The sequence below is a fragment of the Oerskovia sp. Root22 genome (assembly GCF_001429135.1).
GTDB classification, from domain to species: domain Bacteria; phylum Actinomycetota; class Actinomycetes; order Actinomycetales; family Cellulomonadaceae; genus Oerskovia; species Oerskovia enterophila.
Map to the genome: position 1 here is coordinate 230687 of NZ_LMIL01000007.1, position 461373 is coordinate 692059.

Below are 461373 nucleotides of genomic sequence, written 5' to 3' on the forward strand. Positions count from 1 at the left end.
ACGGCCTCGCTGGGCCTCGTCATCACCGCCGTCGCCGACGGCCTGCAGACCCTCTGGCTGCAGGACCCCACCATCGACATGGCCTCCGAGATCGAGCGGCTGCTCGTGTCCCTCGGGGTCTTCCCCTCCGAACGGAGCACCACCGCATGAGCACCCCCGAGACCGTCACCGAGTCGGTCGACCCCACCCTGGAACGCCCCGTCGTCACGATCGACTCGGGCCAGGTCCGTGGGATCTGGCGCGAGGGGTCCGCGGCCTTCCTCGGCGTCCCCTTCGCCGAGGCCCCCGTCGGGCCCCTCCGGTTCGAGGCGCCCGTGCCCGTCGCTCCCTGGGACGGGGTCCGCGACGCCGCGGAGCTCGGCCCGACCCCGCAGCGCAAGCAGCTCGCCGAGATCACGCTGATCCCCGAGCCCTCGATCCCCGGCGACTCGACCCTCAACGTCAACGTCTACACGCCCTCACCCGGTGCGCCCGACGCCGCCCTGCCCGTTCTCGTCTACATCCACGGCGGCGGCTACACGGCCGGCTCGCCGGCGAGCCCCTGGTACGACGGGCGCGCGTTCAACCGCGACGGCGTCGTGACCGTGTCGATCTCCTACCGGCTCGGCTTCGACGGGTTCGGGTACATCGAGGGCGCGCCGTCCAACCGTGGCGTGCGCGACTGGCTGCTCGCCCTGGACTGGGTGCAGCGCAACGTCGCGGCGTTCGGCGGCGATCCTGCGCGCGTCACGATCGCCGGCCAGTCGGCGGGCGGCGGCGCGGTGCTGACGCTGCTCGGCATGCCGGCAGCACAGCACCTGTTCCGGTCGGTGTGGTGCCTCTCGGGCGCCGTCGCCGACGTCACCGAGGCCCGGGCGAGGACGTTCGCCGAGACGCTCGCGCGTCTTGCCGGGGTCGAGGCGACGCGGGACGGGTTCGCGTCCCTGCCGGAGACCCGCGTCCTGGAGCTGCAGGACGCGGCGACCAACCCGGACGACCTCGACCCGATGGCAGGCGTCGCAGCGATGCTCCAGGACGGACTGCCCTGGGGTCCGATGATCGACGGCGACCTCATCACCCGCCCGACGCTCGACTCGCTGCGCAGCGGCGTGGGCGGCGACAAGCCGCTCGTGCTCGGCGCCACGGACGACGAGTTCACCATGGCGACCGACGCCCAGAAGAACAAGCTGCGCTTCGTGCCGGCCTCGCTCGTCCTGGGCAGGCTGCTCACCGACCGTGACCGGCGCAAGGCCTACCTCGCCGCCAACCGGCCGCAGCGCCGCAAGGGCACGGCGGCCGTGCTCGGCCGCTTCATGACCGACAGCATGTTCCGCGCGCCGATCGTCCGGGTCGCCGAGGCCCGAGCCGCCCACCCCACCTGGGTGTACCGCTTCTCGTGGGCGTCGCCGATGCTCGGGTGGGCCGCCCACTGCCTCGACGTGCCGTTCTGGTTCGACTGCCTCGACGCCGAGAAGGTGGACTTCATCGCGGGCGACAACCCGCCCCAGGCCCTGGCGAGCGAGCTCCACGGTGCAGCGGTCTCGCTCGTGCTCGAGGGGACACCGGGATGGCGCTCGTGGTCGGACGCCCCGGGTGCCACGCGGGTCTTCGGCGGCGAGGCGCCGGCCCCCTCGGTCCTGGCCGACGGGTACGCCGAGGTCCGCGCCCTGGTCTGATCGACGCGGGGTCGACCTGCGCCCCTCTCCGCCGACCGACACCCTCGACCAGCTCATGGAGGCATGGACATGACGACGACCCGCGAGTGGACCGGATGCGTCTTCATCGGCGTCAGCCTGGACGGTTTCATCGCACGCCCCGACGGCAGCCTCGACTGGCTCACCGCTCCGGCGCTCCAGGACCACGTCGCTCCTGCGTCGACCTCGCCGGCGCTCGTGTGGGAGACGTTCTTCCCGACCGTCGACACCGTCGTCATGGGACGTTCCACCTACGAGACGGTGCTCGGCTTCGACGAGTGGGCCTTCGACGGCAAGGACGTCGTCGTCCTGAGCACGACCCTTCGCACGGACGACCCACGCATCCACGTCGCACCCTCGGTCGAGGACGTGCGTCAGCTCCTCGACCGCAAGGGCCCGGGACGCGTCTACGTCGACGGCGGTCGCACGATCCAGTCGTTCCTCGCCGCCGGCCTGGTCGACGAGCTCACCCTGTCCGTCGCACCGCTGCTCCTCGGCACGGGCAAGCGCCTGTTCGGGGCGCTCGACCGGGACGTGCGCCTCACCGTCCGCGGAGTCCACACGACGGCCGACGACGGGCTGGTCCGCGTCACCTACGCCGTGACGTCGGCCTGACGCACCTGACGACGCGCCGGCCGTCGCACGACGGCCGGGCCGCTCAGCGCCCCGCGACCGACCGACCGCGCGAGGAGGCCCGACGGCGGGCACGGTAGGTGTCGATGTCGCGCGCGACGAGCCACTCGATCGTGAGGGCGGCGCCCTGGGCGGGCTGCGCCGTCGGGCCGTGCGAAGCGGACGGCGCGCCGCCCAGCGATGCGGCGCCGAACCAGGGGTCGTGGGCGACGAGGCGACCGAGGGGATCGATGCCCCCGGCGGTGTCGAACGGGTGGGCGATCAGTGCGATGGCGTTCATGGGGAGTCCTGGTGTCGAGGCGGGTGCTCACGAGGGCAGACCGACCAGGACCGGAGAACTGATCGGTGACCATCACGCCCTCTCTTCAGAGGGAGGGGCGTGGCACTGCTCGCTGACACCAGGTCGCACGCTGCTGGAGCGTCAGCGAGCCCTCAACAACAGCTCGACGTGCGGACCGGCCGCGGGCGCACGGCGAGCACTCGGGTGCTCAGGGGGTGCGCGGCGGGGGTCACGGGCGCCATCATGCCAGCCCGCGTGCGCGCCGACAAGCGCGTCTCGGCCCGGCGCTCAGCGGCGAACTGGGGTCACCCCAGCCCGGGCAGCGCCCCGGGCCGGGGTGCGTCCCCTGTCCGTCACCTGCGCGTCACGAGCGGTCCGCGGGCCAGCAACGTGGTCGAGGACTGCGCGACGGGACGCAGTACCAGGGTGTCGATCGCGACGTGCTGGGGCCGGGTCACGGCGAAGGTCACGACGTCGGCCACGTCGTCGGCGGTCAGCGGCGCCTCGACACCGTCGTAGACCGCGTCGGCCCTGGCCTGGTCGCCGTCGAACCGGGTCAGCGAGAACCCTTCGGTGCGGACCATGCCGGGCGCGATCTCCAGGACCCGGATGGGTTCGCCGTTGAGCTCGAGACGCAGCGTGTCCGCGACCGCGGCCTCGGCGTGCTTGGTCGCGACGTATCCCGACCCGCCGCTGTACGCGTCGTGCCCCGCGGTCGAGGTCAGGACCAGGACCGTCCCGAAGCCCGCACGGCGGATCGCGGGCAGGAACGCCTTGGTCACGCGCACGGTGCCCAGCACGTTGGTCTCGAACATGGCCCGCCAGCGGTCCAGGTCGCTCGCGTCGATCGGGTCCGTGCCGCTCGCGAAGCCCGCGATGTTGAGCACCGCGTGGACCGGCCCGCGGGCCTCGGCCTCGCGCACGAGGTGCGCGACGTCGTCGTCGCTCGTGACGTCGCCGACCACGGGGTGCGCGCCGGTCCCGGCCGCGAGCGCGTCGAGCAGGTCGGCGCGGCGCGCGAACGCGACGACGTCCCATCCTGCGGCACGCAGGTGGCGCACGGTCGCGGCGCCGATGCCCGACGAGGCGCCGGTGACCACGGCCCGCCGGGTCGGTGCGTCCGCGTCGGAGGCCTCTGAGGTCGAGGAGATGGGCTGGGTCGGGGTCTGCGAGGTCGTCACGTCCCTTACCTTGCCACGCCGGCGAGGCGAGGTCGGCGCCGTCGGGCCGGGTGCCCGCATCGTGGGACGCCCCCTGCGCGGGGCCTACGCCACGCGCACCTCGACCGTGTCCCAGCCGCTCGACCCGTCGGGCGCGGGCGGCGCCTGGGTCGAGGTCTGGACGGTCCCGTCCACGTCGGTCGCCCGCACCGCGAGGCGGTGCTCCCCCGCGCCGGGCCCGCTCCAGGTCCACGTCCACTGCCGCCACGTGTCGGCCGAGACGGTCTCCGCGAGCTCGGCGGGCTCCCACTCCCCCTCGTCGACCCGCACCTCGACGCCCGCGACGCCCGAGTGCTGGGACCACGCGACGCCCGCCACGACCACGTCGCCGGCGGCGTCCGGCGACACCGTCGCCCCCGCGCGGGGCACGTCGATGCGCGACGACATCTTGATCGGCCCTCGCTCGGACCAGCCGCGCGTCGACCAGTACGCGACGTCGTCGGCGAAGCGCGTGACCTTGAGCTCGACGACCCACTTGGTCGCCGAGACGTACCCGTACAGCCCCGGCACGACCATGCGCACCGGGAAGCCGTGCGCGAGCGGCAGCGGCTCGCCGTTCATGCCGACCGCGAGCAACGACTCGCGGCCCGGGTCCGTGAGCACCTCGAGCGGCGTGCTCGCGGTCCAGCCGTCCGCACTGCGTGAGAGCACCATGTCGGCGTCCGCGTGCGGGCGGGCGCGGGCCAGCAGGTCGCGCAGCGGGTACCCGAGCCACACCGCGTTGCCGACCAGGTCCCCGCCGACCTCGTTGGACACGCACGTCAGCGTCGTGGCGTGCTCGACCAGGGGCAGCGCGAGCAGCTCGGCGAACGAGATCTCGACCTCCTCCTCGACGAGCCCGACGACGCGCAGCCGCCAGTCGTCCGGGTCCACCTCGGGCACGCGCAGGGCCGTGTCGATGCGGTAGAACTCGTCGTTGGGCGTCACGTAGGGCGTGATGCCCGGCACGTCGAGGTCCGCCCCGGCGGGGACCACGACCGCGGGACCGGTCGGGGCGGGGAGCCGGATCGCGTCCCGCACGGCGGTCAGGGCACGCGACCCCGCCGACAGCACGCGCGCCGTGCCGCCGACCACGAGCGCGGTCACGGTCGTCAGGCCCGCGAAGACGAGGAAGGACCGACGGTCGAGCGCCTCGCGCTGCCGTCGTGCCGAGAGGGGCGTCTCGCGCGCCTCGCCCGGAACCGCCGACCCCGACGCCCGGGCCTCGGCCGCGAGGGCCGAGGACCGCCACGCCCGCAGCCGCGCGGCCCCTGTCCGCAGGAGCATGATCCCGACGCCGACGCCTACCACGGTCGGCAGCGCCCACAGGGTGGTCGCGTCGGGCCGCGTCACGGCCGCTGCGACCCCCACGGCGCCGACCGCCACGAGCAGGACCGTCCCCCACGGCGGTCGCCTCGTCTCGAGGATCCCCGCCGCGACGGCCGCGAGCGCCAGCACCACGACGATCCCGAGGATCAGCACGGTCTTGTCCGCGGTGCCGAAGGTCTCGACCGCGAAGTCCTTGAGCCACGGCGGGACCCGGTCCACGACACCCGCCCCCACGACGAGCACGGGGCTCGATCCGGAGCCCACGACCAGCGCGACCAGCTCGGCCACCGCGAAGGCGCCGAGGGCCGAGGCGACGCCCAGCAGCGGGGCCCACCACCGGGACGGGTCCGCGCCCCGGCCTGTCTCGTGCTGCGCGCGACCGGACGTACCGGGAGGGCCGGGCTCCGTCGTCGGGCTCATGCGCCCACTGTAAGTCCGCGAGGCGTGTCCGCGAGGCCGCGGCATCGGGTGCGTGGTTCGTGCGCGTCCGACCTACTAGGCTGGGAGGCGGATCGCGAGCCCTGCTTGGCTCGCCGCAGCGGCCCGTGCTTGGGCCGCGGATCCTCGTCGCGGATTGTGGCGCCCTTCCCTCTCGCATCTCGCCGCGCCGCCGTGCCCTGCACCGGCCGAGCCGGCGACCTCCCCGACATGGAGTCCCGTGCTGTCCTCGTCCGCTCGCCCTCGCGTCCGCAGGTCCCCTCGTCGCATCCTCTCCGCCGGCCCGACGGCGGCGCTCGCCCTGGGCGTGTCCCTCACCCTCGCCGCGTGCTCGGACGCGGGGAGCCTCGCGACGGGCGGAGCGACCACGCCCCCGGTCGCGCCACCTGCCGCCGCCTCGACGGCCTACCCCCTGACGCTCGACAACTGCGGGTTCGAGGTCACGTTCGCCGGTGCCCCGCGCCAGGTCGTGACCATCAAGTCGAGCACGACCGAGATGATGCTCGCGCTCGGCCTGGGCGACCGGATCGTGGGGACCGCGTTCCCCGACGGCCCCGTGCCCGACCAGTGGGCCGACGCGGCCGACGCGGTGCCCGCGGTCGTGACCCCGATGGCCGACAAGGTCCCGGGAGCAGAGGCCGTGCTCACGCTCGAGCCGGACCTCGTGTACGCGGGGTGGGAGTCCAACCTGACGGCCGAGGGGGCCGGAGACCGGGCGACCTTCCAGCAGCTCGGCGTCCAGACCTACGTCTCGCCCTCGGCGTGCAAGGACGAGGCGTACAAGCCGGACCCGCTCACGTTCGACGACGTGTTCGCCGAGATCACCGAGGCCGGTCAGATCTTCGACGTCGCCGGGACCGCGGCGGACCTGGTGTCGGCCCAGCGCGCCGAGCTCGACGCCCTCGAGCCCGACGACCGCGGGCTCACGGCGCTGTGGTACTCCTCGGGCTCCGACATCCCCTACGTGGGTGCCGGGATCGGTGCGCCGCAGATGATCATGGACGCCGTCGGCGTCGAGAACATCGCGGCCTCGGTCCAGGACACCTGGACGCCGTTCTCGTTCGAGGAGATCATCGCGGCCGACCCCGACGTGATCGTGCTCGTCGACTCGGCCTGGAACACTGCGCAGTCGAAGATCGACGCGCTCAAGGCCAACCCGGCCACGGCCAACCTCACGGCCGTGCAGGGCGACCGCTTCCTGACCGTGCCGTTCCCCGCGACCGAGGCGGGCGTGCGCAACGTCGACGCCGTCAAGGACCTCAGCGCACAGCTCTCCGCGCTGACCATCCCCTGAGGAGACCCCCACCGGTGAGAAGCCTCGTGCCCGTGACAAGCGCCGACCCGTCGGGAGCGCGCGCCATCGTGCACCGCTCTGCGCGCCGCACTCCAAGGCTCCGGCGAGCCACCCCGTGGTGGCTCGCCGGAGCCTCGGTCGCGCTCGTCGTGAGCGTCGTGGTCGCCGTGACGATCGGCCCCGCGGACCTCACGTGGGGCGACGTGTGGCGCTCGATCGCGACGCACCTCGGGCTCGGCGGGGCGCTCGGCCTCGAACCGCTCCCCCTGCTGCAGGACGGCATGGTGTGGCAGCTCCGGCTGCCGCGCGTCCTGACCGCCGCGGCCGTGGGAGCAGGGCTCGCGATCTGCGGCGCCGTCATGCAGTCCCTCACGCGCAACCCGCTCGCCGACCCGTACCTGCTCGGGCTCTCGTCGGGCGCCTCGCTGGGCGCGGTCCTCGTCCTGGTCCTCGGCGTGAGCGTCCTGCTGCCCGTCGCGGCGTTCGGCGGAGCGGTCGTGGCCCTGGTCGCGGCCCTCGCGCTCGCGGGCTCGCTCGGGGCCATCACCCCCACGCGGACCGTGCTCGCAGGTCTCGCGGTGAGCCAGCTCGCGGCCGCGGCGACGTCGTTCATCATCTTCTGGTCCGCGACCGGTGACTCCTACCGCGAGATCCTGTCGTGGCTCATGGGGTCGGTCGCGGGGGCCACGTGGACGTCCGTGGCGATCGCGGGCGGGGCCGTGCTCGTCCTGGGGACGCTGCTCGCGTCGACCGGATCGGTGCTCGACGCCTTCACGTTCGGCGACACCGCGGCCGCAGGCCTCGGCATCGCGGTGAACCGGACCCGGTGGCTCCTGCTCGTGGGGGTCGCGCTGCTCACGGGAGCCCTGGTCTCGGTCTCGGGGGCGATCGGGTTCGTCGGGCTGATCCTGCCGCACGCCGTCCGGCTCCTGACCGGGGCGCGGCACCGCGTGCTGCTGCCCCTCGCGGCCCTGCTCGGCGGCTCGTTCCTCGTGTGGGCCGACACGCTCGCCCGCACCATCTTCGCCCCGCGCGAGCTGCCCGTGGGCATCCTGACGGCCGCGATCGGCGCGCCCGTCTTCGCGATCATCCTGTGGCGAGGGAGGCGGGCGCTGTGACGGAGCCGAGAACGATGGGCATGGCGGGCACCGGGCGCGAGGGGGCGCGCGAGGAGGCGCACGACCGCGGTGGATCATCGACCTCGCGTGACGGCGCGCCGGACGCCGGTGCGCGCGCCGCCAGCCCGCCACCTCGCGAGCGAGCAGCCCACGGGCTCGATGCCTCGCGCGTCTCGTGGTCGGCCGGGTCGCGGCTGATCCTCGACGGCGTGGACTGCACGGCTCCCCCGGGAGCGGTGAGCGGGCTGCTGGGCCCCAACGGGTCCGGGAAGTCGACGCTGCTGCGCGCGATCGCGGCCACGCAGGTACCCGATGCGGGCGAGGTCCGGTTCGACGGCGAGGACCTGCTGCGCATGCCGCGGCGCCGCCGGGCGCGCAGGCTGGCCCTCGTCGAGCAGGACGCGTCGACCGACCTGCCCCTCTCGGTGCTCGACGCCGTGCTGCTCGGCAGGATCCCCCACCGCTCGCTCCTCGCGGGCGACACCGACGCGGACCGCGCCGTGGCCCACGAGGCCCTGGTGCGGGCCGGGGTCGAGGAGCTGGCCGAACGGTCGCTCGCCACGTTGTCGGGAGGTGAGCGCCAACGCGTGCACATGGCACGCGCCCTCGCCCAGGACCCCGCGCTGCTGCTCCTCGACGAGCCCACGAACCACCTCGACATCGCTGCCCAGCTCGCTGCCATGACCGTGCTGCGCAAGCTCGCCGCGGACGGCGTGACGGTCCTCGCGGCCCTGCACGACCTCAACCTCGCGGCGGCCTCGTGCGACCACGTCGTGGTCCTGTCGGGCGGGCGCGTCGTCGCGGCGGGTTCGGTGCGGGACGTGCTGGTCCCCGACGTGATCGAGCCCGTGTACGGGGTGCGGTGCGACGTGCTGCCCCATCCGCGGACGGGTCGCCCGGTGCTGGTGTTCGGGGACTGACGGCCTGCGGCGTCGCCGGGTGCATGCCCGGCGCCACCCGGCGCCGAGCATGCGGTTGGCGTTCGCATCCGGGCCGTTTCGGACGCCAACCGTATGCTCGTCCGACGGCAACCACATGCTCGGCCCGGGCGCCTGCACGACCCCAGATCCCACCGGCGCCGGGGTACGAGGAGCGACGGGCCCTAGAACCCGCGCAGCCGTTCGGGCGTGAAGCGCAGCACCTCGGAGTACGCGGCGTGGAACTCCTCGGGACTCATCCCGAGGCCGGCGATCGGCGACCGGTACTTGGTGTCGTAGCGCGTGCGCTCCTCGGCGCTCAGGCCGACCGGGTCCAGGACGAGCCGGCCCGTGAGCACCTGCACGTCCCATCCTGCAGGCGTCGAGTTGAGGTGCAGCGCGGCGCGCGGGTTGGCGGCGGCGTTGCGCAGCTTGGCCTTGCGCGGCTCGCTGAGGATGACGACGTCGTCCCCGCTGCGGATCTGCCACACCGGCGTCGGCTGCGGGGTCCCGGTGGGGTCGACCGTCGTGAGCCAGACGACGAGGTCGGCGTCGAGCCGTTCGGCGGCGCGCGCACCCAGCGTGGTCGTCGTGTCGATCGCAGTCACGTCGGCCTCAGCCCTGTGCCGGGACGGCGGGCCCCAGGCGCGGCCACTCGATCGCGGGGCAGCGGTCCATGACCATGTCGAGCCCGGCGTCGCGGACCCGCGCGAACGCGTCCTCGTCGACGACGTCGAGCTGGAACCAGACGGCCCGCGCACCGATCTCGACGGCCTGGTCCGCCACGTCCCCGGCGAGGTCGGAGCGCACGAACACGTCCACGACGTCGACCGGGAACGGGATCTCGGCGAGCGAGGCGTAGCCCTGCTCGCCGTGCACGGTCTCGGCCGCCGGGTGGACCGGCACGATGCGCTTGCCCTGACGCTGGAGCAGCCGGGCCACCCCGTACGCGGCGCGGGCCGAGTTGTTCGACAGCCCGACTACGGCCCACGTCTCGGTGTCCGCGAGGACCTTGCGGATGACGGCTTCCTCGCCCCAGCTCTCAGCGCTCATACCGGGGCAACCCCGGCGCGGGGACGGCTATTCCGGGCTGCGCCCTCCTCCGGTGCGCCGAGTGCGGAGTTCTTGCGCGACTCGCCGGGCGTGTCGCACAAGAACTCCGCACCCACCGTTCATCCGGTGCCCGACGGCGCGGCTCACCCCGCGAGTCGCGTCACCAGTCCCAGGGTCAGCAGCAGGGCGGCCACCGCGCACGCCAGGGTCCGCACGTGGTTCCAGGCGACCCACCGCTCGAGGAAGCCCGCCCAGACCCGGTCTCGCTCCGCCGTCGGGCTGGCGGGACGAACCCTCGTCCCAGCCGACCCTCCACCTGAGGGTGAGGCTTCACCCGACCGTGCGCCCGAGGTCGAGACCGCAGCGTCCGCGGCCTCGAGCCGGTCGTTGAGCGGCACGTTGACCGCGGCCGTGACCCCGATGCCACCGACGAGGTAGACGACGGCCCCGGCCAGGACGAGCCCCGCGCCCGCCTCGTCCAGCCGCGTGGCAGCCACGACGCCGAGGACCACCACGAGCCCGGTCGTCACGAGCAGGAGGGACCCGAACGGAGCCCTGGTCGCGTGACGGTTGATCGCGGCCATCGCTGCGGCACCGACGTCGGGCGCGACCGAGCGCAGGCCCGCCATGACGAAGGTCGAGAACGCGAAGAGCACTCCCCCGACCAGTCCGCACCCGACCGCCGCCGCCACGACCGCCCACCCGAGGACCCCGAGCGCGTCCATCAGTGCACCTCGTCCAGGGCGGCCGGTGCGGACACGGGCGAGGAGACCGGCGCCCAGGCCCCGGCCTCGCGACGCGCGAACTCCGTGAAGTCGTGCGGCTCGCGCCCGAGAGCCTCCCGCACCCCGTGCGTCAGGTGCTCGTTGCGTCCGTCGAGGACCTCCTCGAAGAGGTAGCGCGTGAGATCGACGGCGTCAGCAGGGACGCCCGCGGCGGTCAGGCCCGCCGCGAACTCGTCACCCGTGACGGTCACGAGCCTGACGTCCCGGCCGCTCGCCGCCCCGACCTCCGCGAGCGCCTCGCCGAAGGTCAGCAGCCGCGGACCCGTGAGCTCGTAGACCCGGCCCGCGTGCCCGTCCTCGGTGAGCGCCGCGACCGCGACGTCCGCCACGTCCTCGAGGTCGACGAACGGCTCGACCACGGCGTCGACCGGGAGCGGGACCACGCCGTCGAGCACGGGGTCCAGCAGGAAGCTCTCGCTGAAGTTCTGCGCGAACCACGCGCAGCGCACGACCGTGCGCGCGGGGAACGCCTCGGCGACGAGCTGCTCGGCGCGCCGCGCCTCGGGCTCACCGCGGCCCGAGAGCAGCACGAGGCGCTGCACGCCCACGTGCGCCGCGACCCGGGCGAAGCCGGCGACGACCTCGGGGATGCCCGGCGCCGCGAGGTCCGGCGCGACCGCGACGTACGCGGCGTCGGCTCCCGCGAGCGCCGGCGCCCAGGTCGCGGCGTCGTCCCAGTCGAGCCTGGTCTCGGTGCTCCGCGAGACAGGGCGGACGGCGATGCCCTGTGCGGCGAGGCGGGCCGCGACGCGGCGACCGGTCTTGCCCGTCGCGCCGACGACGGCGACGAGGGCTGGGCGACCGGCGTCGCCCGTCGAGGTGGTGGGGTGCGGCTGGTTCGCGGTCATGTCGGTCTCCTGTGATCGGTCGTCCGGTGCTGTGGTTCGAGTCAACCGGTCAGCGTCGAGACGCTCCATGGCTGAACGGCTCGACCGCATGTCCGTTCGTCTTCCGTCGGGGACGTGGGCGGCGTACGGTCGGGACATGGACGCTGTCGCCGGACTCCTCGACGGGCCCCGTGCACGGGGCGCCTTCCTGCTGCGCTCCCTCCTCGCGCCGCCGTGGTCGATGCGCATCGAGGACGAGGCACCCCTGACGCTCGTGCCCGTCGTGCGCGGGTCGGCCTGGATCGGGATGGACGCCGGTCCACGGCCCGACGAGCCGTCTCTCGAGGTGTACCTCGACGAGGGCGACGTCGCGCTCGTGCGCGGGCCCCGCCACTACACCGTGGCCGACTCCCCCGGGACGGCGCCGCAGATGGTGAGCGACGCCGTCGGGGCCTGCCGGGCGATCGGCGACGCCCCCTCGCCCCTCGTCGACCTCGGCGTCCGGACCTGGGGCAACGACCCCGACGGGCCGACCGTGCTGCTGACCGGGACCTACCCGCTCGACGGCGAGGTGGGCGGCCGGCTGCTGAGCGTCCTGCCCCCGCTCGTCGTGCTCCGCCGCGGGGACCTCGACGCCGACCTCGTCTCGCTGCTCGCGCGCGAGGTCTCGCAGGACCGGCCCGGCCAGGAGGCCGTGCTCGACCGGTTGCTCGACATCCTGCTCATCGGTGCGCTGCGCGCCTGGCTCGACCGCGGCGAGGCCCCGGGGTGGTACCGCGCGGACGCCGACCCCGTGGTCGGGCACGCGTTGCGTCTCATGCACCACGACCCGGCCAGGGCCTGGACGGTCGAGTCGCTCGCGCGGACCGTCGGGCTGTCACGGGCCGCGTTCTCGCGCCGTTTCACCGAGCTCGTGGGCGAGCCGCCCATGGGCTACCTCACCGGGTGGCGCCTGACCCTCGCGGCCGACCTGCTGCTGGAGCCGGGGGCGACCGTCGGCTCGGTGGCGCGGCAGGTCGGGTACGGGACGCCGTTCGCGCTGAGCGCCGCGTTCACACGCGTGCGGGGCATGAGCCCGACGGCGCACAGGGAGCGGGTGGGGGCGGGGTCAGGGGCGGCCTGACGGTCCGCCTCGCCGCGGCGCCGGAGCTCCTCGGGTGCCGAGCACGAGGTTGCGGTCGATATGGCGGGCTTCACGACCGCAACCTCGTGCTCGGGTGCACGCAACCTCGTGCTCGACGAGCGCTCGCTGTTGCGCCGTGCGGTGGCCGCACCTCGCCCGCGCGCGCACCATGGCTGACATGCCCATCCCGCACCTGGTCACCCGGACCAACAAGCGGTACGTCAACCCGCTCGTGCTCCGCGTGTCGTCGCGCGTGCCGCCGTTCGCGACGGTGCACCATCGCGGGCGGCGCAGCGGACGGCCGTTCACGACCCCCGTCCTGGCGTTCCGCGAACCCCCGTCGGCCACGTCCCCGCGCGAGGTCCGCGTGATCATCGCGCTGACCTATGGATCAGACGTCGACTGGCTCAGGAACGTCGAGGCGGCCGGGCTGTTCGGGCTGACACGAGGTGGGCGCGGCTACGTCGTCGACGACCTGCGACGGTTGCACGGCGACGCCGGTCTCCGGCTCGTGCCGGGCATCGTCCGGATCGCTCTGCGGGGGCTGCGCGTGGACGAGCTCCTCGACGGACGGGTGGGACCGCCCCGCTGAGCGGCAGCCCGGCGCGACGGCGTCCGCGCGACCCGGCTGCCATGATGGGGACATGGCACACGACCTGTGGTTCACCGGAGACCCGGAAGCCGACGCGCTGCTGTCCACCGACCCGTTCGCCCTGCTCATCGGGATGCTCCTCGACCAGCAGGTCACCATGGAGTCCGCGTTCGCCGGGCCGCTCAAGATCTCCCAGCGCATGGGCGCGTTCGACGTGCACCGCATCGCCTCCGCCGAGCCCGAGGCGTTCGCCGCGATGGCCGCCACTCCCCCGGCGATCCACCGTTACCCGGGGTCCATGGCAGGTCGCGTGCAGGCCGTGGCCCAGGTCGTCGACGAGCAGTACGACGGCGACGTCACCCGCCTGTGGACCGACCCCGGGCCCGACGGTGGAGCCCCGGACGGCCCGCTCGTCCTCAAGCGGCTCAAGGCGCTGCCCGGCTTCGGGGAGCAGAAGGCGAAGATCTTCCTCGCGCTCCTCGGCAAGCAGTACGGCGTCCAGCCCGAGGGGTGGCGCGAGGCGGCGGGAGCCTACGGCGAGGACGGGTCGCGGCGCTCGATCGCCGACGTCGTCGACCAGCACTCGCTCGACCAGGTGCGCGAGACCAAGAAGGCGGCCAAGGCCGCCGCGAAGGCGGAGCGCGCGGCCAAGGGCTGACGTTCCGGCACGCCACCCGGGGACGCCTGCGACGCGGTGTATGTTCGCTCGCATGCCTGTCTTCTCCGTCCAGGGTCACGCGACCCGGCACCAGCCCGCCGAGCGCGGGACCATCCGCCTGACCGTGCAGTTCCGCGGTGAGAACCGGGCCTCCGTCCTCGCGCACGCGGCCCGCGTGCACGCGGACGTCGTCGACCGTGCGAAGGCTCATGTCGCCGGCGGTGCCGCGACCTGGTGGGGCTCCCAGGCCGTCCTCGCGTGGGCTTTCGACGAGTGGGTCAAGCCGAGCCCGAACGTCGACCAGGTCAAGGTGCGGCGGTTCCGCGCGGGCGCCGACGTGCAGGTGAAGTTCCAGGACTTCGCAGCCCTCGCCGCGTGGGCGGCAGAGGTCGCCGCGATCGAGGGTGTGGCGGTCAACGGCATCACCTGGGCGCTCACGGACGCCCGACGCGACGGCCTGCAGCGCGACGTGCGCGCCGACGCCGCGCGGGACTCGGTCGAGCGCGCCCGCGCCTACGCCGACGCTCTCGGGTACGGCGACGTCCGGCTCCTCGCCCTGTTCGAGGACGGGCTGCGGCCCCACGTCTCCGGGGGCGGCGGCGGGATCGGGACGGGCATGCGCGGCGCTCCGCCGCCCGCCGGGGGCGCGCAGGCGTTCGAGATGCGGCCCGACGACATCGTGGTCACGGCAGCGGTCACTGCCGACTTCGAGGCGGTCTGAGCGGCAGGGCCGCAGGCACCTGGGACGTCGACTTCCCGGTGTCCCTGCGAGAGCCTTCACGCCACCCCGCGCGTAGCGTGAGAAGAGGGCACGGCCCCGTGCCCGTTCCCTGGGAGGACCTCATGGCTCACGGTGACATCACGCACATCGACATCCCCGTCGGCGACACCGACCGCGCCCGAACGTTCTACAGCGGGCTGTTCGGCTGGGACATCGCCGAGGCCCCCGGTTTCGAGGGCTACCCCATGTGGCGGGCCCCCAACCAGATCAGCGGCGGCGGCCTCGCTCCGCGCGAGGAAGGGTTCACGAGCCCGCGGAGCTACGTCGAGGTCGACTCGATCGAGGAGTCGCTGGCCCAGGTCGAGGCCCTCGGCGGCAAGGTGCTCATGGGCAGGTCGCAGATCAGCCCGACGAGCTGGTGGGCGGTCTTCGAGGACCTCGACGGGAACCGGTTGGGCCTCTACGAGGGCGTCACCACGATGGACTGAACCGGGCCGCTCACGCCGACCCGAACACGATCCTCCCGTCGGGGTCGCTCGCGCGTCGCGGCCGCAGCCGTGCCGGCGCCGGCCACGGCAGCTCGTGCCGGACCACGGGAGCGTCGATCGCTCCGAAGTCGTCGGTCTGGACCACGACGCGCTCGGGCGTGACCTCGACGAGCCGGACGCGGACCGGTTCCGGCCCGTCGCCGTCGAGCATCCAGACGTCGGCGAGCCAGGACAGTCCGGTGCTGTCGAGGGCCTCCTCGGCGTCGAGCCAGTCGACCGGACCGGTGAGGTCGTGCCCCAGCAACGAGACGGCGACCCAGGCGTCGCCGTCCGGACGGATCCACCCGATGTGCTCACGGTCGTCAGGGCGGCGGTGCGAAATCCAGGAGGCAGGCAGCATCCAGGAACGATAGCGAGCGTCCGGCCGATCCGCCCAGCAGATTCTCTGCTGGACGTCCGGAGCCGGTGCCCCCTGCCAAGCACGACCTTCCGTTCAGCCGACCACGACCTTGCGGTCGCCAGACCCCTCAGAACGACCACAACCTCGTTCTCGGCACCCGGTCCCCTGAGCGATCGCGGACCGTCGGACCAGAAGGTCGAAACACGCTCAGCCAGCACCGCCCGCGCGGCCGCGGGTCGTCGCCGCGACGTGCCGGATCCGTCGGGTCCGACCGCTCGCGGCGAGGACGCCCAGGACGTCGGCACGCGTCGCGGAGCTCGCCGCGCGCAGCTGGAGCCAGTCGGACCAGCCGTCGAGGCCCAGCCCTTCGGCCTCCGGTCGGAGCCAGTCGCCCGGCGCGGGGACGGCGCCCGACACCGACTCGAGGATCTCCAGCTCCGCGGCCCGCCGGGCCACGAAGTCGGCCACCGCCCAGTCGCTCGTGAGGGCCACCCAGCGTGCCCTGTCTGCCGACGGGACACGCTCGAGAGCGGCGACGACGACCCCGCTCGCCATGACCCGGTCGTCCTCCTCGGCGACGGCAGCAGCCACCAGGTCGTGCAGGCCCTGCCCGAACGCCTGGTCGTAGAGCGCCCAGCGGGCGTGCTCATCGGCCAGGTCGCCGGAGAACGCGAGGTCCCGTACGAGCCGGCTCAGGCCCGCTCCCGGCTCCCGCCGCGCCACCGGCCCACCCGCAGCAGTCATCGAGCACGACCTTCCGTCCAGTCGACCACGACCTTGCGGTCGCCACACCCCTCAGAACGACCGCAACCTCGTGCTCGGCACCCGGGCCACCCCGACCACCCGGGCCACCCGGGCCACCCGGGCCACCCGGGCCACCGACGACGCGCTCACCCCTGCTGCGGAGTGCCCGTCCCCTCGCGGAACCCCTCGGCGAACCCTTCGCGGTATCCGTCGGCGTACCCGGCCTCACGAGCGGCCCGCTCGGCATCGCCGGGCTCGATCGCGGCGGCCCCGGCCGCGTCGGCACGCCCCGCGGTCACGCCCCGCGCGTACGCCTCGGCAGAACCCTCACGGAACATGTCGGTCTCCGAGTCCCGCACGAGCACGCGCGCCCCCGGCCCGTCCTCGTCGGTCACGAACCGCCCGAGCCCGCGCACGACGGCCACGGGTCGGCCCGCAGCCTTGCCGCGGACGAGCTCGGAGGCCGCGGCGACCTGGTCCGCGACGGCCGTCACGGTCACGGACAGCTCGCGCCCGTGGGAATCGACGCCGCCCCGCAGGTCGTCGAGCGCGACCACCCCGGCGACGCCGATCGCCAGGTCCGTGAGCCCCTCGCGCCACGCGCGCCCGGCCGTGTCGGACACGATGACCCCGACCCGCGCCCCGAACCGTTCCGCGAGCGCCGCCCGCAGCGCGCGGGCCGAGGCGTCCGGGTCGACGGGCAGCAGCAGCACGGTGCCCTCGGGCGTGTTGGACGCGTCGACGCCCGCCGCGGCCATGACGAGGCCGAGCCGGTTCTCGACGATCCGCAGCACGCCCCCGGGCGACGGCCGGGTGGCCACGACGCGCACGGTCTCCTCCGTGATGGCCTGCTCGCGGTCGGCGGCAGCGACCACGCGCCCCTCGGCCTTGGACACGACCTTGCTCGTCACGACCACGACGTCGCCGTCGCGCAGCCCGCCCTCGCGGTCGAGCGCGTCGCCCACGATGCGCGCCAGGTCGTCACCGGGCGAGATCTCCCCGATGCCCGACGGCGCCGCGACCGTGAAGCGGGTCTCGTCGCCCTCGGCGTGCCCCGCCCCGGGCGACGCCCCCCGCTCGGGGCGGGCTCCGCCGTCGGGCAGCGGGACGGACGGGCCCGTCACCGGACGAGCTTCGGCAGGACGTCGCGCGAGAAGGTGTCGATCCACTCGCGCTGGTTGCGGCCCACGTTGTGCAGGTAGATGCGGTCGAAGCCGAGGTCGACGAACTTCTGGATGTAGGCGCGGTGCACGTCCGGGTCGGACGAGATGACGAGGCGTCCCTCGAAGTCCTCGGGACGCACGAGCTTGGCCATCTGCTCGAAGTCGAACGGGGAGCGGATGTCTGCCTTGGGGAACTTCATGCCGCCGTTGGGCCACTCGGTCATGGCGTTCGCGAGCGCCTCCTCGTCGGTCTCGGCCCACGACATGTGGAGCTGGAGGACCTTGGGCATGGTCTGCGGGTCACGGCCGGACTCGCGGACGCCGTCGTCGAACTTGCCGAAGAGCATCGAGATCTTCTCGAGCGGTGCGCCCACCGTGATGAGCCCGTCGGCGTGCTTTCCCGCGCGCTTGGCCGTGACGGGCCCCGCGGTCGCGACGAGGATCTCCGGGGCGACCTCGGGCATGGTCCACAGCCGCGTGGACTCGTGCTTGTAGAACTGCCCCGAGTGCTTGGTGTCCTTGCCCGCGAGCGATGCGGCGAAGAGCTTCTTGATGATGTCGATGGCCTCGAACATGCGGTTGATGCGCTCGGGGGCCTCCGGCCAGTACTGCGCGGTGACGTGCTCGTTGAGCGCCTCGCCCGAGCCCAGGCCCAGCCAGTGGCGTCCCGGGTACATCGCGGCGAGGGTCGCCGAGGCCTGCGCGACCATCGCGGGGTGCCAGCGGAACGTGGGCGCCGTGACGCCGGGACCCAGGTCTCCGCGCGTGCGCTCGCCGAGGGCCGACAGGACGTTCCACACGAACGCCGAGTGCCCCTGCGCGGGGACCCAGGGCTGGAAGTGGTCAGCGGCCATGACGCCGGAGAAGCCCTTGCTCTCCGCATACTCGGAGAGGGCGATCACCTCGGTCGGGTGGAACTGCTCGAGCATCGCGGCGTAGCCGATCGTCAAGTCCATGGACCGACCTTAGTACGGGCGCCCGGCCCTCTCGCGTCGGTACCGGGTACTTGCCGCAGGGGTACCTGGTACCTGCCGCAGGACGGCCACCCGGTCGTGCGGACCGGGCGGCCGTCCTCGTCTCAGCCGGTGCTGCTCACGTGAACAGCGGCGTGAGCGCGGCGTACTCCTCGACCGAGCCGTCGCGCAGGCACACCTCGATGATCTGGCGCCCCAGGGGGTCCAGGTCGTCGGTGAGGAACTGCTGCAGCTCGCTCTTGAAGAAGTCCGTGATGATCCTGGCCCCCTCGTCGTAGGCCTCGACCCCCACCTGGGACTGCATCTCGGGTCGGAGGAACGTCGGGCGGACGAGCTGCCCGTCGATCTTCATCTCCTGGAGCGTGTAGCCGAACAGGGGGCAGCGCGAGGGCGTCAGCTCCTCGGTGCGGATCTTGCCGCCGCCGCGCCGGGCGAGGTACTCGCGCGTGAGCCACTCGGCCGCGAAGTCGACCTTGTACGCGCCGATGTGCTGGTTGGGCGTGAGCACGTAGCGGGTCCGGTCCATGTCGACGAGCTGGCGCAGCAGCAGGTTCGCGGCCGCGACCTTGGTGCCCGTCGAGAAGGGCCAGTACGAGCCGACGCCCTCGGCGACCATGCCGCCGTGGGCCAGCTTGTCGGTCGCGGTCTTGGACTCACCGATCGAGGGGTTCTTGTCCCCGCGCGGGGCGATGAGCCGCCAGATCCATGCGAGCGACGGCGGCACGATGTGCATCATGCCCATGATCCCGTAGGTCGGGTTGTCGCGGGTGCAGGCCGGCATCCGGGCACCGAAGGTCCGCACGTCGACCTCCTCGGCGCCCGTGACGTCGGTCAGGAGGTGGCGGGGCACGACCACGCGGGGGTTGGGGCAGCGCTTGCCCGTCGAGTCGAGCGTGTGCTCCCAGGGCAGCACGGTGGCGTCCGGTACGCCGTCGATGTTGAAGAAGACGAGCGGCTGGTCGGGGTGGATGCAGGCCCGCTCGAGGTGGGCGTCCTGGCCGTAGCCCGTGAGGTTGTCGACGCGTACGAACCACCCGTCCTCGGCGTCGGCGACCACCAGGCGCCCGTCGCCCGTCTGCAGGTCGACGTGGCACAGGGTCATGTCGTCCGTCACGGGGTCCAGGGCGCTCGTCTCGCCGAGGTTGATGACGTAGGGCTCGTCGGTCACGACGTTGGTGCCCAGCAGGATGCGCCCGTCCTCCTGGCGGCGGATCTCCTGGCACATCTCGGACTTGCCGCCGCCCGAGGCGCCCTCGTGCATGATCACGGTCTCGTTCTCGTAGGGGGTCGTGACCCGGACCGAGGACGCGTGCGCGGTGACCCATCCCTCCTGCTCGCCGACGTCGAGCAGGACGGAGAACACACCCTTCTTGGCGCTCGGGCCCGGGTACAGGTTGTACGCGAAGACCTCGTGCAGCGTCTCGGAGCGGTCGTGGACCACGACCTGGCGGCCCTCGAAGTGGGTGTGCCGGAACGGCGGGGCGACGTAGAGGATCGAGCGCGGCTCGAACGGGCCCAGCTCGTCGAACGTGACCCAGCCCTGCAGGTCGACCAGCGTCAGGGCGAAGAAGGCCGAGTTGACCGGGCAGATCGCGAGCGACGGGTAGCCGTGCGTGAGGCCGCCTGCCTTGAAGGGCACGACGACGAGGTCCTGACCGGCGAGCCAGTCGAGCGTCTCGGCCTTGACGGCGTCGAACTCGGCGTCGAACACGTCGCGGTAGCGCGGCTTGTCGGTCGGCAGGTCGTCGGCGATGCGCATGCAGTCCGGGTCACGGCGACGCATGTAGTCCTCGGGGTAGTTCACCGCGATGCCGTTCTTGCACCGCACGACCTCGGCCTCGGGGACGAGCGTGCCGAACACGTCGTACTCGACCGTGAAGCGCGGCCCGCCCTGGGGCCCGAGCGAGAGCTGGTAGAGCTCCTCGCGGGAGGAGGGGACGATGATGTTCGCGCACGCATCCAGGGCGGCCTGGACAGCGGGGGGAAGGACCATGCCGGCGGGAAGAGCGCCGGTGCCGTGCACGGCCACGCTGTCGGTCAGTGTCATTGCTACTCCAGGGTCGGGCCTCGCACGAAGGCGGCGGAGAGACGGGGCACACCCACGCGCGCCCATGTCTTTGCTGGAAGGTTACGAGTAGATGACCTTGTGAACCAGGGACCTTCGGCCCTTCCCGCACCCGTCAGAGGTCACCTCGGCTATCGTCGCCGGGTGATCACGCCCTCCGCAGGACAGCGGCCCCTCGACGTGCGCGCACTCGTGGAGCCCGTGGACCGCTCCGCGGTCCTCGCGGACCGCTCCCACGGGCCCGCTCGCCGCTCGGCCGCGGTCGTCGTGGCCGGCACTCTCCTCGGAGTGGTGCTGGGCGCCTTCGCGCTCTCGCTCGTGGCGGTCACGATCGGCCTCGTCCTCACCCTGATCACGCAGTGGGTGTACGGCGCCCTGGGCGTGACCCCCTCGTTCGCCCTCGTGCCGTGGCTCACCCTTCCCGCGGCCGTGGGCGTCTGCGCGCTCCTCGTCGTGGGCGTGCGCCGAGGCACCGCGCAACGGCGCGAGCGGTCCTACCGGCTGAGCCGCTTCGCCGCGGCGAACGGGCTCGACTTCACGCCCGAGACCACGGACCTGGACCGGCCCGGGTCGATCTTCCGGATCGGGGTCGACGGCGTCGTCCGTGACGTCCTGCGCACGCGGGGCCCGCACCCGGTGGAGATCGGCAGCTACACGTCCCAAGAGAACAGCACGCGCGGCGGGAGCCACTCGTGGGACTACCTGACGGTCCCGTTGGACCGCGCCCACCCGCACATCGTCCTCGAGCGACGCCGCACCCGAGGCGCGCGCGGGACCGTGGCCCCGCGCCGCCCGCTGCGCTCGCTCGACCTCACGCTCGGGAGCGGGCTCGACGAGCACGTCCGCGTCCTCGGCCCCCGGGCCGCGCAGGACGTGGCCCGGCAGATCCTGTCCGTCGAGGTCGTCATGCCCCTGCTCGGGGCTCCCGTCTCGGCCGAGATCATCGAGGACCGCTTCTACGTGTACAGCCGAAGCCCCCTGGTCACCCTCGACCCGGCGACGTGGGAGTGGCTCCTGCGACTGGTCGCGACGCTCTCGAGCGCCCTGCACGACGGGAACGGACCGAGGGCCACCGAGGCGGCGCACGAGCCTCCAGGCCCCCTGCCGTCTCCGCGCCGGGGCGACGACCGCTGGGTGGTGCGGACCCTGCTGCTGTATCCGGTCGCGGCGACCGTCGCGATCCTCGTGGCGGCACTGGCCGCCCGCGGCTGACAGCCGTACGCAGGGCACGCGCCCGGGGCGCGGCGGGGCGTACCGGGCGTCGGCCCATGCCGCCGGATCTGGGAGAATGTCGACCATGAGCTCACCCGCCGAGGGCACCACGCCCGCACCCGCCACCCCTCCCACCACCGCACCCGCCCCCGTCGAGGGCACCGAGGTCATCCGTGCCGTGGTCGGAGAGGTACCGGACAAGGTGAGCCTCGACGGCCTCGAGGCCAAGTTCGACGCCGCCTGGAAGGACCAGGGCACCTACTCGTTCGACCGCTCCAAGACCCGCGAGCAGGTCTACTCGATCGACACCCCGCCGCCCACGGTCTCGGGCTCGCTGCACGTCGGGCACGTGTTCTCCTATACGCACACCGACGTCGTCGCGCGCTTCCAGCGCATGCGCGGCCGCGAGGTCTTCTACCCCATGGGCTGGGACGACAACGGCCTGCCGACCGAGCGCCGTGTGCAGAACTACTACGGCGTGCGCTGCGACCCGACGCTGCCCTACGTCGAGGGCTACGAGCCCCCGCTCCAGGGAGCCGAGGGCAAGAGCGTCAAAGCCGCCGACCAGCAGCCCGTCTCGCGGCGCAACTTCGTCGAGCTGTGCGAGCGCCTGACGGCCGAGGACGAGGTCCAGTTCGAGGAGCTGTGGCGCCGCCTGGGCCTGTCGGTCGACTGGTCGCACCACTACCAGACCATCGGCGTGCCGGCGCGCATCGTCGCGCAGAAGGCGTTCCTGCGGAACCTCTCGCGCGGCGAGGCGTACCAGTCCGAGGCGCCGGGCCTGTGGGACGTCACGTTCCAGACGGCCGTCGCGCAGGCCGAGCTCGAGGCGCGCGACTACCCGGGCCACTTCCACAAGGTCGCGTTCCACGCCGCCGGCGGCGAGAAGGTCTACATCGAGACCACGCGCCCCGAGCTGCTCGCGGCCTGCGTCGCGCTCATCGCGCACCCCGACGACGAGCGCTACCAGGGCCTGTTCGGCACCACGGTCACGTCCCCCCTGTTCGACGTCGAGGTGCCCGTCCTGGCGCACCCCGCCGCGCAGATGGACAAGGGCGCGGGCATCGCGATGTGCTGCACGTTCGGCGACCTGACCGACGTCCAGTGGTGGCGTGAGCTGCAGCTCCCCACGCGCTCGATCATCAACCGCGACGGGCGCATCACGCGCGAGACGCCGGCGTGGCTGACGTCCGAGCGCGCGGTCGCCCTGTTCGAGGAGATCGCGGGCAAGACGACCTTCTCGGCCCGCACGGCCGTGGTCGACGCGCTGCGCGAGACCGGCGACCTGGACGGCGAGCCCGTCGCGACCCAGCGCAAGGCGAACTTCTTCGAGAAGGGCGACAAGCCCCTCGAGATCGTCACCTCGCGCCAGTGGTACATCCGCAACGGCGGGCGCGACGTGCCGCTGCGCGAGGAGCTGCTCGAGCGCGGCCGCGAGCTCAAGTTCCACCCCGAGTTCATGCAGGTGCGCTACGAGAACTGGGTGGGTGGCCTCAACGGCGACTGGCTCGTCTCGCGCCAGCGCTTCTTCGGCGTCGCCATCCCGCTGTGGTACCCCGTCCTGGAGTCGGGCGAGACCGACTTCGAGCACCCGATCGTCCCCGACGAGGCGCTCCTGCCGATCGACCCGTCCTCGGACGTCCCGGCCGGCTACACGGCCGAGCAGCGGGGCGTGCCCGGTGGGTTCGTGGGCGAGCCGGACGTCATGGACACCTGGGCCACCTCGTCGCTGACCCCGCAGATCGCGGGCGGCTGGGAGTCGGACCCGGACCTGTTCGAGCGCGTCTTCCCCATGGACCTGCGTCCCCAGGGCCAGGACATCATCCGCACGTGGCTCTTCTCCACGGTGGTCCGCTCGCACCTCGAGCACGGCTCGCTCCCGTGGACCAACGCCGCGATCTCGGGCTGGATCCTGGACCCCGACCGCAAGAAGATGTCCAAGTCCAAGGGCAACGTGGTGACGCCCATGGGCCTGCTCGAGGAGCACGGATCGGACGCGGTCCGCTACTGGGCCGCCTCGGCCCGCCTGGGCACCGATGCGGCGTTCGAGGTCGGCCAGATGAAGATCGGCCGCCGCCTCGCGATCAAGGTCCTCAACGCGTCCAAGTTCGCGCTGTCGTTCGGCGGCAGCGAGATCACGCTCGACCCGGCCCTCGTGACCGAGCCGATCGACCGGGCGATGCTCGCGGGCCTGGCCGACGTCGTGGACCGCGCGACCGAGGCTCTCGAGAGCTACGACCACACGCGCGCCCTGGAGCTCTCGGAGACGTTCTTCTGGACGTTCTGCGACGACTACCTCGAGCTCGTCAAGGACCGCGCCTACGGCGCCGGAGCCGGGCCCGACGACGTCACGCCCGAGACGCAGTCTGCTCGCGTCGCGCTCGCCCTGGCTCTCGACACCCTGCTGCGTCTGTTCGCGCCGTACCTGCCGTTCGCCACCGAAGAGGTGTGGTCGTGGTGGCGCACGGGCTCGGTGCACCGCGCACCGTGGCCCACGTCCGCAGGTCTTCGTGCAGGTGCGGGCGACGCCGACCCCGTGGTCCTGACGGGGGCCGGTCACGCGCTGGCCGCGCTGCGCAAGGTCAAGTCCGAGGCCAAGGTGTCCATGCGCACCCCGATCCTCGCGGCCGAGCTCGCCGTCCCGGCCGCCGCGATCGAGGGCGTCCGGGCGGCCGAGGTCGACATCCGCGGCGCCGGCCGCGTGACCGGGTCGTTCGACGTCGTCGAGGCGAGCGAGGGCCAGGGCGACCCGGCCGTCCAGGGCGGGATCGTCGTCGTGCACTCGGAGCTCGGTGAGCCCGAGGTGCGCAACCGCGGCTGACGCCGCCGAGCAGCATGACGCAGGGCCCCGACCGCACGTGCGGTCGGGGCCCTGCGTCGTCCGTCAGACCGAGGTCACACGATCTCTCCCCGGAGCCTCTTGTCGTCGCCCGACATGGTCGCGGCGACCTCGTTGGGCGTCCCGTCGTCGTTCCACCGCAGCGTGGCCCCGACGCCCTCGATGAGGTCGACGCTGCCGTCGGGTGAGAACGTGAGCCCAGCGTCCTGGCCGATCGCCGCGCGGACCAGAGCCACCGTCGCGGGCAGCTCCTCGATCCCCTCGCTCACGCCCAGGTCCGTGATGTCCGAGCGCGCGGAGCCGATGTGCAGCGGGCTCGGCCCGATCCACAGCGTGCGCCCGTCGAGCTCGGTGTCCTGGCCGTACTCGTCGGCCAGGATGAGCTCCTTGACCTGTCCGCGCGACAGGACGGCGACCACGTCCTCGAGCGAGGTCACCGCGGCGGCCTCGCGACCCTGCTCCTGGCGGAACTCCGCGAGCACGGACTCACGGCGCCGCTCGCGGAAGCTCGCGAGCGCGTCCGCGACCTTGGCCTCGAACGCCGCCTCGTTGATGCCGGGCCCGCGACCGCCGCCCGCGACCTCGACCACGAGCTCGTCGGTGGCCTTGTTGAGGGCGGCGCGCACGAGCGGGACCGCCCGGACGTCGCCCGTGATGAGGATCAGCTCGGGGCGGTGCTCGAGGACCTGCCGGTCGAGCTCGGTCGCGACGGCCTCGGCGTTGCGGTCCCACGAGTCCTCGGCGCGTGTCTCGATGCGCTTGTGCGAGAGACCACCGGTACGGACCTTGTTGATGACGTCGTGCCCACCCTCGACGGACTCGGCGTCGCCGTAGGGCAGGTGCCCGCCGGCGACCGACCAGGTGATGTCCGCCCCCTGGCGGTCGACCACGACGCGGACGTAGTCCACGGACTCGTCGGCCGCCCGGGCGGCCTGCAACAGCGCGGGGACGGGGCCCCAGAGCCCCTTGGTCACGGCGGGCGGGTCCTTCAGCACGCGGTCGACGAGGACCCCCTCCTCGTCGGCGATGAGGACGCGGCCGTGCGGTCCGGGCATCCTCGTGGGCAGGGTGACGGACTCCTCGAGCTCGTCGATGATGCTTGCCGGCGCTCCCGCGTTCGCGAGGGCCCGGCGCACGCCCTTCCACCGGTTCTCGACCTCGCGATCACCCGCCTCGTTGGAACGCGTCGCGTCGAGGTAGACGGTCGCGAAGGGGCCGGGGTGGCCGAGCAGGGGCTTGAGCCAGTCGATCTTCATGCAGGCACCTCTAGACATCCATCGTCGGAGGGACGGTCGGAGGCCGACCGCCCCGATGTCCTCACCAGCCTGGTGCACGGGCACGGCGACCGCCACCGGGGGCGCGGCTTCGTCGCCCGGGACCGGGCAGGGGCTGCGGTCGCGCCCGGGCAGGGGCTGCGGCCACGCCCCCGGTGGCGCGCAGCCGACGGACGCACCCCGTCCGACGCGTGCCTCAGGACGCCTCAGGAACCTTCACGGAGCCTCAGGAGTACGTGTCGAGCACGGGCGCCTCGCCCTGGTGCGCCTCGGCGATGCTGCGGTGGTGGCGGATGACCTCGCTCACGATGAACTCGCGGAACTGCTCGGCGAACGCCGGGTCGAGTCCCGAGGCCTCGGCGATGCCGGTCAGGCGGTCGATCTGCTGCTGGTCCCTTGCGGGGTCCGCGGGCGGGAGTCCACCCTGGGCCTTGAGCTCGCCCACGCGGCGGGTGAACTTGAAGCGCTCGGCGAGGAGGTGGACCAGCGCAGCGTCGATGTTGTCGATGCTCTGGCGGAGGGTGAGGATCTCGGGGGGCACGGGCGGCACCTGGGTGCCGTCGGCGTGGGGCTCGGTCATCCGTCGATCCTAGGCACCTGCGAGCCCGCCGGAGCACGGCCGGAAGAACATGAGACGCCGAGTACACAGTAAAGTCGGTCCTTGCCCCACCACTCACCGGAGAGTAGACATGACCGAATTCGCGTCGCCGAGCCTCGTCGAGGTACCGGCCACCAGCAGCATCAGCACCCTTCTCACAGACCGCGCGGAGCGGTCCGGTGACGACGCGGTGATCGAGCGACGCCTCACGCAGGGCGGCCCCTGGCAGCCCGTCACGGCCCGCGCCTTCGACGACGAGGTGATCGCGGTCGCCCGCGGCCTGGTCGCGCGCGGTGTCGCCGCGGGAGACCGCGTCGCGATCATGTCGCGCACCCGCTACGAGTGGACGCTGCTCGACTTCGCGATCTGGGCCGCGGGCGCCGTCCCCATCCCGGTCTACGAGACGTCCTCGGCCGACCAGGTCGAGTGGATCCTGTCGGACTCCGAGGTGAGCCTCGTCGTGGTCGAGACGTCCGCGCACGCGCAGGTCGTGGCGAGCGTCCGCGAGCGGCTCCCGCTCCTCCGGGACGTCCTGGTGCTCGACGACGGCGCGGTCGCCGACCTGCAGGCCGCCGGTTCCGCGGTCGAGCGCACCGAGATCGACGCGCGCCGCGCGGCCACGGGCCGCGACGACCTCGCGACCATCATCTACACCTCGGGGGCCACGGGACGCCCCAAGGGTGTCGAGCTCACGCACCTGAACTTCGTGCACCTCGCCCGCAACGGGGTCCAGGGCCTCGGCGAGATCGTCGCGACGCCCGACGCCCGCACGCTCCTGTTCCTGCCCCTGGCGCACGTGTTCGCGCGCTTCATCCAGGTCGTGTGCATCGCGTCGCCCACCGCGGTCCTCGCGCACTCTGCGGACATCAAGCAGCTCGTGCCGGACCTGGGCACGTACAAGCCGACGTTCCTCCTCGCGGTCCCCCGCGTGTTCGAGAAGGTCTACAACGCGGCCGAGCAGAAGGCCGGCGCGGGCGCCAAGCGCCGCATCTTCCACTGGGCCGCGAAGGTCGCCATCACGTACTCGCGCGCCCTGGACAAGCCGTCCGGCCCCTCGGTCGTGCTCAAGGCTCAGCACGCGGTGGCCGACCGACTGGTGTTCGCCACGATGCGCGCCGCGCTGGGCGGCGACCTCACGCACTCGATCTCGGGCGGGGCCCCGCTCGGCGAGCGCCTGGGCCACTTCTTCCGCGGGGTCGGCCTGACGATCCTCGAGGGCTACGGCCTCACCGAGACCACGGCACCGACCGCGGTGAACCTGCCCGGCCTGCTCAAGATCGGCACGGTGGGCCCGGCGTTCCCCGGCACCGCGATCAAGGTCGACCCCGACGGCGAGCTGCTCGTCCGGGGCGACCACGTCTTCCGCGGGTACCACAACCAGCCCGACCTGACCGCCGAGGTGCTCCAGGACGGCTGGTTCCGTACGGGCGACCTCGCCTCGATCGACACGGACGGCTACCTGCGGATCACGGGGCGCAAGAAGGAGATCATCGTGACCGCGGGCGGCAAGAACGTCGCCCCTGCCCAGCTCGAGGACCGCTTGCGCGCCCACCCGCTCGTGAGCCAGGTCGTCGTGGTCGGCGACCAGCGTCCGTTCATCGGCGCCCTGGTCACGCTCGACCCCGAGATGCTCCCGGGGTGGCTCTCGACGCACGGTCTGCCGTCCATGGACGTCGCGACCGCCGCCGCGGACCCCACGGTCCTCGCGGCCCTCGACCGCGCCGTGACCCGCGCCAACGAGGCCGTCTCGCGGGCCGAGTCGATCCGCAAGATCCAGGTGCTGACGACCGACTTCACCGAGCACAACGGGTACCTGACCCCGTCGCTCAAGGTCAAGCGCGGACTGGTCCTCAAGGACTTCTCGACCACGATCGACGACCTGTACGGGTCGCAGGTGTCGGTCGAGGCCTGACGACGGTCCCTGCCGCACGGCAAAGGGCCCGGACCGTGAGGTCCGGGCCCTTCGTCGTGCGTCAGGAGTGCGGCGCCGGCTAGGCGCTCCGCTCGCGCGGGGCCCGCTTGATCGCCGTGCGCGGGATCAGCGTGGGGTTCACGTTGTCGAGCACGGCCTCGCGCGTGATGACCACGCGCTCGACGTCGTCACGGCTCGGGACGTCGAACATGACCTGCTGGAGGACCTCTTCCATGATCGCGCGCAGCCCACGGGCACCGGTCCCCCGGAGGAGGGCCTGGTCCGCGATGGCCGCGATCGCGTCGTCCTCGAACTCGAGCTCGACGCCGTCGATCTGGAACATGCGCTGGTACTGCTTGACCAGGGCGTTGCGCGGCTCGGTCAGGATGCGCACCAGCGCGTCGGTGTCGAGCTTGGCGACCGACGTGATGATGGGCAGTCGACCGATGAACTCCGGGATGAGCCCGTACTTCTGCAGGTCCTCGGGACGGACCTCGGCGAAGAGGTCCGCTTCCTCGTGCGTGTCCATGGGGGCACCGAACCCGACGCCGCGCTTGCGCGAGCGGGTCGCGACGATCTCGTCGAGCCCGGCGAACGCGCCGGCCACGATGAACAGGACGTTCGTCGTGTCGATCTGGATGAACTCCTGGTGCGGGTGCTTGCGCCCGCCCTGGGGCGGCACCGAGGCCGTGGTGCCCTCGATGATCTTCAGCAGGGCCTGCTGGACGCCCTCTCCCGACACGTCGCGCGTGATCGAGGGGTTTTCCGACTTGCGGGCGACCTTGTCGACCTCGTCGATGTAGATGATGCCCGTCTCGGCCTTCTTGACGTCGTAGTCGGCGGCCTGGATGAGCTTGAGGAGGATGTTCTCCACGTCCTCGCCGACGTAGCCGGCCTCGGTGAGCGCCGTGGCGTCCGCGATCGCGAAGGGCACGTTGAGCATCTTCGCGAGCGTCTGGGCAAGGTAGGTCTTGCCGGTCCCCGTGGGGCCGATCAGCAGGATGTTGGACTTGGCGATCTCCACCTGGGAGTCGTCCGACGGACGGGCCGTCTCGCCTGCCTGGATCCGCTTGTAGTGGTTGTACACGGCGACGGCCAACGCTCGCTTGGCGGCGTCCTGGCCGATGATGTACTGCTCGAGGAAGTCGAAGATCTCGCGCGGCTTGGGGAGCTCGACGAGCCCCAGCTCGGCCGCTTCCGACAGCTCTTCCTCGATGATCTCGTTGCAGAGCTCGATGCACTCGTCGCAGATGTACACGCCGGGACCCGCGATGAGCTTCTTGACCTGCTTCTGGGACTTACCGCAGAAGGAACACTTCAGCAGGTCCGCACCATCTCCGATCCGAGCCACTACGAGCCTCCTAGCCTCGGTCTTGCTGCTCCGCCGGTGTCGATGACCCGGCGGTCCGGACGGCACCTGCCGACCTACACCCCATTGCACACCACCGGGGGCCCGTTGTCAGCCGGGCACCCCGGTGGGTCGGGAGGAATTGTCCCGATCAGGGCTTGTTCTGGATGACCGGCTTGCGGCTCTCCAGGACCTGGTCGACCAGGCCGTACTCCAGGGCCTGCTTGGCCGTGAGGATCTTGTCGCGCTCGATGTCCTCACGGACCTGCTCGACGTCGCGACCCGAGTGCATGGCCAGCGTGTCCTCGAGCCACTCGCGCATGCGGATGAGCTCGTTCGCGTGGATCTCGATGTCCGAGGCCTGCGCGTAGCCGCCGCCCTCCATCGCGGGCTGGTGGATCAGCACGCGGGCGTTGGGGAGCGCGAGGCGCTTGCCGGGCTGGCCCGCCGCGAGCAGCACCGCAGCGGCCGAGGCCGCCTGTCCCAGGCACACGGTCTGGATCTGCGGCTTGATGTACTGCATGGTGTCGTACAGCGCCGTCATGGCCGTGAACGAGCCACCGGGCGAGTTGATGTAGAGGATGATGTCGCGGTCGGGGTCCTGGCTCTCCAGGACCAGGAGCTGCGCCATGACGTCGTCGGCCGAGGCGTCGTCGACCTGGACACCCAGGAAGATGATGCGGTCCTCGAACAGCTTGGTGTAGGGGTCCTGGCGCTTGAAGCCGTAGGCCGTGCGCTCCTCGAACTGCGGGAGCACGTAGCGCGAGGACGGTGCGCCGTGCGGGAGCGCGATGCCGCCGCCTGCGCCGGCGCCCGCGAGGCGCTGAGCGGTCGAGATGTACTGCGATTCCTGGCTGGCTGAGTAGCTCAAGGTGTCTCCTCGGGTGGGGTCGTGGACGTGTGGGCGGGTTGTCGGCGAGCTCAGCTGCTCGTCGTGCCGCCGCCACCCGTGACCGACGAAGCGTTCGTCACGACGTGGTCGATGAAGCCGTACTCGAGGGCCTCGGGAGCCGTGAACCAGCTGTCGCGGTCGTTGTCCTTGAGGATCTTCTCGAGGGGCTGGCCCGTCTGCTCGGCCGTCAGCTCCGAGAGGACCTTCTTCATGTGCATGATGAGCTGCGCGTTGATCCGCACGTCGGTCGCCGTGCCGCCGATGCCGCCCGAGGGCTGGTGCATCATGACGCGGGCGTGGGGCGTCGCGTAGCGCTTGCCCTTGGTGCCCGAGGAGAGCAGGAACTGCCCCATCGAGGCCGCCATGCCCATCGCGATGGTCGCGACGTCGGGCTGGATGTACTGCATGGTGTCGTAGATCGCCATGCCGGCCGTGATCGACCCGCCGGGCGAGTTGATGTAGAGCCAGATGTCCTTCTCAGGGTCCTCGGCCGCGAGCAGCATCATCTGGGCGCAGATGGCGTTCGCGTTCTCGTCGCGCACCTCCGAGCCCAGCCAGATGATGCGCTCCTTGAGCAGCCGGTTGTAGATGGAGTCGTTCAGGCCGAGTCCCGGCCCCTCGGCTCGTGCCACCGGAAACTGATCGCTCACGTCCATCTCCTTCGTCGTTCCCTCGTCGCTCGCGACGCTCGAACGTCGCGGCTGGTCGGCTCGTCCGTCGTCGACGGAGTCACCGTTGCTGTGACCCTAACGCGGGCAGGGAGCGGAAACCGTCCCGATATCCGGGGTTTTCGCTGTCGGCGCAGGAAGGGCTCCCCCGCTGCCCGACGGCGCCGCTCACCAGGCGTTCCCGGGCCCGTTCGGGGACCCTCGCCCAGGCGACCCCGCGGGTCTCGCCGGACGCGGGAGCGGGCCCTCCTCCCTGTGCCGTCGCCGACCCGACCATGCGCGACGGCCCCCACCTCCGCGCGGAGGTGGGGGCCGTCGTCGGGCAGCTCGTCGAGCCGGTCCTCAGGGAGATCAGGCCTTGTCGGCTGCTGCCTCGTCCTCGGAGACGACCTCGATGCCCTCTTCGTCCGTGATGCCGGTGACGTCCTCGCCCGCGGCGGCGGCAGCGGCGTCAGCAGCCGCGTCCTCCTCGTCCGAGCCGATGAACTCGCTCAGGTCCACGACGTTGCCCTCGGAGTCCTTGACCTCGACCTGGCGCAGTGCCACGGCGAGCGACTTGGAGCGCGCGACCTCGCCGACCATGGCGGGGATCTGGCCGCCCTGGTCGAGCGACTGGATGAACTCGTTCGGGTCCATGCCGTACTGGCGCGAGGCGTTGACGAGGTAGTCCAGGAGCTCGTTCTGGGCGACCTTGATCTTCAGCTGCTCGGCGAGCGTGTCGAGGAGGATCTGGTTCTTGAGCGCGTTGGTCGCGTCGACCACGACCTCGGCACGGTGCGCGTCATCCTCGAGACGACCCTCGGACTCGAGGTGGCGGTGCACCTCGGCCTCGACCGCGCCCTGGGGCACAGGGATCTCGGTGTTCTCGACGAGGTGCTTGACGAGAGCGTCACGCGCCTCGACGGCCTGGTTCGAGGTCTTGATGCTCGCGACCTGCTCGCGCAGGTCCGCCTTGAGCTCCTCGATCGTGTCGAACTCGGACGCGAGCTCGGCGAACTCGTCGTCGGCCTCGGGGAGGTCACGCTGCTTGACCGAGGTGGCCGTGACGGTGACCTCGGACTCCTTGCCCTCGTGGTCGCCACCCGCGAGCGGCGCCTTGAAGGTCGTGGTCTCGCCGGCCGAGAGGCCCGTGAGCGCCTCGTCGAGGCCCTCGAGCATGTTGCCCGAGCCGATCTGGTAGCTGATGCCGGAGACCGAGTCGATCTCCTCGTCGCCGATGACGGCCTTGAGGTCGATGACGACGAAGTCGCCCTCGGCCGCGGGGCGGTCGACGCCGACCAGCGTGCCGAAACGCTCGCGCAGCGCGTCGAGGCGCTCCGCGATGTCGTCGGCGGAGACCTCGGCGGCCTCGACCGTGAGCTTCACGGAGTCGAGCGCGGGGATCTCGATCTCCGGGCGGACCTCGACCGTGGCCGTGAAGTGCAGCGAGCCCTCGGCGTCGAGCGGCACCTCGGTGACCTCGACGTCGGGCTGGCCGAGCGGGCGGATGCCCGACTCGTTGACGGCCTGGCGGTAGAAGCCGGAGAGGCCGTCGTTGATGGCGTGCTCGAGCACGGCAGCACGACCGACGCGCTGGTCGATGATGCGCGCGGGGATCTTGCCCTTGCGGAAACCGGGGACGTTCACCTGCTCCGCGATGTGCTTGTAGGCGTGGTCGATGCTCGGCTTGAGCTCGTCGTACTCCACCTCGACGGTCAACTTGACCTTGGTGGGGTCCAGGGTCTCGACGGCGCTCTTCACTTCGATGATCTCCAACTGATCGGGGAGCCGACGTGCGGCAACGGGGTGCGTGCATGTCCCGCCGGTTGCAGCGGGACCTGTTCGAACGTTCATCGATCGGGGCAGGCGCTGGCGCCTGGTCGATCGCGTCGCCTCGAGCGGTGCGGGCAGGAGCCTCGAAGGGCTCCGACCGGAAGGGCGCACGGACAACCCGTCCATGGTACGCCACAGCTCGTGGGCGTCGGTTCGCCGGAAGCGGGGGCGGTGGTGGTGGCGGTGGCGCGGGTGCGGGCACCGGTGCCGGCGCCCGCATCGAGCCCTCCCGGCACACCAGGCCCAGCCCGGGAGGACCGACGGGGCGACGGAGCCGGGCTGGGGAGGCCCCCGGCCCTGCTCCTGCGCTCCCGGCCGCGCCCTCGCGCGGTCCCCCGGCTCCCCGGCCGGTCAGCCCCCGAGCGCCGACGTCGCGAGCAGCGCGCGCTCGAGCTCGGGACGCAGCACGCCGGCGGCCGTGGCCGTCAGGTGGCTGCCGTCGCGGTAGAGGAGCAGCCCGCCGAGCACGGCCGGGCATCGCTCGGTCGAGCAGAGGACCCCGGAGACGTCGACGGCCTCGACCCCGGGCAGGTCGCCCAGCGCGACGTCGACCAGCAGCGGGTCGGGCGGCAGTCCTTCGGCCCGGGCGAACGCGCACTCGTCCCAGTCGTCGATCGCCCCGGAGACGCAGCTCGGGACGTCGAAGACGGGCGTCGGGGTGTCTCGCAGGTACACGACGGGCACGTCGTGCTCGGCGAACCGGTCGAACGTCGAACGCCAGGCGTCGAGCCGCAGGTCGGCCGCCTGCTCGTCAAGGAAGTACGCGGCGCTCGACCCCAGGATCACCACGTCGGCGTGCGCGGCGATCCGGGCGACCTGCGCGTCGCGCCAGCTCTCGCAGTGCTGCGACTCCTCGAGCAGAGCCTGCGGCAGCGCAGAGGGCGTGCAGCCTCCCTTGGTCACGATCGTCAGGTGCCAGCCCTGGTCCAGGGCGATGTCACGCAGCGCCCCGCTCCACTGGAACGCCTTCGAGTCGCCGAACAGCACGACCTCGGGCCCGCCGGGCGGTCCGACGACGCACTCGTCCGGCCAGTCGGTCGCGCTCAGGCTCAGCGAGCCCAGGCACGGCGTCTCGGCGGGCGGGGCGTCGAGCGCCGCGCGCGTGAGCCCTGGCGACACCGGTCCCCCGGTGCGTGCGAGCGAGGCAGGATCGAAGATCTCGTCGAGCGCGACGTCCGCCGCCGCGACGTCCTCGTCCGCGAGCGCCCCGTAGACCGCCGACCCGGCGCCCAGGCTCGCGGTCAGTGCCAGCACGACCCCGGTGAACCCCACCGAATAGCTCGCCGAGGGCCGGAGCACCACGGCCGGGGAGTGCCGGAGCGGGGCCTCGACGCACCGGAGCACGAGCCACGCGAGGCCGCCCGCGCCGAGGGTCAGGACCACGCGCTGGGGCCATCCGAGCGGCCCCCACGCGGCGTCGGCGAGGACGAGCACCGGCCAGTGCACGAGGTACCAGGCGAACGAGAGCCGCCCGACGAACCGCACGGGCGCCAGCGTCAGCACGTGCCCCACGGTCCCGGGAACCACCCGGACGTCCGCCGGCGCGGCGAGGATCGCGACCGTCCCGAGGGTCGGCAGGAGCGCTGCCAGCCCGGGGAACGCCGTGGCCTCGTCGCAGACGACGGTCGACCACCCGATCGCCGCGCACCCGGCCCAACCGACCAGCGTCCACGACGCGCGCCGGAGCCCCCGGAGCCCCCGGCGACCACGCGCCGGGGCGAGGCTCGCGTGCGAGAGCGGTGCGGCGCCGTCGGGCCTGCCGAGCAGCGCCGCCGCCAGGAGGCCTCCCACCCCGAACTGCCAGGCCCGCGTGAGCGGCGACATGTAGGCGACCGCAGGGTCGCTCGCGGTCAGGACCAGCGAGACGACGAACGAGGCGACCGTGGCCACCACGAGCACCCACACCGCTGCGGGCAGGGGGCGACGACGCGTGCGCGCCGCGAGGACCCCCGTCAGCGCGAGCAGCAGCGGGAGCACGACGTAGAACTGCTCCTCGACCGCGAGGGACCAGTAGTGCAGCACGGGGCTGGGAGCCGACGCGGCCGCCATGTAGTCGGTCTCCTGCGCGATGAACCGCAGGTTGGCGACCTGCAGCGCGCTCGCGAGGACGTCGATCATGGTGTCGCGCGCTCGCAGCGGAGGGAGCACCCACCAGGCCGCGACGGCCGTGCCGACGAGCACCACGCACGCCGCGGGCAGGATGCGGCGCGCGCGCCCGGCGAAGAACGCGTGCAGGCCGATCCGTCCCGTGGACGTCAGCTCGCGCAGCAGGAGCCCCGTGATGAGGAAGCCCGAGACGACGAAGAAGAGGTCGACGCCCACGTAGCCCCCGGGCACGCCCGGGACGCTCGCGTGGAACAGCAGGACGAGCACGACGGCGAGCCCCCGCAGCCCCTCGAGGTCGCCGCGGAACCCGGGCCGGTCACGCCCGGTCCGCGCGCTCACAAGGCCCCGATCATGGGGTCGAAGACGCCCGACGCGAGGAGCCCCACGAACGTGATCGCCGTCGTGAGCGCCGTGACGGCGGGCCAGCGGAGACCGCCTCCGGAGCGCGCGCTCACGCCCGGGCCCCTGCGGGCTCGGCCACGACGGAAACGAGCGAACCGCCGGCAGGAGCGCTCGGCCCCGCAGCAGACCGGCCCGGGCCCCGCGGCGCCAGGACACGCAGGCCGGCCACGACGAGAGGGACCGTGACGTACGCGTAGAACCCCGCGAGCACGACCATGGCCCAGTACCGGTCCAGGCCGTGGGCCGCGGCCCCGAGCACCACGCCGACACCCCAGGCGAGGGTCCCGAGGCCGAGCGTGACGACCATGACCCGCGCGATCGTGCGGGCGAGCACGCTCGACGAGCCCTTGCCGCCCGTCGGGACCCAGCCTGCGCTGCGTCCGACGAGCGCGTGCCCGAGCACCACGAGGTGGCTGAAGCTCTGGGCGAGCTGGACCCGCAGCACCTCTGGCCGCCACCTGGTGCGGTGGACCGCCGGGTAGAGCACGAGCAGGACCCACAGGCTCGGGAGGAAGACCAGGAAGCTCGTCGGGCTGACCTGCTCCGGGAACCAGAAGCACATGACGATCGCAGGGACGTACAGGTTGAGCGCGAACAGGGCCGTCTCGGAGTAGTAGACGAAGCCGGACCAGACGGCGAGCCGCTGCCGACGGTCCAGCCCCGCCGTGGCCTCGCGTCCGTCCGCGACCAGGGCCACCGAGCCGTTGGCCCACCGGTACTGCTGGGTGAGGAACGGCGCGAGCTCGTCGGGGCACAGGCCGCGGGCGAGGCGCACGGGGACGAACCGGGTCACGAACCCGGTGCGCAGCAGGGCGATGCCCGTGTACATGTCCTCGCTGTGGTCGATCTCCGGGAATCCCCCGACCGTGTCGAGGGCCGAGCGCCGGTAGAGCGCGTTGGTCCCGCAGCACACGGTCGCGCCGTAGCGGTCGCGCGAGGGCTGGACCCAGCGGTAGAAGATCTCCTGCGTGGCGCCCGCGGTGCGCTGCAGCCACCCCATGCGCTCGTCGGTGTCGAAGTCCTGCGGGCTCTGGACGATGCCCACGGTCGGGTCGTCGAGGTACGGGACCAGATGGTGAAGGAAGTCGGTGCGGGGGCAGAAGTCGGCGTCGAAGATCACGATCACCTCTCCCATCGTGACCTGGTAGGCCGACCGGAGGTTCCCGGCCTTCTTGAGGTGGCCGCGGTCGGGGCGCACCCGATAGCGGAAGCCGTGCCGGGCCGCGAGCGCCTCGACCTCGGGGTCGGCCCCGTCGTCGAGGACCCACACCTCGACCTCACCGCGCCAGTCGAGCCGGGCGACGTGCCCGAAGGTGTTGTCCAGGACCCGGAGGTCCTCCCCGCACACGGGCAGGTAGACGTCGATGCTCGGGTGGGTCGACGGCGTCCACCCGGCGACCTTCTGCTCGTGCGAGGCACGCGTGACCCGGCCGCGCGCCGTCCCGGTCAGCAGCCACAGCGTGATGCTCACGAGGGTCAGCCCGACGGTCAGGTAGAGACCCCACAGCCACGGCGAGCGCGCCGCGAACAGGCACACCGCGACGAGGATCGGGAGCGTGGCGACGATCCCCACGGGCTGCACCCAGCGCTGGAGCCGTTCGAGGTCCTGGTAGACGTCGTCGTCGTCCGGCGGGGACGGGAGGAGCATCCCGCTCGTCGTGGGCGGGGCGCCCGGCGTGACGGCGGCCGGGTCGCTCGACCGGGCACGTCCCGACGACGGGGCGTCCGCCGGGTCGAGCGGGCGCCCCGACCGGTCGTGGGTCGCCGGTGGGCGACCGGTGTGGTGCGGGGCAGGTCTTTGTCCGTGCAGCACTGTCACAGGAGTTCTCCGCTTCGATACCAGGTGCGCCCGAGGGCGCGGATGGCTCGCCGCGGCGACGTTGACTCGGCGGCAACCGGTCACGACGACCGATATGGAAGGAACGCTAACGATCTATTGCCGCCCACAGCGGACAAAGTGCTCAAAGCGGCCTGGGCATCTCATCCCATAAGACAGATTCGCCTGATCTGTCAGGTTCCTGCCAGCGCGACCCTGCCCGAGGGACGACGAAGGCCCCTGCTCCGTGGGCGGAACAGGGGCCTTCGTGCTCGTCGGGGTGACAGGATTTGAACCTGCGACCTTCCGCTCCCAAAGCGGACGCGCTACCAACCTGCGCCACACCCCGATGAAGACGTCACCCGGAGGCGACGGGCGGCGGCGAGGCACAGCTCCCCTCGGGAAGACGCACCGCTCCACCACCAGCAACGGCCAAGTGTACGGGTCCTCGCGCACGTGCGATGCCACGTTCCGCCTCACCTGACCCGCGCCCGCACGGGGCAGGTCCCGCACGGGCGCCCCGGGTGCGACGACCCTGCCGGACCTTTGCTAAGGTAGCGCCGCAGACCTCGCCACCACGGCGGTCTCTTCTGCGCGGATGTAGCTCAATGGTAGAGCCTCAGTCTTCCAAACTGATCACGCGGGTTCGATTCCCGTCATCCGCTCCGCACCACGACGGCGGCCCTGGACCCCAGGGCCGCCGTCGTCGTCCCACGACCGTCTACTGGTGCCGCATGGCTGCGGCCAGCTGGTCCTCCGGATCGATCAGGTGACCGTGATCGTCGTCACCCAGGTCGATCTGCGCCCAGTGGATCGTCCCCGAGAACTCCCCGCGCGACGTGCGGTACCCCTCGTACACGGGCATCCCGGTGTCGAGCCCCACGTCGAGCCCCTCGTCGAACGAGAAGTACATGGGATGGGTCCGCTCGACGCGCCCGTCCCCCACCGCCTGCCCGTCGACGTACAGGGTGACCACGCCACCCTTGCCGATGCCCCCGCCGTCGTACGCGAACTCCGCCCGGACCTGGTGCACGCCGCCACCGACGGGCGACGTCGAGACCACCGTGGCCCGCAGGAGCCCGCAGTAGTTGTAGTGGAAGGCGAGCCTGCCGTCCTCGACGAAGAACGCCCACCCTCCCGTGCGCCCGCCCTGGGCGAGCAGCACGCCCTCGGCCGCGCCGTCGTCGGGCAGGAGGACCTCGGCCGTGGCCGAGAACGAGCGGTTCTTGACGTTGATCGCCACGTTCTCGTTGAGCCGCACCATGCCCGGGTACAGGCGCAGGGTGTCCCCCTGGACGAGCGTCGGACGACCCGCGAACTCCGGGTTCATGCGCTCGGCCGCCCGGTCGTCGAGCGGGAGCACGTTGTAGCGCGTGGCCTCGATGAGGAAGAGCTGCTGGAGCTCGGCGAGCTTGACCGGGTTCTCCTTCGCGAGGTCGCGCGACTGGGTCCAGTCCGTCGTCGTGTCGTAGAGCTCCCACACGTCCTGCGAGAAGTCCGGCGGCTGCCCGACGAGGATCCACGGCGTGCGGTGGCGCGTCTGCGCCGTCCAGCCCTTGTGGTAGATCCCCCGGTTGCCCATGATCTCGAAGTACTGCGTGAGGTGACGCTCCTCGGCGTCCGGGGCGTCGAACGAGTAGGCCATCGACACGCCGTGCATGGGGACCTGCGTGACCCCGTTGACCGTGTGCGGCTGCGCGAGGCCCGCGAGCTCGAGGATCGTGGGCGCGACGTCGATCACGTGGTGCCACTGGTGGCGCACCTCGCCCCGCGCGGCGATCTTCGCGGGCCAGTGCACGATCGTCCCGTTCCTGGTCCCCCCGTAGTGCGAGGCCACCTGCTTGGTCCACTGGTACGGCGTGCACATGGCGTGCGCCCAGCCCACCGCGTAGTGGTTGTACGCCTCGGGCCCGCCGATCTTGTCGACGTGCTCGGCCCAGAACTCCGCGGTCTCGTACTCCGCTCCCCCGTTCGCCGCGGCCGAGAGCATGTATGCGCCCTCGAGGCCGCCCTCGGCCGAGGCCCCGTTGTCGCCGATGATGTAGAGGACCAGCGTGTCGTCGAGGATGCCGAGCCCCTCGATCGCGTCCACCACCCGGCCCGTGTGGTGGTCCGCGTACTCGAGGAAGGCCGCGTAGACCTCCATCTGGTGCGCCAGGAACCCCTTGCGCTCCGCGGGCATGTCGTCCCACGCCGGGATCTCGGCCGGGCGCGGCGTGAGGACCGCGTCCGCGGGGACGACGCCGAGGGCCTGCTGGCGCGCGAAGGTCTCCTCGCGCACGGCGTCCCAACCCTGGTCGAACTTCCCCCGGTACTTCGCGATCCAGTCCTGCGGGACGTGGTGCGGGGCGTGCGTCGCGCCGGGCGCGAAGTACACGAAGAACGGCTTGTCGGGCGTCAGCGCCTTCTGCTGGTTGATGTACTCGATCGCCTTGTCGGCCAGGTCCGGCATGAGGTGGTAGTCCGGGTCGTCCGGAGGCTCGATCAACGAGACCCCGTCGACGAGGGCCGGCGTGTACTGGTTGGTCTCGCCGCCGATGAACCCGTAGAACTTCTCGAAGCCGGAGAACGCGGGCCAGTGGTCGAACGGCCCCGTGGGGCCGCTCTCCCACACCGGGACCTCGTGGCACTTGCCGAACTGCGCCGTGTTGTACCCGCTCTGGCGCAGGATCTCCGGCAGCGGGACGCACGAGTTGGGGCGCGTCGAGCGGTAGCCCGGCGACGGGGTCGCGGTCTCGGTGATCTGCCCCATGCCGACCTGGTGGTGGTTGCGCCCCGAGAGCATCGCGGCACGCGTCGGCGAGCAGATCGCCGTGGTGTGGAAGCGCGAGTACTTGAGGCCGGCACCCGCGAGCCGCTCGGCCGTCGGTGTGCTCGCCGGGCCGCCGAACGCGCTCGACGCGCCGAACCCGACGTCGTCCAGCAGGACCAGCAGGACGTTGGGTGCCTTCTTGGGCGGCCTCTTGACCTCGAGCGGCGGGAGCGGCTCGTCGAGCTTCCTCGCATCCATGACGATCGGTCCCCGGTAGACCTGGTCGGGAACGGGGAGGACGGAGCCCGGGAGTTCTTCAGCCATGCTGGTCCCTTCATCGACACGTGACGACGCCCGCGCGACGGCACACGGACGTTCCCGACGATAGGTGCGAGCCCGGCACCTCGCGACGGGAAGGAAAGCCCGCCCGACGGCGTTGGCACCTGCGTGCGACGACCCACGTGTCCTCCCCCCGCGAGCCGTGCCACCCGACTTCACCCGCGAGGGGTCCGGTCGGGGATGAGACACCGTTGCAGCCCGGTGCAGGGGCCGATAGCCTCGGGCCAGGCACCATGACTCCGCAGGGCACCTCGCCGACCACGGCGCGGGCCGCGACTGCGGGCAAGGACGAGACAGGACGAGGAGAGCGATCATGACCACGCGTCACGCCGGCTCCTCCCCCGCGGTGAGCACCCCCGCGCGCGCCCTGTCCTGTTGTCCGTGCCCCACCTGTCGCTAGAGCGTCCCCTCCCCCGGGAGACGCTCCACCCGACGACAGGCCCCGTGGCGCGTCCCCTGCCCCGTCGCAGCCCCGTGCCACCCCAGGCAGCTCCCGCTGATCCCCCTCGGTCCCGGCTCTCGCCGCAGGCCACCAACGATGAAGAGGAAGTCATGGCACGCATCTACGACGACGTCACGAAGCTCGTCGGCAACACGCCCCTCGTCCGCCTGAACAAGCTCACCGAGGGCCTCGGCGCCACGGTCGTGGGCAAGCTCGAGTTCTACAACCCCGCGAACTCGGTCAAGGACCGCATCGGCGTCGCGATCATCGACGCGGCCGAGGCCTCGGGCGAGCTCAAGCCGGGTGGCACCGTCGTCGAGGCGACCTCGGGCAACACGGGCATCGCCCTGGCCATGGTCGGCGCGGCACGCGGCTACGACATCGTCCTGACGATGCCCGAGACCATGTCCAAGGAGCGTCGCGCGCTGCTGCGCGCGTTCGGCGCCGAGCTCATCCTGACGCCGGGCTCCGAGGGCATGAAGGGCGCGGTCAACAAGGCCGACGAGATCGTGGCCGAGCGCGAGGGCGCCATCCTGGCCCGCCAGTTCGCCAACGAGGCCAACCCCGCGATCCACCGTGCCACGACGGCCGAGGAGATCTGGGCCGACACGGACGGCGAGGTCGACATCGTGGTCGCCGGCATCGGCACCGGTGGCACCATCACCGGGGTCGGTCAGGTCCTCAAGGAGCGCAAGCCGAGCGTCCAGATCGTCGCGGTCGAGCCCGAGGAGTCCGCGATCCTCAACGGCGGCGCCCCCGGCCCGCACAAGATCCAGGGCATCGGCGCGAACTTCGTGCCCGAGATCCTCGACACGAGCGTCTACGACGAGGTCATCGACATCAACGCCGAGACCGCGGTCGAGTACGCGCGTCGCGCCGCCAAGGAGGAGGGCCTGCTCGTGGGCATCTCGTCCGGCGCCGCGATCGCGGCCGCCCTGCGACTCGCGGAGCGTCCGGAGAACGCCGGCAAGCTCATCGTCGTGATCATCCCGTCGTTCGGCGAGCGCTACCTGACCTCCGTGCTGTACGCCGACCTGCTGGACTGATGAGACCTCCCAGTCCCCTGCGACGCTTCCTGAGAGTCCTCAGGGAGGACCTCGAGGCCGCTCGGCACCGCGATCCCGCGGCGCGGAACGGCTTCGAGGTCGCGCTCATCTACCCGGGCCTGCACGCGGTGTGGGCGTACCGCCTCACGCACCGCATGTGGCGCGAGCCCGCTCTGCGCCTGCCCGCCCGGATCATCGCCCAGGTCGCTCGGGCGGCGACCGGCGTGGAGATCCACCCGGGAGCCAAGATCGGGCGCCGCCTGTTCATCGACCACGGCATGGGCGTGGTCATCGGTGAGACGGCGGTCGTGGGGGACGACGTGCTGCTCTTCCACGGGTCGACCCTCGGCGGGCGCTCGATGAAGCGCGGCAAGCGGCACCCGACCCTGGGCGACCGCGTGGTCGTGGGGGCCGGCGCCAAGATCCTCGGTCCGGTCTGGGTCGGCGACGACGTCCAGGTCGGCGCCAACGCCGTGGTCGTCAAGGACGTGCCCGCGGGGTCGGTGGCCGTGGGGGTCCCGGCCCGCAACCGCGTCCCGGAGCCGGTCGTCTCGCCCGCCGAGCCGGCCGAGGACCCGTCGCTGCTCATCGAGTACGTGATCTGACGACCGACGGCCATCAGGCCGAGCACAGGAGGGGCGGCGCCACGCGCGCCGCCCCTCCTGTGCTGTCCGGGGCGACGGGCCACGCTGCCGCCTCGCCTCCGGGCGCTCCCGGCCAGACCACGACCCTCCGCAGGCCGACCGCCGTGGCGGGTACCCGGCGTCGGGCACGGTAGATTGAGCCGCGGTTCCTAGGACTCCCGGTTCTGGGAACCTCGCTCGACGCACGTCGAGCCCGCGGACCCGTCCGCACCTCAGCGCCGAGGAACACACGAGGAGAACGCCATGCGCATCGGCATCCACACCGGCTACTGGTCCGCCGGACCCCCGCCCGGCATCCAGGAGGCGATCGTCGCCGCGGACCGCCTGGGCGTCGACTCGATCTGGACCGCCGAGGCCTACGGCTCGGACGCCTTCACGCCGCTCGCGTGGTGGGGCTCGCACACCTCGCGCATCCGGCTCGGGACCGCGGTCGCGCAGATGTCCGCCCGCACCCCCACCGCGACCGCGATGGCCGCACTGACGCTCGACCACCTCTCGGGCGGGCGTGCGATCCTCGGGCTCGGCGTCTCGGGCCCGCAGGTCGTCGAGGGCTGGTACGGCCAGCCCTACCCGCGTCCCCTGGCCCGCACGCGCGAGTACGTCGAGATCGTGCGCGACGTGATCTCACGCCAGGGCCCCGTCACCTACGACGGCCAGTTCTACCAGCTGCCCCTGACCGGCGAGGGCACCACGGGGCTCGGCAAGGCGCTGCGCTCGACCGTGCACCCGCTGCGCCCCGAGATCCCCATCCACCTCGCGGCCGAGGGCCCCAAGAACATCTCGCTCGCGGCCGAGATCGCGGACGGCTGGCTGCCCCTGTTCTACAGCCCGCGCATGGACCCCCTGTTCCGCGGCCTGCTCGACGAGGGCTTCGCCCGACGCTCGGACGAACGCTCCCCCGCCGCCGACTTCGAGGTCTCGGCCACCGTCCCGGTCGTCGTGGCCGACGACGTCGAGCAGGCCGCCGACAAGGTGCGCCCCTTCATCGCGCTCTACGTGGGCGGCATGGGCGCCAAGGGCGCGAACTTCCACCGCGACGCGCTCGACCGCCTCGGCTACTCGGACGCGTGCGACGAGATCCAGGCGCACTACCTCGCGGGCCGCAAGGCCGAGGCCGTCGCGGCCGTCCCGACCGCCCTGGTCGAGGACGTCGCGCTCGTGGGGCCCGAGGCCAAGATCGCCCACGACCTCGAGGCGTGGCGCCGCACCGCGGTCACGACCCTCCTGGTCCAGGGGGACCCGACGGCGGTGCGCACCGTCGCGGGGCTTCTCGCCCGGGCCTAGGTCCCGCCGATCGCGGAGCCCCGTGCGCGGTACGCCAGGCGTCGCTCGCACGGGGCTCCGGGACTCAGGAAGGCTGCTCGGGAAACCAGACCGCCCTGCGCAGGTCGACGCGCTCGCCGCTCGGCCGCAGGGGACACCCCTCGGCCCGCAGGTTCGCGAGCGCGGTCGTCAGGTGATGGGCCGGCGGGGATCCCGCAGCGTTGACCACGCGCCACCACGGCAGGTCCGCATCGCCGGGGCCGTCGCCGTCGGAGCGCGCGAGCACCTGGCCCACCTGGCGCGGGCCGCCCCGGCCCAGGGACTCCGCGACGATCTCCGCGACGAGGCCGTACGTCATGGCCCGCCCGCTCGGGATCGCCGCGACGAGAGCGAGCACCGCGTCCGCATACTCCTGGCGGGCGTCGGCAGGGTCGGTCTCGTGGTCCACCGGGCGAGCGTACCCGGCGCTTCCCCCCGACAATTCCCCTGGCACGCTCGCCCCGCACGCCCTGATGATGAGGGCATGACCACCCCCTCCCGCCGTCCCCTGCCCGCCGGCTACCGCATCGCGCCGCTCACCGAGGCCGACAAGCGCGCGCTCCTCGACGTGGACACGTGGGCCTTCCCCTCCGAGGTCGACCTCGACGAGCAGGTCGACCTCCCGCTGCCCCTGACCTGGTCGCGGACGTTCGGCGTGGTGAGCGAGCACCAGGACGCCGACGCCGTCCCGCTCGACGGCGCGGTCCCGACCGTGAGCGAGCTCGCGGCCATGCACTCCTCGTACCCGTTCTCCCAGTTCCCGGTGCCGGGCGGGACGCTGCCGGTGAGCGGCCTGACCTGGGTGGGCGTGCATCCGCAGCACCGTCGCCGGGGCATCCTCAGCGCCATGATCGACGTCCACTTCGAGCAGGCCAGGGCCGCGGGCGAGCCGGTCTCGGCGCTCTTCGCGGCCGAGGCCCCGATCTACGGACGCTTCGGCTACGGGCAGGCCGCGCAGGACCTGCGCCTGACCATCCCCCGGGGTGCAGCCCTGCGCGACGTCGCGGGCGCCGACGAGCACACGGTCCGCATCGAGAAGGCCGACCGCGCGCGGCACGGGGAGCTCGTCGACACCCTGCACCGCGCTGCCGGGGCCGACCCGGGCGGTCACGGCACGGGGATCAACCGGCCCGGCTGGGTCACGCGCGAGACGCCCGAGCTGCAGGAGTCGTGGTGGTCGGACCCGGCCGTGTTCCGCCGGGGCCGCGAGTCCGAGCGCATCGTGGTCGTCGAGCGCGACGGCGAGCCCCGCGGCTACGCGACCTTCCGCCGCAAGGTCGCGTGGGAGACCACGGGTCCGCGCGGCACGGTCAGCACGGGCGAGGTCGTCGCGCTCGACGCCGCTGCCGCCCGGGCCCTGTGGGGCGTGCTGACCGACCTCGACCTCACGAGCGAGATCGAGCCGTTCATGATCCCGGTCGACGACGCCATCACCCACCTCCTGGTCAACCCGCGCGCCGCGGCCGGGCGCGTGGCGGACAACCTGTGGGTCCGTGTGCTCGACGTCCCCGTGGCGCTCGCCGGACGCCGGTACGCCGGGGACGTCGACGTCGTCCTGCATGTGAGCGACGAGCGCGTCCCGGACAACTCGGGCCACTGGCGGCTGCGCGCCACGGCGTTCGGCGAGGCGACGTGCGAGCGCACCGACGACCCGGCCGACCTGTCGCTCGACGTGCGCGAGCTGGGCTCGGTCTTCCTGGGCGGGGTGTCGCTCGCCGCGCTCGCGACGGCCGGGCTCGTCACCGAGCACAGGCCGGGCACGCTGGGAGCCGCCGCCGCGGCGTTCGGGTGGCCCGTGGCGCCCGTGTCGAGCTGGGTGTTCTGACCGACTCCACGTCGAGTGCATGGTTCGGCTACGACACGCCGGGCGTGTCGCAGCCGGATCATGCACTCGACGGCCAGGAGAGGACCGGCTCAGCGGTCGGCGAGGCCTCGGGTCACCGCTGGCACGTCGGGCACCAGTAGAGCTTGCGGCCCGCGAGGTCCTTCATGAGCACGGGCGTGCCGCACACCCGGCAGGGCAGCCCGTCGCGGTGGTAGACGTAGAACGCCTGGTCGGCGGGCACCGCCCCGGTCGATCCGTCGGTGTTCTGGCGCACCTGCTGACGAGGGGCCCCGGGACCAGGAGCTGGGCGCGGGTGCGTGGCGCCGTCGGGCAGGCGGTCCTCCGGGCGGGTGGTGACGATCGCGCCCGTCGCGGCCCCCTCACGCATGAGGACGACCAGGTCCTCCCAGATCGCCCGCAGCGTCTCGGCGGGCACGTCGCGGCCCGCGGCGAGCGGGTCGAGACCCGCGCGGAAGAGCGCCTCGGCGCGGTAGATGTTGCCCACCCCCGCGACGACGTCCTGGTTCATGAGGAGCTGCCCCACGCTCGTGCGCGAGCGTCGCACGGCCGCCACGAAGCGGTCGGGGCCGCCCGCGGGGGGCGGGTCGTCGCGGATCGGGTCGGGTCCGAGCCGCGCCTCGACCGCGCGCACCTCGTCGGCGGACACGACCTCGCACGCCGTGGGACCGGTCAGGTCCGCGACCGCGTGGTCGCCGACCAGCCGCGCGCGCACGGCCCCGCGGGGCGGCGGAGGGGTCCACCCGTCCTCGCCCTGGGGGGCGAGCGACGCGAGCGGACCGGCGGGGATCGAGTCGCGCTCGCCGATGCGCTTGCGGGGCGCACCGATCGCGTGCACGACGGCGGAGCTCCCGTCCCCCGCGAACGTCCAGGCCCCGTAGAGGCCCAGGTGGACGCGGAGCCAGCGCAGCTCGTCGTCGGGAGGGACGGCGGGCGCACCGCCCGGACCCGGGCGTGCGGAAGTGTCGGCGAAGCCCAGGAAGAGCTGCTTGCCCCAGGCGCGCGAGGCGACCAGACGTGATCCGTCGAGCAGCGCCGCGCCCGCCTCGAACCGGCCCTGCGGGCTCGAGACCGCCAGGACCTGGCCCGCGAAGAGCTCGCCGAACGTCCGCGCGAGGCGGTGGACGGTGTGGCCCTCAGGCACGGGTCGCGCCGTACACCCCGCGCACGCGGGGAGTCGCCGACAGCCCGCGCACGCGGGAAGTCACCCGCAGCCCGCGCACGCCGGGCACGGAGAAGCCGGACCTCACGCCTGGTGGCGCGAAGCCTCGTAGGCGGCCAGCTGGTCGATGCGACGCTGGTGGCGCGCGTCGCCGCTGAACGGCTCGGCGAGGAACGCGTCGATGAACGACGTGGCCTCCTCGACCGTGTGCTGGCGCCCGCCGACCGAGATGACGTTGGCGTCGTTGTGCTGACGGGCCAGCTTCGCGGTGTCGAGGTTCCAGGCCAGGGCGGCGCGCACGCCGTCGACCTTGTTGGCGGCGATCTGCTCGCCGTTGCCCGAGCCGCCGATCACGACGCCGAGGCTCCCGGGCTCCGCGACGACGGCCTCGCCGGCCGCGATGCAGAACGACGGGTAGTCGTCGAGGGCGTCGTACTCGTGGGCGCCGTGGTCCACGACGTCGTGGCCCGAGCTCTTGAGGTGCGTGACGAGGTGAGCCTTGAGCTCGTACCCCGCGTGGTCCGCTGCAATGTGAACGCGCATGGCCCCCATCATCCCCGATGGACGCCCCGGATGCGTTCGCGCTCGCATAACCTGAGACGCATGACACAGACCACACCACACGTCGCGGGTCGCACGGCGGGCGCCGCCGGCACTGCGCGAACGGTGACCTCCGGCATCGACCTGTCCGCGATCGACCCGGCCGTCCGCCCGCAGGACGACCTGTACCGGCACGTCAACGGCAGGTGGATCGACTCGCACGAGATCCCGGCCGACCGCTCGATGGACGGCTCGTTCCGCGCGCTGCACGACCAGGCCGAGGAGCACGTGCGCGAGATCATCAAGGATGCCGCGGCCGCGGTCGAGGCGGGCGACGCCACGGGCGTCCAGGCACAGATCGGTGCGCTCTTCGCGAGCTTCATGGACACCGGCACGATCGAGGCGCGCGGCGTGACCCCGCTCGCCCCGGACCTCGCGCTGCTCGCGGCCGCGACGACCCAGGCCGAGCTGACGGGCGCGCTCGGCGCGCTCCAGCGCACGGGCGGGGCCGGCGCGTTCGGGTTCTGGGTCGACAACGACGCCAAGGACCCCGAGCAGTACGTCGCGTACCTGTACCAGGGCGGCCTGGGCCTGCCCGACGAGGCGTACTACCGCGAGGAGCAGTACGCCGACGTGCGCGCCAAGTACGTCCCGCACGTCGCACGCATGCTGACGCTCGCGGGCGTCACCGCGGACACGTGGGGCGCGACGCCCGAGGAGGCCGCCGAGCGCGTGCTCGCGCTCGAGACGCAGCTCGCAGCCCACCACTGGGACGTGGTGCGCGACCGCGACGCCGACCTCACGTACAACCCCATGACGCTGGGTGCCCTCGCCGGGTCTGCGCCGGGCTTCGACTGGCACGCGTGGGTCCTGGCCCTGGGGGCGCCCGAGGGGTCGCTCGACCACCTCGTGGTCCGCGAGCCGGGCTTCGCGACCGGGTTCGCCGAGCTGTGGCAGTCGGTGCCGCTCGAGGACTGGAAGCTGTGGGCCGTCTACCACCTGGTCTCGGCGCGCGCGCCGTACCTCACGGACGAGCTGGTCGAGGCGAACTTCGACTTCTACGGCCGTACGCTCTCCGGGGCGCAGGAGGTCCGCGAGCGCTGGAAGCGCGGTGTCTCGCTCGTCGAGGGCGCGCTGGGCGAGGCCGTGGGTGCGGTGTACGTCGAACGGCACTTCCCGCCGGCCCACAAGGCCCGCATGGAGGAGCTGGTCGCCTACCTCGTCGCGGCCTACCGCGAGTCGATCCTGGGGCTCGACTGGATGACGGAGGAGACCAAGGTCAAGGCGCTCGCGAAGCTCGAGGCCTTCACGCCCAAGATCGGGTACCCGGTCAAGTGGCGCGACTACTCGGCCCTCGTGGTCGAGGCGGACGACCTGCTGGGCAACGTGCGCCGCTCGAACGCGTTCGACCAGGACCGCGAGCTCGGCAAGATCGGCAAGCCGCTCGACCGCGACGAGTGGTTCATGACCCCGCAGACGGTCAACGCGTACTACAACCCGGGCATGAACGAGATCGTCTTCCCGGCCGCGATCCTCCAGCCTCCGTTCTTCGACCCCGAGGCCGAGGACGCGGTCAACTACGGCGGGATCGGGGCCGTGATCGGCCACGAGATCGGCCACGGTTTCGACGACCAGGGCTCCAAGTACGACGGCGACGGCCGCCTCGAGGACTGGTGGACGCCCGAGGACCGGGCCGAGTTCGAGATCCGCACCAAGGCGCTCATCGCCCAGTACGACGCGTTCCGCCCGGTCCAGCTGCCCGCGGACGGCCCGCACGTCAACGGCGCGCTGACGATCGGCGAGAACATCGGCGACCTGGGCGGGCTGTCGATCGCGCTCAAGGCGTACCGCATCGCGCTGGGCCGGCCGTTGTCGGAGGCGCCCGTGATCGACGGCCTCACGGGCATCGAGCGCGTGTTCCTCGGCTGGGCCCAGGTGTGGCAGTCGAAGGGCCGTGACGAGGAGGTCGTGCGCCGTCTCGCGACGGACCCGCACTCGCCCAACGAGTTCCGCTGCAACGGCGTGGTCCGCAACGTGGACGAGTTCTACGAGGCGTACGGCGTGACGGAGTCCGACGCGCTGTACCTCGCCCCGGAGGAGCGCGTCCGCATCTGGTGACCTCCCCTGACGGGCGCTGCCCCGGTCCCCGTCGGGGGACCGGGGCAGCGGTCGTCGCGGTGCCGGGGGCGTCCACCGCGGCTGGTCCGGCCCGACGGCGCCGCTCGCCCGGGTGCGTCACGCACCCGGGCGGTTGGCGTCAGAAGGAGGACAGCCCGGCCTTGGCCACGTTGAACCCCTTGCCGGTCTCGCTGTCCGTGCAGCGCATGCCGGTCTTGGAGCTCGTGCACGTGTACGTCCCGACCGTCTTGGTCTGGTCGTACTCGAGCACGGCCACGTCGTCGCCGGCCTTCTGCGGCTGGGCGGCGGCCGGGACGCACGGGATGTCGACCCCGTCCGCGGTGAGGGTCACGAGGTAGCCCGTGGTGCCCTTGCACCCCTCGACGGGTGCGGGCTGCGACGCGAGCTCGGCGATCCCGCACGAGATGCCCTGGTCACCGATCGTGCAGGTGATGTTCTTGCTGGGCGTCGTGACGGTCTCGCCCGTGACCGCGACCGGGGCGTCCTCGGCCGGGGCCTCGGGGGTCGCCGCGGGCGCCTCTGCGACCGTACCCTGCCCCTCGGGCGTCGCCGGGTCCTCGCCGCCGCCCGCCAGGCTGATCGCGAACGCGATGACGATCGCGACGAGGACGACGTCGACCGCGATGAAGGCGATCCAGCCAGGGCTGAGCCGACGGCCACCACCCGAGCCGCCGCCCTTCCCCGGGCCCTTCGGCCGTGCCGGGGGCTGCGCGGGCCCTGCCGGCTGCGCCTGCTCGGCGTAGGTCGGCTGGTAGGGCTGCGCGGCCGGCTGAGGTGCGTACGCCTGTTGCTGGGGAGCCGCCTGCTGCGGCTGGTAGGCGACCTGGGCCTGGTAGGCGGCCTGCTGCGCGGCCGCCTGCTGGGCGGCTTGGCCCGAGCCTGGGGCGAACGCGGGCGGGGGCGGCTGGTACGCGGGCTGCTGCTCGTAGACCGGCTGGGCCGCGGGGGCGACGGGCTGCGCGGGCTGGTACGCCGTCGCCTGCTGGTCCTGGCCGTAGCCCGGCTGGGCCGGCGGCTGCTGGTAGGCCGGCGGCTGCGCAGCGGGCACGGGCGCCTGGTAGGCCGTCGCCTGACCGTCGCCGTACGACGGCTGCGCGGGCTGGTACGCCGTGGCCTGCTGATCCTGGCCGTAGCCCGGCTGGGCCGGCGGCTGCTGGTAGGCCGGCGGCTGCGCAGCGGGCACGGGCGCCTGGTAGGCGGTCGCCTGACCGTCGCCGTACGACGGCTGCGCGGGCTGGTACGCCGTGGCCTGCTGGTCGGGCGACGGAGGGTTCGGGTACGTCACGGGCTGCTGCGCCGCCGGCTGGAAGGCCGGCGGGCGCTGGGCAGGCTCGGAGTGCGGGGGCGGCGGAGGCACGGGGGCGTTGCCGGACATCACAGCTCCTCAGGGGACTGGACCCCGCAGTTTCGGGGCAGAAGTACGCAGCATGGCACGACGATCCTGCGTCGGTCGAACCGCACCCCTGTCCGATGAGTCCCCTATGCACCCCATGCGAGGTCGGCGTTCCGGACTCCTGTCCCCTGCTCGGGGCGGGTCAGCGCACCTGCTCGTGAACGTGGACCCCGGTCCCGGGGCGCCAGGTCTCGGTCCGGACGCTCTCGCCGTCGACAGTCGTCAGCGCGACGCGTGCGAGGTCGATCCAGAACAGCCGGAAGGACTCGCCTGGGCCCTCCGCCCCGGCCGCCCCGATGCGGAGCGCGTCGTCGGCCGAGGAACCGCGGGCGGTGCCGTCGATCTTCACGTCCCCGCTGGTCATCGACCCGTCGCCCGGGTTGGAGTGCAGCACGAACCGCGGGTCGAGCCGCAGGTCCATCGACTTGCCCGAGCGCGACGCCGAGCCGATCCACGCCTCGTCCCCGGCGAAGCCGACCTCGGTGCCGCTGACCCGGGGCGAGCCGGTGAGCGTCCGCGTCGCGAGGACGTGCTGCGAGGTCGCCTCGAAGCGGGCGCGCACCCGCGCGGCGAGATCGGGGGCGTCGTCGACGAACTGCTTCCATGAGGCCATGCCGCGATCCTTCCACGTCGGCCGAGGCGCCCGACCCGGAGGGACGACGACGGCGCGCCTCCGGCCCGGGCCGGGGACGCGCCGTCGGGCGGGAGGGTCCGTCAGTCGAAGACCGGGCCCTGCGTGCGCGTGCGCTTGAGCTCGAAGAAGCCGGGCGTCGAGGCGACCAGGACGACCCCGTCCCACAGCCGTCCAGCGTCTTCGCCCTTGGGCGCGGGAGTCACGACCGGACCGAAGAACGCGACGTCGCCGAACGCGACGACGGGCGTCCCCACGTCCTCGCCCACGCGTGAGATGCCCTCGGCGTGCGAGGCGCGCAGCTCGGCGTCGTAGCGGTCGCTCGTCGCGTGCTCGGCGAGCGACGCAGGGAGGCCGACCTCGGCGAGCGCCTCGGCGATCACCGCGTCGAAGTCGCTGCGCCCACCGGGGTGCAGGCGCGTGCCGATCGCGTCGTAGAGCGGCTTGACGACCTCGTCGCCGTGCTCCTGCTGCGCCGCGATCACGACACGGACCGGACCCCAGCCGCGCTCCATGAGGTCCCGGTACTTCTCGGGCAGCTCGCGACCCTCGTTGAGGACCGACAGGCTCATGACGTGCCAGCGCACGCTCACGTCGCGGACCGTGGAGACCTCGTCCATCCACCGGCTCGTCATCCACGCCCAGGGACACAGGGGGTCGAACCAGAAGTCAGCGGTACGCACGGGGGCGTCGGTCTCGCGCAGGTCGTCAGCGATGTCCGACGTCGTCACAGCAGTCACGTGGTCAGGTCTCCTCGGTGGGTCGAAGGTCTCGCGAGGGCAGGACGGACCTGCTCCCCGAGCACTCAACGTCGCCCGTGCCCCGGTCATTCCTGCAGGCCAGGCATGCTGCGCAAAGTCCGCGACCGGCCGGTCGCCGCGTGGGAGAATCGTCGTGGCCTACCGGCCAGCCCGATCCGTACTGAGGAGATGTTGTGCCCGGAGAGAACCTCACCCGCGCCGAAGCCGCCGAGCGCGCTGGTGTCGTCACCGTCCGTTCCTACGAGGTCGCGCTCGACCTCACGACCGGACCCACGACGTTCGGCTCGACCACGGTGGTGCGGTTCGCCGCGACCCCCGGGGCGAGCACCTTCATCGACCTGATCGCACCGACGGTCCACGAGATCACCCTCAACGGTGAGGCTCTCGACGTCGCGCAGGTCTTCGCGGACTCCCGCATCCAGCTGTCGGGCCTTGCCGCCGAGAACGAGCTCCGCGTCGTCGCGGACGCCGCGTACACCAACTCGGGCGAGGGCCTGCACCGCTTCGTCGACCCGGTCGACGGCGAGGTCTACCTGTACAGCCAGTTCGAGGTCCCCGACTCGCGCCGCGTGTTCGCCGCGTTCGAGCAGCCCGACCTCAAGGCCACGTTCCAGTTCACGGTCACCGCGCCGTCCGCCTGGCAGGTCGTGTCGAACTCCCCGACGCCGGCGCCCGTCCCCGCGACCCACGCGACCGACTCCACGGTCGAGGCCTCGACCTGGGCGTTCGAGCCCACGCAGGTCATCTCGACCTACATCACCGCGATCGTGGCGGGCCCCTACGTGGTCGAGCGTTCCGAGCTCACGTCGTCGGACGGACGCGTGATCCCGCTCGGCGTGTTCGCACGCAAGTCCCTCGCGCCGCACCTGGACGCCGACTACATCTTCGAGAAGACCCGCCAGGGCTTCGCGTTCTTCGAGGAGAAGTTCGACTACCCGTACCCGTTCGCCAAGTACGACCAGCTCTTCGTGCCCGAGTTCAACGCCGGGGCCATGGAGAACGCGGGCGCCGTGACGTTCACCGAGACGTACGTCTTCCGCTCCAAGGTGACCGACGCGATCAAGGAACGCCGCGTCGTGACGATCCTGCACGAGCTCGCGCACATGTGGTTCGGCGACCTGGTCACCATGAAGTGGTGGAACGACCTGTGGCTCAACGAGTCCTTCGCCGAGTGGGCCTCGACGCTCGCGACCGCCGAGGCCACCGAGTGGCACGAGGCCTGGACGACGTTCGCGGCCATGGAGAAGTCCTGGGCGTACCGCCAGGACCAGCTCCCCTCGACGCACCCGATCGTCGCGACGATCAACGACCTCGAGGACGTGCAGGTCAACTTCGACGGCATCACCTACGCCAAGGGCGGCTCGGTCCTCAAGCAGCTCGTCGCCTGGGTCGGCATCGACGCGTTCATGGCCGGCGTGGCCCAGTACTTCAAGAAGCACGAGTACAAGAACACCGAGCTGAGCGACCTGCTCACCGAGCTCGAGGCCACGAGCGGGCGCGAGCTCGGCTCGTGGTCGCGGCTGTGGCTCGAGACCGCGGGTGTCAACACCCTGCGCCCTGAGATCGAGCTCGACGCGCACCACCGCATCGTGTCGTTCTCGGTGCTCCAGGAGGCCCCGGCCGACTACCCGACGATCCGCCCGCACCGCCTCGCGATCGGCTTCTACAACGTGGTCGGCGGCAACCTGGTGCGCGAGCACCGCGTCGAGATCGACGTCGACGGCGTCCGCACCGAGGTCCCCGAGCTCGCAGGGCTCGACCGTCCGCAGCTCGTGCTGCTCAACGACGACGACCTGGCGTACGCCAAGATCCGTCTCGACGAGTCCTCGCTCGAGGTCGCGATCGAGCACCTCGCGGACATCACGGACCCGCTCGCCCGCTCGCTCGTGTGGGGCTCGGTCTGGGACGCGACACGCGACGGCGAGACCCCGGCAGGCGAGTACGTGCGCCTGGTCCTCGGCAACATCGCCCGCGAGACCGAGTCCACGACGATCCGCACCACGCTCAACCAGCTCGCGCTCGCGGCGAAGTCCTACGTGACGCCGGGCAAGCAGGCCGCGACGCTCGCGGTCGTCGGCGACGAGCTGTGGCGCCTGGCCCAGTCGGCCCAGGCCGGCACCGACGCGCAGTTCCAGTTCGTGAAGTTCTTCGCGCACCTGGCCTCGACGCCGGCCCACGCCGACGCGCTGCGCGGGCTGCTCGACGGGGCCGTGACGCTCGAGGGCCTCGAGATCGACACCGACCTGCGCTGGGAGATCCTCGAGGGCCTCGTCCTCCTGGGCCGTGCGGACCAGGCCGAGGTCGACGCCGCGCTCGCCCAGGACCACACGGCCACGGGCCAGCAGTCGGCCGCACGTGCGACCGCGACGGCCCCGACGACCGACGCCAAGCTCGCCGCGTTCGCGTCGCTCGTGGACTCGGACGAGGCGCCCAACGCGATCGTGCGCGCCACGACGCAGGGGTTCCAGCACGTCAACGACCCGGCCGTGCTGGCCCCGCTCGTCGAGAAGTACTTCGCCTCGCTCACCACGCTGTGGGCCGAGCGGAGCTACCACATCGCCGAGACGCTCGTCGTGGGGCTCTACCCCGCGCCGCTCGCGAACGCCGAGCTGCGCGACGCGACCCAGGCCTGGCTCGACTCCCACACCGACGCGGCCCCCGCGCTGCGCCGCCTGGTCGTCGAGAACCTCGCAGGCGTCGAGCGGGCGCTCGCAGCGCAGGCTGCGGACGTCTGAGGCTGACGCACCGCTGACGACAGGACGCCGGGGTGGAGGGGAAGGTCCCTCCACCCCGGCGTCCGTCGTTCCCGGCGCCTGCACGAGGTAGCGGGATCACGTCGACGTAGAGGGCCGGAACCCTCTGTCTCGACGGCAGGCCTCTACCCCGGCGACAGGATCAGGACAGCGCCTCGCGCATGACCTTCGCGAGCGAGAGCAGCCGGGCGTTGTCGAACAGGTCCTCGAGCAGCACCACGTTGCCGGACGGATCGCCCAGCGGCACCTTCCAGTTGGGGTACTCCTGGTCCGTGCCGGGCTGGTTCTGCGTGCGTCGCTCCCCCACGGCGTCCGCGAGCGAGACCCCGAGGAGTACCGCGGGCGACTGGGTGACCAGCACGTGCAGGGCCTCGACGAGCTCCCGCTCCGACGGGTCCTCGCCCACGAGCCCGCGCTCGACGAGCAGGCCGACCATCGTGTCGCGCTCCTCGCGCGCCTCACGGCGGACCACGTACGCGGGCTCGGTCAGCAGGCCGAGCCGTTCGCGCAGGTCCACGTGCTCGCCCGCGAGGTATCCGGCGGTCGGCGGCAGGTCGTGGGTCGTGATCGTGGCGAGCGCGAGCCGACGGTACGCCTCGGGAGGCAGCGGGCGCCCGCCCTCCCCCTTCTCGAACCACAGCACCGAGGTGCCGAGGATGCCGCGCTCGGTCAGGTAGTCACGGACCCAAGGCTCGAACACCCCGAGGTCCTCGCCGATCACGACCGCCCCGGCGCGCTGCGCCTCGAGGCACAGGATCCCGATCAGCGCCTCGTGGTCGTAGCGGACGTAGGCTCCCGCGTCGGCGCGCGCCGCTCCCGGGATCCACCAGAGCCGGAACAGCCCGATGATGTGGTCGACCCGGATCGCGCCCGCGTGCCGCAGCACGGTGCGCAGCAGGTCCCGGTACGGCGCGTAGCCGGCCTTGGCGAGCGCCTGCGGGTGCCACGGCGGCTGCGACCAGTTCTGGCCCTGCTGGTTGTACATGTCGGGCGGCGCGCCGACCGTCACGCCCCCGGCGAGCACGCCGCGGTGCGCCCACGCGTCCGCGCCGTGCGGGTGCACGCCCACCGCGAGGTCGTGCATGACGCCGATCGACATGCCGGCCTCGCGGGCCGTGCGCTGCGCGACCTCGAGCTGCTCGTCCGCGACCCACTGGAGCCAGCAGTAGAAGTCGACCTGGTCGTCGAGCTGCTCGCGCAGCGCCGCCACCCCGGGAGAGGACGGGTCGAGCGCGTACGGCGGCCAGTCCTGGTCACCGAAGTGGTCGGCGAGCGCGCACCACGTCGCGAAGTCCTCGAGCCCCTTGCCCTGCTCGGTGCGGAACGCGTCGAGCGCCGCCTGCCGGGCCGTCGAGCGCGGCGCGGCGAACACGACCTCGAGCGCAGCCTTCTTGGCCTCCCACGCGGCGTCGCGGTCGATCGGCCCGGGGTCGGAGCTGAGGTCGCGGACGGGGTCGAAGGCCCACTCGACGAGCGACCTGTCGGCCGCCGTGAGATAGCCCGTCTCGCGCACGTCCTCGACGCGGATGTACAGCGGGTTGACGAAGCGCCTGCTCGTGGGCAGGTAGGGCGAGGGCGTCATGGGGGTTCGTGGCTCGGCCGCGGCCAGGGGGTTCACGAGCACGAAGTCCGCACCGGCCCGGTGCGCGCCGAGCCATGCGAGGTCGGCGAGGTCCGCCAGGTCCCCGACGCCCCACGAGGCGCGCGAGCGCACCGAGTAGAGCTGCGTCATGAGGCCCCAGGCGCGGCCTCCTGAGCGCAGGGGATCAGGGAGCTCCAGGCGCTGCGGCGTCACGACGAGCGTCGCGCGGGACTGCGTGCCGTCGCTCGTCGCGTGGATCTCGTGCCACCCCAGGGGCAGGTCCTCGGGGACGGCGAAGGTCGCTCGGCCCACGGCGCGCCCGTCGACCGTGCGGGGCTCGACGTAGTCGTCGACCTGCGGCAGGTCGCGCCGTTCGCGCACCGCGGGGGCCGTCGACCGGTAGCCCGGCGCCTCGGGAGGCTCGAGCTCGACCCACACCTCGACCTGCGCGCCGTCCGTGACGTGCACGGGGAAGCGTGCGCCGACGCCCTGCCGGACGACGACCGTGGGCGGCAGCATCTGGCGCCACGTGTCGTCCTCGGAGTGCTCGAGGCTCACGGCGACCTTCTCGGGGGACGAGGCGGGCACCCCGAGCGCCTCGAGCACCGCGACGAGCGTCTGTGCGCTCACGGGGCGACGTTCCCCGTCGAACCCCCAGAAGTCGGGCGCCACTCCGTGGACCGCGGCCAGCTGGACCAGCGGTTCGGGCACGTCGGCCGTGACATGTTGGAGAGCGCTCACGAGGCGATCCTGCCAGAGCACGACCCGCTCGGCAGACCTTCGGCCCGGCGCGGCGCCGCGCCGGCCGCCGGACCGGCCGCCGGACCACGCCCGCCCCGCCCGTCGCAGGTCCCTCACGGCGTCTGCGCAGACCCCGCCCATGCTCTCCTGGTGAGGCTCGTCACGCGGGGTGCGCGACGCCGTCGGGCGCCCCGCGAGGACCGGTAGCCTGCCGGGATGGCATCACCGACCCCGACCCCCCTCGACGACGTCACTGACAAGATCGCAGACCAGGCCAACGTCTGGCTCGAGTGGTTCCTCGGTGCTCCCCTCCGGATCATCCTCATCATCGCGATCGGCTCGATCGCGCTCGCCGTGGTCCGGCGCATCATCGGCAACGTCACCGAGCACATCGCGGACGGCACCCCGATCACCGAGCGGCGCGGCATGAAGGGCCTCAAGGGCCTCTCCGAGTCGCCCATGGGCACCATCCTGGTGCGCGCCAACCCGCTCGCGAGCGCACGCCGCGCTCAGCGGGCCCGGACGATCGGGTCGGTCCTGCGCTCGACCGCCAACATCCTGGTCGGGACGACCATCGTGCTCATGGTCCTCACCGAGCTCGGCATGAACATCGCGCCGTTCCTCGCCTCGGCGGGGATCGTGGGCGTCGCGCTCGGGTTCGGCGCCCAGAGCCTGGTCAAGGACTTCCTGTCCGGCACGTTCATGCTGCTCGAGGACCAGTACGGCGTGGGCGACTCGGTCGACTTCGGGGTCGTGTCCGGGACGGTCGAGGAGGTCGCGCTGCGCGTGACCAAGGTCCGCGACGGCGACGGCACCCTCTGGTACATCCGCAACGGCGAGATCCTGCGCACGGGCAACAAGTCGCAGGAGTGGGGCCGGGCCTCGGCCGAGGTGCACGTCGCGTACTTCGCGGACCTCGACGAGGTCCAGCGGTGCCTGCGCGAGGCGGGCGCGGAGGTCGCCGCCGACCCCGTCCTGGGGACCTACCTCCTGGAGCAGCCGACCGTGTCCGGCATCGAGTCCATGAGCCCCGAGGAGCTCGTGCTCAAGGTCAGCGTCAAGACGCAGGCCTCGATGCAGGGCGAGATCTCCCGGGCACTGCGCAAGGCGGTCCGCGAGCGCCTCGCCGCGGCGCACGTCCCGATGGCCGGCGCCGAGGACCCCTCGACGACCGAGGCGGCCCCCGCGGACCAGCTGATCGTCCCTGTCCACGGGACGCCGCCCGCCCAGGTGTCGGCTCCCGCGGCCACGCCCCACGACGCGGCGCGTGCGGACGCCCCGCGCGAGGCGCCCCAGGACTCGCCGATGGCCGAGCGGTAGCCGGAAGCCGGTCCTCGGGCAGCGAGCCTCAGGACCAGGTCAGGACGGGTTCGCCAGCTGCGACCTGCGTCCCGGGTGCGACGAGCAGCGTGAGCAGCCCGGGATCCCCCTGGAGCGCGACCACCGGGCACACCGTGGACAGCCCGAGCGAGGCCACTCGCGCGGGCTCCCAGGTGATGAGCGTCGCGCCCGCGACGACCCGCTCGCCCGCCTCGACGTGGAGCCGGAAGCCCTCGCCGCCGAGCCGGACGGTGTCGATGCCGAGATGCACGAGGACCGTGCGTCCGTCACCGGTCTCGAGCGCGAACGCGTGCGGGAACAGGGACCCGACGACCCCCGCGACCGGCGACACGACCGCCGAGACCCCGGTCTCGTCCGTGCGGGGTTCGATCGCCAGCCCGGGTCCCACGAACTCCTGGGCGAACACCGGGTCAGGGACGTCCGCCAGCGCGACGACCGTCCCGGACAGCGGCGCTGCGACCACGAGGCCCGGCCCGTCGTCCGGCGAGCCGGGCCCCGTGGGCCGTGCGTCGTGTCCGCTGCGGGGCATCTGCTCGCGTCAGCGCAGGGTGTCGAGCTCGGCGGCGAGGTTGTCGGCCTCCGGGCCGACGATCACCTGGATGATCCGCCCCGACCGCACCACACCGAACGCCCCGGTGGCCTTGAGCCGCGCCTCGTCCACGAGCGTCGGGTTGGTCACCTCGACACGCAGCCGGGTGATGCAGGGTTCGAGGTCGACGACGTTCTGCTGTCCGCCGAGCGCCTCGAGGATCTGCTGTGCCTTGCTCATGTACGAACTCCTGACTCCTGTGCTGCGGGCGCCGTTGCCTGTGCGAAGGACTGCGAACAGGCCTCTCTCCTCCACCCTAGTCTCAGTCCGTGCCCGGGGGGCGTGAGGCGTGCGGGCGATTTCTCGGCGTCCTCGCACGCCCGACGGCGCCGCTCGCCTCGTGCGCGGCGGTCACCGCCCGCTTGGCGGTCCGCGTGCGGCTGGGGAACACTGCGGGAGAGGACACCGGCCGACCGCCGGACCCGACCAAGACCCTGGAGGACGACGTGGCCAGCGAGGTACAGCGGACCATCACCGGTATCGGGGTGTGCCCCGGCAAGGTCGTGGGACCGGTCGTCTTCCTGCCGGAACCGCTCGCGGAGCCCTCGCCCGGGCTCCGGTTGCGCCCCACCGCGGACCTGCAGGCCGAGGCCGACCGCATCCCGGTGGCCGCCGCTCAGGTCCAGGCGGACCTCGAGCGGGCCGCGGCAAGCGCGACGGGCGACACGCGCGACGTCCTCGAGGCCACGGCTGCCATGGCGGCCGACCCGACGCTCGCGGCCGACGCCGCGCGCCGCGTCATCGACGAGCACCTGATCGCCGAGCGGGCCGTCTGGGAGGCCGCCGAGTCCGTCGCGCAGCAGTTCGAGGCCCTGGGCGGATACTTCGCCGAGCGCGCGCGCGACATCGCCGACGTCCGCGACCGGATCGTCGCGGCGCTCTCGGGCAGGCCTGCCCCCGGCGTACCCGACCACCCCGAGCCGTTCGTGCTGGTCGCGCTCGACCTGGCTCCCTCGGTGACCGCGAGCCTCGACCCCGCCCGCGTCCTCGCGATCGTGACCGACGGCGCCGGACCCACCTCGCACACCGCGATCGTCGCGAACGCCATGGGTATCCCCGCGGTCGTCGCCGCGACGGGCGCGAGCGAGGCGCTCGCCGCCGGCGACACGGTCCTCGTGGACGGGTCCGCGGGCACGGTGCTGGTGCACCCCACCGACCAGCAGGTCGCCACTGCCCGGGCTCTGGCGGCGACCGTCCGCACGTTCTCGGGCGAGGGGCGCACGGCCGACGGCCACCGCGTCCAGCTCCTGGCCAACATCGGCGACCCTGCGGGAGCCGAGCCCGCCGCGGCGGCCGGAGCCGAGGGAGTGGGACTGTTCCGCTCCGAGTTCTGCTTCCTCGACCGCGAGCAGCCGCCCACGACCGAGGAGCAGGTCTCGGCGTACCGCACGGTCTTCCACGCGTTCGCCGGGCGCAAGGTCGTGATCCGCACGCTCGACTCGGGGGCCGACAAGCCGTTGCACTTCCTGTCGGTCGACGACGAGGAGAACCCCGCGCTCGGTGTGCGCGGCCTGCGCACGGCCGAGAAGTGGCCCGAGCTCCTCGAGCAGCAGCTCGAGGCCATCGCGATCGCCGCCGCGGCCGAGGAGGCCGAGGTCTGGGTCATGGCCCCCATGGTCTCGACCGTCGCCGAGACCGAGTGGTTCGTCGCGCGCTGCGCGGCGCACGGCCTCGAGACCGCGGGCGTCATGATCGAGGTCCCGAGCGCGGCCCTGCTGGCCGGCCCCATCCTCGCGCGAGCGCACTTCGCGTCGATCGGCACCAACGACCTGACGCAGTACACCATGGCGGCCGACCGTCTCCTGGGGTCGCTCGCCGAGCTCTCCGACCCGTGGCAGCCCGCGGTGCTCCAGCTCGTCGCCGCCACCTGTCGCGGTGGGGACCTGCAGGGACGACCCGTCGGCGTGTGCGGCGAGGCGGCCTCGAACCCCGTGCTCGCGGCCGTGCTCGTCGGGCTCGGGGTGTCCTCGTTGTCCATGACCGCGCGGGCGATCCCGGACGTCGCCGCGCTGCTCGGCGCGGTCACGATCGGCCGGTGCCGTGAGGTCGCCCAGCTCGCGCTCGCCGCCGAGAGCGCGACCGACGCGCGCGCCGTCGTGCGGGCTGCCCTGCCCCAGCTCGACGAGCTGGGGCTGTGAGGTGCACGGGAGCGGCGAGCGTCACGTCGTGACGGCACCCCAGGGCGTGACGCCGGGTGGGATGATGGCGGCGTGACCAGCGATCCTGTTCCCCACCCCGGCGCCTCGCCCGCGCCGCTCCCCGTGAGCGCCGCCGCCCCGCGGCTGCGCGAGTCGCTCGCCTCGACCGGCTCGTTCTACGACGAGATCGGCGGGCACGAGACCTTCGTGAAGCTCGTCGACGTCTTCTACGCGGGCGTCGCGGCGGACCCGGTGCTCAAGCCCATGTACCCCGAGGAGGACCTCGGCCCGGCCAAGGTCCGGCTGACGACGTTCCTCGAGCAGTACTGGGGCGGGCCCACCACGTACTCCGAGCAGCGCGGGCACCCGCGCCTGCGCATGCGCCACGCGCCGTACAAGGTGAACCCCGACGCGAGGGACCGCTGGCTCGCCCACATGCGCGCCGGCGTCGACTCCCTGGACCTCGCCCCGCTGCACGAGGCCACGCTCTGGGACTACCTGGAGCGTGCCGCCCACTCGCTGATCAACACCTTCGAGGAGTGACGTGACCGACGTGACGGCCCCCCGCGCCGACCAGTCCGAGCAACGCGACCAGACCCAGCCCCTGCGTACCAAGGTCACGGCCGACGAGCTCGCCCGTGACCCGCTGGGCAACCTGCTGCGCGCTCTCCAGCTCGAGGAGAAGCCGGCCGACGACTCGCGCTCGGACGGCGCCGACGTGCGCTTCGGCGGGTTGAGCGTCGACCAGCCCAACGCCCGGATCTACGGCGGCCAGGTGCTCGCCCAGGCGCTCATGGCCGCGGGCCTGACCGTCGAGGGCGACCGCCGTCCCCACTCGATGCACGGCTACTTCCTGCGCGCGGGCGACCTCGACGCCCCCATCGAGTTCGCGGTCGAGAAGCTGCGCGACGGCCGCTCGTTCAGCGCGCGCCGCACCCACGCGGTGCAGCACGGCAAGCCGATCCTGTCGATGATCGCCTCGTTCCAGGAGGAGCAGGACGGCGTCGAGCACACCTCGCCCATGCCTGAGGCCCCGGACCCCGAGACGCTCCCGTCGGCGTTCGACGAGCTCGGCAAGATCCCGCACCCCGCGGCCCGTTCGCGCTCGCACGAGGCCGCGTTCGACCTGCGGCACGTGGGCGGCTCGCTCTACCTGGGGCCCGGCGCCGAGCGCACCGACCAGCAGATGGTGTGGATGAAGGCGCGCGGCCCCGTCGAGGGCGACCAGCTCCTGCACCGCGCCCTCATGGCGTACGCGTGCGACCAGATCATGCTCGAGCCCGTGCTGCGCAAGACGGGGTCGAGCTGGGTCACGCCCGGGGCGTCGATCGCGAGCCTCGACCATGCGATGTGGTGGCACCGTGACGCGCGCGTCGACGAGTGGCTGCTCTACGTCCAGTCCTCGCCCAGCGCGCAGGGCGGGCGCGGCCTCGGCGCCGCCCGGGTCTTCACGCGCGACGGGACGCTCGTGGCGAGCATCGCGCAGGAGGGCATGCTGCGGCTGCCGGTCTGACGGGCGAGCCGCCCGGGCGCGGGGCAGGATGACCGGATGGTCCGCCTGCGCCGTGTCTCGGTCTCCTCGCCCGGGTACGGCCGACGCCGCCACGGGAAGGGCTTCTCGTACCTCGACGTCGACGGCTCCCGGCTGACCGACCGGGACGAGGTCGCGCGCTGCATGCGCCTGGTCGTCCCGCCCGCGTGGACCGACGTCTGGATCTGCCGCTACGCGAACGGGCACGTCCAGGCGTTCGGGTACGACGACGCGGGGCGTGGCCAGTACCTGTACCACGACCAGTGGCGCGAGCGCAGGGCCCGCCGCAAGTTCGACCACGTCCTCGCGGTGGGCGCCCGGCTTCCTGCCGCACGCCGGCGGGTCGCCAAGGACCTTGCGCTCGACGGGATGCCGCGGGACAAGGTCCTCGCGCTCGCGTTCCGGCTCCTGGACCTCGCGTACTTCCGGGCCGGCAGCGAGGCGTACGCGAAGCAGAACGGCAGCTACGGGCTCGCGACGCTGCGCACCGAGCACGTGCGCGTGCGGCGCGACGGCTCGGTCCACTTCCGCTACCCCGCGAAGTCGGGCCAGGTGCGCGACGTCGTCGTCGAGGACGAGCGCGTCCGCGAGGTCGTCACGACGCTCGTGCGGCGCCGCGGGGCCGACGAGCTGCTCGCCTGGCGCGAGGAGACGCCCGACGGCGTGGTCTGGCACGACGTCACGAGCACCGACGTGACCGGGTACCTCAAGGACCGCCTGGGCGAGGACGCGACCGCGAAGGACTTCCGGACCTGGCACGCGAGCGTCCTCGCGGCCCGCGCCCTGGCAGCGGCAGGCGACCCGCCCCGCTCGGCCCGCGCTCGACGGGCCGTGGTCGCGAGCGTGGTCCGGGACGTCGCCGACGAGCTCGGCAACACCCCGGCCGTCGCGCGGTCGTCGTACGTCGACCCGCGCCTGATCGACCTCTGGGAGGCCGGGCGGACCATCGCGCCGCTCCTGGGCAAGCGCCGGAGCCAGGCCGCGGTGGAGCGTGCGGTGCTGGACCTGCTGGGCTGACCCGCGGGTCGCGAGTCCCCGGCACCGGGGACACCATGGGAGCACCATGACCTCACCAGACGACACCGCTCCCCCGCCGACCGCGACCGCCCCTGCCGACCTGCCGACCGAGGGCTCCGCGCCGGCCCTCCTGACCGTCGCCGTCACGGGCGTCACGGGGTACGTCGGTGGTCGCCTGGTCCCCGAGCTCCTGGATGCCGGGCACCACGTCCGGGCGCTCGCCCGGCGGCCCGAGCGGCTGTCCGGACGCGACTGGGCGCAGCACGTCGACCTCGTGCAGGCCGACGCGTCGGACCTCGACCAGATCCGCGACGCGCTCCGAGGGGCCGACGTCGCGTACTACCTCATCCACTCCCTCGGCACGGGCAGCTCGTTCGCGGCCCGCGACCGGCGCACCGCGCTGACCTTCGCGCAGGCCGCCCGCGAGGCGGGCGTGGGCCGGATCGTCTACCTGGGCGGCCTGTTCCCCGACGTCGACGACGCCGAGCTGTCCCCGCACCTGGCCTCGCGCAAGGAGGTCGGGGAGATCCTCCTCGCCTCCGGGGTCCCGACGACGGTGCTCCAGGCCGCGGTGATCCTCGGCTCGGGCTCGGCCTCGTTCGAGATGATGCGCTACCTGACCGAACGGCTGCCCGCGATGACGACGCCGCGCTGGGTCGACAACCGCATCCAGCCGATCGCGATCCGTGACGTGCTGCGCTACCTGGTCGGCAGCGCCACGATGCCCGCGGACGTCTCGCGTGCGTTCGACATCGGCGGTCCGGACGTCCTGACCTACCGGCAGATGATGCAGGGCTACGCCCAGGTCGCCGGGCTCCCCCGTCGACTGATCGTGAGCGTCCCGGTCCTGACCCCGCGGCTGTCGAGCCACTGGGTGGGCCTCGTGACCCCCGTCCCCGCGAGCATCGCGCGCCCGCTCGTCGAGTCGCTCGTCCACGAGGTCGTGTGCGACGAGCACGACATCGCGCGGTACGTCCCGGACCCTCCCGGCGGGCTGATCGGCTTCCGGCGCGCGGTCGAGCTCGCGCTCGAGCGCATCCACGACGGCGAGGTGACCACCCGCTGGTCGTCGGCCGCCGTCGAGGGCGCGCCGAGCGACCCGCTGCCCTCGGACCCCGACTGGGCGGGCGGCTCGCTCTACGTCGACGAGCGGCGCCGCGTGGTCGACGCCCCGCCCGACGTCCTCTGGAAGGTCGTCGAGTCGATCGGGGGGCAGGGCGGCTGGTACTCGTGGTCGCTCGCGTGGCGGGTCCGCGGGCTCATGGACCGGTTGTCCGGAGGGCCGGGCCTGCGCCGAGGGCGCCGGGACGAGAACACGCTCGTGGTCGACGACGTCCTGGACTTCTGGCGCGTCGAGGCGATCGAGCCGGGGCGCCGTCTGCTGCTGCGCGCCGAGATGCGGCTCCCCGGCCTGGCATGGCTCGAGCTGCGCGTGGACGAGGCGGCCGAGGAGGTCACGGGGCCCGACGACGTCGGCCCCGCCCCCGAGGACGCGTCCGGCCCGGGCCGGACGTACTTCGCGCAGCGCGCGCTCTTCCACCCGCACGGGCTCGCGGGCCAGGCCTACTGGTGGTCCGTCAAGCCGTTCCACGGCGTGGTGTTCGGAGGCATGCAGAAGAACATCGCCGAGGCCGCCGAACGGGCAGCCGCCGCGACGCGCACGGCCGACCGGGTCGTCACTCCTCCGCGGTGAGCATCCGGTCCACGAGCGCGAACGCGGTCTCGCTCACGACCATGCCCGCGAGGGTCACGTCCGTGAGGTCCGCATAGTCCTCGATGAGCTCGCGGATGTCCTCGTCGAGCACGCCAGGCCGGTGGACCGCTCCGCGCGCCGGGACGGCCCCCGAGACGAGGTCGAACGCGAGCGAGGCGATCGCGGCGAGCAGGGGGTCGTCCGAGGCGATGAGCCGGGCGATCGCGGCCCGTCCGGCGAACGAGGTCGCCTCGCCCGTGACGGCCTGGACCGCGAGCAGCGCGACCTGCAGCGTGCGCGGCCCGCCGAGGAACGCGGCGTCCAGGCCGGGCAGCAGCTCCTGCGCGGCGAGCAGGACCTCGAGCTGGAGGTCGACCTGTTCGGCGGGCTCGCCGGGCAGGTGCGCGGCCCCCATGGTCAGCAGCAGGAGCGCGACGCCGCTGCGGACCTCCTCGGCCAGCCCCTCGTCGCGCACGACCGCGGCGAGAACACGCAGCGCGGGCAGCGACGCCTCGTAGAGCGCACCGTCGTGGTTGACGACCTGCCACAGCAGGTCGAGCGCCTCGTCGCGCTCGGGTCCCTCGGGCCCGACGACGGCGCGCACCAGGGCAGGGAACGCGTCGGCCGGGCCGAACGCCCCCTGGAGCCCCGGCCAGTCCACGGCGCCGAGCTCCGCCTCGACCTCGGAGACGGGAGGAATCACCCGCTGGTCGGCAGGCACTGCGGGCGCGGCGATCTCGGGTTCGACGGTCTCGCGTTCGGCGGTGACGGCCTCGGCCTCGCCGACGACCTCTACGGTGTCCACGCGCGCATCATGACATCTACCGGGGACATCCGTCACCGTCGGGTTCGTCACCACCCCTCTCAGCATCTCGTCAACGTCCCCTGCGCCGGAACTCCAGCGGGTCCTCGACGAACGGCTGCCAGGCCGCGCGCTCGGCGTCGGTGATGCGCCGCGGGGCCCCCGTCGACGCGTCGACGACCACGATCGTCGTCGCGGCCTTGGCGTAGGGGCGGCTCCCGATCGAGGGCCCTGTGCGCCCCGAGGGCTCGGGCCACTCGGTGTGCACCTCGTAGCAGACCTCGAGGCTCGCCCCGCCCAGGTGCCCGAGCCACATCTCGACGCGCACGGGGCTGCGCGTGAAGCCCAGCGGCCGCAGGTACTCGATCTCCTGGCGGGCGACGAGCGTGTGCGAGGTCGCGTGCGGGCCCGTGTCGAGCACGGCCGTGGGCCAGCTCTCCTCGACCGTGGCCTCGGGATGACGCCAGAAGGCCGTGATGCGGGCGTCCTCGAGGAGCCGGAGCATCTCGACGTTGTTGACGTGCTGGTAGGCGTCGAGGTCGGACCAACGCAGGGCGACGGGGACGTGCAGGCGGGTCATGGAAGTCCTTTCTTCGATTCCGCAGGGCCTCGCACCACGTCGCGGCCGATGGCTCGGGACGTGGGGGCACCCGGGCCACCCTACGCCCGCCTCACCCCGCCGCGATATGGGCAGCCACGCGGCACGTGGTCAGGGCCGAGAGCTCCTCGGCCACGGGCAGGCGCACCTGGCCGTCCGCGACCCGTCCGATGCTCTCCCGCAGCCTGCGCCGGGCGCGCGCGGCCCGCCGTCGGGCACCCAGCTCCCCCGCCAGGCGCGAGACGAGCGCCACGACCAGACCGACCAGCGCCCCGCCCACGACCATGAGCGTGGGCCACGGGAAGCCGCGCCAGGTCGGCGTCTCGGGGGCAGGCAGCTGGAGGTACGCCAGGACCGCGAGCACACCGAGCCACACCAGCCCCGCCACCAGCACGCCCAGCACGACCCACTGGACGAAGCTCACCACGCCCCACCAGAGGGGGCGCCGCGTGGCCTCGAGCTCGGTGCCGGCCACGGCGAGGTCGAGCGCGTCGTCCAGACCGTCGGTGCCCGCCGTGACCCGGGCCCGCGCGGCGAGCACCCAGTCCTCGGGGGCGCCCGTCGTCATGGTGCCGACGTACTCGCGGACCGCGACGTGGGCGCGGGCAGCGAGCGTGGGCGAGGCGGGCGGGAGCGAGGTGCGCGCGAGCTCGGGCCGGTCCGTGCCGCGCGTCAGGCCGAGCCTGCGCAGCGGGTCCACGCGCAGCCGCCCGATCCAGCGCGTGGGGGGCCAGCCGGTCGCGGCCCGGGCGCGCCGGTTCGCCGACCCCCGCACGGCGTCCACGACCGTGGGCACCCCGGCCGCGGCCTCGAGCGCGTCGACGAGCCGCTCGCGCGCGGCCTTCTGCGAACGGTCGGGGACCTTGTCGCCGCACGCGTCCGCGATCCGTGCCGCGACCGTGCGCAGGTCCGCGACCATGCGTGCGACGGCCGCCTCGCGCCGCGCCGCAGCCTGGTCCAGGAGGGCGTCGAGCTCGTCGATCCCCTGGCCCGTGGTCGCCGAGACGCCCAGCACGCGGGCCGCCGCGAGCCCGTCCTCGGCCACGAGGCGGCGCAGGTCCGCGAGGCACGCGGTCGCCTCCTCGGGGGTCAGCCGGTCGATCTGGTTGAGCACGACCACGACGACGTCGCCGTGCCCCGCGAGCGGGCGCAGGTAGCGCTCGTGCAGCGCCGCGTCGGCGTACTTCTGCGGGTCCACGACCCACACCAGCAGGTCGACCCGCTCGACGAGCCGCTCGGCGATCGCCCGGTGCTCGGTCTCGACCGAGTCGTGGTCGGGCAGGTCGAGCAGCACGAGGCCCCGGGTGGCCACGGTCGCACGGTCGGCGGCGTGGTGCCGGTCCCCGACCTCGAGCCAGCTCAGGAGCGGGTCCGCGCCCGGGCCCCAGACGACCGCCATGGGGCGCGACGTCGTCGGGCGCGTGATGCCCGGGCGCGCGAGCGGCGCCCGGGCGATCGCGTTGAACAGCGACGACTTGCCCGACCCGGTCGAGCCCGCGAGCGCCACGACCGTGTGCTCGGCCGACAGCGCGCTGCGCCTGGCCGTGCGCTCCAGGACCGCCCGGGCGTCGTCGAGGAGCGGGGCGGGCAGGCGGCCCTCGCCCGCGGAGACCGCGGTCTCGAGCGCGGCGACCCGGTCGGCGAGGTCGAGGCGGGCCATCAGCGCCCGTCCCCGGGCTCGTCGGTCGAGGGCTCCTCGGTCGTGTCGGCCGGGCGCGCGCCGAACAGGCGTCGCCAGAAGCCGGGGCGCTCGGTGCCCGGCGCCTCGTCCGCGGGGGCGTCGGGGGTCTGCGGGTCGCGCGCGTGCGCCCCGCGCAGGGCCCCGGCCTGCCCGACGACGGAGCCGGGGTCCTGCGCGCCGTTCACGTCCGCGGCACGGGCCTTCTGCTCGCGCCGCGCGGCCCGGCGCACCTCCTCGGCCGCGGCTCGCAGCGGGGTACCGGTCGCGTCCCCCGTGCCGAGCGCGTCGAGCTGGGACGTGAAGCGTCGGGCCTCGCCGTCGAGCACGGCCCCGACGCGGGCCGAGAGACGGTCCTGGGCCGTGCGCGTGAGCCGGCGCACGGCGTCGTCGCCGAACACGGCCTCGAGGAGCTTCTGGGCGAGCACCGCCGTGCCCCCCGCGATGCCGAGCTCGGCCCCGGTGATCCCGCCCGTCGACGCGAAGACCAGGACCATGAGCGAGACGCCCAGCCCGTTGAGCCCGAACGACAGGGCGCGGGCCGTGCCCCGCTTGGCCGCGGCCTGCTCGCTCACGAGCGCGAGGACGTCCGCCTGCCAGCCCCGGATCTCCTCGGCGACCCGCGTGCGCAGCGTGCCCGACGCGCGGGACAGGTCCAGCCCGTCGAGCAGCGCGGCCCCCGAGGGGTCGGCACGCCATGCGCGGTAGCTGCGCTCGGCGGCCTCCTCGGCAGCGTCGAGCACGACCGACTCCAGCCCGTGCGTGATGGCCTCCTCGACCTCGGGGACCTTACGTCCCTTGCCGCGGAAGAAGCCGCTGACCGCGTCACGGACCGAGCCGACCTTCTGCTCGACGGCGCGGAAGAACTCGCCCGTCCCGACGAAGTCCTGCCAGCGAGAGAGCACCTCGCCGCGCAGCATGGTGCCGTCGCTCGTCGCGGCGAGGATCGTCCGACGTGCGTCCTCGTACGCAGCGCCGACAGCCGCGCGCAGGTGTCCGTCGGCCTCGTGCTGCGCGTCGACCGCGCCCGCGAGGTCGGTCGCGCGGCGCACCAGGTCGTCGACCACGCCGTCGCGCGTCGCGTCGATCACGGCCGAGCGCGCGCCCGCGTCGCCACCGAGGGCCGTGAGCCAGCGCGAGATCTCCCCCACCGCGGTCTCGGGGAGGAGCCCGTCGACGAGCTGCGCCTCGGGCACCAGGAAGATCGGCGCGTGCCCGAGGCCGTTCTCGGAGGCCAGGCGGTGCAGGTCCGCGCCCACGGCCTCGGCGCCGGGGTCGACCCGGTCGAGCACGAGGGCCACCTGGGCGCGGCGGCGGGCGGCCTCGTGGAGCAGGTCCCACGGCACGGCGTCGGCGTAGCGCGCGGCCGTCGTGACGAAGAGCCAGAGGTCCGCAGCACCGAGGAGCTGTGCCGCGAGCTCGCGGTTCTCGACCACGACCGAGTCGACGTCCGGTGCATCGAGGAGCGCGAGGCCCTGCGGCAGGACCTCGGACGCGACCAGGCGCACCGCGCGGTGCGACGACGCGCCGTCGGTGTGGTCGACCGCACCGGTCACGCGGGCGAGCCCGGGCAGGATGCGGTCGGTGCTGAACCAGCGCCCGTCCAGGGGATGGTGCACCAGCACGGGCGAGCGCGTCGTGGGACGCAGCACCCCGGGCGTCGTGACCTTCTCCCCCAGGACCGAGTTCACGAGCGTGGACTTGCCCGCTCCCGTCGAGCCGCCCACGACCACGAGCAGCGGGGCGCTGCGGGCTCGCAGGCGCGGCAGCAGGTAGTCGTCGAGCTGGTCGACCGCGAGCGCGAGGGTCCGACGGTCCTCCTCGACCCCGGGCGTCGTCAGCGGCAGGCGCTGCGCGGTGAGCTCGCCGCGCAGGACGTCGAGGGCCGCGACGAGCTCGTCCGTGCCGGCCTGCGGAGCGCGCACGAGCGACCGCTCGACCACCGGGTCTGCGTCGGCGACGTGCCGACCGTGACCGCTCTCGTCGAGCGAGGGGCCGGGCGCCGGGGCGCCGAGGTCCTGACCGGTTCCGCCGGGACCCGCGCCGGTGCCGGGCGCGCCCGGCCCGTCGCCGCTCGTGCGCGCGGCACCGCCGTCGGGGTCACCGCCGACGGTCCGGCCTGCGTCGTCGCTCGGGATGGTCATGGGCCTCAGTCTGCCGGACCCGGCAGCCGAGCGACCGGTGAGCGCGCCGCGGGCGCCGGGTGACGTCGGGCCGGAGCGCGTGGGGCCGGACGGGACAGGCTTGATCGGCCGGGCAGGGAGGAGCGCCGAGGGCGGCCGGTCCAGCCCGCGGGGCGGCACGGTCCACGCGAGAGGGCCCCGACGAATCCTCGTCGGGGCCCTCTCCGCCGCCGGCAGGGCGGCACGCGTCAGCGACGGGTCAGTCGCGCGTCAGCTTGCGGTACGTGACGCGGTGCGGGCGCGCGGCGTCCGCACCGAGGCGGCTGATCTTGTTCTCCTCGTACGAGGCGAAGTTGCCCTCGAACCAGTACCAGTTCGCCGGGTCCTCCTCGGTGCCCTCGTACGCGAGGATGTGCGTCGCGACGCGGTCGAGGAACCACCGGTCGTGCGAGACCACGACGGCGCAGCCGGGGAACTCGAGCAGGGCGTTCTCGAGCGAGCCGAGGGTCTCGACGTCCAGGTCGTTGGTGGGCTCGTCGAGCAGCAGGAGGTTTCCACCCTGCTTGAGGGTCAGCGCGAGGTTCAGACGGTTGCGCTCACCACCCGAGAGCACGCCGGCCGGCTTCTGCTGGTCCGGCCCCTTGAAGCCGAACGCCGCCACGTATGCCCGGGAGGGCATCTCGACGTTGCCGACCTTGATGAAGTCGAGCCCGTCCGAGACGACCTCGAACAGCGTCTTCTTGGGGTCGATCCCGCCACGCGACTGGTCGACGTAGGAGATCGACACGGTCTCGCCGACCTTGAGGTCGCCGCCGTCGAGGGGCTCGAGGCCCACGATCGTCTTGAACAGCGTCGTCTTGCCGACACCGTTCGGACCGATCACGCCGACGATGCCGTTGCGCGGCAGCGTGAAGCTGAGCCCGTCGATGAGCTTGCGCCCGTCGAAGCCCTTCTGCAGGTTCGAGGCCTCCAGGACGACCGACCCCAGGCGCGGGCCCGGCGGGATCTGGATCTCCTCGAAGTCCAGCTTCCTGGTGCGGTCCGCCTCGGCAGCCATCTCCTCGTAGCGCGCCAGACGCGCCTTCGACTTGGTCTGGCGGCCCTTCGCGTTGGAGCGGACCCACTCGAGCTCGTCCTTCAGACGCTTCGCGAGCTTCTGGTCCTTCTTGCCCTGGATCGCCAGGCGCTCCTGCTTCTTCTCCAGGTACGTGGAGTAGTTGCCCTCGTAGGGGTACAGGCGCCCGCGGTCGACCTCGCAGATCCACTCCGCGACGTGGTCGAGGAAGTAGCGGTCGTGGGTCACGGCGAGGATCGCGCCGGGGTACGACGCGAGGTGCTGCTCGAGCCACAGGACCGACTCGGCGTCCAGGTGGTTGGTGGGCTCGTCGAGGAGCAGCAGGTCGGGCTTCTCGAGGAGGAGCTTGCACAGGGCGACACGGCGACGCTCACCACCCGAGAGCACCGACACGTCGGCGTCCGGCGGCGGGCAGCGCAGCGCGTCCATGGCCTGCTCGAGCTGCGAGTCGAGGTCCCACGCGTCGGCTGCGTCGATGGCCTCCTGGAGGGTGCCCATCTCGGCGAGCAGCGCGTCGAAGTCGGCGTCCGGCTCTGCCATGAGCGCCGAGATCTCGTTGAAGCGGTCGAGCTTGCCCTTGATCTCGGCCACGCCCTCCTCGACGTTGCCGAGGACCGTCTTCTCCTCGTTCAGCGGCGGCTCCTGCAGCAGGATGCCGACCGAGTACCCGGGCGAGAGCCGGGCGTCGCCGTTCGAGGGTTGCTCCAGCCCGGCCATGATCTTCAGGATCGTGGACTTACCGGCACCGTTGGGGCCGACCACACCGATCTTGGCACCGGGAAGGAAGTTCAGGGTGACGTCGTCGAGGATGACCTTGTCACCGTGCGCCTTGCGCGCCTTGTACATGGAGTAGATGAACTCAGCCACTGGCTCTGTTCCACCGTTCGATCGCTCGCGGGATGCTGTGCGCCCGCCCCGGACCCGGGGTGCCCCAGGTGGGGCGGGCGTCTTCGACCCCTCAGCCTACGCGGTCGGGGTTCAGCGCGTCGCCAGGAGCTCGCGGGTCACGCCATCCTGGTCGACGTCGCCGTCCTCGTCGTCCGCGTGACCGTCGTCCGCGGCGAGCAGCCCGAGCGCGTCGTCGACCAGGCCGTGCTCGGCGTCGTCGTCCTCGGTGACGGGCTCCCCCAGCGCGCCCAGGTCCCACTCCGTGTCGCCGCCCGCGACGGCGAGGAGGCCCAAGGTGTTCTCGCTGCCGGCCCCCGGCTCGGGGGCGGCAGCCGCCTGGCCGTGCGCGGCGCCGTCGGGCGTGGTGGGGCGGTGGACCGTGGGCGAGAAGCGCGCCTGTCCCCGCGTGAGGTCCGGGCCCAGGGCGCTCGCCTCGATCACGAGGTTGGTGCGAGGCCCCTCGGGGCTGGTCCACTCGTCGACAGCGAGACGCCCCGTGACGACGACCGCGTCGCCCTTGCGCAGCGAGGCCACGACGTTCTGGGCCATGCCCCTCCACGCCTTGACGGTGAACCAGATGGTCCGTCCGTCGACCCACTCGCCGCGCGTGCGGTCGAGGTAGCGCGTGGTGCTCGCGATGCGGAAGCTCGTGAAGTCGTTGCCGGTCGGGGACGCGAACAGCTTGGGGCTCGTGCCCATGAAGCCTGCCAGCGTGACCGTGACGTCGTTGCCCATCGTTCCTCCTGGGTGCGGGGCCGGCCTGGTGCCGACCGCGACCTCAGGCTGACGGTTCGCGCGCAGCGGTGTCCGGGGACGTCGAGCCGTCTGTGGACGGAGCGACCAGATCGTGGGCTGTGGGCAAGCTCAACGCCCCGGTGAGCGGTGCGGTCCTGCCCGTGTCGCGTGCGGACTGGGCGAGCTCGCGCACGCGCCGGTGCTCGTCGAGCAGCTTCTGCGTGGGCTTGCCCATGGTCTCCTGGACCACTCGCTCGACCGCTCCGCGGCCCGAGGCCAGCACGGTCGCCTCGCGCCGACGGGCCAGGGTCCGACGGATCTGGATCCCCGCGAGGAAGAAGCCGAGCGCCACCAGGACCGCCGCGCCCGCCACGATCGCGGACGCAGCGACGATCGTCCGGTCGAGGTCCAGCACGCCCGACGAGCTGAGGATCGCGAGCGCCCCCGTGACGACGGCCACGCCGATGGCCACGAGCGCGGTCGTGCGCGTGGCACGGGCCGAGGACGGCCCGCGCGTGTCGAGCGAGACCTTGGACAGCGCCCGCTGGGTGTCCTCGACCAGGCGGTCCGCCGGGGCGACGGCCTCGTCGAGCGCCTGCTTCCAGCCCGGGCGCAAGGACTTGCCGGCGCGCGCGAGCCACCGGCTGCGCGAGAGCGCGACCGCGTCGGTCTGCGGCGGCGCGAACTCGGGGCGGCCGTACCCGTTGCGTACGGCCGCGGCGACCTGACCTGCCACGGCCGAGAGCCCGGTCGCCTCGCCGATCGCGGAGACCTCCTCGTCGACCGCGGTGCTCATGGTCCACGGCACCTCGCCCGGGGTCTGCTCGAGCAGCAGAGCCCCCGCGCGGTCGAGCTCGCCCGCGACCCGGCTCGCGGCCACGCTGCGTCGGGCCACGGCCTGCTGCAGCAGCTCACGCACCTGGCCGAGCCCCTCGCCCGTGCGGGCCGAGACCATGGTCACGTACACCCCGGACAGCCCGTCCTCCTCGAGGAGGCGACCCATGTCCGCGACGAGGTTGCCGCGCTGGGTGGTCGGGACGGTGTCGATCTGGTTGAGCGCCACGACCATCGACGCCTCGAGCCCGACCGACTTCTGCAGGTAGCCCGAGTGCAGCGCGTCGTCGGCGTACTTCTGGGGGTCCACGACCCACACGAGCAGGTCCACGAGCGGCAGGACGCGGTCGACGACCGCCTGGTGCGCGGGCTCGATCGAGTCGTGGTCCGGCAGGTCGAGCAGGACCAGCCCGTCGAGGCCCTCCTCGGCGTCCCCGTCGAGCTCGCTGCCCCGCGTGATGCGCCGCTCCGGGTCGACCTCGAGCCAGTCCAGGAGCGCCGTGGCCTGGTCGCTCCACGAGCACGCCGTGATGCGGGCCGTCGTGGGGCGCTTGGCACCGACGTCGGCGAAGTTCAGGCGCGAGATGCGGTTGAACAGGCTCGACTTGCCCGAGCCCGTGCCGCCCGCGAGCGCCACGACCGTGTGGTCGACGCCCAGGGCGAGGCGCTCGCGCACCCCGCCGATCGCGGTCCGGATGCGGTCCGCGACCTCGGGGTCGAGCCGGTCGCCCGCGAGGTCGAGGGCCTTGCCGAGGTCGTCCGCGCGGGACCTGAGCTGAGAGTCGTGGGACGTCATGAGAGCCTCCTGAGCTCAGCGAGGCGCAGGCGCAGCCCGACGGCGGCATCCGGCGCGAGGGCGGGGATGTCGAGGCGTTCCAGCAGGTCGACGGGTTCGCGGGCCACCATCGCGGCGGCGCGGTCGGCGAGGTCCGAGGCCAGGGTCTGCGCCGAGGCGACCCCCGGCTCGCCGAGCAGGGCCTGCACGAGGCGCGTGGCGTCGTCGACCCCTGCGGCGGACGTGAGGAGCAGCGCGACGAGCCCCGTGGGCCCGAGCGCCTTGACCGCGGCCTCTGCCCTGCGGTTCTCGGCGCTGTCCTGCGGGGTGACGCCCGGCTCGTCGATGCCGCGCAGGGCCTCGACCGCACGCTCGGCGACCGAGACCCACTCGTGGACCTGGGTTGCGGCGGCCTTCTCGCGCGCCGCCTCACGGGCCGGGTCGCCGTGCTCGGGCGCGAACGCAGGACCCCCGGGAGGCGCGTCCGGGCCGGTGAGCGCAGCGCGCAACGCGTCGTCGGCGCTCGAGCCGGCAGCGACCAGCGTGCGCGTCGCCGCGGCGCGGACCTCGTCGAGGAGCGGTTCGAGCGCTGCCTCACGTGCACGCCCGCGGCGCTTGGTCGAGCGCGCCAGCCCGTGGCGCACCTTGAGACGGTCGATCTTCTCGGCGCTCGCGAGCTGGGCCCAGCGCGAGGCGACCGAGCCCTCCGCGACGACGCCCGCGGCGACGGACGCTCGGGCCGAGGCCTCGGCGTCGGGCAGGGCCTTCTCGATCGTGCCGCGCAGCACCTCCGCGGCCTCGACCTGCTGCTGGACCGCGTCCGCGATGCCCGTGACCCACGCCGGGAGCGCGGCGAGCGATCCCTTGAGCGTGCGCACGATCACGGCGCGCGACCTGTCCGGCCCCGCGAGCATGGTCAGCCACCGGGCGATGGGGGTCACGGTCGCGCGGTCGAGCATGCCCTCGTGCGGCCCGACGTCGGGGATCACGAAGAGCGGCACACCTTCCATGCCGTGCTCGCGCAGGCGGGCCAGGAGGTCGCCGCGGATGGTCGTGAGGTTGTGCTGCGGGACGCGGTTGAGGACCATCGCGACGCTCGCGCCACGCTCCATGGCCTGTCCGAGCGCGACCCAGGGCAGGGCGTCGCCGTAGCGCGCCGCCGTGGTCACGAAGAGCCACAGGTCTGCGGCCTCGAGGAGCTGGGCTGCGGTCGAGCGGTTCTCCGCGAGGAGCGAGTCGAGGTCCGGGGCGTCCAGGAGCGCGGTGCCGCGCGGGACGCCGTCGTGCTCGACGACGCGCGACATCGCGGTCGTGGGGCTGTGGACCAGGACGTCGACGTCGAGCGGGTTGTAGGCGAACACCGGCTCGCGCGTCGTGGGGCGCAGCACGCCCGCCTGCGAGACCTCCTCGCCCAGCAACGAGTTGTACAGCGTCGACTTGCCCGCGCCCGTCGACCCGGCGATCACCACGACCGCCGGGGAGGACAGCTCCTTGAGGCGCGGGAGCAGGTGCTCGTCGAGCTGGTTCAGCAGGCGCCGGCGGGCGGCCTCCGCCTCCTCGACCCCGTCGAGGACCAGCGGAAGCTCGACCTCGGCCACGTCGCGGCGCAGGTCACGGCCCACGTCGAAGACCGTCGTCCCGATCTCCTCAGGGGTGTTGCCGGGCGTCCTGCCCGAGGCGGGGGTTGCCCGCGGGGCACGGTCGGCAGCATGTCGGGTCGTCACCCGTTCATCTTCTGTGGTTCCCGAGGCGATGCCAAACGCGCGCGCCGGTCGCGGGGCCGCGGACTGCCGAGGAGCCGGGTGAGGTGGGCGGGCGGGTCCGCGCGGGACCGTCCGCGACACGACCGTCTCGCGCGCGTGCGCGCAGGTCACGGCCGGATCCCACTACGATGGTCCCCGCGCCCCGATAGCTCAATGGATAGAGCAACGGCCTTCTAATCCGTAGGTTGCAGGTTCGAGTCCTGCTCGGGGCACCGCTACGCGTCCTTCAGGAGCATCCGCAGCGTGGCTCCGCTCGTGGCCACCCGGGCGTCCTGAAGGAGTTCCTCGGGAAGGTCCCGCAGCGCCTGCGCATCCGTCACGACGACGAGCCCGGCCAGCATGATCGTCAGCCCGCAAGCGCTCGCCACGTTCACAAGGAAGTCCCACGCGGCCTCGCCCCCCACATGGGTGAGCATGAAGCCGCTGCTCAGGTCACGAGCTCCGTACATCTCCGCCTGACCGTCGCGGAACGAGAGCTCGACGAATCCCGCCTCCAGCTCTCGTCGTGAGACCAACGGCCGACGAACCAACCGGGACCTCAGGGTCGTGCTTCTGCGGAGCCACCACAATTGTGGTGGCTCCGCAGAAACACCACCCGCCCCCGGAAGGCCCCCAGCCCCGGGCGCAACCCCCGAAGCACCCGGCCCCAGCCCCAGCCCCAGCCCCAGCCCCAGGCGAGACGCCCCTGCGGACGCGCGCTCCGCCGTCGGCTCACGCCGTACCGACCCTCACCGGCCGGTCGCACCGTCCGGCAGCACCCTCTCCAGGAACGCCGAGACGTCGGCGAGCTCCTCGGCACTGATCGAGTGCGGCAGCCCCGGGTACACGACCTCGGTCGCGTCAGTGAACTGCGGGAGCCAGGCCGGCGTCCGCGCCGTCGCGTCGGGCGAGATGACCTGGTCCGCGTCACCGTGCCCGAAGAACACGGGCGGCCGACTCGCCGCGAGCGCCTCGTCGCCGGGCAGCACCGCGTCGAGCACGAAGCCCGACAGCACGACGCCCGCCGCGAACCGCTCGGGCGCGGCCCGCAGGAGCTGGGTCACCATGAGCCCTCCCTGCGAGAACCCCACGGGCACGACGACGGTCCCCGGCTCGACGTTCACGTCGAGCCATGCGAGGACCGCGGCGGTCGAGTCGGCCACGACCTGCGGGTCGGGGCGCCCGGGCACCTCGATCGGTACCCACGAGAACCCGCCGTTGCCCGCTGCCAGGGGTGCCCGCAACGACGCCCAGTCCCACACCGGCGGCAGGTGCCCGGCGATCGCGGGCAGGTCGTGCTCGTGCGAGCCGAACCCGTGGAGCAGCAGCAGGAGGGGGCGTCCTGCGCGGTTGCTGCCGCGGACGTGGACCGTGATCTCAGCGCTCATGCCGAGAATCCTTCCATGGGGAGTTCTCACCCCCCTCAGGGCGTGAAAGAGTAAAGAACCGGCCACCCGTCGCAGATATACTCCCGGGACCGGTCGATGGACCGGCTTGCCCGGTTCGCCGGGTTCCAGGGGTGGGTCTCGCGCCGACCCCTGCTCCAGGATCGGCGACCGGTCAGCGCCCCGGCCGGCGACCGGCAGACACGAGCGAAGGATCACGATGACCGAGGCAGCACCGCTCCAGCCCCCCGCCGCGACCGAGCACCTCGTGCTCTCCGCGCCCGAGCCCGTGAAGCCCGTCGCGACCACGCAGGCTCCCGCGATGGCTCCGCGCGTCGACGAGGCAGCGATCCCCGGCCTGGACCAGAAGGTCACGTCCTACCTGGACGCGCTCATGGCCTCCGACGCCCGCTCTCCCGAGTTCGCCGCCAAGGCCAACGACGTGCGCACCATGGGCGACCAGGACATCCGCACCGCGGCCGACTCCTCGAACCGCCTGCTGGCCACGCCCGTGCGCGCCCTCAAGGAGGGTGGGCTGTCCGAGGGCTCCAAGGTGGGCAGCACGCTCCTCGAGCTGCGCCGCACGGTCGAGAACCTCGACCCGTCCGAGGCCAGCATGGGCCGCAAGATCCTCGGGTTCATCCCGTTCGGCGACAAGCTGACGGACTACTTCCGCCGCTACGAGTCGGCACAGGGCCACCTCAACGCGATCATCCGCGCGCTCTACGACGGCCAGGACGAGCTCCGCAAGGACAACGCGGCCCTCAACCTCGAGAAGCAGCACCTGTGGGACACCATGGCGCGCCTCAACCAGTACATCTACGTGGCCGAGCGCCTCGACGCGCAGCTGTCCGCCAAGACGGCCGAGCTCGACGCGACGGACCCGGAGAAGGCCAAGGCCCTGCGCGAGGACGTCCTGTTCTACGTCCGCCAGAAGCACCAGGACCTCCTGACCCAGCTCGCGGTGTCCATCCAGGGCTACCTCGCGATCGACATCGTCATCAAGAACAACGTCGAGCTCATCAAGGGCGTCGACCGCGCGACCACCACGACCGTCTCCGCGCTGCGCACGGCCGTCATCGTGGCCCAGGCGCTCGCCAACCAGAAGCTCGTCCTGGACCAGATCACGGCGCTCAACACCACGACGTCGAACATGATCGCCTCGACGTCCAAGATGCTCGCGGACCAGTCGGCGTCCATCCAGTCGCAGGCCGCGAGCGCGACCGTCGGGCTCCCCCAGCTCCAGGCCGCGTTCCAGAACATCTACGCGACCATGGACTCGATCTCGACGTTCAAGGTCCAGGCCCTGGACTCGATGGCGCAGACCATCGGTGTCCTGGAGACCGAGACGACCAAGGCCCGCGAGTACCTGGACCGCGTGGCCCAGGGCGACCAGACCGGTGCCGCCACGGGCGCGCTCGACCTCGGAAAGGTCTGATCCGGACACCATGGGCTGGTTCCAGAACCTGTTCGGCGGCGGGCGCAACCGCCCGCCGGAGATCCCTGCGCTGCCTCCGGCGCCCACGAGCGCGGACATCCTCGCCTCGGTCGACGCCGTCCAGGCGCAGATCGAGGGCAGGGTCCCGCCCGCGGTGACCGCACGCGTGAACCGCATCGCGAAGACGGTCGACGACATGGCGCCGCGCCTCGACCGCCTGGGCGGCGGCACGGCCCAGGCGCACACGGTCGTGGCGACCGCGACGAGCTACCTCCCGGAGGCCGTGGGCGGCTACCTGCGCCTGCCGCGCGACTTCGCGGACACGCGCGTCATCAACCGCGGCAAGACCTCGCTCATGATCCTGTGCGACCAGCTCGACCTGCTGGGCGTGACGCTCGACAAGATCTCCGACGCGGTCTCGCGCGCCGACGCCGTGGCGCTCGTGGCGCACGGGCAGTTCCTCGCGGAGAAGTTCCAGACGTCCTCGATCGCCCTGGCCCCCGAGGCCGGGCTCGGATCCGCCCAGCCGCAGGCGCCGGGCACCCCGGGCGGGCTGGAACGACCATGAGCGCCGCGCGCCAGGGGGCGCTCGCCCGCAGCATCACGGCACTGACCGAGGTGGGCCGCCAGGGGGGCCTCGTGCCCGACGACGTCACGCGCGAGGGCGAGCGTCTCGCCGCCGCGGTGGCCGAGTCGTCCACGGGCGCGGCCCCCGCGTGGCTCGAGGCCGTGGGCCGCGCCCCCGACGACTTCACCGCGTTCTTCGAGGCCGCCCAGCGCGGTCGCCGGTGGCGCTCGGCCCCGACCGACCAGCTCACGACGCTCGTGCTGGCCGGCTCGGAGCACGCGGCCGCCTACGCCGAGGCTCTCGCGACCGTGATCGACGCGGCCGGCGCCCTGGGCTCCCCCGGGCTCGCGGCGTCCGCCAACGCCGCGTCCACGACGGCCGTGCAGCGGGCCGCGGCCCAGCCGCACACCGCCGCGCCGCAGCCCGCAGGGCCGCACCCTGCGGTGCCGTCAGCGGCCGGCCCGCTCCACCCGCCGCACGGCGCGCCCACCCGCTTCCCCACGCCCGCGTTCGACCCGACCCTCCCGAGCGGCACGAACCCGTTCGACCTGGGCTCTCTCGTCGGCGCGGGCGGGCTGCGCCCCCCGGCGCAGGACGTCCTCCCGACGGTCGACGCGATCCTCGACGCCCTGGGTGCGCGCACCCCGGGCGCCCCGGACCCCGCGACGCACGCGGCGCCGTCGGGCACCCCGGGCAACCAGGCCTCAGGCGGCGCGCAGAACGCGACCACGGGCGACGCTCCCGCCGAGGAGGAGACCGAGGCCGAGCCGCCCCGGTCGCTCGAGGAGCTCTTGGCCGAGCTCGACGCGCTGATCGGGCTCGACCGGGTCAAGCACGAGATCCGACAGCAGACCGAGCTCCTGCGCATCGAGCAGCTCCGCACGGCCGCAGGCCTGACCCGGCCCACGCTCACGCGCCACCTCGTGTTCCTCGGCAACCCCGGCACGGGCAAGACGACCGTCGCGCGCCTGGTCGCCGGGATCTACCGCGCGCTCGGGCTGCTGAGCAAGGGGCACCTGGTCGAGGTCGACCGCTCCGAGCTCGTCGCGGGCTACCTGGGCCAGACGGCCGTCAAGACCTCGGAGGTCGTGGCGACCGCGATCGGCGGCGTGCTGTTCATCGACGAGGCGTACGGCCTCGCGGAGGACCAGTACGGCGCCGAGGCCATCAACACCCTCGTCAAGGACATGGAGGACCACCGCGACGACCTCGTGGTGATCGTCGCCGGGTACCCCGGCCCCATGGCCGGGTTCATCGCGACCAACCCCGGCCTCGAGTCACGCTTCTCGACGACCATCACGTTCGACGACTACTCGGACGCCGAGCTGCGCGGGATCTTCGAGCGCATGGCCACCTCGGCCGACTTCGAGCCGCTGCCCACGACCCTCGACCGGTTCGAGCAGATGGTCTCGCTCGTCCCGCGCACCGAGGGGTTCGGCAACGGCCGCCACGCGCGCAACGTCCTGGACGCGGCCATCGCCCGGCACGCGTGGCGCCTCAAGGACACGCCCGAGCCCACGCTCGACGAGCTGCGCCGGCTCCTGCCCGAGGACCTGCTCCCCGCGGACGAGGCCCCCGAGAGCATCCTGCAGACGACGCCCACCGAGGACGTGCCGCCCGCGGACGTGCTCGACGAGCCCACCGCGGCGGACGACGCCCTCGACCTCGCCGACGACCAGCCCGACGACGACCAGCCCACCGACGCGACCGTCTCCCCTCAGGAGGAGCCTGCATGAGCCAGACCCTGACGCCGCCGCCCGGGTCCGCCCCCGCGCCCGGTCGGGCCGTCCAGCCCGCCCACCCCGGCCAGCCGGGCGGGCAGACCGGGACAGCCTCCCTGACGCAGGCCCAGGAGCGTGCGGAACGCCGGGCCGGGGTCCGCAGCGCGCTGCGCCGCACCCCGGGCAAGCTGCGGATCGCCCTCGCGGTGTGCGTGCTCGCCTCGATCGTCTTCGGCGCGCTCGGCTTCCAGGCCGCGCGCGTCCAGGGGATCGCGCTCGAGGACGCGCGCTCGGACACGAGCCAGCTCGTGGGCATCCAGGACGTGCGCAACAACCTGGTCGTCGCGGACGCCTCGGCGACGAACGCGTTCCTGGTCGGCGGCCTCGAGCCCGCCGACCAGCGCGCGCGCTACGACGACGCGATCGCCAACGCCTCGATCCGGCTCGCCGAGCTCGCGGGCTCCAACAGCGCCGACGCGACCGAGCTGGGCGTGGTCGCCTCGCAGGTCACGGTCTACACGGGCCTGATCGAGCAGGCCCGTGCGAACAACCGGCAGGGCTTCCCGGTGGGCTCGGCCTACCTGGACCAGGCCTCGACCCTGCTGCGCGACGAGATCCTGCCGACGCTCACGACGCTCGTCGACGACAACGCCGAGCGCGTCGCGTCCGACCTGTCGATGGTGCGCAACGCGATGTGGATCCTCGCGGCGGGCCTGCTGTGCCTCGCGCTGCTGATCGTCACGCAGGTGTGGCTCGCCAAGCGCACGCACCGCGTCCTCAACGTGGGGCTCCTGGTCGCGAGCATCGTGCTCCTGGTCGTGGGTGTGGGCGGGGCCGTCCTGCTGAGCCAGACCAACAGCGCCGCCGCGGCGGTCCGCGACGGCCCCTACGCCGCGACGCTCGCGGCGTCGACCGCGTACTCCGAGGCCAACGACGCCAAGGCCATGGAGAGCTTCACGCTCATCAAGCGCGGGTCGGGCCAGACCTACGAGGAGTCGTTCGTCGAGCTGACCGCGGACGCCGCGCAGCGCCTCGACCAGGCAGCCGCCGACGGGAACCTCGACGGGACCTCCGCGGGGTACCTCGACGACTGGGTCGTCCAGCACCAGGCGATCCGAGCGCTCGACGACGCGGGGGACTGGGACGGAGCGGTCGCGCTCGCCACGAGCGCCGACGAGGGCGGCCCGAACGCCGCGTTCGCCGCGTTCTCGCAGACGGTCACGTCCGACATCGCCGAGAACATCAAGGCCACGCAGGCCGACCTCGCCTCGGCCGGCAACCGCTCGGCCCTCGCGGGCTGGCTCCTGCTGGCCGCGGGCCTCGCTGCGGCGGTCCTCGCCTGGCGCGGCCTGAACGTCCGACTGGAGGAGTACCGGTGATCACCTCGACCTTCCGCAAGAGCGGGCGCCTGGGCGCCCTGGTGGCGCTGGGGCTCTCGGGTGCCCTGGTCCTGGCCGGCTGCGCCACGCCCGACGCCGGACCGGCGGCGGGAGCACCGGTCACCTCGGTCGTGGGGACCTCGGGCAGCGCGGCCGCCGGCGCGGCCGGTTCCTCGGTCGCCGCCGCGGCGACGTGCGAGAACCCCGTCGCGTCCTACGCCCCCGACGGCCCCCTGCCCGGACCGGGCGCCCTGCCGGCGGGCAGCACCATGGCCGCGATCCGCGACCGCGGCTCGCTCATCGTGGGCGTCTCGGCCGACACGCTCCAGCTCGGCGCGCGCAACCCGCTCAGCGGGCAGATCGAGGGCTTCGACATCGACGTGCTGCACCAGGTGTCGAACGCGATCTTCGGCGACCCGGACCGGCTGCAGTTCCGTGTCATCACCTCGGGTCAGCGCCTCGAGGTCCTCGAGAACGGCGAGGTCGACGTGGTCGCCCGCGCCTTCACGATCAACTGCGAGCGCTGGGAGACCATCGCGTTCTCCTCGGAGTACTACCACGCGGGCCAGAAGGTCCTCGTGACGCGCGACTCCGAGGCGCAGGGCATCGCGGACCTCGCGGGCCAGCGGGTGTGCGCACCGGACGGCACCACGACGCTCGAGCGCCTCCAGGAGTACCCCGACATCACCGCGGTCCCCGCGACCACGCACACGGGCTGCCTCGCGCTGTTCCAGCAGGGCAAGGTCGACGCGATCACGGGCGACGACACGATCCTCGCGGGCTTCGCGGCCCAGGACCCGTACGCCAAGGTCGTGGGCCAGGCGATCTCCGACGAGCCCTACGGCCTGGGCATCCCGGCCCAGAACGTCGACATGGTCAAGTTCGTCAACGGCGTCCTGGAGCAGATGCGCACCGACGGCACGTGGACTGCGCTGTACGACGAGTGGCTCGGCGTGCTCGGCCCGGCCCCCGCGCCGCCCGTCGCCGTCTACGGCCGCACGCCGTGACCCCTGCCTCGTCCGCCACCCCTGCTGCCGGGCCGCCCGTCGCCCCCCGGACCCAGCAGGCTCCGAGCGCGCCCGGACGTCTCGGCGAGGCGATCCCCGCGGCGGAGCTGTACGACTACCTCTCGCGCCTCGAGGAGTGGCTGCGCGCCCGGCGGACCGAGCTCGACCGCCTGGACGCGGCCGCCCAGGCCGCCGCGTCGCCCGAGACGTACACGGCAGACATGCTGCTGGCCATGACGCTCTGGCAGGCGGCCCGTACGCGCGCCGACGAGATGGGCGTCGTGTGGGACTCGGGGCGCGCCGACGCGGTGGGTCGCGAGAAGATCTCCCAGCTCGTCTGGGGCCGGCTCAGCTCGCCCGACGGCTCGTCGCTCGTCTCGCTGGTCGAGGCCACGCGGCTGTGCGACGCGATCGTGTCCGCCCTGCGCACGCGGCTCTCGTTCGACCCGAACGCGGCCGACGAGGTCGCGCGCTTCCGCGGCCTGCGTGCCGAGCTGGCACGCTGCGACGAGCTCGCGGGCTCCGACACCACGGCTCGCGGGCGCGTCGAGAAGCTGCGCGAGCGGTGGACGAGGCTACGCGACAAGGCGTCGAACGGCGCCGACGTCACGGGCCCCCTCACCGAGCTCGAGGCCGAGGTCGCACGCACCGAGCGCGACCTCATCGTGGGCGCCTCCGAGCGCCGCGAGCTCGCCCGCGACCGCAAGCAGGCCGTCGAGCGCTACGCAGCCCTCGAGGCGCGCGAGCCCTCGCTGCGCGAGCTCGCAGCCCGGTGCCGGCGCGAGATCGCCGCTCCCCCGCGCCTCGCGGTGCCCGACGTCTCTCGGCTCGGCGAGGTCCCCGCGGACCGGGCCGGGCTCGACGGGTTCCTCACGCGCCTCGCGACCGTCGCGCGCGCCTTCGACACGGTCGAGGCTTCCTACTCCGCGCCGCTGCGCGAGCGCGCCGAGCTCCGCTACCGGCTCGACGCCTACCGGGTGCGGGCCGACACGAACGGGCGCAGCGTGTCCCCGACGGTCCGCTCGGGACTCGCCGAGGCCCGCGCGGCCGGCGAGGCCGTGCCGTGCGACGTCGTCCTCCTGCGCTTCCTCGTCGAGCAGTACCAGTTCCTGACCCGCGACCTGCCTGCTCACCTCTCGTCTCCCGCCCCTGGATCGTCGCCCGTCCCGGGCCAGGAAGGATCGTCCTGATGACCACATCGACCACGCAGGAGCCGTGCGCCCAGCCGGGCTGCGACGGCTTCATCGAGGACGGCTACTGCAACGTCTGCGGCTCCCCGGGCGGATCGTCCGCGTCGCCCGCGCCCTCCACGGGGGGTGCCACGGGCACGACGACGTCGCCCGGCGCGGCAGCGTCGCCGTCCGCCATGCTCGGCACGGGCATCGCCCAGGCCGCTCCCAACTACGCGGCCGGCCCCGGCCCCGAGGGCGAGGCCGTGTCCACGCGCACGGGCCGGACCAGCTCGACCCAGCTCGCGAGCGCTGCGCTCGGCTCGGCCCGTTCGGCCGTGACGGGGACCAAGTCCACGCGCCGGGTGGGCACGTCCTCGACCCGCCTGCGCGGCCACCGGCTCGGCGCGGGACTGACGACCGTCCCGAGCGCCCCGGTCCGCGACCCGCTCCAGGCCATCATGGCCGTGCCCGAGCTCGCCGAGTCCAAGCGCTTCTGCCCCACGTGCGGCGCCAAGGTGGGCCGCTCGCGCGACGGCGTACCGGGCCGCACCTCGGGCTTCTGCCCCCAGTGCCGCACCGCGTTCTCCTTCGACCCGCAGCTCTCGCCCGGCGACGTCGTCGGCGGGCAGTACGAGGTCGTGGGCTGCCTCGCGCACGGCGGACTGGGCTGGATCTACCTCGCGCGCGACCAGAACGTCTCGGGCCGCTGGGTCGTGCTCAAAGGCCTGCTCAACTCGGGGGACCCCGACGCGTTCGCGGCCGCGATCTCCGAGCGCCAGTTCCTGGCGGAGGTCGAGCACCCGCTCATCGTCGAGATCTACAACTTCGTCATGCACGACGGCGCGGGCTACACCGTCATGGAGTACGTGGGCGGCAAGTCGCTCAAGGAGATCCTCAAGGACCGCCGCGACGAGAACAACGGCGTGGTGGACCCGCTGCCCGTGGACCAGGCGCTCGCGTTCGTGCTCGAGATCCTGCCCGCGTTCGCCTACCTGCACGACCTGGGCCTGATCTTCTGCGACTTCAAGCCCGACAACATGATCCAGCAGGGCGACGGGGTCAAGCTCATCGACCTGGGCGGCGTGCGACGCCTCGACGACATGACGTCGGCGATCTTCGGGACCGTGGGCTACCAGGCCCCCGAGGTCGCGGAGGTCGGGACCTCGGTCGCGTCCGACATCTACACGATCGGGCGCTCGCTCGCCACGCTCGTGCTCGACTTCCGCGGCAACCAGACGACGTACGTCGCCTCCCTGCCGCCCGTCGCCGAGACACCCGTCTTCCAGAAGTACGACTCGTTCTACCGGCTGCTCGCCAAGGCCTGCGCGCTCGACCCGTCCGACCGCTTCGCCACGATCGACGAGATGCGCGCCCAGCTCATCGGGGTCCTGCGCGAGGTCGTCGCGACCGACCGCGGACCGGGCAGCGGGGCGCTCCACTCGGCCGCGTCGATGCTCTTCGAGGCCCCCGTGTCCGACGACGCCGACGCGCCCCTGACCTGGGACGCGCTGCCCGCGCTCAAGGTCGACGAGTCCGACCCCATGTCCAGCTGGCTCGCGGGCGTCAACATCGCCGACCCGGCTGCCCGCATGGCCGCGCTCGCCGCCGCCCCCGAGGGCACGGTCGAGGTCCGCCTCGCCTACGCCCGGGCCGCGATCGAGCACCGCCGCTTCGCCGAGGTCGACAAGACCATCGCCTCGATCCTCACCGACGACCCGTGGGAGTGGCGCGCGGCGTGGATCGGCGGGCTGGCAGAGCTCGCGCGCGGCGAGGCCGCAGCGGCCCGCGCCTCGTTCAACGCCGTCTACGGCCAGGTGCCCGGCGAACTCGCGCCCAAGCTCGCGCTCGCCGTCTCGTGCGAGGTCAGCGGCGAGCCGGACATCGCCGAGTCGCTCTACGTGATCTGCGCCCGCTCGGACGCCAACTACACGGCCCCCGCGGCGTTCGGGCTCGCCCGCATCCGCCAGGCCCGCGGCGACCTCGACGGCGCGCTGCACGCCCTGGACCTGGTCACCCCGACCCGCAGCTCCTACACCGACGCCCGCATGCGCCGCGCACGCCTGCTCGCGGGCTCGGGCCGCGGGCTCCCGGCCCTGGCCGAGGCACTCGCGAGCGTCGAGTCGGTCGCGATCCCCCCGCGCGAGCGGGTCTCGCTCTCGATCGACGTGCTCCGCTCGGCGCTCGAGGAGGTCACGGCCGCGCCCACCAAGCAGGTCGGCACCGTGCGCATCGGCGGGGTCGAGCCCAAGGAGCCGCCGCTGCGCGACGCTCTCGAGGGGGCCTACCGCGAGATGGCGACCCTGACCGAGGACAAGATCGCGCGCATCGACCTGGTCGACCAGGCCAACGCCGTGCGCCGCTGGACCACGACGTGAGCGCGGAGGACACGCCGACCGGCGTGCTCGCACCGTGCTCCACGTGCGGTGAGCTCCCCGCTCCCGGGGCGAGGTTCTGCGAGAACTGCGGCTCCGACGTCGGGCCCGCGACGGTCGCTGCGGGCGGACCGCCCGTGCTGGCGCGCCCTCCGGTGCCGGCGCTGCCCGAGCCCCCCGCCGACCTCAAGCCGACCGATCCCCCGGGCGACCCCGCGGCCGACCCGGTGCCTCCGCCGCCCGTCGCCACGCACCGCCCCTGCACGAGCTGCGGCGGGACCGTCGCGGACGACGGCTACTGCGAGCAGTGCGGCGAGAAGGCCCAGGTCGAGCGCGACCACTGGGCCGAGCGGCCCGCACCGTGGGTCGCGGGCGTGTGCGACCGCGGCATCCGCCACGCGCGCAACGAGGACGCCATGGCGCTCGCCGCGTCGGGCGACCCGGCCACGGCCGGGCGCTTCGCAGCGCTCGTGGTGTGCGACGGGGTCTCGGCCGCGCCCGACTCGGACGTCGCGAGCCTCGCGGCCGCGCGTGCCGCCCGGGACGTGCTCGCGTCCGGCGGGCCCGACGGCGCCACCCCCGTCACGGGGGACGTCACCGAGCGCATCCAGGCCTGGCAGGCCCTCATGGTCGCGGCCTCGACGACCGCGAACGACGCCGTGCTGGTCGCGGTGGGTGACAAGGCCGAGCGGGCCGAGCCGCCGTCGTGCACGTTCGTCGCGGCCGTCGTGGACGGCCCGCTGATCGTCGCGGGATGGGTCGGCGACTCGCGCGCCTACTGGATCCCCGACGCCGGCACGGCCCGCCAGCTCAGCGTCGACGACTCGTGGGCGCACGAGCTGATGGCCATGGGCACCCCGCGCCACGTGGCCGAGAACTCGCCCCAGGCGCACGCGATCACGCGCTGGCTCGGGCCCGACTCGACCGACCCGGCCGCGCGGTGCGCCCCGACGGTCCCGGACTCGTCGGGCTGGCTGCTGGTCTGCTCGGACGGCCTGTGGAACTACTGCTCGGCGGCCGACGACCTCGCGGACCTCGTGCGCTCGACCGAGGCCACGACGGGGCGCGAGCCCCGGGCGCTGGCTGCCGAGCTCGTGCGCTGGGCCAACGCCCAGGGCGGCCGCGACAACATCACGGCGACCCTCGCCCGGTTCGAGGCGCTCCCCGCCTCGGCCACCTCCGATAACCTGCACACAGACGCTGTCACGGGCGACGAGCCCGCGACGCGCGCCCTCTGATCCACGAAGGAGCCCAGAACCCATGGCCGAGTTCTCCGCCGAGGTCTTCCAGAACGAGTTCCTGTCCGAGGGCGCCACGGATGTGCACGCCATCGTGACGGTGACCGCCCGAGGGGCAGGTCAGGCAGGCGCCGCGACCTCCGGGGGCGGCGTCGCCGAGATCATCATGGTCGACACGTCCGGCTCGATGTCGGGGCGCAACATGGAGTCCGCCAAGTACGCGGCGCAGGTCGCGGTCGACCAGATCCTCGACGGGACCTGGTTCGCGATCGTCGGCGGCAGCCACGTCGCGCAGCGCGCGTTCCCCTACCCCAACGCGCGCGTCGCGATGGTCCAGATGGAGCCTGCGGCGCGCGAGGAGGCCAAGCGGGCCATCGCGATGATGAGCCCGTCGGGCGGCACCGCGATGAGCACGTGGCTCCAGCTCGCGGCCCAGCTCTTCGACACCGTGCCCCAGGCCGCCCAGCGCCACGCGATCCTGCTGACGGACGGCAAGAACGAGTCCGAGCCGCGCGAGAACCTCTCGCAGGTCGTGCGCAACGTGACCGGGAAGTTCCAGTGCGACGCGCGAGGCGTCGGGTCGCGCTGGCAGGTCGACGAGCTGCGCGAGATCTCGACGGCCCTGCTCGGGACGGTCGACCTGATCGCCGACCCGAGCGAGATCGCGGCCGACTTCTCGTCGCTCATCCAGAAGTCCATGTCGCGCGGTGTGGCCTCCGCGGACCTGCGCGTGTGGGCCCCGCAGGGCGCCCAGGTGCTGTTCGTCCGCCAGGTCGCCCCGACGGTCGAGGACCTCACGACGCGCCGCGCCGTGGTCAACCCGCTCACGGGCTCCTACCCCACGGGGTCGTGGGGCGACGAGACGCGCGACTACCACGTGGCCGTGCGCGTGGCCTCGAAGCCCGTGGGCTCCGAGCAGCTCGCGGCGCGCGTGCAGCTCGCCGTGAACGGCGAGGTGGTCTCGTCGGGTCTCGTCAAGGCCAAGTGGTCCGACGACGGCGCGCTCACCACGCGCATCAACCCCGAGGTCGCGCACTACACGGGTCAGGCCGAGCTCGCGTCCGCGATCCAGGAGGGCCTCGCGGCCAAGGCCGCGGGCGACGAGGCGACGGCCACGGTCAAGCTCGGCCGCGCGGTCCAGCTCGCGGCCGAGACGGGCAACGACGAGGCGACCTCGCGCCTGCGCAAGGTCGTGGAGATCGAGAGCGAGGAGCAGGGCACGGTGCGCCTCAAGCGCAACACCGACAAGCTCGACGAGATGGCCCTCGACACCGCCTCGACCAAGACCACGCGGGTCAAGCGATGAGCGCGATCTGCCCCAACGGGCACGCGTCCGAGTCGACCGACTACTGCGACGTGTGCGGCGAGCCCATGGCGGCTGCGTCGAGCGGCGCGTCGGGGGCCGTGTCCTCCGGCTCTGCGGGACCCGGCGCGACCGCCGCTGGTGCTGGTGAGGGTGCCGGAAGCGGCGAACCGATCACGTGCCCGCACTGCTCGTTCCCGGCCGCGGCCGGTGCGCTGTTCTGCGAGAACTGCGGCTACGACTTCACGACGGGTTCGCTGCCCGAGCCCGCCGAGGCACCGTCGGCGGCGATCCCGGTCCCGGCAGGTGCGCCTGCCGGGGCGTCCGGGCCGCTCGCTCCCCCGGCGTCGTCGCTCGACCTGGACCCGGTCGCTCCTCCCGCGGGGTCGCCCGCGGCCGCGCCGTCCGCCGACCCGTTGTCGGCCCCGGCAGCCCTGACGCCGCCCGGGGGCGATCCCGGGGCGGGTGGCCCGTCGACCGCTGCGGTCGCCGCCGGTGACCCGGGGACGGGTCCGCTCGTCGCTCCTGGTGCTGCTGCCGACCCGGCAGACCCGGCCGAGGGCGAGGCGACGTCCGCACGGACGGGCGCGACGCCGTCGGGCACGGGGACGCACCTGCCCACCCCGCCCGTGCCGGGCGAGGACCAGTGGGTCGTCGAGGTGTGGATCGACCCCGACTGGTACCAGGCGCAGAAGGCCGAGGACCCGTTGCCCTCGGCCGGGCTGCCAGGGCTCGTGGTGCTGCGCGAGCGCAGCGTGCTCGTGGGACGTCCGTCGGCCTCGCGCAACATTCACCCCCAGATCGACTGCGGCGCCGACTCGGGCGTCTCGCGTCGGCACTGCCAGCTCAACACCGACGGGCAGCGCTGGTGGGTCGAGGACCTCCAGTCGTCCAACGGGACGTACCTGAGCCCTGCGGGCGGCGAGCTGCCGATCGACCCGATCCCGGCCGGTCAGCGCCGCGAGGTCGCCGACGGCGACCGCATCTACCTCGGTGGGTGGACGCGGCTCGTGATCCGCAAGGCGATGCCTGGCGAGGTCTGACCCTGGTGGTGTGACGGGTGGCGCGGTCACCGGCTGAGGCCGGGGCCGCGCCACTGGTCGTCGTGGGCGTGTCGCTTCTGGCGCGTGCGATCAGGTCGGACGCGGCCCGACGGCGGGCGCGGCTGCCACGGTCGGCGCGCCGTCCGCACGCCCCGGGGGCCGGGGTGTTGTTCGCGCAGCCGCAACAATGGTGGTGGCTGCGCGAACGACACCTCCCACCCCAGGGGCCGTCCCCACCGGGACGGGGTGTGCCCGGACGTCCAGGCACATCGAGGAGCGGATCCTCGCCCTCGAGGGGGCAAGATGCCGGTATGAGCACAGCATCAGCGGGCCCTCGATCCGGCTACGCTCTCGAGGTTTTGCGCTACGACAGGTCCACCACCCTGTGGTGGGGTGAGGGCGCCGATGGCGGCGACGTCGTCGCGACCCGGAGCGGCAGGGTGCTCACGTGGGCGAGCCCCGAGGACTGCTTCTCAGCAGCCGCCGTCGAGGGCTGGGACGTGGCGGACGACGAGACGACGCGGACGGACCTGACTCCTGCCCTCGAGTGGCTCGCTCGCCGGCGAGCCCTCGACGCCGAGGCGGCTCTCGACGCATGGAACCTGGCTGGCGACATGGCGCGCAGCACGGGAACGCCCTGGGGAGACCGTGGGCGCGTCGCGGACGCCTGCCACCGCAAGCTCACCGTGGCGTGCGTCCCGTGGCTCGTCGGGCAGGACGACTGCTCACCCCGTTGGACCGTGACCGAGGAGCGTTACCTGCGCAGGCGGGTCGGTGCGGCGATCGCGCTGTTCGACCAGCAGGTCGTGGGGCGTCGCCGCCAGCGCCCGTAGGCCTACCCCCGGCGACCATGCCGAGACGATTCCTCAAGCCAGGGCCCTGCGAGGCCACACCGGTTGGAGGTTTCCTCCAACCGGTTGTCGACTTCCGCCAACGCTCCCAGCACTCCGTGATCCATGGCGCCGACGCACCAGCGCCCCGTCCCCGACAAGAGTGGACACGTGCCACCCGGCACCTCACGCCCTTCCCGAGGAGACCCCGTGGCCCGCCCAGTGCGCACCGACCTGCCCGCAGACCTGCCCGCTGACGTGCCCGGCAGCGAGCACCCCGGCGTGCCGACCGCGCCGGACCAGTCGGCCGCGGCCCTGGACCCTGCCCCCTCCCGCTGGCGCCTCTCCGCCGCCGACGCCGCCCGCATCGCGACCTTCGCCGCGCTCACCGCGGTCCTCGGCATGCCGGGGAGCCTGGCCCTGTTCGGCAACGCCGTCCCGATCACGCTCCAGACCCTGGGCGTCATGCTCGCCGGAGCCCTCCTGGGCGCGTGGCGCGGCGCGCTCGCGATGCTCGCGTTCCTGGCCCTGGTCGCGGCGGGCCTCCCGCTCCTGTCGGGCGGCCGCGGCGGCCCCGCGGTCTTCGTGGGCCCGTCGGCGGGCTATCTGATCGGGTTCGTGGTGGGAGCAGCGGTCGTCGGCCTGATCGTCGAGCGGTTCCGCACCCTGACGTTCTGGCGGGTCCTGGCCGCGAGCGTCGTGGGCGGCATGCTCGTCATGTACGCCCTGGGCATCCCGCTCCAGGCGCTCGTCACGGGCTTCCCCCTCCAGACCGTCGCGACCGGCTCGCTCATGTACCTCCCGGGCGACGTCCTCAAGGCCGTGATCGCGGCCTCGGTCACGGTCGGCGTGGTCCGCGCCTACCCTGCCGCGTCGCCCCTGCGCCGCACCGAGCGCGTCTCCGGGCAGCGGCCCGCGGCGAGCCCCGCGGCCTGATCGACCTACGATCCCCTCATGCCCGTCGCCCACGCCGTCATCGCGCACGCACGCAGCTCCGCAGGGGGTCGCTGCGCGCTGCGTTCACCGGAGCGCTCCCGCACCTACCGAGCCCTCGCCGCCGACGTCGCGGCGGGAGCGGAGTTCCTGCGGGCGACCGGGACGGTCGTGGGCGACGTCGTCGCGATCTCGCTGCCCGACCCGGTCGACCTCCTCACGGCCCTCCTCGCGATCGACCTCGCGGGCGCGACTCCCCTGGTCTGCGACCACACGTGGTCGCGCGCCCAGCGCGCCGAGGTCCTGCGGACGATCGCCCCGGCCGGCTTCGTCGAGGTCCCGCTCCCGCGTGGCAGCGCCGGGGACGCGCTCGCCCCGCTCAGCGGCCCGGCCGCGAGCAGCCTGCCCGACGACGTCGCTCCCCTCGAGCCCTCGGCTGCGGATCTCGCGTGGGCCGGCTTCTCGTCGGGCAGCACGGGTCGCCCGCGCGCGGTGGTCCGCACCCGAGACTCCTGGGCAGGGTCCTTCCCCGCGGCCGCGCGGCTCACGGGCACCCGGCCCGAGGACACCGTGCTGGTGCCCGGCCCGCTCGCGTCCTCGCTCTACTGCTTCGCGGCCGTGCACGCGCTCTCGACGGGGGCGTGCGTCCAGCTCGCCAAGGGGGCCGCCGCGATCACCACGGCCCTGGCGACCTCCGACGTCGTGCACCTCGTCCCCTCGGCGCTCGAACCGATCCTCGACGCGATCGAGGCGGGTGCTCCGAGCCGCCTGCGGACCGCCGTGGTCGGCGGCGCCTCGCTCCCCGCGGACGTGCGCGAGCGCGCGGCGCGCGCCGGGGTCGGCGTCGTGACCTACTACGGGGCCGTCGAGCTGTCGTTCGTCGCGATCGACACCGACGGCACGGGTCTGTGCCCGTTCCCGGGCGTCGAGGTCGAGGTGCGCGAGCTGCCCGGCGCGACGCTCGGAGAAGTCTGGGTCCGCTCGCCGTGGGTGGCGCAGGGGTACCTCGCCCGGGCGACCGGCCCGTTCCGCCGCGAGGGCGAGTGGTCGACCGTGGGCGACCTCGCGGAGCTCCCCACCCCCAGCCACCCGGACACCCCCCTGGTCCTGCGCGGGCGCGGCGACGGCGCGATCCTCACGGGCGGCGCGACCGTGGTCCCCGAGGACGTCGAGGTCGTGCTGCGCGCGATCCCGGGAGTCGAGGACGTCGTGGTCGTCGGCACCCCGCACCGCCGCCTGGGCGCGGTCGTGACGGCCGTGGTGCAGTGCGCCGACCGGCCGGGCCTGCGCGCCCACCTCGAACGGGTGGCCCGGGCCTCGCTCTCCGCGGCCCAGCGCCCGCGTCGCTGGTACGGCGTGCGCGAGCTGCCGCGGACGCCGTCGGGCAAGGCTGCGCGCGGCGCGATCAGCGAAGCCCTGCTCTCGGGCGGCCCCGCGTACGAGGCGCTGCGGTGAGCGCTTCCCCCGACTCCCCCGTGATCGTCGCCGCGCGGCGTACTTGGATCGGCACGGCGGGACACGGGCACGCCCACCTGTCGGCGACCGACCTCGCCGCCCCCGTCCTCGGCGCGGTGCTCGCCGACCTCCCGGCGAGCCACGGCCTGGGCGTCGAGGACGTCGCGCTCGGCAACTGCACGGGACCGGGCGGGAACCTGGCGCGGGTCGCGGTGCTGGCCGCCGCGCTCGACGACCCCGCGGGACCGCTCACCGAGCAGGTCCCGGGCGTCACGGTCGACCGGCAGTGCGGCAGCGGGCTGGCCGCGATCCTCCTCGCGGCCCACGGGGTCCGCGCGGGCGAGGGAGACCTGGTCCTGGCGGGCGGCGTCGAGAGCCCGTCGACCGCGCCCCTGCGCGCGCGCCGCCCCCGAAGAGGCTCGACCGCTCCCCCGATCCCGTACGACCGCGCGCCCTTCACCCCGCCCGAGTACGGCGACCCCGACATGGGGGCCGCCGCCGACACCCTGGCCCGCGACCTGGGCATCGGCCGCGAGCGCCAGGACGCCTACGCCGTCCGCTCGCACGCACGCGCCCTGGCCGCGCACGCCGAGGGCCGCTTCGACGCGGAGGTCGTCCCGGTCGGCGGCCTCACCCGCGACGAGCGCGCCCGCAGGCTCGATCCCGCGCTGCTCGCGCGCCTCCCGTCCGCCTTCACGCCCGGCGGCTCCGTGACCGCGGGCACAGCGAGCCCGGTCAGCGACGGGGCCGCGGCCGTCGCGATCGTCCCCGAGCACGTGCGGGCACGGCTGGGCCTACCGGGTCTGCGGCTCGTGGGCGGCCTGACGCGCGGCTGCGACCCGCGCCTGCCCGGGTGGGGCCCGGTCCCGGCGGTTCGCGAGCTGCTCGCCCGCACGGGCCGCACCACGGGCGACCTCGCGGCGGTCGAGCTCGTCGAGGCCTTCGCGGCGCAGGTCCTGGCGTTCACCGACGCGCTCCGCCTGCCCGACGACGACGCGCGCCTCTGCGCGGACGGCGGCGCCCTGGCCCTGGGGCACCCGTGGGGGGCGAGCGGAGCGGTGTCGGTCGTGCGGCTGTTCAGCAGGCTCGTACGCGCAGAGGCCCCGACCGGTGCGCTCGGCCTCGCGGCGGCCGCGGTGGGCGGCGGCCTGGGAGTGGCGGCGTTGTTCGAGGTCGTCCGATGAGCTGGTTGCGCACGCGGCGGTCCACGGGCACCGGTCCGGGTGCCGACGGCGTGCGGCCTGGTTCCGGTGCCACCACCGCAGCCGATCGGCGGCCGGCCGTCGGTCCGACGACCACGGCGACCGCTCCACCCGAGGTGGGCTGCGTCGTCGGGCTCGAGGACGTGCACGTGCGCCTGGGCGAGCGCGACGTCCTGCGCGGGGTCACCACGGAGCTGCGCGAGCGACGCACCGGGATCGTGGGGGCCAACGGCTCGGGCAAGAGCACCCTGGCCCGGCTGCTCAACGGGCTCGTCCTGCCCACGCGCGGCAGCGTCCGGGTCGACGGCCTGGACACCCGCCGCTCGGGCGCCCAGGTGCGCCGGCGCGTGGGCTTCGTGTTCTCCGACCCCGACGCCCAGATCGTCATGCCGACCGTGGCCGAGGACGTCGCCTACTCGCTGCGCCGCAGCGAGCACGACCGTCCCGCGCGCGACCGGCTCGTCGCCGACTGGCTCGCGCGCCACGGCCTCGACGGGCACGCCGACCACCCCGCGCACCTGCTCTCGGGCGGTCAGAAGCAGCTCCTCGCCCTCACGTCGGTGCTCGTCAGCGGGCCGCGCCTCGTGGTGGCCGACGAGCCCACGACGCTGCTCGACCTGCGCAACACGCGTCGCGTCGCGTCGCTGCTCGCCGAGATCCCGCAGCAGGTCGTGCTCGTCTCGCACGACCTCGATCTCATGGCAGGCTACGACCGCGTCCTCGTGGTCGACGAGGGTCAGGTCGTTGCCGACGACGAACCCGCTCCCGCGATCGCGTACTACCGCCGGCTCCTGGACGACCGGCCGTGAGCGGGTCGAGCCCGGCCGCCGTCACGGACGTCCCGCGAGGTGGGCCCCGCTCCGCCCCGACGAGCACAGCACGGGGCGCGACGGGTCACGCGGCCGGAGCCTACGTCGTCGGGCGCTCTTTGCTGCACCGCGCCCCCGCCGGACCCAAGCTCGCGGCCCTCATGCTCTGCTCGCTCGCCCTGCTGCTGGTCCGCTCCCCGCTGGGCGTGGGTCTCGCCGCGCTCGCGGTCGCAGGCCTCTACGCGCTCTCCGGCGTCGGCCGGCGCGCCGCGTGGGGGCAGGTGCGGCCCCTGCGTGTGTTCGTGCCCGTGCTCTTCGCGCTCCAGTGGTGGCTCATGGATCTCACCTCCGCGGCCGTGCTCAGCGCGCGGCTCGTGGTCCTCGTGGCGCTCGCGGGCCTCGTCACGTGCACCACGCGGGTCGGCGACCTGCTCGGGGCGATCGAGCGCGGGCTCGCTCCCCTGGGGCCTGTGGGCGTGGACGTCGAGCGCATCGCGCTGGTGCTCGCCCTCGCGCTGCGCAGCGTGCCCGTGATCGCCGACCTCGCAGGGCGGGTCCGCGACGCGCAGCGGGCGCGCGGGCACGAGCGCGACGTCCGCGCGTTCGCCGTGCCGCTCGTCGTGGGAGCGATGCGGCAGGCCGACGCGCTGGGCGAGGCCCTGCGCGCTCGCGGGTTCGACGACTGAGGTCGCCACCGGCGGATCAGTCGGGCCGGTCGCCGGGGTCCGAGGCCCGCTGGAACCGCTGGGCGAGCTCACCGAAGGCCAGCCGGAGCTCCTGCGGGTGCAGGACGTGCACGTCGGCCTCGAGACGTCCGAGGAGCGAGGCCAGCGCGGTCCACGACCACGACCCCACCTCGACGCTGCACTTGTCGGGCCCCAGGTCCTCGACCACGCCGTCCTCGACGAACGGCGCCACGTCCCGGGCCGGCAGGTCGATGACGACCTTCCCGCGGCACGGCCAGTCGTTCGTGTGCCGGCCGGTGAACCGCGCAGCGACGAACTCCTGGACGTCGCCCCCGGGGACCTCGCGCGGCGTGAACCGCGGGCCCGTGTGCAGGCGGGCGTGACGTGGGTGCTCGACGTCGAGGTCGCCTGGAACGCCTGAGCCGCCGCCGACCGCCTCGTGCCTCAGGCCCGGCGCTGCGCCAACCAGTCGATCGCGACGAACCCCTGCCGCCGTTGGAACGCGCGCAAGGTCGGCATGTTCTGCGGTGCGGGGTGCCGTGCGGCGTCGAAGAAGTAGCCCGCGAGCCCCGCGAGGAAGGCGTCGACGTGGTCGCGTGTCGCCCCGCGGAAGAGCGGGTGCGAGGACGCGATCGCGTCGACGTCGACCGTGCTGTCGTTGACGCGCGCGTCGAGCAGCAGGGTCAGGGCGTCGACCCAGCGGGCGCCCGTCCCGGCCCACGGCCAGTCGACGACCCACACGCGCGAGGACTGGTCGACCAGCACGTTGTCGAAGCGGAGGTCGAGGTGGACGAGCCGGTCGCCGTGCGCGGCCTGCGCGGCCGTCGCCGCGAGCGCCTCGAGCTCGTCGAGGTGCTCGAGCGCCCAGGCGGGCAGCCCCGCCAGGTGGTCGTCGGCGCGCAGCCGTGACCAGCCCTCGAACGTGGGGGCGAGCTCGGTCGTCGCGTCGGGGAACGGTGAGGTGCCGGACCCGTCGCGGACCACGGGGAGCTCGAGCAGGGCGCCGAGCACCGCGATGAGCTCGCGGCGCTCGGGCGGCAGGTCGGGGTGCCGGCCCTCGACGTCCTCGACGACGAGCGCGACCCACTCGTCGCTCTCGTGCGCCCCCAGGAGCCGGGGCGCGGGGGCCGCGCCGGGCAGGCGGCGCAGCACGTCGAGCTCGCGCCGATGGATGTCGTACGCGTCGGCGTTGCGCGATCGGCTCACGGCCTTGACGAAGGCGCGCGCGCCCGAGGCGGTGCGCACGCGGTCGGCGCTGCCGGGCGAGTAGCCCTGGACCTGGCTCGTGGCGAAGACCACCGGGCTCCCCAGGATCTCCTCGACGTCCGTGCGCACCTGCGGTGCGAGCTCCTGCCAGGTCGTGCGCCGCGTCGAGTCCACCCGGTGAGACTAGTGGTCGGGCCGGGGCGACGGTGGAGGCGCGCGCCCGCGAGTCGGCGGGACATCTCTGGCATCGACCGGTCGGCAGGACGACGGGCCGGCATCGGCCGCGCCCCTGAGCCCCACGACGCCACCGAGGCCGCGGACCCGTTGTCAGAACGTGGTCGGGGCAGAGCCCGGCCACGTTCTGACAACTCGCCGCAGCAAGGGGCGAGACGGCCGGTTCGTCCCCTCCGCCCCACTCGTCACCCGGCCGCCCCCGTCACGTCGGGCGCCGTTCACCGACGCGACACCCGCCCCGCCTAGGTTCCGAGCGTCTGCCCTGCACCCTGCAGGGCCATCGGAACGAGGAGCACGGAATGCGCGTGGTTCACCAGTCCCGCCTGCGTCACCCGAGGTCGGCCGGGATCGTGGCTGCCGGCCTCACGGTCGCCGTCGCTGCCGGGACGTTCGGGGTCGTCGGCACCGCCGTCGCCGCCCCCGACCCGTCCGTCCCCCCTGCTGTCACCCTCTCGCCGCTCGGCACGTACTCCACGGGCCAGCTCGACGAGTCCGCTGCGGAGATCGTCGCGTTCCACGCGGCCTCCCAGCGCCTGTTCGTCGTCAACGCCCAGTCCGGGAAGGTCGACGTCCTCGACGCCCAGGACCCCACGGCCCCGACCCGCCTGTTCGAGCTCGCGGTCGGCGGCACGGCCGCCGCGGACGGCTCGGTCGTCGCGGCCGACGCCGTCGTGAACTCGGTCGCGATCCGTCCCGACGGCCTCGCCGTCGCCGCGGTCGAGTCCGGCACCAAGACCGACGACGGGTGGCTCGTGTTCTTCGACGCCGCCGCGCCCGTGACCACGCCGGGAGCCGCCCCCGCGTCCGCGATCCTCGGCGCCGTGCGCGTGGGCGCGCTGCCCGACATGGTGACTTTCTCGCCCGACGGCACGCGCATCGCGGTCGCGAACGAGGGCGAGCCCGCGGACGACTACAGCGTCGACCCCGAGGGCTCGATCTCGATCGTCACGGCCCCCGCGAGCCTCGCGAGCGCCGCCCAGGGCGACGTCCGCACCGCGACGTTCCACGCGTTCGAGGCCGGCGGCTCCAGGACGCTGCCGGCCGGTGTCCGGGTGTTCGGCGGCCGCGAGGCCGCGGGCACGGGCGTCCCCCAGCGGCCCGTCTCGGAGAACCTCGAGCCCGAGTACATCGCCTGGGACGCGACCGGCACGGTCGCCTACGCGAGCGTCCAGGAGGCGAACGCGCTCGCGGTCGTCGACGTCGCGAGCGCGAGCGTGACCGACCTGCTGCCGCTCGGGACGCAGGACCACCTCGCCGCGGGCAAGGGGCTCGACGCGTCCGACAAGGACGGGAAGATCGACATCCGCTCCTGGCCCGTCAAGGGCCTCTACCAGCCCGACACGATCGCCTCGTACCAGGCGGGCGGCGCGACCTACCTCGTGACCGCGAACGAGGGCGACTCGCGCGACTGGAAGGGCTGGTCCGAGGTCAAGCGCGTCAAGGACCTCGGCAAGAAGGGCGTGCCCGGCCTGTGCGCCGACGCGTTCTCGTCGTTCGTCGGCGCGCCCGGCAACCCCGCGACGCTCGCCGACCTCACCGCGGACGCCCACCTGGGCCGGCTCAACATCAGCACCGCGAGCGGCCTGCGCGCCGACGGCTCGTGCTACGAGGAGCTGTACTCGTACGGGTCGCGCTCGTTCTCGATCTGGTCGACCGACGGCCGCCAGGTCTTCGACTCGGGCGACGCGTTCGAGCAGCTCGTGGCCTCGGTCGAGCCCGGCTTCTTCAACTCGAACCACACCGAGTCCGGGTTCGACGGGCGCAGCGACGACAAGGGCCCCGAGCCCGAGGGGCTCACGCTGGGTGAGGTCGGCGGACGCACGTACGCGTTCATCGGCTTCGAGCGCGTGGGCGGGATCGCGGTCTTCGACGTGACCGACCCCGCGCAGGCGACCTACGTCTCCTACGTCAACAACCGCAGCTTCTCCGTGAGCGCCGAGGCGACGCCCGAGAAGCTCGCCGAGGCCGGCGACCTGGGCCCCGAGGGCCTCACGTTCGTCCCGGCGAGCGACTCGCCCACGGGCGCGCCGCTCCTCGCCGTCGGGAACGAGGTCTCGGGCACCACGACGTTCTACGGCGTCGACGTGCCGGCCGCCGAGCCCGGAGACGGCCAGATCGACCTCACGGTCACCATCCCGGCCGCGCCCGTCGAGCCGGGCGAGTTCGTCTGGACGATCGACGGTGGCGCCCGCGTGGTCGACCTCGGCACGGCCCGGCTCGCGGGCGACCACCTCGCAGCGACCGGCCGCCTGGGCGCCGTGACGGTGACCGACACCCGCGCGACGGCCCCCGCCTGGTCAGTCTCGGCACAGGTCGGGGACTTCACCACGACCGCCGGGGCGCGCACGCTCCCCGGCACGCACCTCGGGTGGACGCCTGCCCTGGTCGCGGCGGGCGGCGGGACGCTCGCCGGCGCTCCGGTGGCCTCGGGCCTGGTGAGCGGCAACGGCCTGGCCGACTCCGCCCTGCTCGGGTCCGCAGCGGCCGGGCACCAGCCGGGCAGCGCGGTCCTCGGGGCCGACCTGGACCTGCGCTTCCCGGTCGACGCGGCGGCCGGGACGTACACGGCCACGCTGACCCTCACGGCGATCGGCTGACCGACATGACCCGTCGCATCGTGCACACCGGCACGGCGACCTTCCCGTCCCGCAGCGCGGCGGGTCCCGTGCGCCGTGTCGCGGCGGCGCTCCTGGTCGGGGCGGTGGCAGCGCTGCTGTCCGCCGCCCCGGCCGGGGCCGCGGACCAGCCCGTCGCTCTGCCGGTGACCTGGGGCGTCGCCCCTGTCTCCGCCCCGACCTTCGACTTCGCCCTGGAACCCGGCGCGACCCTCACCGACCAGCTCGTCGTGACCAACCACGGCGAGGTCCCGCTCGACCTCGCGGTCTACGCCGCGGACGCCTTCACCTCACCTACGGGAGCGCTCGACGTCCTGCCCGCCGGCACACCGTCCGAGGACCTGGGCGCCTGGATCTCGACCGACGTCCCGCAGGTCGCGGTCGCCCCCGGTGAGCGCGCGACGGTCCCCTTCACCCTCACGGTCCCGACCGACGCCACGCCCGGCGACCACACGGCTGCGGTCGTGACCTCTCTCGTGACGGGCGCGGGCGCGGGAGCGGGTGGGGTCGCGGTCGACCGGCGCCTCGGCACGCGTGTCCTGGTCCGCGTCGCGGGCGACCTCGCCCCGTCCGCGACCGTCACGGACGTCGACGCCGACTACGCCGGGTCGTGGAACCCCGCCGGCACGGGTGACGCGCACCTCACGTTCACGGTGACCAACACGGGCAACGTGCGCCTGGCGGGCCCGCTCGCGGCGACGGTCGCCGGCCCCATGGGTGTCGGGGCCGTCTCGGTCCCGCTGGGCGACCTCCCCGAGCTCCTGCCGGGCGACGCGATCACCCTCACGGGCACCGCGACGGGGGTCGCGCCGCTCGGGCGCCTGTCGGCGTCGGTCGCGCTCGCGCCCGTGGTCGCCACGACGGCGACCACCACCCTGCCCGACGACGCCACCTCCCACGCCCTCGACCCCGCCACGGGCGAGGCTCACCTGTGGGCGGTGCCGTGGTCGGTGCTCGCGGTGGCGACCCTCCTCGTGGGTGCGGTGCTCGCGTGGCGGACGCTGCGCCGTCGGGCACGCGTGCGCTTCGAGGCTGCGGTCCAGGACGCGCTCGCGGCCGCCTGACCGCCCGACCCCGCCACGGCCTGTTCCGGACCGCGACCGGCAGCCACGTACCGCCCCGGACGGACACCGGGCGCCCCGGTTGTCAGAAGGGGGCCGAGGTATCCCCCGGCCCACTTCTGACAACACATCCGTGGCAGGTCGTTGCGGCGGCCGGCTCGCGGTCCTCACCCCTCGGTCGCTGGCCCCCCAGCCGCCAACCGTCAGCTCTCAGCCCTCAGCCGTCGCCCCGGCCACCGCAGCCTCCTCGGCCGCCGACGCACGCGACCCCTTGAGCGAGAGCAGCATCGAGACGGCGAGCCCGGCCGCGGTCAGCCCGACCAGCAAGCGGTAGTCGACGACCCCGACGACGGCCGCCGCGACCACGGTCATGACGAGCTGCGGGACGTTGAGCAGCATGTTCGTCGCTGCCGACGTGCGCCCCTGGAGCGTGGCCGGCGTCTTGAGCTGGCGCTCGGTGACGAACCCGACGATCGCCCACGTGACCCCCAGGCCGATCGCGCCCATGCCCACGACGATCGCCACGAGGTTCGTGCCCAGCGCGGGCAGGATGCCGAGCGTCACGATCCCGAGCGCGAGCGCGACCAGTCGCTGCGACCCGATCCGCTTGATCATGCGCGCGGCCGTGAGACCCGCGACGATCGCCGTGACGCCCTGGACGCTCGAGATGGGCCCGAGCATCTCGGGCCCCAGCCCCAGGCCGCTCTCGATGATCGCGAAGCTCACCGCGTTGAGCACACCCACGGCCCCGAACCCGACCGCGAGCGCCACCGTCAGGACGCCGAGCGGGGCGGTGCGGAAAAGGTGCCGGAACCCCGCCGTGACCTCGGCGAGGAACGGCTCGCGCTCGTCCTGCGGCGTCGGCGGGGTCTCCACGAGCACGATCCGGGACACGAAGAACGCCGCGACCACGAACGCGACCACGGCCGAGACCACGAGGGGCAGCGGCCCGACCGCGACGTACACACCAGCGCCGATCACCGGCATGACGAGGCGGAACGTCTGGTCGATCGTCGTGAGCCGGCCGTTGGCGGCGCCCAGGGCCTCGTCGGGCAGCAGATCACGGATGAGTCCCGACTGGGCCGCGGCCGTCGCGAACCCGATCCCCGAGTACAGGACCGTGACCACGAAGATCAGCCAGACCTGCCCAGGACCGCGCACGGCGAACAACGAGAGCAACGAGACCGCGCCGACGAGGTAGGCCACGATCATCATGCGGCGGCGCGAGACGCGGTCGGCGACCTGGCCGAGCAGCGGCGAGACGAGCGCCGGGAGGCCCAGGGCCGCGAAGACCAGGCCCGCGGTGCCGTTCGAGCCCGTGAGGTCCTTGACCCACACCGCGAAGATGATCGCGAGGACCGAGTCCGCGAAGTTCGTGAATCCCCACGCGACCGTGAGGAAGCGGAAGGGCCGGGTGCGCAGCGCCTGCTTGACCAGGGTCGCCTCGTCGGTGGTCGTGCTCATGCGCGGGGCTCCTCGCCGGTCGGCAGCTCGACCGTGACCGGGCCCTCCGCGGGCGCGCCCGGGGTCCGGGCCGCGGGGCTCCCGGCGTCCGCCGGCGCGTCGGGGTCGAACGGGTCCGCGTTGACGACGCCGAAGAACCGCGCGGGCCGCGATCCCTCGGGGCGCAGCTCGGGGTGCGTCCAGCGACCTTCGAAGCGGTCCGTGATCGCCTGGAGCTCGCGCGAGAGCTCGGTCAGCTCCTCGGGCGTCGCCCAGAACGAGCTCTTGGTCATGACCGAGGCGAGCAGCCACTCGTGGGGCTGGCGGGGCGCGCTGTCGATCCAGTGCGCGACCCGCGCCGCCTCCTGGTCGACGACGATCCGCGCGAGCTCGCCCGCGGCCCGCAGCGACTCGGGCTGCTCGGGGTCGTAGCGGCTGGTCCGTCCGGTGCCCACGGGCTTCCACGGCTTCTCGCGCCCGACCCGCTCGGCGGGCTCGACGAACCCGTACTTGGCGAGCATGCGCAGGTGGAACGAGCAGCTCGCGACCGACTCCCCCGTGACCTCGGCGCAGCGCGTGGCCGTGGCCTGGCCCTCGTCGTCGAGCAGGTCGAGGATCGCGAGGCGCAGCGGGTGCGCCAGGGCCCGGATGCGCTCCGGGTCGGAGGTCGTGACGGCCTCGTCGCGCTGCGCCGGGGCCGGGGCCTGTGCGGGCGGATGCGTGACGTCGTCGGGCGGGGTGCTGGGTGGCATGCCGCCACCCTACGACTCTAAAGAAGTCTTGCGCAAGAGTTCTTTAGAATGCTCTCTCCCGGGTCGAGCGGCCGACTCTCGTCGCGCAGCTCGCCGCCCGACGTGGCACCGTCGGCCCCGTCTGCCCCGTCGGCGAACGCCGCCTGCGCCCAGGTGGCGTCACGTCAGCAGGCGACGGCGGTAGCCCTCGGCCACCGCCGAGGCCCGATCGCGGACGCCCAGCTTGTCGTAGACGTGCTGCAGATGGGTCTTGATGCTCGCCTCGCCGATGAACAGCGTCGCAGCGGCCTCCCGGTTCGAGCTGCCGTTCGCGACCAGCTGCAGCACCTCCTTCTCGCGATCGGTCAGCGTGCCCGCGCCGGGCCTGCGTACCTGGCCCATGAGGTGCTGCGTCACCGACGGCGCGAGCACCGACTCTCCGCGCGCGGCCGCACGGACCGCTCGCATCAGCTCGTCGGGCAGCGCATCCTTCAGGAGATAGCCGATCGCCCCCGCCTCGATCGCCGGCAGCACGTCGCTCTCGCTGTCGAAGGTGGTCAGGACCAGCACCCGGGCATCCGGCGCCCGCTCACGCAGGGCCGCCGTCGCGGCGACGCCGTCCATCCTGGGCATCCGAAGGTCCATGAGCACGACGTCCGCAGCCAGCGCCGTCGCCCGTTCGACGCCCTCGGCGCCGTCACCTGCCTCACCGACCACCACGATGTCCTCGACGTCCGCGAAGGTGTCACGCAGGCCGCCTCTCACGATGGGATGGTCGTCGACGATCACCAGTCGAATCATCGGTCGGTCTCCTCCGTCGCTCGCGCGCCCCCGGGAGCGATCGCCGGGACGCGCGCGCTGACGGACGTCCCTTCGCCCGGCGTGCTCTGCACCTCGATGTGACCGCCGACGCCCCGGATGCGCTGGCGCATGCTCGTCAGGCCGAACCCGGCCCCGCTCCCTCTCGCGAACCCGCGTCCGTCGTCCCGCACGTCCAGCAGCACCTCGGGGCCTGTGTACGAGAGCGTGACGCCGACGCGCGAGGCCTCGGCGTGCTTCGCCACGTTGGTCAGCGACTCCTGCGCGACCCGGAAGAGCGACACCTCGATCGCCGGGCTCAGCGGCTCGCGGGTGCCGGTGACCTCCACCTGCGCACTGATCCCCTGGTCCTGCGACCATCGTTCGGTCAACGTGCGCAGTGCGTCGGGAAGGTGCGCTCGGCCGAGCTCCCGAGGAGCGAGCGCCTGCACGGACCGTCTGGCCTCGGTCAGGCTGCTGCGCGCGAGCCGGAGCGCGCGCTCGACGTGCTCGTCCTTCTCACCCCGTGCCCCGGCGGAACGCTCCGCGGCCTGGAGCTGCGTGATGATGCCGGCGAGCCCCTGGGCCAGGGTGTCGTGGATCTCGCCGGCCAGCCGCTGCCGCTCGTCGTGCGCCCCGGACTCCCGGGCTTGAGCGACGAGCTGGGCGTGGAGCCCGGCGTTCTCGTGCAGCGCCGCCTCGAGCCGCTCGACGAGCTCCTCGCGCTTGCGCTCCTCCGGCTCGCTCCGCGCCGTCAGCAGGATCCCCACCCCGATCGCCGCGGTCTGCACCGCGACGATCAGGAGGAGCTCCGCGAGCACCTCCGGGGTCGGGTCGACCCACACGCTCATCGCCGAGCCGTTGAGTGCCACGGAGGTGGCCAGCACCGCGAGCACGCCCACGGGCCACGGTCTGAGGAGGTACGCCTGGAAGAAGCACGCGACCGTGAAGACGAGGAACACGTCGGAGTACGTCATCAGGGCGACGCACAGCGCCAGCAGCCCGACGAAGTAGATGCCGGCCGGCACCGGCCGGAGCGCCCTGCGCCGCAGGGGCAGCGTCTGCCCGAACAGCACCCACAGGGCCGAGACCGCGACCAGCCCGAGGACGGAGGCGCCCTCGGGCCAGAAGCGTTCACCGGAGGCCGGCAGCACCTGCGAGAAGTAGATCGCCGTCGAGATCGTCAGCAGGAGCCACGGCGTGACCAGCTGCAGGAGGTCCCAGACCCGCAGCTGCTCCTTCCTCCAGGCCAACCGGGAGCGGTGCGCGATCTCCGCCTCTTCCGCGACCGTGGATTCGAGCGTCGCAGGGATCGGCCGCTCGTCGGCCCCGACGTCCCCCATCTTCGACACCTACTCCCAGCGGAAGAGTCGTGCGGCGATCGCGCTCGCGATCACCGCGATACCCGCCATCATGGCGATCTGCAGCCAGAACGGCTGCCCGCCGGCGGTGGCGGTGACCTCGCCCGCCTCGGTGGACCACGCAGCGGTGAGAGCCTGCAGCCCGGGCGGGACGACCTCGCCGACCTCGCGCAGCGCGTCGGGCATGAGGACACGGGGCAGGAAGGCCCCGCCGAAGAACATTAGCGCAACGAAAAGGAGGGTGCCGATCTGGTTGGCGGCGCTGCTCGTGCGGACCACGGCGGCGGAGATCAGGCCGATCCCGAGCAGTGCCGCATAGCCGACGACGAAGGCGACGACGAATTCCAGCGGCCGCTCGGGCGGTGCGATGTCCAGCACCGCCCACGCGAAGAAGATCAAGAGCACCGCGGAGACGACCACGGAGCCGAACGCCACGATCATCTGTGCGGACAGGATGCTGCGCGGATGAGCCGGAGTGGTCGACAGCCTGCGCAGGATGCCGCGCTCCCGGTAGGTCGCGATCACCACCGGGACGTGCTGCACGGCGATCATCACCATGCCGAACACCAGTGCGGTCGGAGCCCAGACGTCGATGGCTCGGAGCCCACCGGTCTCCGGCGTCACCTCGCCGAGCGCCGGGACAGCCCCCAGCCCGAGCAGCAGTCCCGTCGGGAACAGTACGCCGAAGACCACGGTGGCCGAGTCGCGGAGGAAGAGCTTCGTCTCGACCGTGACCATCTTCAGGCGGGCGCGCATCAGCCGACCTTCCTCTCGGAGCCTTCGGTGGATTCCGGGGCGCGTCCCGTGAAGGCCACGAACGCGTCGTCGAGGGTGCGCTGGTCGACGCGGAGGTCTTCCACGACGACCTGCGCCCGGGCGAGCGCACCTGCGACGCCGCTCACGAGCTGCCCCCTGCCGGTGACCAGCCAGGAGCCCTCGACGACCTCGACACCGCTCACCTCGGGAAGCTCGGTGAGGATGCTCCTGTCCAGCGGCTGGCTCACACGGAACCGGATCTGCTGCTCCGCGGTCGCCTGCGCGATCAGCCCCGCGGGCGTGTCCACCGCGACGACCCGGCCGCCGTCGATCACGGCGATCCGGTCGCTGAGGCGCTCCGCCTCGTCCATGAAGTGCGTCACGAGGAGGATCGTGACGCCTGTGTCACGGACCCGTTCGACGAGGCTCCAGGTGTCCCGCCTCGCCTGCGGGTCCAGGCCCGTCGTGAGCTCGTCGAGGATCGCGACCTTCGGGTTGCCGACCAGGGCGAGCGCGATCGAGAGCCGCTGCTTCTGCCCGCCCGAGAGCGCCTTGTACCGCGTGCTGCGCTTCTCGGTGAGACCGAGCAGCTCCATGAGCTCGCGCCAGTCGACGGGGTCCCGGTAGAAGGAGCTGTAGAGATCGAGCGCCTCGGAGACCGTGATCGCGTCGGGGAAGCTGCTCTCCTGCAGCTGCACGCCGAGTCGCTCACGCACCTCCGCCCGGTCCGTGACCGGGTCGAGCCCCAGCACGGAGATCGTGCCCGAGTCGGGCGTCCGCAGGCCGGCGATGCTCTCGACGGTCGTCGTCTTGCCGGCACCGTTGGGCCCGATGATGCCGAAGATCTCCCCCTCCTCGACGGTGAAGGAGACGTCGTCGACGGCGACGTGCTGCCCGTAGCGCTTGTGCAGGTGTCGTACTTCCAGTGCGGTCATGCTGCGAGGCTATGGACGCACCACCCCGTGCCACATCGACCGTTGCGGCTGGGCTCGGGTGGATGCGCGCATCCACCGTTCGGTGGACCTGCAGCACTCAGGCCGAGCTCCCGGCGCGTGACTGCTCCCCCAGGTCGTGCAGCCTGTCGATCACCACCACGCCCCCGAGCACCGCGACCGCGAGGCTCGCACCCGCGAGCACGTCGGTCACGAAGTGATACCCCAGGTACAGCCGGCTGCCCCCCACGACGGCGATCACCGCGACGCTCACGACGACCCACAGCACGAGCACGAGCCTGCGCTGCCGCCCTTCCTGCCACTGCCGCCACACGAGGTACCCACCGACCAGCACGAGGGTCGCCGCGCCGATCGTGTGCCCCGACGGGAACGAGAAGCTGCGCTCGACGCCCGGGACGACCATGGCGGCGTCGTCGGGCCGTGGCCTGGCCACGAGCGCCTTGAGGACCGAGGACACGACCGTCGAGGCGATCATGGCCCCGGCCAGCAGGCCGGGCTCCCACCAGCGCTTGGTCGCGAGCCCCCACCACAGGCACCCCACGCCGACGAGGATCGGCAGCACCACCGGGCCGAACAGGTTCGTGACCACGGTCAGGACCGACGTCGCGGCCACGGTCCGGTGCGCGACCATCCACGCGAGCACGGCGTCATCGGTGAACCAGAGGTCGTCGCGCTCGCGCACCGAGTCGTAGACGACCAGGAAGCCCAGCACGCCGATCACGACCAGGACCAGGCCGGGCAGGGCGGCGACGAGCCGCGCGCGCCACACGCTCCCCGTGCCCGACGGCGCCACCTCCCCCGCGCTCACGTCACGTCGTGCGTCGCTCGGCTCGCTGTCTGCTCCCATCCAGAGAGCCTAGGGAGAAAAAGGCGTGCACCGCCCGGCGAGGAGGTGGTTGTGTTGCACCTATCACCGCGGTGGCGTCCGTCCGGTCAGTACCGGGCGGTGGAGGACCCGGCCAGGTCCACGAATCCGACGTCACGAAAGACGAACCACCATGCATCCCCAGCTCATGCACGACGTCGCCGACCTCGGCCGGCGCGAGCAGCTCCAGGAGCAGACGCTGCGCCGCAGCAGCCTGCGACGGACGACGACCCGCATCCCGGCGCGCACCCGGCAGGCACGCCTGCCGCGTCGCACCGCATGACGGCGCCCGACCGCTCGGTGATCTCCCGCCGACCGGGCACCCACGACCGAAGGCCCTGACCTCCTCGTCACAGGAGTCAGGGCCTTCGTGCTGCGGGCTGACGGCCACGGTCGCGTCAGGCGCTCACGGCGCTCTCGCTGAGGACGGCGTCGACCTCGCGCAGGAAGTCGGGGAGGTCGCCGGGATTGCGTGACGTCACGAGCGCCCACCCCTCGGCGTCGTCCCGCACGACCGACCGGTCTTCCCAGGAACCGCCCGCGTTGCGGACGTCCGTCTGCAACGACGGGTAGGACGTCAGGGTCTTCCCCGCGAGCACGCCCGCCTCGACGAGCACCCAGGGGCCGTGGCAGATCGCCGCGACCGGTCGGCCCGAGGTCGCGAACGACCGGACGGCCTCGACCGCCGTGCCCTCGAGCCGCAACGAGTCGGCGTTCAGCGTGCCGCCGGGCACGAGCAGCAGGTCGTAGCCGCCGGGGTCGACGTCCTGCAGCCGGAGCGTGGGCGGGACGGTGGTGCCCGGGTCCTTGTCCCCGACGAGGGTCTCGACGGGGTCGCTCGTCACAGCAGCGACGTCGACGTCCACCCCTGCGGAGCGCAGGTGCTCGAGCGGGACCACGAGCTCGTCCTGCTCGACGCCGTAGTTCGTCACGATCGCGAGGACGCGACGGCCTGCCAGGTCCGTGTCAGCCATGGTTGTCTCCTTCACGTGGTGGTGGGGAGCCCGAGGGAGCCTCCTCCGGGTCTTCTTCGACCGTAGGTCCGGCCCGCTCCGCTCGCAGCGCGGGCCGCCACGTCCTTCGTCACGGCCTAGGCTGTGGGCGTGAGCCCTGTGAACACCAATGACCGCATCGTGTGGATCGACTGCGAGATGACCGGTCTCGATCTGGGCGCCGACGCGCTCATCGAGGTCGCCGCCGTCGTCACCGACTCCGAGCTGAACGTCCTGGGCGACGGGATCGACGTCCTCATCGCCCCGCCGGCCGAGGCGCTCGAGCAGATGGGCGACTTCGTCCGCGAGATGCACACCACGTCCGGGCTCCTCGAGGAGCTGCCGGGCGGCACCACCATGGCCGACGCGCAGGCCCGTGTGCTCGAGTACATCCGCACCTGGGTCCCCGAACCGGGCAAGGCACCGCTCGCAGGGAACTCGGTCGGCACCGACAAGACGTTCCTCGAGCGCGACATGCCGGAGCTGGTCGGCCACCTGCACTACCGGATCGTCGACGTCTCCTCGATCAAGGAGCTCGCACGGCGCTGGTACCCGCGCGTGTACTTCGCGTCGCCCGCCAAGACCGGCGGCCACCGTGCGCTGGGCGACATCCTCGACAGCATCGACGAGCTGCGCTACTACCGCGAGGCGCTGTTCGTGCCGCAGCCCGGCACCGACTCCAAGACCGCGAAGGCGGTCGCCGAGCGCATCAAGGAGACCTCGGTCTCCAAGTCGATCGGGGCGTCCGGAACGGCCGCCGGGACCGGGACCGAGCCGGAGGCCGCACCCCTGTCCTGAGACCCCTCAGAAACCAGGTACACTTTTCGACGGCTGCTAAAGAGTTCTTCGGAGCTCGTGCAGGCCGTGGTGGGTATAGCTCAGCTGGTAGAGCACCTGGTTGTGGTCCAGGGGGTCGCGGGTTCAAGTCCCGTTACTCACCCCATGAAAGTGCAGGTCAGCGACCTGCACCGCACGACATAGGCCCCGCGCCTACATCGAAGGCCTACAATGGCCCCAGATGTAGGCGTGGGGCCTTGTTGCGTTGCGCTCCACCACGTACGGATTGGGCGTGATCGTGTGGCGAGTGTGACCCCCGTGAAACGAAGCTCCGGGTTCGCCTGGCGCGTCCAGGCGCGCGACGAGAACCGGAAGATGCGCCAGGAGACTTTCTACGGTGAGGATGGTCACACCGTGGAGCGCGCGGCTCGGACGTTCGCCAAGCTCGTCGACCGCGTCGGGGTCACCGAGGCGTCCCGGATCCGCGACGAGCGCACTGGCGCTGCGCGCCGCGGCGTGCCGACGCTGGCCGAGTGGGCAGAGACGTACCTCGACCACGAGGGCGGCCTGTCGCGCGAGTCGAACGCAGGCACCCGCGCCGGGTACCGCGCAATCCTCGAGGCAACGATCCTGCCACGCCTGGGCGAGATGCCGATCGACGCGATCACCGAGGACGACGTCCGCGCCTGGGTCACGTGGCTCGAGTCCCAGGACTCCAAACGCCGCCCCGGGAAGAAAGTCGCACAGAAGACCGTGCAGAACCACCACGGCCTGCTCTCCCAGATCCTCGCCGCCGCTGACGCCCGCGGCCTGCGCAAGGGCAACCCTGCCCGCGGGATCAAGGCGACCCGCCAGCGCAAGGAGCGCATGGTCGTACTTTCGCAGTCCGAGTTCGCGATCCTGCTGCACTTCGTCCCGGCCAACTGGAAGCCGCTCGTCATGTGGCTCGCTGGCACCGGGATGCGCTGGGGCGAGGTGACCGCACTCACCTGGGGCGACATCGACCAGGACTCACACACGGCCCTCGTCCACATCGACAAGGCGTGGCAGAAGGGCGAGACCGCGGCGCGCGTCCTAGGCCCGCCCAAGACGGACGCCGGCGAACGCACCATCTCCGTCCCGCACGAGCTCGTGGCCACGGCCGGCCCTGCGGGGCGCGGCGACGTCCTGGTGTTCCGTGGGGCGCAGGGTGGGCCCGTGTGGCCCGGCGGCTTCTACTCTCGCGTCTGGCGCACCGCTGTCGACGCGGCGAACGACGACGAGAGGTGCGCCGCCGTAGGCCTTACGCCGCTCGGCAAGCGACCGCGCCTGCACGACCTGCGCCACTCGCACGCCTCATGGATGATCGCGGCCGGTCGCCCCCTCCCCTACATCCAGGCGCGACTCGGCCACGAAAAGATCACGACCACCGTCGACACCTACGGGCACCTGCTGCCCGACGCGCACCAAGGCGACGTCGACGCCGTCCTGCTCGCGATGTCCGGCGTCCTGCCGGTCGCCGAGGAGCTGCGCGCGCTCGGAGCATGACGAAGGCCCCCGCCGTTCGGCGGGGGCCTCGGTGCCTCCAGGGGGTTAGGAGACCGGGACGTCGGGCAGCCCAAGGAGGATGCGGAGCTTCTGGCCGTTGCCCTGCTGCTCCGGAATCTGGTAGGTCAGGTCAATGGTCTTCTGGTCCTCCGTCGAAGCTGCGATCGCGAGGTAGATGGGCAGTTCGGCCGCGAGCTCGGCGACCACGCCGTCGACGGCTGGCTGCGCAGAAGCAGGCCACTCCGCGGCGACAAGTCCGTCCGCGAAGGCGCGCCCAGCCGCAGCCAGGTCACCCGCCGCGATTCGCGCGGCTGGCAGATCGTTTGCCTCGAAGGACGCGACAACGGCGGGAAGCGCCGCGTTGTACGGCTCTACGAGCGCAAGGTACTGAGCACCGGCCTCCTCGATGCTGATCTCCGTCGGAGTCGGCTCCGGCTCGGCGGGCGCTGACTCTGCGGTCACATCAGTCGGCGTCGACGCAACCTCGGGCTCAGCGCCTCCCGAGCATCCAGCGAGCATGAGTGAGACACCGATCATGGCCGCAATGGCGCCGGTTCGTGTGGTCATGCTGCGAATCCTCCCGCATGCGCCCCTGCCTCAGGTCGAAGCGGCGGGGTGAAGTCCGACCGTGACGCTTGGGCCGCTAGACCGCTCGCAGGTGGCGCAGCCGAGCACGCGGCCGGACGTAGTTCTCGCGCCACAGCAGCACGTAGTTCTCCGTGACGGCGAGCTCCTTGGCGATCGCTCCAGGGTGGGCCCCGACGATGCGCTCGGCGCGCGCGTACTCCTCGAGCGAGATGAGGATCTGCGCCGCGAACATGTCGGCCTCACGCTCCTGTCGTGCGCTCGCCGCGGGGTCGTCGGTCCACGCGTGGTCATGGTGGGCGTGCCCGATCTCGTGGGCCATGGTCATGCGGATCGTAAAGCCGGTGCGCCGGCGGTCGTTGATCGTGATCAACCCGCGTGAGTACTCGCCGTTCCGTCGGCCGAGGTCGCGGTACTTCACACCCCAGCCGCGTCCGAGCGCGTAGTCGATCAGGTCCTGCATGCCCAGTCCTCCTTGCTAGTCGAGCTGGGCGATGCCCTCTTCCTCCAGGGTCGGATCCTCGTTCGCCACTGCCCTCTCAAGGACCGTATCGACGTCTGGCAGGCCCGTCCCGGCCGACACGCCCGCGCCTGGGAAAGCATGAACGGTGGCCCCTTGCTGGCGAGCGTCGCGCATCCGCGTCGAGATCTCCTCGACCAGCTCGCGCGGACCCATGCCGGCCATCTCTGCGACGGCCGCGATGATGTCGGTGTCGACCGGTCGTCGCCCGCTCGTTCGCTCAGAAACGAAGCCTTGCGAGCGTTCGAGCCGTTCGGCGAGGGGCACCTGTCGCACATCCCGCTCGCTCATGATGTCGCGCAGGTGCCGTGCGAACGCCTTCGAGAAGTCACTGGTCATAGCTCCACGTTATCGGATATCCGACACGCCGCGCATCGGGCGTTGCGTCGACTATCGGATATCTGATAGAACTACAGCCATGGAACTCACCCACTCCCGAGGGGCGATCGCTGCCGAAGTGCGGGCCTGCCTCTCTCGCCGCCGGGCCTCCCAGAAGGAGCTCGCTGTGGCACTCGGCATCTCCGCAACGACGATGAGCGACCGCATGACGGGCCGCTCTGCATTCGACACGGACGAGCTGCTCCAGATCGCAGCGTTCCTGGATGTCGACTTCGTGGAGCTCTTCCCGATGAGCATCCGGACGTCTTCCGCGGCCTAGCGGTATCAGATATCCGATTCCGCGGAGCGGGTCGGAGTGCAGAACACCTGAATACAGCGCATGAGTGCAGATATCCCGGGACGACAACCGTCCTACGCGGCCCGGGAAGCACGCCGAGAGGGAGCAGCCGTGGACGCGGCGGGCCCCGGCAGGGAACGGAACTCATGTGTGGATGCGCAGCCAGCCGGTAGGTCCCGGCGTGGAGCTGCGTGCATCACCCCAGACATGACAGCGCCCCCGCTCCGACCAAGGAATCACGGGGGCACCACCCAAGGAGATGGTCTCATGACCGACATCACCCCGTTCGACTTCGACGGCCAGACCGTCCGGGTCGTCACCACCGACGGCGAGCCGTGGTTTGTGCTCGCCGATCTCTGCGCAGTGCTGGACATCGCGAACCCCCGCAACGCCTCGGCACGCCTCGCCCCCGACATGAAGGGTGTCCGCCCGATGGACACCCCTGGCGGATCCCAGAACCTCACCGTCGTCTCCGAGGCTGGCATGTACGAGGTCGTCATCCGCTCCGACAAGCCGGACGCCGTCCGCTTCCGCCGCTGGATCACCTCCGACGTCCTGCCGACGATCCGCAAGACGGGGGTATACGGCACGCCGGCACTCACGGGCCCGGCACTCATGGCCGCGGCACTCATCGAGGCGCAGGCGACTCTCGCTGCAACGGCCGAGCAGGTCGCCGCGCTCACCCCGCGTGCAGAGGCGTTCGACGCGTTCCTCTCGACGTCGGGCGACCTCAGCGTGAACGAGGCCGCGAAGATCCTGAGCCGCGACCATGGCATCCTCACGGGCGAGAAGCGCCTGCGGGACTGGATGCAGGCCAACGGCTGGATCTACCGCAACGAGGGTAACGAGCCCCGCGCTTACCAGCGCCGCATCGACCAGGGGGCACTCGCCGAGCGCGCGCGCTGGCACCACCACCCCGAGACCGGCGAGCGCGTCATCGACACCCCGCAGGTCCGAGTCACGGCCAAGGGTGTCGAGGCGCTCGCCAAGTCGCTCACCAAGGTCGTCGATCAGGGCGAGCTCGACGTCACGGGTGGTGACGCGGCGTGAGTGACCTGACCACCCGCGACGCGGCAGTCGAACTCCAGGCGTCGACCGAGACCGTGCGCAACCTCATCGCCGACGGCAGCTTGCCCGGCGCGTACCGGCTCCGTGGCGACCAGGGCCCCTGGCGTATCCCGCCGGCGTCGATCGAGGCCCACCGCGAGAACCAGAAGAACAGAGACCCCTGGGCGCGCACGCGCCCTACGCGAAGGAGCGTCCGATGAACCCCCTGAACCTCTTCCGTCGTCGACGTCTCGCCCCCCTCCCAGTGCAGGCGCTCGAGGCCCTGTCCTCCCCCGCTCTCCCCCGCCGGGTCCCGGCCTTGTTCTTCGGCGCCGGTTCGACGGCCACCACCGAGGATGAGGCGCTGGTGATCGCGTCGGGCGCTCTCCGTCAGCACGGGCCCCGCGAGGCTGTCGCGGTGCTCGAGGGCTTCGTGTCTCGCGAGCTCGCAGCCATCCCGGAGCGGGAGCAGGTCATCCAGGACCCATCGCTGCCCTACGACGACGTCGAGATGGAGGCGTTCGCGCCAGGATCGCTCGCAGACCAGGCCGAGGCGTGGCTCGCGGACGGTGCGCGATGACCGCCGCGACGGACCGATTCCGACCACTGCTCGCGACGCTCCCGCCCGGCCTCGCCGACCAGATCGAGCGTGCGGCCGCCGAGTGCGTCTCGGCCGCACCGGAGGGCGAGGTCGTCTACGCCGCCTGCTGGTGCGACGACGACGCCCACACCTTCGCGGACTACGTCCAGTGGCGCCAGAGCATCGAGCGCGCGCGCCGCGACCGGGACGACTCCCCATACCCCGCCCACCTCATCCGCCGCATCACCGTCACGGAGGCAGTCGCATGACGACCCTCGAGCAGCACGAGCAGGCGGTGCTCGTCCGGCAGCGCGACGACGCGATCGACAACGCCAAGGCGCTCGCTCCGGTCGCCCAGGCCGCGGTGAACCTCCTCCGGGCGCACTACGAGGATCCGACCGGCGGCGCCGAGTACCAGGCCGCATGGACCGACTGGCGCGACACCACGGCCGCGTACATCGAGGAGTACGGGGCCGAGGTGGACGCGTGAGCGCCGCCTGGGCCGACGCCGTTGGCACCGCCGTCTGCCTCGTCTTCCTCTTCGTCTCGGCGTGGTGGGCAGGGCGCATCGACGAGCGCCGCAAGAAGGAGGGGCGGAAGTGATCGAGACCGGCATCCACTACGACGTCCCCGAGCTCGAGTACCACGCACTCCCGGGACTGTCCTCGACGGGCGTGAAGGCCATGCTCGACAGCCCGGCACGCTACCAGCACTCGCTCGCACATCGGGTCGAGAAGACCGCCTTCGACCTGGGGCATGCCGTGCACGGCATGGTGCTCGGCACCGGACTCGACCTCGTGCGGGTCGATGCCGAGGAGTGGCGCACGAACGCCGTCAAGGAGGAGGTCGCGGCCATCCGTGCCGCAGGCGGCGTGCCGCTCAAGCCTTCGCAGTACGACACCGCAACAGCCATGGCCGAGAAGGTGAAGGCCCACCCGGACGCCGGCCGCCTGTTCGCTGGCGGGCGCCCCGAGGTGTCGCTCATCTGGGACGACCTCGAGACCGGCGTTCGCTGCCGCGGGCGCCTCGACTACCTGCACGAGGCCGCGGGCGTCGTCGTCGACCTCAAGACCGCGCGCTCCGCGGACCCTCGCGAGTTCGCCCGGACTGCGGCGAACCTCGGCTACGACGTCCAGGCCGCGCACTACCTCGACGGCCTCACCCAGGCAGGCGGCACCGCCACTCGCTTCCTGCACGTCCTCGTCGAGACCGAGGCACCCCACCTCGTGTCCGTCGTAGAGCTCGACGTCGACTACTTCGCGATCGGCCGCGCCAAGACGCGCGCCGCGATCGACCTCTACGCCCGCTGCCTCGAGCGCGGCGAGTGGCCCGGATACCCGACCGGCATCACTCGCATCGCACCGCCGCGCTGGCACTTCGCACCCGACCTCATCGAGGAGTACGCATCATGACCGACCTCGTCACCACCTCCCAGACGCTCCCTCTCGCCGAGCAGTGGCGCTTCGCCGAGACCGTCTCCGCCTCGTCGATCCTCCCGCGTGCCTACCGCGACGATCCGGGCGCCGTCCTGGTCGCCGTGAACCTGGGCGCTGCGATGGGCCTCGCGCCCGCCGAGTCGCTGTACCGCATCCACGTTATCGAGGGGAAGCCGTCGGCGTCCGCCGAGCTCATCGCGGCGAACGTCCGCAGGGCCGGCCACCGGCTGCGCGTCCAAGGCGACGACCAGAGCGCTCGCGCCGAGATCGTCCGCGCCGACGACCCCGACTTCGTCTACGCCGCCACCTGGACGATCGAGAAGGCCCGCGCCGCCGGTCTGTCCACGAAGGACGTCTGGAAGAAGTACGCGTCCGCGATGCTCAAGGCCCGCGCGATCACCGAGTGCGCGCGCACTGCATGCCCCGAGGCGCTCTACGGCGTGACGTACACCGAGGAGGAGGCACGCGAGGCGACCCCCGCCGAGCCCGCGCGTCGCGAGTCCGCGGCCGATGTCCTCGCCGCCGGCGAGCTCGCGCCCGACGCCACCGAGCCGAAGAACACCCCGGACCAGCTCAAGGCTCTGCACGCGTCGTTCGGAGAGTTCGGGATCGCAACGCGTGACGACGGCCTGGCCTACGCCTCGCAGGTCGTCGGCCGAGTCGTCGGCTCCACGAAGGAGCTCACGAAGTTCGAGGCGTCCGCGGTGATCGACAACCTCAAGCGCGACATCGCGAACCTGCCCGTCGCCGAGGTCGAGCCCGAGGCTGACGAGGTCGCGTCGTGAGCGCCCTACCGGATGCTGGCGAAGTTCTCGCGGTGGTAGGTCGCGTGCGCCCAGTCGATGACGTGCCGACTGTCTGTACGCAGCGGTCCGACAAGCTCCTGCCCCTCGGTGCGGTAGACGTTGCCGTCCTCGAGGTACAGGGCCCCGCCATCGAACAGAACGTGGTCGTTGGGGCACAGGCACAGAAGGTTGGACGGCGTATCGGGTCCAGCGTGACCTGCGCCGAGTGCGCGGATGTGCGCACCTTCGGAGTACCGGCCCTTCGGCACCGAGAGAACGATGCCGCAAATCTGGCACTGGTCGCCGTGGAGGTCCTTCACCCATCGGGCAACGGCACCGTCGCGGACGATGCGCTGGGTCGTCACGGTCGTCTTCGTCGGCGCGGTCGCCCCCGTGGGGGCACTCCCAAGCGTGCTTCCGACGCCTGGGACGCTGGGAAGATTCGCCCCTTCGGCTACAGCATCACCGAAGAACTCGGCCTCAAGGTCGGTCGCGACGGCGAGGCTTCGGAACGGGTAGTCGGGGCCCTTCCCCAGCATCAGGCGAGCCTCGGCGTAGGGGATCATCACGTCCTCGAAACCGACGATGCTGTAGACGAAGGCGTAGCTGCCCTTCTCGGCATCGGGCGCCCAGAGAGTGTCGGCAAAGGCAGCGTTCTTGATCACGGCGCCGATCACTCCGACACCGCGGACGTGGTTGGACGCGGTGAAGACGACCGCAGAGCCGGTCCCGGTCTTCTTCAGGTAGTCCTCTCGCCAAGCCTCGTCAAAGGTGCCCCAGAACCGCGCGCGGCCGTCAGGGTGCAACGCCAGAAGTTCCTCCCTCTGCTCGGGCGTCAGAAGCTGGGACCGGTCTCCGGTCATGAACTCGACGGTCTGGCCGAGCGTCTTCGCCCAGTTGACCTTGCCTCGCGCAGCGCCACCCGAGGGATGGATGAGAACAGCTACCACGTGTCACTCCTGCAGATCTCGAAGCACGTCGTGCTTCTGGTTAGTACCGCGCGCAAGGTGCACGGGGTAGCGGCTCTCGTTGCGATCGATCTTCTCGTGCGCGGCCCTAGCGAGGTCGATGCCGAGCGTGTCGGCGAGCCGGACCAGGTAGATGAACACGTCAGCCATCTCATCCTTGATCCGCGCTGCTTCGTCGCCTCGAGCACCGACAGCGTCTACCACCTCCGCATCGGTGAGCCACTGCATCTCTGCGAGCAGTTCTCCGACTTCGCCAGCCAGCGCCATTGCGAGGTTCTTCGGCGTGTGGAACTGCTGCCAGTCCCGAGCGTCCGCGAACTGCCGGACGCGCTCCGTCAGGTCTCCGATGTCGCTCACGGTCAGGACAGTAGCGGGTTCTACCGACACGAGAGCGCGGTGGCCGCATGAGGCCCAGGATCGGCGCTTTGTTCGCCGGGTACGGGGGGCTCGACCTGGCCGTTGAAGAGGCCTTCGGCGCGACGACCGCATGGGTGTCCGAGGTCGACAAAGGCCCCTCGAAGATCCTCGCCGCCCGCTTCCCCCATGCCCCGAATCACGGCGACGTCACCAAGATCAACTGGGCCGACGTCGACCCCGTCGACATCATCACGGGCGGCTCCCCCTGCCAAGACCTGTCCCACGCCGGGAAGCGTGCAGGCATGAAGGCCGGCACCCGATCCGGCCTGTGGGCGTCCATGTGCGACGCCATCGAAACCATCCGACCCCACTTCGTCGTGTGGGAGAACGTGAGAGGAGCACTCAGTGCCGAAGCGACCGCTGGCGACGTGGAGTCCTGCGAGTTCTGCATGGATGACCGAGGAGGCCCATCTCTGCGGGCACTCGGCCGTGTTCTCGGAGACCTGGCCGAGCTCGGGTACGACGCGGCGTGGTGTGGCCTACGCGCTGCCGACGTGGGAGCCCCCCACGGTCGCTTCCGAGTCTTCGTCCTCGCCTGGGACACCACCCGTCCCACCGGGCTGGACGGGCGACCCGCTGTTCCGGACGCCGACGGCACAGCTCGCGGTGAACGGCGGTTCGCAGCACCCGGACAAGCGCAAGGCGGGCGGTCACGGGCCGACGCTAGCCGACGAGGTGGAGCACCTGCTCCCGACCTGACGCTCCTCCCAACCCCGGTCGTGAACGACATGGGCCGCGCCTACACCCCCGAGACCTGGGACGAGTGGACCACGCGACTCAAGGCGTCCCACGGCAACGGCAACGGGCACGGTGCGAGCTTGTCGATCGAGGCCCTGCGCATGCTGCCCACTCCCGAGGCTTCACGCGCGGGAGGCACCGCGGCGGCGCACCTCGAGCGGAAGCGGAAGGCCGACGGTTCCACTCGCACGCAGGTCACCAACCTCGACGTGCTCGCCAACGACCCGCGCTCAGACTTCGGCGCCTACGCCCCCGCGATCGAGCGCTGGGAACGCGTCTTCGGGCGCCCGGCCCCGTCGCCCACCGAACCCACAGGCAAGGGCGGGGCGCAGCGCCTGTCACCCCGGTTCGTCGAGTGGCTCATGGGCCTCCCCGACGGCTGGGTCACCGACACCGACATCACCCGCAACGAACAACTCAAGGCGCTCGGCAACGGAGTTGTGCCACAGCAGGCAGCCGCCGCCATCCGCCACATGCTCCACACCATCAACTTTGCCGAGGAGGCAGTCGCATGACCAACCTGCGCGCCCAGACCATGACCCGCCCAGCGAACCCGCTCGCGACCCGTGAGCCTGAGGACTGGCGTCTCGACGCGAAGTGCCGCGACTGGGACCACGCGCTGCAGGGCGACCCGTGGCACCCGGACTCGGATCTCCCGGGCGCCTACGACGACGCCCGCAGGATCTGCGCCGGCTGCCCGGTCGCGGCGGCCTGCCTCCAGGCGGCGGCCGACGCGGAGTCCAGCAGCTACGGAGCCCTGCGCTTCGGGATGTACGGCGGCACGACGCCGGCCGAGCGCTCGGCAGCCCTCCGCAAGGAGCAGCGCAACCGCGCCGCTCGGAGGGCCGCGGCGTGAGGCGGGCGCCGTCGGTCGAGGACTACGCGCGGATGTCGCAGCAGTCCCGCGACACGGCGTACCGCCTGCTGGTCGCCGAGCAGGAGACGTACCAGTCGCGGCTCGACGTCCTGGCCGAGCGCGCCCGCCGCGCGCAGGTCACGGAAGACCCAGACGCCACACGCGCCGCGGCACGTTGCCTCAAGCCGATCTACGAGCGCCGCCACGGCGATACCCCCACCCTGCAGGCCGCACGTCGCGACGCCCTGCAGACCGAACCCGACGGCGCCGAGTCCCGGCGCCGAGAAGCGAGAGCAGCATGACCACCCACACCTGCCGATGCGGGGCCACGTTCACCGCGGACCCCGCCGGCCGACTCCGCCACCAGATGCTCCACGGCCACCGCCCCACCGAACTCGTCGCCCCGCCACCGAGGGAGGCGGCGTGACATGGGGGAAGGTCGACGACAAGCTGCACTCGGCGATCAAGTGGCGCGGCGCGTCGAAGGGCGCACGGGCACTCTGGGCGACCGGACTCTCATGGTGCATGGACCAGCTCACGGACGGGTTCGTGCCGAAGGAGATGCTCAAGCACCTCGACGGGACACCTGCGGAAGTCACGTCCCTGGTACGCGTCGGCCTGTGGGAAGAGGTCGACGGCGGGTGGCTCTTCCACGACTGGCTGGACTACCAACCGTCGCGCGATCAGGTGCTCGCCGAGCGCGCTGCGGCCTCCGAACGTCAGCGAAAGGCGCGCGAGAGGGCGAAGGCGAAACGCGAGGCCGAGCCGTGAACGGAAACGGCACGATCGGCGGAATCCCGCGCGAAAGTCGCTCCTGTCACGCCGTGACTCACGCGTATGTCACGCGTGAGTCACGGCAGCAGTCACGGTCCCCCCGACCCGACCCGACCCGACCCGTCCTTAGTCTTTCGGCTCACCTCCGTTTAGGACGTGGAGACCAAGTCCAAATCGTCACCTACGTACCGCGCGAGCGGCACGACGGATTGGCCTTGGGATGCTGACCCGAACCGAGGTCGAGCGCCTGGCCGCAGCCGCTAACGCGCTGCGACCCGACTGGCCCCTGCGATCGCTCTGCACGTTCCTCGAGCGAGACCACGCCCACCGCGCCTACCGCGACGTCGCCGTCGCCCTCGCATGGGTAGCGACCGACCCGAAGACCCAGACCCCGAAGCGCATGAACGAGCTCGGGCCCTGGTGGCAGGCCGTCGCTGGCACCGAGTCCGTCGGCGGCCGGTACACGCCCTGCGACATCGAGGGCGACGCCCACAGGTCCTTCCCCAAGGGCAACTGCTCGGCGTGCAGGGCCGATCAGCTCGCACGAGAGACAGACACCCCACCCACCCCGGTCCAGCCCCTCACAGGGGCGTACAGCACCGGCGCCAACCTCGTCCGGCAAGCCGCCGGACTCCCGATCAAGGAGCACCCGTGACCATCGCCCAGTCCGTGTCGACCGAGTGGGTCGAGGCCCTGCCCGTCGGCACCGCACTCCACTGCACTGCCGCGCACGACCGCGCCGTCCTCGCGATCAAGGTCGGCAACGCCCAGACCCACGGCCGCGACGTCTGGCAGACCACCGACGGCGCCACCGTCACCTCGTTCACAATCAGCATCGCCAACCCGCGCCGCCTCGAGCCAGCCGCCAACGCGGAGGAGGACGAGCCGTCCGACGAGGCGCTCGGTCGCATCCTGGACGCGGTCAACGCGCACCGCGCCGCCCCCGCGCCGCTGACGTTCGCCACCCCGATGGACTTCGAGGAGCACCTGACCGTCGCCATGGAGGACGCCAGCCTCGCGTCGGTCCTGATCCGCGACGCCTACGACCGCCCGTGGATCGTCACCTGGGACGAGGACGGTGATCCGTTCGTTATCTCCTACCCCGAGGAGAGCGACGAAGGCACGATGCCCGCCGCCGCGACCTACCACGGTCGCCTCGGACTCCCCACCTACCCCGTCCGCATCGTCACCGAGGAGACGCGAGCATGAGCACCCCAGCCCCCCTCACCGCCACCCAGCTCGAGACGCTCCCCGTGCGCAGCGCCGTGCTCTGCACCACCGACCGCGGCCGCGCGTTCCTCGCGCTCAAGATCGACCAGGGGACCGGGCGGCACAACCCGTCGCGCTGGAACACGACCGACGGCCCCGCGACGACCGTGCAGATCGCCGCGCACAACCCCGTGCACCTCGTGCCAGCCACCGACACGACCGAGGAGGCCGGAGCGTGAGCCGCCTCGCCGGCCACGAGCTCTGGTGGGAAGGCGCACCCCACACTGCCAAGGGCCAGCTCATCTACCGCGGCCACATCACCACCGGCGGAACCGGCCACGGGAAGTGCTCCTGCGGAGCCCTCTCCCCCGAGCTCCCGTCCGGCACCCAGCGCCGCGCATGGCACCGCGAGCACAAGGCCCAGATCACCCGCGACCAGGCCGGGGAGACCCGATGACCTCACCGAAGCCCACGACACCGGCCGACCCCAACGATCTGCGCACCGCCCTCACCAAGCTCGCGGACGACGCGGAGGAGTACGGGCCGGGAGCCTGGGTCGCGGGCGAGATTCGCACCCTGCTCGCCGCACACCCGGCACCCGAGACGGACGGGGTGTGCGGGAACTGCCTGGGGCACGGCGTGGAGACCTGCGCGGCGCACCCCGCCCCGGCGTCCGACACCCTCGACGACGACAGCGACCTCCCGTGGTCCGACACGGAAGAGTGCGGATGTGAGACGCACGAGGGTGCCCCCGACACCGGACGCGAGGACGATGAGCTCGTGGAGGCCGTGGCCCGAACGCTGTCACGGTCGGAACACCCCGGCGTTCAGGCGTACATCGACGCCCGCGCCGTCCTGGCCGCGCTCCTTGCCCCGCCCGTGGTGGACGAGACGGAGATCGCGGCGCGAGCGATCGAGGTCCTGGCCGAGGAGACGCGCCGGATGCCGTCTGACTGGACGAAGTTGCGCACGTGGATGCGTGACTACGCCGCCCGCCTGAGAGGAGCAACCCGATGACCGCCCCTGACTACGTGGCCGAGGTCGCTGGACTGCTCGGTGAGCACCGCCAATGCGGCGTTCGCGCCCAGCGCATGACGTGCGGCATGCCCTTGCCCGAGCCGCACGGTGACGCGACGTTCTGGGGGTCTCATCAGGCGGAGGTGTTGGCTGTTGCTGGCCTGATCCCCACGAGCGTCGAGACGAAGGTGCACTACCCGTGCGCCGACGACCTCGACGATGACTGCTGCGGATTCAGGACCCGGATCGGCCCGCGCGGGGCACAGCACCGACCCTGCGAGCACGCGACAACCCAGACCCGCGCCGTGACCAACTGGAAGGACGCAACATGACCACCGGCGACCTGATCCGACGCGCGAGGGAGGCGGCACGTGATATCCACGGAGAAGCCGCCTCCCTCCTGTTCGAGCTGGCCGACGAAGTAGACCGACTGCGGGATGAAGCTGACCGGTTCCGCACCCTCTGGGACCGCCACGGCAAGAACAACCTCCTCGCCGAGAGGGATGCGGCACGGGCAGCACTCGGGCGCGTGACCGAGCTGCTCACCCTCTGGGCGCGCCTCGCCTCCCAGCAGGCCAACCTAGGCGACGTAGTACACGACCTCACCCGAGCCCTCGAAGGGGAGTCATGACCCGCTTCGAGCCGATGCAGATCGTCGACATCATCGACGCCCAGCTTGCCACCTCGCTTGGAGCACCCTCACAGCACCGCGCACCTTCCCAGGGAATCTCTCAAACAGTCCGCGCCATCTGGTGCGAGCCTTCCCGCACCTCGCTCCTCGACGGAATCGTCGGACTTCACGCTCCTTGTCCCTCGCCCGTCGCACCGGCTCATACCCACGGCGTCGCCACCAGCGTCCGGCCGAATCGCGGAAAACTACCTCAAGTTCGATACCTGGCTGTCCTGACGGATAGTGGGGGTTCGAACAGCACAGCTCCACCACCCGCTCGGATCGAGGACTCACCGGTCCGCTCGTCACCTCGAAGTCCCACGGAATGCCTGGCCCGGTCCGACCGAGCGCACGCACGAACGCCGGACCGAACACCTCGTCACTGCCGTTCTGGACCGCCGCCGTAGCGAGCCCGGCAGGCTCTAGGAGTAGCTGACGCGTGACCGGGGGTGCCCCAGAGTTGAGTGGCACCCTCGGGACATCTCCACCACCGATGCCAGCCCCATGTGCAAGTAACGGTGCCACTTCTCTGGGCCCGAAAAAGTGTAGGTCGCGCAGTTCGACGTGGACCAGACGCGCTTGAGCCCAGCGTCGCGTCCGCACGTCACGCGAGTACGCGACCGCCGCCACGAGAAACGCCGCTGTGGTCCCGATCGCAGCGATCCAATCCGGCCACGAACCCGGTTGGATCCTGGCGATGAAGTCGCTCATGGATTCGAACATGCCCGACAACCTACAGTTCCAGAGGGGACGAACGTGCGCACTAGTCAAGGTTGGCCCCGCAACCTTGGCAGACCGGCCCGCAACTCAAGATTGCGCATCGGTGCCTGAGATCACGTCCAAACATCTGATCTCAGGCATCGGTCGTACTAGGAGTCCCTCTCGGCCTCAGCAACGATCTCATCCGCCGGTGACGGTGAAGCCCCATCGACGACCGGGGCCACACTCGGAAGACGCGTGAGTCCATGCTTCGACAGAAGCCCATCAATGGTCTCAAGCACGCACGAGGCCTTGTAAACGACTCCCAGATCGATCGGCTCATTGAATCGTGCAATCGGTGTCGCTGTGACAACTTCGACGGTTCCCTCCAGTATACGAGTATGCACGGCCGCCAATACCCCTAGGAAAATCACCCGAGTACCTATCGTCACATTCCCCGAGCGCCCCGTCACGGTTCCTCGATCTAGAATGAAGACCGGACTCCCGCTCGATCCTGGGAATACCGAAGCGTCGATGAGGAACTGGGGGCGCCCGTTGTAGTCGACACGAATCGGCGTTGCCGTCCATCCACGTCTAGCGATCGGAAGCAGATTTACCCGATCAAACAGCCCGCTTGGATATCCGATAAACAGGACCCCTTCCATCGCATCCAGGTCATCCTCATCATTCAAGGTTAGTTCAGGTGTAATCGACTTGAAGTACAACTCCTCACCCTGCTGAGCCATTGCCTCGATGATCCTAGCGAGCGGTATGACCGCAACATCGATGTCCTCCTCGCGGTGCCCAACCCATGAGTCGACCGTGAGACCCATGAGGATCGGCGATGCACCGACCCCCATCATGGGGCGATCGCCGGCTGCGCGCATGAAGTTTATCTTGAGGCGCTCTGCACCTCGAAGCACATGCTTATTAGTGACGAGCACCTGCACGGCACCGTCCGCCGTATTCACAGAATAGATAAAGCCTGTGCCCGTCCAGCTTCCACCAGGCCCATCCGCCTCGAGGCGGACAGGATTGAAGAACAACTTCTCGGCAATTGTCTCTACTAGCATTTTGGCCCCTTTGCACGATTCCTTGAAACAATTGTGTAGCAACAACAGCCACACGGCCTTCCGAGCACCTCGGCGACGGACATGCCATCCCTTGGCAACGCGTCGGTCACTGTTTGACCCACGACCCACAGTCGGACGATTCGAAGTCCTGCCCCGCTGAGAGCGTGACGGAGAGATTGCCCTGCGTGGCGTAGTCGTTGGAGAGGATGTCGTCCCCGTTCGACCCAGTACGCGTGATCGCCCAGTAGCAGCGGGTGCTCGTCACGGCATCCTTGACCCGGTAGGCCCCAGGCTCGATGTCGACTCCAACCGTCCACCGGCCCGGTGCGATCGTGTTTGCCGCGACCTGCGCCTCGGCGCCCGACACCGCAGTCTCTCGTTCATCAAGCGCCTTATCGCGCTCGTCGAGCTCAACGCTCCGCACGACGTTCGCCTGCGCCTTCTCCGCAGCCTCTGCGATCTGTAGACGTGCCTCTTCTTTCGTGTCGTCGATCAGGTCGTCGAGTTCGTCGGCCTGAGCCTGCGCCTCGTCGCGCTCGATCAGGAGGGCCTGGAACTCGGCGCTGGCTGTCGGGTCCGACTGGCTCGCCACGATGCCTACGGCCGCACCGAGCGCGAGCCCAATAACGCCGACAGCCGCTGGGATCGCCCACGGCTTCCGGAGGATCGACGCCTTCGCAGGTGGCGGTGGTGGCGGGACGTCGCTGCCGGGCAGCGGTACGGCGGATTCCTCGGGCATGGCGCCCCCTTTCAGCATGGTGCGCTGACCGTAGCGCCCGAGACGCGCGTACCGGTTCGATCCGCAGGGAATTCACCCACAATGGCTGCGGGCTGAGACCGAACATCTCGCCTTGAAGCTCGCGCGCCAGGTCCGTACCATCGATCGCCCTACTGGAGGCGAGACCAGCATGGACGCGCAGACTGCTCTGGATGCACGAACCGATCTCCTATGGATCGTTGAACGATGGCCCCGGCTCCAGGCCAGACTCCATGGCGGCGGTGGCAACGCGCTGACCGGGATGCCGTCCGGATCGAACGAGGCCCCGCTCCCCATCGACGTTGGGGTCTCGGACCTCATGCGCGAAATCGAGGACCAAGCGAGGTTCTACGCCGCGGTCCTGCTCGACGAGGTCCCACCCGAGCATGGCTGCGACGGACAATGCGTGGAGACCTGGCTCGCTGTGGCGGCCGAAGCCACCAAGGCGGTCCAGCACACCCCGCCCGCACCGAGCTCGTGGGACTGCCCCGAACGGCGCGCGCCCATCACGACGTCCGCCATGCCCGCGCTGCTCGGACAGGTCGCCGAGCGGTACGGGCACTTCACGGCGGACGAGCGCGAGGCCCTCGACTTCTGCGACGAGGCACACGACTTCCGCGAGCGGGTGCGCAGGACGCTCGAGCGGCCCGCTCCCCCGACCTACGTCGGGCCCTGCCCAGCGCGCGGGACCGAAGGGGACGGATGCGCTGGGGAGCTCTACCTTCGCGAGGGGCGCGAGCGCGGGACCTGCCGCGAGTGCGGCACCGAGTTCACGCGCGACGAGCAGCTCGACTACGTCAGCGACGCGCTTGAGGAGCGGCTCATGACGCCCGCCGAGATCGTGCGCGCCCTCAAGATCGTCGGGCACGAGGTCAAGCCCGGCACCGTCTTCAAGTGGGTGCAGCGCGGCAGGCTCGAGGAAGCCGTCGACGGACTGTACCGACTCGCCGACGCACTCGACCTCGCCGAGCGGCCCGTGCGTGGGAAGGTGGCGGCATGACGGCGCGACCCGCCCTCATCGATCGCCTGGCACACTCTGTGCCATGGGATCCGCATGGGCCATCGTCCTCGCCGCCGCTGTAGGCGCACTCTCCGCCTTGATCACGAACTGGTTTGACCGTGCGCTTCAGCGTCGCGACCTAGAGCGGCAGGGCGTGGAACAGCGTCGACAGTTTCTCCGGGAGAATCTCATTGAGTTCGTGGAGTTCGGGCGCGCCCGCGGGACTGCCGTTCACAAACTGGCCACCGAAGCACTCAGGGGCTTCGACCCATTCCACGCGGCTGTCTCGGGAGCAATCGGGACCGAGCACCGGGAGGCGAGTGACCGATTCCGCGTCGCGTTGGCGAAGATCCGGCTAACCGTCTCAGATGGAGACGTGGAGGAGGCGATCACGCGCGTGAAGAAGGCCGATTCAATCCTAAGCGGAGCAACAGGCCTCCTCTCGGATCGCATGCTGAATCAGACTGACCCCTTGCCGGCCATCGGAGCGATCTTGTCCGCGATTGGCGACCTGAATGACACGTTCGACGAACTCATCGAGTCTGCCCGCGCTCGCCTCGCGGACCCGATCGAGACGTAGACGGACATCGACCACGTCACAGCACCATGACAATCGTGTTTGTCCCAGAGCCGTGACATCTCGTCGCCTTGCGAACGACGTTCTGTCCACCTAACCTGTGCTTAGGTGGGTTTCACCCATCAGCAGACAAGGCCCCGAGGTTCGCCACGGGGCCTTTCGCATGCCCGCACTCGCCTGCGGGCCGCCCGATCCATCCCGGTACAGGTCTCTGGGTCGGGCACACACACTCCCTGACGGAGCCGACGGGACCCCGCGACCCACGGTCGAGACCAGCGCGGAGAGCGACCCAGGCCCGTCAGGGTGTACTGCCTGGGAGGTGGGTGGGATGCCCCGAGGCTGGTCCCCCTGCTCCCGCTGTCCCGACGTCGCACCGCCTGGTCGCTCGACCTGCGACGCGTGCCGAGCCGAGGCTGACCGGGCACGCCGACCAGCGGGCAACCCCTACTCCACCAAGGGTCACCGCCGCTTCCGAGAGGACGTGCTGGCCCGCGACCCGCGGTGCGTGTGCACTGGCGACTGCGGTGCACACGCTGGCCTCTGTGCCGCATGCTCGACCGTCGCTGACCACCACCCAGTCGAGCGTGTCGACCTAGTGGCCATGGGTCAAGACCCCAACGAGCCGGACCACGGGCGCGGCGTCTGCGCTCCATGCCACGACCGCAAGACAGCCCGCACCAAGCCCGCAGGCTGGGCCGCCCGCTGAGTGTCCGAACCGGACCTCGGCGGCACCCCGAACCGGACATTCGAGGCGGGGGGACCCCCCTGAGGACCACCTTGCCGGAACCGCCGGAGAGGGGGATTTTTCTCTGTACGGGTTCCGGGACTCCTGGTGGTGAACACACTTCGACGCTCGACGGAAGGTCGGGCGTCACTTTCGTAGGCCGCGCAAGGCGGTGAAGAGGTGATCGTCATGCCGGGTCCTGCTCCGAAGCACCCGTCCACTCGTGCTCGCCGCAACGACCCGAAGAAGGGCTTCACCTCGCTGCCCGCTGGCGGCCGGCTGGGTGCGATCCCGCCGTGGCCGCTGCGTCCCAACCCGTTCATGACGGCCCAACTCGAGACCGCGCGCGATCGCGTGGCCTCGCTGCAGGTCGAGCTCGAGGCGGCCGAAGACGGGCGCGCTCGTGGCCGGCTCCGGCGCGAGCTGAGCAAGAACGAGATGACCGTCGCCACGCTGAGTCTGCAGATCGAGCAGGCGACTGACGACGAGGTCGCCCTCTGGGACGACTTGTGGCGGACCCCGCAGGCCACGGTCTGGGAGGACTCGCACTCGAGCCGAGAGGTTGCTCAGTACGTCCGGTGGAAGGTGCTCGCCGAGCAGGGCGACCTCAAGGCTGCCGCCGAGGCGCGCCAGCTCTCCGACCGCCTCGGCCTGAACCCGCTGGCCCTCACGCGCCTCCACCTGGAGATCGAGCGCGCCGACGAGGCCGAGACGCGCGGCGAGCAGCGTCGCAAGAAGGCCACCCCACCCACGGACAACAAGCCGAAGGGTGACCCGCGCGGCACTCTTCGGGCTGTGTGACTACCTTCATCGTCCCGTCGTTCGACGAGGAACCCTGGCCGTCTCTCGGTGGTCCGATCTGCGACCTGATCGAGGAGCGTGCGGTCTTCGGGCCCGGCTCCCTCAAGGGTGAGCCTGCACGGCTGGACGACGAGAAGCGCGCCGCGATCTGGAAGGCCTACGAGGTCTACCCTCGCGGCCACGAGCTCGCGGGGCGCCGGCGCTTTCGGCGCGTGCGGATCTCGTGGCGCAAGGGCACGGCCAAGACCGAGTTCGGCGGCTGGGTCGCGTTCGTCGAGCTGCACAGCGAGGGGCCGGTCCGGTTCGACGGCTGGGACGCGGACGGCAACCCCGTCGGGCGCCCGGTCCGCGACCCGTACATCCCGCTCCTGGCAACCACGCAGGAACAGGTCATGGAACTCGCCTACGGCGTCCTCTACACGGTCTGCACCGAGGGGCCCGACGCCGACCTGTTCGACTCCTCGCTCGAGCGGATCATCCGACTGGGCGAGCGTGGCGCGGACGGCAAGGCTGTCCCCTTGGCCGGTTCGCCGAACGCCCGAGACGGCGCTCGGACCACGTTCCAGTACTACGACGAGACGCACCGCCTGAACTCCCCCACGGCCCTGTCGGCCTACGAGGCGATGGAAGCGAACCTCCCCAAGCGTCCGCTCGACGACCCCTGGTCGCTGGGCACCACGACCGCGGGTGAGCCTGGCAAGGGCAGCGTCGCAGAGAAGGACAAGGACGAGGCCGAGCTCATCAGCAAGGGTGAGGTCGACGAGCCCGAGCTCTTCTACTTCCACCGCGAGGCCGGGACGCACGATCCGACCACCGGCAAGGAGTACGACCTCTCGGTCATGGCCGATCGCATCGAGGCCATCCGGGAGGCGTCTGGCCCATCGGTTGCCGCCTGGTCGGACCTGCGCGGCATCGCCAAGCAGTGGGACCGGCCCCGTGCCGATCCGCGCTACCTCGAGCGGACCTGGCTGAACCGGTGGACGCAGGCCGAGGCCCAAGCGTTCGACGCTCGCCGCTGGAAGGACGAGCTCGCGAAGGTCGGCGCAACGATCCCGCGCCGGGTACGCCGCAAGGTGACGCTCGGCTTCGACGGCTCGCGCTGGAAGGACACGACGGGCCTCGTCGTGACCGACATCGAGACCGGGCTGCAGCAGAAGTTCGGCCTGTGGATCCCGGACTACGCCGACGAGTCGCCCGACGGCACCCCTGAGGTGCGGGTCCACGAGGTCAACGAGGGCGTCGACGAAGCGTTCAAGGTCTTCGACGTCGTGCGCATGTACCTCGACCCGGCACAGGGCTGGGACGAGCAGGGCGCGACCTGGGCCGGGAAGTACGGTCCCAAGAAGGTGCTGTTCTTCTACACCGACTCGCGCAACCTGCGCCGCACCGCCGAGATGTGCCGGTCCTACGCCGGCGCGATCAAGGCGGGCGAGGTCACGAACGACGGCGACGAGGACCTCGCGTCGCACATCGCCAACGCGCAGAAGCGCGAGATCAAGATGGTCGACGACGAGGGCCAGCCCCTGTGGGTCATGTCCAAGGAGCGTCACGACTCGCTCAACAAGATCGACCTCGCGATGGCGGGCGGCCTGTCCTGGCAGGCGCGCCTGGACGCGATCGCGTCCGGCGTCTCGACCTCGCCCACCTACTTCTACACCGCATCGACCACTCGCCGGAGGTGAGAATGGACTCCGCCGAGATCCTGCGTCTTGCGACGCTCATGGCCGACAAGATCCGGGCCCGGCGCCCCGACATCGTCTCGAACGTGGCGTACTTCAAGGGCACCGAAGGGCGCATGCGGTTCGCGTCCGACGAGTTCCGCGACTACTTCGCTGACCGGTTCTCCGGGTTCTCGGACAACTGGTGCATGCCTGTGGCACAGGCCCCGATCGAGCGCATCCACCAGCTCGGCATCCGGCTCGACGGCAGCACCACTGCCGATGTGGAGTCGGCCCGCATGTGGGAGCGCAACGAGGCGGACCGCGGGCTGTCCGAGGCGCTGATGATGATGACGGTCGCGAAGCGCTCGTTCGGCATGGTCTCGCCGTCGCCGGTCGGGGCCCGCGTCACGTTCGAGCACCCCGACTCCGCGTGCGTGATCTACGACGCGGCCACTCGCCAGCGCCGCGCCGGCATGGTCGTGTGGCAGGACGAGAATTTCGAGTACTCGGAGTTCCAGACCCCGCAGTACATCATCCCGCTCAAGCGCCCCCGCTTCATCCAGGAGAGCGGCGACAAGCACGTCGCGCCGAACGCCGACGGCTGGGCGTTCGACCAGGCCCGCGAGCTCAAGGCGAACCCCCTGGGCGCGGTCCCGCTCGTCGAGTTCCGCAACCAGGCGCTCCTCGACGACGAGCCCATGAGCGACATCGCTGGCGTCAAGCCGATCCAGGACACGATCAACCTGGTCTGGGCGTACCTGCTCAACGGGCTCGACACCGCGTCCCTGCCCGCGCGCATCATCAAGGGCATCGACGTCCCCAAGGAGCCGATCCTCGACCAGGACGGGCAGATCATCGGCGAGAGGCCGATCGAGCTCGACCGCCTGATCCGTGACCGCGTCATCTTCATCCCCGGTGAGGGTGACGTGGCCGAGTGGACCGCGGGCAACCTCGAGGTCTTCTCCAAGGTCATCGGTCACGCCGTCGAGCACGTCGTGGCACAGACCCGCACCCCGGCGCACTACCTGATCGCCGCGTCATCGAACACGCCCGCGACCGGGTACGAGCTCGCGGAGGCCGGCCTGGTCTCCAAGGCCGCCGAGCGGATCTCCTACGCCAACCCCTCGGTGCGCGAGATCTACCGGCTCGCGGCGATCGCCGAGGGGCAGGCGGAGCGCGCGGCGCAGATCGCCGTCGGGAAGGTCCTGTGGAAGAAGCCCCAGTACCGGTCCGAGCAGCAGCTCATGGACGGGCTGCAGAAGATGCGGACCGCGGGCTTCCCGTTCCAGTGGATCGCCGAGGAGTACGGCCTCTCGCCCTCGGAGGTGGACCGCGTGATGGAGATGAAGCGTACCGAGGAGCGCGACGCGACGATGGAGCAGGTCGCACGTGACCTGGCGATCTGATGGTCACGATCCCGCAGGCCACCCAGGACCACTACCGGCGGATGCAGCGCCTGCAGATCCTCGCGCTGCGCGCCTCGCGCCGCTCCTGGACCCGCGTTGACTGGCGCCACCTCTCGCCGTCGTGGGCGCCCCTGGTGGCTCGCGAGCTCGAGCCGCTCATGTCCGGGATCCAGGTGCAGGCCGCTGCATCCGGGGCGTCCTACGGCGCCCTGACACTCGCCGAGCAGGGGTCCTGGGTCGCACCCGAGGCGTTCGTTGACCCGCGAGCCTTCGGCGGGTACGCCGCTGACGGGCGCTCGCTCGACGGCCTGCTCTTCTCGCCCATCACGAGCGTGAAGACGTGGATCGCCGACGGACGCTCGGCCTCCGAGGCGCTCGCCATGGGCGGCCGGGCGCTCGACACGATCGTGCGCACGGTCGTCGCTGACGCCGGGCGCCAGGCCGCGGGGATCGACACGGCCTCACGCAAGAGCGTCGGGTACGTGCGGATGCTCAACCCGCCCTCGTGCTCGCGCTGCATCGTCCTCGCCGGTCGGCTCTACCGCTGGAACACTGGCTTCCGCCGGCACCCGCGCTGCGACTGTGTGCACGTCCAGTCCGCCGCCGGATCCACGCAGGCCGCGCTCGACGAGGGTCTCATCTCCGACCCCTACGAGTACTTCCAGGGCCTGCCGAAAGACGAGCAGAACAAGATCTTCGGCGAGCACGAGGCAGCCGCGATCCGCGACGGCGGCGACATCTTCCAGGTCATCAACTCCAAGCGCGGCCGACAGGGCGCCTTCACCACCGAGGGCACCGGGCGTCGCGGCAACGCGTCGACCGTCCTGCGGCCCGGTCAGCGACGCATGACGCCCGAGACGATCTACCGCCTCAACCCGAACCGCGAGGACGCCCTCAAGGCGCTGCGCGACCAGGGCTACATCCTCCCCGGCGGCCAGGTCCCCACGGGCTCGCTACAGGGCCGCGTGGAGGGCTTCGGGCAGATGGGCGGCGGCGGGACACGCAAGGCCGCATCCGCCGCCGTCGAGGAGGCGCGCAGGACGGGCGTCCGTGACCCGCGGTCCCGCTACACGATGACCGCCGCCGAGCGGCGTCTGAATGACGCCGAGCGGCGCTACCAGATGGTCCTCGAGGGCCGGAACCCGTTTGCCTCCCCCGGCTTCGGGAACACCCCCGACCCTCAAGGGCTGGGCCTGAACACGGTCGGCGCATCGCGCGGACCCCTCACCCCACAGATCGCCGCCATGGTCGAGACCGACTACCGGCGCTGGCTCGCCACCGGCGGCCAGAAGTTCGCTGCCTGACGCCGCAAGGGCTCAGGACCTACCCCTCTCGCAAGGAGAGACATGCACCCGATCCGCACCCGCGCGCACCTGCGCCGGCTCATGTTCATCACGGACACCGACGCCTCGGGCGGCGGATCCACCGACACCAGCGGCGCCGACGTCGACGAGTCGACCGACGACACCGACACGGGGCCCGGCGACAGCACCGACCAGGAGGCCGACACGGTCAACTGGCAGGAGAAGTTCGAGGCCCAGCAGAAGATCAACCGCGACCTCGAGCGCAAGGTCAAGGGCGAGGCCGGCACGCTGCAGGCCAAGCTCGACGCCCTCCAGGCCAAGCTCGACGGCACGGAGGCCGAGCACGCCGAGACCCTCAAGTCCCGCCAGACCGAGGAGGCCGCTCTCGCGAAGGCGAACGAGCGCATCCGCAAGGCCGAGGTCCGCGCCGCCGCCGCCGGGAAGCTCTCCGACCCGGCCGATGCCCTGAAGTTTCTCGACCTCGAGCAGTTCGAGGTCGGGTCCGATGGCGAGGTCGACACCTCCGCCATCAACGAGGCCCTCGAAGGTCTCGTGAAGTCCAAGCCGTACCTCGCCGCGCAAGGTGGCAGCGGCGTCACGTTCGAGTCCCCCGGCGCCCATCGCAAGGAGCGCGCCGGACAGGTCACGCAGGCCGAACTCGACCGCATGACGCCCGACCAGATCAACGCCGCACGCGCCGAGGGTCGACTCAACGACCTCCTCGGCATCAAGCCCTAGACCCTGAGGAGGGTTCCCCATGGCCATCACCAAGTTCATCCCGAAGATCTGGTCCGCCGCGCTGCTCAAGGCGCTGCGCAACCAGCTCGTGTACGCCCAGCCCGGCGTCATCAACCGCGACTACGAGGGCGAGATCGCCCGCGCGGGCGACACCGTCCACATCACGTCGTTCGTCGACCCCGCGGTCCGCGCGTACACCCGCAACGGCACGATCACGTGGGACCTGCTCACGGACACCCAGCAGTCGCTCGTCATCGACCAGCAGAACTACTTCGCGTTCAAGGTCGACGACATCGACAAGCGCCAGGCCATCGACGGCTTCGTCGAGGAGACCACGACCGGGGCCTCGTACAACCTCTCGGCCGAGGCCGACGAGTTCGTCGCGACCACGATCGCGGCCGGCGTCGACGCGGGCAACGCCCTCGGCGCCGTCACGGTCGCGACGCCCAGCGACGCCTACGACCTCCTGGTCGAGTTCCGCACCAAGCTCAAGCGGAGCAACACCCCGGACGCGGGCCGGTACGCGGGCGTCTCGCCCGAGTTCTACGGGCTCCTGCTGCGCGACGACCGCTTCATCCGGCTCGACGCCTCGGGCACGACCGAGGGCCTGCGCAACGGCGTCGTCGGACGGGCCGCCGGCTTCGACATCCTCGAGGCCAACACGGTGCCCGAGGCCGCGGGGGTCCAGACCATCATCGCGGGCCACTCGATCGCGACGACCTACGCCCAGCAGATCCTCAACACCGAGGCGCTGCGGCTCGAGAACACGTTCGGCGACGGCATCCGTGGCCTGCACGTGTTCGGGGCGAAGGTCATCCGCCCCAAGAACCTCACGTCCGCTCTCGTCACCGTCTCCTGACCGAAAGGGTCGAACATCATGCCGCTCTACAAGGCACGCCACGGCAAGGACAAGGACGGGGGCGTCATCTACGGCGCCCCCTTCGCCTACGAGCCGAAGAACCCCGAGGGGCCCGCCGCCGAGAACGCGGCGGCCAAGGTCGAGGCAGGGCTGTGGGTCGAGATCGAGCCGGCCGAGAAGCCGCTCGAGAAGCGCACGGCGGGCGACCTCAAGGCCTACGCCACCGAGCACGACATCGACCTCGGCGACGCCAAGACCAAGGCCGAGATCCTGGCCGCGATCGTCGCGGCCGAGACCAAGCAGGACTGACGAGGGAGGCCACCGTGGCACTAGCACCGCTCGCGACGGTGGCCGACCTGTCGGCCCTCGGGATCGACACCACGAACACCGCGCTCGTGGACTCGCTGCTGACCTCCGTGTCGGCAGCGGTCCGCGACGCGGCGGCCGTCCCGATCAGCCGCACCGTCTCGACCATCACCATGTGGACCGAGGCATCACGGCGCATCGAACTCCCTGCGCGCCCCGTCCACTCCGTCACCGACGTCACCCTCGACGGTGAGCCCATCACGGACTGGGTCCTGCGCGGCTCTTCGCTGTGGCGCACCTGCCTGTGGCAGGCGCACAACGCCATCCCGGGCGAGCTCACGCTCACCTTCGACCACGGCCTCGACGAGGTCCCCGCCGACATCGTCAAGCTCGTCTGCACGCTCGTCGCGGCCGGGCTCAACGAGGTCCAGGAAGGCATCGGCGAAGGCCGCGGCCTGTCCTCGGAGCGAATCGACGACTACCAGGCGTCGTTCACACGCGGCGACGACGAGCTTGTCGACAAGACCGAACTCCCCGAGCGCACGCGACGCCGACTGCGGCAACGCTTCGGCGGCGCCAGCGCCACGGTCCTCGGAACGACGCGATGAGCGCCGGGGGTGCCATCGCCCGCGGTCGCCGCATGGCCGAGCGGCTCATGGTCGACACCTGCCTCGTGCAGCGCGTGGTCGGCGAGACGACGAACGAGGGGACGGGCGTCGTCGAGCCGCTGCTCGAGACCGTGTACTCGGGCCCGTGCAAGCTGCAGAACCAGTCCCAGTACGAGATGGGCGCTGAGGCCGGCGGGCACATGTCCGTCGAGCAGCGCTCCCTCGTCCACTTCCCGGTCGGATCCTTCCAGGTCCGACACGGCGACCTGTGCACCTTCACGGCCTCCGTCGCCCCCGGCGTCGCTGGCCAGAAGTACCGCCTGCAGGGCGAGACGCCGTACCGGACGTTCGAGACCGCGTACCGCGTGTACGCCGTGCAGGAGGTGGCCTGATGTTCGACATCGACCTCTCCGAGCTGCGTGCGCTCGCGACTGACCTCGGCAAGATCCCGGCGCGTCTCCTATCCGATGCAGACGCGATCGTGAAGCGGGGCGCGCAGAACGTCAAGGAGCACATGGCTGCTGACCTCACGGCGTCCAGGAGCTTCCGTGGCGCCGCGGGCTCGGTCTCCTACGACTCGGACTATCGCCCTGGCCTGGTCCAGTACGAGGTCGGTCCGGACAAGGCTCGCAGGGGCGGCGCCCTGGCGAACATCGCCTACTTCGGTGGCGCGAACGGCGGCGGTGGGACAGTCGACATCGACGCCCCGCTGGCCGCTGAGGAGCCGCGTCTGACGTCCGCGATCGACAAGCTGCTGGACGGTCTGCTGTGAGCGTCCGGGTGCTGGCCCAGGCGTTGCGGGCCCTGGCTCCGGTGGGCGTAAGCGTCCACGTCGGCGAGACGTCCCCCAGCCCGACTCTGCCGTGGGCCGTCCTGAACTTCGCGGCGCCTGGCGTCTCAGAGCGCTCGCTCGCGACCGTTCCCCTGGCCGGTCCTGCCCGCCTGCTGGTGACGATCGCCGGGGCGACTGAGGACGCGGTCCTCATCATCCTCGAGAAGGTCCTCGCGGCCTACGAGGGGACCCGCCCGGTCGCCGAGGGCTGGCAGTGCTCGCCACTCGAGCAGGTGGGCGACGTGAAGATCTTCCCCGACGACGTCGTGGTCGCGTCCGTGAACCGGCGCGTGGTCGTCGGCAAGGTGACGTTCGAGACCACGGTCGCCCGCACCGCCTGACGCTCCATCTCATCGGTCCCAGCGCGCGGCGCCTGGGGCCCTCAGCCCTGCCCAGGAGGCACGCATGCCCAGCTGGAAGCGAGTCCGCGACACGACGACGGGCCACCAGTACGACGTCGACGAGCGCCTGCCGCTCGCCGAGGGCGTGGAGGCCGTCAAGGGCGCCCCCGTCCTGTCCGGTCGTGGCGCCCGACCACGCCCCGCCAAGCCGCGCCGCACAGTCGACGCGGCCGTCCAGACCGCCCGCGAGAAGCGGGCATCCCAGACCAGGGACATCACACCCACCCCCGTGCCGGACGACCCGGCCAACTCGAAGGAGTAGCCCCATGGCTGGAGAAGTCCCCCCGGGCAGCGTCGCTGACGGCAACATCATGGCCCTCTGGGTCCCCGCGCTCGCCGACCCGTCCGCACCCAAGGTCACCGAGTGCACCGCGCCCGGCGTCGTCGACCTCTCGTGCTACCTCACGAAGGACGGCCTGAGCCTCGGCGGCGACGAGCAGACCATCACCGACGACCGGCTGTGCTCGACGCAGACGTTCGAGGCGCCGGGCACGTACACCGACACGCTCGACGTCGTCTACGTGTACAACGCCCAGTCGGCGCTCCCCGCGGACAACGGCGCGCACCTGACCCTCAAGCACCTCACGACGGGGTACATCGTGCTGCGGTACGGCCTGCCGTTCGAAGAGGCTCCCGAGGCTGCTCAGGTCGTGGACGTCCTGACCGTCTCGTGCGGAGTCCAGCGCAAGCAGGCGCCGGAGGCCAACGCGAAGCTCAAGATCGGCCAGAAGATGCACGTCACGAACTCGACGCACCGCGACGTGGCTCTCGCAGCCTGACCCAAGACCCCTGCCGGCGCGCGGATCCCCTGGTCTGGGCGCGCGCCGGCAGGCTCACCACTCACCCAGACCACGACCCCAGACCAGGGAGATCACCATGCCCATCGCCGTGAAGCGAGCCCGCCGGACCGTCGCATTCTGCGCCGACCTGTCCACCCAGGCCGAATACGACCGCGCGACCGCCACGCTGACCGAGGCGCAGCGCGCCGACGGTCAGATGCTCAACTCCTCGCCCGCCACGCGTGACGCAGCGGCTGAGGTGCAGGCACTCGAGGAGCGCATGAAGGTGGCCACGATCGACTTCGAGATCGAGGCCCAGCGCCGCGACAAGTGGCAGGCGTTCGAGGCCGCACACCCCCCGCGCGAGGGCGACAAGACCGACGAGCAGTTCACCATCGACATCTCCTCGCTCGACGAGGTCATCGCCCAGTCGATCGTCGCGATCACCGACCACGAGGGGAACGCCGTCGACTTCGACCCGCGCACCGAGTGGGCCGAGCTCGCGGACGAGATGAGCGATGGGCAGTGGCAGGACTTCGCCATGGCCGTCCTGGCCGTGAACCGCGGGGTGAAGAGCGCCCCTTTCTCGCAGGTCGCGTCGCGCGTGATCCGGGCCTCCGCGACCGACTGACTCTCGCGCGGACGCTCGGCGTCTCGTACAAGCGGCTGTCCGGCTGGGAGCCGGTCACGCACTACGAGTACGACGATGCCGAGCGTCTCGCGTCCTCACGGCCTGATGTCGAGTGGGACGAGGACCAGGTCTCCTGGATGCTCGCGCTTGCCGAGTACGAGGACGGCTTGTGCCCTCGCTGCGGGATGCCGCGGGAGATCTGCCAGGCGCCCGAATCAGAGGGGCGCGTGAGCGTACCCCCACCGTCGCGCTGCCACGTCACGACCGCGATCCTCGGCGCCCAGAAGGGTTACGCCGAGAACCAACACCCCGGCGCGCTGCTGTTCGGGGCCAGCGTCCCGCCGTGATCGCTAGAGGTCGATGCAGAGCTCACCCGTGTTCGGGGCCCTGTCGAGCGGGCTTGCGCCCGAGAGGGTGCACCAGTACTCATCGGTCCGGCGATCCTGCGCTCGCGCATCGTTCACGCGGACGACCACGAAGATCGCCAGGATCACAACCGCGAGCACCGCGGCCGCGATGAGCAGCCCCTTGTTCTGGCGTGCGTGCGCTGCCGCGAGCTCGGGCGATTTCTCGGTCTCCATGCCTCACATCTAACTCCATACCGCTGACCCCCGGGAGGTTGAAATGGCCGACCGTTCGATCACGCTCAAGATCGGGGCGAACGTCCAGGGGGCCCTGAACGGGCTCAAGACGCTCGCGCAGGCGACGCAGGATCTGGGGACCCGCACGTCGAGCTACATCGAGCGCAACGAGCAGGGCATCAACACGCTCTCGAACGGCTTCGCGGTGGCTGGGGCTGCGGCGACTGGGTTCGCGTTGCTCGCGGTCAAGAAGTTCTCCGACTTCGACTCGGCGATGTCGTCTGTGAAGTCGTCGGGAGCAGACGCCGCGGAAAGCATCGATGCGCTGCGTGATGCCGCGATCGACGCGGGCGCGGACACCGTCTTCTCCGCGACCGAGGCAGCGGGCGCGATCGAGGAGCTCGCCAAGGCCGGCGTCTCGGCGTCCGACATCCTGTCCGGCGGACTCAAGGGATCACTCGACCTCGCGGCCGCGGGGAGCATGGGCGTGGGAGAGGCCGCCGAGTACGCGTCGATCACCATGACGCAGTTCAACCTCAAGGGCAAGGACGTCGGGCACATCGCCGACCTCCTCGCCGCCGGTGCTGGCAAGGCGATGGGCGAGGTCTCCGACCTCGGCCAGGCGCTCAAGCAGGGCGGACTCGTCGCGGCCCAGACCGGCCTCACGCTCGAGGAAACGACGGGCACTCTTTCGGCGTTCGCCGCAGCGGGCCTGCTCGGCTCCGACGCGGGCACCTCCCTCAAGACCATGCTGCAGCGGCTCTCCGCCCCGTCGGGCGAGGCCGCTGGGCTCATGGAGGAGCTTGAGATCTCTGCCTACGGCGCGGGCGGTGAGTTCGTCGGCATGACGAACTTCGCTGGCCAGTTGACGCGCGCGATGGGCGACATGACCCCGGCCGCGCGGCAGGCTGCGATGGCGACGATCTTCGGTGCCGACGCTGTCCGCGCGGCAGGTGTCATCTACGACCAGGGCGAGGGCGGGATCCGCGACTGGATCTCCGCCGTCGATGACCAGGGCTACGCAGCCGAGACCGCCGCGACCAAGCTCGACAACCTCAAGGGCGACGTCGAGGGCCTCGGCGGCTCGCTCGAGACCCTGTTCATCCAGTCCGGATCCGGGGTCAACGACGGCCTGCGGTCCATCGTGCAGGGCACGGACGCCGTCGTCGACAAGCTCGGCGAGATTCCTGCCCCGGTCCTCGGGGCGGTCACGGCGATCGTCGGCAGCGGCGGCCTCGTCGCACTCTCGGTCGCAGGCATGGGCAAGATGGCGATCGCAGTCAACAACGCGAAGATCGCCTACGAGGGGCTCGGTCGCTCCGCGAAGATTGCCAGCGTCTCGGCTGGCGCGGTCGGCCTTGTGGTCGCCGCCGCTGCCGTCGGGCTCGCCGCCTGGGCGCAGCAGGCCGCAGAAGCGAAGGCTCGCACGGAAGAGCTGCAGGGGACGCTCGATGAGTTCGGGCGGACCACGGAGGCCACCCTCTCGTCGATCAACACCTTCCTGTCGAGCGGCCAGGACGACTGGCTCGGAGGGATCTTCGGCAAGGACCCGAAGTCGCTCATCGAAGACGCCGAGCGGTACGGCCTTGCAATCCAGGACCTGCAGGGCTACATCCTGGGCCAGGCGGATGCGACGGACCGCGTGAACGCGGCCACCACTGCGTACCTGGACGGCCTAGACCGCACAGGCCGCGAGTACGAGAACAAGAAGGGCGGCATCGACAAGTTCATCGGCTCGCTCGACGGCGAGCGGAGCGCCCTCGAGGGGTCAATGACCGCGGCCGAACGCAAGGCCGAGGCGGACAAGATCGCCGGCGTCGCAACCAACGAGCTCACGGCCGCGACCGTCGAGTCGACCTACGCCACCGCCGCCCAGGTCACGACGCTTGAGGACGCGATCAGCGGGCTTTCGACGCTCGCCAACATTGCCCTGGCAGCGCGCGACTCCCAGCGCGGGTTCGAGGCTGCCGTTGACGCTGCGGAGGCCGCGCTCAAGGAGAACGGCGTCACGCTCGACATCACGACCGAGAAGGGCCGCTCGAACCAGGCGGCTCTTGACGGAATTGCCGCGGCGAACCTCCGCCTCGTGGAGGACATGCAGAAGAACGGCGCTACCCAGGGCGAGGTTCAGGGTGCGGTCCAGCGGTCGCGAGACGAGTTCTTGCGCATGGCCGGACAGCTGGGGATGACGGCCGACGAGGCGAATGGCCTCGCGGATGAACTCGGCCTGATCCCCGGCAACTACGAGGCGAAGGTCACCGTGCACACCGGCGAGGCTCTCCGCCAGATCCAGGCCGTGCAGAGCGCGATGTCGTTCCTCAAGGACAAGACGATCGATGTCACGGTTCGCCAGCACGCGTACAACAACGCTGCGACTGCAGCCCAGGTCGTCGAGGGGCGCGCGTCTGGTGGCCCCGTGAGGGGCGGCGAGCTCTACCTCGTGGGCGAGGAGGGACCCGAGCTTCTCGTCATGCCGCGCTCAGGGACCGTCGTCAACGCCCGAGACACCGCCTCCGCGATCGGCGACCTCGGGGGGCGCAACACGAACACCCCCGCGCAGGCGCTCCAGTCTCCCCAGTTCGCGTACTCAGCACCCGCGCCGAGTGCCGCACCGGCCGCGTCGGGCACGCCCTTCCCCGAGTTCATCACGCTCGTCGACGAGTCGGGCGGCATCTTGACCCGCGCTCGGGTCATCGCTCGCGAGACGGCGACGGATGTCGTCGTGGCATCTGGGGAGGGGCGGTACTGATGGCTTCGATCATCACGGCGTGGGTCGCGACTCACACGGGGCTCCCGTCGCTGCAGGTCTCCGGTCCGGGCGTCGTCCGGGCCGGGGACCGGGTCGTGGCCGCGCTCGGCACCGGTACCCATCTGCTCTCGGATCCGCTCGCGCCGATCGGGGTCCCGGTCGTCTACACGCTCGGGGCCTCGACGGCCACGCTCACCCGGGCCCCGCTGCCTGGCCGGTGGGGGTCCGTCACGGACGCCCGCGGCCGCGGGGTGGCCTCGGCGTCGTGGCAGAACGACGGCGACCCCGAGGGGTGGGACGCCCAGGCGACCCGCTTCCCGTCGGGCGCTGTCCGCTGGCCTCTGGTCGACCGGCCCGTCTCTGGGTCGGTACGCCTGCGGGTCTACGACCCGGCCGACCGCCCCGCACTCCTCGCGCTCGTGCGACGCCGCTCGCCCCTGATCCTGTGCACCCGCGGCCCGGTCGCCGGGGTCGACCCGGTCCGCCACATCCTTGTCAACCGCATCTCCGACAGCCGACTCACCCCCGCGGGCCTGCGTGACATCACGGTGCAGTTCGAGTCCCTGCCGGTCCGCTCGTCGGGTCTGGTGGCGCCGGTGGTGACGTGGGGTGAGGCCGCGGCCTTGGGCTGGCGGAACCTCAGCGCGATCGGGTACGCGCAGGCGATCGCGGGCATGCCGTGAGGCCGGGCCCGAACGTCCCGGCGCTCGCAGGCGAGCTCACAACGGGTCACCGCGTGGACGTGGTGCGCGGGTCCCGGGTCCTGGCGCTCGGCCTGCCGTGCTCGGACGTCGTGCTCGAGGCAACAGCGTCCAAGGTCGTCCCCGAGCAGCTCACGTTCTCGGCCGATCACCAGTGGGTTCCCGTCGACCCCCTCGACGCCCTGAACTCCTTCGGGCAGCGGGTGCATGTCTGGCAGGTCCTGGACGTGGCCGGCGAGCAGACCGAGGTCGACCTGGGCTGGTACCAGCTCGACTCCTGGAAGGAACAGGAGAACGGGTCGGTCGCGGTCGTCGCCTACGGCCTCGGCATCCGCCTGGACGAAGACCCCATGGTCTGGCCGTCCTCACCGCGCCGCGGCGCTCGCCTCCTCGAGGAGGCACAACGCCTGGCCGGCGACCACCTGCCCGTGATCCTCGACCCCGGCGTCGAGAACGTCGTCCTGGACGACGGCCTCGCCTGGGGGCGTTCGCGGACGGAGGCGCTGCGGGACCTGTGCCTGTCCCTGGGTCTGGTGTCTCGGGTCGGTGTTGATGGGTATCTGCACCTGGCTCGGCATCGCACGGACTCGCGGGTGATCGACGCGATCTACACCGAGCGTGACCTGCTCCTCGCTGCTCCCCGCACGGGGAAGCGTGAGGGCAGGGCGAACCGGCAGACCGTCGTGGGCAGCAGTGGGTCCGGGGAGGACGCGACGAAGTTCGCGGCCACCGCGGAGCTCACGACCTCGCCGTTCGATGCGGACTACGGGGTCGTGCGGGAGATCACCGAGATCTCCGGGACGACCTCACGCGTGGGGGTGCAGGCCGCTGCGTCCCGGGCCCAGTCCGACGCCGCGATGCGCGCGACGACCAGGTCGCTGGAGATCGTCGCGGATCCGCGCATCGAGCTCGGCGACGTGATCGGCGTGAAGACCTCGACCGGTGAGCTCGTCGTGGGGCGCGTGGATGGGTACTCCCTGCCGGTGTCTACCGGTGGGTCGATGCGAGTGGATCTGGAGGTGCTGGCGTGGTGAGAGCGTCCCTGTGGCTGGACCGGAAGCGGGACACGACGGACGGCCTGGCGCCGCGGGACACGACCGTCACCGGGAAGTTCGTCGAGGACAGCGGCTTCGGGGTCGCGCGGGTGCAGATCCCGCACGACGGCCCCGAGAACTTGGTCAACGTCCCCGCGAGCCCGGGCGTGTACGCGCCAGGTGCGATCGTGACCGTCACGCTCTCGACGCGTGGTGTCCCGCTCGGGGTGACCCCGCCCCTGCACCTGCCGGCAGATGTGGCACCGGTCGGTGTGGGCGACGAGGGCAAGCAGACCCTCGTCGACCGGCACGCGCTCCTCGAGGGCGTCGAGTGGCAGCTCCAGGCCGCCGGGAAGATCGAGGGCCTGGACGAGCGGCTCGAGGGCGCGACCGACCGCCTGGACAACATCGGCGCCGAGGTCATCGACTCCGGGCAGACCCTCGCCCAGCGCCTCGCCGCGGCGTACCAGGTCGGGTCGGACGCGGCTGGTGTCGCGGCGGATGCTGCGGCGGCTGCGGCGGCGGCGGACGGCAAGGCCAGTGGGGCGCTGACCGCGGCGCAGCAGGCCGCGGGTGCGGCGTCGAGCGCGCAGACCAAGGCCGATCAGGCGACGACGGCGGCTGGCACGGCCGCCCAGGCTGCTGCGGACGCTGCGGGCCTGGCCGGGGGCAAGGCTGACGTGCTGATCCAGGCGTCGGCGCCGTCGGTCGCGATGCGCAAGGTCACCACCTTGTGGATTGACACCACGGGCGGCACGAACACGCCCAAGCGGTGGACGACCGGCACAACGTGGGTCGCGGTCACGGACAAGGCCGCGACCGACGCCGCGGCGGCTGCCGCTACGGCAGCGTCCGCCGCGGCCACGGCGCAGGCGCGCGCGGATGCCGCGCACGCCCTGGCGGGCACGGCCGAGGCGAACGCGCAGCTCGCGATCGCGTCCGCGAACGGCAAGACCATGAACTCGCGGAGCACTGCGGTCCCGGCGGGGAACGGCAAGGTCCCCGGGGACACGTGGTGGCAGTTTGCGGACGCGACGTTCTCGCTGGTCATCGGCCAGTGGACCTGGAGCGGCGGGGCGTGGCAGAAGATGGGCCTCTCGCACCAGGTCATCTCCTCGGTCGACGTCGGCTCCCTGGTCGTGGTCGGCACCGCCACGCTCGCCCAGGCCGTCATCGACAAGTTGTGGGCCGACGTCGTGCGCGCCTACAAGATCACTACCGACATGCTGCTGGTGGGGTCCGGCGCGAACCTGCTCGTGGACCCGTTCTTCACGACTCGGGCCGCGTGGACGAACTCCGCGTTTGTCCAGGCCACGGGTGGGCGCCTGTCCGGCGGCTGCCTGCTCATCCCGATGTCAGCCACTCAGTCCGGCGCCTACAACTCCTCCAACACCGCCACCTTGCAGTACGCCACCCCGGTGGAGGAGGGCAAGAAGTACCGGGTCGGCGGGTGGGTACTGTTCGAGGGAGCCGCCCCGACAGGCAGCGGGCGCGCGAGCCTGTACGCCCGGTTCTACAACCCGGCCACCGGTGCTTTCGAAGGCGCCACGCTCGTGGTGAGCAACCCTGCCGGGGTGGCCGCCGACACCTGGACCTGGGTCGAGGGTGTCATCACGGCCCCGGCCGGGCGCACGCACATGTCCGTGGGCGCCTACAAGCAGACCACGCACACCGTCGGACCGGTGCGCTGGGACGGCCTGGTCGTGAACAACATGACCGACGCCAGCCTCATGGTCGACGGCGGGATCCTTGCCCGGCACATCACCGCGAGCGAGGAGCTGTGGGCGAAGATCGCCACGTTCGCTCAGGTGACCGCGGGCATGATCGTGCTCGGGCAGGACGCGCGCCTGACTCCCGAGGGGCTGACGCTCTACGGGCCGGCCGAGGCCGGGCAGGACCCGACCGACTGGGCGAACCGGACCCCGATGCTGCAGCTCACGAGCAGCGGGGCGCGCACGGTCGCGGTGGGTAACACGGCCGGGGAGGTCACGGCCGCGCTCACCCCTGACGGTCAGATCGTCGGGCGGGCCCTGGCCGTGTCCGGGCAGGCCGAGGTCGGGTCGCTGACGGTCGGCGGGGCCACGCTGGATGAGGCGATCGACCTGCGAGGGGCGAGGATCGTCTCTCGGTTCGATGCCGCCGGCACCGGGGGCACGATCGCGGCCGGCGCCTGGTACCAGGTGGCCGAAATGTCGTTCACCAATCCGTTCGACTACCCGTTGCAGCTGGTGATGGAGGGGACCTCGCTCGAGGTCTACCTGTCCTCGGCCGGGACCGCGGAGGCGAAGTGGTACGCCAGCGCGAACGGTGCGGCGCCCGTCGTCGGGCAGTCCTACCACTTCGGTGGGACGAAGGGCTCGACGTCGGCCGCGGGGTCGGTGACCCTGGGGCTGCCGCCGCTGGTCGTCGTGCTCAACCCCGGGGTCACGTGGCGGGTGCGCCCGTCCCTGATGGGCACGGTCGCGTGGAACGTGCCCACGATCCACACCACGAGGTTCGTGTGCCTGTCCCTGGGGCGGGCGCAGGAGAACCTCGGCGGTCAGTTCACCGCCCTTTCCCCGCCCTACGTCGTCACGCCCGTTGTGCCGCCCGCGGCCAAGAAGCGGTACATGACCGGGTACGACCCGATCGCGGTACGAACGTTCACCGAGGCCGGGGCCGCGGCGAACTCCACCTACGTCAACGAGTTGTGGCAGGGGTACACCCCGTACTCCTCCCCGCAGGGCAACGCCATGAAGTCCATGGCTGCCTACAACTCGTGGACCGGGGACCTGGCTGGGGCGGACATCGAGCGGATCGAGATCCTGCTCAGCGTCGGGCACACCTACAACGCAGCCGGGGTCACGCTGCAGCTCGGGTTCCACGGCGTCACCAGCGCCGGGACCTGGTCCCGGTACGGCGGCATCGTGCCCGTGTTCATGAACCGCGGCCAGCAGGACAAGTGGATCACCCTCGACCCCTCGCTCCACGCCCAGTTCAAGAGCGGGCTGGTCCGCGGGCTGGTGTTCGACCCGGCGGGCAACCGGGACAAGAACCTCTACGCCCGCATCACGCGCGCCTGGGTGCGCATCACCTACGTGAAATGAGGACCCATGACTGACCAGCCACTGGCCCCTGATGGCACGCCGTGGTCCACGTCGGACCTGTACCGCGCGGCGCGGGCCGCGACCGGTGACGACGTGTTCCGCACGAGGGCGACGTTCGCCGCCCAGCTCGCGGACAAGCCGGCGACCGACGCCCTGATCCGGGCCGTCGCGATGGCCGTCGTCGCCGACATCCGCGTGTCCGAGGCCGGGACCGTGGACACCACCGGCGTCCCCGACACCGCGATCACCACGGCCGTCGCGGCCTGGACCCCGCCCGCGGAGGTGACGGCATGAGCCACACCGACTACCGCGGCACCACCGTCCCCGACCCCGACGACCCGCTCCTGCCCGGCCTGCACACCGCGTTCGCCACGGCCGGAGTCATCACCCGCGCCGCGTCCGTCGCCGCAGCACGCCTGGCCGTCACCACCGCGGTCGCCGCAGGCGAGACCGTCTCGAGCTCGCGCCCGATGTACTTCGACATCGGCGGGGTCTTCTACAAGCACAACGGTGCCGACCTGGTCCCGTTCAACGAGGTCGAGACCATCGAGCAGACCTACAGCCTCGGGACGCTGCTCACGGTCACCAAGGACCAGTACTCCACGATGATCACGAGCTCGCTGCCGGCCCGGCCCTACGACCGGCAGGTCCAGTGCTGGGGCACCGCTTACGGCGCCGTCACCGGCACCGTCGACCTCGACATCCGCATCCGCGGAGGTGACGACGTCCTCGCCCGTTTCGTCGCCGGGACTGGGGCATCCCAGTCCGTCACGAACTACGGCCTTATCCCCGCTGGCGTCTCGCCGGGGATCACGCTCGGGGTGCGGGGCGGGTCGTCGGGCGGCACCGCGCAGATGGCCACCGACGGACGCCTGAACCGGCTCGTGGTGACCGCGACGCCGATCACGATGGCCGGGTGAGCGCGGGTGAGTGACGCCATCGCGGTCCAGCTCATCACGACCCTGGGTGCGTGCATCGCGGTGATCCTCGGGAAGGTCAAGCTCGACCGGATCGGGCGCGACGCGCGTGAAGCTCGCGAGCAGACGGCCAACGAGCACGCCGACGCGGAGTACCCGAACCTGCGCGACGAGCTCACCGCCGTGCACGACACGCTCCGCGACGTCGCTGCCGGCCAAGGCCGCCTCGAGGACGGGCAGAAGCGGCACGACTCCGAGATCGGCGGGATCCGTCACACCCAGCGCCAGCAGACCGACGCCCTCGCCCGGCTCGACGAACGCATGGAAGGCCGCGACGCCGAACAGCGCCGCGAGCACGCCGTCCTGGCCAAACGCCTGGACGACCACCTCACCCCCACCGACTGACCAACCCCACCCCGGGCCCCGACACGCACGACGTCGGGGCCTTCGTCATGCCAGGAGGCAACCTCATGGTCATCACCTACCCGAACGGCTCGGTCCCACCCGAGCTCCTCGCGCCCCTGGACGGGCAGCCCGAGGCGCAGCTGCGGCTCGACGCCGCATTGTCGTGGAACCGGGCGCGCGCCGCAGTCATCGGGCGCACCGGCATCACGCTGTTCGTCCGCGGCTGGAACCGCACCCTCGCCGAGCAAGAGACGTTCTTCTTCGAACGCTACGAACCCCAGACCACCGGCACCGGGCCCTACAACGACGTGCGCTGGTACAAGAACGTGCGCTACGTGCGCGTCCGAGGTGCCGCCGCCGCGATCCCCGGCACCTCCAACCACGGCTGGGGCATCGCCGTCGACGTCGACGACTACGGACTCATCGGCCAGTTCGACTACCCGCGACGCACCGCCACCTTCCCGATCCTCGCCGAGCACGGCTGGACCGACACCGAAGGCCGAGGCTCCATCCAGGAGCCCTGGCACCTCGTGTACGACCCCACGCGCGACCAGCACGTGGGCGAACCCGCACCGACGAAGGGACCCTTCATGGCACTCACCGACAGCGAGCAGGCCCGCATCCTCGAAGACGTCGCATCGATCAAGGCAGTCCTCATCGAGGGCTCGAGGATCGGAGGCGTCCACTACTCCGGCGTCGTCCAGATCGGCGCCGCCATCCTCCAGGCCGCCGCCACCACCCAGAAGGCAGTCACCGCCGTCCAGGAGGCCGTGACCGCCGCCCACCAGACCGGGACCGCCACCCAGAAGGCCGTCACCACGGCCCTCGACGCCATCGCCGCGATCCCCGTCAAGGTCTGGACCACCGTCAACATCTGGCGCGCCGGCAAGGCCGTCACCGTCCTGCAGGACCTCGCCGACACCGGCACCCTCGTCCGCACCAACCAGAAGGGCAGCTAGTGACCGCCTCGACCCAACTGGCCTACCCGGTGCGCGCATCCCGGCGCACCGCGGTCCAGACCGTCATCTCCGTCGTCCTCGTCGTGGGGCTCGTCGCCCCGATCGTGGCGAGCATCCTGTCCGAGGAACTCGGCGACCATCTGCCCGCGAGCTGGCTCGCGTGGGTCGTCGGCGCGGCCGCGGTCCTCGCCGCGGTCTCCGCGGCCCTGGCCCGGATCATGGCGATCCCCGCCATCGACGCCTGGCTGCGCCACCTCGGCCTGTCGTCCACCCCGCCCCCGACGTCCAGCGCGCCGCCCGGCGTGCTCGAGCGCGGCGACCACGTGACGACGGTCGATGGCCAGGGCGGCACCGTCGTCTACGTCGAGCAGCGCGATGACGGCTGGCACTATGGCGTGCAGCTCGACGGCTCCGACCTTGCCGCGATGTACCGCCCCGACGACCTCGCCTGACCCGAGCCCGACGAAGCCCCGCCCTCCCGAAGGAGGGCGGGGCGCCTTATAGCGCTCGCGTCTGCTCAAGCGCGGCGTCGATCGCTGTCCATTCCGCTACTCGGCAATAACTATTGGCATGCAACGAACTACCGCCGTCGGACAAGCCGTACTGCCCAACTAAGGACCACGAGTGATCCAATCGCGATCAGAACGCTTGAGACGACCTTGTTCTCAAACGACAATCGACCGTCGAGCAGGTAGCACCACGATGCGATCCCCATGACCGCCGCGCCGAGTCCCCACAGCAGGGCGACCCGGTCCCGAGCAAGAATTGCCGATACGACGCAAAGACAACCCGCCGCAAAGAGAGGACCCAGCCAGATTCTTGACACTGGCACGAGCGCTAGTACTCCGGCTATCGCGATCTGAAGCGCGCCGATGTAGGTGAAGAGGTTCCGGCCGGGCTGGACGAGTCCGGAGAGGAACCCAACCATCAGGTATGCGAGAAGGGCGAACCATGCCGCATGGGTGTTCATCGAGCCAGGGAAGTTAGCGAGGACGTAGATGACTCCCGCCACACCCAGACTCACGAGCGGAATCGTCCGATCGGTTCGCTTTCCAACCTGAGCGCGAGGAGCCTCGCGCTCGGTCAGAAGATGTTCACGCATGCCCATGTAGTCCAAGCCTGGCCCGTCGCGTCGTTCTTCTGACGAGCACATGCGGTCGTGCCCGCACTCATCGACATCTGCGGATAGGTCGAGACTTCCCGCTGCAGCCACCCACAACTCGCGCCACCTGAGACCTCCTTGGTCGTGTAGTTGATGGCGAACTGGCCCTTGTAGCGGAACTGCGCCGTCGCACCGCAGACGTTCTTCGCCTCGGTCGTAACGTACCCGCTCTTGAGCTGGTTCACATAGAGGTTGCCGTCGCCCGAGAGGAAGATGCACTGCTCGGAGCCGATCCAACCTGGTGCCTGAACACAGCCGACAACCACTCGACGCGACTGGATGGGGTTGCTGCCGTTCCACGAGCCAACAACTTCCATCGGAGTGGAGGCGGGGTCATCTGAGAAGCTGCCGAGACTCTGGTCCCACTCCACGATGTCGAGCGAGCTCTGGTCCACAGGGTCGGGCGTCGTGATTTCGCTGCTCGCGGAAGCAGCTGTCGCGGTGGCGCCGAGAAGGCTCAGCGTCACCAGGAAGGTCCAAATTTTGCGCGTAGTCATGCGTAACTCCATCGTTGCGTGATCGGCGCGAGACGGCCGTGGCGACAAAATAGCACAAGTGCTCCACTTTGGATGAAATCGTCTTGAATCGACGAGGCGAGCGATGACACTTGGCCCAACCGATACCGGTCTGGGTGTGATCGTGACGATGCAGGGGGACGAGTTCGAGATCGACGCCGACGCGATCGCCTGGACCAAGCGCGCCGTGCACATCAGCTACATGGACCGATTCGGTCACCCCGACACGGCGTGGGTCTGGGCCGGCGCCGTCGTCAGGCGGTAGGGCGCGGCCGCGAGGACTGGGCGATCCGGCAGGTCCGGCATCGCCGCCGCTTACCGGCATCGGACGGGAAGCGATAGATGTTCTCGGGCGTGTACTCGTGCCCCTGGGGGCAGCGGGTCTTGGCGGTCTGCCAGTCCCCGCCTGACGACCGCTCGGTGCTGCCAGTCCGTGCGCGTCGTTGGTAGTGCATCTTGCACACGTCCTGCAGCCCGGCCCGCGGACGCTCGCAGCCCTCGACGTCGCACGGCACAGGCTCGCGCGGTGTGCGCAGCGGTGCGGTCTGCTCGAACCGCTCGAGCACGAGCCGCGCCTGTTCGTCGTCGAGGATCCACGGGCCCGATGCGCGCCGCTCCCAGCCCTGCTCCGCGACCCAGGCCCAGACGCTCTTACGCGACACCCCGGCCTCGCGCGCGAGCTCACGGATCGTCCACTCCCCTGCCATGCGGGGAGCCTAGCGGGAGCAGGGGCGAAATGTGCTCATAGGTCACGGCGCTCCGTCGGAAGCGCCTTGTACCAGGCGCGCAGGTCCTCGACGTCGACAAGGCACTTGCGCCCCCGGTAGTGCGCCTCGATCTCGCCGGCATCGATCGCACGCTTGAGCTCACGGTCAGACAAGCCGACGAGCGCGGCGGCCACCGGGCGGGCAACGGCAATCTGCTCTGGCAGCACCAGGCCCACGCTAGGGCAATGCGAGCTCACACGCCCCGGTCCGTCACCTGGCACGTCCGGTAGGCCCAACGGCGCGTGGGCCTGTAGGCGCGCCTACATCACGCAACCTCAGACCGTTGAATTCCTGCCGTTCTGTCGCCTGATGGATGAAGAGCCACCGAAGCCCAGTTTATGGCCTCTGACCTGCGAATATACCCCTTCTCCAGCATCGGGTTCAAGTCCCGTTACTCACCCCACGGAGAGAGGCCCCTCGCGTTCGCGCGAGGGGCCTCTTCTCGTTCCGGACGGCCCCCGCCCCGCACGGGCGACGGGTGTGATTCCGCTCACCGGTGGCGACCTCGCCAGCCCCACCTACAGTGGGTGAGGTGTCAGCCCCCGCGAACGTTGCCGTCCGTGGTGAGCACCAGCACGCCGAGGCCGTGGCCACGCTGGTCCGCTCCGCCGCCGCCGTCGAGCCAGGCCGCCCCTTGCGCCTGGCCAAGAGGACCACGAACCTCTTCCGTCCCAGACGTCCGTCGGACGGGCCGGGCCTCGACGCGTCGGGCCTGACGGGCGTCGTCTCGATCGACCCCGAGGCGGGTACGGCCGACGTCCAGGGCATGTGCACGTACGAGGACCTGGTCGCCGAGACCCTCCCGCACGGCCTCGTGCCGACCGTCGTCCCGCAGCTGCGCACGATCACGGTCGGCGGGGCGCTGGCGGGCCTGGGCATCGAGTCGAGCTCCCTGCGCAACGGCCTGCCTCACGAGGCGGTCCTCGAGCTCGACGTCCTGACGCCCGCGGGCGAGGTCGTCACGGCCACGCCCACGGGCGAGCACGCCGACCTCTTCCGCGCGTTTCCCAACTCCTACGGCACGCTCGGGTACGCGACGCGTGCGAGGCTGCGGCTGGACCGCACCGAGCCGTTCGTCGCGGTCCGCAACGAGCGCTTCGGTTCGGTCGCCGAGGTTGCGGCCGCGATCGGCAAGATCGCGGCGGACGGGTCGTGGGACGGCGAGCAGGTCGACTTCTGCGACGGCGTGCTGTTCGACCCGGGCGAGGTGTACCTGTGCCTGGGCAGGTTCGTGGCGGGCGAGGAGGCCCGCACGCTCGCTCCCGCCCCGAGCGACTACACGGGCCAGAAGATCTACTACCTGTCGCTGCGCGAGCGGTCGATCGACGTCCTGCGCACGCAGGACTACCTGTGGCGCTGGGACACCGACTGGTTCTGGTGCTCGCGCGCGTTCGGGGTGCAGAACCCGCTCGTGCGCAGGTTGTGGCCGCGGCGCTGGCGGCGCTCCGACGTCTACCGCAGGATCGTGGGCCTCGACGAGCGCCTGGACCTGACCGGCCACCTCGCCGACCTGCGGCACCGGCCGCGCAACGAGCGCGTGGTCCAGGACGTCGAGGTGCCGCTCGACCAGGTCGAGAGCTTCATGGCGTGGTTCACGGGCCACGTCCCCATGTCCCCGGTGTGGCTGTGCCCGTTGCGGCTCGCGTCGCCCGAGCCGTGGCCCCTGTACCCCCTCGAACCGCACCGCGTGTACGTCAACGTGGGGTTCTGGGGCGGGGTCCCGATCGCCGAAGGGGCGCACGACGGCGACGTGAACCGTCAGATCGAGATGGCGGTCGCCGTCCGGCACGGGCACAAGTCGCTCTACTCGACGTCGACGTACGGCCGCGAGACGTTCGACACCCTCTACGGCGGCCTCGACTACGCGGCCGTCAAGGACCGCTACGACCCGGCGGGGCGCACGCCCACGCTCTACGAGAAGGCGGTGCAGGGAGCATGACGCAGATCGCAGTGGCCGACGTCCTGGACCAGCTGGCCGACGGCCCGCTCCCGTTCGGGTTCACCGCGTACGACGGGTCGAGCGCGGGGCCTGCGGACGCCCCGTTCCACGTCCACCTGGCCAACGAGCGCGGCCTGCGCTACGTCGCGACGGCCCCGGGCGGGCTGGGGCTGGGGCGGGCGTACGTCGCGGGCGACCTCCAGGTCGACGGGGTACCGGCAGGCGACCCGTACCCGCTGCTCAAGGCGGCCGCGGACGGGTTGCGGCTGCGTCGTCCGAGCGCGGCCGAGGCCGCACGGATCGCTCGTGGGCTGGGCCTGGGGGTCCTGCGCCCGCCCGATCCTCCGCCCGAGGAGCACCTGTCGCGGCTACGCCGGCTCACCGAGGGCCTGCGTCACTCGCGCCGTCGCGACGCCGACGCGATCAGCCACCACTACGACGTCTCGAACGCGTTCTACGAGCGCGTCCTGGGGCCGTCCATGACGTACACGTGCGCGTGCTTCCCCACCCCGCAGTCGACGCTCGAGGAGGCGCAGGAGCACAAGTACGCGCTCGTCGCGGGCAAGCTGGGCCTGCACCCGGGCATGCGCCTGCTCGACGTGGGCTGCGGCTGGGGCGGCATGGTCCGGCACGCGGCCCGCTCGGGCGTCCGGGCCCTCGGGGTCACGTTGTCGCGCCAGCAGTCCGAGTGGGCGCAGGCGCGGATCGAGGCCGAGGGTCTCGCGGACCTCGCCGAGGTCCGCTACGCCGACTACCGGGACGTCACGGAGGGCGGTTTCGACGCCGTGAGCTCGATCGGGCTCACCGAGCACATCGGGGTCGCCAACTACCGCTCGTACTTCACGTTCCTCCAGGGTCGCCTGCGTGACGGCGGGCGCCTGCTCAACCACTCGATCACGCGCCCGACCAACACCGCCCGCCCCCGCGCGGGCGGCTTCATCGACCGGTACGTCTTCCCGGACGGGGAGCTCACGGGATCGGGCCGGATCATCTCGACCATGCAGGACGTGGGTCTCGAGGTGCGGCACGCGGAGAACCTGCGCGAGCACTATGCGATGACGCTGCGCGAGTGGGGTGCGAACCTCACGCGGCACTGGGACGAGTGCGTGGCCGACGTCGGGATCGGCACGGCCCGCGTGTGGGGCGTGTACATGGCGGGGTCGCGGCTCGCGTTCGAGCGCAACGAGATCCAGCTGCACCAGGTCCTCGCGGTCCGTCCGGAGCCAGGTGGGGCGGCGGACTTCCCGCTGCGCCCGGACTGGACCCCGTAGGCCCGACGGCGCCGCGCACCGTGGGCGGTCGCGTGCGGCGAGGAGGGTCAGGACCCGTCGCGCGCGGTCGTGAGGTGCGTGTGGGCGCACCGCCACCCGTCGGCGCCTCGGACGAACACGTCGGTGACCCACTCGTCGGAGCTGAACGCCTGCCCGCGATAGCGGCCGGTGGTGGTGCCGCGCCCGGTGAGGACGGCGACGTCCCCCAGGCCTCGCACGCTGCCGGTGATCTTGCTCATCGTCTCGTGCGTGAGATCGCCTGAGCGGACGAGGGCCAGGAAGGTCTCGCGGGACGTGATGCCGTCCTCTCCGACGATCTGCCAGTCGTCGGTGGTGAAGCGGCCGATCGCGTCGGCGTCGTTGTCGACGATCGCCCTCCCCCAGTCGGCCTCGACCACCTCGAGCTCGGCCGTGAGGTCGTGCTCCTCGTCGGTCATCCGTCCGCCTCCTGTCGGTGCTCCGTCGTCATGGGCAGGCGCTCCGTCGAGGGCCGTCGGGACCTTGGTCCCGCCCCTCCGAACCCTTCGGCACTACGCCCCGACGGGCCTCGTCGGATCACACTTCCTCTCGTTGACAATCTGTCATCTCCGCGTGACAGAGGCCACATTCTCAAGCTTGTGAAGGCATTCACAAGCACGTTAGGGTCAACATATCGAAGCGCTCCCAGCCCCGGGTTCGCACCGAAGATCGGCCCTTTCCGTTCCTCCGTCACAGGTCGTCCGACCTCTTCCTCTGGGAGTCACACCATGAGCACCAGCACCGCTGGTCCCGCCCGGTCCGTCCGTCTCATCGGCCTCGTCACGATGATCGCAGGCCTCGTGCTGCTGCTCGCCGGCGCAGCCACCTGGGCCACCATCTCCTCGCAGCTCGCGGCCGAGAAGATCACCGTCTCCGAGGACGCCTCGATGTTCGGTGGCTCCCAGGTCCGCGGCCCGTTCACCGCGTACGCACAGGCCGAGGTCATCAACAAGCACGCGCTGGCCGCCTCTGAAGGCAAGACCTACGCCGAGCTCGACAAGGAGGACCCGGCCCGTGCGACCGTCATGAACGGCTCGTTCCTCCGCGCCTCGCTCTTCACCTCGGTCGTCTCCTACGGAGTCAGCGCTCTGGTCATGGGCCTCGGTGTCCTGTTCGGCCTCCTCGGCTACGCACTGCGCCGCATCGGAGCAGTTCCTGCCCTGGCCGCCGGTCCCTCGACGACCACCCCTGAGGTCGCCAAGGTCTGATCTCGGACCTTCTCCACCGCACGACCAGCACGACCCGCACGGCAGATCACCCGGCAGATTCTCCCGGCATGGTGAAGGGCCGACGAGCACCAGCTCGTCGGCCCTTCATCACGTCCGGGCCCGGGGGCCTGCTGTCGCGGGGATCGTCACCGCGTCGGCGTCGGGCCGTCAGGCCGTGGGCGCCGCGACGAGCCGCTGTGCGACCGCGTCGGCGAACCGGTCGAGCGACCCCTTGCCGAGCGAGAAGAACAGCGACGGCTCGGTGAGCTCGACCTCGATGACCATGGGTGCGCCGTCGTCCCCACCCACCAGGTCGACGCGTGCGTAGAGGTTGGGCTCCTGACCCGGGACCGCCTTCGCCGCGACCGCGAGCGCCTGCTGCGCGACCTCGAGCTGCTCGGGGCTCGCCTCGAAGCGGCTCATCTCCTCCTGCTTGTACAGGCCCTGGGTGGGCCGGTGCGGCCCGGTGAGGAGCGCGTTCTTGCGCACCGCGTGCGAGAACTCGCCGTCGATGAAGACCAGGCCGGTCTCGCCGGCCGTGTCGACGCTGCGGACGTAGGGCTGGACCATGACCTGGCGCCCCGAGACCAGCAGGTTCTTGGCGTGCTGGATCGCGAGGCCGCGCGAGTGGGCCTCGCCCGACTGGTAGCGCCCGGTGTCCTTGGCCCCGGCGCTCACGACGGGCTTGATGACGAAGTCGCCCTGCGCGGGCAGGCGCGTGTGGATGGCACGCGACGACAGGTTCTGGCTCGGGTCGAGCCAGAGCGTCGGGATGACCGGCACGCCCTGCTCCTCGAGCTCGCGCAGGTAGCGCTTGTCGGTGTTCCAGCTGATGACCGCAGCGGGGTTGAGCACCCGGCCGGCGCGCTCGGCCCACTCGACGAACTCGTCGCGGCGCGGCGCGTAGTCCCAGGCGGAGCGCACGACGACCGCGTCGAACGAGGTCCAGTCGACCGTCTCGTCGTCCCACACCGAGGGCACTGCCTCGATGCCCCGTGCGGCGAGGGCACCGACGAGCGGAGCGTCGTCGGGGTCGAGGTGCGGCAGGACGGAGCAGGTGGCGACGGCGATGCGCGAGGTGGTGGTCACCCACAAGAGCCTAGACGCCCTGGGCTCACTGAACACGTGGGACCGGGTGAGATCTGCGTCGCGCCGCTAGACCGCGGCGGCATCGGCTGTGCGCCGCAGGGCGGCGAGGATCCCGTCCGCGGTGAAGGAGCCGACGACGTCGCCCGCCTCGTCCGCGACGGGCACCCTGCCCATGGCGGACCCGGGCAGGGCCGCGATGGCCTCGAACGCCTCGGTCAGCGGGGCGCCGAGCCGGATGGGCTCGGGAGCGGGGGCCGAGATCAGCTCGGCGCCGTCGAGGTCGCCCTGCTGCACCGTGGCCAGGCCGAGCATCCGGACGGGCGCCCCCTCGCCGATGAACTCGCGGACCGCGTCGCTCGCGGGGTGCGCGAGGACGGTCAGCGGCTCGGCGAGCTGTTCGAGACGCCCTCCGAAGCTGAAGACCGCGATCCGGTCGCCGAGGTGGACGGCCTCGTCGATGTCGTGGGTCACGAACAGGACCGTGGTCCCGAGCTCGCGCTGGATGCGCCGGAACTCGGTCTGGAGGCGACGCCGCCCCGCGGGGTCGACCGCCCCGAAGGGCTCGTCCATGAGCAGGACGGGCGGGTCGGTCGCGAGCGCGCGGGCGACTCCCACCCGCTGCCGCTCGCCCCCGGACAGCTCGTGCGGGTAGCGCTTGGCGTAGGTGTCGGGGGCCAGGCCGACGAGCTCGAGCAGCTCGCCGACCCGCGCCCTGGTCCGCGCCTTGTCCCAGCCGAGCAGCCCGGGCACGGTCGCGACGTTCTGGGCCACGGTCCGGTGAGGGAACAGGCCGACGTTCTGGATGACGTACCCGATCCTGCGGCGCAGCGCCACGGGGTCGCCCTGCGTGATGTCCTCGCCGCGCAGCAGGATGCGCCCGGCCGAGGGTTCGACGAGCCGGTTCGTCATGCGCAGCGTCGTGGACTTCCCGCAGCCCGACGGCCCGACGAGCGCGAGCATCTCGTGCTCACGGACGCTCAGCGAGAGGTCGCCCACCGCGACCGTGCCGTTGGGGTACTCCTTGCGGACGCCGTCGAACACGATGGCCGCCTCGTCGGTGATGGTCGGGAACGCTGCGGTCGCCTCGCTGGTGCCTGTCGTGGAGCTCGCCATGCCCCGACGCTACCGGGCGCCCCACGTCGTCGCGCGAGCGGTGGGCGGCTCGGGATAGGTTCGACGGCATGCCACCCAACCCGTGGTTCTCGTGGAGCTACGTCCAGAACAACTGGGGAGAGATCTCCCAGGCGCTCGTCGAGCACACGACGATCACCCTCGAGGCCGTGCTCATCGCGCTCGTGATCGCGCTGCCGCTCGCGGCTCTCGCGCACCGCGTGCGCTGGCTGGCCGTGCCCGTGCTCGGCATGACGGGCGTCATGTACACCATCCCGTCCCTCGCCCTGTTCTCGATCCTCGTCCCGTTCACCGGGATCGGGCGGACGCCCGTGCTCATCGGCCTGGTCATGTACGCCCTGCTGATCCTGGTGCGCAACATCCTCGTGGGTCTCCAGGGCGTGGACCCGGACGTCCGCGACGCCGCCAGGGGCCTGGGCTACGGCTCGACCCGTCTGCTGGCCTCGGTCGAGATGCCCAACGCGCTCCCGAGCATCATGACCGGGGTGCGCCTCGCGACGGTCTCGACCGTGGCCCTGGTGACCGTCGGGTTCGTCGCGGGGTACGGCGGGCTCGGCACGCTCATGTTCCGAGGCTTCCGCTCGAGCTACAACGCCCAAATCATGACCGCGACCCTCCTGTGCCTGCTCCTGGCCGTCGTGCTCGACCTCCTCCTGCTGCTCCTGGGGCGGGCGCTGACGCCCTGGTCCCGCACGCGGGGCACCTCGTCGAGGACCGGCTCCCGGCCGGCGGCCGGCGCCGCGGGCGCGACCACGGGACCCGAGTCGCGGGAACCGCTGGAACCGCGGGACCGGACGGCGGTGCGGGACGCATGAACGTCGTCGAGCAGGCCCTGACGTGGCTCAACGACCCCCTCAACTGGACCGGGCCGGACGGGCTCCTGGTCCGCACCGGGGAGCACCTCGAGATGACAGCCGTCGCGGTCCTCCTCGCGGCGCTCGTCGCGCTGCCCGTCGGCATCTGGCTCGGGCACTCCGGGCGCGGGGCCGGGCCGACCATCGTGGTCGTGAACACCTCGCGCGCTCTCCCGACCTTCGGGATCCTGCTCATCCTCGCGGCGGGCGGGTTGTTCGGGAACCGTGCGGCGGTCATCTCGGCCGTGATCTTCGCGATCCCGCTCATCCTCGCGAACGCCTACACGGGCGTCGCCGAGGTCGACCCCGACGTCAAGGACGCCGCGCGAGGCATGGGCATGTCGTCGCAGCGCTCGCTGTGGCTCGTCGAGGTGCCGCTCGCCGTGCCCTTGATCGCGGCGGGTCTGCGCACCGCGATCGTGCAGGTCATCGCGGTGCTGACCCTCGCGGCGTTCGTGGGGGGCGGGGGGCTCGGGGTCCCGCTGCGGGTCGGCTTCTCCAACCAGCGGTACGGGCAGGTGCTCGCCGTGGGCGTCGTGATCGCGGTCCTGTGCCTGGTCGTGGACGCCGTCCTGGCACTGGTCCAGCGTGCCGTGACCCCCGCGCCTCTGCGGACCAGGGCCGGGACCTTGCGCTGAGGCGTCGCTCGGGTTGCCGGTCTCCGGCGCCGGGGGTGGAATGGGTTGTCCGTGCGAGCCGACGATCGAGAGGCCCCGACACACATGTCACGGCGATCCACCACCCTTCGCACCCTGTCCGCTTCCGCCCTCCTCGTCCTGGCCCTCGCGGCGTGCGGCGAGGCCGGCTCCTCCGGTACCGGAGGGAACACCTCCGGCGGTTCGACGTCCACAGCGAGCGGCGCCGCGTGCGAACCGGTCGCGGGCGACGCGCTCGTCGTCCTGGAGGACGACAAGCACCTCCAGACGGTCGACAACATCATCCCTGCGGCGAACGCCGCCGCGGTGGCGAACCAGCCCGCGGTCCTCGAGCTCCTCGACACCGTGTCCGCGGCCCTGACGACCGACAAGCTCATCGCGCTCAACAAGGCCGTCGACGTCGAGCGGCAGACCTCTTCCCAGGTGGCCCAGAAGTTCGTCGAGGACGAGGGCCTCGCGGCCCAGGACACCCCGGGGACGGGCACGTCCCTGGTCGTGGGGGCCGCGAACTTCTCCGAGAGCACGACGCTCGCGGAGATCTACGCGGCCGTGCTGCGCTCGGGCGGGTACGACGTCACGGTGCAGACCGTCGACGCGCGCGAGACGTACCTGCCCGCGCTCGAGTCGGGCCAGCTGAGCGTGTTCCCCGAGTACGTGGGCACGCTCACCGAGTTCCTCAACAAGGAGATCAACGGCCCCGACGCCGAACCCCTCGCGAGCGGCGACCTGGACACCACGGTCGCGGCCCTGCGTGAGCTCGGTGCGCAGAAGGGCCTGACGTTCGGCGAGCCGTCGTCGGCCCAGGACCAGAACGCGTTCGCCGTCACGACGGCCTTCGCCGAGGAGCACGACGTCTCGACGCTGAGCGAGCTCGCCGAGGCCTGCCCCGGGGGCATCACGCTGGGGGCCGGGCCCGAGTGCCCCGAGCGCGCGTTCTGCGAGCCCGGTCTCGAGGAGAAGTACGGGCTGAACATCACCAACTTCGTCAACCTCGACGTGGGCGGCCCGCTGACCAAGGCCGCCCTCCTGCAGGGCGAGATCGTTCTCGGCCTCGTGTTCTCCTCGGACGGCCAGCTCGGCTGACGAGTAGGCGGCTGCTCGCGGCAGACGGTCACAAGCCGTAGGTCTCGAGCAGCCGTAGCCAGACCTCGCTGATCGTCGGGTAGGCGGGCACAGCGTGCCACAAGCGTGCAAGCGGCACCTGCCCGACGATCGCGATGGTCGCGGCGTGCAGCATCTCCGCCGCGTCCGGGCCCACGAACGTCGCGCCCACGATCACCTGGCGCTCGGTGTCGACCACGATCTGCGCGGTCCCCTCGTAGCCCTCGGCCACGAGCACGGCCCCGGACACCGACCCGAGCTTGTAGGACACCGCACGGACCGGCAGGCCCGCCTTCTTCGCCTCGGCCTCGGTCAGCCCCACGGACGCGACCTCGGGACGCGTGAACACCACCTGCGTCTTGGCTCCGTGGTCCGCGGTCGCGGCATAGCGGCTCCAGGGCTCGGGGGCCTCGCCCGCCGAGCCGCTCGCCCCCGCGGCCCGTGCCTCCTCGGGCCGGACCTTCCCGAACCGCGCCGCGACCACGTCGCCGACGACCCTGCCCTCGTACTTGCCCTGGTGCGTGGTCGCGACCCGTCCCGTCACGTCGCCGCACGCGAAGAGCCAGCCGCCCTCGACGCCCTGGACCTCGAGCTGGTCGTCGACCGCGAGCCCCTTCCCGGGTTCGAGCCCGACCGCCTCGACCCCCAGGTCCCCCGTGCGCGGCACCCGACCGGTCGCGACGAGCACCTGCGCGCCCGCGACCGATCCCCTGCCCTGGGGGCCGTCGTACGCGAGGCGCGCTCGGCCGTCGGGCAGGGACGTCGCTCCCGTGACGCTGACCCCCAGCCGGACGTCCACCCCGATCGCCCGCAGGCCCGCCGCGACGGCCTCGCTCGCGAAGGGCTCCGAGCGCCCGAGCAGACGGCCGCGCGAGAGCAGCGTGACCTTCGACCCGAGGTCGGTGAAGGCCGTGGCCATCTCGACCCCCACGACTCCCCCGCCGATCACGACCAGCGAGGCCGGGACGTCCTGCACGCTCGTCGCCTCGCGGCTGCTCCACGGGTCGGTCTCGGCGAGGCCGGGAGTGTCGGGCAGGACGGGCACGCTGCCCGTCGCGACGATCACGGCGTGCCGCGCCGCGAGCAGCCGGGTCGCGGGGAGGTCGTCGACGTCGGCGTCGGGGTCCTCGGGGCTGACCTCGACGAGCCTCGGCCCGACCAGGCGCCCCAGGCCGCGCACGAGCGAGATACCGGCGCCGTCGAGCCACTGGACCTGACCCGAGTCGTCCCAGTGCGAGACCATCTCGTCGCGGCGCGCCAGGATCGGGGCGGGGTCGAGCGTGGGGCTCGCCTCGACGCCCGGCACGGCGCGCGCGGCCGCGAGCGCTGCTCCGGGGCGCAGCAGCGCCTTGGACGGCATGCACGCCCAGTAGGAGCACTCGCCGCCGACGAGCTCGGCCTCGACGACGGCCACGCTCAGGCCCGTGCGGCTCGCGCGGTCGGCCGCGTTCTCGCCGACGGGCCCACCGCCGATCACGATCACGTCGAACGTCTCGTCGGGGGTGGCCTGGGTCCGGGGGTCGCTGCTGCTCATGCCTCCCATCGTGACCCGGAGGGCGCGGGGCTGCGCGTCGGGCGGTCGGCTCGCCGAGCGACGGGCGTTCGGGTCGCCGAGCGACGGGCGTTCGGGTCGCCGAGCGACGGGGGCGGCCAGCTCGGCTGCCGGCCGCTCAGGCGACGCGCGCCTCGTCGAGACGGTCGAGGATCTGCGCGACCGTCTCGGCGACGGTCCACCCCGTCGTGTCGAGGCGCAGCCCGCCCGGGGTCTCGCGAGCGGCCTCGGCGAACTCCTCGGGGGTCCAGGCACCGTAGGCCTGCTTGTGCCGGGCGGCGTCGCGCGCCGCGAGGGTCGCCGCGTCGGGCGTCAGCACGACGGCGTAGCGCGGCCGGGTGCGCAGGCTCGCCGTGAACCGGGCCAGGTCGGGCCCCAGGAGGATGTCCTGGACCACGGCGGTGATCCCCGCGGCCGCGTAGGTGTCCGCGGCGTGCGCCGCGAGGGACTGCCGCAGGTCGAGCTGGGCGCGCGCAGCGGGCGAGAGCGGCGGGTCCATCGAGGCCTGGCCGCTCACGACGAAGCGCCGGAACATGTCGCCGCGCACGTGCGCCGCGAGCGGGAACGAGCGGGCCAGGGCCTCGGCGACGGTCGACTTCCCGGAGGCCATGGCCCCCGTCACGACCAGGACGGGAGCCGGCTGACCGGGGTGGGCGGCGCCGTCGGGCAGGGAGGTCGTAGGCATGACCGGAGCCTAGGTCGCGCGGCCCCTCGCCGAGAAGCGCATTCCCGCCCCTGATCGGCGCCGGTCAGGGGCGGCCGCTCACTTCTCGGCGGGAGCGCACCCTGCCGGACCGGCCCGAGCCGCACTCAGACCCGGCGGAACTCCAGGTCCGTGATGGAGCGGCCCGCGGCGTGCCCCTTGCCCTCGAAGCTCGTGCGCACGCGCCCCTCGAAGCGCGGCGCGACCGCCCCGACCCCGTGGACGTTGACGAACGACGGGTTCGCTCCGATGACCTCGAGCATCTGGTCGGCGTACTCGGCCCAGTCGGTCGCGAGCCGCCACGTGCCGCCGGGGCGGATCGCGCGCGCAGCGAGCTCCGCGAGCGAGGGCGTGACGAGGCGACGCTTGTGGTGCCGGGCCTTGTGCCACGGGTCCGGGAAGAAGACCCACAGCTCGTCGACCGATCCCTCGGGGAGCGTCGTGGTGAGCACCTCGGCCGCGTTGGCCTGCAGCAGGCGCACGTTCGTCAGCCCGCGCTGGGTCGCCCGCAGCACGGTCTGCGCGAGCCCGGGCGTGTAGACCTCGACGGCCAGGAAGTCACTCTCCGGGGTCGCCTCGGCCGCGTGGACCACGGCCTCGCCCAGGCCCGACCCGACCTCGACCACGAGCGGAGCCTCGCGACCGAACGTCGCGGCGACGTCGAGCACGTAGGCGGGGTCCACGGAGGTCCGGGCCTCCGCGCGCGGGACGTCGACGACGAGCTGCGCGGCGTGCTCGTCCCACGCGCGCTGCTGGCGGGGGTTGAGGCGGCCGCTGCGACGGACGAAGGACACGATGTCGGTACGGAAGCCCTGCTCGCGGGCTTCGTCGAGGGTCTCGGGCACCCGACAAGTCTAGGCGGGCCCCGGGGCGGACCCCGGGCGCGCGTGAGGCGGACCTCCTGGAGGCCCGCCTCACGCGCGGGGGCTACGCCTCGACGGCGCCGGCGGCAGCGAGGGCGGAACGGGCGGCCCCGCCCGAGCGCTCGCTGCCCGACGACGTCACACGTACTGCGCGTACGCCGGCAGGTCGAGCTGGCCGTTGCCCGAGAGCCCGATCACGACGACCTCGGGCTCCGTGACCGTGCGCGCGTAGGCGATCGCCGCGGCGACCGCGTGCGTCGACTCGGGCGCCGGGATGATGCCCTCGGACCGGGCGAACTCGAGCCCCGCCCGGAACGCCTCGTCCTGGTCGATCGCGACCGCGTCCATGAGCCCCAGGTTCACGGCGTGCGACACCATGGGCGACATGCCGTGGTAGCGCAGGCCGCCCGCGTGGATGGCGGGCGGCACGAAGTCCTTGCCGAGCGTGTGCATCTTGAGCAGCGGCGTGAGCCCCGCGACGTCACCGTGGTCGTAGCGGTACTCGCCCTGGGTGAGAGACGGGCAGGCCGCGGGCTCGCACGCGACGAGCCGCGTCGTCGTGCCCTCGCGCAGGTTGCGCCCCAGGAACGGGAACGTGAGCCCCGCGAGGTTCGACCCGCCGCCCGCACAGCCGAACACGACGTCCGCGCCCGTCTCGCCCGCCTCCTCGAGCTGGACCAGGGCCTCCTGCCCGATGACCGTCTGGTGCAGCATCACGTGGTTGAGCACGCTGCCGAGCGAGTAGTGCGCCTGCGGGTCCTGCGCCGCGACCTCGACGGCCTCGCTGATCGCCATGCCGAGCGAGCCCGTGGTGTCTGGGTCGCTCGCGAGGATCGCACGCCCCGACGCCGTCAGCTCCGAGGGCGACGAGTGGCACACGCCCCCGTACGCCTCCATCTGGAAGCGGCGGTACGGCTTGGAGTCGTACGACGCACGTACCTGCCACACCTCGCACGTCAGGCCGAGCAGGGCCGCGGCCATCGAGAGCGAGGCCCCCCACTGCCCCGCGCCCGTCTCGGTCGTGAGCCGCGTCGTGCCCTCGATCGCGTTGTAGTACGCCTGCGCGATCGCCGTGTTCGGCTTGTGCGAGCCGACCGGGCTCACGCCCTCGTACTTGTAGTAGATGCGGGCGCGCGTGCCGAGCTCGCGCTCGAGGCGGTGCGCGCGGATGAGCGGCGCGGGCCTCCACATCGCATAGATCTCACGGATCGTCTGCGGGATCTCGATGTAGCGCTCGGTGCTGACCTCCTGCTCGATGAGCGCCATGGGGAACAGCGGAGCCAGGTCCGCGGGCACGAGCGGCTCGAGCGTGCCGGGGTGCAGGTGCGGCGGCACGGGCTCGGGCAGGTCCGCGTTGAGGTTGTACCAGTGGGTCGGGACGGTGGAGGGGATCTCGACACCGAGCGGCTCGAGCGAGCGCGCGGTCGGGGTCGCGGGGGCCGAGGGCGCCGCGGGGGTGGAGACGGGGGACGTCGTCAAGGGACTCTCCTTCGTGGATGGGCACGTGCGGGGGCACGTTCCGGGCGATCCACTCCGGGAGACCTGCTGGACCGCCCGTCGTCGGGCTCGGTCAGCACGCCACAGCGTCCGACCGTCAGTGGTCGGGCCACCAGGTGTGCGCGGTGAGCAGGTTCACACCGGTGACCATAGCCGACGACGGACGGGGTGTGAAACGGGTCTCACCAGCGGCCTGCAAGGAAGGGCGTGAGGGGGCCGGCCGCGCGGCGGCGGGCGGGAACGCCGAAGGCCCCTCCCCGCGTCTCCGCAGGTGAGGGGCCTTCGTGTGGTGCGCCATCATGGACTCGAACCATGAACCCGCTGATTAAGAGTCAGCTGCTCTGCCAATTGAGCTAATGGCGCGCTGGCACTGCTGGGTGGTGCGGTGGTGCTGGTCGGACGTCACGACGACCCCGTCTCCGGGGCCGTGATCGTGGTGCGCCATCATGGACTCGAACCATGAACCCGCTGATTAAGAGTCAGCTGCTCTGCCAATTGAGCTAATGGCGCGCGAGAAGAAACACTACTGAACAGGCCCGGTAGAGACAAATCAGGAGGCCGGGCGGGCCTGTGACCTGCACGACAACCGCCCTCGTGCAGGGTGCGCCCGGCCTCTCCTCGCCCCCGGACCTACAGGTACAGCCCGGTCTTGCCGTCGCTCTCCTCGGGCTGCGAGACGGCGCTCACGTCCTTCTCGCGCAGCAGCACGTAGCTCTTGCCGCCCAGCTCGACCTCGGCGCGCTCCTCGGGGTCGAACAGCACGCGGTCCCCGCGGCGCACGTGCCGGACGTTCTCCCCGGTCGCGACGACCTGCGCCCACGCGAGCCGCTTGGGCCCCACGGCCGTGGCGGGGATCACGAGCCCCGCGGACGACTGCCGCTCGGACGCGTCGACCTCGGGCAGGACGAGGAGGCGGTCGTGCAGCATGCGCAGCGGCAGGCGCTCGGGCGTGCTGCCCGACGGCGCCGCCGGGCTCCCGGAGGCGCGCTCACGCGGGGTGGGGGTCGGCTCGGGCGCCGGGCTGTCGCTGGTGCTGGGGTTCGTCGTGCTCACGCCCACCACGCTACCGGTGTCCTCTACGCTCGGAGGGATCCGTGAACGCTTCCCGAGGAGTCCCATGAGCACGCGCCTTGCCGTCGGAGACGACGCCCCCGACTTCACCCTCCCGACCGCCGACGGCGGCTCCGTGACGCTCTCCGAGCTGCGCGGCAGCTCCGTGATCGTCTACTTCTACCCGGCCGCGTCGACGCCCGGCTGCACCAAGGAGGCGTGCGACTTCCGCGACTCCCTCGCCTCGCTCCAGGGCGCGGGCTACCAGGTCGTCGGCATCTCGCCGGACCCGCTGCCCAAGCTCGTGAAGTTCGCCGAGGAGGAGCTGCTGACGTTCCCCCTCGCGTCCGACGAGTCCAAGGCGACGCTCGAGGCCTACGGCGCGTGGGGCGAGAAGAAGCTCTACGGCAAGACCGTGACGGGCGTGATCCGCTCGACCGTCGTCGTCGACCCCGAGGGCAAGGTCGCGCTCGCGCAGTACAACGTCAAGGCCACGGGCCACGTCGCCAAGCTGCGCCGCGACCTGGGCCTCGACCCCAAGAAGTAGGCCGCCCGTCGGCGACCGGGGCGTCCGGGGCGGTCGCCGAGCGCCCCGGTCAGGGCCGGTGCCCCACCCGGCGAGCCGACGAACGACGCACCCCTCGCGCGCCCGTAGACTGTGCGGGCGCGCGAGTGGCGTAATTGGCAGCCGCGCCAGGTTTAGGTCCTGGTGTCTTCGGACGTGCGGGTTCGAGTCCCGCCTCGCGCACCACGTCGGTGCAGGTCAGCCGACCGGCACGTCGATCGCCCCCGGCACCAGGCCCGGCTTGGGCTCACCACAGTCGGACTCGTCCGGGTAGCCCCAGCCCTTCACGGGCACGGCGTCCCCGGCACAGCCGACGAGCACCCCGGCACCGACCGCGCACACGACGGCTCCTGCGAGCACCCGACCGACCGCACCCGGTCCCCTCCGCGCCGACCTGCGCCCGCCCGCTGCCCGTCTCGTCATGGGCGGGACCCTACCGTCCGCCGGGCCGGCTCCCCGCCCCTCCGCCGCCTCGTCGTCCTACCCTGGAAGCAGGTCCCGAGGAGGCGATCCGACGTGCCGAACGGTCACAGGGTTCAAGAGACCACCGCGCGCGACGTCGCAGCAGCGATGTCCGCGATCGACCGGCGGCGCTTCCTGCCGCGCAACCAGCGCCCGTACGCGCGCGACGACCGACCCTTGCCGATCGGGCACGGGCAGACGAACTCGCAGCCACGGACTGTCGCCGACACGCTCCGGCTGCTCCAGGTGCCGCGCGGGGCGCGCGTGCTGGACGTGGGGTCGGGCTCGGGGTGGACGACCGCGCTGCTGGCTCATCTCGTCGGCCCGGGTGGCAGCGTCGTGGGGGTCGAGATCGACCCGGACCTCGCGGAGTGGGGGGCCTCCAACCTCGCGAGCTACCCGATGTCCTGGGCGCGGATCGAGGTCGCAGAGCCAGGACTCCTGGGGCGCCCGACGATGGGCGGCTACGACCGCATCCTCGTGTCGGCGGCCGCCCAGGTCCTGCCGCAGGAGCTGGTCGACCAGGTCGCGATCGGCGGGCGCCTCGTGATCCCCGTGCAGCACGTCCTGGTGCTCGTCGAGCAGCACCTGACGGGCACCGTCACGAGCCGGCACGGCACCTACAGCTTTGTCCCGCTCATCGGCTCGTGACCGTCGGGTCGTCAGGAGCCGCTGCACCGGGAGTGCCCGTACGCCAGCGCGCCGCCGAGAAGTGGACCCGGCACCGCGCCTGGTAGGACTCGAGGCCGCCGACGTGCTCCGCACCCGCCGTCAGGGCGTCCCCGTCCGCGGCGGCGACGACGCGCTCGTGGAAGGGGGCGTCCTCGCCGCAGACCGTGCAGACGGCCGTGAGACGGTCGGCACGCTCGGCGAGGGCCCCCAGGGCCGGGATGGGCTCGAACGGCCGGCCGTCGAACGTCACGTCGAGGCCCGCGACGATCATCACGAGGCCGCCGTCGGCACCGCGCTGCACGACGTCGAGGAGGTCCGGCCCGAAGAACTGGGCCTCGTCGACCGCCACGAGCTCGACCGACGGGTCGAGGCGGTCCAGGATCTCGGCTGCCGATGCCGCAGGACGCGACGGGATGCCCAGGCCGGAGTGCGAGCTGACGACTCCCTCGCCGCGCCGGTCGTCGAGCTCGTGGTGCACGACCTCGACGCGGCGCCCCGCGATCTGCGCCCGGCGCACACGCCGCAGCAGCTCCTCGGTCTTGCCCGCGAACATGGGCCCGCTGATGACCTCGACCCGTCCCCGCCTCACGTCCTCCACCGGGCCAGTACAGCACCGGCGTCCGACACGGGCCCGCCGAAGGTCAGGCGCGTGCTTCCCACTCGCTGCGGAGCACCCCCATGACCACCGCGTCGTACCGCTCCCCGCGCACGATCCGTGCATCGCGGAAGCGTCCCTCCTCGACGAACCCGAGGCTGCGTCCGACCCCCAGCATGGGCAGGTTCCCCGACCACGTCGCGAAGTCGAGCCGACCCCAGTCGGTCACCTGGAACAGGTAGGTGGTCCACAGGGCGAGCGCCTCGCGCCCGATACCCCGCCCACGAACGGCCGGGTCGTAGACCCCGACGCCCATGCGCGCCCACGACGTCTCCTGCGACTCCCAGTACCAGGAGACGGTCCCCACGAACCGGTCGTCGGCGTCGGCGACCACGACGGTCCGAGGCGGCATCCCGTCCGCCGCCCCGGCAGGGGCCGCAGCCAGGGCCGCGACGCGGGCGTCTGCCTGCGCGTCGTCGGGCACGGGGTAGTACGGCCCGTCCCAGTCGTGCCACTCGTGATGGGGCCGCAGCCACTCACGGAAGACGGCGAGGTCCGCGGGCCGCCAGCCTCGGAGCCGGGCAGCATGCCCGACGCCGTAGACCGGCACCCGCGGGTCCCTCGCCGTCACGTGTCCTTCAGCAGGTCAGGAGTCGTCGCGCGACTCGTCGTCCGCGACCGTCTCCTCGTCGTTCAGCCCAGCCGTCGGCGCAGGCTCCCCAGCAGCCTCGTCGCCAGCGGTGGCCGGCTCGGCGTCAGGCTCGACTGCCGTTCCAGGCTCGACTGTCGTTCCAGGCTCGACTGCCGCTCCGGACTCGTCTCCCGAGACCGGAAACTGGCCCTCGTCGGCGACCTCCGGGGCGCCCTCCACGGCCTCGACGTCCGTCAGGACGGTCTCGACGCCCACGACCTCGGCCTCGGCCTCGGCCTCGGTGATGACCTCCGAGGTGACGGTCTCCTCGACCGGTGCGACGCCGTCGTGCTCGTGCTCGTGGGCGTGCGCCGCTGCTGCGGCGATCGTCGCGAGCGTGGCCTTGACGGCCTCGCGGGCCTCCGACGTGACCTCGGGCAGGACCGGCACCGCGGGAGCCGCGGCGACCGGTGCGCTCTCCTTGGTCACACGCTTGCGGCGCGAGCGCGACCGCGAGCCCTCCGCCTCGGCGGCGGGCTCCTCCGCTGCCGGAGCGGCAGGCGCCGGGGCGTGCTGGTGCTGCTGCCCGCCGCCGTTGTTCGAGCCGCCCGACTTCTCGATCGGATCGGTGTGCACGATGAAGCCGCGACCGTTGCAGTGGTCGCAGGTCTCGCTGAACGCCTCGACCAGGCCCTGCCCCACGCGCTTGCGGGTCATCTGGACCAGGCCGAGCGAGGTGACCTCGGCGACCTGGTGCTTGGTCCGGTCACGGCCCAGGCACTCGACCAGGCGGCGGAGCACGAGGTCACGGTTGGACTCGAGCACCATGTCGATGAAGTCGATGACGATGATGCCGCCGATGTCGCGCAGACGGAGCTGGCGGACGATCTCCTCGGCGGCCTCGAGGTTGTTGCGCGTCACGGTCTCCTCGAGCGTGCCACCGGAACCGGTGAACTTGCCCGTGTTGACGTCGACGACCGTCATGGCCTCGGTGCGGTCGATCACGAGCGAACCGCCCGAGGGCAGCCAGACCTTGCGGTCCATGCCCTTGGCGAGCTGCTCGTCGACGCGGTGCGCCGAGAAGGCGTCCTTCTCCGACGTCCAGCGCGAGACGCGCTCCTTGAGGTCCGGCGCGAGCTCGGCGACGTAGCTCGAGATCTCGTTCCAGGCGTTGTCGCCCGAGACCACGAGCGAGCTGAAGTCGTCGTTGAAGATGTCGCGGACGACGCGGATCGCGAGGTCGGGCTCGCCCTGGAGCAGCGCCGGGGCAGAGGCCGACCTCGACTTCTTCTCGATCGCCTCCCACTGGCCCTGCAAGCGCTCGACGTCGGCGCGCAGCTCGTCCTCGCTCGCCCCCTCGGCGGCGGTGCGGACGATGACGCCCGAGCCCTCGGGGACGATCTCGCGGAGGATCTTCTTGAGGCGCGCACGCTCGGTGTCCGGGAGCTTGCGCGAGATGCCCGTCATGCCGCCGCCGGGGACGAACACGAGGTAGCGGCCGGCGAGGGTGATCTGCGACGTGAGGCGCGCACCCTTGTGGCCGATCGGGTCCTTGGTGACCTGCACGAGCACCGAGTCGCCCGACTTGAGCGCCTGCTCGATGCGGCGCGGCTGGCCGTCCAGGCCGACCGCGTCCCAGTTGACCTCACCGGCGTACAGGACCGCGTTGCGGCCCTTGCCCACGTCGATGAACGCGGCCTCCATGGAGGGCAGCACGTTCTGGACACGGCCCAGGTAGACGTTGCCGGCCATCGAGACCTGCGACTGCTGGGAGACGTAGTGCTCGACGAGCACGCCGTCCTCGAGCACCGCGATCTGCGTGCGACCGTTCTTCTCGCGCACGACCATCGCCCGCTCGACCGACTCGCGGCGCGCGAGGAACTCGGCCTCGGTGATGATCTGGCGGCGGCGGCCCGCGTCGCGGCCCTCGCGACGGCGCTGGCGCTTGGCCTCGAGGCGCGTCGAGCCCTTGAGCGCGGTCACCTCGTCCGACACGCTGCTGCTGCGCTCGCGGGTCCGCGTGCGGGTCGACGACGAGGTCGTCACGGTGACGCCCGCGCTGTCGCCCGACTCGGGGCGACCGCCACGGCGGCGACGACGACGGCGACGGCTCGAACCGGCACCCTCCTCGCCGTCGTGCTCGTCGGTGTGCTCGTCGTGCTGGTCCTCGGCCTCGGCCGAGGGCTCGGCCGCGTCGGTCGCGTCGGTGGACGACGCCTGCTGCTCGTGCGAGGACTCGTCGTCCCCGTACTCGTCACCGTCAGAGCCTTCGGTGCCGTCGGCTCGCGACTCGCCACCGCGCGAACGGCGACCGCGTCCACCGCGGCGACGACGGCGACGCGGCGCGTCGTCCTCCTCGACGTCGGAGGCGGGTGCGGGCTCGGCGACGTCGTCACCCTCGACCACGAGGTCGAGGTCGTCCAGCTCGAGCGCGTCGGCCGGGATCTCGACGCCCTCGGCGACGAGCTCTGCTTCGATCAGCTCGATCTCCTCGACAGCGGCGAGGTCCGCGCCCACGAGCACGATCTCCGCAGCGGCCGGGGCCACCTCGGGTGCGGCGACCGGGGCTGCCTCGGCTGCGGGCTGGGTGGTCGGAGCTGCGGTGCTGCCTGCCGACGCGGGAGCCCCCGCGCCACGACGGGCAGAACGTCCGCGTCCGCCGCGGGTGCGCGCCGGAGCCTCCGTCCGCTGCTCGACGGCGGGCTCGGGGGCCTGCTCGGCGACCGGGGCCCGGCGAGCCGGCTCGACGCGAGCCGCGGGGGCCTCGGCCGGGGCCGCGGGCTCCTCGGGGGTCCGGGCGGTCGGCGTCGCGAAGCTCGGCATGGCGTCCGCCGCGAACGGGGACGTCGTGGGGCGCACGACGCGGCGCGAGCGACGAGGCGCAGCGGCGGGGTCGGGAGCCTGGAAGAGCAGCGCGGTCGTCGCGAGGCGCGGCGTCGCGGAGCCGCCGCCGGTCGACGCGGTCGACGGCGCGGGAGCGGACTCCGTGGCGGGGGCCTCGGGAGCGGCGGCTGCCTGAGCAGCCTGGGCCGCGGAGACCTTGTTGACGCGGCGCGAGCGGACCTTGGGCGCGGCGGGCTCGGCCGGAGCCTCGGCAGCCGGGGCCTCGGAGACCGGGGCAACGGCCTCGGCCGGCGCGGCGGTCGTGGCCGTCTTCGAGGTCGCACGGCGACGCTTGGCCGGGGCCTTCTCGACCGGCGCGGCCTCGGCCGGCTCCTCGACGGAGGCGGGCGCCTCGACCGGGGCCGCCTCGACAGCGCTCGAACGCGTCGCCCGGCGACGCGTGGCGGCCCGCGGTGCGGCGGGCTCGGTGGGAGCGTCGGGCTCGGTGGGAGCAGTGACCTCGGTGGCCGGGGTCTCGACAGGGGCAACAGCCTCGGTCACGGCGGCCTCCGCGGCAGGCTTGCGGGTCCGACGGGCGCGGGCCGGCTTCTCGGCCGGGGCGTCCTGCTCGGCGGCGGGCGCCAGGCCCAGCTCGGACAGCACGTCCAGCACGGGCGCGTCGGCGGCGGCACGGGCTGCGGCGCCGCGCTTGCCGCCGCGACGCGGGGCTGCGGGTGGGGCGTCCTGCACGGCGGGGGCGGACACGGCCTTCTCGGCGGCAGGCTTCTCGACGACCGGCTCCTGCGCGGGAGCCTTCTCGGCGACGGGCTCCGCGGTCGCCGGAGCGGCGGGAGCCTCGACCGGCGTGGTGGTCGGTCGCACGACACGGCGCGAGCGGCGCGGCGCGGCCTCGGCCGTGGGCAGCTCGATGCCGAGCGAGCCCGTGGGCGCAGAGGGGTTCGCCGCGGGCGGCTGAGCGGGCGACGTGACGGCAGGGAGGGTGATCTGGGCTGCGGACGGTGCGTCCGGGGTGCCGGGGGCCGCCGTGGTGCGCGTGACCCGTCGTCGGGCCGGCTTCTTGGCGGGTGCTGCGTCCTGACCGTTCGACGGGCTCGTCGTGTCAGGGGTGTTGTCGAGGGTCACGCGATGCGCTCCTGGTACCCCGAAGGATCGCCCCCACATCGTGCGGCCCCTCGGGCGGTAGTCGTCGGCCGGGGCGTGCGCATCACAGCGCTGTCGTCCCCGCGACGGAAGTCGGCGGTGGCGGCTCGAGCAAGGGCGAGCGGCGGGGGGCGCCTCGCCGTCCGGGCCATTCATCCCGGTCGGCGGCGCTCCGCGAGCCGCGGATCGCGGTTGCGACGAGCACGTACTGGGCCAGTGGGAGATGTGGTCCCCCCGGCTTGGTCAAGTATCGCACAGCCGAGGTCGATCAGATGGGCAGGTACAGGGTCGGGTGCCGTGTCGTCCAGAGGACCAAGGTCCCGATCCGGACCTTGTGAAGGTTCTCACAAACTGTCGTTTCCCGAGAGTTTTGGCGCTTCCCTGCCTCGCCGATGGTGCAGATTGGTCCTAGCGTCAGGAGTACGACTGCTGACCCTGCCCTGAGCTCACCCTCAGAATCCCCCGGTAGCCCCCAGGAACCCCCCAGGAGCGTTTGTGGACGTCCTCGATCTCGCGAGGTGGCAGTTCGCCATCACGACCGTCTACCACTTCATCTTCGTGCCGCTGACGATCGGGCTCGCTCCCCTCGTCGCCATCATGCAGACCGCATGGGTCCGCACGGGGAACGAGCGGTGGCTCAAGCTCACCAAGTTCTTCGGCAAGCTGCTCCTCATCAACTTCGCGATCGGCGTCGTGACGGGGATCGTGCAGGAGTTCCAGTTCGGCATGAACTGGAGCGAGTACTCGCGCTTCGTCGGAGACGTCTTCGGTGCCCCGCTCGCCATGGAGGCGCTCGCCGCGTTCTTCATCGAGTCGACCTTCCTCGGCCTGTGGATCTTCGGCTGGGACCGCCTGTCCAAGCGCGTGCACCTCGCGTGCATCTGGGCCGTCGCGATCGCCGTGAACCTCTCCGCGTTCTTCATCCTCGCGGCCAACTCGTGGATGCAGCACCCGGTCGGGACCATCTACAACCCCGAGACCGGCCGTGCCGAGATGAACGACATCGGCGCGGTGCTCACGAACAACACGCTGTGGGCGGCGTTCCCGCACACCGTGGCCGCTGCGTTCCTCACCGCGGGCACGTTCGTGGCCGGCATCGCCGCGTGGTGGATGGTCCGTCTGGTGCGCACCAAGAAGGCCGAGAACATCGAACTCGCCCGCAGCGTCTACCGTCCGGCGATCACGCTCGGCGTCATCACCATGATCATCGCGGGGCTCGGCGTCGCGGTCAGCGGTGACTTCCAGGCCAAGCTGATGTTCCAGCAGCAGCCCATGAAGATGGCAGCCGCCGAGGCCCTGTGCGAGAGCTCTCCCGACGGCGCGCCGTTCTCCATCCTCGCGATCGGCGACCTGTCCGACTCGTGCGAGGGCGTCAACCACATCCTCGAGATCCCCGGCATGACGTCGTTCCTCGCCAAGGGCAGCTTCACTGCCCCGCTGCCGGGCGTCGACGAGGTCCAGCAGTCCATGACCGAGCGCTACGGCGACGTCACCGCGGACGGCGAGCCGGTCAACTACTCCCCCAACCTCGGCCTGACCTACTGGAGCTTCCGCCTCATGATCGGGTTCGCGGTCGGCTCGATCGCGCTCTCGCTCATGGCGCTGTGGCTCACCCGCAAGGGCAAGGTCACCGACAACAAGTGGTTCGCACGCGTCGGGATCTGGGCCATCCCCATGCCGTTCATCGCGTCGTCGTTCGGCTGGATCTTCACCGAGACCGGACGTCAGCCGTGGGTCGTGGCCCCCAACCCGTCAGGCATCGACTCGATCCGCCTGCTCACCGAGCGCGGCGTGTCCACGGTCGTCGGCCCGGGCGTGGTGCTGACCTCCATGATCGTCTTCACGCTCGTGTACGGGGCCCTCGCGGTCGTCTGGTTCAAGCTCATCCACCGCTACACGGTCGAGGGCGTGCCGGAGACCGTGCACGACGACTCCCCCGAGGCGCGCGCCAAGGGCGACCCCGACGACCCGGACTCGACCGACGAGTCCGAACGCCCCCTGTCCTTCGCGTACTGACGCGCTCTGACGGCTCAAGGAGACCCAGTACTCATGGAACTCACCATTCTCTGGTTCGTGCTCATCGCGATCCTGTGGATCGGCTACCTGGTCCTCGAAGGATTCGACTTCGGTGTCGGCATGCTCATGCCGATCCTGTCCCGCAACAAGGACAAGGCGAAGCAGGACACCGAGCGCCGGCTCATCATCAACACGATCGGCCCGGTCTGGGACGGCAACGAGGTCTGGCTCATCACGGCGGGTGGCGCGACGTTCGCGGCGTTCCCCGAGTGGTACGCGACGCTGTTCTCGGGCTTCTACATCCCGCTGCTGCTGATCCTCCTCGCGCTGATCGTGCGCGGTGTCGCGTTCGAGTACCGCGGAAAGATCAACGACGACCGCTGGCGGGCGCGCTGCGACCAGGCGATCATCTTCGGTTCGTGGATCCCCGCGATCCTGTGGGGCGTCGCGTTCGCCAACCTCGTCCGCGGGGTCGAGCTCGACGCCGCGCACCAGTACGTCGGCGGATTCTGGGCCCTGCTCAGCCCCTTCGCGCTCCTCGGAGGCCTCACGACGCTCGTGCTGTTCCTCATGCACGGTGCGGTCTTCATCGCCCTCAAGACCGACGGCGAGGTGCGGGTCAAGGCGCGCCGCCTGGCCGGGTACTTCTCGGTCGCCGCGGTCGTCGTGGCCGGCGGCTGGGCCGTGTGGGCCCAGGTCGCCTACTCGGTGCCGTGGACGTGGGCAGCGGTCGTCGTCGCGGCTCTCGCCCTGGTCGGCGTCGTGATCGCCAACGCCAAGGCGCGTGAGGGTTGGGCGTTCCTGTTCTCCGCGCTCGCGATCCTCGCCGCGACGGTCCTGATCTTCGGGTCCATGTACCCCGACGTGATGCCGGCCCACGACCCCGCGAACTCGTTGAACATCGACAACGCGTCCTCGACGCAGTACACGCTGACCGTCATGACCTGGGTCGCCGTGATCCTCGTCCCGGTCGTGCTGCTCTACCAGTCGTGGACCTACTGGGTGTTCCGCCGCCGCCTCTCGACCAAGGACGTCCCGCCGCCCATCGGCCTGTCGCTCACCAAGATCAAGGACGCCGCGTTCGGTGGCCCGTCGTCGGGCAGTGCCAGGTCGCTCGACCTGACCCCCGCCGAGGACGAGAAGGACGCCGGGACGGGCGCGACGTCGTCGGGCTCGCGCAAGCGCGGCACCGGGGACACCTCCGAGTGAAGCCCCTCGATCCACGGCTCCTGCGCCAGGCGCGGGCGGCCCGCGGGTACGTCGTGCTCACGGCGGTGCTCGGCCTCGTGACGGCCGGGCTCGTCGTGGCGCAGGCGCTGCTCATCGCGAGCGTCCTGGCCCCCGCGATCCAGGGCAGCCTCTCGCTGCCCGACGTCGGCACTCCCCTCGCGCTGCTCGGTGCGGTCGTGGCGGTGCGCGCCGGGGTCGCGTGGGCGCAGGAGCGGTTCGCGCTCAAGGCTGCGACCAAGACGGTCGCGGAGCTCCGCGAGCAGGTCGTCAGCCATGCGGTGGCCCTGGGCCCCCGCTGGCTGGCGACCGGCCGCGGTCCGGCGGTCGCGACGCTCGCGACGCGCGGGCTCGACGACCTCGAGCCGTACATGGTCAGGTACCTGCCGCAGCTCCTGCTCGCGGCGACCGTGACCCCCGCGACGCTCGCGGTGGTCCTGGGCCTCGACTGGATCTCCGCGATCATCATCGCGGTCACGATCCCCCTCATCCCGGTCTTCATGATCCTCGTGGGCCAGCTCACGGCGGGGACGTCCGAACGGCGGCTCGAGGTCATGCAGCGCCTGGGCTCCCAGGTGCTCGACCTCATGGCCGGGCTGCCGACGCTGCGCGCCTTCGGTCGCGAGCACGGGCCCGAGAAGCGGGTCAGGGCGCTCGGCGACGCCAACCGCCGGGCCACCATGGGGACGCTGCGCGTCGCGTTCCTGTCCGGCATGGTCCTCGAGCTGCTCACGACCCTGTCGGTCGCGCTCGTCGCGGTCGGGATCGGGCTGCGCCTCGTGTACGGCGAGGTCGGGCTCGAGCCCGCGCTCGCGGTGCTGGTGCTGGCCCCCGAGGTCTACCTGCCGCTGCGCCAGGTCGGGATGCACTTCCACGCCTCGACCGACGGGATCGCCGCGGCCAACCAGGCGTTCGAGGTGCTCGACGAACCGCTGCGTCCCGTCGGCACCACGCCCGCGCCCTCCCTGGCCGGTGCTCGGATCTCGTTCGAGGGGGTGAGCGTGCGCGCGGGAGACCGCGACGTGCTCGCCCCCGCGGCGCTCACGACGACGTTCGGCTCCGCTGCCGGCGAGGCGGGCTCCGCGTCGGGCGCTCCGTCGTCGGGCACGGTGGTGGCCCTGACCGGGCCCAGCGGGTCCGGCAAGACGACCACGGCGCTGGTCCTGCTCGGCCTGCTCGCGCCCGACGCCGGGCGCGTCGTGGTGACCCCTCGCGACGGCGAGCCCGTCGATCTCGCCGAGATCGACCCTGCCACGTGGTGGCCGCAGGTCGCGTGGGTGCCCCAGCGGCCCACGCTCACGCCGGGAACTGTGCGCGAGGTCGTGCTCGACGGGCGCGAGGTCTCCGACGACGACCTCGCGGAGGCCGCGCGGCTCTCGGGGCTCGACGCCGTGCTGGACGTCCTGCCCGAGGGCTGGGCGACCCCGATCGGCCAGGGCGGCGTGGGGCTCAGCGTGGGCCAGCGTCAGCGCGTGGCCCTCACCGCGGCCCTGCTGGGCGACCCGTCGCGCGTGCCGCTCGTGGTGCTCGACGAGCCCACGGCGCACCTCGACGCGCGCGGCGAGCGCGCCGTGCTCGACGCCGTCCGGGCCTGGCGCGACCAGGGACGCACGGTCGTCGTGGTCGCGCACCGCACGAGCCTCGTCGACCTCGCCGACCAGGTCGTGACGGTCTCCTCGGCCGCGCTGCCCCCGACCCCCGGCGATGCTGCCGACGCTCCCACCTCCTCACCCACCTCGTCTGGAGCCGTCGCATGAGCGCCCTCGACACGTCCCGCGACTCTCCCGTCCGCGGCGCCGGCACGGCCGACGGCGCGGGCGCCGATCCCCTGTGGCGCGCGGTGCGGCTCCTCGACGTGAGCTGGGGACGCGCCGCGCGCGCGATCGGGCTGGGCTCGCTCGCGCTGGCCAGCTCGGTCGGGCTCGCGGCCGTCGCGGCGTGGCTCATCGCGCGCGCCTCGCAGATGCCTCCCGTGCTCCAGCTCTCGGTCGCTACCGTGGCCGTGCGCGCGTTCGGTATCTCGCGCGGGGTGTTCCGTTACCTCGAGCGACTGGCCTCGCACGACGTCGCGCTGCGCGGTATGGCCTCGCTCCGCGCCAACGTCTACACCTCGCTGGCCTCCGGGCGGACAGCCGCGGTCGCGGGTGTCCGCCGCGGCGACCTGCTCGCGCGCGTGGGCGCCGACGTCGACGCGGTGGGCGACGTCGTCGTGCGCGCGATCATCCCCGCGGGCGTGGCCCTCGTGGTGTCCGCAGGCTCGGTGATCCTGGTCGGGGTGTTCCTGCCCTCGGCGGGCGTCGCCCTGTTCCTGTGCCTCCTGCTCGCAGGCGTCCTGGGCCCGTGGCTCTCCGCGCGGGCCGCGCGCCGCACCGAGGAGCGCGGCGCGGCCGCCCGCGCCGAGATGACGTCCACGGTGCTCGAGACGCTCGAGGGCTCGGGACCGCTCACGGTCTCGGGTCGGCTCTCCCAGCGCATGGACGCGCTGCGGCGCACCGACCGTGAGCTCGCCGCGGTGACCGACTCCGGGGCACGGACCTCGGGCACGGCCGCCGCGATCAACAACGCCGCGATCGGGCTCGCCGTGCTCGCCTCCCTGCTGCTCGGCATCCCCGCGGTCGCGGCGGGGACCCTGGCTCCGGTCGAGCTCGCCGTGATCGTCCTGACGCCGCTCGCGGTGTTCGAGGCCGCGGGCGTGCTGCCCGCCGCAGCTGTGCAGATGCACCGGTCGCGCCAGGCCGCGCGGCGCATCATGGAGCTGCTCGACGCGGCGGCCGGGACCGAGGTGCTCGCGGGGAACGACGGGTCCACCGGGTCCACCGGGTCCACCGCGGTCTCTGCCACGAACCCCGGCCCCGCTGACCTGTCAGAAGCGCACCGGGCGACGCCCGGGTCCACTTCTGACACGCATGCTGGCGACACCAGGTTGTCAGAAGCACACCGGGCCATCCCCCGGGCCACTTCTGACACCTCGGAAGCCGTGGCCCCCGTCCCTGAGGTCACCGTGGCCGACGCCTCGTGCGGCTGGAACGGTCGCGCAGCGGTGACCGGGATCGACCTCACGGTCAGCCCCGGGCGGGCGGTCGCGATCGTGGGCCCCTCGGGCGTCGGCAAGACGACCCTGCTCATGACGACCGCGGGTCTCATCCCGCAGGTCGCGGGACACGTGAGCCTCGACGGCTCCCCGATCTCGTCCCTGCCGCCCGACGACGTCGCGCACCAGGTCGTCTTCGTCGCCGAGGACGGGCACGTCTTCGACACCACGCTGCTCGAGAACCTGCGCGTCGCCCGCGGCGACGTCACCCCGGACGAGGCCGAGGCCGCGCTGGTCGAGGTCGGGCTCGGCGAGTGGCTCGCTGGACTGCCCGACGGCGTCGGCACGACCCTCGGACCGGACGCGACGACCATCTCGGGCGGGGAGCGCCGTCGGCTCCTCGTGGCACGCTCCCTGCTGGCCCCCGCTCCCCTGCTGCTCGTCGACGAGCCCGCCGAGCACCTCGACCCGGCGACCGCCGACGAGCTGCTCACCCACCTCGTGGAGACCACCCGGACGCGCGGGCGAGGCGTGGTCGTCGCGACCCACCGGCTCTCGGCGCTCGCCGCGGCCGACGAGGTGCTGCTCCTCGGCCGGACCGACGACGCCGACCCCGAGAGCCCCGCGACCGTGCTCGCACGCGGCACCCACGCCGAGCTGATCGCGCGCGACGAGGGCTACCGGTGGGCGCTCGCGCAGGAGGCGGCAGCCGGGCGGTAGCCCTCCGTCGCCGCCTCAGCCCTGGGACGCCCCTGCCCCCAGCCGGGACAGGAACAGCGCCTCGCCCACCGCGAGCTGCTCGATCTCGCTCGGCGCGACCGACTCGTTGGGCGCGTGGATGAGGCACGCGGGCTCCTCGACGCCGAGCAGCACGATCTGCGCGTCGGGGTACTCGGACGCGAGCACGTTGCACAGCGGGATCGACCCGCCCTGGCCCGCCGTGACGGTCTCCTTGCCGAACGCGTCGGCCAGCGCACGCGAGAGCGTGTCGAACACGTGCCCGTCGGTCCGGGCCTGGAACGGCTGCCCGACGGCGTCGCGCGTCGTCGTGACCTTGACACCCCAGGGCGCGTGGTTCTCCAGGTGGGCCACGAGCTTGTCCTGGAGGTCCTGCGCGTCCGCCCCCGGCGGGACCCGCAGGTTGAGCCGGGCCGCGGCCCGGGGCTGGATCGCTGCGGCCGAGCCCACCACGTTCGGGGCGTCGATCCCCAGGATCGTGACGGCCGGCCGGGCCCACAGCTGGTCGGAGACGCGCCCCGACCCCAGGAGCCGGGTGCCCTCGAGCATCCCGGCGTCGCTGCGGAACTGGTCCGGGTCGTAGTCGACGCCCGGCCAGGTGGCGTCGGCGATCTCCGGGGGGATGCCGTCGATCGTCGTGTTCCCCTCCTCGTCGCGCAACGAGGACAGGAGGTGGACGAGGGCCGCGAGCGCGTCGGGCGCCGCGCCGCCGAACATGCCCGAGTGGATCTCGCCCTTGAGCGCCTCGACCGTCACGACGACGTTGGTCGCACCGCGCAAGGACACCGTGAGCGTGGGGAGGCCCAGCGTCGCGTTGCCCGTGTCGGCGATGAGGATCGCGTCCGCGGTGAGCTCGCCCGGGTGGGCCTCGACGTACTGGTCCAGGCCGCCCGTACCCTGTTCCTCGGACCCCTCGATGACGATCCGGACACCCACCGGGAAGTCGTCGCCGCCGAGCGCCCGGAGGGCGCGCAGCGCCGTGAGGTGCGTGACGATGTTGCCCTTGCAGTCGGCCGACCCGCGACCGTACAGGCGTCCGTCGCGCTCGGTGAGCTCGAACGGTGGCGTGTGCCATGCGGCGTCGTCGAGCGGGGGCTGCACGTCGTAGTGCGAGTAGAGGAGCACCGTGGGGGCCCCGGGTGGGCCGGGGCGGTAGCCCAGCACCACGTTCGACCCGTCGGGGGTCTCGACCAGGCGGGCGTCGTCGATCCCCTCGGCGCGGAAGGCGTCGGCTACCCAGTGCGCGGCGCTCTCGCAGTCCTCGCGGGGGAAGAGCCGCTCGTCGGCGACCGACGGGATCGCGACCAGGGTCCGCAGGTCGTCGAGGGCTCGGGGCAGCAGTGACGCGACCTGCTCCTGCACGGGCGTGAGATCTTCCGGGGCGCTGCTCACGATTCCTCCTGGTTGGTCGTGTTCTCGTCGAGGTTGAGGGAGTCGACGTAGTCGTCGAACTCGTCGAGCTGCTCGGGGCAGTAGACCTCGATCACGAGGCGGTCCCCTGCGAGCCGTCGCTCGTCGACGAGCGACGGCCTGCTGCCGGGGCCCGTGGCCCCGTTCGTGGACCCGAGGTTCGCCGTCGCCTTCACCAGGGCGGCCGGGTCGCTGCAGAAGCCGCCGCCGTCGGCGCCCAGCACCGCGACGATCTGGTCCTCGTCGAACGCCGTGATCCCGATCTCCTCGAACTTGCCGTGCAGCTCGGCTGCCCGCTGCTCGGCGAGCTCGCGGTCCTGCGAGGCGTGGTAGCTGTTGTACAGCACGGCCATGAGGATCCCGACCCCGACGGCCAGGATCGCGGCCGCGGTGTAGACGATCCAGCGCCGGGTGCCGTCCGGCTCGTCCTCGTGCTGCGGCAGACCGTCGGTTCCGCCAGGCCCACCCGTCGTCGACGTCGTGGTCATGTCACGCCTCCTTCGGTCCGTCGGCGGGAGCGTCGACGAGCGGCTCCTCCGGGCCCCCGACGTTGTCGGGGTTCTTCCAGTGGGGCTTGCGCAGGAAGTAGAAGAGCGCGGGGACCAGGATGCCGACGACCCCGAGCCCGCCGCCGACGATCAGCAGGTAGACCCCGCTGCTGCCGCTCGAGAACTGGGCGGGGGGCACGAAGCCGATGATCATGGCCGCGACCGAGGCGAGGAATCCGACGGTGCACAGCAGCGTGAGCGCCGGTGCGCGGTACCCGCGCGGGTGGTCGGGCTTGTTCCGCCGCAGCCGGACGGCCGCCACGAAGAGCAGGAGGTACATGATCAGGTACACCTGCGTCGTGATGACCGAGAGGATCCAGTAGGAGCTCGAGACGTCCGGGATGAACGCGTAGAGCAGCGCGATCACCGTGGTCACCAGGCCCTGCGAGACCAGGATGTTCTGCTGGACCCCGTGCTTGTTGAGCTTCTGCAGGAAGGGCGGCAGGTAGCCCTCCTCGCGCGCCACGGTCAGCAGGCCCTTGGACGGTCCGGCGAGCCAGGTGAGCATGCCACCGAGCGAGGCCGCGATGAGCATGAGGCCCAGGATCGGCGTCAGCCAGCTCACGCCGAAGTTCGCGAAGAACGCGTCGAACGCCTGCATGACCCCCGCCGTCAGGCTGAGCTGGTCGGCCGGGATGACCCAGCTGATCGCGAGCGCCGGGAGGATGAAGATCAGCAGCACCAGGCCGATCGCGAGGAACATCGAGCGCGGGAACTCCTTGGCCGGCTTGCGCAGGCTGGTCACGTGCACGGCGTTCATCTCCATGCCCGCGTAGGACAGGAAGTTGTTGACCACGAGCACGAGCGACGCGATCCCGGTCCACTGGGGCAGCAGGTGCGAGGCGTCCATCGGGGCCGCCGACGTGTTGCCCTGCCCGAGGAACACGAGCCCCAGGATCACGAGCAGCGCCCCGGGAACCAGGGTCCCGATGATGAGCCCGAAGCTCGAGAGGCCCGCCACGGTCTTGGTGCCCTGCGACGACACCCACACGCCCGTCCAGAACAGCACCACGATCACGATCGCGACGTACAGCCCGTTGCTCGCGAGCGAGGGGTTGATGACGTACGCGAACGTGCTCGCCACGTACCCGAGGAGGCTCGGGTAGTAGAAGATCGTCATGGCGAACTGGCACCAGATCGCCAGGAACCCCGCAGGCTTCGAGATGCCGTCCGCGACCCACCGGTACACGCCGCCGGACCACCCGGAGGCCAGCTCGGCCGAGACGAGCGACGTCGGCAGCAGGAACACGATCGCGGGCACGATGTAGAGGAACACCGCGGACAGCCCGTAGACCGCCATGGTCGGCGCAGCACGCAGGCTCGCGACCGACGACGTGATCATGAACGCGAGCATCAGCCACGTGATGTAGTTCTTGGGGGTGCGGGCCGTGATCGCCGCGCGCATCTCCTCGCGGGTGGGCGGGGCGCCGCGCCTCTCCGACGTGACCGACGAGGGCGTCCCCGGACCGCCCGGCTCCGCTGTGGGTGAGGCCATCTTTCCTCCGTGCCGCCGAGACCCCCCTGGACGGACGGGTCGCCGAGAACCGCTCGAACGTGCCAGACGTTGCGAACATATCGCCCGGCCGGGGATTGCGCTCCCGGAACGGGCGGCACCTGGCCCGCCCGCGACACGCCGGGACGGTCGGGCCCGTCGCGCTGATAGCGTCGACGGACCGTCCCGCCGATGCCCCGGCCGCCGGTCCCGCCCGCACCGCCCTCGCCCTCGTCTGGAGCCACGCGTGAAGATCCTCGTCCCCGACTCCCTCCCGCTCGACCTCACGCCCCAGGGGTCCGGCGACACCGCAGCGAGCGCAGGCGGAGCACGGGACGTGTTCGTCGAGTACGACGGCGGAGCGCCCCTCCCGGTCGAGCACCGCGACGCCGAGGTCCTGGTCGCCTGGGCCAACACCCCCGCGAACCTCGCGGACGCCGCCGCGCACCTGCCCCGGTTGCGCTGGGTCCAGACCCTCGCCGCAGGGCCTGACGCGATCCTCGCGGCGGGCTTCGCCCCGGACGTGGTCGTGACCAACGGTCGGTCGCTGCACGACGGCCCCGTGGCCGAGCACACCTTGGCCCTGACGCTCGCGGCGGTCCGGCGGCTCGACCGGTTGGGCACGGCGCAGCGCGAGCACCGGTGGGACTCGGCGCTGGGAGACGAGCAGGCCGACCCGGCGACGAGTTCGCGCTTCACGCTGCACGGTGCGCAGGTCACGATCTGGGGCTTCGGCTCGATCGCGGCCGCGCTCGCACCGCTCTACGCGGCGCTCGGGGCCCGCGTCACGGGGGTCGCGAGCACCGCGGGCGACCGGTTCGGCTTCCCCGTCGTGACCGACGCGGACCTGCCACGGGTCCTGGCGACGACGGACGTCCTGGTCTCTCTGCTGCCCGCGGTCCCGGCGACGCGCCACGCGTTCGACGCCGCCCGCATCGCCCAGCTCCCGGACCACGCGTGGTTCGTCAACGCGGGCCGCGGAGCGACGGTCGACGAGGTCGCCCTGGTCGCCGCGCTGCGCGAGGGCCGTCTGGGCGGCGCCGCGCTGGACGTGACGGAGATCGAGCCGCTCCCGGCGGACTCACCGCTGTGGGACGCCCCGCGCACGATCCTGACCCCCCACGTCGCGGGAGGCCGACCGCAGGGCGCGTCGGCCCTGGTCCTGGAGAACCTGGAGAACCTGCGCGCGGGCCGCCCGCTGCGCAACGTGGTCCCGCGCTGAGTCCCGCGATCCCGCAGTGGACCAGTTGTCAGAACGTGGCCGGGCCATAGACCGGCCACGTTCTGACAACTCATCCGTCCGAGGGCCCCGTTGAGGGGCGATGCGAGAGGAACGTCGCGCACACGCCCGGCGCGACCACCGCCAGGTGCACCTACCAGCGCGCGTTCCGCGGCACCTTCTGGCAGACGGGGCACGTGTACGACGACCGGTTCATGAACTCGTCGCGCCGCACGAGCGCCCCGCAGCGCGTGCACTCCTCGCCCTCGCGCCCGTACACCGCGAGCGAGCGCGAGAAGTACCCGGACTGGCCGTTGACGTTGACGTAGAGCTCGTCGAAGCTGGTCCCGCCCTGGGCGAGGGCCTCTCGCATGACCTCCTCGGCGGCGTCGAGCACGCGGTGCGCCTCGGCCAGTCGCAGGGTGTCGGTGGGGCGCGCGTAGTGGAGCCCGGCGCGCCACAGGGCCTCGTCGGCGTAGATGTTGCCGACGCCGGACACGAGGCGCTGGTCGAGCAGCGCGCGCTTGATCCCGGTCCGACGACGGCGCACCGCCCGTGCGAGGTCGTCGCGCCGCAGCGCGGGGTCGAGCAGGTCGCGCGCGATGTGCGCGGCGGGCTCGGGGATCTCCGCGAGGGGCGACCCCCAGCCTCCGGGCGCACCGTCGGGGGTCGGTGCGAGGTCCGTCACGGACAGGTGCCCGAACGTGCGCTGGTCCACGAAGTCGAGGGTGCGCGGCGCGTCCGCCTCGTCCTCGCCGGCGAGCCCGGACAGCTCGAGCCGGACCCGCAGGTGTGGGACCTTCTCGACCGCGGCGCTCCCTGACCGGACCAGGAGCTGGCCGCTCATGCCCAGGTGCGCCATGAGCGCGGTGACGTGCCCGCCCGCGGGCGCGGCGCCGTCGGGCAGGTCGCCGGACTCGACGGCCACCGCGCCCGACGTCTCCTCCAGGAGGAGCCACAGGTACTTGCCGCGGCGGACCGCGGCGCCCACGCGCTGCCCCACGAGCTGGCCGCGGAAGCTCTCCGGGCCACCCTCGTGACGACGGACCGAGTAGTCGCGCAGGACCTCGACGCCCGTGACCGTGCGTCCGGTGACGTGGCGGGCGAGACCGTCACGGACGGTCTCGACCTCGGGGAGCTCAGGCAACGGTGCCCGGCTCGTCGAGGTGCTCGTCCTGGTCCGCCCGTGCGTCCGTGCCCCCGGCCGAGGTGGGCAGCGGCAGCTTCTGGATGGCGAGGTACGCCATCTCGGCGGCCTCCTGCTCGGCGTACTTCTTGGCCGAGCCGTGGCCGGTGCCGTAGACGACGCCGTCGAGCGAGACCTCGGACGTGAAGGTGCGGGCGTGGTCGGGGCCGTCGCCCGTGCTCGCGTAGGCCGGAGCACCCAGGTTGCGGGCCGCGGCGGACTCCTGGAGAGAGGTCTTCCAGTCGAGTCCTGCGCCCAGGTCAGCGGCGACGGCGAGCGTGGGGTCCACGAGCCGGTGCACCAGGTCGCGAGCGACCTCGAGGCCGTGGCTCAGGTAGGTCGCACCGATCAGCGCCTCGACGGTGTCCGACAGGATCGAGTCCTTGTCGTTGCCGCGGGTCCGGATCTCGCCCTTGCCGAGCAGGATGTACCCGCCGAGGCCCAGGTCGCGCGCGATCGCGGCGAGCGACTTCTGCGAGACCGTGGCGGCGCGCATCTTGGCGAGCTCGCCCTCCGGCAGGTCCGGGTGGCGGCGGTACAGCGCCTCGGTCACGACGAGCCCCAGCACGGTGTCCCCGAGGAACTCGAGGCGCTCGTTGGTGGGGATGCCGCCGTGCTCGTGGGCGAACGAACGGTGCGTCAGTGCAAGCACGAGAAGCTCGGGATCCAGGTGGATCCCGAGCCTCTCGAGAAGACCGGCGGCCGCAGGGGCTTCCGGCGTCACACTATTCAGCCTGCGTGCTCGGTGCGCAGCGCCTCGACGTACTGACGGCCCTTGTAGGTGCCGCAGGTCGGGCACGCAGCGTGCGACAGCTTGTCGCCCTTGCACTGCGGGCAGGTCGTGAGGTTCGCGGCGGTGGTCTTCCACTGCGAACGACGCGCACGGGTGTTGCTGCGCGACATCTTGCGCTTCGGAACAGCCACGGCTAGCTCTCTTTCGTCTCGTCGGACACGCTCGGATCCTCGAGCATGCTCTGTAGTGCCGACCACCGGGGATCGACAATGTCGTGCGAGTGATCAGGATCCTCAGCCAGACGTGCTCCGCACTCGGAGCACAGGCCCTGGCAATCGGGCTGACACAACGGTCTGAATGGTAGTGCAGTGACGACGGAATCCCGAAGCGTGGGCTCGAGATCGATCAGGTCGCCCTCGAGCTCGTACACCTCGTCCTCGTCGTCACCGGACTCTGCCGCGGCCTTCGCACGCTCGGGATACACGAACAGCTCCTGGATGTCCGCGACGACGTCAGCCGTCACCGGTTCCAAGCACCGCACGCACTCCCCGACCGCCTGGGCCTGGGCAGTCCCTGTCACCAGGACCCCGTCCATCACCGACTCGAGCCGGACGTCCAGCTCGAGATCAATGCCTTCAGGGATGCCGATCACGACGGTACCGAGGTCTGCCGGAGCCTTGACCGAGCGAGTCACTTCACGCATCGATCCGGGACGCCGACCGAGCTCGTAGGTGTCGAGCACAAGAGGCGAGCGCGAGTCGAGAGTGATGGGTTCCTCCACGGGTTGTCAGCGACCCGAGCGGGTCACCAGGTGTTCAAGGTCACAGCGCGCACGCCAGTCCCGCAAGAACCAGGGGGATCTCAGGGAGATGAACGTGCACCTCGGCCCCAGCCGATGACAGGCAGGACCAACGGACCATCTTACGGCATGACCGAACCGCCGTCTAACCTCGCGAACTGACCCGGATCGGACAGGCTGTCCGCGGCCCCGCGACCTACTCCCCCGAGCCCTCGGCTCCCTGGAGCTCCCCCATGCGCTGGGCGAGCTTGGCCCGCCCGGCGTGCACCTGCGCCATGACCTTGCCCAGGTCCACCTCGAACTCGGCGAGGCGACGGTCGCAGTAGTCGTCGGCGTCGACCCGCAGCTCGGCGGCGGTCCGCTCGGCGTCCTCGACGATCGCGTGGGCCCGCGACTCGGCCTGCACCGCGACCTGCTCCTTCTGGACCAGCTCGATCGCGCGGGCGCGCGCCGTCGTGAGGATGTCCTCGGCCTGCCTGTTCGCCTCCGCAAGGACCGCGTCGGCCTCCGCGAGCACCTCGTCGGCGTGCGCGAGCTGCTCGGGCAGCGCGCGGCGCATCTCGTCGACGAGTGCCAGGGCGTCGGCCTTGTGGACCAGGACCGAGGACGACATGGGCATGGCCCGGGCGGTCTCGACGAGGTGGGCCAGGTCGTCGAGGATCACGTGGAGCCCGGCCTCGGTCTGGGCCTCGTCCTCGGTCTGCGCGAGCGGGTGGTCGTTCATCGGCCTGTTCCTTCCGTGGTGGGGGTCGCCTGCTGCGCCTGCCGCGTCTGCTCTGCCGCGGGCGTCGAGCCGGCCGCGCGGTCCGCGAGCGCCTGGCGCACGAGGTCGCCCACCCCCGCCGGGACCAGGTCGTCGACCGGCCCCCCGAAGCGGGCCACGTCCTTGACGAGCGAGGACGCGACGTGGGCGAGGGCGGGGTCGCCCGGGACGAACACGGTCTCGACACCCACGAGGTGGCGGTTCATGAGGGCCATGGGCAGCTCGGCGTCGAAGTCCGCGCCTCCGCGCAGGCCCTTGACGACCGCTACGGCACCGACCTCGCGGCAGAAGTCCACGAGGAGGCCGGGGACGATCGCGACGCGCACGTCCTCGAGTCCCGGGCTCGCGTCGAGCGCGGCGCGGGCGATCTCGACGCGCTGCTCGGCGCTCAGGAGCGCGGACTTGGACGAGTTGCGGGCGACCCCCAGGACGACCTCGTCGAACAGCGACCGCGCTCGGCGGACGATGTCGAGGTGGCCGAGGGTGAGGGGGTCGAACGACCCCGGGCAGACGGCGATGGTCACCTTGCCACGGTAGTACACGCCCCCCGGGAATCCGGGCAGGTCAGGGCCTGCCGCGGGCCGCGTCAGGCCGCGCGCAGGGCGCGGGCGCGGCAGGATGGGTGCCATGTCTCCCCAGTCCGGTCCCGTCGTCGTCCCCCTCCGCTCGGTCGAGCAGCTCACGCAGCTCTACCGGGACGTGCTGAGCCCGTCGTTCCCGCCTGCGGAGCTGGTCTCGCTCTCGTCGTTCCTCGCGGACCACGCGGCGGGGCATCTGGAGTCGTTGGGGGTCGTGGAGGTGCCCGACGGCGCCGCTCCCCCGAGCAGACAGGGTGCGGCTGGGCCCGGGTCGGGCACGGCGGACGGCGAGCCGGGCGAGGCGCCTGCCGGGCGTGTGGTGGCCGGCGTCGTCGGCTCGTGGTCGGCCGAGGCGCGCGTCCTGCTCGTGCAGTACCTGGCGATCGCGCCGGGGCGGCGCGGGGGCGGGATCGGCGCGGCGCTCCTCGGGGCGGCCGTGGCCGCATGGCTGACGAACCTGCGCCCCGCCATGGTGCTGGGCGAGGTCGAGCACCCGGGCTTCCACTCGGCGAGCGAGGCGCACGGGGACCCCGAGGCGCGGCTACGGTTCTACGCGCGCCACGGCGGACGCGTCCTGGCGGTGCCGTACTTCCAGCCCGGCAACGCACCCGGCGCCGAGCGTGTGCCCGCCCTGCTGCTCATGACGCTCGCGACCGAGGACCCCACGGCGACGAGCGTGCCGGCGGCCCCGCTGCGCACGTTCCTGCGCGAGTACTTCGTGGACAGCGAGGGGAGCCTCGCGGACGACGCGCCGACGCGCGCGCTGCTGGCCTCGGTCGCGGGAGAGCGCGTCGAGCTGGTCCCGGCCGACGAGCTGGACCGTGTTCCCGTGGGCCTGCTCGACGAGACGTCGCTGCGCGCGCCCGCCGCCCCTGCCGCGCTCTAGGTCGCTCAGGGCGCGTCGGCGGCCGCGGACTCCTCGGTCGCAGCCGGACCCGCGTAGTACACGGCCGTCTCGCCGTAGTCCTTGCGGGCGAGCAGCTCCCACCCCGCGGGCCACTGCGGCTCGGGGCTGCGCGTCGAGCGCTCGACGACCACGACCGCGTCCTCGACGAGCGCCGACGTCGCGGAGAGCTGCCGGAGGAGCTCGGCGACCACGGCCTCCGCGAGGTCGTAGGGAGGGTCGATGAAGACGACGTCCCACGTGGTCGTCGGCGGCGACAGGACGAACTTCTCGGCCTTGTCCTGGACGACCTGCACGTTCGTCAGACCGAGGGTCCTCACGTTGGTCCGGCAGACCTCCGCGGCGACGCGCGCGGCGTCGACCAGCACGACCTTCTGCGCGCCGCGCGAGGCCGCCTCCAGGCCCAGCGCGCCCGAGCCCGCGTACAGGTCCAGGACGTAGGCCCCCTCGAGGACCCCGTAGTGCTCGAGGCGCGAGAAGATCGCCTCGCGCACCCGGTCGCTCGTGGGCCGCGTGCCCTTGGGGGGCACCTGCAGGCTGCGTCCTCCGACCGTCCCGGCCACGATCCTCGTCATGCGGGACAGCCTAGACGGGGTGGGCCAAGGCCCCGGCTACGCCCGCTCGAGGAACTCCTCACGCTCGGGGTCGAGCTGGCTGGCGATCGCCGCCCGCAGCTCGGGGTGGTGCTCGAGGTCCGGGTCCGCGCCGATCACCTCGGCCGCGTCGGCCCGCGCCTGCTCGATCACCGCGACGTCCTTGACGACGCGCAGCAGCCGCAGCGAGCTCGCCTTGCCGGACTGGGCCGCACCCAGCACGTCGCCCTCGCTGCGCAGCTCGAGGTCGACGGTCGCGAGGCGGAAGCCGTCGGTGGTCTCGGCCATGGTCTCGACCCGGACGGCCGCGGGGGTGCCGGGCTCGACGGTCGAGACGAGCAGGCACAGCCCGGGCGCGGAGCCACGGCCCACGCGGCCGCGGAGCTGGTGGAGCTGCGAGAGGCCGAACCGGTCCGCGTCGAACACGACCATCACCGTGGCCTCGGGCACGTCCACGCCGACCTCGACCACTGTCGTGGAGACCAGGACCTGCACCGCGCCGGACGCGAAGTCGGCCATGGCCTTCTCCTTGTCCGCGGGGGGCATCTGCCCGTGCAGGACGCCGACCGAGAGCCCGCGCAGCGCGGGCACGCGCGCGAGCTCCTCGGCGACCTCGAGCACCGCGCGCAGGGGCGGCCGGTCCGACCCCGTGCCGGTCCCGTCGAGGTCGAGGAAGTCGGGTACCTCGTCGAAGTCGTCGGTCCGCGACCTCCTCCTCGCGGCCCCCTTGCCCTCGCCCGCGGCCCCTGCGGCGTCGGGACCGGCATCCCGGGCCGGGACCTCGGCGTCGGGGTGGATCCGGGCGCACACCACGTACGCGCGGTGCCCGGCGTCGACCTCCTCGCGCACGCGCTGCCACGTCCGGTTCATCCACGCCTCGTTGTCCGCGGGGACCACGTGCGTCGTGATGCCCGCGCGCCCGGCCGGGATCTCGGTGAGCGAGGACGTCTCGAGGTCGCCGAAGACCGTCATGGCGACCGTGCGCGGGATGGGGGTCGCGGTCATGACGAGCAGGTGGGGGCTCGTCCTCGCCTTGGCCCGCAGCGCGTCGCGCTGCTCCACGCCGAACCGGTGCTGCTCGTCGACCACGACCAGCCCGAGGTCCGCGAACTGCACGTTCTCGCTCAGCAGCGCGTGCGTCCCGACGACGATCCCCGCGCGCCCGCTCGCGGCGTCGAGCAGCGCGGACTTCTTGGCGGCGGCCCCCATCGACCCCGTGAGGAGCGCGACGCGCGTGCCGTGGTCCGCCCCGCCCAGCATGCCCCCTTCGGCGAGCGGCCCCAGCAGGGTCGCGAGCGTGCGGGCGTGCTGCGAGGCGAGCACCTCGGTGGGCGCCAGGAGCGCGGCCTGCCCTCCGGCGTCGACCACCTGGAGCATCGCGCGCAGCGCGACGACCGTCTTGCCCGAGCCGACCTCTCCCTGGAGCAGGCGCTGCATGGGCCGCGAGCGCGCGAGCTCTCCGGAGATCTCCTCGCCGATCTCGCGCTGCCCGGCCGTGAGCGTGAACGGCAGCGACACGTCGAAGTCCGCGAGGACGCTGGGCTCGCCCGGGGCGAGCAGCGGGCGAGCCGTCGCCTCCTCGGCCTCGGCCCGCGCGCGCCGCTGGGCGAGCGCGGCCTGGAGCACGAACGCCTCCTCGTAGCGCAGGCGGTCGCGCCCGTGCTGCCACTGACGCGTGTCGAACGGCTCGTGGACGTCCTTGAGTGCCGCGTGCCGCGACCCGAACCCGCGGGCCTCGCGGACGGCGGGCGGCAGCGGGTCCGGCACCTCGTCCTCGGTCAGCGGGTCCAGGACCTGGCGGACGGCCTTCTGGATCCGCCAGCTCGGGATCGCGGCGCTCGCCGGGTAGAGCGGGATGGGGCGACGCGCCTCGATGAGGGCCGACTCCTCGTCGTCGGCGTCGACCCCGATGATCAGGTAGTCCGGGTGCGTGAGCTGGCGCGCCCCGCGGTAGGCGCTCACGACGCCCGTGAACAGGCCCGTGCGCCCAGGCTGGAGACGGCTCTCGTGCGTGCGGAGCGCCCCCGTGCCCTTGGCGAAGAACGTGAGCGAGAGGCGGTGGACGCCGTCGGTGACCTCGGCCTGCATCATGGCCCCGCCCCGCGAGCGCATGGCCCGCACGGTCGCCTGGACCACGCGCGCCATGATCGTCACGTGCTCGCCGAGCACGAGCCCGCCGAGGTCGGTGAGCCTGCCCGGGTCGCCGTAGCGGCGAGGGTAGTGGCCCAGCAGGTCGCCCGTGGTCTCGAGGCCCAGCTTCGCGAGCGCGCCGGCGGACCGCGGGCCGAGCACCTTGGCGAGCGGCTCGGCGAACCGGTCCACGGGCCCCGTGACCAGGTCTCCGGCCAGCACCCGGGAAGCGGTCACGTGGTCCGTGGCCTCGGGGGTCAGGTCCTTGCTCATTCCGCTCCCAGCTCGAGGTCTGCGTGGTCGCGCCCGGAGTCGAGGACGACGACCTCGATGCCCGGGACGCGCTGGCGTGCGATGCCGACGACGACGTCGATCACGAGCGGGTCCACCCGGCGGCCCGGCATGATCGTGAGGACCTCGTCGTCCGGGCGTAGGAGCTCCTCGAGCGCGGGTCGCACGAGCGAGCCGTCCGCTGCGACCTGGACCGCCCGGACCTCGGCGAGCGCGGCACGCATCGCCTCGGCCTGCCCCTCCTCGACGAGCTGCGCGGCGGCGAGCGCCGCGACGACGTGCAGGTCGGTCGGGGCGTCGAGGACCTCGACGGCCTGCAGGTCGCCCGCGCCCGGCTCGACCAGCAGTGCCGCTGCGCGGGCGGCGGCCGCGGCCGCGTCGCTGCCCGGCAGCACCGTGACGAGCCGGGCCGAGGTGTCCACCGCGACGCGCAGCACCTCCTCGGGCTCGGGTGCGCGGTCGGCCGCGAGCAGGACCACGGCCCCGCTGCGGGCGAGGTCCGGTACGAGCCCCGGCGCCGACGTGATGGTCACCACGCCGTGCGCGGGCACCTGCTGGTCGGTGTGAGGCGGGGCTTCTGGCAGGCCTGCGTGCACGCCGCGCGCCGCGACCTGGGTCGCGAGGTGGCGCACGCAGACCTGGCGCAGCCCGGCCCGGCCGGCGGCGACCTGACGGGCCGCGGCGACCGCGCGCCCCGGGTCGTCCGTGTGCACGTGGGCCTGCCAGACGCCGTCGCCGACCACGACGACCGAGTCGCCGACCTCCTGCAGCGCGGAGCGGAGCGCGTCCGCGAGGTCAGGGCCGTCGGTCTCCAGGGACACGGTGCGGAGCGCGTCCCCCACGCCCGCCTCCACGACGAACATGACCTCGAACTCACCGTCCAGCCCCACGCTCGCGGTCCCCCCGTCGGCGGGCGCAGCGGCCTGCGCAGGGTCGCCGGGCCCGACCGCGGGGCTCGGCTCCGCCTCCCGGTCCACCGAGGCGTCGGTCGTCAGGGTCGCCATGGCGTCCATGGTGCCGCCGGCCACCGACATCACCGGGTCCGCCGGGTCCGCGGCGTGGCCCGCGGCGCCGGGCAGGGCTCCGGGCGACCCGCCGCGGGCGGCGGCCTCGGCCTCGAGCCCTGCCCCGTCGAGCCCGTCCGCGCCCAGGACGCGGCACAGCGCGTCGAGCACGAGCACGAGCCCGTAGGCCCCCGCGTCGAGCACGCCGGCGCGCGAGAGGACCTCGAGCTCGCTGGGGCTGCGGAGCATGGCGCGGTGAGATCCGTCACGCGCCGCGACCACGACTCCCGTCAGGTCGGCGCCCGCGTCGGCCGCGGCGCGCGCCGCCGACGCACCGCCGCTCGCGGCCGTGAGGATCGTCCCGGGCACGGGGGCGGCGACGGCCGCGTACGAGGCGCGCGCGGCGGCCTCGAACCGCGTCGCGACGCGCAGCGACCCCACGGGCTGGTCCGCGAACGTGACCGCGCCCGCGAAGCCGCGCAGGAACTCGCTGAGGATCACGCCCGAGTTCCCGCGCGCCCCGAGCAACGCACCCCGCGCGAAGGCGACCAGGACGGTGTCGGTGGGCTCGCCGTCGGGCAGGGCAGACACGGCCCGCGCTCCCTCGGTGACCGTCAGGAGCATGTTGGTGCCCGTGTCCGCGTCCGCGACGGGGAAGACGTTCGCGCTGTCGATGCGCGCCCTGGCCTCCCCGAGCGTCCGGACCGTCTCGGTCACCCACGCCCGCACCAGTGCGGGCTCGATGTGCTCCTTGCCGTCGGTCACGCTCGTGGGGCTCCTCGGTCCGGGGCGGCGCGCGAGGGTGCCGAACCCCCGTCGAGCCTGCGATACTGTCCGGACCACCGTAGTCCGCCTCGTGCGCTGCCTCTTGCATGCGTTCGGGCCGGTTTGGGGTGGAGGGCGGCCATCGGCTACCCTATGGAGGTTGCCCGGACAGACCTGGGCGACCACGGACGCTCCCCGGCTTCTGCCGGTACGGAGCGTTCACCCCACAGACCATTCACTACGTCGCCGCTGTCCTTCGCGGAGGCGTGCACGACGATCAGGAGAAATCGTGGCTGCCAACTGCGAAGTCTGCGGCAAGGGCCCGAGCTTCGGGCACAGCATCTCGCACTCGCACGTCCGTACGAAGCGTCGCTGGAACCCGAACATCCAGCGCGTCCGTGCCATCGTTTCGGGCACCCCGAAGCGCCTCAACGTGTGCACCTCGTGCCTGAAGGCCGGCAAGGTCGTCCGTCACGTCTGAGCCTTTCAGCTCGTTCCACGAGAGCCCGCCAGGATCCGTCCTGGCGGGCTCTCGTGTGTCCGGGGGCAGGTGCCCGACGGCGGGGCTCCCCTCGGGCAGGCGGGTCGCCCGGGCGCCGGGCACGCTCGGGCGTGATCAGTCCGGCCGGTCGGCGGCACGCGAGACGGGCCGCGCCCGCACGTGCGCCCGCTCCCCCTGGGGGCCGTAGAGGACGAGCAGCTCGACCGGGTGCTCGTCGGCGCTGAGGATCGCGTGCGGGGTGCGGGTGTCGAACTCGGCGGCCTCGCCCTCGCCGAGGACCAGGTCGTGCTCGCCGAGCAGGAGGCGCAGCCGTCCGCCCAGGACGTACAGCCACTCGTAGCCCTCGTGCACCCTGGTCTCGGGCAGGACGTCAGTGGTCCGGCCGTGCAGGAGCTGCTTGTAGGCCTGGACGCCGCCCGGCCTGCGTGAGAGCGGCAGGAACGTGGACCCGTGCCGCTTGACCGGGCGCGCGTGGATCCGCGGGTCTCCCGTCGGTGGAGCACCGACGAGCTCGTCGAGCGGCACCTCGTGCTCGCGGGCCAGCGGCAGCAGGAGCTCGAGCGTGGGGCGCCGGCCCCCGGACTCGAGCCGGGACAGCGTGCTCACCGAGATGCCCGTGCGCTCGGAGAGCTCGGAGAGGGTCAGCTGACGCTGCTGGCGCAGCGCGCGCAGCCGTGGCCCGACGGCCTCGAGGGCTGCGGCGAAGGGATCGTCCATGGCGTCGAGTTTGCCACTCCGGCAAGAGGAATTGCCAACTCGCGACGCGAGCGCGGATGCTCGACGACGGAGGTGGTCACCGTGACCCGAGAGAACCCAGCGCCCGCCACGGGCGAGAGCACATCGAACGACGCAGCACCGGAGACCTACGACGTCGTGGTCGTCGGAGGCGGTGCGGCGGGCCTGAGCGGAGCGCTCACGCTCGCCCGGGCACGACGCAGCGTGCTCGTGATCGACGCGGGCCGTCCGCGCAACGCACCGGCCGCGCACATGCACGGCTACCTGTCCCGCGACGACGAGGACCCCGCCGCGCTCCTGGCGACCGGACGGGCCGAGGTCGCGGCCTACGGGGGCCGGATCTCCCAGGGCACGGTCGAGTCCGCGACCGTCCTGCCCGACGGGGGCTTCGAGGTCCTCACGACCGACGGCCGGGCCGTCCGGGCTCGTCGTCTGCTCGTGACCACGGGCCTCGTCGACGAGCTGCCCGACGTCCCCGGGCTCGCCGAACGGTGGGGCAAGGACGTCCTGCACTGCCCGTACTGCCACGGCTGGGAGGTGCGCGACCAGGCGGTGGGCATCCTCGCCACGGGCCCGATGTCGATCCACCAGGCCCAGATGTGGCGCCAGTGGACCGACGACGTCACGCTCTTCCTCCACGGGTCACCGGCCCCGGACGCCGGGACCCGTGCCGCCCTCGACGCGCGCGACATCCGGGTGGTCGAGGGCCGCGTCGCGGGGCTCGCGCTCGACGCGGACGCGCTGAGCGGCGCCCGGCTCGCGTCCGGGGAGGTCGTGGAGTGCACGGCGCTCGTGGTCGCGCCCCGCTTCACGGCCCGGTCCGCGGTCCTCACGTCGCTCGGGGTCGAGACCGAGGACCAGGTCGTCGACGGGGTGACGATCGGGACCTTCGTACCCTCCGACCCCCAGGGCGCGACCTCGGTGCCCGGCGTCAGGGTCGCGGGCAACGTCACGAACATCATGGCGCAGGTCGTCGCCGCGGCGGCCGCGGGCGTCCAGGCGGCCGCCGCGACCAACGGCGACCTGATCGCCGAGGAGGTTCAGCAGGCGCTCGCCGCTCGCACCGCGCCCAGCGCGCACGCGGGGTGAAAGGCTGAGAGGATCGGCGGACGACGCACGGCACACGCGGGCCAGCACGCCCGCCGCTCCTCTCATCCCACCAGCACATCACCTTGGGGAGATTTGCTGAAGATCCGGACAAAGAGGTTTGGTGAAACTCCACGGAAGTGGCAGGATTTGGTCATGGTGACGGAACTCAACGAGGTAACGATCCGCACGGCAACTCCGCAGGACGCGGCGTCGATCGCCCAGGTGCACATCGCCTCGTGGCGTGGCGCGTATGCCGGGATCGTCCCGGACGACTACCTCGCATCGCTCGACCACGACCAGCGCGAGGCCGCCTGGACGCAGAACCTCGCGAGCTCGGGCGCCGACATCCTCCTGGCCGAGGCCGACGGTCGCGCGCTCGGTTTCGCGAGCCTCGGCCCCGCTCGCGACGAGGACGCCGAGTCCGGAGACCTCGAGGTCTACGCGATCTACCTCGACCCCGAGGCCTGGGGACGGGGCGTCGCCCGTGACCTCATGCGGACCATGCTCGGCAAGGTCCCGCCGCGCACGCCGGTCTCGCTGTGGGTCCTCAAGGACAACGAGCGCGCCCAGCACTTCTACCGTCGTCACGGGTTCGCCCCGGACGGGGTCGAGCGTCGCGACGACATCGGCGGCCGTGACCTGACGCAGGTCCGTTTCCGTCGCACGGTCTGACCGGCCCGCCGCACAACAGCTCCTCCCGTCGAGGGGGTCGCCCTCCGGGGCGGCCCCCTCGACGCGTGCCGGGCCCTCCCGCCCGCGCGCCTGACGACCGGACAGCCTCGTCGGCGGCCCGACCCTCAGCCGCGGAAGTGGTCCCACCCGACGCCGTGCGCGCGCGGCGCGGCCCCGTCGACCGTGACCGCCGAAGCACGGCCCTCGGTAGCCCCTGGCACGCCCGCCGGCGGCGCGGCGACGACCCGACCCACCGCACGGAACGGCTCGGGCAGCGCGGTCGCCGCGGGGAACGTCGCGAGCAGGCCATGGTCCTCACCGCCCGTCAGGACCCAGTCGCGGGCGAGGGCCGTCTCCGCGGCGGCGCCCGCCGGGCCCGGCTCGGCCCCGGCAGGCGCGAGCGTCCCGCTCGCCGCCCTGACGGCGGACGCCGCGACGACCAACCGGTCCAGGTCCCCGCGGAAGGCCCCCAGGTCCAGGTCGATGCCCACGCCGCTCGCCCGGGCGAGGCGACCGGCGTCGCGCAGCAGGCCGTCGGACAGGTCGAGCATGGCCGTGGCCCCGGAGTCCGCGGCCGCCGGGCCCGCGTCGAGCGGCGGCTCGGGACGCAGGTACGCGTCGACCAGGCCCTGGTCCAGAGGTCCCAGGTCGTGGTCGAGCAGGGCGAGCCCCGCGGCGGACCAGCCTCGCCGCCCGGCGTGCGCGACGACGTCGGACACCTGGGCTCCCGAGCGCAGGACCGGCGCCCGCCCGCCCAGGTCCCCGTGCACCGTGACCGCGACGACCACGTCGTCCCCGCTCGACAGGTCTCCCCCGACCACGGCCGCACCGCTGGGCGCGCACGCCGCGGCGAGGCCGCGGGCCAGGCCCGTGACCCACTCGACCGGCAGGTGCCCCGGGATCACGAGCGAGACCACGAGCGAGGTGGGCCGCGCCCCCATGGCCGCGACGTCGGCGAGGTTCTGCATCGCGGCGCGCCACCCGACGTCGTACCCCGTGGACCACTCCGGGCGGAAGTGCCGACGCTCGACCAGCACGTCGGTCGAGACCACGAAGCGCCCGTCGGGGGCGCTCACGACGGCCGAGTCGTCGCCGGGCCCCACGAGGGTCGCCGCACCCGTCGGCAGGAGCGGGAAGATCGCCGCGAGCAGCTCCTCCTCGGACGTCTCGCGCACCAGCACCCGGCCCTCGTTCAGATCAGTCACGGCGCCACCTTACGCGGGACGGAGGCCCCCGCCGGAGCGGCTACCGTTGGAGGGTGCTGAACGCCCCTCGTACCCCTGCCCGACGTCGGACGCTCGCCGGGATCCTGCTGCTCGCCGTGGTCGCAGGCACCAGCGCCTGCGCCCCGACCATCGGCGTCCCGGTCGCCGACGACGCAGCGAACCCCAAGTGCGCCGAGGTCGTCCTCGCGGTCCCCGACATGCTGGGCGACCTGCCCAAGGTCAAGACCGACAGCCAGGCCACCGCGGCCTGGGGCGCGTCGGGCGCCGCCGTGACGCTGCGGTGCGGCGTCACGCCACCCGAGCCCACCACGACGGGCTGCCAGGGCGTGCCGAGCGCCGCGGGCAGCGTCGACTGGATCGTCGCCGACGACGGCAAGGGCACGTGGACCTTCGTCACGTACGGGCGCGACCCCGCGGTCGAGGTCCAGATCCCGCCGTCGGTCAGCTCGGACCACTCGTCGTCGTTCGTCTCCGACCTCAACCGCGCGGTGTCCAAGGTCGAGCAGACGCGCTACTGCATGTGACCTTCCCGACGGACGGACGCGAGGAGCGCGCCACCCCCGGGGGTGGCGCGCTCCTCGCGTCCGTCGGGTCGAGCCGCCGGAACGGTCAGCGCAGGCCCGTGGGGCGCTCGAGCGCGAGCTGGATGAGCTCGTCGATCAGGTCGGGGTAGGAGATGCCTGACTTCTCCCACATGCGGGGGTACATCGAGAACGGCGTGAAGCCCGGCATGGTGTTGATCTCGTTGACGACGACCTGGCCCTCGTCCGTGACGAACACGTCGACCCGGGACAGGCCCTCCGCTCCGACCGCCTCGAACGTGCGGACCGCGACGTCGCGCACCTCGTCGACGAGGTGCTGGGGCAGGTCGGCCGGGCAGCTCAGCTCGACGCCGGCCTCGTCGAGGTACTTGGCCTCGAAGTCGTAGAAGTCGTGGTTCGTGTCCGTCACGACGATCTCACCGGGCAGCGACGCACGCGGGCGCTCGCCCTGGCGCCCCCCGAGCACCGCGCACTCGATCTCGCGTCCGACGACCCCGGCCTCGATCACGACCTTGGGGTCGTGCTTGCGCGCCTCGTCGATCGCCGCGGGCAGGTCCGCGAGGTCGTCGACCTTGGTGATCCCCAGGCTCGACCCGGCGCGAGCGGGCTTGACGAAGACCGGCAGCCCCAGGCCCGCGACCGTCTCCGTCCAGGCGGCGGGGTTGCGGTCCCACTCCCCCGGGCGGATGACCGTGTACGGCGCGATGGGCAGCCCCTGGCCCGCGAGGACGAGCTTCATGAAGTGCTTGTCCATGCCCACGGCGGAGGCGAGCACGCCCGCACCCACGTAGGGCACGTCGGCCAGCTCGAGCAGGCCCTGGAGCGTGCCGTCCTCGCCGAACGGGCCGTGCAGCAGCGGGAAGACGACGTCGACCTCGCCCAGCTCGCGCGGGAACTCGCCCGGCTCCAGGACGCGCAACCCACGCTGGCCGACCGCGAGCGGCAGCAGGACCTCGCCACCCGTCGCGGTGACCTCGGGCAGGTTGCCCGCCGTGATCTCCCAGCGCGCGGGCTCGTCCGCGGCGAGGACCCACTGGCCCGCCTTGGTGATCCCGACGGGGACGATCTCGTAGCGGTCGCGGTCGATCGCACGCATGACGCCGCCCGCGGTGGCGCACGAGATGACGTGCTCGCCGGAGCGTCCGCCGAAGAGGATGAGGACGCGCGTCTTGCGCGCGGGAGCACTGGGTTCTGGCTGGCTGGACATCGCGGACGACCCTACCGGAACCCTGCTTCCCCGAGAGAACAGGAGAGGTCCCCGCTCGTGAAGGAGCGGTGATAGAACGGGGGCATGAGCCTCCCCCTGCTGACCGACGACCTGCTCGACCGCATCCGCTCGCGTGCCGCGGGCTACGACCGCGAGAACGCCTTCTTCACCGAGGACCTCGAGGAGCTGACCGCGGCCGGCTACCTCCAGGCCTTCGTCCCGACCGCGATGGGCGGCCCGGGCCTCGGCCTGCGCGACGTGGCGCACGAGCAGATCCGCCTCGCGGGCGCGGCCCCCGCGACCGCCCTGGCCGTCAACATGCACCACGTGTGGACCGGCGTCGCACGCTACCTCTACGAGCGCGGGGACCACTCGCTCGACTTCGTGCTCGAGGAGGCCGCGCGCGGCGAGGTCTTCGCGTTCGGGTACTCGGAGCCGGGCAACGACCTGGTCCTGTTCGGGTCCCGGACCCAGGCCCGTCCCGACGGTGAGGGCGGCTACTCGTTCCACGGCCGCAAGATCTTCACGTCGCTCTCGCCCGCGTGGACGCGGCTGGGCGTGCTCGGGATCGAGACGGCGGCCGAGGACGGCCCGGGGCTCGACGGCGACCCTCGCCTCGTGCACGCGTTCGTGACGCGCGAGGGCGGCGGCGTCGACGTCCTGGACGACTGGGACACGGTCGGCATGCGCGCGAGCCAGAGTCGCACGACCCTGCTGGTGGGCGCGCACGCCCCGGCCGACCGGGTCGTCCGGCGCCTCGCGCCCGGCCCCTCCACGGACCCGCTCGTGCTCGCGATCTTCACGACGTTCGAGGTGCTGCTCGCGTCGGTCTACACGGGGATCGGCAAGCGTGCCCTCGAGCTCGCGGTCGAGAACGCGCACCGGCGCACCTCGATGAAGAACGGCGGCAGGCCGCTCTCCCAGGACCCGGACATCCGCTGGCGCGTCGCGGACGCGGGCATCGCGATGGACGGGATCTACCCGCAGATCGACCAGGTCGCGGGCGAGATCGACGCCCTCGTGGACCGGGGGGCCGGCTGGTTCACGGCGGTCGCAGGCCTCAAGGTCCGCGCGACCGAGACCGCGCGCGTCGTGGTCGACCAGGCGATCCGCGTGTCCGGCGGGTCCTCGTACTTCGCGTCCTCCGAGCTGGGGCGCCTCTACCGGGACGTGCTCGCGGGGATCTTCCACCCCTCGGACGACGAGTCCGCGCACTCGACGTTCGCGAGCGCGCTGCTCGGACCGGTCGAGGACTGAACCGGGGGCGCCGCCGTTCCGTCCGTCGGTTGCTCGCGGCACCCACCCGCTGCCCAGGCGTAATCTCACCCCCATGACGACCGAGCCGACCGGGCCGACCGCGCCCACCGTCCACAGCTCCCCCCTGTCCCCCGCCACGATCGCGGTCGCGGCCGGACGCCCGCCCCGCGAGCAGGGCGGGCCCGTGAACCCGCCCGTCGTCCTGTCCTCGACGTACGTGTCGCGTGGCGTGCAGCAACCGGGCGAGCTCCTGTACACGCGCATGGACACCGAGACCTGGCACCCGTTCGAGGAGGCCCTGGCCACGCTCGAGGGCGCCTCGGAGCCGGGCATCGTCTTCAGCAGCGGGATGGCGGCGATCGCGGCGGTCTTCTCGTTCGTCCCGGCGGGCGGCAAGGTCGTCGTGCCCCGGCACGCCTACCAGGTGACGCTCGGCTTCGCCGACGACCTCGCGGCCCGTCACGGGGTCGAGGTCGTCCGCGTGGACGTCGCCGACACCGACCAGGTGCTCGCGGCGATCGGCAGGGCGGACCTGCTGCTGATCGAGTCGCCGACCAACCCCATGCTCGAGGTCGCGGACCTGCCCGTGCTCCTCGCCGCGGCGCGCGATCGAGGGGTCCTCACTGCGGTCGACAACACGTTCGCGACCCCGCTGGGCCAGCAGCCCCTCGCTCACGGCGCGGACGTCGTCGTGCACTCGGTCACGAAGTACCTCGCGGGGCACTCCGACGTCGTGCTCGGTGCCGTCGTGACGAGCGACCCGGACCTGGCCTCGAAGGTCCGCGCCTACCGGACCCTGCACGGCGCGATCGCCGGCCCGTGGGAGGTGTGGCTCGCGCTGCGCGGGCTGCGCACGCTCGCGCTGCGCGTCGAGCGGTCCCAGGCCAACGCCGCGGAGATCGCCCGGCGCCTGGCCGAGCACCCGCTCGTCGAGGAGGTCCGGCACCCGAGCCTGCCGACTGACCCGGGCCACGAGCGCGCGGCCCGCACCATGACGGGCTTCGGGGCGATCATCGGGCTGCGGCCCCGGGGCGGTCGTGAGGCCGCGGACGCGGTCGTCGAGGCCGTCGAGCTGTGGGTTCCCGCCACGAGCCTGGGAGGGGTCGAGTCGAGCCTCGAGCGCCGGCGGCGGTTCTCGACCGAGTCGCTCACGGTCCCCGAGGACCTTTTGCGCATGAGCGTCGGCATCGAGGACGTCGAGGACCTGTGGGCGGACCTCGACCGCGCGCTGCGGCTCGCCGCGGGCAGCTAGCGCGCGGAGGCCGTCCCGTCGGCGGCCTGCGGCTCGTACGCGTCAGCACGGAAGACGACGACCCCGGACTCGAGGTCGACGTCGATCGGCGGGGCGGTGGGCGGCGCCTGCGCGATGTCGAGCCGTTGCCGCTCCTTCTCCTCGGTGAGGTGGACCCTGCTCGGCTGGAAGACGTCGACCAGGGCGCCGAACGCCCCGGAACCGACGCTATCCCCCGAGCCGGTGAGCTCGCGACGCTCACGCTCCCTGGAACGCCCGCTCACCATGCGCTCGATCGCGACCACCGCGACGACCACGAGCACGACGACGAGGAAGAGAGGCGCGCCCACGCTGCTGAACCACGGCATGGGGCCAGGCTAGGTCGTGGGACCGGTCCCTGTCATCGTTCGGCCGTGGACACCACGGAACCGCAGCGCCCGCCGTCGACGAGGCACCCGATCGAGACCCTCCCTCCATGCGTCCGTGTCCTGCCCGGCCTAGGCTCGAGACAGCCGGGAACCGCTCCCGGTCGCACGCTTCGAGCAGGAGGCAGTCATGGACCGCGCCACCCGAACGGCCACCCGGACGGTTCGCCGCTGGCAACGGCGACCAGCCCTCGCCGCCGTGAGCCTCGGGGCGTTCCTCGTACTGACCGCGTGCTCCGGCGGGGACGGCGGCTACGACGCGACGCCCGTCGAGTCCCCGTCACGCTCGGCGTCTCCGGACACCAGCCCGCTCCCCACCGACGGCGCCTCCGGCACCCCCACCGAAGCGCCCGGATCGACCGGCTCCACCGAGGGGGACGGCTCGACCACGGCTCCCGCGTTCCCCGCGAACACCGACCCGGACGTCTCCGAGCCCTCCGCCGGCGCGGCACTGACCGTGACCGACCTGCGGGTCGGACGCCACGACGGGTTCGACCGCGTCGTCTACGAGCTGGGCGGCACGGGCACGCCCGGGTGGCGCGTCGAGTACGTCCCGGAGGCGATCGACGACGGCAGCGGGAACGTCTTCCCGCTCGCCGGGGACGGCACGCTGCAGGTCATGATCTCGGGCTCGGGATACCCCACGGAAACGGGCGTCGCCGAGTACTCGGGCCCCAACCCCCTGCGGGTCGCCGGGACCGACGAGGTCGAGGAGGTCGCGCTCCGCGGCGTGTTCGAGGGGTACACGCAGTCGTTCATCGGGACGGACGACACCGACAACCCGTTCAGGGTCTACGCCCTCACGGACCCGACGCGGGTCGTCGTCGAGGTGCGTGACGACGACTGACCGAGGTCAGCGCCCCGACGTCACGCCCTCGGACTTCTGCGGACGCGCGAGCAGCCCGCGGGCCATGTCGTCGACCGGCATGCCCTCGTGCAGGACGGCCACGACGCCGGCCGTGATGGGCATGTCGACGCCCACCTTCTGCGCGAGCTCGAGGACGGAGCGGCAGGACTTGACGCCCTCCGCGGTGCCGCCCGTCGCCGCGACGGCCTCCTCGAGGCTCATGCCCTGCCCGATGTGCTTGCCGAGCGTGTGGTTGCGCGACAGGGGCGACGTGCAGGTCGCGACCAGGTCCCCCATGCCCGCGAGGCCCGAGAAGGTCTCGGCGTCCGCACCCAGCGCGAGCCCGAGGCGCGTGATCTCGACGAGACCTCGCGTGATGACGGTCGCGGTCGTGTTGTACCCGAACCCGCGGCCCTGGGCGATGCCCACGGCGAGCGCGATGACGTTCTTCACCGCGCCGCACAGCTCGACGCCCACGACGTCCGAGTTGGTGTACGGCCGGAAGTAGGACGACGAGCAGGCCGCCGCGACGAAGCGGGCCGTCTCCGGGTCGGTCGCGGAGACCACGGTCGCGGTGGGCTGGTGCTCGGCGATCTCGCGGGCCAGGTTGGGGCCCGAGACCACGGCGACCTTGTCCAGCGGGAGCCCCCACACCTCGGCGACGACCTCGCTCATGCGACGGTCGGTGCTGAGCTCGACGCCCTTCATGAGCGAGACCGCGACCGCGCCCTCGGCGAGGTGCTCGCGCAAGGGGGCGAGCGTCGCGCGGGCGCTCTGCGAGGGGATCGCGACGACCACGAGCTGGGCGCCCGCGAGCGCCGCGGCCGCGTCGGTCGTCGCGGTGAGCCCCGCGGGCAGCTCGATGCCGGGCAGGTAGGCCGAGTTGTGTCGCGTGGCGTTGACGTCGGCGGCGACGTCGGCGTTGCGGCCCCACAGCCGGACCTCGCAGCCCGCGTCCGCGAGGACGGCCGCGAACGTGGTGCCCCAGGCGCCGGAGCCGAGCACGGCCGCCGTGACGGGCGACGAGTGGGTGGTGGTGCTCACTTGCGTTCCTCCGAGCCGGGGTTCTTGCGGACGTCGAACCGTTCGGCCGGGGCCTTCTCGCCGCGGATCTCCTCGAGCAGCCCGGTGATGGCGTCCATGATGCGGTTGGTGGCCTCGCGCAGGGTCGCGGTGTCGATGGGACGCTCGTAGAGGTCCGACAGGTCGACGGGCGGGCCCGCGTGCACGGCCACGTCCTTGGGCGGGATCGGCCGGAACCGCTTGCTGTAGCGGGGCAGGATGTCCTGCATGCCCCACTGTGCGATGGGCACCACGGGCATGCGGCTCGCGAGGGCGAGGCGCGCCGCACCGGTCTTGCCGACCATGGGCCACAGGTCCGGGTCACGGGTCAGGGTGCCCTCGGGGAACACCGCGACGCACTCGCCCAGCGCGAGCTGGTCGACCGCCGCGCTCACCGAGGACGCAGCCCCCGCGGTGTTGCGCTGCACCGGGATCATCCCGGTCTGGTCCAGGAGCCAGCGCAGGCCGGGGATCTTCCAGAGCGACGCCTTGGCCAGGATCTTGGGCGCCCGGCCGTGGTCGTACAGGAAGTGGGCGAACGTCAGCGGGTCGATGTTCGACATGTGGTTGCCCGCGGCGATGAAGCCGCCGGTGGCGGGGATGTTCTCCGCCCCCTGCCAGTCACGGCGGGTGATCGCGAACATCAGGGGTCGCACGACGATCGCGACGAGTCGGTACGCACGGCTGTCAGGATGAGCTTTCGGCACGGTCACCGAGCCTACCGGGCCGCGTGCCGTCGTCGGGCCCGACGGCGCCGCTCGCCCGGGGTGAGACCCTCACCCCGGCCGGGACGCACCGTCAGATCCACCCGTGCCGGCGGGCGAGGTGGACGGCCTCGTGACGGTTCGTCGCGCCCAGCTTGGCCGCGGCCGACGAGAGGTAGTTGCGCACCGTGCCCGGTGCGAGCGAGGCGCGCGTCGCGATCTCCTCGACGGGTGCTCCCCCAGCGGCGAGCTCGAGCACGTCGGCCTCGCGGGGCGTCAGGGGGCTCGCGCCGGCCGCGATGGCCTCGGCGGCCAGCTCGGGGTCCACGTACCGTCCGCCCGCGTGGACCTGACGCACCACGTCCGCCAGGACGCGCGACGAGACGGTCTTGGGCAGGAACGCGCGCACCCCGGCCTCGAGCGCGCGCTTGAGGTACCCCGGTCGGCCGTGGCTCGTGACCATGACGACCCCGCACCCGGGCACCTCGGTGGCCAGGGCCTGGGCGACCTCGATCCCGTCGAGGCCGGGCATCTGGAGGTCGAGCACCGCGACGTCCGGCGTGTGCTTGCGTGCGGCCGCGAGCGCCTCGGTCCCCGACGCGGCCTGGACGACGACCTCGATGTCGTCCTCGAGCGAGAGCAGGGTGGCCAGGGCGTCGCGGATGAGGTTCTCGTCGTCGGCGAGCAGGATGCGGATCACGCGGTGGGGCCTTCCTGGGCGGGGCGAGAGGTGCCGGTGCCGCGGCCCCGAGGGACGAGCGGCATGCGCGACACGAGGCTACCGACCCCCGGGAGCGGGACGGTGGCCGTGAGACGGAACGTGGGGGGCTCGAGGTCGGTCTCGAGCCGACCACCGGCCCCGGCGAGCCGCTCGCCGAGCCCGATCAGCCCGGACCCGCTGGGGCTGCCCGGGCTGGTCGTGGTGCGGTCGAGGTCGGGGACGCCGTCGTTGGTCACGGTCAGGACCGCCTCGCCACGCTCGACGCGCAGGGTGATCTCGCAGCGCGTCGCGTGGGAGTGGCGGACCACGTTGGTCACGGCCTCGCGCACGACCCAGGCGAGCGCCTCCTGCGTGGCCTCGGGCAGCGACCCCTCCTCGCCGTCACCGTACGACCCGATCGTGGTCTCGATGTCGGCCGACCGCAGGACCGAGCGGGCGCCGCTGAGCTCCGCGGCCAGGTCCGCGGCACGGTAGCCCGCGACGACCGCCCGGACCTCGCGCAGCGAGTCCTGCGCGATCTGGCGCACCTCGAGCATCTGCTCGGCCGCTCCCGGGCGTCCGCGCGAGGCGAGCTCCGCGGCCAGCTCGCTCTTGACGGCCACGACCGAGAGCGTGCGACCGAACACGTCGTGCAGGTCGCGCGAGAAGCGCAGCCGCTCCTCGGCCACGGCGAGGCGCGCGTGCAGGACGCGGTTGCGCTCCTGCTCCCACACGATCCCGAGCATCCACACCGACACCCGGTAGGACGCGAAGATCCCGACGCACATGAGGACGACGCCGATCCCCTGGCCCACCGCGATGCCCGTCGCCGTCTCGTCGCGGACCGGGGCGACGAACCACGAGACGAGCCCCGAGACCGCCGCGACGCCGACCGCCCCGAGCGCCAACCACCGGAAGGTCAGGAGCGGCGCGCAGGCCGCGACCGAGAACGCGGTCGCCGCGGTCACGACCAGGACCGGTGTGTTGCCCTGGAACATGGATCCCTCACCCGTCGGGTACGCCGCGAGGCCGACCACGCAGGTCGCGAGCGCGAGCCCGCACATGGCGCCCAGGGCCCACCGGGGAGGCGGCGGACCGCCGAGGAACCGGGTGACCCCGTACCGGATCACGACGACGCACGAGGCGGTGTGCGCGAGGCACAGCCCGATCAGGGGGGCGAGCAGGGCCGGGTGCCCCGTGGGCACCTCGCCCACGACCCAGAGCACCACGAAGAGCTCGAACGTCGCGACGACGTACAGCGACCAGCGCGTGTAGGTGTCGAACCGTTCGGGGTTGCTGCGACGCGACCACGCGCCGACGAGGGGGTTCCAGCTCACGGGGTCAGCCTTTCACGTGGGCATCTTCGAGGGGTTCCCCGGGGCTCCGGTCCTCCGGTGCCGAGCACGGGGTTGCGGTCGCTCTCAGCAGGAGAGCGACCGCAACCTCGTGCTCGACCGATCGCAACCTCGTGCTCGACGACGCCGCCCAGCCCGGGTCCACCACGAGCGACGTCGTCACCACCTCAGCGGCGCGGCTCCCACCGCATGTACCGGGCCGCGAGCCACGCGCCGACCACGCACCAGGCGAGCAGGATCGCGAGCGGCTGCGCGGCCAGGGCGAACGTCTCCCCGAAGCCGACCGCGTCGCCGTCGGGCCCCAGCCCCGTGAGGCCGATCGTCAGGAGCTCGCCGACCGGGTGCAGGGGCGTGAACGCGGCGAGCGTCTGGACGCTCTCCGGCAGGAGCGCGAGCGGCAGGGTCGTCCCCGAGAGCAGCAGCGCGAGGGCCATGATGGGCAGGGTCGAGAGCTGGACCGACTCGAGCGTGCGCGTGAACGCGGTGCTCGCGGCGGCGAGCGCCGCGAAGACGAACGTCCCCCCGAGCACCGCGACGAGCAGCAGCACCACGTTCGCGGGGGCGTCCAGGCCGATCCACAGTGCGATCGCGGCCCCGCCCAGCACGAGCTGTCCGAGCATCGTCACGACCGCGGGCGTTGCGGCGCCGATCAGGATCTCGGCGTCCGAGCACTGCCCGGTCCGCAGACGCTTGAGCACGAGCTCCTCGCGCCGCGCGACGTAGGCGCTCGCCAGGTTGTAGTAGACGACGAACATGAGCGCGAAGCAGATGAGGCTCGTGAGCGCGAAGGCCCCGACGACCGACGCCCCGGCCCCGTCGCCCACGACGGCCTCGAGCGCACCGGAGAAGTGCAGGAACGCGACCATCGCGGGGGCCAGCGCGACCCCGTTGAACAGGGCCGTGCGGTTGCGCAGGAGCAGCGTGGTCTCGGCGCGGACGAGCGAGCCGACGCGGCGCAGCGAGCCCGCGAGGCCGGTCGTGCCGCGGGGGGCCGAGGCGGCACGGGTCGTGCGGCGGGGGGTCTGGGCGAGGGTGGTCATGCTGCACGCTCCGTCGGGCCGATGGTGGAGGAGGCAAGGCCGGGGCGCGAGGCGCCGGGCCCGTCGGCGATCGCGAGGAACGCCTGCTCGAGCGACGCGGGGCGCGCCTCGATGCGGCCGAACGTCACGTCGCGGTCGGCGGCCCAGGCGAGCAGCACCGCGAGGCTGCGCTGGAGGTCGCGCGTCGCGATCGAGAGCATGCCGCCCTCGACGCGCTCGAGGCTCTCGCCCGGCAGGAGCGGGAGGTCCGCGAGGTGGGGGCGCACGCTCGCCTCGTCGACGTAGACGTGCGCGGGCTCGGCGTCGACGATCTCCGCGACCGTGCCCTCCTGGACGATCCTGCCGCCGTGCATGATCGCGAGACGGTCAGCGAGGCGCTCGGCCTCCTCGAGGTAGTGGGTCGTCAGGACGACGGTCGTGCCGTCGTCGAGCAGCGACTGGACCAGGTCCCAGGCCGAGCGGCGGCTCTCCGGGTCCAGGCCCGTGGTCGGCTCGTCGAGGAACAGCACCTCGGGGCGTCCGAGGAGCGCCAGGGCGAGGTCCAGACGGCGCCGCTCGCCTCCCGAGAGCGACGTCACCGTCACGTCGGCGCGGCCGCGGAGCGCGACCAGGTCGAGCGCCTCCTCGACCGGGCGCGGGTCCGCGAGCGTCCCGGCCCACATGCGCGCCGTCTCGATCGCCGTCAGGTCGGACGGGAAGCCGGCCTCCTGCAGCATGATCCCGATCCGCGGGCGGACCTGGGCGCGCTCGCGGTAGGGGTCCTTGCCGAAGACCTTGGCCGTGCCGGCCGTGGGGCGCGAGAGCCCCTCGACGACCTCGAGGAGCGAGGTCTTGCCCGCGCCGTTGGTCCCGAGGAGCGCGAAGAGCTCGCCGCGGCGGACCTGGAGGTCGACGCCCGCCACCGCCTCGAACCCCTTGGCGCCGCGGGTGCTGCTGGCGTACCTGCGGCGCAGGCCCTGCACGTCGATGACGAGGTCGTCCTGGCGGGCGTCGCGGCCCGAGGCGCCGTGGTCGAGGCTGTCGTTGTCCATGCCTCCAGCCTGGTGCCGGCCGGAGCGCTCAGGCAGTGCAGCCCTTCACCCGTTCTGTCGGGTTCCTCATGCTTCGTCGGTGAGGTTTGTCATGTCCGACGGGGCGTCCGACGTGGCACCCACGGCGGGTCCCGTGCCGTCGGTCGTGGTGCCCGTCCCGGGGGCCGCCGGGGCGCTCGTCAGCGCGAAGCCGCCCAGGGTGAGCACCGAGAAGGTGAGGGCTCCCGCGCCCCAGGTGAGTGCCCGACGTCGGGCACCGCGCGGCTCGGCCCGGTCCACGGGCCCGACGTGGTCCGTGGGCCCCGCAGGCTCGGCGGTCCCCGGGTGCGGCGCGGGGTCGTTCGCGGGGGACGTGTCGGACGGCATGGCTGCTCCTCCTGTCCGGGCGAGCCCTTCGCCCGTACGACCCACCCTGCCCGTGCGACCTGCGCGCCCGGTGGTACGAGACTGTGCGGCGCCTGTGAGCGGGGCCGGCGGACGACGACGGGCGCGGCGCGTGCCTCAGCACGCCCCGCGCCCGTGGGTCGATCCCAGGTGACCGGCGCCCGTCAGCCGCGGCTGACGTCGGCTCCCAGCGCGTCGAGCTTGTCCTGGAAGTACTCGTACCCGCGGTCGATCAGGCCGATGCCGCGCACGGTCGACGTGCCCTTGGCCGCGAGCGCCGCGATGAGGTGGCTGAACCCGCCGCGCAGGTCGGGGACCTCGATGTCCGCCGCGGACAGCGGCGTGGGGCCCGAGATGACGGCCGAGTGGTGGAAGTTGCGCTGCCCGAACCGGCACGGCAGCCCGCCCAGGCACTCCTTGTAGACCTGGATCGTCGCGCCCATGCCCCGCAGCGCGTCGGTGAACCCGAAGCGGTTCTCGTAGACCGTCTCGTGCACGATCGACAGGCCCTTGGCCTGCGTGAGCGCCACGACGAGGGGCTGCTGCCAGTCCGTCATGAAGCCCGGGTGCACGGCCGTCTCGAGCACGATCGCGTTGAGGTCGCCGCCCGGGTGGTAGAACCGGATGCCGTCCTCCTGGACCTCGAACTCGCCGCCGACCTTGCGGAACGTGTTGAGGAAGGTCATCATCTCCGGCTGCGTCGCGCCCTTGACGGTGATGTCGCCGCCGGTCGCGAGGGCCGCCGAGCCCCAGGAGGCCGCCTCGATGCGGTCGCCCAGCGCGGTGTGCTGATAGCCCATGAGCTTGTCGACGCCCTCGATGCGGATCACGCGGTCGGTGTCGACCGAGATGATCGCGCCCATCTTCTGCAGGACGGCGATGAGGTCCATGATCTCGGGCTCGATCGCGGCGCCCGAGAGCTCGGTGATGCCCTCGGCGCGGACCGCGGTGAGCAGGAGCTGCTCGGTGGCCCCGACGCTCGGGTACGGCAGGGCGATCTTGGTGCCCTGGAGGCGGCGCGGGGCGCGGATGTGGATGCCCTGCTCGCGCTTGTCCACCACGGCGCCGAACTGGCGCAGGATGTCCAGGTGGTAGTTGATGGGGCGGTCGCCGATCCGGCACCCGCCCAGGTCCGGGATGAACGCCTCGCCCAGGCGGTGCAGCAGCGGCCCGCAGAAGAGGATCGGGATGCGGCTCGACCCGGCGTGCGCGTCGATGTCCGCGACGTGCGCCGACTCGACGTCGGTCGGGTCGAGGTGCAGCGTGCCCGCGACCTCGTCCGCGACGACCTTGACGCCGTGCAGCTCGAGCAGCCCCGTCACGACGCCGACGTCGCGGATCTGCGGCACGTTGCGCAGCACGCTGGGCCCCTCGCCGAGCAGGGAGGCCACCATCGCCTTGGAGACGAAGTTCTTCGCCCCTCGCACGGTGATGGTCCCGTTGAGCGGTGTGCCACCGTTGACGTACAGCAGATCGTTCATGTGGTCGTCGTCGCCTAGCTCTCTCGATGGTCGTGCGGATGGGTCCTGCGTCCGACTCGGTCCGTGCGTCCCCTGCCGCCGGCGGCCTGGTGGGCCGCTCGGGCGTCGGTGCGCGGACGCCGCTCGCGGCGCCGTGCTCCCTGTCCCCCAACGCGGGGCATCCGAAGATTATTCACCCACCGGGGCCGATCCGACGACGGCGAGGCCCGCGAGAGCTCGCTGACCAGCAGGGACACCGGCCGGACCCGCTCGGTGGGCGCCAGGGGCGCCCGTCACCCAGGTGCCCGACGGCGCAGGCTCGCCTCACGCGCGCGGCGCGCTCCGCCGTCGGGCACCTGTGGCGTGCTACGGGCGGGCCGGCTCGTACTGCTCGACGTAGCGGTCGACCGCCGCGAGGTAGGCCGCCCGGCGGTCCTCGTCGATCCAGGACGCCTCGAACGAGTTCTTCGCGAGCGTCACGACCTCCTCGGAGGTGAGGCCGGCCTTGGCGGCGACCGCCGCGTAGTTGTCGGCCACGTACCCGCCGAAGTACGCGGGGTCGTCGGAGTTGATCGTGATCTTGACGCCGTCGCGCAGGAGCTGGGCGACCTCGGCGGCCTTCATGTCGTCGGTCACGAAGCTGTTGGACACGGGGCAGCTCGTCAGGCCGATGCCGCGCGCCTTGACCTCGGCGACGAGCGCCGGGTCCTCGACGATGTTGGTGCCGTGGTCGATGCGGTCGACCTGGATGGTCTCGAGGACCGTGCGGATGTTGTCGATGCTGCCGACCTGGTCGATGTCGCAGTGCATCGTCAGGCGGTAGCCGAGCTCACGGGCGCGCGCGAACACCGCGGTGAACTTCTCGGGCGGGTTGCCCCGCTCGTCGGAGTCGAGGCCCACGCCCAGGATCAGGTCCTTGAACGGCACGGACGCCTCGAGGGTCTCGGCCGCGCTCTCGGCCGAGTGGTCGCGCAGGAAGCACAGGATGAGGTCGGCGTCGACGCCGAAGTCTGCTGCGGCGGCCGCGGCGCGGTGGTAGCCCTTGACGACGGCCTCGAACGGGACGCCGCGCGAGGTGTGGGCCTGGGGGTCGAAGAACATCTCGGCGTGCTGGACGCCGTTGGCCGCCGCGCGCAGGAGGTACGCGTGGGCGAGCTCGAAGAAGTCGTCCTCGGTCTGCAGCACGTCCATGGCCGGGTAGTAGACCGCGAGGAAGCTCGTGAGGTCGGTGAACCGGTAGGTCGCCTGGACCTCCTCGACGGTGCTCTGGCCGATGTCGATGCCGTTGCGCTCGGCGAGGCGGAGCTTGAGGTCCGGCTCGAGCGTGCCTTCGAGGTGCAGGTGGAGCTCGGCCTTGGGCAGCCCGGTGACGAAGTCCAGAGTCGGCTGGAGGGGCAGGGGCATGGTTCTCCTTCGTGAGGGGGTCGTCCTCCCATCATGCCCCTGGCCCCCGTGATGACCACATCGCGAGACGGCCACTTCGCCATGTGGTCACGGTCCTTACCGTGGGAGGGAAGTTACCGGGTAGTACGGTCCCCTCCGGCGCGCAGGGAGACCTCCCCGAACCCATCCTCTGCACCAGGAGCACATCCCCGTGACCACTACGGCCGTCCACCCGTCCGCCGACCCCGAGGCACCGGTCAACAGCAAGGGCCGCGTGATCTTCGCGAGCCTCATCGGCACGTCGATCGAGTTCTACGACTTCTACGCCTACGCGACCGCGGCCGTGCTCGTCTTCCCGACCGTCTTCTTCTCGGCGCTCGACGGCGGGACCTCCCAGCTGCTCGCGTCGTTCGCGGTGTTCGGGGTCGCGTTCGTGGCGCGTCCGCTCGGGTCGATCGTGTTCGGCCACTACGGCGACCGGATCGGACGCAAGGGCACGCTCGTCGCCTCGCTCCTGACCATGGGCGTCGCGACGTTCCTCATCGGCCTGCTGCCGCCGTCGACCACGCCCGGGTGGGCCGTGCTCGCGCCCGCGCTGCTCGTCCTCATGCGCTTCTGCCAGGGCCTGGGGCTCGGCGGCGAGTGGAGCGGCGCGGCACTGCTCGCGACCGAGAACGCCCCCGCGGGCAAGCGCGCGATCTGGGGCACGTTCCCCCAGCTCGGGGCGCCCATCGGCTTCATCCTCGCGAACACCACGTTCCTGGTCCTCGCCGAGACGCTGACCGACGCGCAGTTCTCCGCGTGGGGCTGGCGCGTGCCCTTCCTGGCCAGCGCGCTCCTCGTGATCGTGGGCCTGTGGGTGCGCCTGCGGCTCGTCGAGGCGCCCGCGTTCCAGAAGGTCGTGGAGACCGGCGCGGTCGCCAAGCTGCCCGTGGCGCAGGTGTTCCGCTCGTCGTGGCGCCAGATCGTGCTCGGCACGTTCATCATGCTCGCGACCTACGTGCTGTTCTACCTCATGACGACGTTCACGCTGACGTTCGGCACCGCGCCCGCCGAGGTCGCCGCGGGCAGCGGCGGCGCGCCGGGTCTCGGCTACGCACGCACCGACTTCCTCGTGATGCTCATCGTCGGCGTCGTGTTCTTCGGGATCTTCACGCTCGTCTCGGGCCCGATGGCCGAGCGGTTCGGCCGCCGCAAGCACCTCATCTGGACGACCGTCGCGATCATCGTGTTCGGCGCACTGTTCGTGCCGCTGTTCACGGGCGGGACCGTGGGCGTCATGACGCTCCTGATCGTGGGCTTCACGCTCATGGGTCTGACGTTCGGCCCCATGGCCGCGATCCTGCCCGAGCTCTTCCCCGCCAACGTCCGGTACACGGGCTCCGCGATCGCCTACAACCTGTCGTCGATCCTCGGGGCGGCCGTCGCGCCGTTCATCGCGGTCGCGCTGTGGGAGCAGGCCGACGGCTCGCCCGTGCTCGTCGGGGTCTACCTGTCGGCCATGTCGGTCCTGACGCTCGTGGCGCTGCTCGTGAGCAAGGAGACCAAGGACGTCGACTACACGGACAACGTGAGCTGACGCTCCCCCAGCGGCCCGACGGCGGGGCGCACCTTCCCACGGAAGGCGCGCCCCGCCGTCGGGCATCCGCTCCGCGAGACCCTTGCGGACCCCTGCGCGCGCACTTCTGCGGACGCACGACTTGTCCGCCATGCTGAGGGAAGGACGCAGGGGAAGAGGCCGATCCGATGACGGACGACGCGCGAGACGTGACGAGCGGCCGCGCGAGGGCGGCACGGGGGTCCGCGCCGCGCACCGAGCGCCCGGCCGACGACGCGAGCCCCTCGCCCGCAGCCGACAGGCTCGACTACCGCGCGGTCTTCGCCGCCCTGTCCGCGCCCAAGGTCCTGCTGTCCCCCGACCTGACGGTCCTCGACGTCAACGACGCCTACCTCGACATGCTCGGGCTGCCCGCGACCGCGCTCGTCGGACGCCCGCTCAACGCAGGCTTCGCCTTCTCCCCCGCAGACGACGAGCGCGTCGCGCGGGTCGTCGACTCGTTGCGGCGCGTCCTGCAGACCGGGCGGATCGACCTGCTCGGGCCGCTGCGCATCGACGTGCCCGGCGACCGGCCGGACGAGTGGCTCGAACGCCACTGGCTCATGACCAACATCCCCGTCTTCGACGCGAGCGGCCGCGTGGCCGCGCTCGTGCACCGCGCGGAGGACGTGACCGACATCGTGCTGACCTCGCAGCGGACCGCGACGGACCAGCAGATCGGGCTCGACGCCGCGGTGGTCGACCACGCCCTGCACCTGGGGTCCTCGCTCGGCAGGTTCCAAGAGAGCTTCGACCGCGAGCGGCGTGCCGCGCTCGAGCTCCAGGACTCGATCCTGACCCCGCCCGCCCAGCCCGAGGGGCTGCGCATCGACGTCCGCTACCGGCCCGCCTCGCGCGAGATGCACGTCGGCGGCGACTGGTACGACGCGTTCGAGCTCTCGTGCGGGTGCACGCTCGTGGTCGTCGGGGACGTCGTCGGCCACGACATCTCCGCGGCCGCGACCATGGGCCAGCTCCGGGGCGTGATGCGGGGCGTCGCGTACGAGTCGGGCGACTCGCCCGCGGGCATCCTCGAACGCACCGAGCGGGCAGCCGACGGGCTCGGCATCGACGCGGTCGCGACGGTGGCCGCGGCGCTCGTGGGGCTCCCCGGGCCGACCGGCGACCGGACGCTCACGTGGGTCTCGGCCGGGCACCCACCGCCCGTCATGGTGCGGGCCGACGGTTCGGCCGAGCTCCTCGCGCGGCACAACGACCGGTTGCTCGGCATCGGCTCGGACGCGTCCCGGACGGACCACACCACGCTCGTGCACCCCGGGGACGTGCTGCTCCTCTACACCGACGGCCTCGTCGAGCGGCGCGGCACGCGGCTGCGGGAGGCGCTCGACCGGCTGCCGGGCGTCGTCGAGGAGCTCGTCGGCCGCTCGCGGGAGGACCTCCTCGACGCGCTGCTCGCCCGGCTCGTGCCGCAGACCACCGAGGACGACATCGCGCTCGTGTCGGTCGAGGTGCTGGCGCCCGTGGGCGCGAGGTAGAGGGCTGGGGCCGAGACAGAGGCCTGAGGCCGAGGTAGAGGCCTGGGGCCCTCTACCTCGACGCGGACCCTCTACCTCGAGGGCGGGGAATTGCCCCGGCGCGGGCATGCTGAAGGCGCCCGACGGCGGAGCGCACCGTCGCGGGGAAGGTGCGCTCCGTCGTCGGGCGCCTGGGTGGTGCAAGCCCTGCCGGCCCCGGCGGGAGGTGGAGCCTCCCACCGGGGCCCGGGGCGGGCGCCCGGATCAGTCGAACAGGTTGGTCTGCAGGACCGTGTACAGGATGGTGTGGACGCGGTCGCGCAGACCGTTCCCGACCCCGACCGGGTCCTCCTCGACCGCAGCCCTGGTGGCCTTGTCGGACCCCGGGAGCATCGCGAGCATGAGGTCGTTGCCGTAGCGGGCCGCGAGGCCGGGGTCCATCCAGGAGCCGAGCACCGCGTCGGTCGAGACGACTCCCTGAAAGCCCCACTCGCCGCGGAGCACGTCCTGCAGGAGCTGCTCGTTGCCACCGGCCCAGGTGCCGCCGATGTTGATGAACGAGCTCATCGCGCCCGTCGGGCCGGCCTCCTTGACCGTGATCTCGAACGGCTCGAGGTACAGCTCGCGCAGGGCCTGCTCGTCGACGAACACGTTCACGCCCGACCGGGCGTTGACCTCCTGCTCGTTGAGCGCGAAGTGCTTCATGAACGTCAGGACGCCCTTGCTCTCGGCGCCCGAGACCATCGCGGCGGACAGCATGCCCGACAGGTGCGGGTCCTCCGAGAAGTACTCGAAGTCGCGCCCGCCCAGCGCGGAACGGTGCAGGTTCATGCCGGGGGCGTACCAGCCCTCGATCTCGTAGGCGTTGGCCTCGGTCCCCACGGACTCGCCGAGCGCGTACGCGAGCTCGTCGTTCCACGTCGCGCCCACGACGACCTGGGTCGGGTAGGCGGCCGCCTCGAGCGGGCTGAAGAGCGAGTTGAGTCCCGCAGGCCCGTCGAGCAGGTCCATCGCGGGGATGCCCAGCCGCTCGACCTCGTGCGTGCGGTAGGCGCCCTTGGCGAAGAGGTCGATCTGCTCGTCGAGCGTGAGCTGGTCGAGGAACTCCTCCCACTGCGGGTCGTCACGGTCGAGGCCTGCCAGGTCGGCCAGGACGAGGCCGTTGTCGGCGCCGTAGGTCGGGGTCTCGCCCTCGGCGGGCTCGATCTGCGGGTCCATGCGCGCGAGCAGCTCGTCGGAGGCCGTGGCCCCGGCCTCGGGAGCCTGCGGGAACGTGCCGTCCCAGTCGGCGCGCGAGAGGTAGGTCAGGTCGCCCTCGACGTAGTCGAAGCGGTTGGTCAGCTCGTGACCGGTGTCGGCGTCGGTGTCGTAGACGACGTCCTCGGCCACCACGTGCTCGAACTGCGCGACCGGCGTGTGCACGTCGGTGCGCACCGAGATCTGGTACGTCCCGGCCTCGAGCAGGTACGCGCCGTGGCCCTCGGTGTCCCACGAGGCCATGTCGCGCACGTCGAACGTGACGGTCACGGTCTCGGACTCCCCCGGCTGGAGCATCTTGGTCTTGTCGTAGCCCGCGAGCTCGATCGCGGACTTCTCGATGCCGCCCGGCGTGTACGGCGCGGAGAAGTACGCCTGCACGACGTCCTTGCCCGCGACGTCACCGGTGTTGGTCACCGTGACGTCGATGCTGACCGTCTCGCCGTCGACGCGCGGGGCCGTGGCCTCGTGCGCGAACGTGGTGTAGCTCAGGCCGTGGCCGAACGGGAACTGCACGGCCTCGGCGTAGCCCGCCTCGTCGCCCGCGTAGCGCGTCTCGTAGTAGCGGTAGCCGACGTAGATGCTCTCTTCGTAGTCCATGTACGAGCGCTTGGTGTTCGCGTAGTCGAAGTCACCGACGTTGGCGACCGCCGGGGCGCTCGTCACGTCGTAGGCGTAGGTGTCGGTCAGGCGGCCCGACGGGTTCACGTCCCCCGTCAGCACCTTGGCGAGCGAGACGGCGCCGCGGGGACCGGGCGTGCCGATCCACACCGCGGACCTGATCTGCGGGTACGCGTCGAGGAACCCGAGCTCGAGCTGGTTGCCCGAGTTCACGACCACCACGACGTCGTCGAACGAGGCCGTCACGACGTCGAACAGCTCGCGCTGCTCGTCGGTCAGCCGCAGCTGCTCGGGGGTCATGTCCGACCCCTCGACGCCGTCGTTGCCGATGACCACGAGCGCGGTGCCGGAGAACTCGGCGGCCTGGGCCATGACGTCGTCCGTCAGGTAGTCGGGGGCGGGCTCGCCCTCGTCGCCGCCACCCAGCATGGCGCCCGCGATCTGGACCAGGCCGTTGGCGCCGCCGGTGTCGGTCTTGGCGCCGGCCGCCTCCATGGTCGCCTTGAGGTCGGGGTTGACCGCGATCCCCTGGTCCGCGAGCGCGTCGTAGAACGGCACGGACTGCGACTGGTTGCTGCCGCCGGACCCGCCACCGCCGAGGATCAGGTTGAACGACGCGAAGCTGAACACGTTGAGCGCGTCGTCCGCGAGCGGGAGGAGGTTCTCCTCGTTCTTGAGCAGGACGATGCCCTCGTCGGAGATCTCCTCCGACACCCGGGCGGCGTTCTCCCGGGCGGCCACGCCCGCCGGGGACGCGGAGTCGTACTCGATCGACGTGAGGAACCCGATCGAGCTCGCGAACGGCGCGACCAGGGCGCCGATCCCGACCACGGCCACGGCCGTGACTCCCCAGCCGACCGCGCGGCGGGGACGGTGCTCGACCTTGCGATTGACGCGGGCGCGGCGCTTGTCCTCGCGACGCTCGGCCCGGGTCATCCCGGCGCGCGCCTCGGCCCGCTCCGCCTTGGCGGCCTTCCTCGCTTCGCGGACCGCGACCTTGTCAGCGGCCTTGGCCGCCTTCCGGTCCTCGGGCGCCATCGCCTTCAGCTCGGCGCGCCGGGTTCGCCTGGCCGCGCGCAGCTCCTGTGCGCGCGCGACCGCGTCCCGCTTGATCTCTGTGCGTGTCGCCATCGTTCTCAGTCCTTCTTCGGAGCCCGCGCGGCCTTCGCGTGGGCACGCCATGCCGGGACCAGGCGGCGCACGCCGCGCCAGAACCGGCCGTTGACCATCACGAGCAGGGCGTCGAGCATCGCGTCGTCGACCTTGCCCGCGCTCATCCGCGCCACCGACCGGAACGGCAGGTCGAGCGCGAAACGGGTGTTGTTCGCCGCCAGGGGGCGGCCCAGTGCCATGAGCAGTCGCCCGGCGGTGTCGATGAGCCCGACCAGCAGACCCCCGAACCCGCCGCGGCCTCGCGCCTGGGCGACGATGTCGTCGCGCGTGAGCGGCTGCCCGACGGGCCAGTCCGGGGACGGGGGCGTCCGCCCCAGGAGCGCAGCGAACTCGGCGGCCGGGACGCGGTCCACCTGGCCGCTGACGTAGTGCGGCAGATCCGTGGTGTCGGGCGTCCAGCCCTCGCCGTCGATCTCGACGCACGCCGTCAGGCGGAGGTCGCGCGACGACGCCCCGACCTGCACGGTGTAGGTGCCGGGCACGGTGCGCCACTCGTGGGCGCCCGTGTCGTAGGCGTCGAACGCGTGCTCGGCGAGCTCGACGCTCACGCTCGCTCTCTCGCCCGGTGCCAGGGCGACCTTCGCGAAGCCCGCGAGCTCGCGGGGTGCGCGGAACGCGCCCTCGGCCGCGCCCGGCGCCTCGACGTAGACCTGCACGGTCTCGGTCCCGGCGCGGTCCCCGGTGTTGGTGACCGTGACCTGCACGCCCTCGCGGTCCGCGGCGAGGTCGCTGTGCTCGAACGTCGTGTAGCTGAGGCCGTGGCCGAACGGGTAGCGGACCGGCAGGCCGACCTTGTCGGCGTGGCGGTACCCGACGTAGATGCTCTCGCGGTGCTCGGACGTCGCCTCGGTCCGCCCGAACGTCGCCGACGACGGCACGTCGGTGTAGCGCAGCGGGTACGTCTCGGCGAGGCGCCCGGCGGGGTCCGCCCGACCGGTCAGCACGTCGGCGATCGCCTGCCCGCCGCCCTGGCCACCGAGGTAGCCGTGCACGATCGCGTCGACGTGCTCGGCGAACGGCAGTTCGACGGGCGCGCCACCGGCCAGCACGACCACGACCGGCACCCCGAGCGCCGTCAGCTCGCGCGTGAGAGCGAGCTGGTTGCGCGCGAGGCGCATGTGCTCGCGGTCGACACCCTCGGCCTCGGCGGACTCGTCCAGGCCGAGGAAGAGCAGCACGACGTCGGCGCGCTCGGCGAGGCGGACAGCCTTGCGCCGGCGTCGCACCGACGACGGCGAGTCCCACGCGCCCCGGCCCGCGTCGCGGCGTGCGTAGCCGGGCTCGTAGCCGACGACGTCCAGCTCGCTCGCCCGCAGCGCGTCGAGCGCGACGTCCACCCGGGTCGGGTTCACGAGCGAGCTGCCCGCCCCCTGGTATCGCGGGCTCGCCGCGAAGTCACCGATCACCGCGACGCGGCCCGAGTGCGACCCGAGCGGCAGGGTCCCGCGCGCGTTGCGCAGCAGGACGACCGAGCGCCGTGCCGCCTCGACCGCGAGCGCGTGGTGCGCGTCGAGGTCGACCGGTGCGGCGCCGTCGGGCGTGCGGCTGGTGGCGCGGGCGCGCTCCGTGCGGGCGATGAGGGCGAGGAGCTCGTCGACGCGGGCGTCGAGGACCGCCTCGTCGAGGCGACCCTCCTCGACCGCGCGCACGACCTCGGCGTCGGTCACCCCGTCGGTCGACGGCATCTCGAGCGCGTTGCCCGCGACCAGGCCCGCGACGCGGTCGTTGTTGCCGCCCCAGTCGGTCACGACCAGGCCGTCGAAGCCCCACTGCTTGCGCAGGATCTCGTCGAGGAGCTCGCGGTGCTCGTTCGCGTAGGTCCCGTTGACCTTGTTGTACGAGCTCATGACGGTCCAGGGCCGGCCCTCGGTGACCGCGATGCGGAACGCCTCGAGATAGGTCTCGTGGAGCGCGCGCTCGTCGACGACCTCGTCCATCGTCATGCGGTACGTCTCCTGGCTGTTCACCGCGAAGTGCTTGGCGCTCGCGGCCACGCCGCGGGACTGGATGCCGCGGATCTGCGCCGCGGCCAACCTGCCTGCGAGCAGCGGGTCCTCGGAGAAGTACTCGAAGTTGCGGCCCGCGAGCGGGTTGCGCTTGAGGTTGAGGCCGGGGCCGAGCAGGACGCTGACGCCCTCGGCGGCGGCCTCGGCGCCGAGGGCCTCGCCCACCCGCTCCACGAGGCCGGGGTCCCAGCTGCTGGCGAGCGTGGCCGCGGTCGGGAAGCACGTCGCGGGCAGGCTGGCGTTGAGGCCGAGGTGGTCCGCCGCCCCGCCCTGCTTGCGCAGACCGTGCGGGCCGTCGGTGAGCATGATCGAGGGAACGCCGAGCCGGTCGACCGGCTTGGTGTTCCAGAAGTTCGCGCCTGAGGTGAGCGAGGCCTTCTCGGTGAGGGTCATCTCGCTACGGGCACGTCGTCGGGCGTCAGGAGGAAGCACGGCGCCAGGATAGCCCAACCTCCACCACTTGGTGGAATTACGGGAGGGGGTAGCCTCTGACCTCGGAGAGGATCGTCGTGACCACACAGCAAGCAGCCACCACGGGGCGGCCCGAGGGGTACGCCACCGGGCGGGCGACCAAGCAGTCGATCGTCACCCGCGCCGCAGAAGCCTTCGCCCAGAAGGGGTTCTACGGAGCCTCCCTACGAGGCATCGCGCGCGAGGCCGGGGTCGACCACTCGACCCTCCTGCACCACTTCGGCACCAAGACCGCGCTGCTCCTGGCCGTCATCGAGTGGCACGACGCGCAGCACGCGCCGCCCCAGATGCCCACGGACTTCGCCCCCGAGGACCTCGTCGACGGGTTCGTCCACGTCGCCGAGCGCAACCGATCAGCGCCCGGGCTGGTGCAGCTCCTCTCGACCCTCTCGGCCGAGGCCGGCACCGAAGGGCACCCCGCGCGGACCGTGCTGCAGCAGCGGCACCAGGTCCTCGTCGGGGTCATCGGCGGGATGATCCGGTCGCAGCGTGAACGCGGTGCACTGGCGGACACGGGGGCTTCGCCCGAGGAGCGCGCCGGGCTCGTCATCTCCACCTGGGAAGGGCTCCAGGTCTACGACGCCCTGCACCCCGGGGCGGTCGACGTCCCGGGAATGCTCGGCGAGATGCTGCGGCGGGAGTTCGGGATCTCGTAGGAGCGGCGGGGCCTCGCGATGGAAGGCGCCTGCGCCTCGCGACGCACAGGGAGATGGCAACGATCGGAGCCGGTCGCCGCGCGAGACCGGCTCAAGGCGCGCGCCGAGGCTCTGCACGTGACCTCGGGGGCGCAACCCTCGAGCGTCTGCTCGACGAGTCCGCCGACGAGAACTTCCAGATCTATATCACCGGAGGCCACGAATTCCTCGAGCGCAGCTACTGCCCGACCTGCTGCCGACCGCGCCCGAAGCTTGGCGGGATGAGCGCTGACGCTGCAGAACCCGCCACACTACTTTCGTGCACGAGCGCGACCGGCGTCAGTATCAAGATCACCCCGCCCGCCTGGCCTGATTTGTGTACTCTGACACGTGCTAACCAGTCTGAGCTTCAAGGGGACTTCTTGGAATACACGAGTGCGACCTCGAAGGCGGCTGCGGTCGCCCGGATCTACGTGCTCGCGGGCATCCCACCCGAGCCGATCGGCCGGGGGAGCAAAGAGAAGAAGTCGTCGCTTGAGGCCCTCGGCGCCTCGTTCGGCCTGGAACTACGTGACGTCCGCTCGAAGCACCGGTGCGCCCAGGCGATCGCCGGCGCGCTCGGGGCGCCCTGGGACGACGGCTGCCAGTCCGCCGGGGACACGATCACCCTCAAGGGTATGAACCTACTCGTGGATGCCGCGGCCCGTGCCGTGCTCGCACGTGCCACCCCGTCCGAGGCGAGCGTCCTTGTCGAGCGGTTGCTCGACGCTCACCTCGGTTCCCATCCGAGTACGCAAGAAGAGGAAGTGCCGATGTCCGAGGTCGCCATTGTGGACGAAGTCGAGCAGAACGTGGCCGACTACCTCGCTCGCCTGAGCGAGCCCGGCGCCGTGCCGGAGAACTTCGGTGAGCCGACGCTGCCATTCTCGGCCGAAGACGTCCGTTTCGACGATGGTTCGTGGCGCCAGCGACTTCTCGACGTGCAGTACTGGCTGAACCTGAGCACGTCGATTGACGACACGAACCCTGACACCTTCGGTCACACCCTCTCCGAGGGGCTGGGCCTGGGCGACGACGCTGCCAACTTGGACCTCTTCAGCGCGCTCGAGCAGCGTCTCGAGAAGGCACTGGCCCTGCGCGACGAATTCCGAGCGACGATGGAGGAGGCGGTCGAGGGCACCGCGACGCTGACGAGCGCCTCGCTCGCCTGGGTCGATGCCTGGGAGGACGAAGAAGACGACGAGGGCGCGGAGCAGAGCGGCCCGATCGACGCCGAGGCGAGCACGTGGCCGATCGCCAGCTTCGTCGGCTACGCATCCGACGACGAACTGAACCTCAGCCCCTCGTACCAACGAGCCGATGTCTGGCCGACCGGCGACGCGCAGAAGCTGATCGAGTCGATCGTGCGCGGCATCCCACTACCCTCCGTCATCATCCTCGAGCGAGAGACGGAGAATGGCACTGAGTACGAGGTGGTCGACGGCAAGCAGCGTCTCACCTCGATCCTGCGGTTCATCGGCGCGCATCCGCGCGCTCTGAAGGTGGTCGAGGAGAAGAGCATCGCCTGGGGCGTGCCGAACCTCCTGGAGATCTTTCGCACCGACTATCGGAAGTTCCGCAGCCTCTGGAAGACGCACGAGACCGAGCAGCTGACCTCCGAGGTCGCGCGGGCAAACCAGTTCCCTTTCCCGCTTCGGTCCAGCAAGAAGTCCGACAGCAGGAAGCCGCTCTCCGGCGACCTCGAGCCGCTGCAGGGCAAGTACTACTACCAGGTGCGTGACACCCAGATTTCCGTGCAGGGCAAGCCGCGCAAGGTCAGCTACATCTTCGAGAAGGCCGACGCATCCTACAAGATCCCCGTGATCGTCTACAAGCAGGTCACGACCGCCCAAGTGCACGAAGTGTTCTACCTGTACAACAAGCAGGGCAAGCGCCTCAATGCTGAGGAGATCCGCAACGCGCTCTACCACCGGCTGGACCTCATGCGTGCACTACTCGTCACCGCCGGGGACTCGTCGGCCGTCGACGAGGTCGCCAACTTCCTCGTCGACGACTGGGAGGACCTGAGTTCGACCGGCACCAACCTCACTGGCTACGCATTCGGCGCCGTCGGCTACAAGCGCACAAAGGTCCTCTCCTGGGTTGTTGCAGCGCTGCTTCTCGAGGACAAGGACGGCGACAGCGTGACGCGATCGACAGCCGCGCACATCGACGCCCTGCTGCAGCGCATCGCTGGCGACAAGCACGACCCGCTGCGCGATCCGGAGACCGTCCGTCAGGCGATGTTGTTGGTCGACCACGGCCTTGACGCTCACGCGACCCCCGACGACGTCTGGTCGAAGACTTTCCGCAGCGGGAACGCGAAGGGCGCGGGAAACTGGCAGGAGCTGCGCCTCGTCGCCAGCCTCATCGCCCTGTCCGCGGCTGGTGCCGTGCTCGGAGACGATCTGGTCGAGGTCTTCGAGGACGCCGCGCCGTCGATCCGGGACGCGTCCGAGCGGTGGCAGAAGCCGAGCCAGAGCCAGTCCAAGGAGCAGTGGCGGTGGATCGGTTTTGTCGTCGGCGAAATCCTGCGTCTCCTCGGCGTCGAGCCTGAGGAGGCCCACGTCGCACTGAAGGCCAGCTTCGCCTACTCCGGCCTGAGGGCGCTCGTCGCGAACGCCGAGACCCCGAGTGGCTACGTCGCCCCATGAGCGAGTTCGTCGCGCCTCGTCACGGGGTCGACCAGGTCGTCGCCAAGACCGGCACCGACGCCAGCTGGTGGTCTGTCTACGCCGACCGCCTTGCTGCGTCGGGGATCGGGGAGACAAGCCGCGACGTCATCGAGGATGACGCCCGGTTCATCGTGGAGCACGGGATCTTCGGGGTCGGTGAGCCCGGCTCGGCAGGCTGGCCCGCGCCCCGGGAACGACGAGGCTTGGTGATGGGCGCGGTGCAGTCCGGCAAGACCGCCTCGATGATGGCTGTCGCAGCCCTGGCCCTTGACCGTGGTGTCGATGCGCTCGCGATCCTCGGAGGGACCCGGACGACGCTATGGGTGCAGACACTGGAGCGGGTCCTGGACCAGCTCGACACCCTGCCTGGTTCGCACAAAAGGCGCCTCCGTCTCCCCCGAGGTCGAGCATCGGAGCTGGAGGGCTCCGACCTGAACCTCGTGTACTCGCTCGCGCGCAGCGGGGCCGAGCAGGCGGTGAACAAGAACCGTCCGCTCCTGGTGGTTGCGATGAAGAACACCGCCCACCTCGAGCGCCTTGGGCGGGCCCTGCACGACGTCGTCTATCCCGTCTCGGTGAAGAGGGACCGTCCGTTCCACCTGCTCGTGATAGACGACGAGGCGGACGATTCGTCAGTGGTCGACGCCTCCGCCGAGACCGGCGACACTCTGGACGTCCGGTACAAGCAGGTCCCTCGCCGCATCCTGGATTTGTGGGAGGCACGGAACAAGCCTGGCCAGACGGCCTTCCCCCACCTGTACGCTACCTACCTCGCGTACACGGCCACGCCGCAGGCCAATTTCCTGCAAGACTCTAGGAACCCGCTCGCGCCGACCGATTTCGTCGCCAGCCTTCGCACCCCGGGCGCCACCGGCGACCCCAACGTCCGCTCGTCCTCGTACCGCGTCCCAGAGGGCCTCGACGGGTGGTACACCGGAGGTGAGATCTACTACAAGACCCTCGCGGACGTACCACTCTGCCTCCCGACCGACAAGGCAGACCCCGACGACCTCGTCTCTGACGGCGTCCGCGCCTACCTGGTCGCCTCGGCGCTGAGGGTCCTTCGAGACGCGTCGCGCCTCGGTCCAGCCAAGGCGGGCGGTCGGAGATTCGCGAGCCGTGCCGACGTACGTGCCCTGATACTGCCGCCGATGTCGATGCTGGTGAACCCCGCCGCAACGAAGGACTCCCACTTCGACGTCGCCAAGAAGATCCTCGATTGGTCTCACGGCGCAGACACCGACCATCAGGCCTTCGCAGAGGCGGGATCCCGCGGTCGGCCCCTCGGGACCATCGGTCTGGCTGCAGACATGGACGAGCACCCAGATCGCTGGACAGCCTGGCTCGACACATACCGCGAAGGAGCCGCCAAGACCGCGACGGTTCTCGCTCTTGAGGCCATTCCCGCGGTCGTCGATGATTGGGACCTGGTCCGGCGGACGATCCTCGACGAGATCGTGCCCGGCACCGGGGTCTCGGTCATCAACAGCGACGAGAACGCCGACGATCGCCCCGAATTCTCCCCCAGACAGCACGCCGACGGGATGTGGGGAGCACCGACGAATTGCTCGACGATCTTCGTCTCTGGGAACGTGATGTCTCGCGGCCTGACGCTCGAAGGCCTCACGACGACTCTCTTCACGAGGAGCGCGTCGACACCGCTGGCCGACACACAAATGCAGATGCAACGCTGGTTCGGCTACCGAGGCATGTATATCGACCTGTGTCGCGTGCTGATGCCGGAGGACCAGATAGACCTGTTCAGGCGGTACCACGAGAACGACGAAGCGCTGCGCCGCGACGTCCTGCACGCGATGGAGTCCGACACCGTCCCCGACCTCACGATCTTGCAGGGCAGGTCGTTCCGCGCCACTGGAAAGATAGTGAACGTCCAGGCGCAATCGCTCTTCCCGGGGCCCAAGCCGTTCGTGCGCCACATGAACCCGGGGGGGCTCGACGACGAGAACCTGTCGTTCGTCGCTGGGCTCTTCTCTGGTAGCGGTGTGACGCCCGTCCCCGACAAGACGGGGAGCCAGGGCCTGCTGCTCCAGGACTCCGTCACCCTCCTCGAGGCTGCGGACCTCCTCGACCGCCTCCGCTACGCCGACCACGGCCCCGGTCCGAACAGCCGTGAGGCATCCCGATGGGCCTCGGTTGCCCACCACGCCGCTCTCCCCTCGGACGACCCCGCCTCCCCGCTGTACCGGGCTCCGCACATCGCGGGGTCGGTCGACCTAGGGATCGCCTCGCCGTACGAGATCGCCGCCTACCTGCGGCTGTGGCATGCCGCGATCCCGCGCCTGGTCCCGGGCCTCATGACGACGGACGACCAGCCCACGCCGTGGGACCTCCTCGAGAAGGACACGCTCGAGCGACGTCGACCACGGTTCTGGGTCGGCCTGCGCTTCGGGTCGGGCATTCCCGTGACCTCTGGTCCACTCGCGGCGCTCCCCTGGGCGGTGCGCCCCATGCAGCGTTCCATCGTCGATGGGACGACCGACCTCCAAGCCACCTGGGGGTCACGCAACTATGTCGGCGACCAGATCCGCGGGGACGAGGTGTTCGAGAGCGCTGTCCTACCGGGCAGGCTCCACGCCACGCTCAACCTTCAAGGCGACCGTCTGGCAGGATCTGACGGCCTGGTCCTGTTCCACCTCGTCGGCTCCGAGAACGGCAGCCAGAGCATCGCCGTCGGTGTCAGCCTTCCCCTCGGCGGTCCCGACCACATCAAGGCCAAGGTCGGGGGAACAGGCACATGACGGACACGCATCAGTCGTTCGAATGGCTACGCGCCGCGATCGAGAAGCAACCCCCGTCGAAGGCAGAAAGCGGACGCACCATCGTTTGGGCCGACGCTCACAAGTCCTTGGCTCTGGCCCGCGACCCGAGCGGCACTATCGAGGTCTTCGTCGTCGGGCCGAGGCTGTGGGCCGAGACGACCGTGGTCAGCGAGCGCTTGACCCATCAGACCTGGACGACGTCGGACGGCGCCGACCTTGAGGCGAGCCGGCTCGTCCTGCCCGATGCCACGAACCTTCCCGGGGTGGCGGCCTTCGTCTGCGCCGAGTTGCTTGCCAACGGCCTCGAGACAGACCCGCAGCCAGCCTTCACGGCGACCGAGCCCGTGATCACGCTGCTCTTGCACGAGGCCGCGGTCGGGACCCAGGTCCTCACCGGGCTCGCCGGCGAACTGCTGGCCCTTGAGGCGCTGACCCGGCACTCAACGACCCCTGACCAGGTAGCCGACTCCTGGTTCGGCCACGGCCCGTCCTCTCGTGACTTCCAGCTCGGGCCCGTCGGCGTCGAGGTCAAGTCGACGACGAGCTCGTCCTCGACGCACAGCGTGCAGGGATTCCACCAGGTCGAGGTAGGACACCCCGTGAACGGTGAGCCTGAGACCATGCTCTATGTCCTGAGTGTCGGGGTCCGATGGCTCGCGGGCGACAGTCAGGTTGGCCGCACGATCCCGTCGTTGGTGGACTCGATCCTCGGACGCCTCTCCGCCGACGCGGCCTCCCGGTTCCTCGCACGGTTGCAGCAATACGGCGGCGACGCTGCGACCGGGTATGACCACGGACGAGACCGGGCGAGGCGGCACTTCGCACGGCCATGGTTCGCGACCTTCGAGCGGCTCTACGACATGACCGACGAGCGAGTCCGCGTCCTGCACAGCGACGATGTCCAGGACATCACTCACATCGACCCCGCCTCGGTGCACTTCGAGATCAGGCTGCCCGCGCAGATCGACGGGAACCTCAACCCCCTCTCAGGCATCGAGCAGATCGCCCGGAGGCTTACGAGCTGAGCATTGAGGTCCGGGCCGCGTTGACGACCGTCTCGATCCGAGACGCGGCGTCGGAGACGGGCTCGTGCTCCCAGACCCGCACCACGGTCCAGCCCATATCGCTCAAGGCTAGATCGGTGTCCTCGTCCCGGGCCCGGTTCGCGGCGAGCTTACCGACCCACCAGGCGGAGTTTGAGCGAGGCGTCGTGGCATGGTCAGGGCAGCCGTGCCAGAAGCAGCCGTCCACGAAGATCGCCACCTTGACGCGCGTGAACGCGACGTCGATCGTCCGGCGACGCTGCCCCGGTACTGGATACGTCACCCGGTACCGCAGGCCGCGCGCGTGAAGCTCGCGTCGCAGCGCGAGCTCCGGAGCGGTGTCCCTCCGCCGCGCGGCCGACATTCGCGCGCTGGCCTGCGTCGACGACGCTCCAGGGTGCGCTGGGACGTACTGGGGTTGCATCAGCTCACGTGCTTCAGCGGGCGGCTCTCCGGTCGAGTCGCCTTTGCTGGTGCGTTTCCGGCGGCAACCTGAAGCCAGGATTCCTTGGCGGGCTCCGCTACCTCGGATCCCTCTTCCTCCGCTACCTCCTGGACCCACTCGGAAACGTGCCTGCGACATCCACGGAGCAGGCCTGCCAGGCTGCCGAGGTTCGTCGAGTCACGCGCGTCGCCCTCGGTGCCGAAGTGGTGAAGAATGAAGTGCGAAAGCGCGAACTGGACCGTGCCGACATGCACCGCGTTGCCGAACTGCTTGTACGACTGCGTCCGCGGTTGCTTCAGGTCAAGCATCGCCTGGTAGACATCGTCCGGAAAGAGCTGGAGCCTACCGGCCTCGTACGGGGTGAGGCGACGCTTCTCGCTGCCGAGGATCGGTGCCTGGTTGATGGCGACGAGCGCTGGAGTGTAGGTAGCCTTTTTCACTCGGACTCCGGAGGGCCGGAGCTGGATCAGACACTCCGTCAACGACTCCGCGTCCGAAGCCTGCCATTCGAGCTTGCGCCACGCGTTGTTCTTCAGGTTCAGGATCTTCGAGAGCACATCGCCGCTCTCCTCGCCCTCGAGCTGGGGAGTGTAGGTCGTGATGAAGTTCTGCGACTTGCTGAGGAACTCATCCTTCCAGTCGCGAGCCTTCCGCTCGAGGCCGCGGTGAGCCTTTGCGTCAGCACGCTGGAGCGCGAGCCACTCCTTTTCCTCGACCTGGAACCAGATCGGGTGACCCGGGAACCAGGACCCGCGCTTGTTCAACTTCCCCTGGTTGACCATGTTACCGAGGAGCCGCTCGTAGACGTCGTACCATGCGTCGTCCTCACCGAGCCTGTATTCGGCGAGGTTCCCGACGTACTTCTCGGTTTGCACCGCACGGGCCGCAAGTGCATCGTCGCCGCTCGCAGCAGCGCTGCGCAACCAATCGGTCGTGATCGCTGCAGGAGCACCGTCCCGCAGCTTGGTCGCGCCGATCTCCCACCGGTCGGCCGACCAACCCATGGACGTCTTCGGTCCGTCGAACGGGGTCAGGTTTGCCGCCACATCTTCGCGGACTGCGAGGATATAGACCCGCTCACGCCCCTGGGGCCCGCCTCCCTGCCCTGGCGCGATCAGGTGCGGCGAGAAGACCGTGGGATCATCGTTCACCACGTACCTCAGCCCCTTCAGGGAGTCGACGATGGTCTTGAACGTCGTCTCGCGATGCTCGGGACCGATCAGGTTCTTCACGTTCTCCAGGAAGACGACCTTGGGTCGGCGCGCCGCAACGATCATGAGAATGTTGTAGAACAACGTGCCTCGCATCGAGTCCAGGACGCCTAGCTGGTTCCCCGACTTGCTGAAGGCTTGGCACGGGAAGCCCGCGGCCAGGACGTCGAACTCCTCCGGGATGTTCTTGAGCACGATCTCACCGGCTTCGGCTCGCCGGAGGAGCTCATCGATCGTATGCGCCACATCGACCGGGACGTCCTCGTTGATGTCATCGGTCACGTGAACGTTCTGGTGCTCACCCGCGAGCCAGGCACTTTTGTAGACATCTCGCGCGAACGAGTCTTTCTCAGCGACGTATACACATCTCCCACCCAGGCCCGCGAGCGCCGCGTGGAAGCCGCCGATACCAGCGAAGAGGTCGATGAAGGTGAACTGGTCGGACACAAGACTCCTGGGTGCGGACGAGCGAACCTGTGTTCACCGTCGTAGCTGATTCGTAGCTTAGGTGAGGCTACCAGCTAACGTCCGATTCGAACAGCCATACTAGTCCTCGCTCTGTGGCCGCGGCGCCAAACCGATGCTGGGGACCCGCACACGGCATCGGCGAGGCCAAACCTCGTCTACAGCCGATCTCCGTTCCGCCAGCCAGTCGGAGGACGTCGCAGAATGACCTCTCTGAGCATGGCCCGGACCTGCTAAGACTCGCAGGTCCGGGCCTCTGTTGTGGCACATCCGCTCTGACCGGCCACCAACCAGATCAGAAGTTGATCATGTGCCCCGCGAGCCCGTGAATAGCCTCCTGCACGGCCTCCGACAGCGTCGGGTGCGTGTGCACGTTGCGCCCCAGCTCGGACGCCGTGAGGTCCCACTTCTGCGCGAGCGTGAGCTCGGGCAGAAGCTCGGACGCGTCGGGGCCGATCAGGTGGCCGCCGAGGAGCTCGCCGTAGCGGGCGTCGGCGACGAGCTTGACGAAGCCCGTGGGCTCGCCCAGGCCGTGCGCCTTGCCGTTGGCCGTGAAGGGGAACTTGGAGACCTTGACGTCGTAGCCCTCGTCGCGGGCCTGCTGCTCGGTGAGGCCGAAGCTCGCGATCTGCGGCTGGCAGAACGTCGCGCGCGGCATCATGCGGTAGTCGCCCAGCGTCATGGTCTCGGCGCCGCCGATGGTCTCGGACGCGACGACTCCCTGCGCCTCGGCGACGTGCGCGAGCATGAGCTTCGCGGTGACGTCACCGATCGCGTAGATGTGGGGCACGTTGGTGCGCATGACGTCGTCGATCGCGATCGCGCCGCGGTCGGTCAACGCGACGCCCGTGTTCTCGAGGCCGAAGCCCTCGACGTTGGGCGCGAAGCCCACGGCCATGAGGACCTTGTCGACCTCGATCGAGCCGGGCTTGTCGTCCTTGACGCCCTTGTAGGAGACGACGACGCCACCAGCTCCCCTGTCAGTGACGGTCTGCACCGCGGTCGACGTCAGGATGTTCACGCCGAGCTTCTTGTACTGCTTGGCGATCTCCTTGGAGACCTCGATGTCCTCGTTGGGCAGCGCACGGTCGAGGAACTCGATGATCGTCACGTCGACGCCGTAGTTCTTCAGCACGTACGCGAACTCCATGCCGATCGCGCCGGCCCCGACGATCGCGATCGAGCGCGGCAGCTCGCGCGTCAGGATCTGCTTCTCGTACGTGACGACGTTCTCGCTCAGCTCGACGCCCGGCAGCAGGCGGACCTTCGAGCCCGTGGCGATGATCACGTTCGCGAACGTCACGGTCTCGGTCTGACCCGAGGACAGCGCGACGTCGATCGTGTTCGCGTCGCGGAACGTGCCGCGCCCGTCGTACTCGGTGATCTTGTTCTTCTTCATGAGGAAGTGCACGCCCTTGACGCGGCCGTCGGCGACGTCGCGGCTGCGGTCGAACGCCTTGCCGAAGTCGAACGACACGTCACCCGTCATGCCGAAGAAGTCGGCCTGGTGCGTGAACAGGTGGGCGAGCTCCGCGTTGCGCAGGAGCGCCTTGGAGGGGATGCACCCGACGTTGAGGCACACACCGCCCCAGTACTTCTCCTCGATGATCGCGACGGACTGGCCGAGCTGGGCCGCGCGGATGGCGGCGACGTAGCCGCCGGGGCCCGCGCCGAGGACGACGACGTCGTAGTGGTTAGCCATGTGGACCAGCCTAGATCGTCTGCCCGACGGCGGTGCGACCGATCGCGTCACACGTCACCAGGGCACGGGGCCGGGTCACTGTCGACGATGCCGGCGGGCTCTCGCGCGGACGCACCGCGACGGCGCACCGCCCGAGTCGTTACGATGCGCTACAGCCGCGTCGGATCCCGACCTCAAGGGCTCGTGGGCGGCGACACGGGCCTCGTGGAGACCTCATGTCCGTCGGACTCGTAGCACTGCTGGACGACATCGCAGCATTCGCCAAGCTGGCAGCAGCGTCCATCGACGACATCGGTGCCGCCGCGGGGCGCGCGAGCGTCAAGGCGACCGGCGTCGTGATCGACGACACCGCGGTCACGCCCCGCTACGTCGAGGGTCTGGCCGCGAAGCGCGAGATCCCGGTCGTCAAGCGCATCGCCCTGGGCTCGCTGCGCAACAAGCTCCTGTTCATCCTCCCGGCGGCGCTGCTGCTCAGCCAGTTCCTGCCGTGGCTCCTGACCCCGCTGCTCATGGTCGGCGGGACGTACCTCGCGTACGAGGGAGCCGAGAAGCTCTGGGAGATGATCTCGGGCAAGCACACGAAGGCGATCGACGACGCGGCCGCGAAGAAGGCCGTCGACGAGGACCGGGTCGTGTCGAGCGCGGTGCGCACCGACTTCATCCTCAGCGCGGAGATCATGGTCATCGCGCTCAACGAGGTCGCCGACGAGGCGTTCTGGTCGCGCGCGATCATCCTCGTGGTCGTCGCGCTGCTCATCACGGTCCTCGTCTACGGGATCGTCGGCCTGATCGTGAAGATGGACGACATCGGCCTGCACCTCGCCCGGCAGCGCACGGGGTGGGTCCAGTCGTTCGGCCGCGGCCTCGTGACCGCGATGCCGCGCGTCATGGCGGTCATCTCGACCGTCGGCGTGGTGGCGATGCTGTGGGTCGGTGGGCACATCCTGCTGCAGGGCACGTACGACCTCGGCTGGCACGGCCCGTACGACCTGCTGCACTTCCTCGAGTCGGGCGTACACGGTGTCCCGGTCGTCGGCGGTGTGCTGACGTGGCTCGTCGACACCCTGGGCTCGGCGATCGTCGGCACCATCGTGGGTGCGGTCGTCGTCACGGTCGTGCACTTCATCCCCCGCAAGAAGGCGCACCACTGATCCTCTGACGACGTCCGAAGGCCTGCTCGCCCGCGACGTCGCGGACGAGCAGGCCTTCGTCGTCTCGCCCGCGACGCGTGTGGGTGGCCGGTCCTACCGTGGGAGGACCGCCAACGAGTCGCAGGAGGACGTCATGGGCTTGAAGTTCGGGTTCGTCGGGAGCTTCGGTTCCGCAGCAGAGCTGGTCTCCATGGCCCGCGAGGCCGAGGAGCACGGCTGGGACGGCTACTTCACGTGGGACGGCATCAGCCTGCCCGGCATGGAGGGCTACGACCCGTGGGGCATCCTCGCCGCGGCAGCCGTCCAGACCGAGCGCGTGACGCTGGGAGCGCTCGTGTTCGCGCTGCCTCGTCGGCGCCCGTGGGAGCTCGCGCGCCAGGCATTGACGGTCGACCACCTCTCGGGCGGGCGGCTCGTGCTGCCCGCCGGGGTCGGGGTGCTCGACGACGCGGGCTTCAGCGCCGTCCCCGGCCAGCTCACGTCGCTGCGCGAGCGCGCCGAGCTGCTCGACGACGTCCTGGCCTTCCTCGAGCGTTCCTGGTCGGGCGAGGCGTTCTCGTTCGACGGGAAGCACATCTCGACGGGCGAGATGACGATCTCACCGCAGCCCGTCAACGGGCGCATCCCCGTGTGGCCCGTGGGGGTGTTCCCGAGCGAGAAGTCGATGAGCCGCGCAGTCCGTTGGGACGGCGTGACGGTCCAGCTCCGGGGCGACCGCGGCATGGACTCCCTCACACCCGACGAGACGCGCGAGGTCGCGACCTGGGTCGCCGAGCACCGCGACCCGTCGGCCGGTCCGTTCGAGCTCGTGGTCCAGCGGGACTTCGCGACCGATCTCGGCGCCGCGGCCCAGGACGCGCGGGCGCTCGAGGCCGCGGGCGCGACCTGGTGGATCGAGGCCGGCTGGGACCCGTCCAAGGTCACCGCCGAGTCGCAGCTCGCGAGGATCCGCCAGGGACCGCCGCGCCCGTAGGTGTCACCCTCGGCGGGCGTGTCCGTCACCTTCGGCGACGGCCCCGGTCACCTTCGCGGTGCGGCCCGTCGCCCTCGCCCCGCACACGCCGACGGCGCCGCTCCCCACCCAGGGGAGCGGCGCCGTCGGGCCGTGCGAACCGTTCGCGACCGTCAGGTCACGCGGACGGACGAGCCGCCTCGATGTCGACCGTCGGCAGGTGCTTCGCCGGCAGCGTCTTGGGGCGCCACGACGCACGCGTCTGCTCGAACGCCGTGATGTCGGCCTCGTGCTGGAGCGTCAGACCGATGTCGTCGAGCCCCTCCATGAGGCGCCAGCGCGTGTAGTCGTCGATCTGGAAACGGACCACGACGTCGTCTGCCGTCGCGGTGCGCTCGACCAGGTCGACCGTGACCTCGGTGCCGGGCTTGGTCTCGAGGACCTTCCACAGCAGCTCGATGTCCTCCTGCGCGACGATGCCCGCGACGAGGCCCTGCTTGCCCGAGTTGCCGCGGAAGATGTCCGCGAAGCGCGAGGCCAGGACGACCTTGAAGCCGTAGTCCTTGAGGGCCCACACGGCGTGCTCGCGGGACGAGCCGGTGCCGAAGTCCGGGCCCGCGACCAGCACGGAGCCGGACGTGTACGCGGGCTGGTTCAGGATGAATGCGGGGTCCCCGCGCCATGCCGCGAACAGCGCGTCCTCGAAGCCCGTGCGCGTCACGCGCTTGAGGTAGACGGCGGGGATGATCTGGTCCGTGTCGACGTTGCTGCGGCGCAGCGGGACACCGACACCGGTGTGGGTGGTGAACTTCTCCATGATGCTTCTGCTTCCTCGATGAGTCGGTCGTCAGGGGGCCTGCCGGTGCGGCGCCACCGGTTGGGCGGCGCCGCGTCCGGTGTCAGACCTGCAGCGGGACGCGCGGGTCGAGCGGCGCGAGCGGCGTGCCGTCGAACGACGTGATGTCGACGTCGGCCGGCAGGTCCAGGTCAGCCAGCGAGGACAACGTCCCGCGGATGGCCGTCGCGGCCGCGACGAGCGGCGAGACCAGGTGGGTGCGTCCGCCCTTGCCCTGGCGACCCTCGAAGTTGCGGTTGGACGTGGAGGCCGAGCGCTCGCCGGGGGCGAGCTGGTCGGGGTTCATGCCCAGGCACATGGAACAGCCGGCGTTGCGCCACTCGGCACCGAAGTCGAGGAAGATCTGGTCGAGCCCCTCGGCCTCCGCCTGGAGGCGGACACGGGCCGACGCGGGCACGACGAGCACGCGCAGCGAGTCGGCCTTCTTCTTGCCCTGGACGACCTTGGCGACCGAGCGCAGGTCCTCGATGCGGCCGTTGGTGCACGAGCCGATGAAGACCGTGTCGATCGCGATGTCGCGCAGCGGAGCACCCGGGGTCAGGCCCATGTACTCGATCGCACGCTCGGCGGCGACGCGCTCGTTCTCGTCGGCGATCTCCGCCGGGACGGGGACGTTCGCGGACAGGGGCAGGCCCTGGCCGGGGTTGGTGCCCCAGGTGATGAACGGCTCGAGGTCGGCCGCCTCGAGCACGACCTCCTCGTCGAACGTGGCGTCGTCGTCGGTCTTGAGCGTCTTCCAGTACTCGACCGCGGCGTCCCAGTCGGCGCCCTCGGGCGCGTGCGGACGGCCCTTGAGGTACTCGAACGTGGTCTCGTCGGGAGCGATCATGCCGGCGCGCGCGCCTGCCTCGATCGACATGTTGCAGACCGTCATGCGGGCTTCCATGGTCAGCTTGCGGATGGCCTCGCCGCGGTACTCCAGGACGTAGCCCTGGCCGCCACCCGTGCCGATCTTCGCGATGATCGCGAGGATGATGTCCTTGCTCGTCGCGCCCGGGGGCAGCTCGCCGTTGACCGTGATCGCCATGGTCTTGAAGGGCGCGAGCGGCAGGGTCTGGGTCGCGAGCACGTGCTCGACCTCCGAGGTCCCGATGCCGAACGCGAGGGCCCCGAACGCACCGTGGGTCGAGGTGTGCGAGTCGCCGCACACGACCGTCAGGCCGGGCATGGTGAGCCCGAGCTGAGGACCGACCTGGTGCACGATGCCCTGGTCCGCGTCACCGAGCGAGTGGATGCGCACGCCGAACTCCTTGGCGTTGTTGCGCAGCGTGTCGATCTGGGTGCGGCTCGTGAGGTCCGCGATCGGCAGGTCGATGTCGAGCGTGGGGGTGTTGTGGTCCTCGGTCGCGATCGTCAGGTCGGTGCGGCGCACCTGCCGGCCGGCGAGACGCAGGCCCTCGAAGGCCTGCGGACTGGTGACCTCGTGGATGAGGTGCAGATCGATGTAGAGGAGGTCGGGCGACCCGTCGGTGCCACGTCGCACCAGGTGCGCGTCCCAGACCTTCTCCGCCAGCGTGCCGGCCATGTTGGTTTCTCCTACCTGTGTCCTGCGGTGGTCGCTCACGCGGGGGCCGTGGGCGACGATCGGGGGGTACAACTCGGTCGTGGTCCGGGTGATCTTCCCGGTCCTTCGGCGACACCGACACCCGCTAACTTGCATCTCACTGTGCGAGACGTCAATATCGACCTATGGACAATTCTAGCGGAGTCGGCGTGCTGGACAAGGCGGCGTCCGTTCTGGGCGCTCTGGAGTCCGGACCAGCCACTTTGGCCCAGCTCGTCACCGCCACCGGACTCGCCCGTCCGACGGCTCATCGCCTCGCTGTCGCGCTCGAGCATCACCGCATGGTGGCTCGCGACATGCAGGGCCGTTTCGTCCTCGGACCGCGCCTGAACGAGCTCGCGACCGCAGCAGGCGAGGACCGCCTGCTCGCCGCCGCCAACCCGGTACTCACGGCGCTGCGCGACCACACGGGCGAGAGCGCCCAGCTCTACCGCCGCCAGGGCGACCATCGCATCTGCGTCGCCGCGGCAGAACGCCCGGTCGGACTCCGTGACTCTATCCCCGTGGGGGCGACCCTCACGATGGGCGCGGGCTCGGCCGCCCAGGTGCTGCTCGCCTGGGAGGAGCCGGACCGCCTGCACCGCGGCCTGCGCGAGGCCGTCTTCACGGCCACGATCCTCTCGGGGGTCCGACGGCGCGGCTGGGCACAGTCCGTCTCGGAGCGCGAGCTCGGGGTCGCCTCGGTGTCGGCGCCCGTGCGCGGACCGTCGGGGCGGATCGTCGCCGCGGTCTCGATCTCGGGACCGGTCGAGCGCCTGACGCGCCAGCCGGGCCGTCTGCACTCGGGCTCCGTCGTCGCCGCGGCCAACCGCCTGACCGAGGTCCTCCGCCGCGCCGGCGAGTGACCGTCCACCGACCCTGACCGAGGGGCGGGCGCCGCGAGGCGCCCGCCCCTCGGCGTTCCTGACTGGCGTTCCTGCCGGTCCTCGCCGCACCCATCAGCGCCCGCCCCCGAGGCAGGTCCCGGTGCGTAGACTCGGGTGATGAGTCTTCTCGCTGCCGAGCACGCGCTCCAAGCCGCCCAGCGCGCCGGCGACGTCGACGCGCTGGAGGCGCTGCTGCACCCTCGGTGCGTCGGCGCCGGCCCGGACGGGTCCGTCTTCTCCAAGGAGGACGACCTGGAGAACTACCGCTCGGGGTCGCTGCAGATCACTCGCCTGGAGGAAGAGTCGCTGGACGTCCAGGAGGACGTCGCGAGCGGAGTGACCAGGCTGGTCGCCGCCGTGGAGGCGGTCCAGGGCGGCACCGCGGTCTCCGCGCGGTTGGTCTACACGCGGCTCTGGGTGCGCACAGACGAGGGATGGCTGGTTCTGGCCGCCACGCTCGCACCGGCCGCTGAGCCTGGCTGACCGCGCCCGTCCGGCGCTCCGCGCCCTCTGTGCGACCTTGTCCGGACACGGGACCCACGACCGATTCGGGCGAAACGCTAGACTCGTCGTCGGCGCGCCTCCGACGGCGCCCGGTCTGCTCTGGTCACCATGTCGAGCAGAGCACCACCGCCCCGATCGACGACCACGTGAGGACCACACGATGCCCGGCAAGGCCAAGACCATCCTGATGTGGGTCGTCATCGTCTTCCTGCTCTACGCGGTCATCAAGAGCCCCGACCGCGCCGCCGACATCGTCCAGGCGATCTGGGACGTCATCATGGGCGCGTTCGCGAGCTTCGGACAGTTCGTCCAGTCCCTCATCGAGTAGTCGACGCCATGTCGCGCGAGCAGCTGGAGGTGGAGGCGCCCGGGCGACCTCCTCGTCTGAGCGCGCGTCACCTGCGCCGCTACATCCTTCCCGGCGAACGCGTCGTGCTCGCCACACGAGCCCACTGGGGCAAGCTCGCCGAGCCGGTCGCCACGACCTTCGCCGCGTTCCTCGTCGTCGCGTGGCTCGTGAGCGCCTCCGGGCCGACCGTGGGCGACGGGGCCCTCATGCTCTGGTGGGTGTGGCTCGCGGTCGCGGTGCGGCTGCTGTGGAAGGTCCTGGACTGGCGCAACGAGTGGTTCGTCGCGACCGACAAGCGCATGCTGCTGATGTTCGGGCTCGTGACGCACAAGGTCGCGATGATGCCGCTCGGCAAGGTCACCGACATGAGCTACAGCCGCTCGATCGTGGGTCGCGTGCTCGGGTACGGGCAGTTCATCCTCGAGTCCGCGGGGCAGGACCAGGCGATGAGCCGCATCAACTGGGTCGCCAAGCCCGACGCGACGTACCGCAAGCTGTGCGACACGATCTTCATCCCGGGCGGTCGAGGCGGACCGGGCGCCGCGAACGGTCAGAACGGCTCGGGCAGCGCCGGCGGACCTGTCGGCCAGCAGCAGCCCGGTCCCCCGACGTCGGGACCCGCGACCCCGGCTCCCCCACCACCGCCACCTCCTCCGCCGGCCTCGGCGCACCTCGCGTGGGCGCCGACGAGCGTCGGGCCGGAACGGGACCCGGCGGCGGCCGCGACGCAGCCCGTCGCCGTGCGGTCGATGCAGAAGGACGGCCAGGGGCACCTCTTCGTGGCGCCCCGCGGGAGCGCGCCACGCCTCGCCGGGACCGACCGGCCGGTCATGGCACCACCCGTCCCCCCGCCCCCTCCAGCGGACTTCCCAGACGGCACCGACGGCGAGGCGGACGGTCCGGCCTGGGAGGTCTCGGACGAGGACCGTGCGGCGTTCGTGCGGATCGACCACCGCACCGATTCGCCCGTGCGGCGCACCGAGCCCCCGGTCCCCCCGCCGCCGGTCTGACCTCGGGAGACGCCGCACCGTCGCCACTGCGGCGGTGCGTCTCGTCGATGTCCCCGAACCTTCGGGTCCTTGGACCCTGGCTGCGCGCCGCCCCACAACCTACGGTGCAGTAACCACCCGCTCGGCGGTGGCAGCAGCGCTCGCACCAGGCATGAGAAGGGTCCACCTGTGACCACGCTTTCCTTGACCGTCCCGTCGTCGTGCCCGCCGCTCCCGCGGGTCATCCAGGGCGGGATGGGCATGGCGGTCTCGTCCTGGCGACTCGCGTCCGCGGTCGCCCACGCGGGGCAGCTCGGCCTCGTGTCCGGCACGGCCCTCGACCTGGTGCTGGCGCGCAGGCTGCAGAACGGGGACCGCGACGGCGCGGTGCGCCGAGCCCTCGCTGCCTTCCCGGTCCCCCGGTTCGCGCAGCGGGTCCTCTCACGCTACTTCCGCCCCGAGGGGCGCAGCGCGGGCCAGCCCTATGCCCCGGTGCCACGCCTCGCGCTCCGTCAGACCCGGCTCGCGCAGGAGCTCATGGTCCTGGGCAGCTTCGTCGAGGTGTGGCTCGCCAAGGAGGGGCACGACGGGCGCGTGGGGATCAACTTTCTCGAGAAGATCCAGATGGCGGCCCCCGCCGCGGCCTACGGGTCGATGCTCGCGGGCGCCGACTACGTCGTCACGGGGGCCGGGATCCCCCGGGACGTCCCGCACCTGCTCGACCAGCTCGCCGAGCACGAGCACGTCGAGTTCCCGGTGACGGTCGTCGGAGGGAGCAACCACACGGTCGACTTCGATCCCGAGGCGCTCCTCGGAGAGTCGCTGCCGGCCGTGTCCCGGCCGACGTTCCTCGCGATCGTCTCGGCTCATGCCCTGGCCGAGCACCTGGTGCGCGAGGACCGCACCCGCCCGGACGGGTTCGTCGTCGAGGGGCCTCCAGCAGGCGGTCACAACGCGCCTCCCCGCGGACGCCTGACCCTCGACGAGGTCGGCCAGCCCGTGTTCGGTCCCCGCGACCAGGCCGATCTCTCGAAGGTCGCGGCCCTGGGGCTTCCCTTCTGGATCGCGGGCGCGCAGGGGTCGCCCGAGGCGCTCGTCGCCGCCCGTGAGGCGGGAGCGGCCGGCGTCCAGGTCGGGAGCCTTTTCGCGCTCGCGGCCGAGTCGGGACTCGACCCCGTGCTGCGCGACGACGTCCTGGCCCGGTTGCGCGACGGGACGCTCGACGTCCGGACCGAGGCCCTCACGTCACCCACGGGGTTCCCGTTCAAGGTCGCGCAGCTCCCCGGCACGCTCGCCGACGCCGGCCTCACGGCCGCCCGTCCCCGGCTGTGCGACCTGGGCTACCTCCGCACGCCCGTGCAGAAGGACGACGGCAAGGTCGCGTACCGGTGCCCCGCCGAGCCGGTCCACATGTACGAGCGCAAGGGCGGCGATGCAGCGGACACCGTCGGCCGGTCCTGCCTGTGCAACTCGCTGGCAGCGAACGTCGGGCTGGGGCAGACCCGCGCCGACGGGTACGTCGAGCCACCGCTCGTCACGCTCGGGGTCGACGTCGCCGGTGCCTCCCGGCTCGCCGAGCGGCACGCGGGCGCATGGACGGCCCGTGACGCCCTGGACTGGCTGCTCGGCGACGAGCCCGCGGAGGGCGTGACAGACCTCACCGCAGGACGGGCGGTCATCGGCTCCTGAGAAGCACGAGCTGAGCCACCGGCCCCTGCCAAGGAGCGGCCCCGAGAGGTCGCTCCTCGGCAGGCCGCCCTGGCCCACGAACGACGAAAGCCCGACCATCTTCTCGATGATCGGGCTTTGCGCTGGTACCCCCAACGGGATTTGAACCCGTGTTACCGCCGTGAGAGGGCGGCGTCCTAGGCCGCTAGACGATGGGGGCCTGGACCGCTCTCACACTCCGAAGAGTGATCGAGCGTCATCGAGGCCCGGTCATCTGACGATGGCCAGGCCTCGTACTACGTACCCCCAACGGGATTTGAACCCGTGTTACCGCCGTGAGAGGGCGGCGTCCTAGGCCGCTAGACGATGGGGGCCTAAGCTCGTCACCCCGAGGGGCGCCGTGCCGTTGAGAACTGTACTGCACGATTCGTGCCGGTTTGACCGACGCGATGCGCTACTTGCTCTGCGCTGGGGTACCAGGACTCGAACCTAGAATGACGGTACCAGAAACCGTTGTGTTGCCAATTACACCATACCCCAAGGAGGTATCAGCGCCGCGCCCTCTTCCCGTTCCCGGGCTTCGGGTGAGCGCCTCACCGAGAGAAAACATTACCGGAGAGTCCCGGTCCGGCCAAATCGCCCTCGGCTGCCCTGTCAGCCCCTGCCCGATCCCTCCCGCGCCCCGCGGTGAGCCGCCGTCCGGAACGGACGTGCCGCCGTCGGGCGCCGCCGCGTCCGACACGTCGCATCCAACCGCTCGGAAACGGTGGACCACGCCCTCCCGACGTGGCACCGTCGAAGACATGAGCACCGCAGCGCCTCCCGAGCCGTCGTCCGCCAGCATCCCGCGCGCGTCCCACGCGGAACGCGCATCCTCGTTCGGCGCGGGCGCCGGCGACTACCGGGCCGTCCGTCCCTCCTACCCCGACGCCGCGATCGACTGGATGCTGCCCACCGGGGCCCGCCACGTGCTCGACCTCGCGGCCGGGACCGGCAAGCTCACCGAGAAGCTGGTCGCCCGCGGCCTCCACGTGACCGCGGTCGAGCCCTCCGACGGCATGCGCGCCCAGCTCCAGGACGCCGTGCCCGGTGCCCACGTCCTGCCCGGCACGGCCGAGCGCATCCCGCTCGAGGACGGGAGCGTCGACGCGGTTCTCGTGGCCCAGGCCTGGCACTGGTTCGACGTCGCGACCGCCGTCCCGGAGATCGCACGCGTGCTGCGCCCCGGTGGGCGGCTCGGCGTCGTCTGGAACGTCCGCGACCACACGGTCGACTGGGTCGAGCAGTTCACCGAGATCATCCACCGCGGCGACTCGCTCGAGCCCGTCCACCGCACGCCGTCGCTCGACGGGGTCGACCAGGCCTTCACGCCGCTCGTGCACGCGACCTTCCCCTGGGCGGACCGCCTCCCCGCCGCGGGCCTGCGCACGCTCGCCGCGACCCGGAGCCACCTGCTCACGCTGCCGCCTGCCGAGCGCGACGAGCTGCTCGACGCCGTCGACCACCTCGCGACGACGCACCCCGCGCTCGCGGGGCTCACCGAGATCGACCTCCCCTACCGGGCCGAGTGCTGGCGCGCGGACCGTGTCCTCGGTGCCGACGCGGGCATGGTCGACGAGTGAGCGCGCAGCCCGAGGACGCAGACCTCTCGCCGGTCCGTCTCGTACCGGCTCCCGTCACGCCCGACGACGTCCGTGCCGCGGCGCGCTGGCTCGCCGACGGCGTGGCACACCATCCGGACGCCGCGTTCGACGCGCAGGCGGGGCCCGTGCGGTGGTCGTGCTGGGCGACGGCCGAGCACGTCGTCGACGACCTCCTGGCCTACGCGCTCCAGGTCGCGGGACTCCCCCTGCTCGACTACCTGCCGCTCGCCGGCCCCAAGGGTGAGGACGAGATCGCGCACGTCAAGCGCGAGGCCGGCCCGGCCGGGATGGCCGAGGTGCTCCGCGCGGGCGGCGAGCTGCTCGCGGCCCAGGTGGGCGCCCGCCCGGACTCGGCCCGCGCGTACCATCCGTACGGGCTCTCGGACCCGCAGGGGTTCGCGGCCATGGGGATCGTCGAGATCCTCGTGCACGGGCGCGACATCCTCGAAGGGCTCACGGGCGTCGCCCCCTCCCTGCCCGAGGGGCTCAGCGCACGGGTGCTGACGCGGCTCTTCCCCGACCTGCCGGACGCGACGCGCGGCCTCCCCGCGGCCGAGGTCCTCGTGTGGGCGACGGGCCGCCGCGAGCTGCCCGGCCTCGCGCGCCGCACCCGCTGGCGCTGGGACGCGACGGTCCGGTAGGGCGAGCGCCGAGGCGGCGCCCGGGACGTCCGGGCGCCGCCTCGCCGATGCGCGGGCCTCTGCTCCGGGCCCAGCCTCGGCGTCGACAGAGCTTCCTCCACCGTGCGCGAGGAGGCTCAGGTCAGCGCCAGCACCGCAACGAGCGAGGTTCCGGTCACGACCGCGGCCGAGGCCGTCCCGAGCACGAGCGCGCGCCGGCCCGTGCGGACCAGGTGCGCGACGTCGACCCCGAGGCCCATCGCGAACATCGCCGCGGTGAAGAGCAACGTCGTGACCACGGTCGTCACCTCCACGACGGACGCGGGCAGCAGGCCCGTGCTGCGCACCAGCACGGCCGCGAGGAAGCCCACGACAAACAGGGGCACCGGGGGCGTCCTACGGGCCGCACGGGCCCCCGTGGCGGCCTCGACGTCCGCAGGGCGCGCCACGCGCTCCCGACGCGCCCGCAGCACCCCAGCGCCCGCGACGAGCGGCGCGAGCAGCACGACCCGGGCCAGCTTGCTCACGGTCGCGGTCGCGAGCGCCGCGGCGGAGATCGCACCTCCTGCGGTCACGACCTGGGCGACCTCCTGGACGCTCGCCCCGATCCAGAGCCCGGCGCGGTCGTCGGCGAGCCCGAGCAGCCCGGCGAGCCACGGCAGGACGAAGATCGCGAGCGACCCGAAGATCGTCACGAGGGCGAGGGCCGTCGCCACGGCGTCGTCGGCCTCGCGGCGCGACTCGTCGTCGTCGCCTCCCCCGACCACGCCCTGCATGGCCGAGATCGCGGCCGCGCCGCAGATCGAGAACCCTGTCGCGACGAGCAGCGACGTCACGCGCGGGACGCGCAGCACGCGCCCCAGGGCGAGCGTCGCGCTGAAGGTCACGGCGACCGTGAGCGCCACGACCGCGAGGCCGCGCCAGCCGAGCGCGAGCACCTCGGGCAGCGAGAGCTGGAGCCCCAGGAGGACCACGCCTGCGCGCAGGACGCGCATCGCGGTCCACCGGGTCCCTTCCTGGGTCCGGGTGGTGAGGGCGTCCGCCCACCGCGCGGCACGCGTCGTCTGCCCGATGGCGCCGCTCGCCCCCTGCGCGCGGCGCAGGCTCCCGAGCACCGAGCCGACGACGGCACCGACGAGCAGGGACAGCACGAGGGGCGAGAGCGGGACCACCTGCGCGAGGAGGTAGGCGACGACGGTCGCGAGCGCGCAGAAGGCGAGCCCGGGGGCTGCGCGGCGGATCCAGGGAGCCGAGGAGGTGGCCTCGGTCGAGGGGGCGGGCGTGGTGGGCCGGTGGGCGGCGTGGTCGACGCCCGGGGTGGGGGTGTCGAGGTCGGTCGTGGGGGTCATGTTCTCAATGTGCCGCACCGGCCTTCTCGTCAGAAGGTCCAGCTGACGACCGAGCCATAGGATGAACCTATGGCCGCGAGCACCCCGCAGACACCTGCGAGCCCCCCTCCCCCACGTCGGGACCGGACCTCGCTCGGGCTCCTGGAGCTGCTCGTCGCGACCGACAGCCATGGCTCGATCAGCGCCGCGGCGCGAGCGCTGGGCATCTCCCAGCCGAGCGCCTCGGCAGGTATGCGGCGCCTCGAGAGGCACCTGGGGCTCGAGCTCGTCGCCCGCTCGACGCGCGGCGCTCGCCTCACCGAGACCGGGCGCGCGACCGCGACCTGGGCCCGCGAGGTCGTCGACGCCTCGGACCGGTTCGAGACCGCGGCCGCGGCCCTGCGCGAGGCCCCCTCGGCCCGGATACGGCTCGCGGCCAGCCTGACGATCGCCGAGTACCTCGCCCCTCGCTGGCTCGCGACGCTCGCGCTCGACGGCCTCACCCCGGTGCCCGGGGCCGGTGCGGGTCTGCCGGCGGGGCAGGGCAGCGCGTCGGGGACAGCCCGCGGGCCGTCGTCTCCCGACGTCGAGCTGCTCGTGCGCAACTCCCGGACAGTCATGGAGCTCGTCCTGTCGGACGACGCCGAGCTCGGCTTCATCGAGAGCTCGACCATGCGTCGCGGGCTGCGCAGCCGGACCCTGGCCCACGACGAGCTGGTCGTGGTCGTCGCGGCGCCGCACCCGTGGGCCGTGCGCCGGCGTCGCACCGCGACGGTCGAGGAGCTGTTGAGCGGTGGGCTCGTCGTCCGTGAGCGCGGCTCAGGAACGCGCGAGACGCTCGAGAAGTCGCTCGTGGCGGCCGGCGCCCGCCTCCCGGACCACCTGCCCTACCTGGGCTCGACCGCGTCGCTCAAGACCGCGGTGCAGTACGGCGGCGCGGTCGCGGTGCTGTCCCGGCTGACGGTCGCGGACGACCTGGCTCGCGGCACGCTCGTCGAGATCCGGGTGCCCGGCCTCGACCTCTCGCGGCGGCTGCGCATGGTCTGGAAGGACGGCACCGAGCTCTCGGCGGCGGCCAGGCGGATCGCGGCGGTAGCGGCTGGCAGCGCCGGGGCGTCGCACCCGAGGGCCGGGCGGTAGGTCACCTGCCACAAGCCACGGCGAGGTAGAACGTGCTGCGCGAGGTAGAACTCACCGCGCACTACCTCGCGCAGGACGTTCTACCTCGCGCCCGGCAAGACGTCGCACCTCGCACCGCAGGACGGGCGGCACAGGCAGAAGTCCGACGGTCAGCGCCCCGCGAGCACCAGGTCGCCGACCTCGTCGAGCGTCGCCACGACGTGCACCCCCGCCGCGCGCGCGGCCTCGGGGTCCTCCTCGTGCGGGCCACCACGCCGGGTGCCGGGACGGTCGATCCACACGCCCGTCAGACCTGCGGTGGCCGCGGCCCGCGCGTCGACGTCGAGCTCGTCGCCCACGTAGAGCGTGCGCGCCGGGTCCGTGCCCAGGCGCGCGCACGCCTCGAGGAAGACCCGCGGGTCCGGCTTGCCGAAGCCCAGGGTGTCGACACCCACGAGCATGGGCACGTCCGAGAGCCCCGACCGGGCCAGCTTGTCCGTCTGGAGCGCGACCGACGCGTTGGAGAGCGCGCCGACCTTGACCCCTGCGGCGGCGAGCCGCCCGAGGACCGGTGCGGCGTCGTCGTGCGCGCGCCAGCTCTCCTCGAACATGCCCCAGAAGACCGTCTTCCACGCCGCGTACCCGTCCTCGTCGAGGACCGCACCGCCGAACGTCTCCTGCAGCTCGTTCGCACGCAGCATGCGCTGCCCGTCGAACGTCAGCTCGCCGCGCGTGTACGCGCGGTACCAGCCGTGCGGGTCGCTCCGCCAGAGCGCGAGGACCTCGCCGTACCGCTCGACCGGCAGGTGGGGCAGGTGCACCGCACACACTGCGTCGATCGCGAGCGCGAACGCGCCGCGGGTGTCGACGAGCGTGTCGTCGACGTCGAACAGGACACCGTCCACACCGTCGACAGCACCGCCGGGCGCCACGTCCCCCGCGAGGGGAGCGACACCGTCGGGGAGCGAGGGCAGCACTGCGCCGGGCGACGGCTCGGACGCGGTCACAGCGACGCGCGCAGCGCCCGCAGACGCGCCAGGGTGGACTCCTTGCCGAGGATCTCCATCGACTCGAACAGCGGCGGCGACACGCGGCGACCCGTCACGGCCACGCGCAGCGGCGTGAACGCGAAGCGGGGCTTGATGCCCATCTCCTCGACCAGGACGGCCTTGAGCGCCTCCTGGATCGGGTCCGTCGAGAAGTCGTCCAGGGCGTCGAGCACGCGGATCGCGGCGTCGAGCACGGCCGGCGCCTCCTCGCGCAGCGCGGCGCGCGCCTCGTCCTCGACGGGCACCGCGTCGTCGGCCACGAACAGGAAGCCGAGCATGCCCTTGGCCTCGCCGAGCAGGACCATGCGCTCCTGCACGAGCGGTGCGCCCGCCGTGACGAGCGCCTGGTGCTCGGCCGAGAGGTCCGCGAACGAGTCGGCCGGGACGAACCCGCCCTGGTGCAGGTACGGGACCAGGCGGTCGCGGAAGTCCTCGGGGGCCAGCATGCGCAGGTGCGTCGCGTTGATGGCCTCGGCCTTCTTCAGGTCGAAGCGGGCCGGGTTCGGGTTGACGTCGGCGACGTCGAACGCCGCGACCATCTCCTCGACCGTGAAGATGTCGTTGTCCGCGGAGATGCTCCAGCCCAGCAGCGCGAGGTAGTTGAGCAGCCCCTCGGGCGTGAAGCCGCGCTCCTTGTGCAGGAACAGGTTCGACTCGGGGTCGCGCTTGGAGAGCTTCTTGTTGCCCTCGCCCATGACGTACGGCAGGTGGCCGAACTGGGGCATGACGTGCGCGACGCCCAGCTCGAGCAGCGCGCGGTACAGCACGACCTGGCGCGGCGTCGAGGACAGCAGGTCCTCGCCACGCAGCACGTGCGTGATGCCCATCAGAGCGTCGTCGACCGGGTTGACCAGCGTGTACAGGGGCTGGCCGTTGCCGCGCACGATCACGTAGTCCGGGACCGAGCCCGCACCGAACGAGATCTCGCCGCGCACCAGGTCCGTGAACGCCACGTCCGTGTCCGGCATGCGCATGCGCAGCACGGGCTCGCGGCCCTCGGCGCGGAACGCCGCCTTCTGCTCGTCGGTCAGCGTGCGGTCGAACCCGTCGTAGCCCATGGCCTTGGGGCGACCAGCCGCGGCGTTGCGGGCCTCGATCTCCTCGGGCGTCGAGAAGGACTCGTACGCGTAGCCGCCCTCGACGAGTCGGCGGATGACGTCCTGGTAGATGTCACCGCGCTGCGACTGGCGGTAGGGCTCGTGCGGGCCGCCGACCTCGACGCCCTCGTCCCAGTCCATGCCGAGCCAGCGCAGCGCCTCGAGGAGCTGCTGGTAGCTCTCCTCGGAGTCGCGCGCGGCGTCGGTGTCCTCGATGCGGAAGACGAACGTCCCGCCCACGTGCCGGGCGTACGCCCAGTTGAACAGCGCCGTGCGGATGAGGCCGACGTGCGGCGTACCGGTGGGCGACGGGCAGAAGCGGACGCGGACGGGCGAGGAACCAGGTGCAGGGATCACGTCCCACAGCCTATCGCCGCCAGGTGGCCGCGAGGGCGTGCACGGCCCGTCACGGGCCGCCGAGCGCCCGGACGAGCAGGTCGAGCGCCCGTGGGACCTCAGGCTCGGTGGGCGTTCCGTACCCGACGACGAGCCCTGGCACGCCCTGGCCCGGCACGTGCCGGTGCTCGGCGAGGCCCGTGACCTCCAGGCCGAGGTCGGCCGCACGCTGGACCACCGCGGCCTCGTCCACCGCGCCCGGGAGCCCGATGAGCGCGTGCAGCCCCGCAGAGATCCCGGAGACCTCGACGGCGCCTCTCCCGACCAGTCCCGCCAGTCGACCGACCAGCAGGTCCCTGCGTCGGCGGTACCGCCCCCGGACCGCCCGGACGTGGCGGTCGTAGCCGTGGGACTCGATCAGGTGGGCCAGGGCGAGCTGGTCGGCGCTCCCCGTCCGGTAGTCGGCGTGGGTCTTCGCGTCCACGACGGCGTCGAGCCACCGCTCGGGAACGACCATCCACCCGAGGCGGACAGCCGGTCCGATCGTCTTGGAGACGCTCCCCGCGTACACGACCTCGTCCGGGCCGATCCCCTGGACCGCCCCGACCGGCTGCCGGTCGTAGCGGAACTCGCCGTCGTAGTCGTCCTCGATCACGAGGCCTCCGGTCAAGCGCGCCCAGTCGAGGAGAGCGCGCCGCCGGGCGGGCGCCAGCGTCGACCCCGTCGGGTACTGGTGGGCGGGGGTCACGACGACGGCGCCCACCTCGTCGAACCCCGCACCTGCGAGCAGATCGGCTCGCGCCCCGTCCCCGTCGACCGGGAGCGCCCGGACCTCCAGGCTGGCCCGGCGGACGATCTCACGGTGGAACCCGAGGCCCGGGTCCTCCATCGCGACGTGGCGGACGTCGGCATCGTGGAGCACCTGGGCGACCAGCGCGAGCGACTGGGCGTACCCGGTGGTGACCACGATGCGTCGGGGGTCCGCCACGACACCGCGGGTGCGTGCGAGGTACTCGGCGAGTGCCGTCCGCAGCTCGGGCCGACCCCGTGGGTCCCCGACCCCGAACGCCTCGGTCGATGCCGTGGCGAGCGCGGCCCGGGTGGACCTGGACCACGCGGCGCCGGGGAACGTCGTGGCATCGGGGCTGCCCGGTACGAGGCGGAGCATGCGCACCGGACGCAGGTCCGGCACCCGTCGCTCGGGAGGCCCCTGGGGGGCACCGCTTGCCGACGAGACCCGCGTGGCATCGAGTGCGGCGACGCGGGTCCCCGACCCTGCCCTGGCCTCGAGGTACCCCTCGGCGACGAGCTGGTCGTACGCCGCAGTGACGGTCCCGCGAGCACAGCCCAGGTCGTGCGCCAGAGCCCGGGTCGAGGGCAGTCGGGAGCCGGGGGCGAGCCGTCCTGCACGGATCGCGTCACGCAGCGCGCCCTCGAGACCGGACCTCTTCCCGGTGCCGCCGCCCATCTCGAGGTGCAGGTCCGCTCCGGAAGTGGACCACTGATCATTCATGCAAACGGACCTTACCGCTGGTCCGTGTGCTCCGTACCGTCGGACGCATGACCACTGAGACCACGCTCCAGACCGTTCCTGTCCCCTCCCGCCTCGCCGTCGACGAGCTCGCTCCGCTCATGAGCCGCGCGATGGCGTCGTTCGCCGCCGCGACCCGGAAGTCCTCGATCGAGCCCGCGCTGCTCGACCTGGTCTCGGCACGCGCTTCGCAGATCAACGGCTGCGCCTACTGCGTCGACACGCACAGCGCCGACGCGATCGCCGCGGGCGAGGACCTCCGCAGGGTCCTGAGCCTGTCCGTCTGGCGGGAGACACCTTTCTTCACGGCTCGCGAGCGCGCGGCGCTCGCGCTGACCGAGGCGGCCACCCGGTGCGCCGAGGGTCCGGTGCCCGCCGAGGTCGTCGAGGAGGCTGCCGAGCACTTCGGCCCGGCCGAGCTCGCCGAGCTCGTCTGGGCCGTCGCCGCGATCAATGCGTGGAACGTGGTCGGGGCGACGCTCCACCCCTGGCCGCTCGACTGACACGACCGTCCCGGTGCCCGGTGCGGCCGTCGCCCCACCGGGCACCGAGCACGCCCCGCGGGCACAATCGCGTACATGTCCTCCTCCTCGCAGTCCACGCCCGACCCGGGCCGCACCGGTGCGAGCGAGCTCATCGCCGACGCGCTCGCCGCGGTCCACGAGGCGTTCCGCGACCTCGACGAGGGCACGGTCGCGACGTACATCCCCGAGCTCGCCACGGCCGACCGCTCGCTGTTCGGCGTGGCCCTCGCAGGAGTCACGGGCAGCATCTACACCGCGGGCGACGCCGACACCCCCTTCACCATCCAGTCGCTGTCCAAGCCGTTCGTGTTCGCGCTGGCCCTCATGGACCGGGGGCTCGCCGAGGTCCTCGAGCACGTGGGTGCCGAGCCGAGCGGCGAGGGGTTCAACTCGATCCGCCTGGACCCCGCCACGGGGCGCCCGCCCAACCCCATGGTCAACGCGGGCGCGATCGTCACGACGTCCCTGGTCCGCGGGGACTCCGAGGAGGAGCGCTTCGCACGCATCCTCGACCTGCTCGGCGCGTTCGCGGGGCGCCCGCTCGACGTCGACGGGCGCGTCTACGTGAGCGAGTCCGAGACGGGAGACCGCAACCGCGCGATCGCCTACCTCATGCACAGCGCCGGCTCGCTCACCGCGGGCGTCGAGGCCACGCTCGACACCTACTTCCGCCAGTGCTCGGTCCTGGTCACGGCCCGCGATCTCGCGGTGATGTCGGCGACGCTCGCGAACGGGGGCGTCAACCCGGTCACGGGCGAGCGCGTGGTCGACGAGGTCGTGACCGAGTGGGTCCTGGCCGTCATGGCCACGAGCGGCATGTACGACTACGCGGGCGAGTGGCTGCTGCGGGCGGGACTGCCGGCCAAGAGCGGGGTCTCGGGCGGGCTCGTGTCGGTGGGCGTGGGGCAGTTCGGCCTGGGCCTGTTCAGCCCGCCGCTCGACGCGCGTGGCAACAGCGTGCGCTCGGTCGCGGCCGCGCAGGAGATCTCGCGGCAGTTCGACCTGCACCTCATGCACCGCCCCGACCGCGACGTGCCGACGCTCTACCGGAGCACGCGCGCCGACCGGCTGCGCCAGCTCGCGCACCGCACGCCCTCCCAGCTCCGCCGGCTCCGCGACCTGGGCTCGGCGATCTCGGTGCGGGCCGTCCAGGGCACGGTCGAGTTCGCGGCCGCCGAGACCATCCTGCGCTCGGTCGACGAGCTCCCCTCGCCCCTGCCGAGCGGCGAACGATGGCTGATCCTCGACCTGCACCGCACCTCGCGCGTCGTGACGCTCGGGGCCCAGCTCCTGCGCGGGCTCGTCGCACGCCTGCAGGGGCAGGGCGTGCACGTCGTGGTGGTCGACCCGTTCGAGCGCGGGTTGCTGCCCGGGGTCGACCAGGAGCTCACGACGTTCGAGGGCGCGCAGCGCTGGTGCGAGGACCGGCTGCTCGAGGCGGCACGGGCCGCCTGACCCGGGGCGCTCGACCGGGCCGACGCCCGTCGTCGGCCGAGAGAGGGCCGCCGTCCCGCGAGGAACGGCGGCCCTCCGCCCCCACGACGGTCAGGTAGGACGTCAGTTGCGGCGGACCACCGGGTTCGCCAGCACGCCCAGGCCCTCGACCTCGCACTCGACGCGGTCGCCCGCCTCGATGCGGCCCACGCCCGCGGGCGTGCCCGTGAGGATGACGTCGCCCGGGAGCAGCGTGAACGCCTCGGAGATGTACGACACCAGGTAGGGGATGTCGAAGATCATGTCGCGCGTGCGGCCGTCCTGGCGGATCTCGCCGTTGACGCGCGAGCGCACCGCGACGTCGTCGATGTCGAGGTCGGTGTCGATCCACGGGCCGAGCGGGCAGGCCGAGTCGAAGCCCTTGGCGCGGGCCCACTGACCGTCGGTGCGCTGGGCGTCGCGTGCGGTCACGTCGTTCGCGATCGTGTAGCCCAGGATGTACGACGCGGCGTGCTCGGGGCTCACGTCCTTGGCCATGCGGCCGATCACGACCGCGAGCTCGGCCTCGTAGCTGACCTCCTCGGAGAAGTCGGGCAGCACGATGGGGTCGTCCGGACCCACGACCGAGGTGTTGGGCTTGAAGAAGATGAGCGGCGACGTCGGGACGTCGTTGCCCATCTCCGCGGCGTGGGCCGCGTAGTTCCGGCCGACCGCGACCACCTTGGAGCGCGGGATCACGGGCGCGAGGAGGCGGACGCCGTCCCCGAGCTCGATCCGTTCGCCCGTCGGCAGGACGGGCATGTAGAGGGGGTCGCCGTTGAGGACGGCGAGATAGGTCTTGCCCGCCTCCTCCTGCACGAGGGCGTAGCGGGGGTCTTCTCCGGTGGTGAATCTGGCGATGCGCACGAGCCCAGCCTACCGACGAGAAGGCCGCGGTCCCCTGGGCGGGGATCCGCGGCCTTCTCGTGGTGGTCGTGGTGGCGCGTGCGGCGCGTCGCGCCTGCGGTTCGTCAGCGTGTCCGTCGCAGCGGCGAGGCCCGACGGCGGCGCTAGGCCCGGGCGAGCACCTCGCCGTTGAGGACGGCGAACCATCCGGCGGGCTCCTCTGCCCAGCGCAGCCACTCCTGCGCGAGCTGCTCGAGGGCGACGTCGTCCGCGAGCGCCGACTCCTTGGCCTGGACGGCGAAGTTGGAGGCGATGCAGCGCTCGGCCCACAGGCCGCCCCACCAGGCGCGGTCGGTGGGGGTCGAGTAGCACCAGACGCCGGCCGACGGCACGATCCCGGCCGGGTCGAACCCGGCCTCCTGGACCCAGGCGAGGAGGCGACGGCCTGCGTCGGCCTGGTAGCCGTAGGCGTGCGTGACCTCGTGGTAGAGCTCGTTCCACTCGGTGAGGCCCGCGGACTCGGGGTACCAGGTCATGGCGGCGTAGTCGGCGTCGCGCACGGCGACGAGGCCGCCCGGCTTGGCGACGCGCTTCATCTCGCGCAGCGCGGCGAGCGGGTCGGAGAGGTGCTGGAGGAGCTGGTGGGCGAACACGACGTCGAACGTGTCGTCCGCGAACGGCAGCTCGTAGGCGTTGGCCTGCTGGAACGAGACGTTGCTCAGTCCTGAGCCGGCGGCGAGCTCACGGGCGCTGTCGAGCACCGCGGCCGAAGCGTCGACACCGATCACGGTGCCTCCGGGCACGTGCCGCGCGAGGTCGACGGTCACGGTCGCGGGACCGCAGCCGACGTCGAGGATCGAGTGGTCGGGGCGCAGGTGCGGCAGGAGGAACCCGGCGGAGTTCTCCGCGGTGCGCCACCGGTGCGAACGCAGGACGGACTCGTGGTGGCCGTGGGTGTACGACTCGGACTCCATGCTGGGAGTGCTGCCCAGGGCCCCGGTGGGGGCATCGGGTGCGTGGGTGTCGGGCGAGGCGTCGACGGTGACGTCCTGGTCCGGCGTGGGGGTGTGGGTCATGCTTGCACGGTAGAACGCTTCCACGGTTCCCACAGCCCCGTTCTCACATCATGGGCGGTGGAGGGTCGGGGTGCGGGTCGCGCGTCGTCGCGAGGCCCGGTCGGGCGCCCCCGCGGCCGGTGCGTCCTGCACGTGCGAGCCGGCTCCGGGGGGCAGGATTCTCCCGTGACCACCCCCGCGGCCGACCTGTCCCTCCCGAGCCTCGCGACGCCGTCGGGCGGGTTCTGGCGGCGGCACGCCGACCTTCTCCTGCCCGCGGGAGACCGCGTCCCCGGGGTGGACCTGGCGCGCGGGCTCGCGATCCTCGGGATGTTCGCGGCGCACGTGGGCGTCACGTCGGACGACTTCTCGACCGGGGAGGGCTGGCTCTCCCTGGTGCACGGACGGTCCTCGATCCTGTTCGCGGTGATCGCGGGCGTCTCGCTCGCGCTGGTCTCGGGGCGTCGCACCCCGCTGACGGGGGTCCCGGCGCTCCAGGCGCGCACGCGCATCCTGGTGCGGGCCGTCCTGCTCCTCGCACTGGCGGGCCTGCTCGACGTGCTCGGCACCCCGGTCGCGCTGATCCTGGGCTTCTACGCGGCGTACTTCGTCCTGGCGCTGCCGTTCCTGCGGTGGTCGCCGCCGCGGCTGGCGGGTCTCGCGCTGGTCGTGGCGGTCCTGGGGCCACCGGTCGCGTACTGGTGGCCCGAGATCATGCTGCGGGCCGAGCTCTGGCTGCCGATGGACGGCTCGGGCGCTCTGACGGACTTCCTCCTGACGGGCACGTACCCGGCCCTCGTGTGGATGGCGTTCGTGCTCGCGGGGCTCGCGGTCGGGCGGCTCGACCTGGCCTCGCGCCGTCTGCAGGTGTCGTTGCTCGGGGGCGGCCTCGTGACGTCGTTCGTCGCCTACATGGCGTCGGCGCTCGTCACGGGCAGCTGGCTGACGGCGGTGCTCGCGGGGAGCGGCCCGACGGCACTGATCGAGCAGCAGGCCGCGGACGCGTCGGGCGTCTACCAGCCCGAGCCGCTGCCGTGGTCCGCTCCCCTGCCGACGCCCGAGTACCTGTGGCTCGCGGGGCCGCACACGAACACGACCTTGGAGGTCCTGGGATCGGGCGGGTTCGCGCTCGCGGTCCTGGGCCTGTGCCTCCTGCTGGGATCGAGCCGTGCGGTGCTGCGCGTCCTGGCCCCGCTCGCGGCCGTGGGGTCCATGGCACTGACGGTGTACTGCCTGCAGGTCCTCGCGATCTGGGCGTGGGAGGACCAGCTCATGAGCGCGACCGGCAACGGCGAGCTCGCGCTGCTCGTCGTTGCGAGCCTGGTCTTCGCGACGGTGTGGCGCTGGGCGCTGGGGCGCGGTCCGCTCGAACGGTTCGTGGGCTGGGTGGCCGGGCGTGCGGCGTCGATCCCCGCGGCACCGGCACCGGATCCCACCAGCCGGGACGACGGCCCGACGGCGCCGCCCACCCCGCGAGGCGACGTACAGTCGGGCGCATGACGACGTCTTCACCCACCGCCCCTGTCCGCCCCGAGGTCCGTCGCCTCGGCTCGTCCGGCCTCGCGGTCTCCGCGATCGGCCTGGGCTGCAACAACCTGGGCCGCCCGCGCACCGCGACCGAGACCCTCGAGGGCTCGACGGCCCTGATCGACGCCGCGCTCGACGCCGGCATCACGTTCTTCGACGTCGCGGACGTCTACGGCGCCCGCCCCGGCCTGAGCGAGGAGCTGCTCGGCAAGGCGCTGGGCAGCCGCCGCGACGACGTGGTGGTCGCGACCAAGTTCGGCATGCCCATGCACGGCGCGAACGGCGAGGACTTCCGGGCACGCGGCTCGCGCCGGTACGTCGTCAAGGCCGTCGAGGCGTCGCTGCGGCGCCTCGGGACCGACTGGATCGACCTCTACCAGTTCCACACGCCGGACAAGCGCACGCCCGTCGAGGAGACGCTGTCCGCGCTCGACGACCTGGTCCGCGCGGGCAAGGTCCGCTACGTGGGGCACTCGAACCGTGCGGGGTGGCAGATCGCCGACGCCGAGTACCAGGCGCGCCTGGCGGGCACCGTCCGCTTCGTGTCGGCGCAGAACCAGTACAACCTGATCGACCGCGAGGCCGAGCTCGAGGTCCTGCCCGCAGCGAAGGCGTACGGGCTGGGCGTGCTGCCGTTCTTCCCGCTCGCGAACGGCCTGCTGACGGGCAAGTACGCGGACGGCACCGGGCCCGACGACGGCCGCCTGGTCCACAGCAAGCCGCACCTCCTCGAGTCCGCGCCCTGGCAGGCGCTGAAGGCGCTCCACGCGTTCGCGCGCGAGCGCGGCGTGACCGAGGTCGAGGTCGCGTTCGGGTGGCTGCTGGCCCAGCCGCAGGTGTCGAGCGTGATCGCGGGAGCGACCCGGCCCGAGCAGGTTGCCCAGAACGCCGCGGCCGGCGCCTGGGTCCCGTCGGCCGACGACCTCGCGGCCCTCGACGCGATCTTCCCTCCGGCCCGCAAGGTGGCGCCGTTCTGAGCCCCGCGAGGACGGGGCGACGGGCCAGGGTCACCGGGCACCCCACCCCGTTCCGACCTACCCTCGAAGCATGGGAGAGAACACGGGGCTCGACCCGCAACCAGTCGTCCTCGGCGTTGCCCCCGGGCAACCCGACCACATCCTCCACGACGCGGCGCGCTTCGCGACGCAGTTCGGCACCGAGCTGATCTGCGCGCACGTGAACGCCGGTCGCTTCGCGGTGTCGGAGGACTCGGCCGGGGCGGTGACGTCGGCCCCGATCGACCCGGACTACCACGACGAGCGCGAGGACGCGTTCGACCCTGCGCTCGCGGCCCGTCTCGCCGCGGTGCTCGACCCGAGCGGTGTGCGCTGGAGCACGAGGCTCCTGGTCGGGGACACCGCCGATGCGCTGGCCCACCTCGCCGAGACGGTCGACGCGGCGATGATCGTCGTGGGCACGCACGAGCGCGGGTTCGGCGGGGGCGTCCAGGAGTTCTTCAACCGCTCGATCGCGGTCCACCTCGCGCACCGGCAGAACCGGCCCGTGGTGGTCGTCCCGGCCCGACCCCCCGGGGTCGAGTCGCCGCTGCCCTGGGTGACGCGCTGATGGCCGCCGCGACGAGGCCCAGCTACCTGCGCTGGGCCTCGATCGGTCTCGTCATGATCGGAGGAGCGTTCGGCGCCGCGGGGCGCGAGGGCGTCTCGCTCGCGGTCCCCGACATCGACCAGCTGCCCATCGCGATCCCGATCGTCAACATCGTCGGAGCGTTCCTGCTGGGCTACCTCTACGAGGCCGTGGCCCGCCGCCTGCCGGGCGATCCTCGTGGCCCCCGGCTCAAGCTGCTCCTCGGTACCGGCTTCTGCGGCGGCTTCACGACGTACAGCTCGCTGGCCACCGACACCGCGGTCCTGCTCGACAAGTCGCGCGTCGACCTCGCCCTGATCTACGTCCTCGCGACCGTGCTGATCGGTGCGGTCGCGACCTTCACCGGGATCGTCGTGGCGACCAAGGTCAACGCCCAGAAGCAGACGACCGACGAGGGGACGAAGCGATGACCCTCGGCATCTTCCTCCTCCTCGCGATCGCCGGTGGCCTGGGAGCCGGGACGCGCTTCGTGGTCGACGGGCTGATCCGCTCGAAGGTCAAGACGGCCTTCCCCTGGCCCACCGCGATCATCAACATGTCGGGCTCGCTCGTCCTGGGCGTCCTGACCGGCCTGGTCGTGAGCAAGATCGCCTCGACCGACGTCAGCGCCGTGATCGGCACGGGCTTCCTGGGCGGGTACACGACGTTCAGCACCGCGAGCTACGAGGCCGTCCAGCTCATCAAGCAGAAGCGCTACGGGACGGCGTTCGCCTACTCGATCGGCATCCTCGTGGTGTGCGTCGCGCTCGCCTACGTGGGCTACCGCTGGGGCGCCTCGCTCTGAGGAGCCGGTTCGTCGCCGTCGGGCCGTGCGTGCCGTGGGAACGCCGCTCAGGACCGCTTGAGCGCCGGGACGAACGCCGCGATGATCAGGAACACCCACGTGGTGAGGATGTAGGGCCACGTGTAGACCGGGCCGCTCGTGAGGTCGTGCATCAGGAGCGTGACCGCGGCCGTCGCGACCGTGCCGATCAGCGCGTAGACCCAGGACGCGGTCGTGCTGCGCAGGAAGACCACCGCGAGCGCGATCGCCGTCAGGACGCCCGAGTAGCCCTCGAGCCCGTTGGCCGTGTTCTGCAGGTTCTCGCCGAACGCCAGGGCGCACAGGCTCCCGACGACGCTGCCCATGACGGCCGCGAGGCCCACCTTCCACGAGGCGACGAACAGTCCCAGCAGGATCAGCGCGCCGCCCCACAGGCTGTTGACCAGCACGACCTCCGACACGTTGGTCAGCAACGAGCGGAAGAAGGCCGTCGTGGTGTCGTCGGCCACGTGCGTGCCGGCCGAGGAGACGTGCAGGCTCGTGGTGGTGACGTACATGATCCCGGCGACCGTGCAGAACGGGGCCGTGGTGGCAGGCAGCGCGAACCGCTTGAGCGGCTCGGTGCCGAACAGCCATACGAAGAACCACGTCACCGGGGCGCACAGCAGACCACCGATGAGCGCGACCACGTACGACCACGCCTGGTCGCCGCCCATCGCCGCGAACACCGCGGCACCGACCAGCGCGCCGCAGAAGCCCTGCAGGCCCATCTCGACGTTGTCCGCGCCGACCTTCATCAGGTAGCCCGCGGCCGTCGAGGCGACCGTCCCGACGACGACCAGCAGGGCCATGCGCCAGTCCGCGACCACGAAGGCCGCGAGGATCAGCAGACCTGTCCAGACGTTCTTCTGGAAGAAGATCTGCGACAGGCCGTGGGCCAGGGAACCGGCAGTCACCGCCGCCGCGTTCGAAGGTGCTGTCGCTGCGTTCGTCGCTGACATGTCATCTCCTTGCTGGTCGGGTGTCGGGTCGAGCGGTCGGTGGGGCGGGGGCGTCCTGGGTCAGGAGGGACGAGGCCTTGGCGTTCATGGGACCTCAACTCTTCCGGATCAGCGGAGCCTCGACCCCCGTGAGGAGCAGGCGCACCGCCTGCCAGGCCGCGGTGTTCGCGTGGGCCACCGCCTCGGTGTCGTCCCCGACGATCCGCACCCAGACGCCCGTGTCCCCCGGCAGGGCGCTCACGCCGAGGAACAGGTCCTCCTCGAACCGTTCGGCGAGCACCGAGTGCAGCAGGTCGGCGAGCTGGGCCGCGGGGGCCAGGGGCGTGAGGACGTAGAGCATCGACAGCACGTCCCTGTCGCCGAGCACCGCGAGGCCACCGGTCTGCCCGTCCTCGGGCGTGAGCCGCACGCGGTCGAGCGCGACGATCTTCCCGTCCGGTCGCCGGACCTCGAAGTCCGAGGCGAAGACCGTGTACCGGTGCCGCTCGTCCCGTGCCAGTCGGCCCGCGAAGACCGTCTCCCCTGCCACGAGCGTGGCCGACTCGTCGAGCGTGACCCGCGTCCGCTGGTAGAGCCGCGAGTCGGCGAACGGGATCACGGGATCGGGCAGGTACTCGGCGTACGCGCCCGCACCGACCTCGATGTTGGTCTGGGCGACCGCGTAGTCGTGCTCCATCCGGTACACCTTGGTGTGCGCCGACGTCGTGACGTGCGCGGACGTCCCCGGACCGAACGTGAGGTCCGTCCGGAGCCGGTCACCCTGGAGGATGCCCCCGCCCGTCGACATGAGGTACGTGTACGGCATGTCGGGGCGCAGCGGGTCGTAGTACAGCGGACGCATGATCTGGAGCGGCGACTTCTGGTAGTGGTGGACCACCTCGGTGCCGCGTTCGTTCTTGCCGAACTCGATCTCGAGGAGCCCCACCTTGCCCGGACTGCCCGTCGCCAGCGTGTCCAGGGTGCTGCCGTGCTGCAGGACCTCCCGCGGGACACGGTCCGGCTCGTAGTGCGGGGGCTGGAGGCGATAGCCGCCGTAGGCGTCCGCGCTCGCCCACGAGTCCCCTCGGGGGCCCGCGGGTCCCGGCGAGCCGGTCGGCTCGCCGGGCACCGCGTGCAGGGGTGCCGCTTCCGGCACGTCGGTCACGAGCTCCGCACTCATCCGACGAGCGCGCTTCGTCGGCCGTTCCACAGCGTGAAGATCTGCTCGTACAGCTCGTCGAGCCCCTGCCCCGTCAACGAGTTGGTGAGCACGACGGGCTTGCCGTCGCGGACCCGTCGCGCGTCCGACTCCATGACCCCGAGGTCGGTCCGCACGTACTGCGCGATGTCGATCTTGTTGATCACCAGGATGTCCGACTCCGTGATACCCGGACCCCTCTTGCGGGGCATCTTCTCGCCCTCCGAGGTGTCCAGCACGAAGATGAACACGTCCGCGAGCGAGGGCGAGAAGGTGAGCGTCAGGTTGTCGCCCCCCGACTCGTAGATCAGCGTGTCGACCTCGGGGAACTTCTCGAGCATCTCCGCGCCCGCCGCGAGGTTCATGGTCGGGTCGTCGCGCACCGCGGTGTGCGGGCACGCCCCCGTCTCGACGCCCACGACCCGCTCGGGGTCGAGGATCCCCGCGAGCTCGCGTCGCACGTGCTGCGCATCCTCCTGCGTGTAGATGTCGTTGGTGATGACGGCCGGCTGACGCCCGGCCGCGAACAGCTTGGGCACCAGCGCCTCCGTGAGAGCGGTCTTGCCCGAACCCACCGGTCCGCCGATGCCGATCCTCAGGACGTTCTCGCTCATTCGACTGCCTCGTCTTTCTCGTCTGCCTGTATCTCTTGTCTACGTCTCGTCCGACGCCCTGTCCACGGTTCCTCGCGGGCACCGCTCAGCTGGCGAACAACCGCGCCTCGGCACGCTCGTGCTGTGCCGACATCACGTCGGCGAGAGGCACGCACCCACCCATGTCCGTCAGGTCTCGCGTCACCGCATCGGCCGTCGCGGCCTCGATGACCGGCCCGACGGCGTGCAGGACCACCTGTGCGTGCCGGTGGTCCGTGAGACGCAGGCGCAGGGCCGCACCCACGAAGCTCACCGCGAACGCGAACATGTCCGACGCCACCGCCTGCTCGGTGCTCACGCGGGTGCCGGCGTACGCGACCGCGGTCGCGACGGGCTGACATCCCGGCGTCTCCTTGGCCGTGATCCGTCGCCCCCACTCCTCGAGCTCCGGCCCCCCGATCGCCTCACGGGCGATGTCGGTGAGCTGGTGCCCGCTGCGGACCGAGGCCTTGCGCATCTCGGCGTTGAGCTTCGAGGCGAAGAGCATCTGGTCCACCTCCTGGACCCGGTCCCAGTCGGCGTCCATCGCCGCCTCGTGGGCCCGGGCGAGCGCTGTCGCGTCGCCCGGGCCCACGGAGTGGAGCAACAGACCCGTGAGCAGCCCCTCGACGTCTCCGCGGTCGACCAGGCGCGCCTGGCTGAACCCTTCCAACCCGTGCGACATCGTGTAGAAGCCGCTCGGGAAGGCCGAGTCCGACAGCTGGAGGCTGACGAGGAGGGCACTCACGTCGGTCCTCGTCCGGGCCGTCTCGATCATGACCATCCTCAGGCGAGGAAGAAGAGCTGGGTCATGGGCAGGGACTCGGCCGGCTCGATGTGCGCGGGCTTCCCGTCGAACGTCACCTTGTACGTCTCCGGGTCGACCTCGATCACGGGTGCGACGTCGTTGCGGACCATGTGCTCCTTGCCGATCCCCCGGCAGCGGCGCACGGGCAGGACCTGGCTCTTCAGGCCGAGCTGCTCCGGGACGCCCTTGTCGATCGCGGCCTGGGACATGAACGTGATGCGGGTCTTCTGCAGTGCCTGCCCGAACGCGCCGAACATCGGCCGGTAGTACACGGGCTGGGGCGTGGGCAGCGACGCGTTCGGGTCGCCCATGAGGGCCCAGTTGATGAGACCGCCCTTGACGACGACCTTGGGCTTCGCGGCGAACGAGTCCACGGGCCACAGCACGATGTCGGCCATCTTGCCGGGCTCGAGCGAGCCGACGTAGTCGGAGACGCCCTGCGTGATCGCCGGGTTGATCGTCACCTTCGCCAGGTAGCGCAGGACACGGAAGTTGTCGTTGTCCCCGGTCTCCTCGGGCAGCGGGCCGCGCACCGCCTTGTTGTGGTGGGCGGTCTGGAAGGCACGCGTCACCGACTCACCGATACGCCCCATGGCCTGGGAGTCGGACGAGAACATCGACAGGACACCCTCGTCGTGGAGCACGGTCTCGGCCGAGATCGTCTCGGCACGGACACGCGAGTCGGCGAACGCGACGTCCTCCGGGATGTCGTGCGACAGGTGGTGGCACACCATGACCATGTCGAGGAGCTCGTCGACCGAGTTCACGGTGTACGGCAGCGTCGGGTTGGTCGAGGACGGCAGCACGTTCGGGAAGCCCGCGGCCTTCATGATGTCCGGCGCGTGCCCACCGCCCGCCCCCTCGGTGTGGTACGTGTGGATCGTGCGGCCGTCGATCGCCGAGATCGTGTCCTCGACGAAGCCCGCCTCGTTGAGGCTGTCGGTGTGGATCGAGACCTGGACGTCGAACTCGTCGGCCACCGTCAGCGCGTTCCGGATCACCGCCGGGGTGGCCCCCCAGTCCTCGTGCACCTTGAGCGACGAGGCTCCGGCCTCGATCTGCTCCACGAGCGCGGCAGGCAGCGACCCGTTCCCCTTGCCGTGGAAGCCCATGTTGACGGGCATCTCCTCCGCGGCCTGGATCATGCGGTGCAGGTGCCATGCGCCGGGGGTCGTGGTGACGCCGTTCGTCGCGTCGGTCGGCCCCGTGCCGCCACCGAACAGCGTCGTGATGCCGTTCGAGAGCGCGGCCTGCGCCTGCTGCGGCGAGATGTAGTGCACGTGGGAGTCGATCGCCCCGGCGGTCGCGATGCAGTGCTCACCGGCAAGGACCTCGGTCGTGGCGCCGACCACCAGCCGCGGGTCGACGCCGCTCTGCAGATGAGGGTTGCCCGACTTGCCGATACCGGCGATCTTGCCGTCCTTGACGCCGATGTCGCCCTTGATCACGCCGAGGACGGGGTCGAGGATGATGGCGTTGGTGATGACCAGGTCGAGCGCACCCTGAGCACTGGTGGCCTGCGGGTCGGCGGCCATGCCGTCACGGGCGCTCTTCCCACCGCCGTAGACGACCTCGTCGCCGTAGTGACCCTCGTTGTAGTCCTTCTCGATCTCGATCACGAGGTTCGAGTCGGCGAGGTGCACCTTGTCACCGGTGGTCGGACCGAACAGGTCCGTGTACTGCTTGCGGGAGATGATGGCCATTACTTCTTCCCCTTCTTCGCAGCTCCGGTGGTCCGCGCTGCCGGCTTGCCGTCCTTGAACTGTCCCTCGGTCATCCGCGCGAGCGAGTCGATCCGGGTCTGACCCGAGTCGAGCCCGCCGTCGACCAGGTTGTTGAAGCCGACGAGGTGACGGGAACCGGAATAGGCCGTCAGCGTGACCTCTCGGGTGTCGCCTGGCTCGATGCGCACGCCGGTGCCGGCGGGGATGTCGAGGTGCTTCCCGTACGCCTTCTCCCGCTCGAAGAGCAGGGCACGGTTCACCTCGAAGAAGTGGAAGTGCGAACCGATCTGCACCGCGCGGTCACCGGTGTTGCTGACCTTGAGCGTCACCGTCTCCCGGCCCGCGTTGATCTCGATGTCTTCGTCGGTGTGGTGGTACTTGGGGCTACCTAGCATCGTTCTTCCCTCCACTTGCTGCTGTTCGCGTCGCGGCGCTGCCTTCGACGCAGTGACCAGACGGTCTCGACGACCGCTCAGTGACGATGGGTGAGTACCTCGTCGTTGGAGGCGCCGTGGGCTGCAGGTGCCTCGTGATGCTTGCTGTCGTGCCCGTGCGCGGTGTTAGCCGGGGCGTGCGCGGGCTCCCCTCCGCCGTGCGGGTGCGGGTGCGGGTGGGGATGGGGATGCGGATGGGCATGACCGCCCTGGCTCTCCTCGAACGCGTGGGAGTGCGCGTACCCGTGACCGTGGTCGGCGAGCAGCCCTGTCTCGATGCCGTCGTGCCCGTGGCTCAGGCTGTGCCCGGCGGCAGCGAGCCGCTGCCGGACGACCTGGAGGATCGCCTGCTCCGACATCAGCGGACCGTAGAACCTGGCGCTCGCGAGCTCGCCGATCCCCCACGGTGCGGAGCTGGTCCTGGCGAATCCGGCCGGGACCACGACGGACTCCTCCGAGCCCAGCAGCCGGGCACGACGCACCGCGTCCGCGACGTCGCCGTCCTCCTCGACGCATGCGACCTCGACCTCGAGTCCCGCCCCGTGCGTCCGCACCAGGTGCGCCACGCGGTACAGCTCCGCATCGTCGAACGGGTTCGACGCCCGGGCCGTGATCACGAGGGCCGCGCCGGGTCGGCGCTTGGCCGTCTCGGTAGCGGCCTTGCGGAGCCACGCGATCAGGTGGTCGATCGTCCCGAAGTCGTCGCACAGGACCACTCGGCCCGCACCGTCCCCCGCGCTCAGCCACTTGAGGGTCTTGGCCACGTCCGCGACCATCGTCGGGTTCCTGCCGAACGTCATGGGCAGTACCGCAACCGGTGCGTCACCGGAGGTGAGCAGTGCACTCACCGTGTTGTGCAGTACGCGCCCCGCCGGCGAGACGACCACACCGGGCAGTGCGTCCCGGAGGAATCCGAGGTCAGCCCCGTCATCGCTCTCGTGCCCCCCGACGACGACGAGCCGCGCTTCGTCGTGTGCCCCTGCCGACATATGTCAGGCCGCCACGGGGTCGTGACACGAGACGAGCTTGCTGCCGTCGACGAACGTCGCCTCGACCTGGAGAAGGGAGAGCCTCTCGCGAACGCCCGGCATGCAGTCCTTCTCGGAGACGACCTTCTTGCCGAGCTCCATGCACTCGGCCACGGACTTTCCGTCCCGTGCGGCCTCGAGAATTGCTTCCGAGATCAACGCCTGCGCCTCGCTGAGGTTCAGCTTGGTACCACGCTCACGACGCTTCCGCGCGAGATCTGCCACTTGGTACACATACAGCTTGTCGATTTCTCGTGGGGTGAGATTCATTGCCTGCACGACCTTTCGGGGTGCGACCGGCAGCCGGAAGCCATCGGTCTTCGCGTCTGATGTCTTCGACCCTACGCGGGGCGCACGGGACTGCAACCCGAGGAGAGAAAGGGCTCTGAGCAGGAGTTTTATCGCCCGTGAATCCCGACCTAGATGCGACGTAGTCGCAACAGATCGTCATCACAATTCACCCGAAACGATCATGCCGAGGCACCCGGACATTCCTGTCGGGCCGGAACGGAACGCCCCGTATAGCCTGAACGCGTGGAAACCGTGTGGCTCGTCCTCGGAATCGTCATTCTTGGTCTCGTCCTGCTCGACGTCTTCCTGACCGCGCTGAACTACGACGAGTCGGGATTCATCGCCGGGCCGCTCGCGTCGGGTCAGTGGCGGCTGCTGCGTCGCGTCACACGCCGGATGTCCAGGCGGTGGCGCCCCCTCGCGCTGCGCCAGGTCACGGGGCTGCAGATCATGATCACGGTGATCGCCTGGCTGTTCGGGGTGATCCTCGGGTTCGGGCTGATCTACTACGGCCAGATGACCAAGACGGCGTTCTCGGTGTCGGGCACCGGGGCGAGCCTCGACTTCTTCAACGCGATGTACTTCAGCGCCGCGCAGCTCTCGACGGTCGGCGGATCGTCCCTGACCGCCGAGACGGACGTGCTGCGCTTCCTGAGCATCGCGGAGACGCTCACCGGCGTCGTCCTCGTCTCGCTGATCCTGACCTTCCTCCTCGGCGTCTACGACGTGATCCGCGACCTGCGCGCCCTGTCGGCACAGTTCTTCAGCGCCGAGCGGGGCGCCGGCTCGGCCGTCGCGAGCCTCGCCCCGTACTTCCAGCAGGGGCAGCCCACCGGCCTCGACGGGCACCTCGACGGGATCGCGAGCACGTTCTCGAGCTACACGGACGGGATCCGGCTCCACCACGCCGCCTACTACTTCCAGAGCGGGCGCGACCAGTTCGCTCTCCCGTACGCGATCCGGATGCTGGGCGGCACCCTCGGCGCCCTCCGCTGGGGCCTGCCGACCGGGCACACCGCGTCGACCGAACCGGACCTGATTCCCCTCTCGTTCCAGTTCCTGGAGTTCGGGGAGTATCTGCAGAAGAGGCTGCGCTGGTCGAGCGTCGACGTCCCGGAGATCGTGAGCGCCGAGGAGTTCGCGCGCCTCGCGCAGGAGAAGCGGCACCGCGGCCGTCGGGACGAGTGGGTCACCCGTTTCGTGGACCTGGAGCGCGACATGGCGGAGCTCGCGGCGATCGAGCCGCTCACCGACCTCGACGACTCCTACCGTCGTTACACCGAGTGGCTGCCCTTCGCCTACCGAGCCCAGCAGATCACGCTCGCGGTCAGCCAGGACCTGGACTACCAACCGATCATCGTCACCGACAAGCCGGTCTCGATCCTGCACAGCGACGACGCGCTGGCGCTCCAGAACCTCGAGGAGGACATCCCGGGCCCTGTCGTCGAGGCGCTCGGCCCCCGCGACCGCGGCGCTCGCAGCCGGCTCTCGCGCTGGGAGACCTTCGTCGACCAGCACGTCTCGCTCGTCGACCCCGGCTACGCGCGCCTCCGCGCGGCCGGACGTTCCGTGCTCGCGGCGAGCGCCGCCGTCGTCTCCTTGTACTTCCTGTTCGAGGCCACGGGGCGCGACGGGATGCAACCCGCGATGTTCGGCGGGTTCGTGGCCATGCTCAGCACCGGCATCTCGGTCGACAAGACGCTGCGCGGGCGCAAGATCACCAGCATCCTGCTGATCGTGCCGATCAGCCTCGTGGTCGCGCTCGGTGCGCTGGTCTCCGACTCGCCGGCCTGGACCGCGGTGCTCGTGGTGTCCGTCGCGACGCTCGGGGTGTGGCTCGGCCGGTTCGGGCCACGCTGGGGCGCCCTGGGCCAGGTCACGTTCGTGGCGTACTACTTCGCACTCATCCTGCGCCTGCACCTCTCCGACGTGCTCCTGTACGTGACCGCGGCCGCGCTCGCGATCGCCTGGGCATTCCTCCTGAACTACGTGATCCTCCCCGAGCGCCCGCGCAAGGTGCTGCAGGGCGGCATCGAAGGCTTCGGTCAGCGCCTGGTGGCCTCGATGGACTCCCTCATCGACGCGGTGTCCTGGGCACGCTGGGACCCCGACATCCGCAAGCGTGTGAGCCTCGACATGCGCGAGCTGCACCGTGGGGCCGCGTTCCTCGCGGGCCAGCTGACCGGCGAGGAGAGCGCGACGGGCCTCGACCCTGCCCGCAGTGCCGAGCTGCGCCTGCACGTGTTCGACACCGAGCTCGCCGCCGTCAACCTCAAGACGGCGGCTCGCAACGTCACGGGTACCGCGATCCCTCTCGAGCTCCGGGGCCGGCTCGCGGGACGGCTCGAGCTGCTGCAGGCCCACCTCGCGGAGATCGCGGCCCGGCCGCTCGACGGATCCGCGCCGACCGCCCCGACGCCACACCTCGCACCCTGGCAGGACGAGCGCCCGCCGGCGGACTGGCCCCAGGCAGCGCGTCTGCTCTACCAGGCCGCCAACGAGCTCCACCGCGCGGCCGACGTGCTCCGGACGGCCGAGACCGCGGGCCTCGACCCCGACGCACCCCCGCTCACCACGGTCGATCCCGACGACGCGCAGGTCGACGACGCGGGCCTCGACGAGCTGGCGACGTCCGCACCACCGACGGACGGGAAGAAGCCCCTGTCGCCCATGACGAGACGGGCCGCACAGGTCGCCGTGGCGACGGGCGCGGCGCTCGGCGTCGGCGAGGCCGTGTCTGCGACCCACCAGTACTGGGCGACGCTCGCGGCGTACCAGGTGCTGGGCGGCACCGACGGCGAGACGTTCGTCAAGGGCGCCCAGCGCATCGCGGGCACCGTCGTCGGTGCAGCCGTGGGCTTCGGCATCGCGATCTGGACAGGAGCAGACCCCGCGATCATCGTGCCGCTGCTGGCCATCGCGGTGTTCGCCTCGACGTACTACCGGCCGGTCTCACCCGCGGTGTCGAACTTCTGGACCACCATGATCTTCGCGCTCCTGTACGAGTTCCTCGGACGGCTCACCACGCAGGCGCTCGAGATCAGGATCCTGGAGACGCTCTTCGGGGCCGTGGTCGCTCTGCTCGTCGCGTGGTTCGTCTTCCCGACGCACACGCGCACCAAGCTCAACAAGGACATCACCAAGCTGGTCACGGACATCGAGATCGTGATCGTCGCGGGCCTCGAGCGGCTCGAGGGCGGGAGCAAGATCTCGAGGAAGGCCATCGACAAGCGGCTCCTGGTCATCAACAAGGACGTCCGGCAGGTCAACGCCACGGCCGCGCCGCTGCGTCGGACGTCGGGCTCGCTCGAGGTCGACGGCATCGAGGGGCGCCTCACGGCCGTCTGGTCCCTGACCTACTACACCCGCCATCTCGCGCACGCGGTCGAACGCATGATCGAGGCGGGGGGCGACCTCACGTCCGAGGACTGGGAGAACCTGCGCCGCACCACGAGCCACAACATCGGCGCCCTCCGCGCCGCGCTCGCCGACAGGCTCCCGACCAAGGTCGAGGAGAACCTCGACGTCAGCGCCGACTACGACCCGACCGGGCCCACGACGCGCAGCGAGGACGTCGTGCTGCGCCAGCTCGAGCGCATCAACCAGACGCTCGTGGTGCTCATCGAGAGCGTCGCCCCCGGGGCCACCGAGAAGGACGACGCCGCGGCGAGGTCGACGCTCTGACATCCGGGCCCGGCAGGCGTAGCGTCGGAGGCATGGCCACCTGGGACGACGTCGGTCGGGTCGCGTCGGTCCTCCCCGACACCGAGGAGCACCGGCCGCGCGAGTGGGCCGTGCACGGCCGGAACTTCGTGTGGGAGAGGCCGCTGCGCCGTCGGGACCTCGACGAGCTGGGCGACCTGGCGCCGGACGCCGCCCCCCTCGCGTTCTACGTCGCCCACGAGGGCGAGAAGCTCGCCCTCGTGGGCGACGAGCCCGGCACGTTCTTCACGACGACCCACTTCGCGGGCTACCCGATCGTCCTGGCTCGCCTCGACCTGGTCGCGGTCCCCGAGCTCGAGGAGCTCGTCGAGGACGCGTGGCTGGCGCGGGCACCGAAGCGCCTGGCCCAGTCGTTCCTCGACGCGTCCGAGTAGGTACGGCCTGACGCCTAGGAGGCCCACCGTTCGCGCGCACCCTCGCGCGCTCCGGCCCCCTGAGCGCCAGGTTCCGCCTGGGTGACCTCTGCCCAGACGGCGTCGAGCGAGAGGCCGAGGACGTCGGCGATCGCAGCGACGGTGGGGAAGGCAGGGGTCGCGACCCGGCCCGTCTCGATCTTCCGGAGGGTCTCGGGCGAGACGCGGGCGTCGAGCGCGACCTCGAGCATCGAGCGATCCCCCCTGGCCCGACGCAGGAGGGCGCCGAGACGCTGTCCGCGCTCGACCTCGGCTGGTGTGAGGGGCAACCTGACCATGGTGCCGATTCTAGTACCGGGATGATATGACCGGTATAGTTATCGGAAACACGAGAAAGGCACTCCATGATCGAGATCCTGAACCCCACCGAGCTCGCCCAGGCACGCGAGACGGGCGCCCTGGTCGCCCACGTCCTGCAGACCCTCAAGGCCCGCAGCACCGTCGGCACGAACCTCCTGGACGTCGACCGGTGGGCGCAGGCCATGATCACCGAGGCGGGAGCACAGTCCTGCTACGTCGACTACGCCCCGTCGTTCGGGCGGGGACCGTTCGGCCACTATGTGTGCACGGCCGTCAACGACGCCGTGCTGCACGGGATGCCGCACGACTACACGCTCGCCGACGGCGACCTGCTGACGCTCGACCTCGCCGTGTCGCTGGGCGGGGTCGCTGCAGACTCCGCCCTCAGCTTCGTCGTGGGGGGCTCGGAACCTCCCGAGAGCCTCGCGCTCATCGGGGCGACCGAACGGGCCCTGGCCGCCGGCATCGCGGCCGCGCGACCTGGGGCCCGTGTCGGTGACATCTCGCACGCCATCGGCTCGGTCCTCAGCGAGGCGGGGTACCCGATCAACACCGAGTTCGGTGGGCACGGGATCGGGTCGACCATGCACCAGGACCCTCACGTCGCGAACACGGGACGTCCCGGCCGGGGGTACCGGTTGCGCCCCGGCCTGCTGCTCGCGCTGGAACCGTGGGTCATGGAGGACACCGCGGAGCTCGTCACCGATGCGGACGGATGGACGCTCCGCAGTGCGACGGGCTGCCGGACCGCACACAGCGAGCACACGATCGCGATCACCGACGAGGGGGTCGAGATCCTCACGCTGCCGACCCCCTCGTGAGGTCAGGGCTCCGCGCACCGCTGCACGCCTGACGCGGTCGACCGGGACGCGCCCCGGTGCCCCCCGGAGCGCCCCCGACGCTCTCGCCCGGCCCGCCGGGCCGTTCCGTCCTAGGCTCGGCTCATGACGTTCGCCGAGGTGATCGAGGTCGTCGGCAAGGTGGTCGACGCCGCAGGGGTCGCCGCGATCGTGGTCGGCGCCCTGTACGCGACGTTCCTGTCGATGACCCGGCGCCATGAGGGCAACGTCTACCGGTTGTTCCGGCGCCGCCTCGGCAGGTCGATCCTGCTCGGGCTCGAGCTGCTGGTCGCGGCCGACATCATCCGGACGGTCGCCATCACCCCGACGCTCGAGAGCGTCGGGGTGCTCGCGGCGATCGTCCTCATCAGGACGTTCCTCAGCTTCTCGCTCGAGCTCGAGATCACGGGCCGGTGGCCGTGGCAGCAGGTGCCCGGTGCACCGGATCCGGACAAGGCCAGACCTGACCCGGTGCCCGACGAGACGTAGGTCAGCCGATCTTCTCGATCGCGGAGAATCCCGAGAAACTCACGACCGAGAGCGGGATGTCCTGCACCGTGAAGATCACGTTGCCCTCCTCGGCGTTCTGGATGTCGAGGATCTCAGCTCCTTGGTACTGGGATGCGGTCCCCAGAGGCATGATCGATGTGACGTCGACCGTGCCCTGATACTGCCCGGGCTGGATATCGGTGCCGACGAGCCAGTCGCCGTTGCCCAACGAGTCGACCGGAGCCGCCGAAGGGGCTGCTGGGTCGATCAGCTCGATGTCGGTGACTCCCGAGAAGCTCACAACCGAGCCAGCCACGTCCTGGACAGAGAAGATCAGGAAGCCCTCGTTCGCGGTGCGGATGTCGAGGATCTCGTCGCCGTTGCTCTGCGACGCGGTCCCCAGCGGAAGGATGCTCTCCTCGACCTTCGCCCGGTACTGCCCCGCCGCAATCTGCGTGCCCACCAACCAGTCGCCGTTGCCCAGCGCACCTGCTCCGTCCTCCTCGGGAACCGGGTCGGCGGGGGCCTCGTCGACCGCGGCGTCCTCGTCGGCGGGTGCCTCGGGGGCGACCTCCTCGACCGACTCGGTCGCCACGTCGTTGACGGCGCTGTCGACTGCGGAGATGAAGATCGCGTTGGAGATGATCACCCCGATGCCCGCCACAACCGCGATGATGATCGCAGCGATGGACAGGCCCTTGCCCGGAGCACCCTTCGAGGCCTTCACGAGGCCGACGATCCCGAGGACCAGTCCGGCGAACGCGAGTATCCCGCCAAAGATGTTGACGACCGGGATGAGGCACAGGACGAGGCCGAGGAGCGCGAGCACGAAGCCCGTGATCGCCAGGCCCGACGACCCCTGCTGCGCCGGGGGCTGCGAACCGTACCCGGGGCCCGGTCCGTACTGGCCGGGTCCAGTCGGCTGGCCGGGGTAGCCCGCCTGCTCGCCGCCGGAGGTTCCGGGCTGGCCGGGGTACGCGGCTGGCTGGCCCGGGTATGCGGCCGGCTGACCGGGATACGCGCCCTGCCCAGAAGGGTCCGGCTGACCGGGGAATGCGGGGCCGGGCTGTTGCGGGTCATCCGGGGCCGGAGGCTGCGGCTGTCCGTACGGCGGCTGAGACATGGCGCTCCTTGCGACCGGTGGCCGCTGTCATGGGCCGTCACCGACCCCCCTGCGGTCCGGCGCGATTGCTGGACCCTGGTGCCATGTTCTCGTGTCCTCGCGCCGTTCCGCTCCTGCTGGTGGGGTGAACTTCGCTCGCCGAGCCGCCTACCCTGGGACCATGCCCTCCCTCGACGTCTCCGACCGCGCCCTCGCGCCCGAGGTGCGCGGCGCCGTCGGGCAGGTCCTGGGCAGCGACACGTGGCTCCCGCTCGCTGCGGCGCATGCCACGCGTGCCGACGCCCTGACCGCGGGCTGGCGCGAGCGCAAGGCCCAGGGCGAGAAGCACGCGGTCGAGGACTTCCTCTTCACCTACTACCCCACGCGCCCGGCTCAGCTGCGCCGCTGGCACCCGGGTGCGGGCGTCGCGCTCGCTCCCGGCAAGGAGGGCACGCCCGACGACGTCGCTCCCCTTCTCGCCGAGCGTACGGACTGGCGGTGGCACCGGGCCGACGCGGCCGGCCGGGTGAGCCTCGACGTCGAGGCGTTCCTCGCCGACCGGGGCGACACCGTGCGCTACGCGCGCGTGCTGCTTGCTGCTACGGCGTCGCGCCCGGCAACGCTCGGGTGCTTCGGGCTGCACGAGTGGGCCATGGTCTACCGCGACCACGCCGAAGGGCGTGACCACCGCCACCCGCTGCCGCTGCGGCTCGGGGCACAGGGGACGGACGAGGTCGTCGCGTCGCACCCGGTGCGGTGCTCGCACTTCGACGCGTTCCGCTTCTTCACCCCGGAGGCCGTGAGCCTCAACCGGCTGCAGCCCACCCGGGAGACTCAGCCGGCGCTCGAGCAACCGGGCTGCCTGCACGCGAACATGGACCTCTACAAGTGGGCGACCAAGCTGTCCCCCGCGGTGCCGAGCGGTCTGGTGCTCGACGCGTTCGAGCTCGCTCGGGACATCCGCTGGGTCGACATGAGGGCGAGCCCCTACGACGTCTCGTCCTACGGCGAGGCGCCCGTGGCGATCGAGACGCCCGAGGGGAAGGCCGAGTACGTGCGGCTGCAGCGCGGGTTCGCCGAGCGCTCGGCCGTGCTGCGCTCCCGGCTGCTCGAGGCCTGCGAGCGCCTGCTGGGCTGAGGGACACCACGGATCGGGGTCGTGTCAGCGACGACAGGCCGACCGAGCTTCCCGAACCCTCACGGCTCGAGATCAGTCCAGCCTGACGGGCGCACTCGCTCGTCCGCATCCCTCGTGCTCCCCGAAGACCACCGGCGAGGCACGCCGGGCTGTTCCGCAGCCCAGGGGGAGGGAGTGTTTTCTGCGTAGCCACCACAATTGTGGTGGCTACGCAGAAAACACATCCCACCCTGGGTACCTGCACCACCGGGGGCCGGCCCTCCCCGGGCTCCCTCACCACCGAAGCCCGGCGAGTCATGAGGCACGGGGCGGGTCCTGGCAGGATCAGGGCATGTCGCGTCCGCCCCTTGCCATGATCCCGACCGGCCCCGTGCCCGTGCCACCCGCCGTCCGCTCTCTCGTCGACGCCGCCGGGGGCGGCGACCTTGTCCCGGTGTGGCGGAACAACCTCGGCGGGCTCACGTTCCGCTGGGGCACGAGCGGCACAGGCGGCACGGACCGGTACGTCAAGTGGGTCGCCGCGGGCACACCCGAGATCGACCTCCTCGCCGAGGCAGAGCGGCTCGCGTGGGCGTCGCAGCACACGGCCGTGCCCCATGTGCTGGACGCCGGGCAGGACGAGCTGGGCACCTGGCTCGTGACCGAGGCCATCGACGCGGCCTCGGCCGTCGACCCGCGCTGGGTCGCCGAGCCCGCCACCGCGGCAGCCGCGATCGGCAACGGGCTCCGCGTCCTGCACGACGCCCTGCCCGTCGAGGGCTGCCCCTTCACCTGGAGCGTCGAGGAGCGTGTCGCGCACGCCGACGAACGGATCGCCGACGGCGAAGGCCCCACCGAGTGGTTCCCCGAGCACGCAGCGCTCACGGTCCCCGAGGCCCGCGCCCGGCTCGACCTCGCGCCGCCCGTGGACCGCCTCGTCGTGTGCCACGGCGACGCGTGCGCACCCAACACGCTCGTGCACACCGACGGGTCGTTCGCCGCGCACGTCGACCTCGGCTCGCTGGGAGTCGCCGACCGCTGGGCCGACCTGGCCGTCGCGGCCTGGAGCACCGAGTGGAACTACGGGCCCGGCTACGACCGGATCGTCTACGACGCCTACGGCATCGAACCGGACGAGGAACGGATCGCCTACTACCGGCTGCTCTGGGACCTGGGCTGAGACGCTCCCCCCTCCCCTGCCCGACGACGGGGCGCACCGCCACGCGCGAGGCGCGCCACGCCGTCGGGCAGGGAATGGGCACGAAGCGGACGTTTCGCGTTCATCGTCGGCTCACCCCGTAGCCACCCGGGTCAGGTGGGATCGGGACGGCGCCAAGGTCGCGCCGCCCAGCTGCCGCGCTCGCGCGCGGGACCGGACGAAGGACTGACATGACGCAGACGATGGACACCCCTGTCCGCCCGGTGCGGAGAAGCGTGCCCGCGCTCGCCCTCCTCACCCTGGTCGGCGGGCTCGTGCTCGCCGCCACCCCCACCCAGGACGCCTCCGCGGCGACCGCACCCCCCGCACCGCTGCTCACCACGGCGGACACCACCTGGAAGTACCTCGACGACAACACGGACCCGGGCACGCCCGAGAACCTGCTGTCGTGGACCCAGCCCGCCTACGACGCCTCGGCGTGGAAGTCGGCCAAGGGGTCGTTCGGGGCCAAGGGCGGCAAGCTCGCGGCCGTCGGGCCGCACACCCCCACGACCCTCCTGACCCAGTACATCGAGGGGACCACGACCGACGTCCCCACGTTCTTCTTCCGCTCGACGTTCGAGTTCGACGCCGACACGGCGGACGAGCTCGAGAAGGTCGTCGGCAACGTCGTCTACGACGACGGGCTGGTCGTCTACGTCAACGGCGCCAAGGTCGCCGGCTTCCACGACGAGCGCGTCACGAGCACGACGACGAACCTGCAGTACGCGGGCTCGGGCGCCTCCGACCCGATCGCGGCCTCGTTCGACCTCGACCCCGAGGCCCTGCTCGACGGGACCAACACGATCGCGGTCGCGCTCTACCAGGACCGCGCGTCGAGCTCGGACGTCTACTTCGACCTGACCTCGCTCACGCCGGTCGCCGAGGACGCCCCGGTCGTGGTCGCCCCGCCGACCCGCGTCATCCTCACCCCGACCGAGACGCCCGAGACCTCGCAGTCGATCTCGTGGCTCGCGGGCAGCGAGGCCGACACCACGGGACAGGTCGAGATCCGCCCCGCCTCCGGCGGCGCGACCCGCACGCTGCGCGCCTACGCCGCTGGCGCCGTCAACGGCAACGCCAAGCAGCACTTCTCGGTGACCGTGCCCGGCCTCAAGCCCGCGACCGAGTACTCCTACCGCGTCGGCGTGCCCGGCGCATGGACCGGGTGGAAGACCTTCGGGACGGCCGACCCGGCCGAGACGGACTTCTCCTTCATCTACTACGGCGACGCGCAGATCGGCCTCGACAGCACGTGGCCCAAGGTCGTCGCCCAGGCGCAGGCCACGGCCCCCGACGCGATCGGCTCGGTCCACGCGGGCGACCTGATCGACTCGGCGAGCAACGAGACCCAGTGGGTCAACTGGTTCAAGGGCATGGAGGACGCCGCGGCGACCAGCAACGTCATGGCCGCCCCCGGCAACCACGAGTACTCGGGCGACAAGAAGCTCGCCGCCTGGAAGGCGAACTTCGAGTACCCGCTCAACAACCCCACGACCGAGACCGTCGGCGAGCTCGCACAGCTCGCCGTGGGCGACACCCCCGTGGCCCGCCAGTACGCCGCCTACTTCGCGCACTGGAGCGAGTTCGCGGCCGAGACCGTGTACTTCACCGACTACCAGGGCATGCGCTTCATCACGATCAACGCGACCCGCGACACCGCGTTCCTCACGCCCGACGCGCTGCCCGCGTGCACCGGCACCGACTGCCCGCAGGCCAAGGTCGCCGAGCTCTGGACCCAGTTCCAGGCCGCGTGGCTCGACACCGTGCTCACCGAGAGCCCGTCGAAGTGGAACGTCGTGACCTTCCACCAGCCCGTCTACTCGACGTCGTCGGGCCGTGACGAACCCGTGCTGCGCAAGTACTGGGTCCCCGTGTTCCAGGAGCACGACATCGACCTCGTCATGATGGGTCACGACCACACCTACGCGCGCGGCTACAACGACGAGGACCGCACCGACACCGAGGGCGTGACCGACGGCCCCGTCTACATCGTGTCCAACTCGGGAGCCAAGCACTACGACCTCGCGGCCCCCGACAAGAACGTCTGGACCAACAACGGCGCGACCCAGGTGCTGCGCGGCGAGAAGATCACGACCTACCAGGTCGTCGACGTCACGGCGGACACCCTGACCTACAAGTCCTACATCGCCGAGAAGGTCGCGGGCGCGAGCACCGACCTTCCCGTGGGCGCGGTCTACGACGAGTTCACGGTCACCAAGCGCGACGACGGCACCAAGTGGGTCACCGAGGCCGGCGTCGCCGTCCCGAGCGAGGTGACGTTCACGACGCAGCCCGCCGCCGCCGTCACGGTCGAGTCGGGCAAGAACGTGACGATCTCCTCGACTGCCGTCTCGACCTCGACGGCCACGCCCGCTCCCCGCGTCGCCTACCAGTGGCAGACCGCCGCTGCGGGCACCGACGCGTGGACCGACATCGCCGGTGCGACGTCGAAGAACCTCCTGCTCAAGAAGGTCTCGGCCACGACCGACCAGCACCGCTACCGCGTGGTCGCCACGGCCGGGAAGTCCTCGACGACCTCGGCCGTGAGCACCGTGACCGTGACCAAGGCGCCGACGACGCTCAAGCTCGCCGCGTCCTCGCTGCGCACGGGCGCCAAGCCGCGCGTGACCGCCAACGCGTCCGTGGCCGGGACGGTCGAGGTCACGGTCGTCTCGGGGATATTCCTGACGACCGCGAGCGTCCCCGTCGCGAAGGGTGCCACGACGACGGTCACGCTGCCCCAGTCGCTGCCCTTCGGCGTGAGCGGTGCGACCGTCCAGGTCACCGCGACGCTCACCCCGACCGACTCCGTCGAGTTCGCCGGCACGACCGCGGGGTTCACGACGAAGATCGGCTGACACCGGTCGGTTGCACCTCGGCCGGCCGGCTCCCGCGTTCTGCGGGGGTCGGCCGGCCGTGCCTCGCGGGACCCCTGCGCACCGGTGCCCGGTGCGAGCATGGTCCCGTGCTCCCGACCCGCTCCGCGCTCCCGCTCGCCCTCTCGGCCCTCGCCCTCGCTCTCCTCGCCGGGTGCACCGCTCCGGCGCCCGCGCCCACCTCGGCCCGTGACGACCTCGAGCCGACCACCTCGGTGAGCGACGCCGTCGGGCAGGAGGGCGCGGCACCCGCTCCCCCGCCCGCCGGGGCCCGGCTCGACTACCAGCTCGGCGGGGCCTACCCGCCGCCCGACGGCGTGACCGTCGTCGTCCGCGACGTCACCGACTCCCCCGCGGGCGAGGGCTACGACGTCTGCTACGTCAACGGGTTCCAGACCCAGCCCGGCGAGAGCGAGACCTGGCTGCGCGACCACCCCGACCTGGTCCTGCGCGACGACGACGGCGAACCCGTCGCCGACCCCGGCTGGCCCGACGAGCTGCTCCTCGACACCTCGACCGACACCGCGCGCCGCGAGATCGCGCAGGTCGTCGGCGCACAGGTGGACGCGTGCGCGGACGCCGGGTTCGACGCGGTCGAGCCCGACAACCTGGACTCGTTCACCCGCTCGTCGGGGGCGCTCACGCGCGACGACAACCTCGCCCTGGCCGCGCTGCTGATCGACCGCGCGCACGCGCGAGGACTCGCGATCGGGCAGAAGAACACGGTCGAGCTGGGCGAGGACGGTCCAGCGCTCGGCTTCGACTTCGTGGTCGCCGAGGACTGCGCCGTCCACGACGAGTGCGGCGACTACGCCGCCGCCTACGGCACGCGCGTCCTGGAGATCGAGTACGACGACGAGCCGGACCTCTCCGCCCGCCTCGCCGACGCGTGCGCGCGCGGGGTCTCGGTCGTGGGACGCGACCGCGCGCTCTCGACGCCCGACGACCCGGGCTACGCCTTCGAGTCCTGCTGAACCGGCGCCCACACGTCGCCCGGCACGTCCCCGGGCAGGTCGGGGTTCCCGACCCCGACGAACCGGTCGCCCGCCCCGCTCGCCCGCAGGCGCTCGAAGTCCTTGAGCGCCCCGAAGGCCCACCGGCCCAGCAGCGTGATCGCGACCAGGTTCACGAGAGCCATGAGCGCCATGGCGACGTCCGCGACGGCCCACACGGCCTCGAGCTCGACGAGCGACCCGATCCCGATCGCCGCGAGCACGAGCGTGCGCAGCGCGGTGAGCGCCTTGGCGCGGATGCCGAGGAACGTCAGGTTGACCTCGGCGTACGAGTAGTTGCCGAGCACCGAGGAGAACGCGAAGACGAACACCAGGATCGTCATGGGCCACACGGTCCACGACCCGAGCTGGGCCGCGACGGCCTCCTGCGTGAGCGAGGCCCCGGCCGCGTCGGTCGTGCTCCCCGGGTCGAACACCTCGGGTCCCGCCATGAGGATGATGAAGGCCGTCGCCGAGCACACCACGATCGTGTCGACGAACACGCCGAGCGACTGGATCAGGCCCTGCTTGGCGGGGTGCGAGACCGTCGCGGTCGCGGCCGCGTTCGGTGCGCTGCCCATGCCGGCCTCGTTCGAGAACAGGCCACGCTTGACCCCGTTGAGCAGCGCCGCGAGGATCCCCCCGGCCGTGCCCGCGACGGCCTGGTCGAGCCCGAACGCGCCCTCGACGATCTGCCGGACCACGCCCGGCACGGCGCCGAGATTCATGAGGATGATCGTGGCCGCGAGCAGGACGTAGATGCCCGCCATGATCGGCAGCACGACACCCGCGACCTTCGCGACGCGCTTGACCCCGCCGAACAGCACGGGCGCTGCGAGGATCATGAGGAAGACCGCGGTCCAGCCCGGCGAGACGGCGTGCCCGTTGTCCAGGGCCTCGCTGATCGTGTTGGCCTGCACCATGTTGAACGCGAAGCCGAACGCGAAGATCAGCAGGATCGCGAACACGATCCCCCAGCGTCGCGAGCCCAGTCCGCGCTGGATGTAGTACGCGGGGCCGCCGCGGAAGGAGCCGTCGTCGGCACGGACCTTGAAGATCTGCCCCAGGGTCGCCTCGACGAACGCCGTGGCCATGCCGATGAGCGCGACGCACCACATCCAGAAGATCGCGCCCGGCCCGCCGAGCGTCAGCGCGATCGCGACGCCCGCGATGTTGCCCGTGCCCACGCGCGAGGCGAGACCCACGCAGAAGGCCTGGAACGACGAGATGCCGCCCTCGGCCGCGCCGGTCGAGCCGCCGACCAGCCGGAACATGAGCCCGAACATCCGGATCTGGACGGCGCGCGTGCGCACCGTGAAGTAGATGCCCGCGCCGATGAGGACGTAGATCAGGACGTAGGAGTACAGGAAGTTGCTGACCGGGTCGATCAGCGCCTCTTGCAGGACGTCCATGGGGTTCCTCCAGCCCGACGGCGGTTCTGCCGTCCGCAGGACGCTAACCTCTCGCGGTGGTCCTTGTCGCGACGGGCACTCAGCGCGGCTGCTCGTGCGCGCGCTCGCCGCGCTGGGCCTTCTGCGCGGTCTCGGCGATCCGGGCGGCGCGGGTCGGCGCCCGCCGGGCGTCCGCGATCCAGCCGAGGACGAGTCGGCGCACCCCGGGCGGGAAGGCGTCCCAGTGCTCCCGGGCAGGCGGCACGGCGGCGAACGCCGAGGCCAGGTCGTCGGGGACGACCAGCGCCTCGGCGTCGTCGTACCTCGTCCAGGAACCGTCGGCCTGCGCGGCCTCGACGACCGCGCGCCCCGCGTCGGTCATCCTCCCGTCCGCCTCGGCCCGCGCGACCCGCTCCTTGCTCAGGCGCGTCCAGCGGCTGCCGGGGCGCCGGCGTGTGAGCCACATCATCGAGCGGTCGTCGTCGATCGTCTGCACGGTCCCGTCGATCCAGCCGAAGCTCAGCGCCTCCTCGATGAGCGCGTCGTAGTCGATCGGGGCGCGACCGCTGGCCCGCCGCCACTGCACGACCCAGACCCCGGGGACCTCGTCGTCGTGGTGCTCGACGAGCCACGCGCGCCACTCGGCCGCGGTCTCGGGGTGGAAGCGGGGCGCGTCCGCGCGCCGGTCGGTCACCATGCGCCCAGACTGCCACGGGACCTCCCGTGGGTCCCGGCGAGACCAGCGGGTCCCGTCGGGGCCCGGCCCCCGCGGACGACGAGGGGAGGTGCTGGTCCGGGACGCGTCCGGACCAGCACCCCTCCCGGCTCGTGGGTCAGTCGCAGGTGGTGGCGTCGTAGGACGCCACGACCTCCTGCGACCGCCCGTCCTGGGAGACCACGACCGTGACCTGCCCCGCCTCGACCGCACCCGAACGCGTCGCGAACGACGCCGACGCACTCTTGCCCGGCGCCAGCCCCACGAACGACCTGCTGCCGAACGCCGAGGACACCTTCACGTCCACCGGCAGCTCCTCCGCGCTCACCGCACGCACCGAGACCACCACACGCCCCGCAACGCACTGGACCCTGGCCGAGACCACCACGTCGAACACCGGCCCCACCACCACCGCATCGCTCGCCACCGCGAACACGTGCAGATCCTTGTTCCGCGGGAAGGTGATCGAGACGATCTTCTTCCCCTCGGGAGCCACGTAGGGGGCCGTGGAGAACACGAACGCGCTGTCCTTGTCCCCGTTGCGGCGGTCCATGCGCGCGACCACCGCGTTCCCCAGGACGGGGCTCCCGTCCGCGCTCGGCAGGACCCAGTCGCCGAACCCGACGGTCGTCGTGGCCGTGGTCCCGTCCTGGAACGTCACGGTCGCCTGGCCCTGCTGGGTCCCGTTGGTCGCAGCCCCGACGAGCGAAAAGCCCGCGCTCGGTGCCGGCAGGACGATCGTCTCGCCGTCGAGCGTGAGCGAGTCCGGTCGGCCCTCGGGCGAGGAGGGCCAGACGAACGGCAGGCCGCCGACGTCGTGCGCCGACCCCGGCGTGAGCCCCGCCTGTGCGAGCGCCTCGCGCGAGAACGAGTTCCCCGCACCGTCGAAGTTGGCACCTGCCCGCTGGGCCTGGCTCGCGCTCCCGACCGTGTCGAACGCCGCGAACAGGCTGCCCTCGGCCGCGACCCGCACCGTGACCGGCACACGCCTCTCGGTGCCTCCGGCCGTGAGCGTGACCTCGACGTCGTAGAAGCCCTCGGGCACGTCCTGACCCACCGCGAAGGTGAGGTCACCGCGCAGGTGACCTGCGCCGTCGGGCACGAGGGTCTCGCCCGTGACCGTGATGTCCGCGGGCGCGTCGACCGCGACCGTGACCTGGGCGTCGAGGTCCCCGAAGAGCTGGGCGTCGACCGGGGACGTCGCCGTGCCGCCCGGAGCCACCGAGACGAGCGCGCTCCCCGCGTTCGCGACGAGCCCCTGCTCGCCCTCGCGGAACGACGGTGGCGAGGCCTCGGGCGACGTGCCCCAGGTCGTGTCGCGCTCGGCCGACAAGGCCAGCTCGACCACACCACCCTCGTGGATCAGGCCTTCGGGCAGGTAGGTCCTGTCCCAGGGCTGCCCCTCGACCGTCATGCCCGTGATGTACCGCTGGCCCGTCGACGCGCCGGGCGCCCGCAGGTCGAGCGTCTTGCCGTCGCCGAGGTCGATCACGACCCGGTCGAACCGCGGGGTGTTGATCGCCAGGACGTCGGTCCCGGGCGTCGTGGGGTACAGGCCCGCGGCGGCCCAGACGTACCAGCCCGCCTGCGCGCCCAGGTCGTCGTTGCCCGGCTTCCCGTCCGGAGTCGGGGAGAACAGGGTCGCGGTGATCTCGTCGACCAGCTCGGTCGTTCGCCAGGGCTGACCCACGTAGTCGTACAGCCACGGCACGCCGAAGTTCGGCTCGTTGCCGATCCAGAGCCGGGGCTCGTTGGGACCCGAGTTGTGGGTCGTGGTGAACCGGTCGAGGCGCTCGGCCACGGCCTCCCGACCGCCCAGCCCTTCGGTCAGCGCCGCGACGTTCTGCGGGACGAGCCACGTGTACTGCTCGGCGTTGCCCTCGTCGAACCCCTCCTGCCCGAACCCGCCGCTGCCGTCCGGGACCACGAACGAGCCGTCGGCGTTGCGGGCCGCGACCGTGCTCGTGCTCGGGTCGAAGATGTTCTGCCAGTACTGGCCGCGCGCCTGGTACTCGGCCGCGGTCTCGTCCTGGCCCAGAGCCCCCGCGAGACGACCGATCGCGAAGTCCGCGACCGACCACTCGAGCGTGATGGACGCCCCGACCACGCGGTGGTCGCCCCGGAACTCCTCGGTCTGCGGGGCGTACCCGCGCTCGAGGTAGGTCCCGATCCCGTGCCGCTGGACGTACCCGCTCGGGGTCCGGCCCTCGGTCGTGGCGCCCTTGACCATGTACTCGAGCGCCGTCTCGGCGTCGAAGTCTCGCGCACCGAACGCGTACATGCTCGCGATGAGCGGCACCGAGCTGTCGCCCGTCATCTGCCCCGTGTACCCGTTGGCGACGGGCCAGCGCGGGAGCCAGCCCCCCTCGACGGCCGAGCTCACGAGCGACTGCGCCATGTCCGAGGCGCGCTCAGGAGCGAGCACCGCCTGGAGCGCACCGAGCGAACGGTACGTGTCCCAGTCCGAGAAGTTGGCGTACCGGGTGCGGCCGTCGGCGACCTGGTGGATCTGCTGGTCGAACCCGACGTAACGCCCGTCGACGTCGTCGAACGTGTTGGGGTGCATCATCGAGTGGTAGAGCGAGGTGTAGAACATGGTCTTGTCGTCCGCGTCCTCGCCCGCGACCTGGACCTTGCCCAGCAGGTCGGACCAGGCCGCACGGTTGTCGTCGCGGACAGCGTCGAAGTCCCAGCCCGGGATCTCGGCCGCGAGGTTGGCCTGCGCGCCCTCGACGCTCACGTACGACATCGCGACCTTGGCCTGGACCGTCGAACCCGGCGCGAACGTCGTCCACGCTCCCGCGCGTCGGCCCTGCGCCGACCGGTCACCCGTCGTGAGGGTCGTGCCCTCCCAGGTGCCGAACGACGAGAAGTCCTGGTCGAACTCGACCGCGTAGTAGAGCGTGTAGCGGTTGCCCTTGCCGCAGAACCCACCGCTCGACACCGAGCCCGTGACGGTGCGGCTGCCGGTGACCTCGACCGTGGACCCGAAGACCGTGCCGAGCGAGCCGCCCGGGTTGACGATGACCTGCGCGTCCCCTGTCTGCGGGTACTCGAACGTCATGCCCCCCGAGCGCGTCGCGGCCGACAGCTCGGCCTCGATGCCCGAGCTCTTGAGGGTCACGGCGTACCGGCCCACCTCGGCACTCTCCTGGTCGTGCGAGAACTCCTCCTTGCGGTCCCACGGCGCGCTGCCCACGTCCCCCGCGACCGGCAGGATGGGGACGTCGCCGAACACCCAGCACCCCGCCGACGCGTGGTTCATCGAGAACCCGCGGATCGCCTGGTGCGAGTAGCGGTACCCCGCGTACGCCCGGTCGCCGTTCCCGACCGACACCTGGGTGTCGGGCGAGAGCTGCATCATGCCGAACGGCATCGACGGTCCGGGGAAGTTGTTGATCTCCCCCACGACGCCGTTCGCCTGCCCCGTACCGACCATCGGGTCGACCAGGTCGACCGGGTCGGTCACGAGCCCGGCGTCGGACGCCCCGACCGCCTGCGCCACCGGGGCGGCGGCCGCCGCCCCGCCCACGAGCCCCGCGCCCGCGACGGCTGCCGCGGCGAGCGCCGCGACGACCCTTCGTGTCCTGCCTCGTGCTGTTCTCACGCTCTGCTCCCTCGTTGGTCGTCCCTGACCTCGTGACGTGCTGCTGCGGTACGCCGGTCGCACCGGCGGACCGAGGCGCGCCCGCCCGTGTCCTGCGCGTCGGGCGGGGCGCGCCGACGGGCCCGCCCGGGGTTCCCTCTCCCCGGGCGGGCCCGTGGTGGGTCAGTCGCAGGTGGTGGCGTCGTAGGACGCCACGACCTCCTGCGACCGCCCGTCCTGGGAGACCACGACCGTGACCTGGCCGGCCTCGACCGCGCCCGAACGCGTCGCGAACGACGCCGACGCACTCTTGCCCGGCGCCAGCCCCACGAACGACCTGCTGCCGAACGCCGACGTCACCTTCACGTCCACCGGCAGCTCCTCCGCGCTCACCGCACGCACCGAGACCACCACACGCCCCGCCACGCACTGCGCCCTGGCCGAGACCACCACGTCGAACGCGGGCCCCACCACCACCGCATCGCTCGCCACCGCGAACACGTGCATGTTGGTCGCGCGCGGCAGGGTGATCGTCGCGAGGGCCTTGCCCTCGGGGACGGCGACCGGAGCCGTGGCGTACAGGCCGCAGCCGATGCGCTGCGTCCCCGTGCCACTGCCTCGTGCCCCCGCCTTGGCGACGAGGATGTTGCCGGCCACGGGCGACCCCGTGCACCAGTCGCTCAGCTCGACGCGCGACGTCTGGCTCGTGCCGTCCGTGAAGCCCAGGACCAGGTCGCCCCCGTGCGTGCCGTTGTTGCTCGAGCCGACGAGCGAGACCTGGCGTGCCGTGCCGATGCTCGCGCGGACGTCGAGCACCTGACCGTTCGCGCGGACGTTGTCGGGCGCACCCGGCTCCTCGGCCGCGAGCACGTAGCCCAGCTGCGTGCCCGGGACGAGTCCCGGCACGCCCTGGACCGCGCCCTGCTCGGCGAGCAGGTCGCGCAGCAGGTAGGCCCCCTGCCCGTCGAAGTTCGCGTTGGCCGCACCGGCGTCGCCGATCCCGGCGTTGTCGAAGCTGCTGCGCAGCCACGACTCCTGCGCGACGACGACGGTCACCTCGCGGGAGACCTCGTGCCCCGCGGCGTCCGTCACGACGACCGTGACGGGGTACGCGCCGGGCGCGACGCCCGGCGCGGCCGAGAGCCTCAGCGGGATCTCGCTCGTGGCAGGCAGGCCGTCCGAGACGACGGACCACGGGCCCGAGCCGTCCTGGACCTGGACGGCGTCGCTCCCGGTCACCTGGATCTCGCCCGAGACGGTACCCGGGCCCTGCGCGACGACGCTCGCCACCAGGTCGACCGTCGCGCCCGGCCGGATGACCGGGTGCGCGGTCGAGAGGCCCGCGAACAGGCGGCTGACCTCGGCGTCGACCCGGTCGACCGCGCCCGGCGCGGCGTCGGGCCCCGTGGCCCACGCGGTGTGCTCGGCGCTCGTGGCGAACGACAGGGTGCCCGCCGCGGTCAGCTCCGGGCCCGTGAGGTAGGCGCGGTCCACCGCGGTGGCCCCTGCGGTGACCGAGGCCGTGTAGCGGTTCTCGGTCGACGTCCCCGGGGCGGTGATGTGCAGCTCGCTACGAGGGTAGAACGACTCGTCGAGGTCGATCCGGACGTCGTCGAACAGGGGCGTCGAGAGGCCCCACGTGTCCGTGCCGGGCACGATCGGGTAGATCCCGAGCCCCGACAGGACGTGCCACGCGGACATGGTGCCCAGGTCGTCGTTGCCCGTGACGCCGTCGGGGCCGTCGGTGAAGAGGGTCAGGGCCGCGCGGACCACGTCGTTGGTCTTCCACGGCTGCCCGGTCCACAGGTACACGTACGGCGCGTGGAGGTTGGGCTCGTTGTTGGGGTTGTAGGTGTCCTGGTCGTAGTAGGAGTAGGTGCCGTTGACCCACACCTCGCGGGCCGTCTTCTCGGGGTCCACGAGCAGCTGGTCGTAGGCGAAGAACGAGTCGAGCGCCTCGTTGGCGGGGTCCGTGCCGCCGATCAGGTCGACGAGGCCCGGGACGTCCTGCTGGACGAGCCACTGGTACTGGACGGCGGTGCCCTCGTGGAACCCGTCGCTCTTGGCCGGGTCCGGGTCGCCCACGAACAGGCCGTCGGCGTTGCGGGCGCGGAAGGCCCCGGTGCGCGGGTCGAACACCGAACGGTAGTTCTGGCCGCGCACGGCGTAGCGGTCGGCGTCCTCGTCGTGGCCGAGGCCCCGTGCCATGGTCGCGAGCATCGCGTCCGAGAGCGCGTACTCGAGCGTGGCCGAACCGCCGTGCTGCAGGTCGTAGTCACCGGGCTTGCCCGAACGTCCCGGCTCGTGCGGGACGAACCCGCTCGCCAGGTACGTGTCGTTGCCCGCGCGCCCGTTGAACGGGGAGTCGGCGGGGGCCATGTTGTCGGCGCTCTGCTGGAGGACCGCGTAGGCCTCCTCCTCGTGCCCCGCGAGCAGCCCCTGGCTCCATGCGCTCACGAGGAAGGGCGTGGCCGGGTCGCCCGTCATGATGTTGGTCTCGACCGTGCCGTACCCCCAGCGCGGCAGCCAGCCGCCCTGCTCCGCGGCGCGGACCACGGACAGCGCCATGTCCTGCGACTCCTGCGGGGCGAGCAGCGCGAGCAACTGCTGCTGCGTGCGGTACGTGTCCCACAGCGAGAAGTTCTGGTAGTACGTGAAGTCCTCGGCGACGTGGACCTCCTGGTCCCAGCCGCGGTAGCGCCCGTCGACGTCGGTGCCCGTGTTGGGGGCCAGGAAGCTCCGGTAGAGCGAGGAGTAGAACGTGCGCAGGTCGTCCTCGGCGCCGCGCTGGACGGCGACCGACCCGAGCCGCTCCTCCCATGCCGCGGTCGCGGCGGTGCGAGCCTCGTCGAACGTGCCCTCCTCGGCGTCGAGGTTCGCGGCCGCCCCGGCCGCGTCGACGTAGCTCATCGAGGTGGTCGCCTCGACGTCGAGGTCGCCGCCCGTGGTGTCGAACCGGAGGTAGGCGCCCACGCGGCCGTCGCCCGTGGCGGTCGCCGCGCCCGCCGTGACGGCGCCGCCCTGCCAGGTGCCGTAGGTCGTGAAGGGGCGGTCGAAGGTCGTGCGCGTGTGGATCGTGAAGGGCTGCGTGTCTTGGCAGAAGCCGCGCTGGGTGATGGTCGTCTCGACCGTGCGGTCGTCGATCACGGTCACGGTCGAACCGGTGACCCGGTTGAGGGCCTGCCCGGTGTTGATCAGCACGTTCGCCTTGTCGGTCGACGGGAACGTGTAGCGCTGGACCGCGGTGTGCTCTCCGGCCGTGAGCTCGGCGTCGATCGTGCCCGCCGACGCCTGGAGCCCTACGCGGTAGTACCCGGGCGAGGCCTCCTCGTCGTCGTGCGAGTACTTCAGGGCGTACTGCCCGTAGTCGGTCGAGGTGACGTCGCCTGTCGTGGGCAGGACCGGAAGCGTCCCGCCCAGCCCGCACCCGACCCCCGAGAGGTGCACGAGCGAGAAGCCTCGGATGCGGTCGCGCCCGTAGTCGTACCCGACGTTGTGGCCGTTGTCGGGCGAGAACTGCACCATGCCGAACGGGACGCTCGCCCCGGGGTAGGTGTTCCCGTCGTCCTTGGTCCCGATGAACGGGTTGACGTAGGAGACGAGGGGTTGGTCTACGGGGCCGACCTCGGCCTGGACCGCAGTCGGGGCGGCGGCCGGCGCCGCGCCCGCGGCCGGGATCGCGGTCGCTGCGGGCGCGGCCCCCACGAGGAGCGCGAGCGCCAGGGCGGTCGACGGGATCGGGCTCCGACGGTGCTGCTTCGAACGAGTTGTCGCGTGCTGACGAGGAGTCATACGGCTCGCCCTCCTGCCCACCACGGCGTGGGCTGCTCGGTGTACCCAGCGTCAGTGCTGGGCGTTCTGCACCTTTGCATGGCATGACAGCGCTGTCCACAGGAGCCATAAGGTTGCCGCCAGGTCGCACGACAGCCCTGCGACGCACCGAGGACGGCGCCCGCGGGCAGGCGCAGCGCGGCCCACCGCCCGGCGCCCGCTCTGCGACAATGGCCACGATGAGCACCACGACCCCCACCACCCGTCCCGAGCCCGGCCTGGTTCGTCACCTGCCGGCACCGGACGGCTCGGGCACCCCGGACCCTGACGCCCTCTACGAAGGGTTCACCGAGTGGGCCACCGAGACGGGGATCGACCTCTACGCCCACCAGGACGAGGCCGTCATCGAGATCTTCTCGGGCGCGCACGTCATCCTGGCCACGCCCACGGGCTCGGGGAAGTCGCTCGTCGCGGTCGGCGCGCACTACGCGGCCCTCGCCGCGCACCGCGCGGGAGTCCCCGGCCGCAGCTACTACACGGCTCCGCTCAAGGCGCTCGTGAGCGAGAAGTTCTTCGCGCTCGTCGCGGTGTTCGGCTCCGCGAACGTCGGCATGATGACGGGCGACTCGTCGGTCAACCCGACCGCGCCGATCATCTGCTGCACCGCGGAGATCCTCGCGAACATCGCGCTGCGCGACGGCGCCGACGCGGACGTCGCGCAGGTCGTCATGGACGAGTTCCACTACTACGCGGACCCCCAGCGCGGCTGGGCCTGGCAGGTCCCCCTCCTCGAGCTGCCCCAGGCGCAGTTCGTCCTCATGTCCGCGACCCTGGGCGACACCTCGACGTTCACCGAGGACCTCGAGACCCGCACGGGCCGCCCCGTCGCCGAGGTCACGAGCGCCGAGCGTCCCGTGCCGCTGACGTTCAGCTACGTCGTCGAGCCGCTCAACGAGGTCCTCGAAGAGCTCGTCACGACGCACCGCGCGCCGGTCTACGTCGTGCACTTCACGCAGAAGGACGCGGTCGACCGCGCCCAGGCCCTGCTGAGCATCAACGTCGCGAGCCGCTCCGAGAAGGACGCGATCGCGGCCGAGCTGGGCGACTTCCGCTTCACCTCGGGGTTCGGCAAGACGCTCAGCAAGTTCCTGCGCCACGGCGTGGGCGTGCACCACGCGGGCATGCTGCCCAAGTACCGTCGCGTGGTCGAGCGCCTGACCCAGGCCGGGCTGCTCAAGGTCGTGTGCGGCACCGACACCCTGGGCGTCGGCATCAACGTCCCCATCCGCACGGTCCTCATGACGAGCCTCGTGAAGTTCGACGGCGAGCGCATGCGCCACCTCACGGCGCGCGAGTTCCACCAGATCGCGGGCCGCGCGGGCCGGGCGGGCTACGACACGCTCGGCGAGGTCCTCGTCATGGCCCCCGAGCACGTGATCGAGAACCGCAAGCTGCTGGCCAAGGCCGGCGACGACCCCAAGAAGCTCAAGAAGATCGTGCGCAAGAAGGCGCCGGCGGGAGCGGTCAACTGGACCGACGCGACGTTCGAGCGCCTGCGCGACGCCGACCCCGAGGCCCTGACCAGCCACTTCACGGTCAACCACGCCATGGTGCTCAACGTGCTCGCGCGGGGGGACAAGGGGGTCGATCCGGTGCAGGCCATGAAGCACCTGCTCACGGCCAACCACGACACCGAGGCCCAGCGCGAGCGCCACGTGCGCCAGGTGTTCCGCATCTACCGGTCGCTGCGCGTCGCGGGCATCGTCGAGCGCGTGCGCGTGCCGGACCCGACCTACCCGAGCGGGCAGCGCCCCACGGTGCGCCTCACGGTCGACCTGCCGCGCGAGTTCGCGCTCAACCAGCCCTTGTCGCCGTTCGCGCTCGCGGCGCTCGACCTGCTCGACGTCGAGTCCCCCACGCACGCGCTCGACGTCGTCTCGGTCCTGGAGGCCACGCTGTCCGACCCGCGCCAGGTGCTCGTCGCGCAGCAGCACCGCGCCCGCGGCGAGGCCGTCGCGGCCATGAAGGCCGAGGGGTACGAGTACGAGGAGCGCATGGCGCTGCTCGAGACCATCACGTGGCCCAAGCCCCTCGCGGACCTGCTCGAGCCTGCGTTCGTCACGTACAAGCACTCGAACCCGTGGGTCTCCGACGCCGAGCTCTCACCCAAGTCGGTCGTGCGCGACATGGTCGAGCGGGCCATGACCTTCGGAGAGTTCGTGTCCGTGTACGGCCTGGACCGCACCGAGGGCGTCGTGCTGCGCTACCTCGCCGACGCGTACCGCTCGATGCGCCAGACGATCTCCGAGGAACACCGCACCGAGGAGGTCCAGGACATCACGGAGTGGCTGGGCGAGCTGGTACGTGGCACCGACTCGTCGCTGCTCGACGAGTGGGAGCGCCTGGCCAACCCGGTCGACGATGACGCGGACGACGAGGTCGGCGACGGCCCGCTGTCCGGAACGGGCGCCGAGGCCCCGGCCCGTCCCGTCACGGGCAACCCTCGCTCGTTCCGCGTCCTGGTCCGCAACGCCCTGTTCCGCCGGGTCGAGCTCGCGGCGCGGGAGAACTACGACGCGCTCGAGGCCCTCGACAAGGCGAGCGGTTGGGACGGCGACGCGTGGGCCGACGCCCTCGACCCGATGTTCGACCTGCACGGCAACGACGCGATCGGCGTGGACGCCGCAGCACGGTCGTCGGCCCTCGTGCAGATCGTCGAGAACGGCGTGCGGCCCGACGGCGAGCGCGTCGAGCCCGGCACGTGGTTCGTCCGCCAGGTGCTCGACGACCCGGCGGGCGACCACGACTGGGCGATCAGCGCTGTCGTCGACCTCGCGGCGAGCGACGAGGCCGGCGCCGTGGTGCTGCGCGTCGTGGCGGTCGGGACGATCTGACGCGACCTACCGGAGCACGTCGTCGGCCGGGCGGCGGGGCGTCCGCGGAGACGTCGCGCTGTACCCCAGTCGCAGCACCATCTGCGGCGCCCCGGCGTCGAGCGCCGCTGCGAGCGCGGCCCGCGTGGTCGGGTTCTCGAGGACGGTCGTCGCGAACGAGGCGTGCACGAAGTAGGTCGTCGCGGTCAGCAGGACACGCTCGAGCGCCTGGCCGGCAACGAGCCAGTCGCGCACGGAGTCGCCCGGGGTCGTGAGGACCGCGAGCGTCGAACGGTGCTCGAACGCGGCCCGGTCGCTCGTGGAGTCGCCGCCGAAGTGCCGCACGGGGGCCAGCGCGTCGTCGCTCGCGGGACCGAGCGCCGCGACCGGGATCCCGTCGGGCCGGTCGGGGTCGCTCGTGACCCAGCGCGCCTGCTCGACCCGGCCCGTGTGATCCTTGCCGGCGGCCTCCTCGGCCTCGCGCACGAGGTCCAGCAGGACCGTCCGCTCGGAGGCCTGGGCGGCGAGCGTCACGAACCGCGCCCCCTCGGACGTCGCAGCCTTGTCGAGGTCGTCGACCACGTCGGCGTCGAGCGGCTGGTCCTCGAACGGCACACGGGACGTCGCGCGGCGCTCGATCGCGACCGCGAGGTCCAGCTCGTCGGCGTCGGGCAGGACACCCGGGACCAGGTCGACGCGGGCGACCAGGGCGGGGTCGGCGTCGTCGGGCAGCAGCGTCAGCACCGGACGGAAGGACTCGCGGCGTGCCGCGACGCGCAGGTTCGCGAGGAACGCTCCGCAGCTGATGAACATCTCGCGGCCCGCGGGGTCGGCGTGCGTCAGCCGGCGCGAGTCGTCGGCGCGTACATCGAGCGTCGTGCCGTGCACGTGGACGGACCACGGCTGGGTGTTGTGCACGCTGGGGGCCCGGGACGCGGCCGCGAGGATCCGTTCGATTCGGGGGTCGTCGATGCTCATGTGCGTTCTCCCTGCTTCCGATGCGCCCCTGACGCATCCCCTGCCGGCGGTCACCTCTGCCACCTCGAGCCTCTCAGGACGAGCACCGATCGGCCAGGGACGAAGGTCCTCGCAGGCCTGAGGTGGAGGTCACACGCCCGGCTGCCCGGGACGCAAGACGGACGCGAGCACGTCGCGACCCGCCACGACAGGCTCGCTCCCCCGCCCTACCGTGGCCTCATGAGCGCACGGGACCAGGAGACGACACCGCACGAGGGAGAGCAGCACCGGAGCGAGGGGACGGGCGCACGGCTCAATCGCCTGCGGGCCGGGGTGCTCGGCGCGAACGACGGGATCGTGTCGACCGCGGGCGTGGTCGTGGGCGTCGCCGCCACCAGCACGTCGATCCCCGTCATCGCGACCGCGGGCGCCGCGGCCCTGCTCGCCGGAGCCCTGTCGATGGCCGCGGGCGAGTACGTCTCGGTGAGCACACAGCGCGACACCGAGGAGGCCATGCTCGCCAAGGAGCGCCAGGAGCTCGCAACCATGCCTGACGAGGAGCTCGCGGAGCTCGCCGGGATCTACCGGGCCAAAGGACTGACGCCCGAGCTCGCGCACGAGGTCGCCGTCCAGCTCACGGCTCACGACCCCCTCGCGGCTCACGCGGACGCCGAGCTCAACATCGACCCCGACGACCTCACGTCCCCCTGGGAGGCCGCGCTCGCCTCGATCGTCTCGTTCACCGTGGGCGGGCTGCTCCCCCTGGCCGCCATCCTCCTGGCCCCCACCGCGGCCCGGATCCCCGTGACGTTCGTCGCGGTCGTCCTGGCCCTGGTCCTCACGGGCTGGGGCAGCGCCAGGCTGGGACGGTCCCCGACCCGGCGCGCGACGATCCGCACGGTCCTCGGCGGGGCGATCGCCATGGCCGTGACGTACGGGATCGGGTCGCTCGTCGACGTGAACGTCTAGCGGGAGCCGGCGTCGCAGTTCAGCGCATGAACGGCCCGAAGATGGCGGCGACCATCGCCGCCGCACGGTCGGGGTCACCGTCGGCGATCGCCTCGACCAGCTCGTGGTGGTGGCGGTGGGCCGCCTCCTCGTCGTCGCCCTCGCGCTCCTCGTCGCGCATGTGGACCGCGAAGACGTCGAGCATGCTGGAGTAGAGCTGCAGGTAGAGCGGGTTGTGCGTCGCCGCCACGATCGCGCGGTGCAGGGCGAGGTCAGCGCCGGCTCGAAGGTCGCGATCACCGGCCGACCAGACCTCTTCCCGTCGGTCGCGCAGCTCGCGCAGCAGATCGACGTCGGCCTCCGAGCGACTCGATGCGGCGAGCGAGGCCGCGGTGCTGTCCAGGGCACGGCGCAGCTCCAGGTAGTGACGACGGGATCCCCCGGCGAGCTGCCGTTCGAGCGTGCCCGTCAGCTCGGAGCTGGAGATGACGAAGGTGCCCCGGCCCTGCTCACGGCGCAGCAGTCCTCCGTGCACCAGCGACTGGATCGCCTCGCGGACCGTGTTTCGCCCGACCCCGAACTCCGACACCAGATCGGCTTCGGTCGGGATCCGCTCGCCGACCGGCCAGCGGCCGGAGACCACCTCTTCGCGGAAGCGCTCGACGGCCTGGTCGATCAGGCCTGCTCGACGCACGGGCCGCCGTGTGTCAGACTCACCAGAATTCATCCCATGATCCCATCATTCACCGATCTCATCGTGGAGTTTAGCGTGACGACACTCTCTCCAGCGCGCATCCCGGTCCGCCGCGGACGCCTGACCGTGTGGGCCGGCCTTGCCGTCGCGCTGACGGCGGTCAACCTCCGGACGGCCGTGACCGGATTCACCCCGCTCCTCGAGATCATCGGAGCGGACCTCGGGTTCGGCGTGGCCCTGGCGGGTCTGCTCGGGACCGTGCCCGCGGCGTCGTTCGCCGTCTTCGGCTTCCTCGCCCCGGTGGTGACGAGGAGGTTCGGGCTCGAGCGCACGGCCACGGTGGCGCTGGGCCTGACGGCGCTCTCGCTCCTGGTGCGCGCCTACTCGCCGACGCCCCTCGCGCTCGTGCTGTCGACCGTGCTGGCCCTGGCCGGGATCGGCGCCGCGAACGTGGTGATCGTCCCCCTGGTGAAGGCCTGGTTCCCCGACCGGATCGCCCTGTGGACCTCGCTCTACCTGCTCCTGATGCAGACGGGCCAGTTCGTCGCCCCGCTGCTGGCCGTGCCGGTGGCGGAGGCGACGAGCTGGCGGCTCTCGGTAGGAGTCTGGGCGGTCCCGGCCGCGCTCGCCGCAGTGGTCTGGCTCGTCCTGGCATCCAGGCTGCCCGCCGACCACCACCGCCCCCAGGCTCCGGCGACGACCGGCGCGAGGCCGAGGATCAGCCGGTCGTCGACCGCCTGGGGCCTGGTCGTCCTGTTCGCGATGATGGCACTGTCCAACTACGGCATCATCACCTGGGTGCCGGCCGTGCTCACCGACGCGGGCGGGAGCCCGGCCCTGGGCGGCTCCATGATCGCCCTGTACTCGGCCTGGGGCGTGGCCGCCGCCCTGGTGGTCCCGCACGTCGCCACGCGCATGGCGAACCCCTTCGTCGTGGTCGTCGCGTGCTCGGTCGTCCTGACCGTCGGATACCTGGGCCTGATCCTGTCCCCGCTCGACGGCACGCTGCTCTGGGTGTGCGCGCTGGGCATCGGGGTGAGCACGTTCCCGCTCTGCATGACGCTGATCAACCGTCGGACCAGGACCCCGGAGTCCGCCTCGGCGGTGTCCGGCTTCGTCCAAGGAATCGGCTACGGCCTGGCCTGCTTCGGCCCGCTCGGCCTGGGTCTCCTCCGCGAGGCGACCGGTTCGTGGTCGGTCCCGCTCCTCGCGCTCGCCGCGACCGCCGTCCCCGGAGTGATCGCCGGCTGGTTCGCGTGCCGCCCGCGCTTCGTGGAGGACTCGGCGACGCGGCCGGAGCCCGCCTCCGCTCCTTCGCCGCGGCCGGAGACGCGCACCTAGGGGCACAATCTCCCTGTGGCCAAGAAGCAGAAGTCGTCCCACGCCGGCACGCCCGCGCTCGTCGCGCTCGAGAAGGCCGGCGTCCCGCACACCGTGCACCCCTACGAGCACGACCCGTCCTCCGACCTGAGCTACGGGCTCGAGGCCGCCGCGGCGATCGGCATCCCGGCCGAGCAGGTGTTCAAGACCCTGGTCACCTCGGTCGACGGGACGCTCGTCGTGGGCGTCGTGCCCGTCGACCGCAAGCTCGACCTCAAGGCGCTCGCGCACGCGGCCGGCGGCAAGAAGGCCGCGATGGCCGAGCAGGCCGCGGCCGAGCGCGCGACCGGGTACGTCGTGGGCGGCATCTCGCCGCTCGGCCAGCGCCAGCGGCTGCGGACCGTGATCGACGAGTCGGCGCTCGCGTTCGACGCGGTCTACGTCTCGGGCGGGCGCCGGGGGCTCGACGTCGGCCTGGCACCCTCCGACCTGGTCTCGCTCACGGGCGCGGTGACCGCTCCCATCGCGCGGGACTGACGGGCCGCCCTCCCGGCCGCCCGCGGCGCTGCTCTCCCCCGGGTAACACTGTCTCAGCATGTGCGACGGGCCTTCCGGTCCGTGGACAGCGTTCCTAGAGTGACGAACGTGCCCGAGCGGTACCCACCGCGCCGGCACGCTCCGCTCGACCCCGCCTGCGCCGTCCTGCGTGCATCTCCGCCACCCGCCTCTGCCAGCCCATGAGCCCTCAGGAGGACACCATGTCCGCTCCCCTCGACACGACCGAGAAGATCGCCGCCTACGCCCACCCCGACCGCCTCGTCTCCACGGACTGGCTCGCCGAGCACCTGCACGACGAGAACGTGGTCGTCGTCGAGTCCGACGAGGACGTGCTGCTCTACGAGACCGGGCACATCCCGGGCGCGGTCAAGGTCGACTGGCACACCGACCTCAACGACCCCGACCTGCGCGACTACCTCGACGGCAAGGGCTTCGCCCAGCTCCTGGGCTCCAAGGGCATCTCGCGCGACACCACGGTCGTCCTGTACGGCGACAAGAACAACTGGTGGGCTGCGTACTCGGCGTGGGTCTTCACGCTGTTCGGCCACGAGGACGTCCGTCTCCTCGACGGCGGGCGCGGCAAGTGGATCGCCGAGGGCCGCGAGACCACGACCGACGTCCCCACGCCCGAGCCCGTCGAGTACCCCGTGGTCGAGCGCGACGACGAGACGATCCGCGCCTTCAAGGAGGACGTGCTCGCTCACCTGGGCAACGGCCCGCTCGTCGACATCCGTTCGCCCCAGGAGTTCACGGGCGAGCGCCTGCACATCCCGGACTACCCCGAGGAGGGCGTGCTGCGCGGCGGTCACATCCCCACGGCGCGCAACGTCCCGTGGGCGACCGCGGTCGCCGAGGACGGCACGTACAAGTCGCGCGAGGAGCTCGAGGCGATCTACCAGGACGGCGGCCTGGGACTGTCGACCGACGACGACGTCATCACGTACTGCCGCATCGGCGAGCGCTCGAGCCACACGTGGTTCGCGCTGACGTACCTGCTGGGCTTCGACAAGGTCCGCAACTACGACGGCTCGTGGACCGAGTGGGGCAACGCGGTCCGCGTCCCGATCGTCAAGGGCGCCGAGCCGGGCGAGGTCCCCGCGCGCCTCTGAGGTGACGCCCCGCGCGGGGCACCCTCCTGATGCCCGACGGCGGTGGGCCGGGTCGCGCACCCGGCCCACCGCCGTCGGGCATCTCACGGCAGGATGCCGGGGAGACGGCACGACCTGGCCGCTCGCCTGCCCGGCGCCTCCGTTCAGGCCTTGCGCACGACCGGCGGGACCCAGCGGCCGTCGAGCGCCTCGGGCAGCGGCGCGTAGAGCCGCATGGTCACGCCCACGGGTCCCCGCGGGGCCGGGAGCCAGTTCGACTCACGGTCCGCCCCGGGGCTCTCGTGCTGGAGGTACAGGTCGAGCGACCCGTCGGGGCCGTAGCGCAGGTCGTCCCGGTCCCCGATCGCGAACCGGTCCAGGGCGTTGGCGACCTGGAAGCCCTCGGCGTCGTACATGGTGACCGACCAGAAGGCCGCTGCGGGCGGGAGCTGGTCGGCCTCGAAGTGCAGCACGTAGTCGTGGTCGCCGTTCACGGGCTCGCCGTCCGCGTCCGTGACGAGCATCGGGTAGATCGCGTCCTCGACCGGGTTCGCTCCCAGACCCACGAGGGTGACGAAGGCTCGCTGGAGGTAGTAGTTGCCGTAGACGCCCATCGGCTCCCGGAAGAGCGACCACCCGTTGGCTGTGATCCCCAGCGTCGGCTGGGACTGTGCCAGCAGCTCGCGCGCGCTCGCTGCGCCCGCCTCGATCTCGACGATCTCGGCCTCGTCGAACTGGCCGGGGTCGAACTCGTCGCCCGGGACGATGCCCAGCGAACCGATGCGAGCCAGTACCGAGAAGTCCGTGGAGTGCGGCGGGTTGGTGTCGAGCAGGCGGGTCGCGTAGGTGAAGAAGTCGACCGCGCTGAGGGCCTCGACCTGCCGCAGCGGCTCGGTCCGCGTGTCCGCGGTGGGGTCGATCACGAACGGCGGGCGATCACCCAGCGCGCGCACGCTCATGCCGTCCTGCACCGCGTGCACGGCCGGGTAGTCCGCGGGGCCGTTGGTCTGGATGCGACCGATGGCCCACACGTGCGGGGTCGGCGCGACGATCAGCGCGACCTCCTCGGGCAGGTCGTCGTAGAACTCGGTGAGGTCGCCCTCGTAGTCGGGCCCCACGACCAGGTAGTCGCCTGCCCCCGTCCCGGTGGTGCGCTTGCCGATCGTCGCGAAGACGTCGGTCCACATGTCCAGGAGAGGCAGCATGTAGTAGCGGTCGTCGGTGTCCGGGACGTGCAGCAGCACCGGGCCGTCGGTCAGGTCGAGCCACAGGTTCGCGTAGAGGGTGTCGAAGTTGGGGCGGACGACCGCCCGGAAGTCGGCGGGCGGGAACGCGCGCAGGTGGTGGAACGTGTTGGGCGGCCCGAACCCCGGGCGGACCCCCGCCTCCACGTTGGTGCCCTGGCGTCGTGTCAGGTCCATGGTCACGAGCGGGTAGAGATAGAGGTACGCCTCCTGGCTCAGCGTGCGCAGATCGTTCGACAGCTTTCCCATGACGCTCCGTCCCTCGGCGCCGAGGGTCGGCGCGCTCGGGCCCAACGTATCCACGGCCGTCGGGCGGTGCGCGGCGAGCGTGGGCGATCTTCCAGAAGCCTCACGGCGAGCCCGTCCGCAGGGCGGGCGCGGGCTGCCGCTCCGCGCCCTCGGGTGGGAGGATCGACGGATGACTGACGACGCCACGACCGAGCTGCCCCCGGTCCTCGCCGAGATCCGCGACGACTTCCTCGCGCTCGGCGAGCGTGACCGGCTCCAGCTCCTGCTCGAGTTCTCGCGCGAGCTGCCGGACCTGCCCGCGCGCTATCAGAACGCCCCGGGGCTGCTCGAGCGCGTCGAGGAGTGCCAGTCCCCCGTGCGCGCGTTCGCCGAGGTCGAGGCCGACGGCGTCCACCTCTACGCGACCGCCCCGGCCGAGGCACCCACGACCCGCGGGTTCGCCTCGATCCTGGCCCAGGGGCTCGAGGGGCTGACGCCCGAGCAGGCCCTCGCGGTGCCCGACGACTACCCGTTCACGATCGGGCTGACCAACGCGGTGAGCCCCCTGCGCCTCAACGGCATGACGGGCATCCTGCTGCGCGCCAAGCGTCAGATCCGCGACCAGGTCGCGGCGGGCTGAGGAGCCGCCGCGGGGACGACCGGCCCCGGGGTCGAGACGACGCGTACCGCACGTCGCCTCGCTGAGCGATCACGTCGCCCGGCTCGTCCACCCGACCGACGTCACGCCTGACCGCCCGCGGCCTGCGCGTCGAAGCCCTCGCGGTGCCCCTGGATCTCGTCGGTGTTCTCCATGGCCCACTGGACCAGCGCGAGCACCGGCGGCAGCAGCGTGCGCCCCAGGTCGGTGAGCTCGTAGTCGACCCGCGGCGGGACGACGGCGTGGACGGTCCTGCTCACGAGCCCGTCCCGCTCGAGCTGGCGCAGGTTGAGCGTGAGCATGCGCTGGGAGATGCCGCTGATCCCGTGCAGGAGCTCGGTGAACCGCAACGGGCCGCCCGAGAGCGTGCCGAGGATGAGCACGCTCCACTTGTCGCCGACCCGGTCGAGCACGCGCCGGACCTCGCTGGTCGCGTGGTCGGCGCCGCAGCCGCCACCGTCGGGAACTGGCACGTGCAGAGCGTCGGGAACTGGCACGTGCAGGGCGTCGGGGACCGGCTCTCGATGGGTCCCCGTGGCCGTCGTGGTCATGGACTCTCCGTTTCCTGACCCACCGGGAACACCGGTGTGCCTTTTGTAGACCTCCTTCAGGTTACCCATGATGTCCTCCGGCACAAAAGGTTACTGACCAGACGGGCAGTTACTCGTGGCCCTCTCCACCGTGGCGCGCCTCGCGTCACCGACCTCGAAGGAATCACATGAACGTCGCCCTCTGGATCGCCGCTGGACTGCTCGCTGTCGCCTTCGCCGGCGCAGGCTTCATGAAGCTCACGACCCCGGCCGGCAAGCTGATGGAGCAGATGCGCTGGGTCACGCCCGAGCGCCTCACGGCCGTGCGCGTGCTCGGGGCGCTCGAGCTGCTCGGCGCGATCGGCCTGATCCTCCCGCTCGTCACGGGCATCGCCCCGATCCTGACCCCGATCGCCGCGACCGGCCTCGCGATCACGCAGATCGGCGCGATCCCCCTGCACGTGCGCCTCGGCGAGAAGCAGTCCGTGCCGGTCAACGCCCTCCTGCTGCTGCTCGCCGTATTCGTCGCCGTGGGGCGCTTCGCCGGCTGGGGCGCGTGACGCCGTCGGGCGGATGAGAGCCGACGCACCACGGCTGGCGCGGCGTCCGGCCCCCCTCGACCGGGGACTGCCCGGACGGCCCGCTCGCCGCGGGCCGTCCCACGGCCCGGCCGGCCCAGCCCTCAGGCCGCGTCGCGCAGCGCGAGGCGCCGCGCGAGCACCGCGCACACGATGAGCTGGAGCTGGTGGAAGACGATCACGGGCACCGCCACGGTGCCCGCGACCGCGACCGGGAAGAGCACGGCGGCCATGGGCAGCCCCGTGGCCAGGCTCTTCTTGGACCCGCACATGAGCAGCGCGATGCGGTCCTCCACACCGAGCCGCAGCCCGGCCCCGCCCCACCACGTGACGGCGAGCATGACCACCAGGATCAGGGCGCTGATCCCGACGAGCGCGACGATCGTCCACGCCGAGATCCCGGCCCACACCCCCGCGCTCGTCGCAGCGGCGACCGCACCGAAGACCACGATCAGGATCGTGCCGCGGTCCACGGACAGCGTGAGCCACCGCCGGGCCCGGACCCACCGGCCGACGAACGGCTGCAGGAGCTGGCCCACGACGAACGGGGCGAGCAGGTGCACCAGGACGTCACGCAGGCCGCTCAGTCCACCCGTCGCGCCGCTCGACGACATGAACCACAGGACCAGCAGCGGCGTCACGACCATGCCCACGACGTTCGAGACCGTGGCGCCGCAGATCGCCCCGGCGATGTTCCCGCGCGCGACCGACGTGAACGCCACGGACGACTGGACGGTCGAGGGCAGCAACGACAGGAAGAGGATGCCCGCCGCGAGCGGCGCGCCGACGAGCGGGGTCACGGCCCAGGAGACCGCGAGGCCGACGAGCGGGAAGACGACGTACGTCGAGGCGAGGATGCCGCCCTGGAGGCGGACGTTCTTGAGGCCCGCCCACACCTCGGTGGTCGACAGGCGCATGCCGTAGACCAGGAAGAGGACGGCGACCGCGACGTCCGCGACCGCGTCGACGACGCGCTGGGCCTCTGCGGGGACCGGGACCACGAGCCCCAGGACCATGGTCGCGACGAGCGCCACGATGAACGGATCGACCCACTGCTTGAGAACCTGGCGCACGAGGACCGAGTCTAGGTGTCGCGGGGCGAGGACCCGCTGGCTGCCCGCCGGGCGACCGTCGACCGGCGACCGTCGACCGTCGACCGTCGACCGGCGACCGGCGACCGGCGACCGCCGACCGGCGACCGGCGACCGGCGACCGGCGACTCGCCGGCGGCTTCTTCGACGCCAGGACCGGCGAGGCCTCGAGGCCCCACCGGTCCTGGTCCGTCGCTTCGAGGGCGTGCCCGGCTACGGGTGCGTGTGCCCCTGGTAGCGGTGGAGCGCGGCCTGCGCGTGCTCGGGCACGCTGCCGTCCTTGTTCGCGACCAGGAAGATCCCGCCCATGCCCATGTCCGAGTGGGACTGCACGTGGCAGTGGACCATCCACGCGCCGGGGCCGACCTTCTCGCCCGCGATCACCTGGAACCCGAACGAGTCGCCCGGGTTGAGGTCGCGCGTGTCGACGACCTGGGTCGGGTCGTTGGGGCCGCTGAGGTACCCCGTGCGGTTGTTCGCCCACCGGTGCGCGTGCAGGTGGAAGGTGTGGAACGCGTTGCCGTGGCCGATCGCCACGAACTCGACCCGCTCGCCCTCGTTCGCCTCGAACACCGGCACGTTCGGCGCGACCTGGTTGTTGATCGACATGCCGTTGAAGGCGACCGTGTACGTGCGGTCGGGCAGGACGTCGCCCTTGCGCCGGACGATCAGCGCGCCGTACATGCCGACCTTGACGCCCTCGGTGCCGTGATCGGTCCCGAGCGCGTGGTCGTGGTAGTGCCAGTAGCCCGCGCTCCCGGGCATCCACTGACCGCCCTTGGTCGTGTAGGCGGCGTGGGTGCGCCACACGTAGGTCCGTGACTGGCCGGGCTCGTTGAACGACGCGTTGAGCGGGCTCCCGTCGGAGTCGTGGCTGTAGCTCACACCGTGCGCGTGCAGCGAGAGCCGCTTGTCCGTGGTGTTGACCAGGGTGATCTCGAAGGTCTCGCCCTCCCACATCTCGAGGGTCGGGCCGGGGACCGTGGCCTTGCCGGGCTCGAGGCCGTAGCCGACGAGGCCGCCGGGCAGCGCCTCGGCGTACATCGTCAGGCGGCGGACCTTGTTCTTGTCCGGCTTGCCCTTGTCCTTGTCGGGCTTGCCGTGGTTCCCGTTCCCGTTGCCGTGCGCCGCGGCGGGAGCCGCGCCGAGGCCGAGCGCCGTGGGCGCCACGAGGCTCGCGACCGTTCCTGCCAGCATCGACCGGCGCGAGATCTGTCGCTTCAGCAGTCCGTCGGGGGCGGCGGTGTCCTGCGTCATGGTTCTCCCTCTCCTCTGCCCGCCGGACCGGTCGTGGGGGCCGGTGGCGGTCAGGTATTCGTCGTTGAATCCCTGCGCGCTCGCACCGGTGACCTCGCGCGATGGCAGGCACGCGAGGTCGGACGGACGAGCATGACTGCACGCGAGCTGCGTGACCGACCCCGCGGCCCACGGCGTCGTGGGCCCTGGCCTCGGTCCGACCCCCACGGTGATGGGGTCCCGGTGCACGCCCGACCCTAGGGAGACTTCTGACAACCGTCAAGCAGAAGTAGAAGGTTCACCCTTTTTGTTTTGCGATTCTCACCCCAGAAGAGGAGCGGAGTCCGAGGGGGCGACCGCGAGGCCGCGACGGACACGTCGCCGATCAGAAGAGCGTGTACCCGCCGTCGACCGTCACGACGGCCCCCGTCATGAAGCTCGACGCCTCGCTCGCGAGCATGACCACGACCGGCCCCAGCTCGGCGGGGGTACCCCACCGCTTCATCGCGGCGGGAGCCACGCAGTCGTCGTAGTACTCGGGCTGGTCCACGGGTGACGCCTCGGTCAGGATGTACCCGGGCGCGATCGCGTTGACCCGGATCCCGTGCGGTGCCCACTCCGCCGCGAGCCCCTTGGTCAGCTGGTGCACCGCGGCCTTCGACGCCAGGTACGCGGGCTGCCACCGCGGGCGGTTGACGATCTGCGCGGACATCGACCCCACGTTGACGATCGCCCCGCCCCGACCGTCCGTGACCATCTGCCGGGCCACGGCCCGCGAGCAGTACCAGACACCGTCGAGGTTCGTCGCGAGCGTCCGGTGCCACACGTCGTCCTCGATCTCGAGGGCCGCTCCCCCGATCGAGATCCCCGCGTTGTTGACGAGCACGTCGACGCCGCCGCCCTCGCGCCCGACCTGCGCCACGACGTCGTCGACCTGCTCGCGGTCCGTGACGTCGAGCTCGTAGCCGTGCGCCGCGAGCCCCAGCGCCCGCAGCTCGTCTGCTGCAGCCTGCGCGGCCTCGAGCGTCGTCGCCGTCAGCGCGACCTGGGCCCCCGCCTCCCCCAGCGCCTGCGCGAGCCCGCGCCCGATCCCGCGGCTCGCGCCCGTGACGAGCGCCGTGCGGCCGGCGAGGGAGAACGTGTCGAGGACAGCCATGTCGATCCGATCCGGAGGTCAGGAGAAGCCAGCAGGTGGAGAGGGTACAGAGTTCCAGGGATGCACGACGACGGCGCCGCCCCGGGGAGGGACGGCGCCGTGCGTGGCTCAGAAGTCGAAGAGGTCCTCGAGCCAGGACTCCTTCTTCTTGCGCTTGCGGTAGCGCGGGTCGTCGCTGCGGTACTGCTCCGGGCTGCGGTACCGGTCGTCGCCCCGGTACTCGTCGCGATGCCGGTCGTCGCCGCGGTAGTCGTCCCGGCGGCGGTCGTCCGCGTAGCCGTAGGGCGCGGGCGGGGGCGGGACCGGGAGCTGCTGGGTCGGCGGGTACTGCACGGGCGGGGGCGTCGCGGCACGCGGAGCCGCCGCAGCCGCCGGGCCGCCGGCCTCGGCGGCGATCTCTGCCTCGAGGCTGCGGTCGATGATCTTGTCGAGCTCACCCCGGTCGAGCCACACGCCGCGGCAGGTGGGGCAGTAGTCGATCTCCACTCCCTTGCGGTCGGACATCACGAGCACGGTCTGATCGAGAGGGCACAGCATGACGGGTCTCCTTCGTCGGGTCGAACGCACAACGGTCGGCGCGCCGCGGGGGTTCCCGCACCGCGCCGGAAAAGCACGAGCCACAGGGCAGGACGGGCGGGTCAGACCTCGAAGAGGTAACCCATGCCCGGCTGGGTGATGATGTGCCGGGGGTTCGCGGGGTCGTCCTCGAGCTTGCGCCGCAGCTGCGCGGTGTAGACGCGCAGGTAGTTCGTCTCGGCTGAGTACGCCGGCCCCCACACGTCGTGCAGGAGCTGGAGCCGCCCCACCATGCGGCCCCGGTGACGCACGAGCACCTCGAGCAGCGACCACTCCGTGGGGCTCAGCCGGACCTCCTGCCCGGCCCGCAGCACACGGCGCCGAGCCAGGTCGATCCGCAGGTCGCCCGCCTCCACGACGGGCTCGGACACCTCGGCGGGCTGGGCGCGGCGCACCGCGGCCCGCAGCCGCGCGAGCAGCTCGTTCATCGCGAACGGCTTGGTCACGTAGTCGTCGGCGCCCGCGTCGAGCGCGTCGACCTTGTCGTCGCCGAGCTGACGCGCCGAGAGCACCACGATCGGCACCGCGCTCCACCCGCGGATGCCCTCGATGACCTCGAACCCCGAGAGGTCCGGCAGGCCCAGGTCGAGCAGGATCACGTCGGGGCGCGCGCTCGCGGCCGCGTCGAGGGCCTCGGTCCCGGTCATGGCGACCGTGACGTCCCAGCCGTGCGCGCGCAGGTTGATCGCGAGCGCGCGCACGAGCCCCGCGTCGTCGTCGACGACGAGCACCCGGTTGCCTTCGCCGCTCATCCGCGCACCTCGCCCGTCTCGCTCGTGCTGCTCGTGTCGCGGGTGCCGCCGTCCGCCGTGCCTGTACCTACGCCTCTGTGCCTGCCTGTGCCGTCCGTGCTCACGTCGTCATCCTCCCGTGCCTCGCGCGGCACGGTGACCACCATGGTCAGGCCGCCGCCGGGCGTGTCCTCCGGCGTGATGCTCGCGCCCACCGCCCGCGCCAGCCCGTCCGCGACCGCGAGCCCCAGGCCCAGGCCCTCTCCGGTCGTGTCGCCGAGCCGTTGGAAGGGCTCGAACATGCGGATCTTGGACTCGTCCGACAGGCCCCGGCCCGTGTCGACGATCCGCAGCTCGATCTCCCGGGGCCCGGCCGAGGCCGTGATCCGCACGGGCTCGCCCGGCGGGCTGTGCCGCACCGCGTTCGACGTGAGGTTCGCGACCGCACGCTCGAGCAGCCCGGGGTCGGTGCGCACGAGCGGCAGGTCGTCGGGCACGTCGAGGCGCACGACGCCGGGCCCGTAGGGCTCGATCGCGAGCGGCACGATCTCGTCGACCGACGCCGCTCGCAGCACGGGCCGCACGCTCCCGGTTTGGAGCCGGGACAGGTCGAGCAGGTTGTCGATGAGCTTCTCGAGGCGCCCGGTCGAGTCCTGGATGGTGCGGGTGAGCGCGTCGGTGTCCTCGGCGTCGAGGTGCACGTCGGGGGACGCGAGGCCGTCGACGGCCGTGCGGATCGAGGCGAGCGGGGTGCGCAGGTCGTGCGAGACGGCCGCGAGCAGCGCGGTGCGCGTCGCGTCGGCCTCCTCGAGGACCGCGGCCTGGGCGGCCTGCTCGCGCAGGCGCCGGTACTCCAGGACGAGCCCGGCCTGGGCCGCGAACGCCTCGAGGACCTGACGGTCGCTCGCGGGCAGGGCCCGCCCCCACAGTGACAGCCGGTGCGAGTCGTCGACGCGCAGCTCTGTCCGCTCGGCGTCGTCGTCCAGGTGCCCGACGGCGGAGCGCGCCCCGGTGCGCCCGTCACCCTCGGCGGGGGTCCGGTCGCCCTCGGCGCCCCTGTCACCTCGGGCAGAGGTCCGGTCACCCTCGGGAAGGCGTACGTCCCCCTCGACCCGGCCCGTGCTCGCGACCGTGCGCCAGGGCCCGCGCTCCCCCGCCCGCGTCTCGAGCTCGACCCTCGACAGTCCGAACGTCTCGGCGAGCCGCGTGACGATGGCCTGCGCGGTGTCCTCGCCCGAGAGCACGGAGCGCGACAGCGCGGCGAGCGTCGAGGCCTCTGCCCGCGCTCGGTAGGCCTGCGCGGTTCGGCGAGCGGCGAGGTCCACGACCGACGCGACGGCCGCGGCGACCAGGACGAACACGAGGAGCGCGAGGAGGTTCTCGGGGTCCTGGACGGTGAGGAACCCGGTCGGGGGCGTGAAGAACCAGTTGAGGCACAGGAACGAGACGACGGCTGCGGCCACGGCGGGCCACAGCCCGCCCACGAGCGCGACGGCCACCGACCCGGCGAGGAACAGCATGAGCTCGGTCGAGAGCGAGACGACGTCGCGCAGGAGCCAGAAGATCCCGGTCAGCACGGCGGGCACCACGAACGCGAGCGCCCACCCGGCGGTCCGGCGCGGTCGGGACAGCGCCGACCACCGGCCGCGCAGCAGCCTGCCCGCGCGCGCCTTCTCGTGCGTCACGAGGTGGACGTCGATCGTCCCGGCCAGGCGGGCGATCTCGGCGCTCGAGGACCCCAGGAGTGCCTCGCGCCAGCGCGAGTGCCTCGAGACGCCCACCACGATCATGGTCGCGTTGACCCCTTGCGCGAAGTCGACGATCGCCGAGGCGACGTCCTCGCCCACGACCGTGTGGAACGTCCCGCCGAGCGACTCGACGAGCTCGCGCGAGGCCGCGATGGCCGCGGGCGGCGCGCTGGGCAGCCCGTCGGTCGCCAGGACGTGGACCGCGACGAGCTCGGAGCCGGCCGCGCGCTGGGCGATCCGGGCGCCGCGGCGCAGCAGCGTCTCGCCCTCGGGGCCGCCCGTGACCGCGACGACGATGCGCTCGCGCGCCGGCCACGTGCCGGAGATCGCGTGGTCTGCCCGGTACCGGGTCAGGGCGTCGTCGACGCGGTCGGCGAGCCACAGCAGCGCGAGCTCGCGCAGGGCCGTCAGGTTGCCCGTGCGGAAGTACGACGACAGCGAGGCGTCGATCTGCTCGGCCCGGTAGACGTTGCCGTGCGCGAGCCGGCGCCGCAGCGCCTGCGGCGACAGGTCCACGAGCTGGATCTGGTCGGCGTCGCGCACCACCTGGTCGGGCACGGTCTCGCGCTGGCGCACGCCCGTGATGGCCTCGACGTCCGCGGTGAGCGACTCGAGGTGCTGCACGTTGACCGTGGTCACCACGTCGATGCCCGCCGCCAGGAGGTCCTGCACGTCCTGCCAGCGCTTGCGGTGGCGCGAGCCGGGTGCGTTGGTGTGCGCGAGCTCGTCGACCAGGACGACCTGGGGGTCGCGGGCGAGCACGGCCTCGACGTCGAGCTCGGTCAGCTCGACGTCCCGGTGGCTCACGACGCGCCGCGGCACGACCTCGAGGTCACCGATCTGCGTGATCGTCGCGGCGCGCCCGTGCGTCTCGACCAGGCCGACGACCACGTCCGTGCCACGCGACCTGCGCCGGTGCGCCTCGCCGAGCATCGCGTACGTCTTGCCCACGCCCGGCGCGGCTCCGAGGTACACGGTGAGCAGCCCGGGACGGCGAGCGGCGCCGTCGGGCCCCCCTGCCCCTCGACCCACCTGCCCTTCCCCGCCCGGGGACGCGCCGGGGTCCGGGCGCCCCTCCTGGGGGCTCCCGGACCCTGCGGCCTCGTGGCCGCCGCGTCCCTCAGGCACGGGGCACCCGCGCCGTCCGGTCCACGGCGGAGGGCCTCGCGCTCGTCGTCATGGGTTCATCTTCTCCGAGTTCTCGAGCGCGAGGTTGAGCTCGAGCACGTTGACACGCGGTTCGCCCAGGACGCCGAGGTCCCGCCCGGCGGTGTGCTGGGCCACGAGGTCCGCGACGACGGCCTCGTCCAGGCCCCTCGCCTCGGCGACCCGCGCGACCTGCAAGGCTGCGTACGCAGGACTGATCTGCGGGTCGAGCCCCGACGCCGATGCCGTGAGCGCGTCGGCGGGCAGCGACGCGGGGTCCACGCCGTTCAGGTCGGCCAGCGCCGCCCGGCGCTCGTCGATCGACGCGACCAGCTCGGGGTTCAGAGGCCCGAGGTTGGTGCCCGCGGACGCGAGCGTGTCGTACCCGTCGCCCGCGGCCGAGGGCCGCCCGTGGAACCAGCGCTCGGCGTCGTCGGCCGCGGCGAAGTCCTGCCCGATCAGCGCGGACCCCACGACGGGAGCGCCGTCCGCGCCCGTGTCGGCGAGGGACGTGGCGTGCGTGCCGTCGCTGCGCACGAGCGAGCCGTTCGCCTGCCAGGGCAGGGCGAGCTGCCCGACGCCCCACACCGCGAGCGGGTAGGCCACGCCCAGGAGCACGGTCAGGACGAGCAGGACGCGCAGGCCCGCGAGCGTCTGGCGGAACAACGAGGCGGCGCCGGCCGAGGCCGAGGGGCGCGCGAGGGGTGCGGGGCGTCCGGGGACGCCCGCGGGGGTGGTCAGAGTTCCAGGCATGTCAGCCAATCCCGGGGATGAGGGAGATCACGAGGTCGATGAGCTTGATCCCGACGAACGGGGCCACGAGCCCGCCCACGCCGTAGACCAGGAGGTTGCGGCGCAGCATCGCGGACGCCGACGACGGCCGGTACCGCACGCCCTTGAGCGAGAGCGGGATGAGCACCAGGATGATGAGCGCGTTGAACACGACGGCCGACAGGATGGCCGACTCGGGGCTCGACAGCCGCATGACGTTGAGCACCGCGAGCTGCGGGAACACGACCATGAACATCGCGGGCAGGATCGCGAAGTACTTCGCGATGTCGTTGGCGATCGAGAAGGTCGTCAGGGCCCCGCGCGTGATGAGGAGCTGTTTGCCGATCTCGACGATCTCGATGAGCTTGGTCGGGTCGGAGTCGAGGTCCACCATGTTGCCCGCCTCCTTGGCGGCGGTGGTCCCGGTGTTCATCGCGACGCCCACGTCGGCCTGGGCCAGGGCGGGCGCGTCGTTGGTGCCGTCGCCCGCCATGGCCACGAGCCGCCCGCCGGCCTGCTCGCGCCGGATGAGCGCGAGCTTGTCCTCGGGCGTCGCCTCGGCCAGGACGTCGTCGACGCCTGCCTCCGCGGCGATGGCCCGAGCGGTCACGGCGTTGTCGCCCGTGACCATGACGGTGCGGATGCCCATGGCGCGCAGCTCGTCGAACCGTTCGCGCATGCCCGCCTTGACGACGTCCTTGAGGTGGACGACGCCCAGGACGCGCGCGGGCCCCTCGCCGACCTGCTCGGCCACGACGAGCGGCGTGCCGCCCGAGGAGCTCACGGCGTCGACGTGGGCTGCGAGCTGCTCGGCGACCGTCGCGCCGGGCCCGCCGCTCGTCGGGACACCGGTCGAGTGGACCCAGCGCTGGACCGCGCTGCCGGCCCCCTTACGGATGCGACGCACCCGCCCGTCGGGCAGGGGCAGGTCGATCCCGCTCATGCGCGTGTGCGCGGAGAAGGGCACCATCTCGGCGCCGGCGAGGGCCTCCGTCTGGTCGGCGTGCGCGTCACCCAGCCCGTACCGCTCGCGGACGAGCACCACGATGCTCTTGCCCTCGGGCGTCTCGTCCGCGAGCGAGGAGAGCCGGGCCGTCTCGGCGAGCTGCGCCGTCGTGACGTCGCCGACCGTGAGGAGGTCGGCCGCCTGCCGGTTGCCGTACGTGATGGTGCCTGTCTTGTCGAGCAGCAGGACGTCGACGTCGCCCGCGGCCTCGACCGCGCGGCCCGACATCGCGAGCACGTTGCGCTGGACGAGACGGTCCATGCCCGCGATGCCGATCGCCGACAGCAGCGCCCCGATGGTCGTGGGGATGAGGCACACGAGCAGCGAGATGAGGACGATCATCGACTGCTTGGACCCCGAGTACACCGCGAACGGCTGCAGCGTCACGACCGCCAGCAGGAAGATGATCGTGAGCGAGGTCAGGAGGATGTTGAGCGCGATCTCGTTGGGCGTGCGCTGGCGCTCCGACCCCTCGACGAGCGCGATCATCCGGTCGACGAACGTGTGGCCAGCGGGCGCGGTGATCCGCACGACGATCGTGTCCGACAGGACGACGGTCCCACCCGTGACCGCCGACCGGTCACCGCCCGACTCGCGGATCACCGGGGCCGACTCGCCCGTGATCGCGGACTCGTCGACCGACGCAACCCCCTCGATGACGTCGCCGTCACCGGGGACGATCTCGCCCGCCCGGACGACCACCACGTCCCCGACGGCGAGCGTCGAGGAGGGGACCTCCGCCGTCGGGCAGCTCGCGAGGCCCGTCCCGGTCGCCAGGGTGTCGGACGGAGCCATGACGCGCCGCGCGGTCGTCTGCTGCTGGGTCGCGCGCAGGCTCGACGCCTGCGCCTTGCCCCGGCTCTCCGCGACCGACTCGGCGAGCGTCGCGAACAGCACGGTCGCCCACAGCCAGAGCGCGATGGCCCACGCGAAGACGCTGGGCTCGAACGCCGCGAGCGCCGTCGTGGCCACGGCCCCGAGCTCGACGACGAACAGCACGGGCGAGGCGACCAGCTCGCGCGGGTCGAGCTTGCGGAACGCACCGGGCAGCGCGGCCCGGACCTGCGCCCACGAGAGCGAGGCGCCGCGCCCGGGCCCGGATGCGCGGCCGGAGGAAGAACCGGCTTCACCGGGACCAGCGGTACGGCCGACAGCACTTGGTGTGCCCCCAGCGACAGGGAGCAGGACCGCGTCGGACGCACCAGCAGGCGCATCGCCCCCGATGGGGCGGCGGGTCGTGGTGGGTCTGGCGGAGGACCGAGGAACGAGGTCCTCGGGTAGGCCCGCCGCCCCGTCGGGGGCGGTGCGCCCCGCAGGAAGGGAACGAGAGGAAGAGTTCATGAGAGCGACTCCACGATGGGACCGAGCGACAGCACGGGGACGAAGGTGAGCCCGACGACGACCAGGGCGACGGTTCCCAGGACGCCCACGAAGAGGGGCTGGTGCGTCGGGAGGGTGCCCGCGGTGGCGGGGACCGTCTTCTGGGAGGCGAAGCGTCCGGCGAGCGCCAGGACGAGGGCCATGGGGATGAAGCGGCCGGCGAGCATCGCGATGCCGAGCGCCGTGTTGTAGAAGGGCGTGCCGGACGTGAGGCCGCCGAACGCCGAGCCGTTGTTGTTGGCCGCGGACGTGAAGGCGTACAGGACCTCGGAGAGCCCGTGCGGGCCCGCCTCCTGGATGCCTGCCTGCCCGGCAGGCAGCGCGATCGCCAGGGCAGTCCCGACGAGCACGAGGAACGGGACCGTGAGGATGTAGAGCGCGACGAGCGTGATCTCCTGGCGCCCGATCTTCTTGCCCAGGTACTCGGGCGTGCGCCCGACCATGAGCCCGGAGACGAACACTGCGACGATCGCGAGCATGAGCATCCCGTACAGGCCCGAGCCCACGCCGCCCGGGGCGATCTCGCCGAGCATCATGGTGAACATCGTGACGCCGCCGCCCGGCGCGGTCAGGGAGTCGTGCATGGCGTTGACGGCCCCGGTCGAGGTGCCCGTGGTCGACGCGGCGAACAGCGCGCTCGCGGCGAGGCCGAAGCGGGTCTCCTTGCCCTCCATGGCGCCGCCCGCGGCGAGCGGGGCAGCACCGGGGCCGGCCATCTCGGCCCAGGTGATGAGGGCGACCGCGACGAACCACAGCGCGCCCATGGCCCCGAGGATCGCCCAGCCCTGGCGCTTGTCGCCGACCATGAGGCCGAACGTGCGGGGCAGGGTGAACGGGATCACGAGGATCAGGAAGATCTCGAACAGGTTGGAGAACGGGCTGGGGTTCTCGAGCGGGTGCGCCGAGTTGGCGTTGAAGAACCCGCCGCCGTTGGTGCCGAGCTCCTTGATGACCTCCTGCGAGGCGACGGGGCCGCCGAGCACGTGCTGCGTGCCGCCCGCGACCGTGTCGATCGCGGTGTGCGCGTCGAAGTTCTGGATGACGCCCGTCGCGAGCAGAACGATCGCGCCCACGAACGCCAGGGGCAGCAGGATGCGCACGCACGTGCGGGTCAGGTCGGACCAGAAGTTGCCGACGCGCCCGTCGGTGCCCGAGCGCACGAAGCCGCGGATCAGGGCGACCGCGACCGAGATCCCGACGGCCGCGGACACGAAGTTCTGCACCGCGAGCCCGCTCATCTGGAGCAGGTGCCCCGCGGCGGCCTCGCCCGAGTACCACTGCCAGTTCGTGTTGGCCACGAACGAGACCGCGGTGTTCCAGGCGCCGGCCGGGTCGAACGCGGCGAAGCCGAGGTTCATCGGCAGGTGCTGCTGGAGGCGGGCGATCCCGTAGAGGAGCAGGAGCGAGGCCATCGAGAAGCCGAGGAGCGAGAGCAGGTAGGTGCTCCACTTCTGCTCGGCGTCGGGGTCGACGCGCATGAGCCGGTACCCGGCCCGCTCGACCCGCAGGTGCCGGGGCGAGGTGAAGACACGCGCCATGTAGGCGCCGAGCGGGGCGTGCACGGCGGCGAGCGCGAGGAGCAGCAGGACGAGCTGCCCGACGGCGAGCCACACCCCGGGCGTCTGCGTCACCTGGGTCGCCGCGGTCTGCGTCAGCACGCTGGTCTGGGTCAGCACGGTCGCGCTCACCGGACCTTGTCGCTGCGGAGGAGGGCGACGAACAGGTAGCCGAGCAGCACCACGACGGCACCGAGCCCGACCCAGTCGAGGACCGTCATGACGTGGACCCCCCGGAGGAGCCGTGGCGGCGGGCCACGAGGCCGACGGCGGTGAAGAACACCACGGTCAGCAGGATGTAGGCCAGGTCGGCCATCTGAGTTCTGCCTTCGAACGTCGTGCGGCGGGCGGATCTCGGGGACCGCGGGCAGGTGCCGTGGTCGGCGGGGAGGCGCCGTGCCGGTGCGCAGCTCCTGCGCACACCCCAGGTCTATGCCGTGCAGGACGGCGTGGGGCGGGACGTTGACGGGTTCTTGACGGGGGTGCCGCGGGTGTTGACGCAACCCTGACGGGAGGGGTTGGGGGCGGCGTGGGGGACGCGCCCGCCCGGATGAGTTGTCAGAACCACACCGGGCTATCCCCCGGCCCACTTCTGACAACTAGTCCACGCTGCGTCACCGCCTCGCCGCTCCGCGTCGTGCACCGCCATGTCGACGACGTCACCACGTCACGCCGGGGTCGCCGCGACCTCGCGCCGCCCCGATGAGTTGTCAGAACCACACCGGGCTATCCCCCGGCCCAGTTCTGACAACGAAGCGGCGGGAAGGGACGCCGTTGTCGAGAGCCACCGGGCGGGCTCAGGGCAGCGGCGCAGTCGACGTCGAGCATCAGTCCGCGTCGAGCATCACTCGGCGTCGAGACGCTCGCGCAGCTCTTCCGCCAGGTGCAGGTCGTCGTCGAGCGCCGCGAGCGCGTCCGCGAGCAGGGGCAGCGCCTCGGCGCCTGCGAGGAACCGGGCGGCCGCGACGTCGTCGTGCAGCTGGAGCGCGAGGTCCGCCCGCAGGACGAGCGCCCGGAAGCGCAGGCGCTCGGACACGGTGCGGGTCCTGACGCCCTCGGCGTCGAACGCCCTGTCGAGGACGCGGGCCGCGCCGGTGGGGTCCCCGGCCCCGCGCAGGATGCGCGCGTGCTCGACCGCTCGGGCGATGTCGGACGGCGCGTCGACCGTGCGGCGCGGGAGGCGGCCCAACGGCACCTCACCACGCTGCACCACGTGAACCTCCTCGTGCTCGTCGGGCCACGGCGGCTCCCGACGAACCGTGTCCGATCTGTCCGTCCTCGTCCACCCTAGCCGCGACCTCCGGGCACCGCTCGGGATGGGGACGGCGCGCCGCCGACGAGCGGCGGCCGGGCGCAGTGCGAGCACCAGGGCCCCGGGGCCGCACCCAGCCGCCCCCGAGATGCGGCGAACGGGGGCCCGGAACGCTCCTGGACCCCCGTTCGCCGCATCTCGACGAGCACGGTCAGCGCTGCACGCGCGCGCTCCCGCCCGAGGCGAGCTTGCGGACCTCGGCGAGCGACGCCGTCGACGTGTCCCCCGGCGTGGTCATCGCGATCGCCCCGTGGGCTGCGCCGTACTCGACGGCCTCCTGGATCGAGCCGAGCTCCATGAGCCCGTACGCGAGGCCCGAGGCGAACGAGTCGCCCCCGCCCACGCGGTCGAGGATCTCGAGGTCGGCGCGGTGCGTGGCCTCGGCGAAGCCCTGGACCCGGGACCACGCGATGGCCCCCCAGTCGTTGCGCGTGGCCGAGCGTACGGCCCGCAGCGTGGTGCCGATGACCTGGAAGTTCGGGTACGCCGCTGCGGCGGTCTCGATCATGGCGCGGAACGCCGCGGTGTCGAGGTCCGTCAGGTTCTCGTCCACGCCCTCGATCTCGAACCCGAGGCTCGCGGTGAAGTCCTCCTCGTTGCCGATCATGACGTCGACGTACTGCGCGAGGTGGCGGTTGACCTCCTGCGCACGCGCGGGCCCGCCGATGCCCTGCCACAGCGAGGGACGGTAGTTGAGGTCGTAGGACACGACGGTGCCGTGCTTGCGCGCGGCCCGCATCGCGGCCTCGGCGACGTCCGCGGACGACGCGGACAGCGCGGCGAAGATCCCGCCCGTGTGCAGCCAGCGCACCCCCCGCCCGAACAGCTCGTCCCAGTCCACGTCCTCGGGCCGCATCTGGGCGATCGCGGTGTTGCCCCGGTCGCTCACGCCCACCGCGCCGCGCACGCCGTAGCCGCGCTCGGTGAAGTTGAGCCCGTTGCGGACCGTGCGACCGATCCCGTCGTACGGGACCCACTGCACGTAGCTCGTGTCGAGGCCGCCCGTGAGCATGAGGTCCTCGACCAGGCGGCCGACCTCGTTGTCCGCGAGCGCCGTGACGATCGCGCCGCGCAGGCCGAAGCAGCGGCGCAGGCCGCGCGCGACGTTGTACTCGCCTCCGCCCTCCCACGCGTCGAACGAGCGGGTGGTCTTGATGCGTCGCTCGCCCGGGTCGAGGCGCAGCATGACCTCGCCCAGGGAGACGACGTCGTAGGTGCAGTCCGCGGCCGGGCGCAGCTCCAGGGGGGCGCCGGCGGGAAGGGTGGTCGTGTCGGTCATGTCAGCTCACTTTCCTGCGGCGGCAACGGCGGGGTCTCCGGCGACGGGCGCCGGAGAGACGGTGGGCACTGCCGGCGCGAGCGACGCCGCGAGGGCGACGGCCTGCGCCGAGCGGCGCGCGATCTCGGCGAAGTCTCCAGCCTCCACGAGGGACTTCTCGACCATCCACGAGCCGCCCACGGCCAGGACGGAGGGCACCGAGAGGTACTCGGTCGCGTTGGCCGCGCTCACACCACCCGTGGGGACGAACCGCAGGCCGGGGAACGGCGCGGACAGCGCCTTGATCGCGGGCACTCCCCCGTTGATCGCGGCGGGGAAGAACTTCACGACGTCGAGCCCCAGGGCCAAGGCGGCCATGATGTCCGACGGCGTCGCGACGCCCGGGAAGATCGGCAGGCCGTGGTGCTGCGCTCGGCGCACGACGTCGGCGCTCAGCCCGGGCGAGACCAGGAAGCGCGCACCGGCGTCGACGGCCTGGTCGACCTGGTCGGTGTTGACGACCGTGCCGGCCCCCGTCACGAGCTCGGGCAGCTCGCGCGTGACGGCGGCGATCGCTGCGCGGGCACCGGCGGTGCGGAAGGTGATCTCGGCGATGGGCAGGCCGCCGTCCAGGAGAGCGGCTCCGAGGGCGAGCGCCTGGGCCTCGTCCTCCACGACGACCACGGGCACGACCCGCAGCGTGGCGAAGAGCTGGTCGAGGTCGGTCGGGGGCGCAGCGGGTGACATGAGGCCTCGCGTTTCGTTATAGTGAACGGATGTTCTGGAATACGAAATCACTCTACGTGAGCGGCGCGCCCGCGTGGTAGCCCGCCCGAGCACCGAGACCCCGCGCGCCGACTCCCCGGCAGACCACGCCGCCGCGAGCAGCCCGCTCGGCTCGGTCGACAAGGCCCTGCTCGCCCTCGAGCGGCTCGCGGCCGCAGGGCCGGACGGGCTCACCCTGGGCTCGCTCGCGGCCGAGCTGGGCCTCAACAAGACCTCGCTGCACCGCACGCTGTCGGCCCTGCGCTTCCGCGGCTACGCGGACCAGGACCCCGCGACGGGCAGCTATCGCCTGGGCCCCGCCGCGACCGCGCTCGGGGACACGTTCCTGGGCGAGGAGAATCTGCCGGCGCTCCTGGGCCCGGCGCTCACGGCCGTGTGCGAGGCATCGGGCGAGCTCATCCACCTGGGCGTCCTGTCGGGCCCGGAGATCGTCTACCTCGACAAGGTCGAGCCGGCACGGGCGGTCAGGGTCTGGTCGGCGATCGGACGACGCCGCCCCGCCGCGACGACCGCGCTCGGACGGGCGCTCCTCGCGTTCCGGACCACCGATCGCTCGGCCATGTCCTGGTACGCCGCCGCGACCGGCGACGCAGGCCCCACGACGATCACCGCGGACTCGCTCTGGGACACGCTGGCCACCGCCCGGGCCGACGGCTACGCGACCGAGACCGAGGAGAACGAGCCCGGGATCAGCTGCCTCGCCGTGCCGCTGCTGCGTGCTGGACAGGCCGTCGCCGCACTGTCCGTCACGGCACCGGCCGACCGCATGGGACCGGACCGGCACCGCGGGCTCGCCCGGATCGTCCGCTCCGTGGCCCCGCCGCTCCTGCCCTCGTCACTGAGCCTCCCTGACGCGCTCGACGCGAACGCCTGACCTGCGACGGGACGTCCGGCGCCACCCGCTTCCCGTCGGGGAGCCCGCGACGAGGCTCGAGCGCCGCGCGGCCCGCGGCGCCGTCGGGCATCCGGACTGGCGACGCGCTCCCACGCTCCCTGCGCGCACCCCCGGGGTGTGAGAGAGTGCGAGGGCACACGCGATCTGCCCGCTGATCCGGGCACGACGAACGAGGAGCACAACGGCGATGACCGTTCTTGTGGCCTACAACGACTCGCCACAGGGTGAGGCGGCCCTGCATGCCGGAGCCGCCGAGGCGGTCCGCCGAGACCTTCCGCTGGCGATCTTCGTCCTGACCCCGCTCGAGGGCCCGCCGCAGGACGACCCGCCCCTCCCGCCCGACCTGGCGCACCTGCTCGACGCCCTCCCCGCGGGCACCCCCGCGGCGAGCGTCACCTACCGCGAGTCGCGCGTCGACCCTGCGGACGCGATCCTCGACGAGGCCGAGCGCCTGACCGCGAGCCTCGTCGTGATCGGCTCGCGCAAGCGCTCCCCCGTCGGCAAGTTCCTGCTCGGCAGCACCACGCAGCGCGTCCTGCTCGACGCCCACGCTCCCGTGCTGGTCATCAAGGCCAAGCACTAGCCCCACCTCACGCCAGGAGGTCTCATGGACCCGGTCGTCGCAGGTCTCGTCATCGTCGCCGTCGGCCTGCTGCTGTGCTTCTTCGGCGTCGGCTCGGTCCACCTGGCGGTGATCGCCTCCGGGTTCGGCCTCGGCTGGATGCTCGGCGACCTGTTCGGGGCGAGCCAGTCCACCGCGCTGCTGCTCGGGGTCCTGGGCGGGCTCGTCGCCTGGATCGCCGTGGCGTTCGTGTTCAAGCTCGCATCGTTCTTCATCGGGATCGTGACGGGCGCCGTGATCGGCGCCAAGCTCTACGGCACGGTCTCGGGCGACTCGGGCAACTGGATCCTCGCGGCGATCATCGTCATCGCGGTCGCGGCGGCGTGCGGCTTCCTCGCCGACAAGTACCGGCGCCGGGCCCTGCTGTGGCTCACGACGATCGGTGGCGCAGGCCTCGTGCTGGGCGGCCTGGGCCGCGTGTCCCCCGACACGCTGGGGTTCCTGCGCGACCCGTCCGCAGGGTGGGAGCAGGTCGTGTCGTTCCTGGCGTGGGCCGCGCTCGCGCTGGCCGGGTGGCTCGTGCAGCGCAAGCTGTTCGCCAAGCGTCTAGGCATCACTCGCGGTGAGGCCGAGGCCACCAAGGGCTGACACGCTCCCCGCTGGGTGCGGGGCTCGTGCGAGCGCGCGCCGGGCGCGCACCGCACGAGCCGCACCCAGCGGGGAGCGAGCGCGCCTCAGCGCACCGCGACCTCGATGAGGTTCTTCCACGGGTCGTCGAACCGCAGCGTCGCGCCGTCGTGACGCATCTGGATCCCGCGCCGGGACAGCCGGTCGACGAGCGCCGTGACGTCGTCCTCGGAGGGCACCGAGATCGCGACCTGCCCCAGGCCCAGCGTCGAGGCGCGCGGCCCCGCCCCCCGGCTGTTCCAGGTGTTCATGGCCATGTGGTGGTGATACCCGCCCGCCGAGACGAACAGCGCGCTCGGCAGCGAGGCCGTGGCCTCGAAGCCCAGGGTGTCGACGTAGAACTCGCGGGCCGTGGGGATGTCGCCCACCTGGAGGTGCACGTGCCCCACCACGGTGTCGTCCGGCCCGACGACGTCGGTCGAGAGCGCGCGCTCGAGCGCCGCGTCGGTGAGGTGCTCCTGCATGAACGCGTTGGGGTCGATGTAGAGCGTGTCCATCGCGACCTGGCCGTCCTGCCAGCTCCAGGTCTCGCGCGGGCGGTCGTGGTAGAGCTCGACGCCGTTGCCCTCGGGGTCGGTGAAGTAGAACGCCTCGGAGACCAGGTGGTCGCCGCTGCCGACGAACGTGCTGGGCGCGGTGCGCGCGACCGAGGCGACGGCTGCGGCGAGCGCGGGCGCGTCGTCGAACAGCAGGGCCGTGTGGAACAGGCCCGCCTCGCCGCGGCGTGCGCGCGGCAGGTCCTTGCCGCGGCGCAGGACCACGAGCGGGGTCGCGCCGCGCCCGAGGACCACGGTCTCGTCGCGCGAGCCGGCCCCGGCGCCGGGGATCGCCGCGAGCAGGGCGTCCGACGGCGTCAGCACGGCCAGGGAGAGCGCGTCCCGGTAGTAGCGGGTCATCAGGTCGAGGTCCGCGACGTGCAGCGTCACGGCGTCCATCGAGGTCTCCGCGGACAGCAGGTCCTTGGTCGCGAAGGCGGTGGCGTCGGTGCCGGGCAGGCGAGAAGCGGTCTCCGCGGGGCTGTTCGTTCGGTCAGTCATGATGTCCTCCGTCCAGGGCCGGGTCCCGACCTCTGTCCTCCAGAATAGTTGAAGGTTTAACTAAATGGAAGCCTGAGGTGTTCCCGGCACCCGCCCGTCGGCGTCGAGTGCGTAGTTGTGCCGCGACACGCCCGGCGTGTCGCGGCACAACCACGCACTCAGCGGGAGTCAGTCGTCACGCGGCCGACGTCACGCCCACCGCAGCCCGCAGGCCCTCGGCGAGCGGCGTTGTCGGGCGCCCGATGAGGCGCGCGAGCTCGCCCGACGTCGCCGCGAGCAGACCGTCGCGCGTGTTGCCGTCGAGCGCGACCACGAAGCCCGCGGTCCCCTCGTCGAGGCCCGCGTCGAGCAGGACCTGGGTGTGCACCTCGGGGGTCACGTCCTGGTAGACGACCTCGCGACCGACGATCTCCGCGATGGTCGCGGCGAGGAACGGGTAGTCCCACGCGACGTCGCCCGAGAGCTCGTGGACGCCGCCCTCGTAGGCCGCGTCGTCGTTGGCCGCGGCGAGGACCACGGCCGCCGCCTCGGCGTAGTCCTTGCGGCTCGCGGACGCGACGCGCCCGTCGCCCACGCTGCCGAGCACGACGCCGGTCTCGCGCGCCTGCTCGACGTTACCGACGTAGTTCTCGGTGTACCAGCCGTTGCGCAGGATCGTGGCGGGCAGGCCCGAGGCCGCGATGAGCTCCTCGGTCGCCTTGTGCTCGGGGGCCAGGACCAGCGCGGACGTGGTGGCCTGCGGAGCGCTGGTGTAGACGAGGTGACGGACGCCGGCGGCCCGGGCAGCCTCGACGACGTTCGCGTGCTGCTGGACACGCTGACCCACCTCGGAGCCCGAGACGAGGAGGACGACGTCGACGCCCTCGAGAGCGGTCCCGAGGGTCTCGGGGCGCGAGTAGTCGGCCTCGCGGACGACGACTCCACGCTCGGCGAGGTCGGCGGCCCTGGCCGGCGTGCGGACGGCGGCGACGATCTGCTCGGGGGCGACGCCGCGCTCGAGGAGCGAGTCGACGACGAGGTGTCCGAGGTGTCCGGTGGCGGCGGTGACGGCGATCATGGGGTCCTCCTGAAGGGGTGGTGGGTACCGCGACAGCCTGGCACTAACTTTTCGTAAGTGCAATCCTTTCAGCAGTGCGGCATACATCACAGTGCTCACGAACCGCCTGCGCGCTAGGCTGTCCTCGTGACAGACCTCCAGCCCGCCCCCGAGACCACGGGACCGTCCGACGAGATGCTCGCGGACGTGTTCCAGCGCGGCTGCACGTCCCGCCACGCGCTCGAGGCCGTGACGGGCCGCTGGGGAGTGCTGACCGTCGCAGGGCTGCGGGACGGCGCCGTGCGCTTCAACGCGCTGCGTCGACGCATCGACGGCGTGAGCGAGAAGATGCTCGCCCAGACGCTCCAGGGGCTCGAGCGCGACGGGCTGGTCGTGCGCGAGGTCCGCGCGACCATCCCCCCGCACGTCGAGTACTCGCTCACCGACCTCGGGCGGGTCGTCGCCGACAAGCTCGTCGACCTCATCGACGTCCTCGAGGGCGCGGTCCCGCAGGTGGTCGCCGCCCAGGAGGCGTACGACGCCCGGTCCGCACGCTGACCCGTCACCGCTTGTTCGCGCGGCCGTCCCGCCGAGTGCATGATCGCGCTGCGACACGCCCGGCGAGTCCCAGCCGAATCACGCACTCAGCACTGGGCAGACCCCGCCCGACCTCCCGCCGCTGCGTAGACTCGCGACCATGACTGCCGTCGCGCTCGGCCTGCCCCGCGTGCGCTCCTCCGGGGCGCCGAGCACCCTGGGACGCCCGGACACCGAGGCGCTCGTCGACCGCTACGGTCGCGTCGCCCACGACCTGCGCGTCTCGGTGACCGAGAAGTGCTCGCTGCGTTGCACCTACTGCATGCCCGCCGAGGGGCTCCCCGCGATCCCCCGCAAGGACCTGCTGACCCCGGCCGAGATCGGGCGCCTCGTGGGGATCGGCTACCGCCTGGGCATCCGCGACGTGCGGTTCACGGGCGGCGAGCCGCTCATGCGCCCCGACCTCGCCGAGATCGTGCGCCGCTCACGCGCCGCCGCACCGGGCGTGCGGATCTCGATGACGACCAACGCGATCGGCCTCGACAAGCGCGTCGGCGAGCTCGTGGATGCCGGGCTGGACCGCGTCAACGTGTCGCTCGACAGCATCGACCGCCGGCACTTCGCCGAGCTCACGCGGCGCGACCGGCTCCCCCAGGTGCTCGCGGGGATCCAGGCCGCGCTCGACGCGGGCCTGTCGCCCGTCAAGCTCAACGCGGTCCTCATGCCCGAGACCCTCGCGGGCGCCGCCGACCTGCTCGCGTGGGCCGTGGAGCACGGGTGCCGGCTGCGGTTCATCGAGCAGATGCCGCTCGACGCGGACCAGAACTGGGACCGCGACCAGCTCGTCTCGGCCGAACGTCTGCTCGACGTCCTGGGTGCCCGATTCGACCTGAGGCCTGTGGGCCGCGAGGACCCTTCGGCCCCCGCAGAGGAGTGGGCCGTCGACGGCGGGCCCGCGACCGTCGGGATCATCGCCTCGGTCACGCGCTCGTTCTGCGGGGACTGCGACCGGACCCGGCTCACCGCGGAGGGGACCGTGCGCTCGTGCCTGTTCGGCAACGAGGAGGTCGACCTGCGCGCTCTCCTGCGGTCGGGTCACGACGCGGGCTCCCGGGCAGCGCCGCGCACGCACGTGCCCGACGACGGCGCGTCCGACGCGCAGATCGCCGCGGCCTGGCAGGCAGCCATGTGGGCCAAGCCGTTCGCGCACGGTCTCGATCGCGGGGCCCCCGACGCGGGGGCGATCGGCGGCCCGGCAGGCGACCCCGAGGCCTTCGCGCGCACCGAGCGCAGCATGGGCGCGATCGGCGGCTGAGCACCCGCTGGGTGCGTCGGGCGACGCGCCTCGACCAGCACATCGACGAGCCGTGCACAAACGTGTCCAAGGTCATCGGGTGATCCGCCCCGGCGACCCTCGCGGCACCCGGCCGGAAGGGCCCTCCAGACCTACCATGGAGGGGTGGCACTCCTCGAACTTCCCAGCGACACCAGCACCACTCCCGAGCCCGCTCCCCGGACCGACGCCCTCCCGGTCCACCGCCCCGGCCCGAGCCGCCTCACCGCGGGACCCAGCACCGTGCTGGGCACCCTGATCGGCACCGTGGCGGGCACGCTCCTGCTCGCCGGCCCCGGCCTGATCCTGGGCGCCCTCGTCGGCATCGGGTTCGGCCTCCTCAAGGACAACCCGCGCGACTGACCGGGCGGGCGGCTGCCCCCTCCCGGTACAAGACGCCTACAGCCCGACCCACTCCGAGTCGCCGTCGGTGAAGTGCTGGCGCTTCCAGATGGGTACCTCGGCCTTGATGCGCTCGACGAGCAGCGAGCAGGCCGCGAACGCCTCGGCCCGGTGCCCCGAGGCGACGCTCGCGACGAGCGCGACGTCCCCGATCGTCAGCACGCCGTACCGGTGGACGGCCGCGACGCGCAGGCCCGTCTCCGCGGAGACGGCCGCGCAGCACCGCCGGAGCACCTCGGTCGCGTCGGGGTGCGCCTCGTAGTCGAGGCCCGTGACGTCGCGCCCGCCGTCGACGTCCCGCACGACCCCCCGGAAGGTCACGACGGCGCCGCACTCGCGCGAGGACACCGCGCCTTCCACGGACCGCACCACGACGTCGTCGAGCACGTCCCTCGTCACGCGCGACACGTCGCGCGCCGCGGCACCGCCCTGCCCGTCGGTGACCGGCACACTCTCATGCTGCTTCTCGTCACGCGTCACCGTCGGTTCTCCCTCGGTCGTCCCGTCCATCCCGCTCACAGCCTCACGACCCGTACCTGCTCGCCCGCCGCGACGCGTTCGACACCCTCGGGCACCTCGATCAGCACGTCGGCCGCGGCCATGGTCGCCACGAGGTGCGATCCCGCGCCGCCGACGACCGTGACGCTCCCGTCCGGCCCCGTGCGCCCCCGCAGCATCTGCCGCTTGCCCGGCGGCGAGACGATCACCTCGACGGTCCTGCGGGTCTCGGGGTCGCGTCGCGGTCTCCCCGCCGCGCGTTCGAGGACCTCGCGCGCGAACACCACGAACGAGACCTGGGCGCTGACCGGGTTGCCCGGGAAGGTCAGGACCGGCGTCCCGTGGACGGTGCCGAAGCCCTGCGGCCCGCCGGGCTGCATCGCGACGGGACGGAAGGTCACCCCGTCCCCCAGGGTGTCCTTGACGACCTCGTACGCCCCCTGGCTCACACCGCCCGACGTGAGGATCAGGTCCGCCTCCTGCGCGGCCCGTGCGAGCACGGCCGACAGCTCGGCAGGGTCGTCCCCCGTGCGCTCGGCCAGGGTCACGACGGCGCCGGCCCGCCGGGCCGCGGCCGAGAGCCCGGTGAGGTTCGCGTCGTAGACCTGCCCGGGGACCGCGACCTGCCCGGGCTCGACGACCTCGGTCCCGGTCGAGACGACCGCAACACGTACGCGCACCACGACGTCGAGCTCGGCCACCCCGCACGACGCGGCCGCGGCCAGGTGCTGCGGTCCCAGGAGCGTCCCGGCGGGCAGGACCACGTCGCCTGCGCCGACGTCGGACCCGACGTCGCGGACGAACTCTCCGACCCCGCGCGGCGCCAGCACGCCGACCTGGTCCCCGAGGGTCCCTCGCGTGGCCCCGGCCGTGCGTGCACCGAAGCGCGCGGCGTCGGTGTCCTCGACGGGCACGACGGCGTCGCTCCCCTCGGGCACGACGGCTCCGGTCATGATCCGGGCCGCGGTCCGCGCGGCGAGCGGGGCGGGCACGCCCGGCCCCGCGGGGATCTCCGCGACGACGGGCAGCAGCACAGGGCTCCCCTCGGTCGCGCCTGAGACGTCCGCGGACCGCACCGCGTACCCGTCCATCTGGGAGCTGCGGAACCCGGGCAGGGGAGACGGTGCGTGCAGGTCGGTCGCGAGCACCCGGTCGAGCGCGTCGGCGATCGTCACGCGCTCGGAGCCGCGACCGGCGAACGCGGGGCCCAGGAGCGCCTCGACCTCGCGACGGTGCTGCTCGACGCTCACCCGCACCACGCCCGTCGCCGACGGTGGACTCTCCGCCGGTGCCGTCTCTGCACCGACGGCGAGCCCCGTCGTCGGGCCGCTCGATCCCTCGGTGCTCGGCGCAACCCGCTCTGCTGTCACTTCTGCTCCTCGTCCGGGCCCCGCCCAGGGCCACCTTGCCCCAGCCTGTCACGACCGGGCTGCCGCGAGCACGAACGCCCAGCGGGCTCAGTAGCCGGTGTGAGAGTCGAGCGCGCGCCAGGCGTCGAACGGCTCGCCCGACGATGCGGTGCGCTGCCGCCGGACGGGCGGCGAACGGTCCTCAGGAGCCTCCGCGAAGAACTCGTAGAACGCGGCGTCGTCGAACCCTGCGCGTGCCGCGTCTCCTCGGTCGGCCGCGAACCAGATCGCGTCGACCCGTGCCCAGAGGCCTGCCGCCAGGCACATGGGGCACGGCTCGCAGCTCGCGTAGAGCACCGACCCTCGAAGGTCGAACGTCCCCAGGGCGGCGCAGGCCGCTCGGATCGCGACGACCTCCGCATGAGCAGTCGGGTCGTTGGTCGAGGTCACGCGGTTGGCGCCCTCGAAGACCTGTCCGTCCGAGGTCACGAGCAACGCTCCGAACGGCCCCCCGTCGGCGGCGACGTTCGCGACGGCGACGGCAACGGCTCTCTCGAGGTGCGCGGCGTGCGTGTCAGAGGTATCCATCGGTTGACGCTAGCAGCGAGGGACGCGAGGCACGGACGCCTCGCGCAGGCGGCCCGCACGGTTCCGGACACCCGTTGCGCCCGGCGCCGCGCGCTGCGACCTTGGAGCGGTGACGTCCACTCCCCCGGTCCCGCCGACCCAGCCCGGCGGGCGCCCGCTCCTCCCCACGCTCGACCAGCGCCCAGGACCGCCCCTGCGCTTCCCCGTGCGTCCCGTCGCCCCGGCCGTCCGGCAGTTCCTGGCGACCGAGGCGGGCGGCGCGGTGCTCCTCCTCGCGGCGACCGTGATCGCGCTCGTGTGGGCGAACTCGCCGTGGTCGGCCGCGTACGAGGACCTGTGGTCCACCACGGCCGGCATGCACCTCGGCGACTGGTCGCTCGACATGGACCTGCACCACTGGGTCAACGACGCCGCGATGGCGATCTTCTTCCTGGTGATCGGCCTCGAGATCAACCGCGAGGTCACGAGCGGCGAGCTCCGCAACCGCCGGACGGTCGCGGTCCCCGCGCTCGGCGCGCTGGGCGGCCTCCTGGTGCCCGCGCTGATCTACCTGGCGTTCAACGCGGGCACCGACGCGCAGCACGGCTGGGGCGTGGTCATGTCGACCGACACCGCGTTCCTCGTGGGGGTCCTCGCACTGTTCGGCCCGCGCTGCCCCGACCGGCTCCGGCTGTTCCTGCTGACGCTCGCGGTCGTCGACGACATCGGGGCCATCACGGTGATGGCCGTCTTCTACAACGACGGCGTGTGGCTGCCCGGGCTGGGCATCGCGGGAGTGCTCGTGGTCGCGCTCCTCGTGATGCGCTGGCTCGGTGTCTGGCGCCTCGCGCCCTACGTGGGCGTGGGCGTGGCCCTGTGGCTCGCGGTGTACTCCTCGGGCGTCCACGCGACGCTCGCGGGCGTGCTCGTCGGGCTGCTCATCCCGTCGCGCCGGTCGCGACGCGACCAGGTCGACGACGTCCCGGGGTACGCCCAGCGGCTGCGCGAGGAGACGACCGCGGAGCGCGAGCACCTGACCGAGCTCGCCGCGCGCGCAGCGGTCCCCGCGAGCGACCGGCTCCAGCGCGTCCTGCACCCGTGGAGCGCGTACGTCGTGGTCCCCGTGTTCGGTCTGGCCAACGCGGGCGTGCAGCTCGACGCCGAGTCGTTGTCGGCCGCGATGACGTCCCGGCTGACGATCGGCGTCGCGGTCGCGCTCGTGGTGGGCAACGCCGTCGGGATCTTCGGCGCCTCGGCCCTCGCGCTGCGTCTCGGCCTGGGCGACCTGCCCGGGCGCGTGCGCTACTCGCACCTGCTGGGCGGTGCGATGCTCGCCGGGATCGGGTTCACCATCTCGCTGTTCATCGCCGAGCTCGCGTTCGACGACGAGGCGCTGGTCGAGCAGGCCAAGATCGGGATCCTCGCGGGCTCGCTGGTCGCCGCGGTCGCGGGCTCCGTGACGCTGCGCATCCTGGGCGAGCGGCTGCCGCTGTGCTCGCCCGAGTCCCCCGGACCGCCGCCCGGGCTGCCCCCGAGACCGTGGCGGGCGCCCGAGGCCACGCAGGACGCCGACGCGTAGACCTCCTTGCCACCGGCCCCCCTCGTGCGGTGGCCCGTCCGCCCCCCGGGCGACACACTGAGACTCTCAGCGGGTCGTCGGCGGCCCGCTGCCGCGACGCAGACGACAGGGGCGACCATGGGCTCGCGCAGCACCAGAGCAGACCGTGCCACGCACCGCTGAGCGCGCCACGGGCATCGTCCTGCTGACGCTCGCCTCGGGCCAGTTCGTCATGACGCTCGACAGCTCGGTCATGAACGTGTCGATCGCCCAGGTCGCGCACGACGTGGGTACCACCGTGACCGGCATCCAGACCGCGATCACGCTCTACACGCTCGTCATGGCCACGCTCATGATCCCTGGTGGCAAGATCGGCGGGCTGATCGGACGCCGTCGGGCCTTCGTGATCGGCTGCGTGATCTACGCGTGCGGGTCCTTCACGACCGCCCTGGCACCGAACCTCGGCGTCCTGATCTTCGGCTGGTCCTTCCTGGAGGGGATCGGCGCGGCGCTCATCATGCCCGCGATCGTGGCGCTCGTCGCCTCGAACTTCGCCGCCCCCGACCGACCGCGCGCCTACGGTCTCGTGGCCTCGGCGGGCGCCATCGCCGTGGCGGCCGGCCCGCTCATCGGCGGGCTCGTCACGACGTACTGGACGTGGCGCTACGTGTTCGCGGGCGAGGTCGTGATCGTGGCCGTGATCCTGCTGCTCACGCGCAAGATCGCCGACGCCCCGCTCGGCCCGAGGTTCCGGCTCGACCTGGTCGGCGCGGCGCTCTCGGCGATCGGCCTGGGCGTCGCGGTGTTCGGCGTGCTGCGCTCGGGCGAGTGGGGCTGGGTCCAGACGCGACCAGGCGGACCCTCGTGGATCGGGCTGTCCCCGACCATCTGGCTGATCCTCGCGGGGCTGCTGGTCGTGCGGCTGTTCTTCGCGTGGGAGCACCGCGTCGTCGCGGCGGGCAAGGAGCCGCTCGTGCGGCCCGACATGCTGCGCAACGCGCAGCTCAACGGCGGCCTGACGATGTTCTTCTTCCAGTTCCTGCTCCAGGCCGGGCTGTTCTTCACGGTCCCCCTGTACCTGTCGGTCGCACTGGGGATGTCCGCGCTCGACACGGGCATCCGCCTGCTGCCGCTGTCCGTGACGCTCCTGATCGCCGCGGTCGGGATCCCGCGCTTCTTCCCGCGCGCCTCGCCGCGCACGGTCGTCCGCTGGGGCGTCGCCTCGCTGCTCGCGGGGATCGTGAGCCTGCTGGCAGGGCTCGAGGTGGGGGCCGGCGCCGAGGTGGTCACGGTTCCCCTGGCCCTCGCCGGGCTCGGCGTGGGGGCGCTGGCCTCGCAGCTCGGGGCCGTGACGGTCTCGGCCGTGCCCGATGAGCAGAGCGGCGACGTCGGCGGGCTGCAGAACACCCTGACGAACCTGGGGGCCTCGCTCGGCACCGCGCTCGCCGGGTCGGTGCTCATCGCGGGCCTCACGGCCACGTTCCTCCAGGGGGTCGCGGACAACCCGGCGGTCCGCGCCGAGGTCGCCGCGACGGCCCAGGTCGAGCTCGCGGGCGGGGTCCCCTTCATCTCCGACGCCCAGGTCGAGGAGGCGCTCACGGCCGCTGGCCTGCCCGACGACGAGGTCGCCGCGATCACGGCCGAGAACGAGGCCGCGCGCATCACAGGGCTCCGGGCGAGCCTCGCGGTCCTCGCGGTCGTGGCCCTGCTCGCGCTCTTCTTCGCGCGGCTGATCCCGACCCGCCCCGTGGGCGAACCGGCCGCCGGTGGGACCGGGCCGGACGACCCGGCACCTCCCCGTGAGCCCCAGGACCGGGACGAGCCTGCTGCCCCCGACGCCGCGGGGGCGCCGTCACTGCCTGCTCCGGAGGACGGGACCCCTCAGGCGCCCTGACCTGCGGCGGCCAGTGCGGCGGCGACCGCGGCACGCAGGCCGTCCTCGGTCACGCGCCCGCGGTACCTCTCGCCGTCGACGTACACCGTGGGCGTCCCGCGCACCCCGAGCGCGGCCCCGGCCAGGTAGTCACGCTCGACGACGTCGCCGTGCCGCTGCGCCGCGTCGCCGACCACGCTCGCACCGTCGAGCCCGAGCTTCTGCGCCCAGTGCGCGAGGGCCGTGTCGTCGAGCCGGTCCTGGTGCGCGAACAGGAGGTCGTGCATGTCCCAGAACCGGCCCTGCTCCCCGGCCGCCTCGGCCGCGAGCGCCGCAGTGAGCGCGTACGGGTGCACCTCGAAGAGCGGGAAGTGGCGGAAGACCAAGCGCACCTGCCCGCCGGACTCCTCGACGACCGATCGCAGCGCGGGCGCCGCGTCGTGGCAGTAGGGGCACTCGAAGTCGCCGAACTCGACGATCGTCACGGGGGCGTCGGGGTTCCCGAACACGTGGGCGTCGGGCGGGACGAGGTCGGTGGCTCGCGGCGTGGCAGGGCTGCCCGGTGCGGAGGTCATGTGCCCCAGCATCACACCGGCCGCACGTCGACGCCCGTCACCCGGCCCGGCGTCCGGTCGCTGCGCAACCAGGCGACCAGGGCGTCGACCGCGGACACCGCTCCACGGGCCGTGACGAGCACGGTCCCGTCGGGCAGGTTCTGGGCCTCGCACGCGAGGCCCAGCTCGGCCGCCCGGCGTGCGGTGGCCCAGCGGAAGCCGACGCCCTGCACGTGACCGTGCACGACGGCGCGGACCGCTGTGACGGACGCGTCTGCCACTACTGCCACACCCCGAGGATCGTGGTCAGGAGCGAGGCGACGCCCGTGGCGACGAAGCGCGGGCCGGCGCCGGCGCTGCTGTTCATCGCGCCGCCCTCCCGTCATGCCAGGCGCTGCTCACGGCGTACGACCGCCGACCGACGTGGGGTCAGTCGTCACCGGGTCCCGGGCCTGCCGCGCCTCCACTCAGTGGTGCACGTGCGCGGGCACTCCCGTGGAGCCCTCGATCTCCGACTCCGCGAGGCCGAGCAGCCGGTCGGCGAGCGCGCGCAGCGCACGCGCCGCGGCGACGTGGTCGCCGATCGCCTCGATCTCGGAGTCCCCGGGGTCCTTGCGAGCCCTGCCCACGGCGTGGAGCTCGGACGGGACGTCCCCGACCAGGATGGCCTCCGCCGTCGTGCGCCCCTCGCTCTCCACGAGGCTGACCTGGACGTGCCATGACTTCGAGTGCACCGGGACCGTGACCTCGTGCGCGACGGCCCCCTCCACCGGGGCGCGGACCAGGGTGTCCGGCCCCGGGTAGACCAGGGTCCGTTCGCCCGTGTCGGCCCACTCGACCAGGAAGGGCGGCGAACCGTCCTCGTGCTGGACCTCGACGACCATGCCGTCACGCACGGCGCCGCCCACCACCCCCGAGGCCCGGATGATCCTGTCTCCCACCGCTGCCAACATGTCGTGCCTCCTCGCTGAGGAACCTGCTTCCATCATGCGCGCCGCGGGCCGCGCACGAAAGAGCGCGCACCGCCCGGCGGAAGCCACGAACCCCGCAGGGCCGCTGCGACGCCCTCAGCGCAGCCGGCGCAGGAACTCCCGCGTCCGCTCGCGCTGCGGGTCGCCAAGGACCTGCTCGGGCGTGCCGCGCTCGTGCACGCGCCCCTGGTGCAGGAAGCAGACCTCGTCGGCGACCTCGCGCGCGAAGCCCATCTCGTGGGTCGCGACGAGCATCGTCACGCCCTCGGCACGCAGGTCCGCGAGCAGGTCGAGGACCTCGCCGACGAGCTCGGGATCGAGCGCCGAGGTGACCTCGTCGAGCAGCAGGAGCTCGGGCGAGGACACGAGCGCCCGCGCGATCGCGGCCCGCTGCTGCTCTCCCCCGCTGAGCTGGTCGGGGTAGGCCGTCATGCGGTGCGCGAGGCCGACCCGACGCAGCATGGCCTCGGCCGCCGCCTCGGCCTCCGCGCGGCCCCGCTTGTGCACGAGGCGCGGGGCGAGGGTCACGTTGTCCATGACCTTCATGTGCGGGAACAGGTTGTACGACTGGAAGACCAGGCCCATGCGCGCCCGGACGGCGTTCGCGTCGAGGCGTGGGTCCGCCACGTCCTGCCCGTCGAGCAGGATCTCGCCGTCGTCGATCTCCTCCAGGAGGTTCACGACGCGCAGCAGCGTCGACTTGCCCGAGCCCGACGCCCCGACGAGCACGACGCAGCGGTGCTCGTCGACGTCGAGGTCGATCCCGTCGAGCACCAGGCGCTCGCCGTACGTCTTGCGGATCCCGCGCAGGGACAGCAGGTGGCTCATCGGATGGCCCCCGCACCGCTCACGGTCGCGAGCGACCCGCGCCAGCCCTGGCGCGCCGAGTAGACGTCGACCACACGCGTGAGCGGGATCGAGACCAGCAGGAACAGGACGCCCGCCACGACGTAGGGCGTGAAGTTGTAGCTGCCCGAGGCCGCGATCTGCGCGGCCCGGATCGCGTCCACGGCACCCAGGATCGAGATGAGCCCCGAGTCCTTCTGGAGCGAGACGAGGTTGCTCGCGAGCGGGGCGGTCACGTGCCGCACGGCCTGCGGCAGGACGACCCTGCGGGTCGTCTGGGCGCGCGTGAGGCCGAGCGAGCGCGCGGCCGAGACCTGCGACGGGTGCACCGACTCGATCCCGGCCCGGAACACCTCGGCCAGGTACGCGGTGTACGTGAGGATGATCGCGAGCGCACCGAGGAACGCCCCCGACGTCGGCAGCCACTCGAGCCGAAGCGCCGGCAGGCCGAACCCGACGAGCAGCAGGACCAGCAGCAGCGGCACGCCGCGGAACACGTCGACGTACGCGACCGCGAACGCGCGCAGCGGGAACAGGGCCGGGATGCGGCTCGTGCGGATCACGGCGAGCGTCATGCCGAGCACCATCCCGACGACCGACGCCACGACCCACACCCGCAGGTTGAGCCACAGTCCCTCGGCGATCGCGGGGAGCGAGTCCCAGGCGCTCTGCGGGGAGAAGAACGCGTCGCGCGTGCGCTCCCACCCGGGGGCCGTGGTCACCACGACGTACAGGACCGCGACGACGACCACGGTCGAGAGGACGGACACCCACGCGGCCCGACGGCGGCGCGCACGCCGGTAGGACTCCCTCGCCCGGGCGAGGGGCGACGGGGTCCAGCCCGCGCTCGCGGGGCGAGCGCCGTCGTCGGGCACGGGGCCGTCCTGTGGCGCGGCGCCCGACGCGCCCTCGCTCATCTCAGCCCAGCTCGGGGATGTCGTCCGACTTGAGCCAGGTCGTGCGCAGCTCGGCGAGCGTGCCGTCGGCCTCGAGCGCGTCGACCGCGGCAGAGACGCACTCGGTGAGCGTCGAGTTGAGGTCGAGGACCAGGCCGTACTGCTCGACCGTGCCCTGGTCCGGCAGCGTGCCGACGACCACGGAGTCGGGGAAGTACTCGGTCGAGGCCGCGACGCCCTGGTCGACGTCCATGATCATGACGTCGATCGTGCCCGACTGCAGCGCCGTCATGCCGTCACCCGCACCGTTGAACGGGACGAGGTTCGCGTCGTCGCCGAACGCAGCCTTGGCGAGCGTGAGGCTCGTCTGGGCGGCCGTGACGCCGATGCGCAGGTCCTTGAGCTCGTCGAGCGTCGTGGCCGAGGCGTACGGGCCGGCCTCCTGCACGATCACGCCCTGACGCGTCGTGAGGTAGGGGCTCGAGAAGTCGACGGCCTTGCGGCGCTCGTCCGAGATGGACGTCTGCCAGGCCGCGAAGTCGAACTCCTTGATGCTGGGGCTGACGATCTGCTCGAACGTCACGAGCTCCCACTCGACGTCGTCCTCGGCGTACCCGAGCCGGTCGGCGACCTCGTAGACGAGCGCGGACTCGAAGCCCTCGCCGCTGTCGTGCTCACCGATGTACCAGGGCGAGTAGGCCTCGCCCGCGGCGACGGTCAGCTTGCCGTCGGTGTGCGTGGGCAGGGCGCCCGGCTCGCACGTGGGGGTCGCTGCGCCGGACGGACCGGCGTCGGTCGACGAGTCGGACGAGCAGCCCGCGAGGAGCAGGGCGGTCGAGACGGCTGCGACGGGCAGCACGGCGTTCAGGCGGCGCATGAGGACCTTCCGGGGTCAGGAGGGTGACGAGGCGGTACCGGGCCGCCGCGGGTGACGCGTGCTGCCGGGACTCGCCGGAGGTCGACTCTACGCCGGTCCCACGCGGTGAGACATAGGCGGGACGTCCGGTGAGACGGTGGGGCGCATCACACCGCGCGTCAGTCCTCCGGGAGGTGGAGCGCGTCGAGCCGCCCCTCGGTGTCGAGGGACTCGAGGATCGCCCGGGCGATCCCGTCGAGCTGCTCGACCTGCTCCGGGGTGAGGCGGTCGATGATGTGCTCGCGCACCGTGCCGACATGGCCGGGTGCGGTCGCGACGACCTTGGCCCACCCTGCGTCGGTCAGGACCGCGAGCGTGGCCCGGCGGTCCTCGGGGCAGGGCGTGCGCTCCACGTAGCCGCGCCCCTCGAGCCGCTTCACGACGTGCGACAAGCGCGGAAGGGTCGCGTTGGTCTTGAGCGCGAGGTCCGTCATGCGCAGCGTGCGGTCCTGGGCCTCGGAGAGCATCGCGAGCACGAGGTACTCGAAGTGGGTCAGGTGCGCGTCGCGCTGGAGCTGGGCGTCGAGCACGCCCGGGAGGAGCTCGGAGACGGCCTGGAGGCGCATCCAGGTCCGCAGCTCGCGGGGGGAGAGCCATTGCACGTCGTCGGTCATGGACCCAGTCTACCGAAGATGGTTGACACGACAACTAAGCAGGTCTACGTTAGTTGTATCGACAACCAATCACGCCGGCTCGGGCCGACGTCGCAGCCCCGGAGGACTTCATGACCAGCATCACGATCATCGGCGCAGGGAACATCGCAGCAGGCGTGGCGCGCATCGGCCTCGACGCCGGCGCACAGGTCCAGGTCCTGGCGCGCGACGCCGAGAAGGCCGCGGCACTCGGCTCGGGCGACTCGTTCACCTCGGGCGTCGTGGGTGACGAGATCACGGGCGACCTCGTGGTCCTCGCGCTCCCCTACCCCGCCGTGCCCGAGGTCCTCGCGCAGTACGCCGGCCGCCTCGACGGCAAGGTCCTCGTCGACCCGACCAACCCCGTCGACTTCGCCACGTTCGACTCGCTCGTCGTGCCCGCCGACTCCTCGGCCGCCGCAGAGATCGCCGCGCTCGCCCCGACCGCCAAGGTCCTCAAGGCGTTCAACACCAACTTCGCCTCGACCCTCGCGAGCGGGCAGGTGGCCGACCAGACCGCCACGGTCCTCGTCGCGGGCGACGACAACGACGCCAAGAGCACGCTCGTCGAGCTGGTCCGTGCAGGTGGGCTCAAGGGCGTCGACGCCGGCTCGCTCAAGCGCGCTCGTGAGCTCGAGGCCCTCGGCTTCGTCCAGATGACGCTCGCGGGCTCGGGTGCGACCCAGTGGACCACGGGTTTCACGCTCGCCGACTGACGTGTCGCGATCGGTTGTCAGAGCTGGCCCGGGCTAGAGCCCGGGCCAGCTCTGACAACTCATCCGGGGCACACGCCGCCATCCAGGACCGTGCAACCCGGGAAATGACGAAGGCCCGGTGCAGCATTTCTGCTGAACCGGGCCTTCCTTTGTAGCGGGGGCAGGATTTGAACCTGCGACCTCTGGGTTATGAGCCCAGCGACGCGACCTTCGGCCTGCACTCCTACCTGATTCCCTGTCGGCCACGTCACACCTCGGACGATGTGACCCCTGACAGGCGGACGACGAACGGCCACTGGGCCACCATCCGGCAACGGGCCGGGCAGCGAGGCCACGGCGGCGCGCACCCGTTCGTGAGCCGCACCGCGACCAGCCCGATCAGTTGTCAGAGCCGGCCCGGGGTCGAGCCCGGCCCAGTTCTGACAACTGATCCGGGCACGCAGCGCGACGCAAGGACTCCGCAGGAGCCTCGCCGAGCCGATCAGGGTGAAGCACGTCGCCGAGCCGACCAGAGAGAAGAGCGCCTCACGGGCGCGTCATACCCCACACATGACGAAGGCCCGGTGCAGCATTTCTGCTGAACCGGGCCTTCCTTTGTAGCGGGGGCAGGATTTGAACCTGCGACCTCTGGGTTATGAGCCCAGCGACTTACGGGAGATGGGCCGAGGCGCCAAATCGGGCACCCCGGCCTCCCGTTCACCCCTCGCGCGGCGCGATCACCCGGGTCCCGAAGCGGAACTCGCGCCCCTCCCCCGGCTCGAGCCGGACCTGCTGCGAGCAGTCGGGGCGGTTGAAGGCGTTCGTCAGGCTCTCGACGGGTTCGAGCGCGATCGACGTCCGCGCCCGGGCGCCCAGCCCGTCGCCCGTGTAGACGTGCATGTTGCCGCGCTCCTGCCACACCTCGACCCCCGCGCCGGTCGCCGGATCGAGAACACGCGTGCGGACCCGGCCGTCCGTGTCGGGCACCAGGTCGGTGAACGCGGTGTCGAGCGCGGTCCCGGCGAGCCCCAGCGGCCCGACGACGTCACGCACCTCCCGGGCCGCCTCGCCGTCGAGCGGGATGAGGCGCGCATCCGTCGCGACGGTCGCCCGCGCCGGCACGTGCAGCTCCAGGGCGTCGATCGTGGCGTGGCCCGGGATGCGGAAGTACGGGTGCCAACCAGCCGTGACCGGCGCCGCGACCTGCCCTACGTTGCGGTAGGACCAGGTCACGTCGAGGGCCCGCTCGGTCAGCTCGAAGCGGATCCTCGTCTCGAGGTCGAACGGATAGCCTGCGACGTCGGTCGACCGGACGCACGTCGCGAGCGTCACCGAGACCGCACCGTTGGCGGGACCGTCGACGTCGGCGTCGGGGACGACGTCCCAGTCCTGGAGCCGGACGAAGCCGTGCAGGGTGCCCACCTCGCCCGGCGCGGGCGGGACGTGGTGCGTGGCGCCGTCGAACGTGTAGGTCCCCGCGGCGATACGGTTGGCGAACGGGAACATGAGCCCGGAGCGCGTCGCCTCCTGCGCGAGCAGCTCGGACTCAGCCTCGTACCCGTCGAGGAGGTCGCGCACTTCGCGCTCGCCCCACGGCGCGCGCCAGGCCAGCGCGGTCGCGCCGCGGAGGGCGATGACGAGCTCCGCGCCGCTCGGATGGATGAGCGCGACCGTCGGCAGTGCGCCGAGCGCCCCCTCGACGATGTAAGCGTTGCTGCAAACGGTTGCACTGGTCATGAGGCCCAATGCTTGCCTGCCGTACCAGAAATGACAAACCGTGCCGTCTGGTCGCGCGTGTCGGTCACCCTCAACGTCCGAGCCTGTCACCCTCGACCGGGGAGGCGGCTCCCCCAGACACGACGGAGCGCCGCCCCCGACCCTCTCGGATCAGGAGCGACGCTCCGTCGTCGTGCAGCTCACCTCGACGGGTGGCCGCCGCTCGGGCACCCCGTGCGGGGCGTCGTGTCACGGTGTCGCGGTGTCCCCCAGCTGCTGCTCTGCGGCGATCGCCGACTCGAGCGCGGTCTGCAGGCGTTCCTGCGACTCGCCGTACGCCGCGAAGTCACCCTCGGCGAGGGCGGCCTGACCGTCCTTGATCGCCTGGCTGGCGGCCTGGAGCGCCTGGTCGAGCTGGGCGCGCGCCTCGGGGTTCTCGGTGCCGGTGTCCGGCGTGGTGCCCGTGCCGGGATCGGTGCCCTCGGCCGGCGGGGTGGTCTCCCCGTCCGTCGGGATCTCCGGCAGGACCTCGCCCCCGGCATCACCCGCGTCCGCACCGGACTCGCCCCCGAAGACCTGGTTGAGGGCTTCGTCGAGCGTGTCCGCGAACCCGACCTGGTCACCGAAGTTGACCAGCACCTTGCGCAGCAGCGGGAACTTGGTGCCTTCGGACGCCTGGACGTACACGGGCTGCACGTAGAGCAGCCCGCCGCCCACGGGAAGCGTGAGCAGGTTGCCGTGGATGACCGTCGAGTTGCCGCGGCTGAGGATGTTCAGCTCGTTGGAGACCGTGGGGTCCGAGTCGAACGTGTTCTGCACCTGGCCCGGTCCGGGGACCGTGGCGTTGCGCGGCAGCTCGAGCAGCCTGAGCTTCCCGTAGCTCTCCGACTTCACGCCGGCCGTGCTCCCGGCCTCGGCGTCGACCGCGAGGAAGCCCGTGAGGATCTCTCGGTCGGAGTTGCCGCCCGGGATGAACGTCGTCATGAGCGAGAACGCCGGCGCCTCCTGACCGGGCATCTGGAGCGTCAGGTAGTACGGCGGCTGGAACGGCTTGGTGCCGGCCCCGCGCACCGTGGGGTCTCGCGGCACGTTCCAGAAGTCCTGGCCCGAGAAGAACTCGCGTGCGTCGTCGACGTGGTAGCTCGTGAGCAGCGAGCGCTGGACCTTGAACATGTCCTCGGGGTAGCGCAGGTGGCTCATGAGGTCGCCGCTGATCTCGGAGATCGGCTGGAGCGAGGTCGGGAACACGTTGTTCCACGCCTTGAGGACGGGGTCCTCGGTGTCCCACGCGTACAGGTCCACGGAGCCGTCGTACGCGTCGACGGTGGCCTTGACCGAGTTGCGGATGTAGTTGACCTGCTGCGGCGCGAGGGCCGCGACCGACTGCGAGTTGACCGTCAGGGTGTCCTGCGTCGCCTCGTCGAGGGGCTGCGACGCCGAGTACGGGTAGCTGTTCGTCGTGGTGTAGCCGTCGACGATCCACTTCACGCGCCCGTCGACGACGGCCGGGTAGACCTTGCCGTCGAGCGTCAGATACGGGGCGACCTTGGCGACGCGGTCGCGCGGCGACCGGTCGTACACGATCTGCGAGTCGGTCGTGACACGGTCGGAGAACAGGATCTGCTCGGAGCCGAACTTGAGGGCGTAGAGCAGCTTGGTGCCGAACGAGCCCACGCTGGGGCCCGCCACGGCACCGTCCTCGGCGCCGAACGTGTTGTTGACCTGGCCACCGGCCTCGTCGTCCGGGTAGTCGAACTCCCAGGGCTGGGTGCCCTCGGGGGCTCCGACGATCGAGTACTGGGTCGAGTCCGGGCTGAAGTAGATGCGCGGCTCGTACTCGGGCAGCGACCCCACCGAGGGGATGTCCCCCTCGTAGAAGGCCGGCTGCCCGCCCGGGCCGATCTGGTTGCCGTACGCCGCGACGACGCCGTAGCCGTGCGTGTACACGGTGTGGTCGTTGACCCAGTTGCGCTGGCTCGCACCCAGACCGGCGAGGTTGAGCTCGCGGACCGCGATCACGGTGTCACGGCTCTCGCCGTCGATCATGTACCGGTCGACCGAGAGGGTCTCCTGGAAGTTGTAGTACTGCTTGTTCTGCTGGAGCTGGCGGAACGTCGGGCTGACGATCTGCGGGTCGAGCAGTCGGATCGACGCGGTCGTGTCGGCGTCCGCGCGCAGGGCGCCCGCCTCGGCCTGGGTCTTCGCGTCGTAGTTCGCTGCCTCGACGTCGTCGAGCCCGAACGCGGTCTTGGTCGCGTCGATGTTGCGCTGGATGTACTCGGCCTCGAACTCCTGGGCGTTCGGCGCGACCTGGAAGCGCTGGACGACGGCCGGATAGATGCCGCCGATCGCGATCGCGGAGACCACCATGAGGCCGACCCCGATCGCGGGCAGGCGCCAGTTCCCACGGATCGCCGTGAGCACGAACAGCAGCGCCACGAGGATCGCGACACCGGTCAGGATCGCCTTCGAGGGGATCACGGCGTTGACGTCGGCGTACGAGGCGCCGTCGAACTTGTCACCCGTCGAGGTCAGCAGCGAGTAGCGGTCGAGCCAGTAGTTCGCACCGATGAGGAGCATGAGGACCGCAGCCGTCACGGAGAGCTGCACGCGCGCGGCCTTGGTGGTGCGGGGCCCGTTGCCGGCCCCCGCGCCGATCCGCAGCCCGCCGTACAGGTAGTGCGTCGCGAGCGCCCCGATGCCCGCGATGATGACCGCGGCCATGAGGAACCCGACCACGAACCGCAGCACGGGCAGCGTGAACACGAAGAACGAGATGTCCATCCCGTACTGCGGGTCGTCGGTGCCGAAGGGCACCGAGTTCATCGCCAGCAGGACCGTGCTCCACTGCGAGGACGCCGCCGCTCCGGCGAAGAACCCGATGATGGCGGGCCCCGCGACGGTCACGACCTTGCGCAGCGGCTCGACGGCCTCGCGGTACTGGTCGAGCGTCGCCTGCTCGGGCGTCGAGGGCGCGTAGATGGGGCGTGACCGGTAGGCGAGCGACAGGGACAGGAAGACGAGCCCTCCCATCACCAGGAAGCCGCCGACGAACAGCGCCGCACGGGTCCCCCACTCGGTCCACAGGACGTCCTGGAAGCCGAGCTGGGTGAACCAGAGGACCTCGGTCCAGAACTGGGCGAGCAGGAACAGCAGGAGGACGAGGGCGGCCACGACTGCGACGGCAATGCCGAGCGGGCTACGTCGTCGTTTGGAGCCGGCCTCGCGCCCTGCGGGGCGTCGTGGCGCTGCGGCGAATGACACGGTGGGCTTACCTCTTTGCGTTCGGTCGAGCGTCAGGTCGTCGGGCGTCTGCACCGGTCCCCGTCGATCGCGTCGACCGCCCGCATCCACAGGTGGTCCACAGCCCTGACAGGGTCCGGCCACAGGCCGTCCATTCCGTCAACGGCCCGCAGCGGTTCCAGGTTCCCACAGGACCCGGGACCGGACCCGCCGACTGCGCCGACGTCGTCGGGCCTGACATGCTGGTGCCATGCCCGACACGACCTCCCCGGCCCCCGACCAGCCCGCCGACCCCACCGCACCCGTCCCCACGGGCGTGCCCGACGACGCCCCCGCGCCGATCGTCCCCCTCGCCCAGCTCGCGCTCGCCGACGCCGTGCGCGACGTCGAGGCGCACGTCGCGGCCGACGGCTGGGACTCTCCCCCGCGCGTGTTCGCGCTCGTGCGCACGGCCGATGCGATCGCCGCCAACCCGGGCCTGGCCGACCAGCTCCCGCCCGAGGTCGTGACCGCGGCGCGGGGCATCCCCGACCACCTGGTCTCGGTCGAGCAGGAGGGCCTGCCGGACGCCGAGACGCTCGAGGAGCTGCTCGGCACGCTGTCGTGGCCGTCGACGGTCGACGGCGCGGCGATCGTCGCCGAGCGCGTCATCCTGCCGCCCTCGGCCGAGGAGGGCCTGCCGACCGACCCCGCGGCCGCGCTCGCCTACCTGTCCTCGCACCCGGACCGCCAGGACGTGCGCCTCGCGGTCGGCGTGCTGCGCGACGGCACCCCGTGGTGCGCGGTGCGCACCCGGGCCAACGACGACGGGAACGACGTGGCGTTCGGGCCGGACCTGGTCCCCGGGCTCATCGAGGCGCTGCGCGCCACGTTCGAGTAGCCGCCTGGCTCGTCGAGCTGCTGCGCGCCACCCCCGCACGGAGCACGGACAAGGACGGCGGGGCCGGACGACCATGGTCGTCCGGCCCCGCCGTCGATTCCGCAGCCGTTCGGTGCGGCCGTCAGTGCGCCGCGGTCACGAGGTGCACGTCGGCAGGCTCTCGCCCTCGCCCGCGCCGATCGCGACCATCGCGTCGCGCGCGTCCTCGAGGGTCGCGATCTTGACGACGTTCAGCCCCTCGGGCACGTTCCCGACGACCTCGTCGCAGTTCGACTCGGGGGCCAGGAACCAGGTCGCGCCGTCGCGCTCGGCGCCGTACAGCTTCTGCTGGATCCCGCCGATGGGCCCGACGTTCCCCTCGACGCTCATGGTCCCGGTGCCCGCGATGACGTTGCCGTCGGCCTCGTCCTCGGGCGTGAGCTGGTCGATGATCCCGAGCGCGAACATGGTGCCCGCCGAGGGGCCACCGATGTCGTCGATCTGGATCTTCACGTCGATCGGCAGCTCGAAGTCGGGGTCGATGAAGACTCCGAGGATCGCCTTGCCGTCGGCCTCCTGGGTCGTGATCGTGAGGTCGACGGCCTCGCCGCCACGGTCGACACCCAGCACCACGTCCTCGCCCGGGGTCACGGTCGCGAGCTCGTCGATGAGGTCCTGGTAGGTCACGACGTCCTTGCCGTTGGCCGACGTGATGACGTCCCCCTCCTCGACGACGCCGGCCGCGCCCGTGTCCTTCGCCGCACCCTGGATCGTGAGGGTCGCGGGCACCTCGTAGCCGAGCTCGGTGAGCGCGGCCACGGTCGCGGTCTCCTGCGACGACAGCATCTCGGCCTGGCTCTCCTCGGCCGTCTGCTCCTGGGTCACGTTGCGCGGGAACGTCTCCTCGACGGGGCGCACGGACCGCGAACGCTGGGCCCAGCCCTCGATCACCTGGAAGAGGTTCGCGGGGTACCCGGGACCGCCGGCGACCGACACGGTGGTCAGCAACAGCTCGCCCGTGGAGTCGAACGTCTCGGCGCCCTCGATCTGGATGAGCTCGCGGTCGTTCTGCTCGCCGAGCGTGTCCTGCGTGGGACCGGGCGAGCGCACCACGTAGGGCGCGGGCATGACCGCGAGGCCCGCGACCAGCAGGGTCGTGGCCAGCAACGAGATCCCGAGCGTGAGCGAGCGGCGCGTCACGGGAGGAGGCGTGTAGTCGTCCTCGGGCGGCGGTCCGAACGGGTCGGGACCGGGCGCGGGCTCGTGCGGGTCTCGGGGGGCGAGCGGTTCTGTCACGTCGCTATCATCCCCGAGAATCCTGAAGGTTCGCTGGCGGCAGGCCGGGAGGTTCCTGCCAGCGCCCGACGACGTCGCGCACGCCGCGAGCCCCCCTCACCTCGCGCGGGGCACCCGACTCGAGCCGCACCCGGGGCGAGGTCACCGCCCGAGGCGGCTCACCGCCGTCGGGCCTGCCGCCAGATCGCGGCCGTCCCCAGGAGCGCGACCGCCGCTCCCGCGGCCCCTAGCGCCGCGGCGTCCCGGCCCCCCACGCGGCGGCCACCCACCGCGATCCGGCCCCGGACGCCGTCCATGAGGACGTCGACGCACTCGGCGCTCGACCACGCAGGAGCCCAGCCGGCCTCGTGCAGTCCGTGCGCGGAGACGGTCCACGGGTGCACCACGAACGCCATGTCGCTCGCGGGCGACGGAAGCACGCCCACGCGGTGCAGACGTTCGGCCGCACCGAACGCGGTCGCCGCGGGCAGGCTCACGGTCGCGAGCCCCGTGCGCTCGACCAGCTCGGCGGGCGTGACGACGTCGGGCTCGCCGTGCTCGTCGAGCGCCCCGACCGTGAACGCCCCGGACCGTCCCTCGGCGGCGACGAGGCGGACCGCCGCGGCGAGGTCGTCGGTGTGCACGAGCTGCCAGGGGCGTTCGCTGCCCTTGACCACGAGCAGGCGAGGGGCCTCGAAGTGACGCGTGAGGATGGTGTCGACCTCGGGTCCGACGACGACCGCGGGACGCAGGACCGCGAGCAGCACGGGCTCGTCGACGAGGTCCAGCTCGTCGGCCAGCGCCTCCTCGAACGCGACGAGGTCCGCGACGAAGCCCGCGGCGTCGGGCGAGACGGGCTCGGCGTCCTCGACGACGGGCCGGTCGGCGCTCGCGCCGTGCACCATCGCGGACGTGACGGCCACGACCTGGCGCACGCCGTGCGCAGCGGCCGCCCGGGCGACGCGACGCGCTTGCTCGACGAGGAACGCGCGGCGGGTCTCGCCCTTGAGCGCCCTGATCCCGAACTCTCCCGCGGGGGCGACCACGACCACGGTCCGCGCGCCCTCGACCCACGGCGCGGCCAGATCGTTGGACTCGGCCGGCGCCCGCTCGGGGCCGCGCCCGCCGAGGGCCTCCCGTACGAGTGCCGCGACGCGCCCCTCGCCCACGACCACGGTCGCGTCGTCGGCGCCCGGCCGCTCGTCCTGGCCGTCCGACCCGGCGTCCGTCGCCGGTTCGTCCCCCTGCCCGACGGCGCCGCTCGCCCGGCCGTCGTCGTCCCCGGGCGCGCTCGACGCGCCGGGCGTCCCGGCCTCCGACGCGCTGCGCCGTGAGCGAACCGAGCCCTCCGACATGCCTCGCGCCCCCTTGCTGGTCACAGATTGTGGTTACGGTGATTCCTGACGCTATCCCGAGGAGACCCCGATGAGCAGCCAACCGCCCGACGAGTTCACCTCCGGCGCGGGCGACCAGCCCGACGCGCAGTGGGAAGAGCTCCTGCGTTCCATGTTCGGCGCGGACGCCGACGAAGCCCTGCGCGAGCTGCGCGCACGCGGCCTCGACCCGGCGGCGCTCGCCGCCGGCAGCGGCCTGAGCAACGACCCTGCCGCGATGAAGCACGTGCTCGCCCAGGTGCAGCGGCTCCTCGCGAGCTCGGGCAACGGCCCGGTCAACACCGACGTCGCGCACGACATCGCCCGCCAGGTGGCCGTCGCGGAGGGCGATCCCTCGCTCACGCCGGCCCAGGTGCGGTCGGCGACCGAGGCCCTGTCGGTCGCCGAGCTGTGGCTCGACGCCGTGACGGACCTCCCTCCCGCGGGGGGCAAGCGGTACGCGTGGAGCCGGTCGGAGTGGGTCGAGAAGACGCTCCCCGCATGGAACGCGCTCGCTGCCCCGGTCGCGTCCTCGGTCGCCGACGCGCTGTCCACGGTCCTGCGCGACCAGCTCCCGGGTGGCGGCGACGGGCCGGACGCGCTCTCGTTCGGCATCCCCGGGCTGCCTGCGGGCGCGCTCGGTGCGGACTTCGACCCCGCGCAGATGATGCGCCGGCTCGGTTCCGCGGTCTTCGGCATGCAGATCGGACAGGCGACGGGGACCATGTCGCGCGAGGTCTTCGGTGTGACGGACATCGGGCTGCCGCTGCTCCCCGAGCCCGCCACCGCCCTGCTCCCCACGAACGTCGCGGCTTTCGCCGAGGGGCTCGACGCCCCCCTCGAGGAGGTCCGCCTCTTCCTCGCGCTGCGCGAGGCCGCGCACGCACGCCTCTTCACGCACGTGAGCTGGCTCCGCGGGCACCTGCTCGGGCTGGTCGAGGCCTACGCACGGGGGATCACGATCGACCTCGACGCGCTCGAGTCCCAGCTCTCCGACATCGACGTGACCGACACGAGCGCTCTCCAGAGCGCGCTGTCGGGCGGGGTGTTCGGGCTCCAGAACACCCCCGAGCAGGAGGCCACGCTGCTGCGCCTCGAGACGGCCCTGGCGCTGGTCGAGGGCTGGGTCGACGAGGTCAGCGCACAGGCTGCGCTCCCCCACCTGCCTCACGCCGTGCCGCTGCGCGAGATGCTGCGCCGTCGGCGGGCCGCGGGCGGCCCGGCCGAGCAGATCTTCTCGACGCTCGTGGGGCTCGAGCTGCGGCCCCGTCGGTCGCGCGACGCCGCGACCCTGTGGGCGCTCATCGCGGTCCAGGGCGGCGCCGACGCCCGCGACGCGGTGTGGGACCACCCGGACCTGCTGCCCAGCCCGCTCGACCTCGACGACCCGTCCGGCTACCAGTCCCGGCGTGCCGAGGTCCAGGCCGAGCAGACCGACCTCGACAAGGCCCTCGCGGACATCTTCAACGAGGCCGACGGCTCGACGGGCGGCACCGAGGCCGAGCCCGACGGCTCCCCGCGCACCTAGCGCGCGGACTCCCTCGCGGGGGCCTGCGCGCCTCGTCCGGCCGGCACGGCGTGCCGGTCGGGCGTCGCGCGCGGGGTGGGCTCCGGTGCGGCGTCGTCCTGCGGGAGCGGGGGGTGCGCCTCGATCTCGACGTGCGGCGGGGCCACCTTGTCCTCGTCGGGCGACTCGGGGGTGCCGCCGTCGCGCGTGAACGAGACCCCCTCGAGGAAGCCCTTGGCGCGCTCCGTCCGGGGGTAGGACTCGAGCAGCGCCCAGAACCCGGGGCCGTGGCCCGCGTGCAGCAGGTGCGCGAGCTCGTGCAGCAGCACGTAGTCCAGGACCCACTCGGGCATGCCCTGGACACGCGTGGAGATCCGGATGCTGCCGTCGATCAGCGTGCACGAGCCCCAGCGTCTGCCCTGGTTGCTGGACCAGCGCACGCTCGTGGGGTGCGCCCGCCCGTCGAGGTACTTGGCCGAGAGCTCCGTGGCGCGCGCGACGAGCTCGGCGTCGGACGGCCTGCGCCGTCGTTCCTTGTCCGCGAGCCGGTCCAGCATCCGCTGCACCCACTCGCGTTCCTGGGCTCGCGTGAACCGCGCGGGGATCGACACGATGGTGCGTTCCCCGTCGCGGTAGGCGCTGACCGTGCTCTTGCGACGACGGCTCCGGCGCACCTCGACGTACGTCTCGGCACCACCCTGGGTACCTCGCTCGGCTTCGTAGGCCACGGCACAGACCGTAGTGGTTCATCGTGACATATGCCATAGACCACGCCGACGATTCTGCGACACGTGTGCGAGAAACCGTCGAGAAACGGTCAAGCGTTGGCTGCGAGCCGCGGGTGTGACGACCTCCGCCCAGCGGTTGTGGACAACCTCCACGAGCTGCCTGTCGCTGGCAGTGTGGACGACGCAGGCCCCGACGGAGCATCCCCGGGAGCCCTCAGCCGAGGAGACGCCCATGGTCGACGCACCCCTGTTCCCCGTCCGGCTGCGGCCGGGGACGATCGTGCTGCGCCGCGGCCCGGGTGAGCTGCAGTACGGCACCGACGACCGGTGGAGCGTGCTCCTGAGCGGCCTGAGCGAGGACGAGGAGACCTGGCTCCTCGACCACGGCCGCTCGGCCCGCCCGCTCCTGCACGCCCCGGCCGAGGTCCGCGCCATACCGCTCGAGCGGCAGCGCGTGATCCTGCGCCACCTGCGCGAGGCGCTCCTCGTCGTCGGGCGGGCGGACGACGTGCGCGAGGACGTGGCCGCCCCCGCGCGCGGCGCGGCCGACGCGGCGACGCTCTCGCTCCTGCGTCCCGACGCGGCGGGGCACGCGACGCTGTCCCGACGGGCGAGCACGAGCGTCGCGATCGAGGGCCTGGGGAGGTTGGGGGTCGGGACGGCGGTCGTCCTCGCCACGGCAGGAGTGGGAACCCTCCTGCTCGACGACGTCGCACCGGTCCAGGCAACCGACGTCGGGCTCGGCGGCTACCGTCCGCGGGACGTAGGGCTGCCGCGCCGCGAGGCCGCCGCGCGGCTCCTCACGGACCTTGCGCCGCAGGTGCAGGCCCGGGCGGTCGACGCCGCGCGGTGGGTCTCGCCCCACGGGCGGCGGCCGGACGTGGTCGTGGTGGTCGAGCGTCGCGTGCTGCGCCCCGACAGGTACGGGCGGCTCACGGGCGACGGGACCCCGCACCTACCGGTCGTGGTACGAGAGGCCGATGTGGTGGTCGGACCGTTCGTCCGACCGGGGCGGACGCCGTGCGTCCGGTGCGTCGAGGGGCATCGTGCCGACCTCGACCCGCAGTGGCCGCAGCTCGCGGACCAGCTCCGGGATCCTCAGCGCGAGGTCCTCGACGTCGAGGAGACCACGCTGGCAGCAGTCGGCTCGGCGATCGCCGCGAGCCAGGTGCTCGTGCACCTCGACGGGCTGACGCCCCGCGCAGCCACGGCCTGCATCGAGATCGCTGTTCCCGATGCGGTGCCGAGGCTGCGCGAGGTGGTGAACCACCCGCGGTGCGGGTGCTCGAGCCTGACGGGTGCGGCGGCCATGTCAGGCCGCCGATGACGCCGAGACGGACTCGGCTGCCTCGCGGGCAGCCGCCTCCTCGGCCTGACGGGCGAGGACCTCGGCCTTGCTCGGCCGTCCACGCCCACGCTTGCGGGCGACGACGGCCCCGTCGACGAAGACCTCGCCGCCCCAGACGCCCCACGGCTCCTGGCGCTCGAGGGCGCCGGCCAGGCAGCCCGCGACGAGCGGGCACGACTGGCACAGGGCCTTGGCCTGCTCGACCTGGGTCGACTGCTCGGCGAACCAGAGCTCGGGGTCGTTCGTCCGGCACGGCAGAAGGCCGGCGAGGAGCCGGTCGAACTCGGCCGCGTCGGACGAACCGAGGGGGGTGGAGAGGGGCTGATGGGGAGTCCAGGGGCCGGATCCGCCCTGGGTAGTGATGTTGTCGAGCAGCGCGGTGAGCCGCACGATGTCCTCCAGTGATGTCCTGTTTGCGTGTGAACTTCTTTGTCACAGGACCCGCAGATGGTCGTCACGTCCGGGATGGTGGACGGCTGACCGGGAAGACGATCGCATTCGGAGAAACACGAAGGCCGCGGGTCCAGGTGGACTCCGCGGCCTGAGAAGGGTGCTGCCGGTGACTAGACCGGCGACGTCCTCAGTGCGGAGTCGGGCGCGGGGCGGATGACGAGGGATCCGCCGCGTCGTGCGCGGTTGGTCGGATCGGCCGACACATGTGTCGGGTTCGTCGTCAGGATCTGGTTCACCATGCTCACCCACCTCCAATCTCCGTCGAGCGCTCGCCTCTCGGCGCGCGCCTCTCCTACAAGGACTCCTGAACCATATGCCGCCCTCGGAAGGGGGCACAACTTATTTAATGAGATTCTTCTCGACGAGTTTTCCGGGTGGCTCCGCGGGGGCCGCCCGACCCCAGGTCAGGACCCGGATCGCGCCACGATGTCCAGCAGGGTCTCGCCGTACTTCTCGATCTTGGCCGGGCCGATCCCGTTGATCTTCGCGAGGTCCGGCACCGAGGAGGGTCGGGTCTCGGCGATCGCCGCGAGCGTGGTGTCCACGAGGATCGTGAACGCCGGCTTGTCCGTCTCCTGCGCGACCGACAGCCGCCACTCGCGCAGCTGCTCGAACAGCGCGCGGTCGTACTCGCCCGTGAGCTGCACCTTGTTCTGGTTGGCGCGGCTCCGTCGAGGTGCGCGGGACTGCTCGTCGTCGGGCCACAGACCGTCGAGGAACCGCGTGCGTCGTCGTGTGGCCCGCCCACCAGGGTTGCGGGACCGGCCGAACGAGACCTGCAGGTGCTCGCGGGCACGTGTGATGCCCACGTAGAGCAGGCGTCGTTCCTCGGCCACGGCCTCGTCCGTCTCCGCGAGCGAGATGGGCATGAGCCCCTCGCTCATGCCGGCGAGGAACACCGCGTCCCACTCGAGCCCCTTGGCCGCGTGCAGCGAGGCGAGCGTGACGCCCTCGACCGTGGGGGCGTGCTGGGCCGAGGCACGCTCGTCGAGCTCCGCGACGAACGACGCCACCGTGGGGGGCGCGTCCTCGGGAGCGACGCGCGCGACGTCGTCGGCCAGGGCCACCAGGGCCTGCATGGACTCCCAGCGCTCGCGGGCAGCCCCTCGCGCGGACGGCGGCTCGGAGGCCCACCCGGCCGACATGAGCACGTCACGGACCGTCTCCGGCATGGGGACCGCCGGGTCCGCAGAACGGGCGGCGCCGCGCAGCAGCACGATCGCGTCACGTACCTCCTTGCGCTGGAAGAAGCGCTCGCCCCCACGGACCAGGTACGCGATGCCCGCGTCCGCGAGCGCCTGCTCGAACCCTTCCGACTGGGCGTTGGTGCGGTAGAGGATCGCGATCTCGCTCGCGCGCGTCCCCGCTGCCAGGAGACGCCCGATCTGCGCGGCGACGCCCTTGGCCTCGGCCTCGTCGTCGTCGTAGGCCACGTACGCGACGGGTGGGCCCGACGGCCGCTGGGCGATGAGCTCGAGGGCCTGGTGCGCTCCCCCGCGGCGCCCCGCGCGCGCCAGGAGCTGGTTCGCGAGCGTCACGACCTGGGGCGTGGACCGGTAGTCCCGGACGAGCTTGACGACCTGGGCCCCCGGGTACCTGGTGGGGAAGGTGAGGAGGTGGTGGGGCGTGGCGCCCGTGAACGAGTAGATGGTCTGCGACGGGTCGCCCACGACGCACAGCTCCTTGCGTCCCCCGAGCCACTGGTCGAGGACGAACTGCTGGAGCGGGGAGACGTCCTGGTACTCGTCGACCACGAAGTGGCGGTACTGGCGCCGGACCTCGTCCGCCATGGCGCCCTGCGACGAGAGCATGTCTCCGAGCATGAGCAGGACGTCCTCGAAGTCGATGACCGAGCGCTCGGTCTTGACCTCCTCGTACGAGGCGATGAGACGAGCCACGGTCTGGTGGTCGTACCCCGCGGGCGCCGGGCGGTCGATCGCGGCGCACGCCTTCACGTAGTCGTCCGCCGTGACGAGCGAGACCTTGGCCCACTCGACCTCCGACGACAGGTCGCGGACCGCGATCCGGTCCACGCCGAGGCCCAGCCTGCGGGCGGACTCGCCGACCACGGCCGCCTTGTACTCGAGGATGCGGGGTGGGGCACCGCCCACGACCTTGGGCCAGAAGTAGCTGAGCTGGCGCAGCGCGGCAGCGTGGAACGTCCGGGCCTGGACGCCGGTGGCCCCGAGCTCGCGCAGACGCGTGCGCATCTCGCCCGCGGCACGCGCCGTGAACGTCACGGCGAGCACGCTCGTGGGCGTGTACACGCCCGTCCGCACGCCGTAGGCGATGCGGTGCGTGATGGCTCGCGTCTTTCCCGTGCCCGCACCCGCGAGCACGCAGACGGGCCCGTGCAGCGCGAGGGCGACATCACGCTGGTCGGGGTCGAGGGCTTCGAGGATCTGGTCCGCTGACTCGTTCGGCATCACGTCGATTCTCTCAGCCGCCGCCCACACCGGACGCCACTCTCCACAGGGTGGGGTCGTCGTCGGGCGCGGCGGGGAACGAGCGACCGGGGTGAGCCGTGCCTGCGCTGCCACAATCGACCGATGCGCATCTTCCGCCTTCCCCAGCACACGATCGACAGGTTCGGCAGCTCGGGCGTCGACATGACACTCCTCCCGTTCGTCGAGCACTCCGAGCGGACGCACGTGAACGTCGCCCGCCTCGGTGCGGGTGGGACGTTGGGTGAGCATCCCGCCACGGCGCCGCAGGTCTTCGCGCTCGTCGCGGGCCAGGCCGTCGTGTCCTCGGGCACCGGCGCCGAGCAGGTGAGGCTCGCCCTGCGGAGCGGCGAAGCGGTCGTCTGGGAGCGGGGCGAGGTCCATCAGACCTGGGCGACCACGGACGTCGTCGCGGTCGTGATCGAGGCCGGGGCCACGGGCGGAGACGCCGCGCTCGGCCTGGCGGCCCCGTTCGAGGAGGTCACCGACCTCGCCGAGCGACGCTGACGGCGGCACGGCCGCGCGCCGACGCTCCCCGCGTCGGACACTCGCACCACGGGGTCCCTTCCCACGAGTGGGAACAACCGCACCCCCGCGGACGTTGCCCACGACGGCAGCACCCGGGTCCAGCACCCGGCGTGGTTGTCGGCCCGCGCGCACGCCCGGGCCCCGCGAACGAAGGAGCACCGATGGCCACGGCCCCGACCACCCCCGACGCCGGATCGATCGTCATGTACTCGACGAGCTGGTGCGGCTACTGCCGTCGCCTGAAGACCCAGCTCGACTCCGCGGGCATCGGGTACACCGAGGTCAACATCGAGGAGCACCCCGAGAGCGCGGCCTACGTCGAGCAGGTCAACGGTGGCAACCAGACCGTGCCGACCGTCGTCTTCCCGGACGGCACCGCGGCGACCAACCCGTCGCTCGCCCAGGTCAAGGAGCGCCTCGCGGTCTGACCTCCCCGCTCCCGGACGAGGTGCTGTCGCGCACCACGCGGCACGTCGTCGTCGCAGAAGGCCCCGGACCGGAGTCCGGGGCCTTCTGCCGTGCTCGGATAGTGCTCGCGCAGCCCTCGGTCGCGGTCGCGCGCACGCGCAGCCCGCACGTGCCCGGCTGACCGGCTACTTCGAGGTCCCCGCCTCGAGGATCGACACGATCGAGAAGAGCGTGAAGCAGACCGCACCGAGCCCGACCAGGACGTGCGCGCCGACGAAGAAGCCCGGCTCGGTCATGGTCGCCTCGAAGAGGAACGCCGCGAAGAACAGGCACGCGAGCGCCGTGGCCACGGGGATGATGGGGATCCGGTTGGCGAGCGCGAAGACCTGGCGCCACACGAGCGCGAGCAGAAGCACCTTGGACAGGATGCTGAAGCAGATGAGCCCCAGGCCGATCAGCACGGTGCCGGGGGCCAGGCGCGACGGGTCGTCCGAGCTGAAGAGCACCACGAGGCCCAGGGCGACGTTGATGGTTCCCATTGCGACGACCCACCACGTCCAGCGGTAGCGCTCGGCGTCGCCGAACTCGTTGCGGACCTGGCGCACGATGCTCGCGACGAGCGCGACGAGAGCGGAACAGACGAGCGACAGGCCGACCATGACGTTGCCCGCGACCAGGGCCGCATTGCCGCCGCGCGCGTAGAGCGTCACCGCGACGATGAGACCGACCACCGCGAACAGAGCGGGGATCGCGATCAGCACGGTTCCCGCCCCGCGTGAGTAGGCGCCGTCCGGTGCACCGCCTCCGACGGGAAGGGCCGCGCTCTTCTGGATGAGCACGAACTTGGTCGACGCCGTGGCCACGGTGCTCACGCACCCCGCGATGAAACCGATGCCGAGCATCACGTGCCCGGCCACGATGAACTGCGGCTCGTCGCCCCGACCGATGATCGTGATGCCCCAGATCATGGTCGCGATGGCCACCGCGTATCCGAGCACGGGCAGGACGATCTCCCAGACCCTGCCGTACCGGTGGACGAGCTGGCGGATGATCGTCGCGGCGGTCGTGAACAGCGCGATGCAGATCGCGGTCAGGGCCACGTTGACGTGACCTGCGACGAAGTGGTTCGCGTCGTCACCGCCCGACAGGACGTAGAGCCCGAACGCGAGGCACACCGCCCCCATCGCCAACGGGATCGCACGGAAGAGAACGCTGATCGACGGGTTCATGCTCACTCCTCAGGGTGGACGAGCCGGTGCGTCCACCGTAGGCAGGGCATCGAGGATCGGCCCGTCGAGCACCCTGGACGCCCCTGTGGTAGGTCACTCCCCCGCGAGCGGACCCCCGAACCACTCCTCGACGAGCGCCCGCGCGATCGAGGAACGGCTCGGCAGCTTCACCTCCCCGCTCTCCGTGGCCCGGACGAGCTGCGCCCGGGTGAACCAGCGCGCGTCGGTGACCTCCTCGCCGTCGGGCCGGATGTCCGTCGTGAGCGCCGTGGCCGTGAAACCCAGCATGAGCGAGGCCGGGAACGGCCACGGCTGGCTCGCCCGGTAGATGACCTCCCCCACCTGGACGCCGACCTCCTCCGCGACCTCGCGCCGCACGGCCTGCTCGAGCCCCTCGCCCGGTTCGACGTAGCCCGCGAGCGTCGAGAAGCGTCCCTCGGGCCAGTGCGCGGCGTGGCCCAGCAGGAGCCGGTCCTGGCCGGGCCCCGCGCCCGGGTCGACGACCGCCATGATGACCGCCGGGTCCGTGCGCGGGTAGTGCTCGATGTCCTGCGCCACGCAGCGCCGCACCCAGCCCGCCGCGACGGGGACGGTCGGCTCGCCGCAGCGCGGGCAGCGCTCGTTGGCCGCGTGCCAGGCCGCGAGCGCCACGGCCTCGGTCGCGAGCCCCGTGTCGCGCGGACCGAGGCGCGAGGCCAGCTCGCGCAGCCCGGCCCACTCGTGCGCCCGTACCAGGACGGACAGCGGACCCGAGGGGTCCACGCCCTCGATGTCGAGGTCGAGGTCGTCCGCGTCGTCGGGCAGGAGGAGGGCCAGGAAGGACGTGCCCGACGGCGTGTCCTCACCCAGGAAGATCCAGCGCGGCGTGTTGCTGTGGTCACCCGTGGCCGCGTGGGGCTCGGGTACGGCGGCGACGTCCTGAGGGGTGGCGAGCGCGAGCCCGTCCGGTCCGGTCGCGAGCCGTCCGCGGTGGAGCAGGACCACACGGGTCGAGGGGTCGGCACGCAGCGTCGCGAACAGGCCCTCCTCGGTGCGGCGGTGCGCCGCACGGTCGAGCGCGGAGCGGGCGAGCGGCAGGTGCGCGGCGAACGCGCTGGGGCGCTCGACAGCTCCCGCCGGGGGCTGCGGGGTCGGGACGGGGGTTGCGGGCGAGGTCTGGTCGGTCACCTGTCGACCGTAGGTCACGCGGGACGCGCGGCGCTCGCAGCGCACAAGGCGCGGCTCGCGTCGCGGACACACCTGCCGCCGAGGACGGCCCGTCGCTGCGCACCGACTACCGTGGACGCGTGCCACGCTCACCTCTCACCCTCGCCGCGCTCGCGACCGCAGCCGTCCCCGGCCTCGACGTCCGGTCCGTGCGACCGTCCGAGGCGACAGGGGACGACGACGTCGCGATCGTCACCGACGGCGACGGGCAGGAATGGGTCGTCCGGGCTCCCCGTACGCTCGCGGCCGGCGCCGCCCTCGAGGCCGAGACAGCCCTCCTGGACTCGCTGCGCCACTACGTGACGACGGGCGTCCTGTCCTTCACCGTCCCCGACGTGCTGGGCTACGCCCTGCTGCCCGAGGGCGGGCGCGCCGTGGTGCACCACCGGTACGGCGGCGTCCCGCTCGACCTCGACACCCTGCGCCCGGGCCCGGGGCTCGCCGCGGACCTGGGGCGTGTGCTCGCCGCAGTGCACGAGCTGCCGCAGTCCGTCGTCGAGAACGCGGGCCTGCCCGTCTACACGGCCGCCGAGTACCGCGACCGCCGCCTCGCCGAGGTCGACGAGGCCGCGAAGACCGGCAGGGTGCCCGCCCGGCTCCTGCGCCGCTGGGAGGCCGCGCTCGAGGACGTGTCGCTGTGGAAGTACCAGCCCGTCGTCGTCCACGGGGACCTCGGCGCGGGCCAGGTGCTCGTCGCGCGCGGGCGCGTCGTCGCCGTGACCGACTGGGCCGAGGCGCGCGTGGCCGACCCCGCCGACGACCTCGCGTGGCTGCTCGTCGCGGCCCCGCCCGAGGCGATCGACTCGATCATGGAGGCCTACCAGCTGCGCCGCACCGAGCTCACCGACCCGCACCTGACGGACCGTGCTCTGCTCGCGGGGGAGCTGGCCCTGGCGCGCTGGTTGCTGCACGGGGTACGGCACGGGCTCGACGACGTGGTCGCGGACGCCGTGGACATGCTCCTGGACCTGGACGAGGTCACGAGCGGGGACGGCGAGGGCTAACCGGAGGGCGGTGCGCTCAGGCGCCGTGCCCCGCCACGAGCGCCTCCAGCTCGGCCGCGTCGAGAAGTCGCTCCGGTCGCACGGTCTCATCTGAGCCCAGGTAGTAGAACGCCGCGTTGACCTTCTCGACCGGCAGCCCGGACCAGCGCGACCACGCGAGCCGGTACACCGCGAGCTGGACCTCGCGCGTGCGCCGGGCCTCGGCGTCGCGCGGGGCCTTGCCCGTCTTCCAGTCCACGACGACGACGGCGTCCCTCGCCCCGCCAGCGTGCTCGGGGCTCTCGGGAAAGACGGCGTCGATACGCGAACGGAACATGATGCCGCCCACGGGGGTCTCGACGTCGACCTCCACGGCGATCGGCGTGCGCCCCGCCCACTCCGAGGCGAGGAACGTCTGCTGGAGCGCCTCGAGGTCCAGGTCCGGGGAGATGTCCTCGTCGTCGGCCCCCGGCAGGTCGTCGACGTCGAGCAACGACGACGACGTGAAGTACTGCTCGGCCCACAGGTGGAACTGCGTGCCGCGACGCGCATGCACCGTGGGTTGCGCGGGCACCGGGCGCCGCAGGTGCAGCGCGTACTCGCCCCGGTCCGCGGCCAGGCGCACGAGCCCCGACGCCGAGATGTGCGCGGGGAAGGAGATCTCGCTGCTCCGGGAGTCGCGGCGGTCGCGCTCCTCGAGCAGGATGCGCGCGAGCTCGCGCAGGTCCGTGCCCGACGCGTCGAGCAGGGGGGCATGCCCCTCCGCCAACGAGCCTGCACCGGATCCGTCGCCCGCGTCGCTACCCGCAACAGCCACGAGCGAGGCGCGTGCGTCGATCCGTTCCCGGACCCGGTCCGCGGCGGCCCGCACGACCGCCCGGGCGCGCGGCTCGGCAGGTGGAGCGGCCGTCTCACCGATCGTGGCTGGCGCGCGCTCGTCAGCCCCAGGTTCCCCGCGCGGCCAGTCCTTCTCGTGGACCAGCTCGTCGCGCGGGTTGGTCTCGTCCTTCGCGGGCATGCCGGCCCAGTCGGCGTCGCTGATGATGCCGGCCTCGGCCAGCTCCACGAGGAACGGCGAGGGCGTGCGGGGCTTGGTCGCGTCGCGCCACCACGACCCGGCCAGCAGCAGCTCGGCGCGGGCGCGCGTGAACGCCACGTACGCGAGCCGACGCTCCTCGTCGACCTGGTGCTCACCGCTCCCCGCGAGGAACTCCTTGCGGCGCCCGTCGAGGTCCTTGGCGTCCTCCGCGACCTCGAAGTGGAAGACGGGCAGGTCCTCCGCGTCACCGCGCAACGGGTACGGGAGGTTGCCCAGCCCCGTGAACCAGCCGCTGTCGGTCGGCCCCTTGTCCCCCACCGCGGTGTTGGGGAAGATCCCGTCGACCATGCCCGGCACCGCGACGACGTCCCACTCCAGGCCCTTCGAGGCGTGCACCGTGATGATCTGCACCGCGTCGGGGTCCGGCTCGCGCACGGGCAGGTCGAGACCCCGCTCCTGGGAGCCGGCCGTGCCGAGCCACGCGAGGAAGGCGCCGAGCGTCGGCAGGTCCGCCGACTGCGAGAACGTCGCGGCGACGTCACGGAACGCGTCGAGGTGCGCGCGTCCCCGGTCGCCGACCTCCTCGCCGAACCCGCCCGCCGCGAGCGTCGCCGCGGTGGTCACCTCGATGTCGAGGCCGAGCGCCCGCTCGGCCTGCGTGACGAGCTCCGGCAAGGACAGGTACGTCTGCCCGCGCAGGTCGCGCAGGACCGTGGACAGCGCGGCCAGCCGCGCGTGCCCCTCCTCGGTGAGCTCGCGCCCGTCCCGGGCCGCGCGTCCGGGCGCGGGCAGGTCGTCGAGCGCGTCGACGATCGACCGGTGGTCGACCACGTCTCCCTCGACCACGGTGAGCGTCCCGTCCTCGGCGACGCCGGGCAGCTCGCCCTCCCCCGCCGCACCGGACGGACCATCGGGTGCGGCGCCGTCGGACGCGAGAGCGCCCGACAGACCGCCGGAACCGCCCGAGGCGCCCGTCGACGGGCGCCGCGCCGCGTCTCGGCGCGCCAGGTCCGCCGCCCAGCTGCTCAGCGCGTGCAGGTCCGCCGCGCCCAGGTTGAGTCGCGGCCCCGTGAGGATGCGCATGAGCGAGTCGCCGCGCGACGGGTCGTGCGCGACCTCGAGCAGGGCGACGAGGTCCACGACCTCGGGGGTCGAGAGCAGGCCGCCCAGGCCGACGACCTCGACCGGCAGGCCCTTGGCCCGCAGCGCGACCTCCATCGCGAGGAACTGCGAGCGCGCACGGCACAGCACGGCCGCGGTCACGCGTTCCTGGCGGCGCGTGCGCGGGCGCCAGCGTTCGGCGACGAAGTCCGCGACCGCGGCGGCCTCCTCCTCGAGCGTCGCGGCGTAGACGCCGGTCACCACACCGCGCCCGGCCCCCGGGCGTTCGTCGAGCTGCGGCACAGGCACGCGCGTAGCCCCCTCGCGCAGCGGCGCGGCCGTGACGTTGGCCGCCGCGAGGACGGCCCGGTCGTTGCGCCAGGACGTGCTGAGGTACTGCACGTCGGCGGGGGCGCCCGTGCTGCCGGGGCCTGTTGCGCGGAACCGCTCGGGGAACCGCGCGAGGCCGGACGCGCTCGCGCCGCGCCAGCCGTAGATCGACTGGTTCGGGTCGCCCACGGCCGTGACCGGATGTCCGCCGAACAGCGCGCACAGGAGCTCGACCTGCGCGTACGACGTGTCCTGGTACTCGTCGAGCAGCACGACCCCGTACCGCGCCCGCTCCCCTGCTCCCACCGCGGGTACGGTCCGGGCGAGCCGAGCCGCGATCGCGACCTGGTCCCCGAAGTCGAGCGAGTCCGAGGTCCGCTTGCGCTCCTGGTAGGCCTCGACCACGTCGAGCAGCCGGTGGCGCTCACCGAGCGAGCCCAGGAGCCTCTTGACCTCGGCGTAGTGCTCGGTGCGCCTGCCGCCGAGAGGCGTCGCGAGGATCGAGTCGACGATGCCCGTGATGCCATCGCGGGCCTCGTCGGGGCTCAGCAGGTGCTCGCTCAGCGCGCCGGACAGCGACAGCACCGCGCCGACGACCGTGGAGAACGCCGCCTCGGTCTGGAGGTCGCCGGCCCAGCTCTCGACGACCTCGGCCGCGAGCTGCCACTGGCTGGCCTCCGAGAGCAGCCGCGCGCCGGGCTCGATCCCGATCCGCAGCGCGTGGTCCCCCACGAGCGAGGCGGCGTACGAGTTGTAGGTCGAGATCGCCGGCCGGTCCAGCATCGACAGCGCCGCGCCGTCGTTGCCCAGCGCGCGATCGAGCTGCAGGAGGCGCGACTGGACGCGCTCGGCGAGCTCGCCCGCCGCCTTGCGCGTGAACGTCAGCCCGAGCACGGACTCCTTGGCGACCCACTCGTTCGCGATGAGCCACACCACGCGCGCGGCCATGGTCTCGGTCTTGCCCGACCCGGCCCCGGCGACGACGAGCAGCGGCGCGAGGGGCGCCTCGATCACCGCGACCTGCTCGTCGGTGGGCCGAGGACGACCCAGCATCTCTGCGATCCGCACGGCCGAGAAGCGTGGCTCGGGCAGCTCGCGCGTGCCCTCCCCGCCGGCCCCGGCCGGGACTCCGACCGTCCCGAGGTCGAGCTCGTCGAACAGCGACTCGGCGCTCATGCGATCACCTGGCGGCCTTCCGTCATCAGGGGGCAGGACCGTCGCACGGGGCACACCGAGCACAGCTTGTTCTCCCGGGCCGTGAACACCGAGTCGGCCATGGTGTCCGCGACGTCCTCGACGAGCTCGCGCGCCCAGCTCGTCCCGTCGGGCTCGGGGTCGAGCGCCGGCTGGGTCCGCAGCCCGGCGTCCTTGCCATCGCCGACGAACACGAGCTGCGCGCCCGCGCTGCGCGTGCCCTCGGGCAGGTCGAGCGCACCGCCCTCGACGGCAAGCTGATAGGTGCCGAGCTGGGGATTGGTCACGGCCTCCGTGACCGACGGCTTGGTCTTGCCCGTCTTGAGGTCCGCGACGCGCACCGCGCCGTCACCGGCGTCCTCCACCCGGTCGATGACCCCGCGCAGCACGGCACGGCCGATCTCCAGCTCGAACGGCGCCTCGACGAGCAAGGGCTCGCCCGAGGCCTGCAGGTACCTCGCGAGCCGACCGACCATGTCCTCGGCCTTGTGGCGAGTCTGGGTCGTGGGCCAGCCCGGCGTGAGCGCGAGCTCGGGCCAGCGGCGGTCCAGCTCGGCCGCGAGCTCGGAGTGCGTGCCGCGCGGCGCCTCCTGCGCGATCGAGTGGACCAGGTTGCCGAGCGACTGGGCCGTCGCGTCGGGGGCCGTGCCTCCCGCGCTCTCCACGGCCCAGCGCAGCGCGCACCTGCTCACCGACTCGACCTTGGACGGCGAGATCATGACCGTGTCCTCGGGGCCCCACAAGGGGTCGGTGCTCGAGACGGGGTTCACGCCGTACCAGGACTCCGGCCGGGCCTCGCCCACGCCCGCGAGCGCCAGGTCGGCGAGCAGCTCGGCGAGGGCCTCGGGTCGCTCGGGGTCGCCCGGGTCCCCCACGTCTCGCGTCGAGCCGTCCCCGCGCACCATCTCCTCCACGAGCAGGCTGCGCGCCGAGGCCACGAGCCCGCGCAGGTCGAGGGGCTGACCGACCTGGACGCGGCGCGGGTCCCGCTCCTCCTCGGGGAGCACCGGCCCGTCCCCGTCGCCACCGTCCTGAGGCACACCACCCGCCCCCTCGGCGGCGTCGTCGGGCCCCGCGGGCGGGCACACGAGGTCGACGAACGGTGAGGGCACCTCGTCGACGTCGCTCACGGCCGTGACGAGCAGACGACGTGACGCACGCGAGGTCGCGACCGCGAACGAGCGCAGCTCGTCGGTCAGGACGGCCCGCCGAGCGTCGGGTCCCAGGCCGTGCGCGTCCTGCGAGCGCCCCGCGAGGAGCTCGACGAGCGCCTCCGACCCGAGCAGGGAGTCGCGCAGGCGCAGGTCCGGCCACACGCCGTCCTGGACGCCGGCCACGACCACGACGTCCCACTCGCGGCCCGCCGCCCCGGCGGGCGTGAGCGCCGCGACGGAGTCCGTCCCGGCGGCCCGGGCCGCGAGCGAGTCGGCCGGCAGGTCCTGGGACTCGAGGTACTCCACGAACGCCGACGGCGGAGCGCCCGGCATGCGGTCGACGAACGTCTCTGCGGCGCGGAAGAGCGCAAGGACGGCATCGAGGTCGCGGTCGGCGCGCGCGCCGACCGCTCCACCGCCCAGCGCGGCGTCCCGCCAACGGTCCGAGAGCCCGGTCGCGCTCCAGATCGCCCAGAGCACGGTCTGGGCGGTCGCGTCGGGGGCGAGCGTGGCCTCCCGTCCGGCGGCGATCACCCGGGCGACCGCCACGGCACCACGACGAACGCTCGCGGGCAGCGTCGCAGCGCGCGACGCGTCGAGCAGGACCTCGACCAGGAGGGCGTCCGACGTGCGCCCGCCGCCCGACCCGAGCTCCTCGGCCCGCAGCGCCCGGCGCAGGCGGCGCAGCGCGACCACGTCCAGGCCGCCCACGGGCGAGGTCACGAGCGCGGCCGCCGTCACGGGGTCCAGCTCGTCGAAGCTGGTGCTGTGGGCCGGCACCTCCCGCTCGATCAGGGTCTCGGCGGGGTCGCCCACGTCGCGGGTCACCGCGTCGTCGATCCCGGCCGTGCCCCGCACGCCGTCCAGCCCTCGCGAGTATCCGGCCGGAGGCAGGCCCACCGCGACGCGCATGATCGCGAGCAGCGGCGTGACCGCGGGCTCCTCGCGCAGCGGGACGTCCGAGCCGAGGATGCCGACGGGCACCGACGCCGCGATGAGCGCGCGCCGGAGGGTCGCGAGCTGCGACCCCGCGCGACAGACCACGGCCATGCGCCCCCAGGGCGTGCCGTGCAGCAGGTGCTCGGCCCGCAGCTCACGGGCCACGTACGCGGCCTCCTCCGCGCCGCTGCCGAGCAGCGCGACCGACGCCCCGCGGGGCGCCCCGCCCTCGGGGACGGGAGCCGGCGAGGCCGCAGCCCCACGGTGGACCGCCCCCGCGACCGTGCCGATCTGGGTCGTCACGGTCCGGGTGACGTCGCGTAGCGCGACCTCCTGACGCCAGGCCGTCCCGAGGACCTCGACGCGCGCGTCGAACTCGCCCGTCGCTGCCCGCCGACGCACGGGCGCGCTGGCGCGACCGACCAGCCCCGGGCTCGCGCCACGGAAGGTCTGGACCGCGGTGTCCGGGTCCGCCAGGAGCACGAGACGCGCACCCGCGTCGTGCACCACGCGCAGGAAGCGCGCGGTCGCGATGGTGGCCTCCTGGTAGTCGTCCACGACGACCACGTCCCACGTGGGCCGCGGCGCGCCCGTGACCTCGTCCTCCCAGGCGAGCAGCGCCTCCGCGGCCTCGTCGACCACGACCGCCGGGTCGTAGCGCGCGCCCAGGTCCGGGGTCCCGACGCGCAGCGCCGTCACGTCGAGGTACTCCTGGTAGACCTGCGCGGCGGTCCGCCACTCGGGGCGCTCGTGCGCCGCACCCAGGTCGTCGAGGGCAGCGGGGGTCAGGCCGCGCTCGGCCGCGCGCATCAGCAGGTCGCGCAGCTCCTGACGCAGGCCGCGCAGGGCCAGCACCTCCTCCGGCAGACCGTCCGGCAACCGCAGCGGCACGCCGTCCCCGTCGAGGTGCCCCGCGAGGAGCTCGGCCAGGAGGAGGTCCTGCTCGGGGCCGGAGATGAGCGTGGGCGGCGGCTCGCCGATCGCGGCCGCGCGCGCACGCAGGACCGCGAAGGCCGCGGCCGCGGCCGTGCGCACCATGGGCGCGCTGACCGTCCGGTCCGCGCGCGCCGACAGCCTGTCCCGCACCTCGGCCGCCGAGCGTCGGGACGCCGCGATCACCAGGACGCGTGCCGGGTCGACGCCCTCGCTCAGCGCCTGCGCGGCGACCTCGATGGCCACGGTCGTCTTGCCCGTCCCGGGAGCCCCGACGACCAGGGTCGCCGGTTCCGTGCGCGCCGCGTCGAGCGCGGCCCGCTGGGTCGCGTCGAGCCGGACGGGCGCCGTGGAGGCGGTGTCCGGCAGGACGAGGCGGAGGTCCGGGTGGTGCAGCACGGGAAGATCTCATCACGAGCCACCCACACTCCGGTGCCCCCGGCGAGGGCCCCACCCGAGCCCGCTCCGGGGTCCCGGACGGCGCCACCGGCAGCCGCTGGAAGAACACCCTGCCCGGCTACCCGAGCGTCGGCCACCCGTTGGGCAGGCAGCCCTCGGTCGACATCGACTGCTGCACCATGACGGGAGCGAGCGTCCCGGGCGCGGGGCAGCTCACGTGCCGGTGACCCAGCACGTGCCCGACCTCGTGGTTCACCAGGTAGTGCCGGTAGAGCCCCATGTCGCCGTCGAAGTCGGAGGCCCCCTCGACCCAGCGCGAGAAGTTGAGGATCGCCGCACCCGTCACACCGCACGAGTACGTCCCGCCGGTCTTGAGCGGGGCGCACATCCGGTCGGTCGTCGCCGGGCTCGCCAGGACCACGCGGATGCTCGCGTCACCTCCCGTCCGGGCGAACGTCACACCGTCGACCGGTCCCCAGCCCCGTGGGTCGTTGAGGGTCGCCATGACGGCCGCCGCGAACGTCTCGCCGTCCACGGGCAGCCCCGCCTCGACCTCGATCCGCACGGTCTTGACCGTCCCGGCCCCCGGCGCCGCGACCTCCGCGGGCACGACCACGAGCGCGCCGCCCAGGTCCGGCACCACCTCGGTCCCGACCAGGCCCGACCCCGCCTCGATCTCCCGTTCGAGCACGAGAGGAAGCGACCCGGGTCCGTCGAGCCCCAGCTGGGGGTCGCGGACGGACCGGCTCGCGACGTCCTCACCCCGGGGCTCGGGCGCCCCGCCGGTCGCGTCGCCGGCATCCTCCGTCGTGTCGCCCGCCGCGGGGGTCCCGTCGCCCGCCTGCCCGACGGCGCCGCTCACCGGGGCATCCGGCCCGCCGTCCGCCACCGCGCCGGCGGCGGCACCGGGCGCTCCCGGCAGGAGCGACCCCGCACCGAGCCCCCCGGCCCCGAGTCCCGCCAGCAGCCCGACCGACGCGAGGACGAGAGCAGGACCACGCCGCATCCCGCGTCTGCGGACCCGTCCCAGACGCGCCCGGGCGCGCGACCTGCGCGAGGTGCGCGGCGCCGTCGGGCTGGAGAATGAGTCCTGACCTGCACCTTCATGCCACTGCGGGGCGCCCTCCGGGCGTCCCCTCGATCCGTCGTGGGGGGCTTCCGGGGGCTTCACGTGTCCATGATCGCACCGCCCGTCACGGCCCGTCGCCGCTGCCCGTACTATCGCCGCATGTCGGGGGTCGCAGAGAAGTCGAGAACCACACGGTCCATACCCGTGCGCATGCCGCGGGACGAACGGCGCGCGCAGCTGCTCGCCGTCGCCGAGCGTCTGTTCTCCGACCACGGCTACCACCACATCACCATGGACGACATCGCGGACGGCGCCGGGGTCAGCAAGCCCGTGCTCTACCGGCACTTCCCGTCCAAGCTCGACCTCTACATGGCCCTGGTCGACGAGCAGGGCGCGGCACTGGTCCGCTCGGTGCGGGCCGTCCTGGCGCCGTTCCGCTCCGCGGCCCCCGGCACGTCGTCCGAGGACCTCGACGCCCTCGCGGTCGACGGGCTCGCCGTGATCGAGGGGATCGTGCGGGCCTACGTCGACTACGCGCGGTCGGCCGGCCCGTCGGCCGGGCTCCTGTTCGAGTCCGACGTCATGCGCGACCCGGGTGTCCGGGCCCGCGTGCTCGAACCCGACGAGGTCAACGCGCGCGAGTTCGCCGAGGTCCTCGGCCGGCTCACGTCGCTCACCGAGCAGGAGGCGCTCGTGGTCGCCCGGACCTGCACCGCGATCGCCCGGACCGCGGCGACCGAGGCCGTCCGCGCCGGGAGCGACGTGACGACCGCCGAGCTCACCCGCCTGCTGCCCGCGCTCGCCTGGCGAGGCGTCCACGGGATGCTCCGCCGCGACGCCTGACGGGTCGGGGTCGCGGGAGGCCCTCAGCAGGGCCCGCGCGCGCCCTCACCAGCGCGGGAGCACCGGAGGTCCTCGGGAATCTCGTTAGTATCGGAGGAGTTGTCGACCAGTGGCCGGCGGGATCACCCGCGGGCGACGCTCGCGAAGGAGAATCACGTGGAAGTCACCATCGGTGTGCAGAACTTGGCCCGCGAGCTCGTGATCGAGACGGAGGAGACCACGGAGGCTGTCGCCGCCGCCGTCTCGGCCGCCCTGGCGGGCGGTCCGGCACTCGAGCTGCTCGACTCGCGCGGTCGCCGCGTCATCGTCCCGACGTCGTCGATCGGCTACGTGGAGATCGGTACCGAGGAGCAGCGTCGGGTGGGCTTCGGCTCCCTCTGAGAGCTCACGCAGAACGAGGGCGGTGCCCCGGCCGGTCGGCCAGGGTACCGCCTTCGTTCTGCGTCGCGACGGTCGCTGGGCGCTCAGGCCGCGAGGCTGTGCACCACCCGCTCAGGCCACGAGGCTGTGCACCACCCGCTCAGGCCGCGAGGCCGACCCGGACCGCTCAGGCCGCGAGGCCCAACCGCCCCATCCTGCGCGTGTGCTCCGCCGTCAGCTGCGAGAAGACCCACGCCTGGCGGTCAGCGGCCGTCCCCGTCGCGTCTGCGGCTCCCGGGGTCCCCGCCTCGGTACGGTGCCCCGCGCCGTCCGCGAGGAGCCTGCTCAGCCCCTCACGCTCGGAGAGCAGCGTCTGCACCAGCCCGAGCGCCTCGCCCACGAGCCGCCGTCCCCACAGGGCGAGCCGCGACGCGAGCACGGGGTCCGCCGCCGCGGCGTCCGCGATGACGGTGGCCGAACGCTCGGAGTCGACGCCGTCCGAGAGGATCTCGAGGACCAGGTCGCGCGACTCGTCGTCGAGCCCGTCCGCAGCGAGGCGGCAGAAGTCGTCGGCGACACCGTGACCGACGTACCCCTTGAGCACGCCTTCCCACCAGGTGCTCGACGGCGTCCGCGCCTCGAAGTCGTCGAAGATGCCGTCGAACGCGCCCATCTCGGCCTCGGGGTCGGCGCCCAGGTCGGCGATGCGCTCGAGGACGCGCTCGTGGCGCGCGAGCATCTTGCCTGCGTGGCGCGAGAGCTGGTGGCGCTGCGCGAGGGTCGGAGCGTGCGCCGCGTCGGCCGCGAGACGGCCGAAGGTCGCGAGCTCGGTGTAGGCGATGAGGCCCAGCAGACCGATCGCGTCACGGTCCGTGGCGAGCTTCTCGGTAGCGACGGACGGGTCGTGGTGCTGCGGCTCGCTCATCGGGTCAGGATAGTCGAGTCACGCCGAGCGTCCCCGTCGTGGGACGCGACATGACGGGCAATGATCGGCTTGACGGGTGCCGTCCGATAGTATGGGGGGGTACATCGGTTGCCCGGTCGTCCGAATCCCCGGTCCCCGGTGGGTGCTCGTGAGCCCCACCCCGTGCCGAAAGACTTGCGAACGACACTGCACGACGCCGACCTCGGTCGGTGCGCGCGGGCGGAACCGGGGTTCGCGCCTCACGGCCGACGACCCCCGACGACGTCTTCGCGGCGAATACCCACGATCGGCTGCCGGCCACTAGGCGCGAGAGACCGTACCTGCCTGGGATCTTCCCGGAGCATCGTGGACCCGCCAACCGTCGGGTCGATCACGCACGTGCGGGGCCTCGCGCCAGACATCAGAACCACGAGGCACCAGTGACCACCACCGAAACACCTGTCGAGCCCACCGAGCTCGACCTCACCCCTGCCGAGGCCCCTGTCGACGACGCACAGGGCACGCTCTCGTCGAGCGTCCAGGCCAAGGACGTCTCCTTCGCGGACTTCGGTGTCCGCCCGGAGATCGTCGAGGCGCTGGCCGACGCCGGCATCACCCACCCGTTCCCCATCCAGGCCATGACCCTGCCCGTCGCGATGTCGGGGCACGACATCATCGGCCAGGCCAAGACCGGCACCGGCAAGACGCTGGGCTTCGGCGTGCCGCTGCTGCACCGCGTCATCGCCCCGGGCGAGGAGGGCTTCGACCAGCTCCCCGCACCGGGCAAGCCGCAGGCCCTCGTCATCGTGCCGACCCGTGAGCTCGCCGTCCAGGTCGCCGGCGACCTCGAGGCCGCCTCGGCCAAGCGCAGCGTCCGCATCATCCAGCTCTACGGCGGCCGTGCGTACGAGCCGCAGATCGCGACGCTCAACGCGGGCGTCGAGGTCGTCGTCGGCACCCCCGGGCGCATGATCGACCTCATGAACCAGGGCCACCTCAACCTCACGCGCGCTCGCTGCGTCGTGCTCGACGAGGCCGACGAGATGCTCGACCTGGGCTTCCTGCCCGACGTCGAGAAGCTCCTCTCCCGCACGCCCGCGGCCCGCCACACCATGCTCTTCTCGGCGACCATGCCGGGCGCGGTCGTCTCGATGGCCCGCCGCTACATGACGCAGCCGACGCACATCCGGGCCAACGACCCGGACGACGGCGGCCAGACCGTCAAGAACATCAAGCAAGTCGTCTACCGCGCGCACGCGCTCGACAAGGTCGAGGTCCTCGCGCGCATCCTCCAGTCGGAGGGCCGCGGCCTGACGATCGTGTTCGCACGCACCAAGCGCACGGCCGCCAAGGTCGCCGACGAGCTCGCCGACCGCGGTTTCGCGTCAGGCGCGATCCACGGCGACCTGGGCCAGGGCGCCCGCGAGCAGGCGCTGCGCGCCTTCCGCTCGGGCAAGATCGACGTGCTCGTCGCGACCGACGTCGCGGCCCGTGGCATCGACGTCGACGACGTCACGCACGTCGTGAACTACCAGTGCCCCGAGGACGAGAAGACCTACCTGCACCGCACGGGCCGTACGGGCCGCGCGGGCAACAAGGGCACGGCCGTCACGTTCGTCGACTGGGACGACGTGCCCCGCTGGTCGCTCATCAACAAGGCCCTGGACCTGAACATCCCGGAGCCCGTCGAGACGTACTCGACCTCCCCGCACCTGTACTCGGACCTGAACATCCCCGAGGGCACCAAGGGCCGACTGCCCAAGTCCGCGCAGACCCGCGCGGGCCTGGACGCCGAGAAGCTCGAGGACCTGGGCGAGACCGGCAAGCGCGGCGGCTCGCCGTCGTCCGCGCGCGGCGGTCGGGACGCAGGCCGCGACGCGGGCCGCTCGGGCTCGCGCGACGCCGGTCGGTCGGGTGGCCGCGACAGCGGTCGCAGCAGCTCGCGCGACGCCGGCCGGTCCGGTGGACGTGAGGGTGGCCGCAGCTCCGAGGGCGCGCAGCGTTCCTCGGCACCGGCCGTCTCCACGGGTGCGGAGCAGGCTCCGCGCGCCGAGGCTCCGGCCGCCGGGGCGTCCGCGGACGGCGCTCCGTCGCGTCCGCGTCGCCAGCGCAACCGTCGCCGCACGCACGGCGGCTCGGGCGCCGGCACCACGGGGGCGCCGGCTCCGGCCGAGTGACCCTCGACGCACGACACCGACGGCGGGCCGTCGCTCCTCGGAGCGGCGGCCCGCCGTCGTCCCGGGAACCGTCACGCGCGCGGGCGCAGCAGCGGCGTGCCCGGCGGGTCGGGGCTAGCGTGGATCCATGGAACCTCGCGTCAGCCTGATCACCCTGGGGGTGCGCGACGTCGCCCGGGCACGCGCCTTCTACGTCGACGGGCTGGGCTGGGCACCCGTCAACGAGGTGCCGGGCGAGGTCGTCTTCCTCCAGGTCGGTCACGGCCTGCTGCTGTCGCTGTGGCGCCGGGCCGACCTCCTCGAAGAGGCCGGTCCCGGCATCCACGAGGGGCACCACGGTCCCGAGCCCGTGACGCCCGTCGCGCTCGCGCACAACGTCGGCTCGCCCGCCGAGGTGGACGACGTCCTGGCGAGCGCGCTCGCCGCAGGAGGCTCCGTCGTCGTGCACGCGCAGGTGCGCGCCTGGGGCGGCTACTCGGGGTACTTCGCGGACCCGGACGGGTTCCGCTGGGAGGTCGCCCACAACCCGGGCCTCGTGGTGTCCGACGACGGACGGGTCACGTTCGTCGCGGCCGAGCCCGACCCCGGGGCCTGGTAGGTCCCGGCGGGACGCCTCAGCCGAGGCGGGTGCGGCCCCTCACGCCGTCACGGGGCCCAGTCCACGTCGGCGACCTGGTTCCACCCGATGCCCGCTGCGGTCCAGCGCGGGGACACCTGGACGAGCCGGTCACGGAAGTCCGGATAGCTACGGTCGGCCTGCTCCGACCACGCGACCTCTGCCGTCGCCGGCAGCCGCGGGAAGAGCATGAAGTCGGTGTACGTGTCGACGGGCACGAACACGTCGGTGCTCGTCGGCAGGCCCGCGAGGCTGTCGGGGTAGGAGCGGTCGGACCACAGCAGCACCTCGACGCCCGCCATGTCGGACTCGTCCGCCAGTGTGCTCTTTCCGTCGGGCGAGGTGAGCTCGGTCGCGGGGTCCCAGTCGTACGCCTCCTCGAGAGTGATGCGCGAGGCCCACTCGAGGCCGTACGGGGTGTCCTCGTCGTACTTCATGTCGAGGTACGTGCGGTCGGCGGGCGACATGATGAGCCGGGCGCCCTTGTCGAGCGCGGCCTGGACGTCGACCAGGTCCGCGTTCGTCGCCTCCCCGCCGATGACCCCGCGCAGCCGCTCCCCCACGCCCCAGTACTGGATCAGCGCGCCGGGAGGCAGCTCCTCGGACGCCCCCCACTGGTGCCAGCCGATCACGGTCTTGCCGTGGCTGGTCGCGATCTCGTTCGCGGCCTCGGCGTAGCTCTGGTACCAGCCGGGCGGGCTGGGCGCCTCGTCGCCGCCCAGGTGCAGGTACGGGCCGGGGTTCTGCCCCGCGACGGACGCGAGGACCGTCTCGAGGAAGCCCTGGACGTTGCCCAGGTTCTCGTCGCTCACGCAGACGATCGGGTTGTTGACCTCGGGGCCCCAGTACAGCGGGGTCGGGACGCCGTCGCAGGTGAGCGAGCCGAGCGACGCCTGCGCCGCGAGGGTGTGCCCGGGCCCGTCGATCTCCGGGACGACCGTCATGTACTTGTCGCGCGCGTACGCGACGATCTCCGCGTACTCGTCCGCGGTGTAGTACCAGCGCTCACCGTCCCCCGTCCCGGGCTCCCACCCCTCCTGCGTGGTGGAGCCGACCTCGGTGAGCTCGGGCAGTGCGTCGACCGCGATGCGCCACCCCTGGTCGTCCGTCAGGTGCAGGTGGAGCGCGTTGAGCTTGTACGTCGACGCGTGGTCGATGAACCGCTTGACGGACTCGACCGGGTAGAAGCGGCGCGCGACGTCGAGCATCGCGCCGCGGTAGGCGAACCGGGGCTCGTCGGAGATGGTGACCGCCGGGGCGGTCCACCCGCCCGCAGGCGCCTCCTGGACCGTGGTCGCCTCGAGCTCCGGCGGGAAGAGCTGGCGCAACGTCTGCACGCCACGGAACAGACCGGGGGGCGACGTGGCGGTCAGGACGATCTTCTCGTCGTCGACCGTGAGCTCGTAGGCGTCGACACCCGTGTCGTCGAGCAGGCCGTCCCGCTCCCAGACGACCTCGGTGTCCGGCACGAGCTCGAGGCGGATCTCGCCCACGGCGCCGTCGACCGCCGGGCCGAGCGGCAGGTCGAAACCGGTCGCGGTCCCGAGGTGCTCGGCGAGCTCCTCACCGACGTGGTGGACGTCCGGGGCCATGACCTCGGGCGTGACCAGCGCGATCGTGGAGTCCGCGTCGAGCACGAACGCGCCTCCCCCGCCGACCCTCACGTCCGTGGGCACCGGCACGAGCCCGAGGCCGGCCGAGGCGTCCTTCTCCTCGGGAGTGCATCCCGCGACGAGCGAGACGGTCAGGACGGCGAGGGCGATCCCGGTCGTGAGAGCGACGGGTCGACGGCGGCGCGGTGAGTTCACCAGCACTCCTTCGATACTCATGACGGAAGGATGCGGCGCCCCTCCGGGACTCACCCTAGGACGTGGGTGCGATACCAGGACGGGGACGTCCGTACCGATCGGGTAACGCCCGTCGGGCTCGCGGATCGTCGCGCGTCGACGCGCCTGGACAGCACGACGCCCGCGAGACCAGGAGGTCTCGCGGGCGTCGGGGCGCTACGGTCGGCCGGGCGTCAGCTGGCCGCCTGGACGAACGCGGTGACGGCGTCCGCGACGAGCTGCACCGCGATGGCCGCGAGCAGCAGACCCGCGATGCGGGTCACGAGGATCGTGCCCGAGTCCCCGAGGACACGGTGGATGACGTTCGCGAAGCGCATGGCCAGGAAGAGCGTGATGTGGACCGCGACGACGCCCGCCGCGATCGCGACCCAGTCCGCAGCGGACCCGTCGGCTCGCTGGACGAACACCATGGTCGCGACGATCGCACCGGGGCCCGCGAGGAGCGGCGTGCCGAGCGGGACCAGGGCGACGTTGACGCCCTTGTTGCCCGACGGCGTCGGCTCCTCCATCTTTCCCGTGAGCAGCTCCATCGCGACCAGCAGCAGCAGGAGCCCGCCGGACGCCTTGAGCGCCGGGAGCGAGATGCCCATGTAGTTGAGGATCTGCTGGCCGAACACCGCGAACGACACGATCACGCCGAACGCGACGAGGATCGCGGTCCTGGCGGCCTGGTTGCGCTGCTTGGCGCCCATGGCGCTCGTCAGGCCCAGGAAGATCGGTACCGTCCCGGGAGGGTCCATGATCACGAACAGCGTGATGAACACCTCGGTGAAGAGGCGGAGGTCCATGATGTCGTTCACGACATCACCGCCCGCGCCGTCATCGGATCACGTCCAACGTGCCTAGCTCCTCGATCGTCTCCAGCACTCGTGGTGCTGTCGTGTTCTCGCCGAGCCGGTTCGGTTTGCCGGCTCCGTGGTAGTCGCTCGAACCCGTCACGAAGAGGCCCAGGGTGTGGGCGATGTCCTCGAGACGGGCAACTTGCTGTGCGCTGTGGTCGCGGTGGTGCACCTCGAGCCCCAGCAGTCCTGCGTCGGCCATCTGCTCGATGACCGCGTCCGGCACCACGCGTCCTCGCCCGTCGGCGCCCGGGTGGGCGAAGACGGGCACCCCACCGGCCGCGCGCACCGCGCGCACGGCGTCCAGGACGTCAGGGGCGTAGTGCGGCACGTAGTAGCCCGTGCCGGGGTGCAGGATCGTGGCGAATGCCGCCGAACGGTCGCTGACGTGGCCGGTGGCCACCAGGGCGTCCGCGATGTGCGGGCGCCCGATCGTGGTCCCCTCCTCGGTCTGCGACAGGACATCTTCCCACGTCAGCGGGTAGTCCTCGCCGATCCGCTCGACCATGCGCCGGGCCCGCGAGACGCGGTCGACACGCGTGCGCTCGGTCTCGGCCAGCAGGTCGGGGTGCGTGGGGTCGTGCAGGTAGCTCAGCAGGTGGACCGAGACGTGCCCCGAGCGGGCCGAGATCTCCGCGCCCCGCACCAGCGCGATGCCGCTGCGGGTGGCCGCTTGCGCGGCGTCGGCCCAGCCGGCCGTCGTGTCGTGGTCGGTGAGGGCCACGACGTCGAGCCCTGCGGCGGCTGCGTCCTCGACGACCTGCGCCGGGGCGTCGGTCCCGTCGGACGCCGTGGAGTGGGTGTGGAGGTCGATGAGCACCCCCTCAGGATAGTGAGCGCGCGCGTCGGGGCCCGTCGGGCGGGGCCCGACGACGGCGCTCACCGAGGCGGATGGGTCCGGCGGGTCTGCTGCGGCCTGCGTGCCGCACGGCACCGCGAGGCCACCTAGAGAGGCAGGGCCCTGTCCTCGACGACGCTCTTCATGACGAGCGTCGAGCTGAGGCGCATCACGCCGGGCAGGGTCGAGAGCCGTTCGTCGTACAGCACCTGGAAGCCCGGCAGGTCGCTCGCGACGACGCGCAGGAGGTAGTCGGGGTCGCCGAAGAGGCGCTGGGCCTGCAGGACGTTCGGCACCTCGACGACCGCGGTCTCGAACGCCTCGAGCGTCTCCCGGGTCGCAGACTGCATGGTCACGAAGAGGAGCGCCTCGAAGGTCAGCCCGACCGAGCTCGCGTCGAGGTGCGCGCGGTAGCCGCTGATGACCCCGGAGCGCTCGAGCGCCCGCAGCCGCCGGTGGCACGGCGAGACGCTCAGGCGGACCCGTTCGGCGAGCTCGGTGAGCGTGAGCCGGCCGTCCTGCTGCAGCTCGGCAAGAATCTGCCGGTCGATGTCGTCCATGCACGAGATCTTTCCACCTCATCGTGATTCAGAGCAAGAAGTTGGAAGCACCTTTGCCCGGTTCCGACCTAACGTTGCTCTCGCGCCGGAGGTCGGCGCCCATGCCCCTGGAGGAACGATGCCCGTCGCCACGATCGCCGCTTTCTGGGCGGTGTCGCTCGTCTTCGTCGTGACGCCCGGGGCCGACTGGGCGTACGCGATCACGGCCGGCCTGCGCCACCGGTCGGTCCTGCCCGCTGTGGGTGGGATGCTGGCCGGCCACCTCGCGGCCGCGCTCGTCGTCGCCGCCGGGGTCGGCGTCCTGGTGTCCCGCTCCCCGGCTCTCCTGACGGTCCTGACGATGCTCGGTGCGGCGTACATCGCGTGGCTCGGCGTGACGATGCTCGCCCGCCCGGGTGGTCCTGTCACCGAGGGGGAAGACGTCGCCGGGTCGTGGGTACGCCAGGCCGCGAAAGGACTCGGGACGAGCGGGCTCAACCCCAAGGTCCTCCTGCTGTTCCTGGCGCTGCTGCCGCAGTTCACCGACCCGGCGGGGCGCTGGCCCGTCGGCGCGCAGATCGCGGCGCTGGGCGCGGTGCACATGGTCGGCTGCGCGGTCGTCTACCTGCTCGTGGCGTTCGGGGCACGGCACGTCCTGCGCTCCCGTCCCGGCGCGGCGCGCGTCGTCACGCGGGTCTCGGGCGTCGCGATGATGCTGATCGGTACCGCGCTGGTCCTCGAGCAGGCGATCGGCTGACGGCCTCGTCCCAAGGCCCGCACAGGACGTTCACGGGAGGCTCCCCGTGCTTTCGCACTGCTCCCAGGTGGCGCTGGCAGCATCCGAAGCGATGCGAAACAGCCAGCCCTCCCTCCGGGCCTCCGCCTTCCCGTCCGACCCGTCGATCGACCTCCTCCCGAGCCTCGCGCAGGCGTCCTCGGCCGGGACCCCTGCCGCCGTCGTGTTCGTGCACGGCGTGCGCACCTCGAACGCGATCTGGGGGCGTCAGCTCGCCCACGTGCGCGAGGCGGGCCACCTCGCGGTCGCGGTCGACCTGCCGGGGCACGGCGAGCGCAGCGACGAGCGGTTCACGCTCGCACGGGCCTTCGAGATCCTGGACGACGCCGTCGCGTCCTTCCCCGACGACGTCCCCGTCGTCGTGGTCGGGATGTCGCTCGGCGGCTACACGTCGCTCGCGTACGCGGCGAGCCACCCCGACCGGCTCGCGGGCGTCGTGGCGTGCGCGTGCAGCGCCGACCCGCGCGGCAAGCCCGTCGCGCTCTTCCGCGAGGCCGCGAGCCTCGTGGACGCTGCGGGCACCGCGACCCGTCGCGCGCTGGGCCGCGTCCAGGACGTGCTGCGCGCCGGAAGGTCGCTGCCGGGTGGAGCACGCGCCTCGGCCCAGCTCACCGGGGCCGGCACGTTCGCCGACCCGCGGCTCCCCGGCCGGCCCGCGTGGCAGGTCGTGACCGACGTGCTGCACGAGCTCGCGGGCCGCTCCTCGCGCGCCGACCTCCGCGCCGCAAAGGTGCCGGTCTGGCTCATCAACGGCCAGCGCGACCACCTGCGCCTCGACGAGAAGCGCTACCTCGACTCGGCCCCCGACACAGCCCTCGTGGTCGTGCCGCGCGCGGGCCACGACGTCAACCTCGACGCCCCCGACGCGTTCAACGACGCGCTCTCGCGGGCGCTGGGCGACCTCACGAGCCGCTGGTCCCCCGCTCGACGCCTCGAGCCGGTCGGCGCGGCCGCGTGACACGACCGTCCTGAGCGCCACGCCCGGCGACCCCGGGCCGTGACGACCCAGGACCGACAAGGCCCCAGGCACCCGAGGCGAGAACCGCCGTCGGGCACCTGGGGCCTTCTTCCTGCTTCCTGCTCACCTCCCGCACCGGCACGTGCGGGCCGGCGTCAGCCGCAGGACGTCGCCGGGTAGGCGACCTCCACCGTGCGCGGCTCGGCGCCCGGGAGCGTCACCGTGACGCTCGCCGTCCCCGCCTCGACCGAGCCCGAGCGCGCGTTGAACGTCTGCGCGGCGCTCTTGCCGGGCTGCAGCCCGTGGAACGACTTCGTCCCGAACGGCGTCGCCAGGACGACGTCGACCGCGGTGTCGGCCGAGCTCGTGGCCTTGACCGACACCTGGGCGTTCTTGCCCGCGCAGCGCACCGTCGCGGTGACCTCGACGGGCAGCGGCGGGAGCGGCGCCGACAGGCTCGGGATGCGGTCCGCGGGCGCGGTGCCCCATGTGAGGCCCGCGCTCGAGTCGGCCAGGTCGAACTCGAGCGTGCCGCCGTCCTGGATCGCCGAGGCGTCCATCCACGCGGCCGTGTGCTCGGCACCGTCGAGCGTGACGCCCGAGACGTAGCTCGGCAGGTCCTCGTTGGCCCCCTCGGCCGAGATGGCGAACGTCGTGCCCGCGTCGGTCGTGACGGTCGCGGACTGGACCTTGGGCGCGTTGAGCGCGAGCATGCCCGAGCCCGGCAGGACGGGCTCGAACCCGAGCGCGGCCATGACGTACCAGGCGGCCAGGGTGCCCAGGTCGTCGTTGCCGACGCCCCCGCCCGGCGTGTTCGGGAACCGGTTGAGGTTCGCGGCCAGCACGTCGTTCGTCTTCCACGGCTGCCCGACGTACCCGTAGAGCCACGCGTTGGTGATCGTCGGCTCGTTGCCCGGGTTGTAGCGGATCGTCTGGTAGTACGAGCTGCCACCGCGCGCCCACGTCGAGGGCGAGACGCCCGGCTTCGCGGCGAGCGCCGGCATGTCGAAGTAGTAGTCGAGACGCTCGACGAACGCGTCCTCACCACCCATCGCCTCGGCCAGACCCGTGACGTCCTGCGGGACCATCCACTGGTACTGCCACGGGACACCCTCGTGGAAGCCCGTGCGCGTGACGTCGGTCAGCTCGGGGAGAGTTACGAACGTACCGTCGGGGCGCTTGGCGTTGACCATGCCCTGGAAACCGCCCGAGAGCTGGACGTCCGGGTTCCACAGCGTCTGCCAGTTGCGGCCCTTGGCGAGGAAGGCCTCGGCGTCCTCGGTCTTGCCGAGGCGCTGAGCAGCCGCCCCCAGGCCCGCGTCGGACAGAGCGAACTCGAGCGTCGACGAGCCGCCGTGACGGTACTCCTCGTACTGCCCGCCCAGGCCGCCCTCGTTCTCGGGGTAGAACGGGATATGGCCGTTCTCGTTGTAGAAGGCCGCGCTCTGGCGACCCACCGACGCGACGCCGGCAGGCGGGGCCGTCGTGGCGTTCTCCACGAGGTAGCCCCAGAGCTCGTCCGAGATGTCGTCGGGCACGGTGCCCATGGCGAAGTTCTCCGCGAGCCACGGCGTGACCGGGTCGCCGGCCATGATGTTGGTCTCGAGCGCGCCCAGCGACCAGCGGGGCAGCCAGCCGCCCTCGACGCGGTGCTGGTACATCGAGCGGACGATGTCCTCGGCGCGCTCGGGGAGCAGCAGGGCGTGCAGCGTCGCCTGGGTGCGGTACGTGTCCCAGAGCGAGAAGTTCTGGTAGTAGTCCCAGCCGTCGGCCTGGTGCTCCTCGAGGTCCATGCCGCGGTACCGGCCGTCGGCGTCGTTGCCGATCGTCGGGGACAGCAGCGTCTTGTAGAGCTGGGTGTAGAAGATCGTGCGCTTCTCGGGCGAGGCCTCGATGTCGACGCGGCCCAGCTCGGTGTTCCAGGCGTCGCGCGCCTCCTCGCGGATCTCGTCGAACCCGACCTGGACGCCGTCGCGCACGGCCTCGGCCTCACGGTTGCCGCGAGCGCCGTCGACGCTCACGAAGGACACGCCCACGCTCACCTCGACGTCGCGGTCCGTGGTCGTGTCGAACACCGCGACGGCGCCGTTGCGGCCCGTCGTGACCTGGCTCGTGGTCGAGCCCGCGGTGTAGGCGCCGGTGGTGCCCCACGTGCCCGACGAGGACACGGGGCGGTCGAACGTGGCACTGAAGAAGTAGCGCTGCTTGGCGGGCGTGCCGCCGCAGAAGCCGCCGTTGTCGACCCAGCCCTCGAGCGTGTGGTCGTCGACCCACGTGACCGAGCTGGCGCCCGCGTCGCGCAGCGTCTGCCCGACGTTGAACGACAGGTGCGACGTGGTCGAGGCCGGGAACGTGTACCGGTGCGCACCCACGCGGGTGGTCGCGGTGAGCTCTGCGTGCACGTCGTTGGCGAGCGTGACCTCGTAGAAGCCGGCGACCGCCTTCTCGGTGCTCGCCTGGTCCTTGATCGCGATGGGGGTCCGGGCCGTGCGCGGGGCCGCGGTGGTGTCCGGGGTCACGAGCAGCTCGCCCGCCGCGGGGCAGCCTGCGCTGTTGACGTGCCGGTGGCTGAAGCCCCAGACCCGCCCGGCGTTCTTGCTGTAGGAGGTCGAGGCGTAGGAGTTGGAGTTGTCCGGGCTGAGCTGGACCATGCCGAACGGGACCGTGGCGCCGGGGTAGGCGTTGCCCTCGCTCTCCGTCCCGACGAAGGGGTTCACCTCGAGGGAGTGGTCCACGGGCGGGCGCGGTTCAGACGGGTCCTGCGGAACTGCGGCGACCGGGGAGGCGATGCCCGCCCCGATCAGCAGCGCGAGCCCCGCGGAGAGCGTGGCGAGTCGTGATCGTCTCATGTGTGTTCGTCCTCTTCGACGTCCGAGCGGGCAGCGATGCCCACGACGCTCAGGCCTCGTCCGGCGCGCACCGGTGCGCGGTCCGGCGCCCGTCCGACGACGACGTGGGGTCGCGAGAGCGGCTGGCACCGGTGCCGGACGACGAGCGTCCGCGGCCCAGCATTCCCGCGAATGACTGCGCTGTCAATTATGAATGACAGCGCAGTCATCTTTTGCTGCGGCGGGGCTGCTCGACAGCCGCACGCGCTCCCCGACAGCACCCGGAGCACACCCGAGCGCCGTCCGGGGTGCGCCACGCGTCACGCCACCTCTGCGCCCGAGGGGTGCTCCGCCGTCGGGCCGCACGCGCCCTCCCAGCGACCGATGGGAGACTGGTGGCCATGAGCAACGACACCACCCCCGTCAGCGCCCCGGCCGCGGAGTCCGAGCAGGAGATCGCCGCCCGGAACGACAACCGGTCGCACCGGCCCGACTCCGAGGCCTTCAAGGCGTTCATCACGAGCGGCTGGGCGCCGCGCGCGAGCAGCGACGTCGAGGCCGGCGCCGCCGCCCCGTACACCGCCGCCCGCCGCGCCGAGCTGTCCGCAGGCTTCGCGGGTGCGCGCCTCGTGATCCCCGCCGGCCCGCTCAAGGTCCGCTCGAACGACACCGACTACCGGTTCCGCCCGCACTCGGCGTTCGCGCACCTCACGGGACTCGGCACCGACCAGGAGCCCGACGCGGTCCTGGTCCTGCACCCCGTCGAGCCCGGCACGGGCGACGACGGCTCGAACCACCACGCCGTCCTCTACGTGCGCCCCCTCGCGGCGCGCGACACCGACGAGTTCTACGCCGACTCGCGCTACGGCGAGTTCTGGGTCGGGGCCCGCCCCAGCCTCGACGACGTCACGACCCTCACCGGGATCGAGGCGGCTCACGTCGACGAGCTGCGCGACGCGCTGGCCAAGGACGTCGGCGAGCACGTGGTGCTGCTCGTCGTCACGGGGGCGGACGAGAACATCGAGGCCCTGGTCGAGGCGATCCGCCTCGAGAACGGCCAGGCCGACGACGCCGCCGCGGACGCCACGCTCGTCGAGGCCGCCTCCGAGCTGCGCCTGGTCAAGGACGCGCTCGAGGTCGCGCACATGCGCGAGGCCGTCGACGCGACGATCGCGGGCTTCGCGGAGGTCGTGCGCAACCTGCCGCGCGCGACCGCGCACCGCCGCGGCGAGCGCGTCATCGAGACGACGTTCGACGCGCACGCCCGCCTCGAGGGGAACACGGTCGGCTACGAGACCATCGCCGCCGCGGGCGAGCACGCCACGACGCTCCACTGGATCCGCAACGACGGCCAGGTCCGCACGGGCGAGCTCGTGCTGCTCGACGCCGGCGTCGAGGTCGACTCGCTCTACACGGCCGACGTCACGCGCACGCTGCCCGTCGACGGCACCTACACCGACGTCCAGCGCCGCATCTACACCGCGGTGCTCAACGCCGCCGACGCGGCCTTCGCGGTCGCCGTCCCCGGGGCCCGCTTCCGCGACATCCACGCGGCCGCGATGGAGGTCATCGCCGAGCGCCTCGCCGAGTGGGGCCTGCTGCCCGCGACCGCCGAGGAGTCCCTCGCCCCCGAGGGCCAGTTCCACCGCCGCTGGATGGTGCACGGCACGAGCCACCACCTGGGCCTCGACGTGCACGACTGCGCGCAGGCACGCCGCGACCTGTACGTCGACGGCGTCCTGGAGCCCGGCATGGTCTTCACGATCGAGCCCGGCCTGTACTTCAAGAGCGACGACCTGACGGTCCCCGAGGAGTACCGCGGGATCGGCATCCGCATCGAGGACGACGTCCTGATCACGCAGGACGGCAACGAGAACCTCTCGGCGGCGCTCCCCCGCCGCCCCGAGGACATCGAGGCGTGGATGGCGTCGCTGCGCGACTGAGCGCGGCCAGGCTGTCAGAAGGGGGCCGGGGTACACCCCGGCCCCCTTCTGACGCCCCAGCGTCGCGGGCCGCTCGCGTCCGACCCCGGTACGGCGTCGACACCCCGCGGCTCAGACGGCGCGCGCGACGACGAGCAGCTCGCCGGCCCCCTCTCCGACGGCCTCGCGCCCCCACCCGCCGTCGACCTGCTCGACGGCGAACCCCGCCGCCTCGACGCTCCGACGCACCACGTCCTCGGCGCGGAACCGCAGCGTCGCGGTGCTCGTGAGCTCGTCCCCCTCGGGCATCTCGTAGCCGAGCGTGAAGTCGACGACGCCGTCACGCTCGCCCGTGACCTCGCTCCAGGTCTGCACGACGCGGCCGTCGCTCAGCGTCACCGGGTCGCGGTCGTCGGGGGCGTGCCACGCCTCCCAACCACGGTCACGGGGGTCGCGGGTGTCGAAGACGAGGAGCCCGCCCGGCACGAGGGCCTTCCGGAGGTCGGCAAGGACGCCCGCCCACTCGTCGTCGGCGACGAAGAACTGGGCCACGTGGCTCGTCATGAGGGCGACGTCGAACGCGTCCGCGGGCGCGTCGGCGGACGTCCCGTGGACCCAGGTCACGGCCTCACCACCGGGACGTCGCCGGGCCGCGTCGAGAGACGCGCCCGCGGGGTCGATGCCCGTCACCTCGTGCCCGGCGTCCGCGAGCGCCACGGTCAGCCGACCCGTGCCGCACCCGAGGTCGAGCACCCGCCCGCCCGGGCCCTCGGCCGCGCGGGCGAGGAAGTAGTCGTCGTCCGGACCCCAGGTGTTCTGGGCGTCGTAGACCTCGACGAGGCGGGCGTGACGGAACTCGGCCTGGTGCGTGGCGGGCTGCATGCCGTCACGGTATCCGGCCGTCCGTGCGCGGGTCACGGGAAATCCACCTCTTGTGTACGTCACACACAGTGCGTATGGTCTACACAGTGTAGGAGGTACACAACAGTCTGCGACGCACACGGAGGTAGCGATGCCCGACCCGATGATCGACGTCCGGGGACTCACGAGGTCCTACGGATCCCACGCCGTCCTGCAGGGCGTGGACCTGTCCGTCCGACGAGGCGAGATCTTCGCCCTCCTCGGACCCAACGGCGCGGGCAAGACGACCGCCGTCAACATCCTCACGACCCTCGTCCGCCCCGACGCCGGGACCGCGACCATCGCGGGGCACGACGTCGTCCGCCAGGCCGCGCGGGTCCGCGAGGTCATCGCGCTCACGGGCCAGTACGCCGCGGTCGACGAGTTCCAGACCGGCGAGGAGAACCTCGCGATGATGGCCAGGCTCGCGCACCTGCCGCGAGCAGCCGTCAGGGCCCGCACGGCCGAGCTCCTCGACCGCTTCGACCTCACGGACGCCGCCCGGCGCCGCGTCGAGACGTACTCGGGCGGCATGCGCCGGCGTCTCGACCTCGCGATCAGCCTGGTCGCGAGCCCGCAGGTCCTGATCCTCGACGAGCCGACCACCGGTCTGGACCCGCAGTCTCGTTCCGAGCTCTGGGACGTGGTCCGCGAGCTCGCGGCCGACGGCATCACGGTCCTGCTCACGACCCAGTACCTCGAGGAGGCGGACCGGCTCGCCGACACCATCGCGGTGCTCGACGGCGGGCGGATCGTCGCCCGCGGGACCGCGAGCGAGCTCAAGGCCCTCGTCCCCGGCCAGCACGTGCGGGTCGACGTCGAGGACTCCCACGCGCTCGCGTCCGTCCAGCAGATCGGCCTCGAGATCTCCGGGGTCGACGAGAAGGACCTCGCGGCGCTGGTCCCGACGACGGACCCGCTCCGCACGGTCCGCGACGTCCTGGCGCGGGCCGACGAGCGCGGCATCCCCGTGACGGGCGTGTCCGTGGTCAAGCCCTCGCTCGACGACGTGTTCCTCGCCCTCACGGGATCACGCGCCGCGCGGGCCACGATCCAGGCGCAGGGCACCCCGACCACCCCGTCCGCCCCCACCGAGCCCGCGGTCTCCCCCGCGACGACGAAGGCAGGCCTGCGATGAGCACCACGGCACCGACCACCACGCGGCGCCCCGCACCGGGACGCCCCTCGCGCACGGCACCGGCCCGCGTCGGCCAGTCCCCCGCGACCGCGCTGCGCGACGTCTCGGCCATGACGGGCCGCGAGCTGCGGCGCACGCTGCGCAGCGTCGACGGGCTGGTCACGGCCCTCATGCTGCCCGTGCTCATCATGCTCGTGTTCGTCATCGTGTTCGGCGGGGCGATCGAGGACGACGGGAGCTACGTCGACTACGTCGTGCCCGGGATCCTGGTCCTGTGCCTGGGCTTCGGCTCGGCGACGGCCGCGCTCTCGGTGGCCCAGGACATGACGAGCGGCACGATCAACCGCTTCAAGACCCTGCCGATCTTCGGCCCCTCGGTCCTGTGGGCGCACGTCCTGGCCAGCACGGTCCGCAACCTCGTGTCGGCCACGCTCGTCCTGCTCGTGGCCGTCGCGCTCGGTTTCAGTCCCGGGGCCGACCTGGGCGGCTGGGTGGGCGTCGCGGGCTACCTCGCCCTCATGGTCCTCGCGTTCACGTGGCTGAGCTGCCTCGCCGGCCTGGTCCTGAGCGTCGACGCCGCGGCGAGCTTCAACATGTTCTTCCTGTTCGTGCCGTACCTGTCGAGCGGGTTCGTGCCGGTCGAGACCATGCCGACGTGGCTGCACGGCTTCGCGATGCACCAGCCGTTCACACCCATCATCGAGACGTTGCGCGCGCTGCTCTCGGGGACATCGACCGCGGGGCAGCTCGGGCCGGCGCTCGCGTGGCTCGTGGGCATGTTCGCGGTCTCGTGCGCCGCGGCGTCGATCCTCTACCGGCGCCGGACGGCGCACTGAGGGCGCTCGACCCGTGCGGCCGACGCCGTTCCCGCCCGTCTCCGCCCGGGCGGCGATCACGACCGGAGCAGCGATGATGTACCCATGACGGACACCACCGATCCCGGCCTGCCCCACGCCATCGCCCTGGCGTGGGGCGTGGCCGAGAACCCGCAGCGCGGCCCTCGTCGCGAGCTGAGCATCGAGCGGATCGTCGAGCAGGCCATCGAGATCGCCGACGCCGAGGGGCTCGGGGCGCTCTCGATGAGCAAGCTCGCGGCGGCCCTGGGGTACACGACCATGTCGCTGTACCGGTACGTCACGAGCAAGGACGACCTGCTGCTCCTCATGCAGGAGCAGGCGATCGACGTCGACCTCCCCTCGGGGGCGCAACCCGAGCTCACCGCGGTCCTGGAGGGGCGGATCCCCGCAGGGGACGAACCCACGTGGCGGCGTGGCCTGCGCGAGTTCGCGCTCGCGTCGCTCGCGGTCTACGAGGCCCACCCCTGGTTCCTCGACGTCGCGGTCCAGGGGGTCCCGCTCACGCCCAACAACCTCCGGTTCGTCGACCTGGGCCTGCGCGCGATGCACGGCACCTCGCTGTCCGACGCCGACAAGCTCGCGATGATCATGCTCGTCACGAGCTACGCGCAGAGCGCCGCCCGGATCCAGCGCGAGCTGCGCGGGGCCCGGCAGGACCCGGCAGGGCGCGACGTGAGCGGGGCCGCGTACGCCGAGGTCTTCTCCGAGCTCGTGACGCCCGAACGCTTCCCGTACCTGCACCCCGTGGTCGCCTCGGGCGCCTACCTGAGCGAGGACGACGGGGTCGACGACGTCGTGTTCGGCCTCGAGCGGGTCCTCGACGGGATCGGGGTCTACGTCGAGCGGACGCCCGCCGAGCGCGCCGAGTCCCCGCTCCCCCCGCACGAGGAGCGCGAGGCCGCCGAGCTCTATGCGCGCGACGCCAAGGTGAAGGAGGCGTCCAAGGCTCGTCGCGAGGCCGAGAAGGCCGTGCGCGAGGCCGAGAAGCGCCTCAAGGAGGCACGCAAGCGCGAGCGGGACGCCGCGAAGGCCGCGGCCGAGCGGGCAGCCCGCGACTGAGCCCCGCGGAGTTGTCAGAAGGTGGCCGGGGTATGCCCCGGCCACCTTCTGACAACTCAGCGATCGTGGGTGACCGCGGCTACCCCGGGGACGACGCCCCGCGAACGCGGGTTCGGGCCGTCATGCGCTGCGCGGTCTCGCCCGCCTGGATCGGATAGCCATGCCTCCGGGCGAGCCCGGGGACCTACCGCGTGCCCGACGACGTCTCGTCGGTCGCGCCGTCGGCCGCAGCCTGGGCGTCGGTCGCCGGGGCGGGGTGCCCCTCGACGGGCGCGCCGTCGGCAGGAGCGGGGGGCGTGAGGTCGCTGCGCATGGCCCCGTAGCGCGGCGCGCCCGAGGGCGTCGTCCAGCGCGGGTCGGGCGTCCTGGCCGGAGGTGCCGGCTGGGCCGGCGCGTCGGCCGGCTGGACCGGCGTCGCGACGGGAGCCGGAGCGTGCGGGGCCGTCGGCTGCTGCGTCCCCCACGTCTGCCCCGGCTGCTGGCCGGGAGCCTGGCCCCACTGGCCCGGCTGCGCGGGCGGACCCGCGACCGGCGGGACCTGGCGCGCGATGGCCGCGGCGCCGTCCGGCATCTGGGACAGGAGGCGGCGTGCGTCGCCCGCGCGCTCCGCGAGGCACAGCAGCGAGTACGACGAGGCGACGATCTGGCTCGACGAGGTGAAGTCACGCTTGCCGCCCGTGAGCGAGTACGACAGCACCGAGAACAGCAGGCCGAAGCCCGCACCCAGTCCGATCGCCGCGAGCATCAGGCCGCCGCCGCTGTTGAACATGTAGAGCAGCAGGCCCACGAACAGGCCGAACCACGCACCGGACGCGAGGCCCGCGAGCGCCACCCGACCGTACGTGAGGCGGCCCATGACGCGCTCGACCATGCGCAGGTCGGTGCCGACGATGGTCACGTACTCGACGGCGAACTTGTTGTCGGAGAGGTAGTCGACGGCCTTCTGCGCCTCGAGGTAGGTCGCGTAGGACGCGATCTGCTCCCCGCTCGGCGGCGTCGGGACCTTGGGCGCGGAATTGGGACGAGTCATGCTCATCTGCCCAGTCTCCCGTACAAGTCGGCAGGAGGCGAGGGCGTTCACTCAGGGGGTATCAGCGAGGCAGAGGGCGGACGTCGGGGAAGAGGGCCGGCACCCTCTCCCCCGACGACGCCCCTCGGCCTCCCGGGAGAACCCGTCAGGCCGCGTTCAGCACACCCAGCAGCCGCACGACCTCGTCGCGCATCGCGTCGCGGCCCGCACCGAGGTACTTGCGCGGGTCGACGACGGTCGGGTTCTGCTCGAGATAGGTGCGCAGCGCCCGCGTCAGGGTGTTGTTGAGGTGGGTCGAGATGTTGATCTTGGTCATCCCCTCCTCGACGGCACGCGTGAGGTCGGCGTCGGCGACGCCCGAGGACCCGTGCAGCACGAGGGGCACCGGCACGACCGCCCGCAGCTCGGCGATCCGCTCGAAGTCGAGCGAGGCCGTGCGATCCGTCATGGCGTGCGACGAGCCGACCGCGACCGCGAGCGCGTCGACGCCGGTCGCGGCGACGAACGCGACGGCCTCGGTCGGGTCGGTGCGCACGCCCGGGGCGTGCACCCCGTCCTTGCCCCCGACCTTGCCGAGCTCGGCCTCGACGAAGACCCCGCGGGCGTGGGCCTCGCGCACGACGTCGGCGGTCGCCTCGACGTTCGCCTCGTAGTCGAGGGCCGAACCGTCGTACATGACCGAGCCCATGCCCAGCTCGATGGCCTCGCTCACGAGGGCGCGGTCCTCGGCGTGGTCCAGGTGCACCACGACGGGTGCGCTCGACGCACGGGCGATCGCGAGCGTCGCGAGCGCGATCGGCTCGAGCCCGCCGTGGTACTTCGCGGCGTTCTGGCTGATCTGCAGGACGACGCCCGTGCCGGCGCGTGCGGCCGCGGCCACGAAGGCCTCGGCGTGCTCGACCTGGATCACGTTGAAGGCGCCGACCCCCCGGCGCTCGGCGCGGGCTCGGTCGATCAGCTGGCTGGCGGTGACGAGCGGCATTCAGTCCTCCGTGGTTCTCGGGGTGTCGTTCACGTTCTCGGTCAGGACGCGGTCGGCGAGCCGCCGCACGTCCTCGGGGTCGACCTCGCCCGCGACCGGCTGCAGCACGGCTGCGGCCGACGTGGCGACCGTCAGGGCGAGGCGCTCGGCCCAGGGCCGTCCGACGCTCACCGCGAGGGCCGCCATGGCGGCGTCGCCAGCTCCCGTCGGGTTGCCGTGCACGGGGGCGTCGAGCCGGGCCGTCGCCGCAGGGGCCGTGGAGCCCGGCGCGAACGCCGCGAGCCCCTTCTCACCGTCGGTCACGACGACGTCCCGCGCGCCCAGCGCCTGGAGCGCGGCCACGCCCTGGGTCAGGTCGTGCGTCCCGGTCGCCTCGGCGAGCTCGGCCCGGTTGGGCTTGATCAGGTCGGCGCCCGCCTCGGCGGCCCAGAGCAGACCCGGCCCCGAGACGTCGACGTGGACCGGGCAGCCGGCCTCGTGCAGCGCGCGCACCAGGTCGGTGAACCGGGCCTGCGTCGTGCCCGGTGGGAGCGAGCCGGAGATCGTCACGACCGGACGGTCCGCCCCGAGGGCGACCGCGGTGCGGACGAGCAGGCCCCACTCCTCCTCGGTGAGCACGGCCCCCGGCTCGTTGAGGACCGTGGGGTGACCTCCGTCGTCGGGCCCCGCGTGCTCGGGGACGACCGCGACCGCCTGCCGCAGCGCGCCCGCGACCGGCACGAGCGACGCGGGCTGGCCCGCGGCCTCGAGGTCCGCCGCGAACGCTGGCGCGAGGAGGCCACCCACGGGGGCGACCGCGACCGAGTCCCCGCCCAGCGCACGCACGACGCGCGCGACGTTGACCCCCTTGCCGCCCGCGCGGGCGGCGACCGACCGGACGCGCAGCGCCTCGCCCGGGTCCAGGCGGTCGACCCCGTACGTGACGTCCCACGCGGGGTTGGGCGTGAGGCACAGGACGCGGACCTGCCCGGGGCCCGTCACAGCGACTCCAGCGCGGCCGCGCTCACGGCGTCCCACGCGAGGACCGTCGCACCGTACGTGCCGGCCGCCGGTCCCAGCGTGGCCGGGACGAGCCGGGGCGCCGGGTGGATCGTGAGGTACGAGCGCACCGCGGCGTCGAGCGGGACCATGAGGTCGTCGCCCGCGCGCACGAGCCCTCCACCGATCACCACGACGGGCAGCGCCAGGACACGGACCATCTCGGCGACGAGCTCGCCGAGGCGGTCGACCGCGCGGTCCCAGACCTCGCGGGCCACCGCGTCGCCCGCGTGGGCGCGCGCCAGGACCTCGGCGGAGCCGGGCACCTCGTCGGTCGTCGCGCCCGTGAGCTCGCGATAGCTGCGCGCCATGCCCGCGGCCGACGCGAACGTCTCCGCGCACCCGGTGCCGCCGCACGGGCACGGCGCCCCGCCGTGCGCGCCACCGTGCCCGATCTCGCCCGCGTACCCGCCGCCCACGTAGACCTGACCGTGCAGGACGACCGCCGCAGCGATGCCCGTGCCGATCGACACGTAGGCGTGGTCGGGCGCTCCGCGGCCCGCGCCCAGGCGGGCCTCGGCGAGGCCCCCCGCGCGCACGTCGTGGCCGAAGCCCACGGGCAGGCCCGTCGCGTCCGCGACGACCTGCCGCAGCGGCAGGTCGACCCAGTCGAGGTTCTCGGCGCTCACCACGAGGCCCGCCGACTCGTCGACGGTGCCCGGCACCGCGAGGCCCACGCCCAGGACCTGGTACCCCGCGGGTACCTCGGCGCGCAGGGCCTCGACGGCCGCCAGGACCGCGGCGAGCGAGGCCTCGGGGCCCTCGGCCGCACGGGTGGGGGTGACCCGCTCGACGAGGATCTGGTCGAGCCCGTCCGGGTCGGTGCCGCGCGTGACGAGCACGGACTTGATGTCGGTCCCGCCGACGTCGAGCGCGATCACCGCCGGGCGCAGGCCTGCCCCCGTCGCTCCCGCCGCCGCCCCTCCGTGGGACGGCGACAGGAGCTCCGGGACGGCGGGGAAGGCGACCTGCTCTTCCCCGACCATCATGATGCCGAGTCCTCCAGGATGATCGAGCGCGTCAGGTGACGCGGGGCGTCGGGGTCCAGGCCCTTGCGCTCGGCGTTCGCGACAGACAGGAGCTGGCAGCGCACGAGCGTGAGCTGCGCGTCCTCGTCGAAGCGCACCACGAGGGCCCCCGTGCGCTCGATGTCCTCGACCAGGCCCGGGACCTCGGCGCCGAGCAGGATCACGGCGCTCGTCTCGTCGGAGATGCTGATGGGCCCGTGGCGGTAGTCCATGGCGGGGTACGCCTCGGCCCAGGCGAGCGACGCCTCGCGCATCTTGAGCCCAGCCTCGTTCGCGAGCCCCACGGCCATGCCGCGACCCAGGAACGTGAACTGGGTACGGGCCAGCACGGCCTCGGGGACCTCCCAGCCCACGACCTCCTCGGCTGCGGTCGCGAGAGTCTCGATGTCGTCGCCCAGGCCTGCGCGCAGGAGCGTGAGCGCGGCCGTCGCGAACCGGGTCTGGACCACGGACTGCTCGTCGGCGAAGGGCATCACGACCACGTCGTCCGCTGCGCTCGCGCCGGGCGAGGTCGGGTCACCGACGATCGCGAGGGTCCGCTGCTTGCCGTCGAGCACCTCGAGGAGGTGCAGGATCTCGGTGGTCGTCCCGGAACGGGTGATCGCCACCACGCGGTCGTACTCACGGCCCACCGGGTACTCGCTGCCGGCGAACGCGTCCGTGACCCCCTGACCCAGCTCCTCGCGGCGGGCCGCGTAGGCCTGGGCGATGAACCAGGACGTGCCGCAACCGACGATCGCGACGCGCTCGCCCGGCTGCGGGAGGACCGCGGAGCTCTCGGCGGCGAGGCGGGCCGCCTCGCGCCAGACCTGGGGCTGGCTCGCGATCTCGACGCTGACGTGGGAGGTGCTCATGGTGATGTCAAACCCTTCTGGTGTGGCCACCGGGCTGCGCGGTCGGCGCGGTCCGGCGTCCGTCGTGGTGCGGACGTGTGAGGCGGGAGCGGCGGGGTCTCGTCCTAGACGACGATGACCTCGACGCCTGCGTCCCGCAGGGGCGCGAGCTGTTCCTCGGTCGCGCCCGAGTCGGTGACGAGCGTGGTGATCCGGGAGATGTCGCAGATCTGCGCGAACGAGCGCTCGCCGACCTTGTCGGAGGTCCCGACGGCGATCACGTGGCGCGAGTGCTCGACGAGCGCGGACGTGACCCCGGCCTCGTCGGGGTCACCGCACGTGAGCCCCGCCTGGGCGTCGATGCCGACCATGCCGAGCACGAGCACGTCGAGCCACAGGGTGCGGGCCATGCTCACGGCCATGGGGCCCGTGAGCTCGTAGGACTGGGCGCGCGCCGTGCCGCCCAGGCACACCGTGCGCAGCTGCGGGCGCAGGACGAGCTCGGCGGCGATGTTGAGCGCGCTCGTCACGATCGTGTAGACGTGCTCGCCGTTGCGGGCCGCGTGCTCGGACCCCTGGTCCGAGAGCTCGCCGAGCGCCTTGGCGACCAGGGTCGTGGTGCGCCCGCCGTTGAACCCGATGACGGCCTGGTCCGCGTGGCGCTGCGTGACCAGGTGGGCCGCCGCCTCCGCGAGACGCTGACGGTCGTCGAGCTGCTTGCCGTACCGGCCGGGAAGCCCGTAGGCGACCGAGGCCGCGACGATCCCCCCGTGGGTACGGTGCGCGAGCTGGCGGTCCGCCATCTGGTCGAAGTCCCGGCGCACGGTCGACTCCGAGGTGCCGAACAGCTCCGCCACCTCGGTGACGGAGAGCCGGCGGCGGTCCGCCAGGAGCGCGAGCATGCGCTCCCAGCGGACCGACTTGCTGAGTCCGCCCGACGGCTCCGCGGCAGCGCCGCCGAGCTCGTGGGTCGCGTCCTCGATGCGTGTCACTTGATGCTCCCTGCGGTCAGACCTCCGACGAGACGCTTCTCGATGATCGCGAAGAGGATGATGACAGGCACGATGGCGACGATCGAGACGCCGAACACGTACTGCCACGCCGAGTCGTACTGACCCACGAACTTCGTCAGCGCCACGGACAGCGGCTGGTTGCCGGCCGTCGAGAGAATGACGAGGCTGGCGGCGAACTCGTTCCACGCAGCGACGAAGGTGAAGATGATCGCCGTCACGATACCGGGCCAGACCAACGGCAGGTTGATGCGGAACAGCGTCGCCCACCGCCCCGCTCCGTCGATCTGCGCGGCCTCGTCGATCTCCTGCGGGACGCTCGCGAAGAAGCTGTGCATGATCCACACCGCGAACGCCAGGTTGAAGGCCGCGTTGACCAGGATCATCGCGAGCCAGGTGTCGACGATCCCGAACGCGAGGAACTGCCGGAAGAGGCCCGCGACGAGCACTGCGGGCTGGAGCATCTGCGTGACCAGCACGAGGAACAGGAAGGCCATGCGCCCCGGGAACCGGAAGCGTGCCGTGAAGTACGCGGCCGGCAGGGCCACGATCAGGACCAGGACCGTCGCCGCGACCGAGATGACGATCGTGGAGACGAGGTTCTGCGGGAGCGGCGTCTCCGGGGTGGACCACATGGTGACGTAGTTGTCGGGGTGCCACTGCTCGGGGAAGTACGTCGGCGGGATCCGCAGGATCTCCGCCCGGCTCTTGAGCGAGCCGAACAGCATGATGCCGTAGGGCAGCAGGAAGAGCAGCGCCACGAGGATGCCCGCGACGACCCGTCCGGGGATCGACCCGCCCGAGCCGGGGCCCCCGGTCGCATACCTCGACGGCTTCTTGAGGGGCTGCGCGGGGCGAGCGTCCGGCTCGCGCGTCAGGACTCCGTTGCTCACTCGTCCACTCCCTTCATCGGCTTGACGATGCGCATGTAGAGCGCGATGACCGCGATCACGATCACGAAGTTCACGACCGACAGCGCGCTCGCCTGGTCGACCGCACGGTCGGACTGGATGAGCTTGAAGATGAGCGTGGTCGTGGTGTCCGCGTCGTATCCCGGGATCGACCCCGTCATGAGGCGCAGGATCGGCAGCGAGTTGAAGACGTTGATGATGTTGATGATCGCGGCGACCGCGAGAGCGGGCTTGAGCTGCGGCAGGATGATCGAGAAGTAGACCTGCCGGTGCGAGGCGCCGTCCATGCGTGCCGCCTCGACCACGTCGCTCGGGATGGACTGGAGCCCCGCGAGGAGCGTGTACGTGGTGAAGGGCAGCGAGACGAACACCGCGACGACGATCGCGACGACGAACGCGGACGTCGCGTTCTTGGTGAAGCCGAAGTCCGGGCTGTCGAGGATGCCCACGTCCGCCAGGAACTGGTTGATGATGCCGTAGTTGGGCTGGAGCCCGTAGTAGACGACGGTCGTGGTCATCACGACGCTCGCGGCCCACGGCACGATGACCGCGAGGCGGACGATCTGCCGGCCGGGGAACTGCTTGTTGAGGAAGTTGGACAGCGCGAGCGACAGGACGACCGTGAGGGCGACGACGGCGACGACCCACACCGCGGTGTTCGCGAGCACGCGAGGCAGCGCGGGGATCGCGAAGACGTCCAGGTAGTTCTGGAACCCGGCGCTCCCCCGGTCGATGCCCGACTGCGAGATGTCACGGGTCGAGCTGAAGACCATGTACCCCGCAGGGAACAGGACGATCAGGATGATCAGCGCGAGGCTGGGGCCGATCCAGGGAAGCGCGGAGAGCAGCTCCCGGAACGAGCGGCGCGGCCGCTCGGGTGAACCGGCGGCGGGCGCCGGGGCGGTGGTGGTGGTCGAGCTCATCGAGGTCCTTCGGTGCCGGGTCCCTGGTCCCCGCGGCACGGGCCGGTCGAGCCGGCCGTGCCGCGGGGACCAGGGACTGCTGGACGGGCAGTTACCGGTCCGGGGTCAGGAGTCGCCCTTGGCCTGGATCTCCTGGAGGACCGCCGCTGCGTCCTTGCCCTGCGCGACCTGGCCGATGAGCGACTGGATCGCGCCCTGCGTGGCCGACCACTTCGGGTTCGTCGACGGGTAGAACTGCGCGTCGGGCAGCAGAGCGAGGAACGGCGCGATGGACTCCTTGGTCGCGAGCTCCTCCGAGCCGGACTTCGTCACGGGGATGAAGCCCTCGGCGTCGACCCACGGCACGTACACGTCGGGCGTGTAGTAGTAGTCGAGGAACTTCTTGATCGCGTCCTGCTTCTTGCCGTCGTTCTTGAAGGCCATCAGGTGGTCGGCGACGCCCAGCGTCACGGGCGAGCCGTCCTTGGTGGCGATCGGCGCGGTGCCGTAGTTCAGGTCGGGGTTCTTCTCGGCGATCTGACCGATCGTGGGCGGCAGGCCGACGATCATGCCGATCTTGCCCTGGATGAACGTGTCGATGAGGGGCGTGCGGTCGGACGCACCGGCGTCGGGCTGCGTGAGGCCGCTCGTGGCGAGCTTCTGGAAGAACTGGGTCGCCTCGAGGTTCTCGGGGGTGTCGACCGTGATCTCCGACGCGTCGCCGTAGCCGCCACCGCCGCCGAAGAACCAGATGCCGGCCTCGGCCTGGGCCTCCTCCGAGCCGAGCGGCAGGCCGTAGCCGTACACGTCGCCCAGCGCCGAGATCTTGGTCGCGGCGGCCTCGAGCTCGTCCCACGTGGTGGGGGGCGCCGTGACGCCCGCCTTCTCGAAGATGTCCTTGTTGTAGAACATGGTGCGGGCCGAGGCGATGAGCGGCAGGCCGTACTGCGTGCCGTCGATCGAGGCGTTCTCGACGAAGGACTCCTGGAAGTCCGCGACGGTGTCGGGCGAGAGGACCTCGTCGGCCGAGTAGAGCAGGTCGTCCTCGACGAACCCGGCGAAGGCGTCGATGTTGAGGATGTCGGGGGCCTGGTTCGACTGGACCTTGGTCCGGACCACGTCGTTGATGTTGTCCCAGGACTGGACCTCGAGCTTGACGTCGATGTCCGTGTTCTCTGCCTCGAAGCCCTTGATCACGTCCTCCCAGAGCGACTTCGTCTGGTCGGAGTAGGTGGGAACCAGGAGGTTCAGGGTCGTGGCGCCGTCGGCCGCCGTGCTGTCGCTGCCGCCGTCGCCGCCGAAGCCGCACGCCGAGAGGGCGAGGCCCGCGACGATCGTCATGCTGACGAGCCGGATCGGGTTCTTCATGAGTACTTCCTCCGCTTCATTGCATTGAGGTGTTGCTCGAGCTGTGTCGCGGCAGGGTGCTCTGCCGCGATGAGGGCTCCGTCACGTTCCGTCACCAAGGATGACAGATCATGATCGATTGCGCCTCGTTGGTTCCAGATTCAAGCAGGTTGCACTCGTCTAGTCCAGTGGTCTCCGCGAGAAATCAGGTCACGACTTGGCCACGGTCCGCGGGTTCCCCGGCTCGCCCGCTCCGTCCGGCCCGTCGGGGCGCCACCCCGACGGGCGGTGCGTAGTCTTGCGACGTGAGTGCAACTACCCGCGTCTTCGTCGCGCGCCTGGCCGGTACGGCGGTGTTCGATCCCCTCGGTGACCAGGTCGGACGCGTGCGCGACGTCGTCGTCCTCCTCCGCCCCAAGGGGGCTCCCCGCGCGGTGGGCCTCGTGGTCGAGGTCCCCGGGCGACGGCGCGTGTTCCTGCCCCTGACCCGCGTCACGAGCATCGACGCCGGGCAGGTCATCAGCACCGGGCTCGTCAACATGCGCCGCTTCGAGCAGCGCGCCATGGAGACCCTCGCGGTCAGCGAGCTCCTCGACCGCACCGTGCAGTTCGTCGACGGGTCGGGTTCCGCGACCGTCGAGGACCTCTCGATCGAGAAGCAGCGCACGGGCGACTGGCTCGTCAACCAGCTCTTCGTGCGCCGTCACACGACCCCCAACGCGCTCGGCATCCGGCGGCGGGGCGACGCGTTCGTGGTCGAGATCGGCGCGGTCACGGGGCTCGCCGGCACACCCGAGACCCAGGGGGCCGCCCGCCTGCTCGCGGCCTACGACGACCTCAAGCCCGCCGACCTCGCCGACGTCCTGCACGACCTGGGCGACACGCGCCGCCTCGAGGTCGCCACGGCCCTCGACAACGAGCGTCTCGCCGACGTCCTGGAGGAGCTCCCCGAGGACGACCAGGTCGCGATCCTCTCCGGCCTCGACACCGACCGCGCCGCCGACGTCCTGGAGGCCATGCAGCCCGACGACGCCGCCGACCTCCTCCACGAGCTCCCGCAGGAGCAGGCCGCCGAGCTCCTCGAGCTCATGGAGCCCGAGGAGGCGCGCGACGTGCGCCGCCTGCTCGCCTACGGCGAGGACACCGCGGGCGGTCTCATGACGACCGAGCCCGTGATCCTCGGCCCCGAGACCACGATCGCCACGGCGCTCGCCCAGATCCGCCGCAAGGACGTGCCCCCGGCGCTCGCCGCGATGGTGTTCGTCGTGCGCCCGCCGCTCGAGACCCCCACGGGCCGCTTCCTCGGCATCGTGCACTTCCAGAAACTCCTGCGAGAACCCCCGCACGTCTCGGTCGGGTCGGTGCTCGACTCGGACATCGAGTGGGTGCGCCCCGACGCGCCGCTCGGGCGCGTCACGCGTCTGCTCGCGGCCTACGACCTGCTGGCACTGCCCGTGCTCGACGACGAGAAGCGCCTGCTGGGCGCGATCAGCGTCGACGACGTGCTCGACCACATGCTCCCGGACGACTGGCGTGAGACCGACGACGAGTCCGAGGAGACGAGCCTGGGCACCCAGACCCCCGCGTCGTCCGCGTTCCCCGTCCGCCGAGGAGGTCACCGTGGCTGAGCGCCTCGACACCCCCAAGGCCGCGCGCCGCACCCTGCTGCCCCGCGTGCGGGTCGAGCAGGACGCGTTCGGCAAGATCTCCGAGGGCATCGCCCGTTTCATGGGCACCCCGCGGTTCCTGCTCTACATGACGGTCTTCTGCCTCCTGTGGCTCGGGTTCAACACGTGGGGACCCGAGTCCCTGCGGTTCGACTCGGCCGCGCTGGGCTTCACGGCGCTGACCCTGATGCTCTCGCTCCAGGCGTCCTACTCGGCACCGCTCATCCTGCTCGCGCAGAACCGCCAGACGGACCGCGACCGCGTGAGCGCCGAGCAGGACCGCCAGCGCGGCGAGCGCAACCTCGCGGACACCGAGTACCTCGCACGGGAGATGGCGGCCCTGCGTATCGCGCTGAGCGAGGTCGCGACGCGCGACTTCGTCCGCTCCGAGATCCGCAACCTGCTCGAGGAGCTCGACGAGAAGGAGACCGAGCGCGCGGAGGCCGCCCGCGCCGACGGGGCGGAGCGCCCGGGGCTCGACTCGCCGCTCCCCCGGACCGCGCAGCCACCGCGGAGCGGGACGCGCGACGCGCGCCGGTCCTCGGGAGGCGCCCGTCGCGCGGACGCCCCGCCCGAACCGCGCTGACGCGACCGGCCGTGCGGTGATCCCGCTACCTGCAGGTCCGGTCCGCCCCGACGCGAGCGGACGGGCGTCTACTGCGTCTCCTGCCCCGCGACCGCGCGCAGGCGGTCCGCGAGCGCCGCGTCCCCGCGGACGACCAGACCGTCCCGCTCTCCGCGTCCCCAGAGCCACAGGTCGAGGTCCCACGCCGCGCCCGAGACCTGCGTGGTCGTCGATCCCGGCAGGTCCACGAGCTGCGCCGAGTCGAGGTCGTACGCGGTGCCCGACTCGGGCCCGGTGCCCGTGAGGCGCCCGAACGCGAGCTCCCACGAGCGGGGCGTCTCGCCGGGGCCGTCGACCGCGACAGCGACCGTGCTCCCGTCGGGGGTGAAGGTCGCCCACTCGGGGATGCCGTCGACCAGCACGCGCAGGATCTCGTCGACCCCGTCCGCGGCCACCTCGGGGTCGGCGCTCGTGACGTCCCGGCCGGCGGTCTGCTCGGCGTCCACCCGGTGGACGAGCGCCTCGTGCGCCTGCCGGCGAGCGACCCACCCGACGGTGCGGCCCGCGTCGTGCCACGACCAGCACGGCTCGGCGGGGTCACGGCCCGCGAGCGCGGCGAGCAGCCTGGCGGTGGCCTCGGCGGCGAGCGTCGGCAGGGCCGCGTCGTCGTCGGGCCGCGGGAGCGTGCGCACGTCGTCGCCGTCGAGCCCGCGCCCTTCCGCGGGCCCGACGACGGCGCTCCAGAAGTCCTGCACCTCGGCCAGGTGGTACGTCAGGTCCGCCGCGCCCCACTCGGGACATGCCGGTACGCGGGCGTCCGGCCGTGCCGCGCGGACGGCGTCGAGGAAGAGTGCCGAGTCACGGGCGATCGAGGCGAGGGCGTCCATCCTCGAACGCTAGACGCCCGCTTAGGATGGGGCCATGGCTGGCGGCTCCGCAACACCCACGACCGATGCACTCGAGGACCTCGTCCGGACGGCTCTGACCCAGGTCATGGACCCGGAGATCCGGCGCCCCGTGACCGAGCTGGGGATGGTGCGCTCGGTCGACGTGAGCATCGACGCGGCTGCCGCGGGGGGTGCGCACGTCGTGGTCGGCATCGACCTGACGGTCGCGGGCTGCCCCATGAAGTCGACCCTGGTCAAGGACGTCACGGCCGCCGCGCAGACCGTGGCGGGCGTCGGGAAGGTCGACGTCGACCTGGGCGTCATGAGCGCCGAGCAGCGGACGGCGCTGCGCACCATGCTGCGCGGGGGCGTCGGCGAGCCCGAGATCCCCTTCGCCAAGCCGGACTCGTTGACCAAGGTCTACGCGATCGCCTCGGGCAAGGGCGGCGTGGGCAAGTCGTCGGTGACAGCCAACCTCGCGGTCGCGCTCGCCGCGGACGGCCTCAACGTGGGCGTGGTCGACGCCGACATCTACGGTTTCTCGATCCCGCGCATGCTGGGCGTGGACCGGGCTCCGACGCGCGTGGACAACATGCTGCTGCCGCCCGTCGCGCACGGGGTCAAGGTCGTCTCGATCGGCATGTTCGTGCCGCAGGGTCAGCCCGTGATCTGGCGCGGTCCCATGCTGCACCGTGCGCTCCAGCAGTTCCTCGCGGACGTCTACTGGGGCGACCTGGACGTGCTCCTGCTCGACCTGCCGCCGGGCACGGGCGACATCGCGATCTCGGTCGCCCAGCTCCTGCCGTCGAGCGAGATCGTGGTGGTCACCACGCCGCAGGTCGCTGCCGCGGAGGTCGCCGAGCGCGCGGGGTCGATCGCGACGCAGACGCAGCAGGGCGTGCTCGGCGTCGTCGAGAACATGTCGTGGCTCGAGCAGCCGGACGGGTCCCGGCTCGAGCTGTTCGGGTCCGGCGGCGGGGCGAGGGTCGCCGAGAACCTCTCGAAGGCGACGGGCAGCCCCGTCGAGCTCCTCGGGCAGGTCCCGCTCGACGTGACCCTGCGCGAGGCCGGTGACGCCGGTACGCCTGTCGTGCTGACGAACCCCTCGTCGCCGGCCGCGGTCGCGCTGCGCCAGGTCGCGACGCACCTCGCGACGCGCAGCCGCGGGCTCGCCGGCCGCCGCCTCGGGCTCTCGCCCGTCTAGGTCGCAGCGCACCCGAGAGCACACCCTGCGCGCACGGGCCCGGTCCGCACGGACCGGGTCCGTCGTCGTCGGACCTCCGGCCGACCGCGCGCTCCGGTTGCCGGACGGCCGTCCCGCGACGCGGGGACGGCTGCCCGTCGCGGCACGCTCCGCGAAACGGCGACCGGACGTCTGGACACCCCTCGTCTCGACCGGTGTATGGTGCGCAGATCGTTTGTCAGAAGTGCGACCAATGAGGGTTGTCCAGGGGGACGCAGGCAGACATCACGGCAGGAACCTGACCTGATCGTGATCTTTCGCGCATCCATCTCATACCTGAGGTGGATACGTGGGCGCTCGCCCACCCCCTAGTCTTCCCAGAGCATGCCTGGACCTTGAGCTGTCGGCTCATCGGATTTCACCTGGAGACCTGCCGTGGGCGTCACACGCCGGATCATCTTTCCTACCCTTCGTCTCGTGATCTGGGCGGTGATCGCGGTGACCCTGGTGGTGATCGCGTTCAAGTCGGCCCCCCAGGCGGCGGGCGACGCCGAGTTCCCGTCGGCCGTCGTGACCCTTCCGCAGGTGGAGGTCGCCAAGGGCCCCATCACCAACACCGTGACCCTCACGGGCTCGGTCGTCGCGGACCCTGCCGGCCAGGAGAAGGTGACCCAGGTCGGCAAGGTCACCGCCGTGCACGCCAAGGTCGGTGACGTCGTCGAGGCCGGTGCCCCGCTCCTCGAGGTCACGCTCGAGACACCGCAGGACCCTCTCGTCACCACGAACAAGGAGACGGGCGAGGAGAAGGTGACCGAGCGCAAGCCCAAGGTCACCCGGACCACCATGAAGGCCGGCTCGGCCGGGACCGTCGCGACGTTCACCGCGATCAAGGACCAGGAGGTGAGCGTCGGCGAGACGTTCGCCTCGGTGTCCCCCGGGACGTTGTCGGTGACCGCGTCCATGCTCCCCGAGCAGCAGTTCCGTCTCCTGACGATCCCCACCGAGGCGACGGTCACGGTCACGGGTGGCCCTGCCCCGTTCACCTGCACCGCGCTGCGCATGGGCACGGCGGCAGCCGCCCCGGCGGCGGGCACCGAGGAGCCGGGCACCGAGCCCGGCGCGACGCCCTCGGCGTCGATCACGTGCGCCGTCCCGGCAGGCACGGTCGTGTTCGCGGGACTGGCCGCCAAGCTCGAGGTGACCGCGGGCTCGGCCGAGGACGCCCTGCTGGTCCCCATCACCGCGGTCCAGGGCTCGGTCGAGACGGGCAACGTGTGGGTCGTCGCCGAGGACGGCACGAACACCGAGAAGGCCGTGAAGCTCGGCATCACCGACGGCACGCAGGTGCAGATCGTCGAGGGGCTCGCCGAGGGCGACCTGGTCCTCGAGTTCGTGCCCGGCCAGGACGTCGCGCCGGTCGACGAGGGCATGATGTACGGGGGCTCGGCCGGATGAGCCTGCTCGAGCTGCACGGCGTGACCCGGTCGGTCCGCCTGCCCGACGACCGGATCCTGGAGATCCTGCGCGGGATCGACCTCACGGTCGACGCGGGCGAGCACGTCTCGATCGTCGGGCGTTCGGGGACCGGCAAGTCGACCCTCCTGAACATCCTGGGCTTGCTGGACACGCCCACGGCCGGCGAGTTCCTGCTCGACGGCGTCCCGATCGGCCGCCTGTCCGGCCGGGTCCGCGCGCGCCGGCGCGGGGCGGACTTCGGTTTCGTGTTCCAGCAGTTCAACCTGCTCCAGGCGCGCACCGCGCTGGAGAACGTCGCCGCGCCCCTGCTCTACGCGCAGGGCAAGCAGTTCTGGAACCGCAAGACGCTCGCCGCCGAGATGCTCGAGCGCGTGGGCCTGGGCGACCGTCTCGACACCATGCCCGAGAAGCTCTCGGGCGGCGAGCAGCAGCGCGTGGCCATCGCCCGCGCGCTCGTCCGCGGCCCCCGCGTGATCCTCGCCGACGAGCCCACGGGCGCGCTCGACGTCGACACGGGGGGCGAGGTCATGGACCTGCTCGACACGATCGCCCAGGAGAACGGGTCCGCCCTCATCGCCATCACCCACGACCTCGCGGTCGCCTCGCGCGCCAAGCGCCACTTCCGCCTCGCGGAGGGCGTCCTCACTCCCATCGCGATCGGCGCCCGCAGCGCGGGTTCGCTCGACGGGCTGGGCACGGCCGTGGAGCACGTGCCCGACGGCGAGGACCACCAGGCCGAGCACGTCGCCGTCCCGCTGGGCACGGTGGCGTCGTCCGCGCCCCTCGCCGACGCGACCGGGGTCCGCGCGCCCTCCGGCGCGGGCGACTCGATCGACGACCTCTTCGGCGACTCGGTGGTGGCCTCGTGACCGGATTCTTCGGAGCCCTGGCGGAAGCCTGGGACGAGCTGCGGGTCCACAAGCTCCGCGTGCTTCTCGCCCTGGTCGGCGTCGCCGTGGCGGTCTGCGCCATCACGACCATCACCGCGGCAGGCGACATGCTGCGCCAGGTCTCGGCCGAGTCCAACGAGCGCTGGAGCGGACGCCCCGCGACGCTCAACGTCAGTGCGTACCCGACGGGACAGGAGATGCCGGGGATCGAGGAGTACGTCGCGGCGTACGACGACATCGTGGCCCGGTACGAGGTCGAGTACTCGTCCATGGTCATGTGGACCCAGACCCCGTTCCGTTTCCCCGGCGGGACCCTCCAGGCCCAGACCAACGCCGTCAGCGCCGACTGGGCGACCATGCACCGGTTCGTGGTAGACGGCGGCCGGTGGTTCACCGAGGCCGACGAGGAGAACCTGTCCCCCGCCCTCGTGGTCAACCAGTCGTTCCTCGATACCCTCGGCCAGCGCATCGAGGACCACCCGACCATCGTGATCGGGGGCGAGAACCCGGTCCTGGCGACGGTCGTCGGCTCCTACCCGGACAGCTGGCCCGGCGAAGGCCCGTCCGCCTACATGCTCGTGGAGTCCCACCTGCGGTGGGCCTCCCCCGAGGCGCTCATGAGCTCCGGCGTGCCGTCGCTCGAGCTCTGGGTCCCCCCGGACACGGTCGACGTGCTCACCGACGCCGTCCGCCGCGACCTGACGGGGGCGATCCCCGGGACGCAGGTCGACGTCAACCGCATGGACAGCCCCGACATGAGCATGATCGACGGCGCGACCAAGTGGGTCATCCTCGGGGTCAGTGCGATCGCCCTGCTGCTCGGCGGGCTGGGGCTCGTCAACATCGCGCTCGTGACCGTCCGGTACCGGATCCGTGAGATCGGCATCCGACGCAGCTTCGGCGCCTCGTCCGGCCGGGTCTTCTTCTCGGTGCTCATGGAGAGCGTCGTCGCCACGGTCGTGGCCGGGGTCGTGGGCGTCTCGCTCGCGGTCGTGATCCTGCACAACGTCCCGCTCGACACGCTCATGGGCTCGACAGTCCAGGACCGTCCCGGCTTCCCGGTCTCGGCGGCCGTCACGGGCATGGTCGCCGCGGTGAGCGTCGGTGCGCTCGCCGGGCTGATCCCCGCGCTCGTCGCGGTCCGGGTCAAGGTGATCGACGCCATCCGGTACTGATCCACGCGGGCCCCACGAGTCCACGGCCGTCCACCGTCCTGGTGGACGGCCGTCACGCGTCCCGGCCCACGACGCCGAAAGCGCTCACCATCGAGCATGTTCGCTCTTGTTGCTTTCTGTTCGAATGTGTCACCATGGCAGCATGCTCGCCTCCCAGCGCCACGAACGCATCCTCGCGGGGCTCCGCGACCACGGTGCCGTCCGGATCGCCGACCTGACCCAGGAGCTCGGCGTCTCCGACATGACCGTGCGCCGCGACCTCCTCGAGCTCGCCGAGCAGGGACTGCTCCGCAAGGTCCACGGAGGCGCGGTCTCCCCGCAGGCCACGTCGCACGAGCCCGGGTTCGAGGCCAAGAGCGCGCTCGCTCTCGACGAGAAGCGCGCGATCGCCCGCGCCGCCGTCCGCCTCGTCTCCCCCGGCTCCTCGATCGCCCTGTCGGCAGGCACCACGACGCACCTGCTCGCGGTCGAGATCGCCGCAGACCCGCGGCTGCGCCCCCTGACCGTCGTGACCAACTCGCTCCCGGTCGCCGAGGCCCTGTACCGCGCGGGCGACCCGCAGCTCGAGACCGTGCTCACGGGCGGGTCGCGCACGCCGTCGGACGCCCTGGTCGGTCCCCTCACCGAGGCCGCGCTCGCGAGCCTGCGCGTCGACCAGACCTTCCTGGGCGCGCACGGCGTGAGCGTCGAGGCGGGGCTGACGACGCCCAACCTCGACGAGGCCGCGACCGACCGCGCCCTGGTCGCGATCGCGGGACGCACCGTCGTGCTCGCCGACCACACCAAGTGGCGCACCACGGGCCTGAGCGTGTTCGCACGGCTCGACCAGGTCGACGTGCTCGTGACCGACGACGCCCTCCCGGCCTCCGACCAGGAGGCCGCGCGCGACGTCGTCGAGCAGCTCCTGGTCGCCTCTCCGCCCGATGGTCCGCCGGCCCCGCAGTCACAGCCCGCCCAGACCCCACCCACCCCCGCACCCCAGGACGGTCGTACCTCCCGATGAACCAGCACCTGCGCCGCACCCCGACCCGCCTGGCCGACGGCCGCGAGCTGGTCTACTTCGACGACTCACCCGCGTACGTCGCGGGCGAGCTCACGCGTCGGCTCGACGACCCCCGGCCGCTGGGCGACCGGTTCGCCGCCGTGACCGGTCCCGACGGGCACGAGCACCCCTACACGGGCCCCGAGATGCGCCTCGACCCGCTCTCGGGCGACTGGATCCCGATGGCCGCGCACCGCATGAACCGCACGTTCCTGCCCGCTGCGGACTCGTGCCCGCTGTGCCCGGCCCGCCCCGGCGCGGCCTACTCGGACGGCGAGGTCCCGGACACCGACTACGACGTCGTGGTCTTCGAGAACCGCTTCCCGTCGCTGCAGTTCGTGCCGGGCGTCTCCGACGTCGAAGGAGCGCTCGAGGGCGAGGGGACCCTCGAGACCCGCGCTCCGGCGTCGGGCCGCTGCGAGGTCATCGTCTTCTCGAGCGACCACTCCTCGTCGTTCGGCGCGCTGCCCCCGCAGCGCGTGCGCACCATCATCGACGCGTGGGCCGATCGCACCGAGGCCCTCGGACGCGAACCCGGCGTCGAGCAGGTCTTCTGCTTCGAGAACCGCGGGCAGGAGATCGGCGTCACCCTGCACCACCCGCACGGCCAGATCTACGGCTACCCGTACATCACGCCCACGACCCGCGCGATGCTCGAGCAGGCCCGCGCGCACCACGAGCGCACGGGCGGCAACCTGCTGCGCGACGTCCTCGACGCCGAGCTCGCGGACGGCCGCCGGATCGTCCTGGAGACCGAGCACTGGGTCGCCTACGTGCCCTTCGCGGCCCGGTGGCCCGTCGAGGTGCACGTCGCGCCGCGCCGGGACGTGCCCGACCTCCCCGCGCTCACCGACGCCGAGCGGGACGACCTCGCGGTCGCCTACCTCGAGCTCCTGCGCCGCCTCGACCTGTTCTTCGAGGGGCCCGACGGCGCGCCCGTCCCCCTGCCCTACATCGCTGCCTGGCACCAGGCCCCGGTGCGCGAGGGGCGCGAGCTCTCGCGCCTGCACCTGCAGGTCTTCTCGGTGCTGCGCGCACCGGGCAAGCTCAAGTACCTCGCGGGCTCGGAGTCGGGCATGGGCGCGTGGGTCAGCGACACGACCCCCGAGCGGATCGCTGCGCGCCTGCAGGCGCTCGCCCCGGCCCCGGCGGCACAGTGGGTCGAGTCCTGGCCCGACGACGTCGGTGCGGACCGCGTCCGGCAGGCCTTCGCGGCGGCGTACCCCGCGGACGGCACGGAAGGCGGGGACGAGGCGGACGGCGCCCCCGAGGTCCGCGTCTACGCCGCGCCGGGGCGCGTCAACATCATCGGCGAGCACACCGACTACAACGCCGGGCTGTGCCTGCCCATCGCGCTCCCCCACCGCACGTACGTCGCGCTGCGCCCCCGGACCGACTCGGTCGTGCGCCTCGCCTCGGCCCAGGAGCCCGGTGCCGCGTGGACCGGGCGGCTCGAGGACGTCGCGCCCGGAGCCGTGACCGGCTGGGCCGCGTACGTGGCCGGGGTCGCCTGGGCGCTCGGGCAGCACCTCGAGGCGACCGGCGGTTCGGCCGGGACCATCCGGGGCTTCGACGCCGTGGTCGACTCGTGCGTGCCCTACGGCGCGGGCCTGTCGTCGTCGGCCGCGCTCGAGTGCTCGGTCGCGGTCGGGATCGACGACGTCGCCGGCCTGGGTCTCGCGGCCACCGACGCCGGGCGGGCGACGCTCGCAGCCGCCGCGATCCGCGCCGAGAACGAGGTCGCGGGCGCCCCGACGGGCGGCATGGACCAGTCGGCCTCGCTGCGCTGCGCCCCGGGCCACGCGCTGCTCCTCGACTGCCGGCCGGGGCTCGACCCGGTCGACGCCGTCGAGCAGATCCCGTTCGACCTCGCGGCCGAGGGGCTCGCGCTGCTCGTGATCGACACCCGGGCCGAGCACGCCCTGGTCGACGGCCAGTACGCGCAGCGACGGGCGACGTGCGAGGCGGCCGCCGCGACCCTGGGGCTCGCGAACCTGCGCGAGCTCGCGGACTCGGTCATCGCTGCCGGCGCTGCCGAGGGAGACGCGGCGACCCGCGAGGCCGCGGCCGCCGAGGCCCTCGCCGCGGCGCTCGACCGGCTGCCCGACGACGTCTCGCGCCGCCGGGTGCGTCACGTCGTGACCGAGATCGCCCGGACCCAGGACCTGGTGTCGCTGCTGCGCGCGGGGCGAGCCTCCGACGTCGGGCCGCTCATGGACGCGTCCCACGCGTCCCTGCGCGACGACTACGAGGTCTCCGCGACCGAGCTCGACGTCGCGGTCGAGGCTGCACGCGACGCCGGCGCGCTGGGAGCCCGCATGACGGGCGGCGGTTTCGGGGGGTCCGCGATCGCACTGGTCCCGGCCGAGCGTGCGTCCGCGGTCGCGGACGCCGTGGCCGGCGCCTTCGCCCGCGCGGGCCTCGGGGCGCCCGGGTTCCTCCTGGCCGTGCCGTCAGCCCCGGCCGGCGCCTGCTGACGCACCGCTGCCCACGAGGGTGCGCGGCGAGGGCTCCTCGCCGCGCGCCCCGTCCGGCTCGACGCCGCGGCCTGGGCCCCTCCGCCCGCCCGGGAACCACCAGTTCCAGCGTCCCAGCAGCGACATCGAGGCCGGGAGCAGCAGGCCGCGGACGATCGTGACGTCGAGCAGGACCGCGACGGCCATCCCCACACCGATCTCCTTCATCGCCACGAGGTCGCCCAACGCGAAGCCCGCGAACACGATCCCGATCGACACGGCTGCGACCGTGATGACAGGACCCGACGCCACGACGCCCGCGAGGACGGCCCGGTCGTTCGCGCGGCGGTCGTCCCCGGTCCGTCGACGCCACTCCTCCGAGATGCGGGCGAGGAGGAACACCTCGTAGTCCATCGACAGGCCGAACAGGAAGACGAACAGCAGCGCGGGACTCGTGGCGTCGATCGTGCCCGTGGGCTCGAAGCCCAGGAACCGCGCGCCCCAGCCCCACTGGAAGACCGCGACGAGCACCCCGAGCGACGCGGTCAGCGCGAGCAGGTTCAGGACCAGCGCCTTGAGCGGGACCACGACCGACCGGGTGAGCCAGCCCAGCAGGAGCATGGCGGGCAGCACGACCGCGGCGAACGCCCACGGGAGCCGGTCCCGCGACTGCTGGGTCGCGTCGACGAGCTCGGCCGCCGGGCCCGCGACCTGCACCGAGAACGGCACGTCGAGCCCTCGGACGTACCGGACCACGGACTGCGCCTCCTCGCCCGTGGCCGTGCCGTCGGGGGTCACCTCCGCGACCGTCACGTCGGGCGGGAAGTCCTCCAGGTGCTGGACGTCCTCGACGCCCGGCAGCCCGTAGACCGCGTCGAGCAGCGACCGGACCTGCGGGTCCTCGACGGAGGCCCCCAGGAGGAGAGTGACGGGCTGGACCCCCAGGACGTCGAAGTCCTGCTCGACCTTCTCCTGCGCGACCCGCTCCTGCGTGCCCGGCGGGAGCGACCGTGCGTCCGAGCTCCCCAGCGTGAGCGAGGCCAGCGGGGCGCTCAGGAGCAAGAGGACGGCCGCTGAGCCCAGGGTGACCGCGACCGGTCGGCGCTGGGCGAACGACGCCGACCGCGCGAGCAGCCCGGCTCCCGTCCCCGTCCGGCGGCGTGCCCAGGTCCGGGTCCGCGGGGCCGGGATCGACGCGTGCAGCACCGCGACCAGGGCCGGTACGAGCGTGATCCCCGCGACCGCCGTCAGACCGACCACGAGCAGGCCGCCCAGCGCCATGCTCGCGAGCAGCGGGTCGGCGAGCACGAGCAGCCCCGTGAGCGCCGACGCGACGGCCAGCCCCGACACGAGGACCGCCCGTCCCGCGGTCGATACCGTCCTCGCCATCAGCTCCTCGAGCGTGGCCCCAGGGGCCAGGTCCCGCTCCTCCCGGAACCGCACGACGACCAGGAGGCTGTAGTCGACGGCCAGGCCCAGGCCCAGGAGGGTCACCACGTTGACCGCGAACTCGCTCACGGGAACCATGCCGGCCAGGGCGCTCAGCGCCAGGAGCGAGGCCGCGATCGACGCGAGCGCGGCGGCGACGGGCAGCAGCCCTGCGCGCAGGCCGCCCAGCACGAGCACGAGGACCACGCACAGCACCACGAGAGCGACCGACTCGCCCACGACCGCGTCGGCCGTGGCGATGTCGGCGAACGTCCGCTCGGCCATGAGCTCGCCGCCCACGACGACCTCGGGCGCGTCGATCGTCTGCAGGACCGCCACCACGCGGTCTCCGACCGCGAGGGCCTGCTCGTCCGTGAGGTCGAGCTCGAGCTCGACCACGACGAGCGAGCTGAGCCCGTCGTCCGAGATCAGGCCGCCCGACGTGAACGCGTCCGTGACCTCCAGGACCCCAGGGATCTCACGGACCTCCTGCATGACGCGGTACCCGCTCTCGAGGAGAGACGGAGTGAAGAAGTCGACGCCGCCGACGACGGCCGTGAGCGTCTGCCCCTGCGGGTCGAGCTCGTCGAGCAGCGCCTGCGCCTGCGCGGCGGGCGCACCGGCGGGCAGGCTGTCGACCGCGGTCGTGCGGTCGAAGACCCCGCCGCCGATCACCGCCCCCAGGAGAGCGAGCGTGACCCACAGGGCCAGGACGAGAGCTCGGAGACGGACCGTGACCCGACCAAGGTGCGCGAGCATGGTCGACTACCTCTCGACGACAGACGGAGCGTCGTCGTCGACGCCCCGGCAGATGGTGACAGACGCCGCACGACGAGGGCAAACCTGCGGTGCGGCGGTCGTGCGGGGGTGATACCGGGTGGTGCGCGGTCTCGCTGCGCCGAGTGCACGATGCGGCGGCGTCCCGCCTGGCGAGTCGCCGCCGCATCATGCACCTGGCGCGGGGTCGCTTGCTGCCGACCCCACGGGGCGGCGGCCGGTCATGCCGGCCGCCGCCCGGTCACGCGTCAGCCGCAGCTCGACGCGTCGTAGGTCGTCTCGACCACGACCTCCTTGCCTCCGGAAGTCGCCGTCACGGTCGCGGTCCCGGCCTCGATCGAGGTCGAGCGCGTCGCGAACGTCTGCTGGGCCGACTTGCCCGGCAGGACGCCGGTCATGGTCTTCTTGCCGAACGGTGTGCTGAGCACGACGTCGACGGGCACCGTGTCGTCGTTGACGGCACGCACGTTGAGCGTGACCTTGCCGGCCACGCACTTGGGCTGGACGGTCACGGACACCGCGAGCTCGGGCTCGGGCTCGGCACCCAGGTCCTTGACGCGGATGTTCCGGTAGGAGACCGTCTCACCTGCGCCGTGGTTCTGGATGCCGATGAAGCCGCTCGACAGGTCGCGCGCCGGGTCGGTGCTCGTGAAGTCGTTGACGAGCACGTCGTTGAGGTAGATCCGGATGCGGTCTCCCTCGACGCGGATGTCGTACGCGTTCCACTGCCCCACGGGCTTGAGCGCCGCGGTCACGGCCGCTGCGTCAGCGCCCTGGAACGTGTAGATCGCTCCCGTGGTGCGGTCGGCCGCGTCGCTCGCGTCGATCTGGATCTCGTAGCCCTGGTTGACCGCGACCCACGGGTCGTTGCCCGGGTTCGGGAATCCGACGAACACGCCGCCGTTGTCGTCCTTGACGAGCTTCCAGTCGAGCTTGAGCGAGTACTCCTCGAGCTCCTGGGCCGTGTACCAGAGCAGACCCATGCCACCGTTGGTGCGGATCGAGCAGTCGTCCTGGCGGCCGAACGTCCCGGAGCCCGCGAGCTTCCAGTCGGCCAGGCTCGCGAGGGTGCCGTCGAAGATGCCGCGGTAACCGTCCTCGACGTCGGCCGGGGAGCAGATGTCGGGGTTCTGCCCGATCGACAGCACGTCCAGGTTCACGTTGCCCTGGTCGCCCTGGTCGTACTTGAGGGTGATCGTGTTGTGTCCCGCGGCGAGGTCGACGTCACGCGTGATCGTGTCCCACACCTTCCAGTCGCCGGTCGTGGGGAGGGTCCACGGACCGACCTTCTGACCGTTGACGTAGAGCGAGACGTCCTTGGCGCGCAGCTCGGTGTACGGGTGGATGCCGTTCGCGTAGCGCAGGTTGAGCGGGTAGGTGCCCGCCTCGGGAACCGTCACGGCGAACGTGCGGCCGGAGCCGACGTTCTGCATCCCGGCGGCGAAGCCGGAGCCGGAGTAGTTGCTGTGGTCCGAGCCGAGGCTCGAGCTGCCGAGCGGCTGCGCCTCCTCGGCCTCGTACCAGCCGCGGTCTGCCGGGGCGACGTAGCCCGGCAGCGAGTTGAGCGTGTACCAGGCCTCGGTGCTCAGGAGCTCGGTACCCTCGTCCGAGGCGAACGGACGCGGCGAACGCAGGTGCACGACGTGGCCGGGCTTGAGACCGTCGACCTTGAGCGTGACCGTCGTCCGGTCCTCGGACACCGTGGCGTCGGTGACGAACAGCGGCGACTCGTCGACCTTGGGTCCGCCGTACTGCTGCGTCGGCACGTAGCGCCACTGCTTGAGCGCGTAGGCGTCGGCCAGCTTCGCCACGACGGCGTCGGACACCGGATCGGTGTACTCGATCTCGAACCCGCCCTCGACGACGCGCATCTCCTTCATGTCGAACGAGTCCTCGTTGACCAAGGAGAGCTTCTGCAGGCCGAACCGCAGCTTGCCGGACTCGCCCCAGTTGCCGCCCTCGCCCGTGCCGCCGACGTACAGCGCGCCGTCGGGGCCCGTGATGACACGGTTGGCGCCGACCTCGAGGCCCGCGGTGTGGCGGAAGACCGCACCCTGGAACTCGCCGTCGACCTTCTCGAGGAACGCGCGCTGGAGTCCGCCGTAGGTGACGTCACCGAGGAGCATCTGCCCGGCGAACTCGCCGTCCTCGACGAGGATCGGGTTGCCCGGGGAGTTGGCGATCTCGTTCTGCGGGAGCCACAGCGCGGGCTGTGACACAGGGTTCGCGTCGAACTTCCCGGCAGGGGTCGTGAAGTGGTTGAAGAACTTGTCCTGCTCGATGTGGACGAGCTTGTTCGCAGGGAGCCACGCGCCCTGGTTGTCCGTCCCGAAGATCGCACCCTCGGGGCCGAAGCCGATCCCGTTCGGGGTGCGCAGGCCGCCCGCGACGTAGGTGACCTCACCCGTCGCACGGTCGATCTTGATCGACGTGCCACGGTTGGCTGCAGGCTGCGGGGTGGTCGTCGCGCCGCCGTTGTCGATCGCGACCGAGAGGTTGACGTAGAAGTAGTTCTCGTCGTGGATCAGGCCGAACGCGAACTCGTGGAAGTTGCCGCCGTCGGGCCATCCGGCGATCTTGGTGTGCGTGTCGTAGAAGCCGTCGCCGTCCGGGTCGGTGAGCTGCGTGAGCTGGTACCGCTCGGAGACGAAGATCGAGTCCTCGATGACCTCGATGCCCATGGGGTTGAGGAGCTGGTCGGCGACCTTCGTCACCATGACGTCCTCGGGGCCGGTCGCGTCGATCACGCCGTCGAGGAGGTACACCTCGCCCGACGTCGGGTTGGGCCGCCAGCCACCGGAGCTCACGTCACCCGTGGTCACCACGGCCAGCTTCTCGTCCGGGGTGAACGCGAGGCCCGAGACCTTGGGCTCGAAGCCCGCAGGACGCAGGTCGACGAGCTCGTAGTTCGGGTTGACCGTGTCGAGCCGCAGGCCGTCGCCCGAGGTGTCCGTCGCACCCTCGCAGTACTTGTTGCCGGGCGCGGTCACGCGCACGACGTTGGCCTCGGTGCTCAGCACCGACGTGGGGACGACCACGAACGACGTGGCTCCGGGGGTCTTCCACGCGAGCGTCAGGCGCTGCTTGTCCGTCCCCTCGTAGTACTCGACGCGCAGGTCGTGAGCGCCCGCGGTCAGGGTGATCGCGCCCTCGACCGAGGTCGAGTCGTTCGGGCCGTCGTTCTCGAGCACGAGCTGGTCGTCGACGTAGACCAGAGCGCCGTCGTCGTTCGTCACGCGGAACGAGTACTCGCCCTCAGCAGGCACCGTGAGCGTCGCGAGGGCGTGGGAGATGAAGCGGTCGGACGCACCGAACTGCTCCGGGGTGCTCCAGTCGATCGTCGGCATGAGCTTGTCGACGTTGGGCGTGGTTCCCGACTTGAGGGTGCACACCGAGCCGGGGTCCTGCGCGAGCTGGAAGGTCCGCAGCGTGACGCCGGGCTCCATCTCGGTCTCGGCAGCCTGAGCGGATGGAAGCGTCCCGACGAAGGCGAGGGGGACGAGCAGAGAGGCCCCGAGCAGGCCGGAGAGGCCTCTTCGATGGCGTGAGGGGATTCGCACTGGAGATCTTCCTCCTTGAAGACGGGTCAGCGATGACTTCTCGGACCCTAGGGAGGCTTTTGCTTGCTGTCAACCAAAAGTTGCAAGTTGTTAGACAGATCGAGGGTGAGATCGGCCCTGCGCGCCGAGTGCATGATTCCGCAGCGACACGCCCGGCGAGCCGCTGCAGGATCATGCACTCATCGCGGGTCGCGGCTCGTGTCGTGGTGGATCGCGACGAACACCGACCACGGCTCGCCGTCAGCCACCGGCTCGCGCTGCCGGAAGTCCTCGAGCACCTCGTTGAGGCGTCGCGAGAGCTCCTCCCGGCCTTCGGCATCGAGCCGCAGCCCGAGTCGCCCCATGTCGACGCTCGCCGGGTCGGCCACCGACAGCTCCTCGAGGAAGGCATCGAGCAGCACCTGCTGCCCGCCGGGTCCCAGGTCGGCGGTCCACGACCTGCCCGTCGCGAGGTACGGCACCTCTCTCGCCCCGCGCGCTCCGGTGCGCGCAGGCTGCGCGGCCAGGAACCCCCGCGCCACGAGCGTCCGGACGTGATGGAGCGTCGTCGCCGGATTCTTGCCGAGGATCTGGGCGATCTCCTTGTTGGTCCGCGGCTCGTCGAGGCAGATGCGCAGGATCCGCAGCCGCAGGGTCGACGCGAGCGCGCGCGCATCGGCGTCCCGCTCGGCGGCCGAGTCGCCTGCCGTCGGCAGGTCGACGATCGGCACATGGGCACCGCGGCCCGTGGTCGCGGCGACGGGTCCGGTCGCGGGTTCCTGCTCTGCAGAGGGGGTCGTACGGTCCGGGATCACCTCTACAGGCTAACTGATTGACATTTCTCAATCACTTGCCGCACGCTGTTCCGCATGACGTCCGACGAACCGCAGGTACGCACCGCTGCGTCTCCGCGCAGCCTGATCCACCACCGCGACTTCCGCTACCTGTGGGGCGGAGACGCGCTGGGGCAGCTCGGCGCGCAGCTCACCGGCTTCGTCCTCCCGATCTTCGCCGTGTCCCACCTGCACGCGACCGAGTGGCAGATGGGTGCCCTCAACGCGGCGGAGACCGCGGCGTTCCTGCTCCTCAGCCTGCCGGCCGGGGCGTGGGTCGACCGCATGCGCAAGCGCCGCGTGCTCGTCGCGGCCGACCTCGCCCGCGCGACGATCCTCTCGGTCGTGGTCGTCGCGGCCCTCACGGGGAACGCGAGCATGGCGCTGCTCATCGGTGCCGCCGTGATCATCAGCACCTTCAGCCTCTTCTTCGACGTCGCGCACCAGAGCTACGTGCCCGGCCTCGTCGGGCTCGACCACGTCGTCGAGGGCAACTCCAAGCTCCAGGCGACCCAGTCCGTCGCGATGATCGCCGGCCCCGCGATCGGCGGCGTCGCGCTGCGCGTGCTGTCCGCTCCCCTCGTGATGGTCGCGACCGTCGGCACCTACCTCGCGAGCGCGTTCGCGATGGCGCGGATCAGCCACCGTGAGGACCTGCCCAGCCCGGAGAACCGGCGTCCGCTGCGCACCGAGATCGCCGAGGGGCTGCGCTTCGTCGCGAGCGAACCGTTGCTCCGACGGATCCTCGCCTGCACGTCGCTCAGCAACCTGGGCGGGGCGATCGGCAACGCGGTCGTGGTCATCTTCGCCCTGCGAACGCTCGACGTCGGGACCGCGACCTACGGCGTCGTGCTCTCGGCGAGCGCCGCCGGCGGGCTCCTCGGCGCGGTCCTGGCCGACCGCGCGTCCCGCTGGGTCGGACCCGCCCGGATCATCCCCGTCTCGGCGGTGTTCACCGGCCTGTCCTACGCCATCACGCCCGCCGCGGCCGTCGTGGCGGTCACGGGCGCCGGGTCCACGCTGGTCCCAGTCGTGCTCGTGGTCGGAGGCTTCGTGTTCAACCTGGCGGTCGTCGTCTACAACGTCGCGCAGGTGAGCTTCCGTCAGCGGCTGTGCCCGCCCGCGCTGCTGGGCCGCATGAACGCCTCGGCCCGTTTCATCGTGTGGGGCCCCATCCCGATCGGCGGGCTGCTCGGCGGGTGGATCGGGACCGTGTGGGGCGTGGCTCCAGCGCTCTGGATCGGGGCCGTCGTCATGACGCTGGGCGCGCTGCCGGTCCTCCTGTCGCCGCTGTCACGCATGACCGAGCTGCCGGTCCCGGCCCACGACTGACCCCGGACGGGACGGGTCAGAGGTCGTACGTCGCGACCAGCGCGGCGTGGTCGCTCCAGCGGCTCTCGTAGTCGTCGGCGCGGTCGACCTCGACCTTGACCGCGTGCTCGGCCAGGGCCGGGGACGCGAGCTGGTAGTCGATGCGCCAGCCCGAGTCGTTGACGAAGGCTTGACCGCGCCAGGACCACCAGGTGAACGGGCCGGGCCCCTCGCCACCGTGACGCCGCCCGAGGTCCACGAACCCCAGGTCGTCGAACCAGGTGTCGAGGTAGGCCCGCTCCTCGGGCAGGAAGCCCGCGGACTTCTGGTTGCCCTTCCAGTTCTTGATGTCGACGTTCTTGTGCGCGATGTTCAGGTCACCTGCCACGACGACGAGGCCCCCCGCGGCCGAGAGCTCCCGCAGGCGCTCGGTGACCTTCTCCAGGTAGGCGTACTTCTCGTCCATCTTGGGCGTGCCGGCCGTGCCGGAGTGGATGTAGGTCGAGACGACCGTGAGCTTCTCGCCGGAGGGCAGCTCGAGGTCCGCCTCGACCCAGCGGCCCGTGTCCACGGGCGGCTCCGGCTCGCCCTTGCCCAGACCGATCCGCACGGCCGTCACGGGCAGTCGCGACGCCACCGCGACACCTGCCCGACCCTTGATGTCACACGCCTGGTGGGCAATGTGCCAGCCTTCGCCCAGGAGCTCGTTCAGGATCTCGTCAGGCGCGCGGACCTCCTGGAGGAGCATGACGTCCGGGGTCCGCGAGGCGACCCAGGCGTCCATCCCTCGACGGTAGGCGGCGCGGATCCCGTTCACATTGGCAGTAGCGATCGTCAGCACCCGGCCATCAAACCCCACGCCACCCACACGGGCGAAAACGGGGGCGCGAGACGCTCGTCACGACACCTGCGCCACGAAGTCAGAACCACACCGGGCTATCCACCGGCCCAGTTCTGACAACTCATCCGCGGCACCCGCCGCGCGCAGCCCGCGACCCCGGCGACGCCAAGTTGTCAGAAGCACACCGGGCCATCCACCGGCCCAGTTCTGACAACTAGTCCGTGCCCGTGACCCGTGGACCATCACCCCGTCGCTCGCCCCGCCAACCCCGCGACGCGCAACGCCAAGTTGTCAGAACCACACCGGGCTATCCACCGGCCCAGNACAACTAGTCCGTGCCCGTGACCCGTGGACCATCACCCCGTCGCTCGCCCCGCCAACCCCGCGACGCGCAACGCCAAGTTGTCAGAACCACACCGGGCCATCCACCGGCCCAGTTCTGACAACTAGTCCGTGCCCGTGACCCGTGGACCATCACCCCGTCGCTCGCCCCGCCAACCCCGCGACGCGCAACGCCAAGTTGTCAGAACCACACCGGGCTATCCACCGGCCCAGTTCTGACAACTAGTCCGCGGCCCGTGACCCGTGGACCATCACCCCGTCGCTCGCCCCGCCAACCCCGCGACGCGCAACGCCAAGTTGTCAGAACCACACCGGGCTATCCACCGGCCCAGTTCTGACAACTCATCCGTGGCGGACACCGCCAGCCCCGCCAGCCCCGCCAACATCAGCGCACCATCACCATCACCCTCGCGCTGACGGACCAGCGGGAAGCACCGCCTCACGGAAGCGCCCCGCGAGCACGACCGTCGCGAGCGCCAGCAGGGCCAGCACCCCGAACCCCAGCCGCAGCGCGTCGGTCGTCGCGAAGACCCCCGTCATCGCTCCACCGAGCACGGCGCCGACGTAGGTGAAGATGTTGAGCCGGGCCACGGCCCGGTCGGTCGCCTCCTCGACGGTCGGAGCAGCTCCGACCACGTCAGCGGCGGCACCGTCGGCCGCAGCACCGTCGGCCGCAGCACCATCGGTCACCGCGCCGCGCCCTCCTTCCCCGAGGTCGTCACCCGACCCCGCCCGAGCAGCATCAGCCACCCGAGCCCCCTCGTCCGCCCGCGCACCCGGCGGCACCTCCGCGTCCGGCCCGTCGACCCGCACCCCGGTCCGCACCCCGACCCGCGCCGCCGCGACCGACTCCGCGGCCCGGTCGCCCGCGGCCGAGAACGCCATGGGAGCCACGACCCCGAGCCCCAGCCCGGTCGCCGCGAACCCGAGGACCGCGAGCGGCCACACCGGCGAGACCGCGACGAGCCCGAGCCCCACGACCCCCACCGAACCGCCGAGAGCCACGACGCGCACGCGCCCCCAGCGCTCGACCGCGCGGTCCCCCAGGAGCCGCGAGCAGATCAGCGTCGCCTGGTAGGCGCCGAACCCCAGCGGCCCGACGACGGCGCTCGCCCCGAGCACGTCCTGCAGAAAGGTCGCGCCCCAGCTCGAGACCGCGGAGTCCGCGACCGGGAAGGCCAGCATCGCGAGGCCGAGCACGATCACGGTCCCCGCCCCGACCATGCCCGTCGCGCCGCGAGCGCTCTGCACGGCGGGAACCACCGCGCCGCCAGGCCCGTCGCCCTCGTCGACCACCCCGGGACCGCCGCCCGTCCCGCTGACGGGACCGGCGCCGTCGGGCAGCGCGCGCACTCCGCTCCCGGCCGGACCCGGAGCCCCCGCGACCGCGACCGCCGCGGTCCGCGAGAGCAGCCCGGCCCGCAGCACGAGCACCGTGACCGCCACGACAGCCGCGACCAGCGCCAAGGACACGGGCAGCGCGATCCCCAGCCCCGCCGCCCCCGACACCGAGAGCGACCCGACGACCCCGCCCGCGGCGTTGGCCGCGAAGAACGACGCGATGAGGCTGCGCCCGTAGGCGCGCTGCACGTCGATGCCCTGCATCGACGTCGAGGCGTCGACCGACCCGAGCGCCACGCCGTACACCGCGAACGCGAGGAAGAACGTCGCGAGCAGCCCGGCCCCCGCGCTCAGCCCGACCGCGAGGATCCCGGCGGCTGCCACCAGGAGCCCACCGGTCACGACGCGCGCCGACCCGAACCGGGCGGCGAACCACCCGGACAGCGCGCTGCCCGTCCCCGCGCACACGCAGACCCCGAGGATCACGAGCGTGATGACGTCTGGGCCGATGCCGAGGTAGCGCTCGTACGTGGGGACGTTGGTCAGCATCACGGCGAAGCCGAAGCCCTGCGCCGCGTAGGCGGCCGTGGCGCTCCAGCGCGCGCGGCGCACGGGACGGGGGACGACGAGGGGGGCGGGGACGACGGCAACGGTGCCGTCGTCTCCCCCTGCCCGGGACGCGGGGGTCATGGCGGAACACTAGTCCTGCTCGGGCGCACAGCACGACAGGGCGTCAGAAAAGACAGGACGGGCGCGACCCGCAGGTCGCGCCCGTCCTGACGTGCCCGAGGAACCGCAGGCTCAGGCGGTGATCCCCGCAGCACGCTCGGCCGAGTCGACGACGTTGGCGAGGAGCATCGCGCGCGTCATGGGCCCGACGCCGCCGGGGTTCGGGGAGATCCAGCCCGCGACCTCGGCCACGGCCGGGTCGGCGTCACCGACGACGCGGCTCTTGCCGGTCTCCTCGTCGACCTCGCGCGAGACGCCCACGTCGATCACGACGGCGCCCGGCTTGACCATGTCGCGCGTGATGATGCCCTTGACGCCCGCGGCGGCCACGACGACGTCGGCCCGCCGGACGAGCGAGGCCAGGTCCTGGGTGCCCGTGTGCGTGAGGGTCACGGTCGCGTTGACCGCACGGCGCGTGAGGAGCAGGCCGATCGAGCGGCCCACGGTCACGCCGCGGCCCACGACCACGACCTCCTTGCCCACGAGCGAGATCCCGTGGCGCTCGATGAGCTCGATGATGCCGCGCGGCGTGCAGGGCAGCGGCGAGGTGACCTCCTCGTTGACGCGCAGCACGAGGCGGCCGAGGTTGGTCGGGTGCAGCCCGTCGGCGTCCTTGTCGGGGTCGATGAGCTCGAGCACGCGGTTGGTGTCGATGCCCTTCGGCAGCGGGAGCTGCACGATGTAGCCCGTGCACGCGGGGTCGTCGTTGAGGCGGCGGACCGCGGCCTCGATCTCCTCCTGCGTGGCCTCGGCGGGCAGGTCCTCACGGATCGACGACAGCCCGATCTCGGCGCAGTCGCGGTGCTTGCCCGCGACGTACCACTGCGAACCGGGGTCGTCGCCGACCAGGAGCGTGCCGAGTCCCGGCACGACGCCCCGCTCGGCGAGGCCGACGAGGCGGGTCTTGAGCTCGGACTTGATGGCGGCGGCCGTGGCCTTGCCGTCCAGGATCTGCGCGGTCATGGGGCTCCTCAGGGTCTGGCGGGGACGAACAGGCCGCTGGGTGCGGGGTACTTGACGCGGATCGGGCGGATCAGCGACAAGTGCTCCGCACCCAGCGGCTCACGGGTGACTACTGCGACAGACCCGGGTACAGCGGGAAGTCCGCCGTCAGCTTTCGCACGCGAGCGCTCAGGCCCTCGACGTCGGCGCCCGCACCGGCCTTGAGCGTGGCCGCGATGATCTCGGCGACCTCGGTGAACTCCTCGTCGCCGAAGCCACGCGTCGCGAGCGCGGGCGTACCGATGCGCAGGCCCGACGTGACGCGCGGGGGACGCGGGTCGAACGGCACGGCGTTGCGGTTCACGGTGATGCCCACGGCGTGCAGGAGGTCCTCTGCCTGCTGGCCGTCGAGCTCCGAGTGGCGCAGGTCCACGAGCACCAGGTGGACGTCGGTGCCGCCCGTCAGGACGGACACGCCCTTCTCGGCGACGTCGGGCTGGGCCAGGCGGTCCGCGATGATGCTCGCGCCGCGCAGCGTGCGCTCCTGACGGTCCTTGAACGCGTCGGAGCCGGCGATCTTGAAGGACACGGCCTTCGCGGCGACGACGTGCATGAGCGGGCCGCCCTGCTGGCCCGGGAACACGGCGGAGTCGATCTTCTTGGCGAACTCCTCCTTGGACAGGATGAAGCCCGAGCGGGGGCCGCCGATGGTCTTGTGGACCGTCGAGGACACGACGTCGGCGTAGGGCACCGGGGACGGGTGCAGACCCGCGGCGACGAGCCCGGCGAAGTGCGCCATGTCGACCCAGAGCTTGGCGCCGACCTCGTCCGCGATCTCGCGGAACGCCGCGAAGTCGATGTGGCGCGGGTACGCGGACCAGCCGGCGATGATCACGTCGGGGCGGGTCTCGAGGGCCGTCTTGCGGACCTCGTCCATCTCGATGCGGTACGACTGCGGGTCCACGCCGTACGCGGAGACGTCGTACAGCTTGCCCGAGAAGTTGATCTTCATGCCGTGCGTGAGGTGGCCGCCGTGCGCCAGCTCGAGGCCGAGGATCTTGTCGCCCTTGTTGATGAGGGCGTGCAGCACGGCCGCGTTGGCGGTCGCGCCCGAGTGGGGCTGGACGTTGGCGTGCTCGGCGCCGAACAGCGACTTGGCGCGCGCGATCGCGAGGTTCTCGGCGACGTCGACCTGCTCGCAGCCCCCGTAGTAGCGGCGGCCCGGGTAGCCCTCGGCGTACTTGTTCGTCAGGACGGAGCCCTGCGCCTGCAGGACGGCGCGCGGCACGAAGTTCTCCGACGCGATCATCTCGAGGGTGTCGCGCTGACGTGCGAGCTCCCCGTCGAGGACCGCGGCGATCTCCGGGTCGACCTCGAGCAGGGACTGGTTCAGGACGTTGTCCGGCTGGGCGCTCATGCGTCTCCTTGGGTTCTGTCTGCGGATGACGGTCTCGTGGGGAGGCGTGCTCTATCCGGGCACGTCCCCACAGGGGGCGACCCGGGGCCCAGGCGAACGACCCGTCGTCTACACAGCATGCCGCTCCCCGGTGGTGATCCACCATCCCCGTCCGTCCCGCGGCCTCCCCGGAGGGCGGCGTGCGGGGCGCGGGTGCGCCAGTCGCGACGTGCACGATCCTAGCCCACGTCGGTGGGCGGCGGCAGGTGGTCCGCATCACGCCGGGTCCCGGTCTCGTCGCGGCCGGCTCAGGCCCGACGGCGGAGCGCCCGTCAGGTGGTCGTGCCACCCTGAGCCTCGCCCCCGGCGGGCAGGTCCGACGCCCACGCGCCCGTGGCGCGCTCCGCCGTCGGGCGTCCGGGCACGGCACAGCGGGGTGCGCGCGGCTCTCGCCGCACGCACCCCGCTGTGCCGGTCACGTCAGGACGGGTGTGCGCCCGTCCTGACGTCCCCCCACCGCGACTCCCCCACGACGGATCAGGAGAGTGCGGCGCGCCTCTTGCTCAGCAGGTCGAACGCGACCGCGAGGAGCAGGACCAGGCCCTTGATCGCCTGCTGCCAGGCGGCGTCGACCGCCATGATCGACAGCCCCATGTTGAGCACGCCCATGATGAGCGCACCGATCATGGCCCCGGACACGCGCCCCACGCCGCCCGCGACCGCGGTGCCGCCGATGAAGCACGCGGCGATCGCGTCGAGCTCGTAGTTCATGCCCGCAGCGGCCACGCCGGCCCCGGCGCGCGAGGTCGTGATGACGGCCGCGACCGCGGCCAGGACACCCATGTTGACGAAGATGCCGAAGTCGACCCGGCGCGAGTTGACGCCCGACAGGACCGCGGCGTGCCGGTTCCCGCCGATCGCGTAGACGTGCCGACCGAACACGCTGCGGTTGAGCACGAACGAGTACGCGATGATGAGGATGCCCACGATGAGCAGGACGATCGGCGTGCCGCCCGAGCTGAGCGAGAGCCAGTACGTCACGACACCGATGAGCACCGCGGCCAGGACGATCTTGACGACGAACGCGGGCAGCGGCTCGACCGCGAGCTCGTGGCGACGCAGCGAGGTCCGCGAGCGCCACTGGGCGATCGCGAAGGCCACGATCCCGATCGCGCCGATCACGAGGGTCACGACGTCGAGGTTCCCGACGAACCCGAACCAGTTGGGCACCGAGCCGTTGCTGATCGCGATGAACCCGCTCGGCAGGCCCGCGACCGTGGTGCCGACCAGGACGATCGCCAGGCCACGGAAGATGAGCATGCCCGCGAGCGTCACGATGAACGCGGGGATGCCGACGTACGCGACCCAGAAGCCCTGCCACATCCCGACGAGCGCCCCGACCCCGAGGGACAGGACCACGGCGAGGAGCCACGGCAGGTCCCACTGGCTCATCATGATGGCGCACAGGCCGCCCACGAACGCGACGACCGAGCCGACCGACAGGTCGATGTGCCCCGCGACGATCACCATGACCATGCCGATCGCGAGGATCATCACGTAGGCGTTCTGCTGGATGAGGCTCGCGACGTTGTTCGGGTAGAGCAGTCGTCCGTCCGTGAGGACCTGGAACAGCAGGACGATCACGAGCAGTGCCGCGACGATGCCGTACTGGCGGACGTTGCGGCCGAGGTATTCCCTGACGGCGTTCATCGGACGGTGACTCCCTTGTCCATGGTCATGTAGTGCATCAGTGCTTCTTGGGTGGCGTCGGCGCGCGCGACCTCGCCGGTGATCCGGCCCTGGCTCATCGCGTAGACACGGTCGCACAGGCCGATGAGCTCGGGGAGCTCGGAGGAGATGACGACGACGGCCTTGCCGGCGTCGGCGAGCGCGTTGATGATCGCGTAGATCTCGTACTTGGCGCCCACGTCGATGCCGCGGGTCGGCTCGTCGAGGATCAGGACGTCGGGGTCGGAGTAGACCCACTTCGACAGGACGACCTTCTGCTGGTTGCCGCCTGAGAGCTTCCCGACGACGGCCTCGACCGTCGGGGCCTTGATCCGGAAGTCGGTGCGGTAGCGCTCGGCGACCTGGGTCTCGGCCTGCGAGTCGACGACGCCCCAGCGCGAGACCTTGCCCAGCGCCGAGGCCGAGATGTTCTCGCGGATGGTCTGGATGAGGTTGAGCCCGTACCGCTTGCGGTCCTCGGTCGCGTAGGCCAGCCCGTGGGCGATGGCCTCCTTGACGCTGCGCGTGCGGACGAGGGTCCCGTTCTTGTAGACGCTGCCGGAGATCCTGGAGCCGTACGAGTGGCCGAACACGCTCATCGCGAGCTCGGTGCGCCCTGCGCCCATGAGGCCGGCCATGCCGACGATCTCGCCCGCCCGCACGTGCAGGTTCGCGTGGTCGACGACGACGCGGTCGGTGTCGATCGGGTGGTGGACCGTCCAGTCCTCGATGCGCAGGACCTCCTCGCCGATGGTCGGCTCGTGGTCCGGGAAACGGCTGTCGAGCGAGCGTCCGACCATGCCGCGGATGATGCGGTCCTCGGTCACGGGCTCGGCGCCGTGCAGGTCGAGCGTCTCGATCGTCGCGCCGTCGCGGATGATCGTCACGCGGTCGGCGATCGCGGCGATCTCGTTGAGCTTGTGGGAGATGATGATGCAGGTGATCCCGTGGCTGCGGAACTCGTCGATCAGCTTGAGCAGGTGGGCGCTGTCCTCGTCGTTGAGCGCCGCGGTGGGCTCGTCGAGGATGAGCAGGTCCACGCGCTTGGACAGCGCCTTGGCGATCTCGACGAGCTGCTGCTTGCCGACCCCGATGTCCATGGCCTTGGTCGCGGGGTTCTCCCAGAGCCCCACGCGCTCGAGCAGCGCTGCGGCCTCGCTCGTGGTGCGGTGCCAGTCGACGATCCCCGCGGAGGCCTTCTCGTTGCCGAGGAAGATGTTCTCCGCGATCGACAGGTGCGGCACGAGCGCCAGCTCCTGGTGGATGATCACGATCCCGCGGGCCTCGCTGTCCCGGATGGTCCGGAACTCGCACGTCTCGCCGTCCATGACGATCGTGCCCTCGTAGGTGCCGTGCGGGTAGACGCCCGACAGCACCTTCATCAGGGTCGACTTGCCGGCCCCGTTCTCCCCGCAGATCGCGTGGACCTCGCCCCGACGCACGTCCAGCGTGACGTCCTGCAAGGCCTTGACGCCGGGGAACTCCTTGGTGATCCCCCGCATCTCGAGGATGTTGCTCTCGCTGGCCATGGGTCAGCTCCTCACTCGTCCGTTCCTGTCGACGGTGCGCGCGGCCGTCGGCCGACCGCGCCACCTCGTCGCTCGTCCTGCTCACCTCGGGCGCGCCGTGCCCGGCCCCGGACGTGGGTCCCGGGGCCGGGCACGGCGCGGACCGGTCAGAGGCCGAGCTTCTCGGCCGTGTAGAAGCCGGAGTCGACGAGCGACGACTGGACGTTGTCCGGCGTGACGACCTGCGGGTCGAGCAGGTACGACGGCACGACCTTCACGCCGTTGTCGTAGGTCGTGGTGTCGTTGACCTCGACCTCCTCGCCGTCGATGATCTGCTGGACCATGGTGGCGACCTGGTCACCGAGCGTGCGGGTGTCCTTCCAGACCGTCATGGCCTGCTTGCCCGCGAGCATGTTCTTGACGTTGGCCTCGTCGGCGTCCTGACCCGTGACGAGCGGCCAGGCGTCGCCCGGGGTGTAGCCGCCACCCTCGAGCGCCTGCTCGATGCCGAGCGCGAGCGAGTCGTTGGGCGACAGGACGACGTCGACCTTCTTGTCGGTGTAGAACGAGTTGAGACGGTTCTCCATCTCGGACTGGGCCTTGGCGGACTCCCAGCCCTGGATGCCGATCGTGGTCCAGTCGTCGACCGTGGCGGGCGCCTTCCCCGAGGGGACGACGAGCTGGCCCTTCTCGACGTAGGGGCTCAGGACGTCCCAGGCTCCCTTGAAGAAGAAGCGGGCGTTGTTGTCGTCGGGCGACCCGGCGAAGGGCTCGAGGTTGAACGGGCCTGCGCCGCCGGCCAGACCGAGCTGCTCGGCGATGAACTCGCCCTGGAGCGTGCCGACCTTCTCGTTGTCGAACGTCGCGTAGTAGTCGACGTGCTCGGAGTCGTTGATCAGACGGTCGTAGGCGATGACCGGGATCTCCTCCTTGGCCGCGGCGTCGAGGACGGGTCCCAGGGCCGTGCCGTCGATCGAGGCGATGACGAGGACGTCCGCACCCTGGTTGATCATGTTCTGCAGCTGCGTGATCTGCTGGTCGACCTTGTTGTCCGCGTACTGGAGCGTGGTCTCGTAGCCTGCGCCGCCGAGGAGCTCCTCGAGGTGGGCGCCGTCGTTGTTCCACCGCTCGAGGCTGCGGGTGGGCATCGCGATACCGATCAGGGGCGTGTCGGTCCCCGTCTCGCCACCACCGGACTCTTCTCCCGCACGCTCCGAGCTGCAGGCCGTGAGAGCACCGAACAGCAGCGTCATCCCGGCAGCTGCGGCGACCGCCTTGCGCATAGACGTCATCGTCATTCCCTTTCGTCTTCGAACCAGGGGGCGGGCCTCAGCTGTGAGACCCGGGATGCCTCCGAGCCGCGGAGGGAATCCGCGTGGCCTCGGTCGGCACTGCAGTGAAACTAGCCACCCTTGAGTTCGAGCGTCAAGCGCAGTAATCAGTTCGTGACCTAATTGTGTTCGAGACTCGAACTCACGATGGAAGCGGTACCACCCCCGGGCGCCCGCAGAATCCCCGTCCTGCCTCACTTCTGCGGCCCTCGGGAGCGTGTACGCTCCTTCCTGTGAACAACGACCGGTCCACGCCCGGCTCGCAGACCTCACTCCGAGAAGCGAACCGAACACGCATCGTGGATGCGGTGAAGCGCTACGGCGGGCTCACCCAGGTCGAGCTCGCCGAAGCGACGGGACTCTCGACGGCGACGGTCTCGACCATCGTCAAGGAGCTGACCCAGGCAGGGGTCGTCGACACCCGACCCACCTCGCGCTCCGGGCGTCGCGCCCTCAAGGTGACCCTCGCGCGCCAGCTCGGTCTCGTGGCCGGCATCCAGTTCGGCCACCGCCACCTCAAGGTCGCGCTCGGAGACTTCGGCCGCACGATCGTGGCCGAGCAGCAGATGCCCCTGCCCGTCGACCACCGCGTCGACACGGGCCTGGACCGCGCCGCGCTCCTCGTCATGGACCTCCTCGAACGCGTCGGTGCCTCGACCGACGAGCTCCTCACGGTCGGCATGGCCCTGCCCGCCCCGGTCGACATCTCGACCGGGATGATCTCGGTGCGCGGCATCATGCGCGGCTGGGACGACCTGCACGTCGGCCAGGTCATGTCCAAGCGGCTCGCCCGCCCCGTCGTGGTGGACAACGACGCGAACCTCGCCGCGCTCGCCGAGGCCGAGCTCGGCGCGGCCCGGGCCGTCCGCGACTCGGTGTTCGTCCGGGTCTCGTACGGGACCGGGGCGGGGGTCGTGATCAACGGGAACGTCCACCGCGGCTACGCGGGCACGGCCGGCGAGATCGGGCACGTCCAGGTCGACCCCGCGGGTCCCATCTGCCGCTGCGGCAACCGCGGGTGCCTCGAGACGATCGTCGGCTCCGACGCGCTCCTCGCCCTGCTGCGCTCGAGCCACGGCGACCTCACGCTGCGTGACGTCATCTCCCGGGCGCTGGCCGGCGACCCGGGCTGCAGCCGCGTCGTGGCCGACGCTGGCGACCGCATCGGCATCGCGGTCGCCACGCTCGCGAGCGCCATGAACCCGCAGGTCATCGTCGTGGGGGGCGAGCTCGCCGAGACCGGCGAGATCCTCGCGGGCCCCCTGCGCGACGCCGTCCGCCGGCACCTCGTCCCCAACACGATCGCGCCCGTCGAGGTCGTGCTGAGCGAGCTCGGCCCTCAGGCCGAGGTCATGGGTGCGCTCGCGCTTGCGCTCCAGTCGACCGACGTCGCGAGCGACGTCCGCCTGGCTCCCGGCGCCCCGGGCCCGGTCGGGCTGTCGACGCCTCCGGACCCCGGTGGCACGAGCCGGTCGGGGGCGACCGGATGAGTCCCACCACCCGACCGACGACGACCCGCGCGCCGCGCGGGACCGCACGACCGCCGCACCACGACGACGTGGTCGGCCCCCCGACGCCCTCGGGCGCCCGAGCACGAACAGGTGACACGACGTGAGCAGCACCTCCGCCCTCCCCGCACTGTCGTTGCACGGCATCGACAAGTCCTTCGGCGCGGTCCGCGCGCTCGAAGGCATCGACCTCGAGGTGCGACGAGGCGAGGTCGTCGCGCTCGTGGGCGACAACGCCGCGGGCAAGTCGACGCTCGCCAAGGTCATCGCGGGCGTGCTGACGCCGGACGCGGGCATCATCGAGTCTGACGGCGTCCCGGTCACCATCCCGTCCCCGGCCGCGGCGCACGCGCTGGGCATCGCGACCGTCTTCCAGGACCTCGCGCTGTGCGACAACCTCGACGTGGTCTCGAACCTGTACCTCGGGCGAGAGCTCCACAAGGGTCCGCGGCTCGACGAGGCCGCGATGGAGGAGAACGCGCGGCGCATCCTGCGCGACCTCACGTCCCGCATCCCCTCGGTGCGCACGCTCGTCTCCGACCTGTCGGGCGGGCAGCGCCAGAGCGTCGCGATCGCCCGCACGCTCCTCGGGGACCCGCGCATCGTGGTGCTCGACGAACCCACGGCCTCGCTGTCGGTGTCGCAGACGGCCGAGGTCCTGACCCACATCGAGCGCCTGCGCGACCTGGGCCACGCCGTGATCCTCATCAGCCACAACATGACCGACGTGCGCGCGGTCGCGGACCGGATCGAGGTGCTGCGCCACGGGCGCAACAACGGCAGCTTCTCGGGACCGGGCACGAGCTACGAGGAGATCATCGCCGCGATCACGGGCGCCATGACGACCCCGCGCCGCAGCGCCCGCCTGGCCTGAGAGCACGGCGCCGCGCAGCGCCCGGCGACCAGTGCGGCCGGGCCTCTGAGCGCTGCCCCGCCAGGCCCTTCCTCCCTGCCGGCCCCCTCGTTGCCGCCCGCCCCCCCCCGACCCACCGGACTGCTCGCCGCGACGCGCGTGGCGCCGTCGGGCCGTGCTGGCGGCGCAGGGCGCGCAGGACGCGCAGGGCGCGCGAGGCGCGCGGACGCCCCGCGACCGCGTGCGCTGCACGTGACGCCCCCGTGAACGGGACGTCAGCCACCGTGACGGGGCGTTACCACCGGGTTGCCGACCTGTGGAGATGTGGGCGCATAACGAACATCCGCCACGAAAGGCGCACCGAGGTGCTTCCGTCTCGGCCACCGTTGCCCCTACGTTCGGAGCACGACACCGCAGGAGGCCCGGACGCACCGGACCACCCGTCGTCGTGACAGGCACGCAGGGGTGTCTCTGCCCGTCCCGACGTCATCGCCGCCGCCGCTCTCGAGCCGCCGTGCGCGTCCTGCGTCGCACGACGACCCGACCTGGTCTCGTCGTCCGGCGGAGGTACGCATGGGAAGCAGCAGGCTCGCAGCGGTACGGCTCCTGGCCGTGGTCGCGGTGGCGTTCGGGCTCGTCTACATCGGGTGGCGGTGGTCGGGGACCGTGGCCTGGGACGCGTGGTGGATCGCGGTCCCCCTGGTCCTGGCCGAGACGTACAGCCTCGGCGAGACCGTCCTCTATGCCCTGACCATGTGGAACGCGAGGCGTCGCGCGCCGGCTCCCCCGGCTCCCGAGGGCCTGAGCGTCGACGTGTTCGTCACGACCTACAACGAGCCCGTGGACCTGGTGCTGCGCACCGCGATCGCTGCCCGGGACATGACGTACCCGCACACGACGTGGATCCTCGACGACGGCAACCGGTCCGAGCTCGAGGTCGCGGCCTCGCGCGTGGGGATCGGATACATCACCCGCGGCCCCGAGTGGGAGGGGCGTCCCCGCTTCGCCAAGGCGGGCAACGTCAACAACGCGCTGTTCCGCACGAGCGGCGACCTCGTCGCGATCCTCGACGCCGACCAGGTCCCCGAGCCGCGGTTCCTCGACCGCGTCCTGGGGTACTTCGACGACGAGGAGGTCGCGTTCGTCCAGACGCCCCAGCACTTCTGGAACGTCCCCCCGAGCGACCCCCTGGGCACCCAGGCCGAGCTCTTCTACGGCCCCATCCAGCAGGGCAAGGACGGGTGGGGGGCCGCGTTCTTCTGCGGGTCGAACGCGGTCCTGCGGCGCGAGGCGCTCATGGCGCTCGGGCTGACCCGGTTCAGCCGGGACGCGCGCGGCAGCATGCGGGCAGCGCTGCGGGCCGGCCGGTCTCGCCTCCAGGACCTCCTGAGCCAGCTCGCGGTCCGCGAGCCCACGGCCATGCCCGTGGCCGAGCAGGCGCTGGCCGCGGTCCGCCGGGCCGAGGGGCAGTTCCGCCGGGGCGACGTCCTGACCGAGATCACCTCGGAGCTGCGCTCGGCCTTCACCGCCGCGCTCGCGCCAACCCCCGGGGTCCCCGCCCTCCCCGAGGACGTCACGGGAGAGCTGCTGGGCGAGCTCGACGGCGTCCTCGAGCTGGTCGACGTCGCCCGCACCGACCAGGCCCTGACCATCAACCCGCTCGACACGACGACCATCACCGAGGACATGGCCACGGCCATGCACCTGCACGCGATGGGCTGGACGAGCGTCTACCACCACGAGGTGCTGGTCCGCGGCCTCGCACCCGAGGACGTGGGCACCGCGCTCTCGCAGCGCCTGCGCTGGGCGACCGGGTCGATGCAGGTCTTCTTCCGCGACAACCCGCTCATGGTCCGCGGGCTCACGCTCGCCCAGCGGCTCATGTACCTGGGCACCATGACGAGCTACCTGAGCGGCTTCGCCGCCCTGGTCTACCTCTCGGCGCCGGTGCTGTTCCTGACGGCCGGGATCTTCCCGCTGCACGCCGACCCCACGTTGTTCTTCCTCCACTTCATCCCGTTCTTCGTGGCCTGCCAGCTCCTCTTCCAGCTCTCCGGCAGGGGAAGCCGCGGGCTGTGGCGCGGGCAGCAGATGTCGTTCGCGCTGTTCCCCACCTGGATCGCGGCGACGCTCTCCGGCGCGTCGGCGGTGTTCCTCGGGCGGCACGTCGCGTTCTCGGTCACGTCCAAGACCAAGCAGGCGACGGGCACGGGCTACCGGCACGTGCTCCCCCAGGTCGTGGCCGCGGTCGTCCTGATCGTGGCCTCTGCGGTCGGGGTCGCCCGCATGCTCGTCGGCGAGGCCTCGGCCCCGGCGACCTACCTGACCCTGGGCTGGGTCGCGGTCGACCTCGCCCTCCTGTCCGCCGCGCTGCGCGCAGCGCGGTACACCGGGCCCGGCGACTCCGTCGTGGACCCCACTCCCCCGTCCGTCGCGCTCCTCGCGGCCCAGGCCGTGAGCGACGGGCTCGACAGCAACGACAGCAACGGCGCTGAGCTCTCCTCCCTCCTCGACCCGACGGATCTCCCGCTCGACCTCACCGTCCGCCACGTACCCAGGAGCTCGCCATGGCCACCATCGTCAGCGCACCCGACCTCACCCTGACCCACCCCGTCACGAGCATCGACCTCCCGTCCGGTGGTCGGCTCGACGCCGCCGCCGTCCTGTCCCTGCGCGGCCCTGTCGCCACGGCTGTCGCCGACGGCCCGGTGCTCGTCCTCCTCGACGTCTCGGGGGTCGACGGCGTCTCGCCGTCCGGGATCGCCGGCCTGCTGGACCTGTTGCGCGTGGTCCGCTCGCGCGGCGGGGACCTGCGGATCTTCGGCGCCTCGACCGCCGTCCAGCACGCCTTCACGGCCCTGGGCCTCGATGCCGTGGCGCGCGTCTACGGCGGTCACGACGAGGCTCGAGGTCTCCTCACCTCCCGGGCCTCCTGATGACGTTCTACCTCCCGGGCGCCGGCGGTCGCAGGCGTCGGCCCGGCCTCGTGACGCCCGTCATGATCATGTTCCTGGGCGTGGGCGCGGTCGGCGCGGGGTTCGCGGTCGCGGGTCCGGCCGAGGACACGGCGCCTCCCGTCCCCGAGACGTGCACGGCCGACGCCGCCCAGGTCGTCCCGGCCGACGGCACCCTGCTCGGGGTCAATCTCGACTGGGCGTCCGAGACGCTCGAGGAGCACCGGACGTACCTGGGTCACGCCCCGGCCGTCGCGGTCCAGTTCTCCGACGTCCCCTACGACCGCGCGACCTGGGAGCACACGGTCAGCGCGGTCACCCAGATGAAGGCCAACGGCGGCGTGCTGCTGCTGACCCTCGAGCCGCACGCTGGGCTCGCCGCCATGAGCGACGAGGTGATCGCGACGCTCGCCCACGACCTGCGCGAGGTCAACCAGCAGGGGGTCGCGGTCGTGCTGCGGTTCGCGCACGAGATGAACGGCTCGTGGTACGCGTGGGGTCAGCAGCCCGCGGCGTACGTCGAGACGTTCCGGCGGGTCGCCGCGGCGGTCCACGACCAGGCACCGGGTACGGCCATGATGTGGGCCCCCAACTACGGGGGCGGCTATCCCTTCACGGGCGGGCAGTTCGCCGCGCTCCCCGGGTCGGCCGACTACGCGGCGCTCGACACCGACGGCGACGGCACGGTCACCATGGCCGACGACAGCTACCTCCCGTACTTCCCGGGGGACGACGCCGTGGACTGGGTCGGGGTCTCGCTCTACCACTGGGGCAACCAGCGCCCGTGGGGTAACAACGAGGTCCCCGAGGACGGCAAGTTCCTCGCGATGCTGACGGGCACGTACGTCGGCACGGCCGGGGACGACGCCGCCGTCCCGGACTTCTACACCGTGTACGGCGTCGAGCACGGTCACCCGGTCGCGGTGCCCGAGACCGCGGCGATCTACACGCCCTCGCGCGGCGGTGCGGCCGAGCTCGACATCAAGCGCGCCTGGTGGCGCCAGGTCTTCTCGCCCGAGACCCACGAGCGGTTCCCGCAGCTCAAGATGGTCAACTGGTTCGAGTGGGACAAGTACGAGATCGAGATCGACGACGACGTCGACTGGCGCGCGGCGGGTGCCACCGACGTGCGCGACGCGTTCGTCGCCGACCTCCCGTCGTGGCTGCGCTACGCCGAGGACGTCTCGACCTGCGAGGAGTGACCATGCACCGGTCCACGCACCCCAGCCGCCTGCTCACGGTCGTGATCGCGCTCGCGGTCCTCGGCACGCTCGCGGCCGCGGCCGTCGGTCCCCCCGCCGCCCGGACCGCGAGCGCCGCCCCGACCATGGGCGCACCGCCCGGCCCCCTGACGTGGTCGGACGAGTTCGACGGCGCTCCCGGCGCCCCGCCGGACCCTGCGCGCTGGCGCCTCGAGACCGGAGGCAGCGGCTGGGGCAACAACGAGCGCCAGTACTACACCGACAGCCCGAGCAACGCCTCGACCGACGGCGCCGGGCACCTCGTCATCACGGCCCGCCGGGAGAACCCGGCCGACCACCAGTGCCACTACGGTCGCTGCGAGTACACGTCGGCGCGCCTCATCACGGCCGACCGCTTCGCCCAGCAGCACGGGCGCTTCGAGGCGCGGATCAAGATCCCGAGCGGGCAGGGCACGTGGCCCGCGTTCTGGATGCTCGGGCAGGACATCTTCACGACCGAGCCCTGGCCCGCGAGCGGCGAGATCGACGTCATGGAGAACGTCGGCAAGGAGCCGGGCACGGTGTGGGGAAGCCTGCACGGTCCCGGGTACTCGGGAGCGGACGCGGTGCACGAGTCGTTCACGCTCCCCGGCGGCGAGCAGGTCGCCGACGACTTCCACACCTTCACGGTCGACTGGGGGCCCGACGCGATCACCTGGTACGTCGACGGCACGGCGTACTCGCACAAGACCCCCGACGACACCGGGGGCGGCGCCTGGGTGTTCGACGACCCGTTCTTCCTGCTGCTCAACCTCGCGATCGGCGGCGACTGGCCCGGGTCGCCCGACGAGAGCACGACGCTGCCCGCGCAGATGGTCGTCGACTACGTCCGGGCCTACGCGTGGGACGAGGCCGACGGCCCCGGGACGGCCCCGGTCGCCTCGACGGGCCGGCTCGTGGGGCTGGGCGGGAAATGCCTCGAGCTGCCCTGGGGAGACACCGCCCCGGGCGTGCCGGTCCAGGTCCGCACGTGCTCGGACGCCGCCCACCAGCAGTGGACGTTCGAGCCCGACGGCACGGTCCGCACGCTCGGGCGCTGCCTCGACGTCGCGTGGGGTGCGCGCGAGGACGGCGCGAAGATCCAGACCGCGCCGTGCTCGGGTGACCCTGCCCAGCAGTTCGTGCTCACCGCGAGCAACGACCTGGTCAACCCGCAGGCGGACAGGTGCGTCGACGTCACCGACTTCAGCACGACCGACGGGTCCCCCGTCCAGCTCTGGGGCTGTGCCGGGTCCGCCAACCAGAAGTGGTGGGTCGCCTCGCCCTGAGTCCGTCGTCGCCCGAGCCGTCCCGCGCACCGCGGGACGTGCCTGCGCGGCGGGCGCTCCGTCGTCGGGCACCCGCCGCGGTGCGCCGGGACGCAGCGAGGCGCGTCCCCCAGGTCGGGGGACGCGCCTCGTGCGTACCGGTGGGTCAGTCCTGCCCGACGGCGTCGCTCGCGTTGCGCGCCTCGGCCTCGCCCAGGATGCGGCGCAGGTACGTGTAGGTGAGGTCGCCCGCGGCCTTGTCGTACTGCTCCTCGTAGCCGTGACGCGTGTAGAGCTCGAGGTTCTGCTTGGAGTCCTTGCCCGTGAAGACCCAGATCTCCGTGGTCTCCTCGGGCAGGTGCGGCAGCACCGCGAAGAGCATCTGCGTGCCGATCCCGCGGCCCTGCAGGTCGGGGGCGACCGCCAGGCGACCGAGCGTGGCCTTGCCGCCCTCGATCTCCACGCGCACCGATCCGACCAGGCGCGGCCCCTGCCACGCACCGAGCGTGATGACGCCCGGGGTCGCCAGGTCCGTCTTGAGCTCCGCGAGCGTCTGGGTCAGCGGGGGGATGTTGGGGTCCCCGTAGAGCTGTGCCTCGGTGACGAACGCTGCCCGGCGAAGCGTGAGGAGCTCCCCCGCGTGCTCGTCCGTGACGAGGTCCATGGTCATCGGCGTGTCGGTCATGGTCCCATCGTGTCAGATCCCGGCAGGGCCGACGTGCTTGTCCGCGGGTGGAACCGTGCCCGTCTCAGCCCCCATCGCGGCTACCCTGGGACCGTGTCCAGCACTCCCCTGTCGAGCGCTCCTGCGCCCACGCCCACCCACTGGGTCCTCACGCTGTCCTGCCCGGACGGTCCGGGGATCGTGCACGCCGTCGCGGGGACCCTCGCCGAGCACGGCGGCAACATCACCGAGTCGCAGCAGTTCGGCGACCCGTTGTCCGGGCTGTTCTTCATGCGCGTCCAGGTCGAGTCGACCGCGTCGCGCGACGAGCTCGAGACCGCGCTCGCGCCCGTGATCGAGGCGTTCGACATGACCTGGAACCTCGACGTCGTCGGGCGCCGCGTGCGCACGCTCGTCATGGTCTCCAAGGCCGCGCACTGCCTCGTCGACCTGCTCTACCGCGAGCGCTCGCAGGGCATGCCCATCGAGGTCGTGGGCGTCGTGGGCAACCACCGCGACCTCGAGGACATCGCCGCTTTCTACGGCAAGCCGTTCCACCACGTGCCCGTCACGCGCGACACCAAGGGCGCTGCCGAGGACCGGCTGCGCGAGCTCGTGGCCGAGCTCGACGTCGAGCTCGTCGTCCTCGCGCGCTACATGCAGATCCTCTCGGACGACCTGTGCCGGGACCTGTCGGGCCAGGTCATCAACATCCACCACTCGTTCCTGCCGAGCTTCAAGGGCGCCCGCCCCTACGCCCAGGCGCACGACCGCGGCGTCAAGCTCATCGGCGCCACGTCGCACTACGTCACGGGCGACCTCGACGAGGGGCCGATCATCGAGCAGGACGTCGAGCGCGTCGACCACTCGCGCGCCGTCGAGGACCTCGTGGCGCTGGGCGAGGACGTCGAGCGCCGCACGCTCGCACGGGCCGTGCGCTGGCACGCCGAGCACCGCGTGCTGCTCGACGGGCACCGGACGATCGTCTTCCGCTGACGGACCGGTCCGCGCGGCTCCCGTGACCATCCCCCCGCAGGCCACGCTCCAGGTCGTCACGACCCGGTGGACCAAGCGTTCGCGCGGCGGCGACGCGGCGACCGTGCGGAACGCGACGCCCATCGCGTTCCGGCTCCCCGCCGGGTCGGCGCCCCTGGTGCACGCGGTCGAGATGCACGAGGAGCACGGCTTTCGACCGGTCGAGTCGATCGGCGGTCCGGCGACCGCGGAGACGGTCTCCCTGCGCGTGCGCGAGGGCCGGCTGACCGTGTTCGTCCCGGTCCCCGCGTGGCACGCGATCCCGCCTCGGCCACGGCGGCCGCCCGCGGTCCGTCTCGCCCCCGGCGAGTGGGTGCGCTGGCAGCTCAACTTCCGCTTCTCGAGCCTCGCGGGGATGCAGGACTGGTCGTACTGGCAGGACACCGTCAACGTCGCCTGCGGGCCGGTGACGCGTGACGTGTTCCTCGGCACGCCGACGTACCTGGTGGACGAGCGCGGCTCGTTGCGCTGACCGGCACGCGCGGGCACTGGGAGCGCGGACACTCGTCCGGCAGCCGCCGTCTGCCGCCCTCTGCCCGCTGCCTCAGAGCGGCAGCTTGAACCCCTCGTGCGACTGCGCGTACCCCAGCGAGCGGTAGAACCGGTGCGCGTCCTCGCGCGCCTTGTCGGACGTGAGCTGTGCGAGCGACGCCCCGCGCTCACGGCCGCGCTCGTGCGCCCACGCCATCATCGCGCGCCCGATCCCCTGGCCCCGCAGCCGCGAGTCGACCCGCACGGCCTCGACGAGCAGCCGGGTCGCTCCGCGCCGCGAGATGCCCGGGACGAACGTCAGCTGCATGACCCCCACGACCTCGCCGCCCACGTCGGCGACGACGAGCTCGTTGTTCGGGTCCGCGTCGATCGCGGCGAAGGCGGTGTGGTGCTCGTCCCCCAGCTCGCCCGTGCGACGGGCGGCGATCGCGTCGTCGGCGATGAGCTCGACGACGCGGGAGAGGTCGTCGAGGCGGGCGGTCCGGAAGGTCACGGGGCTCGGGGTGGGATCGGTCGTCACGGCTGGGCACGCTACCAGGCACGGGAAGACGAGGGGCCCATCGCGCCTGCAGCGCGAGGGCTCCTCTCGGACCCGGCCCGGCTCGAACGGGCAGCCACCCTCACCAGCTGCAGGCAGGACGTGCCCTTACCGGGTAGGCGCGCCTTGGGCGGGCTCAGGGATGAACGTACATCGAGCGGTGGAGCAGGTCATCGTCTGTGGGGGGACGCTCCCTCAGACTCCACTGCCCGGACCGCGGCCGCGAGCCGCGCCACTGCCTCCTCGACACGGGCGTCCGCGAGGTTGCCGTATCCGACGACGAGCCGGTCGCGCTCGCCCTCGCGCGCGGGCGCGGCCGTCGCCCGGTACCGCTCGATCGCCGCGACCGACACCTCGCGCAGCGCCGCCTCGCGCACCACGTCCGCAGCCACGACGCCGGGTGGGAGCTCGACCACGGCGTGCATGCCCGCGGCGATCCCCGTGACGTTCGCCCCCGGCAGCGCGGAACCGAGCGCGGTGACCAGCGCCTCGCGGCGGCGCCTGAACCGTCCCCGCGAGGCGCGCAGGTGCCGCTCGTACGCTCCTGAGACCAGGAACCGGGTCAGCGTGAGCTGATCGATCGTTGATGGTCCGGCCCCTCCCCGGTCGACGACCTTGCCGCGCCACCCGGGCGGCAGCACGGCCCACCCCAGCCCGAACCCGGGGGACATCGTCTTGCTGAGCGAGCCCAGGAGCATGACGCGGTCGGGCGCGAGCCCCTGCACGGCCGCGACGGGCCGCCGGTCGTAGCGGAACTCGGCGTCGTAGTCGTCCTCGACGAGCACGCCGTCGACGTCCCGCGCCCAGCGCACGAGCGCCTCGCGGCGCCCTGGGGAGAGGGCGGAGCCCGTGGGGAACTGGTGGGCGGGAGTCACGAGCGCGGCCCGCGCCCCGGTCCGGCGCGACGCCGCGAGGAGCGCCTCGACGTCGATCCCGTCGTCGTCGACCGGGACGGGCACGGGCGTGAGCCCGGCGGCCGCGGCGGTCTCGCGCAGGCGCGACCAGCTCGGGTCCTCGACGAGGAGGGCCCGGTGCCCTGCCCGGTGCAGCGCGGCGGCGATCCGCCGCATCGCGTCGTCCGCGCCGTGGGTCACGACGACGTCGCCCGCCCCTGCCCGCACGTGCCGGGCGCGGGCGAGGTAGGCCGCGAGCGCCGCCCGGGTCGTGTGGTGACCGGTCGGGTCGGGCGCGGCGAGGTCGGCGTCGGGAGCCACGGCGAGTGCTTCGCGCAGCGCGCGGACCCAGGCCGTGCGCGGTACGTGCCGCAGGTCGGGCACGCCGGGTGCCAGGTCGAGGCGGGCTCGTGGGACGGGAACGCCTTCCGCGCCCGACGACGTCGCTCCCGTCCCGGCGCCGGCTGCGGACAGGGGATCGGCCAGGCCGCCCGGGAGGTCGGGACGGCCGGCACGGCGGTGGGGCTCGGCGGGCCCCTGCACGGCGGCCCGCGGCGGAGGGGCGGTCACGGCCGCGAGCGGCACCCTCGTGCCCGACCCGGTCCGGGACTCGAGGAAACCCTCGGCGACGAGCTGGCCGTAGGCCTCGGTCACGACCCAGCGTGAGACGCCGAGCGTCTCGGCGAGAACCCGGCTCGGCGGCAGGGCTGCTCCGGGCGGGACCCTTCCCGAGAGGACGGCGACCCGCACCGCGGCGCCGAGCCGGGCGTGGAGCGGTTCCGGCCCGTCGCCCAGGTCGAGGATCGTCTCCCAGGCGAGCGCCGCCGTCGGGCCTGCGCCAGTGCTCCGCGAGGGGGTGCTCCTCGGTGCGCGAACGGGTAGCGAATTGGTCTGGTCCGATGCCATGTCAATGGACCATACACCCAGGCCGCTCGGCTCCTAGCGTGGAGAGCGTCAACCCGCCGCACCCCTCATTGGAGACCACGATGCGCTACCGCACCCTCGGCGACGGCCGCACGTCGTTCGACGTCAGCACGCTCTGCCTCGGCACCATGCTCATGGGCACCAGGACGGACGAGGAGACCTCGTTCGCCATCCTCGACCGCTACCTCGAGGCCGGAGGGACCTTCCTCGACACGGCCAACAACTACAGCCTCTGGGCCGGAGGGCACGGGCGCGACAGCGAGGACCTGCTCGCTCGCTGGCTCGTGAGCCGCGGCGTGCGCGACCAGGTCCGCATCGCGACCAAGCTCGGCGCGGCCCAGAAGGACCGCACGCTGCCCCTGTCCAGCACTCCCCCGACCAACTACCAGGGCCTGGCCGCGGAGACGATCACCTGGGAGGCGCACGAGAGTCTGCGACACCTCGGGGTCGACCACCTGGACGTGCTCTACGGGCACGTCGACGACCTCGACACCCCGCTCGCGGAGACCGTCGGGGCGTTCGGCAAGCTTCAGGCCGAGGGGGTCGTGGGGATCTCGGGGATCTCGAACGTCGCGCTGTGGCGCGTGGTCGAGGCGCGTGAGGAGGCCCTGCGGCAGGGGGTCGCGCCCTACGGGGTGGTCCAGGAGCAGCTGAGCTACCTCTACCCGACTCCCGACCCCGACCGGCACAACTGGGCGTCGCCAGAGCTGCTCGACTACGCGCGCTCGACCGGGAGCGACGAGCGCCCGCCGCTCGCGGTCACGGCCTACTCCCCGCTCCTGCAGGGGGCCATGGTGCGCGACGACAAGGAGCTGTGGGAGGGGTACGGGCACCCGACCTCGCTCGAGCGGCGGCGCGTGCTGCACGAGGTCGCGCGGCAGGTCGGCGCGACGCCGAACCAGGTCGCGCTCGCATGGCTGCTCGGCGGTCCCGTGCCGGTGATCCCCGTGATCGGACCGAGCAACCTCGCCCAGCTCGACGAGCTGCTCGGGGCGGCGGACCTGGACCTCGACCCGGAGGTCCGGGCGCGTCTCGACGCGGTCTGACCTGAGTGACACCGCTGAGTGCGGAGCAGTTGCACCGTACGCCAGGCGTGGGATGCAACTACTCCGCACTCAGCGGATCTGTGGGGAGGCTAGGAGCAGTCGCGTGCCCCGTACGACACGTCGTAGACCGTCCGGACCTCCTTGCCGCCGATCGTCGCCGTGCCCGTGACCTTCGACGTCGCGGCAGGGATCTGCGCCTGACGCGTCGCGAACGTCTGCTGGGCGCTCTTGCCGGGCAGGACCCCCGTGAAGGTCTTGGTGCCGAACGGCGTCTCGACCGTGACCGCGGCCGGGACCGGTCCCGCGTTGACCGCGACGACCGTCACGGTCGCCCGTCCCGCGACGCACTGGGTGCGCGCCGAGGTCGTGAGCTCGACCTTCCCGGCCTTCGGCTCGACGAGCACCGCGACCGAGCGCGCCGGGACGGTGACCGTCCCGGTCGCCGTGTCCCACGTGGTCGTCTTGACGACGGGGTCGGCCCCGTCGGCCTGGACGGGTGAGAGCGCGTACTCGCGTCCCGCCAGCCCCGCGACCGTCTGCGTGACCGGCTCGGGCGAGGCGTTGAAGACGACGAGCGCGCCGTCGAGCTCCTTGTCCGTGTCCGGGCCGACCGTGTCGTCGATGCTCATGACGATCACGCCGGGCGTCTGACCGGTCCCCGCATCGGGGAACGTGACCTTCTGGTTGATGAGGTCCGCGCTGCCCAGGCGGAACAGGTCCGTCGAGGAGCGCAGCCGCAGCAGGTCGGCCGCGTCGGCGGACGCCGTCGCGATGTCCTGCTCGCCGGGCTTGAGCGCAGGGTTGGCGAGCAGGGGCGCCATGAGCGGCCACTTCTCGCCGTTGTCGGCCTCGAGCGGCAGCCCCTTGCCGAACCCGTTGTCGGTCCCGGTCCAGTCGATCGCGTTGTACCAGTCGCCCGAGTCGTAGCTGTTGCGGTCGAGCGACTTGGAACGCAGCAGGTCGGTGCCCGCGTGCCACAGCGAAGGCGTCTGCGAGAGGGCCGTGGTGGCGAGCGAGAGGTTGTTCATGCGCACCCGGTCGGCCATCGACGTGTCCGCCGGCAGCTTGAGGGTCAGCAGGTCGAACAGCGTCTCGTTGTCGTGCGCGTCGACGTAGCTGATGATCTCCTCGGGAGAGTCCGCGTAGCCCGCGGGCGCACCCCGGTAGTCGATCTGGTCGCCGCGCAGCGCCTCGCCGGTCGACGTCGTGAACGTGAAGCTGCGCAGGTTGCCCGCGAGGCCCAGGCGGACCAGGTCCGTCTCGTGGCCCAGCGCTGCGAGCTCGTCGGCCGAGCCGTCGTTCACGGTCCCCGGCTCCCCCGCCCGGGCAGGCTGCCCGTTCGGGTCGGTCGCGAGGCCCGTGCCGAACCCCTGCGTGAAGGTCGAGGCCCCGTCGACGGGAGACCCGCCGTGGACCGCGTCGCGCAGGCGGTCGGAGAACGTCCCGATGCCCGTGCCGCCGAGCTGGCCCTGCGTGGCCTGCTCGAACAGCGCGTTGTCGGCGACCTCCCCGAAGTTCCAGCCCTCGCCGTACAGGTACACGGCCTTGCCGTCCACGCCGTCCTTCGTCAGCGTGAGCTCGTCGAGCGCGGCCCGGACGTCGAGCATGTTCTGCTTCGAGTGGTGCCCCATGAGGTCGAAGCGGAAGCCGTCGACCTTGTAGTCGCGGGCCCACGTGACGACCGAGTCGACCATGAGCTTGCCGGTCATGGCGTGCTCGGTCGCGAGGTTCTGGCAGCAGGTGCTGGTCTCGACCGCACCCGTCGTCGTGTCCTGGCGGTGGTAGTAGCCGGGCACGACCTTGTCCAGGACGCTCTTGGGGTCCTGACCGCTGGCCGCGGTGTGGTTGAACACCTGGTCGAGCACGACCTGGAGGCCGGTCTGGTGCAGGGACCCGACCATGGTGCGGAACTCCGCGGCACGCGCCGAGCCCTCGGCGTCGACCGCGTACGAGCCCTCCGGCGTCGAGAAGTGCAGCGGGTCGTAGCCCCAGTTGAAGCCGTCCGTGCCCTGGATCGCGGCTACGGCCGCCTGCTGCTCGGTGCCGTCCGCGGCGAAGCCGCTCAGGTCACCGGTCACCGACTGCTTGGAGCGATCCTCCTCGATCGTCGCGATGTCGAACGTCGGCAGCAGGTGCACCGTCGTCAGGCCGGCGTCGGCCAGCTCGGCGAGGTGCGTCATGCCGGCCGACTTCTTCTCGCCGAACGCGAGGTACGTGCCACGCTTGGCGGCCGGCACCGTGGTGTCGGCGATCGAGAAGTCCCGGACGTGCAGCTCGTAGATCGTCTGGTCGACGGCCCGCTCCACGACGGGAGCCGGCGTGTCCTTCCAGACCTTCGGCTGGGTGTCCTTCGCGTCGAGGTCGACGACGACCGAGTGCGTCGAGTTGAGCGTGAGCCCCAGCGAGTACGGGTCGGTCACGACGTTGGTCTCGACCGTGCCCGTGGACGGGACGAAGACCTCGACCTCGTAGAGGTACCGAGCACCGACCCAGCCGAACTTCTTGTCGGCGTCCTTCCCGTCGACCGTCCACGTCCCGTCCGACTGACGCTCGGCGGGGAACCGCCGGGCGTCCTCGTTCTTCAGGTCCGCGGCGTCACCCGTGCCAGGCCACGCGAGGAGCGTGACCTTCTTGGCCGTGGGGGCCCACAGCGCGAACGACGCCCACTTGCCGTTGGTGTAGATGCTCGCACCGAGCGTACGGTCCGCGGCGCCCTCGGCGAACAGGTCGTCCAGGACTCCGGGGAGCTGGACGCCGGTCGCCGCGGTGAGCGGAGCGTCTGCCGCGGTGCCGCCTCGCTGGGCGACGAGGAGCTGCCCCGTGAGCGCGGCAGTCGCCGCGTCCACGGAGATCGGCTCGCCGTCGGCGTCCGTCACCCGCAGGGCCACCGCGTCGGCGAGGGCCGGGAAGTCCGCCGCGACGTCGTCGGGCAGGCCGGCCGGGTCGTAGGCCAACCCCAGGGTCGACGCCCCCTCCGGGGCGACGACTGCGCCGTCGGCGACGCTCAGGCCGCCCGTGGGCGCCGTGTGGAGCGTCCAGCCCAGCGTCGCCGGGTCGGCACCCGCGAGAAGCTCGCGCGGCCAGGCGACCAGGTCCTTGCCCACCCAGTGCGCGGCCTGCTGGCCCGTCCCGGGCAGCGGCGGGTCCGCGACCTCGATCGTGAGCACGTGCGTCGCGAGGACGTAGGAGAACGTGACGGACTTGCCCTCGGACGCGCTGAACGAGTAGTTCTGACCGTCCTTGACGCCGCCGACACCGTAGTTCTCGGCCCAGCTCAGACCGTGCGCGACCTTGCCTTCATACGCGCCCGTGGCGAGCGCGGACGTCGTGAGCGTGTAGACCCCGTCACCGTCAGGGTCACGGAGCCACGAGCCCAGGCAGTCCGGAGACCAGGCGGCCGAGCAGCCGAGCTGGTCCTGGAACGAGCCCGCGACCGTGACGATCGGGCCCTGCGCGGTGCTCGAGAAGTCGTGCGAGACCGGGTCCCAGTAGAACGTCACGGGGCCACCCGCGGTCGTGTACGTCGCGTTGGCACCGTCCTTCGCACCGCCGACACCGTAGTTGAGGTCCCAGGACCCGTTGATCGCGACCTTGTACTCGTAGGTACCCGCCGGGATGTCGAACGTGCCCGCGTAGACGCCGTCAGCACGCTTGGTGAGCTTGGCCGCCTCGCAGCCGGGGGCCCAGTCGCCCGCGCAACCCATCTCGGAGTTGTGGCTCCCGGCGACCGTCACGAGGTCGATGTCCGTCGGAGGTTCGACGTCCTCGTCACCGCTCACGGAGTTGCCCACGCTCGCGAACGTCGAGGCCGCGGCGCGGTCGCCGTCGGCGTCGACCGTCACGGCGCGGTACTCGACGAGCGTGCCCTTGGCCAGGTCGCTCACGTCGTGGAAGACGCGCGGCGAGGTGTCCTCGGCCGTGCCGAGACCCTGCCACTCGTCCGACCCGACGACGCGCCAGGCGAAGCTGGTCTCGGACCACGCGGCGTCGTCGACGTCCGCGGCGACCGGGGCCACCCCGGTGAGGCCCGACCCCGCGGCCGGTACGGCCACCGAGACGTTCCCCGTGGACTCGACGCCCACGGTGCGGTCCGCCTTGAGCACGACCGAGCCGAGGGCCGGGACCGTGAGCGAGACGGTGCCGTCGGCACCGGCCGTGACAGCGTCTCCCCCGCCGTAGAGCGGTGCGTAGGTCGCGCCCGGCGTGAGGGTCGTGAAGCTGACCGTCTTGGCCGCGGCCGAGTTGTTGAGCCCCACGAGGTGCTCGATCTTCTCGGTGCGGTCGACGCGCGAGAACGCGTAGACGCCCGCGCCCGAGTCGGTGTAGCGCTCGATCTGTGCACCGGTGGCGAGCGCCGGGTTCTCGGAGCGCAGCGCGGAGAGCTCGGCGATGTGGGTGTAGAGCGGCGACGTGGTGTCGTAGCGGTCCTGGCTGCCGGCGGTCTCGCCCGTGATCAGCTTCTGGTCCGCGTACTCGTCGACCTGGGTCGCGAACAGCGACTGCCGCGCGTTCTTGTCCTTGCCGTCGCCCGCACCCGCGAAGCCCTGCTCGTCGCCGTAGTAGACGACCGGCTGGCCGCGCGTGAGGTACATGAGGTCGTGCGCGAGCTCGTCACGACGCTGCGCGTCGCCCGTGGTCTGCAGCAGGTACCCGATGCGGCCCATGTCGTGGTTGCCGAGGAACGTGGGCAGCGCCGACGCCGAGGAGTCTGGCGTCGTGTACATGTCGTCGCTCGCGAAGAGCTGGGACAGCCCCTTGGCGCTGTTGCCGCTCGCGAAGCTCGCGGCCGAGGACTGGAACGCGAAGTCGAGAACGGAGTTCATGTCCGTCTTGCGCACGTAGGGCGAGAGCTTGGCGGCGTCGGCGTCGTAGATCTCACCGAACATGAAGAAGTCGTCCTTGCCCTTCGAGTGGGCGTAGTCGAGGACCTCGGTGGTCCAGGTCTCCCAGAACTCGAAGTTGACGTGCTTGACCGTGTCGATGCGGAAGCCGTCGATGCCGAGGTCGACCCAGCCCTGGTAGACGTCGACGAACCCGTCGACGACACGCGGGTTCTCGGTCATGAGGTCGTCCAGGCCGTCGAAGTCGCCGTAAGTCACGGACTCGCCCGACCACGTCGAGTTGCCACGGTTGTGGTAAAGCGTCGTGTCGTTGAGCCACGCGGGGACCTTGGCGTCCTTCGCGTCCTCGGCCACCACGGGCGTGTAGGGGAACGACGTCGCGGCGTCCATCGCGGGGAACGTGTCCTTGCCCGCGTGGTCGGCCGGGTCGAACGCGGTGCCTGCGGCGTCCTTGTACGGCGAGGTCGCCTGGTCGACGTACGAGTACTGCTTCTGCTCGTTGTCGATCAGGTCGGCCGTGTGGTTGGTGATGATGTCGAAGTAGACCTTGATGCCCTTGGCGTGGGCCTCGTCGATCAGTGCCTCGAGCTCGGCGTTGGTGCCGAGGTGCGGGTCGATCTGCGTGAAGTCGGTGACCCAGTAGCCGTGGTAGCCCGCCGACGCGTTCGCTCCCTCGCCCTGGACCGGGTTGTTCTTGAACGACGGGGTCAGCCAGATCGCGGTGGTCCCGAGCCCGTCGATGTAGTCGAGCTGGTCGCGCAGGCCCTGGATGTCGCCACCCTGGTAGAAGCCCTTGTCCGTGGGGTCGTAGCCCGAGTGCAGCGCACCACCCTCGATGCCGGCCTCGTTGTTGGTGGGGTCGCCGTCCGCGAAGCGGTCGGTCATGACGAAGTAGAACTGCTCGTCCGAGCCGGCCTGGCGCACGGGCGGGGTCACGATCTGCGCGTCGGTCGCCTCGTCGTAGGCTCCCCCGAGCTCGACGGGCGCGAGCGAGACGCGCTTGGCGATGTCGTCGAACGTGAAGCGCAGGGTCGTGGGGCCACCGACGACCAGCGGGATGTTGTCCGCACCGCCGTTCAGGCCGTAGGCCTCGTCCCACGTGTCGTTCACGGCGACCTTGTACTCGTAGGTGCCCGCGGGCACCGTGAAGTCGGCCGCGTAGAGGCCGTCGGTGCCGGTCGGCGCGAGCTCGGTCGCCGCGCAGGCCGGGTCCCAGTCGGCTGCGCAGCCGGCCTCGTCCTGGAGGCTGCCGACGAGCGCGAAGGTGCGAGCTGCGTCCGTCGCGGTCGCCGCGGGGCCGGTCGCCGCGTTGGCGACGGCCGTGAAGCCTGTCAGCCCGGTGAGCCCGACGGACAGCGCCGCGAGGGACGCTGTGGCGCGGCGCGGTCTGGACGACCGCCTGGGGCGGGGTGATGCCATGAGGACTCCCTTGTCGACCGGGGAGTCGGACGTGCGTACGCACCGCCGGGTGACCGAGCCCCTGCGCTCCACGTGGTCTCCCGAGCCGGGCGCTCCCCGACGCCGGCTGACCCAGACTGTAGTCGTTGCTGAAAGTTGCAGCAAGGGTGCAACCGCATGTCGGCACGCCGAACCCGTGGCCTCCACGACGGGGACGACCCTGGACAGCACGAAGCCCGGCCCGGAAGCGTGATCGCTGCCCGGCCGGGCCACGGTTCTCGATGACGTCAGCCCGCGAGGTGGCTCCAGCGTGGCGCCAGGTCGCTCCAGGGCCCGACCTCCGCGACGGCACCCTCGTGGAGCACCACGACGCGGTCCGCGCGGGCCAGCGCCGCACGCTTCGAGGTCGAACCGATCACCGTGGTCCCCCGCTCACGGAGCGACGACCACAGCTCGATCTCCGTCGCGGCGTCGAGAGCGCTCGACACGTCGTCGGCCAGGAGCAGCTCCGCGTCGGTCGCGAGCGCGCGGGCGAGCGCGAGCCGCTGCACCTGGCCGCCCGAGAGACGGACCCCTCGGTGCCCCACGAGCGCCTCGTGACCGCCCGCCTCGACCACGTCGCGTTCGAGGCGCGCGGCCGCGACCGGGCCGTGGACCTCGCGCTCGTGCCCGAGCCGCACGTTGTCCGCGAACGTCCCCGACAGGACGCGCGGGACCTGCGCGACGTGCGCGACCTGCCCCGGGCGCAGGAAGGTCTGGGCGTCCTCGACGTCCGTCCCGTTCCACCGGATGTCGCCCGTGTGCTCCATGAGCCCCGCGAGCGCCGCGAGCAGGCTCGACTTGCCCGACCCGACCTGGCCGAGCAGGAGGACGAGCTCGCCGCGCTCCACGCTCAGGTCGACGCCGTGCACGCCGATCGTGCCGTCGTCGTGCAGCGCGCTCACCCCCGCGAGCTCCAGGAGCTCGAGCGCCTGACGCGGGCCCGGGGCGGGCGTGGGCGCCTCGCCCGTGAGGAGGTCGACCCCGCGAGGCAGGTCCATGAGGTCCGCCCCGGCCGCGAAGCGGCTCGTCGCACGCTGCCACGAACGAGTCCCGGGAGCCTCCGTCACGACCGCCCCGGCGACGACCCCGAACCAGCCGAAGCCGTTGACCGCGTTCGCGACCAGGAGCGCGGTCGCGAGGTCCCACGTCCCGGTGAGGAGCCCGGCCCAGGCCGCGACGACGCCGAGCTGGATCATGACGAGCGGCACGCCGTCGAGCGCGGCCTGCACGCGGTGCTCGAAGACCGCTGCGCGCACGCGGCCCGCGTCGACCTCGTGCAGGTGCGCGTGCACCTGGGGCGTCCGGGCGGCGAGCTTGACCGAGCGCGCCGAGTCGAGCGCCGAGACCAGGGCCCGCCCGAACCGGGCGCGCGCGGCCGACGATCGCGTCGCCGAGCGGCCCGCGATGGGACGCCCGAGCGTCGACGCGGCGGCCGAGACGACCATGACCGCGAGCAGCACGGCCCCGGCGAGCCACGACCGGCTCAGCAGCGCCGTGACACCGGCGATGACGAGGCCGTTGACGAGGTCCACCCAGCGGTCGGCGTACCGCACGAACCGGTCGGCGTCCATGGCGCGCGCCACGACCTCGCCCGGGGGTGTGGCCGAGAGCCGGTGCTGGCGCGTCTGGCCCGTCATGACCGACATGCGCACTCGCAGCAGGACCTCGATCCACCAGCGGGGGTAGACGTACAGGGCCCGTGCGAGGCACAGGGGCGCGACCACCAGGAGCACCGCGAACGGGACGAGCAGCGCCGCGGGGAAGCCCTCGTCGAGCCCCTGGACCGCGTGGCCCCAGAGGAAGCCGGTCACTGCCCCCTGCGCCGACACGAGGCTCGCCACCAGGAACAGCACGGCTCCCACGACACCCCACGCCGGCCGCACGAACAGCGCGTGCAGCACGCCGCGCGCGAGGCTGGGGCCTTCGCCCGGGTCCGCCAGGGTCGGCGGGACGCCGCGCCGACGCCGGCCGCCGACGGCCTCGTCCGACGAGCCGGGCACCCCGTCCGCCCCGGACGTCTCGGCGACCGCCTCGACCACGGCCGAGACCACCTCGCCGTCCGCGCCGGCAGGGGCGAGCCCGACGGCCCCAGCGTCCTCGCGACCCTCGCTCCCCCGGTCGACGAGCGCGACGTCCGGTGAGCCCCCCTGCGCGACGCTCGCCTCCAGCAGGTCGCGATAGGGGCCCGCGACGCGCGCGAGCGTGGCCCGCACGCCCTGCTGGACGACGCGACCCCGGTCGAGCACCGCGATCAGGCCGGCGCGCTCGATCGTCGTGAGCCGGTGCGCGACGAGCACGCCCGTGCGCCCAGCGAGCAACCGCTCCGACGCCGACACGACGCGGGCCTCGGTCAGGGGGTCCATGCGTGCCGTGGCCTCGTCGAGGACCACGACCTGGACGTCCCGCACGAGCAGGCGGGCGAACGCGACGAGCTGCTCCTCGCCCGCCGACAGCGACGTCCCGCCCGGTCCGAGCAACGTGTCCAGACCGTCCGGCAGGCCGGCGACCCACTCGTCGAGACGCAGCTCGCGCACCGCGTCCTCGATGGCCGACCGCGGCACGTCGGCGAAGAGCGCGACGTTCTCCGCGAGCGTGCCCGCGAGGATCTCGGTCCGCTGGGTCACGACCCCGACCGCGGCGCGCAGCGCCTGCAGGTCGAGGTCTCGCACGTCCACGCCGCCGAGGAGCACCGCGCCCCGGGGCGGCTCGACCGCCCGCGACAGCAGCGACGCGAGCGTCGACTTGCCCGAGCCCGTGCGGCCCACGAGCGCCACGGTCGCGCCCGCGGGCACGTGCAGGCTCACGCCGGCCAGGGCGAAGGTGCCCTCGGCGTACGAGAAGTGCAGGTCCCGGAGCTCGATGCCCACGGGCCCGTCCGGGACGGGGCGCCCGCCCACCGGCTCGGGCGGGACCGAGAGCATCTGGCGGATGCGCGTGAGCGCCCCGAGCCCCTCCTGGATGTCCGGGAGGTGGTGGACCAGGTTGTCGGTCTGACCCACGAACATCGAGGTGACCAGGAACAGGGTGACGAGCCGGTCGACGCCCAGCTCGCCGTCGGCGGCGAGCGCGGCCCCCGCGACGGCCACGCCCGCGAGCAGCGACGCGAGCACGAGCCCGGCCCGGCGGAGCATGCGCGACTCGACCGACAGGACCGCCTCGAAGCGTCGGTGGACCTGGGCCGACCGCTCGGCGAGCCGTCGCACCGCGAACGACTGGCCCAGGCTCGTGCGCAGGTCGTCGCGTGCCGCGACCGCCTCCTCGAACACGGCCGCATGGTCCGTCCATGCCGCTTCCTCGACCACCTTGCGGCGCGCGATCTCGCCGAGCATGGGGCGCACGATCAGCGCGGCGACCAGTCCGAGCACGGGGAAGAGGATCCAGGCGGGCCACCAGGTCAACCCGGCGACGATCCACATGGGGATCACGCCGACGAGCGTGCGGCCCGCACCCCAGGCCTGGCGGCGCACGAGCGTGCCGACCGCGTGGGTGTCGTCGTCGACCCGGTCGAGCACCTCGCCCACGGCCTGCTCGGTGAGCGTGGCGAGCGGCTGGTGCAGCGCCGCGGCGAGCAGGTCGCCGCGCAGTCGTCCCTCGGCCCGGTCCACGACCCCGGCCCAGACGACCTGGCCGATCGTGTCGAGCAGCGCCGCGCTGACGATGCACACGGCCAGGAGCTGGAGCGTGGCCGTCGTCGGGTCCGCTGCGAGCCATCCTGCGACGACCGTGCCGAACGCAGCGCCGACCGCCCCGACGGTCAGCGCGGCGAGCGCGAAGACGGCCTGCGGCCCGCGCAGCCGCCGCCAGTCCAGGCGGCGGGCGGGGTCCGTCGAGGTGACGGAGAGGGAGGAAGGAGCGGGGTCTGGGCCGGTCGGAGAGCCGGTGGGTGCATCGGTCATGGCCAGCCGATCCTATGGCGGGGGTACGACGTGCACGCAGGCATTTTCCGGCCCCGCGTCCTGGTTCGGACGTCATGGTCCGGACGACGGTGTCCTGTCGCGGGGACCCGCCGGCCCCGCCACCGGACCCGCCGGACCGGCCAGCAGGGACCCGCCGCGCAGAGAGCCGGCGCCCGGTGCTCCCGGGCGCCGACCCTCGTCGCTCAGATGAGGCCGAGGCCCCGCACCGCGTCGCGCTCCTCGACGAGCTCGGCGACCGAGGCGTCGATGCGCTCGCGCGAGAAGTCCGAGATCTCGAGCCCCTGGACGATCTCCCACGTCCCGCCCCGCGAGACCACGGGGAACGAAGCAATGAGGCCCTCGGGGACGCCGTACGACCCGTCGGACACGATGCCCGCGCTCGTCCAGTCGCCCTCGGGCGTGCCGTTGACCCAGTCGAACACGTGGTCGATCGCGGCGTTCGCGGCCGAGGCGGCCGACGACGCTCCCCGCGCGTCGATGATCGCGGCGCCGCGCTTGGCGACGGTCGGGATGAACTCGCCCGTGAGCCAGGCGGAGTCGGCTGCGAGCTCGGCGCCCGGGCGGCCCGCGACGTCGGCGTGGAAGATGTCCGGGTACTGCGTGGCCGAGTGGTTGCCCCAGATGCTGACCTTGCGGACCTCGGAGACGGGCACGCCCGCGCGCTTGGCGACCTGCGTCAGCGCCCGGTTGTGGTCGAGCCGCGTCATGGCCGTGAAGCGGTCCTTCGGCACGTCGGGCGCGTTCGACGCCGCGATGAGCGCGTTGGTGTTCGCCGGGTTCCCGACGACGAGCACGCGGATGTCGTCGGCCGCACCGGCGTTGATCGCCTCGCCCTGGGGCTTGAAGATGCCACCGTTCGCCTCGAGGAGGTCACCGCGCTCCATGCCCGGACCGCGGGGACGCGCACCCACGAGCAGGCCGACGTTGGCCCCCTCGAAACCGGCGCGCGGGTCGTCGAAGATGTCGATCCCGGCGAGCAGCGGGAAGGCGCAGTCGTCGAGCTCCATCGCGGTGCCTTCTGCGGCCTTCACCCCCTGGGGGATCTCGAGGAGTCGCAGGCGGACGGGCACGTCCGGTCCGAGGAGCTGGCCTGCGGCGATGCGGAACAGCAGGGCGTAACCGATCTGACCAGCGGCTCCGGTCACGGTCACGTTCACGGGAGTTGTCATGTCCACACTCTGTCACAACGTCCGGGCGCTCCCCAGGGGTACTCGCACGCCCTGCGGGTGGGGCGTCCGTCACACCCCTGAGCGCCCTGCGCGCGGGACGCGCGGGCCGGTCCCGGGCCCCTGCGCGGCCCGTTCCTCGGGCGTCGCGAACGCCCGACGGCGCCGCTCACCCCGGGAGGTGAGCGGCGCCGTCGGGCGTGCGGGGACGAGGATCAGGCCAGGCGCGCGGCCAGGTTCTCGTCGAGCGCCGCGAGGAAGTCCTCGGTCGTCAGCCATTCCTGGTCCGGGCCGACCAGAAGCGCGAGGTCCTTGGTCATCTTGCCGGACTCGACGGTCTTGATGACGACGTCCTCGAGCGTCTCGGCGAACGCCGTGACCTCGGGGGTGCCGTCGATCTTGCCGCGGTGCATGAGGCCACGGGTCCAGGCGAAGATCGACGCGATCGGGTTGGTCGACGTCGGCTTGCCCTGCTGGTGCTGGCGGTAGTGACGCGTCACGGTGCCGTGCGCGGCCTCGGCCTCGACGGTCTTGCCGTCGGGGGTCATGAGGACCGACGTCATGAGGCCGAGCGAGCCGAAGCCCTGCGCGACGGTGTCGGACTGGACGTCGCCGTCGTAGTTCTTGCAGGCCCAGACGTAGCCGCCCTCCCACTTCATGGCCGAGGCGACCATGTCGTCGATGAGGCGGTGCTCGTAGGTGAGGCCGGCAGCCTCGAACTGGTCCTTGAACTCGGCGTCGAAGACCTCCTGGAACAGGTCCTTGAACTGGCCGTCGTAGGCCTTGAGGATCGTGTTCTTGGTCGACAGGTACACCGGGTAGTTCCGCTGCAGGCCGTACGCGAACGAGGCGCGCGCGAAGTCCTTGATCGAGTCGTTGAAGTTGTACATGCCCATGGCCACGCCGCCGTCGTCACCGTACGTGACGACCTCGGTCTTGATCTCTTCCGAGCCGTCGGCAGGCGTGTAGGTGAGCGTCAGGGTGCCGGCACCGGGGACCTTGAAGTTGGTCGCCTTGTACTGGTCGCCGTGCGCGTGACGGCCGATGATGATCGGCTTGTTCCAGCCCGGCACCAGGCGCGGGATGTTGGAGATGATGATGGGCTCGCGGAAGACGACGCCACCGAGGATGTTGCGGATGGTCCCGTTCGGGGAGACCCACATCTTCTTCAGGCCGAACTCCTCGACGCGTGCCTCGTCGGGGGTGATGGTCGCGCACTTGACGCCCACGTTGTACTGCTTGATCGCGTTCGCGGCGTCGATCGTCACCTGGTCGTCGGTGGCGTCGCGGTTCTCGATCGACAGGTCGTAGTACTTGAGGTCGATGTCGAGGTAGGGGTAGATGAGGCGGTCCTTGATGAACTGCCAGATGATGCGCGTCATCTCGTCACCGTCGAGCTCGACGACCGGATTGACGACCTTGATCTTGCCCATGCGGGGGTAACTCCAACTCTGCGAGGGGAACCTGAGGCCGCCCGCTGCCGCCCGGCGGGTGCCGGGGCTCCGCGCGCGAACCGTCGATGCTGACCGCCGACCAGGGTACTCGACTTCTCGATATCAAGATACTTTCCGCCCGACCCCGCAGGGGTGCTCGCGGGCTCCCGGGAGCCTCAGCCCCCTGCCCGACGGCGGTTCGCGCCCTCGCGCCGTCGGCCCGCCCTCTGGCGCACTCGAGTTCAGCAGGTGAGACTGGTCACGTTCTCATCAGCGAACTCCCAGAGATCGGTGGCAGGATGCCACCGAGATGCCGGTTCTGCACCGACGTCGGCTGTTCATCCCGAAGGTCCGGCCTTCCCGGACTCCTCACGCACACGAGACAGGAACATCATGTCCCAGGACACTTCAGCACCCGACGCAGTGGTCGTCGAAGAGGCGACGGTCGTCGTCGGGCCCAGCCTGCTCGCCCGGCTCGGCGCGGAAGCCTTCGGTACGTTCTTCCTCGTCCTCTCGATCCTCGGGGTCGCGCTCTACGGCCGCTTCACGGGCGCCGGGCTGGTCCTGCCGGTCGCGCTCGCGGGCGGCATCGCGCTCCTCGCGGCGATCGCGGCCGTGGGCCACGTGTCGGGCGGGCACTTCAACCCGGCCGTGACGCTCGGCGCCGCGATCGGTGGGCGCACCGCATGGCGCGACGTCCTGCCCTACTGGCTCGCCCAGATCGTCGGCGGCATCATCGCCTCGCTCATCCTCTTCGCGACGCTCCCCAGCGCAGCGCTCCCGATCCTCCAGCAGAACGCCGTGATCGCCGACGCGACCAAGCAGGCCTTCATCTCCGGCACGGCCAACGGGTTCGGCGAGCACTCGCCGCTCGCAGCGAGCACCGGCGGGGCGTTCTCGTTCGAGTGGTTCTCGGCGTTCCTCATCGAGGTCGTCGTCACGGCCATCTTCGTCGGCGTGATCCTCGGCGTCACGGACAAGCGTTCCAACTCGAAGCTCGCGCCGACCGCGATCGGCCTGTCGCTCGCCGCGCTCCTCCTGATCGCCGCGCCGTTCACCAACGGTTCGCTCAACCCGGCACGCTCGATCGCAGCGGCGATCTTCTCCGACTCGTGGGCCCTGAGCCAGCTCTGGCTCTTCATCGTCGCCCCGCTCGTCGGCGCGGCCATCGCGGCCCTGTTCTACCGCGCATTCGCCTTCGCACCCGTCCAGGACGACCTCCTGGCCGAGGACGAGGTCTTCGTGGTCGAGGAGGAGACCGACCTGACCGGCACCCCCGCCGCGACCGCCGCCGTGGTCGCCGAGGAGGCGGCCTCGCCCGCCGTCGAGGTGCCCGAGGCCGTGGAGACCGTCGAGGTCACCGAGGTCGAGGTCACCGAGACCGAGGTCCCCGAGGCCGGCACCGGCAAGGACTCGGCGGACGAGGACGGCACGGCCCCCAAGGCCTGACCCGAACCACCGCCCGCACGACGAGGCCCGGTCCGCCGCAGCGGACCGGGCCTCGTCGTCTCGTCTCAGATGTTGGGGACCGTGACCGCGAGGGCACCCATCACGGTGGCCGTCGTGAGGTACATGATCACGTCGGTCCAGCGGGTGCGGACCGTCAGCCCCACGGGTCCGGGGCCGGGCAGGAACGCGCGGACCCCCGCCCCGACGACCAGGATCCCGACGATGACGAAGACCCCCGCCCGGGCGCCGGCCAGCAGCGTCACCGCGACCGCGAGCAGGACGCCCGCGAACACGAGCCACATCGCCAGGTTGCTCTGGGGCGCCGGCGCGACGACCACGGTCGTCTGCTCCGCAGGCTGCACTCCCCCCGCACCGTTCCCGGCGCTCACCCGAGGGATGCCCGCGAGCGGCCCGACAGGGAGCGGTCGTTCCTCGTCCGACGCCTCGGGCGCACCGTCGAGACGGTGCCACGCAGGGGCGGCGGCCGGCCGATGCTGCGTCGAGGGGTCGTTGTGCGGTCCGCGCCCACGCGCGGTGACGTCGCTCACGCTGCCCACCAGTTCACGGTTCCGAGCCTACCGCCGACTACGGTGGTGACCGTGCCCTCACCAGTCACCACCGATGTCCTGCCGCACTCGCGGCGCCCTGCGGCCGGGTCGGTCGTCGTCGTGGGCGCGGGCCTCGCCGGCGCGCAGACGGTCGCCGCGCTGCGGACCCACGGCTTCACGGGGCGCGTGACGCTGCTCGGCGCCGAGGGTGTCCCTCCCTACGACCGCCCACCCTTGTCCAAGGAGCTCCTGTCCCGGCCCGAGCCCGCCTGGCTGACCGGGGAGATCGGGGTCGACGTCAGCACGCTCGCCGACGAGCTGCTGCTCGACGACCCTGCGGTCGACCTCGAGCCCGGCACCGAGGAGGTCACGGTCACTACCCGGTCGGGGCGGCGCGTCACGGCCGACGTCGCGGTCCTCGCCCTGGGCTCCGAGCCCGTGCGCCTGCCCGGCTGGGAGGCCGCGCTCACGCTGCACACGGCCGACGACGCCGCGCGCCTGCGCGAGCGGCTCACGCCCGGCACGCGCCTGGTCTCGATCGGCGCGGGCTGGATCGGCGCGGAGATCGCCGGGGTCGCCGCGAAGGCCGGCTGCGACGTCACGGTGCTCGAGGCCGCGCAGACCCCGCTCGAGCGTCAGCTCGGCGCCGAGGTCGGCGCCCACCTGGTCCGCTGGTACGCCGACGCCGGCGCGCGCCTCCTCACCGGCGCGCAGGTCACCGAGGTGGGAGCCCGGGCCGTGGTGCTCGCCGACGGGTCACGGGTCGAGGGCGACCTCGTGCTCGCGGCCGTGGGCGCACGCCCCGCGACCGCGTGGCTCAAGGGCACGCTCCCGCTCGACCCGCGCGGCTCGATCCGCGTCAACAGCGCGGGGCGGGTGGCTCCCCCGACCGTCGCGTCGCCGTCGGGCACCTCGGGACACCTGCCCCTCAAGGCGCTGCGGCGCCTGTACGCGGTCGGGGACTGCGCGACGCGCGACAACGCGGTGTTCGGCCCCGTGCCCGGCGGGCACTGGTCCGCCGCGCTGCACGACCCCGAACCGACCGTCCGCGCCCTCCTGGGCGTCGACGAGATGCCCGCCGAGCCGCAGCCCGTCCGCGAGCTGCTCGGGCTGGCCCCGGTCCCCCAGCACGCGCCGTACGTCTTCTCGCAGCAGCTCGGGCACGACATCGCGCTGTTCGGTACGCCCTCGCCGTTCCACGAGGTCGTCTACCGCGGCGACCCGGGCGGCGGCGGGTCGGGCCACGAGGGCTGGATCGCGCTGTACCTCGAGACCGTCGCGGGCGCGCACCGTACCAACGCCGAGGGGCACCGGCTCGCGACCGTGCGCGCCGTCCTCGTGGTCGACGCCCCGCGCGAGGTGGGCCAGGTGCGCAAGCTCATGAACCGCGACGTGGCGCTGCACGTCGACGTCGAGGTCGCGACGGACCCGTCGCGCAGGCTGCGCGACGCGGTCGTCTGACGGCGCGGCGGCCGCAGGTGCCGGGCTCTCAGCCCAGACGACCACCGAGCCGGGCGTGCCGCCGGGCGCTGTCCTCGTTGAGCCCCACGAGGGTCAGGTTCTTGCCGAGCGACGCATACCTGGTGCTGACCGCGTCGAGCGTCGCGACGCTCGACGCGTCCCACACGTGCGCGCCGCTCAGGTCGATCGTGACGTCGTCCGGGTCGGTCGCGTACGCGAACTGGTGCACCAGGTCGTTCGACGACGCGAAGAACAAGGCGCCCGTCACGCGGTAGGTGCGCTCGCCGTCGGGCCCGTCCTCGCTCGTGACCTGCGTCAGGTGCGCGACCCTCCGCGCGAACGCGACCATCGCGACCAGGACGCCGCTCACCACGCCGAACGCGAGGTTGTGCGTCACGACCGTCACGACGACCGTGACGAGCATGACGGCCGTCTCGCTCCAGGGCATGCGCCGCAGCGTGCTGGGCCGGACCGAGTGCCAGTCGAACGTCGCGACGCACACCATGAGCATGACCGCGACGAGCGCTGCCATGGGGATGAGGGCCACCAGGTCGCCCAGGGCGACGACGAGCACCAGGAGGAAGACCCCGGCCAGGAACGTCGACAACCGGGTGCGCGCGCCCGAGACCTTGACGTTGATCATGGTCTGCCCGATCATCGCGCAGCCACCCATGCCGCCGAAGAGACCCGTGACGATGTTCGCGCCGCCCTGCCCCCAGGCCTCGCGGGTCCTGCTCGACCCCGTGTCGGTGATCTCGTCGACGAGCTTGGCCGTCATGAGCGACTCGAGCAGCCCGACGAGCGCCATGCCCAGCGCGTAGGGCGCGATGGTGCGCAGCGTCTCGAGGGTCCAGGGGACGTCGGGCCAGAAGAGCGAGGGCAACGAGTCGGGCAGCGCGCCCTGGTCGCCGACCGTCGGGACGTGCGCCCCGGACAGGACCACCGCGGCCGTGAGGGCGACGATCGCGACCAGCGGGGCGGGGACGACCGTCGTCCATCGCGGGAGCCCGACGATGATCGCGATCCCCGCCGCGACCAGCGGGTAGACGAGCCACGGGACGGCGACGAGCTGCGGGAGCTGAGCCAGCGCCACGAGGATCGCGAGCGCGTTGACGAACCCGACCATGACCGAGCGGGGGATGAACCGCAGCAGCCTCACGACCCCGAGCAGGGCCAGCACGATCTGGATCATCCCCGCGAGCAGGACCGTCGCGACGAGGTGGTCGAACCCGTGCTCGCGCATCACCGGCGCGATCACGAGGGCCACGGCTCCGGTCGCGGCCGAGATCATCGCGGGGCGCCCGCCCAGGAACGCGATGGACACCGCCATGGTGAACGACGCGAAGAGCCCCACGCGCGGGTCCACGCCCGCGATGATCGAGAACGAGATCGCCTCGGGGATCAGGGCCAGCGCGACGACGAGGCCGCCCAGGACCTCGGTGCGCAGGAGCCGGGGCGAACGCAGCGCAGCGACGACGGTGAGGGGGGTGCTCATGACGGACTCCTGGGGGTGTGGGGCGATCGAGCTGCCCCTCCGGGAGTCGAACGGTGCGGTGTCGCTGCACGGCCGCGCGGTCGCCGCGCCCGGTCAGGGCCCGACGACCGCGTGGTCGTCAACGGGACGGGTCAGTGCGCGAAGTGGCGCGTGCCCGTCAGGTACAGCGTGACGCCTGCGGCCTGCGCGGCCGCGATGACCTCGTCGTCACGGACCGAGCCCCCGGGCTGCACGACGGCCTTGACGCCCGCGTCGAGCAGGACCTGCAGGCCGTCGGCGAAGGGGAAGAACGCGTCGGACGCTGCGACCGAGCCGCGCGCGCGCTCCTCGCCCTCGGCGCCGAGCGTGTTGGCGCGCTCGACCGACAGGCGGCACGAGTCGACGCGGTTGACCTGGCCCATGCCGATGCCTACCGCGGCCCCGCCCTTGGCGAGCAGGATCGCGTTCGACTTCGCGGCACGCACGGCCCGCCACGCGAACGCGAGGTCCGCGAGCGTCTCGGCGTCGGCGGCCTCGCCCGTCGCGAGGGTCCACGACTCGGGGCTGTCGCCACCGTTCTCGGTCGCGGCGTCCAGGCGGTCGACCTGCTGCATGAGCAGCCCGCCCGAGATGGGGCGGATCTCGACGCCCGCGCTCGGGGCGCCGTCGACCTGGAGCAGACGGATGTTCTTCTTGCGCGAGAGGATCTCGAGCGCCTCGGGCTCGTAGCCCGGGGCCACGACGACCTCGGTGAAGACGCCCGCGATCTGCTCGGCCGCGGCCGCGGTCACCACGGCGTTGGTCGCGATGACCCCGCCGAACGCGGAGACCGGGTCGGTCGCGTGCGCCTTGGCGTGGGCGTCGGCCACGTCGGTACCGACCGCGACGCCGCACGGGTTGGCGTGCTTGATGATCGCGACCGTCGGGGCGTCGCCGTGGTCGTGCGCGGCGCGCCACGCGGCGTCCGCGTCGACGTAGTTGTTGTAGCTCATGGCCTTGCCGTGGAGCTGGGTCGCCTGCGCGAGGCCCGAGGGGCCGTGCCCGTTGGTGTAGAGCGCGGCGCGCTGGTGCGGGTTCTCGCCGTAGCGCAGCACGTCGGAGCGGTCCCAGGTGGCGCCGACCCACGCGGGGAAGCCGGTCGAGACCGGGCCCGCCTCGGTCTGGAGCGTGTCCGTGGGCGCGACGACGCTGCTCATCCAGGACGCCACCGCGACGTCGTAGGTCGCGGTGTGCACGAACGCCTGCGCCGCGAGGAGCTTACGCTGCGCGTACGTGAAGCCGCCCGCCTGGACCGCGGCGATCACGTCGCCGTAGGCGGCCGGGTCGACGACGACGGCCACGCTCGGGTGGTTCTTCGCCGCGGCGCGGACCATCGAGGGGCCGCCGATGTCGATCTGCTCGATCACGGCGTCCGGACCGGCGCCCGACGCGACCGTGTCCGCGAACGGGTACAGGTTGACGACCACGAGCTCGAACGGTGCGATCTCGAGCTGAGCAAGCTGCTCGAGGTGGTCCGCCTTGCGGGTGTCCGCGAGGATCCCGGCGTGCACGCGCGGGTGCAGCGTCTTGACGCGCCCCTCGAGGCACTCGGGGAAGCCCGTGAGCTCCTCGACCTTGGTCACGGGGATGCCGGCTGCGGCGACGGTCGACGCGGTCGAGCCGGTCGAGACGAGCTCGACGCCCGCGGCGTGCAGTGCCGTGGCGAGCTCGACCAGGCCGGTCTTGTCGTAGACGCTCAGCAGTGCGCGGCGCACGGGACGCTGGGCGTCGTCGGCGATCTGGACGGTGCCGGAGGCGGGGGAGGCAGGGGAACTTGCGGACATCGGAGTGCTCCTGTGGGTCGTCAGCGGGTCGCGGGAAGATACCGGTCACCCAGGCGCCCAGGCGGACGACGCACCAACAGGTCGATCGGACGCTCCCCGGTGGTCGTTCCCACCCTCGCCAGTCGCGGCCGCCTCCGATCTTACCGTGCCCGGTTCGCGGCGGGCTGGGGGCGGCGGGTGTCGGCTGGGCGGCGCGCTGCGCGGAGAGGGGGCGGGGCTGGGTGGGTGGTGCGGCGGGTGGGCGCCGCGCCGCGTCGGCCCGACGGCGCCACACGCCTCGGGCGTCCGGGTCCCCCACGGTCTCCGCCCGCGAGATGCGGCTCGTGGGGGTCGGAATCCGCGTTTCGACCCCCACTGGCCTCATCTCGACGGTACGCACGCTCCCGAGCGGACGAGGCAGGCGGGGGTACCGCCAGGTCGGCCCGACGGCGCCGCGCGCCTCAGGCGTCGGGGTCCCCCACGGTCACCGCCCGCGAGATGCGGCTCGTGGGGGTCGGAATCCGCGTTTCGACCCCCACTGGCCGCATCTCGCGGAGGCGCCCGATTTCCGGACGGTTCTCAGCGATCCCGGCAGCCGACGGGCGGTGGCCGACGACCGCCACATGTCAGGCACGGCCAGCGCCGGCGGCCCCAGCGACCAGCGGGTCACCCCACAGTCTCGACGGACGGCGACCGGCGACCGCCGGGTCTCAGGCGACGGCGTCCGAGGCCAGCAGCTCGTCGAGGCGTTCGAAGCCCTCGCTCATGCCGTCGGCCATTCCCGAGCCGACCATGGCGTCGCGGGCCTCGACCGACTGGTGGACCGAGCGCGTGACGATCCTGGTCCCGCCGTTGGGAAGGTCCTCGAACGAGACGGTGTCGAGGCTCACGTGACCGGGTGCGCCCGCGAACTCGAACGTCTGGACGGCGCTCGTGTCCGGGACGACCGAGTGGAACGCGCCGAAGAACCCGTACTCCTCCTCGCCTGCGCGGTGCACGTAGGCCCACGAGCCGCCCGTCCGGGCGTCCCAGTGGTCGAGGACCATCTCGTAGCGGCGCGGACCGAGCCACTGCGTGACCAGGGCGGGGTCGGTGTAGGCCCGGAACACGAGGGGGCGCGGTGCGTCGACGTCGCGGACGATCTCGATGAAAGGCGTCCCCGGAGGGGCTGTGACGGTCGTGGGGTGCTTGCTGCTCATGACTGCTCCTTCGATGGGTCCGACGACGTCGCCTGGAGTCGCCCGAGGAGGGCGTCGAGCCGGCGGTACTGCCGCTCCGCGGTGAGCCGGTACTCGTCGATCCATGCCGTGAGCCGTTCGAGCGCGGCGGGGTCGAGGTGGCAGGGTCGTCGTTGGCCGTCCCGGGTACGGGTGATGAGACCCGCGGTCTCGAGGACCTGGATGTGCCGGGACACGGCCTGCTTCGTGATGGGGAAGGGTGCGGCGAGCTCGTTGACCGTGGCCGGTCCCCTGGACAGCGTGGCGACGATGCTCCGGCGGACCGGGTCGGCCAGCGCGAGGAACGCGCGGTCGAGGGCGGCGTCGGTGTCGTCGTGCGGGTCGTCCAGGAGGGTCATGTCGGCCTGCTCGTCGTGATAAACAGTTACGTTGATCAACGTACTCGTTGACCACGAGGCAAGTCAAGGGTCCGAGCTTCAGATCCGGTGGACCCGTTGCGTACCGCGCCGTCGGGATCGAGGAAGAAGCGCCCGGTGCAGCGGGCGCGCCCGGGCCCCGTCAGCTGAGCTCGGCACGACGAACTCTCGGCAGGCGCGCTCTTCAAACCCCCGGGTCGCTCACTAGCGGCGCAGCCCCGTGGAGGCCCTCAGCCCAGCAGCGCCCGACGCCCCTCGACCCGCAAGCCCTCGCGCGCCGCGCGACCGACCGTCTCGACCAGCAGCGCCCGCTCGGCGACCTTGATGCGCTCGTGCAGCGTGGACTCGTCGTCGGCGTCCTCGACCGCCACGGTCGCCTGCGCGATGATCGGCCCCGTGTCCACGCCGTTGTCGACCACGTGGACCGTGCAGCCCGTGACCTTGACGCCGTACGCGAGCGCGTCGCGCACGCCGTGCGCGCCGGGGAACGAGGGCAGCAGCGCGGGGTGCGTGTTGATGGTCCGGCCCGCGAACCGGTCCACGAACGCCGGGCTGAGGATGCGCATGAAGCCCGCGAGGACCACCAGGTCCGGCGAGAAGACCGCCACGGCCTCCGCGACGCCGTCGTTCCACGCGTCGCGGTCCGCGAAGTCACCCGGTGCGACCACGACCGACGCGACCCCCGCCTCGCGCGCCAGGTCGAGCGCCCCTGCACCCGGCTTGTCCGTGACGACGCCCACGACCCGCGCCCCGTAGGCGGGGTCCTCGTGCGCCGCGAGCAGCGCCGCGAGGTTGCTCCCCGCCCCTGAGACCAGGACGACGACGCGCGCCGCGCTCGTCGTGTCGATGGGCTGACCGGAAGGTGTGCGCACGGTGCTCCTCAAGGGCGTCTGCGGTGGGGGGAGAATGCGGGAGAATAGCCAGGCACCACCCTAGTCCGCGCCGGAGAGGCGCCGGTCTGCTCCGCGTCCTCCGGGCCCCGGGGACGAGCACCGGCCTCCTCCCGTGCCATCCGCGAAGCACCGAGGAGCTGCCCATGGGCAACCCGTACGCGCCCCCACGTCCCGGCGCCCAGAAGCCGACCGACGAGGCGCGACAGCCCACCCCTCCCCCGGTGCAGGGACCTCCCGGCGCCCCTCGGGGCCCGCAGCAGGGCCCGCCTCCCGGTCAAGGCCGCCCGGGCGGGCCCGTCGGACCCGGCGCTCCTCAGGGCCCCGGCGGTCCGGGCAAGCCCGACCCGCTCGCGCAGGTCGACCCCGAGCAGCTGCGCGCCACGACGCGCCAGGTGCTGCACTTCGGGCTGCTCATGCTCGTCACCCTCGTCACGAGCTCGCTGGCCTTCCCCTGGCGGGTCGCGAGCCTGTTCTTCGCGGTCGTGACCATCGTGTTCGGCGTGCGCGCGCTGCGCGCGGTCTGGCGTGCCCGGCTCGGCGGGGCGCTGCTGCCCGCGGTCGCCGTCGGCCTGGGCCTGACGGTGACCATGTCGCTGTCGATGATCGGCGGCCTCGCGATGTGGGACATCGAGATGGACAACCAGGCCTGCCTCGACGGCGCGATCACGGTCGCGGCGCAGCAGGAGTGCGCGGTCCAGTACGAGCAGGCGCGCGAGCAGTGGACCAAGGACCAGCTCGGCCGGTAGGCCGTACCCGGTAGACGCCTCGACGCCGCGCCCCGGGCGATCTCAGTCGCCGGGGTGCGCCCCGTCGTCGGGCTCCTCGTCGTGGCGGTGACGCACCCGCTCGGTCACGGCCGCCTTGCCCCAGACCAGGGCGAGCGCCGCTCCCCCGGCGATCTCCGCCGCGACGAGCCCACCGGAGAGCAGGGGCGGCGCCCCCACGTGCGCCATGCGTCCGGGCCCGACGGCGCCACCCGCCGCGACCTGCAGCGTCACCACGAGCAGTCCCGAGGCCAGGGCGACACCCAGGACTGCGAGCCCCAGGTCGGTCCAGCGGGCGTCGAGCCCTCCGCACCGGCGCCACACGAACGCCCCGGCGACCAGGCCCATGACCACCACGAGCACCGGGGAGAACGAGGCGAGGACCGTCGTCCACTCGGCTCCCGGCAGCGCCCCCAGGAGCGGGATCGCGGGCAGCGCGCCGGGGTCGGAGGCCGCGGTCGTGAAGCTGCTGCCGTCACCGACCACGAAGCCGGGACCGGCGAGCCACGAGCTCACCCACAGCACCAGGTTCGGCACGACCATGAGCTGGGCGACGGCGAGGATCAGGCCGCCTACCGCACCGGGGGCGAGCCCCGTGATGATGTCGGCTGCGGTCGCGCGCCCGGCCACGACCCAGACGCCCAGCACGACGCTCGAGAGCCCCACGAGCAGGGCGACACCCAGCAGGCCCGCGCGCGCGCCCAGCCGGACGACCGGCGGGACGTAGGGGTCCAGGACCGCGGTCAGCTCGCCGACCCGGGGCGCGTCGGGGCGCGCGAGGATCCCGGCTCCCAGCCCGAGGGCGGCGACGACCGCACCACCCAGCGGGGCGAACAGGACGTCCCAGCCCGGCGCCGAGCCGGACAGCAGCGCGATCCCCAGGGTCATGAGCGCGTACACGCCCACGCCCACGGCCCACGCGGACCAGGCGGTGTGCGCCGAGCGCCGCGCCGAGGCGTAGCACGTGAAGAGCGCCAGGGCCGTGAGCCCCAGCGGGACGAGCGTCACCGTCGTCCCCGCAGCGGCCAGCGGGACCCCGTGCGCGAGCAGCCACAGCCCGGCCGCGACCGACACCGACTGCCCCCAGCCCGTGCCGTCGTCGGCCGGACCTGCCGAGGACGCGAGGAACGCCGCGACGGCCGGCAGGATCACGACGGCGAGCGAGAGCGCGAGCGCCTGGAGCGCTGCGACGAGACCGGAGACCCAGCGCCGAGGGGCCTCGAGCGGTCGCCGTGGGCCCCCGACGGGCTCCTCGAGCGTGCGGGGCGTCCCGCGCCGGGCTGCGGCGGACTGGGTCGGCGTGGTCATGGTCTCCATCGTCGTCGATCGGTCGGGCGTCGTGGGGCACGTCGTGCGGCGCGCCCGAGACCCGCCCAGGAGCGGGGTCCTCAGGGTACGCCGACGGCGCCCGGCCTCAAGGCCGGACGCCGTCGGATGGTGCTGCTCAGGCGTGCGAGGTCAGGAGAGGATCTCGCGCATGAGAGCGGCGGTCTCGGACGGCGTCTTGCCGACCTTGACGCCCGCGGCCTCGAGGGCCTCCTTCTTGGCCTGCGCGGTGCCCGACGAGCCCGAGACGATGGCGCCTGCGTGGCCCATCGTCTTGCCCTCGGGTGCCGTGAAGCCCGCGACGTAGCCGACGACCGGCTTGGTCACGTGCGCCTGGATGTACGCCGCGGCACGCTCCTCGGCGTCGCCACCGATCTCGCCGATCATGACGATCGCCTCGGTGTCGGGGTCCGCCTCGAACGCCGCGAGGGCGTCGATGTGCGTGGTGCCGATGATGGGGTCGCCGCCGATGCCGATCGCGGTCGAGAACCCGAAGTCACGCAGCTCGTACATCATCTGGTAGGTCAGCGTGCCGGACTTCGAGACGAGCCCGATCTTGCCGGGGCCCGTGATGTCGGCCGGGATGATCCCGACGTTCGACTTCCCGGGGCTGATGATGCCGGGGCAGTTGGGGCCGATGAGGCGGACGCCCTTGGCCTCGGCCAGGGTGAAGAACTCCGCGGAGTCCGCGACCGGGACGCCCTCGGTGATGATGACGGTCAGCGGCATGCCGGCCTCGATGGACTCGACGACCGCCGACCTGGTGAACGCCGGGGGCACGAAGATCACGGAGACGTCGGCGCCCGTGGCGGCGATCGCCTCGGCGACGGACCCGAAGACGGGGACGTCGACAGTGCCCTCGTCGCCCCCGCCCTTCGGGAAGCTGACCGAGGTGCCGGCCTTGCGCGGGTTCACGCCACCCACGATGTTGGTGCCGGAGGCCAGCATGCGCGTCGTGTGCTTCTGGCCCTCCGAACCCGTCATGCCCTGGACGATGACCTTGGAGTCCTCGTTGATGAAGATTGCCATGTCTGTCTGTTTTCTCTCTCGGGTCTCGGGTCAGGAAGCGGCGTTGGCCAGCTCGGCAGCCTTGTCGGCGCCGCCGTCCATCGTCTCGGCCAGGGTGACGAGCGGGTGGTTCGCCTCCGCGAGGATCGCGCGCCCCTCCTCGACGTTGTTGCCGTCCAGGCGGACGACGAGCGGCTTGTTCGCCTCGTCACCGAGGATCGCGAGCGCCTGGACGATGCCGTTGGCGACCTCGTCGCACGCCGTGATGCCACCGAAGACGTTCACGAACACGCTCTTGACCTGCTCGTCGTTGAGGATGACGTCCAGGCCCGCGGCCATGACGGCCGCGGACGCGCCGCCACCGATGTCGAGGAAGTTGGCGGGCTTGACCCCGCCGTGCTGCTCACCCGCGTAGGCGACGACGTCGAGCGTGCTCATGACGAGCCCCGCACCGTTGCCGATGATGCCGACCTGGCCGTCGAGCTTGACGTAGTTGAGGTCGTTCTCCTTGGCCTTGGCCTCGAGAGGGTCGGCCGCGTCCTTGTCCTCGAGCTCGGCGTGGTCGGCGTGCCGGAAGCCCGCGTTCTCGTCGAGGGTCACCTTGCCGTCGAGAGCGACGATCGAGCCGTCCTCGGTGCGGACCAGGGGGTTGACCTCGACCAGGGTCGCGTCCTCCTCCTTGTAGACGGTCCACAGCTTCTGGATGACGTCGGCGACCTGCACCTTGATGTCGTCGGCGAACCCGGCGGCGGCGACGATCTCGTCTGCCTTGGCCTGGTCGATGCCGACTGTCGGGTCCACCGCGACCTTGGCGAGCGCCTCGGGGCGCTCGACCGCGAGGACCTCGATCTCCATGCCGCCCTCGACGCTCGCCATGGCGAGGTACGAGCGGTTGGCCCGGTCGAGGAGCACCGAGAAGTAGAACTCCTCGGCGATCTTCGCGCCCTCCGCGATCATGACGCGGTGGACCGTGTGGCCCTTGATGTCCATGCCGAGGATCTCGGACGCCTTCTCGGCCGTCTCCTCGGGCGAGTGGGCGAGCTTGACGCCGCCCGCCTTGCCGCGACCGCCGACCTTGACCTGGGCCTTGACGACCACGGTCCCGCCACCGAGCTTCTCAGCGCCCTCGCGAGCCTCTTCGGGGGTCGTGGCAACCACGCCGCCCAGCACGGGAACCCCGTGCTTCTCGAAGATGTCGCGCGCCTGGTATTCGAACAGGTCCACCCTGTGTCGTCCTTCCATCTGACTGCCTGACCGGCCTACCGATGTCTCGACATCGAGACATCCCATCACAGGGTAGCCCGGCGACACGCGGGGACCTAGACGAGGCAGTCCGAACCGCGACCGTGGCGCTGTCTCCTTGGCCACACCTCGGGCGTCCCGGGCAGCGCGCGACGCACCCGGGAGGAGGCCTTTCGTGCCGGGCGCAGGGAGGTGATGCCCGACGGCGTCGCTCACCCCGGGAGGTGAGCCGCGCCGTCGGGCAGTGAGGCGGGCGGGCGCCCTACAGCTTGGTGACGGGCGAGAACCGCAGCAGGAGCCGCTTGGTGCCGTCCGCGCCGAAGTCGATCTTGGCGACCGCGTTGGTGCCCGCGCCCTCGACAGCGACGACCGTGCCGAGCCCGTAGGCGTCGTGCGTGACCTTGTCGCCGATCGCGAGCGAGGGGATGTCCCCCTCCTTGCGCGGCGTCGCCGAGCCGAACTTGGGGCCGTCCGGGTTGGGCGTGACCGAGCGGGTGCGCACCGCGCCGTTGCGCGAGCCCGAGCCTCCGGAGCCGTAGCCGGTGCCGGTGCCTGAGCCGCCGCGCGAACCGCCCGACGACGAGCCCCACCCGCCCGTGTACCCGCCGGGCCCGCGCAGGGTCGCCATGGACGACTCCCTGCGGCGCCAGTCCCACAGGTCCTCGGGGATCTCGTCCAGGAAGCGGCTGGGCGGGAACTCGTTGGCCATGCCCCACGCCGAGCGCACCGCGGAGCGCGAGATGTAGAGCCGCTCCCGGGCGCGCGTGATGCCCACGTACGCGAGCCGGCGCTCCTCGGCGAGCTCGCTGTCGTCATGCAGCGAGCGCATGTGCGGGAACGTGCCGTCCTCCATGCCGCTGAGGAACACGACGGGGAACTCGAGGCCCTTGGCCGTGTGGAGCGTCATGAGGGTCACGACGCCGGGGTCCACGACGGGCTTGCCCTCGTGCCCCTCGTCGTCGCTCGACGGGATCTGGTCCGAGTCCGCGACGAGCGAGACCCGCTCCAGGAAGTCCGTGAGGTCGCCCTCGGGCTCGAGCTCGGTGAACTCGCTGGCCACCGCGTGCAGCTCGGCGAGGTTCTCGACGCGCGAACCGTCCTGCGGGTC

General features: G+C 72.2%; 407 protein-coding genes, 10 tRNA genes, 2 pseudogenes and 1 riboswitch (2 of these 420 only partly in view). Of the genes and pseudogenes, 202 read left to right on the forward strand and 217 right to left on the reverse strand.

Going from position 1 to position 461373, the window contains the following annotated elements; genetic code table 11:
• The 3 genes from ASE15_RS05880 to ASE15_RS05890 form a co-directional block, all read left to right on the forward strand.
• On the forward strand, nt 1-150 hold the final stretch of the coding sequence (locus ASE15_RS05880) for a TetR/AcrR family transcriptional regulator (protein WP_068625631.1). 453 nt of this gene lie to the left of the window's left edge; the window shows 150 of its 603 coding nt (coding positions 454-603); the start codon falls outside the window, past its left edge; it ends in the stop codon at nt 148-150.
• Entirely contained in the window at nt 147-1655 is a 1509-nt protein-coding gene (locus tag ASE15_RS05885) for a carboxylesterase/lipase family protein (protein WP_056762143.1), read from the forward strand. The genes ASE15_RS05880 and ASE15_RS05885 overlap by 4 nt, the downstream gene beginning before the upstream one ends.
• A gap of 69 nt (nt 1656-1724) precedes the next feature.
• Nucleotides 1725-2288 (forward strand): dihydrofolate reductase family protein, encoded by a 564-nt coding sequence (locus ASE15_RS05890; protein ID WP_056649003.1) that lies wholly within the window; start codon nt 1725-1727, stop codon nt 2286-2288.
• Nucleotides 2289-2331: 43 nt separating this feature from the next.
• Here the strand turns inward: ASE15_RS05890 and ASE15_RS05895 are convergent, their stop codons facing one another.
• From ASE15_RS05895 to ASE15_RS05905, 3 genes are all read right to left on the reverse strand, one after another.
• Nucleotides 2332-2586: a hypothetical protein gene (locus ASE15_RS05895; protein ID WP_056648630.1), complete on the reverse strand. Its 255-nt coding sequence runs from the start codon at nt 2584-2586 to the stop codon at nt 2332-2334.
• Between the two features lie 353 nt (nt 2587-2939).
• Complete coding sequence (locus ASE15_RS05900; RefSeq protein ID WP_369800565.1) at nt 2940-3767, reverse strand: SDR family oxidoreductase; 828 nt, start codon at nt 3765-3767, stop codon at nt 2940-2942.
• Nucleotides 3768-3851: 84 nt separating this feature from the next.
• Entirely contained in the window at nt 3852-5534 is a 1683-nt protein-coding gene (locus tag ASE15_RS05905; RefSeq protein WP_082618240.1) for a molybdopterin-dependent oxidoreductase, read from the reverse strand.
• A 238-nt stretch (nt 5535-5772) separates the two neighbouring features.
• On the opposite strand from ASE15_RS05905, the gene ASE15_RS05910 reads away from it, so the two are divergent.
• From ASE15_RS05910 to ASE15_RS05920, 3 genes are read left to right on the forward strand one after another with little or no spacing between them, the layout of a single operon-like run.
• Nucleotides 5773-6846, forward strand: coding sequence for a putative F420-0 ABC transporter substrate-binding protein (locus ASE15_RS05910; protein WP_235534207.1), 1074 nt, complete (start codon nt 5773-5775; stop codon nt 6844-6846).
• Between the two features lie 32 nt (nt 6847-6878).
• On the forward strand, nt 6879-7964 hold the full coding sequence (locus tag ASE15_RS05915) for a putative F420-0 ABC transporter permease subunit (RefSeq protein ID WP_369800566.1): 1086 nt from the start codon (nt 6879-6881) through the stop codon (nt 7962-7964).
• Nucleotides 7961-8884 (forward strand): putative F420-0 ABC transporter ATP-binding protein, encoded by a 924-nt coding sequence (locus ASE15_RS05920; protein ID WP_235534209.1) that lies wholly within the window; start codon nt 7961-7963, stop codon nt 8882-8884. Before ASE15_RS05915 ends, ASE15_RS05920 begins: the two co-directional genes overlap by 4 nt.
• Nucleotides 8885-9066: 182 nt before the next feature.
• Here ASE15_RS05920 and ASE15_RS05925 read toward each other — a convergent pair whose 3' ends face one another.
• The 4 genes from ASE15_RS05925 to ASE15_RS05940 all read right to left on the reverse strand — a co-directional run bounded on the left by ASE15_RS05925 (nt 9067) and on the right by ASE15_RS05940 (nt 11567).
• Nucleotides 9067-9489 (reverse strand): TIGR03667 family PPOX class F420-dependent oxidoreductase, encoded by a 423-nt coding sequence (locus ASE15_RS05925; protein ID WP_056648629.1) that lies wholly within the window; start codon nt 9487-9489, stop codon nt 9067-9069.
• 7 nt (nt 9490-9496) lie between these two features.
• On the reverse strand, nt 9497-9934 hold the full coding sequence (locus ASE15_RS05930; RefSeq protein WP_056648627.1) for a CoA-binding protein: 438 nt from the start codon (nt 9932-9934) through the stop codon (nt 9497-9499).
• Nucleotides 9935-10077: 143 nt separating this feature from the next.
• A complete protein-coding gene (locus ASE15_RS05935) occupies nt 10078-10659 on the reverse strand; it encodes a DUF1772 domain-containing protein (RefSeq protein WP_056648625.1) in 582 nt (193 codons plus the stop codon).
• The gene (locus ASE15_RS05940) at nt 10659-11567 is read right to left on the reverse strand and encodes an NAD(P)H-binding protein (protein WP_056648623.1); all 909 of its coding nucleotides are present in this window, start codon (nt 11565-11567) and stop codon (nt 10659-10661) included. The genes ASE15_RS05935 and ASE15_RS05940 overlap by 1 nt, the downstream gene beginning before the upstream one ends.
• A gap of 136 nt (nt 11568-11703) precedes the next feature.
• On the opposite strand from ASE15_RS05940, the gene ASE15_RS05945 reads away from it, so the two are divergent.
• The 5 genes from ASE15_RS05945 (at nt 11704) to ASE15_RS05965 (ending at nt 15128) form a co-directional block, all read left to right on the forward strand.
• A complete protein-coding gene (locus tag ASE15_RS05945) occupies nt 11704-12669 on the forward strand; it encodes an AraC family transcriptional regulator (RefSeq protein WP_056648621.1) in 966 nt (321 codons plus the stop codon).
• Between the two features lie 178 nt (nt 12670-12847).
• Nucleotides 12848-13261: a nitroreductase family deazaflavin-dependent oxidoreductase gene (locus ASE15_RS05950; RefSeq protein ID WP_157257466.1), complete on the forward strand. Its 414-nt coding sequence runs from the start codon at nt 12848-12850 to the stop codon at nt 13259-13261.
• 52 nt (nt 13262-13313) lie between these two features.
• A complete protein-coding gene (locus ASE15_RS05955) occupies nt 13314-13919 on the forward strand; it encodes an HhH-GPD-type base excision DNA repair protein (RefSeq protein WP_056648617.1) in 606 nt (201 codons plus the stop codon).
• Between the two features lie 52 nt (nt 13920-13971).
• Nucleotides 13972-14640 carry an SIMPL domain-containing protein gene (locus tag ASE15_RS05960; protein ID WP_162259122.1) on the forward strand — a complete coding sequence of 223 codons (669 nt, stop codon included), beginning with the start codon at nt 13972-13974 and terminating at the stop codon, nt 14638-14640.
• A gap of 122 nt (nt 14641-14762) precedes the next feature.
• Complete coding sequence (locus ASE15_RS05965) at nt 14763-15128, forward strand: VOC family protein (protein WP_056648612.1); 366 nt, start codon at nt 14763-14765, stop codon at nt 15126-15128.
• Between the two features lie 10 nt (nt 15129-15138).
• On the opposite strand, the gene ASE15_RS05970 is transcribed toward ASE15_RS05965, so the two are convergent.
• The 5 genes from ASE15_RS05970 to ASE15_RS05990 form a co-directional block, all read right to left on the reverse strand.
• Complete coding sequence (locus tag ASE15_RS05970) at nt 15139-15528, reverse strand: hypothetical protein (RefSeq protein WP_056648610.1); 390 nt, start codon at nt 15526-15528, stop codon at nt 15139-15141.
• 207 nt (nt 15529-15735) lie between these two features.
• Nucleotides 15736-16272 carry a hypothetical protein gene (locus ASE15_RS05975; RefSeq protein ID WP_157257464.1) on the reverse strand — a complete coding sequence of 179 codons (537 nt, stop codon included), beginning with the start codon at nt 16270-16272 and terminating at the stop codon, nt 15736-15738.
• A 146-nt stretch (nt 16273-16418) separates the two neighbouring features.
• Complete coding sequence (gene cofE, locus ASE15_RS05980) at nt 16419-17276, reverse strand: coenzyme F420-0:L-glutamate ligase (RefSeq protein WP_235534277.1); 858 nt, start codon at nt 17274-17276, stop codon at nt 16419-16421.
• Between the two features lie 116 nt (nt 17277-17392).
• Nucleotides 17393-18391 carry a TIGR03557 family F420-dependent LLM class oxidoreductase gene (locus tag ASE15_RS05985; protein WP_056762146.1) on the reverse strand — a complete coding sequence of 333 codons (999 nt, stop codon included), beginning with the start codon at nt 18389-18391 and terminating at the stop codon, nt 17393-17395.
• A 136-nt stretch (nt 18392-18527) separates the two neighbouring features.
• Complete coding sequence (locus ASE15_RS05990) at nt 18528-20456, reverse strand: DUF4914 family protein (RefSeq protein ID WP_082618242.1); 1929 nt, start codon at nt 20454-20456, stop codon at nt 18528-18530.
• Between the two features lie 162 nt (nt 20457-20618).
• Here ASE15_RS05990 and ASE15_RS05995 point away from each other — a divergent pair, with 162 nt between their 5' ends.
• On the forward strand, nt 20619-21686 hold the full coding sequence (locus tag ASE15_RS05995; RefSeq protein WP_056762148.1) for a hypothetical protein: 1068 nt from the start codon (nt 20619-20621) through the stop codon (nt 21684-21686).
• Nucleotides 21687-21771: 85 nt separating this feature from the next.
• Nucleotides 21772-24507 carry a valine--tRNA ligase gene (gene valS / locus ASE15_RS06000; RefSeq protein ID WP_082618304.1) on the forward strand — a complete coding sequence of 912 codons (2736 nt, stop codon included), beginning with the start codon at nt 21772-21774 and terminating at the stop codon, nt 24505-24507.
• Between the two features lie 74 nt (nt 24508-24581).
• Here the strand turns inward: valS and ASE15_RS06005 are convergent, their stop codons facing one another.
• Both ASE15_RS06005 and ASE15_RS06010 read right to left on the reverse strand, forming a co-directional pair.
• Entirely contained in the window at nt 24582-25781 is a 1200-nt protein-coding gene (locus ASE15_RS06005) for a Vms1/Ankzf1 family peptidyl-tRNA hydrolase (protein WP_056648600.1), read from the reverse strand.
• 244 nt (nt 25782-26025) lie between these two features.
• Nucleotides 26026-26379 carry a chorismate mutase gene (locus ASE15_RS06010; protein ID WP_056762152.1) on the reverse strand — a complete coding sequence of 118 codons (354 nt, stop codon included), beginning with the start codon at nt 26377-26379 and terminating at the stop codon, nt 26026-26028.
• Nucleotides 26380-26488: 109 nt separating this feature from the next.
• Here ASE15_RS06010 and ASE15_RS06015 point away from each other — a divergent pair, with 109 nt between their 5' ends.
• Complete coding sequence (locus ASE15_RS06015; RefSeq protein ID WP_056648596.1) at nt 26489-28309, forward strand: long-chain fatty acid--CoA ligase; 1821 nt, start codon at nt 26489-26491, stop codon at nt 28307-28309.
• A 79-nt stretch (nt 28310-28388) separates the two neighbouring features.
• Here the strand turns inward: ASE15_RS06015 and clpX are convergent, their stop codons facing one another.
• From clpX to ASE15_RS06050, 7 genes are all read right to left on the reverse strand, one after another.
• Nucleotides 28389-29660, reverse strand: a complete 1272-nt coding sequence (clpX, locus tag ASE15_RS06020; protein ID WP_056648595.1) for an ATP-dependent Clp protease ATP-binding subunit ClpX — start codon at nt 29658-29660, stop codon at nt 28389-28391.
• Between the two features lie 148 nt (nt 29661-29808).
• Nucleotides 29809-30528 carry an ATP-dependent Clp protease proteolytic subunit gene (locus tag ASE15_RS06025; RefSeq protein WP_082608699.1) on the reverse strand — a complete coding sequence of 240 codons (720 nt, stop codon included), beginning with the start codon at nt 30526-30528 and terminating at the stop codon, nt 29809-29811.
• A 50-nt stretch (nt 30529-30578) separates the two neighbouring features.
• The gene (locus tag ASE15_RS06030; RefSeq protein WP_369800567.1) at nt 30579-31199 is read right to left on the reverse strand and encodes an ATP-dependent Clp protease proteolytic subunit; all 621 of its coding nucleotides are present in this window, start codon (nt 31197-31199) and stop codon (nt 30579-30581) included.
• A gap of 369 nt (nt 31200-31568) precedes the next feature.
• Nucleotides 31569-32957 carry a trigger factor gene (gene tig / locus ASE15_RS06035; RefSeq protein ID WP_056648987.1) on the reverse strand — a complete coding sequence of 463 codons (1389 nt, stop codon included), beginning with the start codon at nt 32955-32957 and terminating at the stop codon, nt 31569-31571.
• A gap of 423 nt (nt 32958-33380) precedes the next feature.
• Nucleotides 33381-35474 (reverse strand): acyltransferase family protein, encoded by a 2094-nt coding sequence (locus ASE15_RS06040; protein ID WP_056762157.1) that lies wholly within the window; start codon nt 35472-35474, stop codon nt 33381-33383.
• Between the two features lie 112 nt (nt 35475-35586).
• Nucleotides 35587-37185 carry a glycosyltransferase family 2 protein gene (locus ASE15_RS06045; RefSeq protein WP_082618243.1) on the reverse strand — a complete coding sequence of 533 codons (1599 nt, stop codon included), beginning with the start codon at nt 37183-37185 and terminating at the stop codon, nt 35587-35589.
• A 443-nt stretch (nt 37186-37628) separates the two neighbouring features.
• Nucleotides 37629-37702, reverse strand: a tRNA-Pro gene (locus ASE15_RS06050).
• Nucleotides 37703-37947: 245 nt separating this feature from the next.
• On the opposite strand from ASE15_RS06050, the gene ASE15_RS06055 reads away from it, so the two are divergent.
• Nucleotides 37948-38018: transfer RNA gene (locus ASE15_RS06055), tRNA-Gly, on the forward strand.
• A 56-nt stretch (nt 38019-38074) separates the two neighbouring features.
• On the opposite strand, the gene ASE15_RS06060 is transcribed toward ASE15_RS06055, so the two are convergent.
• On the reverse strand, nt 38075-40429 hold the full coding sequence (locus ASE15_RS06060) for an arylsulfatase (protein WP_056762159.1): 2355 nt from the start codon (nt 40427-40429) through the stop codon (nt 38075-38077).
• A 567-nt stretch (nt 40430-40996) separates the two neighbouring features.
• Here ASE15_RS06060 and cysK point away from each other — a divergent pair.
• The 3 genes from cysK (at nt 40997) to ASE15_RS06075 (ending at nt 43860) form a co-directional block, all read left to right on the forward strand.
• Nucleotides 40997-41932 (forward strand): cysteine synthase A, encoded by a 936-nt coding sequence (cysK, locus tag ASE15_RS06065; RefSeq protein ID WP_056648589.1) that lies wholly within the window; start codon nt 40997-40999, stop codon nt 41930-41932.
• The gene (epsC, locus tag ASE15_RS06070; RefSeq protein ID WP_056648587.1) at nt 41932-42537 is read left to right on the forward strand and encodes a serine O-acetyltransferase EpsC; all 606 of its coding nucleotides are present in this window, start codon (nt 41932-41934) and stop codon (nt 42535-42537) included. The genes cysK and epsC overlap by 1 nt, the downstream gene beginning before the upstream one ends.
• A 282-nt stretch (nt 42538-42819) precedes the next feature.
• Nucleotides 42820-43860, forward strand: coding sequence for an LLM class F420-dependent oxidoreductase (locus tag ASE15_RS06075; RefSeq protein WP_056762161.1), 1041 nt, complete (start codon nt 42820-42822; stop codon nt 43858-43860).
• Between the two features lie 64 nt (nt 43861-43924).
• Here the strand turns inward: ASE15_RS06075 and ASE15_RS06080 are convergent, their stop codons facing one another.
• Nucleotides 43925-44287, reverse strand: a complete 363-nt coding sequence (locus ASE15_RS06080) for an MGMT family protein (RefSeq protein ID WP_056762163.1) — start codon at nt 44285-44287, stop codon at nt 43925-43927.
• 75 nt (nt 44288-44362) lie between these two features.
• Here ASE15_RS06080 and eis point away from each other — a divergent pair, with 75 nt between their 5' ends.
• Nucleotides 44363-45703 (forward strand): enhanced intracellular survival protein Eis, encoded by a 1341-nt coding sequence (gene eis / locus ASE15_RS06085; protein ID WP_056762165.1) that lies wholly within the window; start codon nt 44363-44365, stop codon nt 45701-45703.
• Between the two features lie 112 nt (nt 45704-45815).
• On the opposite strand, the gene ASE15_RS06090 is transcribed toward eis, so the two are convergent.
• Nucleotides 45816-46865 carry an Fpg/Nei family DNA glycosylase gene (locus ASE15_RS06090; RefSeq protein WP_056762167.1) on the reverse strand — a complete coding sequence of 350 codons (1050 nt, stop codon included), beginning with the start codon at nt 46863-46865 and terminating at the stop codon, nt 45816-45818.
• Nucleotides 46866-46967: 102 nt separating this feature from the next.
• On the reverse strand, nt 46968-47426 hold the full coding sequence (locus ASE15_RS06095) for a ribose-5-phosphate isomerase (RefSeq protein ID WP_056648578.1): 459 nt from the start codon (nt 47424-47426) through the stop codon (nt 46968-46970).
• Nucleotides 47427-47486: 60 nt separating this feature from the next.
• Between ASE15_RS06095 and ASE15_RS06100 the strand changes: the two genes are divergently transcribed.
• Nucleotides 47487-49541 carry a M13 family metallopeptidase gene (locus ASE15_RS06100; protein ID WP_082618244.1) on the forward strand — a complete coding sequence of 685 codons (2055 nt, stop codon included), beginning with the start codon at nt 47487-47489 and terminating at the stop codon, nt 49539-49541.
• A gap of 139 nt (nt 49542-49680) precedes the next feature.
• Here ASE15_RS06100 and ASE15_RS06105 read toward each other — a convergent pair whose 3' ends face one another.
• The 3 genes from ASE15_RS06105 to ASE15_RS06115 all read right to left on the reverse strand — a co-directional run bounded on the left by ASE15_RS06105 (nt 49681) and on the right by ASE15_RS06115 (nt 52326).
• Nucleotides 49681-50937 carry a hypothetical protein gene (locus ASE15_RS06105; protein WP_056762172.1) on the reverse strand — a complete coding sequence of 419 codons (1257 nt, stop codon included), beginning with the start codon at nt 50935-50937 and terminating at the stop codon, nt 49681-49683.
• A 160-nt stretch (nt 50938-51097) separates the two neighbouring features.
• Nucleotides 51098-51568, reverse strand: a complete 471-nt coding sequence (locus ASE15_RS06110) for a hypothetical protein (protein ID WP_056648571.1) — start codon at nt 51566-51568, stop codon at nt 51098-51100.
• A gap of 101 nt (nt 51569-51669) precedes the next feature.
• Entirely contained in the window at nt 51670-52326 is a 657-nt protein-coding gene (locus ASE15_RS06115; protein ID WP_369800568.1) for a disulfide bond formation protein DsbA, read from the reverse strand.
• A gap of 194 nt (nt 52327-52520) precedes the next feature.
• Between ASE15_RS06115 and pepN the strand changes: the two genes are divergently transcribed.
• Nucleotides 52521-55082 carry an aminopeptidase N gene (gene pepN, locus ASE15_RS06120; protein ID WP_056648569.1) on the forward strand — a complete coding sequence of 854 codons (2562 nt, stop codon included), beginning with the start codon at nt 52521-52523 and terminating at the stop codon, nt 55080-55082.
• Nucleotides 55083-55242: 160 nt separating this feature from the next.
• Here the strand turns inward: pepN and malQ are convergent, their stop codons facing one another.
• Nucleotides 55243-57423: a 4-alpha-glucanotransferase gene (gene malQ / locus ASE15_RS06125; protein ID WP_056762652.1), complete on the reverse strand. Its 2181-nt coding sequence runs from the start codon at nt 57421-57423 to the stop codon at nt 55243-55245.
• A gap of 216 nt (nt 57424-57639) precedes the next feature.
• Between malQ and ASE15_RS06130 the strand changes: the two genes are divergently transcribed.
• On the forward strand, nt 57640-58743 hold the full coding sequence (locus tag ASE15_RS06130; RefSeq protein WP_056648567.1) for a mechanosensitive ion channel family protein: 1104 nt from the start codon (nt 57640-57642) through the stop codon (nt 58741-58743).
• A 28-nt stretch (nt 58744-58771) separates the two neighbouring features.
• Here the strand turns inward: ASE15_RS06130 and ASE15_RS06135 are convergent, their stop codons facing one another.
• Together ASE15_RS06135 and ASE15_RS06140 are read right to left on the reverse strand one after the other, a co-directional pair.
• A complete protein-coding gene (locus ASE15_RS06135; protein WP_082618247.1) occupies nt 58772-59293 on the reverse strand; it encodes a glucose PTS transporter subunit IIA in 522 nt (173 codons plus the stop codon).
• A gap of 9 nt (nt 59294-59302) precedes the next feature.
• The gene (locus ASE15_RS06140; protein WP_056648565.1) at nt 59303-59533 is read right to left on the reverse strand and encodes a glucose PTS transporter subunit EIIB; all 231 of its coding nucleotides are present in this window, start codon (nt 59531-59533) and stop codon (nt 59303-59305) included.
• A gap of 266 nt (nt 59534-59799) precedes the next feature.
• Between ASE15_RS06140 and ptsP the strand changes: the two genes are divergently transcribed.
• The 5 genes from ptsP (at nt 59800) to ASE15_RS06165 (ending at nt 65732) form a co-directional block, all read left to right on the forward strand.
• Entirely contained in the window at nt 59800-61491 is a 1692-nt protein-coding gene (ptsP, locus tag ASE15_RS06145; RefSeq protein WP_056762663.1) for a phosphoenolpyruvate--protein phosphotransferase, read from the forward strand.
• A 144-nt stretch (nt 61492-61635) separates the two neighbouring features.
• Nucleotides 61636-62034: a globin gene (locus tag ASE15_RS06150; RefSeq protein ID WP_056648978.1), complete on the forward strand. Its 399-nt coding sequence runs from the start codon at nt 61636-61638 to the stop codon at nt 62032-62034.
• Between the two features lie 61 nt (nt 62035-62095).
• The gene (locus ASE15_RS06155) at nt 62096-63004 is read left to right on the forward strand and encodes an acyl-CoA thioesterase II (protein ID WP_056648976.1); all 909 of its coding nucleotides are present in this window, start codon (nt 62096-62098) and stop codon (nt 63002-63004) included.
• A 36-nt stretch (nt 63005-63040) separates the two neighbouring features.
• Entirely contained in the window at nt 63041-64039 is a 999-nt protein-coding gene (locus ASE15_RS06160) for a DNA topoisomerase IB (RefSeq protein WP_056762175.1), read from the forward strand.
• Nucleotides 64040-64085: 46 nt separating this feature from the next.
• Nucleotides 64086-65732: an SDR family oxidoreductase gene (locus ASE15_RS06165; RefSeq protein ID WP_056762177.1), complete on the forward strand. Its 1647-nt coding sequence runs from the start codon at nt 64086-64088 to the stop codon at nt 65730-65732.
• On the opposite strand, the gene ASE15_RS06170 is transcribed toward ASE15_RS06165, so the two are convergent.
• The 8 genes from ASE15_RS06170 to ASE15_RS06205 form a co-directional block, all read right to left on the reverse strand.
• Nucleotides 65716-66537: a hypothetical protein gene (locus ASE15_RS06170; protein ID WP_056762179.1), complete on the reverse strand. Its 822-nt coding sequence runs from the start codon at nt 66535-66537 to the stop codon at nt 65716-65718. The two genes, ASE15_RS06165 and ASE15_RS06170, sit on opposite strands and share 17 nt — an antisense overlap.
• Before the next feature lie 70 nt (nt 66538-66607).
• Nucleotides 66608-67114 (reverse strand): thioesterase family protein, encoded by a 507-nt coding sequence (locus ASE15_RS06175; RefSeq protein ID WP_056762181.1) that lies wholly within the window; start codon nt 67112-67114, stop codon nt 66608-66610.
• Between the two features lie 91 nt (nt 67115-67205).
• Nucleotides 67206-68792 (reverse strand): GTPase family protein, encoded by a 1587-nt coding sequence (locus ASE15_RS06180; RefSeq protein ID WP_056762184.1) that lies wholly within the window; start codon nt 68790-68792, stop codon nt 67206-67208.
• Nucleotides 68792-70954, reverse strand: a complete 2163-nt coding sequence (locus tag ASE15_RS06185; RefSeq protein WP_056762186.1) for a dynamin family protein — start codon at nt 70952-70954, stop codon at nt 68792-68794. Before ASE15_RS06185 ends, ASE15_RS06180 begins: the two co-directional genes overlap by 1 nt.
• 238 nt (nt 70955-71192) lie before the next feature.
• Entirely contained in the window at nt 71193-72875 is a 1683-nt protein-coding gene (gene ettA / locus ASE15_RS06190) for an energy-dependent translational throttle protein EttA (protein ID WP_056648551.1), read from the reverse strand.
• Between the two features lie 111 nt (nt 72876-72986).
• Nucleotides 72987-73631, reverse strand: coding sequence for a single-stranded DNA-binding protein (locus ASE15_RS06195; RefSeq protein WP_056762190.1), 645 nt, complete (start codon nt 73629-73631; stop codon nt 72987-72989).
• Nucleotides 73632-73674: 43 nt separating this feature from the next.
• Nucleotides 73675-75261 carry a GTPase gene (locus ASE15_RS06200; RefSeq protein WP_056648547.1) on the reverse strand — a complete coding sequence of 529 codons (1587 nt, stop codon included), beginning with the start codon at nt 75259-75261 and terminating at the stop codon, nt 73675-73677.
• Nucleotides 75258-76964, reverse strand: a complete 1707-nt coding sequence (locus ASE15_RS06205) for a GTPase (protein ID WP_056762192.1) — start codon at nt 76962-76964, stop codon at nt 75258-75260. The genes ASE15_RS06200 and ASE15_RS06205 overlap by 4 nt, the downstream gene beginning before the upstream one ends.
• Before the next feature lie 178 nt (nt 76965-77142).
• On the opposite strand from ASE15_RS06205, the gene ASE15_RS06210 reads away from it, so the two are divergent.
• Nucleotides 77143-77215 (forward strand) — tRNA-Arg (locus tag ASE15_RS06210).
• A 3-nt stretch (nt 77216-77218) separates the two neighbouring features.
• On the opposite strand, the gene ASE15_RS06215 is transcribed toward ASE15_RS06210, so the two are convergent.
• A complete protein-coding gene (locus tag ASE15_RS06215; RefSeq protein WP_157257460.1) occupies nt 77219-77419 on the reverse strand; it encodes a hypothetical protein in 201 nt (66 codons plus the stop codon).
• 312 nt (nt 77420-77731) lie between these two features.
• A complete protein-coding gene (locus ASE15_RS06220) occupies nt 77732-78370 on the reverse strand; it encodes an alpha/beta hydrolase (protein ID WP_056762197.1) in 639 nt (212 codons plus the stop codon).
• A gap of 217 nt (nt 78371-78587) precedes the next feature.
• Here ASE15_RS06220 and ASE15_RS06225 point away from each other — a divergent pair, with 217 nt between their 5' ends.
• From ASE15_RS06225 to ASE15_RS06300, 16 genes are all read left to right on the forward strand, one after another.
• On the forward strand, nt 78588-79805 hold the full coding sequence (locus ASE15_RS06225) for a toxic anion resistance protein (RefSeq protein ID WP_056648538.1): 1218 nt from the start codon (nt 78588-78590) through the stop codon (nt 79803-79805).
• 10 nt (nt 79806-79815) lie between these two features.
• Complete coding sequence (locus tag ASE15_RS06230) at nt 79816-80373, forward strand: hypothetical protein (protein ID WP_056648536.1); 558 nt, start codon at nt 79816-79818, stop codon at nt 80371-80373.
• Nucleotides 80370-82109 carry an AAA family ATPase gene (locus ASE15_RS21730; protein ID WP_056762200.1) on the forward strand — a complete coding sequence of 580 codons (1740 nt, stop codon included), beginning with the start codon at nt 80370-80372 and terminating at the stop codon, nt 82107-82109. Before ASE15_RS06230 ends, ASE15_RS21730 begins: the two co-directional genes overlap by 4 nt.
• A complete protein-coding gene (locus tag ASE15_RS06240; protein WP_056648534.1) occupies nt 82106-83473 on the forward strand; it encodes a hypothetical protein in 1368 nt (455 codons plus the stop codon). Before ASE15_RS21730 ends, ASE15_RS06240 begins: the two co-directional genes overlap by 4 nt.
• A complete protein-coding gene (locus tag ASE15_RS06245) occupies nt 83470-84480 on the forward strand; it encodes a glutamate ABC transporter substrate-binding protein (protein ID WP_157277154.1) in 1011 nt (336 codons plus the stop codon). The genes ASE15_RS06240 and ASE15_RS06245 overlap by 4 nt, the downstream gene beginning before the upstream one ends.
• On the forward strand, nt 84477-85670 hold the full coding sequence (locus ASE15_RS06250; protein ID WP_235534210.1) for a hypothetical protein: 1194 nt from the start codon (nt 84477-84479) through the stop codon (nt 85668-85670). The genes ASE15_RS06245 and ASE15_RS06250 overlap by 4 nt, the downstream gene beginning before the upstream one ends.
• Nucleotides 85670-88027, forward strand: coding sequence for a serine/threonine-protein kinase (locus ASE15_RS06255; RefSeq protein ID WP_056762203.1), 2358 nt, complete (start codon nt 85670-85672; stop codon nt 88025-88027). Before ASE15_RS06250 ends, ASE15_RS06255 begins: the two co-directional genes overlap by 1 nt.
• Nucleotides 88024-89262: a protein phosphatase 2C domain-containing protein gene (locus ASE15_RS06260; RefSeq protein WP_056762206.1), complete on the forward strand. Its 1239-nt coding sequence runs from the start codon at nt 88024-88026 to the stop codon at nt 89260-89262. Before ASE15_RS06255 ends, ASE15_RS06260 begins: the two co-directional genes overlap by 4 nt.
• Before the next feature lie 22 nt (nt 89263-89284).
• Nucleotides 89285-90568 carry a VWA domain-containing protein gene (locus ASE15_RS06265; protein WP_056648528.1) on the forward strand — a complete coding sequence of 428 codons (1284 nt, stop codon included), beginning with the start codon at nt 89285-89287 and terminating at the stop codon, nt 90566-90568.
• A complete protein-coding gene (locus ASE15_RS06270; RefSeq protein WP_056762208.1) occupies nt 90565-91608 on the forward strand; it encodes an FHA domain-containing protein in 1044 nt (347 codons plus the stop codon). The genes ASE15_RS06265 and ASE15_RS06270 overlap by 4 nt, the downstream gene beginning before the upstream one ends.
• A 311-nt stretch (nt 91609-91919) precedes the next feature.
• A complete protein-coding gene (locus ASE15_RS06275; protein WP_157277155.1) occupies nt 91920-92441 on the forward strand; it encodes a hypothetical protein in 522 nt (173 codons plus the stop codon).
• Nucleotides 92442-92648: 207 nt separating this feature from the next.
• Nucleotides 92649-93374: a biotin transporter BioY gene (locus tag ASE15_RS06280; protein WP_369800569.1), complete on the forward strand. Its 726-nt coding sequence runs from the start codon at nt 92649-92651 to the stop codon at nt 93372-93374.
• 18 nt (nt 93375-93392) lie between these two features.
• Complete coding sequence (locus tag ASE15_RS06285; RefSeq protein WP_056762212.1) at nt 93393-94826, forward strand: AMP-binding protein; 1434 nt, start codon at nt 93393-93395, stop codon at nt 94824-94826.
• Nucleotides 94823-96010 carry a thiolase family protein gene (locus ASE15_RS06290; protein ID WP_056762214.1) on the forward strand — a complete coding sequence of 396 codons (1188 nt, stop codon included), beginning with the start codon at nt 94823-94825 and terminating at the stop codon, nt 96008-96010. The genes ASE15_RS06285 and ASE15_RS06290 overlap by 4 nt, the downstream gene beginning before the upstream one ends.
• Complete coding sequence (locus tag ASE15_RS06295; protein WP_082618250.1) at nt 96007-96837, forward strand: energy-coupling factor ABC transporter ATP-binding protein; 831 nt, start codon at nt 96007-96009, stop codon at nt 96835-96837. The genes ASE15_RS06290 and ASE15_RS06295 overlap by 4 nt, the downstream gene beginning before the upstream one ends.
• On the forward strand, nt 96834-97523 hold the full coding sequence (locus ASE15_RS06300; protein ID WP_082618251.1) for an energy-coupling factor transporter transmembrane protein EcfT: 690 nt from the start codon (nt 96834-96836) through the stop codon (nt 97521-97523). The genes ASE15_RS06295 and ASE15_RS06300 overlap by 4 nt, the downstream gene beginning before the upstream one ends.
• Nucleotides 97524-97539: 16 nt before the next feature.
• Here ASE15_RS06300 and ASE15_RS21825 read toward each other — a convergent pair whose 3' ends face one another.
• Together ASE15_RS21825 and ASE15_RS06310 are read right to left on the reverse strand one after the other, a co-directional pair.
• Nucleotides 97540-97992, reverse strand: a complete 453-nt coding sequence (locus ASE15_RS21825; RefSeq protein WP_369800574.1) for a WYL domain-containing protein — start codon at nt 97990-97992, stop codon at nt 97540-97542.
• Nucleotides 97968-98903, reverse strand: coding sequence for a phosphotransferase (locus ASE15_RS06310; protein ID WP_056648517.1), 936 nt, complete (start codon nt 98901-98903; stop codon nt 97968-97970). Before ASE15_RS06310 ends, ASE15_RS21825 begins: the two co-directional genes overlap by 25 nt.
• 359 nt (nt 98904-99262) lie before the next feature.
• Here ASE15_RS06310 and ASE15_RS06315 point away from each other — a divergent pair, with 359 nt between their 5' ends.
• Both ASE15_RS06315 and ASE15_RS06320 read left to right on the forward strand, forming a co-directional pair.
• Entirely contained in the window at nt 99263-101560 is a 2298-nt protein-coding gene (locus ASE15_RS06315) for a choice-of-anchor I family protein (RefSeq protein WP_200960515.1), read from the forward strand.
• A 5-nt stretch (nt 101561-101565) separates the two neighbouring features.
• The gene (locus ASE15_RS06320) at nt 101566-102642 is read left to right on the forward strand and encodes a WxL protein peptidoglycan domain-containing protein (protein WP_056762216.1); all 1077 of its coding nucleotides are present in this window, start codon (nt 101566-101568) and stop codon (nt 102640-102642) included.
• 207 nt (nt 102643-102849) lie between these two features.
• On the opposite strand, the gene ASE15_RS06325 is transcribed toward ASE15_RS06320, so the two are convergent.
• The 7 genes from ASE15_RS06325 to ASE15_RS06355 all read right to left on the reverse strand — a co-directional run bounded on the left by ASE15_RS06325 (nt 102850) and on the right by ASE15_RS06355 (nt 109528).
• Nucleotides 102850-104103, reverse strand: coding sequence for an MFS transporter (locus ASE15_RS06325; RefSeq protein ID WP_056762218.1), 1254 nt, complete (start codon nt 104101-104103; stop codon nt 102850-102852).
• Nucleotides 104100-104834, reverse strand: coding sequence for a helix-turn-helix transcriptional regulator (locus tag ASE15_RS06330; protein ID WP_056762220.1), 735 nt, complete (start codon nt 104832-104834; stop codon nt 104100-104102). The genes ASE15_RS06325 and ASE15_RS06330 overlap by 4 nt, the downstream gene beginning before the upstream one ends.
• 159 nt (nt 104835-104993) lie before the next feature.
• Nucleotides 104994-105614: a response regulator transcription factor gene (locus tag ASE15_RS06335; RefSeq protein WP_056648509.1), complete on the reverse strand. Its 621-nt coding sequence runs from the start codon at nt 105612-105614 to the stop codon at nt 104994-104996.
• Complete coding sequence (locus tag ASE15_RS06340) at nt 105611-106954, reverse strand: sensor histidine kinase (RefSeq protein ID WP_200960516.1); 1344 nt, start codon at nt 106952-106954, stop codon at nt 105611-105613. The genes ASE15_RS06335 and ASE15_RS06340 overlap by 4 nt, the downstream gene beginning before the upstream one ends.
• 9 nt (nt 106955-106963) lie before the next feature.
• Nucleotides 106964-107728, reverse strand: coding sequence for an ABC transporter permease (locus ASE15_RS06345; protein ID WP_200960517.1), 765 nt, complete (start codon nt 107726-107728; stop codon nt 106964-106966).
• A complete protein-coding gene (locus ASE15_RS06350) occupies nt 107728-108663 on the reverse strand; it encodes an ABC transporter ATP-binding protein (RefSeq protein WP_056762222.1) in 936 nt (311 codons plus the stop codon). The genes ASE15_RS06345 and ASE15_RS06350 overlap by 1 nt, the downstream gene beginning before the upstream one ends.
• A gap of 97 nt (nt 108664-108760) precedes the next feature.
• Nucleotides 108761-109528 carry a phosphatase PAP2 family protein gene (locus ASE15_RS06355; protein ID WP_082608689.1) on the reverse strand — a complete coding sequence of 256 codons (768 nt, stop codon included), beginning with the start codon at nt 109526-109528 and terminating at the stop codon, nt 108761-108763.
• Nucleotides 109529-109679: 151 nt separating this feature from the next.
• Between ASE15_RS06355 and ASE15_RS20765 the strand changes: the two genes are divergently transcribed.
• On the forward strand, nt 109680-109829 hold the full coding sequence (locus ASE15_RS20765; RefSeq protein WP_157257454.1) for a hypothetical protein: 150 nt from the start codon (nt 109680-109682) through the stop codon (nt 109827-109829).
• Between the two features lie 115 nt (nt 109830-109944).
• Here ASE15_RS20765 and ASE15_RS06360 read toward each other — a convergent pair whose 3' ends face one another.
• On the reverse strand, nt 109945-110520 hold the full coding sequence (locus tag ASE15_RS06360) for a type 1 glutamine amidotransferase domain-containing protein (protein WP_056648506.1): 576 nt from the start codon (nt 110518-110520) through the stop codon (nt 109945-109947).
• Nucleotides 110521-110697: 177 nt separating this feature from the next.
• Here ASE15_RS06360 and orn point away from each other — a divergent pair, with 177 nt between their 5' ends.
• From orn to ASE15_RS06375, 3 genes are all read left to right on the forward strand, one after another.
• The gene (gene orn, locus ASE15_RS06365; RefSeq protein ID WP_369800575.1) at nt 110698-111336 is read left to right on the forward strand and encodes an oligoribonuclease; all 639 of its coding nucleotides are present in this window, start codon (nt 110698-110700) and stop codon (nt 111334-111336) included.
• Nucleotides 111337-111405: 69 nt separating this feature from the next.
• A tRNA-His gene (locus ASE15_RS06370) sits at nt 111406-111481 on the forward strand.
• Nucleotides 111482-111633: 152 nt separating this feature from the next.
• Nucleotides 111634-112842 carry a site-specific integrase gene (locus ASE15_RS06375; RefSeq protein WP_162259123.1) on the forward strand — a complete coding sequence of 403 codons (1209 nt, stop codon included), beginning with the start codon at nt 111634-111636 and terminating at the stop codon, nt 112840-112842.
• A gap of 45 nt (nt 112843-112887) precedes the next feature.
• On the opposite strand, the gene ASE15_RS06380 is transcribed toward ASE15_RS06375, so the two are convergent.
• The 3 genes from ASE15_RS06380 to ASE15_RS21055 form a co-directional block, all read right to left on the reverse strand.
• Nucleotides 112888-113409, reverse strand: a complete 522-nt coding sequence (locus ASE15_RS06380) for a hypothetical protein (RefSeq protein ID WP_056762226.1) — start codon at nt 113407-113409, stop codon at nt 112888-112890.
• A gap of 76 nt (nt 113410-113485) precedes the next feature.
• Nucleotides 113486-113890, reverse strand: coding sequence for an ImmA/IrrE family metallo-endopeptidase (locus ASE15_RS06385; protein ID WP_056762228.1), 405 nt, complete (start codon nt 113888-113890; stop codon nt 113486-113488).
• Between the two features lie 15 nt (nt 113891-113905).
• Nucleotides 113906-114286 (reverse strand): hypothetical protein, encoded by a 381-nt coding sequence (locus ASE15_RS21055; RefSeq protein WP_056762230.1) that lies wholly within the window; start codon nt 114284-114286, stop codon nt 113906-113908.
• A gap of 79 nt (nt 114287-114365) precedes the next feature.
• Here ASE15_RS21055 and ASE15_RS21060 point away from each other — a divergent pair, with 79 nt between their 5' ends.
• The 8 genes from ASE15_RS21060 (at nt 114366) to ASE15_RS06430 (ending at nt 118471) form a co-directional block, all read left to right on the forward strand.
• Complete coding sequence (locus ASE15_RS21060) at nt 114366-114605, forward strand: helix-turn-helix transcriptional regulator (RefSeq protein WP_056762231.1); 240 nt, start codon at nt 114366-114368, stop codon at nt 114603-114605.
• 285 nt (nt 114606-114890) lie between these two features.
• Nucleotides 114891-115673 (forward strand): phage antirepressor KilAC domain-containing protein, encoded by a 783-nt coding sequence (locus tag ASE15_RS06400; protein WP_056762233.1) that lies wholly within the window; start codon nt 114891-114893, stop codon nt 115671-115673.
• Nucleotides 115670-115891: a helix-turn-helix domain-containing protein gene (locus ASE15_RS06405; RefSeq protein ID WP_056762235.1), complete on the forward strand. Its 222-nt coding sequence runs from the start codon at nt 115670-115672 to the stop codon at nt 115889-115891. Before ASE15_RS06400 ends, ASE15_RS06405 begins: the two co-directional genes overlap by 4 nt.
• Complete coding sequence (locus tag ASE15_RS06410) at nt 115888-116250, forward strand: hypothetical protein (RefSeq protein WP_056762236.1); 363 nt, start codon at nt 115888-115890, stop codon at nt 116248-116250. Before ASE15_RS06405 ends, ASE15_RS06410 begins: the two co-directional genes overlap by 4 nt.
• Complete coding sequence (locus ASE15_RS06415) at nt 116247-116519, forward strand: hypothetical protein (protein WP_056762238.1); 273 nt, start codon at nt 116247-116249, stop codon at nt 116517-116519. Before ASE15_RS06410 ends, ASE15_RS06415 begins: the two co-directional genes overlap by 4 nt.
• Nucleotides 116516-116740: a hypothetical protein gene (locus ASE15_RS06420; RefSeq protein ID WP_056762240.1), complete on the forward strand. Its 225-nt coding sequence runs from the start codon at nt 116516-116518 to the stop codon at nt 116738-116740. The genes ASE15_RS06415 and ASE15_RS06420 overlap by 4 nt, the downstream gene beginning before the upstream one ends.
• A gap of 109 nt (nt 116741-116849) precedes the next feature.
• Nucleotides 116850-117662, forward strand: coding sequence for a PD-(D/E)XK nuclease-like domain-containing protein (locus ASE15_RS06425; protein WP_056762242.1), 813 nt, complete (start codon nt 116850-116852; stop codon nt 117660-117662).
• On the forward strand, nt 117659-118471 hold the full coding sequence (locus ASE15_RS06430) for a hypothetical protein (RefSeq protein WP_056762244.1): 813 nt from the start codon (nt 117659-117661) through the stop codon (nt 118469-118471). The genes ASE15_RS06425 and ASE15_RS06430 overlap by 4 nt, the downstream gene beginning before the upstream one ends.
• A gap of 5 nt (nt 118472-118476) precedes the next feature.
• Here the strand turns inward: ASE15_RS06430 and ASE15_RS06435 are convergent, their stop codons facing one another.
• Together ASE15_RS06435 and ASE15_RS06440 are read right to left on the reverse strand one after the other, a co-directional pair.
• Entirely contained in the window at nt 118477-119421 is a 945-nt protein-coding gene (locus ASE15_RS06435) for an HNH endonuclease (RefSeq protein WP_056762246.1), read from the reverse strand.
• A 3-nt stretch (nt 119422-119424) separates the two neighbouring features.
• A complete protein-coding gene (locus tag ASE15_RS06440; protein WP_056762249.1) occupies nt 119425-119796 on the reverse strand; it encodes a nucleotide pyrophosphohydrolase in 372 nt (123 codons plus the stop codon).
• Between the two features lie 68 nt (nt 119797-119864).
• On the opposite strand from ASE15_RS06440, the gene ASE15_RS20290 reads away from it, so the two are divergent.
• The 11 genes from ASE15_RS20290 to ASE15_RS06505 all read left to right on the forward strand — a co-directional run bounded on the left by ASE15_RS20290 (nt 119865) and on the right by ASE15_RS06505 (nt 125081).
• The gene (locus ASE15_RS20290) at nt 119865-121109 is read left to right on the forward strand and encodes a DNA cytosine methyltransferase (protein ID WP_200960518.1); all 1245 of its coding nucleotides are present in this window, start codon (nt 119865-119867) and stop codon (nt 121107-121109) included.
• Nucleotides 121106-121450, forward strand: a complete 345-nt coding sequence (locus tag ASE15_RS06460; RefSeq protein ID WP_056762259.1) for a WhiB family transcriptional regulator — start codon at nt 121106-121108, stop codon at nt 121448-121450. The genes ASE15_RS20290 and ASE15_RS06460 overlap by 4 nt, the downstream gene beginning before the upstream one ends.
• 32 nt (nt 121451-121482) lie before the next feature.
• Nucleotides 121483-121752 (forward strand): hypothetical protein, encoded by a 270-nt coding sequence (locus tag ASE15_RS06465; RefSeq protein WP_157277156.1) that lies wholly within the window; start codon nt 121483-121485, stop codon nt 121750-121752.
• Nucleotides 121753-121975: 223 nt separating this feature from the next.
• Nucleotides 121976-122221 (forward strand): hypothetical protein, encoded by a 246-nt coding sequence (locus ASE15_RS06470; RefSeq protein WP_157277157.1) that lies wholly within the window; start codon nt 121976-121978, stop codon nt 122219-122221.
• A 223-nt stretch (nt 122222-122444) separates the two neighbouring features.
• Nucleotides 122445-122879, forward strand: a complete 435-nt coding sequence (locus tag ASE15_RS06475; RefSeq protein WP_056762266.1) for a hypothetical protein — start codon at nt 122445-122447, stop codon at nt 122877-122879.
• Entirely contained in the window at nt 122876-123433 is a 558-nt protein-coding gene (locus tag ASE15_RS06480; protein WP_056762268.1) for a hypothetical protein, read from the forward strand. The genes ASE15_RS06475 and ASE15_RS06480 overlap by 4 nt, the downstream gene beginning before the upstream one ends.
• Nucleotides 123430-123672 (forward strand): hypothetical protein, encoded by a 243-nt coding sequence (locus ASE15_RS06485; protein ID WP_056762270.1) that lies wholly within the window; start codon nt 123430-123432, stop codon nt 123670-123672. Before ASE15_RS06480 ends, ASE15_RS06485 begins: the two co-directional genes overlap by 4 nt.
• Nucleotides 123669-123890 carry a hypothetical protein gene (locus ASE15_RS06490; RefSeq protein WP_056762272.1) on the forward strand — a complete coding sequence of 74 codons (222 nt, stop codon included), beginning with the start codon at nt 123669-123671 and terminating at the stop codon, nt 123888-123890. Before ASE15_RS06485 ends, ASE15_RS06490 begins: the two co-directional genes overlap by 4 nt.
• The gene (locus tag ASE15_RS06495; RefSeq protein ID WP_056762274.1) at nt 123887-124450 is read left to right on the forward strand and encodes a hypothetical protein; all 564 of its coding nucleotides are present in this window, start codon (nt 123887-123889) and stop codon (nt 124448-124450) included. The genes ASE15_RS06490 and ASE15_RS06495 overlap by 4 nt, the downstream gene beginning before the upstream one ends.
• Entirely contained in the window at nt 124447-124782 is a 336-nt protein-coding gene (locus tag ASE15_RS06500; protein ID WP_056762276.1) for a hypothetical protein, read from the forward strand. The genes ASE15_RS06495 and ASE15_RS06500 overlap by 4 nt, the downstream gene beginning before the upstream one ends.
• On the forward strand, nt 124779-125081 hold the full coding sequence (locus ASE15_RS06505) for a hypothetical protein (protein WP_056762279.1): 303 nt from the start codon (nt 124779-124781) through the stop codon (nt 125079-125081). The genes ASE15_RS06500 and ASE15_RS06505 overlap by 4 nt, the downstream gene beginning before the upstream one ends.
• 908 nt (nt 125082-125989) lie before the next feature.
• On the opposite strand, the gene ASE15_RS20295 is transcribed toward ASE15_RS06505, so the two are convergent.
• A complete protein-coding gene (locus tag ASE15_RS20295) occupies nt 125990-126892 on the reverse strand; it encodes a serine protease (protein WP_082618256.1) in 903 nt (300 codons plus the stop codon).
• Nucleotides 126893-126998: 106 nt separating this feature from the next.
• Nucleotides 126999-127631 (reverse strand): hypothetical protein, encoded by a 633-nt coding sequence (locus ASE15_RS06510; protein ID WP_157277158.1) that lies wholly within the window; start codon nt 127629-127631, stop codon nt 126999-127001.
• A gap of 112 nt (nt 127632-127743) precedes the next feature.
• Between ASE15_RS06510 and ASE15_RS06515 the strand changes: the two genes are divergently transcribed.
• The 16 genes from ASE15_RS06515 to ASE15_RS06590 all read left to right on the forward strand — a co-directional run bounded on the left by ASE15_RS06515 (nt 127744) and on the right by ASE15_RS06590 (nt 140276).
• Nucleotides 127744-128649 (forward strand): hypothetical protein, encoded by a 906-nt coding sequence (locus ASE15_RS06515; protein ID WP_157277159.1) that lies wholly within the window; start codon nt 127744-127746, stop codon nt 128647-128649.
• Nucleotides 128650-128692: 43 nt separating this feature from the next.
• Nucleotides 128693-129229: a hypothetical protein gene (locus ASE15_RS06520; protein WP_056762285.1), complete on the forward strand. Its 537-nt coding sequence runs from the start codon at nt 128693-128695 to the stop codon at nt 129227-129229.
• Between the two features lie 910 nt (nt 129230-130139).
• Nucleotides 130140-130751: a hypothetical protein gene (locus ASE15_RS06525; protein WP_157277160.1), complete on the forward strand. Its 612-nt coding sequence runs from the start codon at nt 130140-130142 to the stop codon at nt 130749-130751.
• A complete protein-coding gene (locus tag ASE15_RS06530) occupies nt 130748-132433 on the forward strand; it encodes a hypothetical protein (protein WP_056762289.1) in 1686 nt (561 codons plus the stop codon). Before ASE15_RS06525 ends, ASE15_RS06530 begins: the two co-directional genes overlap by 4 nt.
• Before the next feature lie 2 nt (nt 132434-132435).
• A complete protein-coding gene (locus tag ASE15_RS06535; protein WP_056762291.1) occupies nt 132436-133818 on the forward strand; it encodes a phage portal protein in 1383 nt (460 codons plus the stop codon).
• Nucleotides 133818-135122 (forward strand): hypothetical protein, encoded by a 1305-nt coding sequence (locus ASE15_RS06540; protein WP_056762293.1) that lies wholly within the window; start codon nt 133818-133820, stop codon nt 135120-135122. Before ASE15_RS06535 ends, ASE15_RS06540 begins: the two co-directional genes overlap by 1 nt.
• A 42-nt stretch (nt 135123-135164) precedes the next feature.
• On the forward strand, nt 135165-135860 hold the full coding sequence (locus tag ASE15_RS06545; RefSeq protein WP_056762295.1) for a hypothetical protein: 696 nt from the start codon (nt 135165-135167) through the stop codon (nt 135858-135860).
• A 19-nt stretch (nt 135861-135879) separates the two neighbouring features.
• A complete protein-coding gene (locus ASE15_RS06550) occupies nt 135880-136719 on the forward strand; it encodes a P22 phage major capsid protein family protein (RefSeq protein WP_056762297.1) in 840 nt (279 codons plus the stop codon).
• 18 nt (nt 136720-136737) lie between these two features.
• On the forward strand, nt 136738-137028 hold the full coding sequence (locus tag ASE15_RS06555) for a hypothetical protein (RefSeq protein WP_056762299.1): 291 nt from the start codon (nt 136738-136740) through the stop codon (nt 137026-137028).
• Nucleotides 137029-137042: 14 nt separating this feature from the next.
• Nucleotides 137043-137633, forward strand: a complete 591-nt coding sequence (locus ASE15_RS06560; RefSeq protein ID WP_056762300.1) for a hypothetical protein — start codon at nt 137043-137045, stop codon at nt 137631-137633.
• Nucleotides 137630-138025, forward strand: a complete 396-nt coding sequence (locus ASE15_RS06565) for a DUF6093 family protein (RefSeq protein WP_056762302.1) — start codon at nt 137630-137632, stop codon at nt 138023-138025. Before ASE15_RS06560 ends, ASE15_RS06565 begins: the two co-directional genes overlap by 4 nt.
• Nucleotides 138025-138405: a hypothetical protein gene (locus ASE15_RS06570; protein WP_056762304.1), complete on the forward strand. Its 381-nt coding sequence runs from the start codon at nt 138025-138027 to the stop codon at nt 138403-138405. Before ASE15_RS06565 ends, ASE15_RS06570 begins: the two co-directional genes overlap by 1 nt.
• Nucleotides 138402-138806 (forward strand): hypothetical protein, encoded by a 405-nt coding sequence (locus ASE15_RS06575; RefSeq protein WP_056762306.1) that lies wholly within the window; start codon nt 138402-138404, stop codon nt 138804-138806. Before ASE15_RS06570 ends, ASE15_RS06575 begins: the two co-directional genes overlap by 4 nt.
• A 64-nt stretch (nt 138807-138870) precedes the next feature.
• On the forward strand, nt 138871-139128 hold the full coding sequence (locus ASE15_RS06580; protein WP_056762308.1) for a hypothetical protein: 258 nt from the start codon (nt 138871-138873) through the stop codon (nt 139126-139128).
• A gap of 4 nt (nt 139129-139132) precedes the next feature.
• Nucleotides 139133-139645 carry a hypothetical protein gene (locus ASE15_RS06585; RefSeq protein WP_056762310.1) on the forward strand — a complete coding sequence of 171 codons (513 nt, stop codon included), beginning with the start codon at nt 139133-139135 and terminating at the stop codon, nt 139643-139645.
• Nucleotides 139646-139742: 97 nt separating this feature from the next.
• A complete protein-coding gene (locus ASE15_RS06590; protein WP_056762313.1) occupies nt 139743-140276 on the forward strand; it encodes a hypothetical protein in 534 nt (177 codons plus the stop codon).
• Between the two features lie 350 nt (nt 140277-140626).
• Here the strand turns inward: ASE15_RS06590 and ASE15_RS06600 are convergent, their stop codons facing one another.
• Nucleotides 140627-140857, reverse strand: a complete 231-nt coding sequence (locus ASE15_RS06600) for a hypothetical protein (protein ID WP_056762316.1) — start codon at nt 140855-140857, stop codon at nt 140627-140629.
• 43 nt (nt 140858-140900) lie between these two features.
• Between ASE15_RS06600 and ASE15_RS06605 the strand changes: the two genes are divergently transcribed.
• The 9 genes from ASE15_RS06605 (at nt 140901) to ASE15_RS06645 (ending at nt 151160) form a co-directional block, all read left to right on the forward strand.
• A complete protein-coding gene (locus ASE15_RS06605) occupies nt 140901-143606 on the forward strand; it encodes a phage tail tape measure protein (protein ID WP_056762318.1) in 2706 nt (901 codons plus the stop codon).
• Entirely contained in the window at nt 143606-144289 is a 684-nt protein-coding gene (locus tag ASE15_RS06610) for a hypothetical protein (protein WP_056762320.1), read from the forward strand. The genes ASE15_RS06605 and ASE15_RS06610 overlap by 1 nt, the downstream gene beginning before the upstream one ends.
• Before the next feature lie 53 nt (nt 144290-144342).
• A complete protein-coding gene (locus ASE15_RS06615) occupies nt 144343-145341 on the forward strand; it encodes a hypothetical protein (RefSeq protein WP_056762322.1) in 999 nt (332 codons plus the stop codon).
• Nucleotides 145335-148427 carry a hypothetical protein gene (locus tag ASE15_RS06620; RefSeq protein WP_056762324.1) on the forward strand — a complete coding sequence of 1031 codons (3093 nt, stop codon included), beginning with the start codon at nt 145335-145337 and terminating at the stop codon, nt 148425-148427. Before ASE15_RS06615 ends, ASE15_RS06620 begins: the two co-directional genes overlap by 7 nt.
• Before the next feature lie 6 nt (nt 148428-148433).
• Nucleotides 148434-148721: a hypothetical protein gene (locus ASE15_RS06625; RefSeq protein WP_056762326.1), complete on the forward strand. Its 288-nt coding sequence runs from the start codon at nt 148434-148436 to the stop codon at nt 148719-148721.
• Nucleotides 148718-149347 (forward strand): hypothetical protein, encoded by a 630-nt coding sequence (locus tag ASE15_RS06630; protein WP_056762328.1) that lies wholly within the window; start codon nt 148718-148720, stop codon nt 149345-149347. The genes ASE15_RS06625 and ASE15_RS06630 overlap by 4 nt, the downstream gene beginning before the upstream one ends.
• 6 nt (nt 149348-149353) lie before the next feature.
• Nucleotides 149354-149749, forward strand: a complete 396-nt coding sequence (locus ASE15_RS06635) for a hypothetical protein (protein WP_056762330.1) — start codon at nt 149354-149356, stop codon at nt 149747-149749.
• A 65-nt stretch (nt 149750-149814) separates the two neighbouring features.
• Nucleotides 149815-150708 (forward strand): M15 family metallopeptidase, encoded by an 894-nt coding sequence (locus ASE15_RS06640; RefSeq protein WP_056762332.1) that lies wholly within the window; start codon nt 149815-149817, stop codon nt 150706-150708.
• Nucleotides 150708-151160 carry a hypothetical protein gene (locus ASE15_RS06645; RefSeq protein WP_056762333.1) on the forward strand — a complete coding sequence of 151 codons (453 nt, stop codon included), beginning with the start codon at nt 150708-150710 and terminating at the stop codon, nt 151158-151160. Before ASE15_RS06640 ends, ASE15_RS06645 begins: the two co-directional genes overlap by 1 nt.
• 128 nt (nt 151161-151288) lie before the next feature.
• Here ASE15_RS06645 and ASE15_RS06650 read toward each other — a convergent pair whose 3' ends face one another.
• Together ASE15_RS06650 and ASE15_RS06655 are read right to left on the reverse strand one after the other, a co-directional pair.
• The gene (locus ASE15_RS06650) at nt 151289-151816 is read right to left on the reverse strand and encodes a hypothetical protein (protein WP_235534211.1); all 528 of its coding nucleotides are present in this window, start codon (nt 151814-151816) and stop codon (nt 151289-151291) included.
• Nucleotides 151792-152367, reverse strand: a complete 576-nt coding sequence (locus ASE15_RS06655; RefSeq protein ID WP_056762337.1) for a hypothetical protein — start codon at nt 152365-152367, stop codon at nt 151792-151794. Before ASE15_RS06655 ends, ASE15_RS06650 begins: the two co-directional genes overlap by 25 nt.
• A 103-nt stretch (nt 152368-152470) precedes the next feature.
• Between ASE15_RS06655 and ASE15_RS20770 the strand changes: the two genes are divergently transcribed.
• Nucleotides 152471-152650 carry a hypothetical protein gene (locus ASE15_RS20770; protein ID WP_157277163.1) on the forward strand — a complete coding sequence of 60 codons (180 nt, stop codon included), beginning with the start codon at nt 152471-152473 and terminating at the stop codon, nt 152648-152650.
• Here the strand turns inward: ASE15_RS20770 and ASE15_RS06660 are convergent.
• Together ASE15_RS06660 and ASE15_RS06665 are read right to left on the reverse strand one after the other, a co-directional pair.
• Complete coding sequence (locus tag ASE15_RS06660; protein WP_056762339.1) at nt 152640-153092, reverse strand: hypothetical protein; 453 nt, start codon at nt 153090-153092, stop codon at nt 152640-152642. The two genes, ASE15_RS20770 and ASE15_RS06660, sit on opposite strands and share 11 nt — an antisense overlap.
• A 35-nt stretch (nt 153093-153127) precedes the next feature.
• Nucleotides 153128-153319, reverse strand: coding sequence for a helix-turn-helix domain-containing protein (locus ASE15_RS06665; protein WP_162259124.1), 192 nt, complete (start codon nt 153317-153319; stop codon nt 153128-153130).
• A 365-nt stretch (nt 153320-153684) separates the two neighbouring features.
• Between ASE15_RS06665 and ASE15_RS06670 the strand changes: the two genes are divergently transcribed.
• Together ASE15_RS06670 and ASE15_RS06675 are read left to right on the forward strand one after the other, a co-directional pair.
• Nucleotides 153685-155091, forward strand: coding sequence for an FAD-binding oxidoreductase (locus tag ASE15_RS06670; protein WP_056762679.1), 1407 nt, complete (start codon nt 153685-153687; stop codon nt 155089-155091).
• On the forward strand, nt 155088-156362 hold the full coding sequence (locus ASE15_RS06675; RefSeq protein ID WP_056762342.1) for a class I SAM-dependent methyltransferase: 1275 nt from the start codon (nt 155088-155090) through the stop codon (nt 156360-156362). The genes ASE15_RS06670 and ASE15_RS06675 overlap by 4 nt, the downstream gene beginning before the upstream one ends.
• 47 nt (nt 156363-156409) lie before the next feature.
• Here ASE15_RS06675 and ASE15_RS06680 read toward each other — a convergent pair whose 3' ends face one another.
• A complete protein-coding gene (locus tag ASE15_RS06680; RefSeq protein ID WP_056648501.1) occupies nt 156410-156799 on the reverse strand; it encodes a nuclear transport factor 2 family protein in 390 nt (129 codons plus the stop codon).
• Nucleotides 156800-157108: 309 nt separating this feature from the next.
• On the opposite strand from ASE15_RS06680, the gene ASE15_RS06685 reads away from it, so the two are divergent.
• Nucleotides 157109-157588 (forward strand): hypothetical protein, encoded by a 480-nt coding sequence (locus ASE15_RS06685; RefSeq protein ID WP_056762344.1) that lies wholly within the window; start codon nt 157109-157111, stop codon nt 157586-157588.
• 168 nt (nt 157589-157756) lie between these two features.
• On the opposite strand, the gene ASE15_RS06690 is transcribed toward ASE15_RS06685, so the two are convergent.
• A complete protein-coding gene (locus ASE15_RS06690) occupies nt 157757-158677 on the reverse strand; it encodes a RimK family alpha-L-glutamate ligase (protein ID WP_056648497.1) in 921 nt (306 codons plus the stop codon).
• Nucleotides 158678-158743: 66 nt separating this feature from the next.
• Nucleotides 158744-159790 carry an ABC transporter ATP-binding protein gene (locus ASE15_RS06695; RefSeq protein WP_056648495.1) on the reverse strand — a complete coding sequence of 349 codons (1047 nt, stop codon included), beginning with the start codon at nt 159788-159790 and terminating at the stop codon, nt 158744-158746.
• Nucleotides 159791-159858: 68 nt separating this feature from the next.
• On the opposite strand from ASE15_RS06695, the gene ASE15_RS06700 reads away from it, so the two are divergent.
• From ASE15_RS06700 to ASE15_RS06710, 3 genes are all read left to right on the forward strand, one after another.
• Nucleotides 159859-160623, forward strand: coding sequence for an ABC transporter permease (locus ASE15_RS06700; protein ID WP_082618258.1), 765 nt, complete (start codon nt 159859-159861; stop codon nt 160621-160623).
• Complete coding sequence (locus ASE15_RS06705) at nt 160620-161300, forward strand: ABC transporter permease (RefSeq protein WP_056648494.1); 681 nt, start codon at nt 160620-160622, stop codon at nt 161298-161300. The genes ASE15_RS06700 and ASE15_RS06705 overlap by 4 nt, the downstream gene beginning before the upstream one ends.
• A gap of 84 nt (nt 161301-161384) precedes the next feature.
• A complete protein-coding gene (locus ASE15_RS06710) occupies nt 161385-162401 on the forward strand; it encodes a glycine betaine ABC transporter substrate-binding protein (protein ID WP_056648492.1) in 1017 nt (338 codons plus the stop codon).
• Nucleotides 162402-162429: 28 nt separating this feature from the next.
• On the opposite strand, the gene ASE15_RS06715 is transcribed toward ASE15_RS06710, so the two are convergent.
• From ASE15_RS06715 to ASE15_RS06745, 7 genes are all read right to left on the reverse strand, one after another.
• Nucleotides 162430-163953, reverse strand: coding sequence for an NAD(P)/FAD-dependent oxidoreductase (locus tag ASE15_RS06715; RefSeq protein ID WP_056762346.1), 1524 nt, complete (start codon nt 163951-163953; stop codon nt 162430-162432).
• A gap of 136 nt (nt 163954-164089) precedes the next feature.
• On the reverse strand, nt 164090-164656 hold the full coding sequence (locus ASE15_RS06720) for an AAA family ATPase (RefSeq protein WP_056762348.1): 567 nt from the start codon (nt 164654-164656) through the stop codon (nt 164090-164092).
• A gap of 125 nt (nt 164657-164781) precedes the next feature.
• On the reverse strand, nt 164782-165519 hold the full coding sequence (gene trmB, locus ASE15_RS06725; protein WP_082618259.1) for a tRNA (guanosine(46)-N7)-methyltransferase TrmB: 738 nt from the start codon (nt 165517-165519) through the stop codon (nt 164782-164784).
• Nucleotides 165520-165675: 156 nt separating this feature from the next.
• Nucleotides 165676-166929: a TrpB-like pyridoxal phosphate-dependent enzyme gene (locus ASE15_RS06730; protein WP_235534284.1), complete on the reverse strand. Its 1254-nt coding sequence runs from the start codon at nt 166927-166929 to the stop codon at nt 165676-165678.
• Between the two features lie 392 nt (nt 166930-167321).
• A tRNA-Lys gene (locus tag ASE15_RS06735) sits at nt 167322-167397 on the reverse strand.
• 71 nt (nt 167398-167468) lie between these two features.
• Nucleotides 167469-167544: transfer RNA gene (locus tag ASE15_RS06740), tRNA-Lys, on the reverse strand.
• Between the two features lie 120 nt (nt 167545-167664).
• A complete protein-coding gene (locus ASE15_RS06745; RefSeq protein ID WP_056648953.1) occupies nt 167665-167961 on the reverse strand; it encodes a co-chaperone GroES in 297 nt (98 codons plus the stop codon).
• Between the two features lie 190 nt (nt 167962-168151).
• Here ASE15_RS06745 and bcp point away from each other — a divergent pair, with 190 nt between their 5' ends.
• Together bcp and ASE15_RS06755 are read left to right on the forward strand one after the other, a co-directional pair.
• On the forward strand, nt 168152-168631 hold the full coding sequence (gene bcp, locus ASE15_RS06750) for a thioredoxin-dependent thiol peroxidase (protein ID WP_056762353.1): 480 nt from the start codon (nt 168152-168154) through the stop codon (nt 168629-168631).
• 119 nt (nt 168632-168750) lie between these two features.
• Nucleotides 168751-168835, forward strand: a tRNA-Leu gene (locus tag ASE15_RS06755).
• Between the two features lie 12 nt (nt 168836-168847).
• On the opposite strand, the gene ASE15_RS20775 is transcribed toward ASE15_RS06755, so the two are convergent.
• Nucleotides 168848-169072 (reverse strand): hypothetical protein, encoded by a 225-nt coding sequence (locus tag ASE15_RS20775; RefSeq protein ID WP_157277165.1) that lies wholly within the window; start codon nt 169070-169072, stop codon nt 168848-168850.
• A gap of 147 nt (nt 169073-169219) precedes the next feature.
• Between ASE15_RS20775 and ASE15_RS06760 the strand changes: the two genes are divergently transcribed.
• On the forward strand, nt 169220-169762 hold the full coding sequence (locus ASE15_RS06760) for a protein-L-isoaspartate O-methyltransferase (RefSeq protein ID WP_056648481.1): 543 nt from the start codon (nt 169220-169222) through the stop codon (nt 169760-169762).
• Here ASE15_RS06760 and ASE15_RS06765 read toward each other — a convergent pair.
• From ASE15_RS06765 to ASE15_RS06775, 3 genes are read right to left on the reverse strand one after another with little or no spacing between them, the layout of a single operon-like run.
• On the reverse strand, nt 169749-170381 hold the full coding sequence (locus ASE15_RS06765) for a thymidine kinase (protein WP_255354254.1): 633 nt from the start codon (nt 170379-170381) through the stop codon (nt 169749-169751). The genes ASE15_RS06760 and ASE15_RS06765 overlap by 14 nt on opposite strands.
• A 43-nt stretch (nt 170382-170424) precedes the next feature.
• Nucleotides 170425-171009: a GNAT family N-acetyltransferase gene (locus ASE15_RS06770; protein WP_235534212.1), complete on the reverse strand. Its 585-nt coding sequence runs from the start codon at nt 171007-171009 to the stop codon at nt 170425-170427.
• Between the two features lie 15 nt (nt 171010-171024).
• Nucleotides 171025-174975, reverse strand: a complete 3951-nt coding sequence (locus tag ASE15_RS06775; RefSeq protein ID WP_235534213.1) for an Rne/Rng family ribonuclease — start codon at nt 174973-174975, stop codon at nt 171025-171027.
• Between the two features lie 513 nt (nt 174976-175488).
• Between ASE15_RS06775 and ASE15_RS06780 the strand changes: the two genes are divergently transcribed.
• From ASE15_RS06780 to ASE15_RS06795, 4 genes are read left to right on the forward strand one after another with little or no spacing between them, the layout of a single operon-like run.
• Nucleotides 175489-177009 carry a cytochrome ubiquinol oxidase subunit I gene (locus ASE15_RS06780; RefSeq protein ID WP_056648478.1) on the forward strand — a complete coding sequence of 507 codons (1521 nt, stop codon included), beginning with the start codon at nt 175489-175491 and terminating at the stop codon, nt 177007-177009.
• Between the two features lie 33 nt (nt 177010-177042).
• On the forward strand, nt 177043-178218 hold the full coding sequence (cydB, locus tag ASE15_RS06785) for a cytochrome d ubiquinol oxidase subunit II (protein ID WP_082618262.1): 1176 nt from the start codon (nt 177043-177045) through the stop codon (nt 178216-178218).
• Nucleotides 178215-179993, forward strand: a complete 1779-nt coding sequence (gene cydD / locus ASE15_RS06790) for a thiol reductant ABC exporter subunit CydD (protein WP_056762355.1) — start codon at nt 178215-178217, stop codon at nt 179991-179993. Before cydB ends, cydD begins: the two co-directional genes overlap by 4 nt.
• Nucleotides 179990-181987 carry an amino acid ABC transporter ATP-binding/permease protein gene (locus ASE15_RS06795; protein ID WP_056762357.1) on the forward strand — a complete coding sequence of 666 codons (1998 nt, stop codon included), beginning with the start codon at nt 179990-179992 and terminating at the stop codon, nt 181985-181987. The genes cydD and ASE15_RS06795 overlap by 4 nt, the downstream gene beginning before the upstream one ends.
• A 15-nt stretch (nt 181988-182002) precedes the next feature.
• On the opposite strand, the gene ASE15_RS06800 is transcribed toward ASE15_RS06795, so the two are convergent.
• The 3 genes from ASE15_RS06800 to ASE15_RS06810 are packed head-to-tail and all read right to left on the reverse strand — an operon-like array spanning nt 182003 to nt 185458.
• A complete protein-coding gene (locus tag ASE15_RS06800; RefSeq protein WP_056762360.1) occupies nt 182003-183397 on the reverse strand; it encodes a dipeptidase in 1395 nt (464 codons plus the stop codon).
• Nucleotides 183394-183903 (reverse strand): hypothetical protein, encoded by a 510-nt coding sequence (locus ASE15_RS06805; protein WP_056648471.1) that lies wholly within the window; start codon nt 183901-183903, stop codon nt 183394-183396. Before ASE15_RS06805 ends, ASE15_RS06800 begins: the two co-directional genes overlap by 4 nt.
• 1 nt (nt 183904) lies before the next feature.
• A complete protein-coding gene (locus ASE15_RS06810; protein WP_235534215.1) occupies nt 183905-185458 on the reverse strand; it encodes an APC family permease in 1554 nt (517 codons plus the stop codon).
• Nucleotides 185459-185702: 244 nt separating this feature from the next.
• On the opposite strand from ASE15_RS06810, the gene ASE15_RS06815 reads away from it, so the two are divergent.
• Entirely contained in the window at nt 185703-186677 is a 975-nt protein-coding gene (locus ASE15_RS06815) for an NAD(P)-dependent oxidoreductase (protein ID WP_056762362.1), read from the forward strand.
• A gap of 151 nt (nt 186678-186828) precedes the next feature.
• On the opposite strand, the gene mutM is transcribed toward ASE15_RS06815, so the two are convergent.
• From mutM to coaD, 6 genes are all read right to left on the reverse strand, one after another.
• Complete coding sequence (gene mutM, locus ASE15_RS06820) at nt 186829-187821, reverse strand: bifunctional DNA-formamidopyrimidine glycosylase/DNA-(apurinic or apyrimidinic site) lyase (protein ID WP_056762363.1); 993 nt, start codon at nt 187819-187821, stop codon at nt 186829-186831.
• On the reverse strand, nt 187814-188584 hold the full coding sequence (gene rnc / locus ASE15_RS06825; protein WP_235534218.1) for a ribonuclease III: 771 nt from the start codon (nt 188582-188584) through the stop codon (nt 187814-187816). Before rnc ends, mutM begins: the two co-directional genes overlap by 8 nt.
• A gap of 5 nt (nt 188585-188589) precedes the next feature.
• Nucleotides 188590-188784 (reverse strand): 50S ribosomal protein L32, encoded by a 195-nt coding sequence (gene rpmF, locus ASE15_RS06830; protein WP_056648464.1) that lies wholly within the window; start codon nt 188782-188784, stop codon nt 188590-188592.
• A 2-nt stretch (nt 188785-188786) separates the two neighbouring features.
• Complete coding sequence (locus ASE15_RS06835) at nt 188787-189374, reverse strand: DUF177 domain-containing protein (RefSeq protein ID WP_056762364.1); 588 nt, start codon at nt 189372-189374, stop codon at nt 188787-188789.
• Nucleotides 189375-189588: 214 nt separating this feature from the next.
• Nucleotides 189589-190116, reverse strand: coding sequence for a hypothetical protein (locus ASE15_RS06840; protein WP_056648460.1), 528 nt, complete (start codon nt 190114-190116; stop codon nt 189589-189591).
• A complete protein-coding gene (coaD, locus tag ASE15_RS06845) occupies nt 190113-190679 on the reverse strand; it encodes a pantetheine-phosphate adenylyltransferase (protein ID WP_082608740.1) in 567 nt (188 codons plus the stop codon). Before coaD ends, ASE15_RS06840 begins: the two co-directional genes overlap by 4 nt.
• Before the next feature lie 103 nt (nt 190680-190782).
• On the opposite strand from coaD, the gene ASE15_RS06850 reads away from it, so the two are divergent.
• Nucleotides 190783-191619 carry a hypothetical protein gene (locus ASE15_RS06850; RefSeq protein WP_056762366.1) on the forward strand — a complete coding sequence of 279 codons (837 nt, stop codon included), beginning with the start codon at nt 190783-190785 and terminating at the stop codon, nt 191617-191619.
• A 5-nt stretch (nt 191620-191624) separates the two neighbouring features.
• On the opposite strand, the gene rsmD is transcribed toward ASE15_RS06850, so the two are convergent.
• The 3 genes from rsmD to ASE15_RS06865 are packed head-to-tail and all read right to left on the reverse strand — an operon-like array spanning nt 191625 to nt 196420.
• Entirely contained in the window at nt 191625-192212 is a 588-nt protein-coding gene (gene rsmD / locus ASE15_RS06855; RefSeq protein ID WP_056648456.1) for a 16S rRNA (guanine(966)-N(2))-methyltransferase RsmD, read from the reverse strand.
• Nucleotides 192213-192248: 36 nt separating this feature from the next.
• Nucleotides 192249-194633, reverse strand: coding sequence for an ATP-dependent DNA helicase RecG (locus ASE15_RS06860; protein ID WP_082618263.1), 2385 nt, complete (start codon nt 194631-194633; stop codon nt 192249-192251).
• Nucleotides 194630-196420 carry a DAK2 domain-containing protein gene (locus tag ASE15_RS06865; protein ID WP_056762368.1) on the reverse strand — a complete coding sequence of 597 codons (1791 nt, stop codon included), beginning with the start codon at nt 196418-196420 and terminating at the stop codon, nt 194630-194632. Before ASE15_RS06865 ends, ASE15_RS06860 begins: the two co-directional genes overlap by 4 nt.
• A 289-nt stretch (nt 196421-196709) precedes the next feature.
• On the opposite strand from ASE15_RS06865, the gene rpmB reads away from it, so the two are divergent.
• Nucleotides 196710-196901, forward strand: a complete 192-nt coding sequence (gene rpmB, locus ASE15_RS06870; RefSeq protein WP_056648452.1) for a 50S ribosomal protein L28 — start codon at nt 196710-196712, stop codon at nt 196899-196901.
• 135 nt (nt 196902-197036) lie between these two features.
• On the opposite strand, the gene ASE15_RS06875 is transcribed toward rpmB, so the two are convergent.
• Nucleotides 197037-197639, reverse strand: a complete 603-nt coding sequence (locus ASE15_RS06875) for a helix-turn-helix domain-containing protein (protein WP_056762370.1) — start codon at nt 197637-197639, stop codon at nt 197037-197039.
• Between the two features lie 81 nt (nt 197640-197720).
• On the opposite strand from ASE15_RS06875, the gene ASE15_RS06880 reads away from it, so the two are divergent.
• A complete protein-coding gene (locus tag ASE15_RS06880) occupies nt 197721-198746 on the forward strand; it encodes an NAD(P)/FAD-dependent oxidoreductase (RefSeq protein WP_056762686.1) in 1026 nt (341 codons plus the stop codon).
• A 153-nt stretch (nt 198747-198899) separates the two neighbouring features.
• Nucleotides 198900-199418 carry a GNAT family N-acetyltransferase gene (locus ASE15_RS06885; RefSeq protein ID WP_056648448.1) on the forward strand — a complete coding sequence of 173 codons (519 nt, stop codon included), beginning with the start codon at nt 198900-198902 and terminating at the stop codon, nt 199416-199418.
• A gap of 125 nt (nt 199419-199543) precedes the next feature.
• Here the strand turns inward: ASE15_RS06885 and ASE15_RS06890 are convergent, their stop codons facing one another.
• Nucleotides 199544-200614 (reverse strand): thiamine-phosphate kinase, encoded by a 1071-nt coding sequence (locus ASE15_RS06890; protein WP_056762687.1) that lies wholly within the window; start codon nt 200612-200614, stop codon nt 199544-199546.
• Nucleotides 200615-200676: 62 nt separating this feature from the next.
• Between ASE15_RS06890 and ASE15_RS06895 the strand changes: the two genes are divergently transcribed.
• Nucleotides 200677-201168, forward strand: a complete 492-nt coding sequence (locus tag ASE15_RS06895; RefSeq protein WP_235534219.1) for a DUF3515 family protein — start codon at nt 200677-200679, stop codon at nt 201166-201168.
• Between the two features lie 85 nt (nt 201169-201253).
• On the opposite strand, the gene ASE15_RS06900 is transcribed toward ASE15_RS06895, so the two are convergent.
• Entirely contained in the window at nt 201254-202393 is a 1140-nt protein-coding gene (locus ASE15_RS06900) for a D-alanine--D-alanine ligase family protein (RefSeq protein WP_056762372.1), read from the reverse strand.
• An 84-nt stretch (nt 202394-202477) separates the two neighbouring features.
• On the opposite strand from ASE15_RS06900, the gene ASE15_RS06905 reads away from it, so the two are divergent.
• Entirely contained in the window at nt 202478-203650 is a 1173-nt protein-coding gene (locus ASE15_RS06905; protein ID WP_056762374.1) for an acyl-CoA dehydrogenase family protein, read from the forward strand.
• A 73-nt stretch (nt 203651-203723) separates the two neighbouring features.
• On the forward strand, nt 203724-204902 hold the full coding sequence (locus ASE15_RS06910; RefSeq protein ID WP_056762376.1) for a PLP-dependent aspartate aminotransferase family protein: 1179 nt from the start codon (nt 203724-203726) through the stop codon (nt 204900-204902).
• On the opposite strand, the gene ASE15_RS06915 is transcribed toward ASE15_RS06910, so the two are convergent.
• Entirely contained in the window at nt 204899-205249 is a 351-nt protein-coding gene (locus tag ASE15_RS06915; protein ID WP_056762379.1) for a DUF6191 domain-containing protein, read from the reverse strand. The genes ASE15_RS06910 and ASE15_RS06915 overlap by 4 nt on opposite strands.
• Before the next feature lie 187 nt (nt 205250-205436).
• Between ASE15_RS06915 and ASE15_RS06920 the strand changes: the two genes are divergently transcribed.
• A complete protein-coding gene (locus ASE15_RS06920) occupies nt 205437-206153 on the forward strand; it encodes a hypothetical protein (protein WP_056762381.1) in 717 nt (238 codons plus the stop codon).
• Between the two features lie 6 nt (nt 206154-206159).
• Here ASE15_RS06920 and ASE15_RS06925 read toward each other — a convergent pair whose 3' ends face one another.
• From ASE15_RS06925 to ASE15_RS06965, 9 genes are all read right to left on the reverse strand, one after another.
• Complete coding sequence (locus ASE15_RS06925; RefSeq protein ID WP_056648436.1) at nt 206160-207197, reverse strand: NAD(P)H-dependent glycerol-3-phosphate dehydrogenase; 1038 nt, start codon at nt 207195-207197, stop codon at nt 206160-206162.
• The gene (locus ASE15_RS06930; RefSeq protein WP_056648941.1) at nt 207194-207922 is read right to left on the reverse strand and encodes a 1-acyl-sn-glycerol-3-phosphate acyltransferase; all 729 of its coding nucleotides are present in this window, start codon (nt 207920-207922) and stop codon (nt 207194-207196) included. Before ASE15_RS06930 ends, ASE15_RS06925 begins: the two co-directional genes overlap by 4 nt.
• A gap of 91 nt (nt 207923-208013) precedes the next feature.
• The gene (locus ASE15_RS06935) at nt 208014-208619 is read right to left on the reverse strand and encodes a response regulator transcription factor (RefSeq protein ID WP_056762384.1); all 606 of its coding nucleotides are present in this window, start codon (nt 208617-208619) and stop codon (nt 208014-208016) included.
• Entirely contained in the window at nt 208616-209956 is a 1341-nt protein-coding gene (locus ASE15_RS06940; RefSeq protein ID WP_056762387.1) for a sensor histidine kinase, read from the reverse strand. Before ASE15_RS06940 ends, ASE15_RS06935 begins: the two co-directional genes overlap by 4 nt.
• Nucleotides 209957-210141: 185 nt before the next feature.
• Nucleotides 210142-211014, reverse strand: coding sequence for an ABC transporter permease (locus ASE15_RS06945; protein WP_056762389.1), 873 nt, complete (start codon nt 211012-211014; stop codon nt 210142-210144).
• The gene (locus tag ASE15_RS06950) at nt 211011-212045 is read right to left on the reverse strand and encodes an ABC transporter ATP-binding protein (protein ID WP_056762391.1); all 1035 of its coding nucleotides are present in this window, start codon (nt 212043-212045) and stop codon (nt 211011-211013) included. The genes ASE15_RS06945 and ASE15_RS06950 overlap by 4 nt, the downstream gene beginning before the upstream one ends.
• A gap of 66 nt (nt 212046-212111) precedes the next feature.
• Complete coding sequence (locus ASE15_RS06955) at nt 212112-212411, reverse strand: hypothetical protein (RefSeq protein WP_056762392.1); 300 nt, start codon at nt 212409-212411, stop codon at nt 212112-212114.
• Between the two features lie 182 nt (nt 212412-212593).
• Nucleotides 212594-213910: a UDP-N-acetylglucosamine 1-carboxyvinyltransferase gene (gene murA / locus ASE15_RS06960; RefSeq protein ID WP_056648421.1), complete on the reverse strand. Its 1317-nt coding sequence runs from the start codon at nt 213908-213910 to the stop codon at nt 212594-212596.
• A 345-nt stretch (nt 213911-214255) separates the two neighbouring features.
• Nucleotides 214256-215293, reverse strand: a complete 1038-nt coding sequence (locus ASE15_RS06965) for an adenosine deaminase (RefSeq protein ID WP_056762394.1) — start codon at nt 215291-215293, stop codon at nt 214256-214258.
• A gap of 190 nt (nt 215294-215483) precedes the next feature.
• On the opposite strand from ASE15_RS06965, the gene ASE15_RS06970 reads away from it, so the two are divergent.
• On the forward strand, nt 215484-216851 hold the full coding sequence (locus ASE15_RS06970; protein WP_056762397.1) for an MFS transporter: 1368 nt from the start codon (nt 215484-215486) through the stop codon (nt 216849-216851).
• Nucleotides 216852-217018: 167 nt separating this feature from the next.
• On the forward strand, nt 217019-218365 hold the full coding sequence (locus ASE15_RS06975; protein ID WP_056762400.1) for a PP2C family protein-serine/threonine phosphatase: 1347 nt from the start codon (nt 217019-217021) through the stop codon (nt 218363-218365).
• A gap of 243 nt (nt 218366-218608) precedes the next feature.
• Here ASE15_RS06975 and ASE15_RS06980 read toward each other — a convergent pair whose 3' ends face one another.
• Nucleotides 218609-221353, reverse strand: coding sequence for a glycoside hydrolase family 3 protein (locus ASE15_RS06980; protein ID WP_056762402.1), 2745 nt, complete (start codon nt 221351-221353; stop codon nt 218609-218611).
• A gap of 5 nt (nt 221354-221358) precedes the next feature.
• Nucleotides 221359-223833, reverse strand: a complete 2475-nt coding sequence (locus ASE15_RS06985; protein WP_235534221.1) for a glycoside hydrolase family 3 C-terminal domain-containing protein — start codon at nt 223831-223833, stop codon at nt 221359-221361.
• A gap of 77 nt (nt 223834-223910) precedes the next feature.
• Here ASE15_RS06985 and ASE15_RS06990 point away from each other — a divergent pair, with 77 nt between their 5' ends.
• From ASE15_RS06990 to ASE15_RS07005, 4 genes are read left to right on the forward strand one after another with little or no spacing between them, the layout of a single operon-like run.
• Nucleotides 223911-224528 (forward strand): TetR/AcrR family transcriptional regulator, encoded by a 618-nt coding sequence (locus ASE15_RS06990; RefSeq protein ID WP_056762406.1) that lies wholly within the window; start codon nt 223911-223913, stop codon nt 224526-224528.
• A 53-nt stretch (nt 224529-224581) separates the two neighbouring features.
• Nucleotides 224582-227200, forward strand: coding sequence for a DUF262 domain-containing protein (locus ASE15_RS06995; RefSeq protein ID WP_082618266.1), 2619 nt, complete (start codon nt 224582-224584; stop codon nt 227198-227200).
• Entirely contained in the window at nt 227197-229980 is a 2784-nt protein-coding gene (locus ASE15_RS07000; protein WP_056762411.1) for a Z1 domain-containing protein, read from the forward strand. The genes ASE15_RS06995 and ASE15_RS07000 overlap by 4 nt, the downstream gene beginning before the upstream one ends.
• Complete coding sequence (locus ASE15_RS07005; RefSeq protein WP_056762413.1) at nt 229977-231026, forward strand: PD-(D/E)XK motif protein; 1050 nt, start codon at nt 229977-229979, stop codon at nt 231024-231026. The genes ASE15_RS07000 and ASE15_RS07005 overlap by 4 nt, the downstream gene beginning before the upstream one ends.
• Here the strand turns inward: ASE15_RS07005 and ASE15_RS07010 are convergent.
• From ASE15_RS07010 to lpdA, 3 genes are all read right to left on the reverse strand, one after another.
• Nucleotides 231016-231468, reverse strand: coding sequence for a very short patch repair endonuclease (locus ASE15_RS07010; RefSeq protein WP_082618267.1), 453 nt, complete (start codon nt 231466-231468; stop codon nt 231016-231018). The two genes, ASE15_RS07005 and ASE15_RS07010, sit on opposite strands and share 11 nt — an antisense overlap.
• Nucleotides 231468-233147: a DNA (cytosine-5-)-methyltransferase gene (gene dcm, locus ASE15_RS07015; RefSeq protein ID WP_056762417.1), complete on the reverse strand. Its 1680-nt coding sequence runs from the start codon at nt 233145-233147 to the stop codon at nt 231468-231470. Before dcm ends, ASE15_RS07010 begins: the two co-directional genes overlap by 1 nt.
• A gap of 313 nt (nt 233148-233460) precedes the next feature.
• Entirely contained in the window at nt 233461-234867 is a 1407-nt protein-coding gene (lpdA, locus tag ASE15_RS07020) for a dihydrolipoyl dehydrogenase (RefSeq protein ID WP_056762419.1), read from the reverse strand.
• A gap of 215 nt (nt 234868-235082) precedes the next feature.
• Here lpdA and ASE15_RS07025 point away from each other — a divergent pair, with 215 nt between their 5' ends.
• Together ASE15_RS07025 and ASE15_RS07030 are read left to right on the forward strand one after the other, a co-directional pair.
• Complete coding sequence (locus tag ASE15_RS07025; protein WP_056648165.1) at nt 235083-236018, forward strand: DUF808 domain-containing protein; 936 nt, start codon at nt 235083-235085, stop codon at nt 236016-236018.
• A gap of 133 nt (nt 236019-236151) precedes the next feature.
• A complete protein-coding gene (locus tag ASE15_RS07030; protein ID WP_082618313.1) occupies nt 236152-236991 on the forward strand; it encodes an LLM class flavin-dependent oxidoreductase in 840 nt (279 codons plus the stop codon).
• Nucleotides 236992-237148: 157 nt separating this feature from the next.
• On the opposite strand, the gene leuD is transcribed toward ASE15_RS07030, so the two are convergent.
• Nucleotides 237149-237787 (reverse strand): 3-isopropylmalate dehydratase small subunit, encoded by a 639-nt coding sequence (leuD, locus tag ASE15_RS07035; protein WP_056762421.1) that lies wholly within the window; start codon nt 237785-237787, stop codon nt 237149-237151.
• 82 nt (nt 237788-237869) lie between these two features.
• Nucleotides 237870-239351: a 3-isopropylmalate dehydratase large subunit gene (gene leuC, locus ASE15_RS07040; protein WP_056648171.1), complete on the reverse strand. Its 1482-nt coding sequence runs from the start codon at nt 239349-239351 to the stop codon at nt 237870-237872.
• A gap of 164 nt (nt 239352-239515) precedes the next feature.
• On the opposite strand from leuC, the gene ASE15_RS07045 reads away from it, so the two are divergent.
• The 5 genes from ASE15_RS07045 to ASE15_RS07060 all read left to right on the forward strand — a co-directional run bounded on the left by ASE15_RS07045 (nt 239516) and on the right by ASE15_RS07060 (nt 243787).
• Nucleotides 239516-240235, forward strand: coding sequence for an IclR family transcriptional regulator (locus tag ASE15_RS07045; RefSeq protein ID WP_030150819.1), 720 nt, complete (start codon nt 239516-239518; stop codon nt 240233-240235).
• 138 nt (nt 240236-240373) lie between these two features.
• Nucleotides 240374-240739, forward strand: a complete 366-nt coding sequence (locus ASE15_RS07050; RefSeq protein WP_056762700.1) for a nuclear transport factor 2 family protein — start codon at nt 240374-240376, stop codon at nt 240737-240739.
• A 181-nt stretch (nt 240740-240920) separates the two neighbouring features.
• The gene (locus ASE15_RS21155; protein ID WP_169834240.1) at nt 240921-241088 is read left to right on the forward strand and encodes a hypothetical protein; all 168 of its coding nucleotides are present in this window, start codon (nt 240921-240923) and stop codon (nt 241086-241088) included.
• An 8-nt stretch (nt 241089-241096) separates the two neighbouring features.
• Nucleotides 241097-242119 carry a PH domain-containing protein gene (locus ASE15_RS20780; protein ID WP_157277166.1) on the forward strand — a complete coding sequence of 341 codons (1023 nt, stop codon included), beginning with the start codon at nt 241097-241099 and terminating at the stop codon, nt 242117-242119.
• A 168-nt stretch (nt 242120-242287) separates the two neighbouring features.
• Nucleotides 242288-243787: a nitronate monooxygenase gene (locus ASE15_RS07060; protein WP_200960519.1), complete on the forward strand. Its 1500-nt coding sequence runs from the start codon at nt 242288-242290 to the stop codon at nt 243785-243787.
• A 123-nt stretch (nt 243788-243910) separates the two neighbouring features.
• Here the strand turns inward: ASE15_RS07060 and ASE15_RS07065 are convergent.
• The 3 genes from ASE15_RS07065 to ASE15_RS07075 all read right to left on the reverse strand — a co-directional run bounded on the left by ASE15_RS07065 (nt 243911) and on the right by ASE15_RS07075 (nt 244306).
• Nucleotides 243911-243986: transfer RNA gene (locus ASE15_RS07065), tRNA-Glu, on the reverse strand.
• A gap of 81 nt (nt 243987-244067) precedes the next feature.
• A tRNA-Glu gene (locus ASE15_RS07070) sits at nt 244068-244140 on the reverse strand.
• Between the two features lie 94 nt (nt 244141-244234).
• Nucleotides 244235-244306: transfer RNA gene (locus ASE15_RS07075), tRNA-Gln, on the reverse strand.
• A 263-nt stretch (nt 244307-244569) separates the two neighbouring features.
• Between ASE15_RS07075 and ASE15_RS07080 the strand changes: the two genes are divergently transcribed.
• The gene (locus ASE15_RS07080; protein ID WP_200960520.1) at nt 244570-245388 is read left to right on the forward strand and encodes a class I SAM-dependent methyltransferase; all 819 of its coding nucleotides are present in this window, start codon (nt 244570-244572) and stop codon (nt 245386-245388) included.
• Nucleotides 245385-246050: a hypothetical protein gene (locus ASE15_RS07085; protein WP_056762426.1), complete on the forward strand. Its 666-nt coding sequence runs from the start codon at nt 245385-245387 to the stop codon at nt 246048-246050. Before ASE15_RS07080 ends, ASE15_RS07085 begins: the two co-directional genes overlap by 4 nt.
• Nucleotides 246051-246166: 116 nt before the next feature.
• Here the strand turns inward: ASE15_RS07085 and ASE15_RS07090 are convergent, their stop codons facing one another.
• A complete protein-coding gene (locus tag ASE15_RS07090) occupies nt 246167-247378 on the reverse strand; it encodes a YeiH family protein (protein WP_056762428.1) in 1212 nt (403 codons plus the stop codon).
• 69 nt (nt 247379-247447) lie between these two features.
• Between ASE15_RS07090 and ASE15_RS07095 the strand changes: the two genes are divergently transcribed.
• The gene (locus ASE15_RS07095; RefSeq protein ID WP_056762430.1) at nt 247448-248497 is read left to right on the forward strand and encodes a LysR family transcriptional regulator; all 1050 of its coding nucleotides are present in this window, start codon (nt 247448-247450) and stop codon (nt 248495-248497) included.
• Nucleotides 248498-248646: 149 nt separating this feature from the next.
• On the opposite strand, the gene ASE15_RS07100 is transcribed toward ASE15_RS07095, so the two are convergent.
• The 3 genes from ASE15_RS07100 to ASE15_RS07110 are packed head-to-tail and all read right to left on the reverse strand — an operon-like array spanning nt 248647 to nt 252471.
• Nucleotides 248647-249483 (reverse strand): HAD family hydrolase, encoded by an 837-nt coding sequence (locus ASE15_RS07100; protein WP_369800571.1) that lies wholly within the window; start codon nt 249481-249483, stop codon nt 248647-248649.
• A complete protein-coding gene (gene gltX / locus ASE15_RS07105; protein ID WP_157277167.1) occupies nt 249480-250979 on the reverse strand; it encodes a glutamate--tRNA ligase in 1500 nt (499 codons plus the stop codon). Before gltX ends, ASE15_RS07100 begins: the two co-directional genes overlap by 4 nt.
• 49 nt (nt 250980-251028) lie before the next feature.
• Nucleotides 251029-252471: a PLP-dependent aminotransferase family protein gene (locus ASE15_RS07110; protein ID WP_056762432.1), complete on the reverse strand. Its 1443-nt coding sequence runs from the start codon at nt 252469-252471 to the stop codon at nt 251029-251031.
• A gap of 47 nt (nt 252472-252518) precedes the next feature.
• Between ASE15_RS07110 and ASE15_RS07115 the strand changes: the two genes are divergently transcribed.
• Complete coding sequence (locus ASE15_RS07115; RefSeq protein ID WP_056762705.1) at nt 252519-252992, forward strand: carboxymuconolactone decarboxylase family protein; 474 nt, start codon at nt 252519-252521, stop codon at nt 252990-252992.
• A gap of 75 nt (nt 252993-253067) precedes the next feature.
• Nucleotides 253068-254468 carry a glutaminase A gene (gene glsA, locus ASE15_RS07120; RefSeq protein WP_056648191.1) on the forward strand — a complete coding sequence of 467 codons (1401 nt, stop codon included), beginning with the start codon at nt 253068-253070 and terminating at the stop codon, nt 254466-254468.
• A gap of 102 nt (nt 254469-254570) precedes the next feature.
• Here glsA and ASE15_RS07125 read toward each other — a convergent pair whose 3' ends face one another.
• Together ASE15_RS07125 and ASE15_RS07130 are read right to left on the reverse strand one after the other, a co-directional pair.
• Nucleotides 254571-255353 (reverse strand): fumarylacetoacetate hydrolase family protein, encoded by a 783-nt coding sequence (locus tag ASE15_RS07125; RefSeq protein WP_056648194.1) that lies wholly within the window; start codon nt 255351-255353, stop codon nt 254571-254573.
• Nucleotides 255354-255496: 143 nt separating this feature from the next.
• Nucleotides 255497-256306 carry a class I SAM-dependent methyltransferase gene (locus ASE15_RS07130; protein ID WP_056648269.1) on the reverse strand — a complete coding sequence of 270 codons (810 nt, stop codon included), beginning with the start codon at nt 256304-256306 and terminating at the stop codon, nt 255497-255499.
• A 267-nt stretch (nt 256307-256573) separates the two neighbouring features.
• On the opposite strand from ASE15_RS07130, the gene ASE15_RS07135 reads away from it, so the two are divergent.
• The 5 genes from ASE15_RS07135 to crcB all read left to right on the forward strand — a co-directional run bounded on the left by ASE15_RS07135 (nt 256574) and on the right by crcB (nt 260303).
• Nucleotides 256574-257887 (forward strand): heparan-alpha-glucosaminide N-acetyltransferase domain-containing protein, encoded by a 1314-nt coding sequence (locus ASE15_RS07135; RefSeq protein ID WP_235534224.1) that lies wholly within the window; start codon nt 256574-256576, stop codon nt 257885-257887.
• A complete protein-coding gene (locus ASE15_RS07140) occupies nt 257884-258891 on the forward strand; it encodes an aldo/keto reductase (protein WP_056762434.1) in 1008 nt (335 codons plus the stop codon). Before ASE15_RS07135 ends, ASE15_RS07140 begins: the two co-directional genes overlap by 4 nt.
• A gap of 70 nt (nt 258892-258961) precedes the next feature.
• On the forward strand, nt 258962-259480 hold the full coding sequence (locus ASE15_RS07145) for a universal stress protein (protein WP_056648199.1): 519 nt from the start codon (nt 258962-258964) through the stop codon (nt 259478-259480).
• Nucleotides 259480-259929, forward strand: coding sequence for a CrcB family protein (locus ASE15_RS07150; RefSeq protein ID WP_056762436.1), 450 nt, complete (start codon nt 259480-259482; stop codon nt 259927-259929). Before ASE15_RS07145 ends, ASE15_RS07150 begins: the two co-directional genes overlap by 1 nt.
• A complete protein-coding gene (gene crcB, locus ASE15_RS07155) occupies nt 259926-260303 on the forward strand; it encodes a fluoride efflux transporter CrcB (RefSeq protein ID WP_056648207.1) in 378 nt (125 codons plus the stop codon). Before ASE15_RS07150 ends, crcB begins: the two co-directional genes overlap by 4 nt.
• Before the next feature lie 47 nt (nt 260304-260350).
• On the opposite strand, the gene ASE15_RS07160 is transcribed toward crcB, so the two are convergent.
• The 8 genes from ASE15_RS07160 to ASE15_RS07195 form a co-directional block, all read right to left on the reverse strand.
• Nucleotides 260351-261283 (reverse strand): urea transporter, encoded by a 933-nt coding sequence (locus ASE15_RS07160; RefSeq protein WP_056762439.1) that lies wholly within the window; start codon nt 261281-261283, stop codon nt 260351-260353.
• A gap of 94 nt (nt 261284-261377) precedes the next feature.
• Complete coding sequence (locus ASE15_RS07165; protein ID WP_082608670.1) at nt 261378-262442, reverse strand: urease accessory protein UreD; 1065 nt, start codon at nt 262440-262442, stop codon at nt 261378-261380.
• Nucleotides 262439-263074, reverse strand: coding sequence for an urease accessory protein UreG (gene ureG / locus ASE15_RS07170; RefSeq protein WP_056648213.1), 636 nt, complete (start codon nt 263072-263074; stop codon nt 262439-262441). Before ureG ends, ASE15_RS07165 begins: the two co-directional genes overlap by 4 nt.
• An 85-nt stretch (nt 263075-263159) precedes the next feature.
• Complete coding sequence (locus tag ASE15_RS07175) at nt 263160-263840, reverse strand: urease accessory protein UreF (protein ID WP_231907726.1); 681 nt, start codon at nt 263838-263840, stop codon at nt 263160-263162.
• 38 nt (nt 263841-263878) lie between these two features.
• Nucleotides 263879-265603: an urease subunit alpha gene (gene ureC / locus ASE15_RS07180; protein WP_056648216.1), complete on the reverse strand. Its 1725-nt coding sequence runs from the start codon at nt 265601-265603 to the stop codon at nt 263879-263881.
• Nucleotides 265603-266019: an urease subunit beta gene (locus ASE15_RS07185; protein ID WP_056648221.1), complete on the reverse strand. Its 417-nt coding sequence runs from the start codon at nt 266017-266019 to the stop codon at nt 265603-265605. Before ASE15_RS07185 ends, ureC begins: the two co-directional genes overlap by 1 nt.
• Before the next feature lie 77 nt (nt 266020-266096).
• A complete protein-coding gene (locus tag ASE15_RS07190) occupies nt 266097-266858 on the reverse strand; it encodes a sirohydrochlorin chelatase (protein WP_157257442.1) in 762 nt (253 codons plus the stop codon).
• A gap of 192 nt (nt 266859-267050) precedes the next feature.
• Nucleotides 267051-267356, reverse strand: a complete 306-nt coding sequence (locus ASE15_RS07195; protein WP_056648226.1) for an urease subunit gamma — start codon at nt 267354-267356, stop codon at nt 267051-267053.
• A 264-nt stretch (nt 267357-267620) separates the two neighbouring features.
• Here ASE15_RS07195 and ASE15_RS07200 point away from each other — a divergent pair, with 264 nt between their 5' ends.
• Nucleotides 267621-271061 carry an FUSC family protein gene (locus ASE15_RS07200; RefSeq protein WP_157257443.1) on the forward strand — a complete coding sequence of 1147 codons (3441 nt, stop codon included), beginning with the start codon at nt 267621-267623 and terminating at the stop codon, nt 271059-271061.
• 32 nt (nt 271062-271093) lie between these two features.
• Entirely contained in the window at nt 271094-271474 is a 381-nt protein-coding gene (locus ASE15_RS07205; protein WP_056648230.1) for an MmcQ/YjbR family DNA-binding protein, read from the forward strand.
• Between the two features lie 14 nt (nt 271475-271488).
• On the opposite strand, the gene ASE15_RS07210 is transcribed toward ASE15_RS07205, so the two are convergent.
• A complete protein-coding gene (locus ASE15_RS07210; RefSeq protein WP_056648233.1) occupies nt 271489-271791 on the reverse strand; it encodes a helix-turn-helix transcriptional regulator in 303 nt (100 codons plus the stop codon).
• Nucleotides 271792-271857: 66 nt separating this feature from the next.
• Between ASE15_RS07210 and map the strand changes: the two genes are divergently transcribed.
• Together map and ASE15_RS07220 are read left to right on the forward strand one after the other, a co-directional pair.
• Nucleotides 271858-272634, forward strand: a complete 777-nt coding sequence (gene map, locus ASE15_RS07215) for a type I methionyl aminopeptidase (protein ID WP_056762441.1) — start codon at nt 271858-271860, stop codon at nt 272632-272634.
• 123 nt (nt 272635-272757) lie between these two features.
• Complete coding sequence (locus tag ASE15_RS07220) at nt 272758-273141, forward strand: DUF1622 domain-containing protein (RefSeq protein WP_056762443.1); 384 nt, start codon at nt 272758-272760, stop codon at nt 273139-273141.
• Between the two features lies 1 nt (nt 273142).
• Here ASE15_RS07220 and ASE15_RS07225 read toward each other — a convergent pair whose 3' ends face one another.
• The gene (locus tag ASE15_RS07225) at nt 273143-274264 is read right to left on the reverse strand and encodes a hypothetical protein (protein WP_157277168.1); all 1122 of its coding nucleotides are present in this window, start codon (nt 274262-274264) and stop codon (nt 273143-273145) included.
• A gap of 160 nt (nt 274265-274424) precedes the next feature.
• On the opposite strand from ASE15_RS07225, the gene ASE15_RS07230 reads away from it, so the two are divergent.
• The 4 genes from ASE15_RS07230 (at nt 274425) to ASE15_RS07245 (ending at nt 280411) form a co-directional block, all read left to right on the forward strand.
• Nucleotides 274425-275381: a 3-methyladenine DNA glycosylase gene (locus tag ASE15_RS07230; RefSeq protein ID WP_235534226.1), complete on the forward strand. Its 957-nt coding sequence runs from the start codon at nt 274425-274427 to the stop codon at nt 275379-275381.
• Between the two features lie 331 nt (nt 275382-275712).
• On the forward strand, nt 275713-276540 hold the full coding sequence (locus tag ASE15_RS07235; protein WP_056762448.1) for an aminoglycoside 3'-phosphotransferase: 828 nt from the start codon (nt 275713-275715) through the stop codon (nt 276538-276540).
• Between the two features lie 209 nt (nt 276541-276749).
• Nucleotides 276750-279419, forward strand: a complete 2670-nt coding sequence (locus ASE15_RS07240; protein WP_056762450.1) for a metallophosphoesterase family protein — start codon at nt 276750-276752, stop codon at nt 279417-279419.
• 107 nt (nt 279420-279526) lie between these two features.
• Nucleotides 279527-280411, forward strand: a complete 885-nt coding sequence (locus tag ASE15_RS07245; RefSeq protein WP_056762452.1) for an endo alpha-1,4 polygalactosaminidase — start codon at nt 279527-279529, stop codon at nt 280409-280411.
• On the opposite strand, the gene ASE15_RS07250 is transcribed toward ASE15_RS07245, so the two are convergent.
• From ASE15_RS07250 to ASE15_RS07265, 4 genes are all read right to left on the reverse strand, one after another.
• Entirely contained in the window at nt 280390-281841 is a 1452-nt protein-coding gene (locus ASE15_RS07250) for a sodium:alanine symporter family protein (RefSeq protein ID WP_056762454.1), read from the reverse strand. The genes ASE15_RS07245 and ASE15_RS07250 overlap by 22 nt on opposite strands.
• Before the next feature lie 79 nt (nt 281842-281920).
• The gene (locus tag ASE15_RS07255) at nt 281921-282517 is read right to left on the reverse strand and encodes a YdeI family protein (protein ID WP_056762457.1); all 597 of its coding nucleotides are present in this window, start codon (nt 282515-282517) and stop codon (nt 281921-281923) included.
• Nucleotides 282518-282653: 136 nt separating this feature from the next.
• Entirely contained in the window at nt 282654-286142 is a 3489-nt protein-coding gene (locus ASE15_RS07260) for a GH92 family glycosyl hydrolase (RefSeq protein WP_082618268.1), read from the reverse strand.
• Nucleotides 286143-286304: 162 nt separating this feature from the next.
• A complete protein-coding gene (locus tag ASE15_RS07265; RefSeq protein WP_082618269.1) occupies nt 286305-289913 on the reverse strand; it encodes a GH92 family glycosyl hydrolase in 3609 nt (1202 codons plus the stop codon).
• 218 nt (nt 289914-290131) lie between these two features.
• Between ASE15_RS07265 and ASE15_RS07270 the strand changes: the two genes are divergently transcribed.
• Nucleotides 290132-292786, forward strand: a complete 2655-nt coding sequence (locus ASE15_RS07270) for an RNA helicase (RefSeq protein ID WP_082618314.1) — start codon at nt 290132-290134, stop codon at nt 292784-292786.
• A gap of 6 nt (nt 292787-292792) precedes the next feature.
• On the opposite strand, the gene ASE15_RS07275 is transcribed toward ASE15_RS07270, so the two are convergent.
• A complete protein-coding gene (locus ASE15_RS07275) occupies nt 292793-293743 on the reverse strand; it encodes a nitroreductase family protein (RefSeq protein WP_056762459.1) in 951 nt (316 codons plus the stop codon).
• A 219-nt stretch (nt 293744-293962) separates the two neighbouring features.
• Between ASE15_RS07275 and ASE15_RS07280 the strand changes: the two genes are divergently transcribed.
• Nucleotides 293963-294691, forward strand: a complete 729-nt coding sequence (locus ASE15_RS07280) for a VIT family protein (RefSeq protein ID WP_056762462.1) — start codon at nt 293963-293965, stop codon at nt 294689-294691.
• A 19-nt stretch (nt 294692-294710) separates the two neighbouring features.
• On the opposite strand, the gene ASE15_RS07285 is transcribed toward ASE15_RS07280, so the two are convergent.
• The gene (locus ASE15_RS07285) at nt 294711-295364 is read right to left on the reverse strand and encodes a FadR/GntR family transcriptional regulator (protein ID WP_200960521.1); all 654 of its coding nucleotides are present in this window, start codon (nt 295362-295364) and stop codon (nt 294711-294713) included.
• Between the two features lie 75 nt (nt 295365-295439).
• Here ASE15_RS07285 and ASE15_RS07290 point away from each other — a divergent pair, with 75 nt between their 5' ends.
• The 3 genes from ASE15_RS07290 (at nt 295440) to ASE15_RS07300 (ending at nt 298351) form a co-directional block, all read left to right on the forward strand.
• Nucleotides 295440-296705 (forward strand): CynX/NimT family MFS transporter, encoded by a 1266-nt coding sequence (locus tag ASE15_RS07290; protein WP_056647849.1) that lies wholly within the window; start codon nt 295440-295442, stop codon nt 296703-296705.
• Between the two features lie 15 nt (nt 296706-296720).
• Nucleotides 296721-297221, forward strand: coding sequence for a Cys-tRNA(Pro) deacylase (gene ybaK, locus ASE15_RS07295; protein WP_056647847.1), 501 nt, complete (start codon nt 296721-296723; stop codon nt 297219-297221).
• Between the two features lie 221 nt (nt 297222-297442).
• A complete protein-coding gene (locus ASE15_RS07300) occupies nt 297443-298351 on the forward strand; it encodes a sulfurtransferase (RefSeq protein ID WP_056647844.1) in 909 nt (302 codons plus the stop codon).
• 143 nt (nt 298352-298494) lie between these two features.
• On the opposite strand, the gene ASE15_RS07305 is transcribed toward ASE15_RS07300, so the two are convergent.
• The gene (locus ASE15_RS07305; RefSeq protein WP_056647984.1) at nt 298495-299823 is read right to left on the reverse strand and encodes a DUF1254 domain-containing protein; all 1329 of its coding nucleotides are present in this window, start codon (nt 299821-299823) and stop codon (nt 298495-298497) included.
• Nucleotides 299824-299992: 169 nt separating this feature from the next.
• On the opposite strand from ASE15_RS07305, the gene ASE15_RS07310 reads away from it, so the two are divergent.
• Complete coding sequence (locus ASE15_RS07310; RefSeq protein WP_056647981.1) at nt 299993-300442, forward strand: SufE family protein; 450 nt, start codon at nt 299993-299995, stop codon at nt 300440-300442.
• 101 nt (nt 300443-300543) lie between these two features.
• On the opposite strand, the gene ASE15_RS07315 is transcribed toward ASE15_RS07310, so the two are convergent.
• Nucleotides 300544-301011 carry a helix-turn-helix domain-containing protein gene (locus ASE15_RS07315; RefSeq protein WP_082618270.1) on the reverse strand — a complete coding sequence of 156 codons (468 nt, stop codon included), beginning with the start codon at nt 301009-301011 and terminating at the stop codon, nt 300544-300546.
• A 167-nt stretch (nt 301012-301178) separates the two neighbouring features.
• On the opposite strand from ASE15_RS07315, the gene ASE15_RS07320 reads away from it, so the two are divergent.
• Nucleotides 301179-301550, forward strand: a complete 372-nt coding sequence (locus ASE15_RS07320; protein ID WP_056762467.1) for a DoxX family protein — start codon at nt 301179-301181, stop codon at nt 301548-301550.
• A 122-nt stretch (nt 301551-301672) separates the two neighbouring features.
• On the opposite strand, the gene ASE15_RS07325 is transcribed toward ASE15_RS07320, so the two are convergent.
• The 13 genes from ASE15_RS07325 to eda form a co-directional block, all read right to left on the reverse strand.
• Nucleotides 301673-302641, reverse strand: a complete 969-nt coding sequence (locus ASE15_RS07325; protein WP_082608641.1) for a bile acid:sodium symporter family protein — start codon at nt 302639-302641, stop codon at nt 301673-301675.
• A gap of 231 nt (nt 302642-302872) precedes the next feature.
• Nucleotides 302873-303916 carry a multicopper oxidase domain-containing protein gene (locus ASE15_RS07330; protein WP_056762470.1) on the reverse strand — a complete coding sequence of 348 codons (1044 nt, stop codon included), beginning with the start codon at nt 303914-303916 and terminating at the stop codon, nt 302873-302875.
• Nucleotides 303917-304280: 364 nt separating this feature from the next.
• The gene (locus ASE15_RS07335) at nt 304281-305051 is read right to left on the reverse strand and encodes an SDR family NAD(P)-dependent oxidoreductase (protein WP_056647836.1); all 771 of its coding nucleotides are present in this window, start codon (nt 305049-305051) and stop codon (nt 304281-304283) included.
• A gap of 108 nt (nt 305052-305159) precedes the next feature.
• Complete coding sequence (locus tag ASE15_RS07340; RefSeq protein WP_056762472.1) at nt 305160-305588, reverse strand: zf-TFIIB domain-containing protein; 429 nt, start codon at nt 305586-305588, stop codon at nt 305160-305162.
• Nucleotides 305589-305689: 101 nt separating this feature from the next.
• On the reverse strand, nt 305690-306379 hold the full coding sequence (locus ASE15_RS07345; RefSeq protein ID WP_056647830.1) for a response regulator: 690 nt from the start codon (nt 306377-306379) through the stop codon (nt 305690-305692).
• A complete protein-coding gene (locus ASE15_RS07350) occupies nt 306376-309138 on the reverse strand; it encodes a DUF4118 domain-containing protein (protein ID WP_255354271.1) in 2763 nt (920 codons plus the stop codon). The genes ASE15_RS07345 and ASE15_RS07350 overlap by 4 nt, the downstream gene beginning before the upstream one ends.
• Before the next feature lie 144 nt (nt 309139-309282).
• Nucleotides 309283-310005, reverse strand: a complete 723-nt coding sequence (gene kdpC, locus ASE15_RS07355; protein ID WP_082608640.1) for a potassium-transporting ATPase subunit KdpC — start codon at nt 310003-310005, stop codon at nt 309283-309285.
• Between the two features lies 1 nt (nt 310006).
• Entirely contained in the window at nt 310007-312370 is a 2364-nt protein-coding gene (gene kdpB / locus ASE15_RS07360; RefSeq protein ID WP_235534232.1) for a potassium-transporting ATPase subunit KdpB, read from the reverse strand.
• Nucleotides 312367-314040, reverse strand: a complete 1674-nt coding sequence (kdpA, locus tag ASE15_RS07365) for a potassium-transporting ATPase subunit KdpA (protein ID WP_056762714.1) — start codon at nt 314038-314040, stop codon at nt 312367-312369. The genes kdpB and kdpA overlap by 4 nt, the downstream gene beginning before the upstream one ends.
• 53 nt (nt 314041-314093) lie before the next feature.
• Nucleotides 314094-314186: a potassium-transporting ATPase subunit F gene (locus tag ASE15_RS20785; protein WP_139107727.1), complete on the reverse strand. Its 93-nt coding sequence runs from the start codon at nt 314184-314186 to the stop codon at nt 314094-314096.
• Between the two features lie 623 nt (nt 314187-314809).
• Nucleotides 314810-315178: a hypothetical protein gene (locus ASE15_RS07370; RefSeq protein WP_056647827.1), complete on the reverse strand. Its 369-nt coding sequence runs from the start codon at nt 315176-315178 to the stop codon at nt 314810-314812.
• A 250-nt stretch (nt 315179-315428) separates the two neighbouring features.
• The gene (locus tag ASE15_RS07375; protein WP_056647823.1) at nt 315429-316556 is read right to left on the reverse strand and encodes a sugar kinase; all 1128 of its coding nucleotides are present in this window, start codon (nt 316554-316556) and stop codon (nt 315429-315431) included.
• A 6-nt stretch (nt 316557-316562) separates the two neighbouring features.
• Nucleotides 316563-317282, reverse strand: a complete 720-nt coding sequence (gene eda / locus ASE15_RS07380; RefSeq protein ID WP_056762474.1) for a bifunctional 4-hydroxy-2-oxoglutarate aldolase/2-dehydro-3-deoxy-phosphogluconate aldolase — start codon at nt 317280-317282, stop codon at nt 316563-316565.
• Between the two features lie 73 nt (nt 317283-317355).
• Here eda and ASE15_RS07385 point away from each other — a divergent pair, with 73 nt between their 5' ends.
• The 3 genes from ASE15_RS07385 to ASE15_RS07395 all read left to right on the forward strand — a co-directional run bounded on the left by ASE15_RS07385 (nt 317356) and on the right by ASE15_RS07395 (nt 319426).
• Entirely contained in the window at nt 317356-318195 is an 840-nt protein-coding gene (locus tag ASE15_RS07385; RefSeq protein WP_056647818.1) for an IclR family transcriptional regulator, read from the forward strand.
• A gap of 208 nt (nt 318196-318403) precedes the next feature.
• Nucleotides 318404-318799, forward strand: a complete 396-nt coding sequence (locus tag ASE15_RS07390) for a universal stress protein (RefSeq protein WP_056647815.1) — start codon at nt 318404-318406, stop codon at nt 318797-318799.
• A gap of 24 nt (nt 318800-318823) precedes the next feature.
• Nucleotides 318824-319426 (forward strand): hypothetical protein, encoded by a 603-nt coding sequence (locus ASE15_RS07395; protein ID WP_056647812.1) that lies wholly within the window; start codon nt 318824-318826, stop codon nt 319424-319426.
• Nucleotides 319427-319512: 86 nt separating this feature from the next.
• Here the strand turns inward: ASE15_RS07395 and ASE15_RS07400 are convergent, their stop codons facing one another.
• Entirely contained in the window at nt 319513-320400 is an 888-nt protein-coding gene (locus ASE15_RS07400) for a VOC family protein (protein ID WP_056762716.1), read from the reverse strand.
• A 277-nt stretch (nt 320401-320677) separates the two neighbouring features.
• On the reverse strand, nt 320678-321559 hold the full coding sequence (locus tag ASE15_RS07405) for an SDR family oxidoreductase (protein ID WP_056647809.1): 882 nt from the start codon (nt 321557-321559) through the stop codon (nt 320678-320680).
• Between the two features lie 126 nt (nt 321560-321685).
• Here ASE15_RS07405 and ASE15_RS07410 point away from each other — a divergent pair, with 126 nt between their 5' ends.
• From ASE15_RS07410 to ASE15_RS07420, 3 genes are all read left to right on the forward strand, one after another.
• The gene (locus tag ASE15_RS07410) at nt 321686-322096 is read left to right on the forward strand and encodes a helix-turn-helix domain-containing protein (RefSeq protein WP_255354265.1); all 411 of its coding nucleotides are present in this window, start codon (nt 321686-321688) and stop codon (nt 322094-322096) included.
• A 139-nt stretch (nt 322097-322235) separates the two neighbouring features.
• Nucleotides 322236-323390 carry a GTP 3',8-cyclase MoaA gene (gene moaA, locus ASE15_RS07415; protein WP_056647806.1) on the forward strand — a complete coding sequence of 385 codons (1155 nt, stop codon included), beginning with the start codon at nt 322236-322238 and terminating at the stop codon, nt 323388-323390.
• Between the two features lie 144 nt (nt 323391-323534).
• Complete coding sequence (locus ASE15_RS07420) at nt 323535-323771, forward strand: hypothetical protein (RefSeq protein ID WP_056647803.1); 237 nt, start codon at nt 323535-323537, stop codon at nt 323769-323771.
• A 36-nt stretch (nt 323772-323807) separates the two neighbouring features.
• On the opposite strand, the gene ASE15_RS07425 is transcribed toward ASE15_RS07420, so the two are convergent.
• The 3 genes from ASE15_RS07425 to ASE15_RS07435 form a co-directional block, all read right to left on the reverse strand.
• Nucleotides 323808-324260, reverse strand: a complete 453-nt coding sequence (locus tag ASE15_RS07425) for a molybdenum cofactor biosynthesis protein MoaE (protein ID WP_235534234.1) — start codon at nt 324258-324260, stop codon at nt 323808-323810.
• Nucleotides 324261-324325: 65 nt separating this feature from the next.
• On the reverse strand, nt 324326-325678 hold the full coding sequence (gene glp / locus ASE15_RS07430; protein WP_235534235.1) for a gephyrin-like molybdotransferase Glp: 1353 nt from the start codon (nt 325676-325678) through the stop codon (nt 324326-324328).
• Nucleotides 325679-325765: 87 nt separating this feature from the next.
• Entirely contained in the window at nt 325766-326245 is a 480-nt protein-coding gene (locus ASE15_RS07435; protein WP_056647801.1) for a nucleoside deaminase, read from the reverse strand.
• A gap of 109 nt (nt 326246-326354) precedes the next feature.
• On the opposite strand from ASE15_RS07435, the gene nhaA reads away from it, so the two are divergent.
• Together nhaA and ASE15_RS07445 are read left to right on the forward strand one after the other, a co-directional pair.
• Nucleotides 326355-327803 carry a Na+/H+ antiporter NhaA gene (gene nhaA, locus ASE15_RS07440; RefSeq protein WP_082608636.1) on the forward strand — a complete coding sequence of 483 codons (1449 nt, stop codon included), beginning with the start codon at nt 326355-326357 and terminating at the stop codon, nt 327801-327803.
• Nucleotides 327804-327948: 145 nt separating this feature from the next.
• On the forward strand, nt 327949-329676 hold the full coding sequence (locus ASE15_RS07445) for an MFS transporter (RefSeq protein WP_235534238.1): 1728 nt from the start codon (nt 327949-327951) through the stop codon (nt 329674-329676).
• Here ASE15_RS07445 and ASE15_RS07450 read toward each other — a convergent pair.
• The 7 genes from ASE15_RS07450 to ASE15_RS07480 all read right to left on the reverse strand — a co-directional run bounded on the left by ASE15_RS07450 (nt 329664) and on the right by ASE15_RS07480 (nt 334452).
• Nucleotides 329664-330230: a thioredoxin domain-containing protein gene (locus tag ASE15_RS07450; protein ID WP_157257416.1), complete on the reverse strand. Its 567-nt coding sequence runs from the start codon at nt 330228-330230 to the stop codon at nt 329664-329666. The genes ASE15_RS07445 and ASE15_RS07450 overlap by 13 nt on opposite strands.
• Nucleotides 330231-330241: 11 nt before the next feature.
• Nucleotides 330242-330499 carry an acylphosphatase gene (locus ASE15_RS07455; RefSeq protein ID WP_235534239.1) on the reverse strand — a complete coding sequence of 86 codons (258 nt, stop codon included), beginning with the start codon at nt 330497-330499 and terminating at the stop codon, nt 330242-330244.
• Between the two features lie 177 nt (nt 330500-330676).
• Entirely contained in the window at nt 330677-331162 is a 486-nt protein-coding gene (locus ASE15_RS07460) for a dsRBD fold-containing protein (protein WP_056647791.1), read from the reverse strand.
• Nucleotides 331163-331276: 114 nt separating this feature from the next.
• On the reverse strand, nt 331277-332008 hold the full coding sequence (locus ASE15_RS07465) for an amino acid ABC transporter ATP-binding protein (protein ID WP_056647788.1): 732 nt from the start codon (nt 332006-332008) through the stop codon (nt 331277-331279).
• Nucleotides 332005-332943, reverse strand: a complete 939-nt coding sequence (locus ASE15_RS07470) for an amino acid ABC transporter permease (protein WP_082608633.1) — start codon at nt 332941-332943, stop codon at nt 332005-332007. Before ASE15_RS07470 ends, ASE15_RS07465 begins: the two co-directional genes overlap by 4 nt.
• A gap of 1 nt (nt 332944) precedes the next feature.
• Entirely contained in the window at nt 332945-333799 is an 855-nt protein-coding gene (locus ASE15_RS07475) for an ABC transporter substrate-binding protein (protein WP_056647785.1), read from the reverse strand.
• A gap of 158 nt (nt 333800-333957) precedes the next feature.
• Complete coding sequence (locus tag ASE15_RS07480; protein WP_056647782.1) at nt 333958-334452, reverse strand: MarR family winged helix-turn-helix transcriptional regulator; 495 nt, start codon at nt 334450-334452, stop codon at nt 333958-333960.
• 110 nt (nt 334453-334562) lie between these two features.
• Here ASE15_RS07480 and ASE15_RS07485 point away from each other — a divergent pair, with 110 nt between their 5' ends.
• Nucleotides 334563-335186: an NADPH-dependent F420 reductase gene (locus tag ASE15_RS07485; protein WP_056647779.1), complete on the forward strand. Its 624-nt coding sequence runs from the start codon at nt 334563-334565 to the stop codon at nt 335184-335186.
• A gap of 696 nt (nt 335187-335882) precedes the next feature.
• Here ASE15_RS07485 and ASE15_RS07495 read toward each other — a convergent pair.
• Nucleotides 335883-336902 carry an aldose 1-epimerase gene (locus tag ASE15_RS07495; RefSeq protein ID WP_056647775.1) on the reverse strand — a complete coding sequence of 340 codons (1020 nt, stop codon included), beginning with the start codon at nt 336900-336902 and terminating at the stop codon, nt 335883-335885.
• A 228-nt stretch (nt 336903-337130) separates the two neighbouring features.
• Complete coding sequence (locus ASE15_RS07500) at nt 337131-340145, reverse strand: UPF0182 family protein (protein WP_056647772.1); 3015 nt, start codon at nt 340143-340145, stop codon at nt 337131-337133.
• A gap of 229 nt (nt 340146-340374) precedes the next feature.
• On the opposite strand from ASE15_RS07500, the gene ASE15_RS07505 reads away from it, so the two are divergent.
• Nucleotides 340375-341004, forward strand: a complete 630-nt coding sequence (locus ASE15_RS07505) for a PPA1309 family protein (protein ID WP_082608632.1) — start codon at nt 340375-340377, stop codon at nt 341002-341004.
• A gap of 135 nt (nt 341005-341139) precedes the next feature.
• Here ASE15_RS07505 and ASE15_RS07510 read toward each other — a convergent pair whose 3' ends face one another.
• Nucleotides 341140-342279, reverse strand: coding sequence for a PDZ domain-containing protein (locus tag ASE15_RS07510; protein WP_235534240.1), 1140 nt, complete (start codon nt 342277-342279; stop codon nt 341140-341142).
• Between the two features lie 158 nt (nt 342280-342437).
• Nucleotides 342438-343637 carry a hypothetical protein gene (locus ASE15_RS07515; protein WP_082608631.1) on the reverse strand — a complete coding sequence of 400 codons (1200 nt, stop codon included), beginning with the start codon at nt 343635-343637 and terminating at the stop codon, nt 342438-342440.
• A gap of 46 nt (nt 343638-343683) precedes the next feature.
• On the opposite strand from ASE15_RS07515, the gene ASE15_RS07520 reads away from it, so the two are divergent.
• Nucleotides 343684-345159 carry a zinc-dependent metalloprotease gene (locus ASE15_RS07520; protein WP_056762476.1) on the forward strand — a complete coding sequence of 492 codons (1476 nt, stop codon included), beginning with the start codon at nt 343684-343686 and terminating at the stop codon, nt 345157-345159.
• On the opposite strand, the gene ASE15_RS07525 is transcribed toward ASE15_RS07520, so the two are convergent.
• Nucleotides 345156-345866 carry a SprT-like domain-containing protein gene (locus tag ASE15_RS07525; protein ID WP_082618272.1) on the reverse strand — a complete coding sequence of 237 codons (711 nt, stop codon included), beginning with the start codon at nt 345864-345866 and terminating at the stop codon, nt 345156-345158. The genes ASE15_RS07520 and ASE15_RS07525 overlap by 4 nt on opposite strands.
• Before the next feature lie 232 nt (nt 345867-346098).
• On the opposite strand from ASE15_RS07525, the gene ASE15_RS07530 reads away from it, so the two are divergent.
• The gene (locus tag ASE15_RS07530; protein ID WP_056762479.1) at nt 346099-347193 is read left to right on the forward strand and encodes a ThiF family adenylyltransferase; all 1095 of its coding nucleotides are present in this window, start codon (nt 346099-346101) and stop codon (nt 347191-347193) included.
• Here the strand turns inward: ASE15_RS07530 and ASE15_RS07535 are convergent.
• Both ASE15_RS07535 and ASE15_RS07540 read right to left on the reverse strand, forming a co-directional pair.
• A complete protein-coding gene (locus ASE15_RS07535) occupies nt 347179-347604 on the reverse strand; it encodes a WhiB family transcriptional regulator (RefSeq protein WP_056647765.1) in 426 nt (141 codons plus the stop codon). The genes ASE15_RS07530 and ASE15_RS07535 overlap by 15 nt on opposite strands.
• 467 nt (nt 347605-348071) lie before the next feature.
• A complete protein-coding gene (locus ASE15_RS07540) occupies nt 348072-350093 on the reverse strand; it encodes an ATP-dependent DNA helicase UvrD2 (RefSeq protein WP_056647763.1) in 2022 nt (673 codons plus the stop codon).
• A gap of 123 nt (nt 350094-350216) precedes the next feature.
• Between ASE15_RS07540 and ASE15_RS20300 the strand changes: the two genes are divergently transcribed.
• Nucleotides 350217-350618, forward strand: a complete 402-nt coding sequence (locus tag ASE15_RS20300) for a hypothetical protein (RefSeq protein ID WP_056762481.1) — start codon at nt 350217-350219, stop codon at nt 350616-350618.
• A gap of 182 nt (nt 350619-350800) precedes the next feature.
• Nucleotides 350801-351067 carry a mycoredoxin gene (locus ASE15_RS07550; protein ID WP_056647758.1) on the forward strand — a complete coding sequence of 89 codons (267 nt, stop codon included), beginning with the start codon at nt 350801-350803 and terminating at the stop codon, nt 351065-351067.
• 165 nt (nt 351068-351232) lie between these two features.
• On the opposite strand, the gene ASE15_RS07555 is transcribed toward ASE15_RS07550, so the two are convergent.
• Together ASE15_RS07555 and nudC are read right to left on the reverse strand one after the other, a co-directional pair.
• Nucleotides 351233-352276, reverse strand: coding sequence for a DUF2776 family protein (locus ASE15_RS07555; protein WP_056647755.1), 1044 nt, complete (start codon nt 352274-352276; stop codon nt 351233-351235).
• Nucleotides 352277-352369: 93 nt separating this feature from the next.
• Nucleotides 352370-353443 carry an NAD(+) diphosphatase gene (gene nudC / locus ASE15_RS07560; protein WP_235534243.1) on the reverse strand — a complete coding sequence of 358 codons (1074 nt, stop codon included), beginning with the start codon at nt 353441-353443 and terminating at the stop codon, nt 352370-352372.
• A gap of 119 nt (nt 353444-353562) precedes the next feature.
• Here nudC and ASE15_RS07565 point away from each other — a divergent pair, with 119 nt between their 5' ends.
• On the forward strand, nt 353563-354486 hold the full coding sequence (locus ASE15_RS07565) for a phosphotransferase (protein WP_056647752.1): 924 nt from the start codon (nt 353563-353565) through the stop codon (nt 354484-354486).
• Between the two features lie 16 nt (nt 354487-354502).
• On the opposite strand, the gene ASE15_RS07570 is transcribed toward ASE15_RS07565, so the two are convergent.
• From ASE15_RS07570 to ASE15_RS07580, 3 genes are all read right to left on the reverse strand, one after another.
• A complete protein-coding gene (locus tag ASE15_RS07570) occupies nt 354503-358111 on the reverse strand; it encodes an ATP-dependent DNA helicase (protein WP_082618275.1) in 3609 nt (1202 codons plus the stop codon).
• Nucleotides 358108-361554, reverse strand: a complete 3447-nt coding sequence (locus ASE15_RS07575; protein ID WP_235534245.1) for a UrvD/REP family ATP-dependent DNA helicase — start codon at nt 361552-361554, stop codon at nt 358108-358110. The genes ASE15_RS07570 and ASE15_RS07575 overlap by 4 nt, the downstream gene beginning before the upstream one ends.
• 118 nt (nt 361555-361672) lie before the next feature.
• Nucleotides 361673-362560, reverse strand: a complete 888-nt coding sequence (locus ASE15_RS07580) for a DUF3152 domain-containing protein (RefSeq protein ID WP_056762483.1) — start codon at nt 362558-362560, stop codon at nt 361673-361675.
• Between the two features lie 222 nt (nt 362561-362782).
• On the opposite strand from ASE15_RS07580, the gene ASE15_RS07585 reads away from it, so the two are divergent.
• Together ASE15_RS07585 and ASE15_RS07590 are read left to right on the forward strand one after the other, a co-directional pair.
• On the forward strand, nt 362783-363466 hold the full coding sequence (locus ASE15_RS07585; RefSeq protein ID WP_056647934.1) for a TetR/AcrR family transcriptional regulator: 684 nt from the start codon (nt 362783-362785) through the stop codon (nt 363464-363466).
• A 156-nt stretch (nt 363467-363622) separates the two neighbouring features.
• On the forward strand, nt 363623-363847 hold the full coding sequence (locus tag ASE15_RS07590) for a DUF3107 domain-containing protein (RefSeq protein ID WP_056647744.1): 225 nt from the start codon (nt 363623-363625) through the stop codon (nt 363845-363847).
• A gap of 166 nt (nt 363848-364013) precedes the next feature.
• Here ASE15_RS07590 and ASE15_RS07595 read toward each other — a convergent pair whose 3' ends face one another.
• Complete coding sequence (locus ASE15_RS07595; RefSeq protein ID WP_056647741.1) at nt 364014-364751, reverse strand: ferritin-like fold-containing protein; 738 nt, start codon at nt 364749-364751, stop codon at nt 364014-364016.
• A gap of 419 nt (nt 364752-365170) precedes the next feature.
• On the opposite strand from ASE15_RS07595, the gene ASE15_RS07600 reads away from it, so the two are divergent.
• Nucleotides 365171-366907 (forward strand): DEAD/DEAH box helicase, encoded by a 1737-nt coding sequence (locus tag ASE15_RS07600; protein ID WP_056647737.1) that lies wholly within the window; start codon nt 365171-365173, stop codon nt 366905-366907.
• Nucleotides 366908-367034: 127 nt separating this feature from the next.
• Nucleotides 367035-367505, forward strand: coding sequence for a VOC family protein (locus tag ASE15_RS07605; RefSeq protein WP_056762486.1), 471 nt, complete (start codon nt 367035-367037; stop codon nt 367503-367505).
• A gap of 47 nt (nt 367506-367552) precedes the next feature.
• On the opposite strand, the gene ASE15_RS07610 is transcribed toward ASE15_RS07605, so the two are convergent.
• From ASE15_RS07610 to ASE15_RS07625, 4 genes are all read right to left on the reverse strand, one after another.
• Nucleotides 367553-369352, reverse strand: a complete 1800-nt coding sequence (locus tag ASE15_RS07610; protein WP_082618276.1) for a beta-N-acetylhexosaminidase — start codon at nt 369350-369352, stop codon at nt 367553-367555.
• 191 nt (nt 369353-369543) lie between these two features.
• Complete coding sequence (locus ASE15_RS07615; protein WP_225220218.1) at nt 369544-370158, reverse strand: MarC family protein; 615 nt, start codon at nt 370156-370158, stop codon at nt 369544-369546.
• A gap of 31 nt (nt 370159-370189) precedes the next feature.
• Entirely contained in the window at nt 370190-371029 is an 840-nt protein-coding gene (locus ASE15_RS07620; RefSeq protein WP_056647931.1) for a PHP domain-containing protein, read from the reverse strand.
• Between the two features lie 125 nt (nt 371030-371154).
• Nucleotides 371155-371607, reverse strand: a complete 453-nt coding sequence (locus ASE15_RS07625) for an Lrp/AsnC family transcriptional regulator (RefSeq protein WP_056647725.1) — start codon at nt 371605-371607, stop codon at nt 371155-371157.
• Between the two features lie 118 nt (nt 371608-371725).
• On the opposite strand from ASE15_RS07625, the gene ASE15_RS07630 reads away from it, so the two are divergent.
• Both ASE15_RS07630 and ASE15_RS07635 read left to right on the forward strand, forming a co-directional pair.
• Entirely contained in the window at nt 371726-372343 is a 618-nt protein-coding gene (locus ASE15_RS07630; RefSeq protein ID WP_056762491.1) for a LysE family translocator, read from the forward strand.
• A 91-nt stretch (nt 372344-372434) separates the two neighbouring features.
• Nucleotides 372435-373340 (forward strand): alpha/beta fold hydrolase, encoded by a 906-nt coding sequence (locus ASE15_RS07635; RefSeq protein WP_082618277.1) that lies wholly within the window; start codon nt 372435-372437, stop codon nt 373338-373340.
• 155 nt (nt 373341-373495) lie between these two features.
• Here ASE15_RS07635 and ASE15_RS07640 read toward each other — a convergent pair whose 3' ends face one another.
• A complete protein-coding gene (locus tag ASE15_RS07640; RefSeq protein ID WP_056762494.1) occupies nt 373496-376189 on the reverse strand; it encodes a GH92 family glycosyl hydrolase in 2694 nt (897 codons plus the stop codon).
• A 380-nt stretch (nt 376190-376569) separates the two neighbouring features.
• Here ASE15_RS07640 and ASE15_RS07645 point away from each other — a divergent pair, with 380 nt between their 5' ends.
• Complete coding sequence (locus tag ASE15_RS07645) at nt 376570-378111, forward strand: aminopeptidase P family protein (RefSeq protein ID WP_056762496.1); 1542 nt, start codon at nt 376570-376572, stop codon at nt 378109-378111.
• Nucleotides 378112-378222: 111 nt separating this feature from the next.
• Here ASE15_RS07645 and ASE15_RS07650 read toward each other — a convergent pair whose 3' ends face one another.
• On the reverse strand, nt 378223-378972 hold the full coding sequence (locus tag ASE15_RS07650; protein ID WP_056762722.1) for a bifunctional 2-polyprenyl-6-hydroxyphenol methylase/3-demethylubiquinol 3-O-methyltransferase UbiG: 750 nt from the start codon (nt 378970-378972) through the stop codon (nt 378223-378225).
• Between the two features lie 130 nt (nt 378973-379102).
• Here ASE15_RS07650 and ASE15_RS07655 point away from each other — a divergent pair, with 130 nt between their 5' ends.
• The 3 genes from ASE15_RS07655 to ASE15_RS07665 all read left to right on the forward strand — a co-directional run bounded on the left by ASE15_RS07655 (nt 379103) and on the right by ASE15_RS07665 (nt 382044).
• A complete protein-coding gene (locus ASE15_RS07655; RefSeq protein ID WP_082618278.1) occupies nt 379103-380128 on the forward strand; it encodes an ATP-binding cassette domain-containing protein in 1026 nt (341 codons plus the stop codon).
• Complete coding sequence (locus tag ASE15_RS07660) at nt 380125-380964, forward strand: ABC transporter permease (RefSeq protein WP_082618279.1); 840 nt, start codon at nt 380125-380127, stop codon at nt 380962-380964. Before ASE15_RS07655 ends, ASE15_RS07660 begins: the two co-directional genes overlap by 4 nt.
• 84 nt (nt 380965-381048) lie before the next feature.
• Entirely contained in the window at nt 381049-382044 is a 996-nt protein-coding gene (locus ASE15_RS07665; protein ID WP_056647711.1) for a TetR/AcrR family transcriptional regulator, read from the forward strand.
• Between the two features lie 184 nt (nt 382045-382228).
• Here the strand turns inward: ASE15_RS07665 and ASE15_RS07670 are convergent, their stop codons facing one another.
• The 9 genes from ASE15_RS07670 to ASE15_RS07710 all read right to left on the reverse strand — a co-directional run bounded on the left by ASE15_RS07670 (nt 382229) and on the right by ASE15_RS07710 (nt 391146).
• Entirely contained in the window at nt 382229-383080 is an 852-nt protein-coding gene (locus ASE15_RS07670; RefSeq protein ID WP_200960522.1) for a general stress protein, read from the reverse strand.
• 139 nt (nt 383081-383219) lie between these two features.
• Entirely contained in the window at nt 383220-384056 is an 837-nt protein-coding gene (locus tag ASE15_RS07675; protein ID WP_056647705.1) for a class II fructose-bisphosphate aldolase, read from the reverse strand.
• Nucleotides 384057-385037, reverse strand: coding sequence for a 1-phosphofructokinase family hexose kinase (locus ASE15_RS07680; RefSeq protein WP_056762501.1), 981 nt, complete (start codon nt 385035-385037; stop codon nt 384057-384059).
• Nucleotides 385034-386083, reverse strand: coding sequence for an ROK family protein (locus ASE15_RS07685; RefSeq protein ID WP_082608621.1), 1050 nt, complete (start codon nt 386081-386083; stop codon nt 385034-385036). Before ASE15_RS07685 ends, ASE15_RS07680 begins: the two co-directional genes overlap by 4 nt.
• A complete protein-coding gene (locus tag ASE15_RS07690; RefSeq protein ID WP_056762503.1) occupies nt 386080-386976 on the reverse strand; it encodes an SIS domain-containing protein in 897 nt (298 codons plus the stop codon). Before ASE15_RS07690 ends, ASE15_RS07685 begins: the two co-directional genes overlap by 4 nt.
• 104 nt (nt 386977-387080) lie before the next feature.
• Nucleotides 387081-387947, reverse strand: a complete 867-nt coding sequence (locus ASE15_RS07695) for a DeoR/GlpR family DNA-binding transcription regulator (RefSeq protein ID WP_235534247.1) — start codon at nt 387945-387947, stop codon at nt 387081-387083.
• Nucleotides 387944-388858: a carbohydrate ABC transporter permease gene (locus ASE15_RS07700; RefSeq protein ID WP_235534249.1), complete on the reverse strand. Its 915-nt coding sequence runs from the start codon at nt 388856-388858 to the stop codon at nt 387944-387946. Before ASE15_RS07700 ends, ASE15_RS07695 begins: the two co-directional genes overlap by 4 nt.
• Nucleotides 388855-389799, reverse strand: coding sequence for a carbohydrate ABC transporter permease (locus ASE15_RS07705; RefSeq protein WP_056647697.1), 945 nt, complete (start codon nt 389797-389799; stop codon nt 388855-388857). Before ASE15_RS07705 ends, ASE15_RS07700 begins: the two co-directional genes overlap by 4 nt.
• Nucleotides 389800-389904: 105 nt before the next feature.
• The gene (locus tag ASE15_RS07710; RefSeq protein ID WP_056762506.1) at nt 389905-391146 is read right to left on the reverse strand and encodes an extracellular solute-binding protein; all 1242 of its coding nucleotides are present in this window, start codon (nt 391144-391146) and stop codon (nt 389905-389907) included.
• A gap of 284 nt (nt 391147-391430) precedes the next feature.
• Here ASE15_RS07710 and ASE15_RS07715 point away from each other — a divergent pair, with 284 nt between their 5' ends.
• Both ASE15_RS07715 and ASE15_RS07720 read left to right on the forward strand, forming a co-directional pair.
• Entirely contained in the window at nt 391431-392753 is a 1323-nt protein-coding gene (locus ASE15_RS07715; protein ID WP_056647690.1) for a magnesium transporter MgtE N-terminal domain-containing protein, read from the forward strand.
• Complete coding sequence (locus ASE15_RS07720) at nt 392746-393378, forward strand: DUF1003 domain-containing protein (RefSeq protein WP_056647689.1); 633 nt, start codon at nt 392746-392748, stop codon at nt 393376-393378. Before ASE15_RS07715 ends, ASE15_RS07720 begins: the two co-directional genes overlap by 8 nt.
• A 68-nt stretch (nt 393379-393446) precedes the next feature.
• Here the strand turns inward: ASE15_RS07720 and ASE15_RS07725 are convergent, their stop codons facing one another.
• Nucleotides 393447-394244, reverse strand: coding sequence for a maleylpyruvate isomerase N-terminal domain-containing protein (locus ASE15_RS07725; protein ID WP_056762508.1), 798 nt, complete (start codon nt 394242-394244; stop codon nt 393447-393449).
• 34 nt (nt 394245-394278) lie between these two features.
• Between ASE15_RS07725 and ASE15_RS07730 the strand changes: the two genes are divergently transcribed.
• The 7 genes and pseudogenes from ASE15_RS07730 to galK form a co-directional block, all read left to right on the forward strand.
• The gene (locus tag ASE15_RS07730; protein ID WP_056647682.1) at nt 394279-395448 is read left to right on the forward strand and encodes an Mrp/NBP35 family ATP-binding protein; all 1170 of its coding nucleotides are present in this window, start codon (nt 394279-394281) and stop codon (nt 395446-395448) included.
• 456 nt (nt 395449-395904) lie between these two features.
• A complete protein-coding gene (locus tag ASE15_RS07735; protein ID WP_056647680.1) occupies nt 395905-396882 on the forward strand; it encodes an efflux RND transporter periplasmic adaptor subunit in 978 nt (325 codons plus the stop codon).
• Nucleotides 396879-397772 carry an ABC transporter ATP-binding protein gene (locus ASE15_RS07740; protein ID WP_082618280.1) on the forward strand — a complete coding sequence of 298 codons (894 nt, stop codon included), beginning with the start codon at nt 396879-396881 and terminating at the stop codon, nt 397770-397772. The genes ASE15_RS07735 and ASE15_RS07740 overlap by 4 nt, the downstream gene beginning before the upstream one ends.
• Nucleotides 397769-398968: an ABC transporter permease gene (locus ASE15_RS07745; protein ID WP_056647907.1), complete on the forward strand. Its 1200-nt coding sequence runs from the start codon at nt 397769-397771 to the stop codon at nt 398966-398968. Before ASE15_RS07740 ends, ASE15_RS07745 begins: the two co-directional genes overlap by 4 nt.
• Nucleotides 398969-399110: 142 nt before the next feature.
• Nucleotides 399111-399971 (forward strand): DeoR/GlpR family DNA-binding transcription regulator, encoded by an 861-nt coding sequence (locus tag ASE15_RS07750; protein WP_200960523.1) that lies wholly within the window; start codon nt 399111-399113, stop codon nt 399969-399971.
• A pseudogene (galT, locus tag ASE15_RS21455) lies at nt 399968-401149 on the forward strand (galactose-1-phosphate uridylyltransferase); the annotation flags it as partial. The gene ASE15_RS07750 and the pseudogene galT, both read left to right, overlap by 4 nt.
• Before the next feature lie 135 nt (nt 401150-401284).
• Nucleotides 401285-402487 (forward strand): annotated as a pseudogene (galK, locus tag ASE15_RS21160) (galactokinase); the annotation flags it as partial.
• On the opposite strand, the gene ASE15_RS07760 reads toward galK, so the two are convergent.
• The 3 genes from ASE15_RS07760 to ASE15_RS07770 all read right to left on the reverse strand — a co-directional run bounded on the left by ASE15_RS07760 (nt 402464) and on the right by ASE15_RS07770 (nt 409025).
• A complete protein-coding gene (locus ASE15_RS07760) occupies nt 402464-404653 on the reverse strand; it encodes an MMPL family transporter (protein WP_056762513.1) in 2190 nt (729 codons plus the stop codon). The pseudogene galK and the gene ASE15_RS07760 sit on opposite strands and share 24 nt — an antisense overlap.
• Nucleotides 404654-404919: 266 nt before the next feature.
• Entirely contained in the window at nt 404920-408231 is a 3312-nt protein-coding gene (locus ASE15_RS07765) for a family 16 glycoside hydrolase (RefSeq protein WP_082618281.1), read from the reverse strand.
• 179 nt (nt 408232-408410) lie between these two features.
• On the reverse strand, nt 408411-409025 hold the full coding sequence (locus tag ASE15_RS07770) for a transcriptional regulator (protein ID WP_235534251.1): 615 nt from the start codon (nt 409023-409025) through the stop codon (nt 408411-408413).
• A 54-nt stretch (nt 409026-409079) separates the two neighbouring features.
• Here ASE15_RS07770 and ASE15_RS07775 point away from each other — a divergent pair, with 54 nt between their 5' ends.
• Nucleotides 409080-410375: an MFS transporter gene (locus tag ASE15_RS07775; RefSeq protein WP_056647671.1), complete on the forward strand. Its 1296-nt coding sequence runs from the start codon at nt 409080-409082 to the stop codon at nt 410373-410375.
• A gap of 16 nt (nt 410376-410391) precedes the next feature.
• Here the strand turns inward: ASE15_RS07775 and ASE15_RS07780 are convergent, their stop codons facing one another.
• The 7 genes from ASE15_RS07780 to chvE form a co-directional block, all read right to left on the reverse strand.
• The gene (locus ASE15_RS07780) at nt 410392-411195 is read right to left on the reverse strand and encodes an exodeoxyribonuclease III (RefSeq protein WP_056647669.1); all 804 of its coding nucleotides are present in this window, start codon (nt 411193-411195) and stop codon (nt 410392-410394) included.
• Nucleotides 411196-411939: 744 nt separating this feature from the next.
• Nucleotides 411940-413568 carry an MFS transporter gene (locus tag ASE15_RS07785; protein ID WP_056647665.1) on the reverse strand — a complete coding sequence of 543 codons (1629 nt, stop codon included), beginning with the start codon at nt 413566-413568 and terminating at the stop codon, nt 411940-411942.
• A gap of 111 nt (nt 413569-413679) precedes the next feature.
• Entirely contained in the window at nt 413680-414570 is an 891-nt protein-coding gene (locus ASE15_RS07790) for a bifunctional methylenetetrahydrofolate dehydrogenase/methenyltetrahydrofolate cyclohydrolase (RefSeq protein ID WP_056647662.1), read from the reverse strand.
• Between the two features lie 109 nt (nt 414571-414679).
• Nucleotides 414680-415966 carry a serine hydroxymethyltransferase gene (glyA, locus tag ASE15_RS07795; protein WP_056647660.1) on the reverse strand — a complete coding sequence of 429 codons (1287 nt, stop codon included), beginning with the start codon at nt 415964-415966 and terminating at the stop codon, nt 414680-414682.
• Nucleotides 415967-416482: 516 nt separating this feature from the next.
• On the reverse strand, nt 416483-417655 hold the full coding sequence (mmsB, locus tag ASE15_RS07800; RefSeq protein ID WP_056647658.1) for a multiple monosaccharide ABC transporter permease: 1173 nt from the start codon (nt 417653-417655) through the stop codon (nt 416483-416485).
• Nucleotides 417652-419202, reverse strand: a complete 1551-nt coding sequence (gene mmsA, locus ASE15_RS07805) for a multiple monosaccharide ABC transporter ATP-binding protein (protein WP_056647655.1) — start codon at nt 419200-419202, stop codon at nt 417652-417654. The genes mmsB and mmsA overlap by 4 nt, the downstream gene beginning before the upstream one ends.
• A gap of 146 nt (nt 419203-419348) precedes the next feature.
• The gene (gene chvE, locus ASE15_RS07810) at nt 419349-420473 is read right to left on the reverse strand and encodes a multiple monosaccharide ABC transporter substrate-binding protein (RefSeq protein ID WP_082608647.1); all 1125 of its coding nucleotides are present in this window, start codon (nt 420471-420473) and stop codon (nt 419349-419351) included.
• 272 nt (nt 420474-420745) lie between these two features.
• Between chvE and ASE15_RS07815 the strand changes: the two genes are divergently transcribed.
• The 6 genes from ASE15_RS07815 (at nt 420746) to ASE15_RS07840 (ending at nt 428336) form a co-directional block, all read left to right on the forward strand.
• Nucleotides 420746-422002: an ROK family transcriptional regulator gene (locus ASE15_RS07815; protein WP_082608618.1), complete on the forward strand. Its 1257-nt coding sequence runs from the start codon at nt 420746-420748 to the stop codon at nt 422000-422002.
• 121 nt (nt 422003-422123) lie between these two features.
• A complete protein-coding gene (locus ASE15_RS07820; protein ID WP_056647650.1) occupies nt 422124-422894 on the forward strand; it encodes an ATP-binding cassette domain-containing protein in 771 nt (256 codons plus the stop codon).
• Between the two features lie 552 nt (nt 422895-423446).
• Nucleotides 423447-425477 (forward strand): glycosyltransferase family 2 protein, encoded by a 2031-nt coding sequence (locus ASE15_RS07825; RefSeq protein WP_082618282.1) that lies wholly within the window; start codon nt 423447-423449, stop codon nt 425475-425477.
• Nucleotides 425441-425809, forward strand: a complete 369-nt coding sequence (locus ASE15_RS07830) for an STAS domain-containing protein (RefSeq protein WP_056762516.1) — start codon at nt 425441-425443, stop codon at nt 425807-425809. Before ASE15_RS07825 ends, ASE15_RS07830 begins: the two co-directional genes overlap by 37 nt.
• Nucleotides 425809-427029: a glycoside hydrolase family 26 protein gene (locus ASE15_RS07835; protein WP_056762519.1), complete on the forward strand. Its 1221-nt coding sequence runs from the start codon at nt 425809-425811 to the stop codon at nt 427027-427029. The genes ASE15_RS07830 and ASE15_RS07835 overlap by 1 nt, the downstream gene beginning before the upstream one ends.
• A 2-nt stretch (nt 427030-427031) precedes the next feature.
• Complete coding sequence (locus ASE15_RS07840; RefSeq protein WP_056762521.1) at nt 427032-428336, forward strand: family 16 glycosylhydrolase; 1305 nt, start codon at nt 427032-427034, stop codon at nt 428334-428336.
• Nucleotides 428337-428481: 145 nt separating this feature from the next.
• On the opposite strand, the gene ASE15_RS07845 is transcribed toward ASE15_RS07840, so the two are convergent.
• The gene (locus tag ASE15_RS07845; RefSeq protein WP_036571229.1) at nt 428482-429000 is read right to left on the reverse strand and encodes a GNAT family N-acetyltransferase; all 519 of its coding nucleotides are present in this window, start codon (nt 428998-429000) and stop codon (nt 428482-428484) included.
• Nucleotides 429001-429093: 93 nt separating this feature from the next.
• Between ASE15_RS07845 and purU the strand changes: the two genes are divergently transcribed.
• Complete coding sequence (purU, locus tag ASE15_RS07850; RefSeq protein ID WP_056647638.1) at nt 429094-429975, forward strand: formyltetrahydrofolate deformylase; 882 nt, start codon at nt 429094-429096, stop codon at nt 429973-429975.
• A gap of 22 nt (nt 429976-429997) precedes the next feature.
• Nucleotides 429998-430486: a hypothetical protein gene (locus ASE15_RS07855; RefSeq protein ID WP_200960525.1), complete on the forward strand. Its 489-nt coding sequence runs from the start codon at nt 429998-430000 to the stop codon at nt 430484-430486.
• A 72-nt stretch (nt 430487-430558) separates the two neighbouring features.
• Here the strand turns inward: ASE15_RS07855 and ASE15_RS07860 are convergent, their stop codons facing one another.
• Together ASE15_RS07860 and ASE15_RS07865 are read right to left on the reverse strand one after the other, a co-directional pair.
• Complete coding sequence (locus ASE15_RS07860) at nt 430559-431026, reverse strand: GNAT family N-acetyltransferase (RefSeq protein WP_235534252.1); 468 nt, start codon at nt 431024-431026, stop codon at nt 430559-430561.
• A gap of 188 nt (nt 431027-431214) precedes the next feature.
• A complete protein-coding gene (locus tag ASE15_RS07865; RefSeq protein WP_082618283.1) occupies nt 431215-432843 on the reverse strand; it encodes a PLP-dependent aminotransferase family protein in 1629 nt (542 codons plus the stop codon).
• A gap of 80 nt (nt 432844-432923) precedes the next feature.
• Here ASE15_RS07865 and ASE15_RS07870 point away from each other — a divergent pair, with 80 nt between their 5' ends.
• Nucleotides 432924-433907, forward strand: a complete 984-nt coding sequence (locus ASE15_RS07870; protein ID WP_056762725.1) for an aldo/keto reductase — start codon at nt 432924-432926, stop codon at nt 433905-433907.
• Between the two features lie 89 nt (nt 433908-433996).
• Here ASE15_RS07870 and pulA read toward each other — a convergent pair whose 3' ends face one another.
• From pulA to ASE15_RS07890, 4 genes are all read right to left on the reverse strand, one after another.
• A complete protein-coding gene (pulA, locus tag ASE15_RS07875; protein WP_082618317.1) occupies nt 433997-440167 on the reverse strand; it encodes a pullulanase-type alpha-1,6-glucosidase in 6171 nt (2056 codons plus the stop codon).
• 266 nt (nt 440168-440433) lie between these two features.
• On the reverse strand, nt 440434-444084 hold the full coding sequence (locus ASE15_RS07880) for an ABC transporter ATP-binding protein (protein ID WP_056762527.1): 3651 nt from the start codon (nt 444082-444084) through the stop codon (nt 440434-440436).
• Between the two features lie 203 nt (nt 444085-444287).
• Complete coding sequence (locus ASE15_RS07885) at nt 444288-445274, reverse strand: malate dehydrogenase (protein WP_056762726.1); 987 nt, start codon at nt 445272-445274, stop codon at nt 444288-444290.
• A 212-nt stretch (nt 445275-445486) separates the two neighbouring features.
• On the reverse strand, nt 445487-446704 hold the full coding sequence (locus ASE15_RS07890; protein ID WP_056647625.1) for an NADP-dependent isocitrate dehydrogenase: 1218 nt from the start codon (nt 446702-446704) through the stop codon (nt 445487-445489).
• A gap of 393 nt (nt 446705-447097) precedes the next feature.
• Between ASE15_RS07890 and ASE15_RS07895 the strand changes: the two genes are divergently transcribed.
• On the forward strand, nt 447098-448153 hold the full coding sequence (locus ASE15_RS07895; RefSeq protein WP_082618284.1) for an aquaporin: 1056 nt from the start codon (nt 447098-447100) through the stop codon (nt 448151-448153).
• 65 nt (nt 448154-448218) lie between these two features.
• Here the strand turns inward: ASE15_RS07895 and ASE15_RS20310 are convergent, their stop codons facing one another.
• On the reverse strand, nt 448219-448701 hold the full coding sequence (locus tag ASE15_RS20310; RefSeq protein ID WP_056762531.1) for a DUF3017 domain-containing protein: 483 nt from the start codon (nt 448699-448701) through the stop codon (nt 448219-448221).
• 51 nt (nt 448702-448752) lie between these two features.
• On the opposite strand from ASE15_RS20310, the gene ASE15_RS07905 reads away from it, so the two are divergent.
• Nucleotides 448753-450162: an NAD(P)/FAD-dependent oxidoreductase gene (locus ASE15_RS07905; RefSeq protein ID WP_235534255.1), complete on the forward strand. Its 1410-nt coding sequence runs from the start codon at nt 448753-448755 to the stop codon at nt 450160-450162.
• Nucleotides 450163-450190: 28 nt separating this feature from the next.
• Here ASE15_RS07905 and ASE15_RS07910 read toward each other — a convergent pair whose 3' ends face one another.
• From ASE15_RS07910 to purN, 5 genes are all read right to left on the reverse strand, one after another.
• A complete protein-coding gene (locus ASE15_RS07910) occupies nt 450191-451657 on the reverse strand; it encodes a SulP family inorganic anion transporter (protein WP_056762533.1) in 1467 nt (488 codons plus the stop codon).
• A 131-nt stretch (nt 451658-451788) separates the two neighbouring features.
• Nucleotides 451789-453459 carry a bifunctional phosphoribosylaminoimidazolecarboxamide formyltransferase/IMP cyclohydrolase gene (gene purH, locus ASE15_RS07915; RefSeq protein ID WP_056762535.1) on the reverse strand — a complete coding sequence of 557 codons (1671 nt, stop codon included), beginning with the start codon at nt 453457-453459 and terminating at the stop codon, nt 451789-451791.
• A 48-nt stretch (nt 453460-453507) separates the two neighbouring features.
• Nucleotides 453508-453595, reverse strand: a riboswitch (ZMP/ZTP riboswitch).
• Nucleotides 453596-454148: 553 nt separating this feature from the next.
• Nucleotides 454149-454637: an SRPBCC family protein gene (locus ASE15_RS07920; protein ID WP_056647609.1), complete on the reverse strand. Its 489-nt coding sequence runs from the start codon at nt 454635-454637 to the stop codon at nt 454149-454151.
• Entirely contained in the window at nt 454634-455014 is a 381-nt protein-coding gene (locus ASE15_RS07925; protein ID WP_056647607.1) for a helix-turn-helix transcriptional regulator, read from the reverse strand. The genes ASE15_RS07920 and ASE15_RS07925 overlap by 4 nt, the downstream gene beginning before the upstream one ends.
• A gap of 248 nt (nt 455015-455262) precedes the next feature.
• Nucleotides 455263-455904, reverse strand: coding sequence for a phosphoribosylglycinamide formyltransferase (gene purN, locus ASE15_RS07930; protein WP_056762537.1), 642 nt, complete (start codon nt 455902-455904; stop codon nt 455263-455265).
• A 164-nt stretch (nt 455905-456068) separates the two neighbouring features.
• Between purN and ASE15_RS21165 the strand changes: the two genes are divergently transcribed.
• Nucleotides 456069-456671: a hypothetical protein gene (locus ASE15_RS21165; protein WP_056762540.1), complete on the forward strand. Its 603-nt coding sequence runs from the start codon at nt 456069-456071 to the stop codon at nt 456669-456671.
• Nucleotides 456672-456713: 42 nt separating this feature from the next.
• On the opposite strand, the gene ASE15_RS07940 is transcribed toward ASE15_RS21165, so the two are convergent.
• The 4 genes from ASE15_RS07940 to pcrA all read right to left on the reverse strand — a co-directional run.
• Nucleotides 456714-457997 (reverse strand): DUF6350 family protein, encoded by a 1284-nt coding sequence (locus ASE15_RS07940; RefSeq protein WP_157277170.1) that lies wholly within the window; start codon nt 457995-457997, stop codon nt 456714-456716.
• 150 nt (nt 457998-458147) lie between these two features.
• Nucleotides 458148-459044, reverse strand: a complete 897-nt coding sequence (gene sucD / locus ASE15_RS07945; protein ID WP_056647591.1) for a succinate--CoA ligase subunit alpha — start codon at nt 459042-459044, stop codon at nt 458148-458150.
• Between the two features lie 30 nt (nt 459045-459074).
• Complete coding sequence (sucC, locus tag ASE15_RS07950) at nt 459075-460247, reverse strand: ADP-forming succinate--CoA ligase subunit beta (RefSeq protein WP_056762544.1); 1173 nt, start codon at nt 460245-460247, stop codon at nt 459075-459077.
• Between the two features lie 280 nt (nt 460248-460527).
• Nucleotides 460528-461373: the 3' end of a DNA helicase PcrA gene (pcrA, locus tag ASE15_RS07955; RefSeq protein WP_056647585.1), read on the reverse strand. The gene runs 1815 nt beyond the window's last position; only the last 846 of its 2661 coding nucleotides appear in the window; the start codon falls outside the window, past its right edge; it ends in the stop codon at nt 460528-460530.

Bases quoted from the DNA above. Each gene is read 5' to 3' on its own strand.
- ASE15_RS06675 (WP_056762342.1), top strand. From the start codon at position 155,088: ATGACGCAGATCGCAGTGGCCGACGTCCTGGACCAGCTGGCCGACGGC.
- ASE15_RS06015 (WP_056648596.1), top strand. From the start codon at position 26,489: ATGACCGAATTCGCGTCGCCGAGCCTCGTCGAGGTACCGGCCACCAGC.
- ASE15_RS06265 (WP_056648528.1), top strand. From the start codon at position 89,285: ATGGCCGAGTTCTCCGCCGAGGTCTTCCAGAACGAGTTCCTGTCCGAG.
- ASE15_RS06650 (WP_235534211.1), bottom strand. From the start codon at position 151,816: ATGGGCATGCGTGAACATCTTCTGACCGAGCGCGAGGCTCCTCGCGCT.
- ASE15_RS07845 (WP_036571229.1), bottom strand. From the start codon at position 429,000: ATGACCGACACGCCGATGACCATGGACCTCGTCACGGACGAGCACGCG.
- ASE15_RS06130 (WP_056648567.1), top strand. From the start codon at position 57,640: ATGGCATCACCGACCCCGACCCCCCTCGACGACGTCACTGACAAGATC.
- ASE15_RS06380 (WP_056762226.1), bottom strand. From the start codon at position 113,409: ATGACCACACGAACCGGCGCCATTGCGGCCATGATCGGTGTCTCACTC.
- eis (WP_056762165.1), top strand. From the start codon at position 44,363: ATGACCACCCCCTCCCGCCGTCCCCTGCCCGCCGGCTACCGCATCGCG.
- ASE15_RS07570 (WP_082618275.1), bottom strand. From the start codon at position 358,111: ATGAGCGCCGAGTCGCTGTTCGACGAGCTCGACCTCGGGACGGTCGGA.
- ASE15_RS06655 (WP_056762337.1), bottom strand. From the start codon at position 152,367: ATGACTACGCGCAAAATTTGGACCTTCCTGGTGACGCTGAGCCTTCTC.
- ASE15_RS07580 (WP_056762483.1), bottom strand. From the start codon at position 362,560: ATGCGGCGTGGTCCTGCTCTCGTCCTCGCGTCGGTCGGGCTGCTGGCG.
- ASE15_RS06605 (WP_056762318.1), top strand. From the start codon at position 140,901: ATGGCCGACCGTTCGATCACGCTCAAGATCGGGGCGAACGTCCAGGGG.
- ASE15_RS20785 (WP_139107727.1), bottom strand. From the start codon at position 314,186: ATGACGGTCCTCGACTGGGTCGGGCTCGGTGCCGTCGTGGTGCTGCTC.
- ASE15_RS07030 (WP_082618313.1), top strand. From the start codon at position 236,152: ATGGGCTTGAAGTTCGGGTTCGTCGGGAGCTTCGGTTCCGCAGCAGAG.
- ASE15_RS07605 (WP_056762486.1), top strand. From the start codon at position 367,035: ATGGAACCTCGCGTCAGCCTGATCACCCTGGGGGTGCGCGACGTCGCC.
- ASE15_RS07655 (WP_082618278.1), top strand. From the start codon at position 379,103: ATGCCCGACCCGATGATCGACGTCCGGGGACTCACGAGGTCCTACGGA.
- ASE15_RS07785 (WP_056647665.1), bottom strand. From the start codon at position 413,568: ATGACCCCCGCGTCCCGGGCAGGGGGAGACGACGGCACCGTTGCCGTC.
- ASE15_RS06200 (WP_056648547.1), bottom strand. From the start codon at position 75,261: ATGACGTCCCACGACTCTCAGCTCAGGTCCCGCGCGGACGACCTCGGC.
- ASE15_RS07675 (WP_056647705.1), bottom strand. From the start codon at position 384,056: ATGCCGCTCGTCACCGCCAGCCAGCTGATCGACCGAGCCCGCGCCGAG.
- ASE15_RS07195 (WP_056648226.1), bottom strand. From the start codon at position 267,356: ATGAATCTCACCCCACGAGAAATCGACAAGCTGTATGTGTACCAAGTG.
- ASE15_RS05895 (WP_056648630.1), bottom strand. From the start codon at position 2,586: ATGAACGCCATCGCACTGATCGCCCACCCGTTCGACACCGCCGGGGGC.
- ASE15_RS06715 (WP_056762346.1), bottom strand. From the start codon at position 163,953: ATGAGCAGCAGCGACCCCCGGACCCAGGCCACCCCCGACGAGACGTTC.
- ASE15_RS07665 (WP_056647711.1), top strand. From the start codon at position 381,049: ATGACGGACACCACCGATCCCGGCCTGCCCCACGCCATCGCCCTGGCG.
- ASE15_RS07315 (WP_082618270.1), bottom strand. From the start codon at position 301,011: ATGACCACGACGGCCACGGGGACCCATCGAGAGCCGGTCCCCGACGCC.
- ASE15_RS07280 (WP_056762462.1), top strand. From the start codon at position 293,963: ATGAGCGCACGGGACCAGGAGACGACACCGCACGAGGGAGAGCAGCAC.
- ASE15_RS07145 (WP_056648199.1), top strand. From the start codon at position 258,962: ATGGGAGAGAACACGGGGCTCGACCCGCAACCAGTCGTCCTCGGCGTT.
- ASE15_RS06335 (WP_056648509.1), bottom strand. From the start codon at position 105,614: ATGATTCGACTGGTGATCGTCGACGACCATCCCATCGTGAGAGGCGGC.
- glsA (WP_056648191.1), top strand. From the start codon at position 253,068: ATGTCCTCCTCCTCGCAGTCCACGCCCGACCCGGGCCGCACCGGTGCG.
- ASE15_RS06590 (WP_056762313.1), top strand. From the start codon at position 139,743: ATGCCCATCGCCGTGAAGCGAGCCCGCCGGACCGTCGCATTCTGCGCC.
- ASE15_RS06905 (WP_056762374.1), top strand. From the start codon at position 202,478: ATGAGCCTCCCCCTGCTGACCGACGACCTGCTCGACCGCATCCGCTCG.
- ASE15_RS05960 (WP_162259122.1), top strand. From the start codon at position 13,972: ATGCCTGTCTTCTCCGTCCAGGGTCACGCGACCCGGCACCAGCCCGCC.
- ASE15_RS07660 (WP_082618279.1), top strand. From the start codon at position 380,125: ATGAGCACCACGGCACCGACCACCACGCGGCGCCCCGCACCGGGACGC.
- ASE15_RS07340 (WP_056762472.1), bottom strand. From the start codon at position 305,588: ATGCTGTGCCCTCTCGATCAGACCGTGCTCGTGATGTCCGACCGCAAG.
- pulA (WP_082618317.1), bottom strand. From the start codon at position 440,167: ATGGCATCACCCCGCCCCAGGCGGTCGTCCAGACCGCGCCGCGCCACA.
- ASE15_RS06060 (WP_056762159.1), bottom strand. From the start codon at position 40,429: ATGGCTGAAGAACTCCCGGGCTCCGTCCTCCCCGTTCCCGACCAGGTC.
- bcp (WP_056762353.1), top strand. From the start codon at position 168,152: ATGAGCACGCGCCTTGCCGTCGGAGACGACGCCCCCGACTTCACCCTC.
- ASE15_RS07650 (WP_056762722.1), bottom strand. From the start codon at position 378,972: ATGCAGCCCGCCACGCACCAGGCCGAGTTCCGTCACGCCCGCCTCGTC.
- ASE15_RS07925 (WP_056647607.1), bottom strand. From the start codon at position 455,014: ATGACCCTCCTGGACGACCCGCACGACGACACCGACGCCGCCCTCGAC.
- ASE15_RS07505 (WP_082608632.1), top strand. From the start codon at position 340,375: ATGCCCGACACGACCTCCCCGGCCCCCGACCAGCCCGCCGACCCCACC.
- ASE15_RS21155 (WP_169834240.1), top strand. From the start codon at position 240,921: ATGCCCGGCAAGGCCAAGACCATCCTGATGTGGGTCGTCATCGTCTTC.
- ASE15_RS05940 (WP_056648623.1), bottom strand. From the start codon at position 11,567: ATGACCGCGAACCAGCCGCACCCCACCACCTCGACGGGCGACGCCGGT.
- mmsA (WP_056647655.1), bottom strand. From the start codon at position 419,202: ATGGCCAGCGAGAGCAACATCCTCGAGATGCGGGGGATCACCAAGGAG.
- kdpB (WP_235534232.1), bottom strand. From the start codon at position 312,370: ATGAACTCTTCCTCTCGTTCCCTTCCTGCGGGGCGCACCGCCCCCGAC.
- ASE15_RS06355 (WP_082608689.1), bottom strand. From the start codon at position 109,528: ATGGGAGCAGACAGCGAGCCGAGCGACGCACGACGTGACGTGAGCGCG.
- ASE15_RS06100 (WP_082618244.1), top strand. From the start codon at position 47,487: ATGACACAGACCACACCACACGTCGCGGGTCGCACGGCGGGCGCCGCC.
- ASE15_RS06270 (WP_056762208.1), top strand. From the start codon at position 90,565: ATGAGCGCGATCTGCCCCAACGGGCACGCGTCCGAGTCGACCGACTAC.
- kdpC (WP_082608640.1), bottom strand. From the start codon at position 310,005: ATGCCTGGAACTCTGACCACCCCCGCGGGCGTCCCCGGACGCCCCGCA.
- ASE15_RS07375 (WP_056647823.1), bottom strand. From the start codon at position 316,556: ATGACCGACACGACCACCCTTCCCGCCGGCGCCCCCCTGGAGCTGCGC.
- ASE15_RS06705 (WP_056648494.1), top strand. From the start codon at position 160,620: ATGAACGTCGTCGAGCAGGCCCTGACGTGGCTCAACGACCCCCTCAAC.
- ASE15_RS07300 (WP_056647844.1), top strand. From the start codon at position 297,443: ATGTCCGCTCCCCTCGACACGACCGAGAAGATCGCCGCCTACGCCCAC.
- ASE15_RS06915 (WP_056762379.1), bottom strand. From the start codon at position 205,249: ATGCCGTGGTTCAGCAGCGTGGGCGCGCCTCTCTTCCTCGTCGTCGTG.
- ASE15_RS07725 (WP_056762508.1), bottom strand. From the start codon at position 394,244: ATGGACGCCCTCGCCTCGATCGCCCGTGACTCGGCACTCTTCCTCGAC.
- ASE15_RS07475 (WP_056647785.1), bottom strand. From the start codon at position 333,799: ATGCGCCGCCTGAACGCCGTGCTGCCCGTCGCAGCCGTCTCGACCGCC.
- ASE15_RS06535 (WP_056762291.1), top strand. From the start codon at position 132,436: ATGGACTCCGCCGAGATCCTGCGTCTTGCGACGCTCATGGCCGACAAG.
- ASE15_RS06350 (WP_056762222.1), bottom strand. From the start codon at position 108,663: ATGACCGCACTGGAAGTACGACACCTGCACAAGCGCTACGGGCAGCAC.
- ASE15_RS07595 (WP_056647741.1), bottom strand. From the start codon at position 364,751: ATGAGCGAGCCGCAGCACCACGACCCGTCCGTCGCTACCGAGAAGCTC.
- ASE15_RS07005 (WP_056762413.1), top strand. From the start codon at position 229,977: ATGACGGACACGCATCAGTCGTTCGAATGGCTACGCGCCGCGATCGAG.
- ASE15_RS06700 (WP_082618258.1), top strand. From the start codon at position 159,859: ATGCCACCCAACCCGTGGTTCTCGTGGAGCTACGTCCAGAACAACTGG.
- ASE15_RS07495 (WP_056647775.1), bottom strand. From the start codon at position 336,902: ATGACCAGTGCAACCGTTTGCAGCAACGCTTACATCGTCGAGGGGGCG.
- ASE15_RS07610 (WP_082618276.1), bottom strand. From the start codon at position 369,352: ATGAGTATCGAAGGAGTGCTGGTGAACTCACCGCGCCGCCGTCGACCC.
- ASE15_RS07025 (WP_056648165.1), top strand. From the start codon at position 235,083: ATGTCCGTCGGACTCGTAGCACTGCTGGACGACATCGCAGCATTCGCC.
- rsmD (WP_056648456.1), bottom strand. From the start codon at position 192,212: ATGACGAGGATCGTGGCCGGGACGGTCGGAGGACGCAGCCTGCAGGTG.
- ASE15_RS07895 (WP_082618284.1), top strand. From the start codon at position 447,098: ATGTCCCAGGACACTTCAGCACCCGACGCAGTGGTCGTCGAAGAGGCG.
- ASE15_RS07275 (WP_056762459.1), bottom strand. From the start codon at position 293,743: ATGAGCATCGACGACCCCCGAATCGAACGGATCCTCGCGGCCGCGTCC.
- ASE15_RS07540 (WP_056647763.1), bottom strand. From the start codon at position 350,093: ATGCCGAACGAGTCAGCGGACCAGATCCTCGAAGCCCTCGACCCCGAC.
- ASE15_RS20300 (WP_056762481.1), top strand. From the start codon at position 350,217: ATGCGCATCTTCCGCCTTCCCCAGCACACGATCGACAGGTTCGGCAGC.
- ASE15_RS07880 (WP_056762527.1), bottom strand. From the start codon at position 444,084: ATGACCGATGCACCCACCGGCTCTCCGACCGGCCCAGACCCCGCTCCT.
- ASE15_RS06625 (WP_056762326.1), top strand. From the start codon at position 148,434: ATGACTGACCAGCCACTGGCCCCTGATGGCACGCCGTGGTCCACGTCG.
- ASE15_RS06185 (WP_056762186.1), bottom strand. From the start codon at position 70,954: ATGACCATCCCGAGCGACGACGCAGGCCGGACCGTCGGCGGTGACCCC.
- ASE15_RS05970 (WP_056648610.1), bottom strand. From the start codon at position 15,528: ATGCTGCCTGCCTCCTGGATTTCGCACCGCCGCCCTGACGACCGTGAG.
- ASE15_RS07460 (WP_056647791.1), bottom strand. From the start codon at position 331,162: ATGTTGGCAGCGGTGGGAGACAGGATCATCCGGGCCTCGGGGGTGGTG.
- ASE15_RS06795 (WP_056762357.1), top strand. From the start codon at position 179,990: ATGAGCGCCCTCGACACGTCCCGCGACTCTCCCGTCCGCGGCGCCGGC.
- ASE15_RS06295 (WP_082618250.1), top strand. From the start codon at position 96,007: ATGAGCTGGTTGCGCACGCGGCGGTCCACGGGCACCGGTCCGGGTGCC.
- ASE15_RS06760 (WP_056648481.1), top strand. From the start codon at position 169,220: ATGTCCGCGATCGACCGGCGGCGCTTCCTGCCGCGCAACCAGCGCCCG.
- leuC (WP_056648171.1), bottom strand. From the start codon at position 239,351: ATGGCCGGCACGCTGGCGGAGAAGGTCTGGGACGCGCACCTGGTGCGA.
- ASE15_RS07685 (WP_082608621.1), bottom strand. From the start codon at position 386,083: ATGATGGTCGGGGAAGAGCAGGTCGCCTTCCCCGCCGTCCCGGAGCTC.
- ASE15_RS20770 (WP_157277163.1), top strand. From the start codon at position 152,471: ATGACACTTGGCCCAACCGATACCGGTCTGGGTGTGATCGTGACGATG.
- ASE15_RS20775 (WP_157277165.1), bottom strand. From the start codon at position 169,072: ATGACGAGACGGGCAGCGGGCGGGCGCAGGTCGGCGCGGAGGGGACCG.
- ASE15_RS06320 (WP_056762216.1), top strand. From the start codon at position 101,566: ATGACCCGTCGCATCGTGCACACCGGCACGGCGACCTTCCCGTCCCGC.
- ASE15_RS06330 (WP_056762220.1), bottom strand. From the start codon at position 104,834: ATGCCACCCAGCACCCCGCCCGACGACGTCACGCATCCGCCCGCACAG.
- ASE15_RS07640 (WP_056762494.1), bottom strand. From the start codon at position 376,189: ATGAGACGATCACGACTCGCCACGCTCTCCGCGGGGCTCGCGCTGCTG.
- ASE15_RS05985 (WP_056762146.1), bottom strand. From the start codon at position 18,391: ATGGACTTGACGATCGGCTACGCCGCGATGCTCGAGCAGTTCCACCCG.
- ASE15_RS06165 (WP_056762177.1), top strand. From the start codon at position 64,086: ATGACCTCACCAGACGACACCGCTCCCCCGCCGACCGCGACCGCCCCT.
- murA (WP_056648421.1), bottom strand. From the start codon at position 213,910: ATGAACGATCTGCTGTACGTCAACGGTGGCACACCGCTCAACGGGACC.
- ASE15_RS07865 (WP_082618283.1), bottom strand. From the start codon at position 432,843: ATGGCATCGGACCAGACCAATTCGCTACCCGTTCGCGCACCGAGGAGC.
- ASE15_RS07220 (WP_056762443.1), top strand. From the start codon at position 272,758: ATGACGTTCGCCGAGGTGATCGAGGTCGTCGGCAAGGTGGTCGACGCC.
- glyA (WP_056647660.1), bottom strand. From the start codon at position 415,966: ATGAGCGCCCAGCCGGACAACGTCCTGAACCAGTCCCTGCTCGAGGTC.
- ASE15_RS05975 (WP_157257464.1), bottom strand. From the start codon at position 16,272: ATGACTGCTGCGGGTGGGCCGGTGGCGCGGCGGGAGCCGGGAGCGGGC.
- ASE15_RS06945 (WP_056762389.1), bottom strand. From the start codon at position 211,014: ATGACCACCCTCGCCCAGACCCCCCGCCGCACGACCCGTGCCGCCTCG.
- ASE15_RS06810 (WP_235534215.1), bottom strand. From the start codon at position 185,458: ATGGCCTCACCCACAGCGGAGCCGGGCGGTCCGGGGACGCCCTCGTCG.
- ASE15_RS06215 (WP_157257460.1), bottom strand. From the start codon at position 77,419: ATGCTCACCCATGTGGGGGGCGAGGCCGCGTGGGACTTCCTTGTGAAC.
- ASE15_RS07520 (WP_056762476.1), top strand. From the start codon at position 343,684: ATGAGCAGCCAACCGCCCGACGAGTTCACCTCCGGCGCGGGCGACCAG.
- ASE15_RS07310 (WP_056647981.1), top strand. From the start codon at position 299,993: ATGACTGACGACGCCACGACCGAGCTGCCCCCGGTCCTCGCCGAGATC.
- ASE15_RS06745 (WP_056648953.1), bottom strand. From the start codon at position 167,961: ATGCTGCACGACCGCCTCCTCGTCCTGCCCGAGGTCGACGCGTCCGAG.
- ASE15_RS07550 (WP_056647758.1), top strand. From the start codon at position 350,801: ATGGCCACGGCCCCGACCACCCCCGACGCCGGATCGATCGTCATGTAC.
- ASE15_RS06460 (WP_056762259.1), top strand. From the start codon at position 121,106: ATGACCAACCTGCGCGCCCAGACCATGACCCGCCCAGCGAACCCGCTC.
- ASE15_RS06095 (WP_056648578.1), bottom strand. From the start codon at position 47,426: ATGCGCGTTCACATTGCAGCGGACCACGCGGGGTACGAGCTCAAGGCT.
- leuD (WP_056762421.1), bottom strand. From the start codon at position 237,787: ATGGAGAAGTTCACCACCCACACCGGTGTCGGTGTCCCGCTGCGCCGC.
- ASE15_RS07635 (WP_082618277.1), top strand. From the start codon at position 372,435: ATGCGAAACAGCCAGCCCTCCCTCCGGGCCTCCGCCTTCCCGTCCGAC.
- ASE15_RS07150 (WP_056762436.1), top strand. From the start codon at position 259,480: ATGGCCGCCGCGACGAGGCCCAGCTACCTGCGCTGGGCCTCGATCGGT.
- cydB (WP_082618262.1), top strand. From the start codon at position 177,043: ATGGAACTCACCATTCTCTGGTTCGTGCTCATCGCGATCCTGTGGATC.
- ASE15_RS06110 (WP_056648571.1), bottom strand. From the start codon at position 51,568: ATGGCCTCATGGAAGCAGTTCGTCGACGACGCCCCCGATCTCGCCGCG.
- ASE15_RS05905 (WP_082618240.1), bottom strand. From the start codon at position 5,534: ATGAGCCCGACGACGGAGCCCGGCCCTCCCGGTACGTCCGGTCGCGCG.
- ASE15_RS06275 (WP_157277155.1), top strand. From the start codon at position 91,920: ATGAGCACAGCATCAGCGGGCCCTCGATCCGGCTACGCTCTCGAGGTT.
- ASE15_RS07305 (WP_056647984.1), bottom strand. From the start codon at position 299,823: ATGGGAAAGCTGTCGAACGATCTGCGCACGCTGAGCCAGGAGGCGTAC.
- ASE15_RS07160 (WP_056762439.1), bottom strand. From the start codon at position 261,283: ATGTCAGCGACGAACGCAGCGACAGCACCTTCGAACGCGGCGGCGGTG.
- lpdA (WP_056762419.1), bottom strand. From the start codon at position 234,867: ATGGCTAACCACTACGACGTCGTCGTCCTCGGCGCGGGCCCCGGCGGC.
- ASE15_RS07235 (WP_056762448.1), top strand. From the start codon at position 275,713: ATGTCGCGTCCGCCCCTTGCCATGATCCCGACCGGCCCCGTGCCCGTG.
- ASE15_RS06140 (WP_056648565.1), bottom strand. From the start codon at position 59,533: ATGAGCAAGGCACAGCAGATCCTCGAGGCGCTCGGCGGACAGCAGAAC.
- ASE15_RS07010 (WP_082618267.1), bottom strand. From the start codon at position 231,468: ATGCAACCCCAGTACGTCCCAGCGCACCCTGGAGCGTCGTCGACGCAG.
- ASE15_RS07000 (WP_056762411.1), top strand. From the start codon at position 227,197: ATGAGCGAGTTCGTCGCGCCTCGTCACGGGGTCGACCAGGTCGTCGCC.
- ASE15_RS06135 (WP_082618247.1), bottom strand. From the start codon at position 59,293: ATGCCCCGCAGCGGACACGACGCACGGCCCACGGGGCCCGGCTCGCCG.
- ASE15_RS06840 (WP_056648460.1), bottom strand. From the start codon at position 190,116: ATGAACGACCACCCGCTCGCGCAGACCGAGGACGAGGCCCAGACCGAG.
- ASE15_RS06900 (WP_056762372.1), bottom strand. From the start codon at position 202,393: ATGTCCAGCCAGCCAGAACCCAGTGCTCCCGCGCGCAAGACGCGCGTC.
- purH (WP_056762535.1), bottom strand. From the start codon at position 453,459: ATGTCCGCAAGTTCCCCTGCCTCCCCCGCCTCCGGCACCGTCCAGATC.
- ASE15_RS05955 (WP_056648617.1), top strand. From the start codon at position 13,314: ATGGCACACGACCTGTGGTTCACCGGAGACCCGGAAGCCGACGCGCTG.
- ASE15_RS05885 (WP_056762143.1), top strand. From the start codon at position 147: ATGAGCACCCCCGAGACCGTCACCGAGTCGGTCGACCCCACCCTGGAA.
- moaA (WP_056647806.1), top strand. From the start codon at position 322,236: ATGACTGCCGTCGCGCTCGGCCTGCCCCGCGTGCGCTCCTCCGGGGCG.
- ASE15_RS07790 (WP_056647662.1), bottom strand. From the start codon at position 414,570: ATGACCGCGCAGATCCTGGACGGCAAGGCCACGGCCGCCGCCATCAAG.
- ASE15_RS06510 (WP_157277158.1), bottom strand. From the start codon at position 127,631: ATGCCCGAGGAATCCGCCGTACCGCTGCCCGGCAGCGACGTCCCGCCA.
- ASE15_RS06160 (WP_056762175.1), top strand. From the start codon at position 63,041: ATGGTCCGCCTGCGCCGTGTCTCGGTCTCCTCGCCCGGGTACGGCCGA.
- ASE15_RS07870 (WP_056762725.1), top strand. From the start codon at position 432,924: ATGCGCTACCGCACCCTCGGCGACGGCCGCACGTCGTTCGACGTCAGC.
- ASE15_RS07555 (WP_056647755.1), bottom strand. From the start codon at position 352,276: ATGAACCCGTCGATCAGCGTTCTCTTCCGTGCGATCCCGTTGGCGATG.
- ASE15_RS06640 (WP_056762332.1), top strand. From the start codon at position 149,815: ATGGTCATCACCTACCCGAACGGCTCGGTCCCACCCGAGCTCCTCGCG.
- ASE15_RS07240 (WP_056762450.1), top strand. From the start codon at position 276,750: ATGACGCAGACGATGGACACCCCTGTCCGCCCGGTGCGGAGAAGCGTG.
- ASE15_RS06950 (WP_056762391.1), bottom strand. From the start codon at position 212,045: ATGGACAACGACAGCCTCGACCACGGCGCCTCGGGCCGCGACGCCCGC.
- ASE15_RS06495 (WP_056762274.1), top strand. From the start codon at position 123,887: ATGACCTCACCGAAGCCCACGACACCGGCCGACCCCAACGATCTGCGC.
- ASE15_RS06505 (WP_056762279.1), top strand. From the start codon at position 124,779: ATGACCACCGGCGACCTGATCCGACGCGCGAGGGAGGCGGCACGTGAT.
- ASE15_RS06325 (WP_056762218.1), bottom strand. From the start codon at position 104,103: ATGAGCACGACCACCGACGAGGCGACCCTGGTCAAGCAGGCGCTGCGC.
- ASE15_RS21165 (WP_056762540.1), top strand. From the start codon at position 456,069: ATGGGCAACCCGTACGCGCCCCCACGTCCCGGCGCCCAGAAGCCGACC.
- ASE15_RS06805 (WP_056648471.1), bottom strand. From the start codon at position 183,903: ATGACCACGACGTCGACGACGGGTGGGCCTGGCGGAACCGACGGTCTG.
- ASE15_RS06685 (WP_056762344.1), top strand. From the start codon at position 157,109: ATGAGCACCAGCACCGCTGGTCCCGCCCGGTCCGTCCGTCTCATCGGC.
- ASE15_RS05930 (WP_056648627.1), bottom strand. From the start codon at position 9,934: ATGAGCGCTGAGAGCTGGGGCGAGGAAGCCGTCATCCGCAAGGTCCTC.
- ASE15_RS06385 (WP_056762228.1), bottom strand. From the start codon at position 113,890: ATGCAGGACCTGATCGACTACGCGCTCGGACGCGGCTGGGGTGTGAAG.
- ASE15_RS07530 (WP_056762479.1), top strand. From the start codon at position 346,099: ATGGTCGACGCACCCCTGTTCCCCGTCCGGCTGCGGCCGGGGACGATC.
- ASE15_RS06285 (WP_056762212.1), top strand. From the start codon at position 93,393: ATGCCCGTCGCCCACGCCGTCATCGCGCACGCACGCAGCTCCGCAGGG.
- ASE15_RS20780 (WP_157277166.1), top strand. From the start codon at position 241,097: ATGTCGCGCGAGCAGCTGGAGGTGGAGGCGCCCGGGCGACCTCCTCGT.
- ASE15_RS06345 (WP_200960517.1), bottom strand. From the start codon at position 107,728: ATGCGCGCCCGCCTGAAGATGGTCACGGTCGAGACGAAGCTCTTCCTC.
- ASE15_RS06980 (WP_056762402.1), bottom strand. From the start codon at position 221,353: ATGGCGACACGCACAGAGATCAAGCGGGACGCGGTCGCGCGCGCACAG.
- ASE15_RS06580 (WP_056762308.1), top strand. From the start codon at position 138,871: ATGCCCAGCTGGAAGCGAGTCCGCGACACGACGACGGGCCACCAGTAC.
- ASE15_RS07345 (WP_056647830.1), bottom strand. From the start codon at position 306,379: ATGAGCGGCGAAGGCAACCGGGTGCTCGTCGTCGACGACGACGCGGGG.
- ASE15_RS06045 (WP_082618243.1), bottom strand. From the start codon at position 37,185: ATGCTCCTCCCGTCCCCGCCGGACGACGACGACGTCTACCAGGACCTC.
- ASE15_RS06570 (WP_056762304.1), top strand. From the start codon at position 138,025: ATGTTCGACATCGACCTCTCCGAGCTGCGTGCGCTCGCGACTGACCTC.
- ASE15_RS06220 (WP_056762197.1), bottom strand. From the start codon at position 78,370: ATGAGCGCTGAGATCACGGTCCACGTCCGCGGCAGCAACCGCGCAGGA.
- ASE15_RS06850 (WP_056762366.1), top strand. From the start codon at position 190,783: ATGTCTCCCCAGTCCGGTCCCGTCGTCGTCCCCCTCCGCTCGGTCGAG.
- ASE15_RS07185 (WP_056648221.1), bottom strand. From the start codon at position 266,019: ATGCTAGGTAGCCCCAAGTACCACCACACCGACGAAGACATCGAGATC.
- ASE15_RS06075 (WP_056762161.1), top strand. From the start codon at position 42,820: ATGCGCATCGGCATCCACACCGGCTACTGGTCCGCCGGACCCCCGCCC.
- ASE15_RS06485 (WP_056762270.1), top strand. From the start codon at position 123,430: ATGAGCACCCCAGCCCCCCTCACCGCCACCCAGCTCGAGACGCTCCCC.
- valS (WP_082618304.1), top strand. From the start codon at position 21,772: ATGAGCTCACCCGCCGAGGGCACCACGCCCGCACCCGCCACCCCTCCC.
- ASE15_RS06955 (WP_056762392.1), bottom strand. From the start codon at position 212,411: ATGCCGTCCGACACGTCCCCCGCGAACGACCCCGCGCCGCACCCGGGG.
- ASE15_RS06430 (WP_056762244.1), top strand. From the start codon at position 117,659: ATGACCGACCTCGTCACCACCTCCCAGACGCTCCCTCTCGCCGAGCAG.
- ASE15_RS06010 (WP_056762152.1), bottom strand. From the start codon at position 26,379: ATGACCGAGCCCCACGCCGACGGCACCCAGGTGCCGCCCGTGCCCCCC.
- ASE15_RS07095 (WP_056762430.1), top strand. From the start codon at position 247,448: ATGGCCGCGAGCACCCCGCAGACACCTGCGAGCCCCCCTCCCCCACGT.
- ASE15_RS07775 (WP_056647671.1), top strand. From the start codon at position 409,080: ATGACGTCCGACGAACCGCAGGTACGCACCGCTGCGTCTCCGCGCAGC.
- ASE15_RS05935 (WP_056648625.1), bottom strand. From the start codon at position 10,659: ATGGACGCGCTCGGGGTCCTCGGGTGGGCGGTCGTGGCGGCGGCGGTC.
- ASE15_RS06360 (WP_056648506.1), bottom strand. From the start codon at position 110,520: ATGGCTGACACGGACCTGGCAGGCCGTCGCGTCCTCGCGATCGTGACG.
- ASE15_RS07485 (WP_056647779.1), top strand. From the start codon at position 334,563: ATGACCAGCATCACGATCATCGGCGCAGGGAACATCGCAGCAGGCGTG.
- ASE15_RS06340 (WP_200960516.1), bottom strand. From the start codon at position 106,954: ATGGGGGACGTCGGGGCCGACGAGCGGCCGATCCCTGCGACGCTCGAA.
- ASE15_RS06520 (WP_056762285.1), top strand. From the start codon at position 128,693: ATGGGATCCGCATGGGCCATCGTCCTCGCCGCCGCTGTAGGCGCACTC.
- orn (WP_369800575.1), top strand. From the start codon at position 110,698: ATGACCGGTCTCGATCTGGGCGCCGACGCGCTCATCGAGGTCGCCGCC.
- ASE15_RS06995 (WP_082618266.1), top strand. From the start codon at position 224,582: ATGGCAACGATCGGAGCCGGTCGCCGCGCGAGACCGGCTCAAGGCGCG.
- ASE15_RS06875 (WP_056762370.1), bottom strand. From the start codon at position 197,639: ATGGACGATCCCTTCGCCGCAGCCCTCGAGGCCGTCGGGCCACGGCTG.
- ASE15_RS06180 (WP_056762184.1), bottom strand. From the start codon at position 68,792: ATGGCCCGCCTCGACCTCGCCGACCGGGTCGCCGCGCTCGAGACCGCG.
- ASE15_RS06975 (WP_056762400.1), top strand. From the start codon at position 217,019: ATGACGGACGACGCGCGAGACGTGACGAGCGGCCGCGCGAGGGCGGCA.
- eda (WP_056762474.1), bottom strand. From the start codon at position 317,282: ATGTCACCCGCTGCGCCCCCGACCGACCTCGACCAGCTCTTCGCCACG.
- ASE15_RS06630 (WP_056762328.1), top strand. From the start codon at position 148,718: ATGAGCCACACCGACTACCGCGGCACCACCGTCCCCGACCCCGACGAC.
- ASE15_RS21055 (WP_056762230.1), bottom strand. From the start codon at position 114,286: ATGACCAGTGACTTCTCGAAGGCGTTCGCACGGCACCTGCGCGACATC.
- ASE15_RS07835 (WP_056762519.1), top strand. From the start codon at position 425,809: ATGACGTTCTACCTCCCGGGCGCCGGCGGTCGCAGGCGTCGGCCCGGC.
- ASE15_RS06410 (WP_056762236.1), top strand. From the start codon at position 115,888: ATGAACCCCCTGAACCTCTTCCGTCGTCGACGTCTCGCCCCCCTCCCA.
- ASE15_RS07395 (WP_056647812.1), top strand. From the start codon at position 318,824: ATGGACCCGGTCGTCGCAGGTCTCGTCATCGTCGCCGTCGGCCTGCTG.
- ASE15_RS07205 (WP_056648230.1), top strand. From the start codon at position 271,094: ATGGCCACCTGGGACGACGTCGGTCGGGTCGCGTCGGTCCTCCCCGAC.
- ASE15_RS06525 (WP_157277160.1), top strand. From the start codon at position 130,140: ATGCCGGGTCCTGCTCCGAAGCACCCGTCCACTCGTGCTCGCCGCAAC.
- ASE15_RS07165 (WP_082608670.1), bottom strand. From the start codon at position 262,442: ATGAGTGCGGAGCTCGTGACCGACGTGCCGGAAGCGGCACCCCTGCAC.
- ASE15_RS07400 (WP_056762716.1), bottom strand. From the start codon at position 320,400: ATGGACGCCGTGACGCTGCACGTCGCGGACCTCGACCTGATGACCCGC.
- ASE15_RS07450 (WP_157257416.1), bottom strand. From the start codon at position 330,230: ATGACCTCCGCACCGGGCAGCCCTGCCACGCCGCGAGCCACCGACCTC.
- ASE15_RS07050 (WP_056762700.1), top strand. From the start codon at position 240,374: ATGAGTCTTCTCGCTGCCGAGCACGCGCTCCAAGCCGCCCAGCGCGCC.
- ASE15_RS06105 (WP_056762172.1), bottom strand. From the start codon at position 50,937: ATGTCCGGCAACGCCCCCGTGCCTCCGCCGCCCCCGCACTCCGAGCCT.
- ASE15_RS06545 (WP_056762295.1), top strand. From the start codon at position 135,165: ATGCACCCGATCCGCACCCGCGCGCACCTGCGCCGGCTCATGTTCATC.
- ASE15_RS06540 (WP_056762293.1), top strand. From the start codon at position 133,818: ATGGTCACGATCCCGCAGGCCACCCAGGACCACTACCGGCGGATGCAG.
- ASE15_RS07645 (WP_056762496.1), top strand. From the start codon at position 376,570: ATGAGCAACGACACCACCCCCGTCAGCGCCCCGGCCGCGGAGTCCGAG.
- ASE15_RS06885 (WP_056648448.1), top strand. From the start codon at position 198,900: ATGGTGACGGAACTCAACGAGGTAACGATCCGCACGGCAACTCCGCAG.
- ASE15_RS07335 (WP_056647836.1), bottom strand. From the start codon at position 305,051: ATGGCTGTCCTCGACACGTTCTCCCTCGCCGGCCGCACGGCGCTCGTC.
- ASE15_RS07690 (WP_056762503.1), bottom strand. From the start codon at position 386,976: ATGAGCACCTCCCACGTCAGCGTCGAGATCGCGAGCCAGCCCCAGGTC.
- ASE15_RS07705 (WP_056647697.1), bottom strand. From the start codon at position 389,799: ATGAGCTCGACCACCACCACCGCCCCGGCGCCCGCCGCCGGTTCACCC.
- ASE15_RS07255 (WP_056762457.1), bottom strand. From the start codon at position 282,517: ATGGTGACCGACCGGCGCGCGGACGCGCCCCGCTTCCACCCCGAGACC.
- ASE15_RS07890 (WP_056647625.1), bottom strand. From the start codon at position 446,704: ATGGGCAAGATCAAGGTCGTCAATCCGGTCGTCGAGCTCGACGGTGAC.
- ASE15_RS07390 (WP_056647815.1), top strand. From the start codon at position 318,404: ATGACCGTTCTTGTGGCCTACAACGACTCGCCACAGGGTGAGGCGGCC.
- ASE15_RS20295 (WP_082618256.1), bottom strand. From the start codon at position 126,892: ATGCTAGTAGAGACAATTGCCGAGAAGTTGTTCTTCAATCCTGTCCGC.
- ASE15_RS07140 (WP_056762434.1), top strand. From the start codon at position 257,884: ATGACGACGTCTTCACCCACCGCCCCTGTCCGCCCCGAGGTCCGTCGC.
- ASE15_RS06255 (WP_056762203.1), top strand. From the start codon at position 85,670: ATGACCACATCGACCACGCAGGAGCCGTGCGCCCAGCCGGGCTGCGAC.
- ASE15_RS21060 (WP_056762231.1), top strand. From the start codon at position 114,366: ATGGAACTCACCCACTCCCGAGGGGCGATCGCTGCCGAAGTGCGGGCC.
- ASE15_RS07710 (WP_056762506.1), bottom strand. From the start codon at position 391,146: ATGAAGAACCCGATCCGGCTCGTCAGCATGACGATCGTCGCGGGCCTC.
- ASE15_RS06555 (WP_056762299.1), top strand. From the start codon at position 136,738: ATGCCGCTCTACAAGGCACGCCACGGCAAGGACAAGGACGGGGGCGTC.
- ASE15_RS06720 (WP_056762348.1), bottom strand. From the start codon at position 164,656: ATGCCTACGACCTCCCTGCCCGACGGCGCCGCCCACCCCGGTCAGCCG.
- ASE15_RS07625 (WP_056647725.1), bottom strand. From the start codon at position 371,607: ATGGACGACATCGACCGGCAGATTCTTGCCGAGCTGCAGCAGGACGGC.
- map (WP_056762441.1), top strand. From the start codon at position 271,858: ATGATCGAGATCCTGAACCCCACCGAGCTCGCCCAGGCACGCGAGACG.
- ASE15_RS06610 (WP_056762320.1), top strand. From the start codon at position 143,606: ATGGCTTCGATCATCACGGCGTGGGTCGCGACTCACACGGGGCTCCCG.
- ASE15_RS05945 (WP_056648621.1), top strand. From the start codon at position 11,704: ATGGACGCTGTCGCCGGACTCCTCGACGGGCCCCGTGCACGGGGCGCC.
- ASE15_RS05965 (WP_056648612.1), top strand. From the start codon at position 14,763: ATGGCTCACGGTGACATCACGCACATCGACATCCCCGTCGGCGACACC.
- ureG (WP_056648213.1), bottom strand. From the start codon at position 263,074: ATGAGCGAGAACGTCCTGAGGATCGGCATCGGCGGACCGGTGGGTTCG.
- ASE15_RS06415 (WP_056762238.1), top strand. From the start codon at position 116,247: ATGACCGCCGCGACGGACCGATTCCGACCACTGCTCGCGACGCTCCCG.
- ASE15_RS07940 (WP_157277170.1), bottom strand. From the start codon at position 457,997: ATGACCACGCCGACCCAGTCCGCCGCAGCCCGGCGCGGGACGCCCCGC.
- sucD (WP_056647591.1), bottom strand. From the start codon at position 459,044: ATGGCAATCTTCATCAACGAGGACTCCAAGGTCATCGTCCAGGGCATG.
- ASE15_RS06175 (WP_056762181.1), bottom strand. From the start codon at position 67,114: ATGACCCGCCTGCACGTCCCCGTCGCCCTGCGTTGGTCCGACCTCGAC.
- ASE15_RS06910 (WP_056762376.1), top strand. From the start codon at position 203,724: ATGACGACCGAGCCGACCGGGCCGACCGCGCCCACCGTCCACAGCTCC.
- ASE15_RS07225 (WP_157277168.1), bottom strand. From the start codon at position 274,264: ATGTCTCAGCCGCCGTACGGACAGCCGCAGCCTCCGGCCCCGGATGAC.
- ASE15_RS07465 (WP_056647788.1), bottom strand. From the start codon at position 332,008: ATGAGCCACCTGCTGTCCCTGCGCGGGATCCGCAAGACGTACGGCGAG.
- ASE15_RS06420 (WP_056762240.1), top strand. From the start codon at position 116,516: ATGACGACCCTCGAGCAGCACGAGCAGGCGGTGCTCGTCCGGCAGCGC.
- ASE15_RS07830 (WP_056762516.1), top strand. From the start codon at position 425,441: ATGGCCACCATCGTCAGCGCACCCGACCTCACCCTGACCCACCCCGTC.
- ASE15_RS06315 (WP_200960515.1), top strand. From the start codon at position 99,263: ATGCGCGTGGTTCACCAGTCCCGCCTGCGTCACCCGAGGTCGGCCGGG.
- ASE15_RS06500 (WP_056762276.1), top strand. From the start codon at position 124,447: ATGACCGCCCCTGACTACGTGGCCGAGGTCGCTGGACTGCTCGGTGAG.
- ASE15_RS07920 (WP_056647609.1), bottom strand. From the start codon at position 454,637: ATGAGCAGCAAGCACCCCACGACCGTCACAGCCCCTCCGGGGACGCCT.
- ASE15_RS07190 (WP_157257442.1), bottom strand. From the start codon at position 266,858: ATGACGTTCGGCAGGAACCCGACGATGGTCGCGGACGTGGCCAAGACC.
- ASE15_RS07405 (WP_056647809.1), bottom strand. From the start codon at position 321,559: ATGATCGCCGTCACCGCCGCCACCGGACACCTCGGACACCTCGTCGTC.
- ASE15_RS07080 (WP_200960520.1), top strand. From the start codon at position 244,570: ATGAGCACCGCAGCGCCTCCCGAGCCGTCGTCCGCCAGCATCCCGCGC.
- ASE15_RS06400 (WP_056762233.1), top strand. From the start codon at position 114,891: ATGACCGACATCACCCCGTTCGACTTCGACGGCCAGACCGTCCGGGTC.
- ASE15_RS07730 (WP_056647682.1), top strand. From the start codon at position 394,279: ATGGCTGGCGGCTCCGCAACACCCACGACCGATGCACTCGAGGACCTC.
- ASE15_RS07090 (WP_056762428.1), bottom strand. From the start codon at position 247,378: ATGACCCCCACGACCGACCTCGACACCCCCACCCCGGGCGTCGACCAC.
- ASE15_RS06920 (WP_056762381.1), top strand. From the start codon at position 205,437: ATGGACCGCGCCACCCGAACGGCCACCCGGACGGTTCGCCGCTGGCAA.
- ASE15_RS06230 (WP_056648536.1), top strand. From the start codon at position 79,816: ATGGGCTGGTTCCAGAACCTGTTCGGCGGCGGGCGCAACCGCCCGCCG.
- ASE15_RS07435 (WP_056647801.1), bottom strand. From the start codon at position 326,245: ATGGATACCTCTGACACGCACGCCGCGCACCTCGAGAGAGCCGTTGCC.
- ASE15_RS07250 (WP_056762454.1), bottom strand. From the start codon at position 281,841: ATGGACGTCCTGCAAGAGGCGCTGATCGACCCGGTCAGCAACTTCCTG.
- ASE15_RS07480 (WP_056647782.1), bottom strand. From the start codon at position 334,452: ATGACCGACGACGTGCAATGGCTCTCCCCCCGCGAGCTGCGGACCTGG.
- ASE15_RS06470 (WP_157277157.1), top strand. From the start codon at position 121,976: ATGGACCAGCTCACGGACGGGTTCGTGCCGAAGGAGATGCTCAAGCAC.
- ASE15_RS06565 (WP_056762302.1), top strand. From the start codon at position 137,630: ATGAGCGCCGGGGGTGCCATCGCCCGCGGTCGCCGCATGGCCGAGCGG.
- crcB (WP_056648207.1), top strand. From the start codon at position 259,926: ATGACCCTCGGCATCTTCCTCCTCCTCGCGATCGCCGGTGGCCTGGGA.
- ASE15_RS07265 (WP_082618269.1), bottom strand. From the start codon at position 289,913: ATGACTCCTCGTCAGCACGCGACAACTCGTTCGAAGCAGCACCGTCGG.
- ASE15_RS06680 (WP_056648501.1), bottom strand. From the start codon at position 156,799: ATGACCGACGAGGAGCACGACCTCACGGCCGAGCTCGAGGTGGTCGAG.
- ASE15_RS21730 (WP_056762200.1), top strand. From the start codon at position 80,370: ATGAGCGCCGCGCGCCAGGGGGCGCTCGCCCGCAGCATCACGGCACTG.
- ASE15_RS07585 (WP_056647934.1), top strand. From the start codon at position 362,783: ATGTCGGGGGTCGCAGAGAAGTCGAGAACCACACGGTCCATACCCGTG.
- ASE15_RS07270 (WP_082618314.1), top strand. From the start codon at position 290,132: ATGAGCACCACGACCCCCACCACCCGTCCCGAGCCCGGCCTGGTTCGT.
- ASE15_RS06710 (WP_056648492.1), top strand. From the start codon at position 161,385: ATGTCACGGCGATCCACCACCCTTCGCACCCTGTCCGCTTCCGCCCTC.
- ASE15_RS07115 (WP_056762705.1), top strand. From the start codon at position 252,519: ATGACCACTGAGACCACGCTCCAGACCGTTCCTGTCCCCTCCCGCCTC.
- ASE15_RS07130 (WP_056648269.1), bottom strand. From the start codon at position 256,306: ATGGAGTCCGAGTCGTACACCCACGGCCACCACGAGTCCGTCCTGCGT.
- ASE15_RS06550 (WP_056762297.1), top strand. From the start codon at position 135,880: ATGGCCATCACCAAGTTCATCCCGAAGATCTGGTCCGCCGCGCTGCTC.
- ASE15_RS06240 (WP_056648534.1), top strand. From the start codon at position 82,106: ATGAGCCAGACCCTGACGCCGCCGCCCGGGTCCGCCCCCGCGCCCGGT.
- ASE15_RS07910 (WP_056762533.1), bottom strand. From the start codon at position 451,657: ATGAGCACCCCCCTCACCGTCGTCGCTGCGCTGCGTTCGCCCCGGCTC.
- ASE15_RS06965 (WP_056762394.1), bottom strand. From the start codon at position 215,293: ATGCCCCTGCCCCTCCAGCCGACTCTGGACTTCGTCACCGGGCTGCCC.
- ASE15_RS07630 (WP_056762491.1), top strand. From the start codon at position 371,726: ATGCCCGTCGCCACGATCGCCGCTTTCTGGGCGGTGTCGCTCGTCTTC.
- ASE15_RS07470 (WP_082608633.1), bottom strand. From the start codon at position 332,943: ATGAGCGAGGGCGCGTCGGGCGCCGCGCCACAGGACGGCCCCGTGCCC.
- ASE15_RS07320 (WP_056762467.1), top strand. From the start codon at position 301,179: ATGAACGTCGCCCTCTGGATCGCCGCTGGACTGCTCGCTGTCGCCTTC.
- ASE15_RS20765 (WP_157257454.1), top strand. From the start codon at position 109,680: ATGCATCCCCAGCTCATGCACGACGTCGCCGACCTCGGCCGGCGCGAG.
- ASE15_RS07330 (WP_056762470.1), bottom strand. From the start codon at position 303,916: ATGACGCAGGACACCGCCGCCCCCGACGGACTGCTGAAGCGACAGATC.
- ASE15_RS07045 (WP_030150819.1), top strand. From the start codon at position 239,516: ATGGACAATTCTAGCGGAGTCGGCGTGCTGGACAAGGCGGCGTCCGTT.
- ASE15_RS07110 (WP_056762432.1), bottom strand. From the start codon at position 252,471: ATGAATGATCAGTGGTCCACTTCCGGAGCGGACCTGCACCTCGAGATG.
- ureC (WP_056648216.1), bottom strand. From the start codon at position 265,603: ATGGCCATCATCTCCCGCAAGCAGTACACGGACCTGTTCGGTCCGACC.
- ASE15_RS05990 (WP_082618242.1), bottom strand. From the start codon at position 20,456: ATGACACTGACCGACAGCGTGGCCGTGCACGGCACCGGCGCTCTTCCC.
- ASE15_RS07210 (WP_056648233.1), bottom strand. From the start codon at position 271,791: ATGGTCAGGTTGCCCCTCACACCAGCCGAGGTCGAGCGCGGACAGCGT.
- ASE15_RS06005 (WP_056648600.1), bottom strand. From the start codon at position 25,781: ATGAAGATCGACTGGCTCAAGCCCCTGCTCGGCCACCCCGGCCCCTTC.
- ASE15_RS07750 (WP_200960523.1), top strand. From the start codon at position 399,111: ATGCTCGCCTCCCAGCGCCACGAACGCATCCTCGCGGGGCTCCGCGAC.
- ASE15_RS07670 (WP_200960522.1), bottom strand. From the start codon at position 383,080: ATGAGCATGACTCGTCCCAATTCCGCGCCCAAGGTCCCGACGCCGCCG.
- ASE15_RS07825 (WP_082618282.1), top strand. From the start codon at position 423,447: ATGGGAAGCAGCAGGCTCGCAGCGGTACGGCTCCTGGCCGTGGTCGCG.
- ASE15_RS06475 (WP_056762266.1), top strand. From the start codon at position 122,445: ATGCTGACCCGAACCGAGGTCGAGCGCCTGGCCGCAGCCGCTAACGCG.
- epsC (WP_056648587.1), top strand. From the start codon at position 41,932: ATGAGACCTCCCAGTCCCCTGCGACGCTTCCTGAGAGTCCTCAGGGAG.
- ASE15_RS06860 (WP_082618263.1), bottom strand. From the start codon at position 194,633: ATGAGCAAGGACCTGACCCCCGAGGCCACGGACCACGTGACCGCTTCC.
- cysK (WP_056648589.1), top strand. From the start codon at position 40,997: ATGGCACGCATCTACGACGACGTCACGAAGCTCGTCGGCAACACGCCC.
- ASE15_RS05950 (WP_157257466.1), top strand. From the start codon at position 12,848: ATGCCCATCCCGCACCTGGTCACCCGGACCAACAAGCGGTACGTCAAC.
- ASE15_RS07840 (WP_056762521.1), top strand. From the start codon at position 427,032: ATGCACCGGTCCACGCACCCCAGCCGCCTGCTCACGGTCGTGATCGCG.
- mmsB (WP_056647658.1), bottom strand. From the start codon at position 417,655: ATGAACGCCGTCAGGGAATACCTCGGCCGCAACGTCCGCCAGTACGGC.
- ASE15_RS06465 (WP_157277156.1), top strand. From the start codon at position 121,483: ATGTCGCAGCAGTCCCGCGACACGGCGTACCGCCTGCTGGTCGCCGAG.
- ASE15_RS06660 (WP_056762339.1), bottom strand. From the start codon at position 153,092: ATGGCAGGGGAGTGGACGATCCGTGAGCTCGCGCGCGAGGCCGGGGTG.
- ASE15_RS06695 (WP_056648495.1), bottom strand. From the start codon at position 159,790: ATGGCGAGCTCCACGACAGGCACCAGCGAGGCGACCGCAGCGTTCCCG.
- ASE15_RS07615 (WP_225220218.1), bottom strand. From the start codon at position 370,158: ATGGACCTCCGCCTCTTCACCGAGGTGTTCATCACGCTGTTCGTGATC.
- ASE15_RS07740 (WP_082618280.1), top strand. From the start codon at position 396,879: ATGAGCCTGCTCGAGCTGCACGGCGTGACCCGGTCGGTCCGCCTGCCC.
- ASE15_RS05890 (WP_056649003.1), top strand. From the start codon at position 1,725: ATGACGACGACCCGCGAGTGGACCGGATGCGTCTTCATCGGCGTCAGC.
- ASE15_RS06600 (WP_056762316.1), bottom strand. From the start codon at position 140,857: ATGGAGACCGAGAAATCGCCCGAGCTCGCGGCAGCGCACGCACGCCAG.
- ASE15_RS06225 (WP_056648538.1), top strand. From the start codon at position 78,588: ATGACCGAGGCAGCACCGCTCCAGCCCCCCGCCGCGACCGAGCACCTC.
- chvE (WP_082608647.1), bottom strand. From the start codon at position 420,473: ATGACGTCTATGCGCAAGGCGGTCGCCGCAGCTGCCGGGATGACGCTG.
- ASE15_RS06195 (WP_056762190.1), bottom strand. From the start codon at position 73,631: ATGGGCAACGACGTCACGGTCACGCTGGCAGGCTTCATGGGCACGAGC.
- ASE15_RS07760 (WP_056762513.1), bottom strand. From the start codon at position 404,653: ATGCTCGCGCACCTTGGTCGGGTCACGGTCCGTCTCCGAGCTCTCGTC.
- ASE15_RS06585 (WP_056762310.1), top strand. From the start codon at position 139,133: ATGGCTGGAGAAGTCCCCCCGGGCAGCGTCGCTGACGGCAACATCATG.
- ASE15_RS07885 (WP_056762726.1), bottom strand. From the start codon at position 445,274: ATGACAACTCCCGTGAACGTGACCGTGACCGGAGCCGCTGGTCAGATC.
- ASE15_RS07230 (WP_235534226.1), top strand. From the start codon at position 274,425: ATGCCCTCCCTCGACGTCTCCGACCGCGCCCTCGCGCCCGAGGTGCGC.